Here is a 461,373-nt window from a genome sequence, read left to right as displayed (position 1 = left end):
ATGGTCGACCGGATTCCCGACGCGCTCAGCGACGAGAAGAAGCTGGTCGGCCGCCTGCGGATCGGCGCGATCCAGACCGCGCTGTCCGGCCCGCTGCCCGACGCGCTGCTCGCGCTGCGCGCGGCGCACCCGCGGCTGCGCGTGCACGTGTCGGCCGGGATGTCGGCCGAACTCGCGAACCGCGTCGCGGCCGGCGAACTCGATGCGGCGATCACGACGCGCCCCGTGCGCCCGCATCCGGCGGAACTGACGTGGACCACGCTGTACGAGGATCGCTTCTGGCTGCTCGCGCCGCCGGACCAGGCGGAACGCGATGCGGTCACGCTGCTCGATGCGCTGCCGTTCATCCGCTTCGATGCACAGGCTTGGGCCGGCCGCATGATCGCCGCCGAGCTGCGCCGCATCGGTGTGCGCGTACGCGAGGAGATGGTGCTGGACAGCGCGGAAACGATCGTGCGCATGGTCGCGAGAGGGCTCGGCGCGGCGATCGTCGCGCTCCCCGATGCGACGCTCGCGCGGCTGCCGCCCGTCACGCGCTTGCCGTTCGGACAGCCGCAAATGGGGCGCGCGGTCGTCCTGCTCGAACACCAGTCGCGTCCGGCCGAGCGTTTCGCACGCGCGCTGGCCGCCGAAGTCACCGCGTCATCGATGAGAATTGCTCATTGAACACCTGATAATTAACCATTATTCCTGTTGCTTGCGCGTGTTAACTTGGCGGCATCGTCATTCTTTCGATTGCGTGTCGCCATGTTGTCCGCCGGATGGATTCCCGCCTCGTTCCGCCGTTTTGCGTGCCCGCCGCTCACGGCGGCCCGCACCGCCTGCACGGCTCGCGTGAAGGCGCGTCGATGATCGGCCCGATCCTGCTCGCGCTGGCACCGGTTGCGCTGCTGGTCGCGTTCGGCCACGGCCTGCGGCGCACGGGCTTCATCGGCGATGCGTTCTGGCCGCAGGCCGAGCGGCTATGCTACTACGTGCTGCTGCCCGCGCTGTTCGCGGACGGCCTCGCGAACGCACGGCTGCAGTCACTGCCCGTTTTACCGCTCGCGGCCACGCTGGTCGGTTCGACCGCGCTCGCCGCGGCGCTTCTCCTGCTGGTCCGCCGGTTCGTGCGGGTCGACGGCGCCGGCTTCACGTCGGTATTCCAGGGCGCCGTGCGCTTCAACAACTATGTCGGCACCGCGCTCGCCGCCGGCCTGTTCGGCGCAAAAGGCATCGCGCTCGCGGCCGTGTGCGTCGCGGCGATCGTCCCGACCGTCAACCTGATGTGCGTGCTGGTGTTCGCACGCTACGGCGACACACGGCTCGGCGCGGCGGCACTCGTGCGCCAGATCCTGTCGAATCCGCTGGTCGTCGCGTGCGCGCTCGGGATCGCGATGCAGGCCGGCGGCGTCTCGTTCCCCGCGGCCGTCGCGCCGGCCGTGCGCGCGCTCGGCGTCGCGTCGATGCCGCTTGGCCTGCTGTGCGTGGGCGCTGCGCTGAAATTCGATGCGGCGCGGGCGTGGCTGCAGCCGGTGTGCGTCGCGTCGGCGTTCAAGTTCATGGCGATGCCGCTCATCACGCTCGCCGCCGGCCGCCTGCTCGGGCTCGGCGATGCGGCGCTGACGGTCGCGCTGCTGTTCCAGGCGCTGCCGACGTCGTCGGCGTCCTACATCATGGCGCGCCAGCTCGGCGGCGATGCGCCGCTGATGGCCGGCATCACCGCGTTCCAGACGGTCGCCGCGGCGCTCGCGATGCCGGTCGTGCTGAGCGCGCTCGCGTCGGCGCCCGTGTTTCGCTGACGACGCAGCGCCGCCCTCATTCCCCCTGAATCCAGACTGCCAGCCGGCCATCGCGCGATTCCGCATCGTCGGCCGCGCGCGGTCACTCACGCGTTGCCGCAGGCGCTCACCGAGAAACCCTTCACATGAACGCTCCCGCCCCACCCGCCGCCCTCGTCGCCACCCGGCCGCACGCGACCATCTACGTGAAGCTCACGCTCGTCGCGCTGTTCTGGGGCGGCACGTTCATCGCGGGCCGGATCCTGGCCGCGACGATGTCCGCGACCGCCGCGGCCACCGGCCGCTTCGCGATCGCCGCGCTGCTGCTGGTCGTGCTGACGTGGAAGATCGAAGGCGGGATTCCGAGGCTGAGTGGCCGCCAGGTCGTGACGACCTTCGGGCTCGGCGCGACCGGCATCTTCCTGTACAACGTGTGCTTTTTCGCGGCGCTCGCGCGGATGCCGGCGGGCCGCACCGCGCTGTTCGTCGCGCTGAACCCGGTCGCCACCGCCGTGCTGCTGTCGATCGTCGTGCGCGGGGAACGCCTGTCGCTGTCGCGCTGGGCCGGCATCGCCGTCGCGCTGTTCGGCGCGCTGGTCGTGATCAGCCGCGGCGACTTGCTGCGGGTGCTGACCGATCTCGGCAACACGTTCGGCTCGGGGGAACGCTTCATGCTGTGCGCGGTGCTGAGCTGGGCCGCCTATACGGTGATCGGCCGACGCGCGCTCGACGGGCTGTCGCCGCTCGCGGCCACGACGTATGCGGCGCTGTGGGGCCTCGCGCTGCTGATCGGCGCGCACCTGTTCGGCTCGCCCGCCGGCAGCGGCACGCCGCTGACGTGGCAGGCCGTCGCGTCGATGCTTTACCTCGGCGCGATCGGCACGGTGGTCGCGTTCGTCTGGTATTCGCAGGGCATCCGCGAACTCGGGCCGGCCCGCGCGGCCGTGTTCACCAACCTGGTCCCCGTGTTCGGCGTGCTGCTGTCGGTCGCGCTGCTCGGCGAGCCGTTGTCGCCGTCGATGCTGGCCGGCGGTGCGCTCGTGATCGCGGGCGTCGCGCTGACCAATCGCGCGCGGCGCTGACGCATCGGCATGCGCCCGTCGCGCCCAAGGGGACGGATGTCGAATCCCGGCGCCGGAGCATGACGACCGTCGTGTCACGCCCACGCGCGGCCGATACGCCCCCCGATCTCCTCGCAGCCCCGCCAAAAACCGCCTATCGTGAATGGAGCGCCCCGTTCACCGCCACTCGACCCTGCGTCGCTCGCACCGGCGGTAACGGCACCGCGTTCCGGCACCATTCATCGCGATCCTGGCGCACGCTCGCCCGTGCACGATCGCGGCCGCCCACCGGATTACAGGAGGCCCTCATGAAAGCCGCGCTGCTCGTCAGTTCCGCCCTGCTCGCCATTGCATCCGCTTCGGCGTCGGCCCAAGGCTCGATCACGAAAGTCGAAAACGGCGCGCTCGTCGCCGCAAACGGGATGACCGTCTACGCATTCGACCAGGACAAGCCCAACGCCGGCACCAGCGCCTGCACGGGCCAATGCGAATCCTTCTGGCCGCCCTACAAGGCCAGCGCGACCGATGTCCCGGTCGGCCCCTACACGATCATCAAGCGCGATGACGGCAGCCCGCAATGGGCGTACAAGGGCAAGCCGCTGTACTTCTTCTCGAAGGACATGAAACAGGGCGACCGCAACGGCGACAACTTCAAGAACATGTGGCACGTGGTGGCGCCGTAACCGCTCTCCCGCCGTCTTCCGCGCGCGTCGCGCGGACGTAAAAGAGCCCGCGCGGATCGTCGATCCGGGCGGGCCTTGTCGCGGTCACGCCGGCCGCATTGCATGGTGTTGCCCGCCGTCAGGCAGGCGGACGACGCATGCAGCCGGGTGGCGCGTCAGCGGTTCGACGGGAAGCTGAACACGGTGCCTTCGCGCACGCCGGCCGACGGCCAGCGCTGCGTGATCGTCTTGCGCTTCGTGTAGAAGCGCACGGCGTCCGGGCCGTACGCGTGCAGGTCGCCGAACAGCGAGCGCTTCCAGCCGCCGAACGAGTGGTACGCGACCGGCACCGGCAGCGGCACGTTGATGCCGACCATGCCGATCTGGATGTTGTCGCCGAAGTAGCGCGCGGCCTCGCCGTCGCGCGTGAACAGGCACGTGCCATTGCCGTACTCGTGCGCGTCGATCAGCGCCATCGCCTCGTCGAGCGACTTCAGGCGGATCACGCCGAGCACGGGCCCGAAGATCTCATGCTGGTAGATCGGCATGCCGGGCTTCACGTTGTCGAACAGGCACGGGCCAAGGTAGTAACCGCCGTCGTGGCCGTCGACCTTCACGCTGCGGCCGTCGACGACGAGCGTCGCGCCCGCTGCCACACCGGCTTCGACGAAGCCCGTCACCTTCTCGAAATGCTGCCGCGTGACGAGCGGGCCCATGTCGACGCCCGCGCCGTTGCCCGGGCCGACCTTCATCTTCTCGATCTCGGCCTTCAGGCCCGCGACGACCTGGTCGCCCGTCTCGTCGCCGATCGCGACGACCAGCGGAATCGCCATGCAGCGCTCGCCGCACGAACCGTACGCGGCGCCCATCAGCGCGTTCACCGCGTTGCCGATGTCGGCGTCCGGCATCACGACCGCGAAGTTCTTCGCGCCGCCGAGCGCCTGCACGCGCTTGCCGTGCGCGCAGCCGGTCGAGTAGATGTACTCGGCGATCGGCGTCGAGCCGACGAAGCTCACCGCCTTCACGCGCGGGTCGGTCAGCAGCGTGTCGACCGCTTCCTTGTCGCCGTTCACGACGTTCAGCACGCCCGGCGGCAGGCCCGCCTCGAGCGCGAGCTCGGCCATGCGCAGCGTCGACGACGGCGTACGCTCCGACGGCTTCAGCACGAACGTGTTGCCGCACGCGACCGCCATCGGCCACATCCACAGCGGCACCATCACCGGGAAGTTGAACGGCGTGATGCCGGCCGCGACACCGAGCGCCTGGAACTCGCTCCACGAATCGATCGCGGGGCCGACGTTCTTGCTGTGCTCGCCCTTCAGCAGCTCGGGCACGTAGGTCGCGTATTCGACGTTCTCGATCCCGCGCTGCAGCTCGCCCATCGCATCGGCGAGCACCTTGCCGTGCTCGGCGGTGATCAGCGCGCACAGCTCGTCGGCGTGTTCCTCGAGCAGCGTCTTGAAGCGGCTCATCACGCGGGCGCGCTTCAGCGGCGGCGTATTGCGCCAGGCCGGGAACGCGGCCTGCGCGGACGCGATCGCGGCTTCGACGGTCAGCTTGTCGGCGAGCGCGACGCTCTTGTGCGATTCGCCGGTGGCCGGGTCGAACACCGGCTGGACGCGGCTGCCGCCGTCGACGCGCTTGCCGTCGATCAGGTGGCCGACGGTGGAGGTCACATTGCTGTCGTGTTTCATGTATCTGACTCTTTCGTGAATTCGGTTATCGCTCAGGGCAAGCCGCGGCTCAGTCCACTTCGTTCAGTGCGTCGGACAGCGCGTTGACCAGGTTGTCGATCTCGCGCTTCTCCGAGATGAACGGGGGCGCCAGCTGGATCGTGTCGCCGCCGTAGCGCACGTAGAAACCCTTCGCCCAGCAGCGCATCGCGATCTCGTACGGGCGCCGTGCCGGCTCGCCCGGCAGCGCCGCGATCGTCAGGCCGGCAGCCAGCCCGTAGTTGCGGATGTCGGTGATGTGGCGCTGGCCCTTCAGCCCGTGCACCGCCGCTTCGAAATGCGGCGCGAGATCGCGCACGCGGGCCACCGCGTCTTCTTTCACCAGCAGGTCGAGCGCCGCGACGCCGGCCGCGCATGCGACCGGGTGCGCCGAATACGTGTAGCCGTGCGGGAACTCGAGCATGTACTCGGGGCCGCCCGCGGCCATGAACGTGTCGTAGATTTCCTTCGTCGCGATCACGCCGCCGAGCGGCTGCACGCCGTTCGTCACCTGCTTTGCGAAGTTCATGATGTCCGGCACCACGCCGAACGCATCGGCGCCCGTCATCGCGCCGGCCCGGCCGAAGCCCGTGATGACTTCGTCGAAAATCAGCAGGATGTCGTGCGCGGTACAGATGTCGCGCAGGCGCTTCAGATAGCCCTTCGGCGGCACGACCACGCCCGCCGAACCGGAGAACGGCTCGACGATCACGGCCGCGATGTTCGATGCGTCGTGCAGCGCGATCAGCTCGAGCAGGCGGTCGGCCAGCTCGGCGCCGTGCTCGGGCATCCCGCGCGAGAACTTGTTTTCGGCGAGTTGCGTGTGCGGCAGGAAGTCGGCATCGAGGCCCTGGCCGAACAGCTTGCGGTTCGGCCCGATCCCGCCGACCGAGATGCCGCCGAAGTTCACGCCGTGATAGCCCTTCTCGCGGCCGATCAGGCGCGTCTTCGTGCCCTTGCCCTTCGCGCGCCAGTAAGCGCGGGCCAGCTTCAGCGAGGTATCGGCCGCTTCCGAGCCCGAACCCGTGAAGAACACGTAGTCGAGGCCGGCCGGCGTCAGGTCCTTGATCTTGTTCGCCAGCTCGAACGATTTCGGATGGCCGAACTGGAACGCCGGCGCATAGTCGAGCTGCGCGACCTGGCGGCTCACGGCTTCGACGATTTCCGTGCGGCCGTGACCGAGGCCCGTGCACCAGAGACCCGACAGGCCGTCGAAGATCTTGCGGCCTTCGGCGTCCGTGTAATACGCGCCCTTGCCCGACACGATCATGCGCGGATCGGCCTTGAACTGGCGGTTGGCCGTGAACGGCATCCAGTGCGCGTCGAGCCACGCGGCGTCGGTGCGGAGGTTGGTTTCGTCGTGCTGGGCGGTGGTGATGTCGGTCATGTCGGTCGGCGCGGGGCGCCCCTCCTCCTTATGTTGATATTGCGCATTGTCGGGAGGCCAATTAGTCTTTTGAATATCGCAATATCAATGTTCACTTGCGCATCTATGCAAGCAAAGCAACCGAAGAGTCGCGCGCTGCTCGGGCAGCTCAGCGACATGGATCTCCGCCTGCTGCGGGTCTTCAAGGGCGTCGTGCAGTGCGGCGGGATGGCCGCGGCCGAACTGGAACTGAATATCGGCATCTCGACCATCAGCCGGCATGTGAAGGATCTGGAAACGCGTCTCGGCCTCGTGCTGTGCCGGCGCGGCCGCGCGGGCTTCACGCTGACGCCCGAGGGCCAGACGGTGTACGAGGAGACGTTGCGGCTGCTCGCGTCGATGGAAGCATTTCGCAGCAGGATCGACGGCATTCACGACCGGATGGGCGGCGAACTGCACATCGCGGTATTCGACAAGACGGCCACCAACGCGAACGCGCGGCTCGGCGACGCGATCCGCCAGTTCGCCGACGAAGCGCCCGACGTCGCACTGAACCTGCATGTCGCGTCGATCAACGAGGTCGAGCGCGGAATCATCGACGGCAGCTATCAGGTCGGGATCATTCCCGCGCACCGCAACTCGGGCAGCCTCGTGTATTCGGAGCTGTTCGACGAACGGATGCTGCTGTATTGCGGCCGCCAGCATCCGCTGTACGATGCGCCGCACGGCAAGCTCACGTGGACGACGATCCGCAATCATGCGTTCGCGGGCCTCGGCTTCCATTCGCCGAACATGGAGCTGAGCCATCGCGCGAAGCTCACGCGCAGCGCGACCGCATCGGACCAGGAGTCGATCGCGACGCTGATCCTGTCCGGCCGTTATCTCGGCTTCCTGCCCGACCATTACGCGGAAAGCTTCGAAAACAAGGGGCTGATGCAGCCGATCGCGCCGCACCGGTTCAATTACCGGTGCCGGTTCGTGAGCCTGCTGCGGCGCTCGCCGCGGCCGTCGCGGGCTGCGTTGCTGTTTCAATCGTGCCTGGAAGCCGCGCATGCTGCGGCGCGGCCGGCGGCGTAACGACTGCCGCGGCTGAGTGGCTGAGTGGCTGAGTGGCTGAGTGGCTGAGTGGCTGAGCGGCTGAGTGGCTGAACGGCTGAGTGGCTGAACGGCTGAGTGGCTGAACGGCTGAGTGGCTGAACGGCTGAACGGCTGAACGGCTGAACGGCTGAACGGCTGAACGGCTGAACGGCTGAACGGTCGGGCAGCCTACGTCGGTTTCACCGCCGGTCAAGCGCCATCGCCCGTGGCCGCCTGCGCACGCATCCGCTTCATGAAATGCGTCGCGACGAGCGCCGCGGCAAAACCGGACATCGCGCCGACGCCGAGCGCCCAGCGCGGGCCAAGATGATTCGCGACCCAGCCGGCCACCGGCGCGCCGATCGGCGTGCCGCCGAGCGCCACCGCGAGACGCAGCGCCATCACGCGGCCACGCATCGCCGGCTCGGTCGATAGCTGCACGAGGCTGTTGGTCGAGTTCATGAAGGTGATCGCGGCGATCCCGGTCAGCACGAGCGCGGCGCCGAACAGCCAGTAACCCGGCGCCAGCGCGGCGAGCGTGCAGCCGAGCCCGAACAGCGCCGCGCCGATCCACAGATGCCGGAAACGCGGCCGGTCGCGGCGCGCCGCGAGCAGCGCACCGGTAATCGTGCCGACGGCCATCATCGACGACAGCACGCCGAAGCCACGCGCGTCGACATGAAACACGCTGGCCGCCATCGTCGAGATGAACAACTGGAAATTGAGCCCGAACGTGCCGATCAGGAACAGCATCACGAGAATCGCCTTCAGGTCCGGGCGCTGCCATACATAGCGGAACCCGTCGAGCAGGCTCCCGCGCGTGCGGTCGGCTCGCGCATGCGCGCGCAACTCGTCGGCACGCAGCATCGACAGCGACGCCAGCACCGCGACGAAACTGAGCCCGTTGAGCAGGAACGCCCAGCCGGTGCCGACCGACGCGATGATGAAGCCGGCCGCCGCCGGCCCGATCATCCGCGCCGCGTTGAACGACGTCGAGTTGAGCGCGACGGCGTTCGCCAGTTCCCGATCGGCGACCAGCTCGGCAACGAACGTCTGCCGCACCGGCGCATCGAACGCCGACGCACAGCCGAACAGGAACGCGAACAGATACACGTGCCACAGCTGCGCGACGCCGGTCACCGTCAGCAGCCCCAGCAGGAGCGCGAGCCCGCCCATCAGCGCCTGGGTCGCCATCAGCAGCTTGCGCTGGTCGAAACGGTCGGCCGCGTAGCCCGTCCACGGCAGCAGCAGAAGCTGCGGGCCGAACTGCAGCGACATCACGATGCCGACGGCCGACGCGTCGTGATGCGTGAGCTGCGTGAGGACGAGCCAGTCCTGTGCGGTGCGCTGGATCCACGTGCCGATGTTCGACACCAGCGAGCCGATCGCCCACACGCGATAGTTGAAGCTGCGAAGCGAGCGGAAGACGCCCGCCGCCGGCACGCTCATGGCCGCTCCCGGTCGGGCTCGCTGCCGCCGTGCAGCTCACCGAAGCGCCGCGCGAGGAACAGGCCGAGCGCGAGGATGCCGAGGCCGAACGCCGCCGCGTCAGCCGTCACACGGAGATCGAAGTCGCCGACCCTGCACACCAGCACGTAGGCAATCACGAGGTTCGCGACACCCCACAAGACATTCACCGTGGACGACGACAACCCGCGCCCGGGCGGATTCGCGAACGGCGTCTGGAACGGCTCGCCGCGCAACCCGCTGACGAGATGCGGCACGACGTTCGCGAGAAACGCGCCGCCGAAGAAATACGACACGAGATGCGGGAGGTTCATGTTCGGGCTGTCCTTTCGGCGAGCGGGGCGGTTCACGGACGCGGCGATTCCTGGAATTCGGCGAGCCGCTGCAGCAGTTTCACGGCCGACGCGAGCTCGGCCTGCTCGGCCTCCGACAGTTGCGCGTGCAGCGCGCGGAACAGCCAGTCGTCCTTGGCCGCGCGGTTGGCCTGCAGCGCCTTGCGGAAACCGGGCGTGAGCGCGATCAGCGTCTGCCGGCCGTCGGTGGGATCGGGCTCGCCGCTGACGGCGCCGAGCGTCTCGAGCGTCGCGACCGTCACGCGCATCGACTGCGGCCGCACGCTTTCGGCGCGCGCGAGCGCCGACACGGTCGCGGGGCCGTCGCGGTCGAGCCGCAACAGCACCGATTTCTGCGATGACGTAAGGTCGTTCGGGTGGATTTGCTCCCGCATCCGCCGCATCAGCTTGCCGACCGAGATGCGAAGTTCGCCGGCAAGGCCGGCCAGCGGGAGCGCTTCGGAGGAAGGCAATGGCGTGTTCATGAAATCAAGATAGCAGATATACAGTCAAACTGTACAGTTTAGCTGCGTATTTCAAGCTGTAAGGATCGCCTCGTCGCATGTGCTCGAAAGCCAACGCTATACGTCCCGCTCGGCTGCACAAGCCGTGCTCTGCGATAATGCGGGCTCCCCATTTCCGCTCCGCCGCCCGCCATGACGCAGCCGTCCGCCCCGCTCTCCACCGACCTGCCGCCGATCTCGTGCCTGCCCGGCGACGCGCTGCCGTGGCTGCCGATGAGCGCCGACCTGCCGGGGCTGGCGATCAAGTACCTGCACATCAATGCGGCCGAAGACACACTCACCGCGCTGCTGAAGATGCCGGCCGGCGGCACGCTGCCGCGCCACCGTCATGAAGGCGAGGTGTTCGTCCATACGTTGCAGGGGGCGTGGCGCTACCGCGAATACGACTGGGTGGCGCACGCCGGCTCGACGGTGCTCGAACCGGCCGGCTCGGTGCATACGCCGGAAACGCTCGGCGCGCCGGGTGAGGACGTGATCACGCTCAACGTGATGCGCGGCGATCTCGTGCTGCTCGACGATGACGGCCGCGAGACCGCGCGCGAGAACTGCCGCGTCGCGCTGCTGCGCCAGCGCAAGCATGCGCGTACGGCACCGGACGACGCCGCGCCGTTCGTCACGCGCTAAGGCAGGCGCTAACGCGGGCGCCACCGTCGCGTCACGGTCCGCGTGGCGCTCGCGCGCCCTGTCGACCGGATGGCCGCCGGTGCGCGTCGCCGGCCGCCCCGATCGTCACCGAAAGCGCCGGAAAAACGTCCGAATATCGTCGGCCAGCCGATCCGGCTCTTCCATCGCCGCGAAATGGCCGCCGCTCGGCATGTCGGTCCATTGCACGACGTCGAACACGCGTTCGAGCCAGCTGCGCGGCGGACGGCTGATTTCCTTCGGAAAGCGCGCGAACGCGACGGGCACCGTCACGCGTTGCCCGGCCGCGAAGCGCATGGGCTGCAGGCGGTTTTCCCAATACATCTGCATCGATGAGCCGATGCAGCCGGTGAACCAGTAGAGCGAGATGCCGGTCAGCAGCGCATCGTGCGAAAACCGCCGTGCGACATCGCCGTCGCAATCGCTCCACGCGCGGAATTTCTCGGCGATCCACGCGGCCAGTCCGGCCGGCGAATCGTTGAGCGCGACGGCCAGCGTCTGCGGCTTCGTCATGTGCACATGCGCGTAGCCGCCTTCCAGCGCGGCCCACTCGCCGCGCTGCGTCACGAAGGCCCGTTCGTCGTCGGTCAGCGGCACGGCCGCGTCGGCCGGAGGTTCGTAGCTGCCGGGCAGGTAGTTCAGATGGATGCCGTCCACCCGGTCGGCATGCCGCGCGCCGAGCGCGATCGACACGCCTGCGCCGAGATCGCCGCCTTGTGCGCCGAAGCGTCGATAGCCGAGGCCGGACATCAACGCCGCCCAGCAGTCGGCGACCTGCAATGCCGACATGCCGGGTGCCGTTGGCGCGGGCGAGAACAGGAAGCCGGGCAGCGACGGGACGACGACATCGAACGCGTCGTCAGGATCGCCGCCGAATGCCGCCGGATCGCACAGGCGCTCGATCAACGCGGCGAATTCGAACACGGAGCCCGGCCAGCCGTGCGTGATGACGAGCGGATAAGGTTTCGGTCCCGCCCCACGCCGATGGATGAAGTGCACGCGCTGCCCGCCTGCGTCCGCGACGAACTGCGGCAACCGGTTCAGCGCACGTTCCACCGCACGCCAGTCGAAGCGCTCGGCCCAGTACTCGGTCAGTTCGCCCAGCCACGCGCCGTCCACCCCCTGCTGCCACGGCTCGGCGGGCGTGAGCAACGACGGGCGGCGGGCGCGCAGGCGCCGACGCAGGTCATCCAGCGCGTGATCGGGTATCGCAATCTCGAACGGCTCGGCGTGCATGGTGTCTCCTCGCGAAACGTGCCGGAGATTCTGCGCGATTTTTCCGACGCGCGCTGGCGTCCCGCGCCCGCGGGCATCAGCCCGCTTCCCGCTCGTCCGCACGCGCGTCGCGCCGCATCGCCTGCGGCGGGACGCCGAACCCGCGCACGAACGCCTCGCGCATGTGGCGGCGGTCGCGAAAGCCGTTTTCCTTCGCGATCACGTCGAGCGAATGGCGGCTCTGCTCGATCATCAGTCGCGCGCCCTCCAGCCGCAGCCGCTCGATCGCCTTCGCCGGCGACTGCCCCGTTTCGAGCGTGAACACGCGGCTGAACTGGCGCGGGCTCAGGTGGACGGCTTCGGCGAGATCCTCGACGGTCAGCGCGCGGCCGAGATTCTGCCGCGCGTAGTTCAGCGCGTTCTGGATCCGGTCGGATTTCGGTGCGAGCTCCAGCATTTCGGAATGCTGCGACTGGCCGCCGGCGCGCCGCTGGTGCATCACGAGCTTGTGCGCGACCGAGCGGGCGGCATCGGCGCCGAGATCCTTTTCCACCATCGCGAGTGCGAGGTCGAGGCCGGCCGTCATCCCGGCCGACGTCCAGATCGGGCCGTCGACGATGTAGATCCGGTCGTCCTCGACGCGGATCTCCGGATAGCACCGCTGCATGTCGCGGCCGAACGCCCAGTGCGTCGTCGCGCGGCGCTGCGCGAGCAGCCCGGCTTCGGCCAGCACGAACGCGCCCGTGCAGATGCCGGCGATCCGCCGCGCGCGTGCGTTGGTGCGGCGCAGGAACGCGACGACGCCGGCCGGCGCCGGCGAAGCGAGCGGATCATTGACGCCCGCGACGATCCACGTATCGACGGCGATCCGCCCGCGCAGCGCGTGCGTGGCGACCGGCAGCCCGAGCGACGAGCGCACGTCGCCGCCGTCGACCGAATAGATGGCCATCCCGTAGAACGGCTCGCTCATGCCCATGTTCGCGTACTCGAACACCGATTGCGCGGCGAGCGCCATGATCTGGAAGCCGTCGCTAATCAGAAAGCCGATGCGGTGCATGTGGGTTCTCCCGTCCCGGGCGAAGGGGTCGACCCGATGTCCTGAATCATACCCATCTACGTCATTTGTGTCGCAACGATTCGAGACCAGAATGGCTTCACGCCATCCGGCCATTTCCCTCGAAACGGAGCACATCATGACGCAAGCACATCGCGGTACCGCCCTCATTACCGGCGCCTCGTCGGGCATCGGCGCCGTCTACGCGGACCGCCTCGCGCGCCGCGGCTACGACCTGATCCTGGTCGCACGCAATCGCGACCGCCTGGCCGCCCTCGCCGACCGCATCACGAACGACACGCAGCGCAGCGTCGAGATCATCGACGCCGACCTCAACGACCGCGCGGCACTCGCCGCCGTCGAGGCGAAGCTGAAGCAGGATGCGAGCATCACGCTGCTGGTGAACAACGCGGGCATCGGCACGCACACGCCACTGCTCGACAGCGACATCGATGCGATGACGCGGATGATCGACCTCAACGTGACCGCGCTCACGCGCCTCACCTATGCGGCGGTGCCCGGCTTCGTCGCCCGCGGCAACGGCGCGGTGATCAACATTTCGTCGATCGTCGCGATCTCGCCGGAAACGCTGAACGGCGTGTACGGCGGCAGCAAGGCGTTCGTGCTCGCGTTCAGCCAGTCGCTGCATCACGAACTCGCCGACAAGGGCGTGCAGGTGCAGGCCGTGCTGCCCGGCGCGACCGCCACCGATTTCTGGCAAACGGGCGGCCTGCCGCTCGAGCACCTGCCGAAGGAAATCGTGATGTCGGCGACCGACATGGTCGACGCGGCGCTGGTCGGCTTCGATCGCGGCGAACTCGTGACGATCCCGTCGCTGCACGCGGGTGACGAATGGGCCGCGTACGAGGCCGCGCGCCGCACGATGGCACCGCACCTGTCGGCCGATACGCCCGCGCCGCGTTATTCGACGGCGGGCTGACCACGCGACGCTCGCAGGTCGAAAGCAATCGCCGTTTCGAAGCCCGGGAGGTGCTGCGGAACACGGTGATACGTGGCGAATCGCCCGTCATCATCCGAAGTTCGGCGGCACGTTTCCGGGCATCTGCGGATTGATGAATTCGTCCGAGGGAACGCACACCGGATTGTTTCCCGATCGGCCTGGCGTCCCGCCGCCCCGTTGCTCGACATATTCGGGACGGATCGTGTAGGCTGGCGCCCCTGCCCCTACACACCCCGACTCGCCATGGACAATGCCAAACGAACCGCGCGCATCGCGTCAGTTCTTCTCGTCGTCGCGCTCATCGAGCTGCTGGCGCTGCTGTTCGGCTATGGGTTCGCCAGTTCGATGGACGATCCGTACATGGGCCTTCGCGTGTTCATCACCGCGCTCTTCTGGGCGGCCGGCCTGTCGGCCATCGGGGTCATGGCGGCAATCGCGTGCCTGTCGATCGACCAGCAGGCGCGCGGCGGCACGATCAACTGGGCGCTGGCGCTGCACGGGCTGATCGTCCTGCCCGGGCTGTTCATGTCCTTCCACTGAACCGCACCGCCGAGCCGCACCGCCACCGCCCGCGTCACGCCGATTCCGCACGCGGCGCCGCCCGCACACCCACCAGCATCGCGACTGCGCACGCGGCCAGCAGCGCCGCGATCATCAGCATCGCCGGGTCCATGCTGCCGGTTCGGGTGCGGATCAACCCGACGAGCCACGGCGTGATCATCCCGCTCGACACGCCGATGCTGCTGATCAGCGCGATCCCGCCGGCCGCGCCCGCGCCGGAGAAATACGCGGACGGCACGGCCCAGAACACCGGATGCGCGGCGAAGATCAGCATCGCCGCGACCGACAGCAGCGCCATCATCGCGACGATGCTCGACAGGTGCAGCGTCAGCAACGCGAGCGCCACCGCGCCGCCGAGCACGCATGCCGCGAAGTGCCAGCGCCGTTCGCGCCTGCGATCGGAGCGCCGCGCGATCGCGATCAGGCCGGCCGCGCCGATCGCATTCGGCACCACCGACAACAGGCTGATCTGCACGACGTCGTGAATGCCGAATTCGCGGATCATCAGCGGCATCCAGAACAGCAGCATCAGGAGCGCGGTGGTCAGCGAGAAATAGATGAATGCGAACAGGTAGGTGCGCGGTTCGGCCAGCACCTGCCGCAGCGAATGCGGCGCCGGCGTCCCGGCACCGGCGCGGTCGGCGGCGAGGTCGGCCGCGAGCCGCTGGCGGTCGGCGTCGGACAGCCAGCTCGCCTGCTCGGGGCGATCGCACAGCCAGAACCAGGCCATCACGCCGAGCAGGATCGCGGGCGCGCCTTCGATCGCGAACATCCACTGCCAGCCGTGCAGCCCGAGCACGCCCGACATCCCGCGCATCAGCCAGCCCGACAGCAGCCCGCCGACCATCCCCGCCACCGCGACGCCCGCGTAGAAGATCGACAGCACCGACGCGCGCCGGCGTGCCGGATACCAGTACGTCAGGTAGAACACCACGCCCGGAAAGAACCCGGCCTCGAACAGCCCGAGCAGGAAACGCAGCACGTAGAAATGCTTCGCGCTGTCGACGGTGATCATCGCGACCGACACCGCACCCCACAGGAACATGATCCGCGCAAACGTGCGGCGCGCGCCGAAGCGGCGCAGCAGCGCGTTGCTCGGCACCTCGAACAGCACATAGCCGACGAAGAACAGCACCGCGCCGAGGCTGTACATCGCATCGGTCAGGCCGAGATCCTGCCGCATCTGCAACTGCGCGAAGCCGATGTTGCTGCGATCGAGGATCGACACGATGTAGCAGACGAACAGGAACGGCACGATTCGCGCACCGATGCGGCGGTACAGCGCGTCGTCGTCCGTTGAAGCGATACCGGACGCGACGGCACGCGCGGCGTCCGCTTGAAGAGGGGCTGACATCGATCGTCTCCTCGCTGGGTTCGGGTACGGGACTCACACGTCGTGCCAGTCGCCGCCGCCCGCGAGCAGCGACCGGCCGTGGCTCGCTCAGTCGCGCGGCGCCGCTTCGCCTTTCACGCCGAGCATCAGCGCGACGCCGCTCGCCACCAGCAGCGCGGCCAGCAGATACACGGCGAGATCCATGCTGCCGGTGCGCGTGCGGATCATCCCGATCACCCACGGGCTGACGATCCCGCTCGTGATCCCGATGCTGCTGATCAGCGCGATCCCGGCCGCGGCGGCGTTGCCCGACAGGTAGCGGGTCGGCACCGCCCAGAAGATCGGCAATGCGGCGAAGATCAGCGTCGCCGCGACCGACAGGCACGCGAGCATCGCCGCGAAGCTGTGCAGATGCAGCGTCAGCGCCGCGAGCGCGAGCCCGCCGCCGATCGTGCAGCACGCGAAGTGCTTGCGCCGCTCGCCGGTGCGGTCCGAACGACGCGCGATCAGGATCAGCCCCACCGCACCGACCGCGTTCGGCACGACCGTGTACAGGCTCACGGCCACGACGTCGGTCACGCCGAAGTCGCGGATCATCAGCGGCATCCAGAAGTTGAGCGTCAGCGACGCGCAGGTCAGCGAGAAATAGATGAACGCGAACAGGTACACGCGCGGGTTCGCAAGCGCCGCCACGAGGCTGCGCCCGTCGTGCGCGTGGCCGTGGCCGCGGCCGTCGGCGCACAGCGCGGCGACCCGCGCCTTTTCATCGGGCGTGAGCCACGTGGCGTCCTGCGGCCGGTCGACCAGCAACGTGAACGCGACGAACGCGAGCAGGATCGCCGGCGCGCCTTCGATCGCGAACATCCACTGCCAGCCGTGCAGCCCGAGCACGCCGCTCATGTCGCGCATGATCCAGCCCGACATCAGGCCGCCGAGCACGCCGGCCACCGCGACGCCCGCGAAGAACACCGAGATCGCGGCCGCGCGCCGGTTCGCGGGGAACCAGTAGGTCAGGTACAGCACGATGCCGGGAAAGAAGCCCGCTTCGAACACGCCGAGCAGGAAGCGCAGCACGTAGAAATGCGACGGCTGCGACACGAACATCATCCCGGTCGACGCGATGCCCCACAGCAGCATGATCCGCGTGAAGGTGCGGCGCGCGCCGAAACGCGCGAGCAGCAGGTTGCTCGGCACTTCGCAGAACACGTAGCCGACGTAGAACACCGCGGCGCCGAGGCCGTACATCGCATCGCTGAAGCCGAGATCGTGCTTCATCTGCAACTGCGCGAAGCCGATGTTGATCCGGTCGAGGAACGAGATGACGTAGCAGAGGAACAGGAACGGCACGATCCGCCACGCGATCTTGCGGAACAGCAGCGCGTCGTCCGTGGCGGCGGAAGCGGAAACCGAAGCGCTCGCGTGCGCGAGCGTCGCTTCGGCGGGAAGCGATTGGGGCATGTCTCTCTCCAAACAGGCTGCGCGATTCGAGCGCGCAGCCGTCTCCCAGGGCGTACGTGCGCCCTGCTTTCTTGTGAGATCGGATACGGCGGACGGAAAGCCGGCAGGAAGCCGTGGCCCGTCGCCGCGTCAGAAAAAAGGCGGAGCGCCCTGCCGGACACCCCGCCTGTGCAAGCCGCTCAGTCCTGCAGCGCGGCCCACATTTCCTTGTCACGCTGCGCGGTCCAGATGCGCGGATGCGTGATGCCGCTCGCTTCGTCGAAGGCACGCGACACGTCGAACGGCAAGCAGTGCTCGTAGATGAACACGTGGCCGAACTTCGGATCCATCGCTTCACGCGTGAGCGCCATCGACGCCTTCAGGTCGAGCTTCTGCTCGACGGCCTTGCGGCCCTGCGCGAGCAGCGTCGTGACGAAATCCTTCGTGTAGTCGAGGCCCTTGTTCACGTCGGCCGGGTTCAGCAGCGCCGGGCCGCGGCCCGGCACGAGCTTCTCGGCGCCGAGCGCGCGCAGCGCCTCGAGGGTGGCCGGCCATTGTTCGAGCTGCGCGTCGCCGCAGTAGCACGCGGCGTCGTATTCGACGAGGTCGCCCGAGAACAGCACTTTCTGCGACGGAATCCAGACGATCGTGTCGCCCTTCGTGTGGCCCGAGCCGACGTGCATTATCTTCACTTCGAGCTTGCCGAGGAACAGCGTGATCTCGCGCTCGAACACGAGCGTCGGCCAGGTCAGGCCGGGCACCGTCTCGACACCCGCGAACAGGCGCGGGAAGCGCTCGATCTCCGACTTCATGTCGGCCTCGCCGCGCTCGACGATCATCTCGTACGTGCCGCGGCTCGCGATCACGTGCTGCGCGCCTTCGTCGAAATACGCGGACGCGCCGAGCACGCGCACCGCGTGGTAATGCGACAGCACCACGTGCTTGATCGGCTTGTCGGTCACGCTGCGGATCTTCGCGATCAGGTCCTGCGCCATCGCGGGCGTCGCGGTCGTGTCGACGATCAGCACGCTGTCGTCGCCGATGATCACGCCCGAGTTCGGGTCGCCTTCGGCGGTGTACGCGTAGGCGTTCTCGGACAGCTTCGTCCAGGTGACTTTCTTCTCTTCCAGATCGGCTTGGGAGGCGAATGCTTTGGCCATGTTGCGTTCCGTGGCTGCGAGCCATGTGTTGAGGGGAGTGAGCGGATCATCTTCCCGCGCCGGATATTTGTCAATGACAAAGTCGCTTGCTATTGTCTAATACGGGTAAACCTGCGGGCTGGCGCGATAAATGGCGTCGGATACCATGCGGGGTTTCGTCAACGGAAGAATCATCGCGTGCAGAACCACGAAGTCAGCGCAGACGACGCGCCGCCCAAGGCGCAGCGCGGGATCCAGAGTGTCGAGGTCGGCGGCCGGCTGCTCGACGCGCTCGCGCGCCGGCGCAAGCCGCTCGGCCTGTCCGAGCTGGCCGCGGCGGCCGACCTGTCGACCGCGCAGGCGCACACCTATCTCGTCAGCCTGACGCGGCTCGCGCTCGTGAAGCGCGATGCGATCACCGGCAACTACGAGCCGGGCCCGTTGTCGCTGCGGCTCGGGCTGATGTCGATCGAGCGCCAGCCGGCCTATCGCGCGGCGCTGCCGCACGCGGCGCGGCTCGCGGAAGCGGTCGGCCTGAGCGTCGCGCTGTCGGTGCCGGGCGTGCTCGGGCCGACGATCGTGCGCATCGAGCACGGCGGCTATCCGCTGCACGTGAACCTGCATGTGGGTTCGGTGATGTCGCTCGACACGACGGCCACCGGCCGCGTGTTCCGCGCGTTCGGCGATCCCGCGCAACTCGATGCGATGGCGGCCAGCCAGGCCGGCGCGGGCGCCACGCTCGCGGGCGCCGAGCAGCCCGCGCCGGACGCCGGCGTGCCGCAGGCGGAACTCGACGCGATCCGCGCACGCGGTATCGAGCGCGGCGTCGACCTGCCGAGCCCCGGCGTCAGCGCGATGTGCGTGCCGGTGTTCGACGCGCAAGGCACGCTGCAACTCGCGTTGACGGTGATCGGTTCGACGGGCTCGATCGACGTCGACTGGGACGGCCCGATCGCGGCGGCGTTACGCGACGCGGCTCGTCAGGCAACTGCATCGCTCGGCGCGGCGCACGATGCGCCTCCGCCGGCGTCCACCTCGACGCCGACCGCCCCGCGCGTGCCGCCCGCACTGGCCGACGATATGAAGACGCAGCGCGGGATCAATGCCCTCGACAGCACCGGCGAGCTGCTGCTCGCGCTGGTGTCGGCGGGCCGCGCGCTGCCGCTGCGCGATCTCGCGGCAGCCGCCGGCATGCCGGCCGCGAAGGCCTTTCCGCATCTCGTCAGCCTGCAGAAGATCGGCCTGCTGAGCCGCGACGACGCCGGCTGCTTCGGCGGCGGCCCGCTCGGGCAGGCGCTCGGCCTGATCGCGATGCAGCGCGTGTCGCCGACACGCGACGCGGAAGCCGAAATCGTCGCGCTGGCCGGCGCGACCGACATGAGCGTCGCGGCCGCGACGCTCGGGCCGCTTGGCCCCACGGTAATCCGCCTGGAGGAATCGGCACGACCGCAGCACGTGAGCCTGCAGGTCGGCACGGTGATGTCGCTCGTCAATACGGCGATCGGACGGATCTTCGCGGCCGGCATGTCCGACGACGTGCTGGCCGACCTGCTCGCCAACGAGCCCGTGCGCCTCGCGGGCCGCGCCGCCGCGCCGGTCGACGCGGCCTTCCGCGCGCGGCTCGCGACGATCCGCGCGGACGAACTCGATTTCGCATTCGACGCGCCGGTGCCGGGCATCGGGACGGTCGCCGCGCCCGTGTTCGATCACACCGGCAGCATCCGGCTCGTGATCGCGATCATCGGCTCATCGCGCGGCTTTCCGCGCGGGCCGGACAGCGACCTCGCGCAGACGTTGCTCGCCGCGACGCGACGGCTGTCGTGGCGGTTCGGGTGGATCGGCGGATAGCCGCCCCCTTTTTCCTCTTCTTCCCCCCGCCAGACCGCGCCGCGAGGCGCAGCCTCGTCACGCCTGCGCGCCAGGCCTTTCCGGGGGGGGGGGGGGATGGCCGTACTAAATGACATCGCTATGAAGCCGTGTGCGACCACCATTCATGTTGCATCGCGGCAACATAAACCGTCAGGAATTCCCATATAACGAAATCGCATTTCACAAAGCGGAGGTGTTTCGCTATGATTGGGGTTATCCCTAACTCGCCACCTATATGGGGCATCGTCATGCAAACGTCTAACACCTCCGACCGTTCCACCGAATCCGCTGGCTGGCTCGCACGTATGGGCGAGCTGATTGCAGAAGCTTGGGCACTCCACCTCGAGAACTGCGAAGTCATCGCTGAAGCACACGCACGCCTGCCGCGCTGAGCGCGGAATGGCCGGCCGCCAGCCGGTTGGCCCCACGATACCCTGCCTGATCCGCTTGCCCGGACGCGCGCCACGAGGCCGCCGCGTCGGGCAACGGATTGCAAGGCAAGTCGTCGGAAACAGGCCGGGTAGTCCCGTTGAATGCGCGCCGTGTTTCAGGCGCGCGTTGAAGTCGCCTTGAAGTTGCTTTAAAGCCGATGCCGGCGCCGCGATCAACCTCGGCGCGGTTTTGTCTGCCGGTTGCCCGGGCAGGCAGTTGTTATCTCGCCAGCGCGAGCGGAAGATTCATCCGCGTTGCGGACCCAGGCGCCGAACCCCGCCTGATGCCTGCCCCCTCTCCCGATTGCCGGCTTGCTCCGCGCAAACGCGCAGCCTCATGCGCCGTCGTTTCAACGACGGCCGCACACGCTTCCCCGTCCCCCATCACACCTGAATCGACGGCACGTCCTTCATGCAGCGCAGTGCGAACATCGAGCGGCTGTGACGGATGCTCGAAATCTTGTACAGCTTTTCGCGCAGGAACCGCTCGTAGCCGGCCGTGCCGTCCACCGCGACCTTGATCCAGTAGTCGTACTCGCCCGACACGAGATAGGCCTCGAGCACCTCGGGCAGCGCCGCGAGTTCCTCGCCGAAGCGCGCGAGCGCGTCGTCCTCGTGGCGATCGAGCGTGACTTCGAGGATCACGATGTCCGCATAGCCCAGCTTGCGCTGATTGACGAGCGCGACGTAACCGTCGATGTAGCCGTCCACCTCCAGTTGCCGCGTGCGATTCCAGCACGCGGTGGTCGACATGCCGATCTGTTCGGCCAGTTCGGCGTTCGACAGACGCGCATTTTTCTGCAGGGCGCCGAGGATCTTGCGGTCCTGGCTATCGAGCGTTTTCGGCGAGCGTTCACGTGTGGCCATGGCAAAAAGAATCATCTACTGGAAACCGGGATTCTATCTGAACGACATTCCGGATATGTGTCGGTTTGTGTGGAAAAGCGGAAGCCTTTTAATCCGGCCCCTTGATATATTTTTACCCATGCCTGCTGTCCGGCACGTTCCCGCGACAACCCTTCGCACCGGGACGCACGGCCGCAATCACGAGTTGCGGTGCCGGCCGGCAGGCATGCGATTCCCCGCCGCCCGCGCGCCTATCCGGCCGCGCGGCTTCGGCGCCCGTGTTCCTGTTCCTGCCCTACCCGTCATGTCGTTCAGGCTTTACCTGTCGTTTCTCGCGGCTTCCGCCGTTCTCGTCTACGCCCCCGGCCCCGTCAACCTCCTCACCATGAACCAGGCGCTACGCGCCGGCTGGCGCCGCGCGCTGCCGTGCGTCTGGGGCGGCACGCTCGCCGTGCTGCTGCAACTCGCGCTGACCGCGCTGTGCCTGAATTCGCTCGTGCATCTCGACGAGCGCGCGCTGACCGTACTGCGCTGGGCCGGCGCGGCCTACCTCGTGTGGCTCGGCTGCAAGCAATGGCTCAGCCGTACGCCGGCCGGCGCACCCGCCGCCTCGGCCGGAACGGCCGCGCCGGACACCGACTCGCACCGCGCGCTGTTCTGGCGCGGCGTGGCGACCTCGGGCCTGAATCCGAAGACGCTGCTGTTCTTCCCGTCATTCTTCCCGCAGTTCATCAGCCCCAACGCCGACTGGAGCCTGAACCAGCAGTACCTGCTGCTCGCGGCGACGTTCGCGGTGCTGTTCGCGGGCGGCGTCGCGTCAATGGCGCTGTTCTCGCACCGGCTGAGCCGCGCGCTGCAGCGGCCCGCGCGGATGCGCGCGATGAACCGCGTCACGGGCGGCCTGCTCGTCGGGATGGGCGCGATCATGGTCGGCTGGAACTGAAAGGGGCCGGGCGGCCGGCTTCATCGCGGCCGCCGCAACGCTCCTCGAAAAAGCAGCCGATTGCCGAATGCTTTAGGGTAGCGGCTGTTTCGTTGGACATGCCCGGCCAGCCGGGCGACTGGATGAAGCTTCTCACTTCCCGCCTGCGGCGCCTGTTCGCGCCGATCGGCCTGCACTGGTATCTCGCTCTCCTCCTCGCGCTCGACGCGCTCATGGTGCTGCGCCCCGTCGTCGAGCATGCCCGGCTCGGCGTGCATCACGCGTGGCTCGCCGATGCGCTGAACCTCGTCGACAACGCCGGGCTCGTCGTGTTGCCGCAAGTGGTCGTCGCGGCCGGCCTCGCGACGATGGCCATCGGCATCGTGCTGCGCGCCCGCGTCGCGTGGGTGCTGTCGATCCTGCTGCTGGTCGCGGCCGCCGCGATCAGCGTGCTCGGCGGCTATCGCAGCCACGCGGTGTTCGTCTACACGGCCGTGCTGGCCGTCGCGCTGCTGTACTACTGGCGGCACTTCGACCGCGCGAGCGTCGCCGCGAGCAGCCTGTTCGCGTTGCTGAGCATCGTGTCGCTGCTGATCTACGCGACCTTCGGCGTGCTGTATCTCGGCGACGAATTCACGCCGCCCGTCCACGATCTCGCCACGGCCGTCTATTTCTCGATCGTGTCGATGTCGACGGTGGGCTACGGCGACATCGTTCCGCACGCGCCGACCGCCCGCCTGTTCACCGCGTCGGTGATCGTGCTCGGCATCACGGTGTTCGCGACGTCGATCAGCGCGGTCGTCGGCCCCGTGATCGGCGGCAATCTGAAACGGATCGTCAAGGGAGGCATTTCGAACGTGATCCGCAAGCATCATTACCTGATCGTCGGCGCGACACCCGTCGCGCATGCGGTGCACGACGGGCTGCGCAAGCGCGGCTACGCGGTGACCGTCGTCGTGCCGGCCGGCGTCGAGCACAACTATCCGGCCGCGACCGACCTGATCGTCGGCGATGCGACCGACCACGCGGTGCTGGAACGCGCCGGCGCGGCGACCGCGCGGGCGGTGCTCGCGCTGCGTTCCGACGATGCCGAGAACGCCTTCATCATCCTCGCGATCCGCGAGATCGCCCCGTCGGTGCGCACGGTCGCGCTCGTGAACCAGCAACGCAACCTCGAGCGGCTGCGCCTCTTGAAGCCCGACATGGTGTTCTCGCCGCAGCAGCTGGCGGGCGAACTGCTGGCCAGCACGCTCAACGACGAACCCGTCGACAAGTCGCTGATCTCGCACCTGCTGTTCGGCACGGCCGACGCCGCATGACCATGTGACCGCACGACCCTGAGCCCCGGATTGGCCGGTGCGTGCCCGGTACAATCGCGCGATGTCCGAATTGCTCACTTACGGCGGCCTGTTCGCCGTGTCGATGGTCGCCGCGACCCTGTTCCCGCTCCAGTCCGAAGCCGTGCTCGCCGGCCTGCTGCTCGCCGGGCGCGAACCCGTGTGGGCGCTGGTGCTCGTCGCGAGCATCGGCAACGTCGCCGGCTCGGTGATCAACTGGGCGCTCGGGCGCGGCATCGAGCACTTCCGCGAGCGCCGCTGGTTTCCCGTCAAGCCCGCCGCGCTCGCGCGCGCCGAGCGCTGGTATGCGCGCTACGGCCGCTGGTCGCTGCTGCTGAGCTGGGCGCCCGTGATCGGCGATCCGCTGACGATGATCGCCGGCGTGCTGCGCGAGCCGCTGCCGTCGTTCCTCGCGATCGTGACCGTCGCGAAAGTCGCGCGGTATCTCGCGATCGCGTGGCTCGTGACGCACTGACACCCGCTTCCCGTCGCCCGCCCGCGCGGCAGCCGCACCGGCTAACGTTGCCATCGACGACGCGCCGCTAAAGATTTCGCCGAAGTTGCCGTATTAACCGGTCGACTAGCGGTGACGCGTGCGTTCCGCCTCCTCTCCCTCCCCACTCAGGATGTTCCATGAGATTGACTCAATTGGGCCGGGTGAGCGTCGGCGCGCGTCTCGCGGCGCTGGCGTGCGCACTCGTCGCCGTGCTGTTTACCGTGTTCGCGTGGACGCTCGCCCATTTCGCCGGCCAGCAGCTGGCAGAAGAAGCACACATGCGGATCGTCGACAAGGAACAGTCGATCCGCGCGATGGTCGACCTGTTCGACAAGGCGCTGTCGGCCGAAGCGAACCGCTCGATGTCGCTGTTCGCGAGCTTCCTGCCGCCCGATTTCTCGCTCGACCCGGCGCGCACCGTCGACATCGGCGGCGTTGCCGCGCCGACCCTGCTCGCGGGCGGCCAGCCGCTCGACCTCGACTATTCGATTCCCGACCAGTTCCTGAAGAAAAGCGGCGCGATCGCGACGATCTTCGCGCGCGACGGCGACGACTTCGTGCGCATCACGACGTCGCTGAAGAAGCAGGACGGCGCGCGTGCCGTCGGGACGAAACTCGACCGTGCCGGCCCCGCGTACGCACCGCTCGTCGCCGGACGCAGCTACACGGGCCTCGCGAAGCTGTTCGGCCGGCCGTACATCACGCAGTACAAGCCGGTGACCGATGCGACCGGCCGCGTGATCGGCGCGCTGTTCGTCGGCCTCGACATCGGCGCCGAACTCAAGCTCGTCGAGGACGGCATCCGCTCGCTGAAGATCGGCGACAACGGCTACTACTTCGTGCTCGATGCGTCGCAGGGCCCGTCGCGCGGCACCTTCGTCGTGCATCCGGATGCCGACGGCCAGCGTGCCGACGACACGCGCGCGCCGTACGCGCAGATGCTCGCAACCGGCCAGGGGCGGCTCGCGTACACGTCGACCGACCCGGCCGCGCACGATGGCGGCCCGACCGCCAAATTCGTGTCGTTCACGACGATTCCGCAGTGGCAATGGCTCGTCGGCGGCATCGCGCTCGACGACGAACTGCTCGCCACCATGCGCGCCACCCGCAACCGCTTCCTGATGATCGGCGCGGTGCTCGTCGCGGCGTTCGCGACGCTGTTCGTCATCGTGGTGCGCCGCGTCGTGAGCCGGCCCCTCGATGCGGCGGCACGGGCGTCCGAACGCTATGCGGCGGGCGATCTCAGCGTGCGCATCCGCGATGGCGCGGCCACGCGCGGCCAGGCGGGCGACGACGAGATCGGCCGGCTCGTGCAGGCGGTCGACGGAATCGGCGACGGCCTCGCGCGGATCGTCGCGCAGGTGCGCAACAGCTCCGCGGACATCGCGCGCGGCACGGTCGACATTGCCGCCGGCAGCAGCGACATCGCCGCGCGGATCGCGACGCAGGCGAGCAGCGTCGAACAGACGGCCGCCAGCATGGAACAGATCACCGCCGCCGTGCAGCAGAGTGCCGAGCACGCGGCGCAAGCCAATGCGCTGGTCGCGGACGCGTCGGCCGCCGCGACGAACGGCGACGCCGCAGTGCAGCGCGTGGTCGCGACGATGGGCGACATCGGCCGCGCGACGCGCCGGATCGCCGAGATCACCGGGGCGATCGAAGGCATCGCGTTCCAGACCAACATCCTGGCGCTGAACGCGGCCGTCGAGGCCGCGCGCGCCGGCGAACACGGCAAGGGCTTCGCGGTGGTCGCGGCCGAGGTGCGCGCGCTCGCGCAACGCAGCGCGGCCGCGGTCAAGGAGATCGACGCGCTGAGCGCCGAATCGTCGACGACCGTCGAACAGGGCTACCGGATCGCGGAGGCCGCTCGCGGCACGATGCGCGACATCGTCGCGCGCGTCGACCAGGTCAGCACGCTGATCGGCGAAATCAGCGCCGCGTCGCGCGAACAGTCGACCGGTATCGAGCAGGTGAACCTGGCCGTCACGCAGATCGGCGACGCGACGCAGCAGAACGCGATGCTGATTTCGGATGCCGAACGCGCGGCCGTCGCGCTGCGCGATCAGGCCGCGCACCTGTCGGACGCGGTCAGCGTGTTCCGGCTCGAACGGAAGGCGTGACGGAGAACGGCTGGCCGGCGACGGCCGGCCCATCGCCTACTTCTTGTTCTTGTCGTCGCCTGCCAGATCGATCGCCTTGTCCGATCCCACCGCGTTGCGCAGCTGGAACTTCTGGATCTTGCCGGTCGACGTCTTCGGCAGTTCGCCGAACCGCACGGCCTTCGGCACCTTGAAGCCCGCCAGCAGCGCCTTGCAATGCGCGACGATCTCCGCCTCGGTCACGCTCGCGCCTTCGCGCAGCTCGACGAACGCACACGGCACCTCGCCCCATTTCGGGTCGGGCATCGCGACGACGGCCGCGACCGCCACCGCCGGATGCCGGTACAGCGCATCCTCGACCTCGATGCTCGAGATGTTCTCACCGCCCGAGATGATGATGTCCTTCTTGCGATCCTTGATCCGGATATAGCCGTCCGGCATCAGCACCGCGAGATCGCCGGTATGGAACCAGCCGCCGTGGAACGCGTCGTCGGTCGCCTTCGGGTTCTTCAGGTAGCCCTTCATGCAGATGTTGCCGCGGAACATGATCTCGCCGAGCGTCTCGCCATCGGCCGGCACCGGCGCCATCGTGTCGGGATCGAGCACCGTCGCGCCCGCCTCCAGGTGATAGCGCACGCCCTGGCGCGCGTTGAGCCGCGCGCGCTCGTCGTCGCTCAGTGCCTCCCAGTGCGACTGCTTCGCGCAGACGGTCGCCGGGCCGTAGACCTCGGTCAGCCCGTATACGTGCAGCAGGTCGAAGCCGATCTCCTTCATCTTCGCGATCACGGCCGGCGCGGGCGCCGCGCCCGCGACCATCGCGTGCACCGTGTGGTCGATGCCTTCACGGAATTCGGCCGGTGCGTTCGCGATCGCGCTCTGCACGATCGGCGCGCCGCAGTAATGCGTGATGCGTTCGCGGCGGATCAGGTCGAACACCGTCTTCGCATCGAACTTGCGCAGGCAGACGTTCACGCCCGCGCGCGCCGCGACGGCCCACGGGAAGCACCAGCCGTTGCAGTGGAACATCGGCAGCGTCCACAGGTAGACGGCGTGCTTCGGCATGTCCCATTCGAGGAGATTGCTGACCGCCGCGAGATACGCGCCGCGATGGTGGTAGACGACGCCCTTCGGGTCGCCGGTCGTGCCGGACGTGTAGTTCAGCGCGATCGCCTCCCATTCGTCGGCGGGCGGCGTCCACGCATAGTCGGCGTCGCCGCTCGCGACGAGCGCCTCGTAGTCGGTCGCGCCCGCGAAGCGTGCGGGATCGGCCGGCATCGCATCGGCCACGCTGACGATCTTCAGGCCCGGCACCTCGAGCGCCGCGCGATGCGCGAACTCCGCGTATTCGGTGTCGACGATCAGCACCTTCGCCTCGCCATGACGCAGCATGAACAGCACCGACGACACGTCGAGCCGCGTGTTGATCGTGTTCAGCACCGCGCCGGCCATCGGCACGCCGAAGTGCGCCTCGACCATCGCCGGAATGTTCGGCAGCATCGCCGCGACCGTGTCGCCGCGCTCGACGCCGAGCCGCGCGAGCGCGCTCGCCAGTTGCTTCGCGCGCGTGTAGGTCTCGCCCCAGGTGCGGCGCACGTCGCCGTGCACGATCGCAAGGCGCTCGCCGTAGACTTCGGCCGTCCTGACCAGGAAGTCGATCGGGGTGAGCGGCACGTAATTCGCGTCGCGGCGGCCGAGTCCGGCCTCGAACATCTGCGTCATGATCCTGTCTCCCGTGTCCTGTCGACCGGGGCGCATCCACCCCGGATCGTTTTGATGTGGTTCAATTGCCGACAGCCTAACGGGCGCTATTGTGAGCCGTCTGTCATCGAAACGACAGAGTGCCTTTCACGCGCTGCGCGTTATCCCTATCCTCGCAAACCCGCACCCATGCACGACCCTCTCGCTGCCCCGCCCGACGCGCCCGCTCATCCCGCCGACGCGCTGCCCGAACCGGGCCCGCTGCCGGCGCTGGCCACGCTGTTCGGCCAGTGCGCGTGGTTCCGCACGCTCGCGCCCGAGCACCAGGCGCTCGTGCTCGCGCAGTCGCGCGTCGAGCAGTGCGAGGCCGGCGATGTGATCGCGCATCGGCTCGCGCCATCCGAATACTGGATCGGCGTGCACCGCGGGCTGCTGAAGCTCGCGATCTTCAATGCGTCGGGGCGCGGCTGCACGTTCTCCGGCGTGCCGTCGGGCGGCTGGTTCGGCGAAGGCAGCGTGATCAAGCGCGAGCTGCGCAAGTACGAGGTCGTCGCGATCCAGCGCTCGACCGTGCTGTTCGTGCCGGTCGACACGTTCCATGCGTTGCTCGATACGAGCCTGCCGTTCACGCGCTTCGTGATCCATCAGTTGAACAACCGGATGGGCGAGTTCATCGCGTCGATCCAGAACAGCCGGCTGCTGGATGTCGACGCACGCGTCGCGCAGGCGCTCGCGCAGCTCTTCAACCCCGACCTGTACCCGGACACCGGCCCGTCGCTGTCGATCTCGCAGGAGGAACTGGGGATGCTCGTCGGCGTATCGCGACAGCGCATCAACCAGGCGCTGCAGCAGCTCGAGAAGCTCGGCGCGCTGCGGCTCGCGTACAACCAGATCGACGTCGTCGATCTCGGGGCGCTCGCGCGTGTCGGGATGGAGCAGATCTGAGCGCGCGCCGATGAACGGAATCGCCATCGACGCAGCGCGCCCATCCGGTATCGCAGCCGTTTTCCGGCCATCGCGCCGCGCGGCGTTTCCTCTGCTGAATCGGCAATCGGCCGCCCCGCCCCCACCTGACAATTCCGCCAGTTTCGCGACAGTAACCCGTTCCACGCCGACGCCTATCATTCGGGTGCCCTTTACCCACGCCTGATCACCGCCCGCCCCGCTGCCTCCATGTGGATCGTCAATCTCGCGCTCAAGCGCCCCTACACGTTCATCGTGATGGCCATCATGATCGTGCTGGCCACCCCGCTTGCGCTGATGCGCACGCCGGTCGACGTGCTGCCCGCGATCAACATTCCCGTGATCAGCGTCATCTGGAATTACAGCGGCTTCTCCGCGACCGAGATGACGAACCGCATCACGTCGGTGCATGAGCGGATCCTGACGACGACCGTCAACAACATCCAGCACGTCGAATCGACGTCGTTGCCCGGCATCGCGGTCGTGAAGGTGTTCCTGCAGCCGGGCGCGAACGTGCAGACGGCGATCGCGCAGACGGTCTCGTCCGCGCAGGCGATCGTGCGGCAGATGCCGCAGGGCGCGACGCCGCCGCTCGTGATCACCTATTCGGCGTCGAGCATCCCGGTGATCCAGCTCGGGCTGTCGAGCAAGACGCTCAGCGAACAGTCGCTCGCCGACATCGCGCTCAACTTCCTGCGCCCGCAACTGATCACGGTGCCGGGCGTGCAGATCCCGTTCCCGTACGGCGGCCGCACGCGCGTGGTCGCGATCGACCTCGATCCGCAGGCGCTGCAGGCGAAGGGGCTCACGCCCGCCGACATCGTCAACGCGGTCAACGCGCAGAACCTCGTGCTGCCGACCGGCACCGCGAAGATGGGCCAGACCGAATACCGGATCGACACGAACGCCTCGGCCGACACCGTCGCCGACATCAGCAGCCTGCCGGTCCAGACCATCAACGGCGCGACCACCTACCTGCGCGAGGTGGCGTCGGTGCGCGACGGCTTCGCGCCGCAGACCAACGTCGTGCGCCAGAACGGCCAGCGCGGCGTGCTCATCTCGATCCTGAAAAGCGGCGATGCGTCGACGCTCAAGGTCGTGTCGGACCTGAAGGCGCTGCTGCCGAAGGTGATCCCGACGCTGCCCGAAGGGCTCACGATCACACCGCTGTTCGACCAGTCGGTGTTCGTCAACGCGGCCGTCCAGGGCGTGATCCACGAGGCGCTGATCGCCGCCGTGCTGACCGCGATGATGATCCTGCTGTTCCTCGGCAACTGGCGCAGCACGCTGATCATCGCGATCTCGATCCCGCTGTCGATCTTCACGTCGCTGATCGCGCTGTCCGCGCTCGGCGAGACCATCAACATCATGACGCTCGGCGGGCTCGCGCTCGCGGTCGGGATTCTGGTCGACGATGCGACCGTGACGATCGAGAACATCGAGCGGCACCTGCATCTCGGCACGAACCTGCACGACGCGATCCTCGAAGGCGCGGGCGAGATCGCGGTGCCCGCGTTCGTGTCGACGCTGTGCATCTGTATCGTGTTCGTGCCGATGTTCTTCCTGACGGGCGTCGCGCGCTTCCTGTTCGTGCCGCTCGCGGAAGCGGTCGTGTTCGCGATGCTCGCGTCGTACGTGCTGTCGCGCACGCTGGTGCCGACGCTCGCGATGCTGCTGTTCCGCCCGCAGCAGGCAGGCACCGGCGCCGGCCATGCGACGTCGCGCTTCGCGCGCATCCATCATGCGTTCAACGCGGCGTTCGAGCGGCTGCGCGCGTGGTACATCGTGCTGCTCAGCATCCTGCTGGTGCGCCGCCGCTTCTACGCGACGTGCTTCCTCGGCTTCTGCGTGCTGTCGACGGGCCTCGTGTTCGTGCTCGGCCGCGACTTCTTCCCGAATGCGGATTCCGGCAACATCCGGCTGCACATGCGCGCGCCGACCGGCTACCGGATCGAGGAAACCGCGCGCCTCGCCGACCAGGTCGAGCGTGTGATCCGCGACACCGTGCCACCCGACGAGCTCGGCGCGCTCGTCGACAACCTCGGCCTGCCGGTGAGCGGCATCAACCTGTCGTACAGCAACGCGGGCACGATCGGCACGCTCGACGGCGAGCTGCTGATCGCGCTGAAGCCCGGCCACCGCGCGACCCAGCACTACGTGCAGGCGCTGCGCAAAATACTGCCCGAGCGCTTCCCGGGCGTCGAGTTCTTCTTCCAGCCGTCGGACATCATCACGCAGATCCTCAACTTCGGCCAACCGGCCGCGATCGACCTGCAGGTGCTCGGCAACGATCTCGCGAGTAACATGACTATCGCGAGCAGCCTGATGAAAAAGATCAGGCAAATCCCCGGCGCCGTCGACGTGCACGTGCTGCAACGTAACGACGAACCGACCCTGCTGGCCGACATGGACCGTACGCGCATGCAGCAGCTCAATCTCTCCGCGCAGAACGTCGCGCAGAACATGCTGATCTCGCTGTCCGGCAGTTCTCAGACCACGCCGTCGTTCTGGATCAACCCGCGCACCGGGGTCCAGTACCCGCTGCAGATCCAGACCCCGCAATACAACATTTCGTCGGTCGACGACCTGCTCGGCACGCCGATCTCGGCGAGCGGCCGCACGGGCATGCCGCTGCAACTGCTGGGCAACCTCGTGCAGGTGCGCAGCACCGCGAACCCGGCCGTGATCACGCACTACAACATCCGCCCGGCGATCGACGTGTACGTGAGCGTCGAAGGCCGCGACCTCGGCGCGGTGGCCGGCGAGATCGACCGCATCGTGTCCGGTGCGCGCGCGGCGCTGCCGCGCGGCACCGAGCTGACGATGCGCGGCCAGATCGAGACGATGCGCACGTCGTATATCGGCCTCGGCGCGGGCGTCGCGATGGCGATCGTGCTGGTCTACCTGCTGATCGTCGTCAATTTCCAGTCGTGGCTCGACCCGCTGATCATCATCAGCGCGATGCCGGCCGCGCTCGCCGGCATCGTCTGGATGCTGTTCATCACCGGCACGCACCTGAGCGTGCCCGCGCTGACGGGCGCGATCATGACGGTGGGCGTCGCGACCGCGAACAGTATCCTGGTCGTGTCGTTCGCGCGCCAGCGCCTCGCGGACGGCGCACCGCCGCTCACGGCCGCGCTGGAAGCCGGCGCGACACGGATCCGGCCGGTGCTGATGACGGCGCTCGCGATGATCATCGGGATGGTGCCGATGGCGCTCGGCCTCGGCGAAGGCGCCGAGCAGAATGCGCCGCTCGGCCGCGCGGTGATCGGCGGGCTGCTGTTCGCGACCGTGTCGACCCTGCTGTTCGTGCCGCTGGTGTTCGGCGGCGTGCATGCGCGGCTGGCCCGCCGGCGTGCGCGCCAGGCCGGCCACTGACTTTCGTCCCACTACCCGGTTGATTTGGTTGAATTCATGGAAGAGAAACATCACAGCGCCGTCGGCATCCAGGTGGACGAACACGGCATGCACCTGCCGACACGGTCGTCGGTGTCGCGACGCGGGAAAATCGTCCTGATCGTGATCGGCGTGCTGCTGGCCGCCGGCGCGGCGCGCACGGTCGTCGTCAACGTGCTGAACCACAGCCGGCTCGACGCGGTCGCCGAGCAGAACACGCGTCAGTACGTGACCGTCGCGCATCCGGTCGATGCGGCCACCGGCGGCAAGCTGACGCTGCCCGGCACGCTGCGCGGCTTCGTCGAGGCGCCGATCTATGCCCGCGCGAGCGGCTACGTGCTGCGCTGGCAGGCCGACATCGGCGCGCACGTGAAGCAGGGCCAGACGCTCGCCGAACTCGACACGCCCGAGCTGAACCAGGAACTCGCGCAGGCCACCGCGCAGCGCCAGCAGGCGCAAGCCGCACTCGCGCTCGCGAAGACGTCGTTCGACCGCGCGCAGCAGTTGCGCCAGCGCGATGCCGTCTCGCAGCAGGAACTCGACGACCGGCAAGGCGCGTTCAACCAGGGCACCGCGAACCTCGCCGCGGCCGATGCGAACATGCGCCGCCTCACCGAACTGAAGGGCTTCCAGCGGATCGCCGCGCCGATCGACGGGATCGTCACGCAGCGCAACGTCGACGTCGGCGATCTCGTCAGTTCCGGCAACGCGGGCCGCTCGCTGTTCACGGTCGTGCAGGCCGACCGGCTGCGCCTCTACGTGCAGGTGCCGCAGGCGTACGCGCAGCAGGTGAAGGTCGGCCAGCACGTGAGCGTCGCGCAGGCCGAGCTGCCGGGCCGGACCTTCGACGGGACGGTCACGCGCACGTCCGAGGCGATCGACGTCGCGACGCGCTCGCTGCAGATCGAGATCACGCTGCCGAACCCGGACGGCAAGCTGCTGCCCGGCGCGTACGTGCAGGCGACGTTGCCGATGACGCCGGTCGGCCGCCTGCAGGTGCCGGCCAATACGTTGCTGTTCCGCGCCGAGGGCCCGACGGTCGCCACCGTCGATGCGAACGGCCGGGTGCGCCTGAAGCAGGTGACGGTCGTGCGCACGATCGGGCAGACGCTCGAGGTCGACGGCCCGCTCACGCCGAACGACCGCCTCGTCACGAACCCGAGCGACGCGCTCGCGAACGGCGACCCGGTGATCGTCACGGCGCCGGCCGCGAAGCCGGCCTCCGGCGCCGCGGAGGCGAAGTCGTGATCGCGATGCGCCCCCGCCGGCGGCCTGCCGCCGTCTCCATCACGTCGGTTGCGCTGGCCGCCGCGCTCGCCGGCTGCACGGTCGGCCCCGATTACAGGCGGCCCGACGTCGACACGCCGGCCGCGTGGCGGCTCGACCCGGCGGATGCGTACTGGCATCCGGCCGCGCCGGCCCGCGCGCCGCTCGACCCGGCATGGTGGACCGCGTTCGGCGATCCGCAGCTCGATGCGCTGGAAGCCGACGCGCTGCGCAACAACCAGAACCTGAAAGCCGTCGCCGCGCGCTACGACCAGGCGAAGGCGACGCTCGCGTCGGTCGCCTCGGCGCAGTATCCGGCCGTCGGCCTGAACGCGAGCGGCCAGCGCTTCAAGATCTCCGCCGACCGGCCGCAAACCAATTACGCGACGAAAAGCACGTCGACCGTGCAGAACGAGATCCAGGTCGGCGCGGCCGTCAGCTACGAACTCGACCTGTTCGGCCGCGTGCGGCGCAGCGTCGAATCGGCGCAGGCGACCACCGAGCAGGCCGGCGACGATTTCGCGAACGCGCGCCTGGTGCTGACCGCCAATCTCGCGTCGAGCTATTTCGCGCTGCGCGAATTCGACACCGAGATCGACGTCGTCAAGCGTTCGATCGACCTGCAGCAGAAGGCGCTCGACTACGTGAGCGCGCGCCACGACCTCGGTGCGGTGTCGGGCCTCGACCTGCTGCAGCAGCGCGCGCAGCTCGACGCGACGCGCACGCAGGCGCAGTTGCTGCTCCAGCAGCGCGTGCAGGTCGAAACCGCGATCGCGACGCTGGTCGGCACGCCGGCCCCCGCCTTCTCGATCGCGCCGCGCGTCGTGCCGATCAACGCGCCGGCGCTGCCGACCGGCCTGCCGAGCGACGTGCTGCAGCGGCGCCCCGACGTCGCGTCGGCCGAGCGCGCGATGGCCGCCGCGAATGCGCAGATCGGCGTCGCGCGCGCCGCGTATTTCCCGCGCATCACGCTGTCGCCCGATATCGGCTGGGACGCGACGCGCTTCGCCGGCCTGTTCACCGTGCCGGCGTTGCTGTGGTCGGTCGGCGGGTCGCTCAGCCAGCCGCTGTTCGAAGGCGGCAAGCTGAAGGCCGGCGTCGATTTCGCGCAGGCCGGCTATGTCGCCGCGCAGGCCAGCTACCGGCAGACCGTACTCACCGCGTTCCAGGAGGTGCAGAATGCGGTCACGGGACTGTCGGTGCTCGCCGACGCCGCGCAGCAGGCCGCCGCGGCCGTCGACGACGCGCGCAAGCTCGTGTCGCTCGCGCAGGATCGCTACGCGGGCGGCCTGACGCCGTTCATCGACGTGCTGACGGCCCAGCAGCAGTTGCTGACGAGCGAGCGGCAGGCCGTGCAGATCCAGGGCCAGCGCGCGGCGCTCGTCGTGTTTCTCGCGAAGGCGCTGGGCGGCGGCTGGGATGGCCAAGCCGCGGGCGGCCCCGCGCCGGCCGAGGTCGCCACGGCAGCGCCGGTGCCAGCCCCGGCCCCGGCGCACCCGAGCCCTTAACCGGATTACCCGGACAACGGATTCGAACATGAAAGTCCTGATCGTCGAAGACGAACCGAAAGTCGTTGAATACCTGAAGAGCGGCCTGACCGAGGAAGGCTGGGTCGTCGACACCGCGCTCGACGGCGAGGACGGCGCGTGGAAAGCCGTCGAATTCGACTACGACGTGGTCGTGCTCGACGTGATGCTGCCGAAGCTGGACGGCTTCGGCGTGCTGCGTGCACTGCGCGCGCAGAAGCAGACGCCCGTCATCATGCTGACCGCGCGCGACCGCGTCGACGACCGCGTGCGAGGCTTGCGCGGCGGCGCCGACGACTACCTGACCAAGCCGTTCTCGTTCCTCGAACTGATCGAGCGGCTGCGCGCGCTGACGCGCCGCGCCCGCGTGCAGGAATCGACGCTGATCTCGATCGGCGACCTGCGGGTCGACCTGATCGGCCGCCGCGCGACGCGCGACGGCACGCGGCTCGACCTGACCGCGCAGGAATTCCAGCTGCTCGGCGTGCTCGCGCGGCGCAGCGGCGAGGTGCTGTCGAAGACGACCATCGCCGAACTCGTGTGGGACGTGAACTTCGACAGCAACGCGAACGTCGTCGAAACGGCGATCAAGCGCCTGCGCGCGAAACTCGACGGCCCGTTCACGGACAAGCTGCTGCACACGATCCGCGGCATGGGCTACGTGCTCGAGGCGCGCGAGGACGGCGACACCGAGAGGCCGGCATGAAACGCTCGATCGTCCTGCGGCTGTCGGCGATGTTCGGCATCGTGTCGCTGCTCGTGTTCACGCTGGTGGGCTGCGGGCTGTTCGTGATGATGGAGCGCCAGTTGTTCGCCGAGCTGCGCGCGACGCTCGATACGCGCACCAAGGTCGCCGAGATGATCGTGTCGCATGCGACCACGGCCATGCGCGGGCGTCTCATGCAGGAAAAGCTCGCCGACCTCGAACCGCCCGACGGCTCGACGCACTACCAGGTCGACAGCCCGAATCCGGATTTCCGCTTCGGCACGCCCGTCGACGGCGTGCCCGTCGGCGCACCGTTCGGCGCGTTCCAGCGCTATGCGCTGAACCACAGCACCTACGACGTGATGACGAAGACCGTCATGGTGGCCGGCAACGGCGAGCGGCCGGCGCTGAAGCTGACCGTCGCCAGCTCGTGCGAGCGCACGCAGCGGATGCTGCGCCGCTTCGGCTGGACGCTCGCCGGGCTGATCACGATCGCCACGATCATCACGCTGCTGCTGAGCCGCGCGGTGGCCCGCTTCGGGCTCGCGCCGCTCGACCGGCTGTCGCAGGACGCCTCGGCGATCAGCCTCGCGAATCGCCGCCAGCGGCTGCAGACCGACGCGCTGCCGCCCGAGCTGCGCGACCTCGCCACGTCGTTCAACGGTGCGCTCGACCGCATCCAGCAAACCTACGCGCGGCTCGAGGCGTTCAACGCGGACGTCGCGCACGAGCTGCGCACGCCGGTCAGCATCCTGATCGGCCAGACCCAGGTCGCGCTGACCAGCCGCGACCGCACGGTCGAGCGGATGGAGCGGACGCTGCAGTCGAACCTCGAGGAATTCGAGCGGCTGCGCGTGATCATCAACGACATGCTGTTCCTGTCGCGCAGCGACCGCGGCGAACGCGCGACCGACCTGAAGGACGTGTCGCTTGCCGACGAAGTGCGGCGCATGCTCGACTTCCTCGAAATCCCGCTCGACGAAGCGCAGTTGCGCGCCGAGCTGCATGGCGATGCGCGCGCGGCCGTCGATCCGTCGCTGTTCCGCCGCGCGATGACGAACCTGCTGATCAACGCGATCCAGCATTCGGCGCCCGGCGCGACGGTCAACGTGACGATCGTGCGTCGCGACACGCTCGTCGAAATGTCCGTCGCGAACCCCGGCGAGCCGATCGACCCCGCCCGGCGCTCGCACGTGTTCGAGCGCTTCTACCGGCTCGAGGAAGCGCGCGCGAACAGCAAGGAGAACCACGGGCTGGGGCTGTCGATCGTCAAGGCCGTGGCCGAGATGCACGGCGGCAGCGTATTCGTCGCGTGTTCGGGCGGCGTCAACACGTTCGGCTTCTCGGTATCGACGAAACCCTGCGCCGGCGGCCCGCTGCCTCCGGCCGACCGGCACGAGACCCGGCCGGCGCACGCGCCGAGCGCGCTGCACTGACGGCGGCCGCGCCAGTCGACGTCCCGCCGCGCTTCCGACCGGCGCTTGACTGCCGCGAACGCCGCCCGGGACGGGTTACGCGTGCGGTTTGCCGCCCTGCTCGCGCCACGCCCGCGGCGACATCGCAAACCGCTCCCGAAACACGCGACTGAAATGCGACATGTCGTTGAATCCCCAGCGCAACGCGATGTCGGACACGCGCAGCATCGCGCATTGCGGATTCGCAAGATCCTGTGCGCACCGTTCGAGCCGCAGGTTCAATACGTAACGCATCAGCGACGTGTTTTCGGCCTCGAACAGCTTGTTGATGTACCGCGACGACATCCCGATCGACCGCTCGATCATCATCGGGCTCAGCTCCGGATCGTGCAGGTGCTCGACCAGATGCCGTTTGACACGCGTCAGCGTCAACGCCTTCATCCTCGATTGCGCGAGGTCGTTGCGCTGCATGCCGCCGAGCGTCATCGCGATCAGCGAGATCGCGGTATCCGACAACTGCCGCATCTCGTCCTCGGTCACGCTGCGGATCTGCGACGACATCTGCTCGAGAAACGCACGCATGACGCTGCCGACGCCCTCCCCGGTTTGCGTCGGGCAGGCCGTGCGGTGCTCCATCCCGATGACGAGCTGGTTCAGGGTCGCGCGGGGAATGCTGACGACGATCTCGCGCCACGACTGGCCGAACTGCAGGTGGTGAGGCCGGGTCGCATCGTAGATCGCAAAATCCCCGGGGCGCAGCGTGACGATCTTGCCGTCCTGCTCGACCGACTGGCTGCCCTCGAGCATCAAGACGCCGAAATACTTGTCCTCATACTCGCTCCGCGCCTGGCGATAGCGCCGGATCACGGCCTGCTCGCTGGCGTAGATTTCCGAGATTCGCATCTTTTCGCATTTGCGCTGCCGCACCTGGCCGAAGAAATCGGCTTTCTGCACGGCCGCGATCTGCACGTCCGCGAACAAGCGCAGAATCGTCTCGCGCCAAAACTCGATACGCTGGCTGACCGAGCCGTCGGTCGCCACCTCGATCGCCGAATTCGTCCATTCGACCGGCGGGCTGCCGGACGCCGGGCCGGGCGCGTCGCAGCTCGCGGCGCGCGGGAAAGGACGCATCGTCATGGTCGTGCCCCACATGGGTTAGCCAACACGCAGCCGGTAGCGTGCCTGTTCAAAAGCGCCTTGTCCAATCGGCAACGGTGCAAGCCGCGTTGCCGGTCGGACCGACATGCGGCGCGGCGGCGAAGCGCTGCCGCGCCGGGCATGTCATGCGAATGCCGCCTGACGCCAGTCGGAAGACTGTTCATACGCATAGGCGCAGCGGTAGATCGTCGCCTCATCGAAGCGGCGCCCGACCAGTTGCAGCCCGATCGGCAGATCGTCAGCCACCCCGCACGGCAGCGACATGGCCGGATGCCCGGACACGTCGAACGGCGCCGTATTCGCGAGCATCTCGAACGCCCGCGTCAGCGATTCGGACACCGCACAGCCAGGCTTCGGCAGTTCCGACGCGCGCACCGGGACGGTCGGCATCAGCAATACGTCATACGTCTGCAGTGCCGTGTCGTAAGCCGATCGCAAGCGTCGCGCGAGATTCTGGCACTTCGCGTAGTAACGCCCGCGATATCGGCTCGTGAAATATTCGCCGAGCAGCATCGTCACCTTCACGGTATCCGGCAGTTCGTCGGCGCGCTCACGCCAGCCCGCGTGATGATCGATCATGCCGGTCACGTACAGGCCGCCCCAGTTGAAACCGTGGCTGTTGCCTTTCATCATCTGCTGCGTCGCCCCCTCGGCCGCGATCGGCAGCCAGATGGCGGTGCCGGCCGCATGCAGCGGCACGGACACTTCGTCGACGCTCGCGCCCAGCTTGCGCAACTGGCGCGCGGCGACCCGCACGGCCTCGTCGACCGCTTTCTCCGAATTCGCGAGCCCGAACGCCTCGCGCAGAACACCGATCCGCAGGCCCGAGATGCCGTCGCGGATCGCACCGAGATAATCGGCGCGCGGCGGCAACATCCGTTGGCGCGGATCGAGCCCGTCGTCGCCCGCGATGACGTCGAGCAGCAGCGCGTTGTCGAGCACGGTGCTCGTCATCGGCCCGAGATGATCGACGGTCGCCTCGATCGGCATCGCGCCGGTGTATGGCACGAGCCCGTGCGTCGGCTTCATCCCGTAGATGCCGCAATAGGCGGACGGGATTCTCACCGAGCCGCCCTGGTCGCTGCCGAGCGCCATGTCGACCTCGCCGCTCGCGACCAGCGCACCACAGCCGGACGACGAGCCGCCGGCCGAGTGTCCTGCCTTGCGCGGATTGTGCACCGGCCCCGACGCGCTCGTGTGCGAGCCGCCGGAAAAGCAGTAGTACTCGCAGGTCGCCTTGCCGGCGATCGTCGCGCCGGCGTCGAGCACCCGCGCGACGACGGTCGCATCGATATCGGGCACGTAGCCCTCGAACGTGCTTGCGCCGTTGCGCATCGGCACACCGGCGACGCAGATGTTGTCTTTGATGGCCACCGTCCTGCCGCGCAGCTTACCGTCGGCGGCGCCGTGGATCGTGCTCTTGCGCGCCCATGCGCCGTAACGGTTCTCGTCGCCTTCCGGGCGGTCGCCGGGCGTGCGCGGATACGAGACGGTGGGCAGATGGTCGGGCAGCGCGTCGATCACGTCGTACGCGTCGAAGTTCGCCTGCAGCGCATCGTCGTATTCGGCGAGTTGGCGGGAATCGACATGAAAGCCGAAACCGGCTGCGATGTCGGACAGTTGTTCGCGAGTCGGGCGTTTGATGGCCATCGACATTCTCCAGTTTGGTAAGCGGCACCGCCAGCGGTGGCTGGCGCGGGCGGGGGTCAGCGGGCGATGGCGACGGCGTCGCGCATCAGTCCGGTGCGCGGATGGCAGTTCACGTATTCGTAGACCTGATGTTTTGCGTCGAAGACGGAAACCTCGTGATACAGCCGCAGCTTCGACAGCCCGGCGACGACGCGGAAGAACGTGACGAAGATCCGCAGGTGCGTCGGATGGGATTCGGCCCACCGCTCGAGGCGGTCGAGCGAGCGCCAGTGGCCGATGTTGTAACTCTCGTCGAGCACGTTGCCGTCGAGATCGATCGAGCGCACGTAGCGATTGCTGTAGCAGCCGACGTCCTTGCCGTTGTCGCGCAGGAACTCCATTCCGCTGCGCAGCGTCGGCTCGATCTCCTCCAGATACAGTCGGCGCTCGTCGTTCTCCGCCGCGCGCCAGTCCTGACCGGACCGAATCAGCGCGATGTTGTCGTGTGCAAGTACGACCACGCGGCCGCCGCGCGCCGGATCGCCCTCGACGATGCGCAACTCGCCGTTCGCGTTCATCCAGTCCGTCTGCGAGATCGGGAAGCGGTCACGCATCGATCCCCAGTAGCCGTGCTCCTCGATCTCGCCGCTGACGCCGTCCATGATCGCGCCGACGCCGGGGAAATCGCTCGTAAACGCGTAAAGCGTCTCGAACTGCTCGGCGCGCGGCGCGACGATTTCCCGGAAGTAGCCGATCCCGTCCGCGAGGCGTGCATCGGAGGCCCACCATTCGACGATGGCCGGCGACGCAATCCAGCGCGCATACGCGGCCGGATCGCGCCAGTAGCCGACGGCAATCAGGTTCTCGTAGCCCTGGTCGTCGGTGTGTTGTGTCAGGTCGAAGTTGTTCGGGCCGTCCTGCGCACCGAAATCGGCGACGATCCGGCGCAATGCGGCCAGCGCCGCTGCGCGCTTGCCGGCGCCGCTGTATTGCACGCCGAAATAGCCCATCACGACCTGGCTCAGGTCTTCGGCGGCCCGGGCGACGTACATCGGGAACGGCGGCTGGTAATCATCGGCGACGCGGCGTGACAACGTCCGCGGGCAAATCAGGTGTTTGTCGATGGCGGATTCCATGCGTGACCTCTCTGGAAAGGGAATCGGGTGTCGAGGTATCGACGTGGGGAGACACGTAGCGACTTGCACCGGGCATATCCCGGCGCATGCGGGTTGTCAGAAGATGTGCGCGTAACGCAGGCCGGCGAGCAGGCTGTTCTTCGGGCCGTTGCGCACGCTCAGGTCGGTGCCGAGCTGGATTTGCACCTGGTCGGCCTTCGTCACGAACTTCGCCGCGGTGATCCGCAGGCGCGTCGTGCGCAGCGCGTCGTTGTTGTCCGCGCCGTCGACGCTCGTTTCACCGCCCCAGAGCTGGGTGATGCCGATCCCGAGCGACGTGCCCGGATCAGGCATGTAACGCACCATCGCCTGCGCGCTGTAGCTCATCCGCTGGTGCAGCGTCGCACCGTTCGCGCCGTACGACGTGTTGTTGCCGTACCAGATCGCGTCGCCGACGAGATCGAGTGCCCACTGCGGCGAAAAGTGCTTGACGTAGGCCGCCTGGAAATCCAGCGACCAGCGATTGGCGCCGAGATTGAGACCACGGTTCTGGTCGTAACTCCCGGTCGGCGCGTAAACGTAGACCGTCGCGGCGACGACGTCCTTCGCTTCGTTCAGGCGGAACTTCAACGGCGCGGTCAGGATCACGTCGCCGATACCGTTCGTACTGCCAAGCGCGCCGGCGTTGCCGAAGCTACTGACGTGGCCGAACGGCAGCAACACCTGCGGATCGATCGTGAGCCTGTCGGTGAGCTGGAACACATGCAGCAGACGGGCGATGCCGACATTGGACTGCAGATCGAAATCCGACGTCCGGTGGCCATTTGCGTAGTACGCATTCGTCGCCGAATAGTTGTAGTACAGCACGCCGATCGTCGCGCCGGTCGGATACTGCTCGTAGTCGCCGGGATCGACCTCCACCGCGCCTGCGTAATGCGATGCGACGACCATCAGCGACAAGCCGATCCATCGCGCGATTCGCTTCAGTTTCATTCTGTTGACGCTGTCCATCATGCTCCTCACCTGGATGCGCAGGCACCGCCACGTTCGACGTACGACCAACGGGAACGGTGGCCGGACGGTGGCATCGCGGAGTGCTGGCTGACTGTTATTCCGCCGGTCCTCGGGAGAGTGCCGACGATTCGCGACACCGGACGGCCATCGCTTGAGGGTGAGAATAGAAAGGCAAAATCCGCATTTCTGTTTTCCGACGGAACAAGAAATAGGCTGTGGCGGACCTCCGTAGCCGGTGCCATACGGCGGTCGTCAAACGCGCGCCGGCTGCCGCCTCTGCGTGCCGGACGCCCGGTCGATGCCGTGAATCGCCGTGCATCCGGTGCGCGTCGGCGCCTGCCGTCCACGGGGGCCGTCTCGGCACAGTTTCCGATCCGTGCCGGCAAAGAACCGCGCTTTTTCTCTTCTTACCCTGCTCGTCGAGCGTGACCGACATGGCGCGCCCCCACCCCGCCACGGCAGTCGCAACGCCCTGGCGGCGGTCGCCCCGAACCACGACAAGGAGCCCCACGATGAACACGATTCCTTCCGAGGAAACACGCTCGACGCCCGGCGAACGCGCCTGGGCGCTGTTTCGCGTGATGAAAGAGAAGAACCTGATTCCCGACGGCTATATCGAAAATCTGACCGAGCTGATGTCCACGACCTGGGATCCGGCCAACGGCGCGCGCATCGTCGCGCGCGCGTGGGTCGACCCGGCGTTTCGCGAACTGCTGCTGACGGACGGCACGGCCGCATGCGCGCAGTTCGGCTACACCGGCCCGCAGGGCGAATACATCGTCGCGCTCGAAGACACCCCGACGCTGAAGAACGTGATCGTCTGCAGCCTGTGCTCATGCACGAACTGGCCGGTACTCGGGCTGCCGCCCGAGTGGTACAAGGGCTTCGAATATCGTGCACGGCTCGTCCGCGAAGGGCGCACGGTACTGCGGGAACTCGGCACCGACCTGCCCGACGACGTCGTCGTGAAGGTCTGGGACACGACCGCCGAAAGCCGCTATCTCGTGCTGCCCGTGCGGCCGGCCGGCAGCGAGCACATGACCGAGGAACAACTGCGCACGCTCGTCACCAAGGACGTGCTGATCGGCGTTGCGCTGCCGCGCGCGCACTGACTCGCCCCCCGTTTCGCTCTCGACCTTCATCTCGGAGATCACATATGGACGGCTTTCACGACCTCGGCGGATTCCAGGGTTTCGGCCCGGTGCCGCATACGATCAACAGTCTCGGCTACAAACCGGTCTTCAAGGAAGACTGGGAGCATCTCGCGTACAGCCTGATGTTCGTCGGCGTGGACCAACTGAAAAAATTCAGCGTCGACGAGGTACGTCACGCAGTCGAACGCATCGACGTGCGCCAGCACGTCGGCACGCGCTACTACGAGCGCTACGTCATCGCGACCGCAACATTGCTCGTCGAAACCGGCGTGCTCGCGCAGGACGAACTCGACCGCGCGCTCGGTTCGCATTTCCGGCTCGCGAACCCGCCGCGATCCGGCGGCCGCGCGGCCCCATCCGAGTCGACGCGGTTCGCGGTCGGCGATCGCGTCGTCGTTCGCGACGAATACGTCAGCGGACACATCCGGGCGCCGGGCTACGTTCGCGGCAAGGCAGGCGTCGTGTTGCACCGGACGACCGAATCGTGGCCGTTCCCGGACGCGATCGGCCACGGCGACGCCGGCGCCGCGCATCAGCCGACCTATCACGTCGAGTTCCGCGTGAAGGATCTGTGGGGCGACGCCGCCGACGACGGCTATGTCGTGGTCGACCTGTTCGAAGGCTACCTGGATCGCGCGTCCGGGCAGAGCGCATGACGACGCCGGCAAATCGACACGTGCCTGCGGCCCCGGCGCCGAGGATTCCGGTCACCGTGCTGTCCGGCTTCCTCGGCGCCGGGAAAACGACGGTGCTGAACCACCTCCTGCGCAACCGCGCCGGCCTGAAGGTCGCCGTGATCGTCAACGACATGAGCGAAGTGAACGTCGACGCCGATGACGTGCGGCGCAATGTCGAGCTGCATCGAGGCGAGGACGAACTGGTCGAAATGACCAACGGTTGCATCTGCTGCACGCTGCGCGCCGATCTGCTCGAGCAGATCAGCACGCTTGCGCGGCAGCGTCGCTTCGATTATCTGCTGATCGAGTCGACGGGTATCTCGGAGCCGATGCCGGTCGCGGAGACGTTCGCGTTTCTCGACCGGGACGGTTTCAGCCTCAGCGAGCTCGCGCGGCTGGACACGCTCGTCACGGTGGTCAACGGCGAGACGTTCGAGGACATGATCGCGTCGCCCGAACCGGTCGCGCGCGACGCTCCGCTCGCGAACGGCGGCGATGCCGATCCACCGCGCAAGCTGTCGGATCTGCTGATCGAACAAGTCGAATATGCGAACGTGATCCTCGTGAGCCGACTCGACCGGATCGGCCACGCGGGTTTCGAGCGGCTGCGCGCCATTCTGGCGTCACTGAATCCATCGGCGCGCATCCTGCCGATGCAGCACGGCAAAGTCGACCCGTCGGACGTCCTGGATACGCGGCGCTTCGATCTACCGGCGCTCGTCGAATCGCCGGGATGGATGCAACGCATGCAGGCCGACGAACGCCCGTCGGAATCGGATGCGTACGGGGTCGTGTCGTGGGTCTATCGCGAACGTGCGCCGTTTCATCCGGCGCGCCTGCTCGCGTGGCTGAATCGCCCCTGGACCAACGGCCGACTGCTTCGCTGCAAGGGATATGTCTGGGTTGCGCACCGATATGCGGAAACCGCCATGCTCGTGCAGGCCGGCGACGCGTTCCAGTGGGGCTACGTTGGCCGATGGTGGCGGTTTACCCCACCGTCGGACTGGCCACACGACGACTATCGTCGCGACGGCGTGCTGAAGAAATGGGAGGAACCGGCTGGCGATTGCCGGCAGGAAATCGTGTTCATCGGGCAGTCGATCGATTACGTCCAGTTGCGTCGCGAACTTGATGCGTGTCTGCTGACGGTCGCGGAAATCGACTCAGGCCCGGCGTCTTGGCGCCGGTTTCCGGAAGCTGACAGGTTCGACGCGCTCGCGACTCCCGCCCATTCGTGAAGTGGGATTCGACGGCGTCGGTTGCAACGCCTGCGACCGACGACTTTCTATCGGCCAGTGGGCGTTGCGCCCGGTTCAGCGGGACGTGAATCCCGACAGCTGCGCCAAGGGCAGTTTTCTTCAATACGGGCGCGCGCGGCGCCCGTAGTCTCGATGCGACTTTCGACCTTTCGCATGGAGACACACCCAATGAGCATGCTGGTTTCGATGGCCGCGTTCGCGCTCGCCTCGTCGATCACCCCCGGCCCCGTCAACATCGTCGCGCTCAGTGCCGGCGCACGCCACGGCCTCGGCGCGAGCCTGCGCTATGCGGCCGGCGCGACGCTCGGCTTCGTCGCGCTGTTCCTGCTGATCGGCCTCGGGCTGCACGCGGCGCTCGCGCGCTGGCCGGTGCTGACCACTGTCACGCAATGGTCGGGGATCGCGTTCCTGCTGTATATGGCGCTGCGGCTCGCGCTCGACGACGGCCGGCTGTCGGCCGACCCCGACGTGGCCGGCCCGTCGGCGGCTGCCGGCGCGGCGATGCAGTGGCTGAATCCGAAGGCGTGGCTCGCGTGCGTGGCCGCGATGGGCGCGTATGCGGCCGATGGCGACCGCACGCAGGTCTGGCAGTTCGCCGCGCTGTACCTGGTGATCTGTTTCGCGTCGATCGCGTGCTGGTCGTATGCGGGCGCGTCGCTGCGGCACCGGCTCGCGAACGCGCGGCACATGCGCGTGTTCAACCGGCTGATGGCGCTGCTGCTCGCGGGCAGCGCCCTCTTCCTGCTCGATGTGTAGCGCCTGCCGTTCAGCTCGTCGCGCTGCGGTACTGGCCGGGTGTCGCGGCTGCGATCCGCCGGAACGCGCGCTGGAAATGCGCCTGGTCGGCGAAGCCCGCGTCCAGCGCGACGTCGGCGATCGGCCGGCCGCGGCGCAGCTCCGTGCGGCCGTACTGCACGCGGCGATCGATCAGGAACGCATGCGGCGTCATCCCGTAGCGGGCGTTGAACGCGCGGATCAGGTATGACGGCGACAGATCGGCCGCCGCGCAGATCGCATCGAGCGTGACGCCCTCACGGCAATGCGCGGCGATGTAGTCGGCCGCGCGTGCGAGCCGGGTGTTGTCGTCCCCGGCGCGCGGGCCGGGCAGGTCGCGTTCGAGCGCGCCGTGCAGCGCCGTGAAGAACTCGACCGCCGCGCTCTCCTTGCCGAGCGGATCGACGCCGGGCGCGACGAGCGTGCGGTAGAAGCCGCCAAATTGCGCGAACAGGTCGTGCCGCTCCGTCAACTTCTGCGAAAAGCCGTGAAAATCGCTGTTCAGATCGCGGCCCAGTGAATGCTGAAGCCGCGCGAGCCACGGCACGTCGACATAGACCATCCGGTACGCCCATGCGTCGGGGCCATACGGATTGCACGCATGCACCTGTTCCGGATCGATGATCACGAGCACGCCGCGCCCGACGTGCGCGTTCGTCGCGCCGTTCACGTAGGTGCTCGTGCCGCCGACGATCGCGCCCACCGAAAACGTGTCGTGCGTGTGCTTCGCGTAACAGATCGTGCGGCCGTCGTCGACGGTGCGCGCCTCGATGAACGGCAGCGCGGCGTCACGCCAGAACGGCGACGGGACGACGGATCGGTTGGCGGTACGGCTCACGCGGCAGGCTCCCGGTTCGGATGGCGAACGCTCACCGTACAAGACTGTGCGGCGCCGCGCAACCGGATCGGCGGATAGCAGCTTCAATACCGGATCGCGCCGTTTCGCCTAAGCTTTGAATTCCGTCCGCCGCGGCACTCGCAGCGATTCCGTTCATTCCTCTCCCGTCACGCACATGCATATCGATCTGAAAGGCAAGACCGCGGTCGTTACCGCCTCCACCGCCGGCATCGGGCTCGCGATCGCCGAAGGGCTCGCGCGCGCCGGCGCGCGCGTCGTCGTCAACGGCCGCAGCGATGCGTCGGTGCAGTCCGCGCTCAAGCACCTGCGCGCCGCCCTCCCCGATGCGGACTTCGACGGCGTCGCGGCCGACCTGTCCGATGCCGCCGGCGTTGCGCGCGTCACGCAGCACACGAGCGCGGCCGACATCCTCGTCAACAACGCGGGCATCTACGGCCTGAAGGCGTTCTTCGACATCGACGACGCCGAATGGGAACATTACTTCCAGATGAACGTGATGTCCGGCGTGCGCCTCGCGCGGCATTACCTGAAGGGGATGATCGAACGCAACGCCGGGCGCATCGTGTTCATTTCGTCGGAATCCGGCCTGAACATCCCGGTCGACATGATTCACTACGGTTTCACGAAAACGGCGCAGCTGTCGATCGCCCGCGGCCTCGCGAAGCTCGCGGCCGGCACGAACGTGACGGTCAACTCGGTGCTGCCGGGGCCGACGATGTCGGACGGCGTGCGGGCGCTGCTGAAGGAAACGGCCGACGAAACCGGCCGCAGCGTCGAGGACGTGGCCGTGGATTTCGTGCGCAACCACCGCTCGAGCTCGATCATCCAGCGCCCGGCGACGCCGGAGGAAGTCGCGAACCTGGTCGTCTACGTGTGCTCGCCGCTCGCGTCGGCGACGACGGGTGCCGCGTTGCGGGTGGACGGCGGCGTGGTCGACACGATCGCCTGACGGCAGGCGGGCACGGCCGCCGCCGCGCTAGCGCGACGCGGCCTTGCCCGGCTGGAGCGTGCCCTTGCGATCGGCGTTCATGCAGGAATCGAAGCCGGATTGCGTGACGACGCCGGCCCGGTCGAACACGACGAAATATTCGCGGTGATCGTTGCCGTGCTCGATGAAGTAGTTGTAGCAGACGCCGTTGCCGTTGCGAACCATCCATACGCTGCGCGGATTGCCGGCGGCCCGGACGACATCGGCGCGCGTCGCGCCGTGCCGCGACGCGGCCCTCGCGAGCGGCGTGCGCGAATACGAGAATGGCAGCCACGCGTCGAACCACGCGCAACCGTGCAACATCAGGCAGCTGGCGGCCAGCGACAGCGTCGCTGCGGGACGGGACATCGTAATCAATCGCATGCTTGGTGAAATCTGCTGCGCCATGCCGGCGTGATCGAAAGCGCCATGCTACTCGACCTTTGGGTCCGGATCGAAAAGAAATGTAGAGATCTTTATCCGAATCCTTGCATTGCATGCTCCGGCACCCGCCTGATCGGCGCCCGTCGCGGCGGCCGATGCGCGCTTGAACACGCATCGGTACCGGCGCTTCATGCCGCCGCCCCGGCGCACATCGTCACGCAATCCACTCGGCCCACAGCATCGTCAGCACCGTCATCAGCGCGGGGCCGACGAACAGCCCGATCAGCCCGAACGTCTCGGCGCCGCCGAGGATGCCGAACAGCACGAGCAGGAACGGCAGCCGCGCGGAACTGCCGATCAGCACCGGCCGCACGAAGTGCTCGGCGACGAACACGACGACGAAGCCGAGCACGGCCACGACGATGGCCCACATGGTCGCGCCCTGCACGAACAGCCAGAGCGCGGCGCCGCAGAACACGACGGGCGCGCAGAACGGCAGCATCGCGGCGATGGCCGTGACGAGGCCGAGCAGCGCTGCATGCGGGACGCCGGCCAGCGCATACGCGATACCGAGCAGCGCGCCCTCGCCGAGCCCGACGACGACGAGCCCCGTCACCGTGCCGAACACGGCCGCGACCATCCGCTCGATCAGCTCCGCGCCGCTGCGCCCGAACGCGCGCCGTGCGCCCTGCAGCAGCGCCCCCGACAGCTTGTGGCCGGCGCGCAGGATCACGAACAGCGTGACGAGCATGAAGCCGAATTCGAGCAGCGCGTGCGCGAGCTTGGTGCCGAACTGCCGGCCGAACGCGAGGAATTTCTCGCTGTTGACGCCGTGCATCGCGGTGGCCGCATGCAGCGGATGGGCGAGGTTGGCCTGCCACCATTCGGTGATCTGCGCCGCGCCGTAAGGCAGCCGGGCGACCACGTCCGGCACCGGGATGCCGTTGTCCTGGATCGTGCGCAGCCACTCGCGCAGGTCGTGCACCTGGCCGATCGCCTGGGTCGCCGCGACGGCCACCGGCAGCACGACCAGCAACGAGATCGCCGCCGTGATGACGAGCGCGATGAGCGTCGGGCGGTTGCGGAACAGCCGGTGCGATTCGAAGCGCTTCAGCATCGGCCACATCGCGATGGCGATCACGCAGGCCCACGCGATGGCAGGAATGAAATCGCGGATCACCCACAGCGCGATCACCAGCAGCGCCGCAACCAGCACGGCGCGGGAAACCTGCTGCGTGCGCGGCCGTGCGGCGGGCTCGGGAGACGACGGGACATGTGCGCCCATGGCACCTCTGTCGAAATGAAAAAATGGCGGTTCGCGCAGGCAACCGGCCTGCGCGAACCGCCATTCTATCCATCGGCGCCGGATCGGCGGCGCATGGGATGCGCGCGCCGCGCCAGCGCCCCGCCCGCTCAGGCCACCTTGTCGGCGCTCCGGTAACGCTCGAGCCAGTGCGCGTACGGTGCGGGCAGCGTCCACGACGGACGCTCGACGCCGAGTTGCTTGGCCGCGTAGTACGGCCAGTGCGGGTCGGCCAGATGCGCGCGGCCGACCATCACGAGATCGAGCTGCTCCTCCGCCACCACGCGGTTCGCGAGTTGCGGCGTGTCGATCCCCCACGCGGACGACACCGGCAACCCGGCCTCGCGGCGCACGCGCTCGGCGATCGGCGCGAGGAACGCCGGGCCCCACGGGATCTGCGCGTCGGGCGTCGAGAATCCGATCGACACGCTCAGCATGTCGAGCCCTTCCCGCTTCAGCCGCTGCGTGAGCGCGATCGACTCGGCGAGCGTCTCCTCGTCGCGGCCGTCGTACTCGATCACGCCGAAGCGCGCGGTCAGCGGCAGATGCTCCGGCCACACCTTGCGCACGGCCGCCAGCGTCTCGACGAGGAAGCGGGCACGGTTCTCGGCCGAGCCGCCGTATTCGTCGTCACGCTGGTTCGCATGCACCGAGAAGAAGCTCTGGCCGAGATAGCCGTGCGCGAAGTGCAGTTCGAGCCATTCGAAGCCCAGGTCGCGCGCGCGCTTCGCCGCCGCAACGAAGTCGGCCTGCACGCGTGCGATGTCGTCGCGCGTCATCGCGCGCGGCGTCTTCGGCAGATGCGCGCCGAACGGCACGGCCGACGGCGCGATGGTTTGCCAGCCGCGCGGATCGCCGTCGGCGATATGGTCGTCGCCTTCCCACGGACGGTTCGCGCTCGCCTTGCGGCCCGCGTGCGCGATCTGGATGCCGGGCACCGCGCCGGCCGCCTTGATCGCCGCGACCGACGGCGCGAACGCTTCGGCCTGCGCATCGTTCCACAGCCCCGCGCAGCCCGGCGTGATGCGCCCTTCCGGCGACACGGCCGTCGCCTCGGCGATCACGAGGCCCGCACCGCCGCGCGCGATGCCGGCCAGATGCACGTGATGCCAGTCGTTGACGACGCCGTCCTCGGCGACGTACTGGCACATCGGCGGCACCGCGATGCGGTTGCGCAGCGTGACATCCTTGAGTTTGAACGGTTCGAACAGGGCAGACATCCACGGCTCCTTTGCTTGGTTCTGCAAAACGACGGGAAACGCGTCGTGCAACGTGCACGACGGATCGATTCAGGCCGTCGACGGGCCGGCCTGCGCCCGGCGACGGATACGGGGATGGCGCCGGCCGGGCCGGCGCCCATGGCTCAACGGCGGCCGAGCTGCGCGAGCAGCGCCTCGGCGGCAGGCTCCGACGACGCGGGGTTCTGCCCCGTGATCAGCAGCCCGTCGGTGACGACATGCGGCGCCCAGTCGGCGCTGCGCTCGAATTCCGCGCCGTTGGTCTTCAGCATGTCCTCGACGAGGAACGGCACGACTTCCGTCAGTTCGACGGCCGCTTCCTCGCTGTTGGTGAAGCCCGTCACACGCTTGCCGCGCACGACCGATTCGCCGGTCTGCGGGTTCTTCACGTGACGCAGCACGCCCGGCGCGTGGCACACCGCCGCGACCGGCTTGCCGGCCGCCAGCGCGCGCTCGATCAGGCCGATCGAATGCAGATCCTCGGCGAGATCCCACAGCGGGCCATGGCCGCCCGGGTAGAACACGGCGTCGTAGTCGTCCACGGACACGTCGGCCAGCTTGCGCGTCGACGCGAGTTCAGCCTTGGCCGCCGCATCGGCGTCGAAGCGGCGCGTCGCGTCGGTCTGGGCCGTCGGGTCATTGCTTTTCGGGTCGAGCGGCGGCTGGCCGCCCTTCGGCGACGCGAGCGTCAACTCGACGCCCGCGTCCTTGAACGTGTAGTACGGCGCGGCCAGTTCCTCGAGCCAGAAGCCGGTCTTCTTGCCGGTGTCGCCGAGCGTGTCGTGCGAGGTCAGGACAACCAGAATCTTCATGATCGGACACTCCTTCGAAAAATGGATGACGGGAACGGGGCCGCTCGACCGGGAAATCCGGCTGGTGGGCGCGGCACGCCTGTGGGTTAGTCAGCTGTGACGCGTCAACGTGCGACCCGTGTATCCGAATGCGGCTTGCGCCTATTAGACCAGTCGTCTAGAACAATTCGAAATGAAACGACGGCGTCTCGCTGCACCATCAGCATCGCAGCGCGAAATGGCATTCAAATGGCATTTTCGCGTCTTCGTTGCCTGCGCCGCGGACGTCGTCGCATTCATGGGAACGGATGATAGCCCTGGATTAGACCGGTCGTCTAGTAACCCCTGCCTTCGTCATGGCCTTTCGGTGGAGCACGATCCGCCGGCACCTGCCGTCGCTCGCGCCCTCATCTGCGCCGCCGCGGCTAGCCGCGCAACGGACCGTCCGTGTCACCCGCCTCGATCGCCGGTGCTTCGAGCCGCTGCTCGCGAACCCCGTCGCCCAGCAGCCGCAGCATCAGTTCCGCCAGTGCGCGCCCCGACGCGTGGCCGGTCGGCTGCACGACCGCCGTCACGCGATACGGATGCGCGAGGTTCGGTGGCACGCCGTCGTAGACGATCAGCGACATGTCCTCGCCCAGGCGCAGCCCGCTGTCCACGAGCGCCCGAAACGCGCCGCCGCCCGCGATATTGTTGTCGACCAGCAGCGCCGTCGGCCGCTCGGTGCGCGCGAGCAGCGCCCGCGCCGCCTGCCACCCGCCGTCGTGCGTAAACGGACACTCGACCATCAGCGCCGGATCCGGCTCGATGCCGGCTTCGTGCAGGGCCGACAGATAGCCGGCACGGCGCTGCGCGGCGAAATTCAGCGCCAGCGGCGCGCTGATCATCGCAATGCGCCGGTGCCCGAACGCCGTCAGTCGACGCACCGCGTCCCGCGCGCCGGCCTCGTTGTCGAAATCGAACCACGCATACGGCTCGGCCACCTGCGTCCGGCCGTAGGCCACATACGGAAACGCGCTCGCCTGCAGGTACGCAATGCGCGGATCGTCGACCCGTGTGCGCGCGACGATCAGCCCGTCGACGAGCTTGCCGTCGACGATGCGCCGATAGGTGTCCAGTTCCGCGTTCGGCCGCGCCGACGCGATGATGAAATCGAGATTGCGTTCCGCGAGCCGCTCGGTGATGCCCGCGACGACCTCGCCGAAACGCGGATCGCCGAGATCGCCCGCGCCGAACGGATAGACGATCCCGATCACGTCCGCCCGCCCGGTCGCGAGCCGGCGCGCGGTCGGATCCGCCACATAGCCCATTTCCCGCGCGGCCCGCGCCACGCGCTCGCGCGTCGCCTCGCTGACATCGTCGTAACCGTTCAGCGCGCGGCTGACCGTCGTCCGCGACAGCCCGAGCGCGTCCGAGAGCGCCTTCAGATTCACCTTCACCGTCGTTCCTCGCATTCGCCGATCCGCCCGGCCGCCCGACGTGCGGGACGCGCCGACCGGGTAATTATTTCCAATTGGTAACGATTACCGTCAAATAAATATCTTTTGCGTTCCAAACCGGTTTGAAATAGCATCCAAACCGGTTTGGACATCGATGCCCACTCAGCCGTTCACTTTCACCTAGCCAGGAAACAACGACGAGATGACATACTTTCCCCTTTTCCGCCCGATCGCGACCAAACGTTTGCTGCTCGCTGGCGGCGCACTTGCCGCCTTCGCGTCCGTCGCGCACGCGCAGTCCAGCGGCACGGGCGCGCCCCTGCCCACGCCCCATACGCAGCAGGCCTACGATCCCGAAGGCAACTTCACGATGCGCTGGACGCGGGCGGACATCCGCCAGATCGTCGCGCAGTCGCATACCGCCGGTGCCGACAAGAACTCGCTGCCGCAAGCGCTGACGATGCCGGACATCCCGCAGGATTTCCCGCTGATCAACTCGAACGTGTGGGTGTGGGACACATGGCCGCTGGCCGACCTGCGCGCGAACCAGCTGAGCTACAAGGGCTGGGAGGTGATCTTCTCGCTCACCGCCGATCCGCATGCGGGCTACACGTTCGACGACCGTCACGTCCATGCGCGCATCGGCTTCTTCTACCGTCGCGCGGGCATCCCCGCGTCGCAGCGCCCCGCGAACGGCGGCTGGACCTGGGGCGGCCACCTGTTCCCCGACGGCGCCAGCGCCAAGGTGTTCGGCACCGCGCCGATGACCAACAACGCCGAATGGTCGGGCTCCGCCCGGCTCACGCACGGCGACAACGTCAGCCTCTACTACACCGCGACGTTGTTCAACCGCTCGGCGCCCGGCGGCGCCGACATCACGCCGCCGCAGGCGATCATCACGCGCGCCGACGGCCATATCCACGCCGACGCCACGCACGTCTGGTTCTCCGGCTTCGACGATCACAAGGCGCTGCTGCAACCGGACGGCAACTACTACCAGTCCGGCCAGCAGAACACCTACTTCTCGTTCCGTGACCCGTTCGTGTTCACCGATCCCGCGCACCCGGGCAAGACCTACATGGTCTTCGAGGGCAACACGGGCGGCCCGCGCGGCGCACGTACCTGCACCAACGCGGATCTCGGCTACGCGCCGAACGATCCGTACAAGGAAGATCTCAACGCGGTGATGAATTCGGGCGCAGTGTATCAAAAGGCCAATGTCGGCCTCGCGATCGCGACGAACCCGCAACTGACCGAGTGGAAGTTCCTGCCGCCGATCCTGTCGGCGAACTGCGTCGACGACCAGACCGAGCGCCCGCAGATCTACCTGAAGGACGGCAAGTACTACCTGTTCACGATCAGCCACCGCACGACGATGGCGGCCGGCGTCGACGGGCCGGACGGCGTGTACGGCTTCGTCGGCAACGGCATCCGCAGCGACTTCCTGCCGCTGAACGGCGGCAGCGGCCTCGTGCTCGGCAACCCGACGGACTTCTCCGCGCCGGCCGGCGCGCCGTATTCGCAGGATCCGAACCAGAATCCGCGCGAATTCCAGTCGTATTCGCACTACGTGATGCCGGGCGGGCTCGTCGAGTCGTTCATCGATGCAATCGGCCCGCGCCGCGGCGGCACGCTCGCGCCGACGGTGAAGGTCAACATCAACGGCACGTCGACGGCGGTCGATCGCGCCTATGGACGCGGCGGGCTCGGCGGCTACGGCGACATTCCCGCGAACCTGCCCGCGACCGGTGGCGGCAACAGCCAGGGAAATCAGGACAACCAACAATAACGCACGCTGGTAAAGGCACGGGGTTAAGGAGGCGTGTATCGCGCGTGTCGCGTGCGCGCCTCCTCTTTTTTCTTCCATCCATCGCGCACACCGCCGTTGAAAGCGGCTGTGCCCTCCTTTCCCGCTTTGCACGGCGGAGCACGGGACCCCGCATGATATCGACGTCTTTCCGCTTTTCCGTCCGGGTCGCCCGGTTGCTGCTCGCCTGCGTGGCCTGCTCCCAGGTCGCTGCCGCGCCTTGCCACGCACCGGCCGAACATGACACGCCGCAATGGCGGCCCGCGCTCCACTACACGCCGCAGCGCAACTGGATGAACGACCCGAACGGGCTCGTCTACGACAACGGCCGCTATCACCTGTTCTATCAATACAATCCGCTCGGCCGCGACTGGGGCAACATGTCGTGGGGCCACGCGACGAGCACCGACCTCGTCCACTGGCGCGAGCAGCCGGTCGCGATGCGCGCGAACGCGACGGAGGAAATCTTCTCCGGCTCGATCGTCGCCGACACGCTCAACACGTCCGGCCTGGGCCAACCGGGCCACACGCCGCTCGTCGCGCTTTATACGAGCGTGTACCAGGCAGGCTCCGGTCACGCGCCGGGCGTCCAGGCGCAGTCGCTGGCATACAGCCTCGATCAAGGCGCGACCTGGCAGCCGTACGCACACAATCCGGTGCTGACGCTCGATCCGGAATCGAAGCAATTTCGCGATCCGAAAGTGTCGTGGTATGGGCCGGGCGGCTACTGGCTGATGACGACGGTCGTCGCCGACGCGCACGTCGTGAAGCTTTATCGCTCGGACGACCTGATCCACTGGAATTTCCTGAGCGACTTCACGCGGCCGGGCGTGCCGCACGACGGCGCGCTGTGGGAAATGCCCGACCTCGTGCCGCTGCCGCTCGACGGCGATCCCGCCCGCATCCGGTGGGTCATGATCGTCAACGTCAATCCGTGGTCGATCGCCGGCGGCTCCGGCGCGATGTACTTCGTCGGCGACTTCGACGGCCGCACGTTTACGCCGGATCGCGTCGCGCCCGCCGGCTCCGATCCCGCGCAATTCCGCTGGGTCGACCATGGCGCGGACTTCTACGCAGCCGGCACCTTCTCGGGCGCGCCCGGCTCACGGCCGGTCGCGATCGCGTGGATGAGCAACTGGGATTACGCGGCGAAAGCGCCGACCGCGCCGTGGCGCGGCGCGACGACCCTGCCGCGCGAACTGTCGCTGAAAACGATCGACGGCGAACCGACGCTCGTCGTCGCACCGGCCGCCGCGTTCGACGCGTGGGCGGACGGCAGGCCCGCCGTGCACGAAGGCGATCTCGCGGTCGATTCCACGATACGTGCGCTGTCGGCCGCGACGCGCGGCGTCGTCCAGCGCATCACGGTCACGCTCACGCCGCAGCACGCGGCGCGTGCCGGCCTGATCGTCCGGCGCTCGGCGGATGGCTCGGTCGGCACCCGGATCGTGTACGACACGGCAAGGCGCACGCTGACGCTCGACCGCTCGCAGTCCGGCGAAACCCATTTCGCCGACACGTTCAGCAAAGAGCACATCGTGGACCTGCCGCTCGAGCATGGGCAGTTGCGGCTCGAGATCGTCGTCGATCGCGGTTCGGTGGAAGTGTTCGCGAACGGCGGCCGTGTCGCGCTCACCGACCTGATCTTCCCGCCGCTCGATGCGGACCGCGTCGCCGTATTTGCCGAACACGGCCGCGCGACGTTCTCCGGGCTCACGGTGACGCAGCTCGAAGCTGGTGGTGATGGGCCTGGCGACTGTGCGGCGCGATAGATGCGATGGGCGGACGGCCGTTGGTCCTGCATGTGACGGGGGCTGTCCGACCGGCATCACGCCGGTCGGTTGCAGCCCCCGCCGGAGCCCCGCCGATCAGAGCAAGCCCATCCCGCCCGACGCGATGATCTCCGCGCCGACGATGAACGCGGATTCCGGCGCGCTGAGGTGCAGCACCGTCGACGCGATCTCATCCGGCGTGCCGAACCGGCCGACCGGGACGAGGCCCTTGATCTTCTCTGCCGTTTCGTCGAGCGTGGCCGCGTCAAATCCGAGCTTGCCGTAGAGCGGCGTCTGCACGGGCCCGGGGCTCACGACGTTCACGCGCACGCCGTGCGGCAGCAACTCCGCCGACAGCGTCTTCGCGAACGAATTGACGGCCGCCTTGCTCGCCGCATACACCGACGAGCCGGGCATCCCGATGTGCGCGTTGATCGAGCCGTTGATCACGATCGACGCGCCGCGGTTCAGCAGCGGCACCAGCGACTGGATCTGGAAATACGCGCCCTTCACGTTGGTGTTGAACACGAGATCCCACATGGCCTCGTCGCTGTCGGCGAACGGCGCGAGCTTCGCAACCCCCGCGTTGATGAACACGGCGTCGAGCCGTGCCCCCGCCGATGCGATCGCATCGGCCAGCGCGCGGGCCGACGCGACGCTGCCGGCCTCGTTGCGGATCGCCAGCGCGCCTTCACCGAGCGTTTGCCGCGCGGCCTCGAGCGTCTGCGCATCGCGCCCGGTGATGATGACGCGTGCGCCTTCTGCCGCGAATGCCTTGGCGGCTGCCAGGCCGATACCGCTGTTGCCACCCGTGACGAGGACCGTCTTTCCTTCGAAGCGTTGCATGATGTTCTCCTGTGAACCGGTGAGTTGACCGTGAACACAGGATGCGCGCGGCGCCCGGTCATGCCGTACGACGGGCGTGACGAACATGTTCGAAATCGTCGAACGTGTTTGGGCGGATGGACTCGAACGCCCGGTTCCGTCCGGTTCCGCGCCGCGTCAGCCGGCCACGTCGATGCCGTCGAGCAGGCGCTGCGCGAGCCGCGGTTCGCGCAATTGCTCGAGCCACCATTGCAGCGCGCGGCCGTCCCGGTCGCCGTGCCATGCGACATACAGCAGGTTCGGCTCGCGCGGATCGGCCGTCTGTTTTTCCACGAGTTCGCCGCCCGCGAGCAGCGACGCCACGCGCCGGCGCGGCACCCAGCCGACGCCAAGCCCGTCGCGCTGCGCGAGGATCTTCGCGCGCATAGACGGCACCGCCAGCACGGCCTGCCCGCCGAGCAGGCCATATGCGCGGCCGGCCGCGCGCCGCGACGAATCGGCGACGACGACGGCCCGGTGCGCACCGATCGCGTCCCGCGTCAGCGCGCCGCTCACGGCGGCCAGCGGATGGCGCGGCGACACCGCGAACACCCACTCCATCGCGCCCAGCTCGAACCACTTGAAACCGGGAATCGCCGGCGGCTCGTTGGTCGCGCCGATCACCAGGTCCGCGCGCCCGTCGCGCAGCGCTTCCCAGGTCCCGCCGAGCACTTCGTGCGTGAAACGCAGCGACACGCCCGAGTCGAGCGCATCGAACGCGCGGACCACCGGCAGCAGCGTGTCGAACTCCAGCACCTCGTCGCTGACGATCCACAGCCGGTCCTCCCAGCCGCTCGCGACCTGCCGCACGCGCTGCGTCAGCCGCGCGACGTCCAGCGCCAGCCGCGCCGCTTCGTCGGTCAGCAACTGGCCGGCCGGCGTGAGCTGCAGCCGGTAGCCGCGGCGGTCGAACAGCAGCGCGTCGAAGCGCGTTTCGAGCTGGCGCGCCGCGTGCGACACCGTCGACGGCGCCTTGCCGAGCCGCGCGGCCGCGCGCGACAGGCTGCCGGTGGCGCGGATCGCGTCGAGCAGCGCAAGTTCGTCTTCGGACAGCATGGGCACGCTCCGGTGTGGGGTTGTCGTGGATCTGTCGTGGATCGTAAGGCAGCGGCGGGCCGAGGTCCAATCGAGCGATGGGGCGGCGTCGGCTGACGATGCCCGTCACCCCTGACGAATGCCGCCGGGCCAGCGTTGCACGATGCACGGGTTCGCCGGCCGCCCGCGTCGCCCTGCCGGGATGCCATGCACCGTGCGGCCGGTTCGTGCATCGAGCGAAACCCGCGAAGCCGTCACGCCGCGCGGAACCACCCATTCGTTCATCGCCTCCGGTATGCTGATCGGCACGAGATTTCGGCAATCGAGGTAACCACTGCGATGGACATCGCGATCCGCATCGAAGGCCGTCACGACCTGACCGGGCAGATCTTCCGGCAACTGCGCACCGCGATCGTCGACGGGCGGCTCGCCGGCGGCGCGCGGCTGCCGTCGACGCGCGACCTCGCGAAACAGCTCGGCGTATCGCGCAAGACGACGCTCGACGCGTTCGAGCGTCTCGTCGCCGAGGGCTACCTGAATACGCGCGCCGGTGACGGCACGTTCGTCGCCGACGGCCTCGCGCGCGTGCCGCACGCCGCGGCCATGTCGGCGCCCTCCCTCGTCGAATACACGCCGCGCATCGACGCGGTCGACGCGCGTGCACTGTGGGACGACCTGCCCGACGCGCTCGCGATGCCCGCGCCGCAGGACACGCCGGGCTTCGACTTTCGCGGCGGCGTGACCGACAAGGCGCTGTTCCCGTTCGACGCGTGGCGGCGCTGCCTGCATCACGCGCTGCGCCAGCAGATGCGCGGCCCCGCCGGGTACCACGACCCGGCCGGCGATCCGCAATTGCGCGGCGCGATCGCGCGCTACGTCGCGTTCAGCCGCGCGGTCGCGTGCGGCTGGGACGACGTGCTCGTCACGCAAGGCGCGCAACAGGCGCTCGACCTGATCGCCCGCGTCGTCGTGCGGCCGGGCGATGTGGTCGCGGTCGAGGATCCCGGCTATCCGCCCGCCCGCGCCGCGTTCGCGTCGCTCGGCGCGACGGTGATCGGCGTGCCGGTCGACGCGCAGGGGCTGGTGACGGAACGGCTGCCCGACGACGCGCGCCTCGTCTACGTGACGCCGTCGCATCAGTTCCCGCTCGGGATGCCGATGACGCTGGACCGGCGCGTCGCGCTGCTCGAGTGGGCGCAGCGCCGCCGCGCGGTGATCATCGAGGACGACTACGACGGCGAGTTCCGCTTCGAGGGCCGGCCGGTGGAATCGCTGAAGAGCCTCGACCGCACGGGCCTCGTCGCGTATGTCGGCACGTTTTCGAAGACGATCTTTCCGGAGCTGCGGATCGGCTACGCGATTCCGCCGCGCGCGCTGCGCGGCGCGCTGACCAAGGCGAAGCAGATCGTCGACTGGCACACCTGCACGCTGACGCAGGCCGCACTCGCTCGCTTCATGCTCGAAGGCGATTTCGCGCGGCACCTGAAGCGCGTGCAGAAGCACTACGATGCGCGCCGCAAGATGCTGATCGCGCATCTGCGCGGCGAACTCGCGCCGTGGTTCGACGCGATCGTGCCGACCGCCGGCATCCACCTGGCGGCCTACCTGAAGCCGGGGCTCGACGAAGCGGCGCTGGTTCGCGCGGCCCGCTCGCAGGACATCGGCCTGTACGGCATCTCGGCGTTCCACGTCGGCGTGCCGGTCCGTGCGGGGCTGCTGTTCGGCTATGGCGGGATCGACACGCCGCGCATCGACACGGCGCTCGCGACGCTGGCCGGCCTGCTGCGTTCGGACGCCATTGGCGGCTCGGCACTGGTTACCTGAATTTACCGGAAATTGGCCATTCAAGCAGGCCAGCATGCGTCCTAAAGTAGGTCCTGTCGCGCCATCGTGCGCTCCCACCGAAAAGGACCTGCCATGCAACCGCGCCTGAACTTCTACGCCGCCAGCCCGAATGCGATCAAGGTGATGCGCAACGCCGAGGAATTCCTCGCGAAGAGCTCGATCGAAAAGCCGCTCGCCGAACTCGTCCGCCTGCGTGCATCGCAGATCAACGGCTGCGCGTTCTGCGTCGACATGCACACGACCGACGCGCGCAACGGCGGCGAAACCGACCGCCGCCTGGCCACCGTCGTCACGTGGCGCGAGACGCCGTTCTTCACCGAGCGCGAACGCGCGGCGCTGGAATGGACCGAGGCGCTGACGCTGGTCGCCAGCCACCACGTGCCCGACGCCGTCTGGGAAGCCGTGAAGCCGCACTTCACCGACGAGGAGCTGTTCGACCTGTCGATGCTGATCGCGACGATCAACTCGTGGAACCGCTTCGCGATCGCGTTCCGCAAGATGCCCGAGTAAGGAGGCGACGATGATGGACGCCACGCTCCGTCGCGCCGCCCTGTGCGCCTCGCTCGCGGCCGGCGTCGCGCTGCTGCCGGCCGCTGCCCGGGCGCACGACACCGGCGACAACGTGCACACGATCCTGCAGCAGGCCGTGCCCGAAGCGCCCGGCAAGCTCGCGGTCGTCGCGACCGTCGACTATGCGCCCGGCCAGGCTTCCGAAGCCCATCGGCACCTCGGCTCGGTGTTCGCGGTCGTGTCGAAAGGCGAAGTGCTGTCGCAGGTGAACGACGGCCCGCTGCACCGCTACCGCGCCGGCGAAGGCTGGTACGAGGCGCCCGGCTCGCGCCACCCGGTGTCGCGCAACGCGAGCGCGACCGAGCCGGCTCAGCTCGTCGTATTCGGGTTGACCGGCGAACACGTGCCGCTGACGTCGCCGCTCGATCAGTAACCGCTTTCCGGGGGGCGTGCGATCGTCCAGGCACGCGCCCCCGCTTCGCGACCGGTTTTCCATACCGTGGGTCAGCCACGCCTCCCGCTTCTCCATTAGCTGCTCCCTACACGCCGCCACCGGCTTGCCGTACCGCGCCGCGTCACGTCGCCTCCTCGCCCACCCGCGTCCCCCTTCGACGCTCGCCTGATCGCGATCAACTCGGGCGGAAACCCTTCCTTGAAATTAACTAACTCATCAATTAGCGTCGATTTCATGAACGCGAAATCCACCGTCGCCAGGCCGCGCGGGCGCCGCCCGTCGGTCGACGATTTCGACCTGCGCGACCACATGCTCGACGTCGCGATGCAGCTGTTCGCCGAACGCGGGATCGCCGCGACGACCGTCGCGCAGATCGCCGCCGCCGCCGGCGTCACGTCGGCGATGGTTCACTACTACTTCACGAATCGCGAGCAGTTGCTCGACGCGATCGTCGAGGAACGGCTCGCGCAGGTCATCGCGTTCGTGTGGCGACCGACCGAGCCGCAGATCGAAAACGATCCGTTCGCGCTCGTCGCCGAACTCGTCGACCGCTTCTTCGACGTCACGCACCGCATGCCGTGGCTGCCGTCGATCTGGCTGCGCGAGATCATCCATGAGGGCGGATTGCTGCGCGAGCGGATGGTCCGGCGCATTCCGCTCGAACATGTCGGGCGCTTCGCCGAACGCATCCGCGGCGCGCAGCAGGCCGGTACGCTGAACCCCGCGCTCGAACCCGCGTTCCTGTTCCATTCGATCATCGCGCTGGTGATGCTGCCGCTCGCGACCGCAAAGCTGTGGCAAAGCGCGCGCGGCGGCCTGCCGCCAATCGACCGCGACGTGCTGCACCGGCACGTCCGCGCGCTGCTCGGGTCGGGCATGCAGCCGCCGGCCGCCGCGCCGCGCGCACGGGCCCGCTCGCCCTCGCCGCGGAGGCCGTCATGAACGCGCCCCGCGCGCGGTCGCTCGCGCTGGCCGCCGCCGTCGCCGCCGTCGCGCTGCTCGCCGGTTGCGAACGCCGGGCGAACAACGGCACGACCTACCAGGGCTACGTCGAAGGCGAATTCGTGTACCTGTCGTCGTCGCAATCGGGCACGCTGACGCAGTTGTCGGTCGCGCGCGGCCAGGCCCTCGCCGCTGGCACGCCGGCCTTCTCGCTCGAAGCCGTCAGCGAAACGGCCGCGCTGCTGCAGGCGCAGCACCAGCTTGCAGCCGCCCGCGCGCAGCTTGCCGACCTGCAGACCGGCAAGCGCCCGCCGGAAATCGCGGTCACGCAGGCGCAGCTCGCGCAGTCCACCGCGCAGGCCGCGCGAGCCGCCGCGCAACTCGCGCGCGACGAAAGCCAGTACGCCGCCGGCGGCCTGTCGAAACAGCAGCTCGACGATTCGCGCACGTCCGCGCAAACGACCGCCGCGCAGAGGCGCGAACTGCAGAAACAGGTCGACGTCGCGCGCCTGCCGGGCCGCGCGCAGCAGGTCGCCGCGCAGGCCGCGCAGGTCGACGCCGCTCAGGCGGCGGTCGCCGAGGCGCAATGGAAGCTCGACCAGAAGCGCGTCGCCGCGCCCGCCGCCGGGCGCGTGTACGACACGCTGTACCGCGTCGGCGAATGGGTGCAGGCCGGCAATCCGGTCGTGCAGATGCTGCCGCCGCAAAACCTGAAGGTGCGCTTCTTCGTCCCGGAGGCCGCGATCGCCTCGCTCGCGCCGGGGCGCACGGTCGCGATCCACTGCGACGGCTGTGCGGCCGACGTGCCCGCGCGCATCACCTACGTGTCGAGCGAGGCCGAATACACGCCGCCCGTGATCTACAGCAACGAAAGCCGGACCAAGCTCGTGTTCATGATCGAGGCGCGCCCGGCCGCCGGCGACGCGCCGAAGCTCCATCCGGGCCAGCCCGTCGCCGTGAGGGTGCCATGACCGCGCCGCCCGCACCGTACGCGATCGACGTCGATCGCCTGAACAAGCATTTCGGCGACAAGCACGTCGTGAAGGACGTGTCGCTGCGCGTCGCGCGCGGCGAGATCTTCGGCTTTCTCGGGCCGAACGGCAGCGGCAAGACCACGTCGATCCGGATGATGTGCGGGCTGCTCACGCCCGACTCGGGCAGCGGCACCTGCCTCGGCTACGACATCGTGCGCGACAGCGCGCAGATCAAGCGGCGCGTCGGCTACATGACGCAGCGCTTCTCGTACTGGGAAGACCTGTCGATCCGCGAGAACCTCGACTTCGTCGCGCGCGTGTACGGGATGCCCGACCGCAAGGCGGCCGTCGCGCGCGCACTCGACGGGCTCGGCCTCGCGAGCCGCGCGGACCAGCTCACGGGCGCGCTGTCGGGCGGCTGGAAGCAGCGCCTCGCGCTGGCCGCCTGCATGCTGCACGAGCCGGCGCTATTGCTGCTCGACGAACCGACGGCCGGCGTCGATCCGGCCGCGCGCCGCGACTTCTGGGAAGAACTGCACCGGCTGGCCGCGCAAGGGATCTCGGTGCTCGTCAGCACGCACTACATGGACGAGGCCGAGCGCTGCCACAAGCTGGCGTACATCGCATACGGCGAGCTGCTCGCGCAGGGGACGTCCGCGGAGATCGTCGCGTCGCAGGGGCTCGTGACCCGCGCGATCACCGGTGCGCATCTGAGCGAACTGTCCGCGCGGCTGCGCACGATGCCGGACGTCGACCAGACGGTCGTGTTCGGCTCGGCGCTGCACGTGAGCGGCCGCGATCCCGCCCGGCTCGACGCGACGCTCGCGCAGGTCGCGGCACAAGCCGACGGGTCTGCCGCGCTGCAGGTCGCGCCGATCGACACCGGGCTCGAAGATGTCTTCATCTACATGATGGGCCGCGCATCCGGGCCGCCCGGCGGAGCGTCGTCATGAACGCGTGGGCGCGCCTGCGCGATGCGTTTTCGGTCGCCCGCTGGTGGAGCATCGTGCTGAAGGAATTCCTGCAGCTGCGGCGCGACCGCGTGACGTTCGCGATGATCGTCGGCGTGCCGATCATCCAGCTCACGCTGTTCGGCTTCGCGATCAACACCGATCCGAAGCACCTGCCCACCGCGGTGATCGTCGCCGATGCAAGCCCGTTCGCGCGCAGCTTCATCGCCGCGATGCGCAATTCCGCGTACTTCGACATCGTCGAGACGCTGCCCGACGAGGCGGCCGGCCGGCATGCGCTCGCCCGCGGCGACGTGCAGTTCGTGCTGAGCGTGCCGGCCGATTTCTCGCGGCGGCTGCTGCGCGGCGAGCGTCCGTCGCTGCTCGTCGAGGCGGACGCGACCGATCCCGTCGCGACCGCGTCGGCGATCGGCGCGCTGCCGGGCCTCGTGCAGCCCGTCGCGGACAAGGACCTGACGGGCCCGCTCGCCCACCTGAACGGCCGCCCGGCCGCGTTCGACGTCGTGCTGCACCGGCTGTACAACCCCGAGGGCATCACGCAGTACAACGTCGTGCCGGGCCTGATGGGCGTGATCCTGACGATGACGATGGTGATGATGACGGGCCTCGCGATCACGCGCGAACGCGAGCGCGGCACGATGGAGAACCTGCTCGCGACGCCCGTGCGGCCGCTCGAGGTGATGACGGGCAAGATCGTCCCGTACGTGCTGATCGGGCTGGTCCAGGTGTCGATCATCGTCGCCGCGGCACGCTTCGTGTTCGAGGTGCCGTTCGTCGGCGGCGTGTTCGCGATCTACCTGTCCGCGCTACTGTTCATCGCGGCGAACCTGACGGTCGGCATCACGCTGTCGTCGCTCGCGCAGAACCAGTTGCAGGCGATGCAGCTCGCGGTGTTCTACTTCCTGCCGAACATCCTGCTGTCGGGCTTCATGTTCCCGTTCGCCGGGATGCCGAAGTGGGCCCAATTCATCGGCAACCTGCTGCCGCTCACCTACTTCAACCGCCTCGTGCGCGGCATCCTGCTGAAAGGCAACGGCTGGAACGACCTGTGGCCGTCGGTGTGGCCGGTCGCGCTGTTCACCGTCGTCGTGATGGGCGTCGCGCTGCGGTTCTACCGACGTACGCTCGACTAGGCGCCGCACGATGAAACCCGCTTCGCGTCGCTCCTTCCGCGTCGACCCTGCTGCTCGCGGCTGTGCGCTGGCTGCCGCGCTGCTCGTCGCGGGATGCGCGGTCGGGCCGGATTTCCACGCGCCGGATGCGCCCGCCACGCAGCACTACACGCGCGGCGAGCCGCCCGCGACGACGGCCGCCACTGCCGCCCCGACTGGCGACGCGCAGACGTTCGCATCGGCCGCGCATACGCCGCGGCACTGGTGGACGCAGTTCGGCTCCGAACCGCTGAACCGCCTCGTCGATACCGCGTGGCACAACAGCCCGACGCTCGCGGAAGCCCGCGCGCGACTCGACGAAGCGCGGCAGAACCACGCGGCCGAAGCCGGCGCGACGATGTTGCCGAAAGTCGATGCGAGCCTGTCGGCCACGCGCGAGCAGGTCAATACGACTGCGTTCGGCCTGCCCGCCAACGTGCCCAGCCCGGGGCCGTTCACGCTGTATGACGCGTCGGTGAGCGTGTCGTACGTGCTCGACGTGTTCGGCGGCAACCGGCGCGCGCTCGAAGCGCTGCGCGCACAGGTCGACTACCAGGCGTACACGCTCGACGCCGCGCGCCTGACGCTCGCGGGCAACGTCGTCGCGACCGCGATCCTGCGCGCGTCGCTCGCGCAGCAGGTCGCGCTCACTCGGCAACTGATCGATGCGCAGGCGCGCCAGTTGCGCATCGTCGAGGCGCGCTTCTCAGCGGGTGGCGTGTCGCAGGCCGACGTGCATGCGCAACGCGCACTGTTCGCGCAGACGCAGGCGTCGCTGCCAGCGCTCGAGGCCCGCCTCGCGCAGGCCGGCCACCGGCTCGCGATCCTGCTCGGCGTGGCGCCGTCCGATGCCGCGCTGCCCGACCTCTCCCTCGATGCGCTCGCGCTGCCGCGCACGCTGCCCATCGCGCTGCCATCGACGCTCGCGCGCGAACGACCCGACATCCGCGCGGCCGAAGCCATGCTGCACCAGGCGAGCGCGAACGTCGGCGTGGCCACCGCGAACCTGTATCCGCGCTTGTCGATTTCGGCGGGAATCGGCTCGGAGCGGACGCGCATCGCGGATCTCGTGAGCGGGCTCAATGTGTGGAATGTCGGCGTCGGGCTGACGCAACCGCTCTTTCACGGCGGTGAACTGCGCGCGAAGAAACGTGCGGCCGAAGCGGCGTACGAAGCGGCGTTCGCGAGCTACCGTGAAACCGTGCTCGAGGCGCTGCAGCAGGTGGCCGATGCAATGCGCGCGGTCGAGCACGACGCGGCGACATTGCAGGCGAGAGACACCGCCGCGCAGGAAGCGGCGGCCAGCAACCGGATTGCCGGCGACCGTTACGCGGCGGGCGGGATCAGCACGTTCGACCTGCTCGACGCGCAGCGGCAGGCGCTGCAGACGGCGCTCGACCGTACCCGCGCGCAGGCCGACCGGCTCGCCGATACGGCGGCGCTGTTTCAGGCGCTGGCGGGGAGCTGGACGGATGACGCGGCGGAGTGATCGGATGGACGACATTGGCACGGGCCGGATGCTGCCGTCTGCGCGCCGGGCACCGCATGAGCGGTGCGCTTGTCTGGCGCGGCATTCGTCGCCGTCCGCATCCGGTCGATGCCGGCCGGCGACGGCACCGGAATACGCACAATACGTACCGCAAACAAAAAACCGGCCCGAAGGCCGGTTCTTCAACCGCATACCGTAAGCGGCGCTCACGCGCCGCGTGGTATTTAGAAGCGGTGGATCATGCCGACGCCGACGCCGATCTGGTTCTGCTTCGAACCTGCGCCCACGCCGTCGCCGATGGACGTCGTTGCAGCGATGATCTTGCCGCCGTTCAACGTGTTGCCGCTCGAATGCTGGTAAGCCTCAACTGCGTACAGGCCCGTGCGCTTCGACAGGCTGTAGTACTGCGACAGCGTGACCTGGTGGTACTTGGCCGAGCTGGTGATGCCGTTCGACTGCGTTGCCGCCGTGTACGAGTAGCCCGCTGCGAAGTCCCACTGAGCGGCTGCCTTCCAGTGCAGCACGGCACCTGCCGTGTTGAAGATGGCCGTGTTGCGGAACGCCGAACCCGTGCCCGGCGTGTACTGGACGTTCGAGTACGATGCCGAGATGTCCCATGCCGGCGTGAACTGGTAGCCCGCCGTCACGGCGATACGCTGTTGCGATTGCGCCGTGGCATAGCCGTTGTTGATCGACGAAACTGCCGGCTGGTTGCCGTCGCCCGATGCCGTCAGGCCGTTCTGGACCGTCGAGTTCGCGCCCCACACGCCGCCGCCGAGCGTCGCGTTGTTGACCTTCTGATAGCCGACCGCGATGCCTGCCGGGCCGTTCAGGTACTGGATCGCCGCGCTCCACGTCGAGCCGCGGTTCGTCGCGCCTGCGACGCCGCCGAACGAGTACGAACCGCCGACCGTGAAGCCGTAGAACTTCGGCGACATGTAGACGAGCGAGTTGTTCGCGCGGTAGCTCGTATCCAGCGAGTCGATATCGCCCGGGTGTGCGCCGTAGTAGCCGGTCAGCCAGGTCGTCGGGCTGTACGGCGACAGCAGCGTGTAGTACGCGGTGTACTGGCGGCCGGCCGTCAGCGTACCGTACGTGCTGTTGGTCAGGCCAACCCACGCCTGACGCGTGAAGATGCCGTTGGTCCACTGCGACGAGCCGTTAACCGTGTTGACGCCGGCTTCCAACTGGAAAATCGCCTTCGTGCCGCCGCCGAGATCTTCGCTGCCCTTCAGGCCGAAGCGGCTGCCTGCCCACACGCCGGTGGACATTTGCACCTTCGAGTGACCACCCGTGGTCGCGCCGACGGCCGACGAGTTGTTCTGCCAAGCCAGACCGTTGTCGACGATACCGTACAGGGTCACGCTGCTCTGGGCGTGGGCGGCGGTAGCGGCTGCGAGACCGACTGCCGTCATGGCGAAAGCGACGCGCTTTTTCATTGATTCTCCGTCCTCAAAGAATGATTTCTTTTCTGGTGTGGTTTTATGACTGACACATGTGCGAGTACATGCCGACGGGATTCTGACGGATTACCGATTATTTCCCAACACGCGCAGTCGGTCATCGTATGATCGACGCAACGCAGGGGTTCACCAAGCGGTTACATAACACCTGAAAACGCTTACGCGGCGGGCTTTTCCGGCATTTCCCGGTGAAAACCCTAGCTTTACATTTTTACGGGTGCAACGCGTCCGTCGGATGTCGTCAGATGCCTTCGGCAACATACGTCTTACTAATGCGCGACCGTGGCTGACACCACGATTCACGCCGCCGCGAAGGATCGCTGACGTTCATGACACCCACGTTTCGCGACACGAAATAATGAAAACGTTTTTAGCCGAGGCGTGAAGCGGCGGACGGTGATGGCCCGGCGAACGCGGGCCGAGGGGCGATGCCGGCACCTGTCGCGCCGGCATCGTTCAGTGCGAATCAGCGCGTGGCCGGCTGCGCGAGATGCGCGCTCACGGCATCGGCGAGCGCGGTGAGGCGCGCGCGAATCGCGGCGTTCGAGCCGACCAGCGCGAGCGACGACGCCATGATCCGGTAGACGCGCTTTCTCGGCACCTTGGCCGGCTTTGCCGGATCGAGCCACGCATCGTTGCCGGCCAGCAACTCGAGTGTTTCGAGGCCGATCATGATCGGCCACAGGCACGCGAGCCGCAGCCGCACGAAGCGGCGCGGGATCGCGAGCGTATACGTGCATGCGTCGCGATACTGGTCGAGCGTCACGCGCAGCAGGTCGACGAGCACGCCGCGCGCGCGCGCCGACGCGTCGGGCGCCATCAGGTCGGCGACGCCGAGCCCGTGCGCACCCAGCACGTCGTCGGGCAGGTAACACCGGCCGATGCGCAGGTCCTTCCCGCAGTCGCGCAGGATGTTGGTCATCTGCAGCGCCTTGCCGAAACGGATGCCTTTCTCGCACATGTCCGGCAGGTTCCAGCGGCGCGCGGCCGGCGTGTGCATGCCCGTCATGTCGGTCCAGAACTCGCCCACGCAGCCGGCCACGAGATACGTGTAGCGGTCGAGTTCGCCGCGCGTCGGCAGCGACACGACGCGCCCCGACTGCTCGTCGGGGAACGTGCGCAGATCGAATACCATCCCCGCCGTCAGCGTCGCGACGACCTTGCGGATCGATGCGCGGTCGGCGTCCGGCTGCGTGCGCAGCAGCGCGAGCATCGGCTCGATCGAGCCGAGCAGCACGTGCTCGTGCGAATCGGTCTGCATCCGCGTCACGTCCTCGAGCGCCCGCGACAGCGCGACGCCGTCGCCGAGCCGCTCGACCTCGTCGCGCAGGTCGGTCAGCAACGCGGCCCGGCGATCGGGTGCGACGAGCGCCGTATCGGCAATCGTGTCGGCCGCGCGCGCAAGCAAGTACGCCAGGCCGACCGGGTCGCGCATGCCGTCGGGCAGCACACGCAGCGTCAGGTAGAAGGAGCGGGAAACGTTCTTCAGCAGGTCGCCGAGCAGGAAAGCGGAATCGGTTCGAGTCGTCATGGGTCGGGAAAAATCGGCCGGCGCGGGCCCCGGACGCACACGGGCGCCGGGCGCCCGCGCCGGCCCGCGAGTCGCCGCATCGTCGTGCCAGACGGGCGTCTGGCCCCGGCGCGTCGATGCAAAATTCCCGCAAGTTTAGTGCATCCTGCGCGCAGCCTGCCCGAGACGGCCGGAATGCCTCCCACGCCAGACTGCGGTCAACCGCCCCGCCGCGGGCATCGCACCCTAAAAATAGATAACAGAAAGGCACGAGTAATACATATGTAATTATTCGGTGCGACGATCGCGTCCCATTCGACTCCGTGCGACACGCCACGACAGCCGCATCGCCGGATCGATCGTCCCTTTCCGACTCTCGTTTCGAAGGTTCATCGACATGCTCTTCAAGCGCCCGACCTCCCTGCGCTACGTTCCGTTCGCCTGTGCCGCCGCGCTCCTGCTCGCCGCGTGCGGTGGTGACGACGACGTCGCGTCCGATCCCACCCAGCCGATTTCCGCGAAGGTCCAGGTGGTCGGCCATCGCGGCGCGAGCGCGCTGCGCCCCGAACACACGCTCGCGTCGTACCGCAAGGCGGTCGAGGACGGCGCGGACGTGATCGAGCCCGACCTCGTGTCGACCCGCGACGGCGTGCTCGTCGCACGACACGAGAACGAGATCTCGGGCACGACGAACGTGTCGACGCTGCCGCAGTTCGCGAGCCGCAAGGCGACCAAGACGATCGACGGCGCGGAGCTGACGGGCTGGTTCACCGAGGATTTCACGCTCGCTGAGCTGAAGACGCTGCGCGCCCGCGAACGCATTCCGCAGGTGCGCCCCGCGAACACCGCGTACAACGACCAGTTCGAGATCCCGACGTTCGACGAGATCGTCGCGCTCGCGAAGCAGATGTCCGCGCAGACCGGCCGCACGATCCACCTGTATCCGGAAACCAAGCATCCGACCTACTTCCAGTCGATCGGCCTGCCGCTCGAGGACCGTCTCGTCGATGCGCTGCTGAAGGATTCGTACACGGCACGCACGGCGACCGTCTACATCCAGTCGTTCGAGGTCGCGAACCTGAAGACGATCCGCAACCGGATCAAGTCGAGCCAGCCGAACTGGAAGCTCGTGCAGCTGATGGACGAAGCCGGCCAGCGCCCGTACGACTTCGTGAAGGCGAACGACAAACGCACCTATGGCGACCTGTCGACGCGCGACGGCATGCGCGAGATCGCGACCTATGCGAACGGCGTCGGCCCGTACAAGACGTCGATCATCGCGGTCGCCGCGGACGGCACGCTGCAGCAGCCGACGCCGTACGTGCGCTACGCGCACGAGGCCGGCCTCGTCGTGCATCCGTACACGTTCCGTCCGGAGAACAACTTCCTGCCCGCGTCGCTGAAGGATGGCGGCACGCCGGCCACGCGCAACCCGGCCGGCTCGGTGCGCGAGATCCAGGCGTACCTGCGCGCGGGCATCGACGGTTTCTTCACCGACGATCCGGCCGTCGGCCGCACGGCCGTCGATACGTTCAAGCGCTGACAGGCGCGCTGACCGGGCACGACGCATGACGCACGACGCGCCGCGCCCGGTTGCGCCGCATCGGTCAGATCACGTTGAAGTGATGCGTGCCGTCCCGCTTCAACTGATCGACCAGTCCGTACTCCCAGTCGAGATACGCCTGCATCGCGGCCGCCGCGTTGTCGGTGCCTTCGTACGGGCGCCGGTAGCGGTCGACGCGCGGTGAGGCCAGATGCGTCTCGCCGCTTTCAAGCGGCAGCCCGGCGTCGATCCATGCGGCCGTGCCACCCGTGAGCACCGAGATGTCGGCCGAAGCCGGCAGCAACGCGCGGGCGTCGTCCGCCGCGAACCTCGCCAGCAGGCTCGACCCGCACGTGAACACATAGCGCTTCGCGGGCGGAATCGCCGCGAGCGCATCGCGCAACTGCGCACGCACGGCGAACCACGCACCGGGGATATGTCGCTTCACGTAGTTCGCGCTGGCCGTCACGTCGACGATCGCCAGCTCGCCCGGCGCGGCCTCCTTCATCCAGCCCGCGAGCGTCGCGGGCGACACTTCCGCCACGCTCGGCGTCGCCGGCACGTCGCGCGGCGGCTGGCCGCGCTCGCCGAACTGCGCCGTGCCGTCCTCCGGTTCGACCACCCGCACGTCCCAGCCCATCTGCGCGAGCCACGACGCGGTCATGTCGGCGCGCACGCCGTCGTCGTCGGCGAGCACGATTCGCGCGCCGCGCACGGCCGCGTGATGGTCGGTCTCCTGCACGAGCTGGCCGCCCGGCGTGCTCAGGAAGCCCGGCAGGTGGCCGGCTTCATATTCCTCCGGCGTGCGCACGTCGAAGCGGTACAGCGTGCGGCCCGGCGCGTCGAGGGCGGCGACATCCGCGAGCGCGATGCGCGGCACGCCCGCGCGCTCGGCCACCGCGCGCGCCGCCCGGCGTGCGTCGGCGCGCTGCGTCGCGTCGATGTCGTCCGGAAAGCGTCGCGCGGCGCCGCGTTCGAGCGTCTGGCCCGCGAGCGTCCAGCCGATCGTGCCGTTGCGCAGCGCGGCGACCGGATTCGGCAGCCCCGCGTTGACGAGCGACTGCGTGCCGATGATGCTGCGCGTGCGGCCCGCGCAGTTGACGATCACCTGCGTCGCCGGGTTCGGCGCGAGCGCGCGCACGCGCAGCACGAGCTCCGCGCCCGGCACGCTCGTCGACGTCGGGATGTTCATCGTCTGGTATTCGTCGAAACGGCGCGCGTCGACGATCACGACATCGGCCTTCGCGTCGATCAGCGCCTGCACCTCTTGCGCGGACAGCGACGGCGTATGCCGCTCGGCCTCGACCCATTCGCCGAACGACTTGCTCGGCACGTTCACGTCGATGAACAGTTCGCCGCCCGCGGCGAGCCAGCCCGCGAGGCCGCCGTCGAGCAGCCGCACGTCGGTGTAGCCGAGCTGCGCGAGCTTGGCGGCCGCGCGCGGCGCGAGATCCTCGCCGCCGGCTTCGCCGAACACGACGATCGGCGTATCGCGGCGCGGAATCCGCGTCCACGCGTCGAGCTCGAGTTTCGACAGCGGAAAGTTGGCGGCCCACAGCGGGTGGCCCTGCGCGTACGGATCTTCCTCGCGTACGTCGATCAGCGCGATCTCGTCGCGGGCCAGCAGGCGGGCGCGCACGTCCTGGTACGACACGACGGGAAAGCGGGAGGTGGAGTCGGCGGATTGCGTCACGGTGTCTCTGTCTTGATTGAATGCGTTGAAGTCGGTGAAGAAAGCGGAACGGATGAATCTTGTGCCCGCCGGCACGTGCCGGCAACCGGCCACCCAGGCGGGCAACTGCATCAGGCGTTCGAATAGCCCGATACGAAAGGCTTCACGGTGCCGTCGTCCAGGAACACCGCGCGCTCGACCTTGCCGATGTTCGCGCCGTACACATGGATGCTGATCGATACCTGATCGTCGAACGCGTTGGTCACGCGATGGACGTCGCCGATGCGCGGCGACACGGCCTCGATTTCGCCCGGCCGCAGCCGCACGGCGTCGCCCGCCGGCTCGGGCCGGCCCGCCGCGTCGAACCGGTACGGCTGCGAGAACTCGCCGCCGCGCAGCATCCCGATCAGCCCCCACACCGTGTGGTTGTGGATCGGCGTCGTCTGGCCCGGCCCCCACACGAAGCTGACGACCGAGAACCGCTCGTCCGGGTCGAGATACAGCAGGTACTGCCGATAGCGCGCGGGGTCGGGCTGCGCGAATGCGTCGGGCAACCAGTCGTCGTGTTCGACGAGCGCGGCGAGCAGCGCACCACCCTCGTCGAGGATGCGCGCCTCGTTCGCGCCGGACGCGAGCAACGCGCCCAGACCGTCGACGAACGGCCGCAGCGGCGTCTGATGCAACGAAAGCGTACTCATCGGCTGACTCCTCGAATATGATGCCGAATATGATGGATCGTCATGATGCACCCGAAATACCATGCAGAACAAACATGAAAATTAGCGATATCGACGCTTTTGCAGCGGTCGTCCGCTGCCAGACCCTGAGCCAGGCCGCGGCCGAGCTCGGGATGACGCAGCCCGCGATCACGCGGCGCGTCCAGAATCTCGAGGAAGCGCTCGGCGTGACCCTGCTCGATCGCAACACCAAGCCACCGCGCCCGACCGACATCGGCCGGCGGGTGTTCGAGCAGTGTCGCGCGATCCTGCGCGAAGTCGATGCGCTGCGCGAGCTGACGGCCGGCGAGCAGCCGCCTGCCGGCGAATTCCGGATCGGGCTCACGCAAGGCCTCGGCGAGCTGATGCTGCCCGCGCTGATCGCCGAACTCGCCGCGCAATGGCCCGCGCTCGCGACGCAGGTCACGACCGCCTGGGGCGGCATGCTCGTCGAGCGCGTCGCCCGGCGCGAACTCGATGCGGCACTCGTGTTCCTCGCGCGCGAAATGGTGTTGCCGGCGCAGGTCGAAGGCGAACGGCTGCTGGCCACGCGGCTCGTCGCGGTCGGCCGCAAGGGCGACTGGCCGCGCCGCAGCTACCGGCTCGCCGATTGCCACGCGCGTGGCTGGGTGCTCAATCCGGACGGCTGCGGTTTTCGTGCGGGCTTGCGGCGCGCGCTCGACGCGCAGGGCCTGCCGATGCCGGTCACGCTCGACACCTACGGCCGCGACCTGCAGCTGCAGAGCGTCGCGAACGGCTTCGGCATCGGGCTGATGCCGCTGCCGCTCGTCGAAGGCAGCCCGCTGCGCGATGCGCTCGACATCGTGCCGCTCGCCGATTTCAAGCCGCAGATCGATCTGTGGCTGCTGCGCCGGCACGATGCGGCCCGCTTCGACGCGCCGCTCGCCGCCGTTGCCGCGCATGCGCGCACCGCGTTCGCGTTGCCGGAGCAGGCGCACGGCAAGGCTGCCTGACCGGATCGGGCGGCGTCGCAATCGTCGGAATCGCGCCGCCCGATTGGCGCCCGCGCCAGCCCCGCTCCCATCACGCATCGTTGCGGCCGCGTTCGGTCTCGTTGACCGGCGCCCCGCTCGTCTCCGTCTCGCCCTTCGCTGCGCGCTTCACCTCACTCCGGCTCGCCGCTTCGAGCGCCGCACGCCCCGCCGCCACCGCGATCGCATCGTCCTGCGGCGTATGCACACGGCTGCACAGCACGTCGCGATAGTGACGTTCGAGCGGATTGGCGCGGCTCAACCCGTGATTGCCCGACAGCTTCAACGCCTGCTCGACCACGCGGATCGCGTGCTCGGTCACGGTCCGCTTGACGAGGCCGCTCGTCGTGACCGTCGGCGCATGGCCCGCGTCGGTGCGCGCGATGTGATCGTCGAGCAGCACGCGGTTCGCATGCAGCCAGCCCTCGATTTCGCCGACCGCTTCCTGCACGCGCGGCAGCGTCGCCAGCGGCGCGCCCAGCCCGCTCGGCGCACGCGTCGTCGCGAACCCGACCAGCCAGTCGCGCGACGCACGCGCCACCGCGTCGTACAGGCTGCCGAGCAGCGCGACCATCCACGCCTGCTGGTCGGCCTGCGCGTCGGCATCCGCATGGGTCGCCGCCGACACGGCCCATGCGTCCGGTGCGCGTACGTCGACCGCGTGATCGGCCGGCAGCCGCACGTCGTCGAACACGACCTCATGGCTGCCTGACGCACGCAGGCCGAGGTGGTTCCAGCTTTCGATCACGCGGATGCGATCGCCGTCCGCCTCGCGGTCGCGCGGCACGAGAAACACGCCGACTCGCGGCACCGGCTCGTCGGTGCGCGCCCACACGGCCAGCCAGCGCAGCGCCGGAATCCCGGTGCTGTACAGCTTGTGGCCGGACAATCGCCAGCCGTCGCCGTCGCGCCGTGCAATGGTTTCCGGCAGGCCGCCGCGCGACGGCGAACCGAGCGCGGGCTCGACGCGCAGCGCGTTGATCAGTGCCCCTTCGGTGACCGCGCTGTCGAATACCGCCCGCCGGACCTGCGCCGGCCAGCGGTTGTCGGCGCGACCGAGCGCGCGATGCTGCAGGTAGGTCATCGTCAGCACCAGCGCGGTCGCCGGGTCGGCGCTCGCGACGGCAGCCACGATCCGGCTCGCCTGCGCGAGCGTCGCACCGGCGCCGCCATGCTCGCGCGGCACGACCTGCGCGATCAGCCCCGCGCGATGCAGCCGCGCGAAGTTCTCGTGCGGAAAGCGGCCGTCAGCGTCGTTGCGGGCCGCGTCGGCGGCCAGCTCCGGCGCGAGGCGATCGAGCAGCGCGGCGACGCGGGCGCCGTCGGCGTCGACATCGTCGGTGGACAGGAGGCGCAGCGAACGCGGCTGCGGCGCTGGCGAGGAAGCGGCAAGGCTGGCGGACATCGAGACGGATTCCCTGGGCAATACGCAAAGTAATACGGACAGGCGGCAATAGCGGCAATCGATCGCCACGCGGCGCGGTTTCTGATGAAGCCGGCGATCCGGAACGCGCGGCGCCGGATTCGCTGGCGCCCGCGCGCCCGATCTTTCGTGAGCCCACAGCGTATGCGCAGCGCGCCCCCGCCCAAACCATGCAAATCTGATATTCAATTCGGGATTGATTATTTCCGTTTCGCATGATCCCGGCGTTAACCTGCGCTCCATTCCTGCCCGGCCGTGCGCCGGGACGTCCCTGCACCGGAGACCCAGATGAGCGTCGAATTCATCGGCATGATCCAGAGCCAGAAGCAGTCGGAAATCCATCCGCCGTCCGGCCCCGTCGTCGATCCCGATTACGTGCGCGACTTTGCTCGCGCCCACGAGACGGCCGGCTTCGACCGGATCCTCGTGCCGCACCACTCGACCGGCCCGTCGGCCACGCTGACGATCGCGTTCGCGGCGGCCGCGACCGAGCGGATCCACTTCATGCTCGCGCATCGCCCGGGTTTCACCGCGCCGACGCTCGCCGCGCGGCAGATCGCGACGCTCGACCAGTTCAGCCGCGGCCGGCTCGCCGTGCACTTCATCTCCGGCGGCTCGGACAGCGAACAGCAGCGCGACGGCGATTTCCTCGATCACGACGCACGCTATGCGCGCACCGACGAATACCTCGGCATCCTCCGACGGATCTGGACCGAAGCGCAGCCGTTCGATCACGACGGTGCGCACTACCGGTTCAAGCAGGGCTTTTCGGACGTGAAGCCGTTCCAGCAGCCGCATGTGCCGATCTATTTCGGCGGCGCATCGGAAGCGGCGCTCGAAGTGGCCGGCAAGCACGCGGACGTCTACGCGCTGTGGGGCGAATCGCTCGACCAGGTGCGCGACCTGACCACGCGCGTGCGCGCCGAAGCCGCGAAGCACGGCCGGCAGGTGCGCTTCTCCGTGTCGTTCCGCCCGATCCTCGCCGCGACCGAGGACGAAGCATGGGCGCGCGCGCATCGCATCCTCGACGAAACGCGCCGGCTGCGCGAAGCGGCCGGCCTCGGCGCCGGCGGCCCGCAGCAGAGCGAAGGCGCGCGCCGCCTGCTCGCCGCGGCCGAACGCGGCTCGCGCGTCGACAAGCGGCTGTGGACCGAGATCGCGAAGCTCACCGGCGCACGCTCGAATTCGACGGCGCTCGTCGGCACGCCCGAACAGGTCGCCGACGCCCTGCTCGACTACTACGACCTCGGCGTCACGACGTTCCTGATCCGCGGCTTCGATCCGCTGGAAGACGCGATCGACTACGGCCGCGAACTGATTCCGCGCGTGCGCAGCGCCGTCGCCGCCCGCGACGCGGCACGCCGCGCGGCCTGAGCCCAACGAAGCCTATTGGAGCCATCCGCCATCATGTCCGCCGTCCTTGCCTCGCCCGTCCGCACCGCATCGGGTCTCGAACTCGCCGAAGCGCCGCGCCAGCATTTCTGGTTCGATCCGCCGGCACCGCGCATCGACGTCGCCGCCGAGCGCCGTCACCGTCAGGAACGGCTCGCGGGCGCATTCCGCCTGTTCGCCCGCTTCGGCTTCGCACAGGGGCTCGCCGGCCACATCACCGCACGCGACCCCGAGCTGCCGGACCACTTCTGGGTGAACCCGCTCGGCGTGCATTTCTCGCAGATCAAGGTGTCCGACCTGCTGCTCGTCAACGCACGCGGCGAAACCGCGATCGGCACGCGGCCGCTGAACAAGGCCGCGTTCGCGATCCATGCGGCGATCCACGAAGCGCATCCGCACATCGTCGCCGCCGCGCATACGCACTCGACGTACGGCAAGGCGTGGTCGACGCTCGGCCGCCCGCTCGATCCGCTCACGCAGGACGCCTGCGTGTTCTACGAAGACCACGCGCTATTCGACGACTTCACGGGGATGGTCGTCGACACGAGCGAAGGCGCGCGGATCGCGGACGCGCTCGCGAAGCCGGACGGCACCACGCACAAGGGCGTGATCCTGAAGAACCACGGGATCCTGAGCGCCGGCCCGACGGTCGAGGCCGCCGCATGGTGGTACATCGCGCTCGACAATGCCGCGCACACGCAGTTGCTGGCCGAGGCGGCCGGCACGCCGCAACCGATCGATCACGCGACCGCGCGCCACACGCACGGCCAGATCGGCGGCCCCGACGGCGCGCTGCACGCATTCGACAGCCTGTTCGCGCGCGTCGTCGCCGACGAACCCGACCTGCTCGACTGAGCGCCTTTCCGCACGACCGGAGACCAGACCACATGACCCAAACCACCGCACCCGCACCCGTGCCCGCCGACGCGCACGACGACAAGCGCCGCAAGCTGCTGCGCGCCGCCGGCGCCGTCGCGCTCGCCGCGCCCGCGATCACGCTGGGCCGCAAGGCCTGGTCCGCGCCGCCGCTGAAGAAGCTCACGTTCGCGTGGAACCAGAACGCGTTCTGCCTGACGCCGATCGTCGTCGCGCAGGAGCGCGGCTTCTTCGAGAAGAACGGCCTGAAGGTCGATCTGATCAACTACAGCGGCTCGACCGATCAGTTGCTCGAATCGATCGCGACCGGCAAGGCCGATGCGGCGGTCGGGATGATCCACCGCTGGCTGAAGCCGCTCGAAGCCGGTTTCGACGTGAAGATCATCGGCAGCTCGCACGGCGGTTGCGTGCGGCTCGTCGGCGCGAAGGCGGCCGGCGTGACGACGCTGCAGGCGCTGAAGGGCAAGACGGTCGGCGTCAGCGACCTGGCTGCGCCCGGCAAGCATTTCTTCTCGATCCTGCTCGCGAAGAACGGGATCGATCCCGAGCGCGACATCACGTGGCGGCAGTATCCGGCGGACCTGCTCGGCGTGGCGGTCGACAAGGGCGAGATCCACGCGATCGCCGACGGCGACCCGAATCTCTATCTGCTCGAAAAGCGCAGCAACGGTGCGTACACCGAACTGGCGACGAACCTGTCCGGCGAATACGCGCGCAAGGTGTGCTGCGTGATCGGCGCACGCGGCGACCTCGTGCGCAACGACCGGCCGGCGGCCGCCGCGCTCGCGCGCTCGATCGTGCAGGCCACCGAGTTCACGCACGACAACCCGAACGAAGCCGCGAAGGTGTTTGCGAAGTATTCGCCGAAGATCAACCCCGAGGACTTGCGCAAGCTCTACGCGACGCTCACCTACAACCACCACCCGACCAACGTCGACCTGCAGCAGGAAATTGCGTTCTACGCGGACGACTTCCGCCGCATCAGCGTGCTGAAGAAGAGCACCGACCCGCAGCGCTTCGCGCAGCAGGTCTATGCGAACGTGCTGGGGTGACGCGATGTCGACGATCGAACACGCGCCCGCCGCGCGCTCCGCGTCAGCCGCGTCAGCCGCTTCCGGCGCCTCAGGCGCTTCAGGCGCCAGTACCGCCGCATCGTCGGCACGCGTCGCCTGCACGGCGTGCGAAGCCACGCTGGCCGCCGAAGCCCGCCGCGCGCGTACCTGGCCGACCGGCATCGCCGCCGCGCTCGCATGGGGCGTGCTCGGCGCCCTCACGCGACTGTGGCCGAACCGCGTCGTCGGTTTCAGCGACTGGGCGTACACCGACGAATTCGCCGTCGGCGCGTGGACGATCGCCGCGCTGTTGCTGGTCGCCGCCACGCTCGGCCATCTCGTCCCCACGACGCGCACGCGGCTCGCGCGCGTGCGCCCGGCCGGCCCATGGCTCGTCGCGCTGCCGCTCGTGCTCGCCGCGTGGGAAATCGTCACCGCGAAAACCGGCTGGCTGCCGACCCCGTTCTTCGCGCCGCCGCAGGCGCTGATCGAGGTCTACGTCGACGACTGGCCACGCCTGCTGGGCAGCGCCGGCAACACGCTGAAGCTGCTCGCGCTCGGCTTTGCGTACGGCGTCGCGGTCGGTTTCGCGGTCGGCGTGTCGATTGGCTGGTCGCGCCGGATCGGCTACTGGGTGCATCCGGTGCTGCGCGTGCTCGGCCCCGTGCCGGCCACCGCGCTGCTGCCGCTCACGTTCTACTTCTTCCCGTCGAGCTATTCGGCGGCCGCGTTCCTGATCGCGCTCGCAACCGGCTTCCCGGTCGCGGTGCTCACGTGGTCGGGCGTCGCGAGCGTCAACAAGCAGTATTACGACGTCGCGCGCACGCTCGGCGCGAACGCGCGCTTCCTCGTGCTGCGCGTCGCGATTCCGGCCGCGCTGCCGCACGTGTTCGTCGGCATCTTCATGGGGCTGAGCGCGTCGTTCACGGTGCTGGTCGTCGCCGAGATGATGGGCGTCAAGTCGGGGCTCGGCTGGTACCTGAGCTGGGCGCAGGGCTGGGCATCGTACGTGAACATGTATGCGGCGCTGATCGTGATGGCGCTGCTGTTTTCCGGGCTGATCGCGCTGCTGTTCGCGGTGCGCGACCGCGTGCTCGCCTGGCAGAAAGGAACCGTCAAATGGTGAGCGCCGCCGTACTCGAATCGTCCGTTGCATCATCCGTTGCCGCTGCGCCCGCCGTCACGGCGGCGCGCGGCGCGCGCATCGACATCCGCCGCGTGAGCCATGCGTTCGACGGCCCCGGCGGCGCGCTGCCGGTGCTCGACGACGTCACGCTGTCGGTCACGGCCGGCGAATTCGTCGCGCTGCTCGGCCCGAGCGGCTGCGGAAAATCGACGCTGCTGCGCCTCGTCGCGGGCCTCGACGCCGCACGGCAAGGCACGATCGCACAGGACGGCGTGCCGATCGAGCAGCCCGATCCGTCGCGCATCGTCGTGTTCCAGGATCCGACGCTGTACCCGTGGCGGCGCGTGCGCGCGAACGTCGCGCTCGGCCTTGAGGCGCGCGGCGTGGCGCGCACCGCGCAGCATCGCGTCGACGATGCGCTCGCGCGCGTCGGGCTGCAGGAATTCGCGAACGTGTTCCCGCATCAGTTGTCCGGCGGGATGGCGCAGCGGGTCGCGCTGGCCCGCGCGCTCGTCAACGATCCGCGCCTGCTGATTCTCGACGAGCCGCTCGGCAAGCTCGATTCGCTCACGCGGCTCACGATGCAGGCCGAGCTCACCGCACTGTGGCAACGCGACGGCTTCTCCGCGCTGCTCGTCACGCACGATGTCGAGGAAGCGCTGTTCCTCGCGCAGCGCGTGATCGTGTTCGGGCCGCGCCCCGCACGGATCGTCGCCGAGTTGCACGTCGACCTGCCCTACCCGCGCCATCGCGGCGACCCGCGCCTCGCCGAACTGCGTCACGACGCGCTGCGGCATCTCGGGCTCGATGCGAGCTGGTAGATGCGCGGTGCCGTTCGACGATGGGCCGCCGCGCGGCGAGACCGTAGCCGATGAACGCGCCGACGTTCGCCGACTGGGCGCTCCTGTTTCTGCAAGGGCTGTATCGCGCGCAAATCGCGCTGGCGCGCGTGCTGCATGCGATCGGGCTGACGGGCGACGCAGATGGTCAGGCCGCGTGGCCGTGGGCGCATCGCATCGCGCTCGAAACGCTGCGCATCGACGCGGGGCTCACGCGGCAACTTGCGTTCGCCGTGGCGGCAACGGTGCTGGCGGTCGTACTCGCTGGCATTGCGCTGGCGTCGCGCAAGTGGCGTGTCGTATCGGCAGTCGCCGCGCTGGCCGTTGCATGGTTCGCGCCGTGGCCGCCGTCGTCGCTGTGGCTCTCGCCTGCCGTACCGACGAGTTTCCAGCGCGATCCCGCGCCGTTTTCCGTATCGAACGTGATGCGCGGCGCGCACCTGTATGCGCAGCACTGCGCGGCGTGCCACGGCGCGGACGGACGCGGCGAAGGGCCGCTCGCGGCCACGCTCCCGCACTGGCCGCCGACCTTCGCCGGCGCGCTGCTCGCCCGACGTCTCGACGGCGAACTGTTCTGGCGCGTGCGCCACGGCACGCGCGACGAACACGGCGCATCGACGATGCCCGGCTTCGCCACGACGCTCGGCCCCCAGGACACCTGGGCCGTGCTCGACTACCTGAAAGCGCTCGCCGCGGGCAGCGGCGCGCAGGCGGAAGGCGCGTGGCCCGTGCCGGTCCCGCTGCCGGCGCTCGACGTGCGCTGCGGCGCCGCCGCACCCCAGCCGCTCGAGCGCTGGCGCGACGGCCAGCGCGTGCGCATCGTCGCGCTCGCGCCGGGCGCGACGCCGCCGCCGGAAGACGCGCGCTGGCAAACCTTGCTCGTCACGGCACGCGGCGCGCCCGTGGCGCAGGCAATCGGCACCGCGCGAGCCGATTGCGTCGCATCGACGCCCGACGCGTGGCGCGCATTCGCGACGATTGCCGGCGTGGCGCCCGACGCGCTCGGCGGCACGCAGCTCCTCGCCGATCGGCGCGGCTGGCTGCGGGCGCGCGCGTTGCCGGGCAGCGCCGGCTGGTCGGATGCCGACCTGCTGTGCCGCTCGGACGCCACCGCACGACCGGCCGTGCCGGCAGCGACCGGCGATCCGCTGACTGCGCTGCTGCTGCGCGTCGACACGGAACCCGTACGCGATGTGCAGGCCGGGCTTCCGCATTGATTGAATCCCTGAACTTCTCTTCCGACCGAGCTTCACGATGAATCCAACCCGACGCCATTTCCTCGCACAAGCGAGCGCCCTCGCCACGATCGCCGCAGCCCCGGCCGCCCTGCGCGCGCAATCGGGCACGCGGCCGCTGCTGCGTGCCGGCGACCAGAAAGGCGGGCTGCGCGCGCTGCTCGAAGCGGCCGGCGAACTGAACGGCCTGGCGTACGACATCGCGTGGACCGAGTTCCCGGCCGCCGCGCCGCTCGCCGAAGCGCTGAACGCGGCCGCCGTCGACTGCGGGCCGATCGGCGACGCGCCGGTGATCTTTGCGCTCGCGTCGGGCGCACGCATCAAGGTGATCGGCGCGAACCGTTCCGACCCGTACGGCACGGCGGTGCTCGTGCAGCCCGATGCGACGCTGAAAGGCGCGGCCGACCTGAAGGGCAAGCGCATCGGCACCACGCGCGGCTCGATCGGCCATTTCGTCACGCTGAAGGCGCTCGATGCAGCGGGCCTGCCGCCCGACGCCGTGTCGTTCCGCTTCCTGCCGCCGGCCGACACGATGCTTGCGCTCGCAACCGGTTCGATCGACGCGTGGGCGACCTGGGAGCCCTATACCGCGCTCGCCGAAACGAGCGGCCGCGCGCGCGTGCTCGTCAATGGCCGCGGACTGTGGTCGGGCCTCAGCTACCTCGCGGCGACCGACGCGGCGATCGCGTCGAAGCGCGACGTGCTGCACGATTTCCTGCGGCGCGTCGTCCGCGCGCAGACCTGGTCGTACCGCCATGTCGATGCGTATTCCGCCGCACTCGCGCGCATCATCGGCATTCCGCCGGCGGCCGCGAAGCTGCAGTTCGAGCGCCGCCACACGCGCTGGCTGCCGATCGACGCGACGGTCGTCGCGGAGCAACAGCGCACGGCCGACTTCTACCTGAAAGCCGGACTGCTGCGCCAGCCGCTCGACGTGCGCACGACGTTCGACGCCGGCTTCCCGCTCGCATGACCGGCCGCGCGACGGCGCGCAGCCGCCCAAACGGCTGCGGCACGATCTGGCACAATCGCAGTCTCGTCATTCGCCTTCAGCCAGCGTCATGCCAGCCATCGCCGAACTCTTCGTCTATCCGATCAAATCCTGTGCCGGCATCGCGTTGTCGCGCGCGCAACTGCTCGAAACGGGCCTCGCGTACGACCGCCACTGGCTGATCACCGACCCGGCCGGGCAGATGATCACGCAGCGCACGCACCCGCGGCTCGCGCTGATCCGCACCGCGCTCGACAGCGATGCGCTCGCGCTGAACGCGCCGGGCATGCGCGAGATCCGCACGCCGCTCGACGGCGACGTATCGCCCGCCACGCCGAAAATGGCCGCGACCGTGTGGCGCGACACCGTCGACGCGATCGACACGGGCGCCGAAACGGCCGCGTGGCTCACCGAATTCCTCGGCACGCCCACGAAGCTCGCGCGCTTCGGGCCCGACGCGCGTCGCGGCTGCAACCGCACATGGACCGGCGAGATCGATACGCACACGCAGTTCGCGGACGGTTACCCGCTGCTCGTGATCGGCCAGTCGTCGCTCGACGACCTGAACGCGCGGCTCGCCGCGAAGGGCGCGCCGGCGATCCCGATGAACCGCTTCCGCCCGAATATCGTCGTGTCGGATCTCGACGCGTTCGAAGAGGATTTCGTCGAACACCTCGACACGGAAGGCGTGACGCCCGTGCGGCTGCGCCTCGTGAAGCCGTGCACGCGCTGCCCGATGCCGACGATCGACCAGGCCACCGGCGCGCCCGATCCGGCGTGGCCGCACGAGCCGACCGACACGATGCAGACCTATCGCGCGAACCCGAATTTCAATGGCGAGCTGACGTTCGGCATCAATGCGATCGTCGTCGAAGGCGCGGGCGCGTGGCTCGAGGTTGGCCAGTCGCTGGAAGCGGAAATCGGGTTCGGCGATTGAGCCGGGCGGGCGAACCGCTCGCCCCCTTTCAATGCCGGGAAGCCGTGGCTCACAGCCACCGCTTCCCGCATCGCTGATCGCCATCACGCAGCGCGCGGCGCGGCGTCGCTCGCCGCCGGCAGCCAGATCGTCACGACCAACCCGCCACCGGCCGCATCGGCCAGCGTCACGCTGCCCTGATGCACGCGCGCGATCTCGCGCACGATCGACAGCCCGAGCCCCGTTCCTTCGACCGTCTGCGTCTTGCTGCCGCGATGGAAGCGCTCGAACACCGCGTCGCGCTCGTCCGCCGGAATGCCCGGCCCGTTGTCGATGACGTCGAGCCGCGCGTGCTCGCCATCGCGCGACACACGCACCGTGATCACGGCACGATCGCCCGCATAACGGATCGCGTTGTCGATCAGGTTGCCGATCATCTCGCCGAGCAGGTCGGACTGCCCGTGCACGTCGAGGTCGGCCTCGTGCTCGAAACCGAGATCGATGTCGCGCGCGCGGGCAACCGGCGACCAGTCGAGCGTCACGCTGCGCGCGAGCCGGTGCAGCGCGACCGGCTTGTGCGCGACCGCATGGCCGCTGTCCGAATCGAGCCGCGACAGCGACAGCAGTTGCTGCACGATCTTCGCGGCCTGCCGCACCGCGCCGTTCGCACGCCGCAGGTGCCCGTTCGCGCGCGGCTGCTCGTCGGGTCGCAACGCGAGTTCGACGCCCGCCTGCACGGCCGCGAGCGGCGTCTTCAGTTGATGGGCCGCGTCCGCGAAGAAGCGGCGCCGCGCGACCTGCATCCGCTGCGTGCGGCCGATGTACTGGTTGATCGACTCGACGAGCGGCGCGAGTTCGCTCGGCACCGCGCCGGTATCGAGCGGCGTCGTATCGTCCTCGCTGCGCGCGGCGACCGTCGCCGACAGCCGGTTCAGCGGCCGCAGCCCGCGCCCGACACCGAGCCACACGATGCCGAGCGCCAGCACGACGAGCAATCCTTCCTGCAGCAGCGACCCCACCAGGATCTCGCGCGCGAGCGCCTGGCGCGCCTCGATCGTCTCGCCGACCATCACCCACACGATGCGCGACTGCGCGGTCGGCACGTCGTGCACCGGGATGCGCAGCGCGGCCATCCGCAACTGCTCGCCGCGATAGACGACGTCGTAGTAGCGCGTGACGAACAGCGCGCCGTCGCCTGCGTCGCGCCCTTGCGGCAGCGGCAGGTCCGGGTAGCCGGTGATCGTGTGGCCGTTGTCCTCGCGGATCAGGTAGTAGACCTTGCCGCCGTCGCTCGACTCGAGCATTTCGAGCGCGAGATACGGCAGGTCGACCTCGATCTCGCCGTCGTTGAGCCGCACGCCTTCGCGGATCGACTTCAGCGACGACGACAGCGTGCGGTCGAACGCGACGTGCGCGGCGCTCATCGCGCGCTGGTACGTGAGCCACGAGTCGAGCGCGAGCAGGCCGAGCAGCGGCAGCAGCAACCACAGCGCGACCTGCGCGCGCAGGTTCGGGCGGGTCACTCGGCCCCCTGCCAGGCCGCCCAAAGGGACACGGCGGCGCATGCACGGCGCGCCGCTCCGCGCCCGCGCGGTCGGCCGTGAATGGCGTGCGTGTCGTTGGCGGGCCGTGAACGTGTCGATCCGGCATGGCGCGTCAACGCGCCCACCCGTTCCGCGCAAAGATCGTGAGCGCGGCGGCGGTTCATTCAGCTGTCTCCGCCTTCGCTTCCAGCAGATAACCGAGCCCGCGCAGCGTGACGATCGCGACTCCTGCGTTCTCGAGCTTCTTGCGCAGCCGGTACACGTAGATCTCGATCGCATCGGCGTTCACCGACTCGTCGAGCCCGAAGATCTTCTCCGACAGCGTTTCCTTGTTGATCGCGCGGCCGTTGCGCAGGATCAGCACCTCGAGCACCGAACGCTCGCGCGGCGTGAGCGGCAGCGGCTCGCCCGCAAGATGGAAGCTGCGGTCGATACTGTCATACGAAAGCGGCCCGCATTCGACCCGCGAATGCTCGTGGCCGAGGCTGCGGCGGATCAGCGCGCGGGCGCGCGCCTCCAGTTCGGTCAGTTCGAACGGCTTCGCGAGGTAGTCGTCGGCGCCGAGATCGAGCCCCTTCACGCGATCCTCGACCGAGCCATGCGCGGTCAGGATCAGCACCGGCACCGGATTGCGGCGCGCGCGCAGCCGCCGCAGCACTTCCAGCCCATCGAGCTTCGGCAGCCCGAGATCGAGAATCACCAGCGCGTAATCCTGCGTGCGCAGCACGTGGTCGGCGGCCTCGCCGTCCGCCATGTGGTCGACCGCGAAGCGCGCCGCGCTTAGCGCATCGTTCAGCGACTGGGCGAGGTTCGGATTGTCTTCGACGAGCAGCACACGCATGGGGATTCCGGTAAGGTCAGCGACAGGCCGCTACATTACATGATCCTTTCCATCGCGACGCCTCGCGGAAACACGGGTTGCGCCGTCGGCTCGGGCGCACGTCGGCCGGACCGGCCGACCGTCGCTCAGCGCTCGGCGGCGGGCCGGTTGCGCGTCGCGAAGCGCGAACTTTCGCCTGCCCGGCGCCGCTCGCGCAGGCCGACCGCCACCGCCAGGAACGCGACGCTCGCACCGGCCGTGACGACGATCATCGGGCGCGCGGTGCCGTCCGACAGCCACGCCAGCACGCCGCCGCACGCAGCCGTGATCGCCATCTGGATAAAGAAGAACAGCCCGGACGCCGTCCCCGCGATCGTCGTGTACGGCTGCATCACCGCGAACTGGCAGGCCGGAATCGCGATCCCGACGGCGATCATCACGAAGAACATCGGGACGACCAGCGCCGCGACCGCCGTCGGCGCGATCGCACCACCGATCCACAACACGGCGGCACTGGCCAGGTTGATGCCCGCCGCCGCCGCGATGACCACATCGGCCTTCCAGCGCGTGCCGGTCCGCGCGAACAGGTTCGAACCGATCAGGTAGCCGAGTACGGTCAGGCCGAAGATCGCCGCATACACCGGGCCGGATACGCCGCGTTGCCGCTGGAACAGCGTCGACGATTCCGCGATGAACGGGTAGTACGTGCAGTACGCGAAACTGATGGCGAGCGAGTAGCGCAGGAAACTGCGCTCGCGCAGCAGGCCCGCGTACGTCCGCAGAAGCCCCGCGCGCGGCGCCGGCCGCGCGTTGCGTTGTCGGGTCTCGGGCAGGTAGCGCAGCACCATCGCCGTTGCGACCAGCCCGCCCGCTGCCAGCAGCCCGAACACGCCGCGCCAGCCGAGCCATTCGGCCACCGCACTGCCGGCCAGCGGCGCAATCACCGGCGACAGCGCCATGCCCGCCGAGATGCGGCCCAGCATCGTGGCCTGCATCGCGGTCGGGAAGCGCTCGCGCACGATCACCCGCCCGATCACCGTTCCGCTGCAGCCGCCCAACGCCTGGAAGATGCGGGCGGCGACGATCGCCGTGACGCTGGTCGACCACGCGCAGGCAACGCTGGCGACCACGTAGAGGCACAGGCCGCCGAGCAGGACAGGACGGCGGCCATAACGGTCGGACAACGGCCCCGACGCCAGCATCGACAGCGCGTAGCCGACCATGTACAGGGTGAGCGTGAGCTGCAACTGGGCATCGGTGCCGTGCAGCGCGTCCGCCATCGCCGGCAGCGACGGCAGGTACGCATCGATCGTGACCCGCGGCAGGCACACGACGAGCATCAACAGGAGCAGCCAGCCCCACTGGGGTAATGAACGCGTTTTCATGCGGTGAGCTCGTCTCCGGTCGGATCGATGGGGTCGACAGCAATCTAAGGTCAAAGTGATATAAGCTGAAGGGCCATTAAATCCGTGACTGAATAGACCACTATGCCGCGAGGCAAAGCCGCGATTCCGCTTGATCTGCCGTGCCCGGCCGGGCTGTCCGCGGGCAGTCCGCAGTCGAAGCAGGAGTGCATCGCCGACGCGTTGCGCGACGCGATCCTGAAGCGCCTGCTGCCCGGCGACAGCCCGCTGCCGTCGAGCCGCACCCTCGCCGCGCGCTGGGGCGTCGCCCGCGGGACTGTCGAAGCGGCGTACGACCGGCTGTGCTCCGAGGGCTACATCGCCCGCACGCAAGGGTCGGGGTCGCGGGTATGCGCGGTGGTGCCGGACAGCTATCTGCGCGCGGCGGCGCAATCGCGCGACAGCCACCTTCCCCCATCCGGCGCACACCCCGCGCCGGCACGCACGACCGAAGGCCCCGCGCCGGAACAAGGCGTGCGCCCGGGCGTGCCGTTCGTCGCGCGGCTTGCCGATCCCGGCCTGCTGCCGATGCAGCAATGGAAGAAGGCGCTCGGTGCCAGCCTGCTTGCCGCGACCGCGCACGACCTCGGGGCCACACCGGCGCAAGGCGTCGAGCGCCTGCGCGACGAAATCGCCGCGTACCTGCGGGAATACCGCGGCATCCCGTGCGACGCCGGCGACATCTTCATCACGACCGGCATCCGCCATTCGATCGACCTCGTCGCGCGCACGCTGCTCGCGCCCGGCGCGACGGTGCTGATGGAGGACCCCGGCTATGCGTCGGCGTGGCAGATCTTCACGATCGCGGGCGCGACCGTGATCGACGTGCCGGTCGATCGGGAAGGCATCGACACGGCATCGCTGGACCGCTATCCCGATGCGCGCGCGGCCTACGTGACGCCCGCCCATCAGGCGCCGCTCGGCGTGACGATGTCGGTGTCGCGCCGGCTCGAACTGCTCGACTGGGCGCAGCGCACCCGCGCATGGATCATCGAGGACGACTACGACGGCGAATTCAGCTACCAGACCGCCCCGCTGCCCGCGCTGAAATCACTCGACGCGTGCGATCGCGTGATCTACTGCGGCTCGTTCAACAAGACGCTGTTCTCGGGGCTGCGGATCGGCTTCATGGTCGTGCCCGCGGAACTGCGGCCGGCACTGTCGGCCGTGTGGCATGCGACCGCGCGCTCGGTCGGCGTGGCGCCGCAGCTGGCGCTGGCCCGCTTCATCGGCCACGGCGATTTTGCGAAGCACCTGCGCGCCGCGCGTCACGCGTACCGCCAGCGGCGCGACCTCGTGCTCGACCAGCTGGCGAAACACGCGGGCGGGCGGTACACGGTGTCCGGCGAGCACGCGGGCTTTCATTTCGTGCTGTGGCTGCCGCCCGGGATGGACGACGCCACGTATGTCGCGCAAGCCCAGGCGGACGGTATCGAATTGCAGCCGATCCGCGGATTCTGTCGAAGCGCCCGGTGCGAAGCGGGCGTCGTCGTCGGGTATTCCGCGCTGACGGCCGCGCACGCGCGGCATGGCGGCCGGCTGCTCGGCAAGCTGCTCGCGCAACCCGCGTAGCCCTCGCCTGTCATCGTTGCCGCGCCCCGCGGCAACCCGCCGCTCCCCTTGTCCGACCGTGCCGCGCGCCGCAAAACGCGCGGCCGCCACCGCTTCGACCTCGGGAAATCCATGACACGAACGACACGATTGTGAACAGAAATGAAAGCGGGCTGAAAGTGCGCCGCAATTAACATCCGCTCCACTCGAACAACACTGGACGTAACTGGAGGAAGACATGCCGTTTGCACCGAAGCACCTCGCCGCCGCGCTGGCGGTCGTTCTGGGCACTGCCGCCGGCAGCGCCGCCGCGCAGGTTCCGGCCGGGTATCCGGGGAGCTACCAGGGCGTCATCGACGCCGCGAAGAAGGAAGGCAAGCTGATCGTCTACTCGACGACCGACACGGGCCTCGTGCGCCCGCTGATCAAGGACTTCGAAAGCCTGTACGGCGTGAAGGTCGAGTACAACGACATGAACAGCACCGAGCTGTACAACCGCTACATCAGCGAGAATGCGGCGAGCAGCACCAGCGCCGACGTGCTGTGGAGCTCGGCGATGGACCTGCAGGTCAAGCTCGTCAACGACGGCCTGATGGCGTCGTACGACTCCCCCGAAAGCGCGAACCTGCCGCAATGGGCGCAGTACCAGAAGCAGGCCTACGGCACGACGTTCGAGCCGCTCGCGATCGTCTACAACAAGCGCCTGATCCCGGAAAACGAAGTGCCGAAGACGCGCGCCGAACTGATCAAGCTGCTCGCGTCGCAACCGGACAAGTTCAAGGGCAAGCTCACGACGTACGACGTCGAGAAATCCGGCGTCGGCTTCAACGCGCTGACGCAGGACGCGCACCTGAACGAGAAGGTCACGTGGGAACTCGTGAAGGCGATCGGCGCGACCGGCCCGAAGCTGCAGTCGAGCACCGGCGCGATGATGGAGCGCATCTCGTCGGGCGAGAACCTGATCGGCTACAACATCTTCGGATCGTACGCGTACGCGAAGGCAAAGAAGGACAAGTCGATCGGCTACGTGTTTCCGAAGGACTACACACAGATCGTGAGCCGCCTCACCACCATCTCGAAGAAGGCGAAGAATCCGAACGCCGCGAAGCTGTGGGTCGACTACCTGCTGTCGAAACGCGGCCAGACGCTGATCGCGAACCAGGCCAACCTGTACGCGATCCGCACGGACGTGACCGGCGAAACGTCGGCCGCGGGCCTCACGAAGGAACTCGGCGATTCGCTGAAGCCGATCCAGATCGGCACCGGCCTGCTCGTCTATCTGGACCAGTCGAAGCGGCTCGCGTTCCTGAAGCAATGGCAGCAGGCGATCAAGGGCTGATCCGCTGATCCACTGACCGGCTTCGGCCGGCCAATGGCCGCCCGCCACGTCGCGCGGGCGGCCCCTTCCCCATACCGACTTCCTAGAGGCGGCCATCCGGATGGCCGCAGGGGCGAACTCATGCTTTCAACCAGCACACGCGGATCGGTGCCTGCCGTTCCGCCCGCCACCGGCCCGCGCGATGCGATTCCCGCGCTGCCGGTCAGCAGCCTGCAGCCGCTCGCCGGCATGCTGCGCTGGATCGTCGTCGCGGTACTGACCATCGCGGTCGCGCTGCCGCTCGGCTTCATCCTGTTCCAGAGCCTGCTGTCCGCGCCGTTCTTCGATGCGAACAAGACGCTCGGCACCGACGGCTTCCGTTTCGTCTTCAGCGATCCCGATTTCTGGTCGGCCGTGAAGAACTCGTTCATCATCGCCGGCGGGATGCTGTTCATCTCGATCCCGCTCGGCGGCATCCTCGCGTTCCTGATGGTGCGCACCGACTTGCCCGGCCGCCGCTGGCTCGAACCGCTGCTGCTCACGCCGGTGTTCGTGTCGCCCATGGTGCTCGCGTTCGGCTACGTGGTCGCGGCCGGCCCGGTCGGCTTCTACTCGGTGTGGTTCAAGGCACTGTTCGGGGTGCAAAGCGTGCCCTGGAACGTGTACTCCATCTTCGCGATCACCATGATCGTCGGCCTCACGCACGTGCCGCACGTGTACCTGTACTCGTCGGCCGCGCTGCGCAACCTCGGCTCGGACGTCGAGGAAGCCGCGCGCGTGACCGGTGCCCGCCCGTTCCGCGTCGCGCTCGACGTGAGCCTGCCGATGACGATGCCCGCGCTGCTGTTCGCCGGCGTGCTGGTGTTCTTCCTCGGCTTCGAGGTGTTCGGGCTGCCGCTCGTGCTCGGCGATCCGGAAGGCCACCTCGTGCTCGCGACCTACCTGTACAAGCTGACCAACAAGCTCGGCGTGCCGTCGTATCACCTGATGGCCGCGGTCGCGGTGTGCATCGTCGCGATCACGTTCCCGCTCGTGCTGCTGCAGCGCCGCCTGCTGAAGACCGCGAACCGCTTCGTCACCGTGAAGGGCAAGGCCGGCCGCGCGACGGTGCTGCCGCTCGGCGTATGGCGCTGGGTCGCGCTCGCGATCGTCGCGCTGTGGCTGATGCTGACCGTGATCGTGCCGATCTCGGGTATCGTGCTGCGCGCGTTCGTGACCAACTGGGGCGAAGGCGTCGCGCTCGCCGAGGTGCTCACGCTGTCGAACTTCATCGAACTGTTCGAGCAGGACAACCTGGTGCGCGCGATCGTCAATACGCTCGGCATCGGCGTGATCGGCGGCGCGCTCGCGATCGGCTTCTACTCGCTCGTCGCGTTCGCCGGGCACCGCCGCCCCGACTGGGCCACCAAGCTGCTCGATTACCTGGTGCTGCTGCCGCGCGCGGTGCCCGGCCTGCTCGCCGGTCTCGCGTTCCTGTGGATCTTCCTGTTCGTCCCCGGCCTGCGCGAGCTGAAGAACTCGATGTGGAGCATCTGGATCGCGTACACGGTCGTGTGGCTCGCGTACGGGATGCGGCTCATCCAGAGCGCGCTGCTGCAGGTCGGCCCCGAGCTCGAGGAAGCCGGCCGCAGCGTCGGCGCGACGCGCAGCCGCGTGTCGCTCGACGTGACGCTGCCGCTCGTGCGTTTCGGCCTGCTCGCCGCGTGGCTCCTGATCTTCATGATCTTCGAGCGCGAATACTCGACGGCCGTCTACCTGCTGTCGCCCGGCACCGAAGTGATCGGCGCGCTGCTCGTGTCGCTGTGGGCGACCGGCGCCGTCGACCAGGTCGCCGCGCTTTCTGTCATCAACATTGCGATGGTCGGCGCCGGTCTCGGCGTGGCCCTGCGTTTCGGAGTGAAACTTCATGGATAAGCTCATCGTCGACGACCTGCACCTCAGCTACGGCACCAATCCGATCCTCAAGGGCGTGTCGTTCGAACTGAAGGCCGGCGAAGTCGTGTGCCTGCTCGGCGCGTCGGGCAGCGGCAAGACCACGCTGCTGCGCGCGGTGGCCGGCCTCGAACAGCCGTCCGACGGCCGCATCCAGCTCGACGACCGCGTGTTCTTCGACGGCGCGCAGCGCGTCGACCTGCCCGTCGAGCAGCGCTCGCTCGGCCTCGTGTTCCAGTCGTACGCGCTGTGGCCGCACCGTACCGTCGCCGACAACGTCGGTTACGGGCTCAAGCTGCGCCGCGTCGCACCGGCCGAACAGAAGCGCCGCGTGCAGTCCGCGCTCGACCAGCTCGGCCTCGGCCATCTCGCGGAACGCTTCCCGCATCAGCTGTCGGGCGGCCAGCAGCAGCGCGTCGCGATTGCGCGCGCGCTCGTCTACAACCCGCCGGTGATCCTGCTCGACGAACCGCTGTCGAACCTCGACGCCAAGTTGCGCGAGGAAGCGCGCGCATGGCTGCGCGAGCTGATCGTATCGCTCGGGCTGTCGGCCCTGTGCGTGACGCACGACCAGACCGAAGCGATGGCGATGTCCGACCGCATCCTGCTGCTGCGCAACGGCCGCATCGAGCAGGAAGGCACGCCGGCCGAGCTGTACGGCGCGCCGCGCTCGCTGTATACGGCCGAGTTCATGGGCAGCAACAACCGGATCGACGCGCGCGTCGCGGCCATTGACGGCGAACGCGTGACGCTCGCCGGCGACGGCTGGGAACTGCAGGCGCTCGCCCGCGACACCTTCGCGCCGGGCCAGGACGCGCAGGCCGTGATCCGCCTCGAACGCGTGCAGGTCGCCGACGGCCCGGGTGCGAACCGGCTGCAGGCCGACCTCGTCACGTCGATGTATCTCGGCGACCGCTGGGAATACCTGTTCCATTGCGGCGAGATGCGCCTGCGTGCATTCGGTCACGTGCCGCGCGCAGCGGGCAAGCACTGGATCGAATTCCCGGCCAACGACTGCTGGGCGTTCGCGAAAGCGGGCTGACCCCGTCGCGGCGGCCCGCGCGCCGCCGCGCATGCATTCGCGCACACATCCCTTCGCGCTCCGCATCGGCGCGACGCATACCCGTTTTCTGTTTCAACCCGCCCACAAAAACCAAGGAGACACCGTCAAAATGAAGTCACGCGTAGAACGTTCCATTCGAACAGTAGTCCTCACCGGTTCGGCCGCGGCAGCCTGTATCGCCGTGCCGGCCGCGCACGCGCAGTCGTCGGTCACGATCTACGGGATCATGGACGCCGGCATCGAGTTCGCCAACCACGCGGCGCCGGAAGGCGGCAATTCCGTCAAGCTCAAGTCGGGCAACAAGAACACGTCGCGCTGGGGCTTGCGCGGCGTCGAGGATCTCGGCGGCGGGCTGAAGGCGGTGTTCCGGCTGGAAAGCGGGATCGACCTCGCGAACGGCGCGTCCGACGACGGCCCCGACTCGATCTTCGCGCGCCGCGCGACGGTCGGCCTGAAAAGCAAATGGGGCGAACTGACGCTCGGCCGCAACTTCACCGTCACGTATGACTACATGATGCCGTTCGACCCGATGGGTTACTCGCAGAACTATTCATGGGCATCATCGTCGATGGCGACCGGCGGTCGCAAGGACGGCATGTTCACGCGCTCGTCGAATGCGGTGCGCTACGACGGTGAATTCAGCGGCTTCAAGTTCGGCGCGTTGTACGGCTTCGGCAACGTGCCGGGCAGCATGAAGACCAGCTCGAAATACGACTTCGCGGCCGGCTACGAAACAGGCCCGTTCGCCGCGGTGGTCGCGTTCGACCGGCAGAACGGCGCGGCCGACAGCGTCACGCCGGCCGATGCGGTCAACTATATCCAGGGGGTTCATGCCGGCCTGAGCTACGACTTCGGCAACCTGAAGACGATGGCCGGCTATCGCAACTACAAACGCACGTATCGCACGAGCGCCGCGAACCAGTTGAGCGACATGTACTGGGTCGGCGGCTCGTATCAGTTCACGCCGACGTTCTCGCTGATCGGCGCCGTGTATCACCAGAACATCAAGGGCGGCACGGATGCCGATCCGACGCTCGTGTCGATGCGCGCGCAATACGCGCTGTCGAAGCGCACGGTGCTGTACGCAGCCGGTGCGTTCGCGATCGGGCAGCATGGGCAGAAGGTCGGTGTATCGCGCGATGTCAACGGGTACGGCACCACGCAGGTCGGGGTGACGGCCGGGATTCAGCAGCGGTTCTGAGGCTGATGCGGCGGGTGGCGGCGGGTGGCGGCGGGTGGCGGCGCGTGCGTTGCGTCGCTGCGCCGCGTTGCCCGTTCGCTCGCGATGGGCCACCGTTCCCGTGGTTGTTGCACGAAGCGTGATCGCCGGACCCATCGGTACCGTGAGGAGATCACGCGCGTAAACGGTGCCCGCCGTGCGTTCAGCCACGCGGTGCACCGCCTCTTCTTCATCTGCCCTCGCCCATCGTGAACACCGATCGCACGAGGCTGCTCGTATCGCCCCAATGCACGCCGACGTCTGCCAGCGGCACTGCCCGCGTCTCGATCGCCAGGCCCGCCGGCCCGGCCGCGTCGAACACGCCGCGCACCGAGGCCAGCAGGCGCGGCAGCGATACACTGCCGAGGCCGCTGCCCATCAGCTCGATCGCGGTCGCGCGCAGCACCGCGCCCGGCAACAGCACATCCGCGCCGCCGATCGAGCCGATCTGCACGAAGCGCAGCCGGCGGCCTTCGGGCGTTGCCTTCGCCGCAGCAACCAGAAGCGTCTGCGCGCTGGCACCCCACAAATAGTCGAGCACAACGTCGACGCCTGCGCGGAAGTGTGGCTCGAGCGCACGCGCCAAATGCGCGTCGTCCTGCTGCAGCGACACGACGGCATCCGCACCCGCACCGAGCAATGCCTGCAGCGCAGCCGCGTTGCGGCCGGTCGCGACCACCTTCGCGGCGCCGAGATGCTTCGCGATCCGCACCGCCAGCCGCCCCGACGTACCCGTCGCGCTGTTGACGAGCACCGTCTCGCCCGCGACGAGCCGGGCGCGCTCGGTCAGCGCGGCCCACGACGACATCCCGGGAATCGCGATCGCCGCGGCCGTGATGTCGTCGAGCGCGTCGGGCAGCGGCACGCACCGCGCATCGGGCACGATCGTGCGCTCGGCCATCGCGCCGAACGGTGCTGGCGCGCCGAAGAAATAGACGCGTTGCCCGTCGTCGAGGCGGCCCACGCCGTCGACGCCAACGACGAACGGATAACGCCCTTCCGACGAGTAATGCGTGCCGGACGCCCGCCCCTGCGCGATCCGGCTCAGCGCGGACGCCGTCACGTCGATCAGGCGATGGCCCGGCATCGCGCGCGGCGCGTCGAATTCCATATGGACGGGACGCTCGCCGGCGCCCGTCACGACTGCTGCTTTCATGGTGACTCCTCGAATCGGGATACTCGATCGACAGTTCCGGCGCGTGTCAATGCGCTTCGAGCCACGCGCGCAGCGCGGGATCGCGTACGTCCAGCACGTCGAACAGGCCAAGTGCGCGCAACGCGGGCAATGCGTCGATCGTGTCGGCTTCCGCGCGCGCCCGGTCGGCGGGCGCGGCGTTCGGATCGGTCAGCACTCGCGCGTTGACCAGGAACGCGCCGACGGTACCCTTGCGGATCGTCGTTCCGCCGGCGTCGATCCGGTCGGCATGGTCGGGAAGCATCTGTTCGGCTCGCATCGTGTCGTACTCCGGTTGTCATCGATGGACGCAGTGTAGGCGTGCGATTCCGGCCGATCTCCGGTATAACGGCCATTCGATACCGATATCCGGCCATGTCCGATCCACTCCTGCCCGCCCGATTCGTCACGTCCGACGACGGCCCGTTCGTCGTCGCGGCCGTCCTGTCGCAACGCGACCCGCGCGTGACGCCGCCCCACTCGCATGCGCGCGGCCAGCTCGTCGGCGCGCTGAGCGGGCTGCTGACGATCGGTCTCGACGATCAGGACTGGGTCGTGCCGGCGATCCATGCAATCTGGATTCCTCCGCATTGCCGGCATTCGCTGCGCTCGTTCGGGCCGATTTCCGGCTGGTCGGCGTTCGTTGCCGAAGCACGCTGCGCGGCGCTGCCGGATACGCCGCGCGCGATCCGCACGACGCCGCTGCTGCGCGAGGCCGTGCAGCGGGCGGCGAGTTGGGAAGGTTCGGCGCTGGATGCCGCTCAAACGCGGATCGCCGACGTGATCCTCGATGAAATCGCGTCGTCGGAAGTCGAGGCGCTGGGGCTGGTGCGGCCGCAAGATCCGCGGCTGATGAAGATCACCGATGCGCTTGCCGCCGATCTAGCGGACAACCGGCGGCTGGAGGAATGGGCCGAATGGGCGGGCATCAGTGCGCGGACGATGAGCCGCCGCTTCGTCGCGGAAACGGGGCTGACGTTCGCGCAGTGGCGTCAGCAGGCCAGGCTGCTGCGGGCGCTGGAGCGCATTGCCGACGGCGTGCCGGTGACGACGATCGCGCTCGACCTCGGGTACGACAACGTGAGCGCGTTCATCGACATGTTCCGGCGCGCGTTGGGGACGACGCCGGGGAGGTATATGGAAACAGGGCGCCGTGGAGAGGAATGAGCGTGGCGACCTGCAGATGCGAATCCGCCGTGCGGAAGACTGGCGCCCGGTAGACTGAACACGCCAGCCTCTGCCATCGGGTCAATACGTCCCGTCGCCCTTCTTCACGGCCGCTTCCCCCGTCCCGTTGAACTGCGCAGCCAACCGCTCCGCACTCCTCGCCAGCAGCGTCGTATCGACACCGACCGCGACGAACAACGCCCCCGCCTCCAGATAGCGCCGCGCAGCCGCCTCGTCGGCGCTCAGAATCCCCGGCGCCTTGCCGGCCGCCTTGATCGTCCGGATCGCGCCGTCGATCGCCGCCTGCACATCCGGGTGCCCCGGATTGCCGAGATGCCCGAGATCGGCCGCGAGATCCGCCGGCCCGATGAACACGCCGTCCACACCGTCGACCCGCGCAATCGCATCGATCGCATCGAGCCCCGCCCGCGTCTCGACCTGCACGAGCACGGCCATCTCGTCGTTCGCGCGATGCAGGTAGTCACCGACGCGATTCCACCGCGACGCACGCGCCAGCGCACTCCCCACGCCACGAATCCCGTGCGGCGGATAACGCGTCGCCGCCACCGCCGCGCGCGCCTCGTCGGCGCTCTGCACCATCGGCACGAGCAACGTCTGCGCCCCGAGGTCGAGCACCTGCTTGACGATCACCGGATCGTTCCACGGCACGCGCACGACCGGATGCGATGGATACGGCGCGATCGCCTGCAGTTGCGCGAGGATCGTCGGCACCGTGTTCGGCGCATGCTCGCCGTCGATCAGCAGCCAGTCGAAACCGGCGCCCGCGACCACCTCGGCGCTGTACGGATTCGCGAGCCCGAGCCACAGCCCGATCTGCGCGTCGCCGCGTGCCAGCGCGGCCTTGAAGACATTCGAAGGAATCTGCATCGCTTGCTCACCTCACTCGAAGTAGCACTGGATCGTCCCGAGCGGGCCGTAGTCGACGCTGAACGTATCGCCCGGCCGCGCCGCGCACGGCCGCGTGAACGAGCCGCCGAGCACGACCTGCCCCGGCTCCAGCGCGACATCGAAGCGCGCCAGCCGGTTCGCGAGCCACGCGACGCCGTTCGCCGGATGGTTCAGCACGCCGGCCGCGACGCCCGTTTCCTCGACCACGCCATTACGCGACATGATCGCCGCGACCCAGCGCAGGTCGACGTCCTGCGGTTTCACCGGCCGCCCGCCGATCACGACGCCCGCGTTCGCCGCGTTGTCGGCGATCGTGTCGAACACCTTGCGCGGCCGCTTCGTGTCGGGGTCGATCGACTGGCTGCGCGCGTCGATGATCTCGAGCGCCGGCACCACGTAGTCGACCGCGTCGTACACGTCGAAGATCGTGCAGTCCGGGCCGGTGAGCCGCTTGCCGAGCACGAACGCGAGCTCGACCTCGACGCGCGGCACGATGAAGCGGCCGGTGGGAATCGTGCCGCCGTCGGCGAAGAACATGTCGTCGAGCAGCGCGCCGTAGTCGGGCTCGTCGATCTGCGACGTGTTCTGCATCGCCTTCGACGTCAGGCCGATCTTGTGGCCCTTCAACGTGCGGCCTTCCGCGAGCTTGAGGGCGACCCACGTGCGCTGGATCGCATACGCGTCGTCGATCGTGATGTCGGGATGGTCGAGCGAGATCTGGCGGATCTGCTTGCGCTCGCGCTCGGCGTCGTGCAGACGCTGCGCGAGCTGGTCGATGATGGCGGGTTCGAGCATGGTCGGATCGGGAATGGGGTTCAGCCGGCCCGCTTGTAGCGGGCATGGATGTTGTTGTGCTTGTACGAGCCGCTTTCGCTGAACTCGGTCAGTTCCATCGACAGCGCCAGGTAGCGTTTCGCGTACAACTCCGCGAAATGCGCGTTGATCGCGTCGAACAGTGCGTCGCACGCGGCCTTTTTCTGCTCGTCGGTACGGCCCGAGCCGATCTTGAGCGTCACGTGGACGAACGCGTCGTCCTCCGTGCCGTCGGCCACGCAATAGTCCTGCAGCTCGATCGCGCGCGAGCGGATGCCGCCCGTCGGGAACACGCCGCCCTGTGCGATCAGCGTGGCGTTGATCGTGCGCAGCAGCGCGGGAATGCGCGCGTCGTCGCGGATGTTCGCGGTGTATTCGACGACGATATGGGGCATGGCGGGTCTCCTGTCGAAGGCGTGGCGCAGCGCTCAGGCGAGCGGAAAGATCGCATTGATCTGCCCGGTGCCCGAACTCGCGAAATAGTCGGTGACGATCTCGACAGGCTTGTCGTAGCGATCCCAGCCGAGCAAGCCGAGCAGCATTGCGGTGTCGTGCATCCCGCCTTCGCCGTGGCAATGCGTGTTGTACTCGGGCAGCATCGCGCAGAAGGTCTTGAAGTCCCCCTGCTTCCACAGCTCGACCACGCGCAGGTCGACCTGCCGGAAGAATTCGCGGCTGATCTCGTGGATCGATTCCTCGGGACTGCCGTTGTCGTTGAAGCGGTGCGACAGCGACCCGCTCGCGAGGAACGCGACGTTCGAGTCGCTCTTCTCGATCGCTTCGAGCAGCGCCTCGCCGAAGCGCCGGCTTTCGTCGAGCTGATGCCACATGCACCAGCCGGCGATCGACACGACCTTGAAGTGCTGGTCGGCGTTCATGTAGCGCATCGGCACCAGCGTGCCGTATTCGAGTTCGAGGCTGTCGATCTCGTGCGCGCGCGTCGCGATCCCGCGCTCGGTGGCCGTCTCGGCGATCAGCCGGCCGAGCGCCGGGTTGCCTGGATACGCGTACTGCATGTCGCGGATGAAATGCGGCAGCTCGTTGCTCGTGTACGTGCCCGAGAACTGCGCATTGCAGTTCACGTGATAGCCGGCGTTGACGAGCCAGTGCACGTCCGACACGACGATCGTGTCGACGCCGAGCGCGCGGCAGCGCTCGCCGATCAGTTGATGGCCGCGGATCGCCGCTTCGCGGCAGCCGTGATGCCTGCCGGGCAGTTCCGACAGGTACATCGACGGCACGTGCGTGATCTTCGCGGCGAGGGACAGTTTGCCCATCGTTCAAGTCTCCGTATGGTTCTTTCGTGCTGCCATACCACCCGCGCCCGTCACACGCCCCAGCGCGGAATGTGGTGCGAACCCATCGAGATGCACACGTTCTTGATCTCCGCGAACACCTCGAAACTGTATTCGCCGCCCTCGCGTCCGGTGCCCGACTCCTTCACGCCGCCGAACGGCTGGCGCAGGTCGCGCACGTTCTGGCTGTTCACGAACACCATCCCGGCCTCGATGCCACGTGCGAGGCGATGCACCTTGCCGACATCCTGCGTCCAGATGTACGAGGCAAGCCCGTACGACGTGTCGTTCGCGAGCCGCAGCCCTTCTTCCTCGTCCTCGAACGGGATCAGGCACGCGACCGGCCCGAAGATCTCTTCCTGCGCGACGCGCATCCGGTTGTCGACGCCGGCCAGCACGGTCGGCCGCACGAAGTTGCCGTTGCGCAGATGGTCGGGCAGGCCCGCCGGCTTGTCCGCGCCGCCCGCGACCACGCGCGCGCCTTCCTGCTCGCCGATGCGGATATAGCCCGTCACCTTCTCCCAGTGCTGGCGCGTGATCATCGCGCCGAGGTTCGTGGCGGGATCGGACGGATCGCCGACCACCAGGTTGTTCGCGCGGCGTGCGAACTCCTGCACGAAGCGGTCGTAGATCGTGCGCTGCACGAAGATCCGCGAGCCGGCCGTGCAGCGTTCGCCGTTGATCGAGAAAATCGTGAACAGCGACGCGTCGAGCGCGCGATCGAAATCGGCATCGTCGAAGATCAGCACCGGCGACTTGCCGCCGAGTTCCATCGAATACTTCTTGAGACCGGCACGCTCCATGATCCGCTTGCCGGTCACCGTGCCGCCGGTGAACGACACCGCGCGCACGTCCGGGTGGCGCACGAGTGCATCGCCGGCCGTCGCGCCATAGCCCTGCACGACGTTCAGCACGCCCGGCGGAATGCCGGCTTCGAGCGCGAGGCGGCCGAGCTGGTCCGCCGTCAGCGGCGACAGTTCCGACATCTTCAGCACGGCCGTGTTGCCGAGCGCGAGGCACGGCGCCGTCTTCCACGTCGCGGTCATGAACGGCACGTTCCACGGCGACACCAGCGCACACACGCCGACCGGCTGGTACAGCGTGTAGTTCAGCATCTGGTCGTCGACCGGATAGGTGCGGCCGTTCATCTGCACGCACACTTCCGCGAAGAAGTTGAAGTTCTCCGACGCGCGCGGAATCAGCTGCTTGCTCGTCTGCGCGATCGGCAGGCCGGTGTCCTGCGTCTCCAGCGCCGCGAGCATCGGCACGTTCTTCTCGATCAGCTCGCCAAGCTTGCGCATCAGCTTCGCGCGCTCCTTGGCGGGCGTGTTCGCCCATTTCGGGAACGCTTCCTTGGCGGCGCGCACGGCCGCGTCGACTTCGGCCTCGCCGCCCGATGCGACGTCGGTGATGACCTCGCCCGTCGCGGGATTCAGCGTCGTGAACGTCTCGCGGCTCGCGACTTCGCGGCCGTCGATCCAGTGCTTGATGGTCATGCTCTCTCCTTGGGCGACGGGCTCAGCCGGCGCGATAGTAGTCTGCTTCGCCGACGATCGTGTTCACGAGCCGGCCAATCCCTTCGATCTCGGTCACGACCTCGTCGCCCGGCTTCGTGTCCGCCAGCCCCTCGGGCGTGCCGGTCAGGATCAGGTCGCCCGGCGAGAGCGTCATGAAGCCGCTGATGTGCTCGATCAGCGCCGGCACGTCGAAGATCATGTCGCGCGTGCTGCCGCGCTGCGTCTCCTGGCCGTTCACCGTCGTGCGCAGCGTCAGGTCGCCCGCATCGCCGATCTCGTCGCGGCTGACGAACCACGGCCCGAGCGGCGTGCAGGTGTCGCGGTTCTTCACGCGCAGGTTCGGGCGGTAGTAGTTCTCGAGATAGTCGCGGATTGCGTAATCGTTCGCGACCGTATAGCCGGCCACGTAATCGAGCGCCTGCGCGCGGCTCACGTTGCGCGCGGGCCGGCCGATCACGACGGCCAGCTCGCACTCGTAATGCATGTGGGTGGCATCCGCCGGGCGCACGGTGCGCGACCGGTGGCCGATGAACGTGTTCGGCCCCTTCAGGAAGATCAGCGGCTCGCTCGGCGCCTTGAACGCGAGTTCCTTCGCGTGGTCGGCGTAGTTGAGGCCGAGCGCGAACGTCGTGCGCGGTGCGACGGGCGGCAGCCATTCGACCGCCTCTTCCGCGACGACGCGCCCCGTATCGAGGCGGATCGCGCCATCGCCGGCCGGTTCGGCCGCATGCAGTGCGCCGTTGTAGATGACGCGTGCGGTTTTCATCGTGCTTCCTCCGCAATCAGCGTGTGCCGCAACGTGCCGAAGCCGGCGGCCGAAATCTCGATCGTGCTGCCCGCGCGGGCGCGCGGTGCGCCGCCGGCAACGCCGAGCAGCAGGACATCGCCCGCGTCGAAGGACATGAAGGCCGTCACGTCGGCGATCAGCTCGCGCACGGGCCGAATCAGCGTGGCCGTCGAGGCAGACACGGCTACGTCGCCATCGATCCGCACGGTCAGGCCGATCGCGTCGACATCGCCCAGCGCAGACGCCGGCACGATGGCCGGGCCCAGCGGGCAGAAACCATCGCGGCATTTGAAGCGCACGGCCGGGCGGTAGTAATCCGGATGCGGCACCGACACATCGCTTGCGAGCGTGAAGCCGTGCACATAGTCGAGCGCCCGTTCGGCCGGCACGCGCGTCGCGCGGCGAGCAAACACGACGGCCACCGACGCGCCGATCTCCAGCGCGTCGACACCGGCCGGCACGATGACGGCCGCGCCGTCGCTCGCATGCGTGTTGGCGGGCTTGATGTACAGGATCGGCGCCTGCGGCGGGCGGCCGTAAGGCGGTGCGTTCACGGCATCGCCAAGCGCGTCGAGCGCCGCGCGCTCGTTGAGCAGCGCACCGTAGACGGTACCGATGGCGACCGGCAACGGCGGCGCCGCGGCGGTCGTGCAAGACAGCTCCATGCGTCATTCCCCTGCCGCGCGTCGCGGCGCATCGTCAATAGTTAATATCTTAAGTAAACAATCGAACGCTGGCAACCTCGATTACCCTGATAGGCGAAATTCACTACCCGCGGCTGTTAAGATTGATGCGTCCCCGTCCTCTGCTCTCCCCGATGAACCGTACGCTCGACCACCGCAACCTGGCCATGCTGCTGCTCGAGGCCCGCGAAACGCTGATGGGTCTGTTTCGCCCCATTCTCAAGGAATTCGCGCTGACCGAACAGCAATGGCGGATCATCCGCGTGCTCGACGGCGAACCGGCGCAGGCGCTCGAAGCGGGACAGATCGCGCGGCGCTGCTGCATCCTGAGCCCGAGCCTGACCGGCGTGCTGGAACGGATGGAGCGCGACGGCCTGATCACACGCACGCGCGCGCAGGAAGATCAGCGCCGGCTGCTGGTCAGCCTGACACCGCAAAGCAGGAAACTGGTCACGGAAATCGGTCCGCGGATCGACGAGCAGTACCGGCAGCTCGAATCGCGGTTCGGCCAGGACGGCCTCGAAGACATCTACCGCGCGCTCGACCGGCTCATCGAGCTCGGCGGCAACACGTGAAAACGGCGCCCGTTCCCGCCAACCGCGGGAACGGGCGCCGGTGCGGCGCGGGTGATCAGTGCACCGTGCCGCGGATCAACTCGGTCACGGCCACGCCGCGCGACGTGCGCATGCATTCCTCGACGTAATCGATGAACGGCAGCGGCTCGAAATCGATTTCGTCGCGCACGCGGCGGTTGTCGAACACGCGATCGACCGTCGCGAATTCCCCGCAGCGCTGCAGTGCCCGGCCGATCACCCGTTCGAGTGCCGGATCGGTCCGCCCCAGCACATCGCGCACCACGAGCGGCAACTCGGCCGGCGCACACGCCGCGTAGCGCGGCGCGCCCGTCATCCCCGCCGCCTCGTCCATCGCACGCACGATCTGCGCGACCTGCGGCGCCTCGTCGCCGGCCGACACGTGATACAGGTCGTGCGCGAGCGTCGGCTTGACGGCCAGCAGCATCGTCGCACGCGCCACGTCGTCCACCGACACGATGTCGATGCGCGTCATCGGCCGCGCGGTGAAGCGGCGCGCGGCATGCGCGAGCCGGAACATCCAGAACGAATTCGGCGCGGGCCGCGTACCGAGCACCGTGTGGCCGACCACATGCGACGGCCGCACCACGACGAGCGGCAGCCCGAGCGCCCGCAGCCGCTGCTCGGTCTCGATCTTCGCATGCAGGTAGTCCGCCGCGAGCACCGCGCCCGGCAGGCCTTCTTCGTCGCGCGCGACGTCGTTCGCCGCAGCGGCCGCGGCTTCTTCCTGCACGATCCCGCCGCGGCCCGCATGCGCATAGGCCGTGCCGACGTACACGAAGCGCTGCAGGCGCGGCGCCCGGGCGAAGCGTTCGGCGAAGCGCACCGCATCGGCGATGTCGGCGCGCAGGTGCGCGCCGTCGGCCGGTGACGCATGGCCCGCGCAATGAATCACGTGCGTCGCGGCGGCGAGGCGCGGCGCGTCGGCGCCCTGCCACACGTCGCCGAGCGCACCGACGATCACGTTCGCATCGGTCAGGCGCGACGCCCAGTACGGCGCCAGCCCCGCGCGCAGTGCCGCTTCGCGCAGCCGCGCGACGGCGTGGCCGCGATCCTGCGCACGCACGACGCAGACGATGCGGTCGAGCAGCCCCGCATTGACGAGCGCCGTCAGTACGGTACTGCCGATGAAGCCGGTTGCGCCGGTCAGCACCAGCCGCCCGACGTTCGCCGCCGCGACCGGTGCGCTGGCCGGCGACACGAGGCTCGTCCGCCAGTTGAGCGACAACGCGGTTTTCCAGATCAGCACGATAGTCTCCTTCGAAGAGTCGGCCGGGCGGCGCGACGCCCGCGGTTGCGGGCTGCGCACGGCTCACCGGCCGGGCCGGGGCCTGACGCGCGCCCCGGCAGTCCCGATCGGGCGTGCGGCCCGCGATCGCGTCGATCGCGTCTCTGGCACGAGGCGGCGGCAGCCGCCGAGGACGGGCGTCCGCGGCACTGGATCGGGAAGATCTCAGTGTGGGGCCCGACCGCAGGCAAGTCTGTCCCGAAAGTTTCGTGAAAGTGTGCCGATTTGTATGGGATTGTCGGAGTGTGTCGTACCGGGCGCGCCGTCAACCTGCCGCAACATCCGATCGGCCAGCGTTTCGACGATGGCGTGCCGCCCCGGTCGGCCCGGTTTCCCCGGCGGGTCGTGCGCGACAGATCGACGCGCCTCGCGCCCATGTCATCCCATGTCTCGATGATCGGCCGCCCCCATCGGCACCGCGATCGCCGGCACGCATGAGTTTGCGCGTGCTCGGCCGGAATAACCATGAATCGTCAGACGTCGTTCCATCTGAAATCGCAATGGACTCAATATGAATTTATTGCGGATTATCACTTGCGTTTCACGCCAGTCTATCTAGACTGATCAAGTCAAAACGGTCGAATGTGTCATTTTTTTAGGAGACGATCACAATGCGCCTCACCATTCGGATTAATGGCAGCGAATCGGCAACCCGGCACGCCTTCGCGGTACTGTGGGTCGATACCGACGAGGGCCTGTGGTCGCGCGAGGCACATCAGGGCATGGATCTTCCGACCTGGGGCAAGGTCCGCGACGTCGAGGGCGCAATGGCGCTCTGCGCGGCCGACAGCGGGAATGCCGTGTGCCAGTTGAAGGGACTGTCGTTCGATGCGACCCAGCGCGAACAGGGCCCCGCGGTACTCGCCGGCAATCACCCCGGCGCGTGGCGACTGCAGGCCGTCGATCGTTGCACGAGCGAGCCGGAATACCGGGAATTCATTTCCGTCGCCCGATAGAAATAATCGATGTAATTCGTCTGCGGTTTTCGGGTTTATTCCGGTTTCAGCGATATTCATTTCGATATTCAGCATTAACGGCGCCCCACTTCGGGGCGTTTTCATTTTCCGGTTTAAAGAAATAACCACGGACCGGTCAATTGATCGCACATCGGGGGATTGGCCTCGATCCGTACCTGAATTCCCCCCGCCGCTCGTTCTGCACGTCGCGAGTCACCCGAGTTTCATCGTCAGCGGCTTCGGGAAAATGTCGCTCCCTCCCCCCTTTTTCACCCGGTGTCAGCGCGCCGATATCGGTATTTTCTTGGGGCCGGAACATACTTTCCCCACACGGCGTTTACTCATTTATTACAATCGCATTATTCAGACTGACTCGCCGCCCTCGGGCGGCCCGACCCGGCCATTGCATGAGCGTGAAAAAGAAGACCCACCCCGCCGATCCGTACGCGGCCGCGACCAAGCATCCGATGCTTGCGTCGCGCCTGCCGATGTGGCGCTCGAAGCTGATCGTGATCATCGTGTTCCTCGCGTTCGCCGCGCTGATCGGCCGCGCCTTCTGGGTGCAGGTCGCGAACAAGGAGTTCTACGTCGGCCAGGGTCAGAAACGCTACCAGCGCACGATCGAGCTCGATGCGACGCGCGGGCGCATCGTCGACCGCAACGGCGCGATGCTCGCCGTCAGCCTGTCGACCTATGAAATCTGGGCGAACCCGAAGCAGGTCGCCGACACCGATTACCCGCAGATCTCGAAGCTGCTCGACATGCCGCTCGTCGAGGTCAAGCGGCGCCTCGGCAACGACAAGACGTTCGTGCTGCTCAAGCGGCAGGTCGACGCGGACACCGCGGGCAAGCTCGACAAGCTCGCGATCGACGGCGTCACGCAGATCGCCGATTCGAAGCGTTTCTACCCGGAAGGCGAATCGGCCGCGCACGTGGTCGGCTTCACGAACGTCGAGGACAAGGGGCAGGAAGGCGTCGAGCTCGCGGCGAATGCGCGCCTGGTGGGCACGTCCGGGCAGCGCGAGGTGATCCGCGACCGGCTCGGCCGCATCGTGTCGGATACGCGCCCGCTCGTCCCGGCGCAGCACGGCGCGACGATCGAACTGACGATCGACCGCCGCATCCAGCAGCTCGCGTTCAGCCAGCTCAAGGCGGCCGTGGTCGAAAACAACGCGGTGGCCGGCAGCGTCGTGGTGCTCGACGCGCAGAACGGCGAAATCCTCGCGCTCGCGAACTATCCGACCTTCGACCCGAACGACCGCGCGCGCCTCACCGGCCAGCAGTTGCGCAACCGCGCGGTGATCGACACGTTCGAGCCGGGCTCGACGATCAAGCCGCTCGTCGTCGCGCTGTCGATCGACGAGCGCAAGGTCACGCCGAACACGATCATCAACACGTCGCCGGGCACCTACAAGATCGGCCCGGCCGTAATCCACGACACGTCGAACCACGGGTCGCTGACGGTGTCGCAGGCGCTGCAGAAGTCGAGCAACGTCGCGCTCGCGAAGCTCGCGCTGAACCTGCCTGCCGAAACGATCTGGAACAAATACCAGGAATACGGAATCGGCCGCGCACCGGAACTCACGTTCCCGGGCGTCGCGTCGGGCCGGCTGCGCGGCTACAAGCGCTGGCGGCCGATCGAGCAGGCGACGATGGCGTACGGCTACGGCCTGTCGATGTCGCTGCTGCAGATCGCGCAGACCTACACGGCCTACGCCGGCGACGGCACGCTGCACCCGGTGTCGCTGCTGAAGAACGGCACCGACCAGCAGACGATCGACGCGCATCGCGGCCACCGCGTGACGTCGCCGCAAACAGCCGCGGCGATCCGCTCGATGCTCGAGATGGCGGTCGGCGAAGGCGGCACGGGGCGCCGCGCGCGCGTCGACGGCTACCGGATCGGCGGCAAGACGGGTACCGCGCGCAAGCAGGTCGGCGCGACTTATGCGAAGGGCAAGTACCGCGCGCTGTTCGCCGGGATGGCGCCGATGAGCAACCCGCGCCTGATCGTCGCGGTGATGATCGACGAGCCGCGCGGCAAGGGCTACTACGGCGGCACGGTGGCCGGCCCGGTGTTCGCGTCGGTCACGAGCGGCTCGCTGCAGCTGCTCGGCGTGCCGCCCGACGCGCCGGTCGAGCCCGAGAAGACGCCGCCGGCGAAGGCCGTTGCGCCGCAAAAGACGGTGGCTGCACCGAAAGCGTCGGCGACGCAGCCCAAGACAGCCGCTGCGCCGAAAACTGCCGCATCGCTGAAGACCGCCTCGCCATCGAGCGCGCCGGCGCAGGCAAACACGGCGGCGGGTTGATCGGCGTAGCCCGCGCGACGCGCCGCCGTCCCGGCGCGCGCGTCACGCTCCGACGGCCTCGTCGCCGCCTCAGACCTCCCCGTCATCGGGCACCGCCTCACTTTCCAGGAACGCCGCGCATCATTTGAGCGTTCCCGCCGCTACCCCCTGCCATTTTTTCGCGCCTCGGCCCGCCCGGGCCGCCGCGCCCTGCCCGGTACGCGGCACGATGCCGCGCGCCGTCAATGCGAAGCCGCGACGGCCGGCTTCGTCATCCTGCCGAGCACGTGCTCGGTCATCCCGCGCGCGAGTTCGGTCTCGCCCATGAACACGGTGCCGATCCCTTCGCTCGACAGCAGCGCGGCCTCGTCGCCGCTGTTCGTGCACAGCACGACCTCGAGCGCCGGATTCAAAGTGCGCGAGATCTCGACGATCTGCCGCACGTCGAACACATCGGGCAGCGTGACGACCAGCATCCCGGCGCGCGCGATATGCGCCTGCACGAGCACGATCGGCTCGATCGCGTCGCCCGACACGGCCGCGACACCGTCCTCACGCAGTTTCTCGACGAGCTCGCGATTCTGCTCGACGACGACATACGCGATGCCGCGCTCGTCCAGCGCGTGCGCGATTCGGGTACCGACCTTGCCGTAGCCGACGATCACGACCTGCCCGGTCAGGTGCGTCTGCGGCGTCGACATCGGCAGCGCGGCGAGCGGATCGTCGCGCGCCTCGAGCTTGCGCGCGAACGCCGAATGCTTGCGGATCCACGCGAGCGCCGGATCGATCATCGCGAACAGCAGCGTGTTCATCGCGATCGAGATCAGCGCGACGGCCAGAATCAGGCTCTGCCCCTCGGCCGACAGCAGCCCGAGCGCACGGCCGAGCCCGGCGAGGATGAACGAGAACTCGCCGATCTGCGCGAGCCCCGCGCCGACCGTCAGCGCGGTATTCAGCGGATAGCGGAACGCGATCACGAGCGCGACTGCCGCGAGCGTCTTGCCGATCACCACGATCGCCGCGACCTCGATCACGTGCAGCGGCTCCGCGAGCAGAATCTTCGGGTCGAACAGCATCCCGACCGAAATGAAGAACAGCACCGAGAACGCATCGCGCAGCGGCAGCGTCTCGTCGGCCGCGCGCCGGCTGAACTCCGACTCGCGCATCATCATCCCGGCGAAGAACGCGCCGAGCGCGAACGACACGTCGAACAGCTTCGCCGCGCCGAACGCGATGCCGACCGCGGCCGCGATCATGCACAGCGTGAACAGCTCGCGCGAGCCGGTGCGCGCGACGAGCCACAGAATGCGCGGAAACACGCGCTTGCCGACCACCAGCATCAGCGCGATGAACGCCGCGACCTTCAGCATCGTGACACCGAGCGTGCCCCACACGCTGCCGCCGGCCGCCTGCGCGTCGCCGGGCGGCGTGCCGCCGAGCAGCCCCGCGACGGGCGGCAGCAGCACCAGCACGAGCACCATCACGAGATCCTCGACGACGAGCCAGCCGACCGCGATGCGCCCGTTGACCGTCTCGACCAGCCCGCGCCCTTCGAGCGCACGCAGCAGCACCACCGTGCTCGCGACCGACAGCGCGAGCCCGAACACGAGCGCCGCGCCGACGCTCCAGCCCCAGGTGAGCGCGAGCCCGCCGCCGAGCAGCGTGGCCACCGTAATCTGGACGATCGCGCCCGGCAGCGCGATCTTGCGCACCGCGAGCAGATCGCCGAGCGAGAAATGCAGGCCGACGCCGAACATCAGCAGCATCACGCCGACTTCGGCGAGCTGCTGCGCGAGCGACAGGTCGCCGACGAAGCCGGGCGTGCCGGGGCCGATCACGATCCCGGCAAGCAGATAGCCGACGAGCGGCGGCATTTTCAACAGCGACGCGAAATAACCGAAGACCATCGCGAGACCGAAACCGGCCGCGAGCAACGCAATCAGGCTGACGTCATGAGGCATCCCCCCTCCCGAAGTTCTTGTAACTATTTAGTAAGGTTCAAGAACGAAAGGATAAGGGATGAGGCGGAAAAATGGCGCGCCGCCGCGAAAATTTCACGCATTGGCGCGCCTTTGCGGGGTGCAACCCCGGCGAAATGAAAGGCGCCGCGCGGAGACGGCGGCGCCTTGCAGCACATCCGACAGGCGGGGCCCGCGCCCCGCCGCCCCGTCAGCGCGACGCTTGCGGGAACCGCGCGCCCGGCGGCGGTTCGGGCCGGGTCGACGGCACGCTCTTGCGCACCTTCGCGACCTGCGCGGCCGTCACGGCAGCCCCCGTGTTGCCCCAGCTCGTGCGCACGAAGTTGGACACGTCCGCGACTTCCTGGTCCGACAGGCGCCAGCCGAACGGCGGCATCGTGAACGTCGACGGCGCGGTGCGCGTGCCCTGCAGTGCGCTGCCTTCCAGCACGACGTGGATCAGCGAGGTCGGATCGTCGCCCTGCACGACCGGGTTGCCGGCGAGCGCCGGGAACACGCGCGTGTAGCCGTGGCCGTCGCTGCGGTGGCACGCCATGCAGTTGTCGCGATAGACGGCCGCGCCCGGCTTGCTCGCGTCGCCGGTCTGCAGCGCCTTCGCGGCAGCCGCGTCGTACACGTGCGGCTGCTCGCCCTGCACGCGCGGCGGCAGCGTCTTCAGGTAGCGCGCGATCGCGTTCAGGTCGTCGTCGGTCAGGTGCTGCATGCTGTGGCCGACCACGTCCGTCATCCCGCCGAACGCGGCCGTGCGCAGCGTGCGGCCCGTCTTCAGGAACTGCACGATCTCGGTTTCCGTCCACGTGCCGAGGCCCGTGCGCGGTTCGCCGCGCAGGCTCGTCGGCACCCAGCCGTCGATCGCCGCGCCGCCGGCCAGGAAGTCCGGGCCGTCCGCGTCGGTCAGCCCGCGCTCCTGCATGGTCGGCGCGCGCGGCGTATGGCACGCGCCGCAGTGGCCGAGCCCCTGCACGAGATACGCACCGCGCGCGACCACCGGATCGGTGTATGGCGCCGCGTCGAACGGCTTCGGCGTCGGCGCGAACATCTTGCGCCAGATCCCGAGCGGCCAGCGCATCGACAGCGGCCACACGATGTCGACCGCGCGGTTCTCGTGCTCGACGGGCGCGACGCCGTGCATGAAGTACGCGTACAGCGCCTTCATGTCGTCGTCGGTCAGGCGCGCGTAGGACGGGAACGGCATGGCCGGATACATCGTGTCGCCGTTCTTGCGCACGCCTTCGCGCACCGCGCGCGTGAAGTCCTCGACGGTCCAGCCGCCCAGGCCCGTTTTCGGGTCCGGCGTGATGTTCGTCGAGTAGATCCCGCCGATCGGCGTGTCGAATTTCAGCCCGCCCGCGAACGGCTTGCCGCCGCTCGCGGTGTGGCACGCGATACAGTCGCCTGCCCGCGCGAGATATTCGCCGCGCTTGATCAGGGCCGCGTCGGCGGATTGGGCCGCGGGTGCGGCCGCCGGGCCGGAAGCCGCCGCGGGAGTTGCCGGCTGCGCGAACGCCGTCGAGCCGGCGAAGCCGAACGCGGCCCAGGCCGCACCGGCTGCCAGCGCGCGCGACATCCGGCGCGTGACGTTGTGGTTCATCGTCCTCTTCATGCGGTCACCAGCGGGGCGGGATTTTTCAGGTATTGCTCGCGGATCGCACGTGCCGACCAGTAGGCCAGCGCCGCGATGATCCCGGTCGGGTTGTAGCCGATGCCCTGCGGCAGCGCCGATGCGCCCATCACGAACACGTTGTGCACGTCCCAGCACTGCAGGTAGCGGTTCAGCACGCTCGTCTTCGGGTCGGTGCCCATGATCGCGCCGCCGACGAGGTGGGTCGTCTGGTACGCGCGCGAATCGAAGTGCTTGCCGAACTCGCGCGTCGACACGCTGATCGCCTTCGGCCCCATCGCCTCCGCGATCTTCTTCATCTGCCCGGTCACGTACTGCGCCATCTTGATGTCGTTGTCCTTCCAGTCGAACGTCATCCGCAACAGCGGCTGGCCGTACGAATCGCGATAGGTCGGATCGAGATCGAGATACACGTCGCGGTACGACATGTTGGTGCCGTGCGCGTCCATCGAGATCGTGTGCGCGTAGTTGTCCTTCACCGCCTTCTTCCACGCCGAGCCCCACTGCGGCGTGCCGGGCGGCGTCGCGATGCCGCTGATCGGCTTCACGCCGGCCTGGTTCACCCACAGCGGCGAGCCGCCGACGAAGCCGAGCGGGCCGTGATCGAAGTTGTCCGCGTTGAAATCGTCCACCGCGACGCCGTTGCCGCCCGCGCCGATGAACGGATTCGTGTAGGTATCCTTGTCGAAGAACGCCTTGATCGTCGACAGGTTCTGGTACGCGAAATTGCGGCCCACGACGCCTTCGCCCGAGATCGGGTCGTACGGCTTGCCGATGCCCGACAGCAGCAGCAGGTGCACGTTGTGGTACTGGAACGCGGCCACGATCACGAGATCGGCCGGCTGATGCACTTCACGCCCGGCCGGGTCGACGTAGGTCACGCCCGTGGCGCGCTTCTTCGTATCGTCGAGGTCGACGCGCAGCACGTGGCACTTCGAGCGCAGCTCGAAGTTCGGCGCCTGCTTCAGCGCGGGCAGGATGTTCAGGTTCGGCGACGCCTTCGAGTACATGTAGCACGCGTAGCCGCTGCAGTAGCCGCAGAAGTTGCACGGGCCCATCTGCACGCCGTACGGGTTCGTGTACGGCCCCGACGTGTTCGCCGACGGCAGCCGGTACGGATGCAGGCCGAGCGACTTCGCTGCATCGGAGAAGCGCTGCGCCGAATAGGTATTGAGCTGCGCGGGCAGCGGGAAGTTGTCGCTGCGGTTCGCCTCGAACACGTTGCCGTCGCCGACCACCTTGCCGCCGACCTTGTACGCCTGCCCCGACGTGCCGAACACCTTCTCGGCGAAGTCGAAATGCGGTTCGAGCTCCTCGTAGGTCACGCCCGTGTCCTGGATCGTCATCCCTTCGGGGATGAACTTCTTGCCGTAGCGCTCTTCATAGTGGCTGCGCAGGCGCAGCTCTTCCGGCGTGATCCGGAAATGCACGCCGGACCAGTGCAGCCCCGCGCCGCCCACACCTTCGCCCGGCAGGAACGCGGCGAGCTGCCGGTACGGCAGCGCGGTGTCCTGCAGGCCGTGGCGGATCGACACGGTCGTCTTCGACAGGTCGAGGAACAGCTTCTTGCGGATGTTGTAGGTCAGCTCGTCGATCGTGTTCGGATACGCGCCGTCCGGATAGGTGTCGCGATACTCGCCGCGCTCGAGCGCGACGACGTTCAGGCCCGCTTCGGTCAGTTCCTTCGCGAGAATCGCGCCGGTCCAGCCGAAGCCGACGATCACAGCATCGACATGCGGCTTTTTCTCTGCGGCCATCAGCTGCGCTCCCCGTTGATCGAGACGGGGCCGTACGGATACGACTTGCCGTTCTGGTTGACGAAATCCATGAAGTCCGCGCGCGCGCCCGGAAAGCCGATCATCTTCCACGCGGCCATGTCGTGATTGCCGCCATGCACCGGATCGCAGAAGTAACCTTCGCGCGTGTTCTGCAGCAACTGACCGAAGAACACGCCGGGCGGCACGTCGTCGATCTGCGCGCCGCCCTTCTCCAGCGCGCCTAGCACGGTGTCGCGCGTCGGCGCGTCGAGATCCGCGAACGCCTTGCCGTGAGTCTTCTCGCAATAGCGGTTGACCGCCGCGATACCGAGCCGGTAGATGTCGCGCGGCACCAGCTTCAGCTGATAGCCGAGCTCGGGCACGCCTTGCTGGAACGGCCCCTGCATGTACCAGGTGGCGCCGTGCGCATACGGCGTCTCCATCTGGCGGTCGATGAATTCGGGCACGCCCGATTCGAGCGCACCGGGCCCTTCGGCGTCGGCCGGAATCAGCCGGTCGACGGCGGCCTGGACGAACGCCCATTCCTTCGCATCGAAGAAGGTCGGCTTGTATGGCGCGCGTTCGGCACTGGCCGATGCACCGGGCGCGTTGCCGGTCGTCGCGGAAGGCGACGACGAGCGCAGGTCGCAGCCGGCGACCGACGCGATCGGCACGAGCGCGACCGACGTGCGCAGGAAACGGCGGCGCGAGTTGGGTTTGTCAGGTGGCGTGGACATGGTCGGATGTTGATCGTTGGGGATCGGGACCCGGACGCGCGCACTCCGCATGCGGCATGTCCGGCATGGCAGCCATGCCGCACGCGGCTGGCCGTCCTGTTCTTTCGTCTGTTGCGAACAACCTCGCTGCTGGCGCCGCCCATGCCATGCACGGCAGCGCCTTCAAGCAGCCGCGCATCGCGCCAATTCAGGTTGCGCTGCACGGATCGGCTTCTTCGCGAGCCTTATCGTCTGACAAATGCCGGCATCTGCCCGCATCTGCCCCTCATCGCTCATGACCCTCATTCAACTTAGACGCCGCGTTTGCCGACAGCAAGCGCAACGTGCACGACCCTCTTTCGGGCCCGGCGACAAGTGCCGCGAATTATAAATGGAACCGGTTCCATTGAGTGTCGTATCAGTGCAATTCAATGCATCGAAAATCGCAACAATTGAAAAATCCGGGAGTCGGAATCGACAAGGATCGCGGGAATACCGACTGACGCGGGCGTCAGGTAGACGATTGTTGTGTGGCGCGCTGCGCCGAAGGCTGTCTCTTTCCTGCTACGCGGGGTACCGAGGCGTGCTTTTTTGCACGGTGCTCTGGTAGCCTCCGCGTCTCATGAAACCACACAAAAAGAATGAACTGCCGGCGACCGACGCGACCGGCATCAGCCGATATCTCAGCTACCTGCTGCGCCACGCGCCGCAGTCGATCGGGCTGCAACTCGACCCGGAAGGCTGGGCCGACATCGACGCACTGCTTTCCGGCGCTGCTCGCCAGGGGCACCACCTCGATCGTGCGACGCTCGAAACCGTCTGCGCGACCAACGACAAGCAACGCTTCGCCCTCTCCGACGACGGCCGTCGCATCCGTGCGGTGCAAGGCCATTCGACGCCCGCCGTGCAGCGACGCTATCCCACCGCGCAGCCGCCCGAGCGCCTGTATCACGGCACGGCGACGCGCTTCCTGGATTCGATTCGGGAGCAAGGGCTGAAACCCGGCGCCCGTCATCACGTGCATCTGTCGCCGGACATCCGGACGGCGCTGGCCGTCGGCACACGCTACGGCGTGCCCGTGATACTCGAGGTCGATGCGCAGCGCATGCATCGGCAAGGCCACACGTTCTTCGTCGCGGAAAACGGCGTATGGCTGACCGACACCGTGCCGGCGGAATTCCTCAAAGAGATGGACGGGCCCGCGCGCTGAGACGCGCGCTCACCACGGCCAGAACATCGACGCGATGGACAGCGCCAGCGCCGCGCAAAGCGGCGAGTAATACAGCGTGTCCATGCGTGCGAAACGCGAGCCGCGAATCCGCTTGAAGAAGCCGACGTAACGGAAGTCGCCGACGGCCCGCACCGCGAAGATCAGTGCGAACGCAACGACCGCGAACGAGATCGTGCCGGGATACGCGTTCGGCCCCAGCCAGCCGGCACGCGCGGCAACCATGCACGCGCCGCCCAGCAACGCCACCGCGACCGCAAGCGTGCCGATGGCGGTCGGCCGCAATAGCGGCTCGCCGTCCTGCTCCGGAATGGCCGCCCCCTTGCCGCGCCGCCCGCCCAACGCCCAGTAGACGTGAACGAGCGCGATTGCGCAAAGCGTCGGCACGCTGAAATACGCTCCGGTCATGTTGGTCAGTGCCCTCGTGTCGTTGTGTCGTTATCGCGATGTGTTGCCGGCAACGTTCCGGCGCGCGGCCCCGGTCCGCGCCACACGTGACGATACCGAAACCCGGCACCACGTGCATTGCGACCTCCGGTCGCAACCTGCCACCCGCCACCCGAGACAGCGCATGTTGCGATGCAGTGCGCGCGCCGGTGCACGCGGTCCGGCCGCTTGACTTCCCTCCGCGCACTACTACCCTGATATTCCAGTACTGCGGTCGATACGCTCCTGCGTGAACGGCCGCACGGGCAACGTTCGCCGCATGGCGCACCTGCACGACAACGATAACGAAGGCCATGGAGGCGACTCATGCTGATCGGTGTGCCGAAAGAGATCAAGAACCACGAATATCGCGTGGGCCTCACGCCGGCCGGCGCGCGCGAACTGACGCGGCACGGCCATCGCGTATTGGTGCAGCGCGGCGCGGGCACGGCGATCGGCCTGCTCGACAACGACTACACGGCCGCGGGCGCAGCGCTCTGCGACGGCGCCGACGAAGTCTTCGCGCGCGCCGACATGATCATCAAGGTCAAGGAGCCGCAGCCGGCGGAATGCGCGATGCTGCGACGCGGGCAGATCCTCTACACGTACCTGCATCTCGCGCCCGATCCCGACCAGGCGGCCGCGCTCGTGAAATCCGGCGCCGTCTGCATCGCGTACGAAACCGTGACGGGCCCCGGTGGCGGCCTGCCGCTGCTCGCGCCGATGAGCGAGGTGGCCGGGCGCATGTCGATCCAGGTCGCGGCGACTCATCTCGAAAGCCCGCGCGGCGGGCGTGGCCTGCTGATGGCCGGGGTGCCCGGCGTGCCGGCCGCGCACGTCGTCGTGCTCGGCGCGGGCGTGGTGGGCACCGGCGCCCTGCAGATGGCGGTCGGCCTCGGCGCACGCGTCACCGTGCTCGATACCAACGTGAACCGGCTGCGCCAGCTCGACCTCGTCTTCGCCAACCGGATCGCGACCGTCTGCTCGAATGCACACACGATCGACGAAGCCGTGCGCGATGCCGACGTCGTGATCGGCGCCGTGCTCGTGCCGGGCGCATCGGCGCCGCGGCTCGTCACGCGCGACATGATCGCGACGATGCGCACGGGAGCGGTCGTCGTCGACGTCGCGATCGACCAGGGCGGCTGCTTCGAGACCTCGCATGCGACGACGCACGCGGACCCGACCTTCGTCGTCGACGGCGTCGTGCACTACTGCGTCGCGAACATGCCCGGCGCAGTCGCGCGCACGTCGACCTTCGCGCTGAACAACGCGACCCTCACCCATGCGCTCGCGCTCGCCGACAAGGGCTGGAAGCAGGCGATGACCGACGATCCGCATCTGCGCGCGGGCCTGAACGTATGCGACGGACACATCACGTACGAAGCCGTCGCACTCGCGCTCGGCCTGCCCTATGTGCCGGCGGCCGGCCTACTGGCATGACGTGACCGCATTCATGACCGGCCAGCCGCTGACGGCACGCGCCGCCGGCTGCGTTCACGCGCCCTTCGCGCCGCCGCCGCGCTTCGACGCGCCGCCCGCTCCCATCGTGCGTGCAAGCAGCGGCCTCAATTGCGCGAGCGTGCGCGTGTTCAGCACGTCGGGCCGCGTGAGCCAGCCCCGTCGCGCCTGATCGACGCCGTACGCCAGATTGTCGAGTTCGTCCGCACTGCACGCGTCCGAGCCGATCGCCACCGGCACGCTGGCCTTCGCGGCCTCGCGGCACCAGACATCCGGCAGGTCGAGCCGCCGCGGCTGCGCATCGAGTTCGACGAAGCAACCGCGCGCCGCGGCGTGCGCGATCACGCGCGGCACATCGAGTTCGCATGCGTCGCGCTCACCGAGCACGCGGCCCGTCGGGTGCGCGAGAATCGTGAAATGCGGATGATCCATCGCGCGCAGCATGCGCGCGGTCTGTGCGTCGCGCGACAGCTCGAAGCCGTCGCGTACCACGCCGACCACGAGATCGAGCCGGCCGAGCATCGCATCGGGCACATCGAGGCTGCCATCGTCGCGAATGCCGGCCTCCACGCCCTTGAGCAGCACGAGATCGTCGAACGACGCGTTGAGACGATCGATCTCGTCGAGCTGCCGGGCAAGCCAGTCGAAGTCGCTGCGGCTGCCGCCGGCATGCGGCGCCCGGTCGGTGATGGCCAGGTACGCGAACCCGCGTGCGCGTGCCGCATCGGCCATCGCACGCAGGCTGTCGCGGCCGGCCGACGCGTCGGTATGCGCGTGCAGGTCGCCGCGCACGTGCTTGCGCTCGACCAGTGCCGGCAGCGTGCCCGCGCGCGCGGCCTCGATCTCGCCGCGATCCTCGCGCAACTCGGGCGGCACGTCGTGCAACCCGATCGCCGCATAGACCGACGCCTCGGTCGCGCCGGCAATCCGTTCGTCGCCGCGAAACACGCCGTACTCGTTGATCTTCAGCCCGCCGGCCTGTGCGATCCTGCGCAACGCGATGTTGTGCGCTTTCGATCCCGTGAAATAGACGAGCGCCGCGCCGAACGCGTCGGCATCGACGACGCGCAGGTCGACCTGCAACCCGCTGGCGAGCACGACGCTCGACTTCGTCTTGCCGTGCGCGAGCACGCGCGCGACCTCGCCATGGCCGACGAACGCGTCGGCGACGGCCACCGGATCACGTGCGGTGACGAGGATGTCGAGATCGCCGACCGTCTCGCGGCGGCGGCGAAAGCTGCCGGCCGGCACGGCCTTGCCGACGCCCGCGATCGCGCGCAGGCGTTCGAGCAGCGGCTGCAGCGCGTGCACCGCATCCGGCAGCAGGAAGCGTTGAGGTTCACGCTTCAGCCGGTCGTCGATCGCTTCGAGCAGATGCGCTTCGGTTTTCGCGCCGAAGCCCGGCAACTCGCGCACGTGCCCGCTCTTCGCTTCCGCGCGAAGCTGCTCGAGCGAATCGACGTGCAGTGCGTCATGGAGCGCCTTCACACGCTTCGCGCCGAGCCCCGGCACGTCGAGCAGCTCGACGATCGCGCCCGGCAACGCGTGACGCAGCGTTTGCTGCAGTTCGCAGGTGCCGGTCGCGGCAATCTCGCGCAGCTTCGACGCGAGATCGGGCCCGATCGACGGAATCTTCCCGAGATCGTCGCCGTTCGCGATCATCGTCGGGATATCGCGCCCGTAGTCGGCAATCGTCCGTGCGGCGTTGCGATAGGCACGCACCCGGAACGGATTGGCGCCCTGGATCTCGAGCATGTCGGCGATCTCGGCGAACACGGCCGCACACCCGGCATTGTGGATCGGCATGATCGGCGTGGCTCCCTTCCACGTGGATGGCGCCGCGCGTGCGCGACGGCGTCTGCCCGCCCGGCGCCGCATGCTGACGCCGCCGGGCGCCCGTTCATCATCGTACGCCGGCCGCGCCGCGCGTGCAGCGCCGTGATGGCGACGATGACAGCGTCAGAGGGAGGCGCGCGGCGTCGTGGCGTAGTGCCGCTCGTAGATCGACTGGCAATGCGTGCAGCGTTCGGCGGCCGGGCGCGCCAGCAGGCGCTCGTAGCCGACCGAGCCGTCGCAGTCGATGCACTCGCCGTAGCTGCCGTCGCGCATCCGCTGCTGGGCGCGGCCGATCGCGCGCAGCTCGGTCAGTTTCATGCCGATCAACGCATGATCGACGTCGACGAACAGATCCGCATTGGCCTCGTCGCCCTCGTCCGGCGCCGCGCCGGCGAGGTCCGCGTAGGACTCCGACGCGCGCTGGTCTTCGCTCGCGCGGATCTCCGCACGCAACGTGTGCTCGCTCTCGTTCAGCCGCTGTTTCAGCGTCTGCCGTTGTTGTGGGTCGAGCGACATGGCGGTCTCTCCTGTTCCGGGTTCCGCGCGGAGCATGGCGGCGCGCGGTGTCGCGCCGGTGCGCGGCGGGCCGGCGTCACCGCCTGCCACCGTGTCCGGATGGGCGCGCGGCAGCATGACGTGCCGAACGCATTCGACGCAGGATAAACCCATTGAACACGCGTGTGTTGACCGGAATCAGCGTGCACTGCAGCACTCGCCCTACGCGCGCCGGAACTGGGGACGGACGCGAAATCGCGACAGCGTCGAATGCGCTTGTCGCAGACGCCGCCGGGATCGCCCACCCAGCGCGCAACGTTGCGTCATCGCACGTCAAGCATCGGCACGGACGATGTCGAGCAACGTGCGCGCCGAGCGCTGCCAGCTGTACCGGTGTGCGTGCTCGCGACCCAGCGTGCGCAGCCGTGCCCGCAGTTCGGGATCGTCCATCACGCGGGCGATCGCCGCGGCGATATCCGGCGGTGAATATGCGTCGCAAAACAGCGCTGCACCGCCGCAGACTTCCGGAAGCGCCCCTTCGTGCGACACGATGACCGGGCAGCCGCACCGCATCGCCTCGAGCGGCGGCAACCCGAATCCTTCGTAGAGCGACGGAAACACGAAGCAGCCCGCGTGCTCGTACAGCGCCTTCAGCTCGCCGTCGGTCACGTAACCGGCCCATGTGACGTACGGATCGTCTTCGCGCAGGCCCGCCGCCCGCGCGCCGAAGACCTTCGCGTTGGCGCCCCCCGCGATCACGAAGCGCAACGTCGGGTGCGACTCGCGCATCAGCGCCACCGCGGCCAGTGCGCGCACGAGATTCTTGCCGGGCGCGAGCGACCCGACGAACAGCACGTAGCGGTCCGTCTCGAGATTCAGGCGGGACAGCACACCGGGATCGGCATCGATGCGGTCGATATGATCGACCGCCCCCGGCACGACCGACAGGCGTGCAGGCGGCACGCCAAGCCGAGCGGCCAGCCGCGCCCGCGAAAAATGCGAGACCGTCACGATATGGCGCGCACGTCGCTTCATGATCGCGAACGCGAAGCGGTACCAGAGGCGGAATGCCATCGAATAGCCGGCCGGCAGATCGAAAATCGCCGCGTCATGAATCATCAGCAGTTGATCGCGCTTGACCAGCGGGCCAATGTTGCAAAGGCTCAGCAAGGTCCGGCCGCGCGTCGTGCGCGGCAGCGTCCATTGTTCCCACAGCGTGCCGTGCCGGCGCCCGGACGTCTGCGATCGCGCACCGGCCGGCATGGCCGCCGGATCGTGATCGGACGGCACGACGAGCGACGGTGCCTCGTCGGCGCTCGCGATCCGCGCGAGTTCGACCGTCAGCTCGTATGCCACGCGCTGAACGCCCGTCATGCGCTGCGCGGTGAATTTCCCGTTGATTGCGAGCCGGCACGCCCGCGCGGCATACGCGGCCGTGCCGGTGCCCCGCTCCGCGCGCGCTTCCTGCAATACCGGTGCGCTTCGCTCTCGAATCGACGTTGACATGATCGTGACCATTCCGATGGCTGCGGCGCGCCTTCGCGCCGCCGGACACCCCGTTACGCGGGATGCTGCTGTGCCGTCAGTGTGTCCGTCATCCGCGCGCCGGTCGGTACGTTCGATCGCACAACGCGCTGCTTCCCAGATGATTCGCGATCCTTAGAATGCGTTGCGTCCGATGAAGCCGCGCACGACCGTCAACAGGATGATCTTCATGTCGAACCAGAAGCTCCAGTTCTGCATGTAGAACAGATCGAATTTCACGCGCGCTTCCATCGCCTCGACCTTGCGCGTTTCACCGCGATAGCCGTTCACCTGCGCCCATCCGGTGATGCCGGGCCGCACGCGGTAGCGGTACATGTAGCAGTCGATCAGTTGCCGGTAGAGGTCGTCGTGCTCGATCGCATGGGGGCGTGGGCCGACGACCGACATCTGCCCGAACAGCACGTTGAAGAACTGCGGCAGTTCGTCGAGCGACGTACGCCGCAGGAACGCGCCGACGCGCGTGATCCGCGAATCGTTGCGCGACGCCTGGCGCACGACGCCCGGTTGGACACGATGCACGCGCATGGTCCGGAACTTGAGAATGTCGAACTCCCGGCCGTCGACACCCTTGCGGCGCTGCCTGAACAGCACGGGCCCCGGCGACGACAGCTTGACCGCGATCGCCAGCACCGACAGCAGCGGCAGCAACGGAATCAGCACGCCGAATGCGAACAGCCGGTCGAACGCGAACTTCGCCCACAGCTCCGGCGCCGAGCGTGGCGTGGTCGCGAGGTTGATGGCCGGCATGCCGAGCACGTCGGTCGCCGAGCGATCGACCACCGCCATCTGCCGCACGTCGGGCAACAGCCGCAGCTCCACGAACTCGTCGCGCAACTCGCGGACGATGCGCTGGATCCGCCACTCGTGCGACATCGGCAGCGTGAGCCAGACCTCGTCGATCTCGCCGCTTCGAATCAGGTCGCGCAACGCGTTCCAGTCGTCGATCACCGGCACGCCGCCGATGCCGCCTGAGGCAGCCTGGGCGTCGTCGTCGAATACACACGCCGCCACGAAAGGCCCCTGTGGCGCGAGCTGCATCCGCTCGACCGCGACACGCCCGTACGCCGTTGCGCCCACCACCGCGACGCGGCGCTGCCGCGCGCGCGGGTCGTCACGCGTCAGCGCGAGCGCCAGCAGCGCGGCACGGCCGAGCAGTAACGCGGCATCGCCGGCCAGCACCGTGCGCACGATCCAGTGCGTCGTGATCGTGCCGCCGCGATTCATGATCCACATCGCGGCGGCCACCGTCAGCACGCTCGCGCAGACGAGCGCCACCACCGTCTGCGTCAGTGCATGCGTGCCGCCTTGCGGCGCCATGCTGCCGCGCACGGTGCGCAGGTAGCGCGGCAGCAAGGCCACGGTCAGCACGCACAGCAGCGCGATCGCGCCGCGCTGCGCGTCGGACAGCGCGCGCCACGCAAGGCCCGATGCCGCCTGCGCGGCAAGCGCGCCTGCCAGCACGAGCACGGCGTCGGTAACTGCGATCACAGAACGCCGCATCGAATTCGTCCCACCGGACTTCGATAGCATCGTCACGCACCATGTGCCGGGAACCCGCGATGCGCGTCCGGCATGCGGTGCCGAACCGGTGTCGGCCTCGCCGTCCCGCGCGTGCCGAGCAGCCTGCGATAGTCCGCGCGAATCAGGTTGTAGCATTCACACGCGTGATGTTCGAGGCCGTCGCGGTCGAGCACCGTGATGCGGCCGCGGCGCTGCCGGATCAGCCCGGCTTCCTGCAGGTTGCCCGCCGCTTCCGTCACGCCTTCGCGCCGCACGCCGAGCATGTTCGCGATCGTCTGCTGCGTGACGGCCAGTTCGTCGCCGTCGATGCGGTCATGCGCAAGCAGCAGCCAGCGGCTGAGCTGCTCGCTGACCGAGTGATGCCGGTTGCACAGCGCGCTGCGCGAGATCTGCGCCATCGCGGCCTGGCAGTAGTTGAGCAGCAGCCGGTAGGTTTCCGGCGAGCGCTCGAATTCGGCGCGCATCACGCAGCTCGGCACGCGATAGGCCATCCCGCCGATACGGACCTCGACCCGGAGTGATGCCGCGGCGCCGCCGACCATCGTCGCCAGCCCGACCACGCCTTCGCGGCCGACCTGCGCCACCTCGACCATCGCACCGTCCTCCATCAAGTGCTGCACCGACATCATCGACGTCGTCGGGAAATGCACGTGGCGCATCGGTTCGCCGACGCGGTCGAGCATCCCGGCCTTGATCCTGACCAGTTCGAGATGCGGTGCGATGGTGCGGATGCTGTCCTCGGGGAGGGCATCGAGGATGGCGTTCGCCGAGTAGCTCGAGTGAAGATGAAGCATGTCTGTATCCCTTTTATCGTCCGCGCCGCCTGCAGCCGCGTGCACGGAACTCGTTATCGCGATGCGTGCCCGGACTCATCGTGGTTGCGGCCCACAACCCTGATTCCGACCGACCATCGGCTTATCGCCGCCGGATCGAGTCGGCCGTCCCGTTTCGACACGCCAGCCCGAATAAGCGATTTACGTGCCAAACCATGCCCATCCTTAATATATGAATCACGCCTGATTTAGATCGACCGAATAACCGGCCTAAAAACAAAAAAAGCGTCTCATTTCCGGACACTCTTCCCGGTAGCGGACACTGCGTGCGATTTGACTGATCAATTCACCTGCATCGAACCGAGGCAGCCGCGCCGGTGCCGCACGGCTTGTCGGTCATATACTTACAGTCGATTTTCAATTGCTTCCATGATGTGCCGGACAGGACTCCGGTACGGCGCCGCGCCTCACACGGTTGTTTGAAACTGTCTCAAATTTGAATCGACGCACTAATTTCCGGCTCTGTCACCCAACGCACAGTTCGGATGCAATCCCTTGATTCATATAGACATTCTTGCTGGCGCCATTTATTTGTCAAACAATGTTCAATACTCACCACGCACTTTCCCCGTGCGATGCGCGCCTCCAACCCGATTGATTCGCGGCCGACACGGAATGAATGCGCCAAGTCACATTCAATTTCCGGATGATTAATTCCACGGAAATGAATCATTAAACCCGGATAACGTTTGCACCCGCCAAAATCGTCAAACTTTGTGAAATGACGCAATATGCAATTGATCGATTTCAATAGCGTGCTAGCCTTTTTGCCAGTATCGTCACTCCATTTTTGACGAACACAAGTCCGCACGATCGTGCGAATTCCCATTCCCGGGATATCGCCGCGACGACGCGTGACCGCCACCCTACGAGGATGCGCCGTGACTCTCCAAGCCCCTGACGCCGTCGCGTACGCGAACGGCATGATCGAGCTTTCCCACAGCTTCGACGCCAACCGCTTTCTCGCGGCCATCGACCGCGACGAGCTCGCGACGCTGGCCCCTCACCTTCAACTCGTCCACCTGAAATCCGGGCAAGTACTCTGCGAGCCCGGCGAAATGCTCGCCGCGGTCTACCTGCCCGTCACGACCGCGATTTCGCTGCAGTACGTGTCGTCCGGCGGCATGACGCTGGAAGTCGCGGAGATCGGCAGCGAGAGCGTGGTGTGCGACGACGTGATCGGCGGCAGCGGCCGGATGCCCTGCCGCGCCGTGGCCTGCCGCGACGGTTTCGTCTACCGGCTCGACCGGCGCGTGTTCGCCGCCGCGTTCGACGCCTCACCGGTGATCCGCCATCTCGTGTTCGTCTGCGTGCGGCTGCTGATGGCGCAGGTCTCGCAGATCACGTTCTGCAGCCGTCATCACGTGCTCAAACATCAGTTATGCAGATGGTTCCTGCTCGCGTACGACCGGACCCGCAGCATCGAGATCCAGGTGACGCACAGCATGCTCGCGCAGATGCTCGGCGTGCGGCGCGAAACGGTCACCGATGCCGCCGGCGAAATCCAGAAGCTGGGCCTGATCCGGCAGTACCGGAGCTCGATCGAGCTCGCCGACCTCGCCGGCCTCGAAAAAATGTCGTGCGGCTGCCGCGCGATCGTGCGCGACGAGATGAAGCGCATCCTGTCGGCCGATTCGGGCGTGCCGGCCGCATCGCGCGGCTGATCGGCACGCCGCATCGGGACCGCGCGTGCACGCCGCGTGCGGTCCGGTGCCCTGCCGGGTCAGCTGTTTGTAGGGTGGCGAACAGAACGCCGTGCCTGCCAATGGTCTACTGATGCAGGACTGCCGGGGGGACGTCAGCGCGTGTCGCGCGTCTGCCCGAGCGGACGACACCACGCACGCCGGAGCAGCACGTGAAAAACGAAATCAGAACCATCCTGAAACACGTCGCCCATCTCGAAGCCGCGATCGATTCGATCGGCGACGGGGACGACCTCTACGAAGCGGGCCTTTCGTCACTCGACACGATCCAGCTGATGCTCGCGATCGAGAAGCAATTCAACATCGAGATTCCCGACGAGATGCTGAACCGCAACCTGTTCCGCAGCATCGACGCGCTCGCGGACACGATCACCACGCTGCAACGCACCGAGCATTCGGCATGAGCGCGCTGCTTCCCGAACTCGCGACCGACCGCGATGCGCGTCGGCTCGACGAGGCCGCGCATGCCGTCGCACAGATCGCCGCGCAGCACGCGGATGCGGTCGACCGCGACGCGCGCTGCCCCGTCGAGGCGATCGAGGCGATGCGCGCGCGCCGCCTGCTCGGCGCGATGGTGCCGACCCATCTCGGCGGTGTGGGCGCCACGCTGGAAGACATCGCGTCGGCCTGCTCGATTCTCGGCCAGGCCTGCGCATCGTCGGCAATGGTGTTCGCGATGCACCAGATCCAGGTCGCCTGCATCGTCAATCATGCCGCCGACCAGGGCTGGCACAAGCTGTTCCTGCAGCAGCTCGTGCGCCACCAGTGGCTGCTCGCATCGGCCACGTCGGAAGACGGCGTCGGCGGCAACCTGCGCGCGAGCCAGTGCGCGCTCGAAACCAGCGGCGGCGAGTTCCGGCTGCGCAAATCCGCGCCGACGATCTCGTATGGCGACTACGCGGACGGCATCCTCGCGACCGCACGACGCGATGCGGACGCGCCGGCTTCCGAGCAGGTGCTCGTCACGCTGCTGCGCGACGGCTACACGCTCACGCGCCGCGGCGAATGGGACACGCTCGGGATGCGCGGCACCTGCAGCAACGGCTTCGAGCTCGATGCGCAAGGCGCCGCCGTCCAGTGCCTGCCGGTGCCGTTCGCGAAGATCGCCGAGGAAACGATGGTGCCGGTGTCGCACATCCTGTGGGCCGCGGTCTGGATCGGCGTGGCCGGCGACGCGTTCCACCGCGCGCACCAGTTCTTCCGCGCCCAGGCCCGCCAGACCGACGGCGCACCGTCGCCCGCGTCGCGGCGCATCGCCGAATCGCTCGCGCTGATGCAGGCGATGCAGGCCCGCGTCGACACCGTGCTGCGCCTTCATGCGAATCCGGCGTCCCATTCGTGGTCGGCCGGCATGGCCCGGGCCGCCGAGATCAACACGCTGAAGACCTACGTGTCGACGACCGCGCTGGAAGTCGCGCACCAGGCGATGATGATCTGCGGGATGGCCGGCTACAAGCAGGGCACGCCGTTCAGCATCGGCCGCCACATTCGCGACCTGCATGCGGCGCCGCTGATGATCAGCAACGACCGCATTGCCGTCAACACCTCGAACCTGCTGCTCGCGCTGCGTCCTGCGACGCTGGAGAAACATACGTGAACGATCGCCTTGCCGTGCCCTCCGCCGCCTCCGCTCCCGCCGATGCACCGATCGATCGCGCGGGTGTCAACCCGCTGCGCGACGAACTGATCGACGCGGGCCTGCTGGTCTCGACCGGCATCCAGGGCCTGTTCGGCCGCAGCGAGCGGTTCGAGCGCGTCGTCGAAGCGCTCGACGCGTTCGTCACGCGCCTCGGCGCCGACCAGCAGGCCGAAGTGCTGCGCTTCCCGCCGGCGATGAGCCGCACCGAGTTCGAGCGCAGCGAATACATGAAGAGCTTCCCGCAGCTCGCGGGCAGCGTGCATGCGTTCTGCGGCGACGAACACCAGCACCAGCGCGTACTGCAGTGCCTCGATCGCGGCGACGATTGGACCGAAAGCCAGAAGCCGACCTACGTCGTGATGACGCCCGCCGCGTGCTACCCGGTCTACCCCGTCGTCGCCCGCGCGGGTGCGCTGCCGGCCGACGGCAGGATCGTCGACGTCTTCTCGTACTGCTTCCGTCACGAGCCGTCGCTCGACCCGACCCGCATGCAGCTGTTCCGGATGCGCGAGTACGTGCGGATCGGCACGCCCGAGCAGATCGTGTCGTTCCGCGAGACCTGGATCGAACGCGGCACGCGGATGATCGAGGCGCTGCGCCTGCCCAACGCGATCGACCTCGCGAACGACCCGTTCTTCGGGCGCGGCGGCAAGATCGTCGCGAACAGCCAGCGCGAGCAGAACCTGAAGTTCGAGCTGCTGATCCCGATCGAGCACGACGATCGCCAGACCGCGTGCCTGAGCTTCAACTACCACATGGACCATTTCGGGCTGCTGTGGGACATCCGCACCGCGACGGGCGACGTCGCGCACACGGGCTGCGTCGGCTTCGGCCTCGAACGGCTCACGCTCGCGCTGTTCCGCCATCACGGCTTCGACATCGAGGCCTGGCCGCGCGAAGTCCGCGACGTGCTGTGGGGCACGCCATGAGATTCGTGTCCCGCGACGGCGAAGACGCGTCGTTCGACGATGTGCGCCACCGCGCGCGCCACTACCGGCCGCATCCGCTGCATAGCCAGGAGATGGTCTGGAAACAGACCAACTGCTACGTCGACATGTGGCTCGAGGTGCTCCGGTGGTGGGGCTTCAATCCGTACGCGGCGCTGCCGTTTACGATCGCGCTCGATTTCGAGGGTGACCAGTTCACGTTCTTCAAGTTTCCGCACGACGAACTGGAGCGGCTGTACGGCATCGTCGTGCAGGAGCACTCGATCTACGAACCGCTCGACCAGCACATCGAGACGCAGGTTGCGCGCGGCCACCTGATGATCGTCGAGGTCGACGCGTGGTTCCTGCCCGATACGCGCGGCAGCAGCTACCGCACGCAGCACACGAAGACGACGATCGGCATCGATGCGATCGACCGCGCGAAGCGCCAGATCGGCTACTTCCACAACAGCGGCTATTACGTGGCCGAGGATTTCGACTACAACGGGCTCGTCGGCGGCAGCTCGCCGATGACGCTGCCGCCTTACGTGGAATGCGCGAAGCGGCGGTTTGCGCCGCTCGACGAGCGTGAGCTGTGCGAAACGTCGCTCGCCGCGCTGCAGCGCCACCTGCGACGCCTGCCGGTCGTCAACCCGATCGCCGCGTTCCGGCGGCAGTTGCAGATCGATGCGCGAACGCTCGCCGATTCGCCGCTCGAGCATTTCCACGCGTACTCGTTCAACTCGGTGCGGCAGCTCGGCGCGAATTTCGAGCTGTTCGGCCATTACGCGCGCTGGCTGCAGGCCAGCGGCTGCGTCGGGCCGTTCGCCGAGATCCGCGCCGCGTGCGACCGCATCGCGTCCGAAGCGATGGTGCTCGAATTCCGGCTCGCACGCGCCTGCGCGCGCGGCAAGGAGGAGCGCGGCGACTCGACGCTCGAAGCGATCGAGGCCGCCTACGCGGACGTGGTGGCCTGTGCGCGGCAGATCGCCTTGCCGCTGCGGCACGTGAAGCCCGTGCGCAGCGAGTTCAGCGACAGCGCGGCACCCGTGCCGGCCATGCGGTGACGCGCACGCGTGCCCTGCCCGCGTGGTCGATGCTGGCGACGGCCGCGGGGGCCGCGCGGGAGCCGCGCGACCTCCCGGCCGCCGGCGACGGCTGGATCCGGGCGACCGTGCCCGGCACGGTCGCGCAGTCGCTCGCGCTTGCGGGCCGACTCGACGACGCCGCATCGCTCGACGAGCGCGACCACTGGTACCGGATCGAACTGCGCGGACACGGGCCGCGCGTGCTGCGCTTTCACGGCCTCGCGACGCTCGCGCAAGCGTGGCTCGACGACACGCCGATCCTCCGCTCCGACAGCATGTTCGTCACCCACGACGTCTCCGTGTCGCTCGACGGCACGCACCGGCTGACCCTCTGCTTCCGGGCGCTCGCCCCGCACCTGCGCGACACGCGCGCGCCGCGCCGGGCACGCTGGCGCACGCGGCTCGCGGAGCCGGCGGCACTGCGCACGGTTCGCACGTCGTTGTTCGGACACATGCCGGGCTGGTTTCCGCCGCATGTGCCGACCGGCCCGTGGCGGCCCGTGGACGTGCTCGATCCGGCCGACGGGCCCGTTCTCGTCGATTGCGACCTGCGCGCGCGCATCGAAGGCGACACGGGCTGGCTCGACGCGGAACTGACGTTCGCCGCGCCGCTGCCCGACGCGCTCGCCGCACGGCTGTCGTGCGGCAAACACCACGCCACGCTCGAACGGGCCGGCCCCGACCGCCTGCGCGCAAGCGTCGCGGTGCCCAACGTGTGCCGCTGGTGGCCGCATACGCACGGCGAGCCGGTGCTCTACGACGTCGCACTGCATCTCGGCGACGCGTTGCGTCCGCTCGGTGCGACGGGTTTCCGCACGATCGAAGTCGACGCCGGCGCCGACGGCAAGGGCTTCGGGCTGCGCATCAACGGCGTGCCCGTGTTCGCGCGCGGCGCGTGCTGGAGCAGCGCCGCGCCGCTCGCGCTGCACACGGACGGCACCACCTACGCCCGCCTGCTCGGGCTCGCGCGCGACGCCGGCTTCAACATGATCCGCGTCGGCGGCACCATGACCTACGAGGCCGATGCCTTTCACGCGTGGTGCGACCGGCTCGGGCTGCTGGTCTGGCAGGATTTCATGTTCGCGAACTTCGACTATGCGCTCGACGATCCCGGATTCGCGGACAACGTCGATCGCGAAGCCCGGCAGTTCCTGTCGCGTCACAGCGCATCGCCGTCGCTCGCCGTCCTGTGCGGCGGCAGCGAGATCGCACAGCAGGCCGCGATGTCCGGGCTCGGGCCGAAGCAGCGCTTCCTCGACCTGACCGCCGACCGGCTGGCCGGCCACGCGGCCGCGTGCCGACCGGACGTCCCGTACGTGCCCGATTCGCCCGACGGCGGCGTGCTGCCGTTCGCCCCGCGCGAACGCGTGTCGCACTACTACGGCGTCGGCGCGTACCTGCGCCCGCTCGACGACGCGCGCCGCGCGGACGTGCGCTTCGCGAGCGAATGCCTCGCATTCTCGAACGTGCCGTGCGACGCGACGCTCGCCGAGCTCGGCTGGCCCGGCGCGCACGAGCCGCGCTGGAAGACAGCCGTGCCGCGCGACCCCGGCACGTCGTGGGATTTCGAGGACATTCGCGACCACTATCTGCAAACGCTCTACGACGTCGTGCCCGACCGGCTGCGGCGCGAGGATCCGGCGCGCTACTTCGAGCTGTCGCGCGCGGTGATCGCGGACCTGATGCGCGAAACGTTTTCCGAATGGCGGCGCACCGGCTCGCGCTGCGCCGGCGCGCTCGTCTGGCAGTTCCAGGATGTGATGCCGGGCGCCGGCTGGGGGCTCATCGACGCCGCGCACCGGCCGAAATCGGCGTGGCATGCATTGCGCCAGGTCCTGCAGCCGGTGCAGGTGCTGCTGGTCGACGAAGGCTTGAACGGGCTCGACGTGCATGTCGTCAACGAGCGCCCCGCGCCGCTGTCGGCCGCGCTCGAGCTGGTCGCGCTGCGCGACGGCCGCACGCCGGTCGCGCGGGCCGGCTGCCCGGTGCGGATCGCCGCGCACGACACGGTGCGGATCGGCTCGGCCGAGCTGCTCGGCCGGTTCTTCGACTGGACCTACGCGTACCGGTTCGGGCCCTGCGAGCACGACACCGTCGTCGCGACGCTACGCGCCGACGACGGCACGCTGCTGTCACAGGCGTTCCATTTCCCGTCCCGCACGCATCCGGCCGTGCTGGCGCGTCGTGAACTCGGGCTGGAAGCGTGCGTGTCGCGCACCGGTGACACGTGGCACGTCGATATCGATACACGGCACGTCGCGCGTCATGTGCAGATCGATGCGCCGGGCTACGTGCCCCGCGACGACTGGTTCCATCTCGCGCCCGGCACGCCGGCGCGCGTCGCGCTCGTTCCGCTTGAAATGATCGAAAAGCATGGCACCACGGCCGACGTGCCGCCGACCGTGGAAATCCGGGCCGTGAACGCCGCGCGCACGGTGCGCGCCACGCAGGCCGGTTGACGCAACGCTCGCGGCTGTCGGCGGCCGCGCGCGTCGCCTGTCGAATCTCAGTCGGACGAGCCCGTGCCGCGCGGCCGCTCGATCCCGTATGCCTCCATCCAGCGATACAGCGTCGCGCGCGACACACCGAGCTCGCGGGCCGACGCCGCGACACGCCCGCGCGTGCGCAGCAGGGCGGTTTCGATCGCCTCGCGCTCGATCGACTTGCGGATGTCGGCCACCGACGGTGACGCCGCATCGAGACAGTATTCGAGTTCGAGATCCTGCGCGGTAATCAGGCGCCCTTCCGTCATCACGACTGCGCGGCGCACGCGGTTGATCAGCTCGCGGACATTGCCCGGCCAGTCGTGCTTGTAGAGCGCCGTAATCGCGTCCGTCGAGAAGCCGCGCACGCGATGGCGCGCGTCGCCGCGAAAGCGTTCGAGCATGTGGTGCGCGAGCAGCTCGATGTCCTTGCCGCGCGCACGCAGCGGCGGCTGGTCGATGCGCATCACGCACAGACGGTGGAACAGGTCAGGCCGGAAGCGCCCCTCTTCCATCGCGTCGCGCAGGTCGACGTGCGTCGCCGACACGATCCGGACATCGACCGGCACCGGATCGCTGCCGCCCAGGCGATGAATTGCGCGTTCCTGCAGAAAACGCAGCAGGCTCGCCTGGCTCTCGTGTGGCAGGTCGCCGATCTCGTCGAGCAGCAGCGTGCCGCCGTTCGCCGCTTCGACGTAGCCGATCTTGCGCGCATTCGCACCGGTAAAGGCGCCGCGTTCATAGCCGAACAGTTCGGATTGCAGCAGATGCGGGGGAATGGCGCCGCAGTTGACCGCAACGAACGGGCCGTTGCGGCGCTCCGAATGGCGATGGATCGCGACGGCTGTCAACTCCTTGCCGGTGCCCGTTTCGCCGAACACGAACACCGGTGCGTCCGTACGCGCGAAGCGCCGCACCGTATCGAACAGCCGCAGCATCGCACTGCAGGTGCCGACGATGCCCTTTTCCTCCGATTCGAGCCGTTCGCGGTCGCGCGCGAACAGGCATTCCATGCCGTACGCGTGGCCGACGGTATCGGCGATCCGCTGGTGCGACGCGGGCAACGTGACGTAATCGAAGCAATAGTCGCGCAACAGCGCCCGCACGTTCGGCGAAGCAGTCTGGCCGACGTCCACGAGTGCGACCCAGACGACGTCGCGCATCGACGCGCAGGTCGACGCGATGCTGCCGATCGCATCGGCATGGCCGCCGCTCAGGTCGAGGATGCCGCAGGTGATTTCGCCGGACGTATCACGCAGCTCGCTCGCCTGCGCGACGATCGACACTTTCCAGTCGCGCCGCGCCAGCTCCTTTCGCAGCATGACGGACGGCGACTGCGTCCAGTAAATCAGCGGACGCTGCCCGTTACCACTCCCCGCGTCGGCGCTCTTATCGCGCGTTATTGGCATATTCATAACGAACCATCACTTTCTCCACTCCGCGAACCGTTCGCGTGCGCTGCGGCCGGCGGCGCATGGCTGCCTTTCCGCGCTGCGTTTCCGCAGCCTTGGCGAAGATCGAAACTGCACACGGCGAGAACCCCCGGAGGTCGAACCGGATGTCATCCGGCCTCGTTGTCATCGAACTCGAAGGAAACGCGCGGCTGCGGGAGCCGCGACGTTCCCGCTTTGACGCGACCCGCCGGCAGGCGGGGCACGTCGACAAACGGAGCATCCGTCCGCATGTGCGTCGCGTCGTACACGACGATCGCGGCCGATGCTGAACCGGATGGCGGCCCACCCACAAGCGGAATGGCCGTCACACTTCATCCGTTCGTGAATCTACACCTCGTTTCGAGATGGTCTTGTTACCAAAAGATAATCCTGAATCAGCCGGTTACGCAGCCGGTCGCCCCGCGCGACCCGCCTTTGGCTACTGAGATTTGATTCTCTCTCAACATTCGCGTCAATCAGTGCCAAATACTACATTTCCGCCAGATAGACCCCGTCGATTGCGCGTGATTTTCACCGAAATCCTTTAAAAAGACCGGCACCGCACGCCACCTGCCGCATAATCGCGCGCGCGGCCGGCCGGCTGCGCCGTCCCGGCACGGTGCACGGGCCGCCCGACGGTTACACTCCGTAATCAACCGGTGCGATCGCCGCTCAGGTTCGCAGCGCCGCCTCGCCCTCCCGGACCGGCGGGTCGCCCATGCCGTCCTCGATCGACGCATCGTCGTGCGGCGTGAAACCGACGGGACCGGTGGGACCGGCCATCTCCTCCTGCAACGCAGCATAGCCATTCATCACGAAGCGCGTGAGCTCGTCCCGAAAGCGCGCCGAGCTGAAGCACTCGGCATTCGCGCGGCACGCACGCGGATCGATCGCCCCGCGCGGCAGCGCCTCGAATCGGGCAAGCGCATCGACCAGTGCGTCGACCGTCTGCGCGCGGTAGAACAGGCCCGTCGCGCCGGTGCCGGGCCACGCGCGCACCGACTCGCGCACGCCGCCCTTCCCGTACGCGATCACGGGCGTGCCGCATGCCTGCGCCTCGACCGGCGAAATGCCGAAGTCCTCTTCCGCGGCGAACACGAATGCGCGCGCACGCTGCAGGTGGTCGTGCAGCACGTCGAACGGCTGGTAACCGAGCAGCGTGACGTTCGGCCCGGCCAGCGCGCGGATCTTCGCCATCTCCGGCCCGTCACCGATCACGACGAGGCGGCGTTCCGGCGTACGCGAGAACGCGTCGACGATCAGGTCGATCCGCTTGTACGGCACGAGCCGCGACGCGGTCAGGTAGAACGCCTCCTTGTCCGGGCGCAGCGACAGGTGGTCGACGTCGACCGGCGGATAGATCACGGTCGCATCGCGCCGGTAGGTCTTGCGGATACGGCGCGCGATGAAATGCGAATTGGCGGCCACGCGATCGACGCCGTTCGCCGACCGCGCATCCCAGTTGCGGATGTAATGCAGCAACGCGCGAGCGATGGCCGATTTTGGCCCGCGTGCGAGGCCGGCCTCGTTCAGGTACTGGTGCTGCAGGTCCCACGCATAGCGCACCGGCGAATGCACGTAGCTGGCGTGGAACTGGTCCGGGCCGCTGAGCACGCCCTTCGCCACCGCATACGAGCTCGACAGCACGACATCGTACGCCGACAGGTCGAACTGTTCGATGGCCAGCGGGAACAACGGCAGGTAGCTGCGGTAGCGCGTGCGCGCGAACGGCAGCTTCTGGATGAAGGACGTGCGCACCGCGTGGCCGCGCAGGCAGTCCCGATCCTCGAGGAAGTCGACGAGGCTGTAGACATCGGCCTGCGGAAAGCAGTCGATCATGTGCGCCAGCACGCGTTCGGCGCCGCCAGGCACGACCAGCCAGTCGTGAACGATTGCAATCTTCAAATGCCGCTCCCGATTCTCCATTGACGTTCGATAACGGTGAACCGCGCAACGCGGCCGCCATGCCATGGCAATTATCGGAAAGCACCGGCACCGCCGATGTGTGCTAGCGGACACTACGGCGCTGTCGGCACACGACGCCTCGCTCGCGCGAACCCCGGCATGGGTAAGCTTTCGAACAGACCGGCGCGCGCCGCATCCGCATCATGATCATCGCCGCTTCGCACGGGACGACCGTATTCGTGCGACTCGGCGTGCTGAAGGTTTCACACGAGGACCGCATCATGGAATGGCATTGTTGTGAATTCGAACATCTGAGCGCCGTCGATCTCTATGCAATCCTGCGCGCACGCAACACCGTGCTGGTCGTCGAGGATGCGCATACCCATCTCGACATCGACGGCAAGGACGCGGGCGCATTGCACGTCTACGCCACCGTGCGCAACGGCGACGTGGCGGAAGTCGCGGCCTACGCACGGCTCCTGCCCGGCGACGACATCGATCCGGACGTCGTGATCGACAAGGTACTGACGAGCGAAGCGTGCCGCGACGGCGATACGCTCGAACACCTGCTCGAACGTGCACTGACCGCCGCACTGGCCGCATGGCCGGACGCCGCGCTGCGCATGCACGTTCCCGCGCCGCGCCAGGCGTTCTACAAACGCTTCGGATTCCGCAAGGCATACGGGCCGTATCTCGAACAGGGTGCGCCGTTCGTCGGCATGATCCGGCCGGCCGACCGCACCGCCGGCGCACTGCGCCAGCTGCTGTCCCGGACCGTTTCGACGACCCGGACCAGGAACGAAGACGCGCGTGCCGACGCACGCGTACACAACCGGCTGCCCGCCGATACCGGAGCCAACCGATGACACCCACCCTACGCCCGGTTCCCGCACCCGACCTTCCACGCATCCTGCCGGTCATCCTCGCCGGAGGTTCCGGCACGCGCCTTTGGCCGCTGTCGCGCGAACAGTTTCCGAAGCAACTGATCGAGCTGACCTCGAACGAATCGCCGCTGTCCGCGACGGCGCGTCGCCTGAACGGCATCGCGAACGCGGTGCTGGGCGACACACTGTTGCTGGTGTGCGGCGAACAGCATCGCATCATGAGCGCCGCGCAAGTGGTCGACCGTGCGGCGCCCGCCCGAATCCTGCTCGAACCCGCCGCGCGCAATACGGCACCGGCGCTCACGCTTGCCGCGCTCGACGCCTGCGAACTCGAGGACGACCCCGTGCTCGCGGTGATGCCGGCCGATCACGTGATCGCCGATGTCGGCGCGTTCCAGGATGCGATCGCGCGCGCGGCACGTTACGCGCAGGAAGGCGCGATCGTCACGCTCGGTGTGCTGCCGCGCCGTGCGGAAACGGGCTACGGCTATATCCGGGTCGGCGAGCCGCGGACGAGCCGCCACGGCGGCCAAGGCGGTTATTCGATCGGACGCTTCGTCGAGAAACCCGACGCGGCGCTCGCCGAGCGCTACCTGCAGTCGGGCGACTACTGGTGGAACAGCGGCATTTTCGTCACGCGCGCGTCGGTCTGGCTGAAGGCGATTCACGCTCTGGCGCCCGAGATCCATGCGGCCTGCGAGTCGGCATGGCGCGCGGGCGTCGCCGACGATCCGTTCTTCCGGATCGACGCCGCAGCCTTCGACGCGTGCCCGTCCGACTCGATCGACTACGCGGTCATGGAACGCCTGGCCGACAGCAGCGAACTCGGCATCGAAGGCATCGTGGTGCCGCTCTCGGCCGGCTGGTCGGACGTCGGCACGTGGGACGCGATCTGGGAAATCATGCCGAAGGACGACGACGGCAACGTCGCCCGCGGCCCGATCGTGTTCGAGGACACGCAGGACAGCCTCGTGCGTTCGGAGGGCCGTCTCATCGCGTGCGTCGGGATGAAGGATGTCGTCGTGATCGAAACGCCCGACGCGGTACTCGTCGCGAACAAGCACGACGTGCAGCGCGTGAAGAACATCGTCGCGCGCCTGAAGAGCGACCGGCGCCCGCAGGCGAGCGAACACCGCAAGGTGCAGCGTCCGTGGGGGCATTACGATTCGATCGACCTCGGCGAGCGGTTCCAGGTGAAGCGGATCGTTGTCGAACCGGGCAAGCGTCTGTCGCTGCAGATGCACTATCACCGCGCCGAGCACTGGATCGTCGTGCGCGGCACCGCGAAGGTTACGCGCGGCAACGAGACCTTTCTGCTCAGCGAGAACGAGTCGACGTATATCGCCGTCGGCGAAGTCCATCGCCTCGAGAATCCCGGCCGCATTCCGCTCGAGATCATCGAAGTGCAATCGGGCAACTATCTCGGCGAAGACGATATCGTGCGCTTCGACGACCAGTACGGGCGCCCGGTCGTCGACACGCTGCCGGAAACGCACGCGGTGCCGCTCACTGCACAGGAACCGCACGTGCCCGTGGTCGAGGGAGACGTCGTGCGGTAATCGCGTGCCGCGCACGCCGGCGCGTGCATCGATTCGTCAGTCGATGCCGCGCTGCGGCGGGCGCGCCTGCCTGAGCGCCTCGCGCACTTGCGGCAACGCCGACGTGTCAGCCCCGACCGTGTCGATCGGCGCCGGCTGCGCGACCTGCGCCGTGCACGGCGCGGCCTTCGCGCCACCCGAAGGACAGCCTCCGCCCCCACCCACCTGCACCGGCAACCCGCCGATCGCGGACAGCCGGTTATCCGCGATCCGGTACTGCGACACGTTTCCCCATACGCGAATGCCGGCAAACCGCGCGCGCGACACGCGGTTGCCGATCACGACCACGCGCGTCACCGAGCCCGACCACGTACTGACGTCGATCGCGGCCTGTTGTGTCAGCGGGCGCGGATCGGTCCGGCCGGCCGCGGTCTGGATCGACGACACCACGTTGTTCTCGACCCGGACGTCGGACGCGCCGTAGGTTCGGTAACTGTCTTCCTGCGCGACGAGGATGCCCGCGCTGACCTGCACGTCGCGCACGATGTTGTTCGAGATCGTCACGTCCGTGCCGCCGACCACCGTGATTCCGCGCCCCCATGCGTTGCCTTCGAGCGAGTTGCCGGTAATCAGCACGTTGCGGCTCACCACCCCGTCGGCCAGGTAGCTCACCACGGCAATCATGTCGTCGCCGGTACCGCGCACGACATTGCCGTGAACCAGCACATTGCGTGCGCCATGCGTCATGTGAATGCCATCGGCGAGCGTCGAGTGAACCTGATTGCCGACGATCGCGACGTCGGATCCGCCAAACACGAAGATGCCCGCACTGGCACCGCCGTCGATGACGTTGTCGAGCACTTGCACGTCGTGCCCCGTCACCTCGACCTTGGTCGACTCCGGCGTGTCGAGACGTGTCGCGCCGGTTCCCTTGAGATGAAACCCGACGAGCGTCGTCCCGTCGCCCCGCATCTCGATCGTCTGATTGCCGGGAACGGTCGCCATCAGCGTTGCGCCGAAACCCGACAGCACGACATGCCGCTGCCGCACGACCAACGAACGACCGACGACATAGCGTCCGGGCATGAATACCAACCGCTGGCCCGGCTGCAGCCGGTCCAGCGCGCGTTGCAGCGCATCAGCCTGATCGGCTGCATCCGGGGCGGGATGAACGTACGCATCTGGTATGTCGGCATGAATCGCAACCGGTGCGGGTGCGCCGGATACGGCCTCGACGAACCCCGGCCACACCAGCCCGGCAGCCATCATCACGCCGGATATGGCGGTGCATACGCGAGACAGGCATTGCGATCCGTGCATATCGAATCAGCCGGTCGCATCACCCGATGCGAACACACGACTACCCCGACGCGACGTGAGCGTACGCGCAAGCTTCACGAACGGCGCTTCGCACAGTCGGTAGCCGGCCCACGACAATGGAATCAAAGGCACCATCGGGACGATCATGTAAAGACCAAGCGGCCATCCTGTGATGTGGAAACGCTGACACAACCAGAACGCCACGAACAGCGGAAGACTGTGCAACAGGTAGATCGAGTAACTGATCTTGCCGATCCATGACAGCAGACGGATACGAAGCCTCAGCAAGGTTGCCAGTATCGCGAAGGTCGCGACGCCGATCATGTAAGCGAGCGAAATAGGAAGATGGAACGCGTTGTGGTGTCGCCAATCCTCGATGGCCCCCGCCAGCGCAATGCCGACGACCGGTATCGTCACGCAGGCGACCGCCGATCGGTAAGTCAACGATAGTCGCGACAGCACACCGCCTCCGGCCAATCGGACCCGCAGCACCTGCGAAGGATTGTCATAGGCCACGCGAAAGCAGGCGCCCCAGAACATGATGCCGAGATGATACGGCATGGTCTTGTACTGACTGAGCAGGTCGGCCGGGAAGAGCTGCAACTTGAGCGTCAACACAAACAGTCCGCATAGCCCGATCGTGACGAGGCACAAATGGAGCATCCGGTGAAGCGCCCCGCACCAGAACAGGATCAGGCACACCCCGTAGAAATACAGCTCCGTTTCCAGCGTCCAGCCATGAGGCAGGATCAGGCTTTCCCCAAACGCCACCGGAATCATGGTCACGTTTGCCAGCAAGCCATGGACGTCCATGCTCTTGTCGAACAAATACCAGTGAACGAAATACCCGGCAGGAAGCGCCAGCCAATAGGCGGGATACAGTCGAAAGAATCGTCGAATGAGGAACCGCTTCGTGCCCGCGCCGATCTCGCCGTGCAGGCTGGTTGGAATCAGCATGCCGCTGATCGCGAAGAAAAGGACGACCCCGATTCTTCCGAAATTCACGGAGCGTTGCAGGGTGTCAAGCACGTACTGTGAGCCGGCAAGGGGAACGAACCGTTCAGCATAGTGCGTCCAGATGACGAGGATCACCGCAACGGCACGCATCGCGTCGATATGGTCAAACCGCTCCGAATGATTCGCTTTTGACATGACGGGCTTGGTGATGATTCAAGACATAAGGCTGCTCGCCTACACGACCGGAAACGCCGTTTCCGACATTGACGAAGCAGACAGAGACGCATTGCGCAGGCTCGCAAACGAGCGATAGCCGAGCGTGCGTCGACAACCTTCTCGCGGCCACACCGGCGAACGACGACAACACGAGCTTGACGAAAGGTCTCGGGATAACCTGGCGCGGTTCATTGGAGGTCCGAATGCTTCGCATCGACCCAATACCACCAGGCGAGCGCGAGAAGCGCATAAAAAACCGTACGCGAGCCGAACATCATCCAGTATTCGCCTTGCTGGACGGCGAAGGTCGCATATGAAAAGACCTTCGCCATCAGCCACAGCATCACGACCCCGCCGCGCATCGCCACCACGATCTGCAGTGCCCCGAGCGCGCCGTACACCAGGCCGGTCATCGCGACAAAGAGCGCGCCCCCGGCGTAGCCGAACCAGTACACGGGCACGGCCATGTTCCCCATCGTGAAGGTGACGTCATCGAACATGTACGCCCGGAGAACGCTCGGTTCGGTGTACGACTTCATCAAGTCACGCAAGCCGCTCGGTTCGGATTCGTCGAAAAACGTCGGCATGGTCCAGGAACCGAGCGAGTTCACGAAACGCCAGAAGGAATCCGTGCCACCGAGCCTGGGTGCCGTGAACAGCTGGGCATCGTTGTCGACCACGTACCACGGCTGGCCCTGCAGCAGGAAGCGCGAAGAGAGCATATCGGCCACTTCAAGCCCCTGCCCCCTGTACGAGTAGACGATGGAGACGGCGCCAAGCAGTAGCGCCAGGCCCGCACCGATGCCCAGATAGCGAACAACCGGCTTGCCGTTCATCGCGTGAATCGAAATGAACGGGGCAAGCGAGCACAGCCCGATGTGCAGCACTGCCATGAATTGCTCGCCATGCATCACATTGAGCGCCAGGTCGACCGCCATCGTCAGGATCGCCGCCACCCGGATGCGCTTGTCGGGGCTGGTGGCGATGGTGCCCAGCAGAAAGCCCATGAACGACTGATTGTTCAGGAACAGGTTGAACATCATCCCGTTCGATGAATCATTCCGCAGCGCATATCGATTGATGCCGGAAAACAACGAGAACCCTGACGTCAGACCGGCGATCACGCCGATCGCGATAATCGTGGCCGCGAGCCCGAATCCCATCGCGATGCTGACCGGTTGCAAGGTGATCCGCGCCTTGATCGACGCTCGGACCGGGCGCTCGTCGAGAAATCGACTGAAGGCAACGAGCGCACAGACGACAAAAATCAGGTAGAACGACAGGAGCCGGCTGAACGCCCCGGTCGCGTCACCGATGACATCGGTTTCCGTCAGGTAGCCACCGTCCTCCAATCCCACGCCTGCCAGGAATGCGGTCATGCCGATCGCCAGCACGTAAAGCATCGACACGGCAAACACCGGACGCGACCTGACCAGGCCGACGAGACCCAGGGTTGCCAACAGCAACGTGCACAACGCGCTCGACTTCGCCATTCCGAGCGCCGGCATCACCGCGTTGAACAGCAACGCCAGCGTGAATAGCGTCAATACGATCACGCCGGTGGCGGATACGAAGCCGCCGTTGCCTCCCAGTGTTCCTGTCACCTTACCCATCGTGCCGCAACCCGAAATTCGTTCCTTCCTTCACGCACCTGCACCATGCAGCTGCGAGCCGATCGCAGGAGATCGGGGACATGGCGTACGGCATCCGGGAACGCATGGTCGCCCCGGGCACGACGAACGGCATGGCTCGCGCCGTATCCGCATCGACCTGACGTTTCAATCCCATCCCGATGACTCATTTGCCTCGCTCCGCGCCAATCCATATCACGCAGCGTTTCTGAGCAGTTCCTTTCTTACTCGCGCCCATGCCCTGAACAAAAAGGTATCGGACGGGACAGGGCGAGGACTGGCCTGCGTCCGGGTGTCCGTCGCCTGTCGACGAGCGTTCGCGTAATAGCCGTGGCGGAACGGCGAAGGCTCGAAGCCGTTGAACACCATGCCATCCACATCCAAGCCGAACTTCTTCAGGTTCTCGATCGCCTCCTCCACGCCGGCGTAGCTGACCGAACCTTGCCGCACCACCATCAACGTGAGGTCGGCGAACCTCGACAACATGGCGACGTTTGCGGCCGGATGGGCCAATGGCGCATCCACGATGATCATGTCGTATGTGCCCCGCAGCGAAGCGAACAGCGCCTCCACCTTGTCGGCCGCGTACAGGTTCCGCAATGGCTTGCCCCCCGTTCCGGCAGGCAGCACGTCAAGATTGTCATGAACGCGAGAGATCGCCTTCTTGAGATCGAGCGAGCCTTTCAGCACATCCGCCAAACACTTCTCGACTTTCACCGGCACGCATCGCTCCATGCTCGCCTGGCCTGCATCGGCACGCACCAGCAAGGTCTTGAGGCCGCTATCCGCGGACACACTGGCGAGATTGGCAGAGATCATCGATTTGCCCTGCCCCGGCTCGGGCGACGTAATCAGAACGGTCCTTGCTTGGCCTTGCCCGGTGGTCGTCTTGCAATGCAACAGCGACGCGAGATCTGCGATTGCTTCGGCGAACGGCGCGTCAGGGTGCTCCCTCACGGCCATGAAAGCCGACCTGCCGTTCGAGTCCGCCTCGATCTGTTGAGGCGATGACGGGAGTACGCCAAGCATCGGGACACCCACCATCGATTCCAGATGCTTCGGATCACGAACACGCCTGGCGAGCAACGCATAGCCCTGTGCCACGGCAACGCCCAGTATCAGTCCGACCACCGCGCCCAGCACGATCACGAGCATTCGCTTCGGCCGAATCGGCTTGTCGCTCACATCGGCCTTGTCGATGATCGACGCATTGCCGACCGTGCCTGCTTTCGCAATCTGCAACTGCTGCGTATTGTTCAGCAAGCCGACATATAGCTGGTTATTGACTTCGACGTCTCGCGCCAAACGCAAATAGGTCTGCTGCTGCGACGGCAAATGCGCCACCTTGCTTTTCAATTCGGCCGACTGCTGATCGAGCGTCTTCAGCTTGTTGACGACGGCAGCGATCTGGGGCTGTCCGGCAACATACTTGGACGACAAGTCCTGATACTCGAGCTTGGCTTCGAGCCGCGCCTTGTCGACAAGCGCCAATTGGTCAATGAGCAGCCTGACATCGCCTTGCGAATCGATCGACCCCTGCGCGTTGCGGAACGTGTTCAGCGCCTGCTCCGCCTGCTCCAGCCGCGCCTTCACGGCCGGCAGTTGCGCGTCGAGGAATGCCTGGCTGCGCTCGGCATCCTCTGAACGCCGTTTCGCGTTGACATCCAGATAAGCCGTGGCAATCGCGTTGAGCAGTCGCGCGGCAAACACCGGATCGGGATCCTCGAGATTGAGCTGCATGATGCCCGACTGGCGTTTCGTTTCCGCCCCGGTCAACTTGGTCAGGATGGCGTCGAGTCGCACGGACGTGGCAACCCGCCGCACACGGAACTCCGTACCGGCGCGCGCCACGATCCGCGACACCTCCACGCGATAACCGTTACCTTCGCTCGGCGTGCCGATTACGCCCTTCAACACCTCCCGACCATCGCTGTCCTTCAACACGAACCGGTCGCCGTCGAGATAATCGAACTCCAGCTTTTTGCCAAGCTGTGCATCCGGGACGTCGAACCTGGTGAATTCGACTCGTTCACCGCCCCACGCCCAGAACGGGGTATTGAACAACGGAATGACGAGGCCATTCGCATCTTTCGACAGGATCGAACCCAGCAAACCCGCGACGAGCGGAACTCGATTACTGACTGAAACTTCCGCCTGCGCGGCGGTTGCCTCGATCGCCTGGGTGACAACCGTGCGCGAGCGGGCGATATCGATTTCGCCGACTACGGCAGAATTCTGAATATCCAGTGCATTCGAAATCTCGGAAAGCGAACCCAGCGCGCTATGCTTGTTTTCCTGGACCTGTATCAGCGTGTCAACAGAGTAAATCGGCGTCGCCGAAATGGCATATAAAAATGCCAGCAGCAGACACCCCATAAAAACGGAAATAAACGCTCGTCGATAATAAAATAAATTTTCGAGCAATTCGGCCAGTGTAAAGCGGGACGCGTCGCGAGAAATATTTCCCGCTCCGTCCCGGTACTCATTAGGCGAAGGTCGATCCAATGCCATGCAAAAACTCCCAAATTGCCACCTTGCCAGGCTTCACGCGGCGGCGCGTGCGCTCGGCCATGCGTGCCGCGCGACGCGTACCAGGTCGCGCCGTCCCGGGCGCCTGCCCTGCTGCCGACCGCAGATCGGCAAAAAGTACGTCACTGAACCGTTGCCGCAGGAACACCAATGATTCTGTTTGTCCCGGCCACTATGCGGTAAATGCCCGGCGCGCTAAGTGCGATGGCTTACATTAATAAGCACTGGCGGTGCGAATCACTGGGTTGCCTACCTGTCTCGTGCTATGTTGAGTACGCGTTGTTTCCGCTTCCGGCAACCCGTGACAATACTGTGGCTTGATGGCGCAATCAGGCATATGGCGTGAGCACGTCTTTTCACATCATTCATCGCGCCACCCCGTTTTGACGATTTTTATCAAAAAAGCGGCACAGAACCATCGCTATCGGGGTGTCGAGATGAAAAAACTTCTGATCTGGAAGGCACGGCGAGTATCAAATTTATTTAAATTGTTTCTAAATACAGGACTATCCGGCCAGCCGATCGGCCGGCTTACCATGTTGAATGACGATATGAACACCCCCCTGCTATTCGATGCGCTCGCGCTGAAACAGAACGACCCTGCGGTGCGTCGAATGCGCGCCGCGCTCTCCCTGGCGCTGTCCACCCTGCTTTCGGCGTGTGCGTTTGCACCCGGCCAGCACATGGCAGAGCCGGCCGCACTGCCGGTCACGACCGCCGACAATGGCGACGTGACCAGTGACATGAAGGTCGCGGTCAAGCAGATCGACCTGACGCTGATCAACCAGATTCACACGGAACAGAAGCACCGTACCGCGTGGTCGATTCCGGGCAATCTGCTCGGCAAGCCGAGTGCCTACAAGCTTGGCCCGGGTGACGTGCTACAAATCACGGTGTGGGATCACCCCGAATTCGCCGCCGCTGTCGGCCAGCCGACGCAGAACACGAAGCCCTCCGACGCAGCGCCAGGTTTCGTCGTCGATAGCGACGGCAACGTGCAGTTTCCCTACGTGACGCGACCGATCCATGCGGCCGGAAAGACCGCGGCGCAAGTCCAGCGGGAACTCGATGCCGAGCTCAGGAAGGTGTTCATCAAACCACAAGTGACCGTTCGCGTGGCATCGTTCCGTGCCGAGCAAGTGTATGTGGACGGCGAAGTACGCGCCCCCGGCTCGCAGACGATCAACGACATTCCGATGACACTGGTCGAAGCGGTCAATCGCGCAGGCGGCTTTGCGCCGACCGCGGATCAGAGTCGCGTGACGGTCACGCGCAACGGCGAGATCTATCCGGTGAATGTCGCGCAGATGATGAAGACCGGCAAAAGCCCCGCCACCATCATGCTGCAGCCCGGCGACCTGTTGCATGTGGGTGCTCGCGACGACAATCCCGTCTATGTCATGGGTGAAGTGAACAAGCCGCTGGCCGTGCCGCCGCTGCGCGATGGCTCGCTCACGTTGAGTGCGGCGCTTTCGGAGGCCGGGCAACTCAACCAGCAAACGTCGAACGCCCAGCAGGTTTTCGTGCTTCGCAAGGCCGCCGACAGCGAGCCGGTCATCTTTCACCTTGACCTGAAGTCGCCCGTCTCGATGCTGCTCGCGAATCAGTTTCCGCTCGCGTCGAAGGATATCGTGTATGTCGACAACACCGGCCTGGTGCGCGCGAGCCGCGTGCTGAACCTGTTGCTGCCGGCGATCAGTGCGGGGTTGACCGGGGCGCTCGTCACCAAGTAATCGGGATGTCGACAGGACGGCTACGGCGACGCCTGTCGACTCGCATCGCACCATGGCAGCCGCGCGGACAGATGGCGAATCCAACGCATCACGCTGCCGTCGCCGCCGAGTCGACCGCGTGCGGATCGCATCAACCCGAACGCGCGGACAGATTGATCAGGCCGACCCGGTCGCGACAGAGAACATACGCGAGCGCGATAGCGACGGCCGATTCGGCGATCAATACCGCGATGGCCGCCCCGCGCTCCGCGAACAGCATGGCAAGCGGCGGCAGCAGTGTCACATTCAATACGCCGGAAGAGATCAGGATGACGCTGAAGGCGCGCTTCATGCCCATCGGCAACATGGTTTGAACGCCGAACAGATCGGTCATGCATGCCATGAACGGCACCAGCGCCAGACAACGCAGTACGCCGACCGTCGGCGCAAACGAGCTGCCGTACAGGATCCGGACGACGAACGGCGCGCAGGCGTAGATCGTTGCCGACATGACCAGCACCAACGCGCCCTGCAGAACGATCAGCTTTCGCAAGAACGCGAACGCGTCGTCACGCGCGTGATGCATCAGGTACGTCACGTGCGGATAGGTTGCTGCTCTCAGCGGTTGAAGCAGACCGACTGCGGCCCGAATCAACTTGTCACCGGCGGCAAAATAGCCGGCGGCGACACTCCCCGAGACGATACTCAGCAGAACGGTATTGGTCGATGCGTAGAACGAGATCGACGTCGAGGCCAGAAATACCTGCGAGCCGCCTTTCAGGGCGGCTGCGATGTCGGCGAACCGCACGCGGACACTTTCGACCTCGCGACGGAAGAACAGGTACGCAAGCAGCGTTACCCCGCACAGCAACGGCACCGCAGCGTTGATGGCAACCGCGTGCAGGAGATCGTCCGGCGTGCGCACCCACATGAAGAAGGCCACGACACTGCATGCACGGTATACGACCACCGTGGCACTGTAGACGCTCAACTTCTGGATGCCCTGAAAGTACCAGCCCGGCGTAAGCGCGGCGCCCACCGCCATCCCGAACCCGATCAGCAGGGCCGTGCGTTCCGCCGCGAAATGCGGGATGAGCAGGGTCAGGACGACGAGTACGGCGAAGCCGGCGATCGTGATCGCCCATTGGGCGCAAACCGTTGCCCAGAAGATTCGGGATCGCTCCACCCTGCTGTCCGCCAGCGCGACGCGGGGCGTCGCTGTCAGGTCGAAGCTGTAATTGGCCAGGCTGATGAAATACGTTGTCACCGCCAGCACGAACGACAACCGTCCGTACTGCAGCGGGCCGAGCACGCGCGTCAGCAGGGGCAACGTGACGAGCGGCACGACGTACGTCGAGATTTGCAATGCGAACAACAAGGCAAAATTTTTTCGGACAGCGGTCATCGTGCTTTCTGGGCTGAGAGTAAACAGTGTGCCGCGGCTGTCAATGTGCCCACGTTCATGATACCTCCCTACCGATGCCGAGTACGGTGCGCAGCGACGACGCGTAGCGTTCGACCGAGTAACGCGACCAGTCGTAGTGACGATCGTCGCTATCGAGATGCGTGCGCAGTTCGGCGAGCGCGCGCGCGATGCCTTCCGGCGTGCTCCGGTAGAGAATCTTGTTGCCGATCTCGTCGCCAAAGGTCGACAGGCTTCCGATGTCGTGCACGAGCGCCGGCAGGCCGAGCATCGCTGCCTCGACGATCACGAGGGGGGCATTTTCCACCCAGATCGACGGCAACACGAGCGCATCGTGCCGGGGTAGCGCGGCGAACAACGTTGCATGATCGAGGCGCCCGGCGAAACGCAGCCGCCCAGACTCGACGAGTGTCGCGTGCCGTTTCTCCAGGTCGGCCCGCTCCGCTCCGTCGCCGTAGACGGTCAGCGACGCAATCGCATCGCCGGCCGCTTCGCTCATGAGCGCAAGAAACCGACCGAGCCCCTTGTCCGCGTCCACGCGACCGACGAACGCCAGATCGAGGCGATCGCCCCGGACGGGTTTGGGCGGATGGGGAATCAACGTCGAGTCGATCGGATTCGGCACCAGTGTCGCGCGCGTTCGGCCACACTGCGCAATGAGGTCGCGCATGAACGGACTCGGACAGAGAATCTCGTCGAACAGGCCAAGCGGATCGAAAAGTGCGTTGACTGCATGCCAGTGCAGCTTCTTCGCGACATCGTGAAGAACACCGCGCGGGCTCGCCGCAAGCGCGATGCGCCGGCCGCGATGCAGCTGGTCGATCGGCAACGGTTGCGCGCGTCCGCCCGGATAGATCAACAGGCTCGGGTTGTAGAACAACAAATGATAATCGTGCGCGGTCATGAACAGACCACATCCCGAGTGCCGCTTGTAGCGAGCGAGCACGGGCAGAATCGCGCTCGACAGCAGGTTGTGGTAATTGTGCACGAGGATGCGTTGCGGGCGAAATCGCTCGAGCAGCGTGACGAGCGCACGCGCGGCGGCACGTGACCATGCGCGTGCGCGCCCGCTGCCGCCGACATCGGGCAATGCACGCTCGTCGAAGGTTTCGACCACGACGCCGTGGCAAGCACGAAGCACGTCGACGGACACCCGGTAGACTTCCTCGCCGCCGCCCTTCCGAACGAAGTCGTTGATCACCAGCACATGCATCACGATCGACCTCGGTGGACGCCATGTCGCGAGTGCGATGCCCGGTCATCGCCTGCATGACCGGGCCCGACTTTCGCTCGCTTGTTTCGCAAACCGGCGTCATCCGGTGTCGCATGCGCAAGATCGTGCGTTACCCGCTGGCGGTGATGCCTGTCCCACTTTCGATGTGTCCGACACGCTTGCTTCATTGTCATTCCTGGATGGAGTCGCGATGGCGCTTGCGAACTGGCAACCCCATGAAAACTCGACACCATCAGGATAAGGTGACCGAAGCGGCGGATCTGTTCGTCCGGTTACGTTAGCGGGAGACTTTGGCAAAGCCACCAGCGGCCGACGCCCTGGAGCCGAGCTCCCGAGACGCTCGCCCGGGAGAGGCGCGGCGGTCGCCGCCCGGTCGCGCCTGCATGCGACGTCTGCACGAACGTCATGAAGGCGCGTGTTCCGGTTGCGCGGGTACCGCGAATTCGGCCGGCGCGTACCAGCCGGCAAGCAGCTCGGCACAACGGGTGACGACATACTGCGCAGCGGCGTTGCCGTACAACGAATGGTCGAGCGCGTCCCGCATGTCGACGGATACGTTCGGCCAATGCGCGAACGCACGGGATGCGGGGCCGAAATGCCGAACGAGCGCGTCGACGCCCGTATCGAACGTGCCGTAGATGAGATGGGTACGGATGCCGCCGGCCGACATGTCATGCAGCAATCCCCGAGGCGTCTCGCGACCCGGCCGCCAGCCGAAATGCTCGCCGACACGCTTGACGGGCACGGTCATGACGCCCGCGACCAAACGAAACACGGCACGCAGGACCGGCCGCAGGTCGCGCCCTTCGAGCAGCAGTCGACGCAGCTTGTGGCGGCTGCGCAGCGATGCCCAATAGCCGCGCATCGAGTTTGTCTGGTTATTGACGACATTCGCGAGCGTTTCTCCGCGTGGCCAGATGAAAACCGGAAGATTGACCGCAATCACGCCAGCGAAACGCTCGCGCGAGGCGGCATGAAGCGACGCGTACGCGCCGGAGCAAATCCCGAACGCAACGATCTCGCGATGCCCCTGCTCCTTCAGCCAGTCCGCTGCGGATGCGATATCGACAATCACCTGGTCCGAATACGGAATGTCCGACTGATCGTCTCTCGCACGCGGGCCACTGTCGCCGATGCCGCTCGAATCGATACGCAGGCTGCTGATACCCGATGCCGCGAGCGATCGCGCCAGCCGAACCGCAAACCGACCGTCGGCGACATGCGGATTGGCCGCCGTATTGGTAATCAACAGGGTCGGCGCGGCAGCGCGTCGGATGCTGCCGGCCGGTTCGCACAGCACGCCGACCAGGCGCCCCGGCCCCACGGAGACCATCCGTTCGATACTGCCTTCCCCGGTCAGCGTCACGGCCGACTCGACATCCCGCGCGGAAACGCGAACGGTCGCATCGGAACCGTCGTCGATCCAGTTCGCAACCGTGTCGAGCAATCCGTCGGGCAGCCGCGACCACACCGGCTCCCTCATGAGGCCGCCCCAATCGGGGCAGGTCCGAACCTCGACCGAAACAGCGCGTGCCTGCAGCGCGTCCGACAGCGCAGGCGCGTCCCCGTACGGCGCATCGACGAGCAACGCGCGCGCCGGCAATGCCTGCAATCGTTCCGCAGACTCGCACAGGTTGATGCCTCGGAGTGCCGCGACGAGATCATCGGGATATGCGTGCCCGAGCACATGCAGAGGTTGCTCCTCCCGAATCGCATCCCGCACGGCCGGCGGCGCGTTATCGAGCCAGCGTTGCGCGACGAGAGAAAGCTCGCGCAGGTAGCCGCGGCCGCGCACCACTGGCGCCAGCGCGACGAAGCGCGTGAACCCGGGGATACCGTCCGCGGCGAGGAGCGCCAATGCGGCACCGGCGCGCACGCCGACGAGCGTCAGCGTGTCCGACACGACACGCTCGCGCAACGCATCGACGGCATGCCGAACGCTCGCGAGCATGTGTTCGAAGCGTTCAGCGTCGCGTTCGTCGCCCAGCGAGTCGCCGCTCGCCGGATAGTGGAATCGCAGCACCGGAAAGCCGCGATCGGCGAGATGCTCGGCGAGCGCGCGCACGAGTTTGTGAAGCCAGAGCGCCTCGTGACCAAGCGGCTCGCAAATCACGATGCCGTGCGGGCGATTGCCTGCATGAAACCAGCCGACACATCCGTTGAACTGAATGGGTGTCATGATCCGGTCCTTGCGCTGTACACCTGATGGCCCGATGCGCTGCTGGATGCCTGCCGCATGCCGCGAAGCAGGCATCCGGCTACCGGAAACGACTGCACGTGCGTCCGGACGAACGTCGACTTGCGGCCACCACGAGGCTGCAGGTACGCTCGGCCGCATAAAGCCAATCGGGAACGACTGACGTTGCGACGATGCGAGCCGATTCCCCGTAACCGGCCCCGTCCTTGCGTATCGATTTGGATTCCCACGAAAACGCCTGTATGTGAAAACACCCGCATGCCCGACCGGGCCCGGCGAGTGCCTGTCGAGGATCGCCTGACCGGCAAGCGCCTCTGGGTTGAGATTGGTCTTGGTAATTTTTTGGCCGGATGACGTTACATTTCCGTTCCTTCCCCCCGGATCAGCTTGGCACGCCGGACACGGCGACCTGCTCGAATATCGACGATTAGGCCACCCAATCCCGACAAATTCCGTACGTCACATTACATTTACACAACGCGCCTTTCCGGACGTGCGGCGGCACGGTCACGCAAGGTTCGCTGCCGATCGTGCGCGATCGCCCTGATCGCCCGCCCGCACCGGTGACCGATGCTGACGCGCGCCCGTCGACGTGTAGACCCGCACTCGGCTACCGGGCCCGCGGCGCCCTCCCACGGATCCGCCGTGCATCCAGCGCCGCCCAAGTGGCCACGCGCTTCGCCAGGATTCATCGTCCGTCGGTCAAGGTACGCGTCGCCGGACGGGGCACTTCGCCCGGCACGAACGCCTTCGCGTCGCTTGCTGCATGTACACGCACCGCGTCCCGGTCGGACAATGCGCACGGCAATGCTCGATTGAACACCGTCCGACACGGTGGATATGTGAGCAACCTCACTCAACACCTCAGTTGAAGGCGGGCCCGCGTCGTTGGACTCGGCACAACCGCCATTCCCCCAGTCCCGGAATCAAAACGGCATTCACGACGGGCAGTGCTCGAAATGACCGAAGCACGGTTGGATGCGCACGCAACGAAATGGAACGCACGCATCGGCACGTGACCGCTGTGCAGAAGCGTTTTCTCGCAGGTACTTCTTACCCGACCACACCCCGCCATCGGGAACGATGACCGTCTTTCCGCCCCGCTACGCGCCCCTACGAAATAAAGATCACACGTATCGATAGAAACACCGATGCTGTAGTCAAACTACATTTGTACGATTGGTCGCTGCAGAGAATCGCTACATCCGATTCGGCAGCGTCGGGCGGTCCGCGTCGCCGCCCTCGATGTTCGATCGGGCCCAACCGGCCGTAACGATTCCCCGCCTGGCCCGGCATGCCGACGCGCAACCACCCAGCATCGCCAGCCAATTGCGTCCGGTGCGAATCCACCGGACTTGTGCAGCTCCAGACATCATCCGAACAACCGGCAATACGATCATGGAGAGCAACATGCGGGACACACTCTGGCCGGCCGTCGTGCTGGCAGCGACCCTCTGCACCAGCGCCTACGCGGGCGACGCCGATTTCAACTCGCAGGGCGACGCGACCGATGCGTTCGCGTCGGCCGCGGCGGTTCGGCGCGCTGACCTGCTCGTGCGCAAGATGACGCTCGACGAAAAACTTCAATTCATTCATTCGCAATACGAAATGTCAAAGGTGCCGGGCGGCGGCGCCGGCTACATCCAGGGTGTGCCGCGCCTCGGCATTCCCGACCTGAACATGGTCGATTCGGCGACCGGTTCCGGCAGCACGTCGCAGGCCAGCACGACGTTCCCCGCGACGATCGCCGTCGCCGCGAGCTGGGATCGCCGCCTGTCGTACGACTACGGCAAGCAGGTCGCGATCCAGTTGCGCGCGCAAGGATTCGGCATGGGCCTCGCCGGCGGCACCAACCTCGCGCGCGAACCGCGCGGCGGCCGCCTGTTCGAGTATCTCGGCGAGGATCCGCTGCTGGCCGGCGACCTGCTCGCCGAACGCACGCTCGCCACGCAGCGGCAGAAAGTCATCGCGACCATCAAGCACTACGCCGGCAACGAGCAGGAGCACGGCCGGATGGGCGGCAACACACAGATCGACGAACGCACGCTGCGCGAGCTGTACCTGCTGCCGTTCGAGATCGCCGCGAAGCGCGGCCGGCCCGGCAGCGTGATGTGCAGCTACAACCGCCTGAACGGCACCTATGCGTGCGAGAACCCCCATCTGCTGAACGACGTGCTGAAGAACGAATGGGGCTTCCAGGGCCAGGTGCAGTCCGACTGGGGCGCCACGCACAGCACCGCCGCCGCGATCAACGCCGGGCTCGACGAGGAAGAAGACGTCGGGCCGAGCGTGTACCTGACGCCGGCGGCGGTCAAGCAGGCGATCGCGAACGGCTCGGTGTCGACCGCGCGCCTCGACGACATGGTGCGCCGTAAGCTCGCGGTGATGATCCGCGTCGGCGTGATGGACGATCCGGCCAAAGGCGGCGGCACGATCGATTTCGCGGCCGGCAACCGATTCGCGCAGGCCGCTTCCGAGCAGTCGATCGTGCTGCTGAAGAACGACGGCAACCAGTTGCCGCTCGCCGCGTCGGCGCTGTCGCGTATCGCCGTGATCGGCGGCCATGCCGATGCGGCCGTGCTGTCGGGCGGCGGCTCGGGCAACACGCGCGACCCCGTATCGGGATCGTTCGCGGGCTGCGGCGGCCTGACGTTCGGGTCATCGACTGGGTGCAGCTGGTGGCGCAATCCGTGGCTGAAGGTGGACGTGCCGATCGTCGCGGCGATCCGTGCGCTCGCGCCGGCCGCGCAGGTCACGTATGCCGGCAACAGCGATCAGCAGTCGCCGTTCCGCGCGTACACGCAGCAGGAGATCGACCAGGCCGCGGCACTCGCGGGCCGCTCGGACGTCGCGATCGTCGTGGTCGCGCAGCCGGCCGGCGAGGATTTCGGTGATCTCCAGAGCCTGAGCCTCGCGAACCCGTCGAACCAGGATGCGCTCGTCGAAGCCGTCGCGCGCGCGAATCCGCACACGATCGTCGTCGTCCAGAGCGGCAACCCGGTGCTGATGCCGTGGAAGGACCAGGTCTCCGCGATCGTCGAGGCGTGGTATCCGGGCGAAGCCGGCGGCAAGGCGATCGCGAACGTGCTGTTCGGCGCGGTCAATCCGTCCGGCAAGCTGCCCGTCACGTTCCCCGCGCGCGATCAGGATTCGCCGGCCTGGGGGCAAAACGGTGCGTTCGACAACGATCCCGTCTATGCGGAAAAGCTGAACATGGGCTATCGCTGGTATGACGCGCACAACATCAAGCCGATGTTCGAGTTCGGCTACGGGCTGTCGTACACGCACTTCGCGTATTCGGGGCTGTCGGTGTCGAAGCAATGGGACGGTGCACTGAGCGTCGCGTTCACGGTGCGCAACGACGGGCGCGTCGCCGGCGCGGAAACGCCGCAGGTCTATCTCGGCGTGCCGTACAAGGACGAACCGCCGAAGCGCCTGGTCGGCTGGGAGAAGATCCGGCTGAATCCGGGCGAGGCGCGGCGTGTGCACGTGACCGTGTCGCCGCGGATGCAGAGCGTGTGGGATACGTCGCGTAACGGCTGGCGCGTGGTGCCGGGCGGGACGGTGTACGTCGGTGCGTCGTCGCGGGATATCCGGTTGCAGGGGCACTGAGCGGTCGTCACCGGACGGAAGCGCCGCGTGCGTCGTGCGCGGCGCTTCCGAAGCGTCATGGCAAGACGATGTGCTTGATCCAGAACGGCGCGAAATAACCGATGCATGTCCCGATGAGTATTGCGAGTACGTAGCCTTCTGCCCCAGACGCCAGCATCCAAGCTACAAGCAGACTTCCAGCGACTGAACAGGAAATCTGCCAGATCGTTGGATACCGAAAAGCTTTCGGCTCCAGCTCCGGAACGGCTATGGCACCGAACAAGGCACCCATTACGCCGAGAACGATGACGGCGTCGAGCGAATACCCCGCTGATATACCTCCAAATACAACGAATAGGACGGAGGAAACGGCGACAATGGCAACAATCGTTTTGATATGAGTGAATTTTCCGCGGATCATCGATTGCCTTTGGCTTGCAACACTGTTGTTGAAGACATCGCGGCACGCTCCCCTTTCTGGACAACCGGAATCGATCCGCGCGGCAGTCCCACCGGAGGGCCACTGTCCGGCAGATCGAACATAGGCATCGTGCCCGGACACCGGAACGTCGCCAGCACATCGCTTGTCAGCGGGTTCGCGACACTCCCTGCGCTCGCGATGTCGAGTGCGGCTTCCCGACCATCAAAACTGAACGAAACTCGCGTGCGGCCCGGCGTGGCCGCCTCCACCACGCGACCTTTCCGGAGCAACCGCATCAGCGCCCACGGCCCGTCCGCGGCAATCGTCGATGTGTCCGGCCGGACGGGCGGGCTCGCCATGATTTGAGCGTGGACTCCACCACGCGGTCCCGGCCAAGTCACCGTGAAGGGCGCGACCGGACCGTGTCGGTAAAGCGTCGTCTGTCCGTCGATATCGAGCGACAGGCTCATGATTGACGGGTCGAGTTCAGGAATTCGGATGTCAGCCTTCCAGCTCGGTTTCTTGCGATCAGGATCGTTGAAGAAAATGTCGCGGATCGCCTTCGCATGCTCGAATGGTTTGAGGTCCGGCCCCTGCACGGGTTCGGTCGCGCCCGGCAGCGTCCGGTAGCGCCACGGCTTCGCGCCTGTGTCGACGAACGGTACGAGTGTTTTCGTAAAGAAATCGTCGATCACACCACCTCGCGCAAACACTCGAGTGAAATCGTCAATGCTGACATCGCGCTTGCTATCGGGAGAGAACGGATAGTTGCCTTCGATCGTCATTCGACAGGTGTCTGCAACTATCACCTGCATCTGGCGTGACAGTAACTGGCCGATACCCTGATTCACGCCACGCGAGCCATCGACAGCAAGTTGACGCAAGACTGCCCGGAACGGCGCCGGCATCGTATCAGCCGTCATCTTGAGCTTCGCGGCGTTCTCGCTTTCCGGCGGCATGCTGTTGTTCAACAGCGCATTGTCGGAAATCGTGAGTGTCGTGTAGTAATCGTTCAACAGATCCGTGACGCCATCCAGGCCCGTCTTCTCCGCCGGGGAACTGGACAACTGCGTATCCGGCAACACGTCGGCATGGCCAGTCACGACCTCGCGCAATGCCGCGAAATGGCTATCGACCAACTCGCGTTCAACCTGTTCCGACTCGCGAGGCCCCAGTATCCTCTCGGTTTGCTGGTTGACGGCGTCAGTCGCTTTTTCAAGGAAGGAGGCGCCGGCTCTCGCCATTGGTTGCGTCAGCGTCGTTTCGCGTGCCGCCGCGTGCGCGAGACGCGTCAGCGGTGAATCAGGTGCAGCGAAACTTCGCAGCACCTTCAAGCTGAAGGCAAGGCTCGTTCCACTCACGACACGAATGTCGTCGAGAAACGCATCCCATTGTTGAGCGTACTCCGTCAGGTACAGGCGCCTGATCGCCATCGACAGCGCGCCCCCATCTCGACTCGATACGTTCAACGCCCCAGCCGAATTACCAGGGAAATCGCCCAGCGGCCGACGCCCCATTACCCAGGCATCATCGTCGCTCGCCTTCTGAAGAAACACCGGCAGGCGTTTGTCGAACATCGCCCGATATCCGTCCAGCGTAAAGAGTCCCGGCACGCCGCTGGACAACGATGCTCCGCTGGCTCGCGTGAACACGACACCTGCTTGTGGTCCAACCACGCGCAGCAGTGAAAACTCGTCGGGCGCGTCTTTCAACATCGTCGCTTTCGCGCGCTGGTACAGACGATCGACTGGATTGCTGCCATCGAGAAATGCACGCGCCTGCCGGATCAGCCCGTCGTTACGGGCCAGTGGCGACTGCACTACGTGTCCTTCGGAAAACAGTCGCTGCACGTGATCGATCATTGCGGCGCGCCCACCGAATATTGCCGCACTGTCGTAACGTGCCCAATCGTCCAGCACCCACATCCTGATGTCGTTCGCGTTGAACCGTGCCCTGTCGTAGAGCATCAGGTACACGCGCAACGTATCGTACGCAGCCTTGGCATCACCGCTCGCCGAGGCATCGTTTATCACGGCCTCCATCCTGCGGACTATGTTCGGCAATACAACCTGCTCCGACAGAGCCTCGTATACCTGACGACTTCCGGACTCGATCATGTCGAGCCGGTCCGCGCCGAAGCGAAATACGACGTCAGGATCGGCGGCGAGGCGCGTTGTGTCACGCAATAATTCGTTTGCACTGTCCAACACCACCGGAACACGCTCTGGAGCAGTAGAAAGGTTGCCTCGTGCAAGCAAAGCGGCCAGTGAGCGTGCCTTTTGCCCCAGCGAAGCAAGGGCCGTCCGTTCCGCGGTGAAGCTGCTCCAAAGATTCGCGCCTAACCCCACGGCGATCAGCCACACGAGCGAATGCCCCAGCCACCGCTGAAGTCGCGCACGATGTTCGCGATTGCGGTTCGGACATGCGAGGTGCCCCTCGCGAAATACGACTCCGAAAAACAGATCGCGTAGGAAGTAGCTGGTTTCGCTACGCTCTCCTCGCCTGTCATTCGAATGCGCACCGGATGCACCGATCATGCGTTGCAACAGCGTTTTCCGATCCGCGACGACCTGCTGGCCGGTCTGACTCGCGCTCGTCAGGTAAACACCTCGGAGCATTGAATTTGGTGCCGTCGGCGCACCATTGTCGCTCCCGGCAAACACTTGTCCGATCAGATCTACCAACGGGTTAGTGAGCGCTGAAAATGCCTCCGGCAGCATCGCCAGACGGCGACGACGTGCCACATCGGTCTTATCGCAAAGCAGACCGCTCACGCCATCCGCAAGACGTGTGGCCAGCAAATTCAATTCTGCGCGGATCGCCTCAGCCGTCCGTGCCTCAGGGTCGGGCTGCAATGTCACGCCCCATATCTGCGCACGATCTTGCTCCCCGAGCGACGAGAAATAGTCAGTGAAGCCAGGAAGCCGGTCTACCTTCGTAACAATCAGCCAGACGGGAAATCCAGTCCCGAACTCAGCTTGCATTTCATCGAGACGGGCCCGCAATGCGCGGCTCTCGGCCGCGCGTACGTTGAAATCCGCATGCGTCAACGCAGCAACATTGATCGTCATCAGCACACCATTCAGCGGCAGACGGGGGCGGATACGGCGAAGTAGCCGAAGAAATCCTTTCCATTCCGCCGCATCAGCCTGCTCGCGGGCCGCGCTTATGTCGGTGGGCCGCTTGCTTCGTGTCCCCTCATTCCAGGTATTCGACAGTTCCGCCGTCAGACGGTAGCTCGACGAGCCGTGCCGGACATAGTGGCCGGCCGTATCAATCAGCACCGCCTCATTGGTTATCCGCCAACCCGGCAAAGCCCGGGCGTCATCGGGTGCGAGCGAATGCTGAAGTTGTGCATCCAGCGGGAACGCCAGGCCTGCGTTTAACAGCGCCGAGGTCTTGCCCGAACCCTTCGAACCCAGCACGGCATACCACGGCACATCGTAGCGATACGCTGGCCCTCGAAACAGTCGCGCCAGCCTGCAGGCGCCCCCGCGCCGGGCTTTCAACTGCTTGATCGCTGTCCTGGCCATGTCTTCGATCTCCGCCAGGCGCGATGCAGCCAGCGGCCCGGCGCCACCCTTACCGAGTCGAAGCAAACGCCGGAGCTGGCCCGGATACCGGCGCATGTGCTTCCACCATCGGACCAACATAGCGATGGCATACACGAACACAACGCCGACCATTGCCAGCACGCGGGCCATCACGGATGCAAACAGCGGTTTGCCGGCCAACGTCATGAGCGGAAAGGCATGCCAGATCGCAAGACAGAGCAGCACGACGACAACAATGCTCGTCGACCAGTCGATCAGCCACAGGATCCATACGGCGAGCACCAAGGCAATCAAGGTCAGCCGAATGGCGACCGACGCGAGCGGGTTCAGCCCACCGACACTCACCAGCGGGCCCGCAAACCAGATCGCGGCAGCAACAACGATCACCGTGACGACTGCCCACAGATGACGCGAGCATAGAAACGAGAGAATCTTCTTCATGTGTACGGTGAAAAGCGTCCAACTCGCACTACCGTGCCGGACTGGCCCTCAGTGGATCGATCGCGCTGCCTGTCGTCGCGACACGCGCAATGCTGGAGAGCTGTCGCTGCACGTCGTTCGCTTGCGCACCCACCTCGATACGGCAGAAGGCATACAGCGCGCAGAACGTCACTGACAGCAAGGTCACCGACATCCACACGGGGATTTCGAAATGGAATCTTTGTCGAATCGTTACGGTAGATTGCGCATGAGGTGAGAGCGCGTGCGGAACAGGTGGAAGATGCACGACAATCGCGTTGTAGATTCGCTCTCGCACGCGGTCGTGCACGCCAAACGTCCTGCCACGTGGATATCGACCTTCAAACCCCAGGCTGAAAATCCGGTAGATCACTTCGAGCAATGGCCAGTGATCGGCGTCGTCTTTCAACAGCTGTAGCGAAAGCGCATAGACCTTCGAGCCGCCCTGGTTGTCTTCTCCAATACGCTGAGTCAGCGCTCCGGCAGCCCATGCGACACTCCCCGACGTATCGCCTCGCGATGCAAGTACGCGCATTGCAGCCTCATCCAGTGCCGTACACAGGCAATACCGTGCGCCGATCAAGTGCTCGCTGCGGACGTTGGCCCGCACACATAGGCGCTCGAACGCGCGAACCTCATCCATCAGCAGGTCGCGCAAGCGTTCGTCATGACTGATGCTGATTAGCTCCGGCACGTCCACAAGCGCTCGAAGCAGCACCCTGCTTGCCTCCAGCAAGGCATTGCGGTGCCCGAGTACCGCAGCCAGCCTGGTCTGCTCGTCCTCGGGCGGCGAAAGTGGTCCCAATGGACGACTACGGCGCGTGTTGGGATGCTGCCTTGTACTCTTGCCAGAGAGAAAGATACCGTTCGGTTGTCGCGGTGGAGCCAGCGCGCTTCGAGCCGACACGATCTTGGGCGGGCTACTGGATTGGGTCATGCTCGGGTGAATTCAAAATTCGACTCATCGCGCTCAATGTAGAAACTGTCAAACCGTAGGACCAGCATCGGAAACGATCAGCGTTCCACCGCAACTCGTGTCACTGCCATGATGAGCAAGTTGACGGCCGTTGATCGTGCCGAAACCACCTTTGGTAATGACACCCGGGCCATGCAATGGACACGACACGGAATCGCCTACGCATGCTGCGGGACGTCCGTCGATCGAGACGCCTGCGCTGGCTGATGTGACTACGCCGCCATGGGTGGTCAACGTGCCGAGAGTTGCGACGGAAGCTGGCATTAAGAATTAACTTAAAATAAATTTCAAAAAAATTTAACCACCAAAAAACATCCACTCACTCCTTATTTCCAGGCCGCCCAAAATGACTAGCAAAGAAAGAGCAAGCACACAGATAAACAAGCCCGCACGCGTAAAAAAAGACATCCCCCATAGACCTCTTCAACGGTTCATAAAAAAATGCTAGAGGCGCAATAAACAATATATACAGCCAAGTTTTATCTATTCTTCGCATACCTTCTCCTCTCCAAAAACACACTTCCCTGCCTGCTTCAAACCCAACCATACCCCCTGAACGGCCAGATCCCGTTTTATTGACGATTTGTGAGAATTTATACGCTCCTGCAATTTCAACTTTCGGCCAGTGGTATTTGCAGCCTGACTTGAAATTTTCCTAATAGCCGAAGCTGACCTTGACACACTTTTTAAAGCACCCCCCATTCCTGGGGCCACAATTCCAACTGCTGCCGAGAACCCGACTTCACGCCAATTAACCTTCACACAATCCCAATCGATATCTGTTAGCGGACGCCCATGAACCCAATTGCTCCACACCTGACCTAGTACCTGCTTACCCCCTTGCATCCCCAACTCAACTCCTGCACCAAGTAGCGCTCGTCGCCCAAATTCCGCTGCCACAAGCAATAGCGGCACAAACAGTCCAGTGGGATCGTAGGCAATGGTCGGAGCGCTATATGAGTAATCATATAAATTTGGTCCGCCATCAAGCCCAATCGGATCCTGATTGATGTACCTGCCCACCAGAGGATCGTAGTACCGGAATCGGTTGTAGTGCAGCCCCGACTCTTGATCGTAGTACTGCCCCGGAAACCGTATCGGATTGTCAACGCCGTGCGCCAGCGTCCGGGCTGACCGTCCATACGCACTCAAATCCGCTGCCCACACCACCTCGCGCTGTTCGTCATACAGTTCCTGCGGCGTCCCCAGGTGATCCGTCACGTAGTGCCACGCTTGCCCCTCCGCCAGTCGCGTCAACGGCCCTTCATGATCCGGATGCGGCACGTATGTCACGGCCTGATCCTCGTGCGAGGTGCACCCCGTCCGCACCTCCTGCATCATCCAGTCACCGTCCCACATGAACAGTGTCGTCTGCCGCGCGCCGCCCGCCTGCGTGTGATGCTTTGCCACCCGCCGTCCGAGTGCGTCATATTCGTACTCGCTCCTCGCGCCGTCCACGTGCTCGATCGCCACCAGTTGATGGCTACCGTCGTACCGATACCGCGTCACCTCCGGATGCGCTTCCGGCTCCTCGTACTTCGGCGTTCCCGTCAGCACTTCCATCACGCGCAGCAGGTTGTCCGTGCTACGCTCCGGGCGCGTCTGTAGCACGAACCGCTGCAAGAAACCGCCGCGCTTTCCCCCTATGCAGTTCTAGCTCGGCATAATACTTAGCAGGCTATCCACCAGGTTAAAAAATGCACTTCTACCCGGCTGAACTTAAAAATATACCCTCAGCTGAGAAACTTACCCCAGAATAAATCTAACGCATCTTTCGCATCCTCTTCATCGTACACTTCATGCATAAACTTTAGAACCTTTGCAACCACCTGCATTTTCGCGTTTCCTAATGAACTAATCTGATAAAAATCATCCATGCCTGCATACATTTTTAGCCTTCCAGGCAACCCCTGAGAGATCACATCCCCTTCGTAATACTGCTCACACGCAATCAACAGGTATGCCGGAAGATAGTAATTCCTTCCCATTGGCGACATAAAAGAGAGGCAGGCAGATCCATCGCCCACATACTCTTTCTCGAGAGACTCCAGCGTTATATCCCACCAATTTTTCCCAGCAAAGAAATTCATGACCTGTTCTGGCTCAAGATATGGCGATGTGATCAAATCGCTCGCCTTGGGTGGTTGCATTCTATCGAAACATTTTTCAATATCGAATCGCAACTTCCGCAACTTGTCGGCTATCGAATCTGTTTTTCGCATCTTGCGACCCCCTCCCAAGCTTTAATAGCTTCATCCCTGTGATTTTGATCTCCGCCGGCATAACAACGATTATTTATTGAATCACGAGCCATCGCACACTGTCTGTTTATCTCTCTAAAAATCATTGCTTGCGTGGGGTCCGTGCTTGCGTTACAGGAACGCCGCCCACCCTTGCAGAGACGATCAACTTCATCCTGCATACGCTTCTGGTCTCGTGGAGAGCAATTGCCGGGTGGTTTCATAGTTTCTGCCATCGCGCTTACTTTCCGACCCGCTTTGTCTCGAATATCTTTGTCTGATCTTGCTGTATCACTGGGGGTACTCAATATCGCCGCAACTGCTACGCCACCCACGAACGTTCCGATCAACGCACCCGCACCGCAACCAATTGGCCCACCAGCCCAAGCCCCCGCCGCGCAACCAACTGCTGGATTCAACCCCATCAAATCTATGTAAGTGAGCGGATTGCCAAAAGCGTACTCGTGCGCATTAACTCCCCCCACCAACCCGATCGGATCCTGATTGATATACCTGCCCACCTGAGGATCGTAGTACCGGAACCGGTTGTAGTGCAGCCCCGACTCCTGATCGTAGTACTGCCCCGGAAACCGTATCGGATTGTCAACGGCATGCGCCAGCGTCCGGGCTGACCGTCCATACGCACTCAAATCCGCTGCCCACACCACCTCGCGCTGTTCGTCATACAGTTCCTGCGGCGTCCCCAGGTGATCCGTCACGTAGTGCCACGCTTGCCCCTCCGCCAGTCGCGTCAACGGCCCTTCATGATCCGGATGCGGCACGTATGTCACGGCGTTGTCCTCGTGCGACGTGCGCCCCGTCCGCACCTCCTGCATCATCCAGTCGCCGTCCCACATGAACAGCGTCGTCTGTCGCGCGCCGCCCACCTGCGTGTGATGCTTTGCCACCCGCCGTCCGAGTGCGTCGTATTCGTACTCGCTTCTTGCGCCGTCCGCGTGTTCAATCGCGATCAACTGGTGGCTGCCGTCGTACCGATACCGCGTCACCTCTGGCGCTTCTGTCGGCTCCTCGTACTTCGGCGTCCCCGTCAGCACCTCCATCACGCGCAGCAGGTTGTCCGTCCCACGCTGGCTACGCTGCTCCGCCGCCGTCAGCTCAGGCTTCGGCGGCAACGGCACCGTCCGCGCGATGCGGTTGCCGTGTCCGTCATACGTAAAATCCACCGGGCGATCCGGCCGCGTCTGCGGCGCGAACCGCAGCAAGCGATCGCCGCTCGCCTTCCACGCCTGCACGTCGTTCAGGCTCGACGCAGCACCCAGCAGGTTACTCGCCGGATCGTAATGAAACGCCTCCGTACCACTTGCCGCCGTCACGTGCGTCAACCGGGACAGCCCATCGTACCGATAGGTCTTCTTGTCTCGCCATGCGTCGTCCAATGTCGTCAGTTGGCCCGCCGCGTCGTACTCCCACGCCCGCCACGGCCGAGGCCTCTCCAGCGAGCGTCCCCGTTCGTCGAGGTTCTGCCAGCGATGCGCGGCCAGCAGACCGTTCGCGCCATACCCGAAGTGGTGTGACGCGGGACCTTGCGTGCGTTTGATCTCGCGATGCAGTTCATCCCGCTCGAAACTCGCCAGCGGATGCTCGTCCAGCAGGATGCCATGCACATGCCCCGAGCCGTAGCGCTGCCAGACCAGCGAACCGACGTCCGGCACATTCGTCCAGTCGCGGTTCCCGATCGCGTCCACCCCGTGCGTCAGTCGCCAGACGCGTCCGTGATGCGCCTGCACCTCCGCCGTGCGGCGCCCAGCCGCGTCATATTCGTAGGTCACTTGCACCGGGGCCCGTCCCGGCGAGACCGCCTGTGCCTGCGTGAGCAACCCCCGCGCGTCATATCGATAGCTGGCTTGACTCCCATCGCTCGATCGCCGCTCCACCAGTCGACCAAGCACGTCGTAGGTCACATGCGTGGTGATCTGGCCGTCTTGGCCGTGATCGATGCGCTCGACCAGTTCCCCCGCCGCGTTGTACCGGAAACTTTGCCGGCGGCCGTCGAAGCCGGTCTGTTCGATCAACCGGTTCCGGCTGTCGTAGCGGAACGTCGTCTCCTCCTGATTCGCATTGGTCAGCGTCGTCAGACGACCAATTGCGTCATACCGGAACTGCTGCGTGCCCTCCGCCGGATCGACGATTCGGGTTCGCTGACCGTAGCCATCCCAGTCCACCCGCGTCACGCGCTTGAGCGGATCCGTATGCGCGATCGCCCGACCCGCTTGATCATATTCAACCTTCCACCAACCCATACCGGCCGGCTGCACCGCCGTCATGCGCGCCGACAGGCTGCCGCTGTGGCGGCTTACCTGACCCAGCGCGTCGGCCGTCTCGGTCAACTGGCCAAATTGGTCGTACTGATAGGTCGTCGTCTGCCCTGAGCAGTCAGTGCGCGCGACGAGCTGCCCCGCGTCGTCCCACTGCATCTTCGTCACGTTGCCCAGCGCATCGGTGCGGGCAACCGGCAAGCCGTTCTCGTACGCGTAACTCGTCACATTCCCGAGCGGATCGGTTTCGCTCGTCAGGTGGCCTTGCGCGTCGTAGCCGCGTTGCCAGACCTGTCCGGCCGGGTCGGTGATCTGTTCCGGCAGGTTCCGGTCGTTATAGCTGATGCGCGTGACCTGCCCGGCCGGATCGATAATCGACGTCGGGTTGCCCCGCGCATCGTTCACCATCCGCGTCGTGCGGCCCAAGCCATCCGTGTAGCCGGCCACACTCCCCGTCTCGTCGAAATGCGTCTGCTCGAGGCTGCCGTCCGGATGCACGATCTTCTCGATCGCCCACAAGCCGTTGTAGTGGTACTCGGTCGTATGCCCCAGGCCATCCGTCACGCGTGTCACGCGCAGCGACGGCAGGTAATCGAAGCGCGTCTCGCGCGTGATGGCGCGCTGCCCGTCGGCGGTTTCGGTATACGCGTAGGTCCGCAGGCAGTACGCGTTTGGCGTGTCGTCGCTCCATTCCGACACGTGCATCGCGCCCGCTGGCGTACGGTAGGTCGTCAGCAGATGCTGGTCATAGCCATACCTCCACGTCAGGTTTTCGCGGTCGGTGGCCTCGATCAGGTCGCCGTGTCTGTCATAGACGTAGCTCGTCAGGTGCAGCGGCTGATTCCCGAACCCCTGGTCGAGCAACACGGACGTGATCCGGCCAGCCTCATCCAGTTCGCAGCGCACGGTGTGGCGATTGTTGCGGACCGTTTCCAGCCAGCCCTGTGCCGTATAGCCGAGCGTCAGGCTCTGCCCGTCGCGCGTGCCGATACGGTGCAATTGCCATCGGTTCTCGTCAGCCGGATGGCGGCCATAGTGCTCTTCGACACCGTTGCCGAAGCGCAGCACGTAGGTCGCACCCGAGGCGTTGTCGTCGCCACGCGCCAGCGTGAACTTCTCGATCGGATGGAAGTGTTCTTCACCGGGATTCAGCGGCGGAAACCGCAACTGCCGCCCGTCCGCGTCGAAGTAGATCAATCCCGTCGAACTCGTGCGGACTTCCGTCGCGTACGGCAACTTCCACGCCACGCCCAGACTGCCTTGACGCTGATCCGCGCTGCGGTAACTCCGGCTCCAGTGAATCGAGACCCGGCCCGGCAGCGTAAAGTCCGTGTGCGACAGCACTTTCTGCCCCGTCGCCAGATCGACCGGGTTCGCGCTGACCGTCTTTTTCGCGCATTCCGCGCAATCGGCTTCGGTCACCGGTGCGAGGCTGCTGGCATCGCCACTCGTCATGCTGATCGTCGGCGCCTGCAGGTAAATCGCCGTGCCTTTCAGGTGAATGCCCGATTCGTCGATCGTCACGGTGCCGCCCGGACCGGTCAGTTGCACCTGCTTCGCCCCCGACAGGCTGCTTTCACCCGTATCCGCGATGCGCAACTGGTTGGCGTTCGAACTCGATACCGGCGCGGGCAGTTGCGGCGCGAAATCGGGCGAAGGTTCGAGCGGGTTCGCCTGATCAGCGCTCACCGCATCGCCCACCGCCTTGCCGCGCACGGTCACCGTGTAGGTGTGCCCGACATCCGCCGTCCAGTCCTGCACGACGCGGTCGCTCCGGCTCTGGCCGACCGTGCTGGCCATATGCAGCCCGACGTTACGCAGGTACAGCCCGCCGACGTTGACGTTGTACGCCATCCCGACGTTGAGCATGGCGCCCATGCCCACGCTCTTCACCGACGCGAGCGTCACTGTCTCGAACTTGTAGCCGCCGGTCGACAGTGTCCAGTGACGTCCGATCTGGTCAGTTTCATCGTGGCCGATCCGCTTCGTGCGGTCGTGTCCTACCGTGTGAGTTTCATCGACTTCAATCACCGCATCCAGATTGCGCTCGGCCTGGATCCAGACCTGCTCCGCGCCTTTCTTGTCTTCGAAGCGGATTGCATTCGCGTGGCCGTATCCACCACCCTTGGTCGAGCGCGTCAGGATCCCGCTTTGCGTCGCGTTCGCCGGCAACGTCCACGGCGGCATCGTCATCGCGTTGTAGACGCGCCCCGTCACGATCGGGCGATCCGGGTCGCCGTTCTCGAAATCGACGATCACCTCGGTGCCCACCCGCGGAATATGGATGCCGCCGAAGTTGCTGCCGGCCCACGGATACGACACCCGCACCCAGCAGGACGAATTCTGGTCCTTCACGTCGGAGCGGTCCCAGTGGAACTTGAGCGTCACCTCGCCGTTCTTGTTGGTCCAGATCTCCGCGCCCGCCGGGCCGGTCACGATCGCCGTTTGCGGGCCGCGCGTGCGGGGTTTCCTGATCGTGCGCGGGGGGCGGAATATCGTGGTCGAGGGCTGGACGGTAAACCTGCTGCGAATCGCGTAGGCCGAGAATCCGGTCGTCTCTCCGGTTTCCTTCACATCCAGTTCCGACGCGATCACCAGATACTCGCGGTTGGCGCTCGCCATCGGATGGCCGGCCAACGCAAACGTCGTGCCGCACACCACGTTGCGCAAGTTGCCCTCGCCTTTCGCCCGCTCGCCCTGTGCGTGAATCTCTTCCATTCGCACGCGTGCGAATGCGTGGCCATCCTCCGTTTCGGTATAGTCGCCCGGCCACTCGTAACGTTCGAACTGGTTGTGCGCCGTGTCGCGCGGCAGGCTGTTCTGCGCGGTCAGCATCGCGCCCGGCTTCTCGAAGTCGAAATCGTCGGTGGTCCACACGCCCGACTGCAGGCGCTCCGTTGCTTCGAAACGGTCGACGTGTTCCCGGTCGATCTTCTGGCCCGGTGAGTAGTACGCGAGCGTCTGGTACGCGACGCTTTCCACGGCTCGATGGGCGCCTGGACCGTCGACCAGCACCAAGCGATGCACACCTTGCGAATGCTCGAAGAACCACGTGATGCCGTGTTCTTCCATCAACCGCTGGGCAAACGCGAAATCCGACTCGTCGTACTGGACTTGATAACGCAGCGGCTTGTAGGTCCGGCCGACCCGCATTTCGAACGAGTACAGGTACAGGCCGAACACCTCGCGCAGAATGTCCAGCACGCTCTTGCGCTGGAAGATGCGGTAATCGGTCCGCTCTCGCGCCAGTGCAAACCACGGTTCCAGCACGATCCGGTAACGCGACTGCCGATTCAGTTGGTCCACATAGCTGGCCGCCGTCACAACGCCGCTGATTTCTCGCGTGCCGGCACCTACATTCGCGGCACCCGTGCGCCCGGCCATCCCTGCGACAAAGCTGCCCATTCCGTCGAGCTGGAGCGTGACGGTCAACTCCTTGCCGAGCATCGCCTTGAGATCGAGGTTGGCCAGCAGGTCGACCGGCAACGGCAGATCGGCTGGCGTCGTCAGCCATAGCTCGTACGCATATAGCGTCGAGAGTTGTTCCGCGCCCCGGATCGCACTCAAGTGCAGCAACGACGCGATGCCTTCCAGCTCCGGCAGCGCAGGGCCGCTGACCGAGAATGTTCGGTTCGTCTTGAAATTCAACATGTTCGCTGGCCCTCGTGCGTTTGATTGTTGTTCTGTGTTACCGACTGCATGAACTGCATTCCTCCGTGAGTCAGAGTGCGCTGCGCGTTCCTGTTCGAATCGGCCAGCGCATCAACTCGCCGCGCTGCGTCGAGCGCAACACGGATTGAGTAAAAGAATGTGTCGAAACGTGGCGCGCCAGGTAATGCTCGAGGATCACCCCGAAGAGATAAGGGCTCATGCCATCGAAGCCGGTTTCATCCACCGTCAGGACGCATTCGATGCCTCGACCGAATCGCAACTGACTCTGGCCGGGAAGTTTCTTCGTCACGGGATGCGCATCAACGCGGATCAGGCTGTCGATCTGGCGGCGGTAGCGCACATCGTCGTCAGCAGCGAACAAAGCAAGGATGTCGCGCAGTCCGCTCCCGTCACCAGCCTCCAAGGTGCCGTAGCCGAGATTCAACTGGCCGATCAGCCGCCATGCAATGTCCCGCTGGGCAAGCGGCGCGCGTGCCGGGCTTGGTGCACGAATGAGCCCCGCACTGCTTAACGGGGCACTGATCCCGATAGTCAGATCCGTGACGCCATTGGGCACCAGCAAGCTCGGCAGATCGCAGTTCGTCAGCCACGCATCCACCGCCAGATATTTCATGATTTGCTGATAGGACTGCTCATTTTGATCGACCAACGAAACGAAAAGATCCGTCCCGACGTACGTGGTGCGAGCACCATAGCGACGATATGACGCCTTCGCCATTCCGTGCGCGCGGCGCGTCGTGAAGTAGCGCCCGTGATTGCTTTCATCGTTCGTCAGCGCCCGGTACAGCGGCCGGAACTCGAGCGATGCCGCGCCTTTGCTCACAAAGCCGTGCAGCGCTTCCACCGCGAACACCTCATAGTCCGAACCGTTCTGCCTGTCGGGTTGCAACAGGATTTCGCCGCCCGTGCGCGGAATCTCGGCAGGATCCGTCTTACGGCGAAACAGGTTGATAACCGGCGTACAGAAGAGCGCAAAGCGGGATGCGTCGACGTGCCCGGCCAGCGCACTGTCGAAGCGATCCAGCAATATGACGATTTCGGCTTCACAGCCGGTCACGTGTCGCAATCCCGCATTCAAATCAGCCAGCGTGAAAAACCAGAAGCGCGCGGGGCACGCCGCATATTCGTGCAGCAGGTTATGACCGTGAAACTTCGGTCCGGCCGACGGCAGCAAACTCTCGTCGGTAGCCAGCCCGGTGTATTCGATCGCCTGAGCGGACACAATCCCGCGTGCCTGATTCGGATCTGCGAAGCGATCCGGTACCCCTGTCACGGTTGCTACAGCGCCGGCATGGATCAACTCGAACAGCCGTGACGCGATGCCCTCGTCGCCTGCCAGATACACGGGCAATCGATCCAGGCCGCGCAAGTCCTCGAATCGCGCCTCACCCGTAGTACGGAGCCTGAGACGCAGCGCCCCGCGAACGGGCTTGTGTGCGACGCTATACCGCTCTATCGAGGGAATATCCGGTGGAACCCCTGTCAACCTCGCCGAAACGATCTCCAATGGATACACCATCACGTCCAGGCCGCTACGGAAGGTGCAGGACGTGCGTTCGCCATCCGGCACACGGCTCGCGAACTCCGTGCCACGTGGTACACAAAACCCCTCGAGCAAATTGCCTTCCTGCTCATTGGGATAGAGACGCGCCACCGCAATCGAGGGCGTCGGGGCGACGTAATTCGGATAGATGGTTTCGAGTAGCCGGCTGGTCAGCAGGGGAAATTCGGCATCCAGCTTCAATTGCAGCCGAGCAGTTGTAAAACTCGCTGCCTGCACCAGACGCTCGACAAAAGGATCGGCAATCTCACCGGCATGCATGCCCAGCCGACGCGCAATTTTGGGATGCGCGTGAGCAAACTCCTCCATCAGCTCCCTGAAATAGAGCAGTTCCCGATTGTAGGCATCAAGGAGATGAGGGTTCATGACAAGCGCGATCCAGATTCCACACAGAGCGTTCGACAGCGTCACTGTCAGCGGTGTGTTGGATGCTAGCCGCAAAGGTCATCTCGAAAAATACCTGACAGAATTGCAAATTCAGGTTTGACGCCAGGCTTCAGGAAAATATCTGAGAGGCCACTGCAGTCGGCGAATCAACGCCGGATAGTCGATGCAACGCCACGGGATATCGGCTTGTAGCGAAACCGAGCGCCGCTGATAGACCGCGAGCGCCGGGAAGGTCGTGTGCGGCGCGTACGCGCCAACTCATGAGACAAGCGACGCGCCGGACTCATCTCCGACACACCTGGAATCGCCCTACTGTTGCCAACCGTTACCTGAGCAGCAAAGCCAGCGACGTCGCCAACGCTGCAATCGCGACCATCCCAGCAGCCACGCCAGCCAGATGCGCGGCCAGCGCAAGCCCGGCAGGCAAACGTACCGTCGGCGCGCTGTCTGCCGCCGACCGACCATGCCGCCGGCTCGACGCAGCGCCGGCCATCACACCCCGCTCCCTTCGAGCGTATCGAGCAACGGCCGGGCCAGATGCAAAACCTGGTACACCGTGCCCGCGCCGCCAGCGTCCGGCTCCTGCTCCGATACGAGCACGCGCGTCAGCCGCCAGCGCAGCGGATCGAGGCTGACGGCGGCCGCAACCGTACCCTGCCGCGCCGCCACGTCGCGATTGCGCTCGACCTCCTGTACCAGCGTCGCATCTACGTCGGCGTCCGCCGGAATGTCGATGGCTTCCAGCCGCACGAAGCGTCCCGTCGACGCGCTGCCCTTGCGCGCATCGAGCGCGACCTGCACATCGATCGGCGCGCGTCCGAAACTGTCCGTCACGACCCGATAGCGGCCGTCCGTGACGAACCCGGCGAACGCCTGTTCATTGCGCCACAGATAAAGCGATGCATAGCCGTTTTCCGTCGCACCGTAGCGGCCCGCCTCGCGCAACAGAAACCCCTTGAACACGAGATCCGGCGTGTCGTCCCAGAGCCTGCCGCGCTCGCGCACGCGATTGCGGATGATGTCAAGGTCGTAGTCCGCCGACAGGCGGTGCACGTAGTACGCGGTCAGCATGATCGACTCCTGGGATTGACAAGGGAGATTCCGAACGGCTCGAGAACAGCGTAGAAGACCTTGAATCATTTGAAAAGACGATGGCAGAATATTTAAATGATTCGTTTTCTTAATGGATGAGTGCATGATGAAAACGCTCGACATCGAAGCCGTGCAGGCGTTCGTGCTGACCGCCGACCTCAAGAGCTTCACGCGGGCCGCCGAGGCAATGGACACGACGCAGTCCGCGGTGAGCCTGAAGATCAAGCGACTTGAAGACGGCCTCGGCCGCCGTTTGCTGGAACGCACGCCGCGGCAGGTTCGCCTGTCGGCCGACGGCACCGCGTTCCTGGAACCCGCGCGCGAGCTCGTAGCGGCTCACCAGGGTGCGGTCGGCGCGTTCGGCGCCGGCCAGCGGCGGCTGGTGATCGGCGTGAGCCATCATGCCGTCGGCGCCGATCTGCCGATGCTGCTTCGGCGCATGAGCGAAGCGGAACCCGGGCTCGTACTGGAGATCCGGGTCGCCGCGTCGCGCGACGTGCTCGATGCGTTCGATCGCGGCCAGCTCGATGCCGCCGTCGCGCTACAGCACGACAGCCGGCGGCTCGATGGGGAAACCCTGCTGTCGGCGTCGTTCGGCTGGATGGCCGCGACCGATTTCGACTACCATCCGCCGCAACCGCTGCGGCTCGCGACGCAGGCCGAGCCGTGCAGCGTGCGCCACATGGCGATCGGCGCGCTGGACGAAGCCGGTGTCGCGTGGACTGAAGTGTTCGTCGGCGGCGGCGTGGCGACGATCGGCGCGGCGGTGTCCGCGGGGCTGGCCGTCGCCGCGCTCGGACATCGCGTGGCGCCCGTCGGGACGGTCGACGTGGGCGCGCGATACGGGCTGCCGCCCTTGCCGGCGCGCGACGTGGTGCTCTACTCGAACCTGACCGATGCGCGGGCCCGGCAGGCGCTGCGCACGCTGGGCGCGGCACTGCGGTCATCGGTCGGCGTGCGGTGATAGCGCGCTTGAACCATCGGAGAAAAAATTGGGACGGCCGCTGCCGCACCATGCACGGTGGCACTTCGCCATTCCGTATCCGGCACCTCACCCGGATCGGGCCCTGACGGCATCGAAAGGCTTCGACGCGCGCCACGGTAAAATTCCGTCTTCATCCCGCTCATGCAGGTGACCCATGCCTGCCCGGGCCAGCCCCCAAAGAACCGACACGCCATCATCACCTTGATTTCCCTACACTTTCCCCGTCGCGACGCATGATGTACTCGCTCGCCACCACCTACATCCGGGAACTCGAGATCCGCAAGAGCCGCTTCATCGCCTACGCGATTCCCGTCGAAGACCGCGACGCCGCGATGCAGGCACTGCAACGCCTGCGTGACGAACATCCCGCCGCCACGCACGTGTGCTGGGCATTGCTGGCGGGCGGTCAATCGGGGATGTCGGACGACGGCGAGCCGTCGGGCACCGCAGGCCGCCCGATCCTGGAAGTGCTGCGCCATCACGATCTCGACGGCGTGCTCGGCGCGGTCGTGCGTTACTACGGCGGCGTGAAGCTTGGCGCGGGCGGGTTGGTGCGCGCGTACACCGATGCAATTGCGTCGGCGCTGCTCGATGCCGAGCGCGTCGAGCGCATCCGCTACACGCGGCTCGCCATCGAAATCGGCTATCCCGAGGAGGCGCGCGTGCGCCGCTGGATCGAACAGGCGGGTTATGAACTGGTGGACAGCGCGTACGGGATGACGGTCAAGCTCGTGATCAAGCTGCCCGAGACCGCCGACGCGAACGCGCGGACCGAGTTGTTCGACCTGACGCAAGGGCGATCAGGCTTTCCCGATCTGTGACGCGCGGCAACCGCCCGCCCCGTCGTTCCCGCTGCCTGCAAATTCCGCCGAAAAATCAGATACGTCCGATAGAAAAACCGCACGCTGCCACTTAATCTCACCGGGTTCCCGGCGACTCGCGCCGCATACGTTTTATCCGCAGGCCGGCACAGGCAGCACGCAACCGCCACCGGCCGAGTCGGCACGCCAGGGCCGGGTGTGCCGACGTGCGGTTCGTCACGCGTCGCCAATAATCAAAATTCAGCTACGGGATAACGGACGCATGCATCAAGTGCAGACACTGCAAGCCCAGCTTGCGGAACTCGATCGGCGCATCAAGGCGGCGCGGAGCCGCGAACGCAATGCGGTGCTGGCGCAGGTACGTGAACTCGTCACGAGCTACGCGCTGACCGCGCGGGAAATCTTCGGGCAGGGTTACAGCGATCGCGCGAAGCTGTTCACCGTCGGCGTGAAGTATCGCGACCCGGCAACCGGCGCGACATGGAGCGGCCGCGGCCGTGCACCCGCATGGATCGTCGGGCGCGACCGCACCGCGTTCCTGATCCGGGAGTAATGCGCGCCGCGTGGCGCGGCGCGTCCCTTCATCGCATCGAATCCGCGCCGGCCGCTCAGTACGTGTCCGGCACGATCATGTTGTCCGGCACTGGTCGACGGATGTAATCCTCGTGATGCTCACGCGGCGGCAGGTCGATCGGTGCGTGCGGCACCTCGTGATACGGCACTTGCTGCAGCAGGTGGTGAATGCAGTTCAGCCGCGCGCGCTTCTTGTCGACGGCCTGCACGACCCACCACGGCGCCTCCGGAATGTGCGTACGCAGCAGCATCTCTTCCTTCGCGGCCGTGTAGGCTTCCCAGCGGCGGCGGCTCTCGAGATCCATCGGGCTCAGCTTCCATTGCTTGAGCGGATCCTCGATCCGGCTCTGGAAGCGCACTTCCTGCTCGTGATCGGTGATCGAGAACCAGTACTTGACGATCTGGATCCCGCTACGCACGAGCATCTTCTCGAATTCGGGCACCGAACGGAAAAACTCCTCGTATTCCTCGTCGGTACAGAAGTTCATCACGCGCTCGACGCCCGCGCGGTTGTACCAGCTGCGGTCGAACAGCACGATCTCGCCGCCGGCCGGCAGATGCGCGACATAGCGCTGGAAATACCATTGCGTGCGTTCGCGGTTGTTCGGCGCCGGCAGCGCCGCCACACGGCAGACGCGCGGGTTCAGCCGCTGCGTGATGCGCTTGATCGCCCCGCCCTTGCCGGCCGCGTCGCGCCCCTCGAAAATGACGACGAGCCGGTGCCCCGTGCTCACGACCCAGTCCTGCAGCTTCACGAGTTCGCCCTGCAGGCGGAACAGTTCGCGGAAATATTGCTTGCGCGCCTCGCGGCGCTCCTGCGAAAACAGCAGGTCGTCGCTGTCGTCGAAGCGGCGATCGTCGAGCTCCATCTCGAGCTCTTCGTCGTAGGCGTCGACCAGATCTTCCTCGAAGCGGCGCTGGCGCGCCTCCATCGACTCCATATCGGTGCGGTCGTCGGTCTCGGTACGGGTATCGTTGTCGCCCATGGGGCCTCCTTCCATCATTGACGCAGCCAAACGCTGACATTATCCCAGTGTCGCGCGTCAAATTCATGAAAAAAGGGGCCGGCGCGCCGGTCAGAAGCGGAACGCGAGCAGCACGCTGGCCAGCACGGGGTTCGCGGAAATATCGAACGTGTTCGATGCGAGTTGCCGATTCGGCTGGTCGATGTCCAGCGTAATCTTCGTCCGCAACGGGATATAGGTCACCATGCCGGTGATCCAGAACTGCCGCGTGATCTGGTAGCTCGCGCCGACGGTGAACACCGGCTCCCACACGCTCTTCACCTTGGCCGACACGTTGGTCTTGCCCGCCAGCAGCAGGTCGCCGCCGGCATCCCAGATCCGCTGGAACAGCGACGGGTCGAGCAGCAGCGACTGCAGGCTGCCGATGTCCGCGCCCGCCGCGAGCAGCCCGCCGAGCGACGCGAGCTTGCGCTGGAACACGGGATTCAGGTTCGTGTTCGTGAAGCGCGTATAGCTGATGCCGATGCCCGCGAACGGGCGGAATCGATCCTCGCGCTCGCCGAGGTAGTACTTGAACACGACGGAGCCGAGCCACGCGCGCGTGGTCGCGAGCGGGTTGCTTTGCGTGTTCGCGAGATCGATCAGCGGAAAGCGCCCCTGGACACCGGAAAAGATCCGGTCGAGCGGCAGCGCGATGCTGCCGTGCCCGCGCAGCGTCAGCACCGGCGGAATGCCCGCGCCGAGTTCGGCCGCCCAGTTCTCCGAGAAAAAGTGGGTGAACGTGAAAGCCAGCGTGTTCGTATTGCTGAGCGACAGGCTCGAACCGGAGTTCTGGAAGCTGTTCAGCCCGAGTGCGTCCGTGTGCGTCGTCACCGGCGTCGATCGGCCGGTCGTGCCGACGAAGTGCCAGCCGAGGCCGACCATGTTGCGGTCGTCGCCCATCAGCTGCGTCAGCAGCGGCGGCGCCTGGGCGGCCGGCAGATCGGGCAGCCGCGACGGGTCGATCGGATGCAGTTCGTACGGCATCCGGTCGGCGTGGACGACATCGCCCGCCGGTGCGTCATCCGTCGTTGCATCGCGTGTCGCGGCCGGCTCGCAACCGCCGGCTGCGCCGTTGTCGTCGAAGCCGATGCCGTCCGCGCCATCCTCGCGTGTGGCCGCGCATGCGCGCCCCGCCCCGCGGGTCCGCTGGCCGAGCGTGATCTTGCGCGCCGTGAACGGTACGGCGTCAGGTTGCGGCGCATCGCCCGACTCGCCGCGACCGCCGCGGGCCGGCCCCGCATCGGTCGCCCACGCACTCGCATCGAACCCGTCCACGTCGCCGCCCGGCCAGAAGCCGATCCCGTCGGCACCGGCCTGCCAGCGTGGCGCGGCGTCGCCGTCCGGCTGCGGCGCGCCGTGCGCGGCGGCCGCGCACGCGAACAGCGTCGCGCCGAGCCAGCGCGACAGCGGACGCACCGTGCCCGGCCGCGCGCGGCGGCGGTCCTTGTCCCGGCTCGCCATCGGCTCAGGCCGGCACGCCGAACAGGCGTTGACGGATGCGGTACAGCGGCTCGAACAGCCATTCGAGCAGGCTGCGCCGCTCCAGCACGATGTCGGCCTTCAGCATCATCCCGGCCCGCAACGACAGCGGCCGCCCTTCGAATGCCGGCGTGCGGTCGGCCAGCTCGACCCAGGTCTTGAAGTAGGTCTGCGGCGTGGCGGCATCGCCCGGCAGGTTCAGCTCCTTCGCCGAAAACGCGACCGGCGAGATCGACAGCACCTTGCCGCGATACGTGCCGAACTTCTCGACCGGATAGCTGGCATACGCCACCTTCACTTCCTGCCCCTTCTTCACGAAGCCGGCCTTCGACGACGGAATGTAGACCTCGGCGATCAGCCCGTCGGCCTTCGCGGGCAGGATCTCGACGACGCGCGTGCCCGGCGGGTCGATCACGCCGCCCTGCACGACGTCGAGCCGCACGATCTGCCCGTCGGCCGGCGCGTACAGCACCTGGTTCACGTTCTCGTCGATGTTGTATTCCTTCGCGTTCAGCTCCTCCTGCTTGATCTTCAGTTCCGCGTTCGCACCGTCGTACTTGCTCTGCATCGTGTCGAGGTCGCCGCGCAGCTTCATCGCATTCTTCGCGAGTTCGGCGCGGCGCAGCAGCAGGTCCTGGTACGCCTGCCCGGCCTGCAGATACTGCGTGTTGACCTGGTTGTACTGCTCGAGCGTCACGACCTGCTCGTCGAGCAGCTGCTTCACGCGCGCGCGCCGTTCGCCGTACTCGTCGACGATGCGCTTCTGGTCCTGGATCTGCCGGTCGATCAGCCCGCGGCTTTCACCCTGCGCGGCGATCTGCTGGTTGATCTGCTGCACCGACGACTTGTATTCGAGCCGCGCCGCGTCGATCTGCTGCGTGACCTCGACGCGCTGCCGGTCGAGCGCCGCGCGCAGCCCCTGCACGTTGTTCGCCTGGCTCACGAAGCTCGTGTCGCGCGTCACCGCGAGCAGCCGCTGGCCGGCCTTCACGTGCTGGTCCTTGCCGACGTAGACGTCGCGCACGGCCCAGCCCGGCGGCGCGCTGACGCCGATCAGCCCCGAGCGCGGCGTCAGCATCCCCGACACGCTCTCGGTGTTCGCGTAGCTCAGCTCGACGAGCGCGGTCACGAACATCGCGAACATCGCAAGCGACAGGTAGCAGAAGAACCGCATCGACACCGGCACGTCGACGACACCGTGGATCACGGTGCCGAAGGTCGTGCCGCGCGCGAGCTTGCGCGACGGCTTCTGTTCTCGAAGGGCGGAATTCCAGGTCGGCATGGGGCGGGCTCGTCAGGAGCGACGCCGCGCGGCCGCATCGAGCAGCGGCGCCGGCATCAGGTAAGGCGTGAAGTGTTCCCAGAAATGCCACTGCTCGGGCTGGCGCACGAGCGCCTGCTCGAGCCGGTCGACGATGCGCTGGTGCGTCGCGCGCACGGGCGACGCGTCGTCGTCCGCGCCGAGCATCGGCGCGAGCGGGCTGGTCGCGAGCTCGGTGAAATGCACCGCGCAGCGATCGCGGAACGGCACGCCGGTCGCATACGAGACGAGCAGCGGAATCCCCTGCTCGACCGCGAGCTTCACGCCGCCGCCGGCCATCCGCACCCAGCGGCCGCCGAGCCGGCAGCGGTTGGTCTTGCCGAACTTGCCGTGCAGGTCGGAGAACAGCAGGAATACCGGCGCCTCGCGCCGCAGGCTCGTGATCAGCCGGCGCAGATGCACGCGCTCCTCGATGTCGATGAACTCGACTTCGCCGGCACCGTATTCGGCGACGAGGCGCAGTGCATCGTCGAAGAACGCGCCGGGCGCATCGCGGTGCAGGATCACCATCAGCTTGCGGTCGTCGGGAATCATGAAGCGCAGCTTCGTGACGAACAACATCAGGTTGCCGAAGTGCAGCCCCGCGAGCATCAGCGGGCCGCCGCGCGTGAGCGCCGCCTGCAGTTGCGCGTCGCCTTCGCACACCATCCCGTCGATCATCGACTTCATCGATTCGAGGCTGTGCGACCGCAGCTTGAGCCCCGCGAACTCCGCTTCGAACAGCTCGCGCACGATCGCCGCCGACACTTCCCGCACGCGCCGCGGATCGTCGTTCAGGTACGCGCCCAGCATGAACGCGACCGCGCGCTCGATCGACTCGCGAATGCACGGAAAGCAGCGCAGGCATGCGCCCGAGCACCAGCGCATCAGCCGCAGCCCGCGCGCGGGCGACGTGCGCAGCGCGACGGCGCGCACCGCGCGCCGCACCAGGAACGCATACGAGAACGGATTGAGCAGAAAGAGTCGTCCGAGCATCACCGCGTCTCCTCGGCCGAACGCCACGCGTCGGTCACATCGGTCAATACGCCGTCCTGCATCTCGTAGATCCGGTCGACCCGCGACAGGATCGACGCGTCGTGCGTGACGAGCACGATCGTGCACGGCAGCGTCAGCACGTTGCGGCAGATCTCGTGGGTCGTCGCCTGGTCGAGGTTCGACGAAAATTCGTCGAGGATCAGCAGGCGCGGCTCGCAATACAGCGCGCGTGCGATCAGGAGCCGCTGCATCTGGCCGGCCGACAGGAATTTCTGCGTATCGCCGAGCGGCGTGTCGTAGCGATGGTCGAGCCGCTCGATCTCGTCGTGAATGCACGCGAGCTTCGCCGCATCGAACATCGCGCCGATCCGCGGCGCGGGCGCGAAGTTCGTGATGTTGTCGCGGATCGTCCCGCGAAACAGCTGGTCGGACTGCGTGACGGCCGCGAGATGCTTGCGGTACTGCCGCAGGTTCACTTCCGCGAGATCCACACCGCCGACGAACAGCGTGCCGGGCTCGGGCCGCACCAGCCCGCAGATCAGGTTCAGCAGCGTCGTCTTGCCGCTGCCGGTGCGGCCGACGATCGCGATCTTGCCACCCGCCGGCACGTTGAGCGCGATGTCGCGCAGGATCGGGCGGTTGCCGCCCTTCGGCGTGTACGACAGCGCGCGGATCGCCAGCGTGCCGTCGAAACCGTCGATCGGCCGCACGACCGCGTCGGGCGCGGGCTCCTCCGTCTCGGTCTGCAGCACGTCCGCGACGCGATCCATGTGCACCTGCAGCACCTTGCGGCGCACGTAGAGCTGGATCGAGTCGATGAACTTGTCGGCGAACAGGTTCTTGTACTGGATGAACGCGTAGATCACGCCGATCGTGCTCTGCCCATGCATCACGAGCCACGCGCCGTACGTGACGATCACGAGCTGCTCGACGTGCACGATCCCTTTCGAGATCGCGTCGAACAGCAGCTGCAGCCGCTCCTGCTGGCGCATCGCCTGCAGCTTCTGCGTGAACGCGTTCACCCACAGGCTGCTGCGCGCGGTCTCGGCCGACAGCAGCTTGATCGAGTGCGCGGAGCGGATGTTCTCGATCAGCAGCGCATCGGCTTCGGCGCCGCGCGTGAGGATCTGCGACATCGCGTCCTGCAGTTGCGGCTGGATCGCGAGCCGGCTCAGCGCGAACAGCACCATCCCCGCGAGACTGATGCCGGCCAGCACCGGGCTGTAGTACAGCATCAGCACGAGCGTCAACGTGCAGGTGACGATATTGAGCAGCCCGCCGACGAGGCCATCGACGAGAAAGCGCCCGACCTCCGACACCGACGACACGCGCGAGATCGAATCGCCGGTGTTGTGGAACAGGAAATAGCCGATCGGCAGCCGCGCGAGATGCCCGACCATGTTCGCCGACAACTGCTGCGACACGATGTTGCGCAGGTAGCTCTTGATGTTGCCGACGAGGTTCGCGTACAGCGTGTCGAACAGGAACACGATCGCGAACAGGATCGTCAGCAGGTACAGGATGTCGACGTCGGTCTTCTTCAGCGCCTCGTCGATCGTCAGCTGTACGTACGACGGGCCGAGCAGCAGCAGGAGCTGCGCGGCGACGCCGCCCGCGATGCCGATCGCGAGGCTCTTGCGAATGCCGGTCAGCCCTTCGAGGTAGTCGCGCAGCCGGATCCGGTCGGCCTGCCCCGCCCGCGTGAAGCCAATGTCCGGATTCAGTTCGAGCGCATAGCCGGTGATGTGCGTAAGCGCCTGCGCGAGCGGCAGCTTCGTCTCGCCGAGCGCGGGATCGACGATGTGCACGCTGCCGTAGCCGACCTTCGTCAGCACGACATAGTGGTTCATCCCCCAGTGCAGGATGCACGGCGTCTTGAGCGCGTCGAGTTCGCCCGCGTCGAACTGCAGCCCGCGTGCGCGCAGGCCGAGATCGTTCGCGATCTCCATCAGGTCGAAGAACGACAGCCCGGAATCGATCCGGACCGGATAGCGGTTGCGCAGCGTGCGCAACGTGGTTTCGCGCCCGTGCCACGACGCGATCATCGCGAGGCAGGCCAGGCCGCACTCCGTCACCTCGTCCTGCAGGACCGGACGGACTTTACGCGTATTGAAGAGCATGGTCGGGCACCCGGGGCGCGACGACGCGCCGCCCGGGCCTGCCGCTAGCGGGCCCGTGGCGGGTCGTGCGCGATACGCATGGGCGCAACCGGCACGCTGCCGGCTGCGACGGAAGATCGGTGTTACCGGCTGCTGGGCGGGCCGCTCAGCGCGACGAGCCGAGCGACATCCGGAACTGTTCGACGGCGCGGGTCTGGTACTGGGTCATCAGGCCCTGGAGCGTGGTCCCGATCGACTGGTTGACGAGATCGACCGTATAGGCGGCCGAATTGGAGTAAAGCGACGCGCCGCCGCGAATCTGGCGGGCCTGTTCTTCCGTGATGTCTCGCATTTGTTGTGGCCTTTATATTGTCGGAATGCCCGCCACCGTCAGCCAATTGCAATCTCAATGGCCGTTAACTTTATTACGGGGATAATCCGGCACTCCTGCCTCCTGATAATCGCCCGAACCGAAAATAATGCATTCCGGATTCGCTTTATTTCCACTGCGGCGATCGATTCTTTTCCTTCTGTTTCGCAGCATTTCGCGCGGGGGGCGCCTCCCCGCGCACGGCGGTTACTTGCCGGTGTTATTGAACGTCTTCGGGTTCTGCAGGTAATTGCCGAGGCTCGGCAGGAACTGGCCGAGCGCGGTCACCACCGGCGCGGCGTCAACAGCGAGGCTACCCAGCGAGCTGATCGCACCGCCGCCATGCACATTCCTGACCTGTTCCGTCGTCATGACCTTCATCATTCTCTCCTCGTAAAAAATAAAGATGACGCAAAGAACCTTCATTGAAAGACAAACGGCTTTTAATCCCTAGCGACTTGTTAATCTAATAATCACTGCGATTACGAGCCGAAATCAGGCTATCATGCGAGCGCATCGGAATTCAATGGAGGACACACTCTTACAGTGGTGTTTTCCGATGCACCACGATTGGCAGGCATTCACGCTGTTTGAATTTCAATTTCAATACGTTTAAATCCCGCCGCACTGCGTTGCGGCACGGGCAGGAGACGGAGACGGCCATGTTTGAAACGAGGCGCGCGAATCGCGGATCGGCATCGCGGAATGCGGGTAATTCCCTATCAAGATTTTCGACTAGGTGGAATCCCCGACTTGCAACCGTGACATTGTTCGCTGTAACGATAGCCGGCGTGTCCGCGAACGCGCATGCGTTCTGCCTCGACACCGCGTTCCAGTACGCGGTCGTGCACGATCCGCGCTACCTGCAGGCGCGCAGCGAATACGACGCGGCCCGCCAGAAATTCCCGGAGGCGCGCGCGCAGATGCTGCCGCAGGCCGCCGCGCAACTCGAATGGGGACGCTACGGGACGCACGCGAACCTGTTCGGCATCGACGTCAGCGGATCGAGCAATGCCGCATACGGTTCCGCGCAGGTCACGCAGGCGCTGTTCAACGTGCCCTACCTGTACGACATGCGGCGCGCGACCGAGTACGAGGAATCGGCGAAACAGAAGCTCGAGGTGGCGCGGCAGGACCTGATCCTGCGCGTCGCGAACGCGTGCTTCGACCTGCTGAGCGCGCGCGAAAAACTGCAGTCGGCCGACGACGAAGTGAACGCGCTCACCCGGCTCGAAAGCGATACGCGACGCATGGCGCAGCTCGGGATGAAGACGATCGGCGATACGGCGGAAATCGAGGCGCGCCGCAGCCTCGCGGAATCCGACGAGGCCCTCGCGCAAACCGACGTCGACGCACGCCGTGCGCGCTACGAGACACTGCTCGGTTCGACGATCGATTTCTCGCGCTGGCCGCGGCTCGCGATGCGCGGGTCGTCGCCGCGGATTCCGTCGGGCGAATACGCACCGCAGGACAACCCCGCGTACCGGCAGGCGTATCGCGACGTCCAGGTCGCGCGGCTCGCCGCGAAGCGCGTCAGCTCCGAGCACTTGCCGACCGTCGACCTGTTCGCGTCCTATTCGCGCGGGCTCAACCCGAACCTGCGCGGGCTCACCGATCGCTCCGACTTCCATCAGAGCGCGGTCGGCGTGCAGGTGACGATTCCGATCTTCTCCGGCGGCAGCGTGTACTACCGGCAGGTGGAAGCCGAACACGTGACCGAGCAATACCGCAACCGGCTGCGCGAGGTCGAGGAGCAACTGGGCACCGATCATCGCGAGGCGCTGTCCGCGCTCGAATCGGTCGGCAAGCGCATCCGCGCGCTGCAGCAGTCGCTGCAGGCCGCGCGGCTCGCGTACGATTCGTCGATGAAGGCGCATCAGGTCGGCTACAGCACGACGTACGAAACGCTGAATCTGCGCCGTGATATCTCGGGCATCCGGCAGAAGCTGTTCGACAGCTATCTCGATGCGCTGAAGCTGCAGCTGAAGCTGAAAAGCGTGCTGGGTACGCTCGACGAACAGTCGCTGATCGCGGTGGACAGCTTCCTCGAAAGCAACGCGGCGAGCGACCGGAGTTGAACGCGGCACGAGCCCGGTCGCCGCTCGTCAGTCCGGCGGCGGCAACACGACCGTGTCCTCCGGCCCGAGCACGCGCCCATCCTGCGAACGCAGCTCCAGTTTCCTGACCGGCAACCCGCTCTTCCGGTCGACGAGCAGCACGTGTGCCTCGTCCGGTTCGAAGAAGAAATCCTCGCCCCACTGCCGCAGCGCGACGAGCAGCGGAAACAGGCCGCGCCCTTTCTCGGTCAGCACGTATTCGTGATGCGCGCCGCCGTCCGCGGCCGGCACGATGTCCATGATCCCGTGCGCGACCAGGTTGCGCAGGCGCGCGGCCAGGATGTTCTTGGCCAGCCCGAGATTCTTCTGGAATTCGCCGAAGCGGCGCAGCCCGTCGAACGCATCGCGGACGATCAGCAGCGACCACCAGTCGCCGATCGCGTCCAGCGGGCGGGCAACGCCGCAGGGGGATTCCTCGTGCGTGGTTCGTCTGTTCATCGTTGCATGGGGCGATGCCGTTCCCGGTATGCGGGTGAAACGGCGGTCGTTTTCGGTGAAATGAATGGTTGCAATATAAAACTCGTCGAACGAAAGATCAATCGCCCGACGCCCGACTGTTCGCGATCGCCGAATGGAACGGCCGATTCGGGCCAGATTGGCACTTCAACTCCTATTTCCAGCCGACAAATTCCGGCACTGCTCCTTTCCGATGCGTCATCACGCGCCCACGGCTCGGTCATTCGGCGGCTATCGGGGCAATCTTTTCGGTTGCAACTTGCAACCCGATATCCTACGCTTCGATTCGGTTTCAATTTGAAACCAAACTATCCGACTATCCGAAGGAGCGTTCGATGATCCGGTCCGATGCCATGTTCGACGGCACCTTTCCATTCGCCCCGCATTTCGACGACGCGTCCGGCTTCCGGATGCACTACGTGGACGAAGGTCCGCACGACGGCGAAACCCTCCTGTGCCTGCATGGCGAACCCACGTGGGGTTATCTGTTCCGCCATCTGATTGCCGCGCTGAGTCCGACGCACCGCGTCGTCGTCCCCGATCACATGGGCTTCGGCAAAAGCGCGACGCCGCAGGACCGCAGCTACTGGCTGCAGGACCATGTCGACAACCTGGAGCGCTTCGTGCTCGCGCGCGGCCTCGATCGCATCACGCTCGTGATGCACGACTTCGGCGGCCCGGTCGGCATGGGGCTGGCCGCGCGGCATCCGGATCGCATCCGGCGGATCGTGTCCGCGAACGGGCCGACGCCGTTCGGCCAGCCCGATCTGGTCGAGCGACTGAACGCGAACGGTCGCGCTGCACCGTGGTTCCAGTGGATCGCGCGCGCGGCGGCGGACGATACGCTGGAGACGGTGCTCGGCCAGCTCGGCTTCAATATCCTGAGCACGCTGAAGCTGAACGGGTTCGAAAATCACTCGGTGATCAACGACACGTGGATCGCCGCATACGGTGCGCCGTTCGCGCAGCCGGAGGACTGCGTCGGTGCGATCGGATGGGCCCGCGGTTTTGCCGCTGGCGCGCACCGGTTCGAGAAACCCGATGCGGCGGCGCTGCGCGCGATACGCGACAAGCCCGCGCTCGCGATCTGGGGAGACGCCGACCGAACGCTCGGCGCCGAACATTTCCTGCCGCTCTTCACGGCACTGTTTCCGTCCGCCCCCGTCGAACGGCTGGCGGGCGTCGGGCACTACTGCTTCGAGGATGCGCCCGACGTCATTGCGACACGCATCGCTGAATTCATCCGGGCCACCGGTTGAATGCGTTCCGCAGCCGGCGGCACGACGCCCGGCTGCGGAACACGGCGTGCGCGGCCGCCTTCGCAACCGCGCACGCCCCTTCACGTCACCGAATGATCCGCGTCACGCCACGCCCACGCGGGTCGGCCATCGCTTCCGGCGTCTTGCCGTCGATCTTGATCACCTGGATGTCGCCGCTGAAATCCTGCCCCTTCAGCGTATAGCCGCGCGCCTCGATCTGCTTCGCGAGTTCGCCTTCGATCGGGTGGTACGGCTCCCAGAAGATCGTGTTCGGCGGCAGCAGCTGGTGATGGAAACGCATCGCGCCGACGGCCTCCTTCAACGGCATCTTGAAGTCGTAGATGTTGTTGATCACCTGGAAGATCGACGTGAAGATGCGCGAGCCGCCCGGCGTGCCGATCACGAGCGACACCTTGCCGTCCTTGGTCATGATCGTCGGCGACATCGACGACAGCGGGCGCTTCTTCGGTTCGATCGCGTTCGCGTCGCTGCCGACCACGCCGAACATGTTCGCGACGCCCGGCTTCGCGGAGAAGTCGTCCATCTCGTCGTTCAGCACGATGCCGGTGCCGTCGGCGATCACGCCCGAGCCGAAATAGCCGTTGATCGTGTACGTGTTCGACACTGCATTGCCCCACTTGTCGACCACCGAGAAGTGCGTCGTTTCAGCCTTCTCCGGCATCGTCGTGCCGAGGCCCGGCTGCACGCTCTTCGTATCCGACGGCTCCTTCGGGTTGACCTCGCCCGCCCGCTTCGCGATGTACTTATCGTCGGTCAGCTGCGCGATCGGCACCTTGTAGAAATCCGGATCGCCGAGATACTGCGCACGATCGGCGAACACGCGCTTCTCGATTTCCGCGACGAGGTGGATGTACTGCGGCGAGTTGAGCTTCACGCCCTCGAAGTCCTGCTTGAGGTCGGCCTTCATCTTCAGCAGTTGCACGAGGCCGATGCCGCCCGAGCTCGGAGGCGGCGCGGTGATCACGTCATAGCCGTTCCACTTCGCCTGCACCGGCTGGCGCCACACCGCGCGGTACTGCGCGAGATCCTCGGTGGTGATCAGCCCGTTGCCGTCGCCGGTCTTCATCGACGCGGCGATCAGCTCGGCCGTCTTGCCCTTGTAGAAGCCTTCCGCGCCGTCGTTCGCGATGCGCGTGAGCACGTCGGCGAGATCCGGCTGCTTGAAGTTCACGCCCGCCTTCAGCCCGGAGAAATACTTGTCGAAGTTGGTCTTGCCGCCGAACTCCTTCGATGCGTCGACGCCGCGCTGCGCGAGCTGCTCGTCGACGACGAAGCCGTCACGCGCATAGTGGATCGCCGGCGCGAGCACCTGCTTCCACTTCAGCTTGCCGAAGCGTTTCTGCGCTTCCCACATGCCCGCGACCGTGCCCGGCACGCCGACCGCGCGCGGGCCGTACAGGCTCATGCCCTTGACGACGTTGCCGTCCTTGTCGAGGTACATGTCCTTCGTCGCGGCAAGCGGCGCGCGCTCGCGGTAATCGATGAAGTACGGCTTGCCGTCCTTGTAGATCGTCATGAAGCCGCCGCCGCCAATGTTGCCGGCTTCCGGATACGTGACGGCGAGCGTGAATGCGATCGCGACGGCCGCGTCGATCGCGTTGCCGCCTTCCTTGAAGATCCGCTCCGCGGCATCCGCACTGTACTTGTCGGCCACCGCGACCGCCGAGCTCGTCAGGATGGCCGGCTGCGGCCCCTTCGCATAGACGGGCGCGTTCGGCAGGAAGCCGATGCCGGCCACCGTCGCGAGCACGACAGCGGATGATTTGAAGCGATTCAGCGTAGTCATTGCATGTCCCCCATGTGGATCTCCTTCAGGCAGGAAAAGCACCTGTTCCGCTCATGGCCGCCGGCGCGCCGACGGCCATCTCCGGTTTCGTAGTATAGGGGGACAAAAAGGGTCGAACACGGGGCGTGCCACGAAAGCGCATTGTTATCTGCCCTCGGTCATGCCGCGGCTTCTGAACATGCATACAGATCGGTCGAAATTGCACACGGTACGCGTCTGCCGCGTACGTCCGCGGCACCCGTCATCACGCAACGCACAAAAAACGGAAAGTTGCGAACTGCGCGGAAAGCCGCGCGGCACGCGCAAAAAAATCTGCCAACGTCCCTCCCGCTGCATGAGCCGATCTGCGAAGATAGCGCCCCGCTTTCGCGGTGCATCATTTTTCGTGCACGCATCGCTTCACGTTTCTTCGTCTCGCTTCCTATGGCATCACACAATGCGCATCATGCGTCCGGCTTCGCGGCCGGTGTCGCCGCCGCCGTCCTCGTCGCACAAACCGGCGCGACCGGCCCGTGGCATTCGAGCCTGTTCGCCGCGTTCGCGGCCGGCGTCGCGGGCGGCACCGCGCCCGACTGGCTCGAAGTCGCATGGTGGAGCCGCAAGCGCCGCCTGTGGATCACGCATCGCACCGTCACGCACTGGGGCATCGGCTGGATCGCGCTGCTGGCGCTCGGTTGGCACGGGCTCATCCATCATCCGCATCCGCTGTGGGCCGCGCCGCTGTTCGGCTTCGCATGCGGCGGCTTGATGCACCTGCTCGCCGACTGGCCGAACCCGCTGGGCGTGCCATGGATCTGGCGGCGTCACTCGCTCAACCTGTGGAAGAGCGGGCGTTGCGACCTGATCGTCGTGGCCGCCGCCTGGGGCGGCACGCTGTGGCTCGCGCAGTCGCTGTGCTCGCGTGCACCGCTGCTCGAGCACTGGCTCGGCTGGCTCAATCGCGTTTGATTGCAATTCGACGCAATTCGGCACGCGATCGGCGTGCCGACGCGCATGCAACTTTCCGTTCGTTGAAAGTGCGGTGACGGCCCCCATCTGAAGCGGAATCGTCGATACAGGTGCCCGGCGCGCACGCGCGACGTCTGGCACACTGACGATTCGATTCGCACGCGCGCCCTCCGCGCGCTTGCACCCCATTTCAACGCTCCGATGGACGTCACCACTACCCGCCCTGCCGCCAGTGCGCTCAACGTGTTCCACCCGGCCGTCGCCGCGTGGTTCCGACGCACGTTCGCCGCACCGACCGGCGCGCAGGCGCTCGCGTGGCCGCACATCAAGGCCGGCCGATCGACGCTCGTCGCGGCACCGACTGGCTCCGGCAAGACGCTCACCGCCTTCCTGTGTGCACTCGACGATCTGGTGCGCGATGCGCTGGCACACGACGGCACGCTGCCCGACGCTACGCTCGTCGTGTACGTGTCGCCGCTGAAGGCGCTGTCGAACGACATCCACGTGAACCTCGATGCGCCGCTGGCCGGCATCGCCGAATCGCTCGCGCAACTCGGCTTGCCGGTGCCGGCGATCCGCACCGCCGTGCGCACCGGCGACACGACGCAGGCCGAGCGCGCCGCGCTGCGCAAGCGCGCGCCGCACATCCTCGTGACGACGCCCGAGTCGCTGTACGTGCTGCTGTCGTCCACGTCGGGGCGACAAATGCTGTCGGACGTGCGCTCGGTCATCGTCGACGAAATCCATGCGCTCGCGTCATCGAAGCGCGGCAGCCATCTCGCGTTGTCGCTCGAACGTCTCGACGCGCTGGCCGGCCGTGCGCTGCCGCGTATCGGGCTGTCGGCGACGCAAAAGCCGATCGATGCGGTCGCGCGCTTCCTGGTCGGCGGCCCGGCTGACGCGCCGCGCGACTGCACGATCGTCGACACGGGCCACACGCGCGAGCGCGACCTCGCGCTCGAACTGCCGAACGTGCCGCTCGAGCCCGTGATGGCAACCGACGTGTGGGAACAGGTGTACGACCGCATCGCCGGCCTCGCAGCCGCGCATCGCACGACGTTGGTGTTCGTCAACACGCGGCGCACCGCCGAGCGCATGGCGCGCCATCTCGCCGACCGGCTCGGCAAGGAAGCGATCGCCGCGCATCACGGCAGTCTCGCGAAGGAGCACCGCTTCGACGCCGAGCAGCGCCTGAAACGCGGCGAACTGAAACTGCTCGTCGCCACGGCATCACTTGAACTCGGCATCGATATCGGCGACGTCGATCTCGTCTGCCAGGTCGGCTCGCCGCGCGGGATCGCACCGTTCCTGCAGCGCGTCGGCCGCTCCGGGCACCATGTCGGCGGCGTGCCGAAGGGCCGGCTGTTCCCGCTGTCGCGCGACGAGCTCGTCGAATGCGCGGCGCTGCTCGATTGCGTGCAGCGCGGCGAGCTCGACACGCTGCGCATTCCCGAAGCGCCGCTCGACGTGCTCGCGCAGCAGATCGTCGCCGAAGTGGCGTGCGCGGAATGGCAGGAAGATGCGCTGTATGCGAGTTTTACGCGCGCGGCGCCGTATGCGCGGCTGACGCGCGAGCGCTTCGACGAAGTGATGAAGATGCTCGCCGAAGGCTTCACGAGCCGGCGCGGCGTGCGCGGCGCGTACCTGCATCGCGACGTGGTCGGCGGCACCGTGCGCGGGCGCCGCAACGCGATGATGACCGCCACCACATCGGGCGGTACGATCCCCGACATGGCCGATTACGCGGTGCTGCTTGAACCGCAGGGCATCCAGGTCGGCACGGTCAACGAGGATTTCGCGATCGAGAGCCTGGCCGGCGACGTGTTCCAGCTGGGCAACCAGTCGTACCGGATCATTCGCGTGGAAACGGGCCGCGTGCGGGTGGAGGATGCGCAGGGTCAGTCGCCGAACATCCCGTTCTGGCTCGGCGAGGCGCCGGGGCGCAGCGACGAATTGTCGGCGGCAGTCGGCCGGTTGCGCGCGAGGCTCGACGGGCTGTTCGCCGACGGCGAGCGGCAAGCGCATGCCCCAGGCGGTGAACGCACTGACGACGATATCCGCGGGAAGACGACGGCTGAAACAAAGGCGACGACCAAAGCCAAGACCAAAGGCGGTGCAAAATCGACGCGACGTGTTGAAGCCGAAGCCGAAGCCGAAGCCGAAGCCGCGACCAGTGTACGAAACGACGTCGCCCGTGCCACCCCTGCCGGCCCGGCCGACAGCCGCCTCACGCCGGCATTGCGCTGGCTCGTCGACGATCTGCACCTGTCGCCCGACGCCGCGCACCAGATCGCCGACTATCTCGCGCGCACGCGCGGCGCGCTCGGCGCGTTGCCGACGCAGGACACGCTCGTGATGGAGCGCTTCTTCGACGAATCGGGCGGCACGCAGCTTGTGATCCATTCGCCGTTCGGCAGCCGCATCAACCGCGCGTGGGGGCTCGCGCTGCGCAAGCGCTTCTGCCGCAGTTTCAACTTCGAGCTGCAAGCGGCCGCGACCGACGACGCGATCATCCTGTCGCTGTCGCTCGCGCACAGCTTCGCGCTCGACGAAGTGTGGCGCTACCTGCGTTCGGCGAGCGCCGAGCACGTGCTGGTGCAGGCCCTGCTCGACGCGCCGATGTTCGGCGTGCGCTGGCGCTGGAACGCGACGACCGCGCTTGCATTGCCGCGCTTCACCGGCGGCAAGCGCACCGCGCCGCAACTGCAGCGGATGAAGAGCGACGACCTGCTCGCGACCGTATTCCCCGACCAGGTCGCGTGCCTCGAGAACATCGTCGGCGAGCGCGAGATCCCGCATCACCCGCTCGTCGACCAGACGCTCGACGACTGCCTGCACGATGCGATGGACACCGAGGGCTGGCTTGCGCTGCTGCGCCGGATCGAAAGCGGCGCGATCGAGCTCGTCGCGCGCGACCTGCCCGCGCCGTCGCCGCTCGCAGCCGAGATCCTGAACGCGAAACCTTACGCGTTCCTCGACGATGCACCGCTCGAGGAACGCCGCACGCAGGCCGTGCAGTCGCGCCGCTGGAGCGATCCCGAATCGACCGACGATCTCGGCGCGCTCGACGCCGGCGCGATCGATGCCGTGCGCGACGAAGCCTGGCCGCTCGTGCGCGACGCCGACGAAATGCACGACGCGCTGCTCACGCTCGCGTGCATCGCCGACAGCGAAGCACGCCAGCACGAAGGCTGGCTCGACCGGCTCGCGGAACTCGCCGAACGCCGCCGTGCGACGAAACTCGTAACACCTGGCGACGCCGCGCTATGGGTACCGGTCGAACGACTCGTCTGCGTGCGTGCGCCGCATCCCGACGCACGCATCGCACCGGCACTCAAGGTGCCGGCCGCCTGCGCGCAGCCGTGGGAAGCCGATGCCGCACTCGTCGACGTGATCCGCGCGCGGCTCACCGGCTTCGGGCCGCTTGCGCTCGACGCGATCGCGACACCGCTCGGCCTGCCCCCTGCGTCGATCGCGACGGCACTCGCGGCGCTGGAACGCGAAGGCTATGTGATGCGCGGCCGGTTCACGCCGGGCACGACGGTGGAAGAATGGTGCGAACGCCATCTGCTTGCGCGCATTCATCGCTATACGGTGAAGCGGCTGCGCCGCGAGATCGAGCCGGTCGAGCGCGCCGATTTCATGCGCTTCCTGTTCCATTGGCAACACCTGACGCCGGACACGCGCGGCACGGGCCGCGACGCACTCGCGGCCGTGGTCGAACAGCTCGAAGGCTACGAGGCCGCGGCAAGCGCCTGGGAAGACGCGCTGCTGCCCGCGCGGCTCACCGACTACATGGCGGGCGGGCTCGACGAGCTGTGCCGGTCGGGCAAGCTCGTTTGGACACGCATCGGCGCACCGGCGCGCGCGGCCGGCACGCCCGTGAAGACGACGCCAATCGTGCTGCTGCCGCGCCGCCACCTCTCCGCGTGGCAGGCGCTGCGCGATCCCGACGCGCAACCGGCGCTGTCCGCGCGCGCCACGCAGGTACGCGACGCCCTCGCCGCGCATGGCGCGATGTTCTTCGACGCGCTGCTCGACGACCTGCACATGCTGCCCGTCGAACTCGAACAGGCGCTCGGCGAACTCGTGTCGGCCGGCCTCGTGAACGCGGACAGCTACGCGGGCCTGCGTGCGCTGTTGAAGCCCGCCGTCAAGCGCAGCGCGACCTATGCGCCACGCACCCGGCGCGGCGGTGCGCTGATCGGCGGGATGGATGACGCGGGCCGCTGGGCACTCGTGCAACGTCATGCGCCGCCGGACGATGCGCCCGTGCCGAAACGCGGCCAGGCCGCGACCGACCCCGACGCGCTCGAACACATCGCCTGGACGCTGCTGCGCCGCTACGGCGTCGTGTTCTGGCGGCTGCTCGAACGCGAAGCCGACTGGCTGCCGAGCTGGCGCGAACTCGTGCGGGTACTGCAGCGCCTCGAAGCGCGCGGCGAGATTCGCGGCGGACGCTTCGTCGCCGGGCTCGCGGGTGAACAGTTCGCGTTGCCCGAAGCGATTCCGATCCTGCGCGAGCTGCGGCGGCAACCGGGCGACGGACAATACGTGTGCGTGACGGGCGCCGATCCGCTGAATCTTGCCGGCACGCTGCTGCCCGGCGACAAGGTGCCGGCGCTGGCCGGCAATCGCGTGCTGTTCCGCGACGGCGTGCCCGTCGCCTCGCTGGTTTCGGGCGCGTTCCACTACGCCCCCGAGCTGTCGCCCGCCGCGCGCGAGGATGCCCGCCTGCGGCTCGCACGCCACTGCTGACATCGGCTGACACACGACACCGCACGGACTACTGATCGCCGGGCCGCGCTGCCGCCGTCGTTCGGGTAGCATCGAACGATTTTCCGCGCGAGCGCCCGCGCTCGAACACAACAAGACTTCCGGAGACTGCCGTCCATGCCCTCGCATGTCGAATCGCCCGCCGCTCATCACGCGGGCTCGCTGACGATTTTCCAGGGCGCCGCGCTCTATATCGGCGCGGTGCTCGGCACCGGCGTGATCGCGCTGCCCGCACTGGCCGCCGAGGTGGCGGGGCCCGCCTCGCTGCTTGCCTGGGCGGCGTTGGTCGTGCTGTCCGGGCCGCTCGCGGCCACCTTCGCCGCACTCGGCGCGCGCTATCCCGACGCAGGCGGCGTCTCGACCTACGCGCGGCGCGCATTCGGGCCGAAAGCCGCGGCGATCGTCGGATGGTGCTTCTACTTCGCGGTACCGGCCGGCGCACCGGCCGCCGCCATGTTCGGCGGCGCATACGTCGCGGCCGTCACGGGCGGCGGGCACACGACGGTCATCGTCACCGCTGCCGCGCTGATCGCGACCGTGTCGGCCGCAAATGCATTCGGCGTCACGGTTTCGGGCCGCATGCAGCTCGTGCTGTCGGCACTGCTCGTCACGCTGCTGCTCGCCGCGGTGCTCGCCTCCGCGCCGCATGCACGCACCGCGAACCTGCATCCGTTCGCGCCGCACGGCTGGCTCGCGGTCGGCCAGGCTGCCGCGCTGCTCGTGTGGAGTTTCGCCGGCTGGGAAGCGATCACGCATCTCGCGGCCGAATTCCGCCGGCCCGCGCACGACATGCCGCGCTCGGCGGGAATCGCGGTCGTGGTGGTCGGGTTTCTGTATCTGTCGGTTGCTGCCGCGAGCGTGACGGTGCTCGGGCCGTCCGCGGGCGGATCGGGTGCGCCGCTCGCCGAACTGATCGCGGGCGGCATCGGCGGCCATGCGCAGGTGCTGGCCGCCGCAGCCGCACTGTTGCTCACGCTCGGTACGATGAACGCGTACTTCGCGGGCGCGGCCAAGCTCGGCGCGGCGCTCGGGCGCGACGGCGCATTGCCCGCGTGGCTCGCGCAAGGCAGCCAGGTCGGCGGCGTCCCGCGCCGCAGCCTCGGTGTGATCGCCCTGCTCGCCGTGGTCGCTCTCGCTGCGACGACGCTGTCGGACGTCGGGCCGAAGCCGCTCGTGCTCGTCACCTCCGGGTGCTTCGTGATGGTGTACGGGCTCGGCGCGGCCGCCGCGCTGAAACTGTTGCCGCGCGGCGGCATCGCGCACCGTTGTGCATGGATTTCGCTGGTCGCGGTGGCCGCGCTGTTCCTGACGACCGGCTGGTACATCCTGTGCCCGCTGCTGCTCGCGGGCGGGGCGCTGCTCTATCTGCAGGTGGCCGGGCCGCGCGAGTGACCCGGCAGCTGCGCGCGGGCCGACACGCGCCTGCTGGCGGCGACGCGCGGGCTGATCATCCCCGAACCGGCGGCCGGATCGCCGGCCACGCAGCCGCGTGCATCATGCGCGGGGGCGCTGCCTCGGCCGTCCGCCGATGCTTCACGCCCGTCAGGCAGGCACCAGCTCGAAGCTGAGCCGTTTGCCGAGCGCGGTGGCCGCGCTCGCGAGCGTCGCCAGCGTGAGGCTCGTGTCGGTTTCGTCGAGCAGACGGTTGAGCGCGGCGCGGCTGGTTTTCATCCGCGCGGCCATCGCGGTTTTCGTGATGTGCTGCGCCTTCATTTCCTGCCCGATCTGCCAGGCGATCACGCGCTTGATCGCGGTGGCGGTGGCCGCTTCGAGATTGCCGTCCTCCTCGAGGAAGGTATCGAAATCGCTGCCGATATGCGGATTGTTCGTGGTCGTCATGGGTACTCCAGTGCATGGCGTTGCCGGCGGCCTGACCGTCGAAGACGGTGCGTTCCGGCGCAACCGGGGAATTCAGATGGCGCGCATCAGCGCTTTCAGGCGCGCGACGGTGACATCGAGATCGTCCGACGGCGTGGCCCGCGACTGCTTGAAGAAGCCGTGCAGCAGCACCATCGTGTCGCCGACGACCGTAAACAGCACGCGGGCGCTTCGCCCCGGCAACATCACGCGGATCTCCCACAGATCCTGCGCCATCTTCCGGACCAGCGGCATGCCGAGCGGCCAGCCGAGTTGAACGGTCTTGATCTCTTCGCCGATCGCCCTTCGCTCCGCTTGCCCGAGCGCCTTCAGCCATTCGCGCACCGGCTCGTTGCCACGGGCCGTCTGGAAGAATCACACGCCGAGCGTGACCTGGATCTGCTCTCTCGTCATCGTCCTGACACCAATCGTACCAAAATCGGTACGATATGCCAAGCACCATGAGGTCGGCTACTGACCGGATGGCCAATCCGGCAGCCGGGAACGGGAGGCCGCCCGCCGGCTCAATCGTCGCGACGAGCCGGCTTGCGCGCCGCGCGTGACGTCCCGCGTTCACGCGTCTCGCCGAACCGCGACCGCGCGATGTCGCGCACGGCATCGATCAGCGTCCGTGCGACCGGCGACGGCTGCGCATCGGTGCGCAGCACCAGCCCGACCGGTTCGTCGGTGCCCGCCGACGGCAGCGGCAGGCGTGCCAGCGCCCCGGCCGACAGGTCGTATTCAGCCGCATAGAGCGGCACGAACCACACCGCGTCGTTTTCGAGCGCCAGCGCACGCGCGACCGACACCGACAGCACCTCGATGAACGAATCCAGCGGCGGCACGCCGCAAGCGCCAAGCAGCTGCTCGGCCGACTGGCGGATCAGCGTGCCGAATGGCGGTAGCACGACCGGATAGCGCGCAAGCTCGGCCGCCGGCGCCGCATTCGAAAGCAGCGGATGCCCGGCGCGCACGACGGCGACGAGCGGCTCGTTGTACAGCTGCTCGAACGCGAGCCCGATCATCCGCTCCGGCTCCGACAGCCGCCCGATCGCGCACTCGATCGCGCCGGACTTCAGGCGCTCGAGCAGATCGGCGTTCGCGGCCGTCGCGATCCGCACGACGACGCGCGGCCAGCGCTCCGCGAGCGCCTTCATCAACGCGGGCGCGAGCGATGCCGCGACGGTCGGCAGCATGCCGATTTCCAGCGTCGCCGCGGCGGCCCCGCCTTCGCGCGCGAGCAGCCCGACACCTTGCCGCAACGCCAGCACGCACGCGTTCGCGTGCGGCATGAACAGTTGCGCCTCGCGGGTCGGCTGCGCGCCTTGCCGGCCGCGCTCGAACAGCTTCACGCCGAGGATCGCCTCCAGCTCGGCGATCGTCTTCGACACGGCCGGCTGCGTGATCGACAGGCTTTCGGCCGCCTTCTGCACCCCGCCCAGCTGCGCGACCGCGAGAAAGCACTGCAGATGCCGGAACTTGACGCGGCCGTCCGCGATACGGTTATTCATAACGGGTGGTTATGCGATTGACGATGAAATGCCATTTTGCATAACTTTCCGGATAGTCCCAAGCGCTCGACGATACGTCACGCGTCACGCGTTGCGCCGCAGTGCCTGGAAACCGGCCGGCTCCCACATCCGCTTCGCGATCAGCAAGCTGGTGCCGCGCTTCTGCGCGAGCGGTGCCGACGACGATTCCGCATGCAGCGCGGCCGCCTTGCTGCGCAGCCGGCGCAATTCCAGTTCGAGCTCGGCGGAAGCAGCCTCCGTCAGCATCCCCTGCGAGAACGTCATCGTCTCGCCTTCGCCGTCGAAGCGGCTGTCGAGGAAATCGCCGAGCGCGTGCGCATGAAAGTAACGGCGGATCGGTCCGCCCGGCAGCCAGTCGAAATCGCGCGCGACGCGCACGCGAATCCGGTCGCCCGGCAACAGCGCGACGACGTTCATCCGGTCGAGCATCAGCAGGTATTTCACGCACTCGGCCTTCGTCACCTGATAGGCCGACACGATGTCCTGCACCGTCCAGTAGTTGATCGCGCAGACGGCGACGAGCAGCAGCTTGTCGTCGGACACGAGCAGCGCCTCCTGCTGCTCGGTCAGCACGTGCAGCCTCGGCGCCGACGCGGACGCCTCCTGCACGAGCTCGGCCAGCGTATAGCCGAGCAGCTGGGCGATCTCCACGACGCGCTCCAGCGTGAAGCGGCCGCTGGCGAACAGCCGCTTCACGCTGGTCTCGGAAACGTCGAGCGCACGTGCGACGTCGCGGTAGGTCATGCCCTGCGCCTTCAACTGGCGCTTCAGCATGTCGATGAGTTGGGCGGTTTCGGTCATTTTGGTATCGAAAAGTGATGCTCAAGGTCAGATATTAGGCTACCTGTGCGCGCTGATGAACATATTCGGATACTTGTCTGCATAATCCGCTCCGTGCTGTCACTGAACGACGGAGCCGACATGACCACCCGAACCGACACCGCTGCCTACGAATCGCATCACCCCGCCCCGCGCGACGCCCGCGACACGGATCGCACGATGCCGCTCGCCACGGTCCGCACGCTGGCCGCCAGCGCGCACGTCGGGGATCTCGTGTTCATCCGCGTGCCGGCGAATGCGCCGCGCGACGCGGCAGGCGCGACGGGTGCGTGGGCCAATCGCTTCGGCATCGTCGTCGACACGTCGGGCGACGAACCCGTGATCGCCGAATCCGCGTTGGCGTGGACGAAGCTCACGCCACTGTCCCGCTTCGTCGCCCGTACCGACGGCGGACGCATCGCGCTGGCCCGTCGCGTCGCGGCGCCGAGCGCCGATGCGCAGCGCCAGGTGCACGCAACCGCCGAACAACGGATCGACGCACTGCTCGGCAACCGCTTCAACCTGCGGACGCGGCGCGGGTTCTGCGCGCGCTACGTGAGCGACGTACTCGGTGCCGACCGGGACGCGACGCCGGCCGCACTGCTGCGCAGCGGCACGCTGTCACTCGAATTCGACGGGATCGTGTTCGATCCCGGCCGCCCGTCATAACAGGCGCTCAGGGAGACCGGATAACAACAAGAACGACAATACAAAAAAGCAGTGACGGGCTGGCTGGAGGGCCGTGCACGGGGTCGTCACCGACGACGCGAAGCCCGATCGCTTTTTCCGCCGGACAGGATGCCTGTCCGGCGGAATTTTCATGGGTGCGTCGAATATAACAAACAGTTATGCGATTCGCTAAAAAAGGTCATTTTGCATAACTTTCCGGATTGGCTACAGTCGTGCCATCCACTTCGCGAAATACCTATCAGGAGACGCCCGATGGATTCCCCCACGATCCTCACGCCGCGCGACTGGCCGTCGCATCCGGCCTATATCCACCCCGAGTACCGTTCGTCGGTGAAGCGCGGCCCGACGCGCCCGCTGATCCCGCTGAAGGAGAAGCTCCGCGACCAGTACGCGCCCGTCTACGGCGCCGAAGATCTCGGCGCGCTCGACCATGACCTGACGAAGAACGCCGTGAAGAACGGCGAGCCGCTCGGCGAACGCATGGTCGTCACGGGCCGCGTGCTCGACGAAGGCGGCAAGCCCGTGCGCAACACGCTCGTCGAGGTTTGGCAGGCGAACGCAGCCGGCCGCTACGTGCACAAGGTCGACCAGCACGACGCGCCGCTCGACCCGAACTTCCTCGGTGCCGGCCGTTGCCTGACCGACGACGAAGGCCGCTACCGCTTCCTGACGATCAAGCCCGGCGCATACCCGTGGGGCAACCATCCGAACGCGTGGCGCCCGAATCACATCCACTTCTCGCTGTTCGGCGATTACTTCGGCTCGCGTCTCGTCACGCAGATGTACTTCCCCGGCGACCCGCTGCTCGCGTACGACCCGATCTTCCAGGGCACGCCCGAGGCCGCGCGCGATCGCCTGATCTCGCGCTTCTCGATGGACATCACCGAAGAAGGCTATGCGCTCGGCTACGAATTCGACATCGTGCTGCGCGGCCGCGACGCCACCCCGATGGAGCGCTGAACCATGACGACGCTGAAGCAAACCCCTTCGCAGACGGTCGGCCCGTACTTCGCGTACGGCCTGTGCCCGCAGCAATACGACTACGACCTGAAGAGCCTGTTCACGCCGACGATCGCCGCGGCACACGCGGAAGGCGAACACGTGCTGCTGGTCGGCCAGGTGTTCGACGGTGACGGCAACGTCGTCGGCGACGCAGTGCTCGAGTTCACGCAGGTGGACGGCGCGGGCCGCTACCCCGCGTCGCGCGACGACATCGCGAAATCCGGCTTCACGGGCTTCGCGCGGGTCGGTACCGGCACCGATGCGCAGCAGCGCTTCGTCGTCGAGACGGTGAAGCCGGGCCGCCTCGCCGCCGACGAAGCGCCGCACATCAACGTGACCGTGATGATGCGCGGGATCCTCACCCACGCATTCACGCGCGTGTACTTCGACGACGAAGCCGCCGCGAACGCAGCCGACCCCGTGCTGAACGCGGTGCCGGCCGAACGCCGCGCGACGCTCGTCGCGAAACGCGACGCGCAGCCGGGCCGCCCGGTCGTCTACCGCTTCGACATCCGCATGCAGGGGCCGGACGAAACCGTGTTCTTCGACGTGTGACGCGCGGCCGGCGCACGCCGGCTTAGCCCGCTACCGCACCGCCGCGTGGCGCGATACCGACAGGCATCGCGCCACGCGGCGTTTTTCATGGTCCGTCATCATCATTCGATGCTGCGGCGCAGCGTGCCATATCGCGGGTGCCGACGGCCTTGCCACGGGCCTCCCGCCGCTGTATCGAACGCGCGATTGAGACGCATGCTGCGATAGCACACAAGTCGTTCGTCCGACACGATATCGTTTGCGCGTTACGCGGCGTATTCTTCGCTATCCGCAACGCTTCAATGAGATTGAATCGGAATAGGAAACAATTACGCATGTCATGCGCGACACCGCCCGGCAGGCCGTGCGCGCATTTTTTCTGACCGAGTGCCTTGAAACGCGTCTGACCGAAGTTGGCAGGCGCGTATTTTTTTGCGGCAACCGGCACACCGACGTGGCATGCGCCACTTCGTTCCGGTCAGCGCCGAATCTCCAGATAGCGGCTCGGCGTATCACCCAGAATGCGGCGAAACGCCGACGTGAACGCGCTTGCGCTCGCATACCCGAGATCGAGCGCGACCCGCGTCACCGGCTGCCCGTCGCTCAGGCGCGCGATCGCCGCGAGCATGCACACCTGCTGGCGCCATACGGCAAAACTCACGCCCGTCTGCGCACGGAACTGCCGCGTGAACGTCCGGCGGCTCAAGCCCGCGTCCGCGGCCACCTGGTCGAGATCGGCCGCGATCGACGGCGACGCGAGCAGGTGCCGGCACACCTTCGCCAGCCGTGCGTCGGCCGGCAGCGGCGCATGCAGCGACAGGCGCGGCATCGTCGCGATTTCCGCGACCAGCAGCGCCATCAGCTTGCCCGCGCGCCCGTCGACGTCGTACAGGGCCGGCAAGTCGATCGCATCGTCGATCAGTTGCCGCAGCAGCGCCGATACGCCATACACACCGCACTGCTCGGGCAGGCCCGCCTCCTGCGCGGCGGCGCCGGACACGAACGTGTTGAGCATCGTGACCGGCCCGGTCATCGTCATTTCGTGCCGCACGCCGGCCGGCACCCAGCACGCGCGCTGCGGCGGCACCAGCCAGCGCCCGTGCGGCGTCGACACGCTGATCGTGCCACGCGACGCGAACGCGAATTGCCCGCGCCCGTGCGCGTGTTCCGGAAACGTCGTGCCCGCCGCATAGTCGTTCGCGGTCACGACCACGCTCCGGGGAATGTTTTCGTAGGGATCTAGCAGCGTATTTCTCACGGCCCGAATTCCATCATCAATGACCCGATATCGAAGGCGGGTCTCCTTCGCGCGATCTACGATCCGCTCCACCCTTGCGCGACCTGACGGCCGCAAGACCCGTCGGCCTGATCGGCCGGATTACCACTGCATCGGAGCGGACATGCCGAATACGTTTCATCGCGTGGGGGACGGCCCCCACCCTGTTCTTGTACTGCCCGGCTGGTTCGGCGACGCCCACGCGTTCGAACCCGTCGAAGCGTGGCTGTCGCGCAAGCACTTCAGCTATGTATTCATGGACTACCGAGGCTACGGCCGGATGCGCGACGCAGCGGGCTACTTCACGATCGACGAGATCGCCGCCGACGCGCTCGCGCTGGCCGATACACTCGATTTCGCGACCTTCAGCATCGTCGGCCATTCGATGGGCGCGATGGCGGCCGAGAAAGTCGCCGTCATCGCGCCCGGGCGTGTGCGCGCGCTGGTACCGGTCACGCCCGTGCCTTGCGGCGGCCTGCCGTTCGACGCGGAGAAACGTGCGCTATTCGAGCGCGCCGCCGACCACGTCGCCAATCGCCGGACCATCATCGATCGCAGCACCGGCGGCCGGCTGCCCGCATCCTGGGTCGAGTGGAAAGCCGCGTATTCGGCAGCCCGTTCGTCGCCGCCGGCGTTCGGCGCGTACTTCCGCGCGTGGGCCGATACGGATTTCGGCGACGAGATCGCCGGCATCCATCCGGTGAAAGTACTGATCGGCGAGCACGATCCGGCGTTCGACGCGGCACTGATGGCCCGCACCTACCTGCGGCGTTATCCGCTCGCCACCGTCGACGTGCTGCGCAATGCCGGCCACTACCCGATGAACGAGACGCCGCTCGCGCTGGTCGCGGCGATGGAAGCGTTCCTGCTCGCCGTGACGGCGAACCCCGTCGGCAACCCCTGACGACGCGCGACGCGCAAGGAGCATGGCGGTCATGCGCATCACCGCAGCATGAACGACATCGCCGACAAGCTGTTCAGCGTGCGCACCACATGCTCGACCGAAGGCCCGTCGAAGCGCAGCGTCACCGCATCGACGCGCTCCAGCGACGGCAGCACGCAGAACAGGTCGGCCTGCGCCGCCGTCTGCACGCGCAGCGTGCACGCGGCCGGCGCGGGCCGGTGGGCGCCGGCGCGTACGCCTGCCGACAGTGCGTGCGCAACCGCTTCGCGCGCCGCCGCTGCGATCCGCGCACATGACGCGGCGGGCGTGAGCGTATCGCCGCTCGACGCGCCGCCGGCCGTCTTGACCGTCTCGAAATGCGCATCCGGAAACAGCGGCTGCGTTTCCTCCGCGAACACGTCGTCGCCCGTGGCCAGCGCGACGTGCGCGCCGTATTCGCGCGCCAGCGCACCGTACAGCCCGGCTTCGCCGAGTTCGACGCCGTTCAGCCATACCTGCGTAAACGCAAAGCTGTTGATCGTGTGCGCGAGCACGCCGCGCGTCTGCGATTTCGCGTGATAGCCGATCATGAACACGAGATCGGGCTGCTGCTCGAGGCCCGTCATCATCCCGAGCGTGCGCGGCTTGCCGAGGACGACACGCGCACGCGCATCGAGCCCGTCGGGCAGCAGGTTGCGGAAACCGCCGTGCGAATCGTTGACCCACACCGCCTGCGCGCCGCCCATGAACGCGCCTTCGATCGCCGCGTTCGCCTCGGCGGTCATCCAGCGGCGCGCCCGCTCGTATTCCGGATTGCCGGCGCGCGTCTGCTCGATGGCGAATACGCCGGCGACACCTTCGATGTCGGTCGAAATCAGGATCTTCATGACTGGGTAAGACGTCCTTCGTGGCCTTCGTTGAACAGGCGATCGAGATCGGGCACCGCATCGCGCAGCGATTGCCGCACGTGGCCGTCGCGCCCGGCCACCGTCACGGCCTGCAGCAGCGCGTCGGCGATCGCATGCTCGACGCTTTCGGCCGCGGCCATGAACAGCGGATCGAGCGCCGCATCGGCGACGAGGGCCGGCAGCGCGAGGGTCGATGCGTCGTGCGCGATCGTGTAGGCGGTGGAGAATGCGAGCGCGATGTCGCCGCTGCCGTGCCCGTAGACCGAGCCCGTGCGGGCCAGCCCCGCCCCGGCGCGGCGCGCGAGCCGCGACAGTTGCCGCGCATCGAGCGGCGCGTCGGTCGCCAGCAACAGGATGATCGATCCTTGCTCCGGCGGCGCCGCATGCGCGGCCCCGGCCGCGCGCCGTTGCGCGACGATGCGTCCGACCGGCACGCCGCCGAGCGTCAGCATCGGCAGCCGGCCGAAATTCGCGAGCACGAGTGCGCCGACCGTGTAGGGCCGCCCGGCCGCAACGGCAACGCGCGATGCCGAACCGATCCCGCCCTTCAGGTCGAAGCTCGACATCCCGCGCCCCGCGCCCACCGCGCCGCGTGCGACGTCACGCGATGCCGCGCGGCACGCGTCGTCGTAATGCGCGGCCGTGACCGCGAACGCCTGGATATCGTTCAGATAGCCGTCATTGCACTCGAACACGAGCGGGTTGACGGTCGACCAGTCGCGGCCGACCTGCGGATTCGCCGCGATCGCCGCACGTATCTGCGCCTGCGCGAGCGCGCCGACGCCGAACGTATTGGTCAGCGCGATCGGCGTCTCGAGCGTGCCGAGTTCGTCGACCTGCACGAGCCCGACACTCTTGCCGAAGCCGTTGATCACCGCCGCCCCGGCCGGCACCTTGCTGCGGTACACGTCGCCCGGATGCGGCTTCACGACGGTCACGCCCGTTTGCACGTTGCCCGCATCGAGCGTGCAATGGCCAACCGTCACGCCCGGCACGTCGGCGATCGTGCCGCGCGGCCCGGCCGGCAGCGTCGCCGTCCACATCGGTGCATCGCGCATCAGCGGCGCTCCAGCTTCGGATCGAGCGCGTCGCGCAGCCCGTCGCCGAGCAGGTTGAACGCGAGCACGGTCAGGAAGATCGCCAGGCTCGGGAAGATCGCGATGTGCGGCGCCGTCACCATGTCCGCGCGCGCCTCGTTGAGCATCGCGCCCCACTCCGGCGTCGGCGGCTGCGCGCCGAGCCCGAGGAACGACAGGCTCGCGGCCGTGATGATCGACGTGCCGATCCGCATCGTGAAGTAGACGACGACCGACGATACGGTGCCCGGCAGGATGTGCCGCATGATGATCGTCCAGTCCGACGCGCCGATGCTGCGCGCGGCCTCGACGTAGGTCATGTGCTTGAGCATCAGCGTGTTGCCGCGCACGAGCCGCGCGAACGCCGGGATGCTGAAGATCGCGACCGCGCAGATCACGTTGACCATCCCGTTGCCGAGGATCGCCACCACGCCGATCGCGAGCAGGATGCCCGGGAACGCGAACAGCACGTCGGCCACGCGCATCGTGATGCGATCCCACCAGCCTTCGTAGTAGCCGGCGAGCAGCCCGAAGAACGTGCCGATCACCGCGCCGAGCGCGACCGAGAAGAAGCCGGCCGCGAGCGAGATGCGCGTGCCCGTGATGATCCGGCTGAAGATGTCGCGGCCGAGCGAGTCGACGCCGAACCAGTGCACGGCCGACGGCCCCGCGTTCAGCGCGTCGTAGTCGAAATAGTTCTCCGGATCGAACGGCACGATGTGCGGGCCGACGAACGCCAGCACGACGAGCGCCAGCACGAAGCCGCCCGCGACGAGCGCGACGGTCTGCTTGCGGAACTTGCGCCAGAATTCGCGCCACGGCGTGCGGATCGCGGCGGGTGCGGCCGGCGCCGCGGTCTGGACTGTCGCGTTCATTTGCGCCTCACTTGAACCGGATGGTCGGGTTGATGACCGCGTACAGCACGTCGACGGTCAGGTTGATCAGGATGAACTCGAGCGAAAACAGCAACACGATCGCCTGGATCACCGGGTAGTCGCGCATCGTTACCGCGTCGACGAGCAGGCGGCCGAGCCCCGGCCAGTTGAACACGACCTCGACGACGATCGAGCCGCCGAGCAGGAAGCCGAACTGCAGCCCCATCATCGTGACGACCGGAATCATCGCGTTGCGCAGGCAGTGCTTGAGCACCACCATCGGCTCGTGCACGCCTTTCGCACGCGCGGTGCGCACGAAATCCTCGTTCAGCACCTCGACGAACGACGCCCGCGTGAAGCGCGCCATCACGGCCGCGACCGCGGCGCCGAGCGTCAGCGACGGCAGCACGTAGCTCTTCCACGAACCGTCCGGCACGACCGGCAGCCAGCCGAGCTTCACCGAGAAGACTTCCATCAGCAGCATGCCGAGCGCGAACGCGGGAAACGAGATGCCCGACACCGCGAGCGTCATGCCGAGGCGATCCGGCCAGCGGTTGCGCCATACCGCCGACGCGATGCCGATCGCCATCCCGAAGGCCGTCGCCCACACCATGCTGACGAGCGTCAGCATCAGCGTCGGCATGAAGCGCTCGCCGATCTCGGTCGAGACCGGCCGCTTGCTGCGCGTCGACATGCCGAAGTCGCCGTGCGCGATCTTCGTGAAGAAGTTCACGAACTGCGCGGGCAGCGGCCGGTCGAGCCCGAGATCGGCACGCACGAGCGCGATCGTCGCGTCGTCGGCTTCAGGGCCGGCCGCGAGCCGCGCCGGGTCGCCCGGCAGCAGGTGGACGAACAGGAACACCAGCACCGCGACGATCGCGAGCGTGGGCAGCAGGCCGAACAGGCGTTTGACGAGAAAATTCAGCATGGGGCACCGATCGAATCAGCGTGCCGGCGGCTCGCGCCGCCGGCACCGCATGGCGGACGAGCCGCCGTCATCACCACTGTCATTTCAGCGAGATTTCGTCGAAGTTGAACGAGCCGTCCGGCATCACGTACGCGCCCTGCAACCGCTTGCTGCGCGCATACACGATCTTCTCCTGCACGAGGAAGATCCACGGTGCGTCGGTCCAGATCTGCTTCTGCGCATCGGCGTAGAGGTCGGTCTTCTTCGCGCGATCGACCGTCTCGAGCGCCTTCGTCAGATTGCCGTCGACCGTGTCGTTCTTGTAGTACGCGGTGTTGACGAGCTTCGGCGGCGCCGACGCGCCGGCGAGCAGCGGCGTGATCGCCCAGTTCGCTTCGCCGGTCGACGACGACCAGCCGATGTAGTACATCCGCACCGGCGCCTTCGCCGGATCCGGCGCGCTCTCGACCTTCGCGACGCGCTCGCCGGCCTCCAGCGCCTGCACCTGCACCTTCACGCCGACCTGCGCGAGCTGCTGCTGCACGAACTGGATCGCCTTCTGCGACGTCGAGTTGTTATACGCGGACCACAGCGTCGTCTCGAAGCCATTCGGATAGCCGGCCTCCTTCAGCAGCGCGCGCGCCTTCGCCGGGTCGTACGGCCACGGGCCCAGCTTCGTCGCATAGTCGACGCCCTGCGGCACCACGCCGGTGGACGGCGTCGCGAAGCCGGAGAACGCAACCTTCGCGAGCGCTTCCTTGTTCACCGCGTAGTTCAGCGCCTGGCGCACCTTCGGGTTGTCGAACGGCTTCTGCAGCATGTTCAGCGACACGTAGCGCTGCACGATCGACGGCCGCTCCACGATGTCGACCTTCGGGTTGCCCTTCAGGTCGACCGCCTGCTCGAACGGGATGCGGAACGCGAAATCGGCTTCGCCCGTCTTGATCAGCGCGGCACGCGTGTTGTTGTCGACCACCGGCTTCCAGTCGATCGCGTCGATCTTCGGATAGCCCTTCTTCCAGTAGCCGGCGAACTTCTTCACCTTCAGGTCGTCGGTCTGCTTCCATTCGACGAACTCGAACGGGCCGGTGCCGACCGGATGCAGCGCGATGTCGCGGCCCCACTTCTTCAGCGCGGCCGGCGAGATCATCACGGCCGACGGGTGCGCGAGCGTGTTGATCAGCGCCGAGAACGGCTCGCGCAGCGTGATCTTCACCGTGTACGGATCGACCACTTCGGTCTTCTCGATCACGCGGAACATGTTGTAGCGCTTCAGGTGGTTCGCGGGATCGGTCACGCGGTCGAAGTTCGCCTTCACGGCCGCCGCGTTGAAATCGGTGCCGTCATGGAACTTCACGCCCTGGCGCAGCTTGATCGTGTACGTCTTCGCATCGGGGCTCGCGTCGTAGCTCGTCGCCAGCACGTTGACGAGCTTCATGTCCTTGTCGAAGCCGAACAGCCCCTGGTAGAACGACTTGACGACGGCCTGCGACACCGTGTCGTTCGCGTCGTACGGGTCCATCGTCGTGAACGTCGAATCCACCGCCATCACCGCGGTCTGCTGCGCGAACGCGGGCACCGCGGCCGACAGCGCGAACGCGCCGGCAAGCGCGACGAAACACGCGCGCGGACGAAACATCGTGAACGGATGCTGCTTGGTCATGTTGCTGGGCTCCTATCGGTGAATCGGTGACGCCTCACGGGCGTTTCGGTTTCGACTTCCTGCACGCTCGCGCATCGCCATGGCGACGCATTGCTTCAGTACGCGCCGCCGACGCGATGCGTCGCGACGTAATGATCGGGGCCGACCGCGACGAGCGGTGCGACGACCGGGTCGTCGCCGACCGCGCGGATCGGGCTCGGGATTTCGTCCGCCGCCAGCTGGCGCGGCGCGTGCCTGCGTGCCGGATCGGCCACCGGCACCGCGCTCATCAGCTTCTTCGTGTACGGGTGCTGCGGCGCCTCGAACACCGCGCGGCGCGGGCCGATCTCGACGATCTGGCCGAGGTACATCACCGCGACGCGATGGCTGATGCGCTCGACCACCGCCATGTCGTGCGAGATGAACAGGTACGCAACGCCGAGCTCGCGCTGCAGGTCGAGCATCAGGTTGACGATCTGCGCCTGCACCGACACGTCGAGCGCCGACACCGATTCGTCGGCGATCACGACCTTCGGGTTCAGCGCGAGCGCGCGCGCGATCGCGATCCGCTGGCGCTGGCCGCCGGAGAATTCATGCGGATAGCGGCGCGCGGCCTCGGGCGGCAGGCCGACCTTGTCGAGCAGCCAGTCGACGCGCGCCTGCGCTTCGCGGCCGCTCGCGACGCCGTGCACCAGCAGCGGCTCCATGATCGAGAAACCCACGGTCAGGCGCGGGTTCAGCGACGCGAAAGGATCCTGGAAGATGAACTGGATGTTCCGGCGCAGCGCCTGCAGGTCCGGGCCTTTCAGCGCACTGATGTCGCGGCCGTCGAATTCGATCGAGCCGCTCTGCGATTCGACGAGGCGCAGCAGCGAGCGGCCGGTGGTCGACTTGCCGCAGCCCGATTCGCCGACCAGCGCGAGTGTCTCGCCCGCGCGCAGTTCGAAGCTCACCCGTTCCACCGCATGCACGTATTGCGACACGCGGCCGAACACGCCGCTCTTCACCGGGAAGCGCGTCACGAGATCGCGCACGCGCAGGATCGGAGACGCGGACTGATCGACGGGCCGCTGCGCAGCGTCGTTCGCCGCGGGTGCGGGCGACGCAGCCGGTGCTGCCGTGCTCGCGCCCTCCACCTTCAGCAGCGGGAATTTCTCGGGCGCATCGGTGCCCTGCATCGAGCCGAGTTTCGGCACGGCCGCGAGCAACGCGCGCGTGTAGCGATGCTCAGGCGCCGCGAAGATGCGGTCCGACTCGCCCTCCTCGACCTTCTCGCCGCGATACATCACGAGCACGCGGTCGGCCACTTCGGCCACCACGCCCATGTCGTGCGTGATGAAGATCACGCCCATGTTCATCTCGTCCTGCAGCCCGCGCACCAGTTGCAGGATCTGCGCCTGGATCGTCACGTCGAGCGCGGTCGTCGGCTCGTCGGCGATCAGCAGCGACGGCCGGCACGACAGCGCCATCGCGATCATCACCCGCTGCCGCATCCCGCCCGACAACTGGTGCGGATAGCGCGCGAACACGCGGCGCGCTTCCGGGATGCGCACGAGTTCGAGCAGCCGTAGCGTTTCCGCGCGTGCTTCCGACAGGCTTTTCGACTGGTGCAGCGCGATCGCCTCGCTGATCTGGTCGCCGACCGTGAACACCGGGTTCAGCGACGTCATCGGCTCCTGGAAGATCATCGCGATATCCGCGCCGCGAATGCCGCGCATCGTCGCGCCGCTGGCCTGCGCGAGATCGACAATCGCGCCCCCGCGCCGGCGGAACGCGATCCGGCCGTTCGTGATCGCGCCGCCGCCGTGCTCGACGAGCCGCATCAGCGCAAGCGACGTAACCGACTTGCCCGAGCCCGATTCGCCGACGATCGCGAGCGTCTCGCCGCGGTCGACGTGAAACGACACGTTGCGTACCGCGTCGAACGTCGCGCCTTCGCGGCGGAACGTGACCGACAGGTCGTCGACGGCCACCACGCGCTGCTCGGGCAGCACCAGGCCGGACGGGTTACGGCTCGAAGTCATCGTGGGTCTCCTCCTCGTGCGGGCCGGAATCAGGCCGTGTCGTCGTCGCGATAGATGCCGACCACCGGCGCTTCACCGACGCGCGCATAGCCGCGGTACATCCCTTCGGTGTTGAACGGCATCGCGACGTTGCCCTGCGCATCGACCGCGATGATCCCGCCGCGGCCCGCGAGGCGCGGCAGCTTGTTCATCACGACGTCGTGCGCGGCCTCGGCGAGCGATGCGCCGCGATACGCGATCTGCGCGGCCACGTCATGCGCGGTCGCGAGCCGGATGAACATCTCGCCGGTACCCGTCGACGACACCGCGCAGGTTGCGTCGTCCGCATAGCAGCCCGCGCCGATGATCGGCGAATCGCCGACACGCCCCGGCTGCTTGTTCGTGATGCCGCCCGTCGAAGTCGCCGCCGCGATGTGGCCGTGCTGGTCGCATGCGACCGCGCCGACCGTGCCGTGCTTGCGGTCCGGATCGAGCGGTTCGGCCGGCTGCTGCGAGGGTGATGCGCCGAACGTGAACGTCGCCGCGTCGTGGTCGAGCATGGCGCCCGCCGCTGCGCGCGCCTTGACCCACTGCGCGTGACGCGCCTCGGTGTGGAAGTAGTCCGGTTCCGCGAGTTCGAGCCCCTGCGCGGCCGCGAACGCATCGGCGCCCTCACCGGCGAACAGCACGTGCTCGCTGGCTTCCATCACGCGCCGCGCGGCCAGCACCGGATTGCGCACGCGCGTCGCGCAGCAGATTGCGCCGGCGCCAAGCGTCGCGCCATCCATCACCGCCGCGTCGAGTTCGTGCTTGCCCTCCGCCGTATAGACGGCGCCGCGTCCTGCGTTGAACAGCGGACAATCCTCGAGCATCCGCACCGCGACGGTGACGGCGTCGAGCGCGCTGCCGCCGTCGGCCAGCACCTGCTGCGCGGCCGTCAGGATGGCGGTCAGTTCGGCACGGTACTGACGTTCGGTGTCGGAATCCATCGCCTCGCGCAGGATCGTGCCTGCGCCGCCGTGAATCGCAACGATCGCGGGTGAAGTCATGTTTTTTTCGGACGGTGAGTAGAAGGGTTGGCGGCCGGCAGCGTCGCTTGCGGCTGGACGAGCCACGGCAGCAGGAATTCGGTCATCTCGGCCGCGGATTTCGCGGACCGGTGCGTGCGCAGCGCGACCGCGTCGATCAGCGCCTCGATCATCGCGAGCACGGCCGCTTCCGACGTCGCCGCGAAGCGCCGTTCGGCCTTGACGTACAGGTTCAGCGACGCGATCGGCGCAAGCGGCGATTGCGGGCCGTCGGAGATGCCCAGCACGCGCGCACCGCGCGCCGCCGCGCGACGGGCCAGTTCGATGGTGTCCTTCACGTAGCGCGGAAACGCGAGCGCGATCACGAGATCGCGCGAGTCGGCCGTGTACAGCCGCCGCGCCGCGTGCGACGGGCCGCCGAGCAGCGCGAGCGATTGCACGTTGTCATGGCAGACGGACAGCCCGTGCTCCATCAGCCCGGTGAGAAACGCGCTCGACCCCGCGCCGAGAATCAGCACGCGCCGCGCGCCGACGATCGCCTCGACCGCGGCCTCGACATCGGCTGCGTCCAGTTGCGCACGCGTGTTCTCGATGTTCGCGACGGCCTGGTCGAATACCGCATCGATCCACGCGGCGCCGCGTACGCCGGACTCCTGCTCCTGCGCGGAACGCAGCCGCTCGACCGGCCCGAGCGTCGCCTCGAAGCCACGCACGAGCGCCGCGCGCATCGCCGGATAGCCGTCGAAACCGAGCGCCTTCGCGAAGCGGTTCGCGGTCGCGATCGACGCATTCACGGCCTGCGCGAGTTCGTCGATGCGCATCGTCGCCGCGCGGAACGGATTCGCGAGCACGAACTCGCCCATGCGGCGGTGGATCGGCGTCATCAACGGCATCGCCGACGCGATCCGCTCGGCGATCGCGGGTTCGTCGTGACTGGCGTCGGGCGGAACGAGAGGCGTCATGCGAAGGGTTGTTGCAAGGATGATGAAAATGAATTTACACAACTCCCGTCTCGAAAAGAAATAAATTTTCATCAGGGTTGTCACGTCCCGCCCCACGCCTTTTCGATCACCCGATGCGTGCACTGCCCCGCCGCACGGGCCTTCGCGCGTGATCGCCGTGCGTTGCCACGCACGCCGCGTGGCCGCGTTCCTCGGGAAAACCCCGAGTAAGTTCGTTCGAATGCATTTTCACGTTGACCGGATTCGAATTCGAACATAGGATGCTCGAAAATGATCAGTCGTCAGATAACATCGCAGCTCGATGACGACAAAATGTTCGTTCGAATACCGTATTTTCGATATAGGCGGGCATGAACCGCTCCCATCAAGATCGGACATCGTACGAATAAAACGAATAAGCCATCCCGGGCGGATGGCCCTTACGGATCGGCGGGCGCTGTACGCCCGCCCCTCTGACAGGAGACAGCAGTGAAGACAGTCAAGGCGTTGCGCTGGTGGATCATCGTGCTCGTATGTCTCGGCACGATCCTCAACTACCTCGCACGGAATTCCCTCGCGGTGCTCGCCCCCGAGCTGAAGCAGGTCTTTTCGATCTCGACGCAGCAGTATTCGTACATCGTCGGCGCGTTCCAGATCGGTTACACGATCATGCAGCCCGTGTGCGGCTTCGTCGTCGACCTGATCGGGCTGCGGCTCGGGTTCGCGCTGTTCGCGATGCTGTGGTCGGTGGTCGGCGTCGCGCACGGCTTCGCGTCGGGCTGGCTGTCGCTCGGCATCCTGCGCGGCTTTCTCGGCCTGTTCGAAGCCGCCGCGATCCCATCGGGGATGAAGGCGGTCGCCGAATGGTTTCCCGATCGCGAGAAATCCGTCGCGGTCGGCTATTTCAACGCGGGCACGTCGCTCGGCGCCGCGATCGCACCGCCGCTCGTCGTGTTCCTGTCGATGCGGTTCGGCTGGCAGGCCGCGTTCATGGCCACCGGCGCGCTCGGCTTCGTGTGGGCCGCGCTCTGGTACGCGCAGTACCGCTCGCCGGCCGATCATCCGCGCATCACGCCGCAGGAGCGCGCGCTGATCCGCGACGGCCAGGCGACGATGCCGCCCGTGTCGAAGCGTCGTATTCGCGACGTCGTCACCGCGCGGCGCTTCTGGGCCATCGCGCTGCCGCGCTTCTTCGCCGAACCCGCGTGGCAGACCTTCAGCTTCTGGATTCCGCTCTATCTCGCGACCGAGCGCCACATGGAACTCAAGCAGATCGCGATCTTCGCGTGGATGCCGTTTCTCGCGGCCGACCTCGGCGGCATCGCGGGCGGCTACCTGTCGCCGTATCTCGCGAAACGGTTCAAGCTGCCGCTCGTGTGGTCGCGCGTTGCCGGCGTCGCGCTCGGCGCGGTGCTGATGCTCGGTCCCGCGATGATCGGGCTCGTCGCGTCGCCGTACATGGCCATCGCGCTGTTCTGCGTCGGCGGCTTCGCGCACCAGATGATCTCCGCACTCGTCAACACGCTGTCGGCCGACGTGTTCGATCCCGAGGAAGTCGGCACCGCGAGCGGCTTCGCCGGAATGGCCGCGTGGATCGGCGGCCTCGGCTTCTCGCTGCTGGTCGGCGCGCTCGCCGACAAGATCGGCTATGCGCCGCTGTTCGCGTGCCTCGGCCTGTTCGACATCATCGGCGTCACGCTGCTCGCGGTGCTGATCCGCGGGCAGTCGAAGCAGGAACGCCTGCTCGCCCGGCACGCCTGACCTTCGCCCTTACCAGGAATCGCATTCATGACTTCGCTTCTTCATCCGCCCGTGTTCCGCGTCGCCGGCCAGCACGCGAACCGTGTGCTGCTCGCGTCCGAGGCGGGCGCAACCGTCGAGATCTTCGTGCTCGAGGAGGACATCGTACGGGTGCGCGTGCTGCCCGACGCGACGGCACGCAACCCGCGCACGTGGTCGATCGCACCGGGCCTCGAGGACGTACCGCTCGACGGGCGCGACCGCCTCGACCTGAGCGGCTTCGCGCTGCCCTCCTTTACCCTCGTCGAAGACGATGACAGCGTGTGCATCGAGACCGTACAGATCCGGCTCGCGGTGCACAGGCAAGGCGGCCATTGCACGTGGTCGATGCGCGACCCGGACGGCACATGGCGCGTCGCACTCGCCGACCGTGCCACGCAGGCGTACAACTTCGGCTGGTGGGACGATCGCGCGTATCACTACGTCGCCCGCGAGCGCGGCGACAAGGTGTTCGGCCTCGGCGAACGCGCGGGCGACCTCGACCGCACCGGCGCGCGCTTCGAGATGCGCAACATCGACGCGATGGGCTACAGCGCGAAGCACACCGACCCGCTGTACAAGCACATTCCGTTCTACATCACCTGGTCGCCCGCAGCGTGCCAGGGGTTCGGGCTGTTCTACGACACGCTGTCGGACTGCGCGTTCGACATGGGCCGCGAGCTCGACAACTATCACGGCCCGTACCGCTATTTCGTCGCCGAGCACGGCGATCTCGACTACTACTTCATCGCGTCGCCCGACACGCCGCTCGCGGCCGCGCGGCGCTTCACCTGGCTCACCGGGCGCCCCGCGCGCACGCCGAAATGGGGGCTCGGCTACTCGGGCTCGACGATGCGCTACACCGATGCGCCGGACGCGCAGCAGCAGATGAACCAGTTCGTCGAGCAATGCGACACGCACGACATCCTGTGCGATTCGTTCCACCTGTCGTCGGGCTATACATCGATCGGCGCGAAGCGCTACGTGTTCAACTGGAACCGCGACAAGTTTCCCGACGCGAAGGGCTTCGTGAAGCATTACCGCGACCACGGCATCCGTCTGTGCGCGAACATCAAGCCGTGCCTGCTGCGCGACCATCCCGCATTCGAAGAGGCGGCCAGGCGCGGGCTGCTGATCCGCTCGGCGTCCGGCGAGCCCGCATGGGTGCAGTTCTGGGACGAAGTCGGCGCGTATCTCGACTTCACGCAGCCCGACGCGTATCGCTGGTGGCGCGAGCAGGTCACGTCGGCGCTGCTCGAATACGGGATCGAGTCGACCTGGAACGACAACAACGAGTACGAGATCTGGTCGCCCGACGCGATCGCGCACGGCTTCGGCCAGCCGTATCCCGTGCGTGAAGCGAAGGTGCTGCAGACGATGCTGATGATGCGCGCGTCGCGCGACGCGCAGCGCGCGCATGCGCCGGCGCGGCGGCCGTTCCTCGTGTCGCGCTCCGGCGGCGCCGGCATGCAGCGCTACGTGCAGACCTGGTCCGGCGACAACTATACGTCGTGGGAAACCCTGCGCTACAACCTGAAGATGGGCCTCGGGCTCGCGCTGTCGGGCGTGTCGAACATCGGTCACGACATCGGCGGCTTCTCCGGGCCCGCGCCGTCGCCGGAACTGCTGCTGCGCTGGGTGCAGTTCGGCCTCTTCATGCCGCGCTTCAGCATCCACTCGTGGAACGACGACGGCACCGTCAACGAACCGTGGATGTATCCGGAGATCACCGCGCGGATCGCGTCGCTGATCAAGCAGCGCTACCGGCTGCTGCCCTACCTCTATCACCTGCTGTGGCTGTCGACGACGCGCTACGAGCCCGTGCTGCGGCCGACCTTCGCCGATTTCCCCGGCGACGCACGCTGCTACGACGAATGTGACGACATGATGCTCGGCGACGCGCTGCTCGTCGCGCCGGTCGTCGATCCCGGCCTGACGGCGCGCACCGTCTACCTGCCGTCGGGCGCGCGCTGGATGTGCTGCGCGAGCGCGCAAGCGTTCGACGGCGGCGCGAACGTGACGCTGCCCGCGCCGCTCGACACGCCGGTGATGCTGTTGCGCGAGGGCCGCGTGCTGCCGCTGAACGTTGCGGAACAGCATTTCGGCGCGCGTGCCGACACGCGCGGCTTCCTCGTCGCGCCGCGCATCGAGGACGGTGTCGCGTCCGGCGAATGCGTCGAGGACGATGGCGAGACGGAAGCATGGCGCGAAGGCGAATACGGGCTGTGGCGCATCGAGACCGGCCGCGAAGCGTCGGGCGCGTTCGGCGTATCGGTGCGCTGGGACGGCCGCCCGGCACGCCCGGCCGACCGCGTCGAGATCCTGTTGCCCGCGTCGCTGCAAGGCCCGGTCGCCGTGCGCGGCGCGCGCGTCGAGCAGGATGCGCAGGACGGCGCGTGGCGCCGGCTCGTCGTCGCACTCGACAGCTGAACCGCGTCACCCGCGCAAGACGGGCCGTTCACGCGGCCCGCCGCCCGCCACAGAGGAGGCGACCGAGCCTCCCGCCCACCTTGAAAAGATGATGAGATCTGGAGATCGTCAATGAAAGCACCCGTCAATCGCTATGCAATCCTGACTTTATCGGCCGCATTGCTCGGCACGACCGCCGCCCACGCGCAGAGCAGCGTGACGCTGTACGGCGTCGTCGACGATTCGCTCGCGTACGTGAACAACCAGCAGGGCCACTCGAACGTCTACATGCGCGACGGCAACCTGTATGCGTCGAAGTTCGGGCTGCGCGGCGACGAGGATCTCGGCGGCGGCACGCATGCGATCTTCGACCTGCAGTCCGGCTTCAACCTGAACAACGGCGCGCAATCCGCCGCCGGCCTGATCTTCAATCGCCAGGCTTTCGTCGGCCTGCGCAACGATCACTACGGCACGATGACGGCCGGCCGCCAGTACACGCCCTACTTCCTGTTCGTCGGCCCGTACGCGTCGAGCAGCTGGCTGACCGGCGCGACGGGCGCGCATCCGGGTGACATCGACGGCCTCGACACGACGACACGCGTGAACAACTCGGTCACCTATACGTCGCCGACCTTCGCCGGGCTGACCGCCAGCGCGATGTATGCATTCGGCGGCATTGCCGGCGCGACCGGCAAGGGCAACACGTTCAGCGCCGCGCTGCGTTATGCGAACGGGCCGATCGGCGTCGCGGCCGGCTACCTGCGCATCAACAGCTCGGGCTCGTCGGCGGGCTTCCTGAATCCGGCGACTGCCGCGTCGGGCAGCTTCGCGGTGTCGGTGCTGAACCAGGGCTACCTGACCGCGAGGGCCGTCGAGCAGGTCGCGGCGGCCGGCAACTACACGCTCGGCGACCTGACGATGGGCCTCAACTATTCCAACGTGAAGTACCTGCCCGGCAACGGCTCGGCGTTCACGGACACGGCCGTGTTCAACACCTACGGCGCGCTCGCCGCGTATCGCTTCACGCCGACATTCTCGGTGGCCGGCGCGTTCGCGTACACGCTCGCGTCGAAGGCGAACGGCATCAACAGTGCGGCCCGCTACCAGCAGTATTCGCTGAAGGAGTCGTACAGCCTGTCGAAGCGCACGACGCTCTATGCGCTGCAGGCGTACACGCATTCGAGCGGGCAGACGCTCGGTGCGCAAGGCGCGGGCCACGTGATCGACGCGGCGCCGATCGTCGGCGATTCGCAGCAGCTCACGCCATCGACGACGCACGGCCAGTTCGTCGGCATGGCCGGCATCGCCGTCACGTTCTGAACCCTCGCGGCAGCGCTTTCGGCACGCTGCCCCTGCCCCGGACGACACGCGCATTTCCCGCATTCCACGCGCGCCGTCCGGGCGCCCGATATACGTCCGCCACGACGTTCGCAGCGCCCCGTCCGCCCGCCGGGCGAACCTCCCGGGTTTTCTCGATCTTCTCAATACCTTACAATTCGTCAGGTTTATCTCTTCTGCATGCCCCTTCTTGCAGTCCTGACACCGCGGTACACTCGACGCACGCCGTATCAGGGTCCGACGCGCGACACGCGCGCCGGGCGGCGTCGCGCCTCGTTGCGCCCACAACTGGATGCCAGCCATGCCAGATTCCCGTCCCTCGCCCCGCACGACGTTCAAGCCGCAGGTCGTCCTGCCCGCGCTCGCGGTCATCGGCGCGCTGCTCGTCGTGTGCGCGCTGCACCCGAGCGAAGCCGGCGCGCTGTTCTCCGCCGGCCAGCAATGGGTCATCGCACGCTTCGACTGGTTCTACGTGCTCGCCGTCACCGGCTTCCTCGTGTTTCTCGTGCTGATCGCCGCCAGCGACTTCGGCAACATCCGGCTCGGCCCCGACGACGCCGAACCCGAATTCAGCTTCGTGTCGTGGACAGCGATGCTGTTCGCGGCCGGCATGGGCATCGGCCTCATGTATTTCGGCGTCGGCGAGCCGATGCAGCACTTCCTGAAGCCGCCGACCGTCGACCCCGGCACGCCCGCCGCCGCGCGCGAGGCGATGCTGATGACGTTCTTCCACTGGGGCTTCCACGCGTGGGCGATCTATGGGCTGATGGGGCTCGTGCTCGCGTACTTCGGCTTCCGCTACAACCTGCCGCTGACGCTGCGCTCGGGGCTGTATCCGGTGCTGCGCGAGCGCATCAACGGCTGGATCGGCCACACGGTCGATGCGTTCGCGCTGGTCGGCACGGTCGCCGGCATCGCGACGACGCTCGGCTACGGCGTGATGCAGATCAGCGCCGGCCTGCACACGGTCGTGGGCTGGGACACCAGCGGCAACGCGTTCCGCATCGGGCTCGTCGTGCTGGTCGTGCTGCTCGCGGGTGCTTCCGCCGCGAGTGGCCTCGACAAGGGCGTGCGGCGGCTGTCCGAGCTGAACCTGCTGCTCGCGTTCCTGTTGCTCGCGTTCGTGGTCGTCGCGGGACCCACGTCGTTCCTGCTGCGCGCGCTCGGCGACAACATCGGCCAGTACCTGTCGCATCTCGTCGACCTGTCGTTCCGCACCTATGCGTACGCGTCGCCGCGCGAGGAAGGCTGGTTCGGCGGCTGGACGATCCTCTACTGGGCCTGGTGGGTGTCGTGGTCGCCGTTCGTCGGCATGTTCATCGCGCGCATCTCGCGCGGCCGCACGATCCGTCAGTTCGTGATCGGCGTGCTGCTCGTGCCGACCGCGTTCAACCTCGTGTGGATGACCGTGTTCGGCAACAGCGCGATCTGGCTCGATACGCACGGCGCGGCCGGCGCGCTCGCGCAGACGGCCACCAACGTCGACGCGCTGCTGTTCCGTTTCTTCGACTTCCTGCCGCTGTCGCAAGGACTGTCGATCGTCGCGATCGTGCTGATCGCGGTGTTCTTCGTCACGTCCGCCGATTCCGGCGCGTTCGTGCTCGACCAGATCGCGACGCGCGGCAACGCGCACTCGCCCGTGTGGCAACGGCTGTTCTGGGCCGCGCTGCTCGGCGTGACGGCCGCGGTGCTGCTCGTCGCTGGCGGCCTGGGCGCGTTGCAGGCGATGACGCTGATCGCCGCGCTTCCGGTGGCGATCATCATGCTCGCGCTCTGCTACGGGCTGTGGCGCGGGCTCGCGGCCGACCGCGTGCACTATTCTCAGGACATCGCGCCCGCGACGAGCTTCTGGACCGGCCAGCACTGGCGCCACCGCCTGACGCACATCCTGCGGCAGACGACCGAAGCCGAAGCGCGCCAGTTCGTCGCCGAGACGGTCGAGCCCGCGTTGCGCAAGGTCGCCGACGAGCTGCGCGCGAGCGGCGTCGATGCGAACGTGCAGCGCGACAGCGACGATGCCGTGCGGCTCACCGTGCCGACCGCCGACCACCGCGATTTCGTGTACGGCGTGCGCGTGACGGTGAAATCCGCCGCCGCGTTCCTGGTGCGCGAGGCAGCCGAGCCGGAAGCGGAACGGGCCCACGTGTACGGGATCGTCACGTTCTTCGAGGATGGGCGGCTCGGCTACGACGTCGAATACCTGCGCGGCGACGAAGTGATTGCCGATGTGCTGCGCCAGTACGAACGCTACGTGTCGCTCGCGGCCGACAAGCGCACGCATCTGCTGAGCCGCGCGCCGGGGCATGCGACGGAGGCCGAATGAGCTCCGCCCTTGCCACGCCGTGGCGGTTCGCCATCCACGATGGAGCGGCACGATGACCGGACTCCTGCAAAGCCGCGCCTCCGACGTCATCGCGCTCGGCACGCTCGCCGTGCTCTATCTCGGCGGCGCCGGCATCGCGCTGTGGCGAATCCGGGCCGCGGCGCCGCGCGGCAAGGTCTACTGGATCGTCTGCGCGACGCTGCTCGCCGGCGGCGCCATCGCGATGGGCATCAACCTGTCGCCGGTGCCGGACACCGGGAACATGCCGCCCGGGTTTGCACTCGGCGTCGAAGCCGTCTTGCTCGGTCTCGCCCTGGTCGCCGGCGGATGCGCGTGGTTGATGTTGCGCGCGCGGCGACACTGACGCGCGTGCGTCACGCGGCCCGGCTTCGTCCCGCGCGAACGGCCACGCGCGGGGCGAACCGGCCGGCCCTTCGTTGACCTGCCTCGTTACCGCAACGCGTTACGCGGACGGTGCCCGCGCCGTCACGAGCCAGCATGCCGCGTCGAAGCGCACATCGGCACCCTCCACGTAAGGCGCGAACGCGGCACGCATCGTGTCGACCACGCGCCGCCGGGTCGCCTCGTCCACCTCCAGTAATGCCAGCCCGACCGGGCCCAGCCGCGAGATGTAGTCGTCCAGCGCGGAAGCAGGCAGCGCGCACGCCAGATCGACCGGCTCGATCGCGATGTCCGCCCAGCCGCTGTCCGACAGCACCGACGCAACGCGCTGCCGGTCGCCGAACGCGAATTGCCCCGGCGCGCCGGGCCGCCGGGCGGGCAGGTTCGGCAGCAACGGCGCGGCGGCCCGCTCGCCGATCGTCATGAACGGATTGTCGGCCGCGCTGCGCCATGCGATGAACCGCATCTGCGCATTCGGCCGTGCCGCATGCCGCAGATTCTCAAAAGCACGAACCGGATCGTCGAAGAACATCACACCCAGGCGCGACACGATCAGGTCGACGCTCGCGGGCTCGAACGCATGGGTCTGCACATCCGCGCGCACGAAACGGGCGCGAACGCCGCTGCGCTCGGCGCGCGCCTGCGCGGCGTCGATCATCCGGGCCGAGATATCGATGCCCGTGCATTGCGCGTCCGCCGCGAGCCGCCGCGCGATCGCGAGCGTGACCGCGCCCGTGCCGCAGCCGACGTCGAGCACGCTGCGCGCGGACGACGTGGCCGCCGCATCCACGAGCAACTTTTCCAGCGGCTCGAACATCCGATCGATCGGCGCCTGCGTGTCGACCCACGCGCGCCCCGACGGGCCGTTCCACAGCGCGGATTGTTCGTCATTGGGCTGGCTGGTTTCCATCGTCGATTCCCCTTCTGGCTCATTGATCGTGCCTCGCACTATGCTGCTTCAAGCCGGCTTGAGGTCAAGCCCCCGGGCCGTGCTCAAGCGCCCTGTCGCGCCCGGTTTTTTTCACATTTCTTACATTCGCGCTGCGTATCGTTGACGACTTTCCTACGGTGCCTCCCATGCGACGACTCCTCACGCGCGCACTGCTCGTGCGCTGCGCTCCCCTTGCTGCCCTCGCCGCGCTGTCGGCGTGCTCGAACCACATCGATTCGCCGGCCGATCCGGCGAGCGCATCGGCCAACGTCCAGGCCGCATGGGTCGAGATCGGCGAGTCGAACCAGGCGATCGCGCGCGTCATCACGAACTACACACCCGCGTCGGCCGGCGATCCGCTGTGCCCGCAACTGACCGTCGACGGCAAGCTGTCGCGCATGGCCGTGCGCGCGGGCGCCGCGACCCTTGCCCAGCGGCCCACCGCCAGCGATCCGTCCGATTCGAAGCCGTCGAGCTTCCCGGTGTCCGTCTGCGAGATGACGCTACCGGCGGGCGCGCAGGCGGCAAGCGTCGCGGGCCGCACGCTGCCGCTGCCGAAGGCGCAGCCGCAACGCATCGCGATCATCGCCGATACCGGCTGCCGCATGAAGAAAGCTGACAACGCGTGGCAGGCGTGCAACGACGCGACGGTGTGGCCGTTCGACACGATCGCCGCCAGCGTCGCGAAGCTGTCGCCCGACCTCGTGATGCACATCGGCGACTATCACTATCGCGAGAACGCTTGCCCGCCGGACATCGCCGGCTGCAAGGACAGCCCGTGGGGCTATGGCTGGGATACGTGGCAAGCCGACCTGTTCCGCCCGGCCGCCCCGCTGCTCGCGAAGGCGCCATGGGTCGTCGTGCGCGGCAACCACGAGGAATGCGCGCGGGCAGGCCAGGGCTGGTTCCGCTTCCTCGATCCGCGCCCGTATTCGGCCGCGCGCTCGTGCGACGATCCGGCCAACGACAACAACGCGAACTATTCGGAACCCTATGCGGTGTCGCTCGGCGGCGGCTCGCAGGTGATCGTGTTCGACACCGCGAAGGTCGGCCGCACGCCGCTCAAGACGACCGACGCGCAATTCGGCATCTACCAGAAGCAGTTCCAGACGGTCGCCGCGCTCGCGTCGAAGGCCGGCATGACGACGACGATCTTCACGAACCACCATCCGATCCTCGCGTTCGCGCCGATCGCCGGCAGCACGCCCGCGCCGGGCAACCTCGCGCTGCAGTCGGTGATGTCGAGCCTCAACGCGCAGGCGTACTACCCGCCCGGCGTGCACGTCGCGCTACACGGGCACGTGCACGACTTCCAGGCAATCAACTTCTCGTCCGGGCATCCGGCGACGATCGTGTCCGGCAACGGCGGCGACAATCTCGACGTCGCGCTGCCCGACCCGTTCCCGGCCGGCCTGACGCCCGCACCGGGCGCCGTGATCGAACGGCTGTCGCACAACAACAGCTTCGGCTTCCTGATCATGGACCGCCGCGCCGCCCCGGCGACCGGCTGGGTGTTCCACGCGTATTCGGCGGCCGGCAAGCTGCTCGCGTCGTGCGACCAGTCGGGCACGACGCTCGCCTGCGACAAGACGGGGTTCATTGCGCCGTGAGTGAAGGGGTTCGATGTGACGGCCGCCATGCGGGCGGCCTGCAAACGCTGCGCACGCTAGCCACGGCGGCCGTATTCGCGGGCCTGGCGCTCGCGGCCCACGCCGCACCGGCCGAAACGGTCCTGCTCCCCGGCGCGCCGCCTTCGCGAGTCGTCGACACGATCGGCAACGGCACGCCGCAGGTGACGGGCAAGATCGATGCGGCGACCGCCCGCTTCGCGCCCGACCCGACGCTCGTCGCGCTCGGCCGCCGGATCTTCTTCGATCCGCGGCTGTCCGAGCCGCGCGGCATGTCGTGCGCGGGTTGCCACGATCCGGGCCGCGCGTTCGCGCCGACGCTGTCGGCCGCCTCGCTCGCGGGGCCCGGTGTGCCGGAAGGCAGCCGGCCCGGGCGTTTCAGCCAGCGCAACGCGCCGTCGCTGCTCTATGTGCGCTACGTGCCGCGCCGCCACTTCTACCAGGATGACGACGCACCCGCGCCGTCGCCGTTCGGCGGCCTGTTCAGCGATGGCCGCGCGGATACGCTCGCCGAGCAGATCCGCGGGCCGCTGTTCGATCCGAACGAGATGAACAACCGGGCGCCGGCCGCACTGCTGCGCAAGGTCAACGCCACCGAACTCGCGCCCGATCTCGCCGCACGTTTCGGTGCGCCGGTGCGGCGCGATCCCGAGCAACTGGTGCGTGCGATGGGCCTGGCCGTCGAAGCCTATCTGCAGAGCGACGAGATGGCACCGTTCACGTCGCGTTTCGATGTTTTCCTGCGCACGCGCAAGCCACTCGCGCCGGCCGAAATGCGCGGCCTCGCGCTGTTCCGGAATCCCGACAAGGGCAACTGCATGAGCTGCCATACGCTGTCGGAAACATCGAGCCGCCCGGAGCGTTCGCTCTTCACCGATTTCGGCTACGACGCGATCGCGGTGCCGCGCAACCGCGCGCTGCCGGCGAACCGCGATCCGCGCCATTTCGACAACGGGCTGTGCGACACCGCACGGCGGCTGCGCTGGCCCGAGCCGACACAATGGTGCGGCTACCTGCGCACGCCGGGGCTGCGCAACGTCGCGGTCAAGCAGACGTTCATGCACAACGGCGTGTTCACGACGCTGCGCGACGCGGTCGCGTTCTACAACACGCGCTCGACCGACCCGGGCTTCTGGTATCACGGGGCCAGAACGTTCGACGACGTGCCGGCCGCCTACCAGGGCAACATCAACGTCAACTCGACGCCGATGAACCGCCGGCCCGGCACGCCACCCGCACTGAGCGACGCGGAAATCGACGACATCGTCGCGTTCCTCGGCACGCTGACCGACGCGCGCTATACGAAGGTTGCGGCTCCTGTGGCGCCCGCCGCTCCTGCTGGCCGGATCACGCGAACCACTGTACCGGCTCGCTGACCCTGGCCGAACGGCCAGCCGCATGCGCACCCGCTTGCGGTCACCGCAAACACTGGTTATATTTACAGTACTGTATTTATGAACAGTGAGGTGCGCGATGGAACATCTGGTTCGTATCGTCAACGAAGCTGATCGCCAAGTGCTGGCGTGGCTCCGCGCTCAGGTCGGTGATGCCCGCGTCGAGCGCGCGGCTCGCCAGCTCGGGCATACGCGCAAGCCCTTCCCGTCCGCCGTATGCCGGTATCTGGGCATGAGCGCACCGGCCACGCTGCGCCAGGCCGAACGGCCGCGCGCCGCACGCGATTTCTCGGTCGGCGATCGTTACCTGTCGTTGATCCGCCAGCACCTCGCCACGCACTCGGCCAGCCGATGAAATGGCGGCGGCTGGCCGCGTCGGTGGCCCGGAAAGCCGGAGGGCCTGCGAATTCGCTGGCCCGGCCGGGCGACACCGTGCATACGTGGCCGCGGTGGCTTCCCGTACGAGGCGGCCGAGCGTTTCAAATGCCGCTTCGTGCGCCGCATCGGACACGCGCGTGCAAGCGCGCCGGATATAGCCGTCGAAGCGGTCGAAGCGGTCGGAATTCGAGAAGATCGAGCCGGGCGCGATCCTGACTCCGTGTGCCAGCGCGGCGTCGAACAGCGCCTCGGAGCGCACGCCGTCCGGCAGCGCGATCCACAGCAGCATCCCGCCCGGCGGCTGGCTCATCCGGGTTCCGGCCGGGAAATGCCGCGCAATCGCATCGATCGTCACGTCGCGCTGCACGCGCAATCGCCGCACCCTGCCTGGCACGCGGCGACCCCGACATCACCGTACACTCCTGCGCCGCTCGACCCACTCGAACACCGCCATCCCGGCCAGCATCGCGACGACGAACACGATCCCCTTCGCCGACCCGAAGCCGATCGACACGATCGCGGGCCCCGGGCAGAACCCGGCGATCCCCCAGCCGATACCGAACACGGCACTTCCGGCAACCAGCCGCACGGTGATCGCCCGCACGGCCGGCAACTGCATCGGCAAGCCGAGCCACGTCCGCGTCCGGCGCTTCGCCCAGGCGAACGCGAACACGGCCACGCCCGTCGCACCGGCCATCACGAACGCGAGCGACGGATCCCAGCGGCCCGCCAGGTCGAGAAAACCGAGCACCTTCTGCGGATTGGCCATGCCCGACACGATGAGGCCGACGCCGAACAGCAGCCCCGCCAGAAGCGCGAATCCTGCCTGCATGTCAGCCTCCCAGCACGTGCCGTCGCACGAAGACGGTCACGAAGCCCGCGACCATGAAGACCACGGTCGCGACCACCGAGCGCAACGCACCGCGCGACATCCCGCACACGCCGTGGCCGCTCGTGCAACCGCCCGCATAGCGCGTGCCGACGCCGACCAGCAGCCCGGCCGCCACTAGGTCGACCCAGCCTGCATCGACCTGCGGCGTCATACGATTCCCTGCGACGTACATCACAAGCGGTGCGGCGATCAGCCCGGCGATGAACGCGGCGCGCCAGTCGCGCTCACCGGCGCGTGTCGTGAGCAACCCGCCGACGATGCCGCTGATGCCGGCAATCCGGCCGTTGAATGCGATGAGCCACGCGGCCGCGAACCCGATCAGCACGCCGCCGGCCAGCGACAGCCACGGCGTGAAACGAAGCGCATCAAGCTGCATCGCGCCGCCCCTTCGCGGCCGGGCCGCAGAACTGTTCGTACAACACGCCCATCACCGCGATCGCGGCCGGGCTGTCGAGCGAATAGTGGATGTTCTTGCCCTCGCGGCGCGTGCGAACCAGCGCGTTGTCCCGCAACACGCCGAGCTGCTGCGACAGGGTCGGCTGGCGGATGTCCAGCGCTGTCTCGAGATCGCTGACGCACCGCTCCCCTTGCGACAGTTCGCAAAGCAGCAGCAGCCGGTCGGGATTCGACAGCACCTTGAGCAGCGCGCAGGCCGAATCGGCAGCCGCGCGCATCGAGTCGGGTTCCGGCAACCCGGCGGAAAGATCGTCGTTCATTGGTGCAGGGAGACAATTAACAAATCGATATTATATTAATTTATATAATATTGCTCCCCGCTGTTTTCCGGCAGGCGGCCTTGCACCGCCTCCTTCGCTCAAGTGGTCTGCTCGCCCGCAATCGCCTTCGCGGCCGGCATGCGCGCCGCATCGGCACGCACCACACCGAGCGCCAGCACCGCCATCCCCGCGATCACGCACGGCGCCGCGACGACGGCAAACGCAGTCGACAACGGCACGCCCATCGCGAGCATCGCGCCGCCCGCCATCGATCCGACGACCGAGCCGCCACGGCCGATCCCGTTCGCCCAGCTCACGCCGGTGGTGCGGCACTCGGTCGGATAAAACGCAGCCGACAGCGCGTTCGCGCCGACCTGAGAACCCGACACGCAGAAGCCGGCCGCGAACACCGCGAGCGCGGCGCCCCACGGCGATGCGGCAAACACGCCAATCGCGGCGACGAATACACCGGCCGCCGCATAGCTGCAGGCCAGTACGCGATGCGGATCGAAACGGTCCATCAAGCCGCCGAGGACGATCGCGCCGAGCGTGCCGCCGATCTGGAACATCGCGGTGACGCGTGCGGCCGTCTGCAGCGTCGCGCCGGTCGTGCGCAGCAGCGTCGGCAGCCAGCTCGACAGCAGGTAGATCACGAGCAGGCTCATGAAGAACGTGAGCCACAGCAGCAGCGTGCCACGCAGCAGGTCGGCACCGAACAGGCGGCCGAGCGGCGACCCGGCCGGCTTGCCGGCGGGCGCGATGAACGACGCGTTCGCAAGATGCGGATCGGGCGCGATGCGCGCCAGCATCGCCGCGATCCGTTCGCGCGCCGAGCCTGCGTTGACGAGATAGCGCACCGATTCCGGCAGCCGCCACGCGAGCACCGGCAGCAGCAACAACGGTGCGGCCCCGCCGACGACGAGCACCGAACGCCAGCCGTGGTGTTCGATCAACGACGCAGCCGCGAGCCCGCCAAGCGCGGAGCCGATCGTGAAGCCGCAGAACATCGTCGTCACCAGCAGCGAACGGCGCCGCGCCGGGCAGTATTCGGAGGTCAGCGTGATCGCATTCGGCATCGCGCCGCCGAGCCCGAGCCCGGTCACGAAGCGCCACGCGATCAGCTCGGTCAGGCCGCCCGCGCTCGCCGACGCGGCGCTCGCGATGCCGAAGCACGCCACGCAGGCGAGCAGCAGCCGCTTGCGGCCGAACCGGTCGCCGAACGGCCCGAACACGAGCGCGCCCGCCATCAACCCGGCGAGCCCCGCGCCGAACACCGGTGCGAGCTGCGCGGGCGACAGCCCCCATTCCGCGCGGATGACGGGGGCGATGAACCCGATCGATGCGGTATCGAAACCGTCGATCGCGACGATCAGAAAGCACAGGACGACGATCGCGGCCTGAAACGGCGCCACGCGATGCCGGTCGATCCATTCGCTGACGTCGATGGACAGCGTATCGGCCATGATGATGTCTCCTCCAGGAAGGCGGTCGCGCGTCGTGTCGTTGAAATGCGCGCCGCGGGAATCGGCCAACCGCGCCGCGTTACGCGACGGACTTCAGGCAATCCTCGGCGCGCCAGCCGTGCAGCCAGTCGAGCGCGTCGTAGAACTGCGCCTGCGTGCGGCCGACCCAAAGGCCGTTGCGCACCTGCCGCTCGACGCCCTTCGCGTGATAAATCCGCCCCATCTCGCGCGCCGAATACAGCACGCGCGCGGTGCGCGGAATCCGCACACGTTCATACAGCGCGAACGCGGCCTCGAAGTCGCCATCGGTCCGGGCCACGGCCGCACCGAGCGTCACCGCGTCCTCGAGCGCCTGGCACGCGCCCTGTGCGATGTATTGCGTCATCGGATGCGCGGCGTCGCCGAGCACCGTCGCGCGGCCTTCGCTCCAGCGTTCGACCGGATCGCGATCGGCGGTCGCCCAGCGCTTCCACGACGTCGGCCGGTCGAGCATCTGCTTCGGCAGCGGATGGACGCCGTCGAAGTACGACAGCACTTCTTCCTTGCTGCCCTCGCGCACGCCCCAGGTTTCCTGCTCGCGGCTGTGGAACGTGACGACGAGGTTGTACTGCCGCCCGCCGCGCAGCGGGTAGTGGACGAGATGGCAATGCGGGCCGGCCCACACGACCGGCGCATTGATCTGCAGGTCCTGCGGCATGTTGTCGACGTCGACCACCGCGCGATACACGACGTGGCCCGTCACGCGGTGCGCGTCGCCGATCAATGCTTGACGGATCGCGGATTTCACGCCGTCGCAGCCGATCACCGCATCGGCGCGATAACGCTCGCCGTGCTGGTCGGTCACCGTCACGCCGTTGTCGTCCTGCTCGAAGCCGCACACCTGCGTGCTCGTCCGGAATTCGATCAGCGGATGATCCTTGACCGCCTCGTAGATCGACAGGTGAATGTCCGCGCGATGAATCACCGCATACGGATTGCCGAAGCGCTCGCGGTACGCGGCGCCCGTATCGACGCGCGCCACCTCGCGCGCATCGACCGCATCCATCAGTTGCAGCCAGTCGGTGAACACCGCCCGGCCGCGCGCGGCCTCGCCGACACCCAGCGCGTCGAGCGCGTTGAATGCGTTCGCCGCGAGCTGGATCCCCGCGCCGATCTCGCCGATCCGGTCGGCCTGTTCGAGCAGCTTCACGCGGATGCCCTGGCGCGCGAGCGCGAGCGCCGTCGCGAGCCCGCCGATGCCGCCGCCGATCACCAGCACGCGCCGGCCGTTGTCTTTTGTCTCGCCCATGTCTGTCTCCTGCTTCGTGTTACGCGACGTAATCCGGTTGTCGCTGCGGTTGCGCGGCCTCGAATGCCGGCTCGTGCCGCGCGTGTTCAAACACCGCGAGGCTGCGCGGATACGCGCTCAGGTCGCAATCCATCCGCAACGCGTTCGCGACCTGCGGCACGAGGCATACGTCGGCGAGCGTCGGCATGTCGCCGAAGCACCACGGGCCGTCGTCCGCGCGCGCGAGCAGCCGCTCGACGGCGGCCATCCCTTCCGCGATCCAGTGCCGGTACCACGCGGTCTTCTGCTGCGGCGTGACCTTCAACTCGGTGTCGAGATAGCGCAGCACGCGCAGGTTGTTGACCGGATGGATGTCGCATGCGATCAGCGTCGCGAGTTCCAGCACGCGCGCACGATGGTGCAGTTCGAGCGGAATCAGTCGAGGCGTCGGCTGGATCTGGTCGAGGTAATCGAGGATCGCGAGCGACTGCCCGAGACGAAAATCCCCATCGACCAGCGCCGGCACCGCGGCCGACGGATTCACGTTCGCGACATATGCCGCCTCGCGATGCTCGCCGGTGCGGATGTTCACCGGCAGCGTGTCGTACGGCAGCCCTTTCAGCGCGAGCGCGATGCGCACCCGGTAGGATGTCGAACTGTTGAAGAAGCTATGCAGTTGCACGATGTCGCCTTTCGAGGAAGATGCGTCAGACCACGCGCACGGTCAGTTCGCCGAGCCGTTCGACGCCGACCTTCATCACGTCGCCCGCGACCACCGCGCCGACGCCTTCGGGCGTGCCCGTGAAGATCACGTCGCCCGGTTCGAGGCGGAAGAACTTCGACAGGTCGGCCACCGTTTCCGCGACCGACCAGATCAGGTGCGACACGTCGCTCTTCTGCTTCGTCGTGTCATTGACGGTCAGCCACAGGCCGCCCTGTTCGAAGTGACCGATCTCGCTCGCCGGATGCACGGGCCCGATTGGTGCCGAGCGGTCGAATGCCTTGCCGATTTCCCACGGCCGGCCCATCTCGCGCATCTTCATCTGCAGGTCGCGGCGCGTCATGTCGAGGCCGACCGCGTAGCCCCAAACGTGTTCGAGCGCGTGCTCGAGCGGGATGTCCGAACCGCCCTTGCCGATCACCGCGACAAGCTCGGCTTCGTAGTGATAGTTCTGCGTCTGCGACGGATAGGCGAGGTCGAGCGTGTCGCCGTACGCGACCGGCACGATCGAATCGGCCGGCTTGCAGAAGAAGAACGGCGGCTCGCGATCGGGATCGAAGCCCATTTCACGTGCATGGGCCGCATAGTTGCGACCGACGCAATACACACGGCGTACCGCGAACTGCGCGTCGCTGCCGGCGACGGGGAGCGCCACGGGCGCTTCGGGCGGGAAAACGAAAGTCATGAATGGCTCCAGCGTCAATACGAATGAAGGGGCGCGCCGCGGCGACGGCGCGCGGAAAACGAGAAACGGGAAACGAATCGTCGAAACCGGCCGGCGTCAGTCGCGCGCTTCGCGCAGCAGGTTCAGCGCGGACAGCACGGGCCGGTCGGAATAGCTGAACAGCACGCTGTCGGACGACGCCGACAGCCGCACCGGCGCCCACGACGGCGCGACGAAGATGTCGTGCGGCTCGAATTCGAATGCATTGCCGCCGATATGCGCGGTGCCGCGGCCTTCGACGACGCAGTAGATCGTCGCGTCGGTGCTGCGGTACGTGCGGCCGTCGAAACCGGCCGGCAGGAACTGCATGAAGGTGGCGATCGTCGGCATCGGCCAGCCGCCCGTCGCGGGGTTGACGTAGCGCAGCTTCACGCCGTCCCACGCATCGAGCTCGCCGTTCCGGTACAGCGCGTCGAGCGCCTCGCGGGTGCGGGCATACGGGTAGCTGAACACCGGCGACGTCGGATCGCTCACGCGATGCCGCACCGGCACCATGTTGTGACCGAAGCGCGCAAAGCTGTCGCCTTCCGGGCGATTCACCGGCTGCACGGCTTCCGGGTAATTCTCCGCGAAGCCTGCGTCGAGATTCGCGAGCAGCGGGATGTCGAGCCCGTCGAGCCATACGACCGGCTCGCCGCCCGCTTCCTCCGACGGGTTGCCGTGGTCATGCCAAGCCCACGACGGCGTGATGATGAAGTCGCCCGGATGCATCGTCGTGCGTTCGCCGTTCACGGCTGTCCACGCGCCACGCCCTTCGACGATGAAGCGCAGCGCCGACTGCGTGTGCCGGTGGCTTGGCGCGATCTCGCCCGGCAGGATCAGTTGCAGGCCCGCGTACAGGGTCGGCGTCATGCTCGACTTGCCGGGCAGCCCCGGGTTCTCCAGCACCAGCACCCGGCGCACGGCTTCTTCCGCGCTGATCACGCTGCCGGCCTGCATCACGAGGTCGCGCACCTGCGCGTATTTCCAGATCGCGGCCTGCGCGGCCGGCTGCGGGGATGTCGGCACGAGGTTGTGCAGCGATTCCCACAGCGGCGCCAGGCGTTGCTCGGCGATCCGTGCGTAGTAGGCGGCGCGCGACGCGTCCGGATGGGTCGTCATGATGTCTCCTTGGAATCGGCCGATCGGTGCCGGCGCTATGTCGGGGCGGGACCGTGCTGCAGTCCGTTAGCTGATTTATATTCGACCCAGGCATACCCGGTAAAATGGTCAAATCATCTGATCCATATGTTTCTGGATATACCTACTCGCGACGAGGCATGCGATGGACTGGACCCACCGGCTGCGACTGCGGCATCTGCAGGTACTGTTGAGCCTTGCCGGCACCGGCAATCTGAGCCAGTCGGCGGTCGTGCTCGCCACCACGCAGCCCGCGCTGTCGAAATGGCTGAAGGAACTGGAAGAGGATGTCGGGCTGCCGCTGTTCGAGCGGCATGCGCGCGGCCTGCGGCCGACACCGTATGGCGAAGCACTGATCGAGCATGCGCGCCGCGTCGAAGCGCAGCTCGACATCGCACGCGACGACATGGCCGCGCTGCGGGAAGGCGGCAGCGGCCTCGTGACGATCGGTACGTCCGGCGTGGCGGCGGCCGACACGGTGCCGCTCGCGGTGTCGCAATTGCTGAAACGGATGCCGCGCGCGCAGGTCCGGATGACCGAAAGCACGATGAACCAGCTGATGCCGCAGCTCGCACGCAGCGAACTGGATATCGTCGTGGGCCGCTCGGGATCGACATCCGTCGATCCGCTGCTGCAGGCCGAAGCGCTGTATGTCGATCCGGTCGTGTTCGTCGCGCGGCCCGGCCACGCGCTCGCCGGTGCGACGTCGGTCGGCTGGGACGACGTGCTCGCCTACTCGTGGATCGTGTGGCCGTCGGGCACGCCCGTGCACAACGCGCTGGAGGCCGCGCTGTCGGCCGCCGGCCGCGTGCGGCCGCCACACTGCGTCGAATCGAATTCGTCGATCCTCAACCTCACGCTGCTGAACAACACCGACCTGCTCGGCGTGGCATCGCACCGCGCTGCGCAGCGCTTCGCGCAATTGAACGCGATCCGGATCCTGCCGATGCAGCTCGAAGGCCAGGGCGCGGTGTCGATGTACTGGCACCCCGACAGCGCGAATCGCGCGGCCGTGGCCGCGACGATCGAGTGCCTGCGCGCCTGTGCTGCGCCGCAGGTCGGCGGATGGGAGAAAGTGAAGGTGGAATGAATGGCGCGGCCCGGTGTCAACCGGGCCGTGTTGCCGTGTTGCCGTGTTGCCGTGTTGCCGTGTTGCCGTGTTGCCGTGTTGCCGTGTTGCCGTGTTGCCGTGTTGCCGTGTTGCCGTGTTGCCGTGTTGCCGTGTTGCCGTGTTGCCGTGTTGCCGTGGTGCCGTGGTGCCGTGGTGCCGTGGTGCCGTGGTGCCGTGGTGCCGTGGTGCCGTGGTGCCGTGGTGCCGTGGTGCCGTGGTGCCGTGGTGCCGTGTTGCCGTGGTGCCGTGTTGCCGTGTTGCCGTGTTGCCGTGGTGCCGTGGTGCCGTGTTGCCGTGGTGCCGTGGTGCCGTGGTGCCGTGGTGCCGTGGTGCCGTGGTGCCGTGGTGCCGTGGTGCCGTGGTGCCGTGGTGCCGTGGTGCCGTGGTGCCGTGGTGCCGTGTTGCCGTGTTGCCGTGTTGCCGTGTTGCCGTGTTGCCGTGGTGCCGTGGTGCCGTGGTGCCGTGGTGCCGTGGTGCCGTGGTGCCGTGGTGCCGCGACGCGTCACGCGCCGTCGCAGGATGCCGTGCCGTCCAGCATCAGCGTGCCGACCCGCGCGGGCACGAGCGGCGTACGCGGCATCGGCGGCGTCCAGCCGAACAGCGCCTGCGCAGCCGCGCTACACACGCGCCCCTGACACGCGCCCATCCCGCAACGTGACTGCAGTTTCGCGGCCGTCCAGCCCGGCGCTTGCGCGACGGCGTCGAAACGCACGTCCTCGCAACGGCACAGCAACGTGTCGGCCCGCGCGAGCCGGCGGATCGGTTCGCGGATCGCGAAACGCTCGCGTACGGCATCGGCAAACACCTGCCAGTGCGCCCGTTGCGTAACCAGCGCGGCCAACTGCGCGGTCTGCCCGGTCGCCGCCAAACCGGCGATTTCGCCTTCGACCATCGCCAGTTCGCTGCCGCCGACGCCCGTACACTCACCCGCCGCAAAAACACCATCGCGGCTCGTGCGCTGGTGCACATCGACCGCCACCGCGCCATCGTCGATCCGGCAGCCGAGATGACTCGGCAGCACGGTATTCGGCACAAGCCCGAAGCCGCACGCGAGCCGGTCGCAGTCGACGTCGAACTCGCGATCGCCCTGACGAATCCGCACGCGTTCGAGCCGCTTGTCGCCGAACGCCTCGACGACATGCGCATCGGGCCGATAGGCGGCGGTGACGAGCTTCGCGGCCTGCGCAAGCTTCGACGGCCAGCGCCACAGCCCCGCCCCGAACCCGGCCACGTCGGCCCATGCGGCCTGTTCGAGCACGTGCGACACGCGCGCGCCGGCCTGCCGGGCCGTCGCCGCGCTCGCCAGCAGCAGCGGCCCGCTGCCCGCGATCACCGTGCGCTGCCCGCGCACGTCGAGGCCGTACTTGATCAACGCCTGCAAGCCGCCTGCGCCGGTGACACCCGGCAGCGTCCAGCCCGGAAACGGCAACAGCAGCTCGCGTGCGCCGCAGCAGAGAATCAGCGTGCGGAAATCGAGCAGCAGCCCGCGTTCGTCATCCTCGAGCAGCAGCGTGCCCGGCTGCGTTTCGGCGACGATGCGCGTCGCCGCGAGATGCGTGACGTTCGGCTGCCGCAATACGGCGAGCCGCTCGGCGGCGGCCGGCGTCGGCATCGCCGCTGCGCCTTGCCGCCAGATCTGCCCGCCCGCTCGCGGGTTGTCGTCGACGATCGCAACCGTCGCACCACTGCGTGCGGCGGCCCGCGCGGCCGACAGCCCGGCCGGCCCCGCGCCGACGATCGCGACGTCGACGCTCAGTCGTTCCTGTTTCATCGCGTGCGCTCCACCTGCATGCCGTCGCGGCACAGCGTCTGGCAAGCCAGCCGGCGTCGGCCGTCGATCGTCATCCTGCACTCCTGGCAGATGCCCATCCCGCAAAACGGCGCACGCGCCGCACCCGTGCACGACACGCGCGTCGTGTCGTCGCCGCTCGCCGCGACGGCGGCCGCGACGGTCGCGCCGTCTGCCACCGTCAGCGCGCGGCCGTCCAGATGAATGATCATGTCAGCCTCCGCCGGGCCGCACCAAGGAGGCTGACTGCCCCCACGGGGGGCAGCGAACGATGTGAGCGTGGGGGTCGTTTCATCTCAGCCTCCGCCGGGCCGCACCAAGGGTGTTGACCGCCCCTGCGAGGGGCGCCGTGCATGGGGCCGGAGTCAGCGCTGAAGCGCCAACCCCGGTCGACAGCGAACGAAGTGAGCGTGGGTATCGTTTCATGTCAGCGCTCCGGCTACGAGGGACGCGCTCAGAAAGCGTCCCGGCAAATACGGTTCGATATCGATGGGCGGCCGTTCGCCGGCCATCAGCGCAGCGACGAGCCGCGCGCTGCCCGGCGCGGTCGTCACGCCGAGCCCTTCATGCCCGACCGCGAGCCACACGCCCGGCCGCGCCGGATGCTCGCCGAGCAGCGGCAGCCCGTCGGGGCTCGCGGAACGGAAGCCCGTCCATGCGCGGATCCCGTTCAGGTCTGCCAGGTCCGGCAGATAACCCACCGCGCGGCGCAGCATGCGCGCGAGCACGGGCGGGTCGACTTGCGCGTCCTCGGTGTCGAACTGGCGCGACGAACCGATCAGCAACTGGCCGGTCGGCCGCGGCTGCACGTTGAACGCGACCGACGTGCCGTCGCTCGCATGCGCGCTCGCCGCATAGCCCAGCTCGACGAGCTGGTGCGACACCTGGCCCGGATAGCGGTCGGTAATCAGCAGATGGCCCTTTTTCGGGCGCAGCGGCAACTCGGGCAGCAGCGTGCGCGCGGCGACGCCGTTCGCGACGACCACCCGCTCCGCGCGCAGCGTGTCGCCGCTCGCGAGCGTCACGCTCGGGCCGTCGACCGCGACGGCCCGGTCGCGCCGCAACGTGATGCGCGGCGCGCGCTGCAGCAGCCAGTTCGCGGTGACGGGCGCATAGAGGATCGCGTCGCCGGGAATCTTCAGCGCACCGCCGAGGCCCGCGCGCAGCATCGGCTCCAGTCGCGCGAGCGTCGCCGCGTCGATCAGTTCGCCCGCCACGCCATGCGCGGCCAGCGTCGCCTGCTTCGCGCGCGCCAGATCCATTTCGTGCGCATCGGCGGCGAGCCACAACGTGCCGCAGTTGCGGTACGCGCACCCTTCCGGCATCTCGCCGCTCAGCGCGCGCCACAGTTCGATCGAGTAATGGCTGAGCGCGAGTTCGGCCGCGTTGTCGTCCATCGCGACGAGGTGCCCCATGCCCGCGCCGGTTGCCCCGCCGCTCGCGTCGTCGACGACGAGCACGCGCAGCCCGCGCTGCGCGAGTTCGTGCGCGCACGCCGCGCCGACGATGCCGGCGCCGATCACGACGACATCCGTCTTCGTGTCGCTCACGGCGCGATACCCCAGCCGAATGGATCGTCTTCCTCGATCAGCAGCGTCGCTTCCGCGCTCAGGTGCGCGCTGCCACGGATCGTCGGCACGATGCCGCCGTCGGCCTGCTCGTAGCTCGCCTGGAACACGCTGCCGATCACGCTCGCCTGCCGCCATACGGCGCCCGGCGCGAGCTTGCCGTCGGCCGCGAGGCACGCGAGCTTCGCGCTCGTGCCGGTGCCGCACGGTGAGCGGTCATACGCGAGGCCCGGGCACAGCACGAAGCTGCGGCTGTCGTGTTCGGGATCGTCGGCGAACAGCTCGATATGGTCGATCTCGCCGCCGTTCGCGCCGGTGATGCCCGCGCGTTCGAGCCCTTCGCGCACGGCCGACGCATACGCGGTGAGCGCCGCGACGTTGTCGCCGGCAACGCGCTGCCCATGGTCGCTGATCAGGAAGAACCAGTTGCCGCCCCACGCGACGTCGCCCTTCACGGGGCCGTAACCCGGCACGTCGAGCGCGACGCCCTTCGCATGGCGATACGCAGGCACGTTGCGCACGCTGACCGACAGGTCGTCATGCAGCGTCGCCTCGACGGTGCCGACGGGCGTCTCGATCCGGTGCATGCCGGGCGCGATGCGCCCCATATGGTGCAGCGTGCGCACGACGCCGATCGTGCCGTGCCCGCACATCCCGAGATAGCCGCTATTGTTGAAGAAGATCACGCCGGCCGCCGCCTCGGGCGACACGGGTTCGCACAGCAGCGCGCCGACCAGCACGTCGCTGCCGCGCGGCTCGAGAATGCAGGCGGTGCGGTAACGGTCGTGCTCGCGCGCGAGCACGTCGCGACGCTCGGCCATGGTGCCGCTGCCGAGCGCGGGGAAACCGGACACGACGAGCCGAGTGGGTTCGCCGCCCGTGTGCGAATCGATGATCTGGATGCGCTTCATCATGAGCCGTCCGAAGTGGGGAAAGGAGCACAGCTTCCTCCGTCGCGCGTCCGCCCGCTTGTGGCTTTTCGATGAGGACGACGACGAAATCGGCATAGTGCGAAGCGCCCTTCCCGCGCCGTCCGGCCGCTGTGCCGATTTCGTCATTTTGCTCCGCGATACGACTCAAGCGTGATGGGCATTTGCGCGGCGATACTGGTTGCCACACCGACACCTGTCGGCCGACCGATACAAACACGTAGGAGATTGAAGTGAGCCGAAACGCCATTCAGTGGACCGGGGTTTTCCCGGCCGTCAGCACCCAGTTCAAGCCGGACTTTTCCCTCGACATCGATGCCACGCACCGCGTGGTGAAGAACCTGGTGAACGACGGCGTATCGGGCCTCGTGGTCTGCGGCACGGTCGGCGAGAACACGTCGCTGTCGACGAGCGAGAAGCTCCAGGTGATCGAAGCCGCACGCGACGCGGCCGGCGGCAAGATTCCGGTGATCGCCGGCATCGCCGAATTCACGACCGAATTCGCGCGCAACACGGTGCGTGAGGCGCAGCGCGTCGGCGTCGACGGCGTGATGGTGATGCCCGCCCTCGTCTACTCGGCGAAGCCGCACGAAACCGCCGCGCACTTCCGCGCGGTCGCAACCAGCACCGACCTGCCGGTGATGGTCTACAACAACCCGCCGATCTACAAGAACGACGTGACGCCCGACGTGCTGATCGCGCTGCAGGATTGCGAGAACATCGTCTGCTTCAAGGATTCGTCGGGCGATACGCGCCGTTTCATCGACCTGCGCAACGCGGTCGGCGATCGCTTCGTGCTGTTCGCGGGCCTCGACGACGTCGTGGTCGAGAGCATCGCCGTCGGCGCCGAAGGCTGGGTGTCGGGCATGTCGAACGCGTTCCCGAAGGAAGGCGAGACGCTGTTCCGCCTCGCGAAGCAGAAGCGTTTCGACGAAGCGCTCGCGCTGTATCGCTGGTTCATGCCGCTGCTGCACCTCGACGCACGCCCCGACCTCGTGCAGTGCATCAAGCTGTGCGAAGAGCTGGTCGGCCGCGGCAGCGCGATCACGCGCCCGCCGCGCCTCGCGCTGCAGGGCGACACGCTCGCGGAAGTGAAGGCCATCGTCGCGAAGGCGCTCGAAACGCGCCCGGCGCTGCCCGACGTCGGTCTCTGATCGACTCCCTCTGCGGCGGCGTGCGGGCTTTCCCCCCTGCGCGCCGCCGTCTTCGGTCCGGCATGGCCCGCGGGCCCGTTCATACCGGCGCCCGAGCGCGCCGCGCGTGAATGCCCCGCAGCCCGCCCCGGTCGTTCGAACCGGGCGACGCCGGCCGGCAGGCTGGCGCCGCTGCTCCGTCGGAGCGCGGCGCACCTCGAGCCTGTGCCGATATTCCTCCAGGAGACACGCCCATGCCAGGCCAAGGCAACGCTCACCCGTCTGTCCCGCTTTCCCGTTCCGCGCACCCCGACGCGGGTCACGGCAAGTTCAAGAAACAGCTGTCGCTGACCGATCTCACGTTCATCGGTCTCGGCGCCATTTTCGGTTCGGGGTGGCTGTTCGCCGCGATTCACGTGTCGACGATCGCGGGCCCGGCCGGCATCTTCTCGTGGCTGCTCGGCGGCTTCGCGGTGCTGCTGCTCGGCATCGTCTACTGCGAACTCGGCGCCGCGCTGCCGCGCGCGGGCGGCGTGGTCCGCTACCCGGTGTTCTCGCACGGCCCGCTGCTCGGCTACCTGATGGGCTTCATCACGCTGATCGCCTTTTCGAGCCTGATCGCGATCGAAGTCGTCGCCGCGCGCCAGTATGCGGCCGCGTGGTTTCCGGGCCTGACCGTCGCAGGATCGAGCGACCCGACCACGCTCGGCTGGCTCGTGCAGGCCGCGCTGCTGGGCTTCTTCTTTTACCTGAACTATTCGAGCGTGAAGACGTTCGCGAAGGCGAACAACATCATCAGCGTCTTCAAGTTCATCGTGCCGCTGGCGGTGATCGCCGTGCTGTTCACGTTCTTCAAGCCCGCGAACCTGACGATCCAGGGCTTCGCGCCGTTCGGCATGCCGGGCATCGAGATGGCCGTGTCCGCGGGCGGCATCATCTTCGCGTACCTCGGGCTCACGCCGATCGTGTCGGTCGCGAGCGAGGTGCGCAATCCGCAGCGCACGATCCCGATCGCGCTGATCCTGTCGATCCTGCTGTCGACGCTGATCTACGTGCTGCTGCAGCTCGCGTTCATCGGCAGCATCCCCACCGACATGCTCGCCGCCGGCTGGCACGACGTGAGCAAGGCGTTCTCGCTGCCGTACCGCGACATCGCGCTGGCGCTCGGCGTCGGCTGGCTCGCGGTGATGGTCGTCGCCGACGCGATGATCTCGCCGAGCGGCTGCGGCAACATCTACATGAACGCGACGCCGCGCGTGGTCTACGGCTGGGCGAAGACGGGCACGTTCTTCAAGGTGTTCACGCGCGTCGACGAAGCGTCGGGCATCCCGCGCGCGGGCCTGTGGCTCACGTTCGGCCTCGCGATCTTCTGGACGCTGCCGTTCCCGTCGTGGGAAGCGCTGATCAACATCGTGTCGGCCGCGCTGGTGCTGAGCTATGCGGTCGCACCGGTGTCGGTCGCCGCGCTGCGCCGCACCGCACCGGACCTGCCCCGGCCGTTCCGCGCCAGCGCGTTCGGCATCACCGGCCCCGCGTCGTTCGTGATCGCCGCGCTGATCGTCTACTGGTCGGGCTGGAGCACGGTGTCCTGGCTGCTCGGCCTGCAGATCGTGATGTTCGTGATCTATCTCGCGTGCCGCCGCTGGGTGCCGACCGCGCACCTGAGCCTCGCCGAGCAGGTGCGTTCGTCCGCGTGGCTGATCGCGTTCTATGCCGCGATGATCGTGCTGTCGTATCTCGGCGGCTTCGGCGGCACGGGCCAGCTTGCGCATCCGTACGACACGGTCGTCGTCGCGGCCGTCGCGCTCGTCATCTATTACTGGGGGGCGAACACCGGCGTGCGCTCGGAGAAGCTGCAACTCGACGACGACGAGGACTGACGCACTCGCTCCCTTTCCCATGATCCCTTCGGCCGGTCGCTCCACGCCCGGCTCCTGTTTTTTCCGAGGAAAACCATGCAACTCACAGGTCAGCTCCTGATCGGCCCGTCCGCCGTCGCCGGACAGAACGGCACCCTCCACGCGATCGCCGCCGCCACCGGCGAACGGCTCGAACCCGCCTTCGGCGGTGCGAGCCTGCACGACCTGGAGACGGCCTGCGCGCTCGCCGACGACGCCTTCGACACCTATCGCGAAACGTCGCTCGAAGCCCGCGCCGCGTTTCTCGACGCGATCGGCCGCCACATCATGGCGCTCGGCGACGACCTGATCGAGCGCTGCGTCATCGAAACGGGCCTGCCGCGCGCGCGCATCGAAGGCGAGCGCGGCCGCACGGTCGGCCAGCTCGCGCTGTTCGCGTCGCTCGTGCGCGACGGCGGCTTTCTCGACGCGCGGATCGATCCGGCGCGCCCCGAGCGCAAGCCGCTGCCGCGCGTCGACCTGCGCCTGCGCAACGTCGCGGTCGGGCCCGTCGCCGTGTTCGGTGCGTCGAACTTCCCGCTCGCGTTCTCGGTCGCCGGCGGCGATACCGCCTCGGCGCTCGCGGCCGGCTGCCCGGTGATCGTCAAGGCGCATTCGGCGCATCCGGGCACGTCGGAACTCGTCGGCCGCGCGATCCAGCAAGCCGCGCATGAATGCGGGATGCCGGCCGGCGTGTTCTCGCTGCTGTTCGACGCGTCGCGCGAGATCGGCCAGGCGCTCGTCGCCGATCCACGCATCAAGGCCGTCGGCTTCACCGGCTCGCGCCGCGGCGGCGTCGCGCTGATGCACATCGCGGCCGCGCGCCCCGAGCCGATTCCCGTCTATGCGGAAATGAGCTCGATCAATCCCGTGCTGCTGTTTCCCGCCGCGCTCGACGCGCGCCACGATGCGATCGCGCCGCAGTTCGTCGCGTCGCTTACGCTCGGCGCAGGACAGTTCTGCACGAACCCGGGCCTCGTGCTCGCCGTCGACGGTCCCGCGCTGCGCGCGTTCGAGGAAACGGCCACCGCCGCGGTGCGTGCCGCGCCCGCGCAAACGATGCTGACGCCGCCCATCCACGCCAGCTACGAACAGGGTGTCGCGGCGCTGCGCGATCACGCGGCCGTCGAGCTGCTCGCACAAGGCGCCGAAGGCAACCGCCTGCAGGCCCGCGCGGCGCTGCTCGCGACCTCGGCCGACGCGTTCATCGCGCATCCCGAGTTGCGCGACGAGGTGTTCGGCCCCGCTTCGCTGATCGTGCGTTGCCCGGACGCCGACACGCTGCATCGCGTGCTGAAGTCGCTCGAAGGCCAGTTGACGATCGCCGCGCATCTCGCCGATGGCGACGCGCCGCTGTTCGCCGCGCTGCGCCCGCTGCTCGAGCGCAAGGCCGGCCGCATTCTCGTCAACGGCTTCGGCACGGGTGTCGAGGTCGGCCATGCGATGGTGCACGGCGGCCCGTTCCCGGCCACGTCCGACACGCGCACGACGTCCGTCGGCGCGCGCGCGATCGAGCGCTTCCTGCGCCCGGTGTCGTATCAGGACCTGCCTGATGCGCTGCTGCCGGACGCGATCCGCAACGGCAATCCGCTGAACGTGCCGCAACGTATCGACGGCGTGCCCGCGCCGCGGGAGGCGTGAGATGACCGCATCCACCGACGAAATCGTCCTGTCGCTCGATGAAGTCCACGCGCTCGCGCTGCGCGTGCTGACGCACAACGGCATGTCCGACGCGCATGCGCGTGCCATCGCCAACGTGATCACGCAGGGCCAGCGCGACGAATGCCATTCGCATGGCGTGTACCGGCTGCTCGTCTGCGTGCGTTCGCTGAAGAAGGGCAAGGTCGATCCGCAAGCCGTGCCGACGCTGCGCCGGCTGTCGTCGTCGATCGTCTCGGTCGACGCACATCGCGGCTTTTCGCTGCTGAGCTTCGAGACCGGCCTGCCGGTGCTCGTCGAGATGGCGAAGCAGCACGGCATCGCCGCGATGACGATCAACCACTGCTACCACTTCTCCGCGCTGTGGCCCGAGGTCGAGGCCATCGCGGCCGAGGGGCTGGTCGGCATCGCGATGAACCCGAGCCATAGCTGGGTTGCACCGGAAGGCGGCAAGGAGCCGGTGTTCGGCACGAACCCGATCGCGTTCGCATGGCCGCGCCCGGGCGGTGTGCCGTTCGTGTTCGATTTCGCGACGAGTGCGATCGCGCGCGGCGACATCGAGCTGCATGCGAAGCAAGGCAAGGCGATCCCGCCGGAATGGGCGATCGACGCCGACGGCCGGCCGACCACCGATCCGAAAGCCGCGCTGCAGGGCGCGATGCGCACGTTCGGCGGCCACAAGGGTTCGGCGCTCGCGGCGATGGTCGAACTGCTCGGCGGCGCGCTGATCGGCGACATGACGAGCCGCGAGTCGATGGACTTCGACGAAGGCGTCGGCGCGACGCCGTGCCACGGCGAGCTCGTGATCGCGTTCGACCCGAAGGTGTTCCTCGGCGACGATCTCGACACGGGGCTCGCGCGCGGCGAGCGGATGTTCGAATCGATCATCGCGCAGGGTGCGCGGCTGCCGTCGCAACGCCGCTTCGACGCCCGCGCGCGCAGCATCGCGAACGGTGTGCGGATTCCGAAGGCGCTGTACGACGAGATCCTGACGCTGCTCGACTGACGCGCGATCGAGCGGCGCGGCTTCGTCGTCGGCAAGACCGGCGATGAAGCCGCTGCCGGGCTCCGCTGGCGATGGCCGGCTTCCGGCTTCGCGTGCTCCCGCCATTCCGTCTTCGTGCCGCGCTTTGTTCGCTTTGTTCGCTTTGTTCGCTTTGTTCGCTTTGTTCGCTTTGTTCGGTTCTTTCGGCTTGTGCGCCCACGCGCTGCCCGCCGCGCCCCACCCGCGCCGGTCGGCCTTGCCCGCCGGCGCCGCGCGCCCGGCGGCTGTGGGATAATCACGCAGTTTGCCCAGGGCGCAGCTCAAGAGGTTGTTCGCACGGGCGCGAGAGAGGCCTTTATTCCCCGTGCCTCCACCCTTTTCCCGCGATATTTCTTCAGCAACGACCATGCCCACTTACCGTTCCAAAACCTCCACCGCTGGCCGCAACATGGCAGGGGCGCGCTCGCTCTGGCGCGCCACCGGCATGAAAGACGACGATTTCTCGAAGCCGATCATCGCGGTCGTCAACTCGTTCACGCAGTTCGTGCCGGGGCACGTGCACCTGAAGGATCTCGGCCAGCTCGTCGCGCGCGAGATCGAGGCGGCCGGCGGCGTCGCGAAGGAATTCAACACGATCGCGGTCGACGACGGCATCGCGATGGGCCACGACGGCATGCTGTATTCGCTGCCGAGCCGCGACATCATCGCCGACTCGGTCGAATACATGGTGAACGCGCACTGCGCGGACGCGATGGTCTGCATCTCGAACTGCGACAAGATCACGCCGGGGATGCTGATGGCCGCGATGCGCCTTAACATCCCGGTGATCTTCGTGTCGGGCGGCCCGATGGAAGCGGGCAAGACGCGCCTCGCGAACCCGGTCACCAAGGCCATCGAGGTGAAGAAGCTCGACCTCGTCGACGCGATGGTGATCGCGGTCGACCCGTCGTATTCCGACGCCGAAGTCGCCGAAGTCGAACGCTCGGCCTGCCCGACCTGCGGTTCGTGCTCGGGCATGTTCACCGCGAACTCGATGAACTGCCTGACCGAAGCGCTCGGCCTGTCGCTGCCCGGCAACGGCACGGTGGTGGCCACGCACGCCGATCGCGAGCAACTGTTCAAGCGCGCCGGCCGTCGCATCGTCGAACTCACCCGCCAGCACTACGAGCAGGACGACGACCGCGTGCTGCCGCGCTCGGTGGGCTTCAAGGCATTCGAGAACGCGATGACGCTCGACATCGCGATGGGCGGTTCGACCAACACGATCCTGCACCTGCTGGCGATCGCGCAGGAAGCCGGCATCGACTTCACGATGAAGGACATCGACCGCCTGTCGCGCGTCGTGCCGCAGCTGTGCAAGGTCGCGCCGAACACGAACAAGTACCACATCGAGGACGTGCACCGAGCAGGCGGCATCATGGCGATCCTCGGCGAGCTCGACCGCGCCGGCAAGCTGCACACCGACGTGCCGACCGTGCACGCGCCGTCGCTGAAGGACGCCCTCGACCAGTGGGACATCGTCCGCACGCAGGACGACGCGGTCCGCACGTTCTACCAGGCCGGCCCGGCCGGCATCCCGACGCAGGTCGCGTTCAGCCAGAACACGCGCTGGCCGAGCCTCGACCTCGATCGCGCCGAAGGCTGCATCCGCTCGTACGAGCATGCGTTCTCGAAGGAAGGCGGCCTCGCCGTGCTGACGGGCAACATCGCGCTCGACGGCTGCGTGGTGAAGACGGCCGGCGTCGACGAGAGCATCCTCGTGTTCGAAGGCACGGCACACGTGACGGAATCGCAGGATGAGGCAGTCGACAACATCCTGAACGACAAGGTCAAGGCCGGCGACGTGGTGATCGTGCGCTACGAAGGCCCGAAGGGCGGCCCCGGCATGCAGGAAATGCTCTACCCGACCAGCTACATCAAGTCGAAGGGCCTCGGCAAGGCATGCGCGCTGCTGACGGACGGCCGCTTCTCGGGCGGCACGTCGGGCCTGTCGATCGGCCATTGCTCGCCGGAAGCGGCAGCGGGCGGCGCGATCGGCCTCGTGCGCGACGGCGACAAGATCCGCATCGACATCCCGAATCGCACGATCAACGTGCTGGTGTCGGACGAGGAACTGGCGCGCCGCCGCGAAGAGCAGAACGCCAAGGGCTGGAAGCCGGCGCAGCCGCGTCCGCGCAAGGTGTCCGCTGCGCTGAAGGCCTACGCGAAGCTGGTCATGTCCGCCGACAAGGGTGCGGTGCGCGACCTGTCGCTGCTCGACGACTGATTGGGGTAGCAACAGCAAGGCCGGCTGCTTGTAACACGTAGCCGGTCAGGCTGCGGGCCGAAGCCCGCTCGCCCGATCCAGAAGCCGCTCTCCGGAGCGGCTTTTTTCGTCCTGCGCCGACCGAATGCATCGGCATCGTCAGTGACGGAATTCTTCCGGGCCGCCGCCGCCACCACCGTGGCTTCCGCCGCCGTTCCCACCACCCTGCGGTCGCGCGCCGCCGTAACCGCCGCCGCCCCCCCCACCACCCGGGTGCACCGGTACCGGCATCGAACGGCCCTCGCCGCCCGGCGCGGGAGGCGGACGCATGACGGCGGCCGGTGGCGGATGCATGACGGCCGGCGGCGGCGCTGCCGGACGCGGATTGCCGGCTGCACCCGGCATCGGCGCAGGCGCAGGCGCAGGCGCGGGCGCGGGCGCAGGCGCAGCCGGCGGCGGCGTGCGAATCGCGCCGTTCCAGCCGCCGCGTGCAGCGGACGGCCGCGCGTCATGCACGGGCGGCGGTCCGCCCGGTGCGGCCTGCGGCGGCCCACCCGGTTGCGGGCGCCCCTGTCCCGGCGGCACGCCGCCCGGGCCGAGCCGCGGTTCAGCGCGGTGTTCCCACCGATCACGGTCATGGAACCACGGGCGGTGACGGTAGTAGCGATCCCAGTACGCACCGATCGCGAACCCCGTGATCGGCACGCCGACGATCGCGCCATATTCGAGCAGCGGCGCGTAACCGCCCTGGTACGGATAGTCGATCAGTTGCGCGTCGATCCAGCCGCGCACGCCCGGCAGCGCGACGTCGCACCACGTGTAGTCGCTCAGGCAGCCGAACACGTCCAGCGCGGTGCCCGGCGGAATCTGCGCGACGACCGGATAGTCGGGCGCGGGCCCCGCGAACAGCTCGGCCGGCGAATTCGTGTAGCCGGTGCTCTGTGCCTGTGTAATATCCGGCGCGGCCGCCAGGCCGAGCAGGACGACGCACAGGCTTCGGACAATCATGTTCCTCATGATGCTCTCCCGCGCGGTGCCGCCGCGCGCCGGTCAGTGCCGATGCCCGCCCCAGCCGCCGCCCCAGTGGCCGCCGCCCCACGGACGATGCCCGTACCCGCCGCGTCCACGCCAGCCGCCGCCCCATCCGCCCCAGAAGCCGACCGAGATCGCCGGTGCGCCCCAGCCGTACCAGCCCGGGTAATACGCGGGGGCATAGTACGGATACGGATAGGGATACGGTGGCGGATAGGCCGGCGCGACGTAGACGGGCGCCGGATCGACCACCGGCGGCGCGACCGCCGCCGCAGCCGGGCCCGGCGCAGTGGTGGCCGGCGCAGCCGGCGTGACGGGGATCTCGCGCTGCGTCAGCGTGGCCGGCGCCGGTGTGTAGTACGGCGCATAGCCATACGGACTCGTGTAATAACAGCCGCCGAGGGCCAGCGTCGTCAATGCGAATACCGCATACCTCGCGGCAGGAATCGGGGTCATCGGTTGCTCCGGCAGAATCCACGCGTCGCCGCCAGGCGCGCGCCTGACTCTAGCTTACGTCCCCTGCAGATTTCCGCCCGGTATGATCGGTTACTTTTTGTTTCCTGCACCGGACGGGCGCGCGGGCACGCCGCATGCTGGCACGTCTGCCGCACCCGCGTTGAAGTTCGCGCAAATGCCCTCAACTTGAACGATGTCAGGCTGGCCGGCGCGGACGGGGTTCGCGAGCAACCGGCGGCCCGAAACCAGCGGACTTCGGCCCGCCCAGACAGGAACGCGGCTCACGCCGCCATCGACATGACTACGCCACGGCCCACTCCCCGGGCGGACACGCCGCTCGATCCGATCATCCAGTTGCTGGCGCTCGCCGGCGAACAGGGTTATCTGACCCACGCCGACCTCGTCGACGCGCTGCCGCCCGAAAGCGACAGCCCCGACGCGCTCGACGTCGTGCGCGCCGCGCTCGCCGACATCGGCATCGCCGTGCTCGACGAGCCGGCCGCGCCTGCGCCGTTCGCCGGTTCGGCGCCTGTCGACGTCGATCGCGATGCGCTCGACGAAGGCCGCGCGATGCTCGGCGACCTCGCACGCGGCACGAGCGCATCGACCGATCCGCTCGCCCTCTACATGCGCCGCATGCAGGCGGTGCCGCTGCTCACGCGCGAAGGCGAAATCGTGCTGGCGCGCGAGATCGAGACAGGCCGCCACCAGATCCTGCACGCGCTCGCCGGCTATCCGGCGGCGGTGGACGCGCTGCTTGCGCGTCATCGCGCCCCGGCTTCGACCCGCGCAGCCGGGTCGTCCGATGACGACGCCGGCGACACGCCGGCGCCGGCCAGCTACGACGCGCTGCAGGCGGCCGTCGCGGCCTTGCGCGGCGCGTTGCACGCGCATGGCTGCCGTTCAGACGAATACCGTGACGCACGCAACCACGTGGCCGCCCTGCTCGGCTCGATCGCGTGGGTCGCACCGGCCGTCGACGACGCGAGCGGCGTCGTGCGTGCGCTCGTGTCCGCGCCGCATCACGCCGCGACGGGCGAAGCCGCCTGCTTCGACACGGTTGCGCGGCGGGCACTCGCCGCGGCGCTGACGGACGGCCAGCAGAAAGTGCGCGACGCCACGCGCGCGATGCTCGAGGCGAACCTGCGGCTCGTGCTGTCGATCGCGCGCAAGTACATGAACCGCGGCGTCGACCTGCCCGATCTCGTGCAGGACGGCAGCCTCGGCCTGATGCGTGCGATCGAGAAATTCGAATACCGGCGCGGGTTCAAGTTCTCGACCTATGCGACCTGGTGGATCCGCCAGGCGATTGCGCGCGCGGTCGCGGATCGCGCTCGCACGATCCGCGTGCCCGTGCACGTCGGCGACCAGTACCAGCGGGTGCAGCGGCATGCGCTGCGTTTTCGGCAGCGCACGGGCCGCCGGGCGACGCCGGCCGACCTCGCGGCGGAAACCGGCCTCGACGAGGACAAGCTGCGCGCGGTGCTCGCGCTGCCTGCCGAGCCCGTGTCGCTCGACGCGCCGCTGCCCGACGCGGACACCGGTCTCGTCGAGCTGATCGAGGACCAGGCGTCGGCCAGCCCGTTCGAGCAACTGGCCGACACGCGGATGCGCGAATGCGTGAGGTCGCTGCTCCGGTCGGTCTCGCCGGCCGAGGCCGACGTGCTGCGCCGGCGGTTCGGGCTCGGCGGCGCCGAGCCTGACACCTACGACGCGATCGCGCAGGACGCGGGCATGTCGCGCGAACGCGTGCGGCAGATCGAGAAGCGGGCGCTCGCCGCGTTGCGCACGGCCGCCGAGGCCGAAAACGCGCAGTCGTTCCTCGACGCGTGACCGCATTACGCGACGCACGGTCGTGCCGCTTTCCGGCACGACCGTGCGCGTCGAACCTGTGCTACGTTTGCCATTGACGTGCGTCAAGTTTTCTTCATCGCGTGTCGCGACAATGATGAAAGGCCGACCGGCGCATCGTTCGCCGTGTCCATTCCGTTTGTGCGTCCCCAGGTCCCTCGCCATGCAGACGACCGCCAGCCAAACGTTCGAGGAAAACCGGCATATCGCGGCCTGCCTGCGCGAGGCGGCGCAGCGGCTGGCTGACCAGGGCGCGAATCCGTACCGGGTCGCCGCGTACCGCGCGTCGGCCGAGACGGTCGACGCGCTCGACCTCGACATCCGCTCCCTGTTCGAATCCGGTGGCGTCGATGCGCTCGGGATGCTGCCCGAGGTCGGCACGGGCGTCGCCCAGGCGATTGCCGAGCTGCTGGTGACGGGGCGCTGGCGCCAGCTCGACCGGCTGTGCGGCGACGCCGAACGCACCTCCGCGTTCGAAGCGGTGCCGGGCATCGGCCACGCGCTCGCGCTGCGCATTCACGACCTGCTGCACATCGATACGCTCGAGGAACTCGAACGCGCGGCCCGCAACGGCCAGCTCGAAACGATCTCGGGCGTCGGCCCGCGGCGCGCGGCCGGCATCCGCGCCGCGCTCGACGACGTGCTGAGCCGCCGCCGGCGCTGGCAGGGCCACGTGCAGGACGCCGGCCGCGGCACGGAGCCGCCCGTCGAACTGCTGCTCTACATCGACCGCCTGTACCGCAACAAGGCCGCCGCCGGCGTGTTGCCGACGCCTGGCGTCGTGCAACGCGTCACCGCGCATCGGCGCCCGAATGCGGACGACTACGTGCCGCTGCCCGTGATGCACATGACCAAGGGCGGCTGGCATTTCACCGCGCTGTGCCTGCATGCCGCGATGCGCACGCCGGAGGCGTCCCGCCCGACGGACTGGGTCTCGCTCTATTTCTACGACGCCCTGCAACGCGAGCATCAGCGGACCGTCTTCACCGAAACGTACGGCTCGCTCGTCGGCAAGCGGATCGTGCGCGGGCGCGAGCAGGAATGCCGCGTGTACTACGCGGGCTGAGTCAGTCGTCGCCGATCTCGTCGATGTCGAACGGGACGTCGAGCACCGACGCGATTTCGCGACATGCATGGGTGAGCGCGCGCGATCGGCGGCCGGAATAATCTGCCGCGAGATAGAACCAGGTCGAATGCGGCCCGCAATCGTCTTGACTGTTCCGTTTCGGTACGTCGAACCAGAACTTCACCATGTAGCCGCCCTTCCAGCGAACCGGAATCACCTGCGTGAGCTGCATTCTCGTGATTGCACCGTGGCGGAACCGGATGGTGTCGTCACCGACGCGGAACCCCGACCACGCGCCGTCGTTCGACACGAAAACGGTCAGCATTTCGTCCGGCAGCACGACGGTCGGGGCGTCTTCCCGGGCCAGCTCGGCCGTCGACACCATCGCCGCCCCCGAACCGTCGCGCCCCGTCTCGACATCCACGTACGCTTCGATCGTCCGCTTCGCCTTGTCGTAGAAACTGCGGGTGACGTCGGACCGCACGGCGTCGGCGATCAGCACCAGTTGCTTGAATCGTGCACGCTCGCCGTATCGAAACGGCACATCGGGTGCGTGGTCGGGCCCGTCAGCCAGTTCGTCCTCCGGACTATCGGTCTGTACAGGCGGAGCGGTCGTGACAGGCGGTTCAATGCGTCCGCGCCGCCGTGTCACCCAATCGATTCCCAACGCCAGCAGCACTTGCGGCGTCACCATCACGACGGCCACCGTCGCGAGCCCGGCGAGCACCCCGTAATGCGGCCCGACCCGCGATGCCGCATACGCGGCAGGAAACGCAAGCAAAATCCACACGCTGCAACCCCGTTGTTCCAGTTTGCGATGTCTGGCACCGCATGACTCTGCGCATCACCCTGCCATCGGCCAACCCGCCGGTGCACACTCGCCGCCTACGCACCCTCCGTCTTCGTGCGGCGGGCCGGATGGCGATGCACGGCGATCCGAAGCAGCTTCTGGAACGACGGGCATTCGAGATGGTTCGATGCCGGGCACACGGCCGCATGCCGCAACGCATCGCGCACGGCGCCGAGACGGCGGATCGTGCGGTCGAGTTCGTCGGCCTTGCCGTCGAGCTTCGCGCGATCGATCGCAGGCAGGCCGTCCGTGCCGACCATCGCGAGGATGTCGTCGAGCGAAAAGCCGGCCTCGCGGCCCAGTGCGATCAGCGCCAGGCGCTCCAGCACCGACTCGTCGTATTGCCGCCGCAGCCCGTGGCGGCCGATCGGGACGATCAGCCCCTTTTCCTCGTAGTAGCGCAGCGTCGACGCGGGCAATCCCGAGCGTCGCGCCACCTCTGCAATGTCCAGCCGGTTCATGCTTGACCTCAAGTGAACTTGAGGTTGCAAGATAGTCGCTCGACTCGATGAAGACAAGCCCGGATCGCCATGAAACCGTTGAAACCACGCCGTATTCCGCTGCACCGCGCAGCCTGTTCCCTTCTCTGCGGAGGCACGCGATGAGCCTGCCCGACGTCCTGCCCGACCTGCTGCTGATCGGCGCGGGCGCCACGCTCGTGATGGATCTGTGGGCACTGCTCCGGCGGCGTGCATTCGGCATTCCGTCGCTCGACTACGCGCTGGTCGGCCGCTGGCTCGGTCACATGATGCACGGCCGGTTCCGGCATGCGTCGATCGTCGCCGCGGCACCCGTTCCCGGCGAACGCGCGCTCGGCTGGGTCGCGCATTACGCGATCGGCATCGTGTTCGCGGCGCTGCCCGTCGCGATCGCGGGCACGGCATGGATCGGCACGCCGACCCCGCTCCCCGCGCTCGTCGCCGGCCTCGCTAGCATCGTCGCACCGTTCTTCGTGATGCAGCCCGCGTTCGGCTTCGGCATCGCGGCGTCGCGCACGCCGAGCCCGGGCGTCGCGCGCCGGCGCAGTCTCATCACGCATCTGTCCTACGGTGTGGGGCTTTATCTGGCGGCGCTCACGCTCGCGGCGCTGGCCCGTTGAGCACATGGACTCGCCGAGGCCGTAACAGCTGGCGTCGGCTCAACCGAGCCGACGTCGATACTCACGCAAGCGCTTCGTCGAACATGGCGAGCGTATCGTCTCGTGTGCCAGCCCGACGAAGGCCACGCCGGGCATCGGCACCCGCGCAACGGCGATGACAACGCCGCGTGCTCGCGCGCTGCCGCCCGATGTTTTTCAAGTCGTTCATCCAGCCCGCCCGAACGGCGGGCCACCTCACTCCCCGCCGCAATCGATCAGGTTGTGACGCACGCGCCCGAGCAGCCGCACCAGCGTATCGCGCTCGTCGGGCGTGAAGCCGCGCAGCCCGTCTTCGGCGACGGTGTCACCCACTTCGAGCATCTGCGGAAAGATTTCGCGCGACTTGTCGGTCAGCCGGATCACGAATGCCCGGCGGTCGTCGTCGTTCGCGATGCGCTCGATCCAGCCATAGCTTTCCATCCGGTCGAGCAACCGCGTGAGCGAGATCGGCGCGATCTCGAGCCATTCGGCGAGCCGCGCCTGATTCATCTCGCCCTTCCACGTCAGGTACGCGAGCACGCGGCTTTGCGCCCGGGTCAGCCCGATGCGCTTCGCGCGCCGGTCGAACAGGCGTCCGTTCAGGCGGGCGACATCGGCGATCAGATAGCCGATCCGGTTCTCGTAAGTCTTGTCCATCCGGCGATTATAGGGGTCAAGCCGGCCCTGCCTCGGCGATAAGCGGATATATAATAAGCGTGCTTATAATTCCAGCCATACCGGATCGCCGCCCACGGCGACCGCCCCGTGGAGACACCCGCTTGAACCCCGCCGCCGACGCCCCCGCCTCGCCCGCCCTGAACCGGCCGATGCTGACCCTGTCGATCATGCTCGCCACGCTGATCCAGACCCTCGACAGCACGATCGCGAACGTCGCGCTGCCGCACATGCAGGGCACGCTGTCCGCGTCGCAGGACGAGATCACGTGGGTGCTGACCTCCTATATCGTCGCCGCGGCGATCGCGACGCCGCTCACCGGCTGGCTGTCCGACCGGCTCAGCGTGAAACGGCTGCTGATCGTGTCGATCGCGGGCTTCACGGTCGCGTCGGCGCTGTGCGGGCTGTCCGAGACGCTCGTGCAGATCGTCGGCGCGCGCCTGCTGCAGGGCGTGTTCGGCGCCGCGCTGGTGCCGCTGTCGCAGTCGATCCTGCTCGACATCAATCCGCGCGAGAAACAAGGCCAGGCGATGGCGATCTGGGGAATGGGCGTGATGGTCGGCCCGATCCTCGGCCCGACGCTCGGCGGCTGGCTGACCGACAGCTACAACTGGCGCTGGGTGTTCTTCATCAACGTGCCGATCGGCGCGTTCGCGCTCGCCGGCGTGATGACCTTCCTGCCCGCACGCGCGCCGCGCCCGCACGTGAAGTTCGACGCGTTCGGCTTCGCGACGCTGGCGCTCGCGATCGGCGCGTTCCAGGCGATGCTCGACCGCGGCGAACAGCTCGACTGGTTCGGCTCGTACGAGATCCGTATCGAGGCGATCGTCGCGGCGCTCAGCTTCGCGTTCTTCCTCGTGCATACGGCGACCGTCGGCAAGGCGTCGTTCTTCAAGTCGGAACTGCTGCGCGACCCGAACTTCGCGACGGGTACGCTGTTCATCTTCGTGGTCGGCGCGGTGCTGTACGCGACCCGCGCGCTGCTGCCGCCGATGCTGCAGAACCTGATGGGCTACCCGGTCGCGACGACGGGCCTCGTCACCGCGCCAAGCGGCGCCGGCACGATGATCGCGATGCTGTTCGTCGGCAGGCTGCTGAAATACGTGGATGCGCGGATGCTGCTGCTCGCGGGGCTGTCGATTTCCGCGCTCGCGCTCTGGCAGATGATGCAGTACACGGTCGTGCTGTCCGAAGCGGACATCGTGTGGCCGGGCGTGGTGCAGGGCTTCGGGCTGGGGCTCGTGTTCGTGCCGCTGAGCGCGCTGTCGTTCTCGACGCTGCCGCCCGAGCTGCGCGCGGACGGCACGGCCACCTACAGCCTGATGCGCAACATCGGCAGCAGTATCGGCATCTCGATCGTGCAGACGCTGATGACGCGCAACACGCAGGTCGCGCATGCCGACCTCGCGACCCACATCACGCCGTTCAACCCGGCCGTGCAGGCGATGGCCGGCAGCCGCGTCGACATCGCGCTGCTCGACCGCACGATCAACCAGCAGGCGTCGATGATCGCGTACCTGAACGACTTCAAGCTGATGTTCGTCGCGACGCTGCTGATGATTCCGCTGTTGCTGCTGATCCGCCCGCCGCAGAAAGCGGCGAGCGTGGAAATCGCGCACGCGGCGATGGATTGACCGGGCGCACGCGCGGCGCGCCCGCTTCGCTCCGCGCGTCAGGCCTTCATCGTGCCCGTGCGCACGTAGCGCTCGTGCCACGACAGCGCCTCGGCGAGCAGGTGCGGCGTGTGCTTGCCGAAGCTGTCGCGCGACGCACGCTCGAAGTAATCCTCGAGCATCGGCCGGTAGTCGGGATGCGCGCAGGTCGCGATGACCTTGCGTGCGCGCTGCTTCGGCGACAGGCCGCGCAAGTCAGCGAGGCCCTGCTCGGTGACGACCACCGCGACGTCGTGCTCGGTGTGATCGACGTGGCTCGCCATCGGCACGATCCGCGAGATCGCGCCGCCCTTCGCCGTGCTCGCCGACATGAAGCACGACAGGTAGCCGTTGCGCGCGAAGTCGCCCGAGCCGCCGATGCCGTTCTGGATCTTCGTGCCCATCACGTGCGTCGAGTTCACGTTGCCGTAGATGTCGGCCTCGATCATCCCGTTCATCGCGATGCAGCCGAGCCGGCGCACGAGCTCCGGATGGTTGCTGATCTCCTGCGGGCGCAGCACGATCTTCTCGCGGAACGTCGCGATTTCGTCGGCGAAGCGCTGCACGGCGGCCGGGCTCAGCGACAGCGCGGTGGCCGACGCGAAGCTCAGCGTGCCGTCCTGCAGCAGGTCGAGCATGCCGTCCTGGATCACTTCCGTGTACGCGGTCAGGTTCGAGAAGCCGGCCGAGCTGAGCTCCGCGAGCACCGCGTTCGTGATGTTGCCGACACCCGACTGCAGCGGCAGCAGGTTTTCCGGCAGGCGGCCGCGCTTCACTTCATGGCGCAGGAAGTCGATCAGTTGCAGCGCGATCTGCTTGGACGTCGCGTCCGGCGCGGAGAACGCATTGCTGCGGTCCGGCGCATCCGTCTCGACGATCGCGACGATCTTGTCGGCCGGGCAGCGCAGGTACGGCTCGCCGATCCGGTCGTCGCTCTTCGTCAGCGGAATCGGCTTGCGGTGCGGCGGCAGCGCGGTGCCGTAATAGACGTCGTGCATCCCGTCGAGGCCGAGCGGCTGGCGCGAGTTGACCTCGAGGATCACGTGCTTCGCGCGTTCGAGCCAGGTCTTGTTGTTGCCGATCGACGCGGACGGAATCAGCAGCCCATCCTCGCGGATGCCCGCGACTTCGACGATCGCGACATCGAGATCGCCGTACAGCCCGAACCAGGCGTACTGCGCGACGTGGCTCAGGTGGACGTCCTGGTAGTCGACTTCGCCGCCGTTGATCTTGTCGCGCAACGTCGGGTCGGACTGGTACGGCAGGCGCATCGAGATGCCGTTGGTGCGGGCGAGCGCGCCGTCGAGTTCCGGCGCGGTCGATGCGCCCGTCAGCACGTTGATCCGGAAGTCCTCGCCGCGCGTGTGCGCCGCGTCGATGTGGGCGGCAAGCGCGGCCGGGACGGCCTTCGGATAGCCTGAGCCCGTGAAGCCGCTCATGGCGACGGTCATGCCGGGACGGATCAGCGCGGCGGCTTCGTCGGCGGTGCGGACGAGCGAACGCAGGGCGGGAGCGAGGATGCGTGATGAAGACATGGCTGGTTTCTGACGCGTGGGGTCTGTCGTTGACGTCGCGGGGGGTGTCTCCTGAGCGACATGAAGCCCTTGGGGCCGCGAGGGGCGGCCGGCACCACAGGCACGGTCGGAGTATCGCAGAGGCAGTCGCCGCGAAATGTCCGCCAAATGCAAAAGATCCTTGCCGGATTTGCCGGGTATCGAACGACCGTTCTGTGACAGGCGCGCCGTTTAAATCAGATGCACACGAAAGGTGCGCGAAAGCATCGGGCAGAACGACCGGTCGCCGATCGACAACTCATGCGCATCAATCGATGAATTTCCACCGCGCTTTATCACCTGCGGATCGGCAATGACCAACGCCCGTCCGGCGCGGCCAATTGTTACCCGATGCGGCTTGTCCCGACCTGACGCACGTCAAGCGCGCACGCGCCGCGCGACGCGCGGCGGGAAGCGCGAAACGCACCGCCGCACCGGCCTGTGAGGCCCGTCCGTCCTTGACAGTCGCGCGATGCGAACCACACTGGAATACGGATGCCGCCGCCCCGTCTGGCCGCCCTTTCGCGCACGCGCTTTTCGGCCGGCCGATCGCCGCAAGACGCGGTAACACTCCCTCATGTCAGGACATTGATCGAATAAAAAGCACCAAATTACAATTCCGTATATATTTCGCCGATGGACCAAAGAAAAACCGCCACACGTTCCGAACCGCCCCTGCCGCGCACCTGGGATGCGCGGCTGGCGCGCTCGCTTGTCCGACCGCTCGTCGACACGCCCGTCACCCCGAATCACCTCACTACCGTTCGCCTGCTGATCGGCCTCGCCGGCGCCTGGTGCCTCGCGCACGGCGGCTTCGGCTGGAGCAATGCAGGCGCGTTCCTGATCGTGCTGTCGAACTTCGTCGACCACACCGATGGCGAGCTCGCGCGCATCAGCGGGAAATCCAGCAAGATCGGTCATTTTTACGACCTCGCAGCAGACGCGCTCGTCACGGTCGCGCTGTTCGTCAGCATGGGCGTCGGCATCGTCGCCCAGGGCGGCCAGATGGCTGCGTCGCCGGTGCTGCTCGGCGCGGTGGCCGGCGCGGCCGTCGCGCTGATCTTCTTCCTGCGCATGCGGATCGAATCGTTCGCCGGCAAGGCCGGCACCAAGCAGGCATTCGCCGGCGGCTTCGAAACAGAAGACGTGCTGTACCTGCTGCCGCTCGTGACGCTGTTCGACGGCGTCGAGCCGTTCCTGCTCGCGGCGTCGATCGGCGCCCCGCTGTTCGCGGCGTGGGTCGTGTTCGACTGGTGGCGCATCGTCCGGCGCGGCAACGTTTCGCAGAACCCTACTGAAATCCAGGCTTCCAAATGACTCCTAGCACGCGCGACGACTCCGTGCTGAGCCCGGCACGCCCCGCGCCCGTGCGCGCGGCCGCGGCCGACCCCGATCGCACCGTGGCCGACCGTGTCGGCACACTCGACCTCGACCGCCTGCGCGGCGACTACACGCGCCAGGGCTCGTTCCTTTATCTCGACACCTTCCTGCCGGCCGACGCGCACGCGAAGCTGGCCGACGCCGCCCGCGCGATGCAGGCCGGCCTGAACCGCAATTACCTGCCCGGCCACAAGCAAGGCGGCAGCGTCAGCCGTCATACGATCGACGAGCAGGCGCCGTACATCGCCGAACTGTATCGCTCGAAGGCACTGATCTCGTTCCTCGAGAAAGTCACGGGCGACAAGCTGATGCTGTCGCCGGACGACGATCCGCACGCGTACGCGCTGTATTACTACACGAAGCCCGGCGACCACATCGGCTGGCACTACGACACGTCGTACTACGACGGCCGTCGTTACACGCTGCTGATCGGCGTGATCGACGAATCGTCGTGCCGGCTCGACTACGAGCTGCACACGCGCAATCCGGACGTCGCCGACGAACCGGGCTCCGTGCAGATCGCCGACGGCGGCATCGTGCTGTTCGACGGCGACAAGCTGCGCCACCGCATCACGCCGCTCGGCCAGAACGAGATGCGCGTGTCGCTCACCTTCGAATACGTGACGAACCCCGGCATGCGGCCGTGGAAGCGCTTCATCTCGAACATGAAGGACGCGATCGCGTATTTCGGTTTCCGCCAGGTGTTCAAGCAACTGGCGACGCGACGCACGAGCGGGTCATGACACGCGCGGGCCTCATCCTGCTGTCCCTCGGGACCGCACTCTTCATCGCACTGCTGGCCTGGCAGGGCGTCGGCGCCGTGGCGTCCACGTTCCTCGCGGCCGGCTGGGGGCTCGCGCTCGTCGCGGCGTTCCACGTCGTGCCGCTCGCGATCGACGCGGTCGCGATCTCCGTGATGTTCCGCCCCGGCCAGCCGGGCGCCGAGCTCGGCAACGCGCTGCGCGCGCGCTGGGTCGGCGAATCCGTGAACAGCCTGCTGCCCGCCGGGCAGATCGGCGGCCCGGTGCTGATGGTGCGCCACCTCGCGCAGCGCGGCACGCGGATGGCCGACGCGGCGGCAGCCGTCACGGTCAGCACGACGATGCAGGCGCTCGCGCAGATGGCGTTCGCGCTGATCGGCATCGCCGCGTTCAGCCTGTATGCGACGCACGAATCGGTCGCGCACCTGCGCACGCCCGCGCTGATCGCCACCGGCGTGCTCGGCGCCCTCGCCATCGCGTTCTATGCAGCGCAGCGGCGCGGGCTGTTCGGCCGCGGCCTGCGCCTCGCGTCGAAGCTGCTCGGCCCGCGCGACTGGTCGTCGCTGGCCACCCGCGCCGATGCGATCGACGATGCGGTCGGCGCGCTGTACCGCGATCGTGCGAAGGTCGCGAAGACGTTCGCACTGAGTCTCGTCGGCTGGATCGTCGGCACCGCGGAAGTGTGGCTCGCGCTGCACTTCCTCGGGCACCCGGTGAGCTGGCTCGACGCGCTGCTGCTCGAGAGCGTCGGCCAGGCCATTCGTGGCGCGGCCTTCGCGATCCCGGGCTCGCTCGGCGCGCAGGAAGGCGGCTACCTGCTGCTCGCGCCGCTGGTCGGACTGCCGCCCGACGCGGCGCTCGCGCTGTCGCTTGCGAAACGCGCGCGCGAACTCGCGCTCGGCCTGCCCGGCCTGCTCTATCTGCATTTCAGTGAAAGAAACTGGCAGCGGCGCCGTGCGCCGCAGCCGCTCGCCGACTGATCGTTCAGATCCGCCGGCTTTTTGGTTGGAGAACCCATGCGAGCCATCATTCTTGCGGCAGGCCTCGGCTTGCGCCTGCAACAACCGCCCGAGGCGCAGTTCCCGAAGTGCCTGCTGCGCTTCGACGACGTGTCGCTGCTCGAGCGCCATCTGCGCGTACTCGATGCCGCGGGCGTCGACGAGATCGTGCTTGGGCTGGGCTTCCAGCACGAGAAGGTCGAGCAGGAATTGAAGCGTCTCGGCCGCCAGGCCGAGATCGTGATCAACGACCGCTACGACCTCGGCAGCGTGCTGACCGTGCATACCGTCGCCGATGCGATGACGCGCGGCGGCGACGTGCTGCTGATGGACGCCGACGTGCTGTATGACGAGAACATCCTGCACGCGCTGGTGGCCGATTCCGACAAGGCGGTCGACCGCCTGCTGATCGATCGCGACTTCGAGGCCGGCGACGAGCCCGTCAAGCTGTGCCTGAAGAACGGCGTGCCGGTCGAGCTGCGCAAGCAGCTCGCAGTCGACCTCGACTACGACACGATCGGCGAATCGGTCGGCTTCTTCCGCTTCACCGAAGGCACCGCGCGCCGCCTCGCGACGATCGTCGCGGGCTACGTCGACAGCGGCCGCGCGAACATGCCGCACGAAGAAGCCGTGCGCGACCTGCTGCTCGAAGGCGGTCACTCGTTCGACGTCGCCGACGTCACCGGCTCGCCGTGGATCGAGATCGACTTCCCGAACGACGTCGCTCGCGCCACGCAAGAAATCCTCCCCCTGATTCAACGCACCACCGCAGGAGTCGCACGATGAACGCACGCGAACCCAACTTCACCGAATCGCGCAGCGCACGCCTGCGCCGCATGCTCGTCAGCAGCGACCTCGAATTCCTGATGGAAGCGCACAACGGCCTGTCCGCGCGGATCGTCCGCGAAGCCGGCTTCAAGGGCATCTGGGCATCGGGCCTCGCGATCTCCGCGCAGTTCGGCGTGCGTGACAACAACGAGGCGAGCTGGACCCAGGTCGTCGACGTGCTCGAATTCATGGCCGACGCGAGCGACCTGCCGATCCTGCTCGACGGCGACACCGGCTACGGCAACTTCAACAACGTGCGCCGCCTCGTGAAGAAGCTCGAGCAGCGCGGCATCGCGGGCGTCTGTATCGAGGACAAGCAGTTCCCGAAGACCAACAGCTTCATCGGCGGCGAGCGCCAGCCGCTCGCGGAAATCGACGAGTTCTGCGGCAAGATCAAGGCCGGCAAGGATTCGCAGACCGATCCCGACTTCTCGATCGTCGCGCGCGTCGAAGCGCTGATCGCGGGCTGGGGCATGGACGAGGCGCTGCGCCGCGCGAACGCGTACGCGGAAGCCGGCGCCGACGCGATCCTGATCCACAGCAAGCTGTCGCGCCCGGACGAGATCCTGCAGTTCGCCCGCGAATGGAGCGGCAAGGCGCCGCTCGTGATCGTGCCGACCAAGTACTACAGCACGCCGACCGACGTGTTCCGCCAGGCCGGCATCAGCACCGTGATCTGGGCGAACCACCTGATCCGCGCGTCAGCCTCCGCGATGCAGGCGACCGCACGCGAGATCCACGAGAGCGAAACGCTGATCAACGTCGAAGACCGCGTAGCATCGGTCAACGAGATCTTCCGCCTGCAGGACGCCGACGAATACTCGGCGGCCGAGCGTATCTACCTGTCGTCGTCGTCGCGCGCGTCGAACGCGGCGATCGTGCTGGCTGCCAGCCGCGGCAAGGGCCTCGAAGCCGTGACCGAAGACAAGCCGAAGGTCATGCTGCCGGTCGCCGGCAAGCCGCTGCTGCGCTGGCTCGTCGACGGCTTCAAGACGCACGGCGTGAACGACATCACCGTGGTCGGCGGCTATCGTGCCGACGCGATCGACACGTCGGGCATCAAGCTCGTCGTCAACGAACGCCATGCACAGACGGGCGAGCTCGCATCGCTCGCCTGCGCGGCCGACCGTCTGACCGGCGACACCGTGATCTCGTACGGCGACCTGCTGTTCCGCAGCTACATCGTGCGCGACCTCGCGGAGAGCGAGGCCGAGTTCAGCGTGGTGGTCGATTCGTCGCTCACCGAGACCAACCAGAGCGTGCGCGATTTCGCGCTCTGCTCCGCCGCAGACGATCGCGGCCTGTTCGGCCAGAAGACGTTCCTGCAACGCGTATCGAGCGACGTCGCCGCAGGCACGCCGCACGGCCGCTGGATCGGCCTGCTGAACGTGCGCGGCGCCGGTGTCGATCGCCTGAAGGCAATGCTCGCGACGTTGCAGGCGCGTCCTGATTTCGACACGCTCGACATCCCGTCGCTGCTCAACGAACTGATCGCCGCCGGCGAGAAGATCGAGGTGCAGTACGTGCACGGCCACTGGCGCGGCGTCAACGATCTCGAGGACTTCCGCCGCGCGGGCGACTTCGCGCATGGCCAGACGCCGCTGTCCGAACCGGGCGCCGGCAACGGGGGCGCGCAATGATCGAAGCGGCCCAGTTCGTCGAGGCCGCGCGCGCGCGCGGTTTCGACTGGTACGCGGGCGTGCCCTGTTCGTACCTGACGCCGTTCATCAATTACGTGCTGCAGGACCCGACGCTGAATTACGTGTCGGCCGCGAACGAAGGCGACGCGGTCGCGCTGATCGCGGGCGCGACGCTCGGCGGCAAGCGCGGGATCGCGATGATGCAGAACTCGGGGCTCGGCAACGCGGTGAGCCCGCTCACGTCGCTCACGTGGACGTTCCGGCTGCCGCAGCTGCTGATCGTCACGTGGCGCGGCCAGCCGGGCGTGGCCGACGAGCCGCAGCACGCGCTGATGGGCCCGATCACGCCCGCGATGCTCGACACGATGGAGATCCCGTGGGAGACGTTCCCGACCGACCCCGAACAGGTCGGCCCGGCACTCGACCGCGCGATCGCGCACATGGACGCGACGGGCCGCCCGTACGCGCTCGTGATGCAGAAAGGCAGCGTCGCACCGTATGAGCTGAAATCGAACCCGGCCGTGAAGCCGCGTGCGCATGTCGCCGCGCAAGCGTCGTCGCGCGCCGCGTCGGCCGAAGCCTGGCCGACCCGGCAGGACGCGCTGCAGCGCGTGATCGCGCACACGCCGGTCGATTCGACCGTCGTGCTCGCGTCGACCGGCTTCTGCGGCCGCGAACTCTACGCAATCGACGATCGCCCGAACCAGCTGTACATGGTCGGCTCGATGGGCTGCGTCACGCCGATGGCGCTCGGTCTCGCGCTCGCACGCCCCGACCTGCGCGTGGTCGCGGTCGACGGCGACGGCGCCGCGCTGATGCGCATGGGCGTGTTCGCGACGCTCGGCACCTACGGCCCGGCCAACCTCACGCACGTGCTGCTCGACAACGGCGCGCACGAATCGACGGGTGGCCAGGCCACCGTGTCGCAACATGTTTCGTTCGCGGGTGTGGCTGCCGCGTGCGGGTATGCGTCGGCGGTCGAAGGCGATACGCTCGATGTGCTCGATACGGCGCTTGCTTCGTCGGCCGATGGTGCGCAGTTCGTACGACTGGCAATCCGCACCGGCGTGCCCGACGGCCTGCCCCGCCCGACCGTCACGCCGGTCGAGGTCAAGACCCGTCTGATGCGGCACATCGGCGCCGCGCAGACCGAAGCCCACGTTGAAGGAGCCCATTGATGCTGCTGCTGAACCCCGGCCCGGTCACGCTCACCGAACGCGTGCGCCGCAGCCTGCTGCAACCCGACCTGTGCCATCGGGAAAGCGAATTCTTCGATCTGCAGGATGAGGCGCGTGCGCGGCTCGTTGCTGCGTATGAGCTTGATCCGGCTGAGTGGACGGCTGTGCTGATGACCGGTTCGGGCACCGCCGCGGTCGAAAGCATGATCGCGGCGCTCGTGCCGAAGGACGGCAAGCTGCTCGTGATCGAGAACGGTGTTTATGGCGAACGGATTACGCAGATCGCGACGCAGTATGGGATCGCGCATGAGGTGCTCAAGCACGAGTGGATGCAAGCGCCTGATCTTGTGCAGATTGGTGCGAAGCTCGATGCGGGTGGGTATTCGCACGTTGCGGTGATTCATCATGAAACGACGACGGGTCGCCTGAACGATCTCGGCGCGATCGCGGAAGTCTGCCGCTCGCGTGGTGTGAAAATGCTCGTCGATGGCGTCAGCAGCTTCGGCGCGGAAGCGATCGATTTTGCCGGTGGCGATATCGATGCCGTGGCCGCGACCGCGAACAAGTGCCTGCACGGCGTGCCGGGTGCAGCGTTCGTGATCGTGCGCCGTAGTGCGCTCGCGAATGCTGCAAGCCGCACTTACTACCTCGATCTCGGTCGTCTCGCGAAGCTGCAGGATCAGCGGAATACGCCGTTTACGCCTTCCGTGCACGCGTATTACGCACTTGTCGAGGCGCTGCGCGAGTTTGACGAGGCTGGCGGCTGGCGTGCGCGGCATGCGCATTACAAGGCGCTCGCCGATCAGGCGCAAGCCGGGCTTGCGGCGCGCGGGATGCCGCTGGTGCTGCCGGAAGGTGAATCGTCGGTTGTGCTGCGTGCGTACCGGTTGCCGCAAGGTGTGACGTACGAGACGCTGCACGACGGGCTGAAGGCGCGCGGCTTCGTGATCTATGCGGGGCAAGGCGGGTTGTCGAAGGAACTGTTCCGCATCTCGACGATGGGCGCGATTCAGGCAGCTGATGTCGAGAGGTTGCTTGAAGGGTTTACTGCGCTGACGCGGTAAGCGTTATCCGCACCTCATCTACGAAAGGCCCGGGCAATGCTCCCGGGCCTTTTTTATTGTTCGCGATGCTCCGGCAAAGGCTGAGCTTATTGACAACGTTTGGCTGGCAGCGGAGGCTGGCCTGTTGTCGCCCCACATCGCCCGCGTGTATTTAACGGAATGGCGGCTGCTTTGGCGGTCTTCGAGACTTCGCGTCATCCCGATCGCATTCAGCCCTGAGGTGCCGCCAGCAGCACGTACCTGCGGGCGCGGCAATGCCAAATATCCCCGGTCGATCCAGCGATCAACGTTGCGTTCAAGTCAACTGCGTGGACCGAAACGCGGCGCTTCTTCCAGTCTGGACCCACCTCCCGTCCATCAGTCAGTCGTTCAGCCTCTGGTCGATGCCGGACAATACCAAGCGTTTACCCCTACAATACATTTTATTTAATTCTAGATAATCTTTCTAGAAACGGGAGCCCAAGGAGCAGACGGGCCGCTAACCAGCGGCCAGGCTCCCGACCATAACGCTACGGAATGCTAATCAGTCTTTCCTCGGGTGATGGGCTGCTCTGACGAATACTCACATTCGGAAACGTCGCCAACGTCGCGACTTCGACAGGAGACGCCGCATGCATTTTCAACAGCAACCCAGTTCAACAAGAGGCTAAGCATATGAAATCTCAACTCAAACCCGGCAACGCCGCGCTGACACTCGCCTGCGTTGCCATGGTCTACGGTCAAGCGGCTCTCGCGGACGTGATCGTGAAGATCGGCAGCGCCGAACCGCTGACCGGCAACATTGCTCACATGGGCCAGGATGCGGCCGATGGCGCCAAGCTCGCCGTCCAGCAGATCAACAAGGCCGGCAATCTGGTCATCGGCGGTCAAAAGGTCATCCTGGAGGTCGAGTCGCTGGATGACCAGGCCGATCCCAGAATCGGTACGAACGTCGCGCAGAAGCTGGTCGACGATGGCGTCGTGGCCGTGATCGGCCACCTGAACTCCGGCGTGTCCATCCCCGCGTCCAAAATCTACCGCGACAACGGCGTCACGCAGATCACGCCGGGCTCCACCAACCCGCAGTACACACTGCAAGGCTACAAGACCGCCTTCCGCGTGATCGGCACCGATGCCCAGCAGGGCCCCGCCCTCGCGAAATACGCCAAAAACCAGAAAGTCAAGACGGTCGCCATCGTCGACGACGCCACGGCCTACGGCCAGGGTCTTGCGGACCAGTTCGAGAAGACCGCCAAGGCCGAAGGCATCCAGGTGCTATCGCGCGATGCGACCAACGACAAGGCCACTGACTTCAAGGCCATCCTGACCAAGATCAAGTCCGAACGCCCCGACGCGATCATGTATGGCGGCGAGGACGCCACCGGCGGCCCCTTCGCCAAACAGGCCATGCAACTGGCCCTGCGCGCCAGGATCCTGGCGGGCGACGGTGTCTGCACGACCGATTTGGCCAGGTTGGCCGGCGACGCCGCCGACAATCTGGTCTGTTCCGTCGCGGGCGGCGATCTGTCCGCGATGGCGGGCAGCGCTGCGTTCAGCAAGGAACTGAAGGCCGTGTACGGCCATGATCCAGTGGTCTACTCGCCGGTTGCGTACAGCGCCGTCTACGTGATCGTCGATGCGATGAAACGCGCCAACTCGATCACGCGCGCCGGCATCCTGTCCGCCATGCCCGCGACCAATCTCAACACGCTGATTGGCAATATCCGGTTCGACGAACACGGCGACCTGAAGGACAGCACCATCTCCCTTTACAAGTACGTGAAAGGCAAGCGAACCCTGCTGGAAGTCGAGAAGATGTGAACGAGGCGGGGCCGACGCGGGCGCCTCCAAGCCCCCGCGCCGGCCCCGCACCGGGCGCATCTTTGCCGAGATCGTTGAGTAGCCGCCGTCCGCGGATCAGCGCCCTGCCTTTCCGCTGCGAGTTGCGCGACCAAGCTCCGCGATGAGCCGGATTCGTGCCTTTGATGCGTCCAGGCCGTCATAACCTGCCGTGGTCAGGCCGAGGTTGTGGGCGCGCTCATAGGCATATTTGGGTACGGCTGAATTGACCCGGAAACCCTGGGCACAGCGTGTCGATAGCACGACGGGGATATGCCGCGCGGCTTCGCTCAGGAATCTCTCCGACTGCGCCGAGAAACCCCCTGCCCCCTTGCCTGCCACGACGATACCGTCGAGTTCGGAGATAGCCGGCAAGCCCACGAGTGGCCCGAAGGTCTCCATGACGATCGCAACGCGGGCGCCGAGGTCGGATACATCAAGATCCGCGTAACTCTCGTCAACGGCTCCCGAACCTGTGAGCGTCACAATGTCGGCCTCGATGGAGCCGCGGATCGCTGTTTCCGGTCCGAAGGGCTGAATGGCCTGCGGCCATACCTTGACGATCGAGACCGGGTCGAAAATCCGTCCCGCGAAGGCCACGAGAGCGCTCGCGCCCTTCTGCATGGCCTGCGCCAGACGTCCGGAATCCGCCAGATTGCGCGGACCGTCGGCATTGGCATTGCCGCCGGGGATCGCCGCACCGGTCAAAACGACGGGCCGATCGCGATCAAAAAGCAGAGCGGCCGCATAGGCGACGTCTTCCATTGCGTCGGTGCCGCAGCACATGACGAAAGCTTCGCTCTCGCGATCCTGCCGCATGACGTCACGAGCGCGGCAAAGTGAGGCAAAAGTCAGATCGCAGCTATCGACAGGATCGATATCACGTCCGATCCAGTCTGCTTGACCGCTCGATACGATCAGATCGCGCGCCAGTAGACGCTTGATCGTCCCATCACTCTGATAGCTTTCCGTGATGGTGCCGCCGCAATTCAGGAGTCCGATTTTCATGGAGGGAGCCTTTAGGCAAGCGTATCGGGAATTTCCGCGTACATATCCGCGATGGCTTCGGCATTCTTGATACCCGTGCCCGTCAGCAGGACAACCGTTTCCTCTCGCGCCTCAATCGCCCCCAGTTGCGTGAGCCGATCAAATCCTGCAACCGCGGTCGCCGAAGTCAGCTCCGGCAGAAGGCCCAGTCGCGCAATCCGCCTGAGCGCGTCGACGATTGCGTCTTCCTCCACGGCCACAGTCGTACCGCCCGTCTCCCTGACAGCGTTGATCACTTGCGCCAGCCGTAGAGGATGGGCGATGGCCGTCCCCTCGGAGACCGTCTTTCGGACCTCGCGTGGAATGGGCGTCGTGACGCCCGCCTGAAAGCTGGCATCGATAGGAGAACAGTTCAATGGCTGGCATACGAAGAGCTTGGGCATTTTGTGAATCTGGCCCGCGCGCATCAGTTCCGAGAACGCCAAATAACAGCCGAGCACATTGCTGCCCGCGCCTGCAGGCATGACGATGTTGTCCGGCGCCTGGAAGTTGAGGTCCTCCCAGATCTCGTAGCCGACCGACTTGGTCCCTTCGAGGAAAAATGGCTGCCAATTGTGGCTGGCGTAGAAGATGCTCGCGGACTGCAGGACGGCCTCGTCCTCGCACGCCTGTCGCGGGCCGTCGACCAGTTGTACCTCCGCCCCATAGGCTCGCATCTGGGCAATCTTCGCGGGCGACGCGTATGCGGGCGCCAGAATCTTCACGCGCACGGCGCCTGCAGCGCCATACGCCGCCACCGACGCTCCGCCGTTTCCCGAACTGTCCTCCAGAACGGACGCGATGCCTTGCTGCCGCAACATCGAGAGCATCACCGTCGTGCCGCGATCCTTGAAGCTGCTTGTGGGGCTGAACCACTCCAGCTTGAAATGCGGCCGGTGGTCGCCCCACGGCTTCTGGATCAACGGGGTGCACCCTTCCCCCATGGAGATGGGGGAGACGATCTCGACTGGAAGCGACGCGCGATAGCGCCATTGGGAGCGAACGTGTCGATCGATGTCGTCCCGGGAAATGCCAGCCTGCGGCGAGATCAGGAGCGGCCTGCGGTCGTCCGAACACCACCGAGGCGTGTCGAGAGGATAAGTAGTGCCGCTGAGCGGCTCGACATAGTGCGGTTTCAAGTTTTCCGACTCCGCTTTGGCACCTACCGGATCGCTGCAAGAGCAAGACGATGACGGCCGGGACGTTGGGGGTGAAACACACGGCCCGCGCGCTGCCCATGCAGTTCGAAGGCCACGCGCACCGCCGCGATCACGGCGTCCGGCACGAGCAATTGAGCGGCTACATGCTGGTCGACGAGAAGTCGCGTGGCGTCATTTGACATCGCTGTACACCGTTGCGCGCGAGACGCCCAGGTAGACGGCAATGGTGTCCATCGCCCGACGGACCTCGAGCAGGCCAGCCGCCTTGAGCTCCTTCAGGAGCGAGCGGCGGTCCTCCGGCTTGAGCGAGCGCGGTGTCGACGCCATGCGTGCGGCGAACTCGTCGATACGGGCGCGAATGAGATCCGCGCCAGCGGGGTCCAGCGATTCCCTGGCAGGCGCGGTGCCCTCGACCGCCATGAAGCTGCTCAGCATGTTCTGAAATCCCCGGAACAACGTGAGGTCGATATTCAGGCACAACGCGGCGATGTAGTCGCCTTGGGAGTCCTTGATACCGATGGAAGTGCTCTTCACCTGACGGCCGTCCGAGAACTGATTCGGATAGTTGGCGATGATCTGCTCGTAGGCGGCGTCCATGATCCGCGCAAGCCCCAATTCAGTGGCAGGCTGTCCGACTTCTCGACCTGACAGGTTGTTGTGGATCGCGAGCACCGCGTGCTCCGGGTCGAGGAGATCATGGACCACGACCTCGGTAAACGGGGCGAAGGTCTTGGCCAGCCCTTCAGCGACCTGTTTGAGCTGCCCCAGCAGTAGCTGCTGTTCCGGCGTCTTCTTCGGCATGTCGGGTCCAGTGATTTTCCTTGGCATGCCGGGCAGTTTGGCCACACCAAGACGATTTGTCAAATTAAAAACAATTCGTCTAGATTAACATCCTGAACATGGTCGGAAGCAACGGCCGGTTCCTGGTTCTTGTCTTGATTACTGGCCCGATTCGTCTGCTGACCATACGGCCAGTTCATAGCCATCGGGATCAAGGAACTGGAAGCGTCGACCGCCAGGGAACGAGAAAATCTGACGGGTGATGGTGGCTCCCGCCGCCTCGATCCTTCGACGGGTTTCAACCAGATCGTCAGCGTAGAGGATGACTAACGGGCCGCCGGGCCGGACGGGCTCACCGGTCGTCAACCCGCCCGTGATCCGGCCGTCGCGAAACTCGGTATAGGTGGGACCATAATCCGTGAAGGTCCAGCCGAACACGCTGCCATAGAAGGCCTTGCTTCGTGCAATGCTGTTAACATTGAATTCGATGTTGTCAATCTGCCGGTCTTTCCCTCGAATGCTCATCCGTGCCACTTTCCTTGGTGTTTGTCGAGAATCGATTATAGGCACCGTGGCCACGCCCATGACGACGCGGGGAAGTTCTGAAGACGTTCGTTTCCGGCCGTTGAGCGATTTCCACGGCAATCCGTAAAAAAACCTCCCTCATGACCCCGAGAATCGCTCGTTTTGTTCCGCTGCTGGCGCTCGCCGCGGCACCGTTCGCTCACGCTGGCGATAGCCAGTCCTGCAACGACGAAACCGTCACCGCCATCGCCCGCTGGGCCGGCATCGCAAGCGCACGCATCGCAACGCGCGACACGAACCGGCTCGTCGTCGCGTCTGCGTGCAAGGTCATGCCGAATGCACCCGAAACGACGATCGCGGCCGTCGCATTCGATTCGCTTCCGAAAAGCAAGAACGCCGACGAAAGCAGCAAGCTGCAAGTCGTCGCGCTCGTCGAAGGTGGCAAGGTCGTAGCGGCAGACCGTTCGGTGATCCAGGAGGACGCGGCGATACAGATCGGCGAGAACAGTTACCGCATCGATACGGCGCCGTACCGACTGTCGCCGGATGTACGGGCATTCGGCGTCGTGTTCAGCAGTACCGCGCACGGACCGAGCTGCCCGGATGCCTACATGGAGAACGAACTGACACTGTGGATTCGCGAAGGCGCCCGTATCCGCCCCGTGTTTGGTACCAATCTCAATGGCTGGGTCGCCACCACCGGCACCGCGTGCGGCCCCGATACCAGCGACCTGCGCAGTGAGTCCGCCCGCATGACGATTGCCGTCGAGAAGACGTCGCACAACGGCTTTGCGGACCTGTCGATTACGGCACACGTCATGAACGCGGAAAGCAACGACGACAAACAACCGGACGCCGGAAAACGCACCGTGCGCACGGTCGTCAAATACGACGGCAAATCATACGGGAGCGATATGTACCGGGACTTCTGGTATTCGCCTGCCTCGAAGACGCGATTCAAATGACGGTGACGCGAAGCCACGGTGAGTCCGCACCACCCGCCTACTCCGCCACCTTCGCTCCGATCGCCTCACCCGAAGCCGGCATCCGCAGTGCATCGTCACGCACACGTCGCGCCTCGCGCGCCGAATAACGATCCTTCAATCGCAGGAACGGCTTCTCGACGAGGAAATAGCTGGCCGTCGCAGCCAGCAGCGCCCACGCGATCCCAAGCGGAAACGCATGCGGAACCTGTAGATCCGGATTCGCAAACGGCTGCTGCCACAGATAAAGACTGAACGAGATCGTGCCGACGAACACGACCGGCCGCGCACGCAACCACCGCGCACACCAAAACTCGCTGCGGAAATTCAGCACGACGATCACGATCGCGATCAACGCGGCTTCGAGCGTCACGCCGTACGTCGCATTCCAGAACCCGCCGAGCCGATGTTCGGCGAGCGGCATGCCGATCAGCACGATGACGATGATCGCGGTCACGATGCGCGCCTCGTTGCGCCACGTACAAATCCAGGCTTCAAGCCGCTCGCGATTGAGCGACACATAACAGCCGATCAGGATCGGATCGACGCCTGTGTGCAACATCATCCCGAGCTGCCCGCGCAGCGCAGGCGCAACGAAATACGTCACAGCACGCACCAGCGGCACGACCAGGATCAACGTGGCCAGCCAACGCGTGCCGCCACGCCGCATCCCATACACGAACAGCAGCGGCCAGAACCAGTAGAACTGTTCCTCGAGCGCGAGCGACCAGAAATGGCCGAGATACCACGCGCCGTCCGGATGCAGCGCATTGTCGCCGGTCAGCCCGAACCACGCCGAGTAATTCCACAGGTGCAGCGCCGCATACAGCCACTGTCGTCGATCGACGTCGAACCAGCCGGCGAAGGCCCCGATCGCGACCACCGCGAGATACACGTAGCAGGCCGGCCAGATCCGCAGCGCGCGGCGCACGTAGAACGACGTCAACGCGATGCCACCCGTGCGCGCGAACTCGGCACGCAGCACGTTGGTGATCAGGAAACCGCTGAGGACGAAGAAGATCAGCACGCCGAGCCGGCCGTCGGCGATCAGCCGCAACGGCGCGTACCAGCCCGTGTAGCCGCCGGGCAGCACGTGCTCGGCGTGTCCGACCACCACCATCGCGACCGCGACGGCGCGCAATCCGGTCAACTGCGTGACGCGATGGTTCATCGGCTGGTTTCCGTTGGCACGGTGGATGGGCAGCACGCCGGCGCCCCCGCTTCGGCACGCCGATATGCCGCCGGGATTTTGTATGAAAAATATCGGAATGAAATTGCTTCAAAAATCCTTGGGCCGACACCGGCGGCCGCGCACGCCGCAACGAGCCGACACCCGGGGCAGCGAATGGGCATAATGACAAACCTTGTCCGGCGGCGGCCGGGTCGATGCCGACACAACGATTTTTGCGGCGGCGCAATATCCGTAGCCCCCGCCCGCACCTCGGCCCGCGCGTCGTCCGCCTCCTGCCGACCCTTACCCGGAGCCTGCCTGTGTACCCACCGATCGAACCCTACGCCCACGGCCACCTCGACACCGGCGACGGCCACCGCATCTACTGGGAGCGCTGCGGCAACCCGGCCGGCAAGCCCGCCGTGTTCCTGCACGGCGGCCCCGGCGCCGGCTGCGGCCCCGACCACCGCCGCCTGTTCGATCCGGAGCGCTACGACATCCTGCTGTTCGACCAGCGCGGCTGCGGACGCTCGACGCCGCATGCCAGCCTCGAGAACAACACGACGTGGCATCTGGTCGCCGATATCGAGCGCCTGCGCGAGATGGTCGGCGCGGAAAAGTGGCTCGTATTCGGCGGCTCGTGGGGCAGCGCGTTGTCGATCGCCTATGCCGAAACGCATCCCGAGCGCGTGAGCGCGCTGGTCGTGCGCGGCATCTTCACGATGCGTCGCGCGGAATTGCTGTGGTACTACCAGGAAGGCGCATCGTGGCTGTTCCCTGATCTATGGGAGGACTTCGTTGCGCCGATTCCGGAAGCCGAGCGCGGCGACCTGATGGCCGCCTACCATCGCCGGCTGACCGGCAACGACGAAGCCGCGAAGCTCGAAGCCGCGCGCGCGTGGAGCATCTGGGAAGGCCGCACGATCACGCTGCTGCCCGACCCCGCCCTCGCCGCGCACTTCGCGGACGGTCACTACGCACTCGCGTTCGCGCGCATCGAGAACCACTACTTCGTGAACCAGGGCTTCGTCGAGGAAGGCCAGTTGCTGCGCGACGCGCATCGCCTCGCCGGCATCCCGGGCGTGATCGTGCAGGGCCGCTATGACATCGCGACGCCTGCACGCACCGCGTGGGAGCTGTCCAAGGCGTGGCCCGACGCAACGTTCGAGATCGTGCCCGGCGCCGGGCATGCTTACAACGAGCCGGGGATCCTGGAAGCGCTGATCGCGGCGACAGACCGGTTCGCGGGCTAGCCGCGCGATATCAGGAAGTCGTTTCCCGGCGCGCCGAATCCGCAGGCGCGTCGGGATTCGCCCCCTGCTCCCAATCGCCGGGCCTCGGCGGCTTCGTCACGCGAATCAGCACCAGCGCAACGCAGAAGGTCACGACCACGTAGACCATGATCGGCTGCCACGGAATGGCAACGGCCATGCGTTGGTACTCCTGCGGCATATGGCGAACCAGCGGCGTCGCGATCGACACATAGCCCGTCAGCATGCCCAGCATCGCGATCGCAGCCGTCATCAGCGACATGCCGCAACTCCACATGCGCCGCCCGCGCGGCGCGATGGCCGTGCCCAGGACCAGCGCGACTGCCGCCGCCTGCAGCAGATTCTTCGGCCTGATGTTCGGAATGAGGTAGGCGAAAGCGCCCGCATGCGCCGCCGCGTACGATATCGCCCAGTAATACAGGGCCGACGCCACGGCCAGCAGGCCGAAAGACACGAAATGCCGCACCGTCGAACCCGACGCGGCCTGCGGCTGGTGCAGGTAGTCGCTGCTGAGCCTGTTGTACATCAGCGCAAAACCGATGATGCCGAACGGCAACCCGACGAGCACCGGGACCCACGTCGACAACAGGAGCCACACGACACACGATACGCACCAGGTCGCCAGCGCGAGCGTGCGTCCCCAGCGGCGACGCAACGCAAGCGCAACGTGACTGATCAGCCCCGCAACCGCCGACACGAACAGTGCGCACTGCAGCGCCCGAAACTGCCACGACCACGCCGAAAACGCATTCAGCGATCGCTCGTGCTGGACGAACAGCACGAACGGGACGAACTGCAGCAGCGATGTAAGGTTTTGCAGGATGCCGTGATACGCGATCACGCGAATCGTCGTATAGCGGCGGGAATCAGGAATGGCAGCGCCTGTCGTGAGCATGGGCAGCGTCGAAAAGCCGGTCGGACCGGAAGCATACTCCCTTGATCCGTTCAGCCGCGCCGCTCGTGTGCCACATGTGCCGTCAAAGCGCCGCCTCGACGATCGCCTTGCCGCGGATCGCCCGCTCGACGAGCTGTTCGTCGCCGACCTTGCGGATCGCGTCGTCGAGCAATCCTTCCGGCGCTTCGGTCGCCACCTTCAGCAAGCCCGACAGCCCGCGTGCGTCGAGCACCACCAGCGTTTCCATCGAATCCGCGCGGCTCACTAGCACGCGGCGCCACGCCGGCCCCGCGCCGAAGCTCGCGCAGAGCGCAATCGTGTCGCTGCCGAGCGTGTAGTCGAAGTTCTTGATCATGATGCGCCGCCGTTGCAAGGGAATGGCGATGCGCGACGGTGCGGCGCCGTGACGTCGACGCACCCGCGCGTGCCGCCGGCGTGTCGGACCGGGATCCGAACCGTTCGCCGGCATCACCATGCTAGGCGCGCAGAATTAACGAAGACTTAAAGCGTTCGCACGGTCTCGCACCCCGGTCGGACGCGCATCGTACGTGTCAAACCGACCGGTCATCGCGCCAGCGAAGCTCACCACGAATAGCCCTGCATGCCGTAATTCGTGTCGTGTCGGCGGCCCCACCACGGCAGGTAGGCATTGTTGCCGCCGCGTGCGCGAAACCAGTCTTTGTCGGGATCGATCGGCGTGAGCTTCGACGGTGGCCGGACAACGACCGCGACCGGGTGATCCGGATCGGTCGTGCCGGCGACGAGTGCGTTGCCGCCAAAGTGATTGATCCGGCCGATGGCGAGCGCGACATCGGTCAATGCGCTGCCTGTTCCCATGTCGCCGAGTACGGCGGCCGTGTTGAACGTCTGTTTGCGGTGGTCGTATTCGGGAAGGGTTTCGGTCAAGGTCTGTCCGAGCACGGCAAGACGTGACGATGATGCGTCGCTGCCCTTACCTGCGTCGTGAACGATGTAATGGAGATCCGGGACTGCGACGCCGGCGTTGCGTGCCGCTTGGTCGATGGTCGCCTTCCACGCCTGCACGGCGCGCGTCGTGCCGACCTTCGGCGGAAAATCATGCGTGTTGCCGGTTGCGGCCTTGCCGATCCAGGCGAGCGGTTCTCGCTCGGTGTTGAAGGCTGGGCCGGCGAGGAACAGCACGACAAGGTTCTCGTTGATCTGTGCATCCGTGGGCGGGAAGTTGGGTGCGTCCCAGTTCACTACCCAGACGGTCTCGTCGGGGTTCGCCTGCAGGTAGTCCAACGCGCTGTTCAGCGAGGTGAAGCCGGCGTTCGGCCCGCCTTGCGTGATCTGGACATCGGGAAGCGTGTTTCGGCTCCACATGGTTGGAAAATACGGATTGCCGATCGAAAACGTCTTTCGAATGGAGTCCCGCAAATAGCTTTGCGATTCGGACGCGTCAAGTCTTTCCGGAATCGCAAGCTCGACGCGGATGCCGGCCAGTTCGCGCCAGCCTTTCTTGTCATCAGGCTTGACCGTGTAGAAGTATTTCGCGTTGCTTGCATAGCGTGAGCGAAGCAGCAGCGGGAACTTGGTCATGTACTTGCGATAGAAGCCTCTAAATGTTTCTGCACCTTCGTTGCCATATACCAGCGCGCCAATCGATTGAAGCGTTGTGAAGGACTTCGGATCGGTCCGTACCATGTCGTCGTTCTTGTTCGGAGACACGAGTCCCTGCGTCCACAACAATTGCCATTCGGTCGGGTAGTCCATGCGTTGCAATGGATTCAACCAGATCAAACCTGCAACTTGTGCCACGAACGGCTTCGCTACTTCTTCCGCGGACAGCACCGCGTGAGTTACGGGTTCCGTAGCGGGTGCCGCGTGCGCTGACCGTGCCGTGGCCGTGGTGAACAGGAGCACCATGAGCGCAGCCAAGCTGGGCACGAATACAAATCGTTTCATCCAATCTCCTATTTCCAGTTGGGTCGGGTCCGGTTGCTCTACGTGAGCCATCAGCGAAGCCATGAGTACGGCTGCGATCATCCATGCAGCGACCGAAACAGCGGCACGTCGCGGCCATGTAGCGATCAGTGCTTTCATCTTGCTCTCCCGACGTTCAGATAGAACTGACCTTCCCGTTCATCCGTGATCGTGTCCGGCATCGTGCCTTCACTGCTCTCTGCATGTATCCAGTCGTGCATCGGAAGCTCGTCAAGCTCTCCGCGTACAAAGTACTCTGCGTATTTCTTGTTCGGGTTGCCGTCGGGAATACCGTCTCCCATCCGCCAATCGGCTTCAATCCGTAGTGCTTTCATTTGCTCGGGCGTCAGGTAGCACCGCCCGATCGCCACATCGTACGCAAGCGCCTTTTCCGCATGCTCCGGATTGGTCATCGTCGTGGAGTGATTCGTCGGGCTGTTGGTCGAGCCACGATCGAGCCAGTCGACAATCTGCTTGTCGCGCCATTCCTTGTAGCCCTCCGGCATTTCGCTCTTGCCGTCCTCACCGATCACGTGGCCGTCGCCATCGAGCCATTCCGTATTCAGCGTGCGCCGGGCCTCCATCCGCATCAACGCGCGGTCCTCATAACGCTGTCCGGCTTCGCTCTCCGCTGTCCCTTGCGCGACGCTGTCCTTGTTCTTCGCCTCGTACTGATCGTAGGGATCGTCCGCGCGCTTGTCTGCCTCGCTCTTGCTTGCGTCGCGCCATGCGGCCGGCGGATCGTTGCCTTCGTTGAAGTCGCTGGTCGCATTGCCGTCCTTCGTTTCGATGTGCTTGCCGAACCGCAACGCCTTCGGCGGGAACGGTTCGTCGAGTGCCGGCGCGTCCGCCACCACGGCCCAGCCCTCCGGCGGATTGGCGTTCACGCGGAACATATTCAATGCCGAGCTGATCTGGGTCACGAAAAACATGATCGGCGCGGATGCAAGCGTGGCCGCTATCCCGAACACGGACTCGTTTCCCTTGAGTGCACCGATGAGATTGAATTTGGCAGGTGGCGAAGGCGGATACCAGAATCCCGACGTCGTTCCCTTTTTGCCATGCCGCCAGTCATCTTCCCAATACCGATATTGCTCCTGCACGCCGACGTGGAAGCCGGAGGCAAAGACGCGCTGCGTCAGCACGCCGGGGACGCTGATATCGTTCAGCTCGTTCTCGTCGATGCCGCGCCAGCCGATGCCTTGAACCGTGACCGCCGAAATCACCTGGTCGTGTGGACAGCAATACGCGGTGACGCGACCATACGTCGATCCGTTCAGGCCGTGGCGTACCCGATCCTCGTGTGCGGCATAAGACCGCTTGCTGGTCGGCGATACCCGTTCGTTCGCCATGTCTTCATCGATCTTGTCTGCGGGAAGTTCATAGGCCTTCCGCGTGCCGATGATCGACAGAAACTTGCCGAACGTTTTCGTGCGCGCGGCGTAGGTCTGCCGCCCGCGACGACCGCTGCCGTCCCTGGTCGCGCGTTGCGACCAGGTATCCATGAACGTATCGGATGGATTCGGGCCGTCTGCGCGCGCAAGACTGTACGGCGCATTCGCCAGCACGTAGGCGTCGGCCACGCAATGCCCGCTACGTCCCCACGGATCTTCGACATCAGGTAGTGCATCGCCGAAGAAAGCCGCGGTAAGACCCACGATGTTGCCCTGGCTATGGCACACGACGGTAATCGGCACGTCGGCCTGCATGCGGCGGATCGACTCGATCAACCTCGCAAGGCGCAACGCCGCGAGCACGCCATACGCGCGGGGCGGCGCGCGATACAGCGGCCGATTGGTCGGATTGATGCCCTGCACGGTTATCCATCCGGCCGCGCGGTCGTCGAGGCCGCCGTGCCAGAGATCGGGCAGGCTCGCGCAACCGTTCGTGAACGGGCCGCCGCCCCAGTAGTCCTTCTCGTTCAGGAAGATCTTGTCGCCGTATTCTTTGAGTTCCTCGGCGGTCGCCCGATAGCCCCATCGGAAATGAATGACCGGTGAAAACGACGGATCGGCCTTGACGTAGTTATCCGCAAGCAGCTTCGGGTTCAGAAACCCGTCCGGCGTCACGCTTTCCGTGTACTTCGCCGGCACCAGTTGCCCGGCATCGATGCCGCGATACTTGAGTTGATCGTCCAGCCGCCCGAGCCGGCGATTCAGGCCGTCGCACAATCCTTGCTCCGCCGCCTCGAACCATTCGCCTTCAGAGTTCACCCCATGCACGAAGATGACGACACCGGGCAACGGCATTTGCTTGATACAGATCAGCCGGGTGCCTTTCGTCCACATCGAGACCCCGTCGCTACGGCCAACGACGATCGAGGGAGGCTTGCGTGACGTTGCGGTGCCGTCCGATTCGGTAGCATCGATCAACCGTGCGACGGGTTCGTCCGTCGCCGATCGATGTTCGGGATAAAGCTGGGTCACCCTGGCTCCTGCGCGCGGTTTGGTGTTGTTCTGCCGTTCCGCCGCCAGTCATTCAAGCTGACGCGACGTGAACGCAGATGCGGATCATCGGAAATCCGCGCACCAGCGCACAAGTGCAGTTTTCTCTTTTCCTACAGAATTGAACTCGTCTGATTAAGTTGACCGGCATGACGCGCAACTTTCCGGTCATGTCTGACGGTCACGTACGAAGCCTTTTCCGAACCACAGTGCTTCTACCGTTCGGTTCCACCGTCATGGCCGTATGCTCCTGCCAGCAGCGGTCGACAAGCGACTGGCGCGCACAGCGGACCCGCGTCAAACGACATCGAGCGGCTCCACCGTCACCCCGACCTTCAGCTCCTGATCCGCACCGCCGCCGCGAATCACGCCGCGCAGCGGCGTCACGTCCGCATAGTCGCGGCCGATCGACAGCATCACGTAGTCGTCGCCCGGCGCGCGATCGTTGGTCGGATCGAGCTGCAGCCAGCCGTTATCCTCGGGCCATGCCGGGTCGTACACCTCGACCCATGCATGCGATGCGTCGGCGCCAATCAGCCTCGGCTGCCCGGGCGGCGGCTGCGTGAGCAGGTAGCCGCTCACGTAACGCGCGGCCAGCCCGAGCGAGCGCAGCGCGCCGATCATCACGTGCGCGAAATCCTGGCACACACCCTTGCGCAAGCGCAGCGCATCGAGCGCCGACGTCGTGATGTCGGTGCTGTTCGGCGTATACGCAAAATCGGCATGCACGCGCCGCATCAGCTCCCACGCAGCCTGCACGAGCGGCCGTTGCGGCGTGAAGCTCGCGGCCGCATACGCGGCGAGTTCGGGATCGCACATGACATGCGGCGACGTGAACACGAATTCGCTCGCCGCGTCGTAAGGCTGCCCCGCGCGGAACCGCAAGCGGTCGCGCACGGCTTCCCACGCCATCGCCTGTTTCGCGTCGGGTTTCGCGATGGCGGGCGGCGGCTCGCCGCGCGCCCCGCGCGACCACACCGGCGGCGTCACGCGTACCGTGCTGCAACTGCGCACGAGCAGCGCATCGTGCGGCTGGTTCAACGCAAACGATGCGCGCGCGTTACCGAATGCATCGATCTCGGTCCCGACCGATTCCGGCGCGGGGTCGATGTCGAGCGCGAACGACAGCACCTGCTGGCGCGGCGTGACGAGCGGCTGCAGGCGTGCCTGGTGCTGCGCCGATTCGACGCGCGCCGCGTAACGGTATTCGGTGTCGTGCGTGACGCGCAGCAACCGGCCGGGCGCACCGTCGGCCTTTGCGGCCGGCGCCGATGGCGGTGCCGATGCGTTCCGCGCATTGCCGGAACCGTGCGGCGCTTTCGCCGCGCCTTTCGTCGTCACCATAACGTCCTGCCCGCCTCGCGCACGTGGCTGAAATAGCGTTCGCCGATCCGGTTCGACAATTCCCATACCGCCTTCACCGTCGTGTCGAGCGCTTCGAGCAGCTTGTCGTGCCGGCCGCCGTCGGCGGTCTCGCACAGCTCGTGCAGCGACCACGCGGGGACGTCGGGAATCGTCTCGGCCAGCTCGGACAGCGCGTAGCCTTCGCTGCGCTCGACCTTCGTCAGCCGGCCGCGCAGCGCCTGCACGACCCAGCCGAGCGAGCGCGGATTGTCGGTATCGAGCACGACGAGCGACAGCAGCGGCGCGACGTCGAAGCCGCGCTGGAACCGCGAACGGAACGTGATCGTGCTGTCGAACAGTTCCAGCACGAGCTCGAAGCCGTCCTGCCGGTGCACCGCGCCTTCGTCGAAGGCCGCCTTCAGCACGCTGCACAGGAAGTCCAGCCGGTCGATCTGCCGGCCGATCGACAGCAAGCGCCAGCCGTCGTCGCGCGTCATGTTGTCGGTCTGCGCGCCCGTGATCGCGCCAAGCAGCAGGCCGAGGCGCTCCAGCAACTGCAGCGCCTCGTTGCCGATCTGCTCCTCGGCTTCCGGCAGGCCGGCGCTGTCCGCAAACAGCTGGGTCGCGTCGTCGATCAGCCGCCACTGATCGCTCGACAGTCGCTCGCGGATCGCGGCAGCCGCGCCACGCATGCCGAACAGGCAGGACGCAATGCCCGACGTGCGATCCGCGCCGCGCGTGAGCGACGTCGCGAGCGTGTGCTGGAACGCACGCGGCGCATCGACGGCATTCGGCGCGTCGGCCGCGATCAGGCCCGTGTCGCGGCACAGCGTGTCGAGCAGTTCCAGGTGCGCGGGGCTGTCGACGTCGTCCTCGCCGCGCAGCCGTTCAAGCGCGGCACGCGCGAGGCGCATCAGGTTGGTCGCACGCTCGGTGTAACGGCCGAGCCAGAACAGGTTCTCGGCCGCGCGGCTCGCGATCGCGCGCGGGCGTTCGACGAGATCGTCGGGGCCGAGGTGCGTCTGGAGCAGCGTCGTCGAATCGACGATGCCTTCGGTCATCACCCATGTATCGACGGTGCTGCCGCCGCGCGGCATCGGCGCGTTGAACAGCGTGTCGCGCGTGCCGACCCGCGACAGCCCGCCGGGCAGGAGCCGCCAGCGCTGCGCGCCGTCGGCAAGTGCGAACACGCGCAGCAGCATCGGCTTCGGCACGATGCGCGCGCCGCCGTTGCTGTCGGGCGCGTCGTGGCGCGGCCAGGTCGGCGCCTGCGACAGCGGCAGGTCGGCCTGCACGGTGTAGTGCTCGGGCCGCGCGAGAATCCGCGCGCGCCACTCGGCCAGCTGCGCCTGCGTGAGCCGCGCGCCGATCACCGGCTCGAATGCGCCGCCTTCCTGCACGTCCGGTGGATAGGATGCCTTGACGATGCCGCGCGCGAGCTGCGGCAGCGCGTCGTCGCACGCGGCCGCTTCACCGCACCACCACGAATGCACGGCCGGCAGCGTCAGCATTTCGCCGAGCAGCCCTTCCGCGAGACGCGGCATGAAGCCGAGCATCGCCGGCGATTCAAGAAAGCCCGAGCCCGGCGCGTTCGCGAGCAGCACGTTGCCCGCGCGCACCGCCTGCAACAACCCCGGCACGCCGAGCATCGAATCGGTCCGCAGTTCGAGCGGATCGAGCCATGCATCGTCGACGCGCCGCAGGATGCCGTGCACCGGCTCGAGCCCGCTCAGCGTCTTCAGGAACACGCGGTTGTCGCGCGCGGTCAGGTCGCCGCCTTCGACGAGCGTGAGGCCGAGGTAGCGCGCGAGATACGCGTGCTCGAAATACGTCGCGCTGTGCGGCCCCGGTGTGAGCAGCACGATCCGCGAATTCTTGCGAGCCGGGCTGAGCGCCTGCATGCTCTGCAGCAGCGCGCGGTACGCGGATGCGAGCCGCTGCACGCGCAGCCCGCGAAACCCGCGCGGAAAGAGCCGCGACACGATCAGGCGGTTTTCGAGGAGGTAGCCGAGGCCGGCCGCGCCCTGCGTGTGCTGCGCGACGATCCGCCACTGCCCGTCCGGGCCGCGCGCAAGGTCGAACGCGACGACGTGCAGCCAGGTATCGCCCGGCACGCGTGCGCCGCGCATCGCGCGCAGGTAGCCGGGATGCCCGGTGACGAGCGCGGGCGGCAGCAGCCCGCGTTCGAGGATCGTCTGCGGCCCGTACAGGTCGGCCAGCGTCGCGTTGAGCAACCGCACGCGCTGTAGCACGCCACGCTCGATCGCGACCCAGTCCTCGGGCGTGACGATCAGCGGCAGCAGGTCGAGCGACCACGGGCCAGCCGCGCCGTCGCCGGCGCGCTGCTCGTGCAGTTGATAGAACAGGCCGTTCTCGCGCATGCGCCGGTGCAGCGCGTCGGCGCGGCGATCGAGGTCGGCCACGCCGTCGCTGCCGATCGACGTGAAGAAGCTGCGCCACGCGGGCGCGAGCGCAGGCGCGTTCAGGCCGGCCGCGCTGCCGCGCAGTTCGTCGTAGCGGCCGGCGGCAGCCGGCGCCGCGAGCGCGGCGGCCAGTTCCGCGGCATCCGGCTGCGCGCCGGTATCGAAAAGCGTGGGCATCGCGTCGAGGGCGGCGAGATGATCGGTGTCAATGGGCGGCACGATGTCGTTCCGTCGTCAGGGCGCGGCCGCGCACGCGCGCCGCCACCCGGGCGGCGGGCCGCGGCGCGCGGCCGCAATCTGCCCGCATCCTAGCATTCCGGCGGGGCCGCCAGCGACCGAAACCGCCGGGTATCGCGAACCGCGCATCGTCATCCGCGTCGTCATCGTCCGGTCACGGCCGCCGCAGGTCGAGCGTGAACGGGAATTCACGGCTCGGCGCGGCCGCCGCGACATCCATCCGCCCCGGCGTATGCCCCATCTCGACGAAGCGCGCGAGCCGGCGGCTCTCGGCTTCGTATGCATTGACCGGGAACGTCGCGTAGTTACGCCCGCCCGGATGCGCGACGTGATAGCGGCAACCGCCGAGCGAGCGCTGCAGCCACGTATCGACGATGTCGAACGTGAGCGGCGCGTGCACGCCGAGGGTCGGATGCAGCGCGGACGGCGGCGACCATGCCTTGTAGCGCACGCCCGCGACGTATTCGCCGACGGTGCCGGTCGGCTGCAGCGGCAGCGCGCGGCCGTTGACCGTCACGACGTGCCGGTTGTCGTTCAGCCCCGTCACGCGCACTTCGAGCCGTTCGACCGACGAATCGACGTAGCGCACCGTGCCGCCGGGCGCGCCCTCCTCGCCCATCACGTGCCACGGCTCCAGCGCGCCGCGCAGCGACAGCTCCATGCCGTTCACGGCGATCTGGCCGAACAGCGGGAAGCGGAATTCGAAGTGCGGCGCGAACCACGCCGGATCGAACGCGAAGCCGGCGTCGCGCAGTTCGGTCAGCACGTCGTCGAAATCCATCTGAAGAAACGCGGGCAGCATGAAGCGGTCATGCAGCGCGGTGCCCCAGCGCGTGAGCGGCGTCGTGTACGGCGCGGCCCAGAAACGCGCGACCAGCGCGCGCAGCAGCAATTGCTGCACGATGCTCATCCGCGCATGCGGCGGCATCTCGAACGCGCGCAGTTCGAGCAGGCCGAGCCGGCCGGTCGACGAGTCCGGCGAATACAGCTTGTCGATGCAGAACTCGCTGCGGTGCGTGTTGCCGGTCACGTCGATCAGCAGGTTGCGCAGCACGCGGTCGACGAGCCACGGCGGCATGTCCTGCCCGAACAACAGCTTGTTGCGCTGGATCTCCGCGAACGCGATGTCGAGCTCGTAGAGCTGGTCGTTGCGCGCCTCGTCGACGCGCGGCGCCTGGCTCGTCGGCCCGATGAAGAGCCCGGAGAACAGGTAGGACAGCGACGGATGGTTGTGCCAGTACGCGATCAGGCTCGCGAGCAGGTCCGGGCGGCGCAGGAACGGGCTGTCGGCCGGCGTCGCGCCGCCGAGCACGAAGTGGTTGCCGCCGCCCGTGCCGACGTGGCGGCCGTCGACCATGAACTTCTCGCTGCACAGCCGCGACTGCCACGCGGCGTCGTACAGGAATTCGGTGTGATCGACGAGCTCGTCGAAGTTGCTGGCCGGATGGATGTTCACCTCGATCACGCCGGGATCGGGCGTCACCTGCAGCAGCTTCAGCCGCGCGTCGCGCGGCGGCGGATAGCCTTCCAGGACGAGCTTCACGCCCAGCGCGTGCGCGGTCAGCTCGATCGCGCCGAGCAGCTCGAGATAATCCTCGAGCGCGGCGAGCGGCGGCATGAACAGGTACAGGATGCCGTTGCGCACTTCGACGCACAGCGCGGTGCGCGTGATCCATGCGGCGGATTCGAAGCGCTCGGGCTGGCGACCCGGGTCGCGCGCGGCCGGCCGGCCGTTGCCGGCCGTGCCGTCGTCGCGCCACTGCATCACGGTCTGCGCGGACGCCTCGCGATGCACGCCGGACAGGTAGCGCGGCGCATCGGCCGGCCCCGCGTAGCGCGCGCGGATCGCGGCGGCATCCGGCAGCGCGTCACGCGGCGCGAACGGGTCGCGCTCGACGAGATACGGATAGTCGGCACGGCTCGCCCACGGCAGCGAATCGAGCGGCAGCCGATAGCCCATCGGCGAATCGCCGGGCATCAGGTACATCCGCTCGTCGCGGAAGAACCACGGGCCCGTCTGCCAGCGCGGGCCGTCGAGGCCGGGCGCAGCTTCCGTACGCTTGACCGGCAGCACATAGCCGACCACGCTGTCGAGCTGCTGCTCGAACACCTTGCGCAGCCGCGCGCGTTCGAGCTCGTCGTCGAGACGCGAGTCGAACGGGTCGACGTTGACCGGCAGCCGGCGCTCGCGCCACAGGTAGTACCAGACGTCCTCGTAGCCGGGCCGGATGAATTCGTCGGTCAGGTTCAGCCGCGCGGCGAGCGCGTCGATGAAGCGCTTCGCGTCGTCGGTCGTATACGCGGACGGCTCGCGCTCGTCGGCGAACAACGACGGATCGTGCCATACGGGCTGGCCGTCCGCGCGCCAGAAGATCGACAGCGCCCAGCGCGGCAGTTGCTCGCCCGGGTACCACTTGCCCTGCCCGAAATGCAGGAAGCCGCCGTCGCCGTATTCCGCGCGCAGCCGCTGCACGAGTTCGGTCGCATAGCCGCGCTTGGTCGGGCCGAGCGCGTCGGTGTTCCACTCGGCGCCGTCGCGATCGTCGATCGACACGAAGGTCGGCTCGCCGCCCTGCGTGAGCCGCACGTCGCCGGCCGCCAGCGCGCCGTCCACCTGCGTGCCGAGCGCCAGCACGCCGTCCCACTGCGATTCCGTATACGGCTTCGTCACGCGCGGCGATTCGTACACGCGCGTCACGGTCATCTCGTGCTCGAACGACACCTCGCACTCGTCGATCAGCCCCTCGACCGGCGCGGCGCTGGTCGGCTGCGGCGTGCAGGCCAGCGGAATGTGGCCCTCGCCGGCGAGGAGACCCGAGGTCGGGTCGAACCCGATCCAGCCGGCGCCGGGCAGGTACACCTCGCACCATGCGTGCAGGTCGGTGAAGTCGACCGACGTGCCGCTCGGGCCGTCGAGCGATTTCACATCGGGCGTCAACTGGATCAGGTAGCCCGACACGAACCGCGCGGCGATGCCGAGATGACGGCACAGCTGCACGAGCAGCCATGCGCTGTCGCGGCACGAGCCCGAGGCCAGTTCGAGCGTCTGCTCGGGCGTCTGCACGCCCGGCTCCATCCGCACGAGATAGCCGATGTCGTGCTGCAGTTGCTGGTTCAGCGCGACGAGGAAGTTCACGGTGCCGGCCGGCGTGCGGTCGACGCCGTCGAGATACGCGCGGAACAGCGGCGACGCGCTCGTCTGCGGGTCGCACACGAGATACGGCGCGAGCTCGGTCTTCAGCGCGTCGTCATAGCTGAACGGGTATTGCTCCGCGCTGGCTTCGAGGAAGAAGTCGAACGGGTTGTACACCGACATCTCGGCGACGAGATCGATCGTGATCTCGAAGTGCTCGGTGCGCTCCGGAAACACGAGCCGCGCGAGATAGTTCGAGAACGGGTCCTGCTGCCAGTTGATGAAGTGCTGCGCGGGCTCGACCGTCATCGAATACGCGAGGATCGGCGTCCGGCAGTGCGGCGCGGGCCGCAGGCGCACGACCTGCGGGCCGAGGTTGACGAGCCGGTCGTAGCGATAGCGGGTGGTGTGATGCAGCGCGACGTGGATGGACATGGGAGCTCGGTTCGGGTTGGGCCGGCCGCGCGCCGCGTCGCGCTCGATGCGACGCGGCACCCCGGCCTGGCGGATTCGGCGAAAACGTGCGCGAGGTCAGACGAGCTCGGGCGTCTGCACGACGCTGATCTCGACACCGACGGCCGTCGCGCCGAGCCCCGTCACCGGCTGCGCGTCGCGATAGTCGAGGCCGACCGCGATGCGCACGTAGCGCTCGTCCGGGCAGCGATTCATGAACGGATCGAACCCGACCCAGCCGAGTCCTTCGACATACGCCTCGGCCCACGCATGGCCGGCCGGCTGCTGCATCAGCCCGGCCGCCTGCGGCTGCACGCCGTGCGCCGGCTGCGGCATTCCCTGCGACTGGGACTGCGCGGCATGCGACGCGCCGAGCACCTGCTGCATGCCCTCGCCGCTCTGCAGCGCGAGCGCTTCTTCCTCCTCGCTGTCGCCCGCGTTCTGCTTCGCGTCGGCGATGCGTTGCATCGCGCTGTCCGCCAGCACGTAGCCCGAGATATAGCGCGCGGGAATCTTCAGCACGCGCGCGGCCGCGATGAACGCATGCGCATGGTCGCGGCTCGTGCCCTCGCCGCTTTGCAGCGCGGTTTCCGCGTCGACGGGGGCGTCGGCGGCCAGGTTCGGCGCATACGCGATGCGGTCGTGCACTTCCGTCATCAGCCAGTGCAGCGCGTCGAGGCTGTGCGGCTCGATCGGCAGCGCTTGCGCGAGCGCACGCACGGTGTCGCCCGCCTTCGTCAGCGCCGTTTCGCGCTCGAAGATCCACGGCGGCGCATAGCCTTCAGGATGACCGAGTATGCCCGCGCGGTCCTGCGTCTCGACGACGCCGGCCGCGATGACGACGATCTCGGCCTTCGCGCCGCGGTCGTGCCGCACGAGGTCGATCCGGTTGCCGAGCCCGTCGGCATAGGACAGCGACGGCTCGACGCCGTCGATCGTGACCTGCCACGCGCGCACCGTCTGCCCGGGGCCCGACTGCGGGCGCAGCCGCAGCCGTTGCAGCGCATGGGTGGCTTGATCGTCGAACTGATAACGCGAGATGTGTCGGATGGCGAGTCGCATGGCAAGTCTCAGTCGAAGTTGTAAGCCTGGGCGATTTCGAGCCCGAGGCTGTTGTTGCGGCCGATGAAGTCGGTCAGGAACTCGTGCAGGCCGCTCTTGAAGATCCGCTCGACCGAGGTGTCGGACAGCATTTGCAGGATCTTCGTGGCCGTGTCGTGACACGGGTGTGTCACACCGTAATCCTTTGCGAGCAGGTTCAGGCTCGACACGACGCGCCCGTAGCAATAACGCAGCGAACGCGGCATGCGGCCGTTCAGGATCAGGTAGTCGGCGATGTTCATCGGCTTGTACTGCACGTCGTACACCCAGCGGTACGAACGGTGCGCGGCGACGCAGCGCAGGATCGTCTCCCACTGGTAGTTGTCGAGGATCGTGCCGACGTGCGACACCGACGGCAGCAGCAGGTGGTATTTCACGTCGATGATCCGCGCGGTGTTGTCGGCGCGCTCGACGAACGCGCCGATCTGCGCGAAATCGAAGATCTCGTTGCGCAGCATCGTGCTGTAGAAGCTGCCGAGGATCAGCGCGGTTTCGCGCTTCACCTGGTCGAGCACGGCCGGCAGTTCGCTCTCCGGCACCGGCTGCGCGAGCGCGCGGCGCAGCGCGAGCCACGCGCCGTTCACGCTCTCCCATGCCTCGCGGGTGAGCGCCGTGCGCACCATCCGCGCGTTCGAGCGCGCGGCGTCGATGCACGACAGCACGCTCGACGGGTTGTCGCGGTCGCGCAGCAGGTAGTCGGTCACGGTATCGGCCGCATACGCGTCGTACTTCTGCCGGTAGCCGTCGTCCGTGCCCGAGCTGACGAGCACCGACGACCATTCGGCCGGCGCGTCGGACGTGCGCGTGAGCGCCATCCGCAGCCCGGCATCGACGATGCGCGCGATGTTCTCCGCGCGCTCGATATAGCGGTACATCCAGTAGAGACCGCTTGCAGTACGTCCCAGAAGCATCTCGTGTCCACTCCGTCTTCGTTCGGTTGGCGCCCCGGTCGCGGGGCGCGCGGTCGCGTCCGGCTCAGTCGGCCAGCACCCAGGTGTCCTTGGTGCCGCCGCCCTGGCTCGAGTTGACGACGAGCGATCCCTCCTTCAGCGCGACGCGCGTCAGTCCGCCCGGCGTGATGCGGATCCGGTCCGACACCAGCACGAACGGCCGCAGGTCGACGTGGCGCGGCGCGAGGCCGGCTTCGGTCAGGATCGGCGTCGTGGACAGCGCGAGCGTCGGCTGCGCGATGTAGTTCGCGGGGCGCGCGCGCAGCTTCGCGGCAAAGGCTTCGAGCTCGGCTTTCGATGCGCACGGCCCGACCAGCATCCCGTAGCCGCCCGAGCCGTGCACTTCCTTCACGACCAGTTCGTCGAGATGGTCGAGCACGTATTTCAGGCTGTCGGCCTCGCCGCAGCGCCAGGTCGGCACGTTCTCCAGCAGCGCCTTGCGGCCCGTGTAGAACTCGACGATTTCCGGCATGTACGAGTAGATCGCCTTGTCGTCGGCGATGCCGGTGCCGGGCGCGTTCGCGATCGTGATGTTGCCCGCGCGGTACACGTCCATGATCCCCGCGACGCCGAGCACCGAATCGGGGCGGAACGTGAGCGGATCGAGGAACGCGTCGTCGACGCGGCGATACAGCACGTCGATCGGCTGGAAGCCTTCGGTCGTGCGCATCGCGACGCGGCCGTCGATCACCTGCAGGTCGCTGCCCTCGACGAGATGCACGCCCATCTGGTCGGCGAGGAACGAATGTTCGTAGTACGCGGAATTGTGGATGCCGGGCGTGAGCACGGCGACGGTCGGGTTGTCGGCGTTGCCGCCCGGCGGGCACACGGCCGCGAGCGACTGGCGCAGCATCTGCGGATAGGTCTCGACCGGGCGCACCTTCACCTGCTGGAACAGCTCCGGGAAGAGCTGCATCATCGTCTCGCGGTTTTCCAGCATGTAAGACACGCCGGACGGCGTGCGCGCGTTGTCTTCCAGCACGTAGAATTCATTCTCGCCGGTGCGCACGATGTCCACGCCGATGATGTGCGTGTAAACGTTTCCGGGCGGCCGGAAATCGATCATCTCCGGGATGAACGCTTCGTTGTGCGCGATCAGGTGCTTCGGCACGATGCCCGCGCGCACGATTTCCTGGCGGTGGTAGATGTCGTCGAGGAACGCGTTGAGCGCCATCACGCGCTGCTCGATGCCGAGCGACAGCCGGCTCCATTCGGCGCCCGAGATGATGCGCGGGACGATGTCGAACGGAATCAGCCGCTCGGCGGCCTCCGCGTCGCCGTAGACGGCGAACGTGATGCCCGTCTTGCGGAACACGCCTTCCGCGTCGTAGGCCTTCTGGGCGAGGCTCGCGGGATTCTGCGTGTCGAGCCACTGCTTCAGGCGCGCGTAGGGCGCCCTTACCATGTCGCCGGATTGCAGCATTTCATCGAATGGCTTCATCGATCTTTTCTCCATCGATCGTTTTCCCCGGCATTGCGCATGCCGGACCGGCGTAATGAATGCTTTGCAAGGAACGTGCCTTGCGCGATCCCCTCGATATCCCCCCGTTTTTGCGCCGCGCCGGGCACGCCCGCGCGGCATTGCGCACCATCGCGGTGCAGCGCCCGACGCGACGGGCGACGACGGTGCGTCGCCGCCGCGCACGGTTCATGCTGCGCCGCGTCTTTCGAACATAGTTCCCCCGCGTGTCACGAATGTGCAATCTGCACTGCACAAAAAAAACGGCCCGCCCGCGCATCGGACCAGCGGAACGAAAGGACGGGAAGGCGGGCCGGCACGCGCACGGCGCAACCGGCCCTGGGGGAAGTACCGTCTGCGGCCGCACCGGCAGTTCGACGCGATGAACTGTCCGGTTAAGCCGGGTCCGGCACCTCAACGCTATGCAGCCGTAATCCCGCCGACAACGCCCATGCATATTTCGACTGACACCCATCGAAAAAAAACATCGGGTCGAGCGGCGCGATGCGCGGTACGCTAGAACGTTCGTGCAGCAAACGGTGCCGCCGCCTTTCAGGCGCCCGACTATAAAAAGCGAAGATCGAAATGGAAGCAAAGTGGCTGGAAGATTTCCTGAGCCTTGCGGATACCAAGAGCTTTTCCCGGGCCGCGCGTAACCGGCACCTCACGCAATCGGCATTCAGCAGACGAATAGCGGCACTCGAAACCTGGATGGACGCGAAGCTGGTGGACCGGAGCATCAACCCGATCACGCTCACGCCAGCCGGCCAGATGTTCCGCGGGCTCGCCGCGGACATCCTGCGCAGCATGTATGCGGCGCGCAATCTCGTGAACGGCTACGACCAGTTCGCGGCCAGCGACCAGGTCGTGCGTTTCGCGGTGGCCCACACGCTCGTCTTCACGCTGTTTCCCGAATGGCTCAAGCAGCTCAACGGCGAGGTCGGCCACGTCACCGCACGCGTCAACGCGGTGAACGTGCCGGAAGGCGTGCAGCAGCTCGTCGAAGGGGAATGCGACCTGCTGCTCGGCTATCACCATCCGCAGTTGCCGATCGTGCTCGACCCGAACCACTTCCCGTTCGTCAGCCTCGGCGTCGAACGGATCCTGCCCGTGTCGACACCCGATGTGCGCGGCAAGCCCGTGTTCCAGCTGCCGGGCACCCCCGATGCGCCGCTGCCGCTGCTCGCGTATTCGTCGGGCGCGTTTCTCGGCAACATCGTCGAGATGCTGCTGCTGAATGCCACCGAGCCGTACGTGCTGCACCGCTGCTTCGAGACGCACATGTCCGAGGCGTTGAAGGGCATGGTCGTGGCCGGGCACGGGATCGGCTGGCTGCCGGAAAGCTGCGTCGCGAAGGAACTCGCGGAAGGCACGCTCGTGTGCGCGGGTTCGGGCGACTGGATCACCGAGCTCGAAATCCGCCTGTACCGGTCGGCCCGCAAGCGCGGGCTCGCGGCCGAGCAACTGTGGACCTACATCATGAACCGGCCGCGCACGGCGGTCGACGGTGCAGCCGGCGCGGCCGAACCCGCGGCCGCACCGGCGATGCGCATCGCCCGGCGCAGCGCGGGCGGCAGCCGCTGATCATCGCGTTCGCGTCGTTCCCGCGGACGACGCGAACGCAAGTCCGGTTGGCGACAATCCGGTGTGCGCATCCATTCGCGCCGCGCCGCTTCCCGGAGCACACGACCCGCTTTCCGGTAGCAAGCAACGATCCCGCTTTAGCCTGAAAAATGACCGTGCCGGACGCGTAACCGATATCAGACGATTCGCAATCGTTTGCATCCCGTGGATGAACTTTTTACGTCCGGCATTGCACATCAGCATTTTCCGTCTGATTATCAGGACAGAAATACCCTGTTACAGAACAAATTAAAAGTTTCGATTTACCTGTAACAATCTAAAATACCAACAACGCCTCCTCCGCATTTCATATCGTGCGACCTGTATCTGGGTCGATTTCAATTTTTGTGGAACACAGCCGCAAAAATTCCTTTTATCAGTCGTTATTTTTCGGCACGAATGTCAATACTTCCGACGTGATTCAATGCGTGGCGGATCATCGCTACCGACTAGCAATATTCATATTCGGCAATATCGACTTTCTTCATAGTTAATAGAATCATACGAATCCGTCGCAATCCTATTTAAATAGGATATTTAACGTCGTCCCATTCAGGCCACACGCGGTTGTTGGTTCAAAGTCCATCGTGTATCAATAGCGTGTCGCAAAAAGAACGTTGGCAAATCTGACTCGGAATAAATGCTCGCCATTGATTCCGGACGGGAGGTTGCAATGTCTTCCTCGTTTCGACAGCATGCTCGCCCTTTCCTGAGCGTCTTCATCTGCGCGCTCAGCATGAATGCGATGGCCCAGACGCTCGCGTCCCAGCCGCCCGCGTCCGCGCCCGCCCCTGCATCCGGCCCGGGTGCGGATCGCTACGTCATTTCGTATATCTGCGGCGATGCGCGGATCGACGGTACGGCACCGCTGCCGCCCGACGGCCGGCCGTACAACCTGGGCGTGTCGTTTGCTTCGGCCAAGACGGGGCAGCCGCTCGCCAACGTCCAGGTGCGCCTGCGGCGACATGGCCGCGTGCTCGTCGAATTCAATGCATCGGGGTCGCGTTGCCTGTTCAGCGTGCCCGATGCGAGCTACCGGGTCGAAGGAACCTATCAGGGCGCGACCCAGTTTGCGATCGTCGAAACGGGTGCGCTGACCACGCAGTTGAAATGGTGAGCGCCGCCTGAGCGCACCGCATCACGTCTTACACCACAACGTATCGAATCGAGGAGACATGAATGACTCGTGCAGAACGACAGGACGGCTCGCCCGCCCACCAGCCGAAACCCTCCTGGGGTCCTGGAAAGAACGCGGCGCTCAGCTTCGCCGCATTCGCCGCGATCTTCGGCCTCTTCGCGTACGCCGAACGGGACACGACGGTCGGCCATGCGAGCGTGACGCACGACATCTCCGGCGCGATCGGAACCGCCGTCGGGAAAACCCGCAACGCGATCATGACCCTTGCCTCGCACGCACCCGCAACGGGTAAGGCCGGAACATCGGCCGAGCCCGGGCCGGCCCCGACACGCACGCCGGCCTCACCGCCCGTGCCGCCGCCGCAGGTCGCGTCGACGTCGGCCGCGCCCGAGGTATCCACGGTGCCGCCCGTCACGCTCGCGGTCGAACCGGACGCCGCGCCGCGGCCCGCTCCCCATGCCGTCGCGAAACAGCGGCAGTCGGCGCATGCGCCGCCCGTGACGCTCGCGGCCGGTACGCACGCGGCATCGGCCTACGGTCGCGCCGCCACGCGGCACGGCGCCGCGCACCGTGCGCAGCGTGCCGAAGCGCTGGCCGGCACGAGCAGGCGCATGGACTTCGCGCCCAAGCCCCGGCCGGATGGCAGCGACACCATGCGCATGCAGACGGCCAGCATCACGCACGCGGAGCTGGAAAGCGCGCGTGCGCTGGCGAAGGCGCGCTCGTGCGCGGTGATCGACGAATGGGACTGCGTGGAACAAAACGCGAGCCGGGCACTCGCGATCGACCCCAAGAACAGCGAATCGCGTGCATTGCTCGGTCAGGCGATCCGCAACCGGCTGTAAGTCGGGTCCGCATCGCCGGGCACTCGCGGCCCGGCCACGCGACGTGCGACGACGTGCGTCGTCACACGGACAACCGACGTGATCGTGTCAATAGGAGGACACCTCGTGGACAACAATCGGAAACAACAATGCACCACCGTCGCTCCGTCCAACCGACGGCTCCTCCTGCATGCGCCGCTGGTGTTGCTGCTCGTTGCGTCCGGCCCCTGCTTCTCCGCCGACGGCGATCCGGAAGCGGGCCGCGTCAACGAATTCGCCGGGACCCACGGCGCCCCGGATGCGGTGCCGCGCGGTGCGCAGCCGACGGTCGTGTCGATCCAGATTGCCCAGGCCGAGGTTCCGCCGCCCCCACATGCGCCGACGCCGATCGCGCAGGCTTCGGATGCGTCGATGCAGATCGCGCAGGCGTCGAACCCGCAGCCGCCGACCCTGCCGACCACGGTCGTAGTGGAACCGGAGGCGCCGCAATCGAGCGCCGCGGCACCGGATGCGCGATCGACGGAGTCGGCGCATGCGGCGAATACGGCGAATACACCGGCACCGGTCGCGCACACATCGACAGCGCCGATACTGCTTGCGCAGGCCGAGAACGCCCGCCCGCCCGAAGCGACGACGTCTGCCGCCTCGACGATGTCCGACACGTCCGCCTCCCCTTCGCCGGCGCCGCTCGCGCCGCCTTCGGCCACCCCGCCGAAGCTCGCACAAGCCGCACCCGCCACGCCGCCGCTCGCGCCGATGCAAACCGCGCAAGTATCCGGCACCCCGATGCCGAATTCGCCCGCGCCCGTTCCCCAGATGCCTGGCGCGCCGCCGCCGTCGTCCCCGGCGCCGAACGCGCAGACGCCCGGCGCCCAGCTGCCCGGCGAGCCGACCCAGCGATCGCAGGGGCCCGACGTCGAGACGCCGAATGCCCAGGCACCGAACCTGCGTACCGCCGACGTCGAGACCGTGCGCAACGACGTGTTCGGCCTCGCGGCGAGCGGCGGCGCGGTCAAGGCGCTCGATGAAGCGAAGGCCCGCCCCGATGCGTTCTCGGCCGTCGACATCGCGCAACTGGAAGAACTGTCGATTCGCCAGCAGGTGCGCGGCGGCCGCGACAAGTCGCGCTCGATGACGAGTGCCGACCGCTTCGACGGGATCGACAACGCACTGCGCGCGGCAGACGATCTCGACAAGCGGATGCCGGCCACGCCCGAGTACACGCCGGTCAGGACTGCGCTCGCGGGCGACCGGACGGTCGCCCTTGCGGCACGCGGCGACATGAAGCAGGCGGTCGCAACGTTCGAGACGATTCCGTCCAACGCGGAAATCTCGATCGACGCGCTGGCGGCCGTGGGCGACGCCTACCTGTACCTGAGCGAACCGGGCAAGGCCAATGCCGTGTACCAGCGCGCGCTGAAGCAGGCGACCGCGTCGCCGACGGATCGCGCGACCCGCGGCTTCCAGTACGGCGAGCGCACGCGTCCGATCGAACTGCGCGAAGGGCTGTTCTGGTCGTACGTCGACCAGGGACGCGCGGCGGACGCAAAGCAGGCGCTCGACGACATGGGCGCGTCGCTGCCGCCGGCCAAGCAGGTGACCAACGTCGGTCCGGGAGAAAGCGACTATCTGCGCTACTACCGGCTGCGTGCGCAATACCTGGTCTTCACGGGTCACCCCGATGAAGGGATCGCCGCACTCGAAGAACTCGAGAAGGAGGTGCCGTTCAACGCGGAGGTTCGCGCCGCGCACGCCGACGCGGTGTCGGGCCAGGCGCATCCGCGCCAGGCGATCGCGATGTATCGCGCGTCGCTGACCGACCACCCCGACAGCGTCGAGATGCTCGCGGGCCTCGGTCGCGCATCGCTCACGGCCGACGACTACGCGACCGCGAAGTACGTCGACCAGACGCTGGACAACACGTTCCCGGACAGCGGCGCCGTGCGGGGCTTCAAGCGCGACTACAAGGCGTACCGCAGCCCGGTTTTCACCACCGACCTGAGCTTCGAGCACGGCAACAGCGCACTGGCCGACAACAGTTTCACGTCGGACAGCTACCTCTATTCGCAACCGTTCGGCGACAACTGGCGGGTCTTCGCGCACACGTTCTACGGCCATGCGCAAACCGACAGCGGCAGCGTCAGCCGCACGCGCACGGGCATCGGCGGCGACTACCGGCACGGGCCGCTCACCGTGCTGGGCGAAGTCACGCGCTCGCTCGGCGGGGACGGACGCACGGGCGGCCGCGGATCGATCGCGTACGCGCTGAACGACTACTGGACCGTCAGCGGCGGACTCGATTCCAACGACAACTCGCTGCCGTGGAAGGCGTACGCCGCGCACATCTGGGGCCGCTCGGCGAACGTGTCGGTGGTGTATCGCCAGAACGACCGTCGCGAGGTCAAGCTGAGCTACGGCGTGAGCCGCTACAGCGATTCGAACTTCCACCAGGAGATCTCGGCGACCGCCACGCAGCGCGTGTACACGACCGCCACCCAGCAGGTCAACGTATCGCTGGATCTCGGCACCGACAGCAACACGCGCAAGGACGCGCCCTACTTCAGCCCGGGCCGCGACTACGCGGCCGCGGCGACCGTCATGCACCAGTTGACGCTGTGGAAGAAGGGCGACATGGGGCTGCAGCAGCGCGTCTCGGTGTCCGGCGGCATGTACAACGAGCGCGGCTTCGGCACCAGCGCCCTGTGGAGCGCGCGCCTCGAGCACGCGTGGACGTTCAAGCACGACATCACGCTGAGCTATGGCGTGGAGGTCAGCAGCCACGCGTACGACGGCCAGCGCGAACGCTCCGAAACCGGCTTCATGTCGGTCAACCTGCCGTTCTAGCAAGGAGATCGAGCAATGCTGCAATCCAGACGGACCTTCATGTGCGGATGCATGGGCGCATTTGCCGCCTGTTCGCTGTTTCCGGGCGTGACCAATGCCAGGATGATCGACCTGCTTCCGCCGTCCGATCCGGCCGACGGCAAGACGTTTCGCGTGATCTGCATGCATGACGTGCGCGACAACCTGATGGCGACGTTCAACTCCGGTACGGCGATGGTCGACGCGTTCGCGGTCGATACCGGCACGCTGACCGCCATCTTCTCGTGGCTGCAGACCAACAACTACCACACCATCACGGTCAAGCAGATCGAGGAGTCGCGGCACGGCGGCAAGCCGCTGCCGCCGCGCTCGGTGCTGCTCACGTTCGACGACGGCTTTCGCAGCCACTACACGAAAGTGCTGCCGCTGCTCGAGCGCTTCAAGTATCCGGCGGTGATGGGCCTCGTCACCGCGTGGATCGACACCCCGCCGGATACGCCGATCCGCATCAGCGACAAGGTTCAGGTGCCGCGCGACTATTTCCTGTCGTGGGACGAGGTGAAGAAGCTCGGCCAGTCGCCGTTCGTCGAGCTCGGTTGCCACACCCACAACCTCCATCACGGCGCGGTCGCGAATCCGCAGGGCAACGAATTGCCGGCGACCACGTCGCATCTCTACCTGCAAGACCAGAAACGCTATGAAACCGACGCCGAATTCCACGCACGCGTGCACGACGACCTGCAGACCTGCGTGCGGCAGATCCGCGAACGCACGGGCATCGTCGCACGGTCGATGGTGTGGCCATACGGCGCGGAAAACCAGCCGGTGCGCCAGATCTCGACGTCGCTCGGGATGGACATCCAGTTCAGTCTCGATGCCGGCCCGAATACGCCGGACGTGCCGCTGGACCGGCTGCGGCGGATCCTGATGATGTACGACGTCGACATCGGCGGGTTCGAGCGCTCGATGCGCGAGCCGGCGTCGAACCGCGGTGACGTCGACGTGCCCGAGCGCATCGTGCAGGTCGATCTCGACCAGGTCTACGATCCGGACCCCGCGCGGCAGGAAGCGAATCTCGGCAAGCTGATCGAACGCATCTACCGGATGCAGCCGAAATCGGTGTACCTGCAGGCATATGCGGACCCGAAAGGCACCGGCGTGGCCGAATCCGTGTATTTCCCGAACCGGCACCTGCCGATGCGCTCCGACCTGTTCTCGCGTGCCGCGTGGCAGCTCAACACGCGCGCCAACGTGCAGGTGTATGCATGGATGCCGGTGCTCGCGTTCCGGCCGCCGGCCGACAAGCTGCGCGGACTCGAGGCCGTGAGCGCCTACGGCGGCGCGCCGGCGCGCGAGAACGGCACGCGCACGTTCCGGCTGAGCCCGTTCGATCCGGACGCGCGGCTGATGATCCAGCAGGTCTACGAGGATCTCAGCAAGCACGCTTCGTTCAGCGGCATCCTGTTCAGCGACGACGCGGTGCTCGACGACTACGAGGATGCGGGCCGGCACGCGCTGCGCATCTATTCGCAGTGGGGGCTGCCGGCCGACGTCGGCAAGATCCGCGAGAACCCCGACCTGCTGAAGCGCTGGACGCGCCAGAAGTCGCGCTACCTGATCGACCTGACCAAGCAGCTGGAACAGATCGTGCTGGCCCACCAGAACGTGGGCGACGTGCTGACCGCGCGCAACATCTTCGCGATGCCGGTGCTCAAGCCCGAATCGGAAGCGTGGTACGCGCAGAACTACGACGATTTCCTCGCGACCTACGACTACGTCGCGCTGATGGCGATGCCGTACATGGAGCAGGCGAAGGATCCTCAAGGCTGGCTGGACCAGCTCGTGAAAGCCGTGCACGCGAAGCAGCGCGGGCTGCAGCGCACCGTGTTCGAACTGCAGTCGTACGACTGGCACGCACAGAAGCCGGTGCCGGCCAGCACGCTGCTCGCGCAGATGCGACGGCTGCGCAGCGAAGGCGCGGTGAATTTCGGCTACTACCCGGACAACTTCCTGAACGGGCAGCCGGAACTCGACGCGATGCGCGACGTGATGTCGCTGAAGTCCCGCCTCGACCCAACCTCGATCAACGCGCTGATGCAACAACATACGCAGGGGACGAAGACGCCATGACCACCCACAGCATCATCCAGCGCCTGCAGGATTTCGTCTTCTACTACCCGTTCTTCATGTCGTACCTGTGGATGATCGGCGGCGTCGTGCACTACTTCCTGCTCGAGGAAGGCCGCGAGCTGTCCACGCGAACGATCGCGTCGAGCGGCATTCCGAAGATCTCGATCGTCGTGCCCTGCTTCAACGAAGCCGCGAACGCGCGCAGCGTGATCAGCCACCTGGACCGGATGCAGTATCCGAACTACGACATCATCGCGGTCAACGACGGCAGCCAGGATCGCACCGGCGAGATCCTCAACGAGCTGGCCGTCGAGATCCCGCGGTTGCTCGTGATCCATCACGCGCGCAACGAAGGCAAGGCGGTCGGGCTCACGACCGCGGCGGCCGTGTCGAACGCGGAATACCTGCTCTGCATCGACGGCGATGCGCTGCTCGCGCATGACGCGATCGGCTGGATGCTCGAGCATTTCCTGACCGATCCGGGCGTCGGCGCCGTGACCGGCAACCCGCGCATCCGCACGCGCACGTCACTGCTCGGCCGCATGCAGGTCGGCGAATTCTCGTCGATCGTCGGGCTGATCAAGCGCACGCAGCAGGTGTACGGCCGCATCTTCACGGTATCCGGCGTGATCACGATGTTCCGCAAGACCGCGCTCGCCGACGTCGGCTACTGGAGCTCGGACATGCTGACCGAGGACATCGACATCAGCTGGAAGCTGCAGTGCCGCGACTGGCGCGTCGTGTACGAGCCGCACGCGCTGAGCTGGATCCTGATGCCCGAGACGGTGAAGGGCCTGTACCGGCAGCGGCTGCGCTGGTCGAAGGGCGGCATCCAGGTGCTGATGAAGTACGCGGGCACGCTCGCGCGGCCGACGCAGATGATGATGTGGCCGCTGTTCGCCGAGTACCTGATCGGCATCGCATGGGCGTACTCGATGACGTTCATCCTGCTGCTCGCGCTCATCAATGTCGTGTACCCGCTGCCGCAAGACTGGCACGTATCGGTCGTGCCGCACTGGCACGGCATGCTGCTGGTCGCCACCTGCATCCTGCAACTGATCATCGGCAGCATGATCGATCGTCGTTACGACGAAAAACTCCTGATGTATTTCCTGGACACCATCTGGTATCCCGTCGCCTTCTGGCTGATCAGCATGATCACCACCGTCGTCGCCCTGCCGGCCATCGTGCTGCGGGGCCGAGGCAAGCGGGCCGTATGGGTCAGCCCCGACCGAGGCATTCAACATGAAGAACGCGCCGATTATTGACCTTTCCCTGCGCGCACCGCGCGAACTGATCGCCGAGCGCGGTCGCATCATCGGGTCCGTGCTGACCATCTGGTTCCGGCTCTTGCGGCCGGCGCTGGTGGGGGCCGTGTGGGCATCGATCTGCATCTACACGTACCGCTACCTGCTGCCGTTCAATCCGGCCGAGATGCCGATCGAGCAGATGGTGTTCTACGCGACCAGCATCGCGCTCATCGCGGGCACCATCGTCATGTGGCTGATCGCCGGACGCGTCGTGCATCCGCTGGCCTACCGGCTGCGCGTGTCGAAGATACTGCGACGCTCGGCCAGCGCGAAGGTGCGCTCGGTGCCGCCGACCGTGCTGGCAAGCGCCCGCCGGCGCGGCGCGCGGCGCACGACGCGCATTCTCGTCGCGTCGCACGACGCGAACGGCTCGATTTCCGACATCGAATGGGTAGCCCACGCGGGGCCGCAGCCCCGCGAGTAGGTCAGCGGAGATGCGCCGCTGCGCACGGGGATGCCATTCGTGCGACGCGGCGCCACTCCAGATACCGCGCTGCCGCACTTTGCCGGCAGCCCGGCAACCTTTGTGGACGAGGTGAAACATGTGCGGAATCGTCGGAGCAAGCGGCCTGAACAATCAAGTGCCGCAACTGGTCAATGCGCTGAGCAGGCTCGAGTATCGCGGCTACGATTCGTGCGGCATCGCCGTACAGGATGAAGGCCGCCTGCGCAGCGAACGCACGTTGCGGCGCGTGACCGACCTGCAGGCCCGCGTGCTGACGCTGGGTCTCGAAGCGCAGACCTGCATCGCGCATACGCGCTGGGCAACCCACGGCGCACCATCCGAAATGAACGCGCATCCGATCATGTCGGGCGACACGATCGCGGTCGTGCACAACGGCATCATCGAGAACCACGACGCGCTGCGCGTGGAGCTGCGGGAGCGCGGCTACACGTTTCGCGGCCAGACCGACACCGAGGTGATCGCGCACCTGATCCACAGCCTCTATCGCGACGACCTGTTCGATGCGGTCGTGCGCGCCGTCAAGCGGCTGCACGGCGCGTACGCGATCGCGGTGCTGAGCGCGAAAGAGCCGCAGCGCCTCGTCGCCGCGCGCGCCGGCTCGCCGCTCGTGATCGGCATCGGCGCCGAGCAGAACTACCTCGCGTCGGACTGCGCGGCGCTCGGCGACCTGACCGACCGCTTCGTCTACCTGGAAGACGGCGACGTCGCGCTGATCACGCCGGACCGGATCGCCGTGGTCGACTCGGGCGGGCACGAGGCCCAGCGCCCGCTGTGCCATGTGAAGGCGCGCGAAGGCGACGCCGCGCTCGGCCCGTACCAGCATTTCATGCAGAAGGAGATCTTCGAGCAGCCGAAGGCGATCGCCAGCACGCTCGACGGCATCGACACGATTTCGCCGGCGTTGTTCGACGCGACCGACGGCACGCGCGCGCTGCTGTCGCGAGTGAGGAACGTGCTGCTGCTCGGCTGCGGCACCAGCTACTACGCGGGGCTGACCGCGAAGTACTGGCTGGAGGCCATCGCGGGCGTGCCCGCCCAGGTCGAGATCGCCAGCGAATTCCGCTACCGCGAGACGGTGGCCGATCCGCGCACGCTCGTCGTCGGCATTTCGCAATCGGGCGAGACGGCCGACACGATCGGCGCGATCGAGCAGGCGCGCGACATGGGCCAGGAACTGTCGATGGCGATCTGCAACGTGGCGACCAGCACGATCGCGCGCAACGCGCCGCTGCGGTTCCTGACGCGGGCCGGCATCGAGCTCGGCGTCGCGTCGACCAAGGCGTTCACGACGCAGCTCGTCGCGCTGTTCGTGCTGACGTTGACGCTCGCGCAGCTGCGCGGCCGGCTCGACGCGAAGCAGGTCGCGCTGCACCTGAAGCAGTTGCATGCGCTGCCCGAGCGCATCGGCCACGCCCTCGCGCTCGAAACGCAGATCATGGGCTGGGCCACGAAGTTCGCACGCACCGAGAACGCGCTGTTCCTCGGGCGCGGCATTCATTTCCCGATCGCGATGGAAGGGGCGCTGAAGCTCAAGGAGGTGTCGTACATCCACGCGGAAGGCTATGCGGCCGGCGAACTGAAGCACGGTCCGCTCGCGCTCGTCACGAGCGCGATGCCGGTCGTCACGATCGCGCCGGACGACCGCCTGTTCCAGAAGCTGAAATCCAACATGGCCGAGGTACGCGCGCGCGGCGGACGGCTCTACGTGCTGGCCGGCGACCAGCTCGGGATCGACGCCGACCGCGACACGCACCTGATCCGCGTGCGCGAATCGGGCGACGTGCTGTCGCCGATCGTCAACGTGATTCCGCTGCAACTGCTCGCCTATCACGTCGGCTGCGCGCGCGGCGCCGACGTCGACAAGCCGCGCAACCTCGCGAAATCGGTAACCGTCGAATGAAGGGTCGAACGCGCCCGGCACAGGCGGTCGCGCAGTGCGTCGCGGCCGCGCTGTGCGGCGCATGCGGCATCGTCACGGCGATGCCGCCCGCCTTCGCCGCCACGCCGGTCGTGCATACGGTCACCGTGCAGGGCGCCCCTTCATCTCGCCCGGCCGTCGATCCGCGCAGCTTCATGCACGGCATCGGCGTGGCCGACGCCGGCAACGGCAAGCGCTGGGTGTTCTTCAGCAGCTCAGGTGTCGTGCCGCGCGGCGCGATGCGCGGCGGCAGCTGGCCGCATGACGTGTACGTCGGCGAATGGTTGCCCGGCAAGCCGAACCTGCTGCACGTCCGCCCGTTCATCAGCCGCCCCGAGGCGCAGGAGCCCGTGTCGATCGCGCAGAACGCGCGCGGCGACATCTTCGTCACGTTCGAGGACGGCTGGAACGCGCCGCAGGAAGTCAGCCAGCGCTACGGCGTCTACCGCCGCGACCTGAAGCCGATCAAGCCCTATCCGAACGACGTCGAATCGGGCGGCCACTCGGGGCATGTCGCCACGGCGGCCGACCGCTTCGTCGTGTTCTATTCCGCCGACTGGATCGACGGCGGCGGCGTCGACAACCTCGGCACCGGCAACGGCGTGTACGTGAAAACCTACGACGCGGCCGGGCGCGTGCTGAACCATGTCGCGGTCGCGCCGCGCCGCCGCGAGTGGTGGCCCATCGTCGCGGGCTCGCCGCACACCGCGCTGCTCGTGTGGCAGAAATACATCGAGGGCAGCACGGACGCGACGCTCGAATACGCGATGTTCGACCCGGTCACGGCGAAGCTGGACAAGCTGGGGACGCTGAACGACGCGATCCAGTACTACGTGTATTCGTCGGCTTACGTGCCGGAGATCGACCGCTTCATCGTCGTCACGACGACGGCGGACGATCGCGGCGTCGCGATGCTGATCGCGCCGGACGGCCGCCGCACGGCGACGCTCGACTGCCTGCCGGCGTCGGTGCGCGAATCCGGCATCGGGGTGTCGGGCACGCATGCGTACGTACCGAGCCGCGACGGGCGGCTGCTGACGCTGGCGCTCGGGCCGGCGGACATTTCGGTGAGCGGCGCGCAGCGTTCGCCGATTCCGTGGGGTTTGACCGGTATCGCCGGCTTCCCGGGGAGCGGCACCGCGATGCATTTCGTGTCGCTGACGCCGTCGGGCACGCGCGAAGCCGATTTCGAACCGGCGCACGAAACGCCGTTGCCGAAGCGCGAAGTGCCTTGTTCGAGTCATTGACAGTGGCTCTGTAGCGCGATCGCCGTGGACGCGGCGGGCCGGCATGCTCTCACCCCGGGCCGGGCCTCTTCCGCCTCTTCCGCCTCTTCCGCCTCTTCCGCCTCTTCCGCCTCTTCCGCCTCTTCCGCCTCTTCCGCCTCTTCCGCCTCTTCCGCCTCTTCCGCCTCTTCCGCCTCTTCCGCCTCTTCCGCGTCTTCCGCTCCTTCCGCTCCTTCGGGCTCAATCCACGCCGCGTGATGCCGCATCCTTCCCTCTCACGACCCGACCGCCAGGCGCGCGGCCGCCAGCCTGTCCGATCATGACCGCCCGCCCCCTTCCCGCGCCGCAGTCGCCAGCGCCGCGCGTACCGGATAGACTGTCGCCCGATTCCTTCCATCGGCCGCGGCGTCCGCCTCCTGTCGCCGCCGGAACGCCCTTTCCCGGAGAACGAATGCTGAAGCGCCGGTGGTTTTCGCTTTTGCTGCTGACGGTTTGCCTGATCGGACAACGCGCGTCGGCCCAGTCCGCGCTCGAACTCGAGACCGACGGCACGGCCCGCGCCCTCACCCGGCAGACGCTGCTCGCGCGCCCCGATGCCGCCGACATCCACGTGCCGCGCGACATCGCGTACGGCCGGCCGATGACGTTCCGCGCGGTGCCGTTCGCCGCGCTGCTCGGCGACAAGCTGCCGGCCGACGGCGTGCTCGAAACCCGTGCCGCCGACGGCTTCGCCGCGCAACTGCCGCTGGATCTCGTGCGCCGCCGCACGCCGGCCGGCGCCGTTCCGTGGCTCGCGATCGAGGATCCGGCGCATCCGTGGCCGAAGCTGCCTGGCAAGCCGGTCAGCGCCGGGCCGTTCTACCTGGTCTGGCTCGGGCCGGACGCGTCGTCGGTGCGCGGCGAGCAGTGGCCGTACCAGATCGTGCGCGTCACGATCGAGTCGTCGCCGCTCGCGCGCTGGCCGTCGCTCGCCGTCGATGCCGCGCTGCCCGCGAACGATCCGGCTCGCGCGGGCCAGCACCTGTTCGTCACGCAATGCCTCGCGTGCCACCGCCTCGACGGCGCGGGCAGCAGCCATACCGGCCCCGACCTGAACACGCCGATGAACCCGGTCGACTACTTCCAGCCGGCCGCGCTGCGCCGCTATATCCGCAACCCGGCGTCGGTGCGCGACTGGCCGGGCCGCAGCATGCCCGCGTTTCCGCCCGACCAGCTGAGCGACCGCGAGCTCGACCAGATCGTCGCGTATCTCGCTTATATGGCGCGGCGCAAGGCCGCTCGGTAACGCGCGGCTGAATCGAATGACTCGAGGAACGTTGATGACGTCAGGCGATACGCTGTTCACCATCGCACCGATCGATGCCGCGCAGACGCACCCGCTGCGCGCGATGATCCTGCTGAATGGCGATCTGGATGCGAGCGCGCTGGCCGGCGACCTTGCGCCGACGACGCTGCACGTCGGCGTACGCGACGCGTCGGGCATCGTCGCCGTTGCGTCGCTCTGCGAGGAGGTGCGCGAAGACGATCCTGCGCGACCGGCATGGCGGCTGCGCGGGATGGCTGTCCACCCTGCCGTGCGCGGCTTGGGCTTCGGGCGCGTGCTGGTGCAGGTTTGCGTGCGGCACGCGCAAGCGCGTGGGGCCGCGCTCGTGTGGTGCACGGCACGCGAGACCGCGTACCGGTTCTATGAAAAGCTCGGGTTCACGGCCGATGACGCGACGATCACGATGCCGGGGCGCACCGATACGGCGTTCCATGTGATGCGGCGGTATATCGATCGGCAATCGACGGTGGGCTGACGCGAACCGCACGTCCGCGTGGTCAGGTGGAAAGCGACGCGGCCCGGCCTGGAGGGCACCCTCCCGCCGGACCGTCGCCGTCACACTCGGATTCAGGCTTCCTGCGCGCTCCGCAGCACCGCACGCAACAGCACGTCGGCGCCCGCCGCCGCCCACTCGGGCGTAATCGCTTCGGCTTCGTTGTGGCTCAGCCCGTCGACGCACGGCACGAAGATCATCCCCGTCGGCGCGACGCGCGCGACATAGCACGCGTCATGACCGGCGCCCGACACGATATCCATGTGCGACAGCCCGAGCGCCTGCGCCGCCTCACGCACCGCGTCGATGCAGCGCGGCGCGAACGGGATCGGCGCATACGTGAAGATCTGCTCGATCTGCGCACCGAGGCCCGTTTCGTCGGCCACCCGTGCAAGTTCCGCGCGCAGCGCCGCGTCGAGCTCGTCGAGCACCGCGTCTTCGGGATGACGGAATTCGACCGTGAAGAAGCAGCCGCCCGGCACGGTATTACGCGAGTTCGGCCGCGCCTCGATCATCCCGACCGTTGCGCGCGCGTACGGCGCGTAACGGCGGCCGAGCACTTCGACGAACGAGATCATCCGCGCGGCGCCGACCAGCGCGTCGCGGCGGAATTCCATCGGCGTCGTGCCCGCATGTGCGTCGACACCGGTGAGCGTCACCTCGTACCAGCGCTGCCCCTGCCCGGCCGTGACGACGCCGATCGTCTTGCCGGCCCGTTCGAGAATCGCGCCCTGTTCGATATGCAGCTCGTACGCCGCATGCACCGGATAGCCGCCGACGGGCTCGGCGCCCGCGTAGCCGATCCGCGCCAGTTCCTCGCCGATCGTCCGGCCTGCGCCATCGGTGCGCGACAGCCCGTATTCGAGTGTATAGACGCCCGAGAACACGCCGGCCGACACCATCGCCGGCGCGAAGCGCGAGCCTTCCTCGTTGGTCCAGATCACGACGTCGATCGGGCGTTCGGTCTCGATGCCCGCGTCGTTCAGCGCGCGCACGACCTCGAGCCCGCCGAGCACGCCGTAGATGCCGTCGTAGCGGCCGCCCGTCGGCTGCGAATCGGCGTGCGAGCCGGTCATGACGGGCGCGGCCTCGGGGTTGCGCCCCGCGCGGCGCGCGAACACGTTGCCCATCCGGTCCACGCGCACCGTGCAGCCGGCGTCTTGCGCCCATTGCACGAACAGGTCGCGCGACTCGCGATCGAGATCGGTCAGTGCGAGGCGGCAGACGCCGCCCTTCGGCGTCGCGCCGATCTGCGCCATCCGGTCGAGCGACGCCCACAGGCGGTCGCCGTCGACGCGCGGCGCGCTCACGCTTTCGGCAATCGTGTTGTCGTCACGCATCGCCGTTCTCCGGCGCCGCTTGCCGCGCGTAACGGAAATCGCAGCGCTTGCCGCCCTGCATGATCGTGCTCGTCCGCGTGAGCGCGATGTCCGGCGCATAGCCCTGGATGAAATAGCTGTCGCGCGCGCAGCTCAGCAGGTGCCCGATCTCGCCGAGCCCCATCGCGTGATACATCTCCGCGTAGCTGCAGCGATGCACGTCGTAGTCGTAATGCGCGTCGTCCGCACGCCGCACCTCGACGTCGAGCGCATCGTCCTTCTCCCACAGCACCTGCAGCGCGATGAACGACTTCACGCTCGTGCCATCCGGTTCCTGCGCGGCGAACGTGCGGCCGGCGTCCACTGCCGCGCCGCGCACGGCTTCCGCGATCACGGCCTGCGCGCGCTCGGCGCCGAACTCGCGCTTCATGATCTCGTAGATCGGCTTGATGATTTCCGCTTCGATGCGGCGCCGCGCGAGGATCCCGAGGCGCGTGTCCTCGGGTGCGGCGGCGGATGTCTGGGTGGCTTCGGTCATGGGGATCGTCTTGGTTGTCTTATCGCTGTGTCGGCTGTGTCGTGCTGTGTCGCGATGGGTCGCTTACTTGGTCGCGGTGCGCGAGCCACCGAGGACGTCGACGACGGTCCACTTGCCGCCGCGCACCTGGTAGATCGTGAAGGCCGGGTCCTTCAGGTTGCCTTCGTTGTCGAACGCGATCCGCCCCGTCACGCCGGGCCGGTCGATCGCACGCACCGCCGCGACCAGTTTCGCCGGCTGCGTCGTGCCGGCCTTCTGCGCGGCCGCGATCAGCGTGGCGGCCGCGTCGTACGCGAACGGCGCATGCAGCTCGATCGGCGCGCGGAAGCGCGTCTGGTATTGCGTATCGAACGCCTTGCCGCCCGGCATCCGGTCGAGCGGCAGGCCCGGTTCAAGCGCGGTCACGCCGTCGCCGTCCTTGCCGGCCAGCGACAGGAAGGTCTGGCTCACGAAGCCGCCCGCGCCCAGCAGCGGCGCGTTCACGCCGAGCTGGCGCATCCGGCGCGAGATCGGCGCGGCCTGCGCATCGAGGCCGCCGAAGAACACGAGATCCGCGCGCTTGCCCTTGATCGCGGTCAGCACGCCGCTGAAGTCGGTCGTCTTGTCGTTCACGTACTGGCGATCGACGATCGTGCCGCCGTTCGCCTGCACGCCCTTGATGAACTGGTCGGCCAGGCCCGAGCCGAACGACGTGCGGTCGTCGATCACCGCGATGCGCTTCGCCTTCAGCGTCTTCACCGCATACGCGCCGGTGAAATTGCCGCCCGCGTCGTCGTGACCCATGATGCGGAAGGCCGTCGTGTAACCCTGCTGCGTGTATTGATGGCCGGTGGACGCCGGCGCGATCTCCGGGATGCCCGCATCGCGGTAGACGCGCGACGCCGGCACGCTGCAGCCCGTGTTCCAGTGGCCGACGACGCCGATCACGTGCTGGTCGACGAGCTGCTGCGCAACCGCGACGGCCGTGCGCGGATCGGATTGATCATCGGCCGCGACGAGCTTGTAGACGACCGGCTTGCCGCCGATGGTCGGATGCTTCGCGTTCGCGTCGTCGATCGCGAGTTGCGCGCCGTTCTGCAGATCCTTGCCGATCCGCGCGGACGGGCCGGTGAGCGGCGCGGCGAGACCGATCAGGACGGTCTGCGGCGCGGATTGTGCGAACGCGGGAACGGAGGCGACCAGGGCGGCCGCCGAGAATGCGAGGCTGGCGTGAAGAAAGGCGATTTTCATGTGTGGGGGATCAGCGGATCGAATCAAAACATGAAAAATATTAAATATTCAGCACCCAAACCCCAAATACCCAATTGTTGGATGCTTATGCCGTTCCCGACACATTAACCTACATCACTGTAACTACAGGGTATTTTCATGCTGTCGCTTACCCTGACTTTTCGATAAAATTCGACACATGAAAAATATCGAACAATTGCCGCACGATCCGCCGCTGCGCGCGGTGCGTGCGTTCGAAGCATTCGCGCGCCTCGGGTCGGTCACCGCGGCGGCGGGCGAACTCGACATCACGCCGTCGGCGGTCAGCCATCAGCTGCAGCTGCTCGAAGCATTCATCCAGACGCCGCTGACCGTGCGCGAGGGTCGGCTGCTCGCGCTCACCGACGAAGGCCGCGACTACTACCGCTCGATCAGCGCCGCGTTCTCGGTGCTGCGCAGCGCGACGCGCTTCGTGCGCGACCGCTCGTCGCTGCGGCAAATCACCGTCAGCCTGATTCCGCTGCTCGGAATCGGCTGGTTCATTCCGCGGTTGCACGCGTTCCTGGCCGACAACACGGACGTCGACGTGACGGTGCTGTACGCGCATCACCGCAACTACCGCAGCGATGCATCGGACCTGTCGATCCGCTTCGGCACCGGCGACTGGCCCGGCTACCGCTGCGAACGGCTGCTGCCGGGCGCGATGGTGCCGATGTGCAGCCCGTCATTCCTGAAGCGCCACGGGCCGTTCCGCACGCCGGCCGATCTCGCGCGCGCCCCGCTCGTGCACGACGAGGATCGCAGCACGTGGGTCAACTGGCTGCAGGGCGCGGGCGTCAAGCACGTGTCGCATGCGGTCGGGCCGATGTTCGAGGACGGCCAGCTCACGCTGAGCGCCGCGCGCGCGGATCTCGGCGCGGCCTTGCTGCGCGCACCGCTGGTCGAGCGCGAGCTGGCGAATGGCGAGCTCGTGAAGCTGTTCGATCACGTGCTCGACGACGGCCGGGATTACTACCTGTGCACGCGCGAGGACGCGGACATGCCGGACGGGGCCAGGCGGCTGGCGGAGTGGCTGAGGAAGATGGCGGGGATTTGAGCGGGGCGCCTTACCGCCTCACCCCACCCGAGCCTTGCGCGACCTCAACGGTACATATATGATATACATATCGCATATCGGAGGATGCCATGAGCCGGATTCTGGTTGATCTGTCGAACAGCCAACTCGACGAGTTGGCCGCCATCGTCGAGACTGAGCGTCGTCCCCGCGCCGCCATCATCCGCGACGCGATCGATGCCTACATCGCCCTGCACAAGCGTCCGCTCGCGGACGACGTCTTCGGTCTCTGGAAAGATCGCACCGTCGATGGGCTCGCTTATCAGGAAGAACTGCGCTCAGAATGGTAAAAGCTCTCTTCGACACCAACATCCTGATCGATTATCTGGGCGGCGTGGAATCCGCCCGCACGGAACTCGGCCGCTATGACTATCGAGCGATCAGCGCGATCTCGTGGATGGAGGTTCTGGTCGGCACGTCCTCACATAATGAAGCCGCGATGCGCGCTTGGCTGTCGTCGTTCGATGTCATCGCGCTCGACGAAGCAGTTGCCAATCGTGCCGTGACCATTCGCCAGGAACGCCGCATACGCCTGCCCGACGCGATCGTCTGGGCATCGGCACAAGTGAACGGGCTGTTGCTCGTTTCGCGCAACACAAAAGACTTCCCAGCCACCGAACCCGGCGTTCGCGTGCCATACCAGATCTGAATCGATGGGCGCGGTTGCGCGCCCTCTCCCCGCCGCGCCCCCATCCGACCGCACTCGACGATTCCTCCACCGTCCGGAAGGCACCGGATAATCGCCGGCACATCACACCGCCCCTCAATGTCGCCCAAATCGGACGGGGGATCTCCCCCGTCCAACGCTCAAAAAGCACCGCCCCGCACACCCCACCCAATCAAGGGCCGGAAGCAGATAGAAATTCCTGATGCCCCGGATTGAAACAAGCAATTTCACAAGCTCAGGGTGAACCCGGATACTGGCAACACTCCACTCACCACTGACGAAAAGGAATTGTCCAGATGCCGATCATCAACACCCAAATCAAGCCGTTCAAGGCAACCGCATACCACAACGGCGATTTCGTGCCCGTCTCGGAAGAGAACTTCAAGGGCAAGTGGTCCGTCGTCGTGTTCTACCCGGCCGACTTCACGTTCGTCTGCCCGACCGAGCTGGGCGACCTCGCCGACCGTTACGCGGAATTCCAGAAGCTGGGTGTCGAAATCTACGGCGTGTCGACCGACACGCACTTCACGCACAAGGCATGGCACGACACGTCGGACACGATCGGCAAGATCAAGTACCCGATGATCGGCGACCCGACGCTCACGCTGTCGCGCAACTTCGACGTGCTGATCGAGGAAGAAGGGATGGCCCTGCGCGGCACGTTCGTGATCAACCCGGAAGGCGAGATCAAGCTGTGCGAAATCCACGACAACGGCATCGGCCGTGACGCAGGCGAACTGCTGCGCAAGGTGCAGGCGGCGCAATACATCGCGGCGCACCCGGGTGAAGTGTGCCCGGCCAAGTGGACGCCGGGTGCGGAAACGCTGACCCCGTCGCTCGACCTGATCGGCAAGATCTGACGATCGCGCCGCGCGCCTCGCACGAGGCGCGCGAGCCTCCCGATGACGGGCCGCCGCGGCATGCGGCCCGCGCCCTCCTCCGGCACGACGTGCCCGACCAGAATCATTAATACGGAATACGAAACGCCATGCTCGACGCCAATCTCAAGAATCAACTCAAAGCGTACCTCGAAAAGATCACGCGCCCGATCGAACTCGTCGCCTCGCTCGACGACAGCGCGAAATCGCAGGAACTGCTGGCGCTGCTGAACGAGATTGCGTCGCTGACGGATTGCGTGAGCGTGACCGAACGCCGCGACGACGCCGAGCGCAAGCCGTCGTTCTCGATCGGCGAGCCCGGCAAGCCGGCCGGCATCCGCTTCGCCGGCATCCCGATGGGCCATGAATTCACGTCGCTCGTGCTCGCGCTGCTGCAGACGGGCGGCCATCCGATCAAGCTCGACGACGGCGTGATCGAACAGATCCGCGCGCTCGACGGCGACTACGCGTTCGAGACGTATTTCTCGCTGTCGTGCCAGAACTGCCCGGAAGTCGTGCAGGCGCTGAACGTGATGTCGCTGATCAACCCGCGCATCCGTCACGTCGCGATCGACGGCGCGCTGTTCCAGGGCGAAGTCGAGTCGCGCCAGATCATGGCCGTGCCGACGATGTTCCTGAACGGCGCCTCGTTCGGCCAGGGCCGCAGCAGCGTGAAGGAAATCCTCGCGAAGCTCGATACGGGCGCCAGCGCACGGGCCGCGAAGTCGCTCGAGACCAAGCCGGTGTTCGATACGCTGATCGTCGGCGGCGGCCCGGCAGGCGCGGCGGCCGCGATCTACTCGGCGCGCAAGGGCATTGCGACGGGTGTCGTGGCCGAGCGTTTCGGCGGCCAGGTGCTCGACACGATGGCGATCGAGAACTTCGTGTCGGTGCAGGAAACCGAAGGGCCGAAGTTCGCGACCGCGCTCGAACAGCACGTGAAGCAGTACGACGTCGACATCATGGACGTGCAGCGCGCCGATGCGCTGATTCCGGGCGACGTGCACCAGATCCGCCTCGCGAACGGCGCGGTGCTGAAGGCGAAGACGATCGTCCTCGCGACCGGCGCGCGCTGGCGTGAAATCAACGTGCCGGGCGAGCGCGAATACCGCAACCGCGGTGTCGCGTACTGCCCGCACTGCGACGGCCCGCTGTTCAAGGGCAAGCGCGTCGCGGTGGTCGGCGGCGGCAACTCAGGCGTCGAGGCCGCGATCGACCTCGCCGGCATCGTGAAGGAAGTCACGCTGATCGAATACGGCGCGCAACTGCGCGCGGACGAAGTGCTGCAGCGCAAGCTGCGCAGCCTGCCGAACGTGACGATCGTCACGCAGGCGCAAACGACCGAGCTGACCGGCGACGGCAGCAAGCTGAACGGGCTCGTCTACAAGGATCTGCGCTCGGGCGACACGCAGCGCATCGATCTGGAAGGCGTGTTCGTGCAGATCGGCCTCGTGCCGAACACCGAATGGCTGAAGGGCACGGTCGAACTGTCGAAGCACGGCGAGATCGTCGTCGATGCGCGCGGCGCGACGTCGGTACCGGGCGTGTTCGCGGCCGGCGACGTGACGACGGTGCCGTTCAAGCAGATCGTGATCGCGGTCGGTGAAGGCGCGAAGGCATCGCTCGGCGCGTTCGACCACCTGATCCGTCAGGACGTTGCACCGGTTGCCGCGGCGCAGCCGCAGGCCGAGGAAGCAGTCGCCGCGTAACGCGCGTCAGCCCGTCGGCACAACAGTTTGTCTCTCTTGGCCCCGCATGCTTTGGTCGGCATGCGGGGTCCTTTTTATTCCGGATGCGATGACGGTTACTTGGTCGCGGTCGGGCTGCCGTCCGCTGGCGCAGGCGCCGTCGACTTGAAACTGCTCGACTGCCTGACCAGTTGCTCGGTCATCGCGGCCGCCACCGGATTCGCGCCGGACGACGAACCGCCCTGCCGGTACGAACCGGTGCTCGCCGGCATCGACGACACCGACGACATCGACGGCGGCGGCAACGACGGGTCGAGCTTCGCCGATTCCCTGACGAGCGCGGCCGTCTCCGGCGTTTCGGATTTCGTTGCGGAGGGGGCTGCGGCCACGTGGCGTTCGAGGCCGTCGCGCTTGCGCGGCGCACGTTGCGTGACCTGCGCGGGGGCAGGTGCCGGTGCGGCCTGCTGCACGGGTTTGGCGGCCGGCGGCGGCGAAGGCGGGGTCGAATCCTGCGCATCGACGGTCACGACGTTGACCTTCGGCTGCGGCGCGCTCGGCTTCGTCACCGGCTGCGGTTTGTCGCTGACAACCGGCACGGCAGGCGCCGCGTCGACGCGCGCGGTGGCGGCCGGCGCAGCAGGCGCCGGTGCGGGGGGCGGCGCGACAGCCGCCTGTTTCGGTGCGATCGCGGCAGCCGGGGCCGGCGGCGCGATGGTGCCCTGCACCGCGTGATCGTTGCCCGCGGGCGCCGCGGCAACGGGCGCGGCCGAATCGCCGATGCCGGCATCCTCGATCGCGCGGTGATCCGCACGCAGGAGCATCACGTAGGCAGTGCCGGCCGCGGCTACCAGGAGCCCACCGGCGATCATCAAGGTCTTGCGGGTACTCGTCATGCTTGCTCACCGCTCATATCGACGTGAACAAGCCATCATACCCGGCGATCGGCCGTCGATCCCGCACGAATACATTTGGTTGCATTGTGCCGGAACACGTTTGGCAAACCGTTCGTCAGACGTATCGCCTCCGTCGTTCCGGCACGATCAACGCACGGCCATCACTCCGGAAACGGCAATTCGGTCTGCCCTTGCGCGCGCATGCCGAACGTGTTCAGCGTCATCGCGACGAGCGCGTAGTAGCCGAGCAATGCAACGAGATTGACGACGGTTTCGTGGCCGAAGCGCGCTTGCGCGCGTGCGAACGTCGCGTCGCTCACGCGCCGCGTGTCGTACAGCTCGCTCGCGAACGCATGGATCAGCGCATCGTCGTCCGACTCGAATGCGGGCGCGACGCCGCGCCGGATCGCGTCGGCCGTCGCGGCCGGCACGCCCGCGTCGAGTGCGATCGGATAATGGATGTGCCACTCGGCCTGCGAGCGCCAGCGCGCGGCCGTCACGAGAATCGCGAGTTCCGACAGGCGCAGCGGCAGGCCCGTGCGATAGCGGCAGAACGCGCCGAGCTTCTGCGCATGTTGCGCCAGCTCGGGGCTCGCGATCCAGCCGAGAAACGGCCCGTTCAGGTTGCCGCGCGGGCCGCTGAGAATGTCGGCCAGCACGGCCTTCTGTTCATCGGTGGCCGATGCGGGATCGAACGGAGGCAATCTGTTGGTCATGGCGAACTCCTGACAAGGTTCGACAAATGCGGTCACGCGCCGGCCGACGCGAGCGCCGCGCCGATCGCGCCCGACAGCCGCTCGACAATCGTATCGATCTGCCGCGCGGTGCAAATGAACGGCGGCGCGACCAGGATGTGGTCGCCGTGCACGCCGTCGATCGTCCCGCCCATCGGATACACCATCAGGCCGCGCTGCATCGCTTCACGCTTGACCGCCGCATGCAGCTTCAGCGCCGGATCGAACGTCGCCTTGCTGTCGCGATCGCGCACGAGCTCGACGCCGACGAACAGCCCGCGGCCGCGCACGTCGCCGACATGCGGATGTACGCCGTAATGCTCGCGCAACGATGCGCGCAGTTGCTCGCCGCGCGCCTTCACGTTGTCGAGCAGCTTCTCCTCGGCGATCACGCGCTGCACTTCGAGCGCGGCCGCGCATGCGGTTGCGTGGCCGAGGTACGTGTGGCCGTGCTGGAAGAAGCCCGAGCCGTCGACGATCGTCCGGTAGATGCGGTCGCTGACGAGCGTCGCGCCGATCGGCTGGTAGCCCGCGCCGAGCCCTTTCGCGATCGTCAGCAGGTCGGGCGCGACGCCGTCTTCATCGCACGCGTACAGGTAGCCGGTGCGGCCCATCCCCGACATGATCTCGTCGAGGATCAGCAGTACGCCGTACTTGTCGCACACCGCGCGAATCTTCTTCAGGTACGTGCGCACCGGCGGCACCGCGCCGGCCGTTGCGCCCACCACCGTCTCCGCGACGAACGCCGCGACGTTTTCCGCGCCGAGTTCGACGATCTTTTGCTCGAGTTCGTCCGCGAGGCGTTGCGCATACGCTTCGTCGGTTTCACCCGCCTGCTGGTCGCGGTACGCGTAACACGGGCTCACGTGGTGCGCCTCGATCAGCAGCGGCAGGAACGGCTCGCGCCGCCACGCATTGCCGCCGATCGCGAGCGCGCCGAGCGTGTTGCCGTGATAGCTCTGGCGTCGCGCGATGAAATGGCGGCGCTGCGGCTCGCCCTTCTCGACGAAATACTGGCGTGCGAGCTTCAGCGCGGCCTCGACCGCCTCGGAGCCGCCCGACACGAAATACACGTGTTCGAGGCCGGCCGGCGCGGCGTCGACGAGCCGGTCGGCCAGTTCCTCGGCCACGTCGGTTGTGAAGAACGACGTATGCGCGTACGCCAGTTGCTGCGCCTGCCGCTTGATCGCATCGATCACGCGCTGGTTGCTGTGGCCGAGACACGAAACGGCCGCGCCGCCGCACGCGTCGATATAGCGTTTGCCGGTCGAATCGATGATCTCGATGCCGTCGCCTGCGACGGCAACGGGCAAGGTGGCGCGCGGAGCGCGATGGAAAACGGTCGTCATGCGTTGCCTCATGGATCAGGACGCGTCGTGCGCGCGTCCGGACGGCACGATGCGCGTCGCGAAACGCTGCGTGCCGTGTTGGTGAAGGGTGAAATCGATCGATGCCGCGCCGATCGCGAACACGGCCGTGGCCAGCGTGTTCTCGTCGTCGGGGTCGGCCGGATCGTCGCGGTAGATCGGCAGCCCTTGCGGCGCACGATCGCCGAGCACGCGCAGCAGCGCGGCTTCGTCGATCGCGTCGATGGCGGGCGCGAGCGCATCGACGCGGCGCTGGCGGTCGGCCGACGATTGCGTGACGATCTGCGCTTCCGCGTCGCAGCCGGGATGCACGAGATGGTTCGCATGCCCCGCGAGCCGCGCGACGTCGATCACCGAACAGCGCGCGACGCTTGCCTCGATGCTCAGCAGCCGCGCATCGCCGGTCGCGCCCAGCGTGTGATGAAAGCCGCTTGCACGCGCATGGCCGCGCAGCACGTCGGCCGCCGCGTCGAGCGACGTCGCATCGAGCACGGCGCGCGCGAGGATCATGCGCGGCACGCCCGCTGCCGGCGTGCGGATCCGCAGGTTGTTGATCGCCTGCGCGATACCCGCGCGGTTCGCCGCAAAGGTATGGCCCGGCAGCGAACCGGGGTAGTAGAAGCTGATGAAGCCCGGCTTGCCCGTCGGCTGCACGTCGACGAGCAGGCAGCGCTCGCGCAGGTACGGATCGCCGTCCTCGTTGTGCGCGATCCAGCGCGTGCCGTCCGCGTCGCGCGCGGCAAGCGTCGTGCAGCCGTCCGGCGCGTTATGGATCAGCTCGCCGCGGCAGTTCCACAAGAAGATGTCCTCGGCCGGCCAGCCGACACCGGCCGCGATCCCGTCCAGCTCCGCGACGAGATCCGGATACGCGGCCAGCGCAGCCTGCCGCAGCGCGGCGACGAACGGATGGCCGCGCCAGCGACGCACGGCCTGCCACGCGCTGCTCTGCTGCATGTATTCGTCGAACACGGGGCGGGCGAGCTCGCCGAGGCGCACGCCGATGTCGAACGGCGCGCCGGCGATGACGGGGGAAAGGGAAAGCGGCATGTCGGTATTTCGGTTTCGTTCAGGACACGTGTTTCAGGAATTCCTTCAGGCGCGGGGTCGGCGGCCGGTCGATCAGCTCGACCGGATGGCCGTCCTCGGCAATCCCGCCCTGATCCATGAACAGCAGCCGCGTGCCGACCCGCTTCGCGAAGCCGATCTCGTGCGTGACGACGATCATCGTCATCCCTTCGGTCGCAAGATCCTGCATCACTTTCAGTACTTCGTGGCGCAATTCCGGATCGAGCGCCGACGTCGGCTCGTCGAACAGCATCAGCCGCGGCCGGATCGCGAGCGCGCGCGCAATCGCGACGCGCTGCTGCTGGCCGCCCGACAGCTCCGACGGGTAATGATTCGCGCGCGATTCGAGGCCGACCTTGTCGAGCAGCGCCATCGCCTGGTCGCGCGCGTCGGCGCGCGACGCGCCGCGCACCTGGATCGGCCCGAACATCACGTTCTCGAGCGCGGTCATCTGCGGAAACAGGTTGAACTGCTGGAACACCATGCCGGCTTCGAGCCGGATGTTGCGGATCGTCGTCGCGTTGCCGCGCACGCTCTGGCCGTCGACCAGTAGCTCGCCGCCGGTGATTTTCTCGAGCGCGTTGATACAGCGCAGCATCGTCGATTTGCCCGAGCCCGACGGGCCGACCACGACGACCACCTCGCCCGCGTCGATCTTCAGGTCGATGTTCTTCAGCACCGGCACGTGGCCGAAGCTCTTCGACACGTTCTGGAATTCGATCATGCTCATAGAATCCTCATGCGCTTTTCGACGAGCCGCAGCGTCAACGTCATGGCGCCGGTCAGCAACAGGTAGATGACAGCCACGGCGGACCAGATCTCGACCGCCTGGAAATTGCCCGCGATGATTTCCTGCCCCTTGCGCGTCAGCTCGCCGACGCCGATCACGATGAACAGCGACGTGTCCTTCAGGCTCACGATGCACTGGTTGCCGAGTGGCGGAATCAGGCGCCGGAACGCGAGCGGCCCGACCACCTTCAGCAGCACGCGCGGCATCGACAGGCCCATCGCGAGCCCCGCTTCCGTCAGCCCCTTCGGGATCGACAGCAGCGCGCCGCGCACCACTTCCGCGAGATACGCGCCGGAATTCACCGTGATCGCGATGATCGCGGCCGTCAGGCCGTCGATGCGGATATGCGCGAGCAGCGGCAGCGCGAAATACAGGAACATCACCTGCACGACGATCGGCGTGCCGCGGATCAATTCAATATAAACCTGAGCGAGCACGTTCATCGCCTTCGGTCCGTATGCGCGGAACATGCCCGCGACCATCCCGACGACGAAGCCGCCCACCAGCCCGAAAAATGCGATGAACACCGTCAACCGGACCCCGTCCATCAGGTCCGGCAACGCCGCCCAGATCGCCGACCAATCGAAATTCACTTGTCGCTCCCCGTTCGATTCAAGACCGGCGCGGCCATCCGGCCGCGCGCTGTTGCGGCGTCACGCTCACATCTTCGGCGGTTCGGCGCCGAACCACTTCTTGTAGATCTGCGCGTAGCGGCCATCGGCCCGGATCTTCACGAGCGATGCATTGACCTTCGGCACGAGCGGGCTGCCCTTCGGGAAACCCATGCCGTACTTGTCGCCGCTGACCGGCTGGCCCGCGACCTTCACCTTGCCCTTGCCTTCGTTGTTCACGAAGAACAGCACGTTCGGCGTGTCGTGCATCGCCGCGTCGACGCGGCCGGCCTCGAGCGCGAGGTACGCCTGGTCGATGTTCGGGAACTGGCGGATCTCCTTCGGCTTCAGGTGTGCCTTGATCCAGTCGATCGTCGCGGTGCCGGTTTTCGCGGCGATCACCTTGCCGTTCAGGTCGTCGATCGACTTGATCGTCGTGTTGCCCGTCTGCACCATCGCCGCGAGGCCGCTGTCGTAGTACGGCGCGGAGAAGTCGATCGCCTTCTTGCGCTCCTCCTTGATCGTCATCCCCGACAACGCGACGTCGATGTTCTGCGTCTGCAGCGCCGGGATCAGGCCCGCGAAATCCATCGGCTGGATCGTGTATTTCCAGCCCTGGTCCTTCGCGATCTCCGCCCACAGGTCGAGATCGAAGCCGACGTACTTGTCGCCCTGCTTGAACTCGAACGGCATGAACGACGTGTCGGTGCCGACGACGAGCGTCTTGGTATCCGCGTGCGCGAGGCTGGCGCCGAGCGCGGCAACGACCGCGACGGCTTTCAGGAAGGAACGGCGACTCATGGTTTCTCTCCGCATGATTGAGCGATGTGACCGGCCAGGCGGCCGGCGGAACGACGACGTCAAGCCGCACCGCAACATGCGATGTCGAATTAGACCTTAGTGCAACAAGTGTTGTCAATGGCGATACTACGACAACAAAAAAGTCCGCAACGGGGAAATGCATCGAGACAAACCCGGGGCGCGCTGGGCGGATAAATCGGAGGAAAGGGAAAGCGGCTCCGGGGCGAAGCGGCCGGGCGCAATCGTGCTGCGCCGGCCGACGGCGGCGTCTGACGAGCAGTGGGCGGTGGCTGTGGACTGGCCGGGAGGGTTTGCCGTAAAGAGCATCACGCGCCAGAGGAGGATGGCGGCGGCGGCGATCGGCGCCGACTGCTGTCGCCCGTGCGCTGGTCAGTCTATTGGCCGGCCCGTTTGTCAGCACCGATCATCGGCGCTTCGACGCGCGGCGCGTTGCCGGAGCGGCCGCCCCCGCGACGCCGGCAATCGCCGGCGCGGTTCGACGCATGTTGCGGAATGCGCGCGGCCCCGCCGGCCGGCCGCGCGCCGCCGATGCCGCGCCGCTTACGCCGCCACCCCGCTCGCCTGATGCGACACGAGCCGCGCATACGCGCCCTGCCGCGCCATCAGGTCCGCATGCCGTCCGGCCTCGATCACGCTGCCGTGCTCCATTACGAGAATCAGGTCGGCGTTGCGCACGGTCGACAGCCGGTGCGCGATGATGATCGACGTGCGCTGCGTCATCAGGTCTTCCAGCGCCGCACGGATCTGCTGCTCGCTGATCGTGTCCAGATGGGACGTCGCTTCGTCGAGGATCAGCACCGGCGCATCCTTGAGGAACGCGCGCGCAATCGCGACACGCTGGCGCTGGCCGCCCGACAGCTGCACGCCGCGCTCGCCGACGCGCGTCGCGAGCCCGTCCGGCAGCCGCGCGACGAAGTCGCCGAGCGCCGCATGGTCGATCGCGCGCTGCACGTCCGCGTCGGACGCATCGCTCGCGGCGAGCCGGATGTTCGCTTCGAGCGTGTCGTTGAACAGGTAGGTATCCTGCGCAACCAGTGCGATGTGCTGGCGCAGGTCGTCGAGCCGCAGGTCGCGCAGGTCGACGCCGCCGAGCGTCACGCGGCCATGCTGCGGATCCCAGAAGCGCAGCAGCAGGCTCGCGACCGTCGACTTGCCGGCGCCCGATGCGCCGACCAGCGCGACCGTGCTGCCGGGCGGCACCTCGAAGCTCACGCGGTCGATCGCGGGCACGCTGCGGCCCGGGTACGTGAAGGACGTAGCCTCGAAACGCACCGCCGGATCGGCCGGCATCGCATGCGTGCCGTCCGTCACCGGCACCGGCTCCTTCTCCAGCGCGCGCAAGCGGCGCGTCGACGCGATCGTGTCGGCGAGCTGGCGCGCGACCTGGCCGATTTCGGCCACCGGCATGAACGCGGCCACCGCCACCAGCACCAGCAGCGGCAACGACTCGCGCGGAAACCAGCCGCGTGCGCACAGCAGCGCACCGAGCGCCGCGACGACCAGCCCGCCGAGCCCGCTCGCGATTTCCAGCGCGGCACTTTGCGCCGACAGATCGTCGAGCAGCTTTGCGCGCTGCTTGCGGTACGCATCGACTTCGGCCACGAACGCTGCGCGCCGGCGCGCGAAGGCCTGGAACGCGGTCAGCTCCGCGAGCCCCTGGATCGTTTCGGTCAGATGCGCGCCGAGCTGGCCGAGCGCTTCGCGTGCGCCGGTGCCGAGCCGGTCGACGTCGCGCCGCGCCAGCACCGGCGCGAGCCCGGCCCACGACAGGAACGGCAGCAGCACGAGCGCGAGTGGCCACGCCACCGACGCGAGCAGCACCAGCACGGCAGCCGGCACGAGCACCGCGACGAACGCGGGCGCCAGCGTGTGCGCATAGAAATACTCGACGGTCTCGACGTCCTGCGTCGCGAGCGATACGAGATCGCCGGAACGGCGGCGCAGCAGCCCGGCCGGCGCGAGGCGTTCCAGCGTCGCGAACAGCGCGATGCGCATTTCCGCGAGCAGCCGGTACGCCATGTCGTGCGCGAGCCACGATTCGAGCCAGTGCAGCACGGCCGCTACCGGCGCGATCACGAGCAGCGCGGTGACGAGCGCCGGGCTCACGTGGCCGCCCGGCACCGCACCGACCACCAGCGCGCCGATCACGCCGACGCCGATGAACGCGAGCACGCGGCCGATCCCGAACAGCACCGTCAGCACGACCTTGCCCGTCCACGGGCGCACGAAGCGCAGCAGCGTCCGCAGGGTTTCCGGCCAGCCGATCTCCGCCGCATCGTCGTTCAGCGGCCGCACCTGCGGGCCCGACGACGCGCGCGCGGTCGCGCCGGCCGTTGCCGCCACGCCGACCGATTCGGCGACCGCTTCCAGTTGCGGCCCCATCAGCCGGCGATACGGGCCGTCGCGCGCGATCAGCGCCGCGTGCGTGCCCTCGTCGACCACCTGCCCCTGGTCGAGCACCAGGATGCGGTCGGCGCCGATCACGCTGGACAGCCGGTGCGCGAGCACGAGCGTGGTCCGCCCACGCGTGAGCCGGTCGAGCGCCTGCTGGATCAGCGCTTCGTTCTCCGCGTCCACCGACGACAGCGCCTCGTCGAGCAACAGGATCGGCGCATCGCGCAGCAGCGCGCGGGCAATCGCGAGACGCTGGCGCTGGCCGCCCGACAGCATGAGCCCGCGTTCGCCGATGCGCGTCGCGTAGCCGTCGGGCAGCGCCGAGATGAAATCGTGTGCGTTGGCCGCACGCGCGGCGGCAATCATGTCCGCGTCGCTCGCGTCGGGGCGGCCGAGCCGCAGGTTGTCGGCCACGCTGCCGTCGAACAGCGTCGCATCCTGCGCGACGACCGCGATCATCTCGCGCACCTGGCCGGCATCGAGCGTGCGCACGTCGTGGCCGCCGATGCGGATCGCGCCGCCCTGCGCATCGTGCTGGCGCAACAGCAGGCGCACGATGGTCGACTTGCCCGCGCCGCTCGGCCCGACGATCGCCACCGTCTCGCCTTCGCGCACCGAGAAACTCAGCGCCGCATGCGCGTCCGCGCGGCGCCCCGGATACGCGAAGCGGACGGCGTCGAACGCGATCTCCGGCCGCAGGCCCGTGACGCGCGGCGCATCGGTGGCCGGTGCATGACGCTGCGCGTCGAGCAGCGCGTGGATCGCATTCGCCGCCGACTGGCCGATCATCCCCTGGTGCAGCACGGCACGCAGGTCGCGCAGCGGCCGGAAGATTTCGCTGCCGGCCATCAGCACGATCAGCAGCGCCTCGAGGCTCATGTCGCCGTGCCGCACGCGCCACGCGCCGACCGCGATCGCGGCGGCCGCGCCGAGGCCGGTGCCGAGATCGGTGAAGAGCCGCGTCAGCAGGCCGAGCGCGAGCACCCAGAACGTGCTGTCGGACAGTGCGCGCGCCTTCGCGGCCAGCTTCGCGCCGAATGCCGTGCTTTGCCCGAACGCCTTCAGCGTCGGCAGGCCTTGCACCGCGTCGAGAAACTCCTCGCCGAACGCCTTGAACGCGGCCGAGCGCGCGAGTGCCGCGCGCTTGTCGGCGCGATGCACGAGCTGCGGCAGCGCGAGCGTGACGAGCGCCGCGACCAGCAGGATCGCGGCCGTCGGCACGTCCCACCATGCGAGCATCGCGAAGATCATCACCGGCGCGCACGCGGCGATCACGAGCTGCGGCAAATAGGTGCCGAAAAAGGTCTGCAATTGTTCGACGCCGTCGACGACGGCCAGCATCACGCCGCCCGTGCGTTCGCCGCTGAACCACGCGGGGCCGAGTGCGGCGATCCGGTCGAACAGCCGCGCGCGCAGCGTGGCCTGCACGCGCCCGGCCGTGTGCTGCGCGAGCACCGTGCGGCGATGGTCGAGCCACGCGCGCAGCAGCACGCAGGCCGCCGTTGCAACGACGGCTTCGCCGATGCTGCGTGCCGGCGCACCGGAAAAGACCAGCGCCAGCACGCGGCCGAGAAAAACGAAACGCAGGATCCCGACACCCATCGCGAGCAGGCCGAGCGCGACGGCCGCGGCCACCCGCCAGCGCAGTCCCGCCATCATTGCCCATAGTCGTCGGTCGAAATACATGAAGCCCTCCGGTGGTGTCCGATGATGTTTTTTCTTGACCGGATCGAGGCTACCCGCGCGGCCCGTGCGCGGCAAAAGATGATTTTTCAACGGGTGTTGAGTCAACTACAATACCCCGCATGTCGCACCTCCCTCCCCTCAGCGCATTGCGAGCTTTCGAGGCGGCCGTCCGCCTCGGCGGATTCGCGCGCGCGGCGGCGGAGCTGAACGTGTCGACGAGTGCGGTCAGTCACCAGATTCGCGCGCTCGAGGCATCGCTCGGCGCGCGGCTGCTCGAACGCAGCACGGGGCTCGGCGGCATCAGCCTCACGCCGGCCGGCGCACGCCTGCTGCCGGCCGTCAGCGATGCGCTGTCGCGGCTCACCGACGCCTGTGCCGAGATTCGCGGCACCGCGCAACGGCTCACCGTATCCGCCAACGCGCCGTTTTCGGCGATGTGGCTCGCCCGCCGCCTCGCGGAATTCTCGTCGCTTCATCCCGACACGCCGCTGCATGCCGTCGTGCTCGACGACGAACCGGATTTCGCGCGCAGCGGCGTCGATCTGGCGATCGTGCACGTGCCCGCGCACCGGCTGCAGGCCGACGACGACATCCTGCTGCAGGAAACGGTGTTCCCGGTATGCAGCCCCGAACTGCATCCGTATGCGTCCGTGAACGTGTGCCGCTCCCGGCTGCTTCAGGAGATGCACGAGCACAGCCCCGAGATCGACTGGCGCAACTGGTCCACGGAGTTCGGCCTGCCGGGCGACTTCGAGACGAAGATCGTCCGCTACAGCAGTTTCAGCCAGGTCATCGGCGCGGCGGTCGGCGGCGCGGGCATCGCGCTCGGCCGCGCGCCGCTGATCGAGCCCGAGCTGCGCAGCGGGCGCCTCGTGCCACTGAGGCCGGGCCTCGAACGCGCCGCGTCGTGGCGCTTCGTGCTGCGCCGCAACCCGTCGACGCGGCACCGGCTGCTCGATCCGCTGATCGCGTTCCTGCGCCGCGAAGCGGAAGCCGACGCGGAAGCGGAAGCAGCGCCGATCGCGGGCCCGATCGTTGCGCCCGCATCCAACGACAGCCGCGTGCGCGGCACGGGCGGCGCGACCGGCAAGTAACGCGCCGGCCTCGCCCGCATGCGCCGCTTACGGCGCAGCGAAGAACAACGCCACCACGCACGCCATCCCGCCGAACCACACGAGCGAACGCAGCGACGCCCAGTTCAGCAGGTACAACAGCATATAGACGACACGGATCGCGACGAACGCCATCGCCAGCTGGTCGACGCGATGCACGTTCGCGCCGTTGTGCCATGCCACCACCAGCGCGGCCGTGAACAGCGCAAGCGCTTCCCACCCGTTCTGGTGCGCGGCCTGCGCGCGGGCGCGCCAGCCTTCGAGCTTCGCCAGATAGTCGCGCGGCGCGCGGTTGTCGTAGCCCTTGCGGGCCTTCGCGAGAAACGTCATCGAGAACGGCAACAGCGCCACGATGAACAGGCACAGCTGGGACGTCGTCATCAAAAGTCTCCTCCTTTATGATTACATTGATCAATGACAAGATCGCCGAGAGCTTAGCATTGCGTCGTGCTGTTCGCGCACCGGTTTTCTAGACGGGAGACTCGGCTGCACGGCCCGCCGACGGCCGCGGCCAGCCTGGTTCGGCACCAAAATTTCCACCAAATCATCGACAAAAACGTTAATTAAAACTGGTCGAACACCAATAAGATAGCGCTCAACACTGGCCCGGCGCGTTGTCGCGCCAGGCCGCCGAACCCGCGCCGCCGCGCGCGCCGAACGACATCCGATCCGAGACATCGCCATGCCCCGTCCCATCGTCGCCCATATCCGCCCTGACGCCGTCCGCCACAACCTCGACTTCATCCGCCGCACCGCCGCGCAATCGCGCGTGTGGGCCGTGATCAAGGCCAATGCGTACGGTCACGGCATCGAGCGGATCTACCCGGGCCTCGCCGCCGCCGACGGCATCGCGCTGCTCGATCTCGACGAAGCCGTGCGCGTGCGCGAACTCGGCTGGGACAAGCCCGTGCTGCTGCTCGAAGGGATCTTCGAGCCGGCCGACGTCGAGCTGGCCGATCGCCACCGCCTGACGGTGGCCGTGCACTGCGACGAGCAGCTCGACCTGCTGATCGCGGCGAAGCCGCAGCAGCCGATCGACATCCAGCTCAAGATGAACTCCGGGATGAACCGGCTCGGCTACCGCCCCGCCGTTTTCCGGGCCGCGTGGGAGCGCGCGGCGAGCGCGCCGTCGATCGGCAAGATCACGCTGATGATGCATTTCGCGAACGCCGACGAAGGCGAAGTGGACTGGCAGCTCGACCAGTTCGATGCGACCACCGCGGGGATTCCAGGCGAGCGCTCGACGTCGAATTCGGCCGCCGTGCTGTGGCATCCGCGCGCGCACCGCGACTGGGTGCGGCCCGGCACGATCCTGTACGGTGCGTCGCCGACGGGTGCGGCGCGGGCTATCGCCGACACGCCGCTGATGGCCGCGATGACGCTGACGAGCAAGATCATCGGTGTGCAGACACTGTCGCCGGAAGAGACCGTCGGCTACGGCCGCCGCTTCACGGCCGACCGGCCGATGCGGATCGGCGTCGTCGCGTGCGGCTATGCGGACGGCTATCCGCGCCACGCACCGACCGGCACGCCGATCGCGGTGGACGGCGTGATGACGCGCGTCGTCGGCCGTGTGTCGATGGACATGCTGACCGTCGACCTGACGCCATGCCCGAACGCTGGCATCGGATCGCCTGTCGAGCTGTGGGGCGACCAGGTGAAGGTGGATGACGTGGCGGAAGCCAGCGGCACGATCGGCTACGAGCTGATGTGCGCGCTCGCGCGCCGCGTGCCGGTCGTGATCGTGCCGCCGGGTGCGTCGAGCGAGCAGCCGACGCTGCGGACCGGGAGCTACGGGCGCTGACCGGCTTGGATGCGGCGGCGCACGTGCTGTTGCGTCGCCTGACGTGCGCTTCGGTTGCGGGTCGCCTCGGGCGGCCCGTTTGCTTTTCCGTGCGAGCGAATGGCGTGGGTGACGGCCCTTCCGCTTCGCTCGCCGCACTCCGTTAATAACGCACTACGAACGCCACGTCGGCTTGCGCTTCTCGAGGAACGCGTCGATCCCTTCGCCGGCATCCTCTTCCATCATGTTGCGCGCCATCACGTCGCCCGCATACGCATAGGCTTCGTCGAGCGGCAACTCGCGCTGGCGATAGAACATCTGCTTGCCGACCCGCACCGCGGCCGGGCTCTTCGCGACGATCTCCGCGACCTTGCGTGCAACGGCCGCATCGAGCGCATCCTCGGGCACGGCCTCGTTGACGAGGCCCCACGCGGCGGCCGTTGCCGCATCGACGAAGCGCCCGGTCACGAGCATGTCGAATGCGCGCTTCGCCGTGACGTTGCGGCTCAACGCAACGGCCGGCGTCGCACAGAACAGCCCGACGTTGATGCCCGATACCGCGAAGCGCGCAGTATCGGCCGCGATCGCCAGGTCGCACGCGGCGACGAGCTGGCAGCCGGCCGCCGTCGCGATGCCCTGCACGCGCGCGATCACCGGCACCGGTAACGCGCGCATCGCAAGCATCACGCGGCTGCACTGCGCAAACAGCGTGCGGTAGTAATCGAGTTCGGGCTTGCTGCGCATCTGCCGCAGGTCGTGGCCCGCGCAGAACGCCTTGCCTTCCGCGGCCAGCACGACGCAGCGCACGTGCGGATCGGCAGCCAGCGACTCGAACGCATCGTGCAGGCTCGAGAGCATCGCCTCGGACAATGCGTTGAACTGCTGCGGGCGGTTCAGCCGCAGCGTGACGACGCCGTCGTGCGCGTCGCGCAACAGGATCGGCTCGGCAGTCTCTTGATCGGATTTCATGATGTTCCGCTCGATGGGGTTCGGCAGGATTCGATGCGGCGCGAACGCGCGGCGATGATGCGTGCACGTTCACGGCACCGTGATGATGAAATGCTCCTCCACATTCCGTGCGACGTCCAGTCGGGGTGCAGCAGGCTCACACGGTCATGTCCGCTTGCGCCCGCCGCGCCACGCGCGCACGCCCGAGCGCAGTTGACTGGCGCCGACGAGAAAAAAGACGGCGCCCATCCCGCCGAAGGTCAGTACGCTCCCCCAGATTGCGCCGAACGTATTCATCCGCGCCGTCATATGGGGCGCGTCCGGTGCGTAGCGCACCTCGACCGTCGCGCCCTCCTCCACGCTGACCTCGCCGCCCTGCGGGTATTCGACGTGCTCGCCCGCGAGCGTCGTGAACGCGATCTCCGGATGATGCGGGCCCGCGTTCAGCTTGATGACCCGCCCCGGCACGACGACCGACGTCCGCAGGAATTCGCGCGTCGACTGCGCGTACAGGGCAGCGCCGATCAGCAGGCACGTACCGACGATGGTAAAGACGACGCCCTTCGCGATCAGCGTTTCCGTCTGCTGCGCGTCGGTGCGACCGGACCCGGACACCATTGCGCTCACCTCAAGGTCGCGACTGCTGGAACGACACGTCGATCTTCGACTTCGTCTTGCAGCGGTACATCACCCCGCGCCCCGTTTCGTCGGTCACGCCTTCGTACGGGCCGTTGCAGCCGGTGATCCTGTACGTCGCGAACGGAATGCGCTTGCCGTCCTGCGGCCGGACCAGCACCGGGATGCGCCCCGTCGGGCCGTCGCCGATCGTGCGGACGAGCACCATGCGAGCCGCATCGATCGGCGCCGAGGAACGCATGTAGGCCGTGCGCCCTTGTGCGTCGGTCGATCCTTCGACTTCGAGTTCACGGTTGTCCTGGGCCGCGCTCGTGTACAGCGCGAACGCATAGCGCGTGTTCGGCAGCGGCTGCTTCGTCGCGGGATCGTGCAGCACGAAGTAGCACCCGTTGACGCCCTTCCCGGCCGTCACCAGCCCATCGGCCTGCGTGGGGTTGCACGTGTATGACGAACCGCTGCTGACGGCAGCCTGTTGGGCATTCGGCTGCCCGGTGGTGTTCGCGCATCCGCCGGCCAGCGCGGCCATCAGCGTCACGCATGCGCCGCGCGCGAGCGCTGCCCGATCGATCTTGATTGTCATGGGAAGGTGTCCCGTTCCTGATTGTTGTGGATGCCGTGCGTGCCGCGCAGGTCGCGCAGGCACGCCGCCCTCGGCATCCGGCAGGATACGGAGATCGCGGCGCGCTGTAAATTGCACGCGCGTCCCGCCGGCCACACCGCGCGGCTACCCGCCGCTCGCGACGCGCGCGATCGTCTGCCGCAGCCAGATGTGCGCGGCGTCGCCGTGCCGGCGCTCGTGCCAGTGCTGCGCGAACTCGAACGAATCGATCGGGAACGGCGGCTCGAACACGCGCAGCCGCGCATCGTCGCGCACGCGGTCGAGGTTGCGCCGCGCGACGGTCAGCACGAGGTCGGTGCCGGCGATCAGGTCGTTCGCCACTCCCCAGAACGGCAGGATCACCGCGATGTGCCGCTCGCGCCGTAGCCGCGCGAGCGCGCGATCGACTTCGTTGTCCATCCCGTCGCGCATCGCAACGAGCGCATGCGGCCGCGCGAGCCACGCATCGAGCGCGAGTTCGCCGCGGCGCGGCAGGCGGCTCGCATCGGCCACGCACGCGAACGATTCGACGAACAACGGTTGCGCGTGCAGGTCGCGCTGCATCGCGGGCAACACGCCGAGCGCGAGATCGACCTCACCGTCCATCAGCTGCATCCGCATCGCCTCGCGGGTGGCCTGCGACACGATCAGCTCGATGCCCGGCGCGTCGGCACGCAGCGTCTTCACGAGCGCCGGCAGCACGATCCGCGCGCCGTAGTCGGACATCGCGATGCGAAACACGCGCGTGGCCGCGGACGGATCGAACGCCGGCGGCTCGATCAGCGCGCCGAGCCGGCCGAGGACGTCGTTCAGCGGCTCGACCAGTTCGTTCGCACGCGCGGTGAGTTCGAGCCGGCCCGCGCGCCGCACGAGCAACGGATCGCCGAAGATGTCGCGCAGCCGCGCGAGCGCATGGCTCACGGCCGGTTGACTGCGGTGCAGCCGGACGGCGGCACGCGAGATGTGTTTTTCGCTCAGCAACACATGCAGCGTCACGAGCAGGTTCAGGTCGATGCGGGCCAGATTATTCATGAAAGGAATATGAAGCATCCGAAGAACGAATTTCCATTCGTGATCTTAATGGACAACAATCATTTCAACATCCTTTCACGACCGACCAAGATGACGACTTCCCTGTCCTTCGCCACCCTTCCGCTCGCCGTCGCGGCCTTCGTCGCCGGCGCGCTCGTGCCGCTGCAAGGCGGCAGCAACGCCGCGCTGGGGCGCGCGCTCGGCCACCCGCTGTGGGCGAGCGTCGCGTCGCTGACGGTGAGCCTGCTCGCGGTGCTGCCCGTGCTGCTGGCGACGCGTGCGAACGCGCCGCTCGTCGGCGACGCGCTGCAGCGCCCGCTGTGGATGTGGCTCGGCGGCCTCGCGGGCGTGATCTACATCACGCTCGCGCTGATCCTGACGCCGCGGCTCGGCGCGACGACCTTCATCGTCTGCGTCGTCGCCGGGCAAATGCTCGCGTCGCTGCTGATCGATCACTACGGGCTGATGGGGCTCGCGCAACGGCTCGCGACCCCCGGCCGCATCGCGGGCGTCGCGCTGATCTTCGCGGGAATGATCGTCGTGCAATGGCAGACGCCCGCGCCGCGCGTGCCGGCCGCGACCGGCGACGCGGCGGCCGCGCAACCCGAACCGCAGCGCTGAATGCGCGGGCGGGCGCGGGTGCGCCGCCGCCCGACGGGCGTCAGCCCGCGAGCTTCTTCAGCGCGTCGAGCACCGCGTCGCCCTTGAACGGCTTCACGATCCAGCCCTTCACGCCGGCGGCCTTGCCGCGCTCCTTCATCGCCGGGCTGCTTTCGGTCGTCAGCATCACGACGTTGACGGTCGAATTCGCCAGTTCGCCGCGGATCTTCTCGACCATCGTCAGGCCGTCCATGTTCGGCATGTTCACGTCGCTGATCACGAGGCGCACGCCGGGCGTCGCCTTGAGCTTCGCGAGCCCGTCCTTGCCGTCGACGGCCGTCGCGACGTCGAGCCCGTGATTGCGCAGGAAGCCCGCGACTTCGTCGCGCACCGTGCCCGAATCGTCGACCACCAGAATCTTTGCCATGTCGTATTCCCCTTCCTTTCCTTGTTGCTGACTTCAGTCTTCAAAACAGTTCGAGTTCACCCGATTCGACCATCGGCCCCACGTCCTGCACCGATTCACGGAAATCCTCCGGCGACCAGCTCAGGCTGAACACGAAGCGCTGGTCGAGGCACACCGAGCGCCCCGATGCCGGATCGGTCATCCGGTACTTGAAGCAGAGTTGCGGGCAGTCGCCGCCGAACGAGATGAACTTCTGCTTGTGATTGACGACGAGCGGCACCTGCACCGGATGGCGCGCCAGCGCCTCGGCGTCGCCGAGATAGCGGTTCTTGAACGCGCCCCACACGAGGTTGGTCAGCTCGCCGAGCACGCTGTTCACGTCGCGGAAATCCGGCGCGCGGCCGCCTTCGCGCGTGCCGCCAATCATGTCGAGCAGCGGCTGCTCGCTCGTCTGCAGCAGCATGTAGCCGCGGCACCACGCGCTTTCGAGCGCGATCAGGCTGAACACTTCGCCGAAGATGATCTGGTCGCGCACGATGCACGGCGTTTCGTGCTCGATCGTCATGCCCGGGAACAGGCTGTCGATGCGCGCCTCGGTGATCTCCGAGATGCCGCGCACGAGTGCGTTCGGGTAGTCGCGGCCGAACAGGTATTCGTCGATCGCGCGCTTGAGCGGCGTCATGTCGTCCGCGACGTAGGCCGCGCATGCGACGCGCGCGAGCGCCTCCGGCAGCCCGTCGCGCGACGCGAGCGATTCGCGGCGCAGGATGATCGGCAATTCGGGGCGCAGCGCATCGATCTGCGTCGCGATGATCGCGCTCTCGGCCGGCGAACCGCCGTAATCCTCGGCCAGCAGGATCGCGCCGAGGTCGATGTTCGAGCGCAGCACCTTCAGCAACCGGCTGCGCCGCACGGTCAGGCCGACCAGGTTGTGCTCGTCGCAGAAGCGCTTGATCGCGTCGGCGTGCGCGCGACTGTCGTCGAGTACGAGCACCTTGCTGACGGGTTTGTCCAGGGTCATCTCAAGGTTTCCTCATGGTCGATCAGGGTCGGTCAGAACAGTTCGAGTTCGCCGCCGGTTTCCATCACGGCCGTCTCCGGCACATGGAAATCGACCGGCGCGTTCGCGCACACGCACAACGTCGCGCCGACCCGCACGTCGCCATCGAGCGTCAAGTCGTAGGCGGCCACGTAATCGGGCGAGAGCGCGTGCATGAAGTCGATGCTCGCGCCGCTCAGCAGGTAAGGCGTCGACATCCCGAGGTCGGGAAACGACGCGGTCAGCGCCTGGTTGATCGCGCCGCAACACAGGTTCGCGACTTCCATGAACGCGTCGGTCAACGATCGCTGGCTGTTCGCGCCCGCTGTCGCGCCGGCGAAATGGCGGCGCGTCGCGTCGTCGTCGCTGAAGCGCAGCGCGAGCAGCAGGCGGAAATGCAGTGCGGAGATCGTCAGCACAACCACATGTTCGGGCGCCTGCGGCTTCGATCGCGACTTCGCGTGCGCGTGGTCCGGCGCGTCGTGTTCGTGCCCGGCTCGCGGCCGGATGTCGCACGCGCCGCCTGCCGCGAGCCGCGTGCGCGCGGCATCGAAAAAGATCCGTTCGAAGCCCGCTTTCGCCTGCGCGCTGATCACGCCGCGCCTCCTTCGATCCGCGCGTGCAGTTGCCCGGCCAGCGTCTCGACGGTCGCGAGCGCGGCCGTGATCATCTTGCCGCCGGCCTGGATGTCCTGGAACGTCGCGGCCGTCACGAGATCGTTGCGGTTCAGGCTGTCACGATAGCTGTTCGACAGTTGCTGCGAGCGCGCGGCCAGCCCGCGCACCTCGCTCGCGACGATCGAGAAGCCGCGCCCGGCCGTGCCGGCGCGCGCGGCCTCGATCGACGCGTTCAGCGACACGATCGACACGTGCGCGACGATCGCCGACAGCTCCTGGTTCTTCGCGCGCATGTCCTGGTTCTGCGTGGTCAGCGAGATCATCTGCTCGTGCCAGCGCTCGAACGTGCCGGCGAGCCCGCGCAGCCGCGCGGCTTCGTCGGCGATCTTCAGCGCGTGCTGCGCGAGCGCCGCGCGATCGGCCGACAGCGCCTGCATCGCGTCGCGCTGCGAGCCGGCGGCGGACGTCTCGCGCGCCAGCGCATCCTCGAGCGCCGCCTCGCGCTGCGCCCATGCGTCGGCCGCCTCCGCATGCGCCGACTCGGCGTCGGCGACGCGCGCGTCGGCTGCGTCGAGCGCGCCACGCAACTGCGCCGTATCGCGCTCGTGCGCCGCGACGAACCGCGTGCGCGTCACGCGAAACACCACCGCCGCCACGATGGCGACGACGACACCGCCCGCCAGTGCGGCGGCCATCTGGATCATCCACGCCTGCCCGATCACGTCGTCACTCCGCCGCGCCGATGTCCGCGCTGCGCGCATGCTCGTGCACGACGCCCTGGGCGGCAACGTCCGCCGCGAAGCGGGCCGGCAGCGACACGATCGTCTCGAACGCGCGATACGGCGCGCCGACGCGATCGTCGGTGAAGCGCAGTGCGATGTCGCCGCCGTCGCGCTTCAGGAAGTTGCGCACCGCGTCCATGCCGACGCCGCGCCCCGACACTTCGGTCACCGTGCTCGCGGTCGAGAATCCCGGCCGGAAGATCAGCTCGGCCACCTCGTCGTCGGACAGCGCCGCGTCGTGGCCGGCATCGATCCAGCCGCGCTCGCGTGCGATGCCGCGAATCCGGTCGAGCGCGAGGCCGCGGCCGTCGTCGCTCAGCACGAACCACAGCTCGCCGCCGCCCACGCCGACCGCGATGTCGATCGTGCCGGACGCCGCCTTGCCGGCCGCGCGCCGCTCGTCGGACGATTCGATCCCGTGGTCCATCGAATTGCGCAGCAGGTGCATGAACACGTTCTTCAGCGTCGCGGCGATTTCGCTGCGCACGCGGTGGCCGTGGCTGTCGATATGCACGACCGGCGCCGGCTTGCCGAGCTCGGCCGCGAGCGACGGCAGCGACTCGATCACGCCGCCGAGCGCATCGCCGATGCCCTGCGTGCCGAGCTGGCTCAGCATGCGGCGCACGGCGTCGCGCGCCGCGTGCCAGTCGGACGCGTTCGCCGGATCGGCGCCGTCGAGCACGCGCAGGCTCTCGCTGATGTGTGCGCGTTCGACCATCAGGAAGTCGGCGCCCTGCACCGCTTCGCCGCTGCGACCGAGCGTGACCGCGTTGATCGTCGCGTAGTGCTCGACCGCGTCGCGCACGCGGGCCAGGTCGTCCATCAGCGCGTCGCGGTTCCACTCCGGGCCGCCGTCCGCGCGGCGCAGCGAGTCGTACGCCTGCTCCGCTTCGTGGACGATGTTGGTCAGGTGCTGGAGGCTGTACGTGCGCGCATTGCCCTTGATCGTGTGCATGTTGCGGAACAGCGCCGCGACGATCGAGTGATCGGCGCGCTCGTGCTGGCGAATCATCCGCTCGTTCTCGCTGAGGAAGCCCTTCGCGCTGTGGACGAAGTCGTGGAACTTGTCCTGGCTGATCGACAGAATCTCGCCGATCATTTCGAGGCGGCGCTGCTGCTCGCCGGCTTGCGCGGTCAGCTCGCGAATCTCGGTCACGTCGCGCACGCACAGCATCAGGCGCACGACCGTGTCGGTCTCGTCGGTGATCGCCGACCAGCTCAGGTCGAGCCACTTGTCGCGGCCGTCCGGCATCCGCTTCGCGACTTCGTTCACGAGCAGGTGCTCGTTGAACGCGAAGTTCATGCTGTCTTCGCCGAGGCATGCGTGCACGGCCGCATCGACCTGCGAGCGCGCGTCGGAACCGATGTTCGAGTCGTCGAACACGAGCGCCATCAGGTCGCGGCCCGCGATGTCGCTCGTCTCGAAGATGGTTTCGAGGTACGCCGAATACTCCGCATGCACGACGCCGCCCTCGACGACGGTCAGGATCCCCTGCTGCATGTTCTGCAGCATCGCCTGGATGTCGGCCGTCTTCTGCTTGAGCTGCGCCGAGTTCTCCTGGATCTTCTCGATCATCCCGTTGAACGCGACGATCGAATGGCCGATTTCGTCCATCCGGCCCACCGGCACGCGGCGCGTGAAATCCTGGCTCTTCGCGATCTCGCTCATCGCCGTCTGCATCCCGATCAGCGGGCGCGTGATCTGGCGATACAGCAGCAGGCCGAGCGCGGTCAGCAGCACGATCACCGTGCCGGCGACGCCCGCGATCGCGGTCGCCGTGGTCGACAGCATCCCGTTCAGCGCGCTGATCGCGTCGTCCTTCTGGCGGTTCTTCTCGACGCGCAGCGTGTCGACGATGCTTTCGAGTTCGTCGCGATACTGCGCGACGTTCGCGAACAGGTACGCCTGCGCCATCTCGGGCTTGCCGTCGGCCTTCATCTTCACGGTGTCGTCGATCGCCGCGAAATAGTTCGTGGCGCTCTCCTTCGCCTGCGAGACGAGCCCGACCTGCGCCTGGCCGACCGCCGACTTCGCCTGCACGTCGAGCGCGGCGCGCAGCGCGCCCTGCTTCGCCTTCAGCTCGTCGCGCGCCTGCGCGGCGGTGTTCGCGTCGGGCGCATAGACGAGCGTCATCGTCGCGATCTGGATGTTCTTCACATCGGCGACGAGATCCGCCGACGCGAGCGCGCTCGGCACGATTCCCTGGGTGACCTGGCGTACCTCGGACGCGCTCTTGCGGGTCTGGTACACGGCATAGATGCCGATCGCGGACAGCGCGAAGAACGTCAGGACGACTAGCAGCGTAATGCGATGACGGATGGTCATGAGTACAGCTCCCCGCAGCGATCCGGCTTCGATCGCCGTTTGGTCTATTGAAAGAATGTGAGCGCCGAATTATCGGGGATGGTGTATGACGCTCCGATGACCGAAAATCATTCATTCATTGATAAAAATGAAATGAATAATTGTGACGAAAGCACCCTAAAGGTTTGCCGGGATCTGCCGTTAACCTCATGCCACAAGGCTTCGATCGGCGATCCTGCGCGGCCTTTGAATTCCAGGTTCGGATATTTTATTTTTATTTATTTAATCCGCGAATTAGCCGCAATCGGGCTTTCGTAAAACGTTTGCGCATTATCGACGAATTCAGTCGAATTCGCGATTTTTTATTGCCCTGGCGTGATTCTACGGACGGATGAAAACGATTCCGCCCGCCCCGGGGCCCGCGATGCGATGAACTGCATCGTGGGCCCCGGCGCGGGCGTGAGCGACCAACGACCGGTCAGTGGCTGCTGGCGCGCGTCGCCCCCAGCCCCGTTTCCGAACGCACCTGCTGCGCGGCGAACGCGCCCTTCTCCGCCTTCGCGCGCAGGCTCGTGTCGAGCACCGAGAACAGCCACACGCCGACGAAGCCGATCGTCATCGAGAACAACGCGGGCGACGTGTACGGGAACCACGCCGAACCCTTCGGATAACCGAGCGTCGCCTCCCACACCGACGGCGACACGATCGTCAGCCCCACCGACGAGACCAGCCCGAGGAAGCCGCCGATGACCGCCCCACGCGTGGTGCAGCCCTTCCACATCATCGACAGGAACAGCACCGGGAAATTGGCCGATGCCGCCACGGCAAACGCCAGCGACACCATGAACGCGACGTTCTGCTTCTCGAACGCGATGCCCAGCAGCACGGCGATCACGCCGAGCACCAGCGTCGTGATGCGCGACACCTTCAGCTCGTCCGCACTGTTGGCCTTGCCGTTCTTGAAGACGGTCGCATAGAGATCGTGCGACACTGCGGACGCACCCGACAGCGTGAGCCCGGCCACCACCGCCAGGATCGTCGCGAACGCCACGGCCGAGATGAAGCCGTAGAACACGTCGCCGCCCACCGCCTTGGCCACCAGCACCGCGGCCATGTTGGCCGTGCCCGCGCCGCCCTTGATCACGCCCTTGGCCACGTCGGCCAGTTCCGGATTGGTCAGCACCAGCGTGATCGCACCGAAGCCGATGATGAAGATCAGCACGTAGAAGTAGCCGATCCACGTGGTGGCCCAGAACACGGATTTACGCGCTTCCTTCGCATCCGGCACCGTGAAGAAGCGCATCAGGATGTGCGGCAGGCCGGCGGTGCCGAACATCAGCGCCATGCCGAACGAAATGGCCGAGATCGGATCCTTGATGAACCCGCCCGGCGACATCACCGACAGCCCGATTCGCGTCGCGTCGTCCGGCGACTTGCCGGCGTTCGCGGCGATCGCGGTCTTGACTTCCACGGCATGGGCGAACAGCGCCTCCGGGCTGAAGCCGTACTGCGCGAGCACCATGATCGCCATGAAGGTCACGCCCGCGAGCAGCATGCACGCCTTGATGATCTGCACCCAGGTGGTGGCCGTCATGCCGCCGAACAGCACGTAGACCATCATCAGCGCGCCGACGATGACGACCGCCACCCAGTAGTCGAGACCGAACAGCAGCTTGATGAGCTGCCCCGCGCCCACCATCTGCGCGATCAGGTAGAACGCCACCACCACCAGCGTGCCGATCGCGGCGAAGCTGCGGATCGGCCCCTGCTCGAAGCGATAGCCCGCGACGTCGGCGAAGGTGAACTTGCCGAGGTTGCGCAGCCGCTCGGCCATCAGGAACGTGATGATCGGCCAGCCGACCAGGAAGCCGATCGAGTAGATCAGGCCGTCGTAGCCCGACGTCATCACCGCCGCGGAGATGCCGAGGAAGGATGCCGCCGACATGTAGTCGCCCGAGATCGCCAGCCCGTTCTGGAACCCGGTAATGCCGCCGCCGGCCGTGTAGAAATCCGCCGCGGAACGCGTGCGCGACGCCGCCCACTTGGTGATCCACAACGTCCCGGCCACGAACAGCGCGAACAGGACGATGGCCGTGGTGTTGGTGGCCTGCTTGGCGGTCTGCCCGACATCGCCGCCGCCCGCGACGGCCACGCCGCACACGCCCACGGCCAGCAGCGCGACCAGCGTCATCGAAAGTGTCTTCTTCATTGGGCGACGTCCTGCAGGATGTCCTGCGTCAGTTGATCGTATTCGTTGTTCGCGCGGCGCACGTAGATGCCGGTGATGACGACGGTGAATACGATCACCGCCATGCCGACCGGTACGCCGACGCTCGTCACGCCGGTGCTCACCGGCTTCGCGAGGAACGACTTGTCGAATGCGATCAGTGCGATGTAGCCGTAGTACACGATCAGCATCAGCACGGTCAGGCAGATACCGAGCGTGTTGCGCCGTCGCTTGAGCTGCGCATACTTCGGATGCGCTTCGATTTTTTTCACCAACCCATCATGCATCGCCTGTCTCCTGGTTTGCTTTTTGAATGAGTGTGGCGATTCTGAAGAGCGAAGCTGACTGCGGGCTTACTCGGTCTTGCGTGTGCGCGCTATGGTTTTCCCTAGCGGCAGGGGGTGCTGCCGCACGCGGGGCACTGGATGCGTGTGCGGGGCGCGCTGCAACGGCGATGCGGTTTCAGCGTAACGATGCGGGTTAGTCAGGACGCAATTTATCGATAGTCCTCAATAAACGGACATTTCCGCGCAAGGACAGTCACTCGCATCGATCGATGCGAACTAGACGCGATCAGTTTTCACGCGCTTCGGCGAGCCAATCCTCGACCTGCAGCCCCGGGACTCGCGCAAACTCGCGCACGTTATGGGTGACGAGCACCAGACGCCGCGCGCGTGCCTGCCCGGCGATCAACGCATCGTACGGACCGATCGGGGTGCCCGCCGCAGTCAGATGCGCACGAATCTCGCCGGCGTGCTGAGCATCTTCGACATCGAACGACACCCCCTCGAACTGAAGTGCCTCGACACGTGCCACGTTCGCAGCCGCTCTCTGGCTCTTGTAGGCGCCGTAATAGAGTTCATGCGCGACGATCGCCGGCATGCCGAAATCTGCTGGCTGATACGTGCGCAGCCGGGCCAGCATGGCCGGCTCGCCTTTCAGGATGGCGATTACCGCGTTGGTATCCAGCAGAAATTTCATTCAAATACGTCCAGATCCGGGCGTTCCTGAACGGCAGGCTCGGTCGTGGCGGCAGCTTCGAAATCGGCGTCGACCGGGCCGATCAGCGGCGTGAGCCAGGCCCAGTCTTGCGGCACGGGTTCAAGAATGACGGATGAACCGTGGCGACGAATCCGGACCTCGGTCGTGTCGAAGCGGAAATCCTTCGGCAGACGGACAGCCTGCGATCCGCCATGCTTGAAAATCTTGGCAGTATCCATCTTCGCCCCTCGCGTATCTACGAAATGTATCTATTTTAACCACTCCGCGCGCTGATGACGAGTCACCCGATCGGTATATGAACAACGAGCAACGTGGCGTCGCGGAACACCCGATTCATTCCTGCCAGGAAACAATCAATCGCACGCAGGCGATTCACGTCACCGCCCGCACGCCCTAGACTGTCGCATCGCTCCCCTTCCCGGACCCCACGCAATGACCGACGTCCTGCCGCTGACCACCGATCCCGAGTCGGGCCTCCAGTACCGGCTGCGCCCGGCCACCGGCCGCCCCGCTGCCCGCCTGTTGCTGCTGCATGGCGTCGGCGGCAACGAAACCAACCTGCTGAACCTGGCCGACGTCATCGATCCGCGCATCGAGATCGCCTTCCTGCGCGCCCCGCTCGCGTTCGGGCCCGACCAGCACGCATGGTTTCCGGTGCGCTTCGGCCCGAACGGCCCCGAAATCGACGCGGCCCGCGCGGACGCGAGCCGACTCAAGCTGATCACGCTGCTCCGCGGCTTCCGTGGCAACGATGACGCAGGCACCGCGTTGCCGACGGTGATTGCCGGCTTCAGCCAGGGCGGCATCATGAGCGCGAGCGTCGGCCTCACGTCGCCGCAGGACGTCACCGCATTTGCAGTGCTGTGCGGGCGCATCCTGCCCGAAATCGATCCGCTGATCGCGCCGCGCGATGCCCTTCGCCCGCTCCATGCGCTGATCGTGCACGGCCGCGCCGACGACAAGCTGCCCGTCGCGTGGGCCGACACCGCCGACGCGAAACTCACGGCGCTCGGCGTCGCGCACGATACGCGGCTGTACGCGGCCGGTCACGAGCTGACCGCGGAGATGGCCGGCGATTTCGGCCGCTGGGTCGGCGAACGCACCGGATTGAACTGACCGTCACGAGGCGCCGGGGCGCCGGCCGCGATCGCCCCGGCGCGCCCGGCGCATACCGTCTTCAGGCGCCCCGCACCGGATCGGCAACGGTGCGCGTGGCCGAAGATGCAAGCGCATCCGCCGCCTGCTCGCGCGCCGCACCACGCTTTGCCAGCTTCCAGCCGACCACCAGTGCGAGCACGACGACCGGAATCGTCGCGATGGTCCACGTACCGCCCGGATAGTCGAAGGCCATCAGCACCAGCACGCCGACGAGGAAGGCCAGCGTGAGCCACGACGTGAACGGCGCGCCGGGCATCCGGAACGACACGGCCTTCAGCTCGCCGCGATCGACCGCGCGACGGAACAGGATCTGGCACATGACAATGAAGCCCCACGTCGTGATGATCCCGAGCGACGCCATGTTCAGCACGATCTCGAACGCCTGCGCCGGCACGATGTAGTTCAGCGGCACGCCGATCGCATTGATCGCGACCGTGATCAGGATCCCGCCGTACGGCACGCCGCGTGCGTTCATCCGCGACACGAAGCGCGGCGCCGAGCCGCCCATCGCGAGCGAGCGCAGCACGCGCCCGGTCGAATAGAGGCCGGAGTTCAGGCTCGACAGCGCGGCGGTCAGCACCACGACGTTCATCACGGTGCCGACGTACGGCACGCCGAGCTTGCTGAAGAACGTCACGAACGGGCTTTCGTGCGCGCTGTACGCCGTCCACGGCAGCAGCATCGTCAACAGCACGACCGAGCCGACGTAGAACAGCGCGATGCGCCACATCACGCTGTTGATGGCTTTCGGCAAGACCTTGCGCGCATCGGCCGTCTCGCCCGCCGCGACGCCGACGAGCTCGATGCTCGCGTACGCGAACACGACGCCCTGCACGATCAGCACGGCCGGCAGGATGCCGTGCGGGAAGATCCCGCCGTGATCCGCGACCAGGTGAAGCCCCGGCATCTGCCCGGCGACCGGATGGCCGCTCGCGAGAAACACGGCGCCGACCGCGAGGAACACCGCGAGCGTCCCCACCTTGACGAGCGAGAACCAGAACTCCATCTCGCCGAACACCTTCACGCCGATCATGTTCATCACCGACACGATCCCGAGCGCGCCGAGCGCGAACACCCACTGCGGCACGTCCGTGAACACGGCCCAGTACTTCATGTAGATCGCGACCGCGGTGATGTCGACGATGCCGGTGGTCGCCCAGTTCAGGTAGTACATCCAGCCCGCGACGAACGAGGCGCGTTCGCCCATGAACTCCCGTGCATACGACACGAAGCTGCCGCTGGTCGGCCGGTGCATCACGAGCTCGCCGAGCGCGCGCATGATCAGGAACGCGAACACGCCGCAGACGAGGTACACGAGCGCGAGCGCCGGCCCCGCGTGCTGCAGGCGCCCGCCCGCACCGAGAAAGAGGCCGGTGCCGATCGCGCCGCCCATCGCGATCATCTGCACGTGCCGGGGCTTCAACTGCTTCGCATAGCCGGCTTCGTGCGACGCGAACATCGCATCCGGGTCGGCATGTCGGGAATCCGCGCCACCGGCCGAATCGGCCAGGCGCTCGCTGCTGTGGGTCATCGTGTGTCTCCGTTGTTTCTTGATGTGTCGCGCCCCGCGCGGGGGCGCGTCGGATGCAGTCGCATGCAAGCCGCCGGCGTCACGCACCGACGGCCCGCGCAGCCGGCGTCAAAGCACGCGCGGCCGGATCAGTGCTTCGGGTTGCAGCGCTTCCTCGACCTGCGCAGCGGTCATCCACTCGCGCTCCAGCACGACCTCGCGGATCGACTTGCCGGTCGCGTGCGCTTCGGCCGCCACGGCGGTCGCGCGCTTGTAGCCGATGTACGGGTTCAGCGCGGTCGCGAGCGCGACCGAGCGCTCCATCGTTTCGCGCAGCCGCTCGGGGTTCGCGGTGATCCCGCTCACGCAACGCTGCGCGAGCGTCGTGCAGGCGGCCGTCAGGTGGCTGAAGCTGCGGAACAGCGCGCTGGCGATCACCGGCTCGAACGCGTTCAACTGAAGCTGCCCGGCCTCGGCCGCGAAGGTGATGGTCAGGTCGTTGCCGAACACCTCGAAGGCAACCTGGTTGACGACTTCCGGGATCACCGGATTCACCTTGCCGGGCATGATCGACGAGCCGGCCTGCACGGGCGGCAGGTTGATCTCGCCGAACCCCGCGCGCGGGCCGCTCGACAGCAGCCGCAGGTCGTTGCAGATCTTCGACAGCTTCACGGCGATCCGCTTGAGCACGCCCGACACCTGCACGAACGCGCCGCAATCCTGGGTCGCTTCGATCAGGTTCGGCGCGGTGCTCAGGTCGAGCCCGGTAATGCGCCGCAGCGCCGCGAGCGCCTTCTCCGCGTACTGCGGATGCGCGGTGATCCCCGTGCCGATCGCGGTCGCGCCGAGGTTGATCTCGCGAATCAGCCAGCCGGCTTCCTGCAGGCGCGCGATGTCTTCCGTCAGCATCACCGCGTAGGTCGAGAATTCCTGGCCGAGCGTCATCGGCACCGCGTCCTGCAGCTGCGTGCGCCCGAGCTTCAGCAAGCCGGCGAACGCGTCGGCGCGCTCCGCGAACGCATCGCGCAGGCGCGCCATCGCTTCGAGCAGGTGCTCGACCGCGAAGCAGGTCGCCACGCGGATCGCGGTCGGATAGACGTCGTTGGTGCTCTGCGCGAGGTTCACGTGCTCGTTCGGATGCAGGTATTCGTACTGCCCGCGCGCGTGCCCCATGAGTTCGAGCGCGCGGTTGCAGATCACCTCGTTCGCGTTCATGTTGGTCGACGTGCCGGCCCCGCCCTGGATGATGTCGACGACGAACTGGTCGTGCAGGCGCCCTTCGCGGATCTCGACGCACGCGGCGGCGATCGCATCGCGGTACGGCCGCGGCAGCAGCCCGAGCTCGCAGTTCGCGTCGGCCGCGGCCTCCTTCACCGCGGCGAGCGCCATCACGAAGTACGGCAGCGACGCGATGGTGCGGCCCGAAATGTCGAAATTCTCCTTCGCGCGCAGCGTATGGACGCCGTAGTAGGCCTCATTCGGGATGCTTCGCTTACCTAAAAGATCCGCTTCGACGCGGAAGCCGTTTTCTGTCATCGTGCCCCTCCTGGATGTCTCGTGCCGCTCGTCGTGCGCCGCTTCCCGACGCGACGGGTTCGCATTCTATGCCTTTGCAAAAACAAGCTCACTTCTGTATTATCGAAAGCGGTTTTGCGTGGCACGCAACAATGAGAATCGGATGAAAAAAGGCGCGAGAGAAACCGGCATCGACCACATGGGCGCGATGCGCGCGTTCGTCAGAGTGGTCGAAACGGGGAGTTTTTCGGCGGTCGCCAAGGAGATGCACGTGTCGACGTCCACCGTCGCACGCAAGGTCACCGCGATCGAGGAGGCGCTCGGCGTCGCGCTGCTGCACCGCTCCACGCATAGCGTGACGCTCACCGAAGCCGGCCACATCTACCTGGAACGCGCCGTCACGCTGATCGCCGATCTCGACGACACCTTGCGCGTGGTCGCCGAGCTGAATGCGCAGCCGAGCGGCCCGCTGAAGCTCACCGCGCCGGTGGCGTTCGGCCGCCGCCATCTCGCGCCGCTGGTCGCGCCGTTCCTCGCGCGCTACCCGACGATCCAGCTCGACGTGCGGCTCACCGACAACCACAACGACCTCGTGGCCGGCGGCTTCGATCTCGACATTCACGAAGGCGAGAACTACCTGGACAACCTCGTCGTCCACCGCCTGTCGCGCAACGACAGCATCCTGTGCGCGACGCCCGGCTATCTCGACCGCTGCGGGCGCCCGGTCACGCCCGACGACCTCAAGCAACACAACTGCCTGCGCTACGTGCATCCGGAAGGCGATCCGCGCTGGGATCTCGTGAACGGCGACGCACATCACAGCGTGCTGCCGGCCGGCAACCTCGTCACCGACCATTCGGAGCTGCTGCTCGAAGCGACCTGCGCCGGGCTCGGCATCGCGGAGTTCGAGATCTGGCTGGTGCGCGACCTGCTCGCGAGCGGCCGGCTCGAAGCCGTGCTGCCGCGCTACCGGCTGCAGAACCGGCTGACGGGCGAATACATCTACATCGCGTATCTGGCGAACCGGCGCAGCTCGGCGAAGCTGCGCGTGCTGAAGGACTTCCTCGCGGAACACCTCGCGCATATCGGCGAGTTGTCGGCGCTGGAGCTGACGAAGATTCGCGGCGCGAGCGTGTAGCGCACGCGCCCTGGGTCGGGTTCGCGCCGCTGCGCATGGCCCGCGTCGCGGACCACCGGCAGCAGCGCATCCGCGCCGTTCAGGCCGATCAAGCCGCCCGCAATTCGAACGGGAACGTGGCGTGCCCGATCTCGACACCCTGCGTGTTGAGCATCCGCGGCCGATGGAAGCCGGCCAGCGGCGCGCGCTGCTCGGCCGTGCCGATCTGCAGCCGCTCGAGCAGCTCGCTGACGACCATGTAGAGCACGTCGAGATTGCCGTCCTCGATCTTCACCGAGATGCCGAGCGCGCCATCGGCGCCCAGCGCCCGCGTGCGCTCGGACGCCCGCACGCCGATCCCGTAGCACGCATCGGCGCCGAGCTTGCCGACCACCTGCCCGTCGAACGCGTTCATCAGCACCGTGCAATAGCGCCCTTCGCCGGCAACCAGCTCCGGATACGCGGTCATCGCATGATGAATGCGCGCCAGCGCGCGGACGCGATCGGTGATTGCGTCACCGCCCGCTTCCACCGTATCCGCCCCGTCGGCCAGCGACGCGTAAAGCCGCGCGAGCCGGTCCAGCGAAAACGCCGGCGTCGGCAGGTTGCACCCGTCGATGCCCCACTCGACCTCGTCGTCGCGCAGCCCGCACGCATCGGCCACCACGTGCTTCACGCGCACCTGCATCGGATGCTCGGGCAGATGGTAATCGGCGATCGCGGCGCCGATCGCCTGCGCGCCGGCCAGCATCCCGACGTGCTTGCCCGAACAGTTGCTGCACACGCCGGTCGGCGTGTAGTCGCGCTTGATCCACGCGCGGTACACCGCGTCCGACAACGGCGGATGGCCGCCGCAACGCAAGTCCGATTCGTGCGCGGCGACCTTGGCGAGCATCGCGCGCGCGCGTTCGATGTGCCGGTCCTCGCTGCTGTGCGACGCGCACATCAGCGCGATGTCCGCATCGTCGAAGCCGAAGCGCTCGGGCGCGCCCGTCTCGAGCACCGACAGCGCCTGCGCCGGCTTGGCCGCCGAGCGCGCGAGCGTCATCCGGAACGGATCGCCGAACCGGGCCAGCAGCCGGCCGCGTGCATCGACCACCGCCACATGGGCGACGTGCGTGTTCTCGATCGCATCGCCTCGGTACGTGACGACTGCTGCGCGTTGGGTGTCCATCTTGTGTTGTCTCCATGCTCGGGGCCTGCTTGCCGGGGCCCGTCCAACCGGTACGGCAGTGTATCGAGTCGTCGCCGCCGCGCACGGCCGGGGGATGGAAAGTGGTGTTGCACGCCACGCAAAGGCACGCCGCCCCCCACGAAAGCCTGACCAAATTAGTACAAAAACCATTCGATCGTTTACAGAATTAGTACCAATCCGTACAATTGCGACCGCAAACGCGAATCATACGCATTTACATTGACGTTTTCCGATGTTCCGTGCGGCCCGCCCGGCATCGAGAAGACGCACCTGCTCACCGAACCTTCTGCTGCCTCTCGATATGCCCGCCCAGTTCAAGACGAGGCCTCGCGCCCTCGTGTCGGCGCTGACCTGCTCCGTGTTCCTGACCCCGCTGCTCGCTTCCGCCGAAACCGCCCCTGCTCCCGCACCCGCACCCGCCGCCGGCCAGCCGGCCCCGTCCGCCGACGTGCAGGCGACGCTGCCGACGATCCACGTCCAGTCGACCGCGCCGTCGGACATGCAGGTGAAGCGTTCGCCGTCGTACAAGTTCACCGCGCCGCTGCTCGACACGCCGCGCTCGGTCACGGTGATCCCCGAGCAACTCATCAAGGAAAGGAACGTCACGTCGTTCGCGGACGCGCTGCGCTCGGTGCCGGGCATCACGTTCCTCGGCGGCGACGCGGCCGCGAACCCGTCGGCCGATCGCCCGGTGATCCGCGGCTTCGAATCGCGCAACTCGATCTTCGTCGACGGGATGCGCGACTCGGGGCTGCAAAACCGCGAAACGTTCGCGGTCGAGCAGATCAGCGTGATCAAGGGCCCCGATTCGGTCTACGCGGGCCGCGGCTCGGTGGGCGGCAGCATCGACATCGTCACGAAGACGCCGAAGAACGACAACTTCATCAACAGCAGCATCGGCTTCGGCACCGACGGCTACAAGCGCGCGACGGTCGACGCGAACCACAAGATCAACGACACGACGGCCGTGCGCCTGAACGTGATGGGTCACGACGCGAACCAGGCCGGCCGCAACGACGTGTACAACAAGCGCTGGGGCGTCGCGCCGTCGATCGTGTTCGGGCTGAATACGCCGACCACGGTCACGGTCAGCTACTACCACATGAACTCGTACGACATGCCGGACTTCAGCGTGCCGTTCCGCGCGTCGGGCGGCACGCCGGTGCCGACCGATCGCGGCCAGTTCTTCGGGCTGAACACGCGCGACTACCGCTACGGGCAGACCGACACCGCCCAGGTGCGCGTCGAGCACAAGCTCAATGACGACTGGAAACTGAAGAACACGACGATGTTCGGCCGCTCGACGCTCGATTACGTGGCGACGAATCCGCAGATCCTCGCGTCGAACCCGACCATGCTGAGCCTGCAGGCGAAGAGCGGCAAATACGCGCTCAACGGCTTCTCGAACCAGACCGAAGTGACCGGCAGCGCAAGCCTGTTCGGCATGAAGCACACGATGACGGCCGGCGTCGAGTTCAGCCATGAGCAGGCACGCTACGAGGGCTACCTCGTGTCGGATGCGGCCGGCAACAACATCCGCTCGGGCGGCCCGTGCTCGGTGGCCGGCAACTGCACGCCGCTCGCGGGCGGCTGGAACCCGAACATGCCGTGGACCGGCAACATCGTGCTGAACGGCGACAAGGGCTTCCCCGGCGCGACGACGAACACGCGCACCGACACGGTTTCCGCGTACCTCTTCGATACCGTGAAGCTGTCCGAGCGCTGGCAATTCAACACGGGGCTGCGCTTCGACCGCTACGACACGACCGGCAAGCAGGCCGGCGTGGCCGACCTGTCGAACACGTCGAACCTGTTCAGCTACCAGTTCGGCCTCGTGTTCAAGCCGGTGAGCAACGTGAGCCTGTATGCGTCGTACGGCACGTCGTCGAACCCGCCGGGTTCGAACGGCGGCCTTGGCGGCGGTACCGACCAGATCACCGCGACGAACCAGGATCTCGCACCGGAGCGCTCGCGCAACATCGAGATCGGCGCGAAGTGGGACGTGCTGCAGGACCAGCTGTCGCTGACGTCGGCGCTGTTCCAGACCGAGAAGACCAACGCGCGCGTGAGCGACGGCCTCGGTCACACGGTCAACGCGGGCAAGCAGCGCGTGCGCGGCGTCGAATTCGGCTTCGCGGGCAACTTGACGCCGAAGTGGCACGTGTTCGGCGGCTACTCGTACCTGAACGCGATCACGACCGACGCCGGCCCCGGCAGCCCGGGCGCATCGGGCCTGCCGATGGTGATGGTGCCGAAGCACAACTTCACGCTGTGGACGAGCTACGACGTGATGCCGAAGCTCACGCTCGGCGCGGGTGCGACGGTGATGAGCCAGACCTATGCGTCGGTGTCGGCGACGACGAAGAAATGGACGCCCGGCTACGCACGCTTCGACGCGGCCGCGACGTGGCGCGTGAACAAGACGATGGACGTGCAGCTCAACGTGCAGAACCTGTTCGACAAGAAGTATTACTCGAGCGCGTATCCGATCTACGCGACGTGGGCGCCGGGCCGTTCGGCGATGGTCACGCTCAACTTCTATCAGTAACGCGGTTGGCGGCGGGCGGGCGCGATGCGCCCTTCCACGCCGCGCTCACCACGGCAGCGAATACGTCTTCACGTTCGTGAAGCTCTTCATCGCTTCCTGCACGCCCTCCTTGTAGCCCAGCCCCGAATCCTTCACGCCGCCGAACGGCGTCACTTCGAGCCGATAGCCCGGCACTTCACGCACGTTCACGCTGCCGACTTCCAGCTCGGTGATGAAGCGCGTGATGTGGTCGAAGCGGTTCGTGCAGACCGACGACGACAGCGCATAGTCGGTGCTGTTCGATATCCGGATCGCTTCGTCGATGTCGCGGAAACGCATGATCGGCGACACGGGGCCGAAGGTTTCGTACTTCACGAGCGGCATGTCGGGCGTCACGCGATCAATCACCGTCGGCGAATACAGCGCACCGCTGCGCACGTTGCCGACCAGCAGCCGCGCCCCGCGTGCGATTGCGTCATTCACCTGCTGCTCGCAGAACTTCGCGGCGGCCTCGTCGATCACCGAGCCCATGTCGACTGACGGATCGGACGGATTGCCGTACGACCACGCACGCGTTTTCTCGACCACGAGTTCCGTGAAGCGATCGGCCACCGACTCGTGCACGAGCATCCGCTTGATCGCGGTGCAGCGCTGCCCCGAGTTTTTATACGAACCCGATACCGCAAGCGTGCTCGCTTCGTCGAGATCGGCATCTTCCATCACGATGATCGGATCATTGCCGCCGAGTTCGAGCACCGCGCGCCGGTAGCCCATCCGCGACGCAATCGACTTGCCGATCGATACGCCGCCCGTGAACGTGATGAGATCGATCGCCGGGTTCGCGATCAGCTCGTCGGCGATCTCCTTCGGGTCGCCGGTGAGCACTTGCAGCATCTGCGGCGGCAGGCCCGCTTCGTACAGGATGTCCGCGAACAGGTAGCACGACAGCGGCACCTTCTCCGACGGCTTCACGACGATCCGGTTGTTGGTGGCCACCGACGGCACGATCTTGTGCGCGACCTGATTCATCGGGTGATTGAACGGCGTGATCGCCGAGATCACGCCGAGCAGCGGATCGCGCTGCGTGTACACGCGGCGCTTCTTGCCGTGCGGAGTCAGGTCGCACGAGAAGATCTGCCCGTCGTCCTTCAGCACTTCTGCGGCGCCGAACGTCAGCACGTCGGCCACGCGGCCGGCTTCGTATGTGGAATCCTTGATGCACAGGCCAGACTCGGCCGTGATCAACGCTGCAATCTCGACCGTGCGCGAACGCACGATGTCGGCCGCACGGCGCAGGATCGCCGCGCGATCGTGGCGCGTGAGCGTCGGCCGGTAAGCGCGTGCGACCGCGAAGGCACGCCGCACATCGTCCAGCGTCGCCTTCGGCACGGTGCCGACCAGCGCGCCGTCGTACGGGTTGCGCACGTCGATGACCGCGTCGCGCCACACGCGCTGCCCGTCGATGCGCAGCGCTTCGTGCCGCACGTCGGATGCGGGAATCGGCTTCAGGACCGTGCTCATGTCGTCTCCGTCTTGGTGCAGCGTGATTGGGGTCACGCTGTCGGTTACCGTACCACCACCAGCCCTTCGTATTCGAGGCAGCGGCACAGCGTCGCCCAGGCCGGCGTATCGGGCCATTCACGCGCGCGGGCATCGATGCGGATCGGCCGCCCGAATTCGCGCGACGCGTACGCCAGCAGCGTGTGCGCGATGCCGCTGCGCCGATACGCGGGTTCGACGTACAGCCGCGTGAGCGACGGCGATCGCACGGCACCGCCCCTGCCGTCGTCGATGCCGAGTTCGCCGATCGCCTCGTCGTCGCGATACGCGACCGCCGTCGCACGTGCGTCGTCGAACACGATGCGGATCACGCGCTCGCAGCGATCCCTGAACACGACGACGTGCATGGCGCGCCTCTCCCTGGCATCACGTTGCAGGCGAACGCGATGCGCGCACGCCTCCCTGCGCCCGCGAACCGGGGACTAATCCGGATCGTCCAGCGGCGACGGTTTGAGTATCGTCTTGCCACGTCGGCGCGCAGTAGTGCCAGACGACACCTTTCATTGAGTCCACATCCGTGGCGCGGCGCGCGTATTCTCGCGACATCGCGCCCCTCGCGGGCCGCACGCACGCCACGCGCACCGCCTCGCGTTTCCCGTACCGATCACAGGAGGAAGCATGCCGAGTCGTACCCCGACCGCCTTATGGGCCCAGCAGTTCCGGCGGTCGTCGGCGTCGAGCCTGCAGGACCAGATCCGGCGGATGCTCGTGGCCGCGATCCTCGACGGCCAGCTCGCGCCCGATGCCGCGCTGCCGTCGAGCCGCGAGCTCGCCGACCAGCTCGGCGTCGCGCGCAACACCGTCGTGCTCGCGTACCAGATGCTCGTCGAAGAGGGCTACCTGATCTCGCGCGAACGCAGCGGGCACTTCGTGAACCCGAAGATGCTCGAGGGCGTGCCCGGCTTCGCGACCGCCAAGCCCGCCGTGCAGCCCGGCGGCGACGACGACACGCCGGGCCGCCCCGCTTGGGACAAGCGCATCGCGCATCCGCCGTCGAGGCAGCGCAACATCGTGAAGCCCGCGAACTGGCAGCATTACGAATATCCGTTCATCTACGGGCAATTCGACCAGTCGCTGTTTCCGACCAACGACTGGCGCGAATGCTGCCTGAAGGCGCTGTCGGTGATGGAGATCCGCAACTGGGCGCCCGACCTGATCGAACGCGACGACGAATCGCTGATCCAGCAGATCCGCACGCGCGTGCTGCCGCGGCGCGGCGTGTTCGCGATGCCCGACGAGATCGTCGTCACGAACGGCTGCCAGCAGGCGCTGTACCTGATCGCGGACCTGCTGTGCGGCAAGCACTCGACGGTCGGCTTCGAGAACCCCGGCTATCCGGACGCGCGCAACATCTTCGAGAACCGCAACGCGCGGCTGCTGCCGCTGCCCGTCGACGGCCACGGGATCGCACCCGGCGCGCTCGGCGCGACGCTCTCGCGCTGCGACTACGTGTACGTGACGCCGAGCCACCAGTGCCCGACCACCGCGACGATGCCGGTCGAACGCCGCCGCGCGCTGCTCGATTGCGCGCAGCAGCATGACTTCGTGATCATCGAGGACGACTACGAGAGCGAGAACACGTTCTCCGGCACGCCGCATCCGGCATTGAAGAGCCTCGACACGGCCGACCGCGTGATCTACGTCGGCAGCCTGTCGAAGACATTCGCGCCGGGGCTGCGGCTCGGCTACGTGGTCGGGCCGCGCGAGCTGATCCGCGAACTGCGCGCGCTGCGGCGGCTGATGGTGCGCCACCCGGTTGCGTATATCCAGCGCGCGTTCGCGACCTTTCTCGCGCTCGGTCATCACGACGCGTTGCTGCGCCGGCTCGCGCATGCGTACAGCGAGCGCTCGCAGGCACTGATGGCGGCGCTCGATGCGCACTTGCCGGAAGCGCGCTACGTGCCGGTGACGGGCGGCGCGTCGTGCTGGGTCGAGGGCCCGCCGTGGCTGGATGCGACGCGCCTCGCCGCCGATGCACAGGAAGCCCGCATCCTGATCGAGCCGGGCAGCGTGTTCTTCATGAACGATGAAGGCGACGGGCGGCGCTGCTTCCGGATGGGGTTCTCCGCGATCCCGCTCGAACGGATCGAGCCGGGTGTGCGGGCGCTCGCGCAATGCGTGCGTTCGCAACGACCGGGGGCCTGACCGGCGGCGAAAAGGCGACGTGCGCCGGCGCGGCGTAGTCATCTGGAAGCAAGCATGTTTTGCGCGCTTCAGCTGGAAAAGCCGTTTCGACGATCGGCCGTGTTCACCCTGCGGGGGGACTCGCGGCCGCACCCTTGCGGATCATCTTTCCGGGTATCGGTGAACCGCAGGTGTGAACGCAAGATGTATCGATTCGACCGGCGTGTGATTTTCCTCGGCGCCATCGGACACCACGTGCGTCAGCCGCACTCACATGCCGCTGCCGCGCGACTTCAACACACCATCGCCGGGATTCATCTCGTTTCGATTCGTTTAGTAAATCCAATAAAAACATTACAACTCTCCAAATCCGATTGACAACGGATTCGTCCAAATCCTAGTGTTACGACGCTGAAAGACGGCAACAAGCGACGACGCAGCAACGGTTCGATCGATTGGATTGCCAACGAAAAAAATGCGTGGACAACCGGAGGGGCGATCATGATTCGATTCACGACGCTCGCGGCAATCCTGGCCGCGGCGTGCGCATTGAGCGGGTGCGGAGGCGGTGACGGCAGCGACGGAACCGCAGCGTCGGTATTGGCGGCACGCCCGTCGGACGCTGCGGCCGATACGACCAATCTCGATGACAACCGCAACCTGTCGTTGACACAGTACGTCGATCCGCTGATCGGCACGCTCGCGAGCAATTCGCCGAACCCGGTGCCGGCGGGACAGGCCGGCAGCGTCGAACCGGCCGCCGGCCTGCCGTCGGGCATGGTGCAGTGGGCGCCCGACACCAACACCACGCCGGCGCCGAGCAACAGCCAGGAGCCGAACTCGCCCGCCGGCTACTACTACGACATCCACTCGATACAGGGCTTCAGCCTGACGCACATGCCGGGCGCCGGCTGCAGCGGCAACAATGGCGAATTTCCTGTCATGCCGACCACCGACCCGACGCAGCTCTCGCCAACCTTCAGTCATGCGAATGAAACGGCCAGGCCCGGCTACTATTCCGTGCTGCTCGACTCGCAGATCAAGGTGGAGCTGACCGCTACGCTGCGCACCGGCTTCGGCCAGTTCGCGTACCCGGCCGGCAAACCCGCGCTGCTGGTGCTCGATGCGACCCGCACCAACACCAAGACCTCGACCACCGGCGCCATCACGCAGGTTTCCGACAGCGCCATCTCCGGCAGCACGATCGGCGGCGGTTTCTGCGGGAACTCGGTGCCGGTTCCCGTCTACTTCTACGCCGCCTTCGACCAGGCTTTTACGTCGGCGTCGATTACGCACGGCGTGGCCCAACTGGGTTTCCGCCCGGGCCAGACGGTCAGGATGAAGATCGGCCTGTCCTACGTCAGCGTCGCCAACGCGAAAGCCAACCTCGACGCGGAAAATCGCGGCTGGGACTTCGCGGGTGTCCGCACACAGGCCGACCGTATCTGGAACGACCGCCTCAACAGCATCCGCGTGGCAGGCGGCACGCTCGACTCGAAGAAGAAGTTCTACACGGCGCTGTATCACGCGCTGTGGGCACCGAGCATCTTCAGTGACGTGAACGGCCAGTACATCGGCTTCGACAATACCGTGCATCAGGTCGCCAAGGGCCAGCGCGCCCAGTATTCGTCGTTCTCGGGCTGGGACATCTACCGCTCGCTGATCCAGCTGAAGTCGATCCTCAACCCGTCCGAAACCAGCGACATGATCCAGTCGCTGATCAACGACGCGGACCAGTGCGGCGCGATTCCGCACTGGGTCAACGACAACGTCGAGGACGGCGTGATGCCGGGTGACGCCGGTTCGCTGATCGTCTCGAACGCGTATGCGTTCGGCGCGCGGCGCTTCGATACGCGGTCCGCGCTGCAGCACATGGTGAAGATGGCGAACATCCCCGGCACGGCCTGCAACAACGTGACCACCAACGGCGGCCGCGCGAGCTACCTGCAGACCGGCTACATCACCAACGGCGAGTGGGGACAGGCTTCGTCCACGCTCGAATATACGAGCAGCGATTTCGCGATCTCGCGCTTCGCCGGAGCACTCGGCGATACCGCCACGCAGCGCATGCTGCTGAGCCGCTCGGCTTACTGGCAGAACCTGCTCAACACCACGCTGACGCCGCCGCTGATCGCGGCGCGCCAGTCGAACGGCGCGTGGATACCCGAGACGCCGAGCAGTGGCGACAACTACGTGGAAGGCAATGCCGAGCAGTACACGTGGATGGTGCCGTACAACGGCGCCGGCCTGTTCGCACAGCTGGGCGGCAATGCGGCGGTGACGTCGCGGCTCGACCAGTTCTTCACGGTGCTCAATGCGGGCCTGAGCCTGCCCAACTTCTACATGGGCAACGAGCCGACCTTCGAGGTGCCCTGGCTCTACAACTGGGCCGGGCAGCCGTCGGGCACGCAGCGCGTGGTGCAGCAGATCCTCGCCAGCGCGTTCGGCACCGGCCCCGACGGCTTGCCGGGCAACGACGACCTCGGCGCCGTGTCGGGCTGGTATGTGTGGGGTGCGCTGGGCCTGTATCCGCAGATCCCCGGCGTCGCGGGCCTGGCGATCGGCAGCCCGCAGTTCCCGCAGATCGATGTGCGGCTCGGCAACGGCCGCACTTGGCGGATTCGTGCGGAAGGCGCGCCCGCGTCCAGCTATGTGCAGTCGCTGTCGATCAACGGTCGCGCGCACGATGTGCCGTGGGTCGCCTACGACGACATCGCGAACGGCGCGACGCTGCACTTCGCGATGGGCAGCGCGCCGTCGCAATGGGGCAGCCGGAAGCAGCCGCCGTCGTTCGGCGTGCCGGTGGCGATCAACGCGGTCGACAGCTACAACAATCGAGGCTTCAGCGCGGACGGCGCGACCAATGCCGACGGCCAGGGCGCGGACTTCGACGGCAGCCTGTTCAGCTACTCGCTGAATGCGCTGGCAGCGGCGGGCGTGCAGCCCGGCAAGCCGTTCGCGGTGGCCGGCGCCAGCGTCGCGGTGGCGGGCGGCCCGCTCTCGCTCGACAACACCGTGACCGTCGGCCAGACCGTGATGCTGCCGCCGGGATCGGCCGGCACCGGCGTGGTGGTGCTCGGCTCGGCCAACAATGGCCCGAGCAGCGGCACGGCGCAGCTGAATTTTGCGGATGGATCGAGTCAGGCCGTTACGCTGGCTTTCGACGACTGGACACTGAACGGCGGCAGCGCGCACGCCAGCGCGACGGTCGCCGTCACGATGGCGTACCGCAATTCGGGCAGCGGCCAGCAGGACAACGTCAAGACCTATATCTTCGCGCAGAAGATTCCGGTGCCGCCCGGCAAGGTGGTGACGAGCATCGTGCTGCCGCGCCAGGTGAGCGCCGGCAAGATGCATGTGTTCGGGATCGGGATGGCGGCGTCTTGATGTGCGTGTGACCGGGGGGATGCATCGGGCTCTCCGATGTATCCCCGCGCCGGCCGGCACCGCTGGCGCGTGGTCCCCGAAGCGAGAGGACCTTCTTCGGCACTGAAGAGCCTCGATACGGGCAGCCGCGTGATCTACGTCGGCAGCCTGTCGAAGACGTTCGCGCCGGGACTGCGGCTCGGCTACGTGGTCGAGCCCGCTCGAGCCGATCCGCGAACTGCGTGCGCTGCAGCGGCTGATGGGGCGCCACCCGGTTTTGTACATCAAGCGAGCGTTCGCGACCTTTCTCGCGCTCTGCCATCACGACATGTTGCTGCGCCGGCCCGTGCGTACGTACGGCGAGCGCTTGCAGGTGTGGAGAGCCGCGCTCGACGCACATCTTCCGGAAGTGCGACACGCGCCGGTGACGGGCAGCGCTTCGTGCCTGGTCGAAAGCCCGCCTTGGCTCGACGCGACGCACCTCGCGGCCGATGCGCAGGAAGCCGGCATCCTGATCGAGCGGCGCTGCGTGTTCTTCATGAACGACGACAGCAATGCGTGTCGATGTTTCTGGATAGGGTTTTCCGCGATTCCGCTGAGCGGATTGAGCCGGGCGTGCGGGCCGCCTTAGGCTCGAAATCAGCGATGCCCCCTCAGCGCACTGCCATTCTCAACGGTGCTCCCGAGTGCGTATTCTTTGGAGCACGACAGACCCCGCCTTGGCTTTCGACAAGGCGGGGTCTGTCCGAAATCGTCTTCTTCACGGGCGTCTACGGAAACTCACCTGTAGCCATCGATGTACTCTATGGCAAAACCAGGGGCGTTGCGGCATAAATCTCCATCGCCCCTCGAAACGTGAGAAATTATTTAATTATAAATCAAGAAAATCAATCCAAATCACCCAACCTAGCATACATTGACAGAGGCCAACTTCATAACTCAAAAGACCAGTTTTTCGGCAGGATTTTTTAAGGCCAACAATCGCCTTAAATCATCTTAATTTCCCATAAGCACCCACACCATACAAGATCGACCGCTTAACGACCTATTGCCTTTGCATTATCTCGGTCATAGTTACTGAGAAATTCACAGGCAAGTATCGTCTTTCCAGGAAACGCCTTGCTTTCACGAGCGGCAATCATTATCGTTCCGGGAACCCCATAGATGAAGACCTGACTTTTGCCATCAACAGCAATCGAACGAGCATAGCCCTTTGTATATTGGTTATACGTCGCGTATCGATTATTTTCCTTATACCCCATCAAAATACCAGCATCTTCCTTGACAAGTTGATATTTCGCAGCAAGTGCATCAGCTCTCTCCCCATCGATCAAAACGCCGATCGAAGTACCCGCCACGAAGAGTTGCCTCGCAGTGAAGCCGTCATGCTCGCTGGCATTGGGCAGTGGGTAGATCGCCGCACCCGAATACATTTCAGCCTTGGCAGATTTTTCTACCTCCCTATACAACGCGTCTGCAACGGCGACTGAATAGGCTGGCTTACACAGTGCAGCGCTCAAGGCCTTGGCGCCAAGGTCAGCAGAGTGAACCACGACGGGCAGATTGGCAAGCGAAATAATGCCAATGATCGATATATGGTGAAGCGACAGTTTTTTCACATTAGTCCGTGGTAGATTAAAGCAGACTTAATAATTTCCCATATTCCACATGGAGTTCAATCCTTGATAAATACGGTGGGAGCTTTGGTTACCTCCGATTTTTTTCAGGTCGCCGTGTCTTCTGCCCCCTTCCCACCATGCGCGACTTTTTAATCAAGGATCCTCTCGTGTTACCAGCAGCACATCTGACGCTTGGCGCCTACCACTTCCGAAACCATTCGCGCGCTCTCGCCCTCCAGATTTCATTATATTAATGCATATAAACCGACTTTATTAAATTTTGCTCAATAACATCAGATATGTATTTCACCCCACACCCGTTTCCGTACATTCCTTGATTGGAAATTTCAAAGGGCACACCCTCAACCTCATGCACCAAGACCGGAATAAACGAAACGGACATGAGAGTTTCCCCATCGTTAAATCCAATTTCAATTTCATAATTCCCCAGAGGCCATTCACCTTTCGAGAATTTCAAAAATTCAGATGCCGCTAAATAAATGACCTCAAAACACCTCCCCGAAAAAGAGAAATCCCCCGGATACTTATTAACCAGATTTTCAATCTTGTCATCTCTATGGTTCACGCTCGCCTCCGGTCACTCTGTGTAAACCTTAATCTTCCCGCTCGGCGTACCAAGATACGAACGATGGCACTTTTCGACTCGGATACCTCGGCATGCCACGCGCAGCATCGGGCTCGAAGTGCTGCGTCTGCGCGTCGTCCAGCAGGTTGCTCGCCGGATCGAATGCGAACGTCTCTTCACCGAACATGCCGGTGGCCACCACGAGCCGCCCCCGGATCGGGGCGATAGGTTCGCATGCCGTTCTGCGTGTCCTCGATCCGCTCCAGCCAACCCGCGCGATCGTAGGTGTAGCTGCGCTGCACGAGCCGCTTTCCGCCCGGCGTTTCACTGCGGGTCTCCTACAGACGATCCGAAATCAACCTCACCAAATCATTAAAAATTCTGCCGAGGTTTTCCTTTAATTGCTCAGCATTACCACTGAATTTAAAAATATCTCCAACAACAACTCTCCCATCCTGACGTGTTAAGTCGGCAGTCAGCTCGTACAGTCCTTCCGCACCATTTAGATCAAGTGTTAGATCGATCTCGCTTGGATAGAAACTCACGTACGCCGTACCACCTAGCACGTTTTGATAAAAGCCAGAGCTCGATGATTCGAGCATTACTTTCTCACCAACTTCGACCTCCACTGCCTCAACGTACCTCACCAAATAATCACAAATATCGCTTGCCATCACTTTTTCCCCTTGCCAGTGACCGATCCCAATATACCTTCTGTCAGAGGGTGTGTTGATCCACTCCCTCTGGATTTAGCCCAATCAGTCAACTTGGAATCAGCAGAATCGTTTATGGGTCTAATTGTTACGTGACCGTTTGGCTTGTCATGCGTCGCTTGTAAGCCACACCAGCAAAGCTTTTTCACGTCTAACACAACGTATTTCCCGCTATCCAGTCCGGCCTCTGACGTCGCCGCCGATAGACCAGGCTCTTTCCCGTCGATACGAGTCGTGTCTTTCCCCAGTCTTGGTGTCAGACTATCAGGTGTTCCAGACGCATTTCTGAAAACGGTTCCGCTCGTTAGAACTTTCGGCTCAAAGCCAGAGAGCCCAAGCGGATCGATCCAGCTTATCGGATTCGGCGCGTACTGGAAGCCGTTCAATCCTCCCGCGAGCCCAATTGGATCTTTAGATATGAATCTTCCGCTTTGGGGATCGTAGTACCGATGCCGGTTATAGTGCAGCCCCGTCTCATGATCGAAGTACTGCCCCTGGAAGCGGATCGGGTTCCGAACACCCGCCTTGCGAGCCGCCTCGCTGATCACCTCCTTCGCTTCACCCCGCGCTCGGTAACGCGCACTCCACGCAATCTCACCCTGCTCGTCCGTCACTTCCGGCGGCGTGCCGATCTGATCACACTGGTAATAGTCAATCCGCGCAAACGGCACCGGCCTGTTCGTGCAGCTCCACAGCGGGTCCCGGTCGATGTCGTAATGTTCATCATAGTCCGGGCATTCGTGTAGCGGAATCCATCCCGCATGCGTCGCCTGCACCATCGGCACGAAGCTGTTCGGCTCGTACACATAGTGCGTCGTGCGGCCATTGCCACCATGCTCGCCCTTGCCGCTCTCCCACGCCAGCGTATCGCCGTCCCAGCCATATAGCGTGCACTCGCCGTTCACTTCTTTCGCAATACGTCGGTCCGGCGCGTCGTAGTAGTACCGCGACTCACTGCTGCGCGCAGCCTCCTCCACGCTCGTCGCTGTCAGCCGATTGAACAAACTCCAACCGTAAGGTTACTCGCCTGCCTGCGATCTGCGGGGAGCACGGTCGCCAGTCGCGTTGTGCTAACAATGCGGCTACGACGAAGAAAGTGAATCGCCATCCGACATTATTTTTTTGTATCAATACCATCCGGCCCAACAAAATTACTCACCTCGATATCCACAACATCAAAATCAAAACTCGGCTCCCTACCAAACAACGCGACAAACAGATTGCGCACAAATTGTTCCTTATCTTTCACTTCATCCAAAGGAATCTCTTGCGGAAGCAATCCCCTCCAATTGGCATCACACGAATGCGAAGCCAGGACATACTCCAAAACATCTGAAACCATAGACTGAGAAACTGGTCCGAATCTATCAAACCTCGACTTCATTTCCCCAAACAACCGATCCAAATCATTTTTTTTATTAATATAAAAATCATCCAACTCATCATCTCTCATTGAATCGAGATAATAATATAATGGCCTGATATAGTTGAAATTGATAATTTTTTTCATGGTGATGGCAACTTTGGGAATGCTGTAATGATATTTCCATCCCGGCGAACAATGGTAACCTCTGACGCACTCAATACTGTGCCACCCCCTTTTCGATAGCCTTCGCCTACAGTTCTGCCCATATCGAAAGTTACTGAATTTTCCCCGTTGGCGTTCATCTTCGCCGCACCGCGCTGAATCGCATCCAACTGATCAACATTACTCATAAAGCGCGTCGAGTCGGTCGGACGAGGGCGCTTAGGGCACGGGCAATCGGGCGGAATTCCCGTCACGGCACGATGCTCCTGCTGAGCAAGTGTTGTCCCTGCTCCATGACGAGCATAGGCGTGCCCTCCGCCCTTTGCGTCGATATTCTGCAAAATATTACCTGCGCGACGATTCGCACGATTTCCGGCTAAGCCTAAAGGATCGATCCATTCGGTACCGTTCGGTGCATATTGGTACGCATTCAGCCCACCTTGTAGGCCGATCGGATCCTTTGATATGAACCGCCCTGAACTCGGATCATAGTACCGATGCCGGTTATAGTGCAGCCCCGTCTCATGATCGAAGTACTGCCCCTGGAAGCGGATCGGGTTCCGAACACCCGCCTTGCGCGCCGCTTCGCTGATCGCCTCCTTCGCTTCACCCCACGCTCGGTAACGCGCGCTCCACGCAATCTCACCCTGCTCGTCCGTCACTTCCTGCGGCGTGCCGATCTGGTCACACTGGTAATAGCCGATCCGCCCAAACGCCACCGGCCTGTTCGTGCGACTCCACAGCGGGTCCCGGTCGATGTCGTAATGTTCATCATAGTCCGGGCGTTCGTGCAGCGGAATCCATCCCGCATGCGTCGCCTGCACCATCGGCACAAAGCTGTTCGGCTCGTACACATAGTGCGTCGTGCGGCCATTGCCACCATGCTCGCCCTTGCCGCTCTCCCACGCCAGCGTATCGCCGTCCCAGCCGTATAGCGTCAGACCGTACCCATACTCCGCATTGAGCCGTGCCGTCTCGATTGCATGGTAGTCGCTACCGTCGAACGAACTGACCCGGACCCGCGCATTCGATTCCTTCGCCATCCGTCGGCCCAGCGCGTCGTACCAGTAACGCACGCTCACCTTGACGGTATCGAACCGAACGAGCCGATCGAAGCCGTTCCACTCGAACCATGCCTGATCTCCATTTTTCCGGCGTTCGATCAGGTTGCCGTATTCGTCCCACCTATAGTGCGTGCCCGCGTACTCGCGCAGCAGGTTGTCCAGCAGCGCCGGGCGCCCCAGGATTCGACTCGAATACCCCGGTATGCCACGTGCAGGATCAGCCTCGAAGTGCCGCGTCTGCGCGTCGTCCAGCAGGTTGCTCGCCGGATCGAATGCGAAGGTCTCTTCACCCAGCATGCCGGTGGCCGCCACGAGCCGACCCACCGGATCGTAGCGATAGATCCGCATGCCGTTCTGCGTGTCCTCGATCCGTTCCAGCTGACCCGCGCGATCGTAGGTGTAGCTGCGCTGCATGAGCCGCTTTCCGCCCGGCGTTTCGCTCCGCGTCACCTTCAGCTTCTGGCGTAGCAGCCTTCCCGCCGCATCGTATTCTTGCGTCTGGGTCAGGCCATTGCCCTGCACCCGCTCGATCTCGCGCTGCAACGCGTCCCGTTCGATCTGCACCAGTTCCGTGTCATCGAGCAGCACGCCGTGCACATGGCCGCTGCCGTAGGTCAGAACCGCCACCCGGTGGCCGTCCGGGCGGATCGTCGCCACGCGCTCGTTCAGCACGTCGTATTCGTGGCGCCACACCGCGACACTCGCTTTCTTCAGGAAGCGGAAGTGCTGGTGTTCACGCGTGACATTGCCGCCCTCGTCGTGGAACCACTGCAGGCGGCTCGCGTCATTCTCCGCAAGGACCATCTGGCCGTTGCCGTTGTACGCGAATCGCTCTCGCTCGCCGTATTTCCACTGACGGGCGTCCGCGTCCCATTGCCCGGTCTGGCGCGACGTCAGCCGGCCAACCGCATCGAAGCCAACCACCGTGACCCGATGTCCCTTCTCCCCGCTCAGCACGTCTTGAAGCACACCCGAGGCCGGATCGTACCGGTAGCGGGTCGTCTTGCCATCGAAACCCGTTTCGGCCAGCAACCGGCCCACCGGATCGTACGCAAACGACGTCTCGCGACCGTTCTCATTCGTCAACGCTTCCAGGCGACCCAGCTTGTCCCATCGATAACCCAGCGACTCGCCATTGGCCCCCGTGCGCGTGGCGATCAGGCCCGCGCGCGTATAGCGCCATTCGGTTCGTCGCAGCAGCCCGTCGACGTGAGCCAGCAGGCGCCCTTCCGCATCCCGCTCGAATTGCTCGACCACGCCATCGGGACGAACCACTTCGGCCAGTTGCCCTTCGGCATAGCGATACTGCGTCACGCTCCCTGCTGCATCGGTGAATCGCTCCAGTTGCCCGCGTCCGTTGTACTGCCATCGGCTCGTCTTGCCCGAGCAATCGGTATATGACGTCAACTGGCCGGTCGGGCTGTAGGCAAGCTGCTTCTTTCCGCCCTTCGCATCGACGATTTCCACCGGCTGGCCGAGCGCGTTGTTGACGTATTCCGTCTTGTTGCCCAGCGGATCGATTTCCTCGATCAGTTGATCCTTGGTGTTGTAGTCGCGCAGCCACACGCCGCCTTCGCCATCGCGAATCTTGCGCACGTTGTCGCGGGCGTCGTACGCGAAATACACCGTGTAGCCGTCGGCCCGGGTATGCGACACCGGGTTGCTGCGCTCGTCGTAGGTAAAGGTCTCGACGCTGCCGTCGGGATGAATGTGACGCACGATGTTCTTCGCGTCGTCCCGGAAAAACCATTCCGAACGCCCGTCCGCATGCCGGATGCGGTACGTGTAGCCCAGAATGTCGTAGTAGTACCAGGTCTCGTGGCCGAGCGCGTCGGTGACGTAGGTCAATCGAATGTTCGGGTCCCACTCCAGCGTCGTATCGTAGCTGCCGTCGTCGGCCCATTCACGCACGGCCCTGGCCGTCGCGCTCTCACCGTCCCAGCGCAGGTTCATTCCCCGGCCAGTGCGGTCCGTGTAGCGCGTAATCAGGTGGTGCTGATACGTATAGCTTCGGCTTGCGTCGTTCTCATCGAAGGCCTCGATCAGATCGCCGGCGTCATCGAACGTATAGTGAGCGAGCTGACGCACCGGCTTGCCATTTTCGATCAGCCACACCTGCGCCACACGCCCCTGTGCGTCGGGCACCACACGAACGTGGGCATCGATCGCAACCTCATCCCCGTGATAGGACATCAGATCGGACGGCAATAGCGTATGGCCGGGCACGGTCCGCGGATGATCATAGGCAATCGCCAATCCCGCGCCGTTGCGCAGCGCGATGCCTGTCAGCCGGAAATGCGCGCCGTGACGCTCATAGGTTTCCTTCGCGTCGTAGCCGCGCGCCAGTGTGATGGCCCGATCGGACATCCGTACGAGCGTCACGTTCTCGATGGCGTCGTAGTGAAACGCGCCGACCTTCGGCAGCGGATACGCATGCGTGCGGCCGTCCGCCGCGTGATAACGCAGACTCTCCGGCAGCGCGTCGTTATGCACGATGTCGAACCGCGTCATGTAAGGCGTGATCCAGCGCGCGCCCATCGGCCCGTCGTCATAGGCGGCCAGATCCGATCGATACTGGCGGCGCCAGGTGAACGGGAACGGCCCCGGCAAGGTGAAGTCGTCGTGATCGATACGCTCGGCGCCGCGTGCGAAGCTGATACTGCCGATGGTCCCTGCACACTCCTTGCAGCCGCCATCCTGTCTGGCTCCCGCCTGCACGGGAATACCGTCGACGGCGCCCTGGCCATGGCTTTGGGAGGCCTGACCGCTCCTGTTTTCAGGGACGTTGGCGCCCTGGCCCTTGCGGGCATGCTTCTTTCGATACGCTTGAACCACCGCCAGCAGCAAGGTCAGCAGCTTGGCGATTGCACCGACGCGTGGATCGGCGAGTGTGGCCAGTGCCCTCTTGCACATCCCGGCGAGTTCTCGAATTTTCCGGTCGACGTCAGCGGCCATCTGCTCCCGCTGTTGTCTGGTGGTGGTGACGTTCACCACCTCGTTGGAGACCGTTTCAACACTCGCCTTGATCGCGTGATACAACGACCAAAGCCCCTTCTTTAGGCTGGCCTCCGGGTCGCGGACAAAAATCTCGGCGGCCTGAGTCGCCTCCTTGGCCGCCAACGCCGCATTGCCCTCTGCGTTCAACTGACCCAACGCCGCCTTCTTCATGCCCTGGGCCATGTCCAGCAGCATTTTTTCCAGCAACTCGCCCGCGTCCTTGAGCATCGCGTCCAGTCGGACCTGCGCCTCCTGCACGAACTTTTCCAGGTCCCCGACGATGGTCGCATTCAGATGCGACGCCAGCAGCCCGACCAACACGTCGTTGGCTTCGACTTTCACCGCACCCTTTGCCGCCGCTCTCAACTGGACCGCCAGTTCACGGCGCGCCTCTACCAGCATCGGCCTGAGGCTCATGCGAGCCGCTGCCAGAGTCGGCGGCACAGGAATGACGCCGATCAGGTCGATACCGATGTCCACCCAGTCCATCGCATCGGCATTCGGCTTGCCGTACAACGCCTTCACGCCCAGCGCCACGCTCACCAGGGCAATGACGTTACCGATCACCGGCAGCCCCTGCGCGACGTTACTCACCCGTTCCAGTGTGACGACGCCGCCGCTGATCTCCCGCAGCCACTGATCAAACTTGCGGGAGGCGGCAGCAATGTCTTCCGGGTGAATGGTGTTCAGCGGTGCGACAGCCAACTGCGGGGGACGGGGAGCGACAGCAGTCGAAGATCCGGTCATGGCGAGAAATCGAAAAGATTCAGGAATGGGGGAATGCGATGCGGAAGCGAGCGGCGAAGCGCGCCCGTTATACGAAACCGGGGGTACGCACGTCGGGCATGGTCGGTCCGGCGCGACCGGGCCCCGCGTTGGCGGTCGCGCCCGCAGCCCCGAGCACGGCCCGGGCGCCGGAGAGCCCCGTGCCGACGAGGCTGCCCGCACCGCCCGCGGTGAACGCGCCGGCCAGTAGGCTCAGTTGCCGGCTCGCATTCGCCGCCGCGCCCGCGCCCGACAACACCTGCGCGGCAATCTCGCGGGCCTGGGCGGGGGCTCCAGCGGACGTCTTGCGCGCGTCGTCCGACGCACCGTCCGGCCATTCGGCCTTGCGCGCGTAACTGCCCGGACTCCAGGGATCTGCATTGTCGGTACCGAATGTCACGTGTGCCGGGCCGGGCGCCAGACCGCTGACCGCGGCGTAGCCGTTGGCGCTCAACACGCCCGTGGCGACCCGACCGAGTGCGTCCTCAACCCGGTATGACGACATCACCCCGCGCTGAATCGCATACGTGTTGAACAGCTCCAGATTGCCCTTGCCGGGCGGTGGCGGCTCAGGAAACACCGCCGCCCGACTCTTCGGTCCCGTGTACGTGAAACTCCCGGCATGCGCCGTATAGCCGCCTGCCGTCATGTGGGTAATGCCGCCGCTGGTGTATTGCGTTGCACTGCCTCCGCCGCTGACCACCAGTTCTTCCTGAGCGCTGATCGTGATGCGGTTCGCCGTGGCCGTCATGTTCAGCTTCGCCAGCAGCGTCAGGTTGTCCTTCAACGCCTTCAATTCGATGTCGCCCGACATTGCGACCAGTTTCCACCCGCACGATTGCACCAGCGTGCGCACGCCACGCGCCACGCTCACCAGCAGGCGCTTGCCCACCGATACGCCAACGTGCCCGCCCGCTGTCAGCGCGAGATGCTCGCCCGATGCCAGGTGGGTGGATTGGGATGTCGTGGCCGCAATGCCGGCCGCGCCCGCCAGTACCAGCAAAGGCGTGCGCATCTCCGGAAACTGACCTGCCTGCGCGTTGCGCAAGCCACTACCCTGGATATCGTCGCGCTGCGCCTGAAGTGCCCTTGCGACCTCGTCCTGGTCGCCCGCTTCCTGTACCTGTTGTTCGCGTGCCGTTGTCGCAAACGTGTCTTGCTGGTCGTGAGCCACCGACAGTCGTTCAACCGTCTCGACCATGTCCTTGGCGGGCTGCGCCGCGCCGTCTCGCGCCTCGGTCGTGATCAGGATGCCCCGGTTCGCACGCATCACGCCCCAGGCCATCGTCGCCAGTTCAAACCCTTCGCCGCGCGCTTCCAGCCGTCCCGGGCGCCCCTCGATACGCGTGTTGTAGCCCAGCACAAGGCGGGATTGGGCATGATCACTCGTCACCTGAACCTGCAACTGATTCGGCGTGTCGTCCACCAAGACCTGATTCACCTGCCCGCCCGCGAGGCTCAGGCTGCGCCAGCCCATCAACGCCTGGTTCTTCGGCAACTCCCACGGCGGCTGATTGAACTGGTTGACCTGGCGATCCGATACATAGGGCTTGTCCGCATCGCCTTCGTGATAGCTCACCGTCACTTCCTGACCGATGCGGGGTAGCGCGACAAAGCCGAACCCGCCGCCCTGCCAGGGGGAGGACACGCGCACCCAGCAGCTCGCGTTCTCGTCGCGCTTGCCGAGCCGATCCCAGACGAACTGGATTTTCACGCGCGCGTAGCCGTCGATCCACATGGGCTGATTCTCCGGACCGACCACCACGGCGGTTTCCGGCCCGCATGGCGGCTTTCTCTGCAGAGGACTCCGGAAGACGGCATTCGCCGGCTGAACCACGAAATCGGCGATGCAGTGATACGGTTCGCCGCCCGTCGCCTGATCGTTGTTGCGAATCTCGACCCGCGCGGCGATCACCAGAAACTCGGTGTTGGTCGCCTTCTGCGGATGCCCCTCGACACGAAACGTATGGCCCACCGCCAGCCCGCGCAGATTGCCCCGCCCATTCGCGCGCCTGCCTTTGCAGCGCTCCGCATCGACACGGACGCCGGCCAGGTACCGGGCTTCCCGAGCCGTATCATTCGGCGTTCCGGACAAACCCATCGTGCCGGCGAGCGGCTGCGAGTAGTCGCCCCACGCATAATGCTCGGCATTGTCGAACGCAATCTCGCTGTACCGGTTCACCGAGTACGACAGCTTTGCCCGAGACTGTGTCGGATCGTAATCGACCACGCTGCCTGCTCCCGGTGTCAGCAGCCGCGAGACTTTCAACTCGTGGATATGCTCTTCGTCGATACGTGCGCCAGCAGGTGCCCGATAGAAGATCGAGTCATACATGTTCTCGTGCGGGTAATGAGCGCCCGGGGAATCACACAGCACCAGTGTCGAGCCATCCATGAAGTAGTAGATGCCCCATTCGCTCCACAACCGGGCCAGGAAGTCGAAATCCGATTCCCACACCTGCCGCACATAGTCGCGTGCCGGATAGCCCCCGCCCAGGCCGATGGCGCCGAGCCGCCATTCGTACTTGAACGGATAAAGGCTCGAACCCAGCACGGCTTCCGTGATCTGGACGACATTCTTGTTCTGAAAGAGGCGATTCTCGCGATTGAGCGTCGCGAGCCACAACCAGGGCCGCACCTTCATTTCGTAATAGGCGTACCGGTCATCCTCGCCGGTCGACACCAGTTCGGCGATCAACCCCGTCACCTCGCGCTTGCCGGCGCCCAGATTGCCCTGCCCCGCTTCGCCGGCCACGCCAGGAACGAAGGTCCCCTTGCCGTCGAACTCGATCGAAATGGTCAACTCGGTACCCACCAGCTTGTCGGGCTCGATACGATCACGCGCCTTGTAGACGGGTAGCGCCGGCAGGCTCAGCGTCCTGAGCTCGAGCGTGAACGTGGAAAGCTTGCCAAGTGTTTCATCGCCAATGAGTTTGATCGGCAGAAGAATCGGCTGCCCGGCAAATTCGGGTAGCGCAACGCCAGATATCGACACAACACGGGACTGCGCGGGTGAATACATGACTTCCTCGTCTCTGTCAGCGCAGGACTCCTATACGTTTCAAATTCGAGCGATCCGTGAGTTTGCGCTGAGGGTCTTATCCGGATCGAAGCGATGCGGCCGCCCGAACGTACTAGGCTCGTGCCTTGCGCATCGTCCACCCGCTTCGATTCCGTGCAGGACGTCCGACAAGGCGGCCGTCCGCGATCCGCTAGATGCTATCCGCAAACTCCATCCCAAAAAACACCCGGGAGATCCACGGGGCAACACACAATGCCGCACTTGTGACCCAACACTTAAAAAGTGTGAAGCAGACCATCCTCTGCCGCCCTGCAGCCAGGCGCTAGCTCTGGCCCAAGCGAATCCCCCCCACTGGCGCTACCGCCAAAAACGAGCGCTCACTAACGTGTCGATACCGCGTGCCGCATGCGCGCCAGCGCCATGCGCACCGCCCACCATTCGACAGGAGACACGTTATGGCAGATACGCTCACCGGCCCCGTCACGGCCGCCACGCTCGCGGCCTTTTCCGACGCCTTCAACCGGCACGACGCCAATGCGTTGATGGGCTTCATGACCGAGGACTGCGTGTTCGACGCGGCCGGCGGCCCCGACATCCACGGCACGCGCTTCGTCGGCCGCGACGCGGTACGCGCCGCGTTCGAAGCCGTGTTCAAGACCTTCCCCGACGCGCACTGGGGCCACGGCCGCCACACCGTCGCCGGCGAGCGCGGCGTCTCCGAATGGGTGTTCACGGGCACGCACGCCGAAGGCTGGCGCATCGAGGCCGAAGGCTGCGACCTGTTCGAATTCCGCGACGGACTGATCGCCGTCAAGCGTGCCTTCCGCAAGGAACGGCCGAAGCAGCCGGCCTGAGCGCAGCGGCCGGGCCACCGTGCCCGGCGCGCATTTTGAAACGAATCGATTCATTTCATTCCACATTCCCCGGCAGCGGGCGGAATGACTTGACCGGCCTTCCCCAGCAAATAGCATCTGGAACAAGACGTTCCGTTAATTGAAAAATCGGAGACAACCCATGAGCGAACAATCCACTTCCCTGCGTGCATCGGCGAACGGTCCGCAGGACATGACGCCGTCCGAAGCCTTCGTCGAGACCCTCGCGGCCAACGGCGTGACCGACATGTTCGGCATCATGGGCTCCGCGTTCATGGACGCGATGGACATCTTCGCGCCGGCCGGCATCCGGCTGATCCCGGTCGTGCACGAACAGGGCGCGGGCCACATGGCCGACGGCTATGCGCGCGTGTCGGGCCGCCACGGCGTCGTGATCGGCCAGAACGGCCCCGGTATCAGCAACTGCGTGACGGCGATCGCGGCCGCGTACTGGGCGCACAGCCCGGTCGTGATCGTCACGCCGGAAGCCGGCACGATGGGCATCGGCCTCGGCGGCTTCCAGGAAGCGAACCAGCTGCCGATGTTCCAGGAGTTCACGAAATACCAGGGCCACGTCACGCACCCGGCGCGGATGGCCGAATTCACCGCGCGCTGCTTCGACCGCGCGCAGGCCGAGATGGGCCCGACCCAGCTGAACATCCCGCGCGACTACTTCTACGGCAAGGTCAAGGTCGAGATTCCGCAACCGCGCCGGCTCGATCGCGGCGCCGGCGGCGAACAGAGCCTGGACGACGCAGCGGCACTGATCGCGCAGGCGAAATTCCCGGTGATCATCTCGGGCGGCGGCGTCGTGATGGCCGACGCGATCGAGGAATGCAAGGCGCTCGCCGAACGGCTCGGCGCGCCGGTCGTCAACAGCTACCTGCACAACGACTCGTTCCCGGCGAACCACCCGCTGTGGTGCGGCCCGCTCGGCTACCAGGGCTCGAAGGCGGCGATGAAGCTGCTGTCGCGCGCGGACGTCGTGATCGCGCTCGGCTCGCGCCTCGGGCCGTTCGGCACGCTGCCGCAGCACGGGATGGACTACTGGCCGAAGGACGCGAAGATCATCCAGATCGACGCGGATCACAAGATGCTCGGCCTCGTGAAGAAGATCTCGGTCGGCATCTGCGGCGACGCGAAGGCCGCGGCGGTCGCACTCACGCAACGCCTCGAAGGCCGCACGCTCGCGTGCGATGGCTCGCGCGGCGAGCGCGCCGACCAGATCGCGACCGAGAAGGCCGCGTGGGAAAAGGAACTCGACGACTGGACGCACGAGCGCGACGCGTACAGCCTCGACATGATCGAGGAGCAGAAGCACGAGAAGCCGTTCAGCGGCGGCCAGTACCTGCATCCGCGCCAGGTGCTGCGCGAGCTCGAGAAGGCGATGCCCGAGGACGTGATGGTGTCGACCGACATCGGCAACATCAACTCGGTCGCGAACAGCTACCTGCGCTTCAACAAGCCGCGCAGCTTCTTCGCGGCGATGAGCTGGGGCAACTGCGGCTATGCGTTCCCGACGATCATCGGCGCGAAGGTCGCCGCGCCGCACCGCCCGGCCGTGTCGTATGCGGGCGACGGCGCGTGGGGCATGAGCCTGATGGAAACGATGACCTGCGTGCGCCACAACATCCCGGTCACGGCCGTCGTGTTCCACAACCGCCAGTGGGGCGCGGAGAAGAAGAACCAGGTCGACTTCTACAACCGCCGCTTCGTCGCCGGTGAACTCGACAACCAGAGCTTCGCGGCGATCGCGCGTGCGATGGGTGCGGAAGGGATCACGGTCGACCGCCTCGAGGATGTCGGCCCGGCGCTCAAGCGCGCGATCGACATGCAGATGAACGAAGGCAAGACGACGATCATCGAGATCATGTGCACGCGCGAACTCGGCGACCCGTTCCGTCGCGACGCGCTGTCGAAGCCGGTGCGCATGCTCGACAAGTACAAGGACTACGTGTAACGCCGCGTCGCCGACGCAACCCGTTGCCGGCCGCGCGCCCCTCTCGCGCGGCCGGCCCTCCGGCCGGACGCCGTGCCCCGTGCGGGCCGCCGCATCCGGCCGTTTTTTCTTTTCTTACCCGAGCGAACGATGAAAGCCCTCGACCGCATTCTCGACGCCGCGCGCCGCCAGCCGATGCGCATCGCACTGTGTGAAGCCGACGATCCGCGCGTGCTGCAGGCCGCCGCACGCGCGACGCGCGACGGCATCGCCCGCATCGTGCTCGTCGGCAACCGTGCGGCGATCCACGCGGCGGCCGCGCGCGACGCGATCGATCTCGACGGCATGACGCTCGTCGATCCGGCCACCGCCACGCAACGCGATGCCTATGCCGACACGCTGCACGCGCTGCGCAAGAGCAAGGGCATGACGGCCGATGCCGCACGCGACGCGGTGCTCGACCCGCTCTGCCACGCGAACCTGATGGTGCGGCTCGGCGACGCGGACGGCTCGGTCGCGGGCGCCGTGCATGCGACGGCCGACGTCGTGCGCGCGGCGATCCAGCTGATCGGCGTCGATCCGGCGTTCCGGATCGTGTCGAGCTTCTTCCTGATGATGCTGTGCGAGCCGTTTCACACGATCAAGGGCGGGCTGATCTTCTCCGACTGCGCGCTGGTCGTCGATCCGGACGCCAGTCAGCTCGCCGAGATCGCGATGGCTGCCGCCGACAGCGCGCACGCGCTGCTCGGCGAGGCGCCGCGCGTCGCGATGCTGTCGTTCTCGACGAGCGGCAGCGCGCATCACGCGGCGGTCGACAAGGTGACGGCCGCGACCGCGCACGTGCGCGAACTCCGCCCCACCCTCGCGATCGACGGCGACGTGCAGCTCGACGCGGCGATCGTCGCGGAAATCGCCGAGCGCAAGATCGCGCATTCGCAGGTGGGCGGCCACGCGAACGTGCTCGTGTTCCCGAGCCTCGAAGCCGGCAACATCGGCTACAAGCTCGCCGAGCGGATCGGCCGCGCGAAGGCCGTCGGCCCGCTGTTGCAAGGCTTGCGCCGGCCCGCGAACGACCTGTCGCGCGGCTGCAGCGCCGACGACGTGTATCACGTGATCGCGGCGACCACCGTGCAGGCGCAGGCGGCCGCGCAGCGCGCCGCAACCGGCGAGGCTGCGCACGCATGACAGCCGACAAACTGGCGATCCTGATCGCGGTGATCGGCGCCGGCAGCTATTTCCAGACCGTCACCGGGTTCGGGCTCGGGATGATCGTGATGGGCGCGACGAGCGGCTTCGGGCTCGCGCCGCTCGCCACCGTCGCCACGCTGATGAGCGTCGTGTCGCTCGCGAACGGCGCGACCGCACTGCCCGGCCGGCTGCATCACATCGACTGGCGCGCGGTCGGCGCGGCGACGCTCGGCATCCTGCCGTCGGTCGTCGCGGGCGTGCTGCTGCTCGAATGCCTGAGCCGCTCGGCGGCCGACCTGCTGCAGCTGATCCTCGGCGCGGTCGTGCTGTATGGCGGACTGAGCGCGGCGCTGCGGCCGACGCCGCTCACCGAGCGCTCGGACAACCGCAGCTTCTTCGTCAGCGGCCTGTTCGGCGGGTTGCTGAGCGGGATGTTCGGCGTGTCGGGGCCGCCGCTGATCTTCCAGTTCTACCGGCAGCCGCTGACGCTCGTGCAGATCCGCTGCGCGCTGATCGTGCTGTTCACGACGACCTCGGCCACGCGCGTGCTGTACAGCGCATGCGAAGGCCAGCTCGATCGCGACATCTGGCTGCTGGCCGCGATCGCGACGCCGGTCGTGATGCTGACGACGGTCGCCGCGCGCCAGTACCCGCCGCCGCTGTCGCCGGTCGCGCTGCGTCGGCTTGCGTTCGGCGTGCTGATGGCGATCGGCATCGGGCTGATCGCGACGTCGCTGCCGCCGCTGCTGCATCGCGCTTGATGTCTCGCGGCACGCGCCGCGTCGACCCGCCTTGTTCCCGGCGATCGATTCGGACTCGACGCATCCGCGTCGAATGCAGTCGCCCGCGTCACCGACGCGCGCCGATCCATCCGGCGATTTCGACGAGCCGCTTCATGTCGGGCGCCGACGCAAGATCGATCGCGAGCCGGTGCCGGTAGTACGGGCCAAGATCGAGCCCGACGCCCAACCCGAGCACTTCGACGCGGCCCGCCGACTCCTGGCGCGCAACCACCTGCTTCAGATGGTTGTCGAGGTAGAACGGATCGTTCGCGAGCGCCGTCGCGCCGTCCATCGGGCTGCCGTCCGAGATCACGACGAGGATCTTGCGTGCGTCCGGCCGCGCCGCGAGCCGCGCGCACGCCCATTCGACCGCTTCGCCGTCCACACCTTCGCGGAACAGATCAGCCTTGAACAGCGCGGCAATGCCCGTGCGCGCATGGCGCCAGCGGGTATCCGCGTCCTTGAACACCAGGTGGCCGGTTTCGTTGAGCCGGCCCGGATGCCGCGGCTTGCCGCGCGCGAGCCAGTCCTGCCGCGCACGGCCGCCGTTCCAGGCGAGCGTCGTGAAGCCGAGCACTTCGGTTGCGAGACCGGCGGCATCGCCCGCGCGGGCCAGCGTGTCGACCATCAGCGTGACGCCGTCGATCCACGTCTTCATCGACCCGGAGCAGTCGATCAGGAACGCGAGCGCGCAGTCGGCATGCGGCCGCACGCGTTCGAGCCGGAACAACCGCCGTTCGGCCGGCGAGCTGACGAGTTGCGCGAGCCGGCGGCCGTCGAGACGGCCATGCTCCTCGCCGAACGACCAGCCGTCGGCCTGCGGCACGACGAGCGCCGCGCGTAGCACGCGGGCGAGCCGCGTGACGTTGATCCGCTGCGCGGCGACCTGGCCGTCGAGCCGGTCGCGATACTCGCGCAGCAACGCCGCGCGGATCTGCGCGGCCGGTCGAAGCTCGCGGTCGTAGCGTGTCGTGTACGCACGATAGACGGCGTCGCCGCCCTGCAGCACGACGCTGTCGCCCGTCTCCACGAGCGCCGGCATATCGATGCCCGTCTCGTCGAAATCGACCCACAGCGAGAAATTCGTCAGTGCGTCGTCCTGCTCGCGTGCGTCTTCCGTCTCCGTTTCCACGACGGCTGCACGCGCATCGCGGATCATCGCCGCAATGCATTTCGCGAGCGCCAGCGCGTGTTCCGCGAAGGCGCGCTGATCGTGCCGGCACCGCTTGAGCCCCGCGAGTTGCACGCCGATCTCGGGCACGATCGCCGCGCGCGACGCTTCGATCAGGTCTTCCGTCTCTTCGAGCACGGGCCAGCCCGTCAGCCGCGACCATGCGATCTGCGCGACGGTGTACACGAGAATCCCGACATGCGTATCGGCCTGCCCCGACCGGTGAAACGCGCGTGACCAGGTCTCGAAGCGATGACGCAGGTTCTGAACGACACCGCGCATGGCAGGCGGCGCGAGCGACTCGCAGCGCAGTTGCTCGAGCATCTCGAACAGCACGCGTTCGACCGGATCGTCGGCGGACAGCGCGCGATGCAGGTCCGCATCGGAATGCAGGATGCGCAGCGCGGCACCGTCGGCCGCGCCGCGCCATGACGCGAGATCGTCGTCGGCGGCCTGCGCGCGTAGGTGCGGCGCATGGATCGGCAACGGCCGCGAGTCGCGGCACACGCGGCCCGCGCGGTAATGCAGCGCCGCGTCACGCGTCAGCGCGCGTACCGTCGACGCACCCAGCGCTTCGCGCGCCGACGCGCGGCGCGCGGCGTCGCGATCGGCGCTCACCGCCCCGCCCCCGGCTCGCCGCCGCCGGCCCGCGACGCAACCGCCAGCTCCTCGCCGAAACAGCGCTGGTAATACTCGGCGACGACCGGCCGCTCCGCGTCGTCGCACTTGTTCAGGAACGTGAGCCGGAACGCGAGCGCCGGATCGCGGAAGATCTGGCAGTTCTCGGCCCAGTTGATCACCGTGCGTGGCGACATCAGCGTCGACAGGTCGCCGGTCGCGAAGCCGTTGCGCGTCAGCTCCGCGAGGCTCACCATCGATTCGAGCAGCGGGCGGCCGGCTTCGTCCGCGAGTTCCGGCACGCGCGCACGGACGATGCCGATCTCCTCGTCGCGCGGCAGGTAGTCGAGCGTCGCGACCACGTTCCAGCGGTCCATCTGCGCGTGGTTGAGCATCTGCGTGCCGTGGTAGAGCCCGTTAAGGTTGCCGAGCCCGACCGTGTTCGCGGTCGCGAACAGCCGGAACGACGGATGCGGATGGATCACGCGGTTCTGGTCGAGCAGCGTGAACTTGCCGTCGCGCTCCAGAATCCGCTGGATCACGAACATCACGTCGGGCCGCCCCGCGTCGTATTCATCGAAAATCAGCGCGACCGGGCGCTGCAATGCCCACGGCACGATTCCTTCCTGGAATTCGGTCACCTGCACGTCGTCGCGCACGACGATCGCATCCTTGCCGACGAGGTCGAGCCGGCTGATGTGGCCGTCGAGGTTCACGCGCACGCACGGCCAGTTCAGCCGTGCCGCGACCTGTTCGATATGCGTCGACTTGCCGGTGCCGTGCATCCCCTGCACGAGCACGCGGCGGTTGCGTGCGAAGCCCGCGAGGATCGCGAGCGTGACGTCCGGGTTGAACCGGTATGCATCGTCGATATCGGGTACGTGATCGTCGCGCGTGCTGAACGCGGGCACCATCAGGTCCGAATCGAACCCGAACCGTTCGCGGACCGACACCATGCAGTCCGGCTTGTTCGCCACCCCATCCATTGCGTTGCGCTCCTGTCGTTGCTGTCGTTGCTGGCCGCGCGGGCGTCGATCGTCGCGCCCGCGCCGGTCGCGTTTATGGAACGATTCGTTCCATCGCTGAAAATGCGTACCGGGTTGCCGCGCCCACTGCCCCACGCGGCCGGCCTGCCAGGCCGTTCGGTACAATGGCCGCCATCCAGTTTCCGGAATGCCTGCCATGCTGCCCGCGGATACGCCCACGCTGCGCGCCTTCGCGCTGCTCGAACATCTCGTCCAGGCCGGCGACGCCGTGTCGCTCGCCGATCTCGTGCGTGAAGTCGATATCCCGAAGGCGTCGCTGCACCGGATGCTCGCGTCGCTCGAAGCCGGCGGCCTCGTGATCCGCGAGCCGGGTCGCAAGAACGCGTATGCGATCGGCCCGCGCCTGGCGCGGCTCGGCACCGGCGTGATGCTGCATGCGGGCGCGCGCCGGCTGCGCCACGCGGTCCTCGAACGCCTCGTCGCCGATCTCGGCGAAACCTGCAACCTCACCGCGCTGCACGACACGGAAGTCGTCTATCTCGACCGCGTCGAAGCCGACTGGCCGCTGCGGCTCGACCTGAAGCCCGGCTCGCGCGTGCCCGCGCATTGCAGCGCCAGCGGCAAGCTGCTGCTCGCGCTGCTGCCGCGCGACGAACGCACCGCGCTGGTACGCGCACTGGCGCTGCCGCGCTACACGCCGAACACGATCTCCGACCCCGAGCTGCTCGAAGCCGAACTCGACCGCACCGCGCACAAGGGCGTCGCGATCGACAACGAGGAATTCGTCGCGGGCATCGTGTGCATCGCGGCGCCGATCGTCGGTGACGACGGCGCATGCATCGCCGCGGTCGCCGTGCATGCGCCCGTGTCGCGCGCACCGCTGTCGCAGCTGCTCGACCACGTGCCGCGTTTGCAGGAAGCAGCGCGCGCGCTCGCGGAAACGTTCTAGTTCCCGCACGGCGTGGCGGCGCACGCGCAACGTCATGACGCGCGCTGGTAGTAGAGGTTCTGCGGATGCCGCGCATCCGCGAAGAAGAACCAGCGTTCCGCGACCAGCCCCGCATACTGGATCACGAACGCCGCGCCGAGCGCGACGGCGGCCGCGACCGACGTCGGCGCGAGCGCGCCCGCGCCGGTCAGCACGAACGGCACCGCGAATGCGCCGATCAGGAAGCCGGTCTTCACCGCGCGCAGCGTGCCGTTGCCCTGCCCGTGAAAGAACTCCCGCGTATTGAACGCGCTGGCCGTGAAGCCGCGCGACTTCTGCTCCACCTTGTCGCTGCGGATCCCGGTCGCGCTCTGCACGGTCGACTTCGGCCGCAGCCGCGCATTGCGTGCGAGCGACGCGAGCCGCGCCACGCCGCCCGCGAGCGTCAGCACGCAGGCGGCTACCGCAAGCCGGCCGACCAGCGCCGGCGCGAGCCACGCGGCGCACGCCGTCGCCAGCGTGCATCCCGACGCGCAGCCGAGCAGCACGAAGTTCACGAGCGTCAGCGGGCTCGCCCATTCCTGCAGGAAGCGCAGGCACGCGTAGATCATCGCGGTGCACACGAACAGCGCGACGCTTGCAAGCGCGCCCGCCGCGCCGATCAGCAACGTGCCGGGCCAGCCGAACAGGTGCGCTGCGCCATACGCGAACGCACACGCGAGAAACACCGGCAGCGCGATGCATTCGCGTGACAGCCACGACGTGCGCCACATCGCGATCGCGCGCCAGGCGCGCTCGGGGTGGCCGAGATGGAAGAACGACGCCAGCAGGCCGAGTGCGCCGAGCGCGACCGACAGCGCGGCGCCCGTCACGTAGAACGACGCGGCAATATCGACGCCTGCCACGCGCGCCAGCGCCTCGACGATCACGAGCGTCAGCAGCAGGCCCTGTGCCGCACCGCACAGGGTGGTGAGGAAAACGACCGAAAAAGCTGGGCGCATGGGGACTCCGTTTTTTTCGTATGAGTGAAGGGCTTGGCGCTCAGCGCTGCGTCGCGAGCGACACGAGATCGATGTCGCCGCGCGTCGCGCGGGCCTCGAATGAATCGTCTTCGCCGATGCCGTTCGATGCGCTGCCGCACCCGCCGCTGCTTCCGCACCCGCACGAGGCTTCGGTCTTCACGCGCGGCAGGTAATGGTTCGACGGCCGCGTGCCCCATTCGGGCATCAGCTGATAGCCGCCGCGTTCGCGGATCGCGCGCGACACGTCCGACTCCGGATCGTGCACGTCGCCGAACAGTCGCGCCGACGTCGGGCACGCGAGCACACAGGCCGGCTTGCGGTCGCGTTCGGGCAGCGCTTCGTTGTCGATGCGATCCGCGCAGAGCGTGCACTTCGTCATCTCCTTGCGGCCTTCGTCGAGTTCGCGCGCACCGTACGGGCATGCCCACGCGCAGTACTTGCAGCCGATGCACTTGTCGTAGTCGACCAGCACGATCCCGTCCGACTTGCGCTTGTAGCTCGCGCCGGTCGGGCATACCGGCACGCACGGCGGATCCTCGCAATGCAGGCACGACTTCGGAAAGTGAATCGTGTCGGTCATCGGGAACACGCCCGCTTCGTAGGTCTGCACGCGGTTGAAGAACGTGCCGGACGGATCGTCGTCATACGGGCGCATATCCGCGAGACTGCCGGCTTCGCCCGACGTGTTCCATTCCTTGCAGCTCGTCACGCAGGCATGGCAGCCGACGCACACGTTCAGGTCGATGACGAGGGCCATCTGGGTCATGGTGGTGCTCCTTCGATCAGCGATCTTCAGACTTCGGGCCGGCGGACGCCGCGCGCCGCAACCGCGCGGCGAATGCGCCGGTTCCCGCGAAATACGCCTGCACGCGCTGCAGCACGCGCGGCGTGCCCGGCAGCGCCGGCATCGGCGCGAACTGCGGCAAGGTCGTGGCCGCATCGGCTTCGGCCGGATAGATCCGCACCTGCACGTCGTACCAGCCGGCCTGCCCCGTGATCGGATCGGAGTTCGACATCCGCGCACCGCCGCGCGCCGCATCCGGCAGCTCGTCGGTGATCACGTGGTTCAACAGGAAGCCGCGCTGCGACTCGCCCGCCTGCGGCCCCAGGTTCCACGCGCCGGCCGCCTTGCCGATCGCGTTCCAGGTCCACACGGTGCCGGGCTCGACCGCCTCGCTGTAGCGCGCGCGGCAACGCACCTTGCCCCATGGCGATTCGACGTAGATCCACGCGCCGTCGTCGATCTGCTGCGCGGCGGCCGTGACCGGGTTCACGAACAGGTGATTCTCGCCATGGATCTGCCGTAGCCACGCGTTCTGCGAATCCCACGAGTGGTACATCGCCATCGGCCGCTGCGTGATCGCCGCGAGCGGATAGCGGCCCGCATCGGTCAGCCCGCTTTCGAGCGACCGATGCCAGAACGGCAGCGGATCGAAATAGCGCGCGATGCGTTCGCGCAGATGGTCGGGCGGCTGGCGGCCCGACGTGCGGCCCTGCGCGGCGAGCCGGAATTTCTGCATCACGTCCGAGTAGAGCTGGATCACGATCGGCACGCCGAACTTGCGCATCCCGTTGTCGACCGCCCACTGCATGTACGGGCCGTTGCAGTTGCGCATGTACTGCAGCGGCTCCGGCAACCGGTGGTGGTACACGCAGTTGTTCTCCGCGTAGCGCTTCCACTGGTCGGGGTTCGGTTCGCCGACGACGGCCTTGTCGCCGTCCTTGCCGCGCCAGCCGATCAGGAAGCCGGTGCCGGAATCGGGCGCGGTCTGGAAATTGATGACGAAATCCGGATAGTCGCGATACTTGCGTTGCCCGTCCGCGGTCGTGAAGGCCGGAAACTTCAGCCGGCTCGCAAGCTCGATCAGCACTTCCTGGAACGGCTTGCATTCGCCGGTCGGCGGCACGACCGGCACGCGCACCGAGTCGACCGGCCCGTCGAATTCGGAGATCGGCCGGTCGAGCACCGACATCACGTCGTGCCGCTCGAGGTAAGTCGTGTCGGGCAGGATCAGGTCGGCGAACGCCGTCATCTCCGACGCGAACGCATCGCACACGACGAGGAACGGGATCCGGTATTCGCCGTCGTCGCGCTTGTCGACCAGCATCTTGCGCACTTCCGTCGTGTTCATCGACGAATTCCACGCCATGTTGGCCATGAAGATCAGCAGCGTGTCGATCGGATAGGGATCGCCGCGCCACGCATTGGTGATCACCGAATGCATGAGCCCGTGCACCGCGAGCGGGTATTCCCACGAGAACGCCTTGTCGAGCCGCGCGGGCGTGCCGTCCGGATGGACAAACAAGTCCTCGGGGCCCGCGGGCCAGCCGAGCGGGCCGGTGGCGAGCGGCGTGTTCGGCTTGATCTGCGCTGGGTCGTTCGGCGGTTTCGCCGATGGCGGCACCGCGCGCGGATACGGCGCCTTGTGCCGGAAGCCGCCCGGCCGGTCGATCGTGCCGAGCAGCGACATCAGCACGGCAAGCGCGCGGATCGTCTGGAAGCCGTTCGAATGCGCGGCGAGCCCGCGCATCGCATGGAACGCGATCGGCACGCCCTTCACCGATTCGTGTTCCTTGCCCCATGAATCCGTCCAGCGCACCGGCAGCGCGATCGCGTGGTCACGCGCGACCGTCTCCATCTCGCGTGCCAGGCGGCGGATCGTGTCGGCCGCGATGCCGGTGATGTCGGCCGCCCATTCGGGCGTGCATTCGGCCACCTGTTCGCGCAGCAGCGTGAACGACGGCGCGACGGGCGTGCCGTCGTCGAGCGTATAGCGGCCGTCGAGTGCAGGCTCGGCGCCTTCCGTGTGATGCAGCACCGCACGGTTCGTCTTCGTGTCCCACCACATCCGGTTCTGCGGATACAGCGCGTTGACCTCCGGCGCGCCGGCGTCGCGCACGAACAGCCCGAACGTGTCGGCGCCGTCGCGCTGGTCGACCAGCTCGGCCGCGTTCGTGAAGCGCGACACGAATTCGAGGTCGAACGCGTCGCGCGCGATCAGCTCGTGCATCAGCGCCATGAACAGCGCGCCATCGGTGCCGGGGCGAATCGGAATCCATTCGTCGGCGATCGCCGCGTAGCCGGTGCGCACCGGATTGATCGCGATGAAGCGGCCGCCCGCCCGCTTGAACTTGCCGAGCGCGATCTTCAGCGGATTCGAATGGTGGTCCTCCGCGGTGCCGATCATGAAGAACAGCTTCGCGTTGTCGAGATCGGGCCCGCCGAATTCCCAGAACGAGCCGCCGATCGTGTAGATCATCCCGGCCGCCATGTTCGCCGAGCAGAACCCGCCATGCGCCGCATAGTTCGGCGTACCGAACTGTTTCGCGAACAGGCCGGTGAGCGCCTGCATCTGGTCACGGCCGGTGAACAGCGCGAAGCGCTTCGGGTCGGTGGCGCGCAGGTGCGCGAGACGCTTTTCGAGCACGTCGAACGCGACCTCCCACGACACCGGCTCGAACTGCGCGTCGCCGCGCTCGGCGCCCGGCTTGCGCATCAGCGGCTGCGTGAGCCGTGCGGGCGAATACTGCTTCATGATGCCGGACGAACCTTTCGCGCAGATGACGCCCTGGTTCAGCGGATGCGCGGGATTGCCGTCGATATAGCGCACCTCGCCGTCGCGCAGGTGCACGCGGATGCCGCAGCGGCACGCGCACATGTAGCACGTCGTCGTCTTGATCTCGGCCTGCTCGTCCCGCTCGCGTGCCCGATGTTCCATCGTCTGTCCTCGTTCGCGGATTCGCGGATGAGGGCGCGCCCGGCGGGGCGCACCCGTGAATCGGTTCATCCATGCTATGCCGGCACGCGGCCGACATAAAGTCGCATCCTCTGATCGGTGCTATCGGTCAGCCCGATAGTTGCCCCGATAGTTGCCCCGGCCATCCATCGGCTCGGGCCGGAAGCCGCATGCACGAAGGCCCGGCACGCGGGCCGGGCCTTCGGCATCAGGCGTTAGCGCGCATTACCCGGCATCAACGCGGCGGATAGGCGAGCAGTTCGCTGTCGTCGAGATGCTCGCGGCGGCTGCGGCGCGTGAGCCCGTAGGCGACGACCAGCACGCCGAGGCTGGCGACGCCGAGCCACAGCGGCTTGCGCTGGTCGGGGATGAACGCCATCGCGACGAGGATGCCGACCATCCCGATGATCGCGACCCAGGTGAGGTACGGATACGCCCACATCTTGACGCGCAGCTTGCTGGCGGCCACCGGGTCGAGGCGCTTGCGCAGGCGCAGTTGCGAGAACGCGATCAGCACGTACACGAACAGCGCGACGGTGCCGTACGAATTGACGAGGAACGCGAACACGGTATCGGGCGACACGTACGACATCACCACCGACACGTAGCCGAACACCGTGCCGAGCAGGATCGCGCGCACCGGCACGCCGCGCTTGTTGACCTTCGCGAGCGCGGCCGGCGCGTCGCCGTGGCGGGTCAGCGCGAACAGCATCCGCGACGCCGCATAGAGGCCCGAGTTGAGCGCGGACAGCACGGCCGTCAGCACGATCGCGTTCATCACGTTGGCGGCAGCGGGCAGGCCCATCACTTCGAGTGCGCTCACGTACGGCGTGGCCATCTGATGCGAGTTCCACGGCACCAGCGCGACGACGAGCGCGACCGAGCCAACGTAGAACACCAGCACGCGCGTGATCACCGAATTGGTGGCCTTCGCAACCGCTTTCGCCGGTTCCTTCGCCTCGGCCGCCGCGATCGTGACGATCTCGGCGCCGAAGTAGAAGCCGGTCGCCGCGACCGCCCCGCTCATCACCGGCCCGATGCCGAGCGGCATGAAGCCGCCGTGGCCGAGCAGCGTCGGCAGCACCGACGTCGTGTGCATCGACGCGGGCCACAGGCCGAGCACGTAGAGGCCGCCGAGGAACAGGAACACCATGATCGCGCCGACCTTGATCGACGAGAACCAGAACTCGAACTCGCCGTAGCTGCCGACCGAGATCAGGTTCGTGAGCGTCAGCACGACCAGCAGCGCGAGGCTGATGATCCACGCTGGCGTATCGGGCAGCCAGAACTGGATCAGCTTGGCGCCGGCCACCGCTTCGAGCGCGACGACGATCACCCAGAAATACCAGTACATCCAGCCGGTCAGGAAGCCCGCCATCTTGCCGGGCCCGCGCCAGTTGCCGAACGCGAGCCGCGCGTATTCGTAGAACGAACCGACGGCCGGCATCGCGCATGCCATCTCGCCGAGCATCCGCATCACGAGCACGACGAGCCCGCCCGTGATCAGGAACGACAGGATCGCGGCCGGCCCGGTCTGCTGAATCACCACGCCGCTGCCGACGAACAGCCCGGCACCGATCACGCCGCCAAGCGCGATCATCGTCATGTGGCGCTGCTTGAGCCCACACTTCAGGTCACTCTGATTCGAGGGTTGCATGTCTTCTCCATATCCAGTTGTCCGGACGCCGCCCGCACGCCACCATCGGGTGAGCGCGGGCGCCGCCGGCGACGGCGCGTGCAGGGGCGCCTGCAGCCCCGGCCGCACGGATTTCTATTGCTTTTATTGTGTTCGACCGCCCGGCGCGCGTTGTGTCACGCCGGGCGATATGCACTACGTTCAGGGCTTTTCGTCGTTCCTGAAGTAAGACAGGTAGAGCATCCGTTGCCCGAGGCGCCGGAACGGCGCGAACGGGTGGCCAGGCAGCGGCGACGTGAAGATCGGCAGCGTCTGCCGTGCGCCCTTCCCCGCGATCTGCTCGGCCAGCCGGCGGCCGGCCTGCTGCGAGTACGACACGCCGTTGCCGCCGTAGCCGAGCGCGTAGTACACCGACTGCCGCGGGTCGGGCTGGCACACGCGCGGCATCATGTCGTGGCTCACGTCGACCCAGCCCCACCATGAGTAGTCGATCTCCACGCCGCGCAGCGCGGGAAACTTGCGCGCCATCCCGTCCTTCAGCAATTCGAAGTGACGCGGGTTCGGCGCATCGTCACCGGTGATCGCGCTGCGGCTGCCGATCTGCAAGCGGCGATCCGGCAGGAAGCGATAGTAGAAGCGCAGCGTGCGCGTATCGGTCAGCACCTGCGTCGTGCGGAAATTGCACGCGTCGATCTCCGCGTCGGTGAGCGGGCGCGTGACCATCGAGTTCGACAGGATCGGCATCACCTTGCTGCGCAGCGACGGATGCAGCGTCTGCGCGGTGTACGCGCCGGTCGCGATGCCCACCGCGCGGGCCCGCACGACGCCGCCGGGCGTGCGCAGGTGGTGCACGCCATCGATCGTCTCGAAGCCGAGCACCGGGCTGCTCGTATGCACCTTCGCGCCGGCTTCGCGCGCGAGGCGCAGGTAGCCGAACGCGAGCTTCAGCGCGTGGATGCCGATGCCTTCCGGCTCGTGCAGCGCGCCGGCCGCTTCGTGGTCGTTGATGAATTCGCGGCGGAAGGTTTCGGCGCTCAGCAGCTCGGACGGATAGCCGAATACGTCCTTCCACACCTTCGCCTCGGCCGCGAGCCTGGCCATGATGCGCGGACGATGCGCGATCAGGAAATGGCCGCCCGGCTGCGGGTCGCAGTCGATTTCCGCCGCGAGCGACTTGAAGTTCTCGAAGCCTTCGAGGATCTCGTCGTGCATCTTCAGCGCAACGTCCTTGCCCCAGCGCTCGATCCACTGCGAGCGCGACAGCCGGCCCGATGCGTTCTGCCCCTGCCCGCCGTTGCGGCTGCTGCAGCCCCAGCTCGTGCGGTTGGCTTCCAGCACGACGGCCTTGATGCCATGGTCCCGCGCGAGGCACAGCGCGGTCGCGAGGCCCGTGTAGCCGGCGCCGATGATCGCGACGTCGACATCGAGATCGCGCGTCACGGGGCCGTCGTCGGGCGGCGGGGTGCCGGCCGTCGCGACCCAGTAGGTCGGCGCGTACTGCCTGCCGCACCCGGGCCCCGGCGACACGAGCGGATCGTAGGTCGGGTCGTAACGCGTATCGTTCGGCCGGCCGCCGGCGAAGCCGCTCGCGGTGCGTTCGATGGAAGGGGTCGACATGCTCAGACCTCCGACGCGGGCTGGCCTGCCGCGCCGCAACGGGCGCGCGAGGCGATTCGACTGACTGATGCGGGGCGCACGCTCGCCGCACGGGCGAATGCTGCCGACTGCCTGTTGGTCATGCCTGTCTCCTGATCGTTCTCTTCGGGTCGATCGTGTGCAGATGCTTCAATGCGGCGATCTGTCGAGGAAAGTGTAGGCAGGCCGATTTGTCGCAGGTAGGGCCAGTCGACCGGATTCGCTTGGACCAGCGTGTGGGCGGCCGAATGGCGGGCAGACGGTGGTGGGTCGCGATCGGCAGGGGGACGCGGCGCGAGCCTGGCACCACCGGGAGATCGATCAGCCGGCAGCATCGGACGACCGGCTGACGGCAGCGGTCAGAGGCGTGGGCATGGGCATGGGCATGGGCATGGGCGTTGGCGTAGCCGTGGCCGTCGTCGTTGGCTCGGGTGTCGGCTCAGGTGTGGGCACGGCACCGACCGACGACCGCCCCGCCGATACGACCCCGCGCCCCGCCCCACCCGCTGTCACATCGCGCGCACCGCGACGCCGTCCACGCCGCCGCGCTTCTCGATCGCCCGCGCGGACACGATCGACAGGAGTGCAGACAACATCACGTAAACCCCGACGAGCCACGGCGCCCCGCCGTTCACGCGCAGCAACGCGGTCGCAACGATCGGCGTGAGGCCGCTCGCGAAGATGCCCGACACCTGGTAGACGAACGAGATGCCCGTGTAACGCACGTTCGCGTCGAACAGCTCCGCGAACAGCGCGGCCTCCGGCCCGTACGCCATCGCGTAGAAGATCCCGAACGGGATCACCAGCGCGAGCCACACGGCGAGCAGGTGGGTCGACTGCGTCTGCAACAGCCAGAACGCGGGCAGCACCGACAGCCCGCACAGCGTCGCGCCCCACCGGTACACGCGTGCGCGGCCGAGCCGGTCGGACAGCCCGCCGAACACCGGGATGAACACGCACATCACGACCGCCGCGCTCATCACGCCGAGCAGCGCATCGCCGCGCGAGATCGACAGGTTGCGCGTCATGTAGCCGATCGAGAACACCGCGAACACGTTGAAGAACACGCCGTCGATATAGCGCGCGCCCATCCCGAGCAGGATCGCCTCACGATAGTTGGCGAGCAACTCGACGACCGGCAGCTTCGTATCGCGCCGCTGGCGCTTGAGCGCGACGAACTCGGGCGTATCGGCCACCCGCGTGCGGATGTAGAAGCCGACCGCGACCAGCAGCAGCGACGCCGCGAACGCGACGCGCCAGCCCCACGCGAGAAAGGCGGCATCCGGCAGCGCACGCGACAACGCCGCGACCACGCCGGCCGCGAGACACAGCCCGATCGCGAGCCCGATCTGCGGCAGGCTCGCATACAGCCCGCGCCGGTGCGGCGGCGCGTACTCATACGCCATCAGCACCGCGCCGCCCCACTCGCCGCCCAGGCCGATGCCCTGCAGCACGCGCAGCGTCAGCAGCAGCACCGGCGCCCACATGCCGATCTGCGCATAAGTCGGCAGGAACGCGACGCCGGCCGTCGACACGCCCATGATCAGCATCGTCAGGATCAGCGCGGACTTGCGCCCGACGCGGTCGCCGAGATGGCCGAACAGCAAGCCGCCGAGCGGCCGCGTGATGAAGCCGACCGCAAACGTCGCATACGCGAGCATCGTCGACACGAACGCGTCGCCGGCCGGAAAGTACTGCTTGTCGAACACGATGCCGGCGACCACGCCGTACAGGAAAAAGTCGTACCACTCGACGGTCGCGCCGATCACGCTGGCCGCGGCCACGCGTCGGACGACCCGGGAATCGATTGCCATGCGAGCTTCTCCAGGTAAGGATGCGCCGCAACCCGCCCCGGCGCCGTACCGGCGGGGGCATCGATGAACGCGCGGCGGCCGTCCGGGCGCAGGCGCACGGGCCACGCGGGTGATGCGTGGCGACGCCCTACGCGAGCGCCTCGGCGGCCGGCGCGACGCTGTGGCCGCGATCGGCCGCGCGCGCGTCCTCGAGGATCATGTCGGACGCCTTCTCGGCGACCATCACGATCGGCACGTTGGTATTGCCCGATACGAGGGTCGGCATGATCGAGCAGTCGACCACGCGCAGCCCGCGCGTGCCGTACACGCGCAGCCGCTCGTCGACGACCGCGAGCGGATCGCTCGCGACGCCCATTTTCGCGGTGCCGGACGGATGGAAGATCGTCTGCCCGTATTCCCGGCAGAACTCGAGCAGCTCGTCGTCAGTCTGCGCGTCCGCGCCCGGCCGCACCTCGCGCTTCATCAGCGGCGCCATCGGCTCGGTGGCCGCGACGCGGCGCGCGAAGCGCACGCCGGCCACCGTCGTGCGGCGGTCGCGCTCCGTGTCGAGATAGTTCGGCTGGATCGACGGCGCATCGCGCGCATCGTCGGTGCGGATGCGCACGGTGCCGCGCGATTCGGGCCGCAGCTGGCAGATCGAATACGTGCAGCCGGGAAACGGATGCACGCTGCCGCCGGCCGAATCGGCCGACAGTGTCGAGAAATGGAACTGGATGTCCGGCGTCGCCGATTCGTCCGGCAGCGCACGGCAGAACATCCCGCCCTGGTTGATGCCGATCGCGAGCGGGCCGCCACGGAACAGCGCCCACTGCAGCCCCATCTTCGCGCGGCCGATCCACGAATGCAGTTCGTCGTTGGTCGTGATCGGCTTCGTCACTTCGTAGATCAGACGAATCTGCAGGTGATCCTGCAGGTTCTCGCCGACACCCGCGCGATCGGCGACGACCGGAATCCCGTGCCGGTTCAGGAGCGCGGCCGGCCCGACGCCCGACACCTGCAGCAGTTGCGGCGACTGCAACGCGCCGGCCGCGAGAATCACCTCGCGCAGCGCGCGCACCTCGTGCACCTTGCCATGCTGGACGTACCGCACGCCGGCCGCCTGCGCGCCGTCGAACAGCACCTTCAGCGCCTGCGCATCGGTTTCGACATGCAGGTTCGGCCGCCCGCGCGCGGGCTTCAGGTACGCCACCGCCGTCGAGCAGCGCAGCCCGTTGCGCGTGGTGAGCTGGTAATAGCCGACGCCTTCCTGGTCGCCCGTGTTGAAATCGTCGACCGTGCGCACGCCGAGCCGGTTCGACGCGGCCACGAACGCATCGACGAGTTCGTGCCGCTGCCGGATCGCGGACGCCCACAGCGGGCCGCCGGTGCCGCGCGTGGGCCCGTCGCCGAGCGTGTTGTGTTCGAGCTTGCGGAAATACGGCAGGCACTCGCGCCAGCTCCAGCCGCGATTGCCGAGTGCGGCCCAATGGTCGTAGTCCTGCTGCTGCCCGCGCACGTAGATCAGCCCGTTGATCGAGCTGCAGCCGCCGAGCGTGCGGCCGCGCGGCCAGTACAGGCGGCGGTTGTGCATGTTCGGATCGGGATCGGTATGGAAGCCCCAGTTGTACACGGGGTGGAACATCGTCTTGCCGTACCCGATCGGCACGTGGATCCACATGTAGCGGTCGGCGGGGCCCGCTTCCAGCAGGCACACCGTATGGCGGCCGCCGTCGGACAGCCGGTTGGCGAGGACGCAACCGGCCGATCCCGCGCCAACCACGACATAGTCGAAGCTGCGTGTCATTCCGTGTCTCCGTTCCGGGGTTTTGGAAAAATCCGGTATGTTTTGTCCAAATTTATTGAGCACACGGAACGCATACAAGCCGATTTATTATCCACACCACGAATGTGGTACAAAAACCGTTCAATTCGTTTCATTTCCCTCGCCCACACCATCCCGGGACGCACGCCGATCCCGACGGAGGAGACACATGCGCGAAACCGCCCCCGCGCCGCCCGATGGCGCGCCCGCCGACGACGCGCGCGTCCTGCGCGCGCTCGCGGTGCTCGAAGCACTCGCGTCGGCCGGCCAGCCCTACACGCTGTCGCAGCTCGCCGCGCGGCTGCACATTCCAAAGGCGACGCTGCTGCGCCTGATCGAATCGCTCGAAACGCGCGGCTACGTGATTCACATGCCCGACTCGCGCGGCCATGATCGCGGCATCGCGCTCGGCCCGCGCGCCGCGCAGTTCGCGCTCGCGGCGCTGTCGAACAACACCTTCACGCGCGGCTGCCGCTCGGTGCTGCGCTCGCTCGTCGACGTGCTCGGCGAGACCTGCAACCTCACCGCGCTCGACGGCGACACGGTGCTGTACGTCGAACGCGTCGAGACGACCGAGCCGCTACGGCTCGAGATGCGGCCCGGCATGCGCGTGCCACTGCATTGCACGGCGAGCGGCAAGCTGTTCCTGTCGCAGATGAATGCGCTGGAGCGCAATGCGATGCTCGCGCGGCTCACGCTGAAGAAGATGACCTACCGGACGCTGACCGATGCGCAGTTGCTCGCGGCCGAGCTCGACCGGCTCGCCGCGCGCGGCGTCGGGATCGACAACGAGGAATTCGTGCGCGGGATGGTGGCGGTTGCGGTGCCCGTGAAGGAGGCAGCGAGCGGCCGCGTGCTCGCGGCGCTCGCCGTGCATGCGCCGACCGCGCGCGCGACGCTCAACGACTTGCTGGAGAACGTGCCGAAGATGCGGGAAGCGGCGACGCGGCTCGCGCCGCTGCTGCATGCGGCTGAGGGCGTGCCGCCGGGTTGATGCGGCCGCGCGCGGTCACACCGCTATGCCGTCACACGTTCACGCCAGGTGATAACGCAGCCAGAAAGTCTCGCGGCAGGCGTTGTCGAACGTCATCCGCGTCGGGCCGATCGCTTGCGCATCGGGATGGCGCAGCACGTCGTAGTCGATCCAGCATTCCGCGCACAGCAGGTCGGACGGCGCGCGGTCCTGCTCGACCGAGCGGCGCACGATCGCGCCGTTGTCGAAGCGGTATTCGGTTTCGTCGCGCGTGACTTCGACGTCGTCGTCGGTCCAGCGGTCGTGCGACGTCGCGTGCGACACGATCGACACGGGGCCCGAGAGTCCGTGGATCGCGGCGACGTAGGAAATAAGCTTGTCCATGGCGAGGCGGCAAGGAAACAGATGGCCGCATCGCGCAACGCATGCTGCGCGATACGGCCCGAGCGGCGAGTATAGCCGCGCACCGAAGACCTTGCCGCCGGCGGGGTTTCGCGCGCTACGCCTCCAGCGCGAGCAACGCGAACGTCGCGAGCCAGTGCTCGCCCATGTAGTCGCCGGCCACGTGCGCGAGTGCGCTCGCGAGATGCCGGTCGGCCGCGTCGAGCAGCTTCGCGCGCCGCGCATCGCCTTCCGGCAGCGCGCCGGCGAGCGCCCGTTGGCACCACGCGCGGCTCAGGTTCAGCCCGTCGAGGTGCGCGATCTTGCCGTCGCTGCGATCGCTGACCGTCGCCGGCTCGAACAGCGTGGCCGGCTCGCCGCGCGCGAGATCGGGCAGGAAGCGCGCGAACCAGCCGTCGAATTCGGCGGCCGGCAGCACGCGCCGCATCAGCTCCGCCTCCATCAGCGCGGGCGACAGGAACTCGTCACCCGACGGCTCCCACGCCTGGCACGCGACATCGTTCAGGTGCCAGCGCTTCGCGGTATCGACGATCAGCGCCGCGAGCCCGTCGCGCTGCGTATCGCGTGCGAAGTCGAGCGTGAGCGCCAGCGCGAACGCGGTGTTGAAGTGCGTGCCGACGCGCAGCGGATAGGTCGCTTTCGGCAGGAAGGTCTCGAAGCGCGACACGAACAGGTCGGTCAGCGGCGCCATCGTCTTCGCCCAGCGAGCGGCCTGCGGCATCGCCCCCTTCAGCGCGAGCCGCTCCAGCTGCGCCGACAGCGCGAGCAGCCACGCCCAGCCGTACGGCCGCTCGAAACCGGCGTTGTGCGGCCGCGCGAGATACGCGCGCTCGCCGGCAACGTTCGCCTCGGTGAAGTGCGCGTCGACGATCGCGACGATGCGTTCGGCCTCCGGCAATGCCGGATAGCGTTCGAGCACGCGCAGCACGAGCCAGTAGCCGTGCACGCACGAGTGCCAGTCGTAGCTGCCGTAGAAGATCGGGTGAAGTGCGCGCGGCCCCTGCACGTCGTGCGGGCCTTCGAGCGAATGCGTGAGCTTGTTCGGATATTCGCGGGTCAGGTGCGCGAGCGCGAGCGACGCGAATTTCGAGGCGAGTTCGGGGGTCAGTCGGTCGGTCATGGGGATCTCGTCAGAAGCGGAATGCGAACGCGTACATCAGCAGCGTGTTCACGGCGAGCAGCAGCAAGGCCGTCGGCCACTGCACCTTGATCACGCCATTCTTGTCCTTCAGTTCGAGCAGCGCCGCCGGCACGATGTTGAAGTTCGCGGCCATCGGCGTCATCAGCGTACCGCAGAAGCCGCTCAGCATCCCGATCGCGCCGACGATCGCCGGGTTGCCGTGGAACTGGTGGACGATCAGCGGCAGGCCGATGCCGGCCGTCATCACGGGGAACGCGGCGAAGCCGTTGCCCATGATCATCGTGAACAACGCCATGCCGACCGTGTAGGCCGCGACCACCGCGAACGGCGAATCGATCGGCACCCACGCCTTCACGAGCCCCGACACCACGCCGCCGACACCGGCCACCGCGAACAGCGCGCCGAGCGCCGCGAGCATCTGCGGCAGGATCGCGGCCCAGCCGACCGCGTCCATCGTGTGGCGTGCCTCCTTCACCGCATGCACGGGCGAATCGCGCAGCATCGCGAGCGCGACGGCGAACGCGACGAGCGTGCCGAGCACGAGCGAGATCAGCGTCACGCTCTTCTGCTCGACGAACGGCACGAGCTTCAACGCGAACGTGCCGATCAGCGTGACGACCGGAATCAGCAGCGCGGGCAGGAACAACGTGTTGCCGAAACGCTGCGCGAGCGTCTCGCGCCGCACGGCCGCCGCTTCCCCGGCTTCGTCGGACTTGCCGCGCCCGAGCTTGCCCGAGCCGGCGATCACCGCGAGCGCGATCGCGAGGCAGCCCGTCACGAAATGCGGCAGCAGCGCGCCGAACAGGAACGTGAGCGCGTAGATCGCCCAGAACGCGAAATTGACGATGCGGCGCGGGTTCGTGCGGTCGGTCAGGTTGAAGAAGGCGAACGCGGCGAACATCAGCCCCGCGAGCGTGTACAGCGATTCGAGGCCGATCATCGCGCGCCCTCCTGCCCCACCAGGCCGAAGCCGCGCGTGAGCCGGCGGTCGAGCAGCGCGAGGCGCGTGCAGTGGATCAGGAGTGCGGCGATCGCGGTCGGGATCGCCCACACCGACAGATGCAGCGGCTCGATGGAGATGCCGTTCTGTTCGAGAAAGCCCTTGATCAGCAGAATCGACTGGATCGCGATGAAGATGTCCTCGCCGAAGAACACGGCGACGTTGTCGGCGCCCGACGCATGCGCGCGGATCTGCTGGCGCACCGCTTCGGGCAGCTCGCCATGCCGGTTGACCGCGGCGGCCTCGGCCATCGGCGCGATCAGCGGCCGCACCATCTGCGCATGGCCGCCGAGCGACGTGAGACCGAGCGCGGCGGTCGCCTGGCGCAACACGAAGTACAGCATCAGCACGCGGCCCGTGGTGGCCGCCTGCACGCGCGAGATCATCCGCTTCGCCTGCTCCTTGAGCCCGTTGCGCTCGAGCAGCGCGATCACCGGCAGCGTCAGCCAGATGAGCCCCATGTAGCGGTTTTCGGTGAACGCCTTGCCGAACGCGCTGACGATGTCGACGAGATTCAGCCCGCCCGCCAGCCCCGTCGCGAGCCCCGCGATCGTGACCACCAGCAGCGCATTGAAGCGCAGCGCAAAACCGATCACGACGATCGGCACCCCAATCAGCACCAGCATTGCTCCTCCTTGTGTCGAATGCACGGCGCCTTGGCAACGCGCCGCCTGCCCGGTTTGGACCGGGCTCTGACGGCGCAATCTAACACGAGACTTTATCGACAAAAAGTCGACAATTTACTGCTCCGGGTAAACGTTGAAGTGTGCGAACGCCGTGCCCGGGCCAGGTGTCGGTGGTGTTTCATCCGAGGAATCGGGGACGCGAACGCGCCGGTTGCCGCACGCGCGTCAGCGCCCCGGCCGGCGGCGTGCAGTGGCCCGCCGCGCGTGGCGGAGCCCCGGTGCGCCGACTACACTGGAAAGCATCGGCAACGGACGGGAGAGCCGCCATGATTGACGTATTCCAGACCATCGGCAGCCGCGCGTTCTCCGCTCATCTGGCGAAGGACGGGATGGTGACGCTGATGGAGCAACGCCATGAGGTCGATCGCGTGACGCTCGCGACCGCATATGCCGCGCTCGTCGAGGAGTCCGAGCAGGAAGCCGACCTGCTCGACGCGACGGTCGAAGGGATGATGCGCGCGCTGATCCAGGGGTACGCGCGCAGCCATTGACGGCGCGCCCTCGCCCGTCGGAGCGGATGACGGGCAGCCCCGGGCGCTACGCGGCCGGCTTACCGGCGCCCATGTCGAACCACCGGCCCGCGCGCAGTTGCCGGTAGTCGGCCTGCGTGAAGATCCTCAGCAGGTTCGCGACCGCGCCGTTGCTGGCGCGGTCGAGTTCCGTCATGAACGCTTCGACCTCGTCGCGGCCGGCAAACAGGATCGTGCGAAAGTAGCGTTCGCGTTCCGCGTCGGACAGGTTCGTTGCGCGCAGCTGGTACGGATGGTGAAGCGCCGCGAACAGGAAGTAAAAGCGCTCGGCGTCGTCGCGCAGCACGCGCACCGCGTCCGGATCGACCGGAAAATCGCGGTGGAACGACGCATGCCCGCTCTCGATGGGGATCCGGTACAGCAAGCGGCCGTCGTGCTCGGTCACGATCGGCGCATACGGATCGCGGCTGACCAGCAGGGTGTCGGGCACGGTCATCCGGCATTCTCCCGTCGTTTTCATCGAAGCCGCCACGGTAACATGCCGGCTTCCACGGCCGGTCGTGCCGAAACGGCCGGACCGGCATGCGCGGGCCGACCCGGCTCCCCTGCTGTCGGCAAACACCGCACCGTCATAGAGGAAACGCACTGAAACGGCACCATGCGCGAATTTTTCGATTGCCGCCGCCCGCGCCGCATGACAGCATGCGGGCGTCGCCAACCCAAAAGAATGCCGTGCCGTCCGGCCGCCGATGCCGTCCGGCGGCGCCGAACAGGCAGCCCCTTCCATGAACCCGGCCCACCTCCAACACTACGAACCGACCGGAGAATTCCGCTTGTGAACATCGGCATCGTCAACGACCTCCCGCTTGCCGTCGAGGCGATGCGCCGCGCGATCGCGCGCCGGCCCGAGCACCGCGTGCTGTGGGTCGCGACCGACGGCGCGCAAGCCGTCGAGCTGTGCGCCGCGCAGCCGCCCGACGTCGTGCTGATGGACCTGATCATGCCGAAGTTCGACGGGATCGAAGCGACGCGGCGGATCATGCGATCCGAACGACCGTGCGCGATCCTGATCGTGACGAGCTGCATCGGCGCGAATGCCTGGCGCGTGTTCGAGGCGATGGGCGCCGGCGCGCTCGACGCGGTCGATACGCCGCGGCTCGGCGACGGCGCCGCCGGCGACACGACCCGCCTGCTGCTCGCGAAGATCGACCAGATCGGCCGCCTGCTCGACGCGCCCGGCGGCACGCGCGTCGCCGGCACGGCCTCCCGCGCCGGCGGCGGCCCGCTGGTCGCGATCGGCGCATCGGCCGGCGGCCCCGGCGCGCTCGCGTCGGTGCTCGGCGGCCTGCCGGCCGATTTCAGCGCCCCGATCGTGATCGTCCAGCACGTCGACCGCGCGTTCGCCGAAGGCATGGCGCAATGGCTCGACGGCCAGACGCCGCTCGCCGTGCGCGTCGCGCGCGAAGGCGACCGCCCGCAGCCGGGCGTCGCGCTGCTCGCCGCGACCGACGACCACCTGCGCATCACCCGTGCCGGCACGCTCGAATACACGCGCGAGCCGGCCGCGACGCCGTATCGCCCGTCGGTCGACGTGTTCTTCAACAGCCTGACCGAGCACTGGCCCGGCCGCGTGATCGGCGTGCTGCTCACCGGGATGGGCCGCGACGGCGCGATCGGCCTGAAGGCGCTGCGGATGAAGGGCTACCATACGATCGCGCAGGACGAGGCGACGAGCGCCGTGTACGGCATGCCGAAGGCGGCCGCGACGCTCGGCGCGGCGCGCGCGATCCTGCCGCTCGGGCGCATCGCGGGCGAGCTGGCGGCGCTCGCGAAAATCTGAGCCCGACGATGAACACGCGCAACACCCATGCCGGCCCTGCAACAACCGCAACAACCCGCCTCGACCATGACCATTGACCTGACTCGCCCGCCAGGCGGCCCCTACACGCCGCCCGTCGACGTGCCGGCGATGGTGCTGCTGGTCGATGACCAGACGATCGTCGCGGAAGCCGTGCGGCGCGCGCTCGTCGACGAGGAAGGCATCGATTTCCACTACTGCCCGCGTTCGGACGACGCGATGGCCACCGCGATCGAGACGCGGCCGACCGTGATCCTGCAGGACCTCGTGATGCCCGGCACCGACGGGCTGAGCCTCGTGAAGGCGTACCGCGCGAATCCGGCGACGCGCGACGTGCCGATCATCGTGCTGTCGACGCAGGAAGAGCCCGTGATCAAGAGCGCCGCGTTCGCGGCCGGCGCGAACGACTACCTCGTGAAGCTGCCCGATCGCATCGAGCTCGTCGCGCGCGTGCGCTACCACTCGCGCTCGTACATGAACCTGCTGCAGCGCGACGAGGCCTACCGCGCGCTGCGGCAATCGCAGCAGCAGTTGCTCGAAGCCAATCTCGAGCTGCGGCGCCTCACGCATTCCGACGGCCTGACCGGGCTGTCGAACCGGCGCTATCTCGACGAATACCTTGCCGCCGAGTGGCGGCGCGGCACGCGCGAGCGCAGCGAGCTGTCGCTGCTGATGATCGACGTCGACAACTTCAAGCTGTACAACGACACGTACGGCCACGTGTCGGGCGACAGCGTGCTCAAGCAGATCGCGTCGACCATCGAGCGCTGCCTCGGCCAGTCGGGCGATCTCGCCGCGCGTTTCGGCGGCGAGGAATTCGCGGTGGTGATGCCGGCCACGTCGCCGGGCGCCGCGCGGCTGCTCGGCGAGAAGATCCGCCTCGCGGTCGAGGCGCTGCGGCTGCGGCACGCGCATTCGTCGACGGGCAACACCGTGACGATCAGCATCGGCGGCGCGAGCATCGTGCCGATGCCCGGCCTGCCGACGACGCTGCTGATCGAAGCGGCCGACCGTGCGCTCTATCGCGCGAAGCACGCAGGCAAGAACCGCGTCGAGATCGATGCGACGCCGACGGCGCCGGTCCCCGGCGGGTTCGGCGGGCCGCGCGTCGACTGAGCGCCGAACGCCGAACGCGCGCCGCGCTCACATGGCGCCGAGCCGGCGCGCGTAGTCGCTCGGGTCCAGCGGGCGGCTGAACAGATAGCCCTGCTGCATGTCGCAGCCGATCTGCTGCAGGAACCACGATTGCGCCTGCGTCTCGACCCCTTCTGCCGTGACCTTCATCCCGAGCGAATGCGCCATCGCGACCACGGCCTGCGTGATCGCCACCGAGTCGTGATGATCGGGCACGCCCGACACGAACGAGCGGTCGACCTTCAGGTTGTGCAGCGGAAAGCGCTTCAGGTAGGCGAGCGATGAATAGCCGGTGCCGAAATCGTCGACCGAGATCCGCACGTTCATGTCCGTGAGCGCCTCGAGCATCGGCAGCACGGTGTCCGTGTCATTCATCAGCAGTCCTTCGGTAATCTCGAGTTCGAGCGCGGACGGATCGAGCCGAGTCTGCGCAAGGCAGCGACCGACCGATTCGACGAGCCCTTCGTGGAACTGCCGCGGCGACAGGTTGACGGCCAGCATCAGGTCGGGCGCGATCGTGCGGCGCCATTCGGCCGCCTGCCGGCACGCGGTTTCGAGCACCCACTGGCCGATCGCGACGATCAGCCCCGTATCTTCCGCGACCGGAATGAACTCCGCCGGCGACATCGGCCCGAGCTCGGGGCTCGTCCAGCGCAACAGCGCCTCGGCGCCGACCGTGCGGCCGCTGCGCGCGTCGACGACGGGCTGATACGCGAGCCGCAGCATGTCCGACGACAGCGCGCGCCGCAGCGACTGCTCGATCGCGAAGCGGCGCTGCAGCCGCAGGTTGAGTTGTGCGGTGAAGAACGTGAAGTGGTTGCGGCCGCGCTGCTTCGCGTCGTACATCGCCGAATCGGCATTGCGCATCAGCGTGACGGCATCGTCGCCGTCGCGCGGCGCGACGCTGATCCCGATCGACACGCCGAGCCAGTATTCGTTGTTCGCGATCGCGAACGGCTTCGCGATCGCGTCGATCACCTCGCGCGCGAGCACCGCGAGCCGGTCGGGATCGTCGCAGTCGTCGACGAGGATCACGAACTCGTCGCCGCCGACCCGCGTCAGCGCGTACTGGCCGCCGCCGCAGGCCGCGAGCCGAGCGGCCACGCTGCGCAGCAGCGCGTCGCCCGCGTCGTGGCCGGCCGTGTCGTTGACCTTCTTGAAACCGACGAGATCGATGAACAGGATCGCGACGCGCGCGGGCCCGCCCGCCGCATCGTGTCCGCCGAACAGCTCGCGCATGCGGTCGCCGAGCCAGCGGCGGTTGTAGAGGCCCGTCAGCGCATCGCGCGTCGCCAGGTAGCGCAACTGCTGCTGCGCCTCGCGCACGGGGCCGATGTCGTTGAACGACACGAGCACCGAATCGGCCTGCGTCTCGCCCGGCCTCACGATCGGCACCGCGTTGCCGCGCACCCAGATGATGTCGCCGTCCGCCAGGCCGAAGCCGACCGTGTAGCCGAGCATCGGCGTGGAAGTCTCGAGCGCGCGCCGGCTCGGCCAGTCGTCGGGCGCGATCGGCGTGCCGTCCTCGTGCAGCTTGCGCAGGATCACCGTCGACAGCCGGCGGCCGACGAGGTCGCCCGTCACGCGCATCATCCGGTTCGCACTCGGGTTGCTCGCGATGACGATGCCGTCGCGCGACACCACGAGAATCCCTTCGTTCAGGCTGTTGACCACGAGCCGGTGATGTTCCTCGCTGCGCGCGAGCTGTCGTGCGATCCGGTCCTGGTGCACCGCGAGGCCGACGCTGTTGCCGATGTCGCGCAACAGTTCGGTTTCCTCGTCGCCCGGCCGGCGCGGCGTGCGGTAATAGACGGCGAATGCGCCGAGCACGACGCCCGCTTCGTCGAGGAACGGCACCGACCAGCACGCGCGCAAGCCCAGCGGCAATGCGACGGCCCGGTAGTCGGCCCACAGGGGATCGGTTTCGATGTCTTCGACGACGACCATCCGGCGCAGGTACATCGCCGTGCCGCACGAGCCGGCCGCAGGCCCGATCGACGCGCCTTCGATCGCCGCGCTGTACCGCACGGGCAGCGATGGCGCGGCACCGACGTGCACGTGCACGCCGTCGGTGTCGAGCAGCAGGATCGTGCACGACGCGCCGTCGCCGAGCAACGCCTCGGCGCGCCGGCAGACCTCGACGAGCAGCTCCGGCAGCGGTGTGTTGCGCGTGATCAGCCTCAGCACGCTTTGCTCGGATGCGAGCACTTCCGCCGCGAGCCCGAGACTGTAACGAGAACTTTGCGGTTCGGTATTCAAATTGAATCCTGCCGTCTGTCCGATCGGGTCTGATGCGCCCGATTCGTTTTCGATCCTTCGTGCCGTATTTCGCTCCGGGTTTACGCCGATGCCCGGTGCGCCCCGTATTGCGCGCGGTGCCAACACGCGCCGAAATACATTTAACACCAATCCGTGGCAAGCGGCGCATCCACGTGCATCAGGGCTTACGCGTGGTCGGCACGGCGGTTGCAACCGGCAGTCAGCTCGCCGAAAGACTTGCGCACGGCGCGACAACCCGGGGCAACGCCGCGCGGGGTGCGCGGCGAGCCTGCAAACCGTTCGTCAGATTGTGGCGACGCCCGGCTCCGTTCGCCTTCATGCCACCGCGCCGGGTTCCATGCGCGTCACGGCCTTCAATGCATCGATCGCGGCCGCGACCGACACGCCCGCGGGTGCCGAATACAGCGCGCCGACCGTTTCCGGCATCGTCGACAGCTTCAGCGGCAACCGGCCGACCCGCTCCCCCGCGCGCACGGCCAGCTCGAACGCGCGGGCCGACTGCACGAACAGGCAAGGCGACTGCCCGGCCACCACGCGGTTGGTCTGCCATGACACCGATTCCATCAGCACGGGCGGTGGCGGCAAGCCCGCATTCGCGAACTCGGCATCCAGCGCCGTGCGCGCGGGCGACCCGAGCGGCGGCGCGATCCACGGGAACGCGGCCGCGTCGCGCCAGCCGATCCGCGCGCGCCTGAGCAGCGGATGGCGCGGCCCGCATACGACGATCATGTCGTCGCGATACAGCGGCGCGACGTCGAGCCCCGCGCTCAGCGCCGACGCGTCGAGCCGGCACACGAGCAGGTCGAGCTCGTGACGCTGCGCCTGCGCGAGCATCCGGTCGAGCGTGTCCTCGCGCACGTTGAGCTGCACCGCGCGGCCGGCTTCCCGCAGCCACGCCAGCGCGCCCGGAATCAGTTGCGGCGCCATGTTCGGCAGCAGGCCGATCGATACCGGGCGGCCGGTGCCGGTGCGCAACGCATCGAACGCGGGCGCGACGCCGCGCATGTCGGTCAGCACGCGGCCGATGCATTCGAGCAGCGCATCGCCGTAGACGGTCGGCGCGACGCGCCGCGACGTGCGTTCGAACAGCGGCAGGCCGAGCGCGTCCTCGAGCTCGCGCAGCCATTTCGACAACGCGGGCTGCGTGATCGACGCGGCCTCGGCCGTGCGCGCGAAGCTGCGCGTGCGCCCGAGCGAGTCGAGCGTTTCCATGTCGCGCACGCGCAGCCGGCGCAGCGCCTGCGCGATGCGCTGCTCGTGGGCCGGCGCGCCGGGCGGCGCGAGCGGTTCCGGCCGCGTGCGGTGGGCCGGGCCGCGTGGATCGTAGGTCACGGGCGCCTCCGTCATTCATATTCGTCAGGTTATCGATCGACCCTGATCTTTCATCGATCGATACACGATCCTGCCGCATAGTCGTCCGCATGAAAACCCCCGGCACGAGCCGGCATGACCAGGAGACAGCCGACGTGAAAGACGATCAGGACACCCCCGCCGCCGAACCCACCCCGCGGCGCCAGTTCCTCAAGCGGGCCGGCGCGGCCGTCGCGGCGGCCGGCTTCGGCGCCGACGCGCTGGCCGCGAGCGCGCCGCCGGTCGCCCCGGTCGCCGCCGGCGCGGGCGTCGATCCCGCGCCCGCGTTCCACGGCGCGACGACCGCCCCCGCCGCGCCGCCCGCCGGCTACAACATCCTGTTCATCCTGACCGACCAGGAGCGCCACTTCGATCGCTGGCCGTTCCCGGTGCCGGGCCGCGAAGCGCTGCGCCGCGACGGCATCACGTTCATGCACCACCAGATCGCCGCCTGCGTGTGCTCACCGTCGCGCTCGACGGTCTACACCGGGCAGCACATCCAGCACACCGGCGTGCTCGACAACGCGGGCGTGCCCTGGCAGAAGGACATGTCGCCGGACGTGCGCACGGTCGGCCACATGCTGCGCGACGCCGGCTACTACGCCGCGTATCTCGGCAAGTGGCACCTGAGCGCGTCGATGCACGAAACCGCGAGTCCGTACACGGCACCCGTGGCCGACTACAACCGCACGATCCGGTCGTACGGTTTCGACGACTATTTCGGCGTGGGCGACCTGATCGGGATGGTGCGCGGCGGCTACCAGTACGACGGGATCACGGCCGAGGCGGCAGTGAGCTGGATGCGCAACCACGCGCCGCGTCTCGCGAAGGAAGGCAAGCCGTGGTTCCTCGCGGTGAACCTGGTGAACCCGCACGACGCGATGTTCGTGAACACCGACACGAACGGCTCGACGGTGCAGGACGCGAACCACCCGATGCTCGGCAACGCGCCGCCGCCGAACGACGCGCTGTATCGCACGTCATGGCACGACGTGCCGCTCGCGGCTTCGCGGCGGCAGCCGTACGACGAGCCGGGGCGGCCCCCGGCGCACGGGATGTTCAACGCCGCGCATGCGAACCTGGTCGGACGCTATCCGTTCACCGACGAACGCCTGCGCATCTATCAGGACAACTACTTCAACTGCGTACGCGACTGCGACACGCATGTCGTGCGCCTGCTGCAATCGCTGCAGTCGCTCGGCCTCGACGAACGCACGATCGTCGTGATGACGGCCGACCACGGCGATCACATCGGCGCGCACCAGCTCGTCGGCAAGGGCGCGACCGCGTACCAGCCGCAGAACCACGTGCCGCTCGTGATCCGCCATCCCGCGTATCCGGGCGGCATGCAGTGCGATGCGCTGACGTCGCACATCGACATCGCGCCGACGCTGCTCGGGCTCACCGGTCTCGACGATGCGCGGCTCGCGTCGATTCGCGGCAGCGCGCTGAAGGGGCACGACCTCACGCGCTGGCTCGCGAAGCCGGCCGACGCGAAGCTGCACGCGGCCCGTGATGCCACGCTGTTCAACTACGCGATGTTGCTCTACTACGACAGCGAATGGATGCTGAAGGAACTGGGCACGATGCGCCAGAAAGGCGTGCCCGAGGACGAGCTGCTGCGCCGCGCGCTCGCGCAGCAGCCCGATTTCCGGTTGCGCGGCACGATCCGCAGCGTGTTCGACGGCCGCTACCGGTTCACGCGCTATTTCTCGCCGCTCGAATTCAACCGGCCGACGACGATGGAGGGCTTGTTCGCGCGCAACGACGTCGAGCTGTTCGATATCGCGAGCGATCCGGGCGAGATGCGCAATCTCGCGATGGACCGGAAGCGGCACGGCGAGCTGCTGCTCGCGATGAACGGCCGCCTGAACGACCTGATCGCGAGCGAAGTGGGCGACGACAGTCCCGACGTCATGCCAATCCGCGACGGCAAGGTGCAGGTACAGATCCGCAAGTGGCATTGAAGGCGGCCGGCGACTCGAGATCGTGAGCACCCGTTACCGGGAAACGGTTTTGCGCCGGAGCGCTCCGTCGCAACGACATCATGACTGTACTCGACAGCGAATCTATATATGGAGCCAACCGGGACGATTGTCCTGATTGGCTCTTTTCCTGTACTACCGCTGGTTCAGCAAATCTCTACAACGCACGTATTGCAGCCATTACACTCGCTCCGAGCGCGCGCGTATTGAGAGGGTTACCGTTGCCGTTCTCCATTGAAACACCCAAGCGTTCGGCGAGGTCTCGTAGCGCGGACATCGCTGGCGATTGAAGTACACCGTCGAACTCGACCTCGATCGTGCCAGTATCACGGCGACGAATTACATGCCCACCGTAAGTCACCTCGTCGACCTTTCCGGAGGCAGCCTCATAACGGACCCTGTCTGCGTTCGGCATATGGCCGATGATGGCGTCAACAGCCTGCAATGTACGCAGCCCCCACTGATTCGAGAGCGCACAAGTTTTACCATCTACATAAAACAGCTCGTCATCAGCCGTAAAGTATCGTGTTTGCTCGCCCCCGACGGCGCTTCCAAATTCGACTTCGTCGAGATCGCCAACAGCGGACAGAAAAAGATTGCCTCTCCATGGGACCGAACTCTCGATAGCGCTCAAAGTGACGCCCTGCTTAAATGCCTCAGTAACGATCGCGTGAATGAGCCGCCGCTTCGGCAGACTCGGGTATAAGTCATCGCCGATTATCAAATCGTAGCGTGTCAGATCTCGTTCCGACTCCCTCGCGGCTTCCTGTTCCAGTGACTTCTCCCGGACAGCAACCTGATACTGTTCAGCTTCCGGAAGAGGTATGACCTGCTGTATGTCAATCAACACGCGATCGGCAATCTCGTGAGGACGCATTTGTACACAGCGAATGTCCAGCCGCTGTTTATTGAGCCACAAGACAGTGGTTGTCAGCTCGGTCGAAAAGTCTGCCGACGCCAAGATGATGCGAACCTTGTCCGACAACGCAACATTGCCCTCTTCCACACCGAGAAATGCTCTGATCACCTGCTCCGCATCCTCTGCTGCCCCGATCGACCGGAGATATTTTTTGTGCGCTTCAACAGCCTGATCGAATCGCATCGTTGAGATCATTGCTGCATAGCGAAGAGCCTGAAGCTCCATATGGCCATCATTGTCTCGCTTGAGCTCCACAACCACGAGCCGAGCCTGATCGTCAAGGCAAAGCAAGTCAATACGCCTGTTCGCCCCGACCCAGTCTCCGAATTCCTCAGCAAGCACCATTGTCCTGACGCCTGGAGTAATTGCAGTTATGTGTGCACGAATGGCTTTCTGGATGTTTTGACGCTCGAGTATCCCGAGCTTGGTAAACGTCTGAGGTCTGATTTCCTTAAGGTTTTCACCTGTCATCTCGTACAGCGCCATCGAATCCCCCCTTACGAATGGTAATTATTCTCGCCAACGTCCGAGATATTAATGGCCCGTTGCCAAGCAGCTCACAACATTGCCCATCGATCACAATTCGCTTGTGCAGTCGGATAGTATGTGCAGCAGGTGTAGTTGGTCGACTTTTCAACCAACATACCTGCCACACACTGGGATTGAATACGTGCAAGTAAAGGCTCCTCCGGTCCGCCCCCTGCTCACGCTACCGCTGCTCGCACCGGCAATCTGCAAGGCCGAAGCCGGCGAGCTGGGCGGAGTCGTAGATCTAGCCTTCTACCTGCTGATTTTCTTCGTGGTCTGGGCACTGTTGACGGGTGCCTTTTCCTGGCTCCTGCGCAAGCAACCGCCCGGCAAACGCGGCGGGCTGACGCTGCTGTTCTTCAGCTTGCCAGTACTCGTCCTGTTCGGCTGGGGTGCGCTCGATCAGTTTCTGGGCACCCCGGGAAACCACGTCGACGGAACGGCCGATCGCCCCATCGTCGTGGCCGGTGTGTCATTTCCCGCTGGAAGCGAAGTGCAATACGTGCAGACCGGCGGAGGATTCTGGAACCGCCAGCCTATCGGCGCACATTCCGACACGAGTGTGAGAATGGGCGCGCTGGAAATCAAGGGGCTTCTGCGCCAGGATTTCGATGTCGACGTCTGGAGCGTCACGTTGACCCGGCCGCAAACCATCGACGGCTGGTCCTGCGCACCCGACAGTGTCGTGATGCGATGGCAACCCGACGTCACGCAGCGGCAGCTCTATCAATGCGAGCTTGCCGCGCCCAGGACGATCGGCCCAATCGACTGGCCCGCCGTTACCCATGTCAACCGCAGCAACGATGGCAACTGGATGCTGTCGTGGCTCGGCGTCGATCATGGCACGCCGACTGCCAAGGCGATCGGCATTCGGTTTGGCGCCATGCGTGCGACATACGGCCCCGCACTCGATCTGAAAACGTGGTCGGCCAACTTCGCCGACAGCGACACGGTCATCGGCGACTATCTGTTTTCCAGCGACAGCACGACCGACGCGACCTGGATCGCCGGCAACGACTTCCGCATCGAGGGAAAAGGCCGAAACGCGAAAACCGGCGAAGCGGTCAACTGCGTGCTGCTACAACCCGCGCAACATCGGTTTGCGCCGTGCCAGCGGCACGCCGGCTGACTCGAAACGGGCCGCTGCCGCAACGCGTACCCTCGCAGACATGATCTAATGTCAGCGGAAGGCCGCCCTTGTTCGCGTAGACAACGCAGCGGCCCATGCCTGATCACCTGCCGCCGCAAAGGATCGCATGATGCCCACAACCGAAATCAAGGCGCTCGTTTTCGATGTCTTCGGAACGATCGTCGACTGGAGAAGCGGCGTCGCACGCGGCGCCGCCGCGTTCCTCGACCGCTATGCCCCCGCGCTCGACCCGCTCGAATTCGCCGATGCGTGGCGGGCCGAATATTCGCCGTCGATGGAAGAAATCCGCAGCGGGCGCCGCCGCTACGTGCGGCTCGACGTCCTGCACCGCGAGAACCTGGTCCGCACGCTCGACCGCTACGGAATCGACGACGTGCCCGACGCCGACATCGACGCGCTCAACCTCGCGTGGCACAGCCTCGACCCGTGGCCCGACGCCGTCGCGGCGCTGCAACGGCTGAAGCGACGCTACATCATCGCGCCGCTGTCGAACGGCAACATCCGGCTGATGGTCGACGTCGCGAAACGCGCGGGGCTGCCGTGGGATGCGATTCTCGGTGCGGAGGTCGTCCGCGCGTACAAGCCGTCGCCGCAGGTCTATAGCGATACGGTCGATATTCTCGGCGTCGAACCGGCCGAGCTGTGCCTGGTCGCCGCGCACAACGGCGATCTCGCGGCCGCGCGCCGCCAGGGGCTGTCGACCGCGTTCGTGCTGCGGCCGACCGAACACGGGCCGGGCCAGACGACCGACCTGAAAGCGGACGACGCGTGGGACTTCGACGTCAGGGACCTGAACGAACTCGCGGACCGGCTCGAGTGCCCGGGTTGAAAACCGGGTTCCGGTGCGCGATCGCGGGGTGGCTGGCGGCTCGTCGAGCGCCGGCTCCCAGGGCCTAGCGCGCCGGCGCCATCTCGGCCGCCTGCCCCTGCGCCGCCATCGCGAGGCGCCGCCAGTTGCGGGCCGCATACCGGTGCGCCTGCTGCAACGCGAGCCATAACCCGATCTGCCGAACCGGCTTGAAGAGGCCGCGTGCGCTGAACACGGTGCGCCGTTCGACGCGGGTCCTGCCGCCCTCGATCGGCGTCAGCGTGAATTCGTCCTCGAGCAGCCCGACCCAGTCGCGGCACCACACCGTCGACGCCACCATCCGGTAACGCAGCCGGCGAGGCTCGTCGAGCACGAGAATCCGCTGGTCGATCGTGCCGCGATCGGTCGTGCACTGCCGCGTGTTGCCGACGGCCGGCACGCCTTCCAGCACGCGGCAACTGACCGGCTTCGGCACGCCGAGGCGGAACAGCAACGGCCGCGTGTCGTCCATCCGGGCATGGAGAAAATGCGGCCAGACATGCTCGGGCCGGCAATCGAACGTCCACTGCGAATGAATTTCCACGACCGTCTCCTGGCGGCTGTCGGTGCGGCCATGATGGCACAACCGCGCCGCCGCCTCCGCTACTTCACGACCGCGCGCCAGGCCGTTCGCGCGTAGATGAGCAGCAACGGCAGCAGCGCCAGCGCGAACAGCAGGCTGAGCGCCAGCACCCACACCGGCCAGTCTTCCGGATTCCCTCGCGCCCAGTAGCGGTAAGGCACGCTCAGGAACCCTATTTCCATCAGCAGCGCGCCGAGCGGCACGAGCCCGTTCATCACCACCGCCACGCCGAAGCGAGCCGCGCCGTCGAGGTTCCGGCCGGCGCCGTACGCCGCGATCAGGTAGAGGAAGTACCCGATCATCGCGACCATTACCGCGCCGCCGGCCAGCAGGCCGACACTGCGCACGCTGCGTTCGTGCCATTGATCCGCACCGGGCGGCAACACGACATCGATCCGCTCGCCGATTTCCGGCGCGCCGCCGGAACGGACGTTGCCCGGCATCACCACGCGCTTGCCGTCGGGCAGCGCGGCTTCCAGTATCGACGTGTATTTCAGGCACTGATACCGTTCGGTCCGCCCGTCGCTATCGCGGCGCTCGCAGGTATCCCACTCCGACGTGTAGGACACGACCGTCGCCTCGTATTTCGGCGAGACGGCCAGAACGTAGAGTTCGTCGCCGATCCAGTACGCGAACGGGAAGAACAGCGACACCAGGCAAAAGCACACGAGCCACCAGAATGCGACCGCGCCGCGATTCGGTGCCCCCTTCGCACCGTGCCTGGCGCCGGACTGGCGACGCACCATGCGCGACGCGAGCCAATAAGCGGTCACGGCAAAGACCGCCACACACACCACGAAGACCTTGCCCGCATGCGTCAATGCCATCTGTCTTGCCCCCGATTCCCCGATTCTTCAATGCTTCGCTTGCCGGCAAGTTCGCCGCCGGGTCGTGTTCACGCAATGAACCGCACAGCCGCCTTCGCCGCGGCCACGTCACGCACTATTCCGGCTCGCCGACGAACCTGAGCCTCCCCGATTCCCCCGACAGCAGCGCGCGATTCGCGTCCGCCGCCGCGCGCAGGTAATCCCACAGCGCGGTCACGCGCCGCAGCTTGCGCAGATCCTCGCGGCAGGTCAGCCAGAAGCATCGCGTGACGACCACGTCGTCCTGCAACACCGGCACCAGCGCCGGCTGCGTGGCCGCCATGAAACACGGCAGGATCGCGAGCCCGCCGCCCTGCAGCGCCGCGAAATACTGCGCGATCACGCTCGTCGTGCGCAGCCCGGCCGTCGCGCCCGGCACCGCGCGGTCCAGGTACAGCAGCTCGTTGCTGAACGCGAGATCGTCGACGTAGCTGATGAACGCGTGCCGCGCGAGATCGTCCGTGCAGGTGATCGGATCATGGTTCGCGAGATAGTCGCGCGTCGCATAGAGCCGCAGCTGGTAGTCGCACAGCTTGGTGACCACGTAAGGCCCGCGCTCGGGCCGCTCGAGCGTGATCGCCAGGTCCGCCTCGCGCTTGGGCAGGTTGACGAAATGCGGCACCGGCAGCAGGTCGACCGTCACGTGCGGATGCTCGGCGCGAAACTGCGCGAGCTGCGGCGCGAGGAAAAAGCAGCCGAACCCTTCAGTCGACCCGATCCGCACATGGCCCGACAGCGCCTCGCCCGTATTCGCGACCTGGTCGCACGCGGACTGCACGGTCGTCTCCATCGCGTCCGCATACGCGACGAGCCGCTGCCCTTCGGCCGTCAGCGTGAAGCCGCCGGAGCGCGACTTGTCGAACAGCAGCGTGCCCATCGCGGCCTCGAGCGCGCGGATGCGCCGCGCGACGGTCGTGTAGTCGACGCCCAGCCGCTTCGCGGCGCCGCTCGCGCGCTGCGTGCGCGCGACTTCGAGGAAAAAGCGCAGGTCGTCCCAGTTCAGGGTGCCGGAAACCGGCTCGGTGGCGTGTCGCATTAGCGGGGGAAAAAGGGGCTGGCGTCTCCGGGCCGGCCGTCGATATGCATAAATGCACATCCAACCGGTTTCTTTATCGGTACATGATGAATCTGCGCATAACTATACTCGACCGTGACCTGCGGACCACGAGCCGCGGCACCACCACGGAGACACCATGCAGACCCGATCCACCCTCGATGAGCATGCGACAGTCGCGGCGCCGGCGCCCGCGCGCACCGCGAAGCACTACCTGCTGGCCGGCTGGGCCAGCATGGCCGGCACCACGATCGAGTGGTACGACTTCTTCCTCTACGGCACGGCCGCCGCCCTCGTCTTCAACCGCATCTTCTTCCCGTCGCTGGACCCGGTCGTCGGCACGCTCGCCGCGTTCGGCACGTTCGCGGTCGGCTTCATCGGCCGGCCGATGGGCGGCATCGTGTTCGGCCACTTCGGCGACCGCATCGGCCGCAAGTCGATGCTGATGATCACGCTGCTGCTGATGGGCGTGCCGAGCATGATCATCGGGCTGATCCCGTCGTACGACCGCATCGGCTACTGGGCCGCCGCGCTCTTGATCGCGATGCGCTTCCTGCAGGGGATGGCCGTCGGCGGCGAATGGGGCGGCGCGGTGCTGATGGCCGTCGAACACGCGCCGAAGGGCCGCAAGGGGCTGTTCGGCAGCCTGCCGCAGACGGGCGTCGGGCTCGGCCTGATCCTGTCGTCGGTCGCGATGGCCGCGGTGGCCGCGCTGCCGGAAGCCGACATGCTGTCGTGGGGCTGGCGCGTGCCGTTCCTCGCCAGCATCGCGCTCGTCGGGCTCGGCTGGTTCATCCGCGCGAAGGTGCCCGAATCGCCCGACTTCGAGAAGATGCAGCGCCAGGGCAAGGCCGAGAAGTCGCCGGTGACGGCCGCGCTGCGCCGCCATCCACGCGAGGTGCTGACGATCGTCGGCGCCCGCGCCGCCGAGAACACCTGGTTCTACATGGTCGTCACGTTCGCGCTCGCCTACGCAACGCAGCAGCTGCACCTGCCGAAGGCCGAGATGCTGCACGCGATCACGGCCGGCGCGGCGCTGTCGCTCGTCACGATGCCGCTGTGCGGCCACCTGAGCGACCGCATCGGCCAGCGCCGGATGTTCGCGATCGGCCTCGTGCTGATGTGCGCGTTCGCCGCGCCGTTCTTCATGATGCTCGGCACGCAGCAGGTGTCGTACGCGTGGTGGGCGATCGTGCTCGGCCTCGGCGTCGTGTTCCCGATCCTCTATGCGCCGGAATCGCTGCTGTTCGCGCAGCAGTTCCCGGCGGAAATCCGCTACAGCGGCATCTCGCTGTCGGTGCAGCTCGCCGGCGTGATCGGCGGCGGCTTCGCGCCGATGATCGCGACGTCGCTGCTCAAGGCCGGCGGCGGCCAGCCGCATTACGTGATCGCGTACCTCGTCGGCTTCGGCGTGTTCGCGCTCATGTGTACCGCGTTGATGCGACCGGCACGCGCGTGAGCGCGCCGGCCGGCATTCGATCGATTTCAGTTCAGCCTGCTGCCCGCCGCGCCTCTACGCGCGGCGCAAGCAGACACCCTTTTCATCGTCACACCGCTTTACGGAGACATCCATGAACGCCGCAGTTCCCCAGACCACCCTCGCCCTGCCCACCGCCAAGCTGCTGATCGACGGCGCGTTCGTCGAATCGCAAAGCGCCGAATGGGGCGACATCGTCAACCCGGCGACGCAGGAAGTGATCGGCCGCGTGCCGTTCGCGACGCTCGACGAGGTCGATGCCGCGATCGCGTCCGCGCAACGCGCGTTCCAGACCTGGAAGACGACGCCGGTCGGCGCGCGGCTGCGCATCATGCTGAAGTTCCAGGATCTCGTGCGCCGCAATCTCGAACGGATCGCGCACACGCTGACGGCCGAACAAGGCAAGACGCTGCCCGACGCACAGGGCGACATCTTCCGCGGCCTCGAAGTGGTCGAGCACGCGTGCTCGATCGGCACGCTGCAGCAGGGCGAATTCGCGGAGAACGTCGCGGGCGGCGTCGACACCTACACGCTGCGCCAGCCGATCGGCGTGTGCGCGGGCATCACGCCGTTCAACTTCCCCGGCATGATCCCGCTGTGGATGTTCCCGATGGCGATCGTGTGCGGCAACACGTTCGTGCTGAAGCCGTCGGAGCAGGACCCGCTGTCGACGATGCAGCTCGTCGAACTCGCGATCGAGGCCGGCGTGCCGCAAGGCGTGCTGAACGTCGTGCACGGCGGCAAGACGGTGGTCGACCGCCTCTGCACGCATCCGGACATCAAGGCGATCTCGTTCGTCGGCTCGACGCGCGTCGGCACGCACGTGTACAACCTCGGCAGCCAGCACGGCAAACGCGTGCAGTCGATGATGGGCGCGAAGAACCACGCGGTCGTGCTGCCCGATGCGCACCGCGAGCAGTCGATCAACGCGCTCGTCGGCGCGGGCTTCGGCGCGGCCGGCCAGCGCTGCATGGCGACGTCGGTCGTCGTGCTGGTCGGCAAGGCGCGCGACTGGCTGCCGGAGCTCGTCGAGAAGGCGAAGGCGCTGAAGGTCAATGCGGGCGCGGAAGCCGGCACGGACGTCGGGCCGGTCGTGTCGAAGGCCGCGAAGGAACGCATCCTGTCGCTGATCGACGAAGGCGTGAAGGCCGGCGCGAAACTCGAACTCGACGGCCGCAACGTGAAGGTGCCCGGCTACGAGCAGGGCAACTTCGTCGGCCCGACGATCTTCTCGGGCGTGACGACCGACATGTCGATCTACACGGAAGAAATCTTCGGGCCGGTGGTGGTCGTGCTCGAAGCCGACACGCTCGACGAAGCGATCGCGCTCGTCAACCGCAACCCGATGGGCAACGGCGTGGGGCTGTTCACGCAGAGCGGCGCGGCCGCGCGCAAGTTCCAGAGCGAGATCGACATCGGCCAGGTCGGCATCAACATCCCGATCCCGGTGCCGGTGCCCTACTTCAGCTTCACCGGCTCGCGCGGCTCGAAGCTCGGCGATCTCGGCCCGTACGGCAAGCAGGTCGTGCAGTTCTATACGCAGACGAAGACGGTCACCGCGCGCTGGTTCGACGACGACGCGACGGCCGGCGGCGTGAACACGACGATCGCGCTGCGCTGACCCGGGAGCCTGTCAATGGAAATTGCATTCATCGGACTCGGCAACATGGGCGGCCCGATGGCCGCCAACCTGCTGAAAGCCGGCCACGCGCTGACGGTGTTCGACCTCGACACGCACGCGGTCGACGTCGCGGTGCGCGCCGGCGCGACGGCCGCCGGCTCGCCGCGCGAAACGGCCGCGCGCGGCGCGATCGTGATCACGATGCTGCCGGCCGCGCAGCACGTGCGCGCGGTCTATCTCGGCGATGACGGCGTGCTGGCCGGCGCACGCGCCGGCGCTGCGCTGATCGACTGCAGCACGATCGATCCGGGCACCGTGCGCGCGGTGGCCGAGGCCGCCGCGCAGCGCGGCTTCCCGCTCGCCGACGCGCCCGTGTCGGGCGGCACGGGCGGCGCGCAGGCCGGCACGCTGACCTTCATGGTCGGCGCGGACGCCGCGCTGTTCGAGCGCATCCGCCCCGTGCTGCTCGACATGGGCAAGAACGTCGTGCAGTGCGGCGGCACGGGCACCGGGCAGATCGCGAAGATCTGCAACAACCTGCTGCTCGGGATCTCGATGATGGGCGTATCGGAAGCGATGGCGCTCGGCGCGGCGCTCGGGATCGATCCGGCCGTGCTGGCCGGCATCATCAATACGTCGACCGGCCGCTGCTGGAGCTCGGACGCGTACAACCCGTATCCGGGCGTGAGCGACACCGCGCCGGCCGCGCGCGGCTACGCGGGCGGGTTCGCGGCGAACCTGATGCTGAAGGATCTCGGGCTCGCGACCGAAGCGGCGCGCAGCGCGCACCAGCCGGTGTGGATGGGCGCGCTCGCGCAGCAGCTCTATCAGTCGATGAGCCAGCAGGGGCTCGGCACGCTCGACTTCTCCGCGTGCGTGAAGCTGTACGAGGCGCAGCCGGCGTAACCGCCGCCGCCCGCACCGGACGTGCGTCGACCCGCGATGTGCCTGAACGGCATCGCGGGTCGTTTTGCATGCGGGGGAAGGAAAACGTGCGGCACGGACGCGGCGTCAACGCCGCCGGTCGCTCAACCGCGCGGGTTCGACGCCGTCTCGAAGGTCGGATGGCACTCGAACGCGAGTTCGGAGCGCGCGCCGACACGGCTGCCGCTGGTCAGCGATTCCTGCTTCATGCTCGCGCGCATGCCGCGCTGCGTGCAGTAGTTGGTGGCTTCGTCGACGGCCTTCGTATGGGCATCGGCCCACGTCGTCGACACGCCGACCGTGCGCGTCGTCACGGTAAACACGTTCGGGTTCGACGTCGCGGTCACGTCGGAAGCGGTCGAACACGCGGCGAGCAAGCATACGGCAGCCGCGACGGTCAACCATCGCAAGGTTCGAAAGGAAACTGGAATGGACATGGGGGGCAGGCGCGCGCCGTTCGACGCGCATTGAGCAACATAGGCGACAGTATGCCTGCTCGATCGCCGGAGATCATGCCCCTTTCAGTGAACACATTGTTTCGAATGGTTAAACGATGATGAAAATGGGGCAATATTTCCGCCCCCGTTCCGGGCCAGATCGCGTCAGCGGGTAGTTTTGCCCGGTTGCCGGTTGCCGGTTGCCGGTTGCCGGTTGCCGGTTGCCCGCAGCCCCGTTGCCTGGTGGCCGATCAGTGCGCAACTTCCTGCCGGATTCGTGCCGACGCCTCCGCCAGGTTCCGCCACGCCGGCTGCCCCGGCGCGTAGCGCGCGCGGATATACGCGGCCAGCTCGGCCATCTGCCGGTCGTCGAACGCGTCGCCAAAGCCCGGCATGTAGCCGAGTTCGCCGGTGGCCGGCTGGTCGATCCCGTGATGCAGCACGCGCAGCAGGTTGTCCGGCGCGGCCTGGCTGACGCTCGTGTTGAGCCCCATCAGCGGGCGTACGCCGAAATGCCCGACGCCGCCCGATTCCGCATGACACACCGCACACGCGGCGTCGAACGCCCGGCGACCGTTCTCGAGGCCGAGCGTCGTGACGGCTTCCGCGCCGCGCGCCTGCCGGGCGGCCGCGTCGGCGGCCGCCGCTGCGTCGACGGGCGGCGACAGCGATGCGAGATAGTGTGCGATCGCCTGGACGTCGGCCTCCGGCAGCGCCGCGAGCCCCGCGACGACGGGCGCCATCGGCCCGGCCGCGACGCCATGCTGCGCGGAAAAGCCCGTGCGCAGGTAGTCGAACAGCGCACCTTCGGTCCACGGCACCGGCGAAGCCGGCGACGCGACGAGCGGCGGCGCGACCCAGCCCTCGGCCTCGCCGCCCGACAGGTACGCAACACCGCCCTTCTCCGCACCCAGCGCATTGCGCGGCGTATGGCACGCGCCGCAGTGCCCGGCGCCGTCGACCAGATACTTGCCGCGATTCCACGTCGCGGAGCGTGCCGGGTCCGGCGCGAACGGCCGCGCATCGTGAAACAGCCAGTTCCAGCCGGCGACGAGGCGCCGGTGGTCGAGCGGAAACGGCAGTTTCGTCCTCGGCGGCACGTGCTTCACCGGCGGTTGCGACATCAGGTACGCATAGAGTGCGAGCAGGTCAGGCTCGCTCAGCTTCGCGAACGCCGTGTACGGGAACGCGGGGTACAGGTGCGTGCCGTCGCGCGAGATGCCTTCGCGCATCGCGCGCGCGAACGCCGGATACGACCACGTGCCGATGCCGGTGTCCGGATCGGGCGTGAGGTTCGTCGTGTAGATCGTGCCGAACGGCGTATCGAGCGCGAGCCCGCCCGCGTTGGTCGCGCCGCCGGGCGCCGTGTGGCACACCGCGCAGTCGCCGGCGAGCGCGACCAGGCGGCCGCGCTCGAGCATCGCCGCGCTCCACATCGCGCCGTCCGCGCCGCCGGGCGCAACGGGTGCGATCGACGTGGGGCCCGGCAGGATCGCGCAGGCCAGACCGATCAGCCCGCCGACCACCCCGCCGACGCCGCCGCCGGCCAGCCAGCGGCGCCAGCGCGACGCGCGACGCGGGTCGCTGCGCCCCGCTTCCGCGGAATCGGCCGGCACCGGTCGCGCAAGCGCCGCGCGAATGCGCTCGGCATCGAACGGCGGTGCGCGAAACCGCACGCCCGTCGCGTCGTACAGTGCGTTCGCGATCGCCGCCGCCGCGGGCGCCGCCGCCTGCTCGATCCGGCGCGCATCGTGCACGGACAGCTCGCCGTGCGCGCGATGGGCCGTATCCGTATCGTCGAACGCAATCAGTTCATGAGCGATCGCATCCGGCTGCGCACCCATGCCGGTTTCGTCGTGCGCGGGCCGTGCGGACAGGCGCGCCCCCATCACGCGCGAAATCGCCGCCTCGATCTGCCATGCGGGCAAGCCGGCCATCGACGCGTCGCCCGGTGCGCCGGCACCCTGCCCGGCCACGACGCGCCGCACCGCGACGTCGCCCGTCGCGCGGTCGACCTCGAGATCCACGACCCATGCGGACCAGCGCGCATCGCCGTCGCCCGTCGCGTCGACGGCCGCCGGTGGGTTGCCGGAAGGCGCTGCGGCGCCATCGAAAGCGAAGCCGCGCCCGCTCAGGCGCGCATGGGCATCCGGGGCGACCGCGGCGGGCGCGCCCCATGCCGCACGCTCGCTGACCATCCGGATGATCTCGCGCGGCCCGGCGTCCCGCGCCGCGTCGAGATGCTGCAGGCGCAACGCGACCGGATCGCGCTGCAACGCGCCCGCGAGTTCGTCGACGAAGGATTCGCGGGCGAACACGTGCGCGCGTCCGGGAATCGTGTGACCGGCATCGGCGAGTTCGATCGACGTCTGCGCATGCCGGTAGACGAACAGCTCGGTCGGGCCGGTATCCGCGCGTTCGGCCTTCGCAACGTGCGGCGCGTGGCGATCGTCCGGGGCCGCCTGCGCGCGATAGCGCCAGGTCGTCATCCGCCCGTCGGACGCGGTCCGTGTTTCGACGTCGAGCGATACCTGCGCGTCTGCATGCGCATCGCCGATCGGCCAGGTGTAGCGCGCGCGGTGTGCGCGCAATGCATCGGTGCCGGCTGCATCGCGCGGCTCGGGATCCGTCACGCACGCCGACTCGACGGGCAAACCCGCGTCAGGCTTCATCGCCGCCTCGCAGGTAGCGTGCCGCGCGATGCACGGCCCGGATGATTTCCAGGTGCGTGCCGCAGCGGCACAGATTGAAGCGCAACGCATCGCGGATCGCCGCGTCGTCCGGCGACGGATTGCGGTCGAGCAGCGCCTTCGTGCTCATGATCATCCCGTTCAGGCAATAGCCGCACTGCGCAGCCTGCTCGTCGATGAACGCGCGCTGGACCGGATGCGGCGCGTCGGGCGACCCGAGCCCTTCCAGCGTCGTGACGTCGCGCCCGTGCGCGGCGGCGGCCGGCACGACGCACGAACGCGTGGCCTGCCCGTCGACCAGCACCGTGCATGCGCCGCACTGCCCGAGCCCGCAGCCGTACTTCGGGCCATTGAGCGCGCAGTCGTTGCGCAGGACCAGCAGCAGCGGCGCGTCGGGCGCGGCCTCGACGAAGGTGTGCGGCGTGCCGTTCACGCGAAACGCCAGCGGCCGCGACGGGGAAGCGGGATGAGACATGAATGGATCCGGAATGCGGCGGGCGACCGGCAGCGGGCACTGCCGCCGGCGCGCGCCTGACATATAACACGCCGAAAAACACATGGCCCGGCACATCGGCGCTCGCAACGCCGACGGCGCAGCACCAGCCGGCGTGGGCACCGCGTACGCGTCAGGCCACGGCCGCGACGCTGTTGCGCGACGGCGAGACGAGCGGCACGTCGAACACGTCGTAGCCGAACACCCACGACGGATCCTCGTTCGTGCGCAGCCACGTGTTGTTGTGCGACACGAGCTGCACCTTCGACGCACGCGCTGCGCGATTCGCCTCGTACAGCGCGAACGCACCCGCGTAGTCGCTGACGCCGACTTCATCGAGGCAGCGCGCGAGCATCGCCGCATCCTCGATCGCCATCGCCGCGCCCTGCGCCATGTGCGGTTTCATCGGATGGCACGCGTCGCCGAGCAGCACGAGGCGGCCGCGGCTCCACAACGGCAGCGGATCGCGCTCGAGCAGCGGCCACTTGGTGATCGACGGCGACACGTCGATCAGGTGCTGGATGTCGGCATGGAAACCCGCGAACGCCTCGCGCATTTCGTCGCGGCTGCTGTCGACCATCGACACGCCTTCGGGCCATTCGGCCTGCGGCACGCCGGTCACGTAGTAATACTCGTCACGCTTCTCGGTCACGTAGTAGACCATCATGTGGCGATCCTCCGACCACCACTTCACGCACATGTCGTACGGCTTGTTGCCGAGCAGCGACGCCGGGAACACCGCGCGGTGCGCGACGTAGCCCGTATAGCGCGGCGGTTCCGCGCCGAGCAGGTGCTCGCGGATCCGCGAATTCACGCCGTCCGCGCCGATCACGATGTCGGCCGTCTCGACGCTGCCGTCGGTGAACGTCAGGCGCACCGCGTCGCCGGTGTCCTCCACCGCCGCGAGCCGCTTGCCGAAGCGGATCGTGCCGGGCGTCACCGCCTGCGTCATCAATGCATGGAAATCGCCGCGATGCACGGTCAGGTAGCGCGCGCCGTAGGCGTTGCGCGCGTAGTCGCCGAGCGGGATCTGCGCGAGCACGTCGGCCGTCTGCCAGTCGCGGCTGTACCAGTAATCCGGATGCGAACCCATCGTCTCCAGCGCGTCCTCGCAGCCGATGCGCCGCATGATCTTCATCACGTTCGGGCCGAGGTGGATGCCCGCGCCGAGGCGCGAGAACGCCGGCGCCTGCTCGTACAGCGCGACGTCGTAGCCGCCGCGCTGCAGCAGCGCCGCGGCGGCCGTGCCGCCGAGACCGGCGCCGATGATTGCGATACGGGGTGTGCTCATGCGGATCTCCTGATCGTGGGCCCGTGGCCGAACGCGGCGCGAGAACGGGCGGATTGAATGGCGTTTATGTAGCGTACACACTCAATTTATTCAGGACAAGCGGATTGTCGTCAGCGGCAACGGCATTCGGGAAAACACCAATAATTCCATGAATACCCCCACCAAAAAGCGATAAACGCAAGATCGACGTCATTTTGATCCATTGCCATTTTCAAATGTACACACTAGACTTTGCTCGACATCCGGCGATCCCGCACCCGCGTGCCGCCCCACCCTTACCGACACGGAGCCTTCCGTCATGAGCAAGACCTACCGCATCGGCCAGATCGTGCCGAGTTCCAACACGACGATGGAAACCGAGATTCCCGCGATGCTGCGGCTGCGCGAAGCGATCCGCCCCGAGCGCTTCACGTATCACTCGAGCCGGATGCGGATGAAGAAGGTCGTCAAGGAAGAACTCGCGGCGATGGACGCCGAATCCGACCGCTGCGCGGTGGAACTGAGCGATGCACGCGTCGACGTGCTCGGCTACGCGTGCCTGGTCGCGATCATGGCAATGGGGCACGGCTATCACCGCGTGTCGCAGGCACGCCTGACGAAGCACACGGCGGACAACGGCGCGCAGGCGCCGGTGCTGACGAGTGCGGGCGCGCTCGTCGACGCACTGAAGGTGATCGGCGCGAAGCGGATCGTCGTCGTCGCGCCGTACATGCTGCCGCTGACCGAACTCGTGGTCGACTACATCCGCAACGAAGGCTTTGACGTGCTTGCGTACCGCGCGCTGGAGATCCCCGACAACCTCGACGTCGGCCGCCACGACCCGGCGCGCCTGCCCGACATCGTGAAGACGCTGCCGTACCAGGACGCCGATGCAATCGTGCTGTCTGCCTGCGTGCAGATGCCGTCGCTGCCGGCCGTCGCGAAGGTCGAGGCGATGACGGGCAAGCCCGTGATCACGGCCGCGATCGCGACGACCTACGCGATGCTGCGCGAGCTCGACCTCGAGCCGATCGTGCCCGGCGCCGGCACGCTGCTGTCCGGCGCGTACTGAGCACGGCCCTTTAGACGGAGTCCCTTCATGCCCTCGACTTTCCTGTATGGCGCGAACATTCGCGCGAACGGCATCCGCCAGCACTACCTGCGCTACGGCGGCGCGACCGGCGCGCGCGCGGCGCGCCCGGCGATCGTGCTGATTCCCGGCATCACGAGCCCCGCGATCACGTGGGGTTTCGTCGGCGAAGTATTCGGCGCGGCGTTCGATACCTACGTGCTCGACGTGCGCGGCCGCGGGCTGTCCGACGCGTCGCCGTCGCTCGACTACAGCCTCGATGCGCAGGCCGACGACGTCGCGGCGCTCGTCGCCGCGCTCGGCCTGCCGCGCACCAGCCTCGTCGGCCATTCGATGGGCGCGCGAATCGCCGCGCGCGCGGCGCGGCGCGGCATCCACGGGCTCGAATCGGTCGTGCTCGTCGATCCGCCCGTGTCGGGCCCGAACCGCCGCGACTATCCGGGCAAGCTGCCGTGGTACATCGACTCGATGGCGCTCGCGCGCGCCGGCACCGGCGCCGAAGGCATGCGCGCGTTCTGCCCGACCTGGACCGACGCCGAACTGCAGTTGCGCGCCGAATGGCTGCACACCTGCGACGAGCGCGCGGTGCGCGCGTCGTACGAAGGCTTTCATACCGATGATTTCCACGCGGACGCCGCGCAACTGGCCGTGCCGTCGCTGCTGATCACGGCCGAACGCGGCGACGTGGTGCGCGACGACGACGTCGCCGAACTGCAGCGTGCAACGCCGTCGATGCGGCACGTGCGCGTGCCCGACGCCGGCCACATGATTCCGTGGGACAACGCAGCGGGCTTCTACGCGGCGTTCGGCGACTTCCTCGGCGCGCCGCTCGCGGCCTGACCCTGACCTCCCTTCCCATCACGCCTTTACCGGAGCCGACGATGCCAGTCAGCGATTCCCAACTGATCGACGCGTGGAAGCAGGTGCTCACGCTGTCGCGCCTCGAACCGGGCCAGACCGTCACGATCCTGACGAGCGCGGCCACCCACCCGCAGACGCTGTCGTGCGCGCTGATCGCGACGCAAACGATGGGCGCGATCGTCAACCGCCTCGACCTGCCGCCGGTGAACGGCGACAAGGCGTTCAGCCGCGACCCGCTCGCGTATCTCGGCACGACGCCGCTGACCGGCAACAAGGCCGCGATCGCCGCGCTGCGCGAGAGCGACCTCGTGCTCGACCTGATGACGCTGCTGTTCTCGCCCGAGCAGCACGAGATCCTCAAATCCGGCACGAAAATCCTGCTCGCGGTCGAGCCGCCCGAAGTGCTCGTGCGGATGGTGCCGACGCTGGCCGACCGCACGCGCGTGCTCACCGCGGCGAAACAGATCGCCGCCGCCCGCGAGATGCGCGTGACGTCGGCGGCCGGCACCGCGCTCGTGTGCCCGCTCGGCGAGTTCCCGCCGACGGCCGAATACGGCTTCGTCGACGCGCCGGGCCGCTGGGACCACTGGCCGAGCGGCTTCGCGCTGACCTACCCGAACGACCGCACCGCGCGCGGCACGATCGTGATCGACCGCGGCGACATCCTGCTGCCGCAGAAGCACTACGTGCGCGAACCGATCGCGCTGACCGTCGAAGGCGGCTATGCGACGCGCATCGAAGGCGGCGTCGACGCCGACCTGCTGCGCGACTACATGGAGACCTTCGCCGACCCCGAAGGCTATGCGATCTCGCATATCGGCTGGGGGCTGCAGCCGCGTGCGCGCTGGTCGACGCTCGGGCTGTACGACCGCGAGGCGACGATCGGGATGGACGCGCGCGCGTTCGAGGGCAACTTCCTGTTCTCGCTCGGCCCGAACAACGAAGGCGGCGGCAACCGCACGACCACCTGCCACATCGACATCCCGCTGCGCCGCTGCACCGTAGAACTCGACGGCGCGACCGTCGTGCGCGACGGCCGCGTGATCGATCGACCCGCTCAACCCGCCTGACCGACGAGTGCCCCACACCATGAACGATCTTTCCCGTCACGCCGAAGCGAACGTCTATCGCCAGCAGGGCTTCGGCACGCCGCTGCCGCCGCACGGCAACATCGGCCTGCTGATCGTCGATTTCGTGGTCGGCTTCGCCGATCCCGCGACGTTCGGCGGCGGCAACATCGCGCCGGCGATCGCGCGCACGACGCGTGCGCTCGCGCTGGCACGCGAACGCGGCTGGCCCGTCGCGCACAGCCGCATCGTGTACGCGGACGACGGCAGCGACGACAACGTGTTCTCGCTGAAGGTGCCCGGCATGGCGACGCTGACCGAGCACCACCCGAACAGCGCGATCGTGCCGGAGCTCACGCCCGCGCCCGGCGAGCTCGTCGTGCGCAAGACCGTGCCGTCGGCGTTCTTCGGCACGCAACTGGCGCCGTGGCTCGCGCAACGCGCGGTGCAGACGCTGCTCGTCGCGGGCGCCGTGACGAGCGGCTGCGTGCGCGCGAGCGTCGTCGATGCGATGTCGCACGGGTTCCGTCCGCTCGTGCTGGCCGACTGTGTCGGCGATCGCGCGATCGCACCGCACGACGCGAACCTGTTCGACATGCAGCAGAAATACGCGGCGGTGCTGCCGCTCGACGATGCGATCGCGGCGATCGATGCGGTGCAGGCACGCGCACGCTGAATCGTCACGGCGGGCCGGCGGCGTGACCGGCCGGCAACCGCCCGCGCGATTGACGCTGCGCTTTTGGCGACCTAGATTGGGGGCGCACGCGCTCGCGACGGTCACCGTCATGGCTCTCGACGCACACCGCGAACAGGACACCCGGGCCGCCGCCCGCCTCGCCCCGCGTACGCTGCATCCGGCCGCGCGCCGCCTCTCCCTCGACAGGATCCTTCATCCGTGAACCGCTCCGAACTGCTCGCGCGCAACGGCTGCCTCACCGTGATCCGGCCGCCCGCGCCGCCCGTCAAGCCGGCGCCCGGCCAGCCGGGCAGCCTGTCGTCCTACGTGCCGGCGCTGCCGGAAGTATTCGTCGCGATCCTCGACGACGGCCGCATCCTCGCGTTCAACGGCCACGTCGATCTCGGCACCGGCATCCGCACGTCGCTCGCGCAGATCGTCGCCGAGGAACTCGATGTGCCGGCCGCGCGCGTGACGATGGTGCTCGGCGACACGGCCGCGACACCGAACCAGGGCCCGACCATCGCGAGCGCGACGATCCAGATTTCCGCGACGCCGCTGCGCTGCGCGGCCGCGCAGGCGCGGCATGCACTGCTGGCGCTCGCGGCCGAACGCTTCGGCGTCGATGCGGAACGGCTTGCCGTCGACGATGGAACGATTTCGTCCGATGGACAGGCGATCACGTTCGCCGCGCTCGTCGCCGCACACCAGATCGCGCTGACGCTGGACCTGAACACCCGCACGAAAGATCCCGCCCTGTACCGGATCGTCGGCAGGCCGTCGCCGCGCGTCGACCTGCCCGCGAAGGCAACCGGCCAGCTCACGTTCGTGCACGACATGCGCGTGCCGGGCATGTTCCACGGCCGTGTCGTGCGGCCGCCGTATGCGGGGCATGACAGCGGTTCGTTCGTGGGGGGTTCGCTGATCGACGTCGATCGCTCATCGGTGGCCGACGTGCCGGGGCTCGTGGCCGTCATCGCGATCGGCGATTTCGTCGGCGTGGTGGCCGAGCGTGAGGAACACGCGATCCGCGCGGCGCGCCAGTTGCGCGTGACATGGCGTCCGCTCCCCGCGCTGCCGCCGCTCGACGAACCGGCCGCCGCGATCGCCGCCGCGCCGGCCAAACGCCGCGTGCTGCTCGACGAAGGCGACGTCGGCGCGGCGCGAGCGCAGCCCGACACGATCACGCTGTCGCGCACCTACGCATGGCCGTTCCAGATGCACGGCTCGATCGGCCCGTCCTGCGCGCTCGCCGACTATCGCGAGCCGGGCAATGGCCGGATCACCGTGTGGTCCGGCACGCAGAACCCCGTGTCGCTGCGCTATGACCTCGCGACGCTCGTCGCGCGCGACGAAGCCGATTTCGACGTGGTGCGGATGGAAGCGGCCGGCTGCTACGGCCGCAACGGCGCGGACGACGTGTGCGGCGACGCGCTGCTGCTGTCGCGCGCGGTCGGCCGCCCGGTACGCGTGCAACTGTCGCGCGCCGACGAACATCTGTGGGAACCGAAAGGCGCGGGCCAGCTGATGCAGGTGACCGGCACCGTCACGCGCGACGGCCGCCTGCTCGGCTACGACTTCACGACGCGCTACCCGTCGAACGACGCGCCGCTGCTCGCGGCGCTGCTGACCGGCGCGATCGCGCCCGCGCCGCGCGTGTTCGAGATGGGCGATCGCACGGCCGTGTCGCCGTACGCGAGCCCGCATCGCCGCTTCGTCTGCGAGGATCTTGCCCCGCTCGTGCGTGCGTCGTGGCTGCGCGGCGTGTCGGCATTGCCGAACTCGTTCGCGCATGATGCATTCGTCGACGAATGCGCGGCGCTGACCGGCGTCGACCCGCTTGCGTTCCGGCTGCGCCATCTGCAGGACACGCGCGCGACCGAACTGCTGCAGGCCGTGGCCGATCGTGCGGGCTGGACGCCACGCGTGCGGCGCACGCCGCATGAACCCGAGCCGTCGCGGCTGGTGCGCGGCCGCGGGATCGCCTACGCGCGCTACGTGCACAGCCGCTTCCCCGGCTTCGGCGCGGCGTGGTCGGCATGGGTCGTCGACCTGAGCGTCGATCGCGTATCGGGCGAGATCCGCATCGAACGCGTCACGGTCGGCCAGGACACGGGCACGATGATCAACCCCGATGGCGTGCGCCACCAGATCCACGGCAACGTGATCCAGGTATTGAGCCGCACGCTGAAGGAGCGCGTGCGCTTCGCCGACGGCAAGGTTGCGTCGCGCGAATGGGCGAGCTATCCGATCCTGACCTTCGCGGAAGTGCCGGACGTCGATGTGGTGCTGATGCCGAGGCAAGGCGAGCCGCCGCTCGGCGCGGGAGAATCGGCGTCGGTGCCGGGCCCGGCCGCCGTCGCGAACGCGTTGTTCGATGCGACCGGCGTGCGGTTCTACGCGCCGCCGTTTACGCCGGAGACAGTTCGGGCGGCGTTACGCGACGCGGGTCGGTTGATGACGGCCGACGCGGCCGGTGCGCAGGCGGCAACCAGCACGGCTTGAAGGCTGCCGGCGGCATCGCCGGATCAACCCGGCCGACGAACGGGCCAACAAGCGGCGGACCAGACGGGCATGCCACCTCACGCGCGACACGCATCACGCGTCGCCGTCCTCTTCCATCATCTTGCGCAGCAGGAACTGCAGCGCGACCCGCTCGCCCGGATTGAGCGCGCCATACGTGCGCTCCGTCACCTGCCGCGCGAACGGCACCGTGCGGTCGATCAGCGCGAGGCCAGTCGCGGTGGCGCGCACGATCAGCTTGCGGCCGTCGTTCGGATCGGGCAGCACCTCGATCAGCGCGCGCGCCTTCAGCCGGTCGACCACGCCGCGAATCGTCGCCTGGTCGATCGCGGTCGCCTTGACGATGTCGTTCAGCGAGCACCCCTGGCGCTCCTTGACCGCGCACAGCGTGACGAACTGTGCGGCCGTGAGATCCGAATCGGGGATCGCTTCCTGGAAGATCGACACGTGCCGCTGATACGCGCGGCGCAGCAGGTGGCCGACCTGATCGTGAAAGTCGTAGGAATCCTTCGAAGACGCCATGAAAGTGCAGGCCCGCGCCGCATGTAAGGGAAAGACAAGCAGTGTACACCCTCAATTCGGCACGACCGGCAGCCAGGGGGCCGCTTCATTGCGGTGCATCAGGATTCGCGGCACCCGGCGCGCCGCGTGCCTGGCGATCGCCTGATGGCTGCGCGTTGCCCGCCGGGTACGGCGCAGCGACGGCAGGCAATGCGCGTTCGAACCCGCTGCCGCGCACGTGCTTGCGTGCATCGGCAGACTTTCGTGCACACGCTGTATTTTTAAGCGCATACGCACGAATTTTGTGCATGACCTTGCGCGTTGGCGCCCTCTTTAAAAACGCGTTCATTTCCTCAAAAAACCTCATCAAACACGCGGCTTTTCTCACGCAAACGCTTGCCTTCGCGCGGCCGGAATCGTGCCTGTGCGATTCGGTATTTTCTAGTGTGTACGCTATTTAATTGCCGTGATATACAGACTCCAGTGCGCAGCGGAACGCCCGCTCGCGTCGATCGGCCACCCATTCATCCGTCACATTCGAACAGGGGCAATCCCATGTCTACCGCACACCCGAGCGCCGCCGTTTCCCCCGACGGCGCGCTGCACGGCAATCTCTATCGCAAGGTCACGCTGCGCCTGATTACCCTCTTCTGCCTGTGCTACTTCGCGGCCTATCTCGACCGCATCAACATCGGGCTCGCGAAACTCCAGATGCTCGACGCGCTGAAGTTCAGCGATACCGTGTACGGGCTCGGCGCCGGCCTGTTCTTCGCCGGCTACATCCTGTTCGAAGTCCCGAGCAACCTGGTGCTGCAACGCGTCGGCGCGAAGCTGTGGATCGCGCGGATCATGATCACGTGGGGCCTGCTGTCGGGTGCGACGATGTTCGTGCACACGCCGATGCAGTTCTACCTCGTGCGCTTCCTGCTCGGCGCGGCCGAGGCCGGCTTCCTGCCCGGCGTGCTGCTGTACCTGACGCAGTGGTATCCCGATGCGCGCCGCGCGCGGATCGTCGCGCTGTTCATGGTCGGGCTGCCGCTGTCGAGCATGATCGGCAGCCCGATCTCCGGGTGGATCATGCGCGCGTTCGACGGCACGCACGGGCTCGGCGGCTGGCAGTGGCTGTTCCTGCTCGAAGCGCTGCCGTCGGTGCTGCTCGGCTTCGCGGTGCTGCGCTGGCTGCCCAACAACATCGAATCCGCACCGTGGCTGAACGCCGACGAGAAGCACGCGTTGCGTGCGAACCTCGACGCCGATCCGTCCGGCAACAAGAGCCATGCGCTCGGCAAGGCGTTCTCCGATCCGAAGGTATGGGCGCTCGGCCTGATCGACCTGTGCGTGCTGCTCGGACTCTATGCGGTGAGCTTCTGGCTGCCGACGATCCTGCGCGACACGGGCGTGAAGGATGCGTATCACATCGGCTGGCTGATGGTGATCCCGAATGCCGCGGCCGTGCTCGCCACGCTGTACTGCGGCGCCAGTTCCGACCGTGCGCGCGAACGCCGCTGGCATATCGTCGTGCCGTTCATGGTGTCGGCCGTCGCGCTGGCGATCGCGGCCTCGTCGTCGCACGGCACGTTCGGCACGGTGCTGCTGTTCTCGCTGATCAACGCGGGCGCGGCCGCCGCGATGCCGGTCGTCTGGGCACTGCCGTCGACGTTCCTGAAGGGCTCGGCCGCCGCCGGCGGGATCGCGTTCGCGTGCTCGATCGCCAACCTCGGCGGGTTCGGCAGCACCTACTTCATCGGCTGGCTGCGCGACACGTTCCATTCGCAAAGCGCGGGGCTGTACGGTTTCGCCGCGTGCATGGTGGTCGGCTGCGCCCTCGCGCTCGCCTATCCGGCCCGGCTCGTGAACCGCTGACGCAGCGCGTCGCGCGCGCGACGCGGTCATTTTTACAACCGGCAACCGCGCCGAGCCCGCGGTTCGCCCCGCACCTCCTCTCACCCCGCGCACGCCGCCCCGCCGGCGCGTGCGCGCCGCCTGCCGCCCCCTTTCCCGCCCCCTTTCCCGCCCCCTTCCCGACGCCGTTCGCCGCACAGGCACATCGCTTGCGTCATCCACGCGCCCGCCGCTCCGGCGGACGGCATCTTTCCCTCAACCGGCGCTGCGCACCGCGCGACCCTTCGCGCGGCGATCCCGCATCGCAAGCAGGTTCCATGAACGAGAGGACAACATGAAATCAATACGAACGATAGTGGCCCTGTGCTCGGTCGTCTCCGTGCTCGCAGCGTGCGGCGGCGGCGACGACGCCGGGACCGAACTCGGCATCTCGAAGCCGCAGGCGCGCTTCATCAACGCGGTTCCGGCCGGCCCGAACCTCGACTACTACCTGAACGCGAAGCTCGACCAGGGCAATATCGCGTACAAGGGCGTGACGCGCTATCACGACGTCGACTCGGGCACGCAGAACGCGAGCTACGACGTCTCCGGCACGACGACGACCATCGCCGCGCAATCGTTCAGCGCGGCAAACGGCCATCACTACACGACGATCGCACTGCCGAGCACGACGTCACTGATCTCCGTGATCGACGATCCGTACGCCAAGGGCCTGCTGTCCGACAAGGCGCGCGTGCGCAGCTTCAACGCGTCGCCGAATGCGCAGAACGTCGACGTGTACGTCGTCCCGCCCGGCACCGACATCACGACGCAAAGCCCGACGCTCGCGGGTACGGCCTACCAGAACGCGGTGCCGGCATCGACGCAGGATTCGATCTACCTGAACGGCGGCAGCTACCAGGTGATCGTCACGACGGCCGGCAGCAAGACGCCGATCCTCAAGACCGCGCCGGTCACCATCAACAACAACGCCGACTGGCTGCTGCTGACGATCCCGTCGGGCGGCGTCGGCGACGTGACGCCGAACGACATCCACGTGCTGGTCGCGCAGGGCAACGACGCCGATGCGTCCGCGCAGGAACTCGGTCCGCAGTAAGGACCGCTCATGATTGCGGCGGGCGGCGCGATCGTGCCGCCCGCCGCACCTTCCCGTCACGCGGTCAGTTGTTCCGCTCCAGGACGATCACATGCTCGGCGCGCGTGCCGTCGCCGTGCTCGACGTCGACATCGCCGACATGGCGTACGCGCCAGCCCGGCCGCGTCGCGATCTGCGGCATGTTGCCGGACGGACGGCTCTCGATCCCGCCGAGCCCTTCGTCGGGCGTCTCGACCGCTTCGTCGAGCGACGCGTTCGAATAAATCACGTTGTCGTGCCACTTCGACGCGCCCGCGGCGGCTTCCATGCCCTTGCCGTCGACGTCGACCGTGTTGTCGGTCATCGCCATGTTCGCGTTGTCGAGCGTCGGGATCCGGGCGGCCGCTCGCCGCACGGGGTCGCCGCTGTCGGGCGCCTGCTTGCCGCGCTCGATCGGCGGCAAGCCGGTCGGCATTTTCCCGGCAATCTTCTCGGGCGTCAGCGGACGCTGCGCGACCTGCGCCGCCTGGGTTGCCGCATCGGGCATGTCGCCGGCAGCCGGCGTCTTCACCGGGCTCTTCTCAATCTGTTCGCGTTGCTGTTCCGGGGTCGGGTTCGATTCCGCGTTCTGCATTGCACCTCCTTGTCCGGCCGGCGCGCGCCGGCATCAGGGCTGCCGCCGCCGGTCCGGGAATCGCTACAACGGTCCTTGCAAATCTTTCATGGGCTTGGCCGACGCGCGCCTCTCCGGGCGCACGTGCCAGGCCGGCACGGCACCCTTCATACCGACGGCGCACCGACGCGCAACCGGCGCGACGTCCGCCCCACGCGTCAGCCGCGCGTCAGCCGCCGCTCGCGCCGCCCGGCGCGGAAGCCGCGCCCGGCATGCTCGCGCCGCTGTCGCCGCTGCTGCCGGCCGCCCCGCTGCTCGGCGTACCCGACGGCGCGGTGGACGGTGCGGCCGACATGCCGCCCGTGGCGCTCGATTCCGAGCTTGCGCCGCCGTTGTCGCTCTTCTTCTGGCAGCCCGCACCTGCCGCCAGGCCCGCGATCAGGAGGCCGGCGAAGACGGCTCGCGAAACATGTCGAAGTGAATATCGCTGCATGACACCTCCGCTGATGTCGATGTGGATGGAACCCGCAGGCGCGCAATTCGCGTGCCGCGCCGGGCCGTCGCAGCCGCCCGCTTCCATTCATTTTTCAAATGACGCCCAACCGAATATTTAATTTCCCATCGTCTTGCCGGCCTTCCATACTCGCGAACAAATCCGAGACATAACGTCCACGGCGGCCGGGCCGGCGCAGCGTTCCCACGTTGCCGGTCATGCGCCCCGCACATGGAAGGAGACAACGGCGTGCAACTGGAAGCCACCCACCGCCCGGGCATCGTGCCCGGCGCGGACGACGCATCGCATCGAACCGATTCGGCCGCGCGCGATCCCGCGCTGAGCCCGCGGCTGCACAACGCCGACCTCGCGCCGACCAAGGCCGAGGGCCGGACGTGGGGCCGCTACAGCATCTTTGCGCTGTGGACCAACGACGTGCACAACATCGCGAACTACTCGTTCGCGATCGGGCTGTTCGCGCTCGGCCTGTCGGGCTGGCAGATGCTCGCATCGCTCGCGATCGGCGCGGTGCTCGTCTACTGCTTCATGAACCTCACCGGCTACATGGGCCAGAAGACCGGCGTGCCGTTCCCGGTGATCAGCCGGATGAGCTTCGGCATCTACGGCGCGCTGCTGCCCGCGATGATCCGCGCGGTGATCGCGATCGCATGGTTCGGAATCCAGACCTATCTCGCGTCGGTCGTGCTGCGCGTGCTGCTCACCGCGATCTGGCCAGGCCTCGCCGCATTCGACCAGAACGCGATCTTCGGGCTGTCGACGCTCGGCTGGGTCACGTTCGTCGCGATCTGGCTCGTGCAGATCGGCATCCTCACGTACGGGATGGAAATGGTCCGCAAGTACGAGGGGCTCGCCGGCCCGGTGATCCTCGTCACGACGCTGTCGCTCGCCGCGTGGATGTTCAGCCGCACCGGCGGCCATCTCGCGATGTCGATCGGCAAGCCGCTGACCGGCTTCAGGATGTGGACGGAGATCTTCGCGGGCGGCTCGCTGTGGCTCGCGATCTACGGCACGCTGGTGCTCAACTTCTGCGATTTCGCGCGCTCGTCGCCGAGCGCGAAGACGGTGCGCGTGGGCAACTTCTGGGGCCTGCCGGTCAACATCCTCGTGTTCGCGACGATCAGCTTCGTGCTCGCCGGCGCGCAGTTCAAGCTGAACGGCCACATCATCCACAGCCCGACGGAGATCATCGCGACGGTGCCGAACAAGCTGTTCCTCGTGCTCGGCTGCCTCGCGTTCCTGATCGTGACGGTCGCGGTGAACATCATGGCGAACTTCGTCGCGCCGGCCTTCGTGCTGACGAGCCTCGCGCCGCATCGCCTGTCGTTCCGCCGCGCGGGCCTGATCAGCGCGACGATCGCCGTGCTGATCCTGCCGTGGAACCTGTACAACAGCCCGATCGTGATCGTCTACTTCCTGTCCGGCCTCGGCGCGCTGCTCGGCCCGCTGTACGGGATCATCACGGTCGACTACTGGCTCGTGCGCAAGCAGCGCGTGAACGTGCCCGACCTCTATACCGAAGCGCCGACCGGCGCCTACTTCTACACGCGCGGCGTGAACCGCAAGGCGCTCGCGGCGCTGGTGCCGTCCGCGCTGATCTCGATCACGCTCGCCGTCGTGCCGGCCTTCAGCGCGATGACGCCGTTCTCGTGGCTGCTCGGCGCGGCCATCGCGGGCGGCGTGTACTGGCTGCTGGCCGATCGCAACCGGCACTACGAGGCGCGTTCGGGCGAATCCATCGCGGTCGCCTGCGCCCAACACTGACACCCCTGCATACGGAGTCGCAATGAGGATCCTGGTAGTCAACGTCAACACGACCGAGTCGATCACCGACGCGATCGCCGCGCAGGCGCAGGCCGCCGCGTCGCCTGGCACGGAGATCGTCGGGCTGACGCCGCGCTTCGGCGCGGAGTCGGTCGAAGGCAACTTCGAGAGCTACCTTGCGGCGATCGCCGTGATGGATCGCGTGATGCGCTACGACGAGCCGTACGACGCGGTGATCCAGGCCGGCTACGGCGAACATGGCCGCGAAGGCCTGCAGGAACTGCTGACGGTGCCCGTCGTCGACATCACCGAAGCGGCCGCGAGCATCGCGATGCTGCTCGGCCATCGCTACTCGGTCGTCACGACGCTCGACCGCACGGTGCCGCTGATCGAGGATCGCCTGAAGCTCGCCGGGCTCGACGCGCGCTGCGCGTCGGTGCGCGCAAGCGGCCTCGCGGTGCTCGAGCTCGAGGAAGACCCGGCCCGCGCGATCGAGTCGATCGTCGGCCAGGCGCAGCGCGCGGTGCAGGACGATCACGCGGAAGTGATCTGCCTCGGCTGCGGCGGGATGGCCGGCCTCGACCGGCAGATCGAGGAATGCACGGGCGTGCCGGTCGTCGACGGCGTCTCGGCCGCGGTCGCGCTCGCCGAGTCGCTGGTGCGCCTGAAGCTGAAGACGTCGAAAGTCCGCACGTACGCGCCGCCGCGCCCGAAGCGGATCGTCGGCTGGCCGGGCACCTTCGCACAATGACGCGGCGCCGGCCCGCTGCTGCGTCGCACTCGCGCATCGGGTCGCCGGGAGGCACATCGGCATGCGGGACCCACTAGACCCGACCGCGCTGCCCCGCGACGCGTCCGACGCCGCGGGCGCGCTCGACGTGCTCGATGCGCGGCTGATGCGCATCCTGCTCGTGCTGCTGACCGAGCGCACCGTGTCGCGTGCGGCCGTGCGCCTGAACATGTCGCAGCCGGCCACCAGCGCCGCGCTCAAGCGCCTGCGCACGCTGCTCGGCGATCCGCTGCTGGTGCGCAGCCGCTACGGGATGGTGCCGACCGAATTCGGCGCGCGGCTGATCGAACCGCTGCGCAACGCGCTGCGCGTGATCGACTTCATCCGCATCCAGCAGCCGAGGTTCGACGCGCGCACGTCGGTGCGGACCTACCGGATCGGCTGCCCCGACTACCTGAACGTGCTGTTCGTGCCGAAGCTCGTCGCGCTGTTCCGCGAACGTGCGCCGGACGCGCAACTCGTGTTCCATCCGCTCGGCGACGGCTTCGACGACGAGCGCGCACTCGCCGACGGCGAGCTCGACATCGTGATCGACAATCGCCCGGCGCGCGCGTCGCGGTTCCGGCAGGACGACCTGTTCGACGATCGCGTCGTGTGCCTGATGCGCGCGACCCATCCGCTCGCGCGGCGCGGCACGATGACGGCGGCCGAGTTTGCCGACGCGCCGCAGCTGTGCCCGACACCGTCGTGGCTCGAGGCGTCCGGCGCGATCGACAGGCAACTCGAACGCGTGGGACTGCAGCGGCGGATCGTCGTTACGCTGCCGCACTTCGAACTCGCCGCGCATGCGCTCGTGCGCACCGACATGCTGCTGACCACCACGTACCGGCTCGCGCGGCACTATGCGAAGCTGCTGCCGCTCGCCGCCGTCGCGCTGCCGGCCGAACCGCCGGACATCGTGTACCGGATGACCTGGAACGAATCGGGTGAGTGCGTCGAGGGCGTGCGCTGGTTGCGCGGGCTGATCGCGGAAGCGACGCGTGCGTGGCTCGATGCCGAGGCGATGCAGCCGGCGGTGGCGGCGGTGGCCGCCGCTGCAGTCGTGGACGTGAACGCACGAAATAGCACGCCGGTCTCGGCCGATACCCCCGAACCCGCGCGACGCGCGCGCCGCAGGCAGGCGACGCATTGCCATGCATCGCACCCTCGGCGTGTCCCCCATGCGGCACGCATCCACCGCCTCGCGACGAAGTCGCATTGACGGGCGTCATACGCAAGCCGGAGCGATCCGCGCAGTCGCGGCAAGTCAGACCCGTCCTATTTACCCGGTCCGCACCGAATCGTCAGAATGACGCCTCGAACCCTGGCGGTGGGCGATCTGAATCGCGAATGCCTGCCGACGCCCTATATCGAGGAAAACCGCATGAAGAAGACACTCGTTGCGCTGGCCGTTCCGGTCGCGCTGCTCGCGAGTACCGGCGCATTCGCCGATACGCAAGACTGCGCGACGCGCATCCGGGCGTTGCACACGCAGATCGACAACGCGAAGCGGTTCGGCAACGCGCCTCAGGCGATGCGCCAGCAAGCCGCGCTCGACCAGGTCAAGGCCCATTGCACGGACGCCGGCCAGCTCGCGCGCGCCGAACGCAAGGTCGCCGACAAGCAGCGGGATCTGCAACGCGCGCAGGACGAGGTGCACAAAGCGCAGGCACGCATCCATGAAGCCGAAGCGCTCGGCGATGCGAAGAAGCTGAGCAAGGCGCAGCGCAAGCTCGACGACAAGCAGGCCAAGCTGCGCAACGCAACACGCGACCTGCACGATGCGCAGATCGATCGCGACGCGCTGAAGGGCTGAAGGGCTGACGTGATGCGTTGAAACGGTGTGCCGCGTCAGACGTGCCGCGCCAGCGCGAGCATCACCGACAGCGACACGATCGACCCGAGCGTCGACAGCAGGATCGTGCGCGACGTCACCTGCGCTTCACGCCCGTAGAACTCGGCCAGCATGTACGGCCCGGTACCCGTGGGCAACGCGGCGAGCACGACCGCGATCTGCGCGAGCACCGGCGGCAGCGCGAACACGCGCACGCCAAGCCACCACGCGAGCGCGGGCTGCACGAACAGCTTCACCGCCGTCAGTGCGAGGCTGCCCCGCGGTGCGGCGCCGGATCCTTCCCGCTTCTCCGCGAGAAACAGCCCGAGGCTGACGAGCGCACACGGGCTCGCGGCCGCGCCGAGCAGCTTCAGGAAGGTATCGACCGGCGCACCGAGCGGCACCTGCGCGGCCGACACGCAAACGCCGGCCACCGGCGCGACGATCAGCGGGTTGCGCAGCAGCGCGCCGACCACTTTCCACATCAGCCGCAACGGTGCGCGGTCGCGCTGCAGCCCCACCTCGATCAGCACGATCGCGCCGGCGAACAGCACGCACGCCACGAGGATGGTCGCAATCGTGGTCGGTGTGAGGCTGTCGGTGCCGAAGGCGAGCAGGCACAGCGGGAAGCCGAGATAGCCGGTGTTCGGATACGACGCGGCGATTGCGTCGATGCTCGCGTCGGCGAGCCCGCGCCCCGCGAACAGGCGCCACGCGAGCACGCCGACGAATACGAGCGCGCAGGTCAGCGCGAACGTGGCCACGAAAGCCGGCTGATACAGCTGGTGCCACGATGCGTGCGCCATGATCTGGAACAGCAACGCGGGCAGCGCGAGCCACACGACGAAGCGGTTGAGCTCCGAGGCCGCGGCCGGCCCAAGCACCCCGCGCCGGCGGCACAGGAACCCTGCCGCGATCAGCCCGAACACGGGCAACAGAATCTCGATCGTCGATGACATCTTGAACACGCTGCGTGAAACCGGAACGCGCCAGCTTAATGGTTCCGCCGGGTCGCGTCCAATGCGCGGCGCGAGCCGTCCCGGGCATCACGCGCCGTCGCTCATCGGTTGCGCAAGCAACTTGCAGGCAACGACGGCGGCGGCGAGCGCGAGCCCGCCGCTCACCGTCAGCGCGTCGGCGAACCCGCTCGCGAACGCGACCGGCGCCGCCTGCGCGAGCGCACCGGCGGCCGACGGCGGCACACGCTCGAGCGCCCGCGCGAGGTCGCCGGCCAGCAGGCTCGACATGAACTGTGCGTCGGCGAATGCGCGCAGGCCGGGTGCGGCGGACAGCAGCCGGTCGAGTCGCGCCTGCGTGCTCGCCGCCAGCACCGCGCCGAGCACGCCGACGGCCGTCACGATCGCCGAGAAGCGCGTCGTCGTGCTGATGCCCGATGCCATGCCGGTGCGGTTCGGCGGCACGCACGCCATGATCGCCTTCTGCGTGTCGCCGTTCATGATGCCCGCGCCGCAGCCCGTCACGAACATGCCGAGCGCGACCAACCGGTAGTCGCCGCTGGCCGTCAGCGCCGCGGTCGTGAGGTTGCCCGCGCCGATCAGCGCGAGCCCGCCCGCCAGCACGCCGCCGGACGACACGCGCGCGGCCAGCGCCGCGCCGAGCGACGGCCCGGCAATCATCGCGAATGCAAACGGCAGCATCCCGAGCCCCGCGTCGATCGCCGACATCCCGAACGCGTTCTGCAGGTACAGCGGCAGGAACGTCATCATCACCTGCGCGCACGCCGCATAGCCGAACATCGCAAGTACGGCGCCGACGAAGCGCGGCTGGCGGAACAGCGCGAGATCGATCATCGGCCGCGCCTGCCAGCGCTCCGCGCCGATGAACGCCGCGACGAGCGCGGCGGCCAGCGCGAGCCGGCCGAGCGTCGCGGCCGACAGCCAGCCGTACGACGGCGCGCCGATCAGCGCCGCGATCGCGCACGCGAGCGCCGCGCCGAACAGCAGGCTGCCGGCCGCGTCCACGCGCTTCGCGTGCGGATCGCGCGACTCGTCGATCGCGACACGCGCACCGGCCGCCAGCAGCAGGCAGACAGGCAGGTTCAGCAGGAACACCCAGCGCCAGCCGATCCACTGCGTGATCGCGCCGCCGACGAGCGGCGCGATGGCCGTCGCGATCCCCATGCACATGCCCCAGATCGCCCACGCACGCGCCCGTTCGCGCCCCTCCGGAAAACGGTTCGCGATCACGGCGAGCGCGGCCGTCAGCAGCAGCGCGGCGCCGCCGCCCTTCACCGCCCGGGCGGCGATCAGCCAGCCGGCCGTCGGCGCGACGCCGCAGCCGAGCGACGCGAGAAAGAACAGCGCGAGCCCCGCGAAGAGCATCCGCTTGCGCCCGAAGCGGTCGGCGAGCCCGCCGGCCGGCAGCAGGCATGCGGCGAACGCGGTCATGTACGCGCTCACGACCCATTCGATCTCGGCGAAGCTCGCATGGAAACCGCGCGCGATGCTCGGCAGCGACACGGCGACGACGTTCGTGTCGAGCACGATCAGCGAGCAGGTGGCGGACGCGACGGCGAGCGTCGCGGCGGCGGGCAGGCGGGCGCCCGTGCGCGGGGCGGCAGCCGCGCCTGCGCGCGACGCCGGGGAAGGCTGGGACATCGGCTACTCCGGAACAGGATCGACGAGCCGTATGCTAGGCTTGGCCCGTATTGCCTGTCATTGACACGCCGATGCTGTTTTATTGACGAAAATTGCAATCATGGACCGGCTCGAATTCCGTCACGTCCGCGCGTTCCTCAGCGTCGCGCAGCACCTGCACTTCGCCCGCGCGGCCGAAGCGCTCGACATGGCGCCGCCCGCGCTCACGCGGCAGATCCAGGAGGCCGAGCGCGTGCTCGGCGTGCGCCTCTTTCACCGGTCGCGTCGTGCCGTCACGCTGAGCGCGGCCGGCGAGGCCTATCTCGCCGAGGCACGCGCCGCGGTCGAGCACCTGCAGCGCGGCCGCGAACTCGCTGCGTTGGCCGAGCGCGGCGAACTCGGCCGGATCGAGATCGGCTACGTGTCGTCGGCCGTCTATTCGGGCACGCTGCAGCGCACGGTCGGCGCGTTTCGTGACGCGCACCCGCGCATCGAACTGAACCTGCGCGAAGTGCCGATGGACGACGTCGCGAACCAGCTCGACACGGGCCGGCTCGATCTCGCGTACGTGCGCCCGCCGCTGCCGCTGCCCGGCGGCCTGCGGGTCGTCACGCTGCAGCGCGACGTGTTCGTCGCGGCCGTGCCGGCCGGGTCGCGCTACGCGTCGATGTCGGCCATTCGCGCGGCCGACCTCGCCGACGCGCGCTTCGCGGTGCCCGAACAGGAGCGCGGCACGCTCGACGTCGCGCGCCGCGGCCGCTTCGCCCCGCTGATCGCCGCCCGCCCGGGCGGCCTGCTCGCGGTGCTCGCGTGCGTGTCCGTGAACGGCTGGGTGGCGGTGATTCCCGATGCGCTCGCCGGCTGCGTGACGCTGCCGGGCGTCGTGTACCGGCCGATCGCCGGCAAGCCGATCACGTCGGAACTGGCGCTCGCGCACCGGCGCTTCGACAAGGCGCCGGCGGTACGCGCGTTCCTGCGGACGGTTCCGTCGGCCGCGGAAAGCCCCGCCTGACGCCCGCATGCGGCGAGGGCGGCGATGCCGGCCGTCGCCGCGCGAATATGCATTGCACGATTCGATGTTTGTCGGCCGGAAACCGATTCCGTAACCTGCCCGGCAGCCGCGCCGCCCGCGCGCGGATCACCGAGGACACCCCGCCGATGAATCCCGCCTCCGCCCCGCCGCGCCGCCGCGTGCTGCAGCGTCTTGCCGCCCTCGCCGCCGCGCCGCTCGCCGGCGCCATCGCACGGCCCGCCCAGGCCGCCGGCGCCGACTTGTCGGGCGTGACGCTCGTGCTCGGCGACCAGGCCGGCGGCCTGCGCGCGCTCGCGGAAGCCGCGCACGTGCTCGACGGCACGCCTTACCGGTTCCGCTGGGCCAATTTCCAGGGTGCCGCACCGCTGTTCGAGGCGCAGCGCGCAGGGGCAATCGATCTCGCGCCGGCCGGCGACCTGCCCGTGCTGACCGCCGCGCTCGGCGACCCGTCGTTGCGGATCGTCGCGACGCGCGTCGGCTCGCCGACGTCGCTCGGCATCGTCGTGCAGCCCGATTCACCGGTCCGCACCGTTGCCGACCTGAAAGGGCAAACCGTCGTCGTGTCGTCCGCGCGCGGCAGCATCTCGCAGTACCAGTTGTACGGCGCGCTGCGCGAACACGGCCTCGCGCCGCGCGATGTCGACGTGCGCTTCGTGCTGCCCGTCGATGCGTTCGCCGCGTTCGAGGCGAAGCGGATCGGCATCTGGGCGACGTTCGATCCGTACTACGGGCATGCGGTCCGGCGCGGCGCGCGCATCGTCCGCGACGGCAGCGGCATCAATTCCGGGCTGGCGTTCCTGACGTCGCCGGTCGAGACGCTCGACGATCGCGCGAAGCGCGCGGCGCTCGCCGACGTGCTGGCGCGGCTCGCCCGCGCGGGCCAATGGGCGCTCGCGCATCCGGCCGACTATGCGAGCGTCTATGCGTCGCTCACGCGCCTGCCGCCCGACGCGGCCACCGACATCGCGCGACGAGCCGCGCTCGCGCAGCGCAGCCTCAGCGGCGCGGACATCGACGTGCTGCAGCGTGTCGCCGACCGCGCGGCGGCCGACGCGATCCTGCCGCGGCGCGTCGACGTCGCATCGATCGCGATCCGCAACGTATCGGCCTGAACGATGACGCGCGTGGCTACGATCAGCGTGGCCGCGCCATATCGAGGTCGGGCACGTCGTCACCGAACGTCGCCGCGACGAGCGTGCGCATCGCCGCGAATGGCGCCGCCGCGTGCTGCCCCATCGCTGAAATCCCTGCCCCGAGCAAACCCGCGCACGCTGTCACGGCCCCGTCATTCGTGCGTACAATGATCTGACCGCTTGCCGCCGCGGTTCGCGGCAAGCGGACGAGGACATTACAAACAGAATACACACAAGAATTGCGCCGATCCGGACCCGTTTCCGCAACGTCGGCGACAACCGGACCAGACAATGCGGCGCAGACCGGATTACACGGGGGGACATATGTCCAGGCACACCCGAAAGCCACTGGTATCGCTCGTCGTACCGTTCCACGACGAGGCGGAAGCGATCGACGCATTCTTCGCGACCACCCTTCCCATTCTCGAATCGATCGACACCACACGCTTCGAAATCGTTTGCGTGAACGACGGCAGCCGCGACGACACGCTCAGCAGGCTGATCGACGTCGCCGCCGGCGACCCGCGTGTGCGCATCGTCGATCTCACCCGGCGCTTCGGCAAGGAAGCCGCGCTCACCGCCGGCATCGACGAAGCCGCCGGCACCGCCGTGATCCTGATCGACGCCGACCTGCAGGACCCGCCCGCACTGATCCCCGCGATGGTCGAACGCTGGCTCGCCGGCGCCGAGGTCGTCGCCGCGAAGCGCACCGACCGCAGGTGCGACCCGCTGATGCAGCGCGTGGCCGCCGCGCTCTACTACCGCGTGCACAACCACCTTTCCGAAGTCGAGATGCCCGAAAACGTCGGCGATTTCCGGCTGATGGACCGCCAGGTCGTCGACGCGCTGCGCGCGCTGCCCGAGCGGCGGCGCTTCATGAAAGGCCTGTTCGCGTGGGTCGGCTATCGCATCGAGCTCATCGAATACACGCGCGCGCCGCGCAGCGGCGGCCGCTCCAAATTCTCCGGCTGGCGCCGCTGGAACTTCGCGCTCGAAGGCATCACCAGCTTCAGCACCGTGCCGTTGCGCGTGTGGACCTACATCGGCCTCGCGTTCGCCGCGCTGTCGTTCATCTACGGCGCGTTCATCGTCATGCGCACGCTGCTGTTCGGCAACCCCGTGCACGGCTATGCGTCGCTGATCTCCGTGATGCTGTTCGTCGGCGGCATCCAGCTGATCGGCATCGGCGTGATCGGCGAATACCTCGGACGCATCTATCACGAATCCAAGCAGCGGCCGGTCTATCTCGTGCGGCGGCGCTACCGCGCCGACGCGCTGGTGGGCCAGCACCCGGCGCGACACGCCGCGCAGCCCGACGCCGCGAAGCTGCTGCCGTTCCCGGTCCGGCGCGTCGCCGCGGCCCGGCGACGGCAGCCGGCCGTCGCGAGCGCGGCGGTCGCGCGCAATCTGTCGGTCAAGTAGCGCCGCATGGATATTTCCACCTCATCGATCCAAGACGACGAACGCCCTGTCCGCGTCTGGCTGACGCCCGGACGCGTCGCGCTGTACAGCGCGGTCATGCTGACGGTCGGCGTGCTGTTCATGACGATCCTGGTCTGGATCGGCTTCCACTCGACCGACCCGGGCGTGTTCCGCCCCGGCTCGGGGTTCATGGTGTTCTGGTCCGCGTCCCACCTGATGTTCCACGGTTCGCCGTGGCAGATCTACGATGTCCCCGCGTTCTCGCGGGTGCTCGTCGGCCTGTTCCCGACCGCGGCCCGCTATGCGTTCCTGCCGTGGCTGTATCCCCCCACGTATCTGCTGGTGGTCGCCCCCTTCGCGCTGCTGCCCTATGCGGTCGGCTATCCGCTGTTCGTCGCGCTCGGCATCGTGCTGCTCGGGGTAGCGGCCTGGCGCGTGTCGGGGCTCGCGGCGACGCCCGGCGCGAAACGCGTCGGCTGGCTCGCGCTGCTCGCGTGCCCGGGTGTGTTCGTCACCGCGATGTACGGGCAAAACGCGATGCTGACCGCGGCGTGCGCGGCGCTCGCCGTGCATTTCGTTGACCGTCGGCCGATGCTGGCCGGCTTCTTCATCGGACTCCTGTCGGTCAAGCCGCAGCTGGCGTTGCTGTTCCCGTTCGTGCTGATCGCCGCGCGCGCGTGGCGCGCGTTCGCGTGGGCCGCGGCGTTCGCGACCGCCTTCACCGCGCTGGGCATCGCGAAGGGCGGCATCGAATCGCTCCACCTCTTTACGCAGAACGCGGGCGCGCTGCGTGCACTGATCATCGAGCATGGCGTTGCGTTCTGGTTTGCGTCGCCGACGCCGTTCGCGGCGTTTCGTCTCGCCGGCCTGCCGCTGACGCTCGCCTATGCCGGGCAAGCCGCCATCGCCGCGATCGCGATCGCGGCCGCGTGCGTCGTCTGGCACCGCCATCGGGATGCGCGGCTGCGCGGCGCCATGCTGGTCATCGCGACGCTCGCCGCGAATCCCTATCTCTGGCACTACGAACTGTCCTGGCTGTGCATTCCGATCGCGTGCATGATCGCCATCGGCTCGCAGGACGGCTGGCTGCGCGGCGAGCAAAGTCTCGTGGCCGTCCTGTGGGCGCTCCCGTTGTACGAGTTTCTGAATCCGTGGCTGCATCTGCCGCAGATCGGGCCGCTCGTGACGACGATCGCGTTGCTCGTGCTGCTGCGGCGCGCCCGGCTTGCACGCCGCGGCACGCGCGCCGCGGTCGTTCGGGCCTCCTGAGCCGGTCGCCGGGCGCCGCGCCCGGTAATCGCGCACCAAGTCGCGCTCGCGCGGCACAACGCCGCCGGCCTCAACGTCCGGCCAGTCGACCTGGCGTCCGCGCGCGCACTGCCGCGCCGGCATCGATTCGTGTTACGAATTCCCGATTCCTGCCTACAATGTTCAGAACGCCAGTCGTCCGGCCTGCCGCCGGCGACGACCGGATCCATACGGCGCAGCGCAGGCCGGATCTCTCGGGGGACGTATGTCCGCGCATGCCAGAAAACCACTGGTCTCGCTCGTCGTGCCGTTCCACGACGAGGAAGAAGCCATCGACGCGTTCTTTGCCACGACGCTGCCGATCCTCGAATCGGTCGAGTCGGTCCGTTTCGAGATCGTCTGCATCAACGACGGCAGCCGCGACGACACGCTCGCCAGGCTGATCGACGTCGCCGCCGGCGACCCGCGTGTGCGCATCGTCGATCTCACCCGGCGCTTCGGCAAGGAAGCCGCGCTCACCGCCGGCATCGACGAAGCCGCCGGCACCGCCGTGATCCTGATCGACGCCGACCTGCAGGACCCGCCCGCACTGATTCCCGCGATGGTCGAGCGCTGGCTGGCCGGAGCCGAGGTCGTCGCCGCGAAGCGCACCGACCGCAGGTGCGACCCGTTGATGCAGCGCGCGGCCGCCGCGCTCTACTACCGCGTGCACAACCATCTCTCCGAAGTCGAGATGCCCGAAAACGTCGGCGATTTCCGGCTGATGGACCGCCAGGTCGTCGACGCGCTGCGCGCGCTGCCCGAGCGGCGGCGCTTCATGAAAGGCCTGTTCGCGTGGGTCGGCTATCGCATCGAGCTCATCGAATACACGCGCGCGCCGCGCAGCGGCGGCCGCTCCAAATTCTCCGGCTGGCGCCGCTGGAACTTCGCGCTCGAAGGCATCACCAGCTTCAGCACCGTGCCGCTGCGCGTGTGGACCTACATCGGCCTCGCGTTCGCCGCGCTGTCGTTCGTTTACGGCGCGTTCATCGTCATGCGCACGCTGCTGTTCGGCAACCCCGTGCACGGCTACGCGTCGCTGATCTCCGTGATGCTGTTCGTCGGCGGCATCCAGCTGATCGGCATCGGCGTGATCGGCGAATACCTCGGACGCATCTATCACGAATCCAAGCAGCGACCGGTCTATCTCGTGCGGCGGCGCTATCACGCACAGCGGGACGCCGCCGCGCATCCGGCGTCGCAGCTGCTGCAGTTTCCGCTCAAGCGCACGCATGCGGCCCGCCGCCGGACGGCGCAGCCCGCCGCGACCGGCCACGGCGCCGCGCGGAAAGCGTCCGTCAAGTAACCGCGCGCACGACGCATGGATCTCCCCCGACAAGCGATACGATCGGCGGCCCCTCCCGTCCGCGCATGGCTGACGCCCCGGCGCGTCGTGGCGTACAGCGCGGTCGCGCTCGCGTGTTACGCGCTGTTCGTCGCGATCTGGATCGCCGTCGTCCGTCACGCGCCCGCCACCGCGCCGTCGCGCCCGGGCCCCGACTACGCGGTGTTCTGGTCGGCGTCGTACGTGATGCTGCATGGCTCGCCGTGGCAAGCGTACGATCTGCCGACCTTCTCGCGGCTGGCGGCCGAGCTGTTCCCGCAGTTCCGCCGCGAAGACCTCGTCGCGTGGCTGTACCCGCCCACCAACCTGCTGCTCGTGACGCCGCTGGCGCTGCTGCCCTATGCAGTCGGCTACCCGCTGTTCGTCGCGTTCGGCATCGTCGTGTTCGGATTCGCCGCCTCGCGCGTATCGGGGCTCGGCGCGCTCCCCGGCTTGCGGCGCGTCGGCGCGTTCGCGCTGCTCGCCGCCCCGTGCGTGTTCGTCACCGGGATGTTCGGGCAGAACGCGTTCCTCACCGCGTCGTGCGCGGCGCTGGCCGTCTGCTGGGCCGACCGTCGGCCGATGTGGGCCGGCCTCTGCATCGGCCTGCTGTCGGCGAAGCCGCAGATGGCGCTGCTGTTCCCGTTCGTGCTGGTCGCCACGCGCGCCTGGCGCACCGTCGCGTGGGCCGCGCTCACCACCGCCGCGTTCACCGCATTGAGCATCCTGATCTGCGGCGTCGAATCGCTGCGCCTGTTCGTCGCCGGCACGGCGCTCGCGCGCACGCTCCTCCTCGAGCAAGGCATCGTGTTCTGGCTCGCGTCGCCGGCGCCGTTCGCCGCGCTCCGCCTCGCGGGCCTGCCGCCTGGCGCCGCGTATGCCGCGCAAGCGTGCGTCGCGGCGCTGGCGATCGCCGCCGCCTGCATCGTGTGGACGCGTTCACGCGACGTCCGCTTGCGTGCGGCGGTGCTGGCCGTCGCCACGCTCGCGGCGAACCCGTACGTGTGGCACTACGAGCTCGCCTGGCTCGGCATCGCGATCGCGTGCCTGCTGGCGATCGGCTGGCAGGACGGCTGGCTGCGCGGCGAGCAGACCGCGATCGCGCTCATGTGGCTGCTGCCGGCCGTCGAATACCTGAACCCGTGGCTGCAAGGGCCGCAGATCGGCCCGGTCGTGACGCTGTTCGCGCTCCTCGTGATGCTGCGGCGCGCCGGCCCGGAGGCTCAGAACGCGAGCCGCGGCGGCACGTAGATGCCGTAGTACGGCCCGACGCCGGTCGCGACGCCGGTCATCTTCACGCCGGCGACGAAATGGCCCTGGATATACTTGTATGTGCCGCCGAGCGACACGTCGATATGGAACGGCGCGAACGCGACGATCGGCACGGAGGTGCTGGTCGCCGTCTGCGTGACGACCGGCAGCACCACTGTCGCGCCGACCGGCACCGACGTATAGAGCGTCGCCTTCACGCCGGTCGCGAGATTGATGGTGTCGCCGATGTTGAGCGTCGTCGGATTGCCGGTTGTCATCAGGCCGCCCATCGTCGTCGTGTCGGTCGCGCTCGACTGGAACGACGTCCACTGCCCGCCCATGCACAGCAGGCCGTAGATCTGGCCGTTCGTGATCGAGAATTCGAACGGCTGGCCCGTCAGCGGATTGATCAGCGGCTGGTTGGTCGACGCGTTCCAGTACAGGTTGTACACGCACTGGTCGATCGCGACCGGAAACAGCCCGCCGGCCCCGACCCCGCCCGGCGCCGCCAGCACCGCCACGGCGGTCGCGCTGTCGGATGCGCCGGGGATCCCCAGCAGTCCGCCGAGCAGCAGCGGAATCGAGCCGCCGTTCACGCCGGGCGCGCGCGACACGGTGACCTGCACCGCCGGCACGTCGTACTGGCCCGGCGTGATGGTCGTCGGCTGCATGGAGGCGGGGTTGCGCGTCACGTTCCAGTATCCGGTGGTCACCGTGCCGGTCGACAGCGCCGCGCCGGCCGCCGAGTTCTGCGCGATCACGCCATTCGCCGCCGGCGCGGCCTGCGACCAGTTCACCGCGCCGCCGCTCGGCGACATCATCGCATCGGCCCCCGCGAGCGCGGCCGCGTCGGCCGCGTTCTGCAACTGGTTGTTCACCGTGACCACCCACGCGATGTCGATCGCCAGCGCGCCGAACGACAGCAGCGGAATCAGGAACAGCAGGAAGAACAGCGCGACCGAACCGCGCTGCCGTTCGGCGCCGACGGGTGGCGTGGCGGTCACATCATTCATAGAGCATCACCGACGTCGCCGAGACCGTCACCGGGCCAGTGAGCGCGCTGAACGCGGAGCCCAGCACGAGCCCCGAATACGTGTAGGTCACCGTCACCGTCAGCGCGGTGCCCGACGTCGTGCCGTTCGCCTGCGTCACGGTCACCGCCGGTGTCGTCGCGGTGCCGCCGGTGATCAGGCTGTTCTGCATCGCGGTCTGCGCGATGTTGGCGATCTGCGTCGTGGTCAGCATCGGCACGCGCAGCATGACGCCGGCGCGCGCCGCCTCGCGGCTCGCGTTCGTGATGACGGCCTTGTCGCACAGGAGCAGGCTCGTGTCGATGATGCCGATCAGCACCATCAGCAGGAACGGCAGCATCAGCACGAACTCGAGGGACACGACGCCGCGCGCGTGGCGGGCGCCCATCGCCCCGCGTGTCATTTTGCGGCCCCCGCACCCGGCGGTACGACACCCGGCTCCAGCGCCGCGCCGGACAGCGGCGGCCGGCTACCGGCCCCGCCGGCCACCCCGGCAACTCCGCGCGACGCCAGCCGCGCGCGCACCGCCTGGTAAAAGCGCAGGTTGTCGGCCACCGCCGACGCGGGCAACTCCGCGGACAGCAGCTTCTTCGCCGAATCGGTGTTGCCGAGCACGCCGTACGCGAACGCGAGGTTCTGGCGCGCCTGCCACGGCGCGGACGGCAACCCGGTGACGTCGAGCAGCACGTTCACGCCTTCACGCGGCCGGTTGCTCAGCACGAGCGACAGCCCGAGATCGACGCGCAGCCCCTGCGCGTCAGGGTGCGCGCGCAGTGCGTCGCGATACACGACCTGCGCATCCGCATGACGCCCCTGCAGGTCGAGCACGGTGCCGAGCCCCTCCGCCGCGAGCGGATGGTTCGGCTGCGCGGCGAGCAGGTCGCGGTAGCGTTGCGCGGCTTCGTCGAGGCGACGCTGCCGCAACGCGACGCGCGCGAGCCCGAGCTGCGGGCCAAGTTCCGCGGGTGCCTGCCGCTGCGCTTCGTCATAGAGAATCCGCGCACGCTCCAGGTCGCCCGCGCGGTAGTTGACGTCGCCGAGCCCCAGGCGCGCCGCGAGCGAATCGGGATGCTTCGCGAGCACCTTCTCGTACAGCGTCGACGCGAGATCGACGTTGCCGCCGGCCAGTGCGCTGTCGGCGATGCGCAATTCGGCCTGCGGATCGTCGCTCTTGTGCGACAGCACCGGCCGCGTCTGGACGCCCGGCGCGCCGCAGCCACCGGCCAGCACCGGCAGCACGGCCGCGAGCGCGAACGCGCGTATGACGGATCGTGTCATCTGAACACCTCGAGCAGGCGAATCGCCGCCGGGCCCGCCGCGATCAGGCAGACCGTCGGCAGGATGAACAGCATCATCGGCAGCGTGATCTTTGGCGCGAGCTTCGCGGCGCGTTCCTCGAGCGCGACGATCTGCTCGGTGCGCTCGGTACGCGACAGCGTGCGCAGCGCCTGCGTGATCGGCGTGCCGAACCGTTGCGACTGCGTCAGCGTCGTCGCGAGCGAGCGCGCCGACGTGAAATCGACACGCATCGCGAAATGCGCGAGCGTCGCGGACACGTCGCCGCTCAGCGTCAGCTCGTCCGCGCATACGGTCAGCTCGTCGGCAAGCGGCGGGCAGATGCGCGCCAGTTCGTGCGCGACGCGCCGGATGCCCGACGCGAGACTGTTGCCGGCCATCGTGCAGATCACCAGCAGGTCCAGCGCATCGGGAAAGCACGCGGCGATGATCCGCCGCCGCCGCCGGATCATCACGCCGAGCACGTATTCCGGCACGATCACGCCGATCACGAAGGCGGCGATCATCGCCAGCGCGCGGATCACGAAGTATTCGCCGAAGCGCGGAATCAGCGGGCTGAACACGATCGCGCCGCACGCGAACAGCACGCCGCAGCTCAGCTTGATCCCGATCATCACCGACGCCGCGCGGCGCTCGCGAAAGCCCGCGCGCGTCAGCTGCAGGCCGAGCTTCACGCGCTGCATCGGGTCGAGCACCGGCAGCCGTTCGCCCAGCTGCGCGAGCCGGCGCGTGAGATCCAGCCGGACGCCGCCCGGCTGCAGCCACCCCGCCATCGACGCCGGCGGATGCTGGCCGGCAGCCTGCCGCACGCGCGCGGCGATCCGCTGGCGGGTGCCGCCGCCGGGCGTGGCGAGCGCCACCGCGACACAGCCGAGCAACAACAGCAACTCGAGGCCGCGGGCGGCCAGCATCGACATCGTCATCGCGCGGTATCCAGTTTCGAGATCTTGCGGATCACCAGCAGGCCGACCGTCAGCAACCCGGCCGCGATCGTCAGCATCGTGTGCCCCGGGTGCGTCGTGAACAGCAGCATCACGTAGTCGCGGTTCACGAGGAACAGCGCGCCGATCATCACGAACGGCACCGCCGAAATGATGTTCGTCGTGATGCGCCCTTCGGCGGTCAGCGCGCGCGTCTTCAGGCGGATGTCGCGACGCGTGCGGATGATGCTCGACAGCTCGTCGAGCGTTTCGCCGAGGCTGCCGCCGGTCTCGCGCTGCAGCAGCAGGTAGACGGTGAAGAACGAGAAGTCCGCGATCATCAGCCGGTCCGCCGCCTGCGTCAGCACGTCCTTGAGATCCGCGCCGACGCGCAGGCTGTCGCCCATCGAGCGGAACGTCGCGCGCACCGGCTCGGCCGCGCCGTCGCCGACCATGCTGATCGCCTGCGTGACCGGAATGCCCGCGCGCACGGCCCGCACGATCACGTCGATCGCGTCCGGGAACGCTTCGAGAAAACGAATCCGGAAGCGCTCGACCAGCGCACGGTAGCTGGCGCGCATCGTGACCAGCGGCAACCCGACGTAGATCAGCGGACGCAGGAAGCCCGGCGGCCCGATCAGCTTCACCGCGACGATCGCGACGATCGCGCCGGCGATCGTGCTCGCGACGACGATCCTCACGCCGCCCTTGCCGCCGACCGCGCGCACGCGCGTCACGCGGCGCTGCAGCCACGCGCGCAGGCGGCCCTGGCGGCGCTCGAGGTTGAACAGCGCGACCCCGGGCGTGGCGGAGGCGAGCCCGTCGCGCCCGGCGAGCGACGGCGACAGCCGGCGCATCCGCGCGCGGATGCGCTGGGCCGGCGTGCGGCTCGCGCGATCGAACCACGACGACAGCACGAGCCCGATCGCGAAGATCATCACGAACGCGCCCACCGCGAACACGTCGGCGGCCCTCATTGCCGGAACACCTCGGCGAGCGCATCCTCGACGCCGTAATACGCGGCGCGCGCGGCGAATGACGGCCGCAACGGCGACGCCTCGAACACGCCCTTCACCGCGTCGCGCGTCGTGTCGCCTTCCTGGCGGAACGCGAACAGGTCCTGCGTGATCACCACCTCGCCTTCCATCCCGACGATCTCGGTGATCCGCGTGACGCGCCGCACGCCGTCGCGCATCCGCTCGATCTGCACGAACAGGTGCACGGCGCTCGCGATCTGGCGCCGGATCGACAGCAGCTGCAGGTTCGCGTTCGCCATCATGACCATGCTCTCGAGCCGGCTGATCGCATCGCGCGGCGAATTCGCGTGGATCGTCGTCATCGAGCCGTCGTGCCCCGTGTTCATCGCCTGCAGCACGTCGAACGCCTCGGGGCCGCGAATCTCGCCGAGGATGATGCGGTCGGGCCGCATCCGCAGCGCGTTGCGCACGAGATCGCGCTGCGAGATCCCGCCGAGCCCCTCGGTATTCTCCGGCCGCGTCTCGAGGCTCACGACGTGCGGCTGCAGCAACTGCAGCTCGGCCGCATCCTCGATCGTCACGATCCGTTCGTGCTGCTCGATGTGCTGCGACAGCGCGTTGAGCAGCGTCGTCTTGCCCGAGCCGGTGCCGCCCGAGATCACGATGTTCAGCCGGCACGCGCACGCGACCTTGAGCACCTGCAGCATCGGATGTGAAATGTTGCCCTGCTGCGCCATCCGCGCGAGCGTGATGTCGCGCTTCGCGAACTTGCGGATCGAGATCGACGGGCCGCGCATCGCGATCGGCGGCAGCACGACGTTCACGCGGCTGCCGTCGGCGAGCCGCGCATCGACCATCGGGCTGCTCTCGTCGACGCGGCGCCCCACCGCCGCCGCGATCCGCTGCGCGACGCTCGCCACGTGCGCGTCGTCGCGGAACTTCAGCGACGTGAGCTCGAGCCGGCCCGCGCGCTCGACGTAGACCTGGTCGGGCCCGTTGACGAGGATGTCGGTGACCGAATCGTCGGCGAGCAGCGGCTCGATCGGCCCGACGCCGAACATGTCGTTCAGGATCGCATCGACGATCAGCACCTGTTCGCCGGCCGTGATCTTCAGGCGCTCGCGCTCGACCGTGTGCGCGGCCACCTGCTCGATGCCCGCGCGCACTTCGTCGCGCGTCTTCATCAGCGCCGCCGACATGTTCATCGACGCGAACACCGCGCTGCGGATCGCGTCGAACTTGCTCGACCGGATCAGCGCCTCGTGGGTGTCGGCCGTCACGGGTGTGCGAGCCGGAGTCGGTGCAGGCGCGTCCGCCGCGGTCGGAGCCGGGGCCGACGGTGCGGCCTCGCGCGCCACGGCGGGCGGCGCGGCCTGTGGCTCGGCCGGCGCGGGATCCGCCGGCGGCCGGTTGCGGGTGCCGAACGTCACGTTCCCTTCCTCCACTTGACGAGCCGCGCATACCACGGCTCGGCGACGACCATCGGCTCGCCGGTGATGCCGTTCGCGAGCTGCCGGATCTGGTCCAGGAAGCCGTTGCGCTTCGCGCCTTCGATCGGCTCGCCGAGGTTCTCGGCAACGGCGAGCGTCTGCGGCTCGTGCGGCAGCTCGTGCAGCGCCGCGCCGCCGAACGCCGCCTCGAAATCGACCGGCTCGACGCGGCCCGCGACCGGGGCGAGCGGATTGTTCAGCACCATCGACAGCAGCCGCTCGCCGGGCAGTTCCCGCACGAAGCGCACGAGCCGCGCGGCTTCATACGCGGCGTGCACCGAACGGTCGACCACGACGTGGACGAGATCGGACGCCACGAGCGCGTCCTCGAGCAGCTTGCCGGCGCCGCTGCCGACGTCGAACAGCACGTAGTGGAAACGGTCCTTCAGCATGTCGACCAGGCGCGCGACGGCCTGGTCGCCCAGCGTGACGTCGGCGCCGTAGGCCAGCTCGGCGGACAGCACGTGCAGCCGGTCGCCCTTCGTCACGAACATGCGCTCGAACAACGCGTCGTCGGGACGCTGCCCCATGTTCAGCAATTCGATCAGCCCGTTGTTGCTGGACAGCCCGAACATCGAGTTCGCGCCGCCGCCATGCAGGTTCAGGTCGACGTAGGCCACCCGGCGGCGCTTCTCGCTCGCGAGGAAGCGCGCGAGGCTCACCGTGATCGTGGTCGCGCCGACGCCGCCGCGCGCGCCGACGAAGCTGACGACCTTGCCGGTGCGCGCCTGCACGACCGATTCGGTCGCGGTCAGCGCACGCCGCATCAACTCGACGGTCAGCGGCTTGACGATGTAGTCCTGCACGCCGATGCCGAGCAGGTTGCGAAACAGCCCGACGTCGTTCTGCGTGCCGATCGCGATGACGCGCACCGACGGGTCGCACACGTCGGCGAGCCGCATCAGGTCCGACACCGGCAGCACCGAATCGGACACGTCGATGACGAGCTGGCGCGGCGAACGCTCGTACTGCTGCAGCAGCCGGATCGCATCGTCGCAGGTGCCCAATTGCAGCTGGGTGCGCGTGATCGACAGTTCCTGCGTGACGCGGCGTATCACGTCCTCGCTGCCCGAATCGGCGACGACCGCGACGAGATCGGCCGCGCCCGCGGACGCGGCGCGCCGGGTGTGCTGACGGTCGAGGAGGTTCATGGGCGGCATCGTGATGGCATCCGGGCGGTCAATGGCTGGGCGAGCCGGTCGTCTGCGTCTTGCCTGGCGTCGGCTGCTTCACGCGATCCTCGACGTAGCGGCGCACCGCGTCGGCGGCCGTCTGCGCATCCGCGCCGCCGTACGGCACGGGCGCGACGAGATCCTCCGGCCGCGCGAGCATCGCCGCGAGGTTCGAATAGGTCGCGCAGCCGAACGGCACGCCGGGCCGCGCGTACCCCGCGTCGACGAGATGCGACGGCTGCATCAGCTTCGCGCAATCGGGCGCCACCGCATGCGCGCCGTCGAAGCCGATCGACCGCGCATCGGGCAGGTTGACCGGCGGCGGCGCCGACAGGCAGCCCGCACACACCAGCGGCAGGAGTGCGGCAACGATCGATCGGGTTCGCATGTGCGCCTCCGGTTCAGTACACGAAGCCCGCGGCGCCGACGAGGCGCGGCGTGTCGCCCGACAGCAGGTCGAGCCCGAGGTTGCGCTGCACCGCGAACTCCAGGTCGCTGCTCGGCCGCGCGACGGTGTCGATCGCCTGCTCGAGCTGGCCGGGCCCGGTCGGCTGCACGACGTACGGCGTGACGATCACGACCACCTCGGTCTTGTTGTCCTGGAAGTTCTTCGACGAAAACAGCCGGCCGATGATCGGCAGCCGGCCGAGCCCCGGAATCTGCGACACGGTGTCGGCCGTCTGGCTCTGCAGCAGCCCGCCGATCGCGAAGCTCTGCCCGCTCGACAGCTCGACCGTCGTGTCGACGCGCCGCACCGTGAGCGCCGGCACCTTGATGCTGCCCGTCGTCACGCTGTTGCTCGGATCGACTTCACTGACTTCCGGGCGCACCTTGAGGCTGATGCGGTTGTCGGCGAGCACGGTCGGCGTGAAGTCGAGCGACACGCCGAACGGCTTGTACTCGACCGTGATCACGCCGGTGTTGCCGGTCTGCGCGACCGGAACGGGAATCTCGCCGCCCGCGAGGAAGCTCGCGGTCTCGCCGGACATCGCGGTGAGGTTCGGTTCGGCGAGCATCGTGATCAAGCCCTCCTGGTCGAGTGCGTCGAGCACCACGTCGATCGACCAGCGCCCCGCGCGGAACCCGCCGAGCACCGAGAAGGCGCCCGTCGGCGACAGGTTGAACAGGCCGTTCGTCGGATCGAACAGCGTGCGCCCGTTGAGCAGGCCGCCGACGAAGTTGCCGGCGCCGCCCAGCGAGCTCCAGTTGATGCCGAGCTGCTGCGTGATGTTGCGGCTCACCTCGGTCACCCGCACGCGCAGGTTCACCTGGATCGGGCGCGACAGCGTGAGCCGGTTCACGATCTTTTCCTTGTCGTGCAGATACGGCGTGAGCGACTGCATCACGGCGTCCGCGTCGGCCGCGCTCGGCACCTTGCCCGACACCATCAGCGAGCCCGGCGCGCCGGACACCGACAGCTTCAGCTGCGGAAAGCGGCTGTCGAGCACGCCCTGCAGCGACGCCGTGTCGACCTGCACGATCACCGTCTTGCGCAGGATCGGGCGATGGTTCGCGCCGAGCGCGATCAGCGTGGTGGTGCCCGCCTTCTTGCCGAACACGAACACGGTGCGCGGGGACGGCACCTGGATGTCGGCGACGGACGGATCGGCGACGAACATCGCGGCCGCGGGTTCGGGCAGCGACAGCAGTTCCCCCTTGCCGGTCGCGATCGACAGCGCCGCGCCCGCGTCCGGCGCGCGTGCGACCTGCGCCAACGCGCTCCCGGACGCGACGATGCAGGCCAGGCCCCCGATAGCGATCCAACGAACCATGCGCACCATGCGTGTTCCCGTCAAATGCCGGCCGCCGGGCGGCCGGCCCGAATCGTCAATCCGTCACTGCGCCGCCATTGCCGGCGGTTGCGCAGTCGTCTCCGCCGCGACGTTGGCGCTGCCCGTCGTCGTGGGCATTGCAGGCACTGCAGGCATCGCCGGCCACGCCGGCAGCCCGGCCGGCAGCGGCGGCAGGCCCGGCGTGCCGGTGCCGCCGCCACGCGATCCGTCGTCGACCGACGAACCGCGATAGATCACGACCGCGTTGCTCCGCCACGCCGGCCGCGCGCCCGACTCCGGCCTGGCGGACGGTTCGCGTGCGGCCTCGCGGGCCGCGCGCGACACGTCGCCGGCCCACACGGGCTGCGTATCGGGCTCCTGCGCGTCGCCGCCTGCCGGCTGCCGCCGGTCGCTCGTCGCGAAACTGCGCAGCGCGAGCGACAGCGAGCCGAGGCGGGTCGCCACCAGCACGACCTGCGCGGTGCGCGGGGCGACCTCGAGCGTGACCGTGCGGGCGCGGGCCGTCGCGTCCGGTGCGCTCGCGGGCGCCTTCGCGCGCTGGAACTCGGAGCCGACCGCGAGCACGCGCGCACGCCGCACCACGGTCTCCGCTTCGAACGTGCCGGGCGACGTCGCCGAGCCGCCGATCTGCTGCGTCAGCAACACGTCGACGAAGTCGCCCGGCTGGATCAGCCCCGCGTTGCCGGACACATCGTCGACCGGTACCGAGATCGCGCGCATGCCGGGCTGCAGCGCGGCCGCGAGAAAATCCGGCGCGCCGGCCGGTATCACGTTCTCGACGCGAATCGGTGCGCCCGCGCCGACGTGGTTGCGCAGCAGCGCGCCCTTCAGGTCCGCGCCCGGCTGCGACTCGACGATTGCGCCGGCCGGCACCTGCGCGCGCGGCATGCGCTTCCACGCGAGATCGTTGTCGCGCAGCAGCAGCCCTTCCGGCAGGTCGGCGGCGGCCACCCGCACGCGCGCCTGATCCGTTTCGGCGGGCACCGACGGCGTCGACGCGGCGACGTACAGCTCGCGCAGGATGAACGCACCGATGCCGGCGGCAACGACGAGCACGGCCAGTCTCAGCGGTTTGGGCATGGCGGCGTGCGTCCCCCCGGCTAGGTAAGCGAAACCGTGTATGGAAACGACGCCCAGACGGCCAGCGTGCCGCCGAGCGCGAGCGCGACGCCGTACGGCACGCCGCGCGCGGCGACCGCGCGAACCGACGCTGCGCGCCACGGCCGCGCCGCCAGCAACGCGACGCCGCACAGCGCACCGCCCGCCCCGACGGCCGTCAGCACCGCAAACGCCAGTGCCGGGCCGGCCCACAGGAATACCGCCGCCGCCAGCTTGACGTCGCCTCCGCCGATCCAGCCCGCGTGGCGCATGCCGCCGAACAGCAGCAGCATCGCCGCCCCGGTCGCGACATGGCCGGCCAGCGGCGCGAATCCGTCGCGCGCGAGCGCGGCCGCGACGAAATACAGCGTCGCGAACGCGAGCACCGCGCGATTGGACAGGCGCCGGTCGCGCAGATCCTGCGCGGCGAGCGAGGCCAGCAACACCGTGGCCACCGACTGCACGAGCGTGAGCATGGGAGAGCCGTCCGTCGACACGCCCCGGCCGGACACGTTCTACCGCTGCGGATCCCGGTGTTCGTCGGTGGCGCGCGGGTTCAGGGGATCAGATCAGGCTCGTCACCTTGTTGATCAGTGTCGTGAACACGCTCGGCAGGCCGCCGCTGGTGCTGCTGAGGATCACGCCGACCGCCGCGAGCGCGACCACGACGATGCCGGCCAGCACGGCGTATTCGAGCGAGCTGACGCCACGTTCGTCACGCAGCAGGGACTTGACGTATTGCAGCATGGCAACCTCCGTGTAACGGGGTCGGTGACCGACCGTTGAACGCAAAGATGCTCCGTTGCTCCGGCGGTTGCGCAGGGCCTTCGCCCGTTGCGACGCATGCGCGCGACCCTGGCACGAGGTCGCCCGCATCCCCCGGAATCCTCTCGACGACTGCAACACGCGGCGTGCAACGACATCTTCGATCGTTGCGTGCCTGCATCCGTTGTGCGGTCTTCCCGCACGATGCAACCGCGCTGATTCGTCTAGGGTATAGACAATTTTTCAGGCGAATTCAAATTATTTGGCGTCGGATGCATTTATGGATTTCATCGTGCAACGATGAAATCCATACCATCCATTTACGGTCATTTTTTCTCGCATGACCGCGAATGGTTCGCCGCTCGGAACGGGCAGGCCGACTGTTGCAGCACGTGAATTTCCGCCCCGGTTTCCATTCGATTTATCGGCATACCGGGCCGCTCCGCATGCGCGCGTCTTGCCACGCCCAGCTTGCCGCCCCGGCGTGCATGACGGACTCGCATCGCATGTCACCGACTACCTGCCCCCGTTTTTCGGCCCGGATTCGGCAAGTGATCGCCGCGCGAATCCACGCGCGTGTTCTTTGCGACTTTCCAATCGGCAATTTCATGATGCTGCTTCCGGCTTCAATCGACTTGATTGGGATCCTGATTGAATGTCAGATGCATGTGAATACCGTTCTCATCCGGATGGAATGAATCGCCCGGCGCGCCAACCCGGAAAACGGCGATAAGCATAGTTCAAATCGTTTCTTGTCCGGCCCCGGGCCGTCGTCGAGAATGCGCCGACGGGCTGAGGCCCGGTGTCGCTTCCCCCCCCAACGTTCCGGACCCATCGATTCATGCTTCCACTGCGCCTGCTTCGCTCGCTGCTGATCGCGTCCCTCTTTGCGTTGCCGGCCGCCGCCGCGCACGCCGACAAGCCCGCCACCATCCGCATCGGCGTCGCCCAGCAAGGCGCCGGCGATCCGCCGACGTTCGGTGGCTCGAGCGCGGCCACCGCGCAGTTGCAGCAACTGGTCGAAAAGGAGTTCGCGGCCGACGGCATCAAGGTCGAGTGGCTGTTCTTCAAGGGCGCGGGGCCGGCCGTCAACGAGGCGATCGCCAACAAGGCGCTCGACTTCGCGTACCAGGGCGACCTGCCCGCCGTGCTCGCGCGGGCGAACGGGATCAAGACGCGCCTGCTGCTCGCCGCGAGCGTGCGCTCGGGCGTCAAGATCGCGGTGCCGCCCGACTCCCCCATCCGCTCGATCAAGGACCTGAAGGACCGCCGCGTGTCGATCTTCCGCGGCACCAACCTGCAGCTCGTCGCCGACAACGCGCTCGCGAAGAACGGCCTCGGCGAACGCGACCTGCGCGTGATCAACCTCGACGCCGCGAGCTCGCTCGCCGCGCTCGCGTCGAAGGGCATCGATGCGTCGGTGGGTGACTACCAGCTGTACAAGCTGCGCGACGCGGGGCTCGCGAAGATCATCTACGAATCGCAGAACGACGGCCCGCAACTCACGCGCCAGACTCACCTGCTCGTGCTCGACGAGTTCGAGCGCGCGCATCCGGACATCGTCCAGCGCGTCGTTACCGCCGTCGTGAAGGGCGCGCAATGGTCGTCCGACGAAGCGAACCGCGACGCGCTGTTCAAGCTGTGGGCGAAAAGCGGCGTGCCGGTGTCGTCGTGGCAGGCCGACTATGCGAACCAGCGCCTGAAGGATCGCCTGTCGCCGCTGATCGATCCGTTCTTCGTCGCGCGCTACAAGTCCGTCGCGCAGGATGCGCTGGCACTGAAGCTGATCCGTCAGCCGGTCGACGTCGATGGCTGGTTCGAGCCGAAGTATCTCGACAATGCGCTGCGCACGCTGAAGCTCGAAAGCTACTGGCCACGCTACGACGCGGCCGGCAAGCCGCTTTCCTGACCCGGACCCGCCACGATGAGCGACACCGCGTTTTCCATTCCGTCGTCCGAACGCCACGCGCTCGCCGCGCCGCCGCACCGTGCGGCGGCCGTGAAGCGGTGGTCGTGGCGGCTCGCGCCGTGGCTGCTGCCTGCGCTGCTGTTCGCGCTGTGGAGCGTCGGCAGCGCGCGCGGCTGGATCGCGCCGCAGATCCTGCCGCCGCCCGAACGCGTGTTCGACGCACTCAAGGATCTCGCGACAAGCGGCGACCTCGTGCGCCACACGCTGATCAGCCTGCAGCGCGTGCTGGTCGGCTTCGCTGCCGGCACGCTGCTCGGCTTCACGACCGGCGTCGCGCTCGGGCTGTCGCGCACGCTGGAAGCCTACGTGCTGCCGAGCTTCAATGCCCTCGTGCAGATTCCGGTGCTCGGCTGGTTACCGTTCCTGCTGTTGCTCGTCGGTGTCGGCGAGCCGCTCAAGTACCTGCTGATCGCGCATGCGGCGCTCGTCCCCGTCACGCTGAGCACGTTGCAAGGGTTTCGTCAGACGCCGCCCGCACTCGACGAAGTCGCCAGCGTATTCGGCTACACGCGGCGGCAACGCATCGTGCACGTCGTGCTGCCCGCCGCGATCCCGACGCTCGCGACCGGCGTGCGGCTCGCGTTCACGAAGTCGTGGCTCGCGCTCGTCGTCGTCGAGCTCGTCGCATCGTCCGAAGGGCTCGGCTACCTGATCGTGTACGGGCGGCAGCTGTTCCAGCTCGACCTCGTGATGGCGGCCGTGATCGTCGTCGGCGCGGTCGGCCTGCTGATCAACCGGCTGCTCGATGCACTCGAAGCGCGCCTGCGCCGCGGCGTGCCGTCCGCGTTCCGCGGCTGAAGCGCCGCCCCTGCCCGCGCAATCGAAGGAGTCCCGCCCTTGACGTATCCCGCCGCCGCGCCTGACACCACCCCGCCCGCCACCGCGACCGCCCGTCGCCTGCGCGCCCCCGACTGGCGCGGCTTCGTACTGCCGCTCATCGCGTTCGCGCTGTGGTGGGCGATCGCTTCCGCGCACCTCGTGAGCAGCGGGCTGCTCGTCGGCCCCGCCGACGTGTTGCGCACCGCATGGGCGCAAGCCACGAGCGGCGCACTCGGCCGCGCGCTGTCCGCGTCGCTTGCGCGTGAAGCGTGCGGTTTCGTGCTCGGCGCGACGGGCGGGCTGCTGCTCGGCGCCGTGCTCGGGCTGTCGCGCGTCGCCGCACGCATGGTCGGCCCGAGCTTCGACACGTTCAAGCAGGTCTCGCTGTTCGCGTGGATTCCGCTGATTTCCGTGTGGTTCGGCCTCGGCGACGTCGCCAAGGTCGTGTTCCTGTCGCTCGCCGCGCTGCTGCCCGTCGCCGCGCACACCTGCGACGGCATTCACGCGGTGCCGCGCGCGTATGTCGACGTCGCCCGTGCGCTGCGCTACTCGCGGCTCCAGCTCGTGCGCCACGTGATCCTGCCGGCCGCGCTGCCGTCGATTTTCACCGGGCTGTATCTCGGCCTGATCTATTCGTGGCTCGCGACGCTCGGCGCCGAATACCTGCTGGTCGCCGGCAGCGGGATCGGCAATACGCTGATCGACGGCAGCGAACAGTTCCGGATGGATCTCGTGCTGTTCGGGATCATCGTCGTCGGCGTGACCGGCTGGGCGCTGAACGCGATCGCGCGTGCGATCGAACGCAAGGTGCTGGCCCGGCGCGGCGACCTGACGCGCTGATCGCCGTTTCCTTTCTCGTCACCCTCTTCCTCGCACCGCCATGACGACCCTCGCCTCCGATTCGCTCGACATCCTCCACGTGAGCAAGCACTACGCGCAACGCGGTGCCACGCTCGCCGTACTCGACGACGTGTCGCTGCACGTGCGCGCCGGTGAATTCGTCACGATCGTCGGCTCGAGCGGTTGCGGCAAGTCGACGCTGCTGCGGCTGATCGCCGGGCTCGATACCGATTACGCGGGCGAGATCCGGGCCGGCGCCGAACGCGTGCGCGACACGTCGCTGCAGCGCGGAATCGTGTTCCAGGATCACCGGCTGTTCCCGTGGCTGACCGTCGCGCAGAACATCGAGGCCGCGCTGCGCAACGCGCCGCTCGACGCGGCCGCGAAGCGGCGCGCGGTTGCCGATCACGTCGCGCTCGTCGGGCTGAACGGCTTCGAGCACGCGTATCCGAACCAGCTGTCGGGCGGGATGGCGCAGCGCGTCGCGATCGCGCGCGGCCTCGTGAACCGCCCGCGCGTGCTGCTCCTCGACGAACCGTTCGGCGCGCTCGACGCGCAGACACGCGCGCGGATGCAGAACGAACTGCTGCGCATCTGGGAACAGGAGCGCATCACGATGATCCTCGTCACGCACGACGTCGACGAAGCCGTGTATCTCGGCGACCGCGTCGTGACGATGGCGCCGCGCCCGGGCCGCATCGAACGCATCGTCGATGTCGCGTTGCCGCGCCCGCGCCGGCGCGATTCGCCGGAATTCGCGCGATTGCGCGACACCGTGCTCGCCGATTTCGACGACCACGAACCGCCGGGCGACGATCGCCCGGGCGGTAAGCGCATCGACACGCCGCGCCCGCACCGGATCGGCGAATGGCGACTTGCGTGGTAGCACGCATGCCGCACCGCATTGCTCAGCATGACGACGCATATCGATCATCGCTGCGCACACGCTAAGGTTGTGACGATTCATCGGTTCCGATTGCGCGCGGTCCCTGCTTGAATGGAGACTCGCCCGACCCGACTCCAGGAGACTCCCGATGTCCGAAGTCCAGCACGCCGCTCACCCGTCTTCACATGCTTCGCACGCCGCACCGCGCACGGCCGCCACGCCGCTCCAGCTTCGCCAGGTCGCCGGCCGGATCGGCGCCGAGATCGCCGGCGTGCGCCTGTCAGGCACGCTCGACGACGCGACGTTCGACGCGATCCAGGCCGCGCTGCTGCGCCACAAGGTGCTGTTCTTCCGTGGCCAGCAGCATCTCGACGACACCGCGCAGGAAGCGTTCGCACGCCGCTTCGGCAAGACCGTCGCGCACCCGACCGTGCCGTCCGTCGACGGCAGCGCGCATCTGCTCGAACTCGATTCCGCGCACGGCGCGCGCGCTAATTCGTGGCACACCGACGTGACATTCGTCGATGCGTATCCGAAGATCTCGATCCTGCGCGCCGTCGTGATTCCGCCGTTCGGCGGCGACACTGTGTGGGCCAACACGGCCGCCGCGTACACGAACCTGCCCGACCCGCTGCGCGCGCTCGCCGACACGCTGTGGGCGCTGCACACCAACGCGTACGACTACGCGTCGACGCACGTGCATGCCGACGATACGCAACTGAAGCGCTACCGCGAGGTGTTTACGTCGACCGTCTACGAAACCGAGCACCCAGTCGTGCGCGTCCATCCGGAAACCGGTGAACGCACGCTCGTGCTCGGGCATTTCGTGCAGCGGCTCAAGGGACTGTCGGCGCAGGATTCCGCGCACCTGCTGCAGGTGTTCCATGAACACGTGACGCGTCTCGAGAACACCGTGCGCTGGAACTGGCAGGAAGGCGACGTCGCGATCTGGGACAACCGCGCGACGCAGCACTACGCGATCAACGACTACGGCGATGCGCGCCGCGTCGTGCGCCGCGCGACCGTGCACGGCGACGTGCCGGTCGGCATCGACGGCCGCCAGAGCGTCGTGCTGAAGGGGCCGGGCGCGACGTTGCAATAACGCCCGCGTCGCGCGGCGGCGGCGCTCCGTGCGCCGCCGCGCCTGACCCGCTTTCCGCTACCGGACACCGACCATGCCTTTCCCGCCTTCGGACCGACGCTTGCACGCGCAACGATGTCGGCTCTCCGCCCACTCCCCTTCCGCCAGGAGCGTCGCATGAGCGCCCTACTCGAACCCGCCGCCCAGCCGGTCGACGTGATTCCGCTGTCCGCCCATATCGGCGCGGAAATCCGCGGCGTCGACCTCACGCAACCATTGACCACGCCGCAGATTGCGGCGATCCGCGCCGCGCTGCTGAGATGGCGCGTCATCTTCTTTCGCGAGCAATTCCTCACGCACGAGCAGCATGTCGCGTTCTCCGCGCAGTTCGGCGAACCGACGGTCGGCCACCCGGTGTTCGGGCACGTCGACGGGCATCCGGCCGTCTACTCGATCGCGAAGCATCGTAAGGCGACGCGCTTCGAAGGCGAACCGGTACGCCGCCCGTGGACCGGCTGGCACACCGACGTGACGGCCGCCGTGAACCCGCCGTGGGCGTCGATCCTGCGTGGCGTGACGATCCCGCCGTACGGCGGCGATACGCACTGGACGAACCTCGTGCGGGCGTACGAAACGCTGTCCGCGCCGCTGCGCGGCTTCGTCGACGGCCTGCGCGGCATTCACCGCTTCACGCCGCCGGCCGGCGCGCGCGCCACCGGCGCGTTCGACGACGCGGTCGAACGCCGCCCGCTCGTCACCGAGCACCCGCTCGTGCGCGTGCATCCGGAGACCGGCGAACGCGCGCTGTATGTGAGCCCGAGCTTCCTGAAATCGATCGTCGGGCTGACGCCGCGCGAGAGCCAGGCATTGCTCGAACTGCTGTGGGAACACGTGACGCGGCCGGAATTCACGATCCGCTTCAAGTGGGAACCGCGCAGCATCGCGTTCTGGGACAACCGCGCGACCGCCCACCTCGCGCCCGTCGACATCTTCGATCTCGACTTCGATCGCCAGCTGTATCGCACGACGCTCATCGGCGACGTGCCCGTCGGCCCCGACGGCCGGCCGTCGGTCGCGCTCGAAGGCTCGCCGGTCGAAGCCGCGGCGGCGGTCGCGCTCAACTGAACTGAACCGCTCTGCCGGTAGCCGGCGCGCACCGCATCGCGCCGGCCTTTCCCGGTTCGGGCCCCACCGCGCGGACGACAGCACCGTCCGCGCGGCCCGCCCGTCAATCCAGCCACACCCCGTCGAAGCGATGCCCGCCGAGCGGCGAGAACGTCAGCCCATGCACGCGTTTGGACACCGGCAGCGACACGATCGACGTCGCGATCGGCGTGAACGGCACCTGGTCCTTGAACACGACCTGCGCCTGCTCGTACAGCGCCGTGCGCTTCGCGACGTCCCCATTGGAACGCGCCGCGTCCACCAGCTTCTCGAAATCCCGGTTGCACCACTTCGCGAGATTGCTGCCGTGCACCGCGTCGCAACCGAGCAGCGTGCCGAGCCAGTTGTCGGGGTCGCCGTTGTCGCCCGACCAGCCGTACAGGATCGCGTCGTGCTGCCCGTCGTGCTTCGCGCGGCGGTTGTACTCGCCCCACTCGTAGCTGACGATCTTCGCGCGCACGCCGATCTTCGCCCAGTCCTGCTGGATCAGCTGCGCCATCAACTGCGCATTCGGGTTGTACGGGCGCTGCACGGGCATCGCCCACAGCGTCAGGTCGAAGCCGTTCGGGAAACCGGCCTGCGCGAGCAGCGCCTTCGCGGCCGCCGGGTCACGCGGCGCGTCCTTCAGCCGCGGGTTGTACGACCATTGCGCCGGCGGCATCGGGTTCGTCGCGATCGTCGCGTCGCCGTTGAACACGGTCTTCACGATCGCCGCCTTGTCGATCGCGATGTCCAGCGCGCGCCGCACGTCGACGCGATCGAGCGGCGCATGCTGCGTGTTGTACGCGACGAAGCCGACGTTGAAACCCACCCCCGAGAACAACGTCAGCTTCGGGTCGCGCCGCACCGTATCGAGATCGGCCGGCCGCGGGAACGCCGATACCTGGCACTCGCCGGCCACCAGCTTCTGCAGGCGCGCGGCCGGATCGGGCGTGATCGCGAACACGAGGCGCGCGAGCTTCACGTCGTCCGGCTTCCAGTAGTCGGGATTCGCGTCGTAGCGGATCAGCGCGTCCTTCTGGTACGTGCGCAGCAGGAACGGCCCCGTGCCCACCGGGAACTGGTTGATGTCGGCTTCGCGATGGCGCGCCGCGAGCTGCGACGCATACTCGGCCGACAGGATCGACGCGAACGCCATCGCGAGATTGCGCACGAACACGACGTCGGGTGTCTTCAGCACGAAGCGCACCGTGTAGTCGTCGACCTTGTCGATGCGCTCGACGTTGCGGTCGAAGCCGAGGTCGCTGAAATACGGGAAGCTGACCGGATAGGCCTTGCGGAACGGATCGTCGGGATCGAGCATCCGGTGGAACGTGAACACGACGTCGTCGGCCTGGAACGGCCGCGTCGGCTTGAACCACGCGGTGGTCTGGAATTTCACGTCGCGTCGCAGGTGGAACGTGATCGTGCGCTGGTCGGGCGACACGTCCCAGCTCGTCGCGAGCGCCGGCTCGAGATCGAGCGTGCCGCGCTTGAACTGCACGAGCCCGTTGTAGACCGGGTACGTGCTCGCATCGAAATCGGTGCTCGTCGTATGCTGGCCCGGATCGAAGCCGGCCGGGCTGCCTTCGGTGCAATACACGAGTGTCTTGCCGGACGGCGCGGCAAGCGCGTGCGTGGCCGCGCCGGCGAGCAGCAGCGACGCCGCGATGCCACGCAGGGCGGCAGCGGCATGAGGGACGCCACGCGCACGGCGCGCAGCTGACGAAACGAAAGCGTTCTTCATGGTGACGGAGACAGGAGAGAGCTGTCATGAAAATGACGACGGCCGATCTTCGCGCGCCTCCCGCCGATCGCTTACCAATTAATTTCGCGTTGCTTATCGTCGTGGCTGCATCCCGCTGCCCGTGCATGAAAACGTCCACGCGAGCGCCGGGCGGCCGTCTCGCGCCGCCGTCTTCCGGCCCCCTGCAGACTCTCCCGAAATGGCGCATCGTATCGGCTGGCCAACGCCGGCACCGGCGCGCCGGGATTCGCCCGACGACGCCGCGCCGCCCATTCCAGGAGGACACACGATGCCTGCCAGCTCCGAAACGTCTGCTCGCCCGGTGAAGACGCCGGGCCCCGATCACCCGATCACGGTCGAACTGCACCCGCGGCGCGTCGTGGTCAAGGCGGCCGGCAGGGTCGTCGCGGATACGCGCCGCGCGCTGGCGCTGCGCGAAGCCGCCTACCCGGCGGTGTTCTACATCCCGCGCGAGGACGCCGACCTAACACTGCTACAACGCACCAACCACGCGACGTACTGTCCGTACAAGGGCGACGCCGCGTACTACTCGATTCCGGTCGGCGGCGAGCGCGCCGTGAATGCCGTCTGGACCTACGAGGCACCCTATCCGGCCGTCGACGGGATCCGCGGGCACCTCGCGTTCTATCCGGATCGCGTCGATTCGATCGAGGAAAGCCCGGTCGGCTCGGATTAAGGGTCGTGACAGCCGTTCGTCGAACGCCCGGCGGCTGCGTGTGCGCGTGTGTGCATTCGCCGACACGGCGCACCGTGCCGGCGGGTTCGCGTGCCGATCACCAGCCCGCACCCGCCCACCCGGCCCACCGCTGATTTGCATATGCGGATTCGTTGGTTGGCCGTCGGCCTGCGCGGCCGTATCGTCCTGAATCCGGCGCGGGCCGGCCCGTGGCGCGCAGCGCCCGCATCGGGCCCAGCCCTGCGCCGGCCGCGCCGTCTTTCGCGCGCGGCCCGTGAACCCGCCCGCAGGACGCTTCGATGAACGACACACCGCACGCAGACGTTGAACCGACACCCGCAAACCCACATCGCCGCCAGTGGCTGCAAGGCGCGGCCGCCGGGCTGGCCGGGCTCGCGCTCGGCCCGCTCGCGGGCCTGCCGGCTCATGCGCAAGACAGCGGCACGCGGCTGCGCGTCGGCTTCCAGAAATACGGCAACTTCGTCGTGCTCAAGGCGCGCGGCACGCTGGAGAAACGGCTCGCGAGCCAGGGCGTCACCGTGCAGTGGCTCGAATTTCCGGCCGGCCCGCAATTGCTCGAGGGCCTGAACGCCGGCGCGATCGACGTCGGCACGGTCGGCGAGACGCCGCCGATCTTCGCGCAGGCGGGCGGCGTCGACTTCGTCTACATCGGCAACGAGCCGCCCGCGCCGCAGGGCGAGGCGATCGTCGTGCTGCCCGATTCGCCGATCCGCAACGTCGCGCAGCTGCGCGGCAAGAAGGTCGCGTTCAACAAGGGTTCGAACGTCCATTACCTGCTCGTGAAGGCGCTCGAACATGCGGGGCTGACGTATGCCGACATCCAGCCGATCTACCTGACGCCCGCCGACGCCCGCGCCGCGTTCGTGCAGCGCAACGTCGATGCATGGGTGATCTGGGATCCGTACCTGGCCGCCGCGGAGCGGCAGATCGGCGCGCGCGTGATCGCGAACGGCGAAGGGCTCGTGCGCAATACGCAGTACTACCTCGCGGCGCGCAAATACGCGGCGGCCCACCCGCAGGTCATACGCGCGCTGCTCGATGAAGTCGACGCGGTCGACCGCTGGGCGCGCGACCATGTGCCGGAAGTCGCCACGCAACTGTCGCCGCTGGTCGGCCTCGATGCGCCGACGCTCGAAGTCGCGCTCAAGCGCGCCGGCTACGGCGTGCAGCCGATCAGCGACGCGACGCTCGCGTATCAGCAGAACATCGCGGACGCATTCAGCACGCTGAAGCTGATTCCGGGCAAGCTGTCGGTCGCAAGCGCACGCTGACGCGCCGGTGCCGCTGCCGCTGCCGCCGACGCGCGGCGCGGTGGTACGCACGAATCAGCGTGCGGCGGCCGCGCCGATGCGCCGCCATTCGTCGTAGTCGGTAACGAGGCCCGCTTCGTCGACCGCGATATCGGCCGCATACGTGCCGCTTTCGTAGCGGTACACGCGCTCCGCCGTACGCGTATAGCGTTGCTCGCCGCGCACGAACGCGACATCCGGAAAGCGCAGCCACGCGGTGTGGATCACCGCCGCCTCGCCGACGGCCAGCCCGAGCCGGCGGATCGGCAGCGTATTCGTCGACGGGCTGAAGCCGAGATCGAGATCGGTCGCGCCCACGAGGGCCGGGACGTCGACGCCGTCGATCGTCCATCGCCCTGCGTCACATCGGATATCCCACTGCCGCGGCGGCTGCGTATCGTCCCACTGCGTGATGCGTGCCGAGCGCGTGAGCCAGTCGGCGCCGCATGCGATCGCGTAATCGATGCGAAACGGCGAGCCGTCGATCGCACCCGACACCGATCCCGACAGATCGATTCCCGTTCGCGATTCGACGAGCCGGCACCATTCGGCTGCCTGCCACGTCTGCACGATCTGCCATGCGACGCAGCGCGTGCGCACCGCGTCATCCTGTTGCGTCATGTCGTCGTCTCCCGTCGATCGCACGGATGCCGATTGTCCCCCATCGCACCGGCGAACACACGCGGCTTCGCCAACCGATGGTCAGTATCGGTTCGTCGCGTACCTTCGGACGTTCTCGCTTTGGTACCATCCGTCGATCGGCATCAACCGGAACCGGACAAGGGGCGCGACTTCATGGATTTGCTGGCGACGATGCGCATTTACGTGAGGGTCGTCGAGCGCGGCACGATGTCCGGCGCGGCGCGCGATCTCGACATGGGCCAGCCGGCCGTCAGCGAGCGCATCGAGCGGCTCGAGAAGCATCTCGGCACACGGCTGCTGTTGCGCAGTGCCCGCACCCTCACGTGCACCGAAGAAGGCCGGATCTTCTACGAACGCAGCAAGGCGCTGCTCGAAGCGGCCGACGAAGCGGTCGCGTCGGTGTCGAAGACGGAGAACGCACTCGACGGCACGATCCGGCTCGCGGCGCCGCAGTGCATCGGCGAGGTCGTGCTGCCGGGTGTGCTGATGCATGTCCGCAGCGCGTATCCGAACCTGCACATCGACCTGGTCCTGAACGACGACATCGTCGATCCGGTCACGGAAGGCGTCGACATCTCGATCCGCGTCGGCCAGCTCGGCGACGGCGGGTTCGTCGCGCATCCGGTCGGCGCGGTCGGCCGCCGGCTCGTTGCCGCGCCGTCGTATCTCGAGCGACACGGCCCGATCGACACGGCGGCCGATCTCGCGAACCATCCGTTCGTCCGCGTGAAAGGCGTCTTCGCGAGCGAACGGCTGCCGCTGCGGCGCGACGGCGACGCGCTCGACTACGCGCGCATCCGCACGATCATGACGACGAGCCACTGGCGCCCGATGTTCGACACGATCGTGGCCGGCGGCGGCATCGGCGTGGTCCAGCAGCCGGCCTGCGCCGACGCGCTCGCAGCCGGCACGCTCGTCGAGCTCCTGCCGCACTACGTGATTCCCGACTTCGCGCTCAACCTGCTCGTGCATGCGCAGCGGCCGCTGCCGCCGCGCGTGCGGGCCGTCGTCAGCCTGCTGAAGCAGGACCTCCCGCCGCTGCTGGGCCGCCCTGCCCGATAACGGCGGCGCCCGCCGCCTCCGTCACGCCTGCAGCGACTTCCCCGGCTCCTTCACGTGGGCATCGACTTCCATCTGGTAGAAGCGCGCGCTGACGAAGCCGAACAGCGTCCAGCCGAGGAACACGCACAGGCCGCCGAGCATCAGCGCCTGCTCGCCCGAGCTGAACAGCGCATAGAAGCTGTACGCGGTGGCCACCATCGCGATCACGTTGGTCAGCAGCGCCTTCGCCGGCGGCACCTTCGCGACCTTCTGGATCGTGATCAGCGCGGCCATCGACATCACGTACGGCACGAGGTTCGTGACGACCGCGAGATCGACGATCTTCTGGAACTGGCTGCTCAGCTCCGGGCTGATCGTCATCAGCGCCAGCGCGACCTGCGCGACCAGCAGGATCACCATCCCGACGATCGGCGTGCCAGTGCGCGTCGCACGCGCGAACACCGGCAGGAAGTAGCCGACGTCCGCCGAGCTCTTGAACACCTGCGCGACCGTGAACTGCCAGCCGAGCAGCGAGCCGATGCACGCGATCACCATCAGCGCGGTGACGATCGTGCCGACCGTCGGCGTGAACATCGTCGCGAACGCGATGCCGAACGGCGCATTCGACTTCGCGAGGAGCGCGTTGGGCACGATCCCCGCGATCACGTTGGTCGACACGATGTAGAAGATCGCCGACGCGATCGTGCCGCCGAGCACGGCGATCGGCACGTTGCGCTCCGGATTCTCGACGGCGTCCGAGTTCGCGCACGCCGATTCGAGCCCGAGGAACGCCCACAGCGTCACCGCGATCGAGCTGCCGACGGCCGGGCCGAACGGCAGGTTGTTAGGATTCCATGCGGCGCCCCAGGTCGCGCCGCTGAACCAGAACCAGCCGATCAGCGACACGACGACGACCGGAATGATCACGCCCCACACCGTCACCGCGCCGATCCGGCCGGTGATGCGCGAGCCGCCGAAGTTCGCGACCGTCGTCAGCACGAGCAGGAAGATCGTCCACAGGCCGGTCTGCAGCGGCGACAGCGTCGCGTCGAACAGCACGGTGCCGTAGCCGACCGCCGTGACGCCGATCGCGACGTTGGCGATCACGAGCGACAGCCCGTACGTGTAGTTCGCCATGTAGTTGCCGGCCTTGCCGAACGCGTATTCCGCGTAGCCGCCCATCCCGCCCGGCTTGCGGCTCAGCATCCCGCAGCGCGCGAACGCATAGGCCAGCGCGAGCGAGCCGCCGGCCGTGACGATCCACGACAGCAGCGAGATCGTGCCGACCTGCGCGAGCTTCGACGGCAGCAGGATGATGCCGGAGCCCATCATGTTGACCGCCGTGAGAATGGTCAGCTGCCAGACGTTCATCCGGTTCTTCGGCGCGGCCGCGGCGGCCGCGTCGGACATGCGCGCTGTGTTTTCCATGATGTCGATCCCTCGATGTAAGGCCGTTGCACGGCCGGTCGCGCGTTCAGGCCGTCAGGCAATACACGCGGTACGTGCCGTCCTCGACCTCCACGCCGTGCGTATCGTGCGCGAAGCCCGGGAAGCGCCGGTCGTACGCTTCGAGCGCCTTCAGGTAACCGAGCACCGGGCCGTCCGCCGGCCCCGCGTTCTCGCCCGGCATCAACAGCGGAATGCCCGGCGGATACGGCACGACGCCGGTGGCGACCGTGCGTCCGGCCAGTTCCTCGAGCGTGACCTGCTCGACGCGGCCCTGCACCAGATGCTCGTAGGCGCGCACCGGGCTCATCTCCGGCTTCGGCAGGATCGAGAACGCCTCCGACATCAGCCGCGTCGTGCCGAGCTGCTCCATCGCCGCGAACATCGTGTCGGCCAGGTCCTTCAGGCCCATGCCCGCATAGCGCGAGCCATGCGCCTTCGCGAGCGACGGAATCGCCATGTCGAGCGGCAGGTTCGCGTCGTAGTCGCGCTTGAAGTCGCACAGCGCGCTGACGAGCGAGCCCCACTTGCCTTTCGTGATGCCGATCGAGAACAGGAACAGGATCGTGAAGTCGGTGGTTTTCTCGACGACGATCCCGCGCGCATCGAGGTACGCGGTCACGACGCTCGCCGGAATGCCGACCGGCATCAGCCCGCCGGCCGGCGCGACGCCCGGCGTGACGATCGACACCTTGATCGGATCGAGCATGCAGTAGCCGTCCTCGATATTGCCGAAGCCGTGCCATTGCGCGCCGGGGCGCAGCACCCAGCACGACGGGTCGCTCGCAAGCAGCTCGGGCGATGCGTCGTGGAACGGCAACGTGCGGCCGGTGCGCGTCTCGAGCACGGTGTCGGGCTGCCAGCACTCGAAGAACCAGTCGCCCTTCGCGCCGAACTCGCTGTTCA

The 461,373-nt window shown here is 67.3% G+C and carries 385 protein-coding genes and 1 pseudogene (2 of these 386 only partly in view); 175 read left to right on the top strand and 211 right to left on the bottom strand.

Going from position 1 to position 461,373, the window contains the following annotated elements:
* The 4 genes from CFB39_RS24655 to CFB39_RS24640 form a co-directional block, all read left to right on the top strand.
* Positions 1 to 666, top strand: partial view of a LysR substrate-binding domain-containing protein gene (locus CFB39_RS24655; protein WP_089474801.1) — the 3' portion only. The gene continues 219 nt to the left of window position 1, outside the view; only the last 666 of its 885 coding nucleotides appear in the window; the start codon falls outside the window, past its left edge; it ends in the stop codon at positions 664 to 666.
* A 182-nt stretch (positions 667 to 848) separates the two neighbouring features.
* Entirely contained in the window at positions 849 to 1,781 is a 933-nt protein-coding gene (locus tag CFB39_RS24650) for an AEC family transporter (protein ID WP_179257753.1), read from the top strand.
* A gap of 125 nt (positions 1,782 to 1,906) precedes the next feature.
* Positions 1,907 to 2,842: a DMT family transporter gene (locus tag CFB39_RS24645; RefSeq protein ID WP_089474799.1), complete on the top strand. Its 936-nt coding sequence runs from the start codon at positions 1,907 to 1,909 to the stop codon at positions 2,840 to 2,842.
* A gap of 287 nt (positions 2,843 to 3,129) precedes the next feature.
* Positions 3,130 to 3,504, top strand: a complete 375-nt coding sequence (locus tag CFB39_RS24640; protein ID WP_089427567.1) for a hypothetical protein — start codon at positions 3,130 to 3,132, stop codon at positions 3,502 to 3,504.
* Between the two features lie 155 nt (positions 3,505 to 3,659).
* On the opposite strand, the gene CFB39_RS24635 is transcribed toward CFB39_RS24640, so the two are convergent.
* On the bottom strand, positions 3,660 to 5,177 hold the full coding sequence (locus CFB39_RS24635; protein ID WP_089474798.1) for a CoA-acylating methylmalonate-semialdehyde dehydrogenase: 1,518 nt from the start codon (positions 5,175 to 5,177) through the stop codon (positions 3,660 to 3,662).
* 49 nt (positions 5,178 to 5,226) lie between these two features.
* Positions 5,227 to 6,582 carry an aspartate aminotransferase family protein gene (locus CFB39_RS24630; RefSeq protein ID WP_089427569.1) on the bottom strand — a complete coding sequence of 452 codons (1,356 nt, stop codon included), beginning with the start codon at positions 6,580 to 6,582 and terminating at the stop codon, positions 5,227 to 5,229.
* Between the two features lie 105 nt (positions 6,583 to 6,687).
* On the opposite strand from CFB39_RS24630, the gene CFB39_RS24625 reads away from it, so the two are divergent.
* The gene (locus CFB39_RS24625) at positions 6,688 to 7,638 is read left to right on the top strand and encodes a LysR family transcriptional regulator (RefSeq protein WP_089474797.1); all 951 of its coding nucleotides are present in this window, start codon (positions 6,688 to 6,690) and stop codon (positions 7,636 to 7,638) included.
* A 210-nt stretch (positions 7,639 to 7,848) separates the two neighbouring features.
* On the opposite strand, the gene CFB39_RS24620 is transcribed toward CFB39_RS24625, so the two are convergent.
* Genes CFB39_RS24620 through CFB39_RS24610 form a run of 3 tightly spaced genes read right to left on the bottom strand, consistent with a single transcriptional unit; the run spans position 7,849 to position 9,922 of the window.
* Positions 7,849 to 9,087: an MFS transporter gene (locus CFB39_RS24620; protein ID WP_089474796.1), complete on the bottom strand. Its 1,239-nt coding sequence runs from the start codon at positions 9,085 to 9,087 to the stop codon at positions 7,849 to 7,851.
* Entirely contained in the window at positions 9,084 to 9,419 is a 336-nt protein-coding gene (locus tag CFB39_RS24615) for a hypothetical protein (protein ID WP_089474795.1), read from the bottom strand. The genes CFB39_RS24620 and CFB39_RS24615 overlap by 4 nt, the downstream gene beginning before the upstream one ends.
* Before the next feature lie 32 nt (positions 9,420 to 9,451).
* Entirely contained in the window at positions 9,452 to 9,922 is a 471-nt protein-coding gene (locus CFB39_RS24610) for a MarR family winged helix-turn-helix transcriptional regulator (RefSeq protein ID WP_089474794.1), read from the bottom strand.
* 171 nt (positions 9,923 to 10,093) lie between these two features.
* On the opposite strand from CFB39_RS24610, the gene CFB39_RS24605 reads away from it, so the two are divergent.
* Positions 10,094 to 10,585 carry a 2,4'-dihydroxyacetophenone dioxygenase family protein gene (locus tag CFB39_RS24605; RefSeq protein ID WP_047850045.1) on the top strand — a complete coding sequence of 164 codons (492 nt, stop codon included), beginning with the start codon at positions 10,094 to 10,096 and terminating at the stop codon, positions 10,583 to 10,585.
* 105 nt (positions 10,586 to 10,690) lie between these two features.
* On the opposite strand, the gene CFB39_RS24600 is transcribed toward CFB39_RS24605, so the two are convergent.
* Both CFB39_RS24600 and CFB39_RS24595 read right to left on the bottom strand, forming a co-directional pair.
* Positions 10,691 to 11,839: an epoxide hydrolase family protein gene (locus tag CFB39_RS24600; RefSeq protein ID WP_089474793.1), complete on the bottom strand. Its 1,149-nt coding sequence runs from the start codon at positions 11,837 to 11,839 to the stop codon at positions 10,691 to 10,693.
* 76 nt (positions 11,840 to 11,915) lie between these two features.
* Positions 11,916 to 12,875 (bottom strand): GlxA family transcriptional regulator, encoded by a 960-nt coding sequence (locus CFB39_RS24595; protein ID WP_089474792.1) that lies wholly within the window; start codon positions 12,873 to 12,875, stop codon positions 11,916 to 11,918.
* A 136-nt stretch (positions 12,876 to 13,011) separates the two neighbouring features.
* On the opposite strand from CFB39_RS24595, the gene CFB39_RS24590 reads away from it, so the two are divergent.
* Both CFB39_RS24590 and CFB39_RS24585 read left to right on the top strand, forming a co-directional pair.
* Positions 13,012 to 13,812, top strand: a complete 801-nt coding sequence (locus CFB39_RS24590; RefSeq protein ID WP_089474791.1) for an SDR family oxidoreductase — start codon at positions 13,012 to 13,014, stop codon at positions 13,810 to 13,812.
* 264 nt (positions 13,813 to 14,076) lie between these two features.
* The gene (locus CFB39_RS24585; RefSeq protein ID WP_089474790.1) at positions 14,077 to 14,373 is read left to right on the top strand and encodes a hypothetical protein; all 297 of its coding nucleotides are present in this window, start codon (positions 14,077 to 14,079) and stop codon (positions 14,371 to 14,373) included.
* A 34-nt stretch (positions 14,374 to 14,407) separates the two neighbouring features.
* Here the strand turns inward: CFB39_RS24585 and CFB39_RS24580 are convergent, their stop codons facing one another.
* The 3 genes from CFB39_RS24580 to CFB39_RS24570 form a co-directional block, all read right to left on the bottom strand.
* A complete protein-coding gene (locus CFB39_RS24580; RefSeq protein WP_089474789.1) occupies positions 14,408 to 15,748 on the bottom strand; it encodes an MFS transporter in 1,341 nt (446 codons plus the stop codon).
* Positions 15,749 to 15,835: 87 nt separating this feature from the next.
* Entirely contained in the window at positions 15,836 to 17,185 is a 1,350-nt protein-coding gene (locus CFB39_RS24575; protein ID WP_089474788.1) for an MFS transporter, read from the bottom strand.
* Positions 17,186 to 17,364: 179 nt separating this feature from the next.
* A complete protein-coding gene (locus tag CFB39_RS24570; protein WP_089427583.1) occupies positions 17,365 to 18,324 on the bottom strand; it encodes an MBL fold metallo-hydrolase in 960 nt (319 codons plus the stop codon).
* Between the two features lie 177 nt (positions 18,325 to 18,501).
* Here CFB39_RS24570 and CFB39_RS24565 point away from each other — a divergent pair, with 177 nt between their 5' ends.
* Positions 18,502 to 20,151: an IclR family transcriptional regulator gene (locus CFB39_RS24565; RefSeq protein WP_089474787.1), complete on the top strand. Its 1,650-nt coding sequence runs from the start codon at positions 18,502 to 18,504 to the stop codon at positions 20,149 to 20,151.
* A gap of 836 nt (positions 20,152 to 20,987) precedes the next feature.
* Here the strand turns inward: CFB39_RS24565 and CFB39_RS24555 are convergent.
* A complete protein-coding gene (locus CFB39_RS24555; RefSeq protein WP_021159229.1) occupies positions 20,988 to 21,470 on the bottom strand; it encodes an Lrp/AsnC family transcriptional regulator in 483 nt (160 codons plus the stop codon).
* A 283-nt stretch (positions 21,471 to 21,753) separates the two neighbouring features.
* On the opposite strand from CFB39_RS24555, the gene CFB39_RS24550 reads away from it, so the two are divergent.
* The 4 genes from CFB39_RS24550 to CFB39_RS24535 all read left to right on the top strand — a co-directional run bounded on the left by CFB39_RS24550 (position 21,754) and on the right by CFB39_RS24535 (position 26,324).
* Positions 21,754 to 22,392, top strand: a complete 639-nt coding sequence (locus tag CFB39_RS24550) for a LysE family translocator (protein ID WP_089474785.1) — start codon at positions 21,754 to 21,756, stop codon at positions 22,390 to 22,392.
* A gap of 122 nt (positions 22,393 to 22,514) precedes the next feature.
* Positions 22,515 to 23,690 (top strand): voltage-gated potassium channel protein, encoded by a 1,176-nt coding sequence (gene kch, locus CFB39_RS24545; RefSeq protein ID WP_089475656.1) that lies wholly within the window; start codon positions 22,515 to 22,517, stop codon positions 23,688 to 23,690.
* Positions 23,691 to 23,751: 61 nt separating this feature from the next.
* The gene (locus CFB39_RS24540) at positions 23,752 to 24,183 is read left to right on the top strand and encodes a YqaA family protein (RefSeq protein ID WP_089427586.1); all 432 of its coding nucleotides are present in this window, start codon (positions 23,752 to 23,754) and stop codon (positions 24,181 to 24,183) included.
* Positions 24,184 to 24,341: 158 nt separating this feature from the next.
* Complete coding sequence (locus CFB39_RS24535; RefSeq protein ID WP_089474784.1) at positions 24,342 to 26,324, top strand: methyl-accepting chemotaxis protein; 1,983 nt, start codon at positions 24,342 to 24,344, stop codon at positions 26,322 to 26,324.
* A 36-nt stretch (positions 26,325 to 26,360) separates the two neighbouring features.
* Here CFB39_RS24535 and CFB39_RS24530 read toward each other — a convergent pair whose 3' ends face one another.
* Positions 26,361 to 28,022, bottom strand: coding sequence for an acyl-CoA synthetase (locus tag CFB39_RS24530; protein WP_089474783.1), 1,662 nt, complete (start codon positions 28,020 to 28,022; stop codon positions 26,361 to 26,363).
* Between the two features lie 168 nt (positions 28,023 to 28,190).
* On the opposite strand from CFB39_RS24530, the gene CFB39_RS24525 reads away from it, so the two are divergent.
* The 6 genes from CFB39_RS24525 to CFB39_RS24500 all read left to right on the top strand — a co-directional run bounded on the left by CFB39_RS24525 (position 28,191) and on the right by CFB39_RS24500 (position 37,294).
* Entirely contained in the window at positions 28,191 to 28,946 is a 756-nt protein-coding gene (locus CFB39_RS24525; RefSeq protein ID WP_179257726.1) for a Crp/Fnr family transcriptional regulator, read from the top strand.
* A 228-nt stretch (positions 28,947 to 29,174) separates the two neighbouring features.
* Positions 29,175 to 32,342, top strand: a complete 3,168-nt coding sequence (locus tag CFB39_RS24520; protein ID WP_089474782.1) for an efflux RND transporter permease subunit — start codon at positions 29,175 to 29,177, stop codon at positions 32,340 to 32,342.
* 36 nt (positions 32,343 to 32,378) lie between these two features.
* Entirely contained in the window at positions 32,379 to 33,608 is a 1,230-nt protein-coding gene (locus tag CFB39_RS24515; protein ID WP_089474781.1) for an efflux RND transporter periplasmic adaptor subunit, read from the top strand.
* A gap of 5 nt (positions 33,609 to 33,613) precedes the next feature.
* A complete protein-coding gene (locus tag CFB39_RS24510; protein WP_089475654.1) occupies positions 33,614 to 35,134 on the top strand; it encodes an efflux transporter outer membrane subunit in 1,521 nt (506 codons plus the stop codon).
* Positions 35,135 to 35,162: 28 nt separating this feature from the next.
* Positions 35,163 to 35,858 carry a heavy metal response regulator transcription factor gene (locus tag CFB39_RS24505; protein WP_011355331.1) on the top strand — a complete coding sequence of 232 codons (696 nt, stop codon included), beginning with the start codon at positions 35,163 to 35,165 and terminating at the stop codon, positions 35,856 to 35,858.
* The gene (locus CFB39_RS24500; RefSeq protein WP_089474780.1) at positions 35,855 to 37,294 is read left to right on the top strand and encodes a heavy metal sensor histidine kinase; all 1,440 of its coding nucleotides are present in this window, start codon (positions 35,855 to 35,857) and stop codon (positions 37,292 to 37,294) included. Before CFB39_RS24505 ends, CFB39_RS24500 begins: the two co-directional genes overlap by 4 nt.
* A 75-nt stretch (positions 37,295 to 37,369) precedes the next feature.
* Here CFB39_RS24500 and CFB39_RS24495 read toward each other — a convergent pair whose 3' ends face one another.
* The 4 genes from CFB39_RS24495 to CFB39_RS24480 form a co-directional block, all read right to left on the bottom strand.
* Complete coding sequence (locus CFB39_RS24495; RefSeq protein ID WP_089475653.1) at positions 37,370 to 38,410, bottom strand: helix-turn-helix domain-containing protein; 1,041 nt, start codon at positions 38,408 to 38,410, stop codon at positions 37,370 to 37,372.
* Positions 38,411 to 38,554: 144 nt separating this feature from the next.
* Positions 38,555 to 40,081 (bottom strand): amidase, encoded by a 1,527-nt coding sequence (locus tag CFB39_RS24490; RefSeq protein ID WP_089474779.1) that lies wholly within the window; start codon positions 40,079 to 40,081, stop codon positions 38,555 to 38,557.
* Positions 40,082 to 40,137: 56 nt separating this feature from the next.
* Complete coding sequence (locus CFB39_RS24485) at positions 40,138 to 41,196, bottom strand: phenylacetaldoxime dehydratase family protein (protein WP_089474778.1); 1,059 nt, start codon at positions 41,194 to 41,196, stop codon at positions 40,138 to 40,140.
* A gap of 96 nt (positions 41,197 to 41,292) precedes the next feature.
* On the bottom strand, positions 41,293 to 42,189 hold the full coding sequence (locus CFB39_RS24480) for a transporter (protein ID WP_089474777.1): 897 nt from the start codon (positions 42,187 to 42,189) through the stop codon (positions 41,293 to 41,295).
* 512 nt (positions 42,190 to 42,701) lie between these two features.
* Between CFB39_RS24480 and nthA the strand changes: the two genes are divergently transcribed.
* From nthA to CFB39_RS24460, 4 genes are all read left to right on the top strand, one after another.
* Entirely contained in the window at positions 42,702 to 43,301 is a 600-nt protein-coding gene (gene nthA / locus CFB39_RS24475) for a nitrile hydratase subunit alpha (protein ID WP_089474776.1), read from the top strand.
* A 44-nt stretch (positions 43,302 to 43,345) separates the two neighbouring features.
* Complete coding sequence (gene nthB, locus CFB39_RS24470) at positions 43,346 to 43,999, top strand: nitrile hydratase subunit beta (RefSeq protein WP_089474775.1); 654 nt, start codon at positions 43,346 to 43,348, stop codon at positions 43,997 to 43,999.
* Positions 43,996 to 45,258, top strand: a complete 1,263-nt coding sequence (locus CFB39_RS24465; RefSeq protein WP_089474774.1) for a GTP-binding protein — start codon at positions 43,996 to 43,998, stop codon at positions 45,256 to 45,258. The genes nthB and CFB39_RS24465 overlap by 4 nt, the downstream gene beginning before the upstream one ends.
* 189 nt (positions 45,259 to 45,447) lie before the next feature.
* On the top strand, positions 45,448 to 46,035 hold the full coding sequence (locus CFB39_RS24460; protein WP_089474773.1) for a LysE family translocator: 588 nt from the start codon (positions 45,448 to 45,450) through the stop codon (positions 46,033 to 46,035).
* Between the two features lie 10 nt (positions 46,036 to 46,045).
* Here CFB39_RS24460 and CFB39_RS24455 read toward each other — a convergent pair whose 3' ends face one another.
* A complete protein-coding gene (locus CFB39_RS24455; protein ID WP_089474772.1) occupies positions 46,046 to 46,891 on the bottom strand; it encodes an AraC family transcriptional regulator in 846 nt (281 codons plus the stop codon).
* A 175-nt stretch (positions 46,892 to 47,066) separates the two neighbouring features.
* Here CFB39_RS24455 and CFB39_RS24450 point away from each other — a divergent pair, with 175 nt between their 5' ends.
* Positions 47,067 to 47,861, top strand: coding sequence for an SDR family NAD(P)-dependent oxidoreductase (locus tag CFB39_RS24450; RefSeq protein WP_089427594.1), 795 nt, complete (start codon positions 47,067 to 47,069; stop codon positions 47,859 to 47,861).
* A 27-nt stretch (positions 47,862 to 47,888) separates the two neighbouring features.
* Here the strand turns inward: CFB39_RS24450 and CFB39_RS24445 are convergent, their stop codons facing one another.
* The 5 genes from CFB39_RS24445 to CFB39_RS24425 all read right to left on the bottom strand — a co-directional run bounded on the left by CFB39_RS24445 (position 47,889) and on the right by CFB39_RS24425 (position 53,049).
* Complete coding sequence (locus CFB39_RS24445) at positions 47,889 to 48,263, bottom strand: hypothetical protein (RefSeq protein WP_089475652.1); 375 nt, start codon at positions 48,261 to 48,263, stop codon at positions 47,889 to 47,891.
* A gap of 214 nt (positions 48,264 to 48,477) precedes the next feature.
* Positions 48,478 to 49,548 carry an AI-2E family transporter gene (locus CFB39_RS24440; protein WP_089474771.1) on the bottom strand — a complete coding sequence of 357 codons (1,071 nt, stop codon included), beginning with the start codon at positions 49,546 to 49,548 and terminating at the stop codon, positions 48,478 to 48,480.
* A gap of 128 nt (positions 49,549 to 49,676) precedes the next feature.
* Positions 49,677 to 50,786: an NADH:flavin oxidoreductase/NADH oxidase gene (locus CFB39_RS24435; protein WP_089474770.1), complete on the bottom strand. Its 1,110-nt coding sequence runs from the start codon at positions 50,784 to 50,786 to the stop codon at positions 49,677 to 49,679.
* A 143-nt stretch (positions 50,787 to 50,929) separates the two neighbouring features.
* Positions 50,930 to 51,616, bottom strand: coding sequence for a type 1 glutamine amidotransferase domain-containing protein (locus tag CFB39_RS24430; protein WP_089432615.1), 687 nt, complete (start codon positions 51,614 to 51,616; stop codon positions 50,930 to 50,932).
* A gap of 404 nt (positions 51,617 to 52,020) precedes the next feature.
* A complete protein-coding gene (locus CFB39_RS24425; RefSeq protein ID WP_089474769.1) occupies positions 52,021 to 53,049 on the bottom strand; it encodes a substrate-binding domain-containing protein in 1,029 nt (342 codons plus the stop codon).
* Positions 53,050 to 53,236: 187 nt separating this feature from the next.
* Between CFB39_RS24425 and CFB39_RS24420 the strand changes: the two genes are divergently transcribed.
* Positions 53,237 to 54,823 (top strand): glycoside hydrolase family 68 protein, encoded by a 1,587-nt coding sequence (locus tag CFB39_RS24420; protein ID WP_089474768.1) that lies wholly within the window; start codon positions 53,237 to 53,239, stop codon positions 54,821 to 54,823.
* Between the two features lie 152 nt (positions 54,824 to 54,975).
* Positions 54,976 to 56,613, top strand: coding sequence for a glycoside hydrolase family 32 protein (locus CFB39_RS24415; RefSeq protein WP_089474767.1), 1,638 nt, complete (start codon positions 54,976 to 54,978; stop codon positions 56,611 to 56,613).
* Between the two features lie 96 nt (positions 56,614 to 56,709).
* On the opposite strand, the gene CFB39_RS24410 is transcribed toward CFB39_RS24415, so the two are convergent.
* A complete protein-coding gene (locus CFB39_RS24410; RefSeq protein ID WP_089427602.1) occupies positions 56,710 to 57,459 on the bottom strand; it encodes an SDR family oxidoreductase in 750 nt (249 codons plus the stop codon).
* 156 nt (positions 57,460 to 57,615) lie between these two features.
* Positions 57,616 to 58,533, bottom strand: coding sequence for a LysR family transcriptional regulator (locus CFB39_RS24405; RefSeq protein ID WP_089474766.1), 918 nt, complete (start codon positions 58,531 to 58,533; stop codon positions 57,616 to 57,618).
* Positions 58,534 to 58,851: 318 nt separating this feature from the next.
* On the opposite strand from CFB39_RS24405, the gene CFB39_RS24400 reads away from it, so the two are divergent.
* From CFB39_RS24400 to CFB39_RS24365, 8 genes are all read left to right on the top strand, one after another.
* Positions 58,852 to 60,336, top strand: a complete 1,485-nt coding sequence (locus CFB39_RS24400; protein WP_089474765.1) for a PLP-dependent aminotransferase family protein — start codon at positions 58,852 to 58,854, stop codon at positions 60,334 to 60,336.
* Positions 60,337 to 60,429: 93 nt separating this feature from the next.
* On the top strand, positions 60,430 to 60,867 hold the full coding sequence (locus tag CFB39_RS24395; protein WP_089474764.1) for a carboxymuconolactone decarboxylase family protein: 438 nt from the start codon (positions 60,430 to 60,432) through the stop codon (positions 60,865 to 60,867).
* A gap of 10 nt (positions 60,868 to 60,877) precedes the next feature.
* Positions 60,878 to 61,300 (top strand): cupin domain-containing protein, encoded by a 423-nt coding sequence (locus CFB39_RS24390; protein ID WP_089474763.1) that lies wholly within the window; start codon positions 60,878 to 60,880, stop codon positions 61,298 to 61,300.
* A gap of 255 nt (positions 61,301 to 61,555) precedes the next feature.
* Positions 61,556 to 62,263: a TetR/AcrR family transcriptional regulator gene (locus tag CFB39_RS24385; protein WP_089474762.1), complete on the top strand. Its 708-nt coding sequence runs from the start codon at positions 61,556 to 61,558 to the stop codon at positions 62,261 to 62,263.
* Complete coding sequence (locus CFB39_RS24380; protein ID WP_089474761.1) at positions 62,260 to 63,234, top strand: HlyD family secretion protein; 975 nt, start codon at positions 62,260 to 62,262, stop codon at positions 63,232 to 63,234. The genes CFB39_RS24385 and CFB39_RS24380 overlap by 4 nt, the downstream gene beginning before the upstream one ends.
* A complete protein-coding gene (locus CFB39_RS24375; protein WP_089474760.1) occupies positions 63,231 to 64,190 on the top strand; it encodes an ABC transporter ATP-binding protein in 960 nt (319 codons plus the stop codon). The genes CFB39_RS24380 and CFB39_RS24375 overlap by 4 nt, the downstream gene beginning before the upstream one ends.
* A complete protein-coding gene (locus CFB39_RS24370) occupies positions 64,187 to 65,341 on the top strand; it encodes an ABC transporter permease (RefSeq protein WP_089474759.1) in 1,155 nt (384 codons plus the stop codon). Before CFB39_RS24375 ends, CFB39_RS24370 begins: the two co-directional genes overlap by 4 nt.
* Positions 65,342 to 65,351: 10 nt before the next feature.
* The gene (locus CFB39_RS24365; protein WP_089474758.1) at positions 65,352 to 66,848 is read left to right on the top strand and encodes an efflux transporter outer membrane subunit; all 1,497 of its coding nucleotides are present in this window, start codon (positions 65,352 to 65,354) and stop codon (positions 66,846 to 66,848) included.
* Between the two features lie 224 nt (positions 66,849 to 67,072).
* Here CFB39_RS24365 and CFB39_RS24360 read toward each other — a convergent pair whose 3' ends face one another.
* A complete protein-coding gene (locus tag CFB39_RS24360; RefSeq protein ID WP_089474757.1) occupies positions 67,073 to 68,287 on the bottom strand; it encodes a porin in 1,215 nt (404 codons plus the stop codon).
* Positions 68,288 to 68,777: 490 nt separating this feature from the next.
* The gene (locus tag CFB39_RS24355; RefSeq protein ID WP_089474756.1) at positions 68,778 to 69,842 is read right to left on the bottom strand and encodes a phytoene/squalene synthase family protein; all 1,065 of its coding nucleotides are present in this window, start codon (positions 69,840 to 69,842) and stop codon (positions 68,778 to 68,780) included.
* A gap of 376 nt (positions 69,843 to 70,218) precedes the next feature.
* On the opposite strand from CFB39_RS24355, the gene CFB39_RS24350 reads away from it, so the two are divergent.
* Positions 70,219 to 71,364 carry a glycerophosphodiester phosphodiesterase gene (locus tag CFB39_RS24350; protein ID WP_089474755.1) on the top strand — a complete coding sequence of 382 codons (1,146 nt, stop codon included), beginning with the start codon at positions 70,219 to 70,221 and terminating at the stop codon, positions 71,362 to 71,364.
* 64 nt (positions 71,365 to 71,428) lie between these two features.
* On the opposite strand, the gene CFB39_RS24345 is transcribed toward CFB39_RS24350, so the two are convergent.
* On the bottom strand, positions 71,429 to 73,057 hold the full coding sequence (locus CFB39_RS24345) for a rhodanese-related sulfurtransferase (protein WP_089475651.1): 1,629 nt from the start codon (positions 73,055 to 73,057) through the stop codon (positions 71,429 to 71,431).
* A gap of 110 nt (positions 73,058 to 73,167) precedes the next feature.
* On the bottom strand, positions 73,168 to 73,734 hold the full coding sequence (locus CFB39_RS24340; RefSeq protein ID WP_089427616.1) for a cysteine dioxygenase: 567 nt from the start codon (positions 73,732 to 73,734) through the stop codon (positions 73,168 to 73,170).
* A gap of 17 nt (positions 73,735 to 73,751) precedes the next feature.
* Between CFB39_RS24340 and CFB39_RS24335 the strand changes: the two genes are divergently transcribed.
* Positions 73,752 to 74,726, top strand: coding sequence for a LysR family transcriptional regulator (locus tag CFB39_RS24335; protein WP_179257725.1), 975 nt, complete (start codon positions 73,752 to 73,754; stop codon positions 74,724 to 74,726).
* Positions 74,727 to 74,796: 70 nt separating this feature from the next.
* Here CFB39_RS24335 and CFB39_RS24330 read toward each other — a convergent pair whose 3' ends face one another.
* Positions 74,797 to 76,149 carry an acyl-CoA dehydrogenase family protein gene (locus CFB39_RS24330; RefSeq protein ID WP_089474754.1) on the bottom strand — a complete coding sequence of 451 codons (1,353 nt, stop codon included), beginning with the start codon at positions 76,147 to 76,149 and terminating at the stop codon, positions 74,797 to 74,799.
* A gap of 306 nt (positions 76,150 to 76,455) precedes the next feature.
* Between CFB39_RS24330 and CFB39_RS24325 the strand changes: the two genes are divergently transcribed.
* The 8 genes from CFB39_RS24325 to CFB39_RS24290 all read left to right on the top strand — a co-directional run bounded on the left by CFB39_RS24325 (position 76,456) and on the right by CFB39_RS24290 (position 84,615).
* Positions 76,456 to 77,541 carry an LLM class flavin-dependent oxidoreductase gene (locus tag CFB39_RS24325; RefSeq protein WP_089474753.1) on the top strand — a complete coding sequence of 362 codons (1,086 nt, stop codon included), beginning with the start codon at positions 76,456 to 76,458 and terminating at the stop codon, positions 77,539 to 77,541.
* 33 nt (positions 77,542 to 77,574) lie between these two features.
* Positions 77,575 to 78,414: a class II aldolase/adducin family protein gene (locus tag CFB39_RS24320; protein ID WP_089474752.1), complete on the top strand. Its 840-nt coding sequence runs from the start codon at positions 77,575 to 77,577 to the stop codon at positions 78,412 to 78,414.
* 32 nt (positions 78,415 to 78,446) lie between these two features.
* Complete coding sequence (locus tag CFB39_RS24315) at positions 78,447 to 79,487, top strand: ABC transporter substrate-binding protein (protein ID WP_089474751.1); 1,041 nt, start codon at positions 78,447 to 78,449, stop codon at positions 79,485 to 79,487.
* A gap of 4 nt (positions 79,488 to 79,491) precedes the next feature.
* Positions 79,492 to 80,613 (top strand): ABC transporter permease, encoded by a 1,122-nt coding sequence (locus tag CFB39_RS24310; protein ID WP_089475649.1) that lies wholly within the window; start codon positions 79,492 to 79,494, stop codon positions 80,611 to 80,613.
* Complete coding sequence (locus tag CFB39_RS24305; protein ID WP_089474750.1) at positions 80,607 to 81,434, top strand: ABC transporter ATP-binding protein; 828 nt, start codon at positions 80,607 to 80,609, stop codon at positions 81,432 to 81,434. The genes CFB39_RS24310 and CFB39_RS24305 overlap by 7 nt, the downstream gene beginning before the upstream one ends.
* Positions 81,435 to 81,484: 50 nt before the next feature.
* On the top strand, positions 81,485 to 82,669 hold the full coding sequence (locus CFB39_RS24300) for a cytochrome c (RefSeq protein WP_089474749.1): 1,185 nt from the start codon (positions 81,485 to 81,487) through the stop codon (positions 82,667 to 82,669).
* Between the two features lie 37 nt (positions 82,670 to 82,706).
* Entirely contained in the window at positions 82,707 to 83,660 is a 954-nt protein-coding gene (locus CFB39_RS24295; protein ID WP_089474748.1) for an ABC transporter substrate-binding protein, read from the top strand.
* 88 nt (positions 83,661 to 83,748) lie between these two features.
* Positions 83,749 to 84,615 carry an MOSC domain-containing protein gene (locus CFB39_RS24290; RefSeq protein WP_089474747.1) on the top strand — a complete coding sequence of 289 codons (867 nt, stop codon included), beginning with the start codon at positions 83,749 to 83,751 and terminating at the stop codon, positions 84,613 to 84,615.
* A gap of 83 nt (positions 84,616 to 84,698) precedes the next feature.
* Here CFB39_RS24290 and CFB39_RS24285 read toward each other — a convergent pair whose 3' ends face one another.
* The 3 genes from CFB39_RS24285 to CFB39_RS24275 form a co-directional block, all read right to left on the bottom strand.
* On the bottom strand, positions 84,699 to 86,117 hold the full coding sequence (locus CFB39_RS24285; RefSeq protein WP_089474746.1) for a sensor histidine kinase: 1,419 nt from the start codon (positions 86,115 to 86,117) through the stop codon (positions 84,699 to 84,701).
* 181 nt (positions 86,118 to 86,298) lie between these two features.
* Positions 86,299 to 86,979 carry a response regulator gene (locus CFB39_RS24280; RefSeq protein ID WP_089432599.1) on the bottom strand — a complete coding sequence of 227 codons (681 nt, stop codon included), beginning with the start codon at positions 86,977 to 86,979 and terminating at the stop codon, positions 86,299 to 86,301.
* 125 nt (positions 86,980 to 87,104) lie between these two features.
* Positions 87,105 to 88,343, bottom strand: a complete 1,239-nt coding sequence (locus CFB39_RS24275; RefSeq protein ID WP_089474745.1) for a multidrug effflux MFS transporter — start codon at positions 88,341 to 88,343, stop codon at positions 87,105 to 87,107.
* A 102-nt stretch (positions 88,344 to 88,445) separates the two neighbouring features.
* Here CFB39_RS24275 and CFB39_RS24270 point away from each other — a divergent pair, with 102 nt between their 5' ends.
* From CFB39_RS24270 to CFB39_RS24250, 5 genes are all read left to right on the top strand, one after another.
* Positions 88,446 to 89,933 carry a PLP-dependent aminotransferase family protein gene (locus CFB39_RS24270; protein ID WP_089474744.1) on the top strand — a complete coding sequence of 496 codons (1,488 nt, stop codon included), beginning with the start codon at positions 88,446 to 88,448 and terminating at the stop codon, positions 89,931 to 89,933.
* 217 nt (positions 89,934 to 90,150) lie between these two features.
* On the top strand, positions 90,151 to 91,251 hold the full coding sequence (locus CFB39_RS24265; protein WP_089427630.1) for an ABC transporter substrate-binding protein: 1,101 nt from the start codon (positions 90,151 to 90,153) through the stop codon (positions 91,249 to 91,251).
* Between the two features lie 120 nt (positions 91,252 to 91,371).
* Positions 91,372 to 93,144 carry an iron ABC transporter permease gene (locus CFB39_RS24260; protein WP_089474743.1) on the top strand — a complete coding sequence of 591 codons (1,773 nt, stop codon included), beginning with the start codon at positions 91,372 to 91,374 and terminating at the stop codon, positions 93,142 to 93,144.
* Positions 93,137 to 94,204 (top strand): ABC transporter ATP-binding protein, encoded by a 1,068-nt coding sequence (locus CFB39_RS24255; protein WP_089458085.1) that lies wholly within the window; start codon positions 93,137 to 93,139, stop codon positions 94,202 to 94,204. Before CFB39_RS24260 ends, CFB39_RS24255 begins: the two co-directional genes overlap by 8 nt.
* A 130-nt stretch (positions 94,205 to 94,334) precedes the next feature.
* The gene (locus CFB39_RS24250) at positions 94,335 to 95,426 is read left to right on the top strand and encodes a porin (RefSeq protein ID WP_089474742.1); all 1,092 of its coding nucleotides are present in this window, start codon (positions 94,335 to 94,337) and stop codon (positions 95,424 to 95,426) included.
* Between the two features lie 208 nt (positions 95,427 to 95,634).
* Here the strand turns inward: CFB39_RS24250 and CFB39_RS24245 are convergent, their stop codons facing one another.
* Both CFB39_RS24245 and CFB39_RS24240 read right to left on the bottom strand, forming a co-directional pair.
* A complete protein-coding gene (locus CFB39_RS24245; RefSeq protein ID WP_089474741.1) occupies positions 95,635 to 96,600 on the bottom strand; it encodes a zinc-binding alcohol dehydrogenase family protein in 966 nt (321 codons plus the stop codon).
* A 46-nt stretch (positions 96,601 to 96,646) separates the two neighbouring features.
* On the bottom strand, positions 96,647 to 96,898 hold the full coding sequence (locus tag CFB39_RS24240; protein WP_089474740.1) for a hypothetical protein: 252 nt from the start codon (positions 96,896 to 96,898) through the stop codon (positions 96,647 to 96,649).
* A 95-nt stretch (positions 96,899 to 96,993) separates the two neighbouring features.
* On the opposite strand from CFB39_RS24240, the gene CFB39_RS24235 reads away from it, so the two are divergent.
* The gene (locus CFB39_RS24235; RefSeq protein ID WP_089474739.1) at positions 96,994 to 97,785 is read left to right on the top strand and encodes a helix-turn-helix domain-containing protein; all 792 of its coding nucleotides are present in this window, start codon (positions 96,994 to 96,996) and stop codon (positions 97,783 to 97,785) included.
* A gap of 81 nt (positions 97,786 to 97,866) precedes the next feature.
* Here the strand turns inward: CFB39_RS24235 and hpaI are convergent, their stop codons facing one another.
* From hpaI to CFB39_RS24200, 7 genes are read right to left on the bottom strand one after another with little or no spacing between them, the layout of a single operon-like run.
* Entirely contained in the window at positions 97,867 to 98,673 is an 807-nt protein-coding gene (gene hpaI / locus CFB39_RS24230; protein ID WP_089474738.1) for a 4-hydroxy-2-oxoheptanedioate aldolase, read from the bottom strand.
* Positions 98,674 to 98,685: 12 nt separating this feature from the next.
* The gene (hpaH, locus tag CFB39_RS24225; protein WP_089474737.1) at positions 98,686 to 99,489 is read right to left on the bottom strand and encodes a 2-oxo-hept-4-ene-1,7-dioate hydratase; all 804 of its coding nucleotides are present in this window, start codon (positions 99,487 to 99,489) and stop codon (positions 98,686 to 98,688) included.
* Between the two features lie 20 nt (positions 99,490 to 99,509).
* Positions 99,510 to 99,902 carry a 5-carboxymethyl-2-hydroxymuconate Delta-isomerase gene (locus CFB39_RS24220; RefSeq protein ID WP_089427640.1) on the bottom strand — a complete coding sequence of 131 codons (393 nt, stop codon included), beginning with the start codon at positions 99,900 to 99,902 and terminating at the stop codon, positions 99,510 to 99,512.
* 33 nt (positions 99,903 to 99,935) lie between these two features.
* Positions 99,936 to 100,784, bottom strand: coding sequence for a 3,4-dihydroxyphenylacetate 2,3-dioxygenase (hpaD, locus tag CFB39_RS24215; protein WP_089474736.1), 849 nt, complete (start codon positions 100,782 to 100,784; stop codon positions 99,936 to 99,938).
* A 50-nt stretch (positions 100,785 to 100,834) separates the two neighbouring features.
* Positions 100,835 to 102,298, bottom strand: coding sequence for a 5-carboxymethyl-2-hydroxymuconate semialdehyde dehydrogenase (gene hpaE / locus CFB39_RS24210; RefSeq protein ID WP_089474735.1), 1,464 nt, complete (start codon positions 102,296 to 102,298; stop codon positions 100,835 to 100,837).
* 22 nt (positions 102,299 to 102,320) lie between these two features.
* Entirely contained in the window at positions 102,321 to 103,085 is a 765-nt protein-coding gene (locus CFB39_RS24205; protein WP_089474734.1) for a fumarylacetoacetate hydrolase family protein, read from the bottom strand.
* Positions 103,082 to 103,771 carry a fumarylacetoacetate hydrolase family protein gene (locus CFB39_RS24200; RefSeq protein WP_089474733.1) on the bottom strand — a complete coding sequence of 230 codons (690 nt, stop codon included), beginning with the start codon at positions 103,769 to 103,771 and terminating at the stop codon, positions 103,082 to 103,084. Before CFB39_RS24200 ends, CFB39_RS24205 begins: the two co-directional genes overlap by 4 nt.
* A 152-nt stretch (positions 103,772 to 103,923) precedes the next feature.
* Here CFB39_RS24200 and hpaR point away from each other — a divergent pair, with 152 nt between their 5' ends.
* Positions 103,924 to 104,364, top strand: a complete 441-nt coding sequence (gene hpaR, locus CFB39_RS24195; RefSeq protein ID WP_039356885.1) for a homoprotocatechuate degradation operon regulator HpaR — start codon at positions 103,924 to 103,926, stop codon at positions 104,362 to 104,364.
* 55 nt (positions 104,365 to 104,419) lie between these two features.
* On the opposite strand, the gene CFB39_RS24190 is transcribed toward hpaR, so the two are convergent.
* Positions 104,420 to 105,631 (bottom strand): SDR family oxidoreductase, encoded by a 1,212-nt coding sequence (locus CFB39_RS24190; RefSeq protein ID WP_089474732.1) that lies wholly within the window; start codon positions 105,629 to 105,631, stop codon positions 104,420 to 104,422.
* Between the two features lie 650 nt (positions 105,632 to 106,281).
* On the opposite strand from CFB39_RS24190, the gene CFB39_RS24185 reads away from it, so the two are divergent.
* Positions 106,282 to 106,626 (top strand): DUF3564 family protein, encoded by a 345-nt coding sequence (locus CFB39_RS24185; RefSeq protein WP_089474731.1) that lies wholly within the window; start codon positions 106,282 to 106,284, stop codon positions 106,624 to 106,626.
* 407 nt (positions 106,627 to 107,033) lie between these two features.
* Positions 107,034 to 108,932 carry a penicillin-binding protein 2 gene (locus CFB39_RS24180; RefSeq protein ID WP_089474730.1) on the top strand — a complete coding sequence of 633 codons (1,899 nt, stop codon included), beginning with the start codon at positions 107,034 to 107,036 and terminating at the stop codon, positions 108,930 to 108,932.
* A gap of 221 nt (positions 108,933 to 109,153) precedes the next feature.
* Here the strand turns inward: CFB39_RS24180 and CFB39_RS24175 are convergent, their stop codons facing one another.
* From CFB39_RS24175 to CFB39_RS24160, 4 genes are all read right to left on the bottom strand, one after another.
* Entirely contained in the window at positions 109,154 to 110,872 is a 1,719-nt protein-coding gene (locus CFB39_RS24175) for a cation:proton antiporter (RefSeq protein WP_089474729.1), read from the bottom strand.
* 208 nt (positions 110,873 to 111,080) lie between these two features.
* Positions 111,081 to 112,493, bottom strand: a complete 1,413-nt coding sequence (locus CFB39_RS24170) for a cytochrome c (RefSeq protein WP_089474728.1) — start codon at positions 112,491 to 112,493, stop codon at positions 111,081 to 111,083.
* Positions 112,490 to 114,268: a GMC family oxidoreductase gene (locus CFB39_RS24165; RefSeq protein WP_089427650.1), complete on the bottom strand. Its 1,779-nt coding sequence runs from the start codon at positions 114,266 to 114,268 to the stop codon at positions 112,490 to 112,492. Before CFB39_RS24165 ends, CFB39_RS24170 begins: the two co-directional genes overlap by 4 nt.
* Entirely contained in the window at positions 114,268 to 115,005 is a 738-nt protein-coding gene (locus CFB39_RS24160; RefSeq protein ID WP_089427651.1) for a gluconate 2-dehydrogenase subunit 3 family protein, read from the bottom strand. Before CFB39_RS24160 ends, CFB39_RS24165 begins: the two co-directional genes overlap by 1 nt.
* Positions 115,006 to 115,606: 601 nt before the next feature.
* Between CFB39_RS24160 and CFB39_RS24150 the strand changes: the two genes are divergently transcribed.
* Positions 115,607 to 116,194: an RNA 2'-phosphotransferase gene (locus CFB39_RS24150; RefSeq protein ID WP_089474727.1), complete on the top strand. Its 588-nt coding sequence runs from the start codon at positions 115,607 to 115,609 to the stop codon at positions 116,192 to 116,194.
* A gap of 9 nt (positions 116,195 to 116,203) precedes the next feature.
* On the opposite strand, the gene CFB39_RS24145 is transcribed toward CFB39_RS24150, so the two are convergent.
* Positions 116,204 to 116,620: a DUF3995 domain-containing protein gene (locus tag CFB39_RS24145; protein ID WP_089427653.1), complete on the bottom strand. Its 417-nt coding sequence runs from the start codon at positions 116,618 to 116,620 to the stop codon at positions 116,204 to 116,206.
* Between the two features lie 345 nt (positions 116,621 to 116,965).
* On the opposite strand from CFB39_RS24145, the gene ald reads away from it, so the two are divergent.
* Positions 116,966 to 118,081, top strand: a complete 1,116-nt coding sequence (gene ald, locus CFB39_RS24140) for an alanine dehydrogenase (RefSeq protein ID WP_089474726.1) — start codon at positions 116,966 to 116,968, stop codon at positions 118,079 to 118,081.
* A gap of 54 nt (positions 118,082 to 118,135) precedes the next feature.
* Here ald and polX read toward each other — a convergent pair whose 3' ends face one another.
* The 6 genes from polX to CFB39_RS39635 all read right to left on the bottom strand — a co-directional run bounded on the left by polX (position 118,136) and on the right by CFB39_RS39635 (position 125,158).
* Positions 118,136 to 119,905, bottom strand: coding sequence for a DNA polymerase/3'-5' exonuclease PolX (polX, locus tag CFB39_RS24135; RefSeq protein ID WP_089474725.1), 1,770 nt, complete (start codon positions 119,903 to 119,905; stop codon positions 118,136 to 118,138).
* 153 nt (positions 119,906 to 120,058) lie between these two features.
* On the bottom strand, positions 120,059 to 120,451 hold the full coding sequence (locus CFB39_RS24130) for a TraR/DksA family transcriptional regulator (protein ID WP_089474724.1): 393 nt from the start codon (positions 120,449 to 120,451) through the stop codon (positions 120,059 to 120,061).
* A gap of 312 nt (positions 120,452 to 120,763) precedes the next feature.
* Positions 120,764 to 121,936: a glycosyltransferase family 1 protein gene (locus tag CFB39_RS24125; RefSeq protein WP_179257724.1), complete on the bottom strand. Its 1,173-nt coding sequence runs from the start codon at positions 121,934 to 121,936 to the stop codon at positions 120,764 to 120,766.
* A 153-nt stretch (positions 121,937 to 122,089) separates the two neighbouring features.
* On the bottom strand, positions 122,090 to 123,475 hold the full coding sequence (locus CFB39_RS24120) for an undecaprenyl-phosphate glucose phosphotransferase (RefSeq protein ID WP_089474722.1): 1,386 nt from the start codon (positions 123,473 to 123,475) through the stop codon (positions 122,090 to 122,092).
* A 32-nt stretch (positions 123,476 to 123,507) separates the two neighbouring features.
* Positions 123,508 to 124,290: a Crp/Fnr family transcriptional regulator gene (locus CFB39_RS24115; protein WP_089474721.1), complete on the bottom strand. Its 783-nt coding sequence runs from the start codon at positions 124,288 to 124,290 to the stop codon at positions 123,508 to 123,510.
* 469 nt (positions 124,291 to 124,759) lie between these two features.
* Positions 124,760 to 125,158 carry a hypothetical protein gene (locus CFB39_RS39635; RefSeq protein ID WP_144030311.1) on the bottom strand — a complete coding sequence of 133 codons (399 nt, stop codon included), beginning with the start codon at positions 125,156 to 125,158 and terminating at the stop codon, positions 124,760 to 124,762.
* A gap of 52 nt (positions 125,159 to 125,210) precedes the next feature.
* Here CFB39_RS39635 and CFB39_RS24110 point away from each other — a divergent pair, with 52 nt between their 5' ends.
* The 6 genes from CFB39_RS24110 to CFB39_RS24085 all read left to right on the top strand — a co-directional run bounded on the left by CFB39_RS24110 (position 125,211) and on the right by CFB39_RS24085 (position 132,144).
* Positions 125,211 to 125,993 carry a Crp/Fnr family transcriptional regulator gene (locus CFB39_RS24110; RefSeq protein WP_179257723.1) on the top strand — a complete coding sequence of 261 codons (783 nt, stop codon included), beginning with the start codon at positions 125,211 to 125,213 and terminating at the stop codon, positions 125,991 to 125,993.
* Positions 125,994 to 126,184: 191 nt separating this feature from the next.
* Positions 126,185 to 126,436: an acyl carrier protein gene (locus CFB39_RS24105; protein WP_046547642.1), complete on the top strand. Its 252-nt coding sequence runs from the start codon at positions 126,185 to 126,187 to the stop codon at positions 126,434 to 126,436.
* The gene (locus CFB39_RS24100; RefSeq protein ID WP_089474719.1) at positions 126,433 to 127,629 is read left to right on the top strand and encodes an acyl-CoA dehydrogenase family protein; all 1,197 of its coding nucleotides are present in this window, start codon (positions 126,433 to 126,435) and stop codon (positions 127,627 to 127,629) included. Before CFB39_RS24105 ends, CFB39_RS24100 begins: the two co-directional genes overlap by 4 nt.
* Positions 127,626 to 128,600, top strand: coding sequence for an amino acid--[acyl-carrier-protein] ligase (locus tag CFB39_RS24095; protein ID WP_089474718.1), 975 nt, complete (start codon positions 127,626 to 127,628; stop codon positions 128,598 to 128,600). Before CFB39_RS24100 ends, CFB39_RS24095 begins: the two co-directional genes overlap by 4 nt.
* A complete protein-coding gene (locus CFB39_RS24090) occupies positions 128,597 to 129,664 on the top strand; it encodes a DUF1839 family protein (protein WP_089475648.1) in 1,068 nt (355 codons plus the stop codon). Before CFB39_RS24095 ends, CFB39_RS24090 begins: the two co-directional genes overlap by 4 nt.
* The gene (locus CFB39_RS24085; RefSeq protein WP_089474717.1) at positions 129,661 to 132,144 is read left to right on the top strand and encodes a glycoside hydrolase family 2 protein; all 2,484 of its coding nucleotides are present in this window, start codon (positions 129,661 to 129,663) and stop codon (positions 132,142 to 132,144) included. The genes CFB39_RS24090 and CFB39_RS24085 overlap by 4 nt, the downstream gene beginning before the upstream one ends.
* A 47-nt stretch (positions 132,145 to 132,191) precedes the next feature.
* Here the strand turns inward: CFB39_RS24085 and CFB39_RS24080 are convergent, their stop codons facing one another.
* Complete coding sequence (locus CFB39_RS24080; RefSeq protein WP_175238825.1) at positions 132,192 to 133,583, bottom strand: sigma-54 dependent transcriptional regulator; 1,392 nt, start codon at positions 133,581 to 133,583, stop codon at positions 132,192 to 132,194.
* Positions 133,584 to 134,273: 690 nt separating this feature from the next.
* The gene (locus CFB39_RS24075) at positions 134,274 to 135,506 is read right to left on the bottom strand and encodes a glycosyltransferase family 4 protein (protein ID WP_179257722.1); all 1,233 of its coding nucleotides are present in this window, start codon (positions 135,504 to 135,506) and stop codon (positions 134,274 to 134,276) included.
* 203 nt (positions 135,507 to 135,709) lie between these two features.
* Here CFB39_RS24075 and CFB39_RS24070 point away from each other — a divergent pair, with 203 nt between their 5' ends.
* Entirely contained in the window at positions 135,710 to 136,372 is a 663-nt protein-coding gene (locus CFB39_RS24070; protein WP_089474715.1) for a GNAT family N-acetyltransferase, read from the top strand.
* Entirely contained in the window at positions 136,369 to 137,949 is a 1,581-nt protein-coding gene (locus CFB39_RS24065) for a mannose-1-phosphate guanylyltransferase/mannose-6-phosphate isomerase (protein WP_089474714.1), read from the top strand. The genes CFB39_RS24070 and CFB39_RS24065 overlap by 4 nt, the downstream gene beginning before the upstream one ends.
* Before the next feature lie 36 nt (positions 137,950 to 137,985).
* On the opposite strand, the gene CFB39_RS24060 is transcribed toward CFB39_RS24065, so the two are convergent.
* The 4 genes from CFB39_RS24060 to CFB39_RS24040 all read right to left on the bottom strand — a co-directional run bounded on the left by CFB39_RS24060 (position 137,986) and on the right by CFB39_RS24040 (position 144,563).
* Complete coding sequence (locus CFB39_RS24060) at positions 137,986 to 139,248, bottom strand: right-handed parallel beta-helix repeat-containing protein (protein ID WP_089474713.1); 1,263 nt, start codon at positions 139,246 to 139,248, stop codon at positions 137,986 to 137,988.
* Between the two features lie 6 nt (positions 139,249 to 139,254).
* Entirely contained in the window at positions 139,255 to 140,400 is a 1,146-nt protein-coding gene (locus CFB39_RS24055) for an acyltransferase (RefSeq protein WP_089474712.1), read from the bottom strand.
* A 209-nt stretch (positions 140,401 to 140,609) separates the two neighbouring features.
* The gene (locus CFB39_RS24050; protein ID WP_089474711.1) at positions 140,610 to 142,034 is read right to left on the bottom strand and encodes a DUF6418 domain-containing protein; all 1,425 of its coding nucleotides are present in this window, start codon (positions 142,032 to 142,034) and stop codon (positions 140,610 to 140,612) included.
* A gap of 213 nt (positions 142,035 to 142,247) precedes the next feature.
* Complete coding sequence (locus CFB39_RS24040) at positions 142,248 to 144,563, bottom strand: GNVR domain-containing protein (protein WP_089474709.1); 2,316 nt, start codon at positions 144,561 to 144,563, stop codon at positions 142,248 to 142,250.
* A gap of 554 nt (positions 144,564 to 145,117) precedes the next feature.
* Here CFB39_RS24040 and CFB39_RS24035 point away from each other — a divergent pair.
* Positions 145,118 to 146,314 carry a polysaccharide biosynthesis/export family protein gene (locus CFB39_RS24035; RefSeq protein ID WP_373452749.1) on the top strand — a complete coding sequence of 399 codons (1,197 nt, stop codon included), beginning with the start codon at positions 145,118 to 145,120 and terminating at the stop codon, positions 146,312 to 146,314.
* Between the two features lie 130 nt (positions 146,315 to 146,444).
* On the opposite strand, the gene CFB39_RS24030 is transcribed toward CFB39_RS24035, so the two are convergent.
* The 3 genes from CFB39_RS24030 to CFB39_RS24020 form a co-directional block, all read right to left on the bottom strand.
* Positions 146,445 to 147,698: a flippase gene (locus tag CFB39_RS24030; RefSeq protein ID WP_089474708.1), complete on the bottom strand. Its 1,254-nt coding sequence runs from the start codon at positions 147,696 to 147,698 to the stop codon at positions 146,445 to 146,447.
* Positions 147,699 to 147,753: 55 nt separating this feature from the next.
* Positions 147,754 to 148,929, bottom strand: a complete 1,176-nt coding sequence (locus CFB39_RS24025) for a glycosyltransferase family 4 protein (protein ID WP_089474707.1) — start codon at positions 148,927 to 148,929, stop codon at positions 147,754 to 147,756.
* 424 nt (positions 148,930 to 149,353) lie between these two features.
* Positions 149,354 to 150,973, bottom strand: a complete 1,620-nt coding sequence (locus CFB39_RS24020) for an alpha/beta hydrolase (protein ID WP_256991480.1) — start codon at positions 150,971 to 150,973, stop codon at positions 149,354 to 149,356.
* On the opposite strand from CFB39_RS24020, the gene CFB39_RS40920 reads away from it, so the two are divergent.
* Entirely contained in the window at positions 150,881 to 151,156 is a 276-nt protein-coding gene (locus tag CFB39_RS40920) for a hypothetical protein (protein ID WP_241026073.1), read from the top strand. The two genes, CFB39_RS24020 and CFB39_RS40920, sit on opposite strands and share 93 nt — an antisense overlap.
* Before the next feature lie 1,401 nt (positions 151,157 to 152,557).
* Positions 152,558 to 154,759, top strand: coding sequence for a glycoside hydrolase family 3 C-terminal domain-containing protein (locus CFB39_RS24015; protein ID WP_089474705.1), 2,202 nt, complete (start codon positions 152,558 to 152,560; stop codon positions 154,757 to 154,759).
* Positions 154,760 to 154,814: 55 nt separating this feature from the next.
* On the opposite strand, the gene CFB39_RS24010 is transcribed toward CFB39_RS24015, so the two are convergent.
* The 8 genes from CFB39_RS24010 to tssF form a co-directional block, all read right to left on the bottom strand.
* A complete protein-coding gene (locus CFB39_RS24010; RefSeq protein WP_089474704.1) occupies positions 154,815 to 155,159 on the bottom strand; it encodes a hypothetical protein in 345 nt (114 codons plus the stop codon).
* Positions 155,156 to 159,154 (bottom strand): type VI secretion system membrane subunit TssM, encoded by a 3,999-nt coding sequence (gene tssM, locus CFB39_RS24005; protein ID WP_089474703.1) that lies wholly within the window; start codon positions 159,152 to 159,154, stop codon positions 155,156 to 155,158. Before tssM ends, CFB39_RS24010 begins: the two co-directional genes overlap by 4 nt.
* Before the next feature lie 28 nt (positions 159,155 to 159,182).
* Positions 159,183 to 160,109, bottom strand: a complete 927-nt coding sequence (icmH, locus tag CFB39_RS24000) for a type IVB secretion system protein IcmH/DotU (protein WP_089474702.1) — start codon at positions 160,107 to 160,109, stop codon at positions 159,183 to 159,185.
* Between the two features lie 48 nt (positions 160,110 to 160,157).
* A complete protein-coding gene (locus CFB39_RS23995; protein ID WP_089474701.1) occupies positions 160,158 to 160,412 on the bottom strand; it encodes a PAAR domain-containing protein in 255 nt (84 codons plus the stop codon).
* Positions 160,413 to 160,631: 219 nt separating this feature from the next.
* Entirely contained in the window at positions 160,632 to 161,711 is a 1,080-nt protein-coding gene (locus CFB39_RS23990) for an RHS repeat domain-containing protein (RefSeq protein WP_306426934.1), read from the bottom strand.
* Between the two features lie 170 nt (positions 161,712 to 161,881).
* A complete protein-coding gene (locus CFB39_RS39625) occupies positions 161,882 to 162,370 on the bottom strand; it encodes a DUF6714 family protein (protein WP_144030309.1) in 489 nt (162 codons plus the stop codon).
* Positions 162,349 to 168,315 (bottom strand): type VI secretion system tip protein TssI/VgrG, encoded by a 5,967-nt coding sequence (gene tssI / locus CFB39_RS23980; protein WP_089474698.1) that lies wholly within the window; start codon positions 168,313 to 168,315, stop codon positions 162,349 to 162,351. Before tssI ends, CFB39_RS39625 begins: the two co-directional genes overlap by 22 nt.
* A gap of 70 nt (positions 168,316 to 168,385) precedes the next feature.
* The gene (tssF, locus tag CFB39_RS23975) at positions 168,386 to 170,263 is read right to left on the bottom strand and encodes a type VI secretion system baseplate subunit TssF (protein WP_089474697.1); all 1,878 of its coding nucleotides are present in this window, start codon (positions 170,261 to 170,263) and stop codon (positions 168,386 to 168,388) included.
* Here tssF and CFB39_RS40915 point away from each other — a divergent pair.
* Positions 170,262 to 170,384 carry a hypothetical protein gene (locus CFB39_RS40915; protein ID WP_256991451.1) on the top strand — a complete coding sequence of 41 codons (123 nt, stop codon included), beginning with the start codon at positions 170,262 to 170,264 and terminating at the stop codon, positions 170,382 to 170,384. The two genes, tssF and CFB39_RS40915, sit on opposite strands and share 2 nt — an antisense overlap.
* A gap of 392 nt (positions 170,385 to 170,776) precedes the next feature.
* On the opposite strand, the gene CFB39_RS23970 is transcribed toward CFB39_RS40915, so the two are convergent.
* The gene (locus CFB39_RS23970; RefSeq protein ID WP_179257752.1) at positions 170,777 to 171,355 is read right to left on the bottom strand and encodes a DUF4865 family protein; all 579 of its coding nucleotides are present in this window, start codon (positions 171,353 to 171,355) and stop codon (positions 170,777 to 170,779) included.
* Between the two features lie 127 nt (positions 171,356 to 171,482).
* Here CFB39_RS23970 and CFB39_RS23965 point away from each other — a divergent pair, with 127 nt between their 5' ends.
* The 3 genes from CFB39_RS23965 to CFB39_RS23955 all read left to right on the top strand — a co-directional run bounded on the left by CFB39_RS23965 (position 171,483) and on the right by CFB39_RS23955 (position 173,735).
* Positions 171,483 to 172,340 (top strand): LysR family transcriptional regulator, encoded by an 858-nt coding sequence (locus CFB39_RS23965; protein ID WP_089475645.1) that lies wholly within the window; start codon positions 171,483 to 171,485, stop codon positions 172,338 to 172,340.
* A 254-nt stretch (positions 172,341 to 172,594) separates the two neighbouring features.
* Positions 172,595 to 173,182 (top strand): YigZ family protein, encoded by a 588-nt coding sequence (locus tag CFB39_RS23960; protein ID WP_089432569.1) that lies wholly within the window; start codon positions 172,595 to 172,597, stop codon positions 173,180 to 173,182.
* 262 nt (positions 173,183 to 173,444) lie between these two features.
* Positions 173,445 to 173,735 carry an H-NS histone family protein gene (locus CFB39_RS23955; protein WP_089427679.1) on the top strand — a complete coding sequence of 97 codons (291 nt, stop codon included), beginning with the start codon at positions 173,445 to 173,447 and terminating at the stop codon, positions 173,733 to 173,735.
* A 55-nt stretch (positions 173,736 to 173,790) separates the two neighbouring features.
* On the opposite strand, the gene ppk2 is transcribed toward CFB39_RS23955, so the two are convergent.
* The 7 genes from ppk2 to CFB39_RS40330 all read right to left on the bottom strand — a co-directional run bounded on the left by ppk2 (position 173,791) and on the right by CFB39_RS40330 (position 181,387).
* Positions 173,791 to 174,741: a polyphosphate kinase 2 gene (gene ppk2, locus CFB39_RS23950; protein ID WP_089442659.1), complete on the bottom strand. Its 951-nt coding sequence runs from the start codon at positions 174,739 to 174,741 to the stop codon at positions 173,791 to 173,793.
* Positions 174,742 to 174,831: 90 nt separating this feature from the next.
* On the bottom strand, positions 174,832 to 176,223 hold the full coding sequence (locus tag CFB39_RS23945; RefSeq protein WP_089474695.1) for an OmpW family protein: 1,392 nt from the start codon (positions 176,221 to 176,223) through the stop codon (positions 174,832 to 174,834).
* Positions 176,224 to 176,227: 4 nt separating this feature from the next.
* Complete coding sequence (locus CFB39_RS23940) at positions 176,228 to 177,523, bottom strand: HlyD family secretion protein (protein ID WP_089474694.1); 1,296 nt, start codon at positions 177,521 to 177,523, stop codon at positions 176,228 to 176,230.
* A gap of 12 nt (positions 177,524 to 177,535) precedes the next feature.
* Positions 177,536 to 178,540, bottom strand: coding sequence for a hypothetical protein (locus CFB39_RS23935; RefSeq protein ID WP_179257721.1), 1,005 nt, complete (start codon positions 178,538 to 178,540; stop codon positions 177,536 to 177,538).
* Positions 178,537 to 180,657 carry a peptidase domain-containing ABC transporter gene (locus CFB39_RS23930; RefSeq protein WP_089474692.1) on the bottom strand — a complete coding sequence of 707 codons (2,121 nt, stop codon included), beginning with the start codon at positions 180,655 to 180,657 and terminating at the stop codon, positions 178,537 to 178,539. Before CFB39_RS23930 ends, CFB39_RS23935 begins: the two co-directional genes overlap by 4 nt.
* Before the next feature lie 145 nt (positions 180,658 to 180,802).
* Positions 180,803 to 180,988 carry a hypothetical protein gene (locus CFB39_RS23925; protein ID WP_027791386.1) on the bottom strand — a complete coding sequence of 62 codons (186 nt, stop codon included), beginning with the start codon at positions 180,986 to 180,988 and terminating at the stop codon, positions 180,803 to 180,805.
* A gap of 225 nt (positions 180,989 to 181,213) precedes the next feature.
* The gene (locus tag CFB39_RS40330) at positions 181,214 to 181,387 is read right to left on the bottom strand and encodes a hypothetical protein (RefSeq protein ID WP_006495012.1); all 174 of its coding nucleotides are present in this window, start codon (positions 181,385 to 181,387) and stop codon (positions 181,214 to 181,216) included.
* 281 nt (positions 181,388 to 181,668) lie between these two features.
* On the opposite strand from CFB39_RS40330, the gene CFB39_RS23915 reads away from it, so the two are divergent.
* A complete protein-coding gene (locus CFB39_RS23915; RefSeq protein WP_089474691.1) occupies positions 181,669 to 183,084 on the top strand; it encodes a TolC family protein in 1,416 nt (471 codons plus the stop codon).
* 27 nt (positions 183,085 to 183,111) lie between these two features.
* Here CFB39_RS23915 and CFB39_RS23910 read toward each other — a convergent pair whose 3' ends face one another.
* Positions 183,112 to 183,561 carry a helix-turn-helix domain-containing protein gene (locus CFB39_RS23910; RefSeq protein WP_089432565.1) on the bottom strand — a complete coding sequence of 150 codons (450 nt, stop codon included), beginning with the start codon at positions 183,559 to 183,561 and terminating at the stop codon, positions 183,112 to 183,114.
* A gap of 353 nt (positions 183,562 to 183,914) precedes the next feature.
* Here CFB39_RS23910 and CFB39_RS23905 point away from each other — a divergent pair, with 353 nt between their 5' ends.
* On the top strand, positions 183,915 to 184,838 hold the full coding sequence (locus CFB39_RS23905) for an alpha/beta fold hydrolase (RefSeq protein WP_089474690.1): 924 nt from the start codon (positions 183,915 to 183,917) through the stop codon (positions 184,836 to 184,838).
* An 85-nt stretch (positions 184,839 to 184,923) separates the two neighbouring features.
* Here the strand turns inward: CFB39_RS23905 and ggt are convergent, their stop codons facing one another.
* Positions 184,924 to 186,645, bottom strand: a complete 1,722-nt coding sequence (gene ggt, locus CFB39_RS23900) for a gamma-glutamyltransferase (RefSeq protein ID WP_089474689.1) — start codon at positions 186,643 to 186,645, stop codon at positions 184,924 to 184,926.
* Between the two features lie 423 nt (positions 186,646 to 187,068).
* On the opposite strand from ggt, the gene CFB39_RS23895 reads away from it, so the two are divergent.
* From CFB39_RS23895 to CFB39_RS23885, 3 genes are all read left to right on the top strand, one after another.
* Positions 187,069 to 187,593 (top strand): metal-dependent hydrolase, encoded by a 525-nt coding sequence (locus tag CFB39_RS23895; protein WP_089474688.1) that lies wholly within the window; start codon positions 187,069 to 187,071, stop codon positions 187,591 to 187,593.
* Between the two features lie 201 nt (positions 187,594 to 187,794).
* Positions 187,795 to 192,351, top strand: coding sequence for a DEAD/DEAH box helicase (locus tag CFB39_RS23890; protein ID WP_089474687.1), 4,557 nt, complete (start codon positions 187,795 to 187,797; stop codon positions 192,349 to 192,351).
* Positions 192,352 to 192,486: 135 nt separating this feature from the next.
* Positions 192,487 to 193,761 (top strand): APC family permease, encoded by a 1,275-nt coding sequence (locus tag CFB39_RS23885; protein ID WP_089442665.1) that lies wholly within the window; start codon positions 192,487 to 192,489, stop codon positions 193,759 to 193,761.
* Between the two features lie 150 nt (positions 193,762 to 193,911).
* On the opposite strand, the gene CFB39_RS23880 is transcribed toward CFB39_RS23885, so the two are convergent.
* The 4 genes from CFB39_RS23880 to CFB39_RS23865 form a co-directional block, all read right to left on the bottom strand.
* Complete coding sequence (locus CFB39_RS23880; RefSeq protein ID WP_011658604.1) at positions 193,912 to 194,208, bottom strand: XRE family transcriptional regulator; 297 nt, start codon at positions 194,206 to 194,208, stop codon at positions 193,912 to 193,914.
* A 72-nt stretch (positions 194,209 to 194,280) separates the two neighbouring features.
* Complete coding sequence (locus CFB39_RS23875; protein WP_256991449.1) at positions 194,281 to 194,571, bottom strand: type II toxin-antitoxin system RelE/ParE family toxin; 291 nt, start codon at positions 194,569 to 194,571, stop codon at positions 194,281 to 194,283.
* Positions 194,572 to 194,750: 179 nt separating this feature from the next.
* Complete coding sequence (pcaQ, locus tag CFB39_RS23870) at positions 194,751 to 195,737, bottom strand: pca operon transcription factor PcaQ (protein ID WP_069251370.1); 987 nt, start codon at positions 195,735 to 195,737, stop codon at positions 194,751 to 194,753.
* 84 nt (positions 195,738 to 195,821) lie between these two features.
* On the bottom strand, positions 195,822 to 196,559 hold the full coding sequence (locus tag CFB39_RS23865) for a helix-turn-helix transcriptional regulator (protein WP_089427692.1): 738 nt from the start codon (positions 196,557 to 196,559) through the stop codon (positions 195,822 to 195,824).
* 120 nt (positions 196,560 to 196,679) lie between these two features.
* On the opposite strand from CFB39_RS23865, the gene CFB39_RS23860 reads away from it, so the two are divergent.
* From CFB39_RS23860 to pcaG, 3 genes are all read left to right on the top strand, one after another.
* A complete protein-coding gene (locus tag CFB39_RS23860; RefSeq protein WP_089474686.1) occupies positions 196,680 to 197,246 on the top strand; it encodes a YiiX/YebB-like N1pC/P60 family cysteine hydrolase in 567 nt (188 codons plus the stop codon).
* A 273-nt stretch (positions 197,247 to 197,519) separates the two neighbouring features.
* Positions 197,520 to 198,227 (top strand): protocatechuate 3,4-dioxygenase subunit beta, encoded by a 708-nt coding sequence (gene pcaH, locus CFB39_RS23855; protein WP_059683235.1) that lies wholly within the window; start codon positions 197,520 to 197,522, stop codon positions 198,225 to 198,227.
* A 3-nt stretch (positions 198,228 to 198,230) separates the two neighbouring features.
* A complete protein-coding gene (gene pcaG / locus CFB39_RS23850; RefSeq protein ID WP_011355460.1) occupies positions 198,231 to 198,824 on the top strand; it encodes a protocatechuate 3,4-dioxygenase subunit alpha in 594 nt (197 codons plus the stop codon).
* Positions 198,825 to 199,281: 457 nt separating this feature from the next.
* Here pcaG and CFB39_RS23845 read toward each other — a convergent pair whose 3' ends face one another.
* Positions 199,282 to 200,061 (bottom strand): helix-turn-helix domain-containing protein, encoded by a 780-nt coding sequence (locus CFB39_RS23845; protein WP_089427695.1) that lies wholly within the window; start codon positions 200,059 to 200,061, stop codon positions 199,282 to 199,284.
* Between the two features lie 142 nt (positions 200,062 to 200,203).
* Here CFB39_RS23845 and CFB39_RS23840 point away from each other — a divergent pair, with 142 nt between their 5' ends.
* Positions 200,204 to 200,983, top strand: coding sequence for an alpha/beta fold hydrolase (locus CFB39_RS23840; protein WP_089474685.1), 780 nt, complete (start codon positions 200,204 to 200,206; stop codon positions 200,981 to 200,983).
* 38 nt (positions 200,984 to 201,021) lie between these two features.
* Here the strand turns inward: CFB39_RS23840 and CFB39_RS23835 are convergent, their stop codons facing one another.
* The 8 genes from CFB39_RS23835 to CFB39_RS23800 all read right to left on the bottom strand — a co-directional run bounded on the left by CFB39_RS23835 (position 201,022) and on the right by CFB39_RS23800 (position 210,363).
* Complete coding sequence (locus CFB39_RS23835) at positions 201,022 to 201,849, bottom strand: M55 family metallopeptidase (RefSeq protein ID WP_089474684.1); 828 nt, start codon at positions 201,847 to 201,849, stop codon at positions 201,022 to 201,024.
* Positions 201,846 to 202,928 (bottom strand): P1 family peptidase, encoded by a 1,083-nt coding sequence (locus tag CFB39_RS23830; RefSeq protein WP_089474683.1) that lies wholly within the window; start codon positions 202,926 to 202,928, stop codon positions 201,846 to 201,848. The genes CFB39_RS23835 and CFB39_RS23830 overlap by 4 nt, the downstream gene beginning before the upstream one ends.
* A complete protein-coding gene (gene gsiD / locus CFB39_RS23825) occupies positions 202,928 to 203,821 on the bottom strand; it encodes a glutathione ABC transporter permease GsiD (protein ID WP_089427699.1) in 894 nt (297 codons plus the stop codon). Before gsiD ends, CFB39_RS23830 begins: the two co-directional genes overlap by 1 nt.
* 7 nt (positions 203,822 to 203,828) lie before the next feature.
* Positions 203,829 to 204,749, bottom strand: a complete 921-nt coding sequence (gene gsiC, locus CFB39_RS23820; RefSeq protein ID WP_089427700.1) for a glutathione ABC transporter permease GsiC — start codon at positions 204,747 to 204,749, stop codon at positions 203,829 to 203,831.
* A gap of 79 nt (positions 204,750 to 204,828) precedes the next feature.
* Positions 204,829 to 206,391, bottom strand: a complete 1,563-nt coding sequence (gene gsiB / locus CFB39_RS23815) for a glutathione ABC transporter substrate-binding protein GsiB (RefSeq protein WP_089474682.1) — start codon at positions 206,389 to 206,391, stop codon at positions 204,829 to 204,831.
* Positions 206,392 to 206,486: 95 nt separating this feature from the next.
* Positions 206,487 to 208,394 carry a dipeptide ABC transporter ATP-binding protein gene (locus CFB39_RS23810; RefSeq protein WP_089474681.1) on the bottom strand — a complete coding sequence of 636 codons (1,908 nt, stop codon included), beginning with the start codon at positions 208,392 to 208,394 and terminating at the stop codon, positions 206,487 to 206,489.
* A 29-nt stretch (positions 208,395 to 208,423) separates the two neighbouring features.
* Positions 208,424 to 209,422, bottom strand: coding sequence for an isoaspartyl peptidase/L-asparaginase family protein (locus CFB39_RS23805; protein ID WP_089474680.1), 999 nt, complete (start codon positions 209,420 to 209,422; stop codon positions 208,424 to 208,426).
* Positions 209,419 to 210,363 (bottom strand): MurR/RpiR family transcriptional regulator, encoded by a 945-nt coding sequence (locus CFB39_RS23800; RefSeq protein ID WP_089474679.1) that lies wholly within the window; start codon positions 210,361 to 210,363, stop codon positions 209,419 to 209,421. The genes CFB39_RS23805 and CFB39_RS23800 overlap by 4 nt, the downstream gene beginning before the upstream one ends.
* Before the next feature lie 468 nt (positions 210,364 to 210,831).
* Here CFB39_RS23800 and CFB39_RS23795 point away from each other — a divergent pair, with 468 nt between their 5' ends.
* From CFB39_RS23795 to CFB39_RS23775, 5 genes are all read left to right on the top strand, one after another.
* Complete coding sequence (locus CFB39_RS23795) at positions 210,832 to 212,103, top strand: MFS transporter (RefSeq protein WP_089474678.1); 1,272 nt, start codon at positions 210,832 to 210,834, stop codon at positions 212,101 to 212,103.
* Between the two features lie 27 nt (positions 212,104 to 212,130).
* The gene (locus CFB39_RS23790) at positions 212,131 to 214,551 is read left to right on the top strand and encodes a glycoside hydrolase family 31 protein (protein ID WP_089474677.1); all 2,421 of its coding nucleotides are present in this window, start codon (positions 212,131 to 212,133) and stop codon (positions 214,549 to 214,551) included.
* 111 nt (positions 214,552 to 214,662) lie between these two features.
* Positions 214,663 to 215,850, top strand: coding sequence for a porin (locus CFB39_RS23785; protein ID WP_089474676.1), 1,188 nt, complete (start codon positions 214,663 to 214,665; stop codon positions 215,848 to 215,850).
* Positions 215,851 to 216,169: 319 nt separating this feature from the next.
* A complete protein-coding gene (locus tag CFB39_RS23780) occupies positions 216,170 to 218,191 on the top strand; it encodes a BCCT family transporter (RefSeq protein ID WP_089474675.1) in 2,022 nt (673 codons plus the stop codon).
* A gap of 52 nt (positions 218,192 to 218,243) precedes the next feature.
* Positions 218,244 to 218,555: a hypothetical protein gene (locus CFB39_RS23775; protein WP_089474674.1), complete on the top strand. Its 312-nt coding sequence runs from the start codon at positions 218,244 to 218,246 to the stop codon at positions 218,553 to 218,555.
* Positions 218,556 to 218,654: 99 nt separating this feature from the next.
* Here the strand turns inward: CFB39_RS23775 and CFB39_RS23770 are convergent, their stop codons facing one another.
* Positions 218,655 to 219,503, bottom strand: a complete 849-nt coding sequence (locus tag CFB39_RS23770; RefSeq protein WP_089474673.1) for a class I SAM-dependent methyltransferase — start codon at positions 219,501 to 219,503, stop codon at positions 218,655 to 218,657.
* A gap of 167 nt (positions 219,504 to 219,670) precedes the next feature.
* On the opposite strand from CFB39_RS23770, the gene CFB39_RS23765 reads away from it, so the two are divergent.
* From CFB39_RS23765 to CFB39_RS23755, 3 genes are all read left to right on the top strand, one after another.
* Positions 219,671 to 221,134 carry a metallophosphoesterase gene (locus tag CFB39_RS23765; protein ID WP_089474672.1) on the top strand — a complete coding sequence of 488 codons (1,464 nt, stop codon included), beginning with the start codon at positions 219,671 to 219,673 and terminating at the stop codon, positions 221,132 to 221,134.
* The gene (locus CFB39_RS23760) at positions 221,131 to 222,528 is read left to right on the top strand and encodes a cytochrome-c peroxidase (RefSeq protein ID WP_179257720.1); all 1,398 of its coding nucleotides are present in this window, start codon (positions 221,131 to 221,133) and stop codon (positions 222,526 to 222,528) included. The genes CFB39_RS23765 and CFB39_RS23760 overlap by 4 nt, the downstream gene beginning before the upstream one ends.
* 97 nt (positions 222,529 to 222,625) lie before the next feature.
* Positions 222,626 to 222,901, top strand: coding sequence for a hypothetical protein (locus tag CFB39_RS23755; RefSeq protein WP_011355479.1), 276 nt, complete (start codon positions 222,626 to 222,628; stop codon positions 222,899 to 222,901).
* Between the two features lie 87 nt (positions 222,902 to 222,988).
* On the opposite strand, the pseudogene CFB39_RS23750 reads toward CFB39_RS23755, so the two are convergent.
* The 9 genes and pseudogenes from CFB39_RS23750 to gtdA all read right to left on the bottom strand — a co-directional run.
* Positions 222,989 to 223,300, bottom strand: a pseudogene (locus tag CFB39_RS23750) (PLP-dependent aminotransferase family protein); the annotation flags it as partial.
* Positions 223,301 to 223,333: 33 nt separating this feature from the next.
* Positions 223,334 to 223,756 (bottom strand): DUF6691 family protein, encoded by a 423-nt coding sequence (locus CFB39_RS23745; RefSeq protein ID WP_089474671.1) that lies wholly within the window; start codon positions 223,754 to 223,756, stop codon positions 223,334 to 223,336.
* A 1-nt stretch (position 223,757) separates the two neighbouring features.
* Positions 223,758 to 224,192: a YeeE/YedE family protein gene (locus tag CFB39_RS23740; protein WP_089474670.1), complete on the bottom strand. Its 435-nt coding sequence runs from the start codon at positions 224,190 to 224,192 to the stop codon at positions 223,758 to 223,760.
* Positions 224,182 to 224,532: a helix-turn-helix transcriptional regulator gene (locus CFB39_RS23735; RefSeq protein WP_089474669.1), complete on the bottom strand. Its 351-nt coding sequence runs from the start codon at positions 224,530 to 224,532 to the stop codon at positions 224,182 to 224,184. The genes CFB39_RS23740 and CFB39_RS23735 overlap by 11 nt, the downstream gene beginning before the upstream one ends.
* 98 nt (positions 224,533 to 224,630) lie before the next feature.
* Positions 224,631 to 225,995 carry an aromatic acid/H+ symport family MFS transporter gene (locus CFB39_RS23730; protein ID WP_089474668.1) on the bottom strand — a complete coding sequence of 455 codons (1,365 nt, stop codon included), beginning with the start codon at positions 225,993 to 225,995 and terminating at the stop codon, positions 224,631 to 224,633.
* Between the two features lie 79 nt (positions 225,996 to 226,074).
* Positions 226,075 to 227,283 carry a 3-hydroxybenzoate 6-monooxygenase gene (locus tag CFB39_RS23725; protein ID WP_089474667.1) on the bottom strand — a complete coding sequence of 403 codons (1,209 nt, stop codon included), beginning with the start codon at positions 227,281 to 227,283 and terminating at the stop codon, positions 226,075 to 226,077.
* Between the two features lie 19 nt (positions 227,284 to 227,302).
* Positions 227,303 to 227,944, bottom strand: a complete 642-nt coding sequence (maiA, locus tag CFB39_RS23720; protein ID WP_089474666.1) for a maleylacetoacetate isomerase — start codon at positions 227,942 to 227,944, stop codon at positions 227,303 to 227,305.
* A 25-nt stretch (positions 227,945 to 227,969) separates the two neighbouring features.
* A complete protein-coding gene (locus CFB39_RS23715; RefSeq protein ID WP_089474665.1) occupies positions 227,970 to 228,668 on the bottom strand; it encodes a fumarylacetoacetate hydrolase family protein in 699 nt (232 codons plus the stop codon).
* 96 nt (positions 228,669 to 228,764) lie between these two features.
* A complete protein-coding gene (gtdA, locus tag CFB39_RS23710) occupies positions 228,765 to 229,808 on the bottom strand; it encodes a gentisate 1,2-dioxygenase (protein ID WP_089474664.1) in 1,044 nt (347 codons plus the stop codon).
* A gap of 163 nt (positions 229,809 to 229,971) precedes the next feature.
* Here gtdA and CFB39_RS23705 point away from each other — a divergent pair, with 163 nt between their 5' ends.
* On the top strand, positions 229,972 to 230,916 hold the full coding sequence (locus tag CFB39_RS23705) for a LysR family transcriptional regulator (protein WP_089474663.1): 945 nt from the start codon (positions 229,972 to 229,974) through the stop codon (positions 230,914 to 230,916).
* Positions 230,917 to 231,439: 523 nt separating this feature from the next.
* Here the strand turns inward: CFB39_RS23705 and CFB39_RS23695 are convergent.
* The 4 genes from CFB39_RS23695 to CFB39_RS23680 all read right to left on the bottom strand — a co-directional run bounded on the left by CFB39_RS23695 (position 231,440) and on the right by CFB39_RS23680 (position 235,205).
* Positions 231,440 to 232,708 (bottom strand): FAD/NAD(P)-binding oxidoreductase, encoded by a 1,269-nt coding sequence (locus CFB39_RS23695; RefSeq protein ID WP_089474662.1) that lies wholly within the window; start codon positions 232,706 to 232,708, stop codon positions 231,440 to 231,442.
* Positions 232,705 to 232,938, bottom strand: coding sequence for a 2Fe-2S iron-sulfur cluster-binding protein (locus tag CFB39_RS23690; protein ID WP_012338331.1), 234 nt, complete (start codon positions 232,936 to 232,938; stop codon positions 232,705 to 232,707). The genes CFB39_RS23695 and CFB39_RS23690 overlap by 4 nt, the downstream gene beginning before the upstream one ends.
* 210 nt (positions 232,939 to 233,148) lie before the next feature.
* The gene (locus CFB39_RS23685; RefSeq protein ID WP_089427721.1) at positions 233,149 to 234,276 is read right to left on the bottom strand and encodes an FAD-binding oxidoreductase; all 1,128 of its coding nucleotides are present in this window, start codon (positions 234,274 to 234,276) and stop codon (positions 233,149 to 233,151) included.
* The gene (locus CFB39_RS23680) at positions 234,273 to 235,205 is read right to left on the bottom strand and encodes a 4-hydroxyproline epimerase (RefSeq protein ID WP_089475643.1); all 933 of its coding nucleotides are present in this window, start codon (positions 235,203 to 235,205) and stop codon (positions 234,273 to 234,275) included. The genes CFB39_RS23685 and CFB39_RS23680 overlap by 4 nt, the downstream gene beginning before the upstream one ends.
* Before the next feature lie 251 nt (positions 235,206 to 235,456).
* On the opposite strand from CFB39_RS23680, the gene CFB39_RS23675 reads away from it, so the two are divergent.
* The 5 genes from CFB39_RS23675 to ilvD all read left to right on the top strand — a co-directional run bounded on the left by CFB39_RS23675 (position 235,457) and on the right by ilvD (position 243,164).
* Positions 235,457 to 236,377: a dihydrodipicolinate synthase family protein gene (locus tag CFB39_RS23675; protein ID WP_006484863.1), complete on the top strand. Its 921-nt coding sequence runs from the start codon at positions 235,457 to 235,459 to the stop codon at positions 236,375 to 236,377.
* 233 nt (positions 236,378 to 236,610) lie between these two features.
* A complete protein-coding gene (locus CFB39_RS23665) occupies positions 236,611 to 238,236 on the top strand; it encodes an APC family permease (RefSeq protein ID WP_089474661.1) in 1,626 nt (541 codons plus the stop codon).
* Between the two features lie 75 nt (positions 238,237 to 238,311).
* Positions 238,312 to 239,895, top strand: a complete 1,584-nt coding sequence (locus tag CFB39_RS23660) for an aldehyde dehydrogenase (NADP(+)) (RefSeq protein WP_089474660.1) — start codon at positions 238,312 to 238,314, stop codon at positions 239,893 to 239,895.
* Between the two features lies 1 nt (position 239,896).
* On the top strand, positions 239,897 to 240,919 hold the full coding sequence (locus tag CFB39_RS23655; protein WP_089474659.1) for an Ldh family oxidoreductase: 1,023 nt from the start codon (positions 239,897 to 239,899) through the stop codon (positions 240,917 to 240,919).
* A gap of 385 nt (positions 240,920 to 241,304) precedes the next feature.
* Positions 241,305 to 243,164 (top strand): dihydroxy-acid dehydratase, encoded by a 1,860-nt coding sequence (gene ilvD, locus CFB39_RS23650; RefSeq protein ID WP_089474658.1) that lies wholly within the window; start codon positions 241,305 to 241,307, stop codon positions 243,162 to 243,164.
* Positions 243,165 to 243,302: 138 nt separating this feature from the next.
* On the opposite strand, the gene CFB39_RS23645 is transcribed toward ilvD, so the two are convergent.
* Together CFB39_RS23645 and CFB39_RS23640 are read right to left on the bottom strand one after the other, a co-directional pair.
* The gene (locus tag CFB39_RS23645; RefSeq protein ID WP_089474657.1) at positions 243,303 to 244,160 is read right to left on the bottom strand and encodes an SH3 domain-containing protein; all 858 of its coding nucleotides are present in this window, start codon (positions 244,158 to 244,160) and stop codon (positions 243,303 to 243,305) included.
* Positions 244,161 to 244,193: 33 nt separating this feature from the next.
* On the bottom strand, positions 244,194 to 244,631 hold the full coding sequence (locus CFB39_RS23640; protein WP_089427727.1) for a hypothetical protein: 438 nt from the start codon (positions 244,629 to 244,631) through the stop codon (positions 244,194 to 244,196).
* Between the two features lie 297 nt (positions 244,632 to 244,928).
* On the opposite strand from CFB39_RS23640, the gene CFB39_RS23635 reads away from it, so the two are divergent.
* Together CFB39_RS23635 and CFB39_RS23630 are read left to right on the top strand one after the other, a co-directional pair.
* Complete coding sequence (locus CFB39_RS23635; RefSeq protein ID WP_089474656.1) at positions 244,929 to 246,464, top strand: sigma-70 family RNA polymerase sigma factor; 1,536 nt, start codon at positions 244,929 to 244,931, stop codon at positions 246,462 to 246,464.
* Between the two features lie 181 nt (positions 246,465 to 246,645).
* Complete coding sequence (locus CFB39_RS23630) at positions 246,646 to 247,548, top strand: helix-hairpin-helix domain-containing protein (RefSeq protein ID WP_089474655.1); 903 nt, start codon at positions 246,646 to 246,648, stop codon at positions 247,546 to 247,548.
* A gap of 1 nt (position 247,549) precedes the next feature.
* Here CFB39_RS23630 and CFB39_RS23625 read toward each other — a convergent pair whose 3' ends face one another.
* Together CFB39_RS23625 and CFB39_RS23620 are read right to left on the bottom strand one after the other, a co-directional pair.
* The gene (locus CFB39_RS23625) at positions 247,550 to 248,338 is read right to left on the bottom strand and encodes a hypothetical protein (RefSeq protein WP_144030308.1); all 789 of its coding nucleotides are present in this window, start codon (positions 248,336 to 248,338) and stop codon (positions 247,550 to 247,552) included.
* A 95-nt stretch (positions 248,339 to 248,433) separates the two neighbouring features.
* A complete protein-coding gene (locus CFB39_RS23620) occupies positions 248,434 to 248,859 on the bottom strand; it encodes a helix-turn-helix domain-containing protein (RefSeq protein WP_089474653.1) in 426 nt (141 codons plus the stop codon).
* Positions 248,860 to 248,999: 140 nt separating this feature from the next.
* On the opposite strand from CFB39_RS23620, the gene CFB39_RS23615 reads away from it, so the two are divergent.
* Entirely contained in the window at positions 249,000 to 249,497 is a 498-nt protein-coding gene (locus CFB39_RS23615) for a DUF2938 domain-containing protein (RefSeq protein WP_089474652.1), read from the top strand.
* Between the two features lie 234 nt (positions 249,498 to 249,731).
* On the opposite strand, the gene CFB39_RS23610 is transcribed toward CFB39_RS23615, so the two are convergent.
* The gene (locus tag CFB39_RS23610) at positions 249,732 to 250,172 is read right to left on the bottom strand and encodes a MarR family winged helix-turn-helix transcriptional regulator (RefSeq protein ID WP_089474651.1); all 441 of its coding nucleotides are present in this window, start codon (positions 250,170 to 250,172) and stop codon (positions 249,732 to 249,734) included.
* A 122-nt stretch (positions 250,173 to 250,294) separates the two neighbouring features.
* Here CFB39_RS23610 and CFB39_RS23605 point away from each other — a divergent pair, with 122 nt between their 5' ends.
* The gene (locus tag CFB39_RS23605) at positions 250,295 to 251,824 is read left to right on the top strand and encodes a DHA2 family efflux MFS transporter permease subunit (protein WP_089474650.1); all 1,530 of its coding nucleotides are present in this window, start codon (positions 250,295 to 250,297) and stop codon (positions 251,822 to 251,824) included.
* Between the two features lie 38 nt (positions 251,825 to 251,862).
* Here the strand turns inward: CFB39_RS23605 and CFB39_RS23600 are convergent, their stop codons facing one another.
* The gene (locus tag CFB39_RS23600; protein WP_089474649.1) at positions 251,863 to 253,377 is read right to left on the bottom strand and encodes an acetyl-CoA hydrolase/transferase family protein; all 1,515 of its coding nucleotides are present in this window, start codon (positions 253,375 to 253,377) and stop codon (positions 251,863 to 251,865) included.
* Between the two features lie 654 nt (positions 253,378 to 254,031).
* Between CFB39_RS23600 and CFB39_RS23595 the strand changes: the two genes are divergently transcribed.
* From CFB39_RS23595 to CFB39_RS23560, 8 genes are all read left to right on the top strand, one after another.
* The gene (locus CFB39_RS23595) at positions 254,032 to 254,712 is read left to right on the top strand and encodes a CDP-alcohol phosphatidyltransferase family protein (RefSeq protein ID WP_039357120.1); all 681 of its coding nucleotides are present in this window, start codon (positions 254,032 to 254,034) and stop codon (positions 254,710 to 254,712) included.
* Positions 254,709 to 255,518: a 2OG-Fe(II) oxygenase gene (locus CFB39_RS23590; RefSeq protein ID WP_089474648.1), complete on the top strand. Its 810-nt coding sequence runs from the start codon at positions 254,709 to 254,711 to the stop codon at positions 255,516 to 255,518. The genes CFB39_RS23595 and CFB39_RS23590 overlap by 4 nt, the downstream gene beginning before the upstream one ends.
* Positions 255,515 to 256,516 carry an HpnL family protein gene (locus CFB39_RS23585; protein WP_089474647.1) on the top strand — a complete coding sequence of 334 codons (1,002 nt, stop codon included), beginning with the start codon at positions 255,515 to 255,517 and terminating at the stop codon, positions 256,514 to 256,516. The genes CFB39_RS23590 and CFB39_RS23585 overlap by 4 nt, the downstream gene beginning before the upstream one ends.
* A 36-nt stretch (positions 256,517 to 256,552) precedes the next feature.
* Positions 256,553 to 257,320: an NTP transferase domain-containing protein gene (locus CFB39_RS23580; RefSeq protein ID WP_089447471.1), complete on the top strand. Its 768-nt coding sequence runs from the start codon at positions 256,553 to 256,555 to the stop codon at positions 257,318 to 257,320.
* The gene (gene aepX / locus CFB39_RS23575) at positions 257,317 to 259,002 is read left to right on the top strand and encodes a phosphoenolpyruvate mutase (protein ID WP_089474646.1); all 1,686 of its coding nucleotides are present in this window, start codon (positions 257,317 to 257,319) and stop codon (positions 259,000 to 259,002) included. The genes CFB39_RS23580 and aepX overlap by 4 nt, the downstream gene beginning before the upstream one ends.
* Positions 258,999 to 260,180: a phosphonopyruvate decarboxylase gene (gene aepY, locus CFB39_RS23570; protein WP_089474645.1), complete on the top strand. Its 1,182-nt coding sequence runs from the start codon at positions 258,999 to 259,001 to the stop codon at positions 260,178 to 260,180. Before aepX ends, aepY begins: the two co-directional genes overlap by 4 nt.
* Positions 260,180 to 261,244, top strand: coding sequence for a 2-aminoethylphosphonate aminotransferase (locus CFB39_RS23565; protein WP_089474644.1), 1,065 nt, complete (start codon positions 260,180 to 260,182; stop codon positions 261,242 to 261,244). Before aepY ends, CFB39_RS23565 begins: the two co-directional genes overlap by 1 nt.
* A gap of 654 nt (positions 261,245 to 261,898) precedes the next feature.
* Positions 261,899 to 263,044 (top strand): branched-chain amino acid ABC transporter substrate-binding protein, encoded by a 1,146-nt coding sequence (locus tag CFB39_RS23560; RefSeq protein WP_089427742.1) that lies wholly within the window; start codon positions 261,899 to 261,901, stop codon positions 263,042 to 263,044.
* Positions 263,045 to 263,140: 96 nt separating this feature from the next.
* Here the strand turns inward: CFB39_RS23560 and CFB39_RS23555 are convergent, their stop codons facing one another.
* Together CFB39_RS23555 and CFB39_RS23550 are read right to left on the bottom strand one after the other, a co-directional pair.
* Entirely contained in the window at positions 263,141 to 264,070 is a 930-nt protein-coding gene (locus CFB39_RS23555; protein ID WP_089474643.1) for an asparaginase domain-containing protein, read from the bottom strand.
* A gap of 11 nt (positions 264,071 to 264,081) precedes the next feature.
* Positions 264,082 to 265,227 carry a pyridoxal-phosphate dependent enzyme gene (locus tag CFB39_RS23550; protein WP_089474642.1) on the bottom strand — a complete coding sequence of 382 codons (1,146 nt, stop codon included), beginning with the start codon at positions 265,225 to 265,227 and terminating at the stop codon, positions 264,082 to 264,084.
* Between the two features lie 50 nt (positions 265,228 to 265,277).
* Here CFB39_RS23550 and CFB39_RS40325 point away from each other — a divergent pair, with 50 nt between their 5' ends.
* Entirely contained in the window at positions 265,278 to 265,427 is a 150-nt protein-coding gene (locus CFB39_RS40325; protein ID WP_179257719.1) for a hypothetical protein, read from the top strand.
* On the opposite strand, the gene CFB39_RS23540 is transcribed toward CFB39_RS40325, so the two are convergent.
* A complete protein-coding gene (locus tag CFB39_RS23540) occupies positions 265,420 to 266,049 on the bottom strand; it encodes a transcriptional regulator (protein ID WP_089474640.1) in 630 nt (209 codons plus the stop codon). The genes CFB39_RS40325 and CFB39_RS23540 overlap by 8 nt on opposite strands.
* 138 nt (positions 266,050 to 266,187) lie before the next feature.
* On the bottom strand, positions 266,188 to 266,553 hold the full coding sequence (locus CFB39_RS23535) for a VOC family protein (protein WP_089427747.1): 366 nt from the start codon (positions 266,551 to 266,553) through the stop codon (positions 266,188 to 266,190).
* 140 nt (positions 266,554 to 266,693) lie between these two features.
* Between CFB39_RS23535 and CFB39_RS23530 the strand changes: the two genes are divergently transcribed.
* Positions 266,694 to 267,518, top strand: coding sequence for a multidrug ABC transporter ATPase (locus tag CFB39_RS23530; protein WP_089474639.1), 825 nt, complete (start codon positions 266,694 to 266,696; stop codon positions 267,516 to 267,518).
* Positions 267,519 to 267,555: 37 nt separating this feature from the next.
* On the opposite strand, the gene CFB39_RS23525 is transcribed toward CFB39_RS23530, so the two are convergent.
* Entirely contained in the window at positions 267,556 to 268,707 is a 1,152-nt protein-coding gene (locus tag CFB39_RS23525) for an acyltransferase (protein ID WP_089474638.1), read from the bottom strand.
* Between the two features lie 320 nt (positions 268,708 to 269,027).
* On the opposite strand from CFB39_RS23525, the gene pip reads away from it, so the two are divergent.
* Positions 269,028 to 269,960, top strand: a complete 933-nt coding sequence (pip, locus tag CFB39_RS23520) for a prolyl aminopeptidase (RefSeq protein ID WP_089474637.1) — start codon at positions 269,028 to 269,030, stop codon at positions 269,958 to 269,960.
* Between the two features lie 10 nt (positions 269,961 to 269,970).
* Here pip and CFB39_RS23515 read toward each other — a convergent pair whose 3' ends face one another.
* The 10 genes from CFB39_RS23515 to CFB39_RS23470 all read right to left on the bottom strand — a co-directional run bounded on the left by CFB39_RS23515 (position 269,971) and on the right by CFB39_RS23470 (position 286,343).
* Entirely contained in the window at positions 269,971 to 270,873 is a 903-nt protein-coding gene (locus CFB39_RS23515) for a hypothetical protein (RefSeq protein ID WP_256991448.1), read from the bottom strand.
* 82 nt (positions 270,874 to 270,955) lie between these two features.
* The gene (locus tag CFB39_RS23510) at positions 270,956 to 271,228 is read right to left on the bottom strand and encodes a hypothetical protein (RefSeq protein WP_089429124.1); all 273 of its coding nucleotides are present in this window, start codon (positions 271,226 to 271,228) and stop codon (positions 270,956 to 270,958) included.
* 227 nt (positions 271,229 to 271,455) lie between these two features.
* Complete coding sequence (locus tag CFB39_RS23505) at positions 271,456 to 272,937, bottom strand: virulence factor (protein ID WP_256991447.1); 1,482 nt, start codon at positions 272,935 to 272,937, stop codon at positions 271,456 to 271,458.
* The gene (locus CFB39_RS23500) at positions 272,934 to 275,105 is read right to left on the bottom strand and encodes a hypothetical protein (RefSeq protein WP_089475641.1); all 2,172 of its coding nucleotides are present in this window, start codon (positions 275,103 to 275,105) and stop codon (positions 272,934 to 272,936) included. Before CFB39_RS23500 ends, CFB39_RS23505 begins: the two co-directional genes overlap by 4 nt.
* Before the next feature lie 453 nt (positions 275,106 to 275,558).
* The gene (locus CFB39_RS23495) at positions 275,559 to 276,605 is read right to left on the bottom strand and encodes a transglutaminase family protein (protein ID WP_089474635.1); all 1,047 of its coding nucleotides are present in this window, start codon (positions 276,603 to 276,605) and stop codon (positions 275,559 to 275,561) included.
* A complete protein-coding gene (locus tag CFB39_RS23490) occupies positions 276,599 to 279,205 on the bottom strand; it encodes a circularly permuted type 2 ATP-grasp protein (protein ID WP_256991479.1) in 2,607 nt (868 codons plus the stop codon). The genes CFB39_RS23495 and CFB39_RS23490 overlap by 7 nt, the downstream gene beginning before the upstream one ends.
* A 214-nt stretch (positions 279,206 to 279,419) precedes the next feature.
* Positions 279,420 to 282,833, bottom strand: a complete 3,414-nt coding sequence (locus CFB39_RS23485) for a DUF2126 domain-containing protein (RefSeq protein WP_089474633.1) — start codon at positions 282,831 to 282,833, stop codon at positions 279,420 to 279,422.
* 96 nt (positions 282,834 to 282,929) lie between these two features.
* Positions 282,930 to 283,913 carry a transglutaminase family protein gene (locus CFB39_RS23480; RefSeq protein ID WP_089474632.1) on the bottom strand — a complete coding sequence of 328 codons (984 nt, stop codon included), beginning with the start codon at positions 283,911 to 283,913 and terminating at the stop codon, positions 282,930 to 282,932.
* 8 nt (positions 283,914 to 283,921) lie between these two features.
* Complete coding sequence (locus CFB39_RS23475; RefSeq protein ID WP_089427755.1) at positions 283,922 to 284,863, bottom strand: alpha-E domain-containing protein; 942 nt, start codon at positions 284,861 to 284,863, stop codon at positions 283,922 to 283,924.
* A gap of 64 nt (positions 284,864 to 284,927) precedes the next feature.
* Complete coding sequence (locus CFB39_RS23470) at positions 284,928 to 286,343, bottom strand: circularly permuted type 2 ATP-grasp protein (protein ID WP_046547558.1); 1,416 nt, start codon at positions 286,341 to 286,343, stop codon at positions 284,928 to 284,930.
* Between the two features lie 603 nt (positions 286,344 to 286,946).
* On the opposite strand from CFB39_RS23470, the gene CFB39_RS23460 reads away from it, so the two are divergent.
* The 9 genes from CFB39_RS23460 to CFB39_RS23415 all read left to right on the top strand — a co-directional run bounded on the left by CFB39_RS23460 (position 286,947) and on the right by CFB39_RS23415 (position 299,840).
* Positions 286,947 to 287,945, top strand: coding sequence for a LysR substrate-binding domain-containing protein (locus CFB39_RS23460; protein WP_089474631.1), 999 nt, complete (start codon positions 286,947 to 286,949; stop codon positions 287,943 to 287,945).
* Positions 287,946 to 288,657: 712 nt separating this feature from the next.
* Positions 288,658 to 289,101 carry a hypothetical protein gene (locus CFB39_RS23450; RefSeq protein WP_089474629.1) on the top strand — a complete coding sequence of 148 codons (444 nt, stop codon included), beginning with the start codon at positions 288,658 to 288,660 and terminating at the stop codon, positions 289,099 to 289,101.
* Positions 289,102 to 289,163: 62 nt separating this feature from the next.
* Positions 289,164 to 289,967, top strand: coding sequence for a hypothetical protein (locus tag CFB39_RS23445; RefSeq protein ID WP_089474628.1), 804 nt, complete (start codon positions 289,164 to 289,166; stop codon positions 289,965 to 289,967).
* Positions 289,968 to 290,072: 105 nt separating this feature from the next.
* Complete coding sequence (gene pgaA / locus CFB39_RS23440; protein ID WP_089474627.1) at positions 290,073 to 292,790, top strand: poly-beta-1,6 N-acetyl-D-glucosamine export porin PgaA; 2,718 nt, start codon at positions 290,073 to 290,075, stop codon at positions 292,788 to 292,790.
* Positions 292,791 to 292,808: 18 nt separating this feature from the next.
* A complete protein-coding gene (gene pgaB / locus CFB39_RS23435; RefSeq protein ID WP_089475640.1) occupies positions 292,809 to 294,899 on the top strand; it encodes a poly-beta-1,6-N-acetyl-D-glucosamine N-deacetylase PgaB in 2,091 nt (696 codons plus the stop codon).
* Complete coding sequence (pgaC, locus tag CFB39_RS23430) at positions 294,896 to 296,167, top strand: poly-beta-1,6-N-acetyl-D-glucosamine synthase (RefSeq protein WP_089427762.1); 1,272 nt, start codon at positions 294,896 to 294,898, stop codon at positions 296,165 to 296,167. Before pgaB ends, pgaC begins: the two co-directional genes overlap by 4 nt.
* Entirely contained in the window at positions 296,145 to 296,633 is a 489-nt protein-coding gene (locus CFB39_RS23425; RefSeq protein WP_089474626.1) for a Biofilm PGA synthesis auxiliary protein PgaD, read from the top strand. The genes pgaC and CFB39_RS23425 overlap by 23 nt, the downstream gene beginning before the upstream one ends.
* 118 nt (positions 296,634 to 296,751) lie before the next feature.
* Positions 296,752 to 298,575, top strand: a complete 1,824-nt coding sequence (gene glmS / locus CFB39_RS23420; protein WP_089427764.1) for a glutamine--fructose-6-phosphate transaminase (isomerizing) — start codon at positions 296,752 to 296,754, stop codon at positions 298,573 to 298,575.
* Positions 298,572 to 299,840 carry a hypothetical protein gene (locus tag CFB39_RS23415; RefSeq protein ID WP_089474625.1) on the top strand — a complete coding sequence of 423 codons (1,269 nt, stop codon included), beginning with the start codon at positions 298,572 to 298,574 and terminating at the stop codon, positions 299,838 to 299,840. Before glmS ends, CFB39_RS23415 begins: the two co-directional genes overlap by 4 nt.
* On the opposite strand, the gene CFB39_RS39620 is transcribed toward CFB39_RS23415, so the two are convergent.
* On the bottom strand, positions 299,834 to 300,085 hold the full coding sequence (locus tag CFB39_RS39620; RefSeq protein ID WP_144030307.1) for a hypothetical protein: 252 nt from the start codon (positions 300,083 to 300,085) through the stop codon (positions 299,834 to 299,836). The two genes, CFB39_RS23415 and CFB39_RS39620, sit on opposite strands and share 7 nt — an antisense overlap.
* Positions 300,086 to 300,270: 185 nt before the next feature.
* Here CFB39_RS39620 and CFB39_RS23405 point away from each other — a divergent pair, with 185 nt between their 5' ends.
* Together CFB39_RS23405 and CFB39_RS23400 are read left to right on the top strand one after the other, a co-directional pair.
* Positions 300,271 to 301,104, top strand: a complete 834-nt coding sequence (locus CFB39_RS23405) for a cytochrome c (RefSeq protein ID WP_089474623.1) — start codon at positions 300,271 to 300,273, stop codon at positions 301,102 to 301,104.
* Positions 301,105 to 301,138: 34 nt separating this feature from the next.
* On the top strand, positions 301,139 to 301,618 hold the full coding sequence (locus CFB39_RS23400) for a GNAT family N-acetyltransferase (protein WP_089474622.1): 480 nt from the start codon (positions 301,139 to 301,141) through the stop codon (positions 301,616 to 301,618).
* Positions 301,619 to 301,710: 92 nt separating this feature from the next.
* Here the strand turns inward: CFB39_RS23400 and CFB39_RS23395 are convergent, their stop codons facing one another.
* The 3 genes from CFB39_RS23395 to CFB39_RS23385 form a co-directional block, all read right to left on the bottom strand.
* Positions 301,711 to 302,976, bottom strand: coding sequence for a Zn-dependent hydrolase (locus CFB39_RS23395; protein ID WP_089474621.1), 1,266 nt, complete (start codon positions 302,974 to 302,976; stop codon positions 301,711 to 301,713).
* Entirely contained in the window at positions 302,969 to 303,493 is a 525-nt protein-coding gene (locus tag CFB39_RS23390) for an L-2-amino-thiazoline-4-carboxylic acid hydrolase (RefSeq protein WP_089474620.1), read from the bottom strand. The genes CFB39_RS23395 and CFB39_RS23390 overlap by 8 nt, the downstream gene beginning before the upstream one ends.
* Positions 303,494 to 303,556: 63 nt before the next feature.
* Positions 303,557 to 304,723, bottom strand: coding sequence for a branched-chain amino acid ABC transporter substrate-binding protein (locus CFB39_RS23385; RefSeq protein WP_089474619.1), 1,167 nt, complete (start codon positions 304,721 to 304,723; stop codon positions 303,557 to 303,559).
* A gap of 178 nt (positions 304,724 to 304,901) precedes the next feature.
* Here CFB39_RS23385 and CFB39_RS23380 point away from each other — a divergent pair, with 178 nt between their 5' ends.
* The 5 genes from CFB39_RS23380 to ahpF all read left to right on the top strand — a co-directional run bounded on the left by CFB39_RS23380 (position 304,902) and on the right by ahpF (position 309,070).
* A complete protein-coding gene (locus CFB39_RS23380; protein ID WP_089474618.1) occupies positions 304,902 to 305,798 on the top strand; it encodes a LysR substrate-binding domain-containing protein in 897 nt (298 codons plus the stop codon).
* Between the two features lie 89 nt (positions 305,799 to 305,887).
* On the top strand, positions 305,888 to 306,106 hold the full coding sequence (locus CFB39_RS23375; RefSeq protein ID WP_089474617.1) for a ribbon-helix-helix protein, CopG family: 219 nt from the start codon (positions 305,888 to 305,890) through the stop codon (positions 306,104 to 306,106).
* Positions 306,100 to 306,465: a type II toxin-antitoxin system VapC family toxin gene (locus tag CFB39_RS23370; protein ID WP_089474616.1), complete on the top strand. Its 366-nt coding sequence runs from the start codon at positions 306,100 to 306,102 to the stop codon at positions 306,463 to 306,465. The genes CFB39_RS23375 and CFB39_RS23370 overlap by 7 nt, the downstream gene beginning before the upstream one ends.
* A gap of 314 nt (positions 306,466 to 306,779) precedes the next feature.
* Positions 306,780 to 307,343, top strand: a complete 564-nt coding sequence (gene ahpC, locus CFB39_RS23365) for an alkyl hydroperoxide reductase subunit C (RefSeq protein WP_006488685.1) — start codon at positions 306,780 to 306,782, stop codon at positions 307,341 to 307,343.
* 128 nt (positions 307,344 to 307,471) lie between these two features.
* Entirely contained in the window at positions 307,472 to 309,070 is a 1,599-nt protein-coding gene (gene ahpF / locus CFB39_RS23360) for an alkyl hydroperoxide reductase subunit F (RefSeq protein ID WP_089474615.1), read from the top strand.
* A gap of 95 nt (positions 309,071 to 309,165) precedes the next feature.
* Here ahpF and CFB39_RS23355 read toward each other — a convergent pair whose 3' ends face one another.
* The 8 genes from CFB39_RS23355 to CFB39_RS23320 all read right to left on the bottom strand — a co-directional run bounded on the left by CFB39_RS23355 (position 309,166) and on the right by CFB39_RS23320 (position 319,411).
* A complete protein-coding gene (locus CFB39_RS23355; RefSeq protein WP_089474614.1) occupies positions 309,166 to 309,942 on the bottom strand; it encodes an extensin in 777 nt (258 codons plus the stop codon).
* 161 nt (positions 309,943 to 310,103) lie between these two features.
* On the bottom strand, positions 310,104 to 310,658 hold the full coding sequence (locus CFB39_RS23350; RefSeq protein WP_089442812.1) for a carboxymuconolactone decarboxylase family protein: 555 nt from the start codon (positions 310,656 to 310,658) through the stop codon (positions 310,104 to 310,106).
* Positions 310,659 to 310,690: 32 nt separating this feature from the next.
* A complete protein-coding gene (locus tag CFB39_RS23345) occupies positions 310,691 to 312,025 on the bottom strand; it encodes an aspartate aminotransferase family protein (protein ID WP_089474613.1) in 1,335 nt (444 codons plus the stop codon).
* Positions 312,026 to 312,040: 15 nt separating this feature from the next.
* On the bottom strand, positions 312,041 to 313,090 hold the full coding sequence (locus tag CFB39_RS23340) for a C45 family peptidase (RefSeq protein WP_089474612.1): 1,050 nt from the start codon (positions 313,088 to 313,090) through the stop codon (positions 312,041 to 312,043).
* 19 nt (positions 313,091 to 313,109) lie between these two features.
* On the bottom strand, positions 313,110 to 313,838 hold the full coding sequence (gene glnQ / locus CFB39_RS23335; RefSeq protein WP_059455259.1) for a glutamine ABC transporter ATP-binding protein GlnQ: 729 nt from the start codon (positions 313,836 to 313,838) through the stop codon (positions 313,110 to 313,112).
* Positions 313,835 to 314,491, bottom strand: a complete 657-nt coding sequence (gene glnP, locus CFB39_RS23330; protein WP_089474611.1) for a glutamine ABC transporter permease GlnP — start codon at positions 314,489 to 314,491, stop codon at positions 313,835 to 313,837. The genes glnQ and glnP overlap by 4 nt, the downstream gene beginning before the upstream one ends.
* 66 nt (positions 314,492 to 314,557) lie before the next feature.
* A complete protein-coding gene (gene glnH, locus CFB39_RS23325) occupies positions 314,558 to 315,310 on the bottom strand; it encodes a glutamine ABC transporter substrate-binding protein GlnH (protein WP_089427779.1) in 753 nt (250 codons plus the stop codon).
* Between the two features lie 561 nt (positions 315,311 to 315,871).
* Positions 315,872 to 319,411 (bottom strand): ABC transporter ATP-binding protein, encoded by a 3,540-nt coding sequence (locus tag CFB39_RS23320; RefSeq protein WP_089474610.1) that lies wholly within the window; start codon positions 319,409 to 319,411, stop codon positions 315,872 to 315,874.
* A gap of 119 nt (positions 319,412 to 319,530) precedes the next feature.
* Between CFB39_RS23320 and CFB39_RS23315 the strand changes: the two genes are divergently transcribed.
* On the top strand, positions 319,531 to 320,505 hold the full coding sequence (locus CFB39_RS23315) for a LysR family transcriptional regulator (protein WP_089474609.1): 975 nt from the start codon (positions 319,531 to 319,533) through the stop codon (positions 320,503 to 320,505).
* 27 nt (positions 320,506 to 320,532) lie between these two features.
* Here the strand turns inward: CFB39_RS23315 and CFB39_RS23310 are convergent, their stop codons facing one another.
* Positions 320,533 to 320,904, bottom strand: coding sequence for an MAPEG family protein (locus tag CFB39_RS23310; protein ID WP_089474608.1), 372 nt, complete (start codon positions 320,902 to 320,904; stop codon positions 320,533 to 320,535).
* Positions 320,905 to 321,205: 301 nt separating this feature from the next.
* Between CFB39_RS23310 and alr the strand changes: the two genes are divergently transcribed.
* Positions 321,206 to 322,327, top strand: coding sequence for an alanine racemase (gene alr / locus CFB39_RS23305; protein WP_089474607.1), 1,122 nt, complete (start codon positions 321,206 to 321,208; stop codon positions 322,325 to 322,327).
* Between the two features lie 153 nt (positions 322,328 to 322,480).
* On the opposite strand, the gene CFB39_RS23300 is transcribed toward alr, so the two are convergent.
* The 4 genes from CFB39_RS23300 to CFB39_RS23285 all read right to left on the bottom strand — a co-directional run bounded on the left by CFB39_RS23300 (position 322,481) and on the right by CFB39_RS23285 (position 325,520).
* Positions 322,481 to 323,275 carry an enoyl-CoA hydratase gene (locus CFB39_RS23300; RefSeq protein ID WP_089474606.1) on the bottom strand — a complete coding sequence of 265 codons (795 nt, stop codon included), beginning with the start codon at positions 323,273 to 323,275 and terminating at the stop codon, positions 322,481 to 322,483.
* 144 nt (positions 323,276 to 323,419) lie between these two features.
* The gene (locus CFB39_RS23295; RefSeq protein ID WP_089474605.1) at positions 323,420 to 323,872 is read right to left on the bottom strand and encodes a DUF3592 domain-containing protein; all 453 of its coding nucleotides are present in this window, start codon (positions 323,870 to 323,872) and stop codon (positions 323,420 to 323,422) included.
* A gap of 10 nt (positions 323,873 to 323,882) precedes the next feature.
* Positions 323,883 to 324,470, bottom strand: a complete 588-nt coding sequence (locus tag CFB39_RS23290) for a hypothetical protein (protein ID WP_089474604.1) — start codon at positions 324,468 to 324,470, stop codon at positions 323,883 to 323,885.
* A 144-nt stretch (positions 324,471 to 324,614) separates the two neighbouring features.
* Positions 324,615 to 325,520, bottom strand: a complete 906-nt coding sequence (locus CFB39_RS23285) for a LysR family transcriptional regulator (RefSeq protein WP_089474603.1) — start codon at positions 325,518 to 325,520, stop codon at positions 324,615 to 324,617.
* Positions 325,521 to 325,610: 90 nt separating this feature from the next.
* On the opposite strand from CFB39_RS23285, the gene CFB39_RS23280 reads away from it, so the two are divergent.
* Entirely contained in the window at positions 325,611 to 326,141 is a 531-nt protein-coding gene (locus tag CFB39_RS23280) for a DMT family transporter (protein WP_089429130.1), read from the top strand.
* Between the two features lie 40 nt (positions 326,142 to 326,181).
* On the opposite strand, the gene CFB39_RS23275 is transcribed toward CFB39_RS23280, so the two are convergent.
* From CFB39_RS23275 to CFB39_RS23230, 9 genes are all read right to left on the bottom strand, one after another.
* A complete protein-coding gene (locus CFB39_RS23275) occupies positions 326,182 to 326,547 on the bottom strand; it encodes a response regulator (RefSeq protein WP_011355572.1) in 366 nt (121 codons plus the stop codon).
* 40 nt (positions 326,548 to 326,587) lie between these two features.
* On the bottom strand, positions 326,588 to 327,547 hold the full coding sequence (locus CFB39_RS23270) for a chemotaxis protein CheX (RefSeq protein WP_089474602.1): 960 nt from the start codon (positions 327,545 to 327,547) through the stop codon (positions 326,588 to 326,590).
* A 32-nt stretch (positions 327,548 to 327,579) separates the two neighbouring features.
* Positions 327,580 to 328,161 carry a hypothetical protein gene (locus CFB39_RS23265; protein ID WP_089474601.1) on the bottom strand — a complete coding sequence of 194 codons (582 nt, stop codon included), beginning with the start codon at positions 328,159 to 328,161 and terminating at the stop codon, positions 327,580 to 327,582.
* Positions 328,158 to 328,886, bottom strand: coding sequence for a methyl-accepting chemotaxis protein (locus CFB39_RS23260; RefSeq protein WP_089475639.1), 729 nt, complete (start codon positions 328,884 to 328,886; stop codon positions 328,158 to 328,160). The genes CFB39_RS23265 and CFB39_RS23260 overlap by 4 nt, the downstream gene beginning before the upstream one ends.
* 22 nt (positions 328,887 to 328,908) lie before the next feature.
* Complete coding sequence (locus CFB39_RS23255; RefSeq protein WP_089474600.1) at positions 328,909 to 331,290, bottom strand: MCP four helix bundle domain-containing protein; 2,382 nt, start codon at positions 331,288 to 331,290, stop codon at positions 328,909 to 328,911.
* A 457-nt stretch (positions 331,291 to 331,747) separates the two neighbouring features.
* On the bottom strand, positions 331,748 to 333,478 hold the full coding sequence (locus tag CFB39_RS23245) for a cation acetate symporter (protein ID WP_089474598.1): 1,731 nt from the start codon (positions 333,476 to 333,478) through the stop codon (positions 331,748 to 331,750).
* Positions 333,475 to 333,783, bottom strand: coding sequence for a DUF485 domain-containing protein (locus CFB39_RS23240; RefSeq protein ID WP_043179330.1), 309 nt, complete (start codon positions 333,781 to 333,783; stop codon positions 333,475 to 333,477). The genes CFB39_RS23245 and CFB39_RS23240 overlap by 4 nt, the downstream gene beginning before the upstream one ends.
* Positions 333,784 to 334,069: 286 nt before the next feature.
* Complete coding sequence (locus CFB39_RS23235; RefSeq protein WP_089474597.1) at positions 334,070 to 334,477, bottom strand: type II toxin-antitoxin system VapC family toxin; 408 nt, start codon at positions 334,475 to 334,477, stop codon at positions 334,070 to 334,072.
* Positions 334,474 to 334,716, bottom strand: a complete 243-nt coding sequence (locus tag CFB39_RS23230) for an antitoxin (protein WP_089474596.1) — start codon at positions 334,714 to 334,716, stop codon at positions 334,474 to 334,476. The genes CFB39_RS23235 and CFB39_RS23230 overlap by 4 nt, the downstream gene beginning before the upstream one ends.
* A 214-nt stretch (positions 334,717 to 334,930) precedes the next feature.
* On the opposite strand from CFB39_RS23230, the gene CFB39_RS23225 reads away from it, so the two are divergent.
* Positions 334,931 to 335,614, top strand: coding sequence for an alpha/beta hydrolase (locus CFB39_RS23225; protein ID WP_089474595.1), 684 nt, complete (start codon positions 334,931 to 334,933; stop codon positions 335,612 to 335,614).
* A gap of 61 nt (positions 335,615 to 335,675) precedes the next feature.
* Here CFB39_RS23225 and CFB39_RS23220 read toward each other — a convergent pair whose 3' ends face one another.
* Both CFB39_RS23220 and CFB39_RS23215 read right to left on the bottom strand, forming a co-directional pair.
* Complete coding sequence (locus CFB39_RS23220) at positions 335,676 to 337,187, bottom strand: amino acid permease (RefSeq protein WP_089474594.1); 1,512 nt, start codon at positions 337,185 to 337,187, stop codon at positions 335,676 to 335,678.
* A 108-nt stretch (positions 337,188 to 337,295) separates the two neighbouring features.
* Positions 337,296 to 338,702 carry an aspartate ammonia-lyase gene (locus CFB39_RS23215; RefSeq protein WP_089474593.1) on the bottom strand — a complete coding sequence of 469 codons (1,407 nt, stop codon included), beginning with the start codon at positions 338,700 to 338,702 and terminating at the stop codon, positions 337,296 to 337,298.
* A 142-nt stretch (positions 338,703 to 338,844) separates the two neighbouring features.
* Here CFB39_RS23215 and CFB39_RS23210 point away from each other — a divergent pair, with 142 nt between their 5' ends.
* The gene (locus CFB39_RS23210) at positions 338,845 to 339,819 is read left to right on the top strand and encodes a LysR family transcriptional regulator (RefSeq protein WP_089474592.1); all 975 of its coding nucleotides are present in this window, start codon (positions 338,845 to 338,847) and stop codon (positions 339,817 to 339,819) included.
* Positions 339,820 to 339,907: 88 nt separating this feature from the next.
* Here CFB39_RS23210 and CFB39_RS23205 read toward each other — a convergent pair whose 3' ends face one another.
* Positions 339,908 to 340,972: an asparaginase gene (locus CFB39_RS23205; RefSeq protein ID WP_089474591.1), complete on the bottom strand. Its 1,065-nt coding sequence runs from the start codon at positions 340,970 to 340,972 to the stop codon at positions 339,908 to 339,910.
* Between the two features lie 322 nt (positions 340,973 to 341,294).
* On the opposite strand from CFB39_RS23205, the gene CFB39_RS23200 reads away from it, so the two are divergent.
* A complete protein-coding gene (locus tag CFB39_RS23200; RefSeq protein WP_089474590.1) occupies positions 341,295 to 343,541 on the top strand; it encodes a TonB-dependent siderophore receptor in 2,247 nt (748 codons plus the stop codon).
* A gap of 45 nt (positions 343,542 to 343,586) precedes the next feature.
* On the opposite strand, the gene phnY is transcribed toward CFB39_RS23200, so the two are convergent.
* Together phnY and CFB39_RS23190 are read right to left on the bottom strand one after the other, a co-directional pair.
* A complete protein-coding gene (phnY, locus tag CFB39_RS23195) occupies positions 343,587 to 345,041 on the bottom strand; it encodes a phosphonoacetaldehyde dehydrogenase (protein ID WP_089474589.1) in 1,455 nt (484 codons plus the stop codon).
* 44 nt (positions 345,042 to 345,085) lie between these two features.
* Positions 345,086 to 345,427, bottom strand: coding sequence for a GNAT family N-acetyltransferase (locus CFB39_RS23190; protein WP_089474588.1), 342 nt, complete (start codon positions 345,425 to 345,427; stop codon positions 345,086 to 345,088).
* A 271-nt stretch (positions 345,428 to 345,698) separates the two neighbouring features.
* On the opposite strand from CFB39_RS23190, the gene CFB39_RS23185 reads away from it, so the two are divergent.
* The 3 genes from CFB39_RS23185 to CFB39_RS23175 all read left to right on the top strand — a co-directional run bounded on the left by CFB39_RS23185 (position 345,699) and on the right by CFB39_RS23175 (position 351,201).
* The gene (locus CFB39_RS23185; RefSeq protein WP_089474587.1) at positions 345,699 to 347,225 is read left to right on the top strand and encodes a PLP-dependent aminotransferase family protein; all 1,527 of its coding nucleotides are present in this window, start codon (positions 345,699 to 345,701) and stop codon (positions 347,223 to 347,225) included.
* Between the two features lie 480 nt (positions 347,226 to 347,705).
* Positions 347,706 to 350,591, top strand: coding sequence for a GH92 family glycosyl hydrolase (locus CFB39_RS23180; protein WP_089474586.1), 2,886 nt, complete (start codon positions 347,706 to 347,708; stop codon positions 350,589 to 350,591).
* A 238-nt stretch (positions 350,592 to 350,829) separates the two neighbouring features.
* Positions 350,830 to 351,201 (top strand): hypothetical protein, encoded by a 372-nt coding sequence (locus tag CFB39_RS23175; RefSeq protein ID WP_373452741.1) that lies wholly within the window; start codon positions 350,830 to 350,832, stop codon positions 351,199 to 351,201.
* Positions 351,202 to 351,607: 406 nt separating this feature from the next.
* On the opposite strand, the gene CFB39_RS39615 is transcribed toward CFB39_RS23175, so the two are convergent.
* The 7 genes from CFB39_RS39615 to CFB39_RS23160 form a co-directional block, all read right to left on the bottom strand.
* Positions 351,608 to 352,189 (bottom strand): hypothetical protein, encoded by a 582-nt coding sequence (locus tag CFB39_RS39615; protein WP_144030306.1) that lies wholly within the window; start codon positions 352,187 to 352,189, stop codon positions 351,608 to 351,610.
* 250 nt (positions 352,190 to 352,439) lie between these two features.
* Positions 352,440 to 352,775 (bottom strand): hypothetical protein, encoded by a 336-nt coding sequence (locus CFB39_RS39610; protein WP_144030305.1) that lies wholly within the window; start codon positions 352,773 to 352,775, stop codon positions 352,440 to 352,442.
* Between the two features lie 338 nt (positions 352,776 to 353,113).
* Positions 353,114 to 353,449 (bottom strand): hypothetical protein, encoded by a 336-nt coding sequence (locus tag CFB39_RS39605; protein WP_144030304.1) that lies wholly within the window; start codon positions 353,447 to 353,449, stop codon positions 353,114 to 353,116.
* A complete protein-coding gene (locus CFB39_RS41180; protein WP_089474585.1) occupies positions 353,449 to 354,492 on the bottom strand; it encodes an RHS repeat-associated core domain-containing protein in 1,044 nt (347 codons plus the stop codon). The genes CFB39_RS39605 and CFB39_RS41180 overlap by 1 nt, the downstream gene beginning before the upstream one ends.
* A 110-nt stretch (positions 354,493 to 354,602) precedes the next feature.
* The gene (locus tag CFB39_RS39600; protein ID WP_124579299.1) at positions 354,603 to 354,998 is read right to left on the bottom strand and encodes a hypothetical protein; all 396 of its coding nucleotides are present in this window, start codon (positions 354,996 to 354,998) and stop codon (positions 354,603 to 354,605) included.
* Positions 354,995 to 359,824 carry an RHS repeat-associated core domain-containing protein gene (locus CFB39_RS23165; protein ID WP_089474584.1) on the bottom strand — a complete coding sequence of 1,610 codons (4,830 nt, stop codon included), beginning with the start codon at positions 359,822 to 359,824 and terminating at the stop codon, positions 354,995 to 354,997. The genes CFB39_RS39600 and CFB39_RS23165 overlap by 4 nt, the downstream gene beginning before the upstream one ends.
* A gap of 67 nt (positions 359,825 to 359,891) precedes the next feature.
* Positions 359,892 to 362,864 (bottom strand): type VI secretion system Vgr family protein, encoded by a 2,973-nt coding sequence (locus CFB39_RS23160; protein WP_089474583.1) that lies wholly within the window; start codon positions 362,862 to 362,864, stop codon positions 359,892 to 359,894.
* Positions 362,865 to 363,319: 455 nt separating this feature from the next.
* Between CFB39_RS23160 and CFB39_RS23155 the strand changes: the two genes are divergently transcribed.
* The 4 genes from CFB39_RS23155 (at position 363,320) to CFB39_RS23140 (ending at position 367,624) form a co-directional block, all read left to right on the top strand.
* Positions 363,320 to 363,718 (top strand): nuclear transport factor 2 family protein, encoded by a 399-nt coding sequence (locus CFB39_RS23155; RefSeq protein ID WP_047850193.1) that lies wholly within the window; start codon positions 363,320 to 363,322, stop codon positions 363,716 to 363,718.
* 160 nt (positions 363,719 to 363,878) lie between these two features.
* Positions 363,879 to 365,696 (top strand): sulfoacetaldehyde acetyltransferase, encoded by a 1,818-nt coding sequence (gene xsc / locus CFB39_RS23150; RefSeq protein WP_089427823.1) that lies wholly within the window; start codon positions 363,879 to 363,881, stop codon positions 365,694 to 365,696.
* Positions 365,697 to 365,825: 129 nt separating this feature from the next.
* A complete protein-coding gene (gene pta / locus CFB39_RS23145) occupies positions 365,826 to 366,860 on the top strand; it encodes a phosphate acetyltransferase (RefSeq protein WP_089474582.1) in 1,035 nt (344 codons plus the stop codon).
* The gene (locus CFB39_RS23140; RefSeq protein WP_089427825.1) at positions 366,857 to 367,624 is read left to right on the top strand and encodes a sulfite exporter TauE/SafE family protein; all 768 of its coding nucleotides are present in this window, start codon (positions 366,857 to 366,859) and stop codon (positions 367,622 to 367,624) included. Before pta ends, CFB39_RS23140 begins: the two co-directional genes overlap by 4 nt.
* 88 nt (positions 367,625 to 367,712) lie before the next feature.
* Here the strand turns inward: CFB39_RS23140 and CFB39_RS23135 are convergent, their stop codons facing one another.
* Together CFB39_RS23135 and CFB39_RS23130 are read right to left on the bottom strand one after the other, a co-directional pair.
* Positions 367,713 to 369,434 (bottom strand): cobalt chelatase, encoded by a 1,722-nt coding sequence (locus CFB39_RS23135; protein ID WP_089474581.1) that lies wholly within the window; start codon positions 369,432 to 369,434, stop codon positions 367,713 to 367,715.
* On the bottom strand, positions 369,431 to 370,420 hold the full coding sequence (locus tag CFB39_RS23130; RefSeq protein ID WP_089427827.1) for an AAA family ATPase: 990 nt from the start codon (positions 370,418 to 370,420) through the stop codon (positions 369,431 to 369,433). The genes CFB39_RS23135 and CFB39_RS23130 overlap by 4 nt, the downstream gene beginning before the upstream one ends.
* Positions 370,421 to 370,616: 196 nt before the next feature.
* Between CFB39_RS23130 and CFB39_RS23125 the strand changes: the two genes are divergently transcribed.
* Complete coding sequence (locus tag CFB39_RS23125; protein ID WP_089474580.1) at positions 370,617 to 371,369, top strand: IclR family transcriptional regulator; 753 nt, start codon at positions 370,617 to 370,619, stop codon at positions 371,367 to 371,369.
* Between the two features lie 32 nt (positions 371,370 to 371,401).
* On the opposite strand, the gene CFB39_RS23120 is transcribed toward CFB39_RS23125, so the two are convergent.
* The 7 genes from CFB39_RS23120 to CFB39_RS23080 all read right to left on the bottom strand — a co-directional run bounded on the left by CFB39_RS23120 (position 371,402) and on the right by CFB39_RS23080 (position 382,975).
* A complete protein-coding gene (locus tag CFB39_RS23120; RefSeq protein WP_089474579.1) occupies positions 371,402 to 372,349 on the bottom strand; it encodes a DmsC/YnfH family molybdoenzyme membrane anchor subunit in 948 nt (315 codons plus the stop codon).
* A 40-nt stretch (positions 372,350 to 372,389) separates the two neighbouring features.
* Positions 372,390 to 373,136 carry a 4Fe-4S dicluster domain-containing protein gene (locus CFB39_RS23115; protein WP_089474578.1) on the bottom strand — a complete coding sequence of 249 codons (747 nt, stop codon included), beginning with the start codon at positions 373,134 to 373,136 and terminating at the stop codon, positions 372,390 to 372,392.
* Positions 373,137 to 373,152: 16 nt separating this feature from the next.
* Complete coding sequence (locus tag CFB39_RS23110; RefSeq protein WP_089474577.1) at positions 373,153 to 376,089, bottom strand: molybdopterin oxidoreductase family protein; 2,937 nt, start codon at positions 376,087 to 376,089, stop codon at positions 373,153 to 373,155.
* 253 nt (positions 376,090 to 376,342) lie between these two features.
* Positions 376,343 to 377,764 carry an amino acid permease gene (locus CFB39_RS23105; RefSeq protein WP_089427832.1) on the bottom strand — a complete coding sequence of 474 codons (1,422 nt, stop codon included), beginning with the start codon at positions 377,762 to 377,764 and terminating at the stop codon, positions 376,343 to 376,345.
* 180 nt (positions 377,765 to 377,944) lie between these two features.
* Positions 377,945 to 379,360, bottom strand: coding sequence for an FAD-binding oxidoreductase (locus CFB39_RS23095; protein ID WP_089474576.1), 1,416 nt, complete (start codon positions 379,358 to 379,360; stop codon positions 377,945 to 377,947).
* Positions 379,361 to 379,887: 527 nt separating this feature from the next.
* Positions 379,888 to 381,192 (bottom strand): MFS transporter, encoded by a 1,305-nt coding sequence (locus CFB39_RS23085; protein WP_089474574.1) that lies wholly within the window; start codon positions 381,190 to 381,192, stop codon positions 379,888 to 379,890.
* A 127-nt stretch (positions 381,193 to 381,319) separates the two neighbouring features.
* On the bottom strand, positions 381,320 to 382,975 hold the full coding sequence (locus CFB39_RS23080) for a GMC family oxidoreductase (protein WP_089474573.1): 1,656 nt from the start codon (positions 382,973 to 382,975) through the stop codon (positions 381,320 to 381,322).
* Positions 382,976 to 383,162: 187 nt separating this feature from the next.
* Between CFB39_RS23080 and CFB39_RS23075 the strand changes: the two genes are divergently transcribed.
* Complete coding sequence (locus CFB39_RS23075; protein WP_089427837.1) at positions 383,163 to 383,987, top strand: IclR family transcriptional regulator; 825 nt, start codon at positions 383,163 to 383,165, stop codon at positions 383,985 to 383,987.
* A gap of 39 nt (positions 383,988 to 384,026) precedes the next feature.
* On the opposite strand, the gene CFB39_RS23070 is transcribed toward CFB39_RS23075, so the two are convergent.
* The 4 genes from CFB39_RS23070 to CFB39_RS23055 form a co-directional block, all read right to left on the bottom strand.
* Complete coding sequence (locus tag CFB39_RS23070) at positions 384,027 to 384,350, bottom strand: hypothetical protein (RefSeq protein WP_089474572.1); 324 nt, start codon at positions 384,348 to 384,350, stop codon at positions 384,027 to 384,029.
* A gap of 115 nt (positions 384,351 to 384,465) precedes the next feature.
* Positions 384,466 to 385,488 carry a DUF2891 domain-containing protein gene (locus CFB39_RS23065; RefSeq protein ID WP_089474571.1) on the bottom strand — a complete coding sequence of 341 codons (1,023 nt, stop codon included), beginning with the start codon at positions 385,486 to 385,488 and terminating at the stop codon, positions 384,466 to 384,468.
* A gap of 10 nt (positions 385,489 to 385,498) precedes the next feature.
* On the bottom strand, positions 385,499 to 386,449 hold the full coding sequence (locus tag CFB39_RS23060) for a DUF979 domain-containing protein (protein WP_089427840.1): 951 nt from the start codon (positions 386,447 to 386,449) through the stop codon (positions 385,499 to 385,501).
* Positions 386,446 to 387,135 (bottom strand): DUF969 domain-containing protein, encoded by a 690-nt coding sequence (locus CFB39_RS23055; RefSeq protein WP_089474570.1) that lies wholly within the window; start codon positions 387,133 to 387,135, stop codon positions 386,446 to 386,448. The genes CFB39_RS23060 and CFB39_RS23055 overlap by 4 nt, the downstream gene beginning before the upstream one ends.
* 326 nt (positions 387,136 to 387,461) lie before the next feature.
* Here CFB39_RS23055 and CFB39_RS23050 point away from each other — a divergent pair, with 326 nt between their 5' ends.
* On the top strand, positions 387,462 to 387,686 hold the full coding sequence (locus CFB39_RS23050) for a hypothetical protein (protein ID WP_039357299.1): 225 nt from the start codon (positions 387,462 to 387,464) through the stop codon (positions 387,684 to 387,686).
* 46 nt (positions 387,687 to 387,732) lie between these two features.
* Here CFB39_RS23050 and CFB39_RS23045 read toward each other — a convergent pair whose 3' ends face one another.
* Complete coding sequence (locus CFB39_RS23045) at positions 387,733 to 388,185, bottom strand: hypothetical protein (protein ID WP_256991446.1); 453 nt, start codon at positions 388,183 to 388,185, stop codon at positions 387,733 to 387,735.
* Positions 388,186 to 388,500: 315 nt separating this feature from the next.
* Between CFB39_RS23045 and CFB39_RS23040 the strand changes: the two genes are divergently transcribed.
* Complete coding sequence (locus tag CFB39_RS23040) at positions 388,501 to 389,505, top strand: chemotaxis response regulator protein-glutamate methylesterase (RefSeq protein ID WP_089427843.1); 1,005 nt, start codon at positions 388,501 to 388,503, stop codon at positions 389,503 to 389,505.
* Positions 389,506 to 389,571: 66 nt separating this feature from the next.
* On the top strand, positions 389,572 to 390,639 hold the full coding sequence (locus CFB39_RS23035; protein WP_089474568.1) for a diguanylate cyclase: 1,068 nt from the start codon (positions 389,572 to 389,574) through the stop codon (positions 390,637 to 390,639).
* A gap of 27 nt (positions 390,640 to 390,666) precedes the next feature.
* Here the strand turns inward: CFB39_RS23035 and CFB39_RS23030 are convergent, their stop codons facing one another.
* Together CFB39_RS23030 and CFB39_RS23025 are read right to left on the bottom strand one after the other, a co-directional pair.
* Positions 390,667 to 392,916 carry a bifunctional diguanylate cyclase/phosphodiesterase gene (locus tag CFB39_RS23030; RefSeq protein ID WP_089474567.1) on the bottom strand — a complete coding sequence of 750 codons (2,250 nt, stop codon included), beginning with the start codon at positions 392,914 to 392,916 and terminating at the stop codon, positions 390,667 to 390,669.
* A 336-nt stretch (positions 392,917 to 393,252) separates the two neighbouring features.
* The gene (locus CFB39_RS23025; RefSeq protein ID WP_089475638.1) at positions 393,253 to 394,269 is read right to left on the bottom strand and encodes a LysR substrate-binding domain-containing protein; all 1,017 of its coding nucleotides are present in this window, start codon (positions 394,267 to 394,269) and stop codon (positions 393,253 to 393,255) included.
* A 134-nt stretch (positions 394,270 to 394,403) separates the two neighbouring features.
* Between CFB39_RS23025 and CFB39_RS23020 the strand changes: the two genes are divergently transcribed.
* Positions 394,404 to 396,254 carry a sulfatase-like hydrolase/transferase gene (locus CFB39_RS23020; RefSeq protein WP_089475637.1) on the top strand — a complete coding sequence of 617 codons (1,851 nt, stop codon included), beginning with the start codon at positions 394,404 to 394,406 and terminating at the stop codon, positions 396,252 to 396,254.
* A gap of 175 nt (positions 396,255 to 396,429) precedes the next feature.
* On the opposite strand, the gene CFB39_RS23015 is transcribed toward CFB39_RS23020, so the two are convergent.
* Positions 396,430 to 397,677, bottom strand: a complete 1,248-nt coding sequence (locus CFB39_RS23015; RefSeq protein ID WP_089474566.1) for a hypothetical protein — start codon at positions 397,675 to 397,677, stop codon at positions 396,430 to 396,432.
* A 184-nt stretch (positions 397,678 to 397,861) separates the two neighbouring features.
* On the opposite strand from CFB39_RS23015, the gene CFB39_RS39590 reads away from it, so the two are divergent.
* Both CFB39_RS39590 and CFB39_RS23005 read left to right on the top strand, forming a co-directional pair.
* A complete protein-coding gene (locus CFB39_RS39590; RefSeq protein ID WP_144030303.1) occupies positions 397,862 to 398,848 on the top strand; it encodes a hypothetical protein in 987 nt (328 codons plus the stop codon).
* A 127-nt stretch (positions 398,849 to 398,975) separates the two neighbouring features.
* A complete protein-coding gene (locus tag CFB39_RS23005) occupies positions 398,976 to 399,698 on the top strand; it encodes a haloacid dehalogenase type II (protein ID WP_089474564.1) in 723 nt (240 codons plus the stop codon).
* A 64-nt stretch (positions 399,699 to 399,762) separates the two neighbouring features.
* Here the strand turns inward: CFB39_RS23005 and CFB39_RS23000 are convergent, their stop codons facing one another.
* The 3 genes from CFB39_RS23000 to CFB39_RS22990 all read right to left on the bottom strand — a co-directional run bounded on the left by CFB39_RS23000 (position 399,763) and on the right by CFB39_RS22990 (position 402,201).
* Positions 399,763 to 400,260 (bottom strand): SRPBCC family protein, encoded by a 498-nt coding sequence (locus CFB39_RS23000; protein ID WP_089474563.1) that lies wholly within the window; start codon positions 400,258 to 400,260, stop codon positions 399,763 to 399,765.
* Between the two features lie 59 nt (positions 400,261 to 400,319).
* Positions 400,320 to 401,126 (bottom strand): uracil permease, encoded by an 807-nt coding sequence (locus CFB39_RS22995; RefSeq protein WP_089474562.1) that lies wholly within the window; start codon positions 401,124 to 401,126, stop codon positions 400,320 to 400,322.
* A gap of 115 nt (positions 401,127 to 401,241) precedes the next feature.
* Entirely contained in the window at positions 401,242 to 402,201 is a 960-nt protein-coding gene (locus CFB39_RS22990) for a LysR family transcriptional regulator (protein WP_089474561.1), read from the bottom strand.
* Between the two features lie 157 nt (positions 402,202 to 402,358).
* Here CFB39_RS22990 and CFB39_RS22985 point away from each other — a divergent pair, with 157 nt between their 5' ends.
* The 3 genes from CFB39_RS22985 (at position 402,359) to mmsB (ending at position 406,223) form a co-directional block, all read left to right on the top strand.
* Complete coding sequence (locus CFB39_RS22985) at positions 402,359 to 403,678, top strand: MFS transporter (protein ID WP_089474560.1); 1,320 nt, start codon at positions 402,359 to 402,361, stop codon at positions 403,676 to 403,678.
* A gap of 112 nt (positions 403,679 to 403,790) precedes the next feature.
* Positions 403,791 to 405,317, top strand: a complete 1,527-nt coding sequence (locus CFB39_RS22980) for a CoA-acylating methylmalonate-semialdehyde dehydrogenase (RefSeq protein WP_089474559.1) — start codon at positions 403,791 to 403,793, stop codon at positions 405,315 to 405,317.
* 15 nt (positions 405,318 to 405,332) lie between these two features.
* A complete protein-coding gene (gene mmsB / locus CFB39_RS22975) occupies positions 405,333 to 406,223 on the top strand; it encodes a 3-hydroxyisobutyrate dehydrogenase (RefSeq protein ID WP_089474558.1) in 891 nt (296 codons plus the stop codon).
* A gap of 122 nt (positions 406,224 to 406,345) precedes the next feature.
* Here the strand turns inward: mmsB and CFB39_RS22970 are convergent, their stop codons facing one another.
* The 4 genes from CFB39_RS22970 to CFB39_RS22950 all read right to left on the bottom strand — a co-directional run bounded on the left by CFB39_RS22970 (position 406,346) and on the right by CFB39_RS22950 (position 411,152).
* Positions 406,346 to 406,678 (bottom strand): hypothetical protein, encoded by a 333-nt coding sequence (locus tag CFB39_RS22970; protein WP_089474557.1) that lies wholly within the window; start codon positions 406,676 to 406,678, stop codon positions 406,346 to 406,348.
* 251 nt (positions 406,679 to 406,929) lie between these two features.
* Positions 406,930 to 409,350, bottom strand: a complete 2,421-nt coding sequence (locus CFB39_RS22965) for a c-type cytochrome (RefSeq protein WP_089474556.1) — start codon at positions 409,348 to 409,350, stop codon at positions 406,930 to 406,932.
* Entirely contained in the window at positions 409,340 to 409,843 is a 504-nt protein-coding gene (locus CFB39_RS22960) for a (2Fe-2S)-binding protein (protein ID WP_089474555.1), read from the bottom strand. The genes CFB39_RS22965 and CFB39_RS22960 overlap by 11 nt, the downstream gene beginning before the upstream one ends.
* 151 nt (positions 409,844 to 409,994) lie before the next feature.
* The gene (locus CFB39_RS22950) at positions 409,995 to 411,152 is read right to left on the bottom strand and encodes an FAD-dependent monooxygenase (RefSeq protein WP_089474553.1); all 1,158 of its coding nucleotides are present in this window, start codon (positions 411,150 to 411,152) and stop codon (positions 409,995 to 409,997) included.
* 298 nt (positions 411,153 to 411,450) lie between these two features.
* On the opposite strand from CFB39_RS22950, the gene CFB39_RS22945 reads away from it, so the two are divergent.
* From CFB39_RS22945 to CFB39_RS22925, 5 genes are all read left to right on the top strand, one after another.
* Complete coding sequence (locus CFB39_RS22945; protein WP_089474552.1) at positions 411,451 to 412,203, top strand: Asp/Glu racemase; 753 nt, start codon at positions 411,451 to 411,453, stop codon at positions 412,201 to 412,203.
* 27 nt (positions 412,204 to 412,230) lie between these two features.
* On the top strand, positions 412,231 to 413,061 hold the full coding sequence (locus CFB39_RS22940) for an alpha/beta fold hydrolase (RefSeq protein ID WP_089474551.1): 831 nt from the start codon (positions 412,231 to 412,233) through the stop codon (positions 413,059 to 413,061).
* A 41-nt stretch (positions 413,062 to 413,102) separates the two neighbouring features.
* On the top strand, positions 413,103 to 414,152 hold the full coding sequence (locus tag CFB39_RS22935) for a 2,5-dihydroxypyridine 5,6-dioxygenase (RefSeq protein ID WP_089474550.1): 1,050 nt from the start codon (positions 413,103 to 413,105) through the stop codon (positions 414,150 to 414,152).
* A gap of 19 nt (positions 414,153 to 414,171) precedes the next feature.
* A complete protein-coding gene (locus CFB39_RS22930) occupies positions 414,172 to 414,825 on the top strand; it encodes an isochorismatase family protein (RefSeq protein WP_089474549.1) in 654 nt (217 codons plus the stop codon).
* Positions 414,826 to 415,044: 219 nt separating this feature from the next.
* Positions 415,045 to 417,330 (top strand): xanthine dehydrogenase family protein molybdopterin-binding subunit, encoded by a 2,286-nt coding sequence (locus CFB39_RS22925; RefSeq protein ID WP_089474548.1) that lies wholly within the window; start codon positions 415,045 to 415,047, stop codon positions 417,328 to 417,330.
* A 93-nt stretch (positions 417,331 to 417,423) separates the two neighbouring features.
* Here CFB39_RS22925 and CFB39_RS22920 read toward each other — a convergent pair whose 3' ends face one another.
* Both CFB39_RS22920 and CFB39_RS39585 read right to left on the bottom strand, forming a co-directional pair.
* Entirely contained in the window at positions 417,424 to 417,870 is a 447-nt protein-coding gene (locus CFB39_RS22920; protein ID WP_046549825.1) for a MarR family winged helix-turn-helix transcriptional regulator, read from the bottom strand.
* Positions 417,871 to 417,955: 85 nt separating this feature from the next.
* A complete protein-coding gene (locus CFB39_RS39585) occupies positions 417,956 to 418,237 on the bottom strand; it encodes a hypothetical protein (protein WP_144030302.1) in 282 nt (93 codons plus the stop codon).
* Positions 418,238 to 418,404: 167 nt separating this feature from the next.
* Here CFB39_RS39585 and CFB39_RS22910 point away from each other — a divergent pair, with 167 nt between their 5' ends.
* Both CFB39_RS22910 and CFB39_RS22905 read left to right on the top strand, forming a co-directional pair.
* Entirely contained in the window at positions 418,405 to 419,712 is a 1,308-nt protein-coding gene (locus CFB39_RS22910; RefSeq protein WP_089474546.1) for an MFS transporter, read from the top strand.
* A 313-nt stretch (positions 419,713 to 420,025) separates the two neighbouring features.
* Positions 420,026 to 420,787 carry a DUF4397 domain-containing protein gene (locus CFB39_RS22905; protein ID WP_089474545.1) on the top strand — a complete coding sequence of 254 codons (762 nt, stop codon included), beginning with the start codon at positions 420,026 to 420,028 and terminating at the stop codon, positions 420,785 to 420,787.
* A 64-nt stretch (positions 420,788 to 420,851) separates the two neighbouring features.
* Here CFB39_RS22905 and CFB39_RS22900 read toward each other — a convergent pair whose 3' ends face one another.
* The gene (locus CFB39_RS22900) at positions 420,852 to 421,400 is read right to left on the bottom strand and encodes a DUF3005 domain-containing protein (protein ID WP_089474544.1); all 549 of its coding nucleotides are present in this window, start codon (positions 421,398 to 421,400) and stop codon (positions 420,852 to 420,854) included.
* A 251-nt stretch (positions 421,401 to 421,651) separates the two neighbouring features.
* Here CFB39_RS22900 and CFB39_RS40905 point away from each other — a divergent pair, with 251 nt between their 5' ends.
* From CFB39_RS40905 to CFB39_RS22870, 5 genes are all read left to right on the top strand, one after another.
* On the top strand, positions 421,652 to 421,993 hold the full coding sequence (locus CFB39_RS40905; RefSeq protein WP_256991445.1) for a hypothetical protein: 342 nt from the start codon (positions 421,652 to 421,654) through the stop codon (positions 421,991 to 421,993).
* 110 nt (positions 421,994 to 422,103) lie between these two features.
* Complete coding sequence (locus CFB39_RS22885) at positions 422,104 to 423,654, top strand: NCS1 family nucleobase:cation symporter-1 (protein ID WP_089474543.1); 1,551 nt, start codon at positions 422,104 to 422,106, stop codon at positions 423,652 to 423,654.
* A 22-nt stretch (positions 423,655 to 423,676) separates the two neighbouring features.
* Positions 423,677 to 424,405: an aspartate/glutamate racemase family protein gene (locus tag CFB39_RS22880; RefSeq protein ID WP_089474542.1), complete on the top strand. Its 729-nt coding sequence runs from the start codon at positions 423,677 to 423,679 to the stop codon at positions 424,403 to 424,405.
* A 61-nt stretch (positions 424,406 to 424,466) separates the two neighbouring features.
* Positions 424,467 to 425,645 carry a LysR family transcriptional regulator gene (locus CFB39_RS22875; protein ID WP_089474541.1) on the top strand — a complete coding sequence of 393 codons (1,179 nt, stop codon included), beginning with the start codon at positions 424,467 to 424,469 and terminating at the stop codon, positions 425,643 to 425,645.
* An 87-nt stretch (positions 425,646 to 425,732) separates the two neighbouring features.
* Positions 425,733 to 426,239 carry a DUF1090 domain-containing protein gene (locus CFB39_RS22870; protein WP_256991444.1) on the top strand — a complete coding sequence of 169 codons (507 nt, stop codon included), beginning with the start codon at positions 425,733 to 425,735 and terminating at the stop codon, positions 426,237 to 426,239.
* A 35-nt stretch (positions 426,240 to 426,274) separates the two neighbouring features.
* On the opposite strand, the gene CFB39_RS22865 is transcribed toward CFB39_RS22870, so the two are convergent.
* Positions 426,275 to 427,216 (bottom strand): AEC family transporter, encoded by a 942-nt coding sequence (locus CFB39_RS22865; protein WP_089475635.1) that lies wholly within the window; start codon positions 427,214 to 427,216, stop codon positions 426,275 to 426,277.
* A gap of 87 nt (positions 427,217 to 427,303) precedes the next feature.
* Entirely contained in the window at positions 427,304 to 428,875 is a 1,572-nt protein-coding gene (locus CFB39_RS22860) for an MFS transporter (RefSeq protein WP_089474540.1), read from the bottom strand.
* Between the two features lie 100 nt (positions 428,876 to 428,975).
* On the opposite strand from CFB39_RS22860, the gene CFB39_RS22855 reads away from it, so the two are divergent.
* From CFB39_RS22855 to CFB39_RS22825, 6 genes are all read left to right on the top strand, one after another.
* A complete protein-coding gene (locus CFB39_RS22855; protein ID WP_089474539.1) occupies positions 428,976 to 429,866 on the top strand; it encodes a LysR family transcriptional regulator in 891 nt (296 codons plus the stop codon).
* A 146-nt stretch (positions 429,867 to 430,012) separates the two neighbouring features.
* Positions 430,013 to 430,999: an ABC transporter substrate-binding protein gene (locus CFB39_RS22850; RefSeq protein ID WP_089475634.1), complete on the top strand. Its 987-nt coding sequence runs from the start codon at positions 430,013 to 430,015 to the stop codon at positions 430,997 to 430,999.
* Positions 431,000 to 431,344: 345 nt separating this feature from the next.
* On the top strand, positions 431,345 to 432,442 hold the full coding sequence (locus tag CFB39_RS22840) for a glycosyltransferase family 2 protein (RefSeq protein ID WP_089474537.1): 1,098 nt from the start codon (positions 431,345 to 431,347) through the stop codon (positions 432,440 to 432,442).
* A gap of 6 nt (positions 432,443 to 432,448) precedes the next feature.
* Positions 432,449 to 433,711 (top strand): glycosyltransferase family 87 protein, encoded by a 1,263-nt coding sequence (locus CFB39_RS22835; protein WP_089474536.1) that lies wholly within the window; start codon positions 432,449 to 432,451, stop codon positions 433,709 to 433,711.
* A gap of 244 nt (positions 433,712 to 433,955) precedes the next feature.
* Positions 433,956 to 435,035 (top strand): glycosyltransferase family 2 protein, encoded by a 1,080-nt coding sequence (locus tag CFB39_RS22830; RefSeq protein WP_089474535.1) that lies wholly within the window; start codon positions 433,956 to 433,958, stop codon positions 435,033 to 435,035.
* Between the two features lie 15 nt (positions 435,036 to 435,050).
* Entirely contained in the window at positions 435,051 to 436,304 is a 1,254-nt protein-coding gene (locus tag CFB39_RS22825; RefSeq protein WP_089474534.1) for a glycosyltransferase family 87 protein, read from the top strand.
* Here CFB39_RS22825 and CFB39_RS22820 read toward each other — a convergent pair.
* The 12 genes from CFB39_RS22820 to CFB39_RS22765 all read right to left on the bottom strand — a co-directional run bounded on the left by CFB39_RS22820 (position 436,277) and on the right by CFB39_RS22765 (position 446,828).
* Positions 436,277 to 437,317 carry a TadG family pilus assembly protein gene (locus tag CFB39_RS22820; RefSeq protein WP_089474533.1) on the bottom strand — a complete coding sequence of 347 codons (1,041 nt, stop codon included), beginning with the start codon at positions 437,315 to 437,317 and terminating at the stop codon, positions 436,277 to 436,279. The genes CFB39_RS22825 and CFB39_RS22820 overlap by 28 nt on opposite strands.
* Positions 437,310 to 437,738, bottom strand: a complete 429-nt coding sequence (locus tag CFB39_RS22815; protein WP_089474532.1) for a TadE/TadG family type IV pilus assembly protein — start codon at positions 437,736 to 437,738, stop codon at positions 437,310 to 437,312. Before CFB39_RS22815 ends, CFB39_RS22820 begins: the two co-directional genes overlap by 8 nt.
* A complete protein-coding gene (locus CFB39_RS22810; RefSeq protein ID WP_089474531.1) occupies positions 437,735 to 438,613 on the bottom strand; it encodes a lipopolysaccharide assembly protein LapB in 879 nt (292 codons plus the stop codon). The genes CFB39_RS22815 and CFB39_RS22810 overlap by 4 nt, the downstream gene beginning before the upstream one ends.
* On the bottom strand, positions 438,610 to 439,554 hold the full coding sequence (locus CFB39_RS22805) for a type II secretion system F family protein (protein ID WP_089474530.1): 945 nt from the start codon (positions 439,552 to 439,554) through the stop codon (positions 438,610 to 438,612). Before CFB39_RS22805 ends, CFB39_RS22810 begins: the two co-directional genes overlap by 4 nt.
* Positions 439,551 to 440,528 carry a type II secretion system F family protein gene (locus CFB39_RS22800; protein ID WP_089474529.1) on the bottom strand — a complete coding sequence of 326 codons (978 nt, stop codon included), beginning with the start codon at positions 440,526 to 440,528 and terminating at the stop codon, positions 439,551 to 439,553. Before CFB39_RS22800 ends, CFB39_RS22805 begins: the two co-directional genes overlap by 4 nt.
* Positions 440,525 to 441,958 carry a CpaF family protein gene (locus CFB39_RS22795; RefSeq protein ID WP_089474528.1) on the bottom strand — a complete coding sequence of 478 codons (1,434 nt, stop codon included), beginning with the start codon at positions 441,956 to 441,958 and terminating at the stop codon, positions 440,525 to 440,527. Before CFB39_RS22795 ends, CFB39_RS22800 begins: the two co-directional genes overlap by 4 nt.
* On the bottom strand, positions 441,955 to 443,178 hold the full coding sequence (locus CFB39_RS22790) for an AAA family ATPase (protein ID WP_089474527.1): 1,224 nt from the start codon (positions 443,176 to 443,178) through the stop codon (positions 441,955 to 441,957). Before CFB39_RS22790 ends, CFB39_RS22795 begins: the two co-directional genes overlap by 4 nt.
* 19 nt (positions 443,179 to 443,197) lie before the next feature.
* Entirely contained in the window at positions 443,198 to 443,578 is a 381-nt protein-coding gene (locus CFB39_RS22785) for a CpaD family pilus assembly lipoprotein (protein ID WP_089427883.1), read from the bottom strand.
* Positions 443,579 to 443,591: 13 nt separating this feature from the next.
* Positions 443,592 to 444,971 (bottom strand): type II and III secretion system protein family protein, encoded by a 1,380-nt coding sequence (locus CFB39_RS22780; RefSeq protein ID WP_089474526.1) that lies wholly within the window; start codon positions 444,969 to 444,971, stop codon positions 443,592 to 443,594.
* 54 nt (positions 444,972 to 445,025) lie between these two features.
* Positions 445,026 to 446,063, bottom strand: a complete 1,038-nt coding sequence (cpaB, locus tag CFB39_RS22775) for a Flp pilus assembly protein CpaB (protein ID WP_089474525.1) — start codon at positions 446,061 to 446,063, stop codon at positions 445,026 to 445,028.
* Positions 446,064 to 446,083: 20 nt separating this feature from the next.
* Complete coding sequence (locus CFB39_RS22770; protein ID WP_089474524.1) at positions 446,084 to 446,557, bottom strand: prepilin peptidase; 474 nt, start codon at positions 446,555 to 446,557, stop codon at positions 446,084 to 446,086.
* An 88-nt stretch (positions 446,558 to 446,645) separates the two neighbouring features.
* The gene (locus CFB39_RS22765) at positions 446,646 to 446,828 is read right to left on the bottom strand and encodes a Flp family type IVb pilin (protein ID WP_041493341.1); all 183 of its coding nucleotides are present in this window, start codon (positions 446,826 to 446,828) and stop codon (positions 446,646 to 446,648) included.
* An 859-nt stretch (positions 446,829 to 447,687) separates the two neighbouring features.
* Between CFB39_RS22765 and CFB39_RS22760 the strand changes: the two genes are divergently transcribed.
* The 6 genes from CFB39_RS22760 (at position 447,688) to CFB39_RS22735 (ending at position 453,566) form a co-directional block, all read left to right on the top strand.
* A complete protein-coding gene (locus tag CFB39_RS22760) occupies positions 447,688 to 448,755 on the top strand; it encodes an ABC transporter substrate-binding protein (RefSeq protein WP_089474523.1) in 1,068 nt (355 codons plus the stop codon).
* Positions 448,756 to 448,770: 15 nt separating this feature from the next.
* Positions 448,771 to 449,613: an ABC transporter permease gene (locus CFB39_RS22755; RefSeq protein WP_089474522.1), complete on the top strand. Its 843-nt coding sequence runs from the start codon at positions 448,771 to 448,773 to the stop codon at positions 449,611 to 449,613.
* Positions 449,614 to 449,652: 39 nt separating this feature from the next.
* The gene (locus tag CFB39_RS22750; RefSeq protein WP_089474521.1) at positions 449,653 to 450,474 is read left to right on the top strand and encodes an ABC transporter permease; all 822 of its coding nucleotides are present in this window, start codon (positions 449,653 to 449,655) and stop codon (positions 450,472 to 450,474) included.
* Between the two features lie 40 nt (positions 450,475 to 450,514).
* Positions 450,515 to 451,360, top strand: coding sequence for an ABC transporter ATP-binding protein (locus tag CFB39_RS22745; RefSeq protein ID WP_089474520.1), 846 nt, complete (start codon positions 450,515 to 450,517; stop codon positions 451,358 to 451,360).
* A 148-nt stretch (positions 451,361 to 451,508) separates the two neighbouring features.
* Positions 451,509 to 452,462, top strand: a complete 954-nt coding sequence (locus CFB39_RS22740) for a TauD/TfdA family dioxygenase (RefSeq protein ID WP_089474519.1) — start codon at positions 451,509 to 451,511, stop codon at positions 452,460 to 452,462.
* 156 nt (positions 452,463 to 452,618) lie between these two features.
* Positions 452,619 to 453,566: a TauD/TfdA family dioxygenase gene (locus CFB39_RS22735; RefSeq protein WP_089474518.1), complete on the top strand. Its 948-nt coding sequence runs from the start codon at positions 452,619 to 452,621 to the stop codon at positions 453,564 to 453,566.
* A 103-nt stretch (positions 453,567 to 453,669) separates the two neighbouring features.
* Here CFB39_RS22735 and CFB39_RS22730 read toward each other — a convergent pair whose 3' ends face one another.
* Complete coding sequence (locus tag CFB39_RS22730) at positions 453,670 to 455,331, bottom strand: ABC transporter substrate-binding protein (protein WP_089474517.1); 1,662 nt, start codon at positions 455,329 to 455,331, stop codon at positions 453,670 to 453,672.
* A 289-nt stretch (positions 455,332 to 455,620) separates the two neighbouring features.
* On the opposite strand from CFB39_RS22730, the gene CFB39_RS22725 reads away from it, so the two are divergent.
* Together CFB39_RS22725 and CFB39_RS22720 are read left to right on the top strand one after the other, a co-directional pair.
* The gene (locus CFB39_RS22725) at positions 455,621 to 456,028 is read left to right on the top strand and encodes a DUF427 domain-containing protein (protein WP_089474516.1); all 408 of its coding nucleotides are present in this window, start codon (positions 455,621 to 455,623) and stop codon (positions 456,026 to 456,028) included.
* Between the two features lie 299 nt (positions 456,029 to 456,327).
* The gene (locus CFB39_RS22720) at positions 456,328 to 457,320 is read left to right on the top strand and encodes a sulfonate ABC transporter substrate-binding protein (RefSeq protein ID WP_089474515.1); all 993 of its coding nucleotides are present in this window, start codon (positions 456,328 to 456,330) and stop codon (positions 457,318 to 457,320) included.
* Positions 457,321 to 457,374: 54 nt separating this feature from the next.
* On the opposite strand, the gene CFB39_RS22715 is transcribed toward CFB39_RS22720, so the two are convergent.
* A complete protein-coding gene (locus CFB39_RS22715; protein WP_089474514.1) occupies positions 457,375 to 457,959 on the bottom strand; it encodes a putative glycolipid-binding domain-containing protein in 585 nt (194 codons plus the stop codon).
* A gap of 174 nt (positions 457,960 to 458,133) precedes the next feature.
* On the opposite strand from CFB39_RS22715, the gene CFB39_RS22710 reads away from it, so the two are divergent.
* The gene (locus CFB39_RS22710; protein WP_089474513.1) at positions 458,134 to 459,042 is read left to right on the top strand and encodes a LysR family transcriptional regulator; all 909 of its coding nucleotides are present in this window, start codon (positions 458,134 to 458,136) and stop codon (positions 459,040 to 459,042) included.
* Positions 459,043 to 459,063: 21 nt separating this feature from the next.
* On the opposite strand, the gene potE is transcribed toward CFB39_RS22710, so the two are convergent.
* Positions 459,064 to 460,449 carry a putrescine-ornithine antiporter gene (gene potE, locus CFB39_RS22705; RefSeq protein ID WP_089427898.1) on the bottom strand — a complete coding sequence of 462 codons (1,386 nt, stop codon included), beginning with the start codon at positions 460,447 to 460,449 and terminating at the stop codon, positions 459,064 to 459,066.
* Between the two features lie 46 nt (positions 460,450 to 460,495).
* Positions 460,496 to 461,373 carry the 3' end of an Orn/Lys/Arg decarboxylase N-terminal domain-containing protein gene (locus CFB39_RS22700; protein WP_089474512.1) on the bottom strand. The gene runs 1,423 nt beyond the window's last position, so only the last 878 of its 2,301 coding nucleotides appear in the window; its start codon lies beyond the right edge, outside the window; it ends in the stop codon at positions 460,496 to 460,498.

This window comes from Burkholderia sp. AU6039 (genome assembly GCF_002223365.1).
Lineage (GTDB): Bacteria > Pseudomonadota > Gammaproteobacteria > Burkholderiales > Burkholderiaceae > Burkholderia.
The sequence above is the reverse complement of the archived record's forward strand: the minus strand, read 5'-3'. Positions and strand labels throughout refer to the sequence as shown.

Coding starts and splice junctions, on each gene's coding strand:
- CFB39_RS24650 (WP_179257753.1), top strand. CDS start 849: ATGATCGGCCCGATCCTGCTCGCGCTGGCACCGGTTGCGCTGCTGGTC.
- CFB39_RS24645 (WP_089474799.1), top strand. CDS start 1,907: ATGAACGCTCCCGCCCCACCCGCCGCCCTCGTCGCCACCCGGCCGCAC.
- CFB39_RS24640 (WP_089427567.1), top strand. CDS start 3,130: ATGAAAGCCGCGCTGCTCGTCAGTTCCGCCCTGCTCGCCATTGCATCC.
- CFB39_RS24635 (WP_089474798.1), bottom strand. CDS start 5,177: ATGAAACACGACAGCAATGTGACCTCCACCGTCGGCCACCTGATCGAC.
- CFB39_RS24630 (WP_089427569.1), bottom strand. CDS start 6,582: ATGACCGACATCACCACCGCCCAGCACGACGAAACCAACCTCCGCACC.
- CFB39_RS24625 (WP_089474797.1), top strand. CDS start 6,688: ATGCAAGCAAAGCAACCGAAGAGTCGCGCGCTGCTCGGGCAGCTCAGC.
- CFB39_RS24620 (WP_089474796.1), bottom strand. CDS start 9,087: ATGAGCGTGCCGGCGGCGGGCGTCTTCCGCTCGCTTCGCAGCTTCAAC.
- CFB39_RS24615 (WP_089474795.1), bottom strand. CDS start 9,419: ATGAACCTCCCGCATCTCGTGTCGTATTTCTTCGGCGGCGCGTTTCTC.
- CFB39_RS24610 (WP_089474794.1), bottom strand. CDS start 9,922: ATGAACACGCCATTGCCTTCCTCCGAAGCGCTCCCGCTGGCCGGCCTT.
- CFB39_RS24605 (WP_047850045.1), top strand. CDS start 10,094: ATGACGCAGCCGTCCGCCCCGCTCTCCACCGACCTGCCGCCGATCTCG.
- CFB39_RS24600 (WP_089474793.1), bottom strand. CDS start 11,839: ATGCACGCCGAGCCGTTCGAGATTGCGATACCCGATCACGCGCTGGAT.
- CFB39_RS24595 (WP_089474792.1), bottom strand. CDS start 12,875: ATGCACCGCATCGGCTTTCTGATTAGCGACGGCTTCCAGATCATGGCG.
- CFB39_RS24590 (WP_089474791.1), top strand. CDS start 13,012: ATGACGCAAGCACATCGCGGTACCGCCCTCATTACCGGCGCCTCGTCG.
- CFB39_RS24585 (WP_089474790.1), top strand. CDS start 14,077: ATGGACAATGCCAAACGAACCGCGCGCATCGCGTCAGTTCTTCTCGTC.
- CFB39_RS24580 (WP_089474789.1), bottom strand. CDS start 15,748: ATGTCAGCCCCTCTTCAAGCGGACGCCGCGCGTGCCGTCGCGTCCGGT.
- CFB39_RS24575 (WP_089474788.1), bottom strand. CDS start 17,185: ATGCCCCAATCGCTTCCCGCCGAAGCGACGCTCGCGCACGCGAGCGCT.
- CFB39_RS24570 (WP_089427583.1), bottom strand. CDS start 18,324: ATGGCCAAAGCATTCGCCTCCCAAGCCGATCTGGAAGAGAAGAAAGTC.
- CFB39_RS24555 (WP_021159229.1), bottom strand. CDS start 21,470: ATGGCCACACGTGAACGCTCGCCGAAAACGCTCGATAGCCAGGACCGC.
- CFB39_RS24550 (WP_089474785.1), top strand. CDS start 21,754: ATGTCGTTCAGGCTTTACCTGTCGTTTCTCGCGGCTTCCGCCGTTCTC.
- kch (WP_089475656.1), top strand. CDS start 22,515: ATGAAGCTTCTCACTTCCCGCCTGCGGCGCCTGTTCGCGCCGATCGGC.
- CFB39_RS24540 (WP_089427586.1), top strand. CDS start 23,752: ATGTCCGAATTGCTCACTTACGGCGGCCTGTTCGCCGTGTCGATGGTC.
- CFB39_RS24535 (WP_089474784.1), top strand. CDS start 24,342: ATGAGATTGACTCAATTGGGCCGGGTGAGCGTCGGCGCGCGTCTCGCG.
- CFB39_RS24530 (WP_089474783.1), bottom strand. CDS start 28,022: ATGACGCAGATGTTCGAGGCCGGACTCGGCCGCCGCGACGCGAATTAC.
- CFB39_RS24525 (WP_179257726.1), top strand. CDS start 28,191: ATGCACGACCCTCTCGCTGCCCCGCCCGACGCGCCCGCTCATCCCGCC.
- CFB39_RS24520 (WP_089474782.1), top strand. CDS start 29,175: ATGTGGATCGTCAATCTCGCGCTCAAGCGCCCCTACACGTTCATCGTG.
- CFB39_RS24515 (WP_089474781.1), top strand. CDS start 32,379: ATGGAAGAGAAACATCACAGCGCCGTCGGCATCCAGGTGGACGAACAC.
- CFB39_RS24510 (WP_089475654.1), top strand. CDS start 33,614: ATGCGCCCCCGCCGGCGGCCTGCCGCCGTCTCCATCACGTCGGTTGCG.
- CFB39_RS24505 (WP_011355331.1), top strand. CDS start 35,163: ATGAAAGTCCTGATCGTCGAAGACGAACCGAAAGTCGTTGAATACCTG.
- CFB39_RS24500 (WP_089474780.1), top strand. CDS start 35,855: ATGAAACGCTCGATCGTCCTGCGGCTGTCGGCGATGTTCGGCATCGTG.
- CFB39_RS24495 (WP_089475653.1), bottom strand. CDS start 38,410: ATGACGATGCGTCCTTTCCCGCGCGCCGCGAGCTGCGACGCGCCCGGC.
- CFB39_RS24490 (WP_089474779.1), bottom strand. CDS start 40,081: ATGGCCATCAAACGCCCGACTCGCGAACAACTGTCCGACATCGCAGCC.
- CFB39_RS24485 (WP_089474778.1), bottom strand. CDS start 41,196: ATGGAATCCGCCATCGACAAACACCTGATTTGCCCGCGGACGTTGTCA.
- CFB39_RS24480 (WP_089474777.1), bottom strand. CDS start 42,189: ATGATGGACAGCGTCAACAGAATGAAACTGAAGCGAATCGCGCGATGG.
- nthA (WP_089474776.1), top strand. CDS start 42,702: ATGAACACGATTCCTTCCGAGGAAACACGCTCGACGCCCGGCGAACGC.
- nthB (WP_089474775.1), top strand. CDS start 43,346: ATGGACGGCTTTCACGACCTCGGCGGATTCCAGGGTTTCGGCCCGGTG.
- CFB39_RS24465 (WP_089474774.1), top strand. CDS start 43,996: ATGACGACGCCGGCAAATCGACACGTGCCTGCGGCCCCGGCGCCGAGG.
- CFB39_RS24460 (WP_089474773.1), top strand. CDS start 45,448: ATGAGCATGCTGGTTTCGATGGCCGCGTTCGCGCTCGCCTCGTCGATC.
- CFB39_RS24450 (WP_089427594.1), top strand. CDS start 47,067: ATGCATATCGATCTGAAAGGCAAGACCGCGGTCGTTACCGCCTCCACC.
- CFB39_RS24445 (WP_089475652.1), bottom strand. CDS start 48,263: ATGCGATTGATTACGATGTCCCGTCCCGCAGCGACGCTGTCGCTGGCC.
- CFB39_RS24440 (WP_089474771.1), bottom strand. CDS start 49,548: ATGGGCGCACATGTCCCGTCGTCTCCCGAGCCCGCCGCACGGCCGCGC.
- CFB39_RS24435 (WP_089474770.1), bottom strand. CDS start 50,786: ATGTCTGCCCTGTTCGAACCGTTCAAACTCAAGGATGTCACGCTGCGC.
- CFB39_RS24430 (WP_089432615.1), bottom strand. CDS start 51,616: ATGAAGATTCTGGTTGTCCTGACCTCGCACGACACGCTCGGCGACACC.
- CFB39_RS24425 (WP_089474769.1), bottom strand. CDS start 53,049: ATGCGAGGAACGACGGTGAAGGTGAATCTGAAGGCGCTCTCGGACGCG.
- CFB39_RS24420 (WP_089474768.1), top strand. CDS start 53,237: ATGACATACTTTCCCCTTTTCCGCCCGATCGCGACCAAACGTTTGCTG.
- CFB39_RS24415 (WP_089474767.1), top strand. CDS start 54,976: ATGATATCGACGTCTTTCCGCTTTTCCGTCCGGGTCGCCCGGTTGCTG.
- CFB39_RS24410 (WP_089427602.1), bottom strand. CDS start 57,459: ATGCAACGCTTCGAAGGAAAGACGGTCCTCGTCACGGGTGGCAACAGC.
- CFB39_RS24405 (WP_089474766.1), bottom strand. CDS start 58,533: ATGCTGTCCGAAGACGAACTTGCGCTGCTCGACGCGATCCGCGCCACC.
- CFB39_RS24400 (WP_089474765.1), top strand. CDS start 58,852: ATGGACATCGCGATCCGCATCGAAGGCCGTCACGACCTGACCGGGCAG.
- CFB39_RS24395 (WP_089474764.1), top strand. CDS start 60,430: ATGCAACCGCGCCTGAACTTCTACGCCGCCAGCCCGAATGCGATCAAG.
- CFB39_RS24390 (WP_089474763.1), top strand. CDS start 60,878: ATGATGGACGCCACGCTCCGTCGCGCCGCCCTGTGCGCCTCGCTCGCG.
- CFB39_RS24385 (WP_089474762.1), top strand. CDS start 61,556: ATGAACGCGAAATCCACCGTCGCCAGGCCGCGCGGGCGCCGCCCGTCG.
- CFB39_RS24380 (WP_089474761.1), top strand. CDS start 62,260: ATGAACGCGCCCCGCGCGCGGTCGCTCGCGCTGGCCGCCGCCGTCGCC.
- CFB39_RS24375 (WP_089474760.1), top strand. CDS start 63,231: ATGACCGCGCCGCCCGCACCGTACGCGATCGACGTCGATCGCCTGAAC.
- CFB39_RS24370 (WP_089474759.1), top strand. CDS start 64,187: ATGAACGCGTGGGCGCGCCTGCGCGATGCGTTTTCGGTCGCCCGCTGG.
- CFB39_RS24365 (WP_089474758.1), top strand. CDS start 65,352: ATGAAACCCGCTTCGCGTCGCTCCTTCCGCGTCGACCCTGCTGCTCGC.
- CFB39_RS24360 (WP_089474757.1), bottom strand. CDS start 68,287: ATGAAAAAGCGCGTCGCTTTCGCCATGACGGCAGTCGGTCTCGCAGCC.
- CFB39_RS24355 (WP_089474756.1), bottom strand. CDS start 69,842: ATGACGACTCGAACCGATTCCGCTTTCCTGCTCGGCGACCTGCTGAAG.
- CFB39_RS24350 (WP_089474755.1), top strand. CDS start 70,219: ATGCTCTTCAAGCGCCCGACCTCCCTGCGCTACGTTCCGTTCGCCTGT.
- CFB39_RS24340 (WP_089427616.1), bottom strand. CDS start 73,734: ATGAGTACGCTTTCGTTGCATCAGACGCCGCTGCGGCCGTTCGTCGAC.
- CFB39_RS24335 (WP_179257725.1), top strand. CDS start 73,752: ATGATGCCGAATATGATGGATCGTCATGATGCACCCGAAATACCATGC.
- CFB39_RS24330 (WP_089474754.1), bottom strand. CDS start 76,149: ATGTCCGCCAGCCTTGCCGCTTCCTCGCCAGCGCCGCAGCCGCGTTCG.
- CFB39_RS24325 (WP_089474753.1), top strand. CDS start 76,456: ATGAGCGTCGAATTCATCGGCATGATCCAGAGCCAGAAGCAGTCGGAA.
- CFB39_RS24320 (WP_089474752.1), top strand. CDS start 77,575: ATGTCCGCCGTCCTTGCCTCGCCCGTCCGCACCGCATCGGGTCTCGAA.
- CFB39_RS24315 (WP_089474751.1), top strand. CDS start 78,447: ATGACCCAAACCACCGCACCCGCACCCGTGCCCGCCGACGCGCACGAC.
- CFB39_RS24310 (WP_089475649.1), top strand. CDS start 79,492: ATGTCGACGATCGAACACGCGCCCGCCGCGCGCTCCGCGTCAGCCGCG.
- CFB39_RS24305 (WP_089474750.1), top strand. CDS start 80,607: ATGGTGAGCGCCGCCGTACTCGAATCGTCCGTTGCATCATCCGTTGCC.
- CFB39_RS24300 (WP_089474749.1), top strand. CDS start 81,485: ATGAACGCGCCGACGTTCGCCGACTGGGCGCTCCTGTTTCTGCAAGGG.
- CFB39_RS24295 (WP_089474748.1), top strand. CDS start 82,707: ATGAATCCAACCCGACGCCATTTCCTCGCACAAGCGAGCGCCCTCGCC.
- CFB39_RS24290 (WP_089474747.1), top strand. CDS start 83,749: ATGCCAGCCATCGCCGAACTCTTCGTCTATCCGATCAAATCCTGTGCC.
- CFB39_RS24280 (WP_089432599.1), bottom strand. CDS start 86,979: ATGCGTGTGCTGCTCGTCGAAGACAATCCGAACCTCGCCCAGTCGCTG.
- CFB39_RS24275 (WP_089474745.1), bottom strand. CDS start 88,343: ATGAAAACGCGTTCATTACCCCAGTGGGGCTGGCTGCTCCTGTTGATG.
- CFB39_RS24270 (WP_089474744.1), top strand. CDS start 88,446: ATGCCGCGAGGCAAAGCCGCGATTCCGCTTGATCTGCCGTGCCCGGCC.
- CFB39_RS24265 (WP_089427630.1), top strand. CDS start 90,151: ATGCCGTTTGCACCGAAGCACCTCGCCGCCGCGCTGGCGGTCGTTCTG.
- CFB39_RS24260 (WP_089474743.1), top strand. CDS start 91,372: ATGCTTTCAACCAGCACACGCGGATCGGTGCCTGCCGTTCCGCCCGCC.
- CFB39_RS24255 (WP_089458085.1), top strand. CDS start 93,137: ATGGATAAGCTCATCGTCGACGACCTGCACCTCAGCTACGGCACCAAT.
- CFB39_RS24250 (WP_089474742.1), top strand. CDS start 94,335: ATGAAGTCACGCGTAGAACGTTCCATTCGAACAGTAGTCCTCACCGGT.
- CFB39_RS24245 (WP_089474741.1), bottom strand. CDS start 96,600: ATGAAAGCAGCAGTCGTGACGGGCGCCGGCGAGCGTCCCGTCCATATG.
- CFB39_RS24240 (WP_089474740.1), bottom strand. CDS start 96,898: ATGCGAGCCGAACAGATGCTTCCCGACCATGCCGACCGGATCGACGCC.
- CFB39_RS24235 (WP_089474739.1), top strand. CDS start 96,994: ATGTCCGATCCACTCCTGCCCGCCCGATTCGTCACGTCCGACGACGGC.
- hpaI (WP_089474738.1), bottom strand. CDS start 98,673: ATGCAGATTCCTTCGAATGTCTTCAAGGCCGCGCTGGCACGCGGCGAC.
- hpaH (WP_089474737.1), bottom strand. CDS start 99,489: ATGCTCGAACCCGCCATCATCGACCAGCTCGCGCAGCGTCTGCACGAC.
- CFB39_RS24220 (WP_089427640.1), bottom strand. CDS start 99,902: ATGCCCCATATCGTCGTCGAATACACCGCGAACATCCGCGACGACGCG.
- hpaD (WP_089474736.1), bottom strand. CDS start 100,784: ATGGGCAAACTGTCCCTCGCCGCGAAGATCACGCACGTGCCGTCGATG.
- hpaE (WP_089474735.1), bottom strand. CDS start 102,298: ATGACCATCAAGCACTGGATCGACGGCCGCGAAGTCGCGAGCCGCGAG.
- CFB39_RS24205 (WP_089474734.1), bottom strand. CDS start 103,085: ATGAAAACCGCACGCGTCATCTACAACGGCGCACTGCATGCGGCCGAA.
- CFB39_RS24200 (WP_089474733.1), bottom strand. CDS start 103,771: ATGGAGCTGTCTTGCACGACCGCCGCGGCGCCGCCGTTGCCGGTCGCC.
- hpaR (WP_039356885.1), top strand. CDS start 103,924: ATGAACCGTACGCTCGACCACCGCAACCTGGCCATGCTGCTGCTCGAG.
- CFB39_RS24185 (WP_089474731.1), top strand. CDS start 106,282: ATGCGCCTCACCATTCGGATTAATGGCAGCGAATCGGCAACCCGGCAC.
- CFB39_RS24180 (WP_089474730.1), top strand. CDS start 107,034: ATGAGCGTGAAAAAGAAGACCCACCCCGCCGATCCGTACGCGGCCGCG.
- CFB39_RS24175 (WP_089474729.1), bottom strand. CDS start 110,872: ATGCCTCATGACGTCAGCCTGATTGCGTTGCTCGCGGCCGGTTTCGGT.
- CFB39_RS24170 (WP_089474728.1), bottom strand. CDS start 112,493: ATGAAGAGGACGATGAACCACAACGTCACGCGCCGGATGTCGCGCGCG.
- CFB39_RS24165 (WP_089427650.1), bottom strand. CDS start 114,268: ATGGCCGCAGAGAAAAAGCCGCATGTCGATGCTGTGATCGTCGGCTTC.
- CFB39_RS24160 (WP_089427651.1), bottom strand. CDS start 115,005: ATGTCCACGCCACCTGACAAACCCAACTCGCGCCGCCGTTTCCTGCGC.
- CFB39_RS24150 (WP_089474727.1), top strand. CDS start 115,607: ATGAAACCACACAAAAAGAATGAACTGCCGGCGACCGACGCGACCGGC.
- CFB39_RS24145 (WP_089427653.1), bottom strand. CDS start 116,620: ATGACCGGAGCGTATTTCAGCGTGCCGACGCTTTGCGCAATCGCGCTC.
- ald (WP_089474726.1), top strand. CDS start 116,966: ATGCTGATCGGTGTGCCGAAAGAGATCAAGAACCACGAATATCGCGTG.
- polX (WP_089474725.1), bottom strand. CDS start 119,905: ATGCCGATCCACAATGCCGGGTGTGCGGCCGTGTTCGCCGAGATCGCC.
- CFB39_RS24130 (WP_089474724.1), bottom strand. CDS start 120,451: ATGTCGCTCGACCCACAACAACGGCAGACGCTGAAACAGCGGCTGAAC.
- CFB39_RS24125 (WP_179257724.1), bottom strand. CDS start 121,936: ATGTCAACGTCGATTCGAGAGCGAAGCGCACCGGTATTGCAGGAAGCG.
- CFB39_RS24120 (WP_089474722.1), bottom strand. CDS start 123,475: ATGCGGCGTTCTGTGATCGCAGTTACCGACGCCGTGCTCGTGCTGGCA.
- CFB39_RS24115 (WP_089474721.1), bottom strand. CDS start 124,290: ATGCTTCATCTTCACTCGAGCTACTCGGCGAACGCCATCCTCGATGCC.
- CFB39_RS39635 (WP_144030311.1), bottom strand. CDS start 125,158: ATGGGAATTCGCACGATCGTGCGGACTTGTGTTCGTCAAAAATGGAGT.
- CFB39_RS24100 (WP_089474719.1), top strand. CDS start 126,433: ATGAGCGCGCTGCTTCCCGAACTCGCGACCGACCGCGATGCGCGTCGG.
- CFB39_RS24090 (WP_089475648.1), top strand. CDS start 128,597: ATGAGATTCGTGTCCCGCGACGGCGAAGACGCGTCGTTCGACGATGTG.
- CFB39_RS24080 (WP_175238825.1), bottom strand. CDS start 133,583: ATGAATATGCCAATAACGCGCGATAAGAGCGCCGACGCGGGGAGTGGT.
- CFB39_RS24070 (WP_089474715.1), top strand. CDS start 135,710: ATGATCATCGCCGCTTCGCACGGGACGACCGTATTCGTGCGACTCGGC.
- CFB39_RS24065 (WP_089474714.1), top strand. CDS start 136,369: ATGACACCCACCCTACGCCCGGTTCCCGCACCCGACCTTCCACGCATC.
- CFB39_RS24060 (WP_089474713.1), bottom strand. CDS start 139,248: ATGCACGGATCGCAATGCCTGTCTCGCGTATGCACCGCCATATCCGGC.
- CFB39_RS24055 (WP_089474712.1), bottom strand. CDS start 140,400: ATGTCAAAAGCGAATCATTCGGAGCGGTTTGACCATATCGACGCGATG.
- CFB39_RS24050 (WP_089474711.1), bottom strand. CDS start 142,034: ATGGGTAAGGTGACAGGAACACTGGGAGGCAACGGCGGCTTCGTATCC.
- CFB39_RS24040 (WP_089474709.1), bottom strand. CDS start 144,563: ATGGCATTGGATCGACCTTCGCCTAATGAGTACCGGGACGGAGCGGGA.
- CFB39_RS24035 (WP_373452749.1), top strand. CDS start 145,118: ATGTTGAATGACGATATGAACACCCCCCTGCTATTCGATGCGCTCGCG.
- CFB39_RS24030 (WP_089474708.1), bottom strand. CDS start 147,698: ATGACCGCTGTCCGAAAAAATTTTGCCTTGTTGTTCGCATTGCAAATC.
- CFB39_RS24025 (WP_089474707.1), bottom strand. CDS start 148,929: ATGCATGTGCTGGTGATCAACGACTTCGTTCGGAAGGGCGGCGGCGAG.
- CFB39_RS40920 (WP_241026073.1), top strand. CDS start 150,881: ATGCCGAACGCTCGCGAGCATGTGTTCGAAGCGTTCAGCGTCGCGTTC.
- CFB39_RS24015 (WP_089474705.1), top strand. CDS start 152,558: ATGCGGGACACACTCTGGCCGGCCGTCGTGCTGGCAGCGACCCTCTGC.
- CFB39_RS24010 (WP_089474704.1), bottom strand. CDS start 155,159: ATGATCCGCGGAAAATTCACTCATATCAAAACGATTGTTGCCATTGTC.
- tssM (WP_089474703.1), bottom strand. CDS start 159,154: ATGAAGAAGATTCTCTCGTTTCTATGCTCGCGTCATCTGTGGGCAGTC.
- icmH (WP_089474702.1), bottom strand. CDS start 160,109: ATGACCCAATCCAGTAGCCCGCCCAAGATCGTGTCGGCTCGAAGCGCG.
- CFB39_RS23995 (WP_089474701.1), bottom strand. CDS start 160,412: ATGCCAGCTTCCGTCGCAACTCTCGGCACGTTGACCACCCATGGCGGC.
- CFB39_RS23990 (WP_306426934.1), bottom strand. CDS start 161,711: ATGGAAGTGCTGACGGGAACGCCGAAGTACGAGGAGCCGGAAGCGCAT.
- CFB39_RS39625 (WP_144030309.1), bottom strand. CDS start 162,370: ATGCGAAAAACAGATTCGATAGCCGACAAGTTGCGGAAGTTGCGATTC.
- tssI (WP_089474698.1), bottom strand. CDS start 168,315: ATGTTGAATTTCAAGACGAACCGAACATTCTCGGTCAGCGGCCCTGCG.
- CFB39_RS40915 (WP_256991451.1), top strand. CDS start 170,262: ATGACAAGCGCGATCCAGATTCCACACAGAGCGTTCGACAGCGTCACT.
- tssF (WP_089474697.1), bottom strand. CDS start 170,263: ATGAACCCTCATCTCCTTGATGCCTACAATCGGGAACTGCTCTATTTC.
- CFB39_RS23970 (WP_179257752.1), bottom strand. CDS start 171,355: ATGCTGACCGCGTACTACGTGCACCGCCTGTCGGCGGACTACGACCTT.
- CFB39_RS23965 (WP_089475645.1), top strand. CDS start 171,483: ATGAAAACGCTCGACATCGAAGCCGTGCAGGCGTTCGTGCTGACCGCC.
- CFB39_RS23960 (WP_089432569.1), top strand. CDS start 172,595: ATGATGTACTCGCTCGCCACCACCTACATCCGGGAACTCGAGATCCGC.
- CFB39_RS23955 (WP_089427679.1), top strand. CDS start 173,445: ATGCATCAAGTGCAGACACTGCAAGCCCAGCTTGCGGAACTCGATCGG.
- ppk2 (WP_089442659.1), bottom strand. CDS start 174,741: ATGGGCGACAACGATACCCGTACCGAGACCGACGACCGCACCGATATG.
- CFB39_RS23945 (WP_089474695.1), bottom strand. CDS start 176,223: ATGGCGAGCCGGGACAAGGACCGCCGCCGCGCGCGGCCGGGCACGGTG.
- CFB39_RS23940 (WP_089474694.1), bottom strand. CDS start 177,523: ATGCCGACCTGGAATTCCGCCCTTCGAGAACAGAAGCCGTCGCGCAAG.
- CFB39_RS23930 (WP_089474692.1), bottom strand. CDS start 180,657: ATGCTCTTCAATACGCGTAAAGTCCGTCCGGTCCTGCAGGACGAGGTG.
- CFB39_RS23925 (WP_027791386.1), bottom strand. CDS start 180,988: ATGCGAGACATCACGGAAGAACAGGCCCGCCAGATTCGCGGCGGCGCG.
- CFB39_RS40330 (WP_006495012.1), bottom strand. CDS start 181,387: ATGAAGGTCATGACGACGGAACAGGTCAGGAATGTGCATGGCGGCGGT.
- CFB39_RS23915 (WP_089474691.1), top strand. CDS start 181,669: ATGTTTGAAACGAGGCGCGCGAATCGCGGATCGGCATCGCGGAATGCG.
- CFB39_RS23910 (WP_089432565.1), bottom strand. CDS start 183,561: ATGAACAGACGAACCACGCACGAGGAATCCCCCTGCGGCGTTGCCCGC.
- CFB39_RS23905 (WP_089474690.1), top strand. CDS start 183,915: ATGATCCGGTCCGATGCCATGTTCGACGGCACCTTTCCATTCGCCCCG.
- ggt (WP_089474689.1), bottom strand. CDS start 186,645: ATGACTACGCTGAATCGCTTCAAATCATCCGCTGTCGTGCTCGCGACG.
- CFB39_RS23895 (WP_089474688.1), top strand. CDS start 187,069: ATGGCATCACACAATGCGCATCATGCGTCCGGCTTCGCGGCCGGTGTC.
- CFB39_RS23890 (WP_089474687.1), top strand. CDS start 187,795: ATGGACGTCACCACTACCCGCCCTGCCGCCAGTGCGCTCAACGTGTTC.
- CFB39_RS23885 (WP_089442665.1), top strand. CDS start 192,487: ATGCCCTCGCATGTCGAATCGCCCGCCGCTCATCACGCGGGCTCGCTG.
- CFB39_RS23880 (WP_011658604.1), bottom strand. CDS start 194,208: ATGACGACCACGAACAATCCGCATATCGGCAGCGATTTCGATACCTTC.
- pcaQ (WP_069251370.1), bottom strand. CDS start 195,737: ATGAATAACCGTATCGCGGACGGCCGCGTCAAGTTCCGGCATCTGCAG.
- CFB39_RS23865 (WP_089427692.1), bottom strand. CDS start 196,559: ATGACCGAAACCGCCCAACTCATCGACATGCTGAAGCGCCAGTTGAAG.
- CFB39_RS23860 (WP_089474686.1), top strand. CDS start 196,680: ATGACCACCCGAACCGACACCGCTGCCTACGAATCGCATCACCCCGCC.
- pcaH (WP_059683235.1), top strand. CDS start 197,520: ATGGATTCCCCCACGATCCTCACGCCGCGCGACTGGCCGTCGCATCCG.
- pcaG (WP_011355460.1), top strand. CDS start 198,231: ATGACGACGCTGAAGCAAACCCCTTCGCAGACGGTCGGCCCGTACTTC.
- CFB39_RS23840 (WP_089474685.1), top strand. CDS start 200,204: ATGCCGAATACGTTTCATCGCGTGGGGGACGGCCCCCACCCTGTTCTT.
- CFB39_RS23835 (WP_089474684.1), bottom strand. CDS start 201,849: ATGAAGATCCTGATTTCGACCGACATCGAAGGTGTCGCCGGCGTATTC.
- CFB39_RS23830 (WP_089474683.1), bottom strand. CDS start 202,928: ATGCGCGATGCACCGATGTGGACGGCGACGCTGCCGGCCGGGCCGCGC.
- gsiD (WP_089427699.1), bottom strand. CDS start 203,821: ATGAACGCGACAGTCCAGACCGCGGCGCCGGCCGCACCCGCCGCGATC.
- gsiC (WP_089427700.1), bottom strand. CDS start 204,749: ATGCTGAATTTTCTCGTCAAACGCCTGTTCGGCCTGCTGCCCACGCTC.
- gsiB (WP_089474682.1), bottom strand. CDS start 206,391: ATGACCAAGCAGCATCCGTTCACGATGTTTCGTCCGCGCGCGTGTTTC.
- CFB39_RS23810 (WP_089474681.1), bottom strand. CDS start 208,394: ATGACTTCGAGCCGTAACCCGTCCGGCCTGGTGCTGCCCGAGCAGCGC.
- CFB39_RS23805 (WP_089474680.1), bottom strand. CDS start 209,422: ATGACTTCACCCGCGATCGTTGCGATTCACGGCGGCGCAGGCACGATC.
- CFB39_RS23800 (WP_089474679.1), bottom strand. CDS start 210,363: ATGACGCCTCTCGTTCCGCCCGACGCCAGTCACGACGAACCCGCGATC.
- CFB39_RS23790 (WP_089474677.1), top strand. CDS start 212,131: ATGACTTCGCTTCTTCATCCGCCCGTGTTCCGCGTCGCCGGCCAGCAC.
- CFB39_RS23785 (WP_089474676.1), top strand. CDS start 214,663: ATGAAAGCACCCGTCAATCGCTATGCAATCCTGACTTTATCGGCCGCA.
- CFB39_RS23780 (WP_089474675.1), top strand. CDS start 216,170: ATGCCAGATTCCCGTCCCTCGCCCCGCACGACGTTCAAGCCGCAGGTC.
- CFB39_RS23775 (WP_089474674.1), top strand. CDS start 218,244: ATGACCGGACTCCTGCAAAGCCGCGCCTCCGACGTCATCGCGCTCGGC.
- CFB39_RS23770 (WP_089474673.1), bottom strand. CDS start 219,503: ATGGAAACCAGCCAGCCCAATGACGAACAATCCGCGCTGTGGAACGGC.
- CFB39_RS23765 (WP_089474672.1), top strand. CDS start 219,671: ATGCGACGACTCCTCACGCGCGCACTGCTCGTGCGCTGCGCTCCCCTT.
- CFB39_RS23755 (WP_011355479.1), top strand. CDS start 222,626: ATGGAACATCTGGTTCGTATCGTCAACGAAGCTGATCGCCAAGTGCTG.
- CFB39_RS23745 (WP_089474671.1), bottom strand. CDS start 223,756: ATGCAGGCAGGATTCGCGCTTCTGGCGGGGCTGCTGTTCGGCGTCGGC.
- CFB39_RS23740 (WP_089474670.1), bottom strand. CDS start 224,192: ATGCAGCTTGATGCGCTTCGTTTCACGCCGTGGCTGTCGCTGGCCGGC.
- CFB39_RS23735 (WP_089474669.1), bottom strand. CDS start 224,532: ATGAACGACGATCTTTCCGCCGGGTTGCCGGAACCCGACTCGATGCGC.
- CFB39_RS23730 (WP_089474668.1), bottom strand. CDS start 225,995: ATGGCCGATACGCTGTCCATCGACGTCAGCGAATGGATCGACCGGCAT.
- CFB39_RS23725 (WP_089474667.1), bottom strand. CDS start 227,283: ATGGGCGAGACAAAAGACAACGGCCGGCGCGTGCTGGTGATCGGCGGC.
- CFB39_RS23715 (WP_089474665.1), bottom strand. CDS start 228,668: ATGACTTTCGTTTTCCCGCCCGAAGCGCCCGTGGCGCTCCCCGTCGCC.
- gtdA (WP_089474664.1), bottom strand. CDS start 229,808: ATGACGACCCATCCGGACGCGTCGCGCGCCGCCTACTACGCACGGATC.
- CFB39_RS23705 (WP_089474663.1), top strand. CDS start 229,972: ATGGACTGGACCCACCGGCTGCGACTGCGGCATCTGCAGGTACTGTTG.
- CFB39_RS23695 (WP_089474662.1), bottom strand. CDS start 232,708: ATGAAACAGGAACGACTGAGCGTCGACGTCGCGATCGTCGGCGCGGGG.
- CFB39_RS23690 (WP_012338331.1), bottom strand. CDS start 232,938: ATGATCATTCATCTGGACGGCCGCGCGCTGACGGTGGCAGACGGCGCG.
- CFB39_RS23680 (WP_089475643.1), bottom strand. CDS start 235,205: ATGAAGCGCATCCAGATCATCGATTCGCACACGGGCGGCGAACCCACT.
- CFB39_RS23665 (WP_089474661.1), top strand. CDS start 236,611: ATGCCAGGCCAAGGCAACGCTCACCCGTCTGTCCCGCTTTCCCGTTCC.
- CFB39_RS23660 (WP_089474660.1), top strand. CDS start 238,312: ATGCAACTCACAGGTCAGCTCCTGATCGGCCCGTCCGCCGTCGCCGGA.
- CFB39_RS23655 (WP_089474659.1), top strand. CDS start 239,897: ATGACCGCATCCACCGACGAAATCGTCCTGTCGCTCGATGAAGTCCAC.
- ilvD (WP_089474658.1), top strand. CDS start 241,305: ATGCCCACTTACCGTTCCAAAACCTCCACCGCTGGCCGCAACATGGCA.
- CFB39_RS23645 (WP_089474657.1), bottom strand. CDS start 244,160: ATGAGGAACATGATTGTCCGAAGCCTGTGCGTCGTCCTGCTCGGCCTG.
- CFB39_RS23640 (WP_089427727.1), bottom strand. CDS start 244,631: ATGACCCCGATTCCTGCCGCGAGGTATGCGGTATTCGCATTGACGACG.
- CFB39_RS23635 (WP_089474656.1), top strand. CDS start 244,929: ATGACTACGCCACGGCCCACTCCCCGGGCGGACACGCCGCTCGATCCG.
- CFB39_RS23630 (WP_089474655.1), top strand. CDS start 246,646: ATGCAGACGACCGCCAGCCAAACGTTCGAGGAAAACCGGCATATCGCG.
- CFB39_RS23620 (WP_089474653.1), bottom strand. CDS start 248,859: ATGAACCGGCTGGACATTGCAGAGGTGGCGCGACGCTCGGGATTGCCC.
- CFB39_RS23615 (WP_089474652.1), top strand. CDS start 249,000: ATGAGCCTGCCCGACGTCCTGCCCGACCTGCTGCTGATCGGCGCGGGC.
- CFB39_RS23610 (WP_089474651.1), bottom strand. CDS start 250,172: ATGGACAAGACTTACGAGAACCGGATCGGCTATCTGATCGCCGATGTC.
- CFB39_RS23600 (WP_089474649.1), bottom strand. CDS start 253,377: ATGTCTTCATCACGCATCCTCGCTCCCGCCCTGCGTTCGCTCGTCCGC.
- CFB39_RS23595 (WP_039357120.1), top strand. CDS start 254,032: ATGGACCAAAGAAAAACCGCCACACGTTCCGAACCGCCCCTGCCGCGC.
- CFB39_RS23590 (WP_089474648.1), top strand. CDS start 254,709: ATGACTCCTAGCACGCGCGACGACTCCGTGCTGAGCCCGGCACGCCCC.
- CFB39_RS23585 (WP_089474647.1), top strand. CDS start 255,515: ATGACACGCGCGGGCCTCATCCTGCTGTCCCTCGGGACCGCACTCTTC.
- CFB39_RS23580 (WP_089447471.1), top strand. CDS start 256,553: ATGCGAGCCATCATTCTTGCGGCAGGCCTCGGCTTGCGCCTGCAACAA.
- aepX (WP_089474646.1), top strand. CDS start 257,317: ATGAACGCACGCGAACCCAACTTCACCGAATCGCGCAGCGCACGCCTG.
- aepY (WP_089474645.1), top strand. CDS start 258,999: ATGATCGAAGCGGCCCAGTTCGTCGAGGCCGCGCGCGCGCGCGGTTTC.
- CFB39_RS23565 (WP_089474644.1), top strand. CDS start 260,180: ATGCTGCTGCTGAACCCCGGCCCGGTCACGCTCACCGAACGCGTGCGC.
- CFB39_RS23560 (WP_089427742.1), top strand. CDS start 261,899: ATGAAATCTCAACTCAAACCCGGCAACGCCGCGCTGACACTCGCCTGC.
- CFB39_RS23555 (WP_089474643.1), bottom strand. CDS start 264,070: ATGAAAATCGGACTCCTGAATTGCGGCGGCACCATCACGGAAAGCTAT.
- CFB39_RS40325 (WP_179257719.1), top strand. CDS start 265,278: ATGACGGCCGGGACGTTGGGGGTGAAACACACGGCCCGCGCGCTGCCC.
- CFB39_RS23540 (WP_089474640.1), bottom strand. CDS start 266,049: ATGCCGAAGAAGACGCCGGAACAGCAGCTACTGCTGGGGCAGCTCAAA.
- CFB39_RS23535 (WP_089427747.1), bottom strand. CDS start 266,553: ATGAGCATTCGAGGGAAAGACCGGCAGATTGACAACATCGAATTCAAT.
- CFB39_RS23530 (WP_089474639.1), top strand. CDS start 266,694: ATGACCCCGAGAATCGCTCGTTTTGTTCCGCTGCTGGCGCTCGCCGCG.
- CFB39_RS23525 (WP_089474638.1), bottom strand. CDS start 268,707: ATGAACCATCGCGTCACGCAGTTGACCGGATTGCGCGCCGTCGCGGTC.
- CFB39_RS23515 (WP_256991448.1), bottom strand. CDS start 270,873: ATGCTCACGACAGGCGCTGCCATTCCTGATTCCCGCCGCTATACGACG.
- CFB39_RS23510 (WP_089429124.1), bottom strand. CDS start 271,228: ATGATCAAGAACTTCGACTACACGCTCGGCAGCGACACGATTGCGCTC.
- CFB39_RS23505 (WP_256991447.1), bottom strand. CDS start 272,937: ATGAAAGCACTGATCGCTACATGGCCGCGACGTGCCGCTGTTTCGGTC.
- CFB39_RS23500 (WP_089475641.1), bottom strand. CDS start 275,105: ATGTGGACGAAAGGCACCCGGCTGATCTGTATCAAGCAAATGCCGTTG.
- CFB39_RS23495 (WP_089474635.1), bottom strand. CDS start 276,605: ATGGTGACGACGAAAGGCGCGGCGAAAGCGCCGCACGGTTCCGGCAAT.
- CFB39_RS23490 (WP_256991479.1), bottom strand. CDS start 279,205: ATGCCCACGCTTTTCGATACCGGCGCGCAGCCGGATGCCGCGGAACTG.
- CFB39_RS23485 (WP_089474633.1), bottom strand. CDS start 282,833: ATGTCCATCCACGTCGCGCTGCATCACACCACCCGCTATCGCTACGAC.
- CFB39_RS23480 (WP_089474632.1), bottom strand. CDS start 283,913: ATGCGACTCGCCATCCGACACATCTCGCGTTATCAGTTCGACGATCAA.
- CFB39_RS23475 (WP_089427755.1), bottom strand. CDS start 284,863: ATGCTTCTGGGACGTACTGCAAGCGGTCTCTACTGGATGTACCGCTAT.
- CFB39_RS23470 (WP_046547558.1), bottom strand. CDS start 286,343: ATGAAGCCATTCGATGAAATGCTGCAATCCGGCGACATGGTAAGGGCG.
- CFB39_RS23460 (WP_089474631.1), top strand. CDS start 286,947: ATGGAAGCAAAGTGGCTGGAAGATTTCCTGAGCCTTGCGGATACCAAG.
- CFB39_RS23450 (WP_089474629.1), top strand. CDS start 288,658: ATGTCTTCCTCGTTTCGACAGCATGCTCGCCCTTTCCTGAGCGTCTTC.
- CFB39_RS23445 (WP_089474628.1), top strand. CDS start 289,164: ATGACTCGTGCAGAACGACAGGACGGCTCGCCCGCCCACCAGCCGAAA.
- pgaC (WP_089427762.1), top strand. CDS start 294,896: ATGACCACCCACAGCATCATCCAGCGCCTGCAGGATTTCGTCTTCTAC.
- CFB39_RS23425 (WP_089474626.1), top strand. CDS start 296,145: ATGAAGAACGCGCCGATTATTGACCTTTCCCTGCGCGCACCGCGCGAA.
- glmS (WP_089427764.1), top strand. CDS start 296,752: ATGTGCGGAATCGTCGGAGCAAGCGGCCTGAACAATCAAGTGCCGCAA.
- CFB39_RS23415 (WP_089474625.1), top strand. CDS start 298,572: ATGAAGGGTCGAACGCGCCCGGCACAGGCGGTCGCGCAGTGCGTCGCG.
- CFB39_RS39620 (WP_144030307.1), bottom strand. CDS start 300,085: ATGCGGCATCACGCGGCGTGGATTGAGCCCGAAGGAGCGGAAGGAGCG.
- CFB39_RS23405 (WP_089474623.1), top strand. CDS start 300,271: ATGCTGAAGCGCCGGTGGTTTTCGCTTTTGCTGCTGACGGTTTGCCTG.
- CFB39_RS23400 (WP_089474622.1), top strand. CDS start 301,139: ATGACGTCAGGCGATACGCTGTTCACCATCGCACCGATCGATGCCGCG.
- CFB39_RS23395 (WP_089474621.1), bottom strand. CDS start 302,976: ATGCGTGACGACAACACGATTGCCGAAAGCGTGAGCGCGCCGCGCGTC.
- CFB39_RS23390 (WP_089474620.1), bottom strand. CDS start 303,493: ATGACCGAAGCCACCCAGACATCCGCCGCCGCACCCGAGGACACGCGC.
- CFB39_RS23385 (WP_089474619.1), bottom strand. CDS start 304,723: ATGAAAATCGCCTTTCTTCACGCCAGCCTCGCATTCTCGGCGGCCGCC.
- CFB39_RS23380 (WP_089474618.1), top strand. CDS start 304,902: ATGAAAAATATCGAACAATTGCCGCACGATCCGCCGCTGCGCGCGGTG.
- CFB39_RS23375 (WP_089474617.1), top strand. CDS start 305,888: ATGAGCCGGATTCTGGTTGATCTGTCGAACAGCCAACTCGACGAGTTG.
- CFB39_RS23370 (WP_089474616.1), top strand. CDS start 306,100: ATGGTAAAAGCTCTCTTCGACACCAACATCCTGATCGATTATCTGGGC.
- ahpC (WP_006488685.1), top strand. CDS start 306,780: ATGCCGATCATCAACACCCAAATCAAGCCGTTCAAGGCAACCGCATAC.
- ahpF (WP_089474615.1), top strand. CDS start 307,472: ATGCTCGACGCCAATCTCAAGAATCAACTCAAAGCGTACCTCGAAAAG.
- CFB39_RS23355 (WP_089474614.1), bottom strand. CDS start 309,942: ATGACGAGTACCCGCAAGACCTTGATGATCGCCGGTGGGCTCCTGGTA.
- CFB39_RS23350 (WP_089442812.1), bottom strand. CDS start 310,658: ATGACCAACAGATTGCCTCCGTTCGATCCCGCATCGGCCACCGATGAA.
- CFB39_RS23345 (WP_089474613.1), bottom strand. CDS start 312,025: ATGACGACCGTTTTCCATCGCGCTCCGCGCGCCACCTTGCCCGTTGCC.
- CFB39_RS23340 (WP_089474612.1), bottom strand. CDS start 313,090: ATGCCGCTTTCCCTTTCCCCCGTCATCGCCGGCGCGCCGTTCGACATC.
- glnQ (WP_059455259.1), bottom strand. CDS start 313,838: ATGAGCATGATCGAATTCCAGAACGTGTCGAAGAGCTTCGGCCACGTG.
- glnH (WP_089427779.1), bottom strand. CDS start 315,310: ATGAGTCGCCGTTCCTTCCTGAAAGCCGTCGCGGTCGTTGCCGCGCTC.
- CFB39_RS23320 (WP_089474610.1), bottom strand. CDS start 319,411: ATGTATTTCGACCGACGACTATGGGCAATGATGGCGGGACTGCGCTGG.
- CFB39_RS23315 (WP_089474609.1), top strand. CDS start 319,531: ATGTCGCACCTCCCTCCCCTCAGCGCATTGCGAGCTTTCGAGGCGGCC.
- CFB39_RS23310 (WP_089474608.1), bottom strand. CDS start 320,904: ATGACGACGTCCCAGCTGTGCCTGTTCATCGTGGCGCTGTTGCCGTTC.
- alr (WP_089474607.1), top strand. CDS start 321,206: ATGCCCCGTCCCATCGTCGCCCATATCCGCCCTGACGCCGTCCGCCAC.
- CFB39_RS23300 (WP_089474606.1), bottom strand. CDS start 323,275: ATGAAATCCGATCAAGAGACTGCCGAGCCGATCCTGTTGCGCGACGCG.
- CFB39_RS23295 (WP_089474605.1), bottom strand. CDS start 323,872: ATGGTGTCCGGGTCCGGTCGCACCGACGCGCAGCAGACGGAAACGCTG.
- CFB39_RS23290 (WP_089474604.1), bottom strand. CDS start 324,470: ATGACAATCAAGATCGATCGGGCAGCGCTCGCGCGCGGCGCATGCGTG.
- CFB39_RS23285 (WP_089474603.1), bottom strand. CDS start 325,520: ATGAATAATCTGGCCCGCATCGACCTGAACCTGCTCGTGACGCTGCAT.
- CFB39_RS23280 (WP_089429130.1), top strand. CDS start 325,611: ATGACGACTTCCCTGTCCTTCGCCACCCTTCCGCTCGCCGTCGCGGCC.
- CFB39_RS23275 (WP_011355572.1), bottom strand. CDS start 326,547: ATGGCAAAGATTCTGGTGGTCGACGATTCGGGCACGGTGCGCGACGAA.
- CFB39_RS23270 (WP_089474602.1), bottom strand. CDS start 327,547: ATGACCCTGGACAAACCCGTCAGCAAGGTGCTCGTACTCGACGACAGT.
- CFB39_RS23260 (WP_089475639.1), bottom strand. CDS start 328,886: ATGATCCAGATGGCCGCCGCACTGGCGGGCGGTGTCGTCGTCGCCATC.
- CFB39_RS23255 (WP_089474600.1), bottom strand. CDS start 331,290: ATGACCATCCGTCATCGCATTACGCTGCTAGTCGTCCTGACGTTCTTC.
- CFB39_RS23245 (WP_089474598.1), bottom strand. CDS start 333,478: ATGAAGAAGACACTTTCGATGACGCTGGTCGCGCTGCTGGCCGTGGGC.
- CFB39_RS23240 (WP_043179330.1), bottom strand. CDS start 333,783: ATGCATGATGGGTTGGTGAAAAAAATCGAAGCGCATCCGAAGTATGCG.
- CFB39_RS23235 (WP_089474597.1), bottom strand. CDS start 334,477: ATGAAATTTCTGCTGGATACCAACGCGGTAATCGCCATCCTGAAAGGC.
- CFB39_RS23230 (WP_089474596.1), bottom strand. CDS start 334,716: ATGGATACTGCCAAGATTTTCAAGCATGGCGGATCGCAGGCTGTCCGT.
- CFB39_RS23225 (WP_089474595.1), top strand. CDS start 334,931: ATGACCGACGTCCTGCCGCTGACCACCGATCCCGAGTCGGGCCTCCAG.
- CFB39_RS23220 (WP_089474594.1), bottom strand. CDS start 337,187: ATGACCCACAGCAGCGAGCGCCTGGCCGATTCGGCCGGTGGCGCGGAT.
- CFB39_RS23215 (WP_089474593.1), bottom strand. CDS start 338,702: ATGACAGAAAACGGCTTCCGCGTCGAAGCGGATCTTTTAGGTAAGCGA.
- CFB39_RS23210 (WP_089474592.1), top strand. CDS start 338,845: ATGAAAAAAGGCGCGAGAGAAACCGGCATCGACCACATGGGCGCGATG.
- CFB39_RS23205 (WP_089474591.1), bottom strand. CDS start 340,972: ATGGACACCCAACGCGCAGCAGTCGTCACGTACCGAGGCGATGCGATC.
- CFB39_RS23200 (WP_089474590.1), top strand. CDS start 341,295: ATGCCCGCCCAGTTCAAGACGAGGCCTCGCGCCCTCGTGTCGGCGCTG.
- phnY (WP_089474589.1), bottom strand. CDS start 345,041: ATGAGCACGGTCCTGAAGCCGATTCCCGCATCCGACGTGCGGCACGAA.
- CFB39_RS23190 (WP_089474588.1), bottom strand. CDS start 345,427: ATGCACGTCGTCGTGTTCAGGGATCGCTGCGAGCGCGTGATCCGCATC.
- CFB39_RS23185 (WP_089474587.1), top strand. CDS start 345,699: ATGCCGAGTCGTACCCCGACCGCCTTATGGGCCCAGCAGTTCCGGCGG.
- CFB39_RS23180 (WP_089474586.1), top strand. CDS start 347,706: ATGATTCGATTCACGACGCTCGCGGCAATCCTGGCCGCGGCGTGCGCA.
- CFB39_RS23175 (WP_373452741.1), top strand. CDS start 350,830: ATGGGGCGCCACCCGGTTTTGTACATCAAGCGAGCGTTCGCGACCTTT.
- CFB39_RS39605 (WP_144030304.1), bottom strand. CDS start 353,449: ATGGCAAGCGATATTTGTGATTATTTGGTGAGGTACGTTGAGGCAGTG.
- CFB39_RS39600 (WP_124579299.1), bottom strand. CDS start 354,998: ATGAAAAAAATTATCAATTTCAACTATATCAGGCCATTATATTATTAT.
- CFB39_RS23165 (WP_089474584.1), bottom strand. CDS start 359,824: ATGACCGGATCTTCGACTGCTGTCGCTCCCCGTCCCCCGCAGTTGGCT.
- CFB39_RS23160 (WP_089474583.1), bottom strand. CDS start 362,864: ATGTATTCACCCGCGCAGTCCCGTGTTGTGTCGATATCTGGCGTTGCG.
- CFB39_RS23155 (WP_047850193.1), top strand. CDS start 363,320: ATGGCAGATACGCTCACCGGCCCCGTCACGGCCGCCACGCTCGCGGCC.
- xsc (WP_089427823.1), top strand. CDS start 363,879: ATGAGCGAACAATCCACTTCCCTGCGTGCATCGGCGAACGGTCCGCAG.
- pta (WP_089474582.1), top strand. CDS start 365,826: ATGAAAGCCCTCGACCGCATTCTCGACGCCGCGCGCCGCCAGCCGATG.
- CFB39_RS23140 (WP_089427825.1), top strand. CDS start 366,857: ATGACAGCCGACAAACTGGCGATCCTGATCGCGGTGATCGGCGCCGGC.
- CFB39_RS23130 (WP_089427827.1), bottom strand. CDS start 370,420: ATGGATGGGGTGGCGAACAAGCCGGACTGCATGGTGTCGGTCCGCGAA.
- CFB39_RS23125 (WP_089474580.1), top strand. CDS start 370,617: ATGCTGCCCGCGGATACGCCCACGCTGCGCGCCTTCGCGCTGCTCGAA.
- CFB39_RS23120 (WP_089474579.1), bottom strand. CDS start 372,349: ATGCGCCCAGCTTTTTCGGTCGTTTTCCTCACCACCCTGTGCGGTGCG.
- CFB39_RS23115 (WP_089474578.1), bottom strand. CDS start 373,136: ATGACCCAGATGGCCCTCGTCATCGACCTGAACGTGTGCGTCGGCTGC.
- CFB39_RS23110 (WP_089474577.1), bottom strand. CDS start 376,089: ATGGAACATCGGGCACGCGAGCGGGACGAGCAGGCCGAGATCAAGACG.
- CFB39_RS23105 (WP_089427832.1), bottom strand. CDS start 377,764: ATGCAACCCTCGAATCAGAGTGACCTGAAGTGTGGGCTCAAGCAGCGC.
- CFB39_RS23095 (WP_089474576.1), bottom strand. CDS start 379,360: ATGTCGACCCCTTCCATCGAACGCACCGCGAGCGGCTTCGCCGGCGGC.
- CFB39_RS23085 (WP_089474574.1), bottom strand. CDS start 381,192: ATGGCAATCGATTCCCGGGTCGTCCGACGCGTGGCCGCGGCCAGCGTG.
- CFB39_RS23080 (WP_089474573.1), bottom strand. CDS start 382,975: ATGACACGCAGCTTCGACTATGTCGTGGTTGGCGCGGGATCGGCCGGT.
- CFB39_RS23075 (WP_089427837.1), top strand. CDS start 383,163: ATGCGCGAAACCGCCCCCGCGCCGCCCGATGGCGCGCCCGCCGACGAC.
- CFB39_RS23070 (WP_089474572.1), bottom strand. CDS start 384,350: ATGGACAAGCTTATTTCCTACGTCGCCGCGATCCACGGACTCTCGGGC.
- CFB39_RS23065 (WP_089474571.1), bottom strand. CDS start 385,488: ATGACCGACCGACTGACCCCCGAACTCGCCTCGAAATTCGCGTCGCTC.
- CFB39_RS23060 (WP_089427840.1), bottom strand. CDS start 386,449: ATGATCGGCCTCGAATCGCTGTACACGCTCGCGGGGCTGATGTTCGCC.
- CFB39_RS23055 (WP_089474570.1), bottom strand. CDS start 387,135: ATGCTGGTGCTGATTGGGGTGCCGATCGTCGTGATCGGTTTTGCGCTG.
- CFB39_RS23050 (WP_039357299.1), top strand. CDS start 387,462: ATGATTGACGTATTCCAGACCATCGGCAGCCGCGCGTTCTCCGCTCAT.
- CFB39_RS23045 (WP_256991446.1), bottom strand. CDS start 388,185: ATGAAAACGACGGGAGAATGCCGGATGACCGTGCCCGACACCCTGCTG.
- CFB39_RS23035 (WP_089474568.1), top strand. CDS start 389,572: ATGACCATTGACCTGACTCGCCCGCCAGGCGGCCCCTACACGCCGCCC.
- CFB39_RS23015 (WP_089474566.1), bottom strand. CDS start 397,677: ATGGCGCTGTACGAGATGACAGGTGAAAACCTTAAGGAAATCAGACCT.
- CFB39_RS23005 (WP_089474564.1), top strand. CDS start 398,976: ATGATGCCCACAACCGAAATCAAGGCGCTCGTTTTCGATGTCTTCGGA.
- CFB39_RS22995 (WP_089474562.1), bottom strand. CDS start 401,126: ATGGCATTGACGCATGCGGGCAAGGTCTTCGTGGTGTGTGTGGCGGTC.
- CFB39_RS22990 (WP_089474561.1), bottom strand. CDS start 402,201: ATGCGACACGCCACCGAGCCGGTTTCCGGCACCCTGAACTGGGACGAC.
- CFB39_RS22985 (WP_089474560.1), top strand. CDS start 402,359: ATGCAGACCCGATCCACCCTCGATGAGCATGCGACAGTCGCGGCGCCG.
- CFB39_RS22980 (WP_089474559.1), top strand. CDS start 403,791: ATGAACGCCGCAGTTCCCCAGACCACCCTCGCCCTGCCCACCGCCAAG.
- mmsB (WP_089474558.1), top strand. CDS start 405,333: ATGGAAATTGCATTCATCGGACTCGGCAACATGGGCGGCCCGATGGCC.
- CFB39_RS22970 (WP_089474557.1), bottom strand. CDS start 406,678: ATGTCCATTCCAGTTTCCTTTCGAACCTTGCGATGGTTGACCGTCGCG.
- CFB39_RS22965 (WP_089474556.1), bottom strand. CDS start 409,350: ATGAAGCCTGACGCGGGTTTGCCCGTCGAGTCGGCGTGCGTGACGGAT.
- CFB39_RS22960 (WP_089474555.1), bottom strand. CDS start 409,843: ATGTCTCATCCCGCTTCCCCGTCGCGGCCGCTGGCGTTTCGCGTGAAC.
- CFB39_RS22950 (WP_089474553.1), bottom strand. CDS start 411,152: ATGAGCACACCCCGTATCGCAATCATCGGCGCCGGTCTCGGCGGCACG.
- CFB39_RS22945 (WP_089474552.1), top strand. CDS start 411,451: ATGAGCAAGACCTACCGCATCGGCCAGATCGTGCCGAGTTCCAACACG.
- CFB39_RS22940 (WP_089474551.1), top strand. CDS start 412,231: ATGCCCTCGACTTTCCTGTATGGCGCGAACATTCGCGCGAACGGCATC.
- CFB39_RS22935 (WP_089474550.1), top strand. CDS start 413,103: ATGCCAGTCAGCGATTCCCAACTGATCGACGCGTGGAAGCAGGTGCTC.
- CFB39_RS22930 (WP_089474549.1), top strand. CDS start 414,172: ATGAACGATCTTTCCCGTCACGCCGAAGCGAACGTCTATCGCCAGCAG.
- CFB39_RS22920 (WP_046549825.1), bottom strand. CDS start 417,870: ATGGCGTCTTCGAAGGATTCCTACGACTTTCACGATCAGGTCGGCCAC.
- CFB39_RS22910 (WP_089474546.1), top strand. CDS start 418,405: ATGTCTACCGCACACCCGAGCGCCGCCGTTTCCCCCGACGGCGCGCTG.
- CFB39_RS22905 (WP_089474545.1), top strand. CDS start 420,026: ATGAAATCAATACGAACGATAGTGGCCCTGTGCTCGGTCGTCTCCGTG.
- CFB39_RS22900 (WP_089474544.1), bottom strand. CDS start 421,400: ATGCAGAACGCGGAATCGAACCCGACCCCGGAACAGCAACGCGAACAG.
- CFB39_RS40905 (WP_256991445.1), top strand. CDS start 421,652: ATGCTCGCGCCGCTGTCGCCGCTGCTGCCGGCCGCCCCGCTGCTCGGC.
- CFB39_RS22885 (WP_089474543.1), top strand. CDS start 422,104: ATGGAAGGAGACAACGGCGTGCAACTGGAAGCCACCCACCGCCCGGGC.
- CFB39_RS22880 (WP_089474542.1), top strand. CDS start 423,677: ATGAGGATCCTGGTAGTCAACGTCAACACGACCGAGTCGATCACCGAC.
- CFB39_RS22875 (WP_089474541.1), top strand. CDS start 424,467: ATGCGGGACCCACTAGACCCGACCGCGCTGCCCCGCGACGCGTCCGAC.
- CFB39_RS22870 (WP_256991444.1), top strand. CDS start 425,733: ATGACGCCTCGAACCCTGGCGGTGGGCGATCTGAATCGCGAATGCCTG.
- CFB39_RS22865 (WP_089475635.1), bottom strand. CDS start 427,216: ATGTCATCGACGATCGAGATTCTGTTGCCCGTGTTCGGGCTGATCGCG.
- CFB39_RS22860 (WP_089474540.1), bottom strand. CDS start 428,875: ATGTCCCAGCCTTCCCCGGCGTCGCGCGCAGGCGCGGCTGCCGCCCCG.
- CFB39_RS22855 (WP_089474539.1), top strand. CDS start 428,976: ATGGACCGGCTCGAATTCCGTCACGTCCGCGCGTTCCTCAGCGTCGCG.
- CFB39_RS22850 (WP_089475634.1), top strand. CDS start 430,013: ATGAATCCCGCCTCCGCCCCGCCGCGCCGCCGCGTGCTGCAGCGTCTT.
- CFB39_RS22840 (WP_089474537.1), top strand. CDS start 431,345: ATGTCCAGGCACACCCGAAAGCCACTGGTATCGCTCGTCGTACCGTTC.
- CFB39_RS22835 (WP_089474536.1), top strand. CDS start 432,449: ATGGATATTTCCACCTCATCGATCCAAGACGACGAACGCCCTGTCCGC.
- CFB39_RS22830 (WP_089474535.1), top strand. CDS start 433,956: ATGTCCGCGCATGCCAGAAAACCACTGGTCTCGCTCGTCGTGCCGTTC.
- CFB39_RS22825 (WP_089474534.1), top strand. CDS start 435,051: ATGGATCTCCCCCGACAAGCGATACGATCGGCGGCCCCTCCCGTCCGC.
- CFB39_RS22820 (WP_089474533.1), bottom strand. CDS start 437,317: ATGAATGATGTGACCGCCACGCCACCCGTCGGCGCCGAACGGCAGCGC.
- CFB39_RS22815 (WP_089474532.1), bottom strand. CDS start 437,738: ATGACACGCGGGGCGATGGGCGCCCGCCACGCGCGCGGCGTCGTGTCC.
- CFB39_RS22810 (WP_089474531.1), bottom strand. CDS start 438,613: ATGACACGATCCGTCATACGCGCGTTCGCGCTCGCGGCCGTGCTGCCG.
- CFB39_RS22805 (WP_089474530.1), bottom strand. CDS start 439,554: ATGACGATGTCGATGCTGGCCGCCCGCGGCCTCGAGTTGCTGTTGTTG.
- CFB39_RS22800 (WP_089474529.1), bottom strand. CDS start 440,528: ATGAGGGCCGCCGACGTGTTCGCGGTGGGCGCGTTCGTGATGATCTTC.
- CFB39_RS22790 (WP_089474527.1), bottom strand. CDS start 443,178: ATGCCGCCCATGAACCTCCTCGACCGTCAGCACACCCGGCGCGCCGCG.
- CFB39_RS22785 (WP_089427883.1), bottom strand. CDS start 443,578: ATGCGAACCCGATCGATCGTTGCCGCACTCCTGCCGCTGGTGTGTGCG.
- CFB39_RS22780 (WP_089474526.1), bottom strand. CDS start 444,971: ATGGTGCGCATGGTTCGTTGGATCGCTATCGGGGGCCTGGCCTGCATC.
- cpaB (WP_089474525.1), bottom strand. CDS start 446,063: ATGCCCAAACCGCTGAGACTGGCCGTGCTCGTCGTTGCCGCCGGCATC.
- CFB39_RS22770 (WP_089474524.1), bottom strand. CDS start 446,557: ATGCTCACGCTCGTGCAGTCGGTGGCCACGGTGTTGCTGGCCTCGCTC.
- CFB39_RS22765 (WP_041493341.1), bottom strand. CDS start 446,828: ATGCTGCAATACGTCAAGTCCCTGCTGCGTGACGAACGTGGCGTCAGC.
- CFB39_RS22760 (WP_089474523.1), top strand. CDS start 447,688: ATGCTTCCACTGCGCCTGCTTCGCTCGCTGCTGATCGCGTCCCTCTTT.
- CFB39_RS22755 (WP_089474522.1), top strand. CDS start 448,771: ATGAGCGACACCGCGTTTTCCATTCCGTCGTCCGAACGCCACGCGCTC.
- CFB39_RS22745 (WP_089474520.1), top strand. CDS start 450,515: ATGACGACCCTCGCCTCCGATTCGCTCGACATCCTCCACGTGAGCAAG.
- CFB39_RS22740 (WP_089474519.1), top strand. CDS start 451,509: ATGTCCGAAGTCCAGCACGCCGCTCACCCGTCTTCACATGCTTCGCAC.
- CFB39_RS22735 (WP_089474518.1), top strand. CDS start 452,619: ATGAGCGCCCTACTCGAACCCGCCGCCCAGCCGGTCGACGTGATTCCG.
- CFB39_RS22730 (WP_089474517.1), bottom strand. CDS start 455,331: ATGAAGAACGCTTTCGTTTCGTCAGCTGCGCGCCGTGCGCGTGGCGTC.
- CFB39_RS22725 (WP_089474516.1), top strand. CDS start 455,621: ATGCCTGCCAGCTCCGAAACGTCTGCTCGCCCGGTGAAGACGCCGGGC.
- CFB39_RS22720 (WP_089474515.1), top strand. CDS start 456,328: ATGAACGACACACCGCACGCAGACGTTGAACCGACACCCGCAAACCCA.
- CFB39_RS22715 (WP_089474514.1), bottom strand. CDS start 457,959: ATGACGCAACAGGATGACGCGGTGCGCACGCGCTGCGTCGCATGGCAG.
- CFB39_RS22710 (WP_089474513.1), top strand. CDS start 458,134: ATGGATTTGCTGGCGACGATGCGCATTTACGTGAGGGTCGTCGAGCGC.
- potE (WP_089427898.1), bottom strand. CDS start 460,449: ATGGAAAACACAGCGCGCATGTCCGACGCGGCCGCCGCGGCCGCGCCG.